Genomic DNA, 461,373 nt, shown 5'->3' with positions numbered 1-461,373 from the left:
CTTCTTCCCGCCGAACTTACCGATGCCCACTTCGATGGCGGCCTCCACCGCTGCATTGATATCCTTGACGGTCTTGGTATCCGACTTTGGAATGATGAGGCTGACGGAGTATTTCTCCTCGCCTCCGTTGATGGATACCGGCTCCCATACATGTGCGTAAGAGAGACGAACCTTGCCCGTGATAACCTTCGTGTTCTTGTTCTTCGTTGCCATTTTAGTTTTCCTCCATAATAGTTTTGAATTCGGACCGGACATTATCTGTGTGAATCGCCGGACGCTTGTCCGAAAGAGGAACGAGCGCCGGCTTGCCGAGCGGCTTTTCAATAAGACCGCCAAGTGTTTTTGCAAACATTTCTTTTCCCATGAGTTTCTCCATTTGCGTCAGTGGAATGAGTTTCTTATCGAAGATGTCCGTATAACCTGCCGCTTTTGCCTCCCTTGCAACGGCATCTTCATCTTTGTACTTTCGGACGGAGCGGCCTTCCACCACTTTGAAGCCTTTCCAAGCCTTACCGTGATTGACGGCAGCATCCGTTGCGTAGACGAGAATTGCATTCGCCCACTTGATTAGGTCAGGAATCTCGCTGAGAACTTCCTCGATCTCTTCGTCCGTAATGAGCGGAGGGAGTCTGAACTCTTCCCTCGCAAGGCGAAGTTTCTCTTCCGAACGCGCCCTGCAGCGGACAGCGGCACGGCAGAACGTACACCATTCTCCCGCACAGAACGCGCCCTCGCCCGCATAAGCGAGACGTGCTTTCTCCACAAGATCATCCCTCGCCCAACGGAGGAGGTCTTCTTTTGTGAGTGACCATGTGCACACATTTTCTCTGCGGGGTTGGAAGATGCTCATGGAGATCGTTTGGATGTCGTAGATCCCGTCGAGAAGATGCAGTGCACCAAGCGCGTAGAGCATCATCTGCGGATTGTGCTCCGCCTCCACAAGCACGCCCATGCCATACTTGAAGTCAATGACATGGAGCATATCCCCGCCGACAATGATGCAGTCCGCCGTCCCGAATGCTTCCGGGACATAGCGTGTGAGATCGAGCCACTGCTCAACCAGCACCATCGGGGACGGGATGTCTCCCATCTGCTCCTGCACGAATGAAACATACGCATCGGAACAGCGGTCCATCTCATCGTCCTCGAAATCCGAGTGCGGTCGTTTGCTGCGCAGTTTTAGAAACTTACGCAGCTTGTGCTCACAGAGCGCATGCGCCGCTGTCCCTTCAGCGGCGGCTTCGCTCGACGAAGATGGAAACTCGCGCTCAAGGCAAGCAGACGGTGGACAGCGTATCCACCGATGCGCCGCCGACGGTGAGAGCAGTGCGTGCGCCCCCATCAGAGTGCCTCCGCTTCCCGGAGAAGAGCAACGAAGGCATCGGGCGAGATGTCGCTCAGACGCTCCGCTCCATACTTTGTGATAAGATCCTTGACCGCCTCGCGTTTTCCCTCCGTACTCTTACGGATGAGAACAATACGGACATCTTCGAGCCGCACACCTTCGTTTGGTTTTTCAAGCTGCGGGATTGCAGCTTCAAGTGCATCTGCTGCCTCACGCAGCATTTTGGAGATTTCGTTCACATGAATCATATTCATTAGTCCCTTTCATAAACAGAATTTCTTTCGGCAGTTTGGCAATCTGTCTGATTGCCAGAAGATTAGCTGTGAATTTTAACTCACATTCTGCTTTCCCCCTTTCACTAGGGTGCAGACAGAACGGGGCTTAATGGTCACCGTATTTTCAAGTTTTTTTCGGAGCATCACGAAGAGTTTTTCTTTCCTCTTGTGGATGGCCGTCTTTGATCTCCCACCCATAATTCTTGCAATCTCACGTTCCGACACAGCTTCGCCAATTAATTTAAGGAGGAGCTGATCCATCGGAGCAAGTTTATTGACTTCAGTGATGAGTGCTTCAATCAGCAGCCTCTTTATGCAAGTAGTCTCCAGCGACTCTGAAATGAATATTTCTTCTTTCACAACACCAACCCACGATTCTCGGTACACAGGATGTGTACAACTCTCGCAGTTGTGGTCGCACATATTCTTGCGATTCTTGTATATACACGAATACTTTGCTCGACATTCTTGCTGTTGTTCACGTAATACTGAACGTTTATAGAACGTGAAGACCTCGTATGTAGCTAAGACTTTCACGGCCTGTACCCTACGATTACCGATCCGACACCACTCAACTTCATTGCGGGAAATACCATAATCACGAATTGTCTCAGCAGTGACTTCCATTAAAATAAATTCTTTCATCGTCGTATCCTTTCTGACAAGACAAGGTCAGCGGGATACAACGAAGGCCGATGCACTTGAGGTACACCGGCCGCAATTACCTAAAAATGGACATAGCGGTAAACGGTGGGACATCGAAGTGCCGTATTCATTGCATTTTTTTGCAATGTGGTCTTCGTATGTTCCCGCCGCCTTTAATGGCCATCTCAAGGCTTTGAGGTTTTAAACTGAATCACTTGATATAAGAATTTACGACCTCATTATTCTCTCCTCCTCAAAAAGACTTCCCCTCTCCTACCTTAATTACAATTGAAGGCCGCGAGTTTTTGACAAATAAAAAACCGCCGGAGTTATCCATTTAGCCTTATGGCTGAATCAGATAACTCCGGCGGTTAGCTCCACGTTATTTACGGGGCATGTTGCGGTAGCTTCATGTTTCGTGGTTTCAATTTATTCACTTGGTAAACGACATCTTCCCAAAGGATTTTGACATACCGATTTGTTTTCTGATCCTTGCGAACCAGATAAATTTGCGCATCCTCTTCAAGGATTGCATCGCAGAAGCGTGGAGGATTGGCACAGTCGCTGCATAGGCTACGAATTTGTATCTTCATACACTAGGAACCTCCTCAAAAGGGGATATCATCTTCGTCGAACACTGGGGGATCATCTTCCAAGTCATTCTGCATGAATGCATCAATCACATACTGTAAGTTCTTATCAATTTTGGGATGTCTCATATTTTCACTGACGGTCGTATATAGACCATCAATAAGGCTGGAAATTGTAACTTCTCCCTTGTTGTCGCAAAGAAACTGAGCTTCCGCTTTCGGCGGAGTCATCCAAATTTCTATCGCAAAGGTATCAGGATCCGAAATAGATGAGTACACTTTAAAAATATTCATCAAATGCAAAAGTGTACCGTTCTTCATTCGTAAGGAATAACAATCCTTATGTATCCCCGTCTGGTAATCAAAATTATGTGACGCAAAGACAACCTGTGTAACTTCTTCGATCGAGCCATCATAATCATTGGGCGCATCGTATGTACGCAATTTGAATAGTGGATGCCCAGTATCACCATATTCATCGGCCTGTATCCGATTTAACTCTACCTTCGGTTCCCGAATCCAATTAAGGCTATCTGCGACGGTATCACTATTGAGCTTGCCCAAGAACGACATAAGATACTTCTCGGTCGGCGTAGCATTTGTCAAATCTGCCCGCAGTAAAGTGTCGACATTGATCTGCAGCAACTCTGCGATCTTCATTACAAACTCGACCCCCGGCTTTGACTTTTCGTCCTTGCTGGCACGAGAAATATATCCGGTACTAACTCCTGCACTGTTCTCAATCTCACCTATTTTTAGATCATACTTCTTTATCAAATAGGAGATATTATCAAAAAACAAGGTTCTATCGAAATCTGTTGGCATTTTTGTCACCTCTTTCAATTATGATCTCATTTTATCAAACATTTATGCATTCGTCAATCGTTTTATTACTTTTATATTTTCATCAATAATCTTTGTTTCATGATTAACTCTACAATATTTTCTATATTATCACCCAAGATGCTCATATAAGTAATATCCCTACTTATATTCATTAAAAATCTGATGTTATGTCAATAAAGTTAACATTTTTTCTTCAGCTTTACGACATAAATCAGTCAACATGAAATGGAGCACCGCAACGGAGTTCTTATGTAAAAACCTCGGACTGCATGCTCTCAGTCCGAGGTTTTTGATTCTAAAATATTCTTAGCCGATCTTCGCCGCAAGCACATCTGCCTCGCGTACCGATGTCACTATGCCGAGATACGTCAATCCGTAGAGATCAGCAAAAGGGCGCATTGTGTATTCGCCCGCCTCCAGCATCCACTTCTCAGGTGCTGCACCTTGGAAAAGGAAGGCAATCTGCCCGTGAAGACTCCCCGCCTCGACAGGACCGTAGAATCGATCCAGCAGATTGCGCACAGCGCCACAGATATTGTGCCAATAAAGCGGCGAACCGATGACGATAAAATCCGCCGCCCGCACTTTTTCAAGCACCTCAGAGAATTGATCGCCTGGCAGCTCCTGTCCATAAACATTGATCCGATAGTCCGTAAGATTCAGCGTCTCATAGGTGTGCCCTTGCAGAAACCTCGCTGCAAGAGCTGCCGTATTTCCGTCTCTGTTCGGACTGCCGTTGATAAACAGAATATTCATACCGTTGCCTCCTCATTTTATCTTTGTGCTATCCAAAAATCTGCGGCACGGTTCAGCCATCCTTCGGCAGCAGTGCCCTCACCAAGCCCGAAGCCATGCGGCAGACCTTCAAACACTTCGATCTCTGCCGCCTGTCCGTTTCTGCGGATCGCCTGTGTACGCCGCTGCATCGTCTGCCATGAGGCAATGCCATCGGCCGTCCCGACACAGCTGTATGTCGGCGGCTCTGTACCATAGACCTCCGACAAGTCCGTATACAGCATAATGACGGCGGCAGGACGCGGATATGAACGCTGTCCAAACGCCTCCGTTCCATGCGAACCGACCCATGCTGCCATACGCGCTCCCGCCGAGCCGCCCCAGAGGGAGTAACCACGCATGTCAACGCCCAGTTCTGCCGCATGTTCGTGGAGAAAGGCAACTGCGCGTGAAAGATCTTCGCACGCCGTCTGCGCACGCGGTCGATAGATCAGTGCAAAGGCGTTCACTCCGCGCTCAGAGAGGACGAGCGCATGTGGAAAACTGTCCTGCATCGCCCCCACATAGGCAAATCCGCCGCCCGCACTCACGACGGCGACAGGCGCTCCCGTTCGCCCACGAAAGAAAAACAGCCCTGTATCACGCTTCGCGGGGTCGCGCCGCATCTCCTCCTCTGTGTAGATCGGATAGAAAATCCGATGCCCCGCCGCTGCGTCTGCCGCAAGCCGATTCACAACTGCCACGGTTCGCGCAGGCGAGATGTGAGAATACCATGCCAGGCGCAGACTGCCGAGCGTATCGCCATCCATGTACCCGCTCTGTACGGGAAAGAGCAGCCGACCGTACGGTGCAAACAGGAGTGCCCTTGCCACATCCTCCACGCGGGACTCTGCTGAAAACACGCTCATCTCCTCCTCTGCATCGGTGCCGGTCTGTATGTTTTCTGCCTCCCGCGCAAAGGATAAACAGCTGCCGAAGCACAGCATAGCCGCCGCTGCTGCAATGATGCCGCAGACGAAAAGCCGCATACCGTCACCACTACGTTCCCTCATTTCTATTCTTCGCTATGCCTCAATCGTGAATCCTGCGCTCGTGCAGCCATTTCACAAACGCAGGGTCATCGTGGTTGACAATCTCGCTGTGCCCGAGGTCAAGATTTGCGATCTCTTCCATTTCCGCCTCGGTCAGCGAGAAATCCCAGATGTCGAGATTTGCTGCGATCCGCTCGGTGCGCACAGACTTCGGCAGGATGGAGACGCCGCGCTGCGTGTTCCAGCGCAGCGCCGCCTGCGCCGCTGTCTTTCCATACTTCTCCCCGATCGCTGTCAGCACGGGATGGCTGAAGATGCCGTGCTTGCCTTCGGCGAGAGGTCCCCATGCCTGTGGGTGAACACCATACGCCTTCATATTCGTGAGTGCCTCCTCCTGTTGGAAGAACGGATGCAGCTCCACCTGATTCACCATTGGCTTTATCTCCACCGTCTCACAGAAGTTCGCAAGCACGGCAGGATAGAAGTTCGACACGCCGATCGCCCGAATCTTCCCCGCGCGGTGCAGCTCCTCGAGCCGCCGCCACGCGCCGAAGAAATCCCCCATCGGCTGATGAATGAGGTAGAGATCGAGATAGTCCAACCCGAGTTTTTGCAGGGAACGCTCAAACGCCGTACCCGCCGCCTCATAGGAGATATCCTGCACCCAGAGCTTCGTTGTGATGAACAGTTCCTCACGCGGCACACCCGACTTTGCAATCGCCGCACCCACCGCCTCCTCGTTCTGATATGCTGCCGCCGTGTCGATCAGGCGGTAGCCCTGCCGAATCGCCTCGATGGTCACGCGCTCACACTCTGCAAGGTCGGGAATCTGGAACACGCCGGAGCCCTCAAGCGGCATCATTACACCATTATTGAGTTTTACATTTTCCACTGCCATTTGAAATCCTCCTTAATATCCTTGTTTCGACATCCATTCATAGAGTGCCGTCCGCGCCTCCTCGGGCGACTTCTGCGCGATATGTCCCTGGAGCGCAAAGCCCTCCCTGACATCCGCCTTTGTCACATCCGCAATCGACCGCTGCGTATCAGAGAGCCCGCTCCCTTCATGTGTGCAAAACGGCAGGATGATCTTGCCCACGAAATTCTCCCGATCGAGGAAGGTGTAGATAGGCATCGGCATGTCGCTCCACCAAATCGGATAACCGAGAAAGACGACATCGTACTTGCTGAGATCGGGCAGCTCGCCGACGATTTCAGGACGGGCGTTTTCTTCCTTCTCTTGCTTGGCGGCTTCTGTCGCGGGACGGTATTCCTTCGGATACGGCTTGACGGTCTTGATTTCAAAGATGTCACCGTGCATGCGTTCGGCGATCATCTCTGCAAGAATCTTTGTGTTTCCCTTCTCGATGTAGCCGACACCGCCTGTGTTTTCGTCGGCGCGCGAGAAGTACACGACAAGGACACGCTGATCGCTTCGTGCAGATGCTGTCGTCTGTGTTTCTTTCTGTGCAGAAGTATCTGCGCCCGTTTGCGCATTGCCTCCGCCGCACGCTGTCAGCAACAGCATCATCGTCGTCATCAGGATTGTCAATAGGGTTCTCATGTCATGACCTCCATTTCATTCGATTCCCATATGTTTACTTTGCCAAATCTATTGCGCAGGTGCGAGCAGTTTCAATAATTCTGCATCGTGGTGATGTACGAGCTTCGTATCAGCGTCAAACATCATGGTTGCGCCTCCTTGCAGTGTATAGGCATCCCAATTCGGCATGCCGGGCGTTTCGGGTTTTCCCGTGCGGGCGAAATTAATCCAAGCGCGGCTCATCTGCGCTTCGAGTTTCTTTGCCTCCGCGCTTGTGCCGATGCTTTTCTCCGCGCGGTCAATGTTGTGAAATACAAAGGGAATCTCTGCCGTGTGGTAGGACATATAGACTCCGCCCATCATCGGCGAATCCCACGCGAAGAGATAGGCGTAGACAGGTACGCCGCCCTGCATTGCCTTGTGATCCATGATCTCTTTGATCGGCAGGCGGATCATCGTGTCGACGTAGAGTGCATCTGCACGTTTCTTCTGCGGATAGGCGCGCAGGAATGCCGCCGCGATTTTCTCCGCCTTATCGCCGTATGCGTCCCTCAGACGGCGGTCAACTTCCTCTGTGCTCCAGGTATTCTTGTTGTCGGACTGTGCTCTCTCCATCTGCATGATGTCGGAGAAATTCGTCCACTCCGTCCGATTCGAACCAATGAGCAGTGGGATGTCCTTCCCTGCGGCGGCAAAGCCGTCTGCCGTCACAGGATTCGTCGGCATGAAGTCGCCGTCAATCACCGGCTCCCAGCTCATACCATAGCCTGTTCCGAGTGCCTGTGGAACCTTGAATTCCTCCCCTGCTTGTTTGAGTGCCTCATTCGATGCTGTCGTGAGATGCTCATAGGGAATGGTCTGAATCTCCTCAATGCGTTCTGCCGTAATGCCGAGTTTTTCCAGCGTCAGCTCCGTCACACGCGCTGCCGCTTCTTTTGGCATGAATACCGGTCCCATGGTCGGAGCCGCACCGCTTTCGACGATGCCCTTGTGGAACAGCCCCTTTGCATATGGGGTTGTCATCAGTGCGAGTACTTTTGCACCGCCGCCCGACTCACCAAAGATCGTGACGTTTGCAGGATCACCGCCGAATTGTGCGATGTTGTCCCGCACCCAGCGCAGCGCGTCAACGAGGTCATAGATACCGACATTGTCCGCATTGCGGTATTTCTCCCCATAGGCGGAGAGGTCGAAATGTCCGAGCACATTCAGACGATGATTAACGGAAACAACGACAACGTCGCCCTCACGGCTGAGATTGGCACCGTCATAGGCGGGAATCTCAGCAGACGAACCTGCGGAGAACCCGCCGCCATGCAGCCAGACCATGACGGGGCGGTTCTTGCCGTCCGCGATGCCGGGTGTCCAGATGTTGAGATTCTGGCAGTTGTTGTCCATCGGGAACTCACGCGCGGGGTCTTCCCATGTCGTATTCAGAAAACCGCCCTTTTCCTGCGGCGCAATCGCTCCGTAGTCAAACGCGAGACGTACCCCCTGCCACGGCGTTACGCGCTCGGCGCGGACGAAACGCTCCTTTGCCTCGGCATAGGGAACGCCGTGATAGGTGTAGATGCCCTTGCGCACATAGCCCTGCACCAGACCGCTCTCGGTCGATGCCACAGCAATGCCGGGTCCCGCAAGGAAATCGCCCTGCTCCATGCGAACCGTATTTGCCTTCATTCCATCTGCGGCAAATACCTGCCCCTCGGAAAAGGGCATGCACATGAGCAGACCGAGCGAAAGCAGCGACAGGAACGTCTTTTTTGTTCGTGCTGTTTTCATTCGTTATTCTCCTTTTTACGGAATCATTCGGGTACGATTGCCTCATATTCCGCCGTAGGGAAATCGTACCATGTAACATCGTGATTATCCTGCGGACTGATCGCGATGTGGGCGAATTTGCTTGTGGGAGATGCACCGTGCTAATGAACGACATTGGGCGGACAGAAAACCACATCCCCCGGATGCAGAACCTCCAACGCACCGCCCTTGATCTGATGATAGCCGATGCCGTCGGTCGCAATGAGCACCTGCCCCGTTTTGTGACTGTGCCAGCGGTTGTACGTTCCTGCAGGAAAGGCAACATAGACCCACTCGGGCGAATTTGCGGCATTCGGCGTACCCAGAATCTTTCTGAGGTATACCGCAGAGTTGAAATTGGGCGTTGTCAGCTCCGTCATCCCAGTGCCAAACAAAAACTCGCTGTCATTGTTCTGCATTGCGCTTGGGGCGGCGGCGTTCTCATTCGCCTCCTCGTACTGCTCCTCGGTGAGCGCGCCGGTATGTGCCGCGTGTCCTTCGGGCGCTTTCCATGTGCTGTCATAGATGACGAACTGCTGGAACGCGGCATCCTTTGCCGCGCCGTGGAAATGCGGCACTCCTGCGGGAATATTCACCACATCCCCGGGACGAATCAGAACCGCCTCCTTGCCCCACTCCTGATAAAGTCCCGTCCCTGCGATGCCGATGACGGTCATCGCCCCGTGCACGTGCCAGCCGCTGTAACTACCGGCTTCAAAGGAAATCACATTCGTCTGCGGAAGGTTGTATGTCTCATCGGTGGCAATGAGGTCATTTTTGTGTACCGTCCCATGAAAGCGATCCGATATATCTGTGCTGAGGGGAAGCGGCATTGCCCATGCGGAGCCGACAGTGAGGCCGAGCGACATAGTCGCCGCCGCGATAAAGCTCTTGCCCTTTTTCATTGACATCATCTCATTCCATCAAAGATTCTTTGCGTAGAACATCTGGAGCTGCGCCACCGCCTGATCCACGTACTCAGGCACCCAGTAGGTACGGATGTGGCTCGCGCTCGGAATCAGGAAAAGCTCTTTGTTTTCCGTGCCGGTCGCCTTGGCAAAGGCATCCTTCGTCATATAGAGGGTGTCCGCCTTCTCGCCTGCAATCATCAGGAGGGGCTGATTGATCAGCTCCATACGATCCTCCACATCAAACGCCATGAGCTTCATAAAGGATTCGGTGGTGTAGATTCCCGTAGCGTTCGGATGACGGTGGGAGAGGCCGTAGTATTCGATGCCGTCGCGATAGAGCGTGTTTTCGGGAAGCTCCGCCATCTTGGCGCGGAGCTGTTCATCGGTGGCGTTCGGCGGGAGGAATCCCTCATAGACAATTTCCCCTGCGAGCTCCTTCTCCCGTGCATCCGCTGCCTTTTGCAGACGTGTCTGGATGCCCTTGATGTCCGCATCCTGGAAACCGTTCCGACGCACCCTGCCGGAGTTGAACATCGACAGCGCGGCAACCGCCTTGATGCGCTTGTCGGTCTGCGCCGCCGCGAGTGTATAGCCGCCGCCGCCGCAAATGCCGAGCGCACCGATGCGGGTCTTGTCCACCTTCGGCAGCTGAGACAGATAGTCCACCATGCCGCTGACATCCTCGATGCGGTTCGAGGGATAGTCCCTCAGTCTCGGCGTGCCGCCACTCGCGCCCTGATAGCGTGCATCGCAGGCAAGGGCGATGTATCCAAGCTCCGCCAGTCGCTGTGCATACAGCCCTGCCACCTGCTCCTTGCTCGCGCCGTTGGGATGCGCCACGGTCACGGCAGCATATTTCTTGTCGCTCGTTTCATCGTAGTCTGCGGGAAGGTAGAGATTCGCGGCAACCTCGATGCCCTCCACTTCGTACGTTACGGGGCGGATGTTCACCTTGCCCGTGACATTCTCCGTCAGTGCGCCCTGATAGACGAGCCCGAACGGATTCTCGTTCGGACGCTTGCTCTCGCTCGCCGAGGCACCGCCGCCCCCGAATGCAAAGAGTCCGAGAGACATCAAAAGTGCTGATTTCATGATTGATTTTTTCATTGGTAAAACTTCCTTTCCCAAATCCCCAAATGATTATTACTTTTTATCCAAGCCCTTCTCGTGCATCCATCGCTCCATCTCCGCCGCGACCTCTGCGTTGTTGAGGTCGGACATGAGGAAGTGCGTGTTTCCTTTGATGCCAACATCGGGCAGAACGATAATCTCCGCATCGCCGCCATGTGTCCGCACGACCTCCGCCCAGCGGCTTGCGAGGTTCAGCCGCGTGCGCCAGTTGTCGAGCCCCCAGATTTCGTGCGGCTTATCGCCCGTCGGGATCTTGTCGCCGAAATAGACGACCATCGGCGTTTTCAGAAGAGCCTCGAACTCCTCCGCCGTCACCTCCATTCCGCGCGCGGGGAACGGGCTTGTTGTCTCCTCAACCACAGGCACCTCGCCCGGCGGGAACGGGAACGTACCCGGTTCGAGAGCGATCACGCCCTTCACTTTGGGACTGCGAATCGCCGCGAGCCACCCCGGACCGCCGCCCGCCGAGTGCGTGATGAGGACATTATCGCCCGTATGGTCAATGACCGCCTCCATTGCCTTTGCGACAACCTCCACATCGAATTTTCCCGTGTCGGGTGTCATCTGATGGAAGAACTGCCGCAGCGACTCCTCGTCGCGCGGGAACGCCATGCCATCGAAGATCATCGGGTACTGCCCGATGCGGAAGTTGTTGAACCAGAGTTGATCCTGCGGCTGTGCTTTGAGCTCTGCGGGCACGGTCGACTGTCCTGCACGCCCGCGGCGCGGTTCATCCACGATGTAGGTCGCCCACCCCTTTGCGAGGAAGATGTTCTGGAAGCCGTCGCGCCCGTCGGGTGTCGTCTCCCACGTCTTGCCCGACTGTCCGTAGCCGTGCAGGAAAATGAGCGCGTTCTTCTTCGCCTTTACGGGACGCTGCCAGAACACATAGGCAGCATCGCCGTGCAGTGTCTCACCGTCGTAGTTCGTCGGTTCGCTGTCCTTGTATACGCCGGGCGCGGTAATTGTCACGCCGCCCGCCATAAAGCTGCCTTGATCCTCGATTGTCACGGGACGGCTCAGTGCCTCGACACTCCCCATAAATAGACTCACCAAAAGTGCTGCCGTCAAAGCATACTGTGTTCGCATGATATCATCCTCCTAAAACAGATCTCCTCGGAGAGGACTTGCCCTGCCCTGTCATCCGTAGTACAATGCTATCATAACAGGCGGTAGCCGCTACCGCGCAAGCCCTTTTTGAAATTTTTTGGAGGAAAATCATGTATACAATGAAGGGCGCCTGTGAAGCGACAGGAATGAGCTATGAGACGCTGAAATTCTACTGCAATCAGGGGCTTCTGCCGAACGTCAAGCGTGATGCACACAATCACCGTATCTTCGACAATCACGATATTGGATGGCTGAAAAGCCTTACCTGCCTCAGAAACTGCGGCATGAGTCTCGCCGAAATGAAGGAATACCTCGCACTCTGCCTCGGCGGCGTCCCCACCATCCCAGAGCGCAAAGAAATCCTTGCAGGCAAGCGTGCGGAACTCGTCGATCGGCTCACTGCTGTCCAAGCATCCATCGACTACATCGACTGGAAGCAAGGATTCTATGACGACGTGCTCGCAGGGCGCACGCCCTACATCAGCAATCTTCTCCCGAATGAAGCGGATGCAGAATCTGCAGAAGAGAGCTCTCTACATGGGTGATTCCATAAGAAAATGACTGCTGCACAAGGTACATATCCTTATGCAGCAGTCATTTTTATGTGATGATACAATTTCCTAGAGAATCGTCATTTGCTGTCATACAGCATCCGTATTCTCATTTTCCGTCAAGCACGCCTCTAACTGTCTTATCAAAATTGGTAATTCTTCAAAAACGACTTCCGCTATAATATTCCAGTTTGTTCCATCATAATCATGCACAAGACGATGCCGCAAGCCTGCGATCATCGCCCATGGAATCTCACTATGTTTCGCTTTATACTCCGGGGTCAAATTATGGCTATGCTCCCCCATATTATATAGCGGCGTTGTGACAAGCCACTGCAACGGCAGCTGTGTCATCAGTGCTTCTTTTTCAATGCTATTTTTTAGGATATATTCCTGCAGGCGAGCAGCATAGCCATATATCTTTTGAACTCTTTGTCGATCGGAATACTTCATGCCACCAAAACCTTTTCTTTCATAATTGTTTTGTAGAAATTACTGTCCGGGTTGACTTCATCGATCTCAAAAACATCTACTTTTTTCTCTAACGTCTCTCGCAAATCCTCTGCCAGAGCAAAAATCATCGTTCGCTTAAACTTTTCTCCACCGTAAACCAAAAAATCCAAATCACTATTTTCATCTGCTTCACCTCTCGCATATGAGCCAAACAAATAAATTTCTTTCACACGGTATTTATCAGCAAGTGGTTTTACCTTCGCAACGATATGTTCCATTGTAAATACAGGCTTCTGCATCATAATCCCTCCTATTCACTCATATCATTATATCACATAACCGCGCAGCTCTTCTCCTTTTCCTCTGATTTCCATACGATGCTGGCAAGAACCACGATCAGGACACTCTTGCTTCATCCTGAAAAGTTAGGCGGCATTTCGTCTATCATTACATTGTATCGTTATTGACGTTACTTCGTTCATTGCCGCTACCAAAATGATACTAGAGGGAAAGGTCAGCGTCGCATTCGCACGCGATACCGTAATCTGGCGATCCTCAATCGGCTCACGCAGCACCTCAAGGGTCTTTTTACTGAACTCCGGCAGCTCATCGAGAAAGAGCACGCCGTGATGCGCAAGTGTCACCTCGCCCGGACGCGGGATGCTGCCGCCGCCGATCATCGCCACCGTCGAGGATGTATGATGCGGACTGCGGAAGGGGCGCGTGGTTACAAGCCCCGTATCCTTGCCGAGCAGCCCCGAGATGCTGTAAATCTTCGTGATCTCGATGGCTTCTTGCTTCGTCAGTTCCGGCAGGATCGAACTCATCCGACGTGCCAGCATCGTCTTGCCCGAACCGGGTACGCCAACCATGAGGACATTATGTCCGCCAGCCGCTGCAATCTCAAGCGCACGTTTCGCCTGATACTGCCCCTGTACGTCCGCAAAGTCATCGGTGAAGGCCGCATCCTTTTTCTGTTCTGTTGCATGTGGCACGGCAGGAGTCAGCACCTCTGTGCCGGTCAGATGGCGCACAAGCTGCGCCAGATTCTCGACCGCATAGACCTTCAGCCCGTCAATCAGGAGTGCCTCATCTGCATTGGAGGGAGCAACGTAAAACTCCGTAAGTCCCCGCTCACGCGCCGTGATTGCCATCGGGAGAATGCCGCTGATCGGACGGCAGTTTCCATCAAGGGAGAGTTCCGCAGAGAAGAGTGCGCTCTGCACCGCCGCCTCCGGAACAATGCCGTAGGATGCAAGAAGTCCGACGGCAATCGGCAGATCAAGCCCGGAACTGTCCTTTCGCACATCGGCGGGCGCAAGATTCACCGTCACACGCTCCTGCCGCAGCTGAATACCGGAGTTGCGAATGGCAGTCCGCACCCGCTCCTTCGACTCCTTCACCGACGTATCGGGAAGCCCCACCAGTTCAAAGCCCGGCAGCCCCGGCGATACATCCACCTCCACGTCGATAATCCGTCCATCTATCCCGAGGGTCGTCGCACCATAGGTCTTTGCAAACAACGGCCTTCCCTCCCACGTTTCAAATATAAGAAAATTATAACACAGGATAGGGGAAGATGGCTAATGATTCTTTGCAACAAAAAAGAGAGATTCCAGACGTCCAGGTAGAGCGAATGGAATCTCTGTGGTGAGAAATCTTAGTAAAATACTGATAATAAAGTTCAACCTTGCTATTTGAACGCTCTACTACTCCCACTGGAGAATTTTCCACAGAAAATTAAGCGATTAAAATAATAGCTATTTTTCGATAGGAAAGTAGTCTGCCGGAACGGGGGCAAGGATGCCAACGAAAATGAAGTCCTCTGTGCCCGTGTTCTTCATGCCGTGGCACATCCCCTTTGCAGAGACGATGACATCCCCCTTTTCGATAGGGCGTTCCTCGCCGATTGCTGGATAGAAAACGCCCTCACCTTGAATGCAGATCCAGATATCGTCCGCTTTGGCGTGTCCGTGCGGCTTGATTGTTTGCCCCGGCTTTAGCACCCAAACAACCCCGCTCGTCGACTCCGTCGCGTAGATCGGTGTGCGCGTCGCGACATCGCCCGATTTCGCCACTTCGGCGAGACGATAACGGCGTGTCTCGAAATCGTTTGTAATCGCCTTGCTCATCACGTTTTCTCCTCTCGTACAATCATTGGTTGAAATATTCCATGTTATTATAATTCGGTTCGTTGTAAAATGAAGTTGAACAGCTAAACAAAAACAAAATCCATAGTGACATCCCGTGCTATAATGGTTCTGCTACAAAACATCAGCAAAGGAGCACTATGGATTACCCCCATTCTACCACAACGGATGATATTGTCAAGAACAGTTGACAAATTTCTCACAAGGGAATGAACGCTTAAGTAGCTGCGGCAATAGAGTCATAGAACTGACGCCGCTTCACCATCGGAGGAAGCCCCCCGTTTGTTGAACAAATCCGACGGTTGTTCCAATAGCTCATGAAGTATCGCCAAACCAGTACCTTCAACTCTTCGATTGTCATCTTCTTTGTGTCATAGCGTCCATAGAGCAGCTCGGACTTCATGCGCGCCCACATACTCTCACAGCGCGCATTGTCATGACAGCGTCCACCGGCACTGTTCATGCTTTGACGAATCCCATAGGTATGAATTGCCTCCCGATACAGCTGACTCGTATACTGGCTGCCGCGATCCGAGTGCAGGATTGCTCCCCTGAGCTTTGGGTAGGAGAGCATAGCGTTATCCAGCATCCTTACGCATAGAGAAGCCTTCATGTTCGTGTCCATAGACAGTCCGAGCACGCTGGCATCATAACAGTCAAAGAGTGCTGAAATGTAGAGTTTTCCGTCATACGCCGGAATCTTTGTCATGTCAGTGACACACTTGGAAAGAGGTGTGTCGGCAGTAAAATCGCGCCCCATGAGATCCTCTGACATCTGTGCCTTATGATCTGTTTTGGTGATACCGTTCGGTCTATGATTGGGGCGATGACTTAAGCCAATCTCTTCCATAACACGGTAAACAGTTCGTTCACTCGGAATACGGACGCCTTCCGGCTGTTTGATCTTGAGTGCCTGATACATGCGGATTCTTCCGTAGGTGTCGTTGCATTCGTCCTCTGCATGAATCTGCATCATGGCGTCGGCAAGTTCCTGATATTTCCATGGGCGGTCTTTGCTCGTCAAATACTGATAAAATCCCTGTCTCGTGACATGGAGCATCTTGCAGCAGAAGCTGATATTTCCTTTGAGGGCGCCATCTGAGGTCTTGAACGCAATCAACTTCATGCGTTCGTTTTTGTTGACTTCAGACGGCTCGCGGCGAAAAAAGCGCTTGCTTCCTCCAGAAAGTCATTCTCTTTCTTTAGCCGTCGAATTTCCTTCTCCTGTGCTTTGAGTTGTGCACGAAGCTGTACGAGTTCCTCGTGCAGACTTAGGGCACTCTGCGGTGTTTGCGTGCCACACCCAAGATCCAAATATCCAAGCCGATGAGCACGCATCCATGTATACATTGTGTTCTTGGAAATTCCCAGCTCTTTGGCGGCTTTCGCCTGACCGATTTCCTGCGCCAGCTTGATTGCCTGCACCTTAAATTCGTGATCGTATTGTCTGTTTGTTGCCATTTTGATCTCTCCTTCTCCTCTTTGACTTTATCTAAAATCCTTGCAGAGAAGTTGTCAACTTTATTTATACAACATCATGTTATATTTATATTGAACATTGATTGGAGTCATAGAGAAAGGAGGCGGAGGTCATTGTCTTTACGGGAGTTCAAAGACAAATGTGTGGGCGTGCGATGATTGCCCAGGGACAATGGCAACTAGATACGAAAATAACCGCATGGGGCGTATTGAGTATCCTCCTGGTGGCGGCGTGTCTTGTATCTGCGGTGATTGTCGGGCGTGTGTATGCCAAGGCAGAACCGGACGATGAGAAGAGAATACGCGAACTCACCAATCTGATTCTGACCGTACTGACCCAGTTGATGCTCGCAGTGACGATTTCTCGCGTTGATGAAATGCTGCGGCAATGATGTTGCAGAGCTATTCAAAGGAGATGTAAAGCATGTTCAAGAAACTATTGACGTCCATGATGGCACTGGCGGTCTTCGTCCTCGCCGGCTACGGGAGCGCGTCTGCCGAATACACGCATGTATTCCATGCGGTGTACAGCATAGCGGATAACGATTATTCTGACATTTATATTGATTTTGAAGGCATCCAGGAGTCCAAGGAAGAGACGCAGAAGGGGACATGGACGCGGTACATGGTTCCGGTAAAAATGGTCTACCCTCCGGACGGTCGTACCTCCAACCAAAAATATTTCTTTGTATGTGTGGACACCCGTCCGAACATCTGGAATGCGCACAGGACATACGAAAATGACAAGGTCTCATGGTATGACATAGAAAACTGGGATAATGTCAAGGTAGATGATATTGATGCGATAGAAAAAAAGGGGTTAGAGACCGGTCAGGCTACTCCCATCATCTTTACGTGGCAGATATATTTGTCCGGGTGGAACATGCACAATCTCAATACGAACGACCCTGAAGCGGATAAAGACGGTTATAATTATGCAAATGTCCATGCAAACATATTGAAAAAGGTAATCCAGTATAAGGCAGGGATTATTACTGGCAGGGAAGCCGTCACCCAAATATAACGAACAATACCATAAGACAGACCCATCAAAAAGCACGTTTCCCGCGCAGAGGGAGGCGTGCTTTATTTTATGGGTCGTGACCCAGTGTCGCATGCAAAGCATGCGACACAATAAACCACCCGCTATGCGGGTGGAAGCCAAAAGGTTATACCAAAAACACCTTTCCGGGTAGTATACTAAGGTTGTTCAAGCCAGTATACCGAAAGGAAAGGTGCTTATGGCACAGAAAGCTAATAGTTTATCGCACACAAAGCGGTTATGCAAGTATCACATTGTGTTTACGCCTAAATACCGCAGAAAAATCATCTACAACCAGTACGAAGAAAGCATCCGTGACATATTAAAGCAACTTTGTGCGTATAAGGGTGTAGAGATTTTGGAAGGACACTTGATGGTCGACCATGTGCACGTTGGTAAGTATTCCGCCGAAACTTAGTGTATCACAATTTATGGGATATCTCAAAGGGAAAAGTGCGTTAATGATATTTGACAAACACGCCAATTTGAAATACAAATTTGGCAATCGGCACTTTTGGGCAGAAGGATATTACGTGAGTACGGTTGGGTTAAATGAAGCAACCATTCGCAAGTATATCCAAGAGCAAGAAAGTCATGATATCGCGATGGATAAGTTGAGTGTAAAGGAATACGAAGACCCTTTTAAGGGTAGCAAGTAGTACGAACGCCCTTTTAAGGGCGGTGACGAGTCAAGAGCAATCTGGCTTGAACGTAGTGAAGCCAGCGTCTTTAGACGCTGGCTGGTAACTGCCCCTTATAGGGGCGAGCGAACCACCCGTTTGACGGGTGGTCATGATTCGGACGATTACACGTCCTCCATCGTATGGAAAGGTTTGCTGCGCTTGTCGCGTCTCTCCCAATGTTTTTTATTTGATGAGTTGCAGGAAAAGTTTTATCCCTGCGGCTGTTTGCGACGAAATACGTCCCCCGAGCACATTGGGGAGGATATAGTTACCGCCATCCCCCTTCGTGTAGATGCCGTTCCTACCGTCGGTATTGCTTACTTCGATTCTATCGTCCCTGAGGACGCGTAGGATGCCCACGGCGTGTTTTTGTTCGGCTCGTAGAGTGTGAAGATGCCCGTCTCCGTATCGTAGCTGAATACGTCCCCGCCCCCGGCAGTAAACGGAGAACTCGGGTCGATGTAGGATACGATGATGTAGCGCTCCGGCACAATCTCTGTTGGAGGTTTTGGCATCGAAAGAGGTAAACTGAGCATATCCCCGTCCGATATGAGCACATCCTCGATATTCCCTACCTCCCACGCATAGCGTTTCAAGACGTATTCGCCCGTATCCGCAACAGTGAATCGCGTCTCCGGAATATCCCCGTTGTAAAGGGCGGCAGATGCAATACCTCCTGCCGAGAGCAGCAGCAAAGACACAAACGCCCCCGCCATCATGAATATTTTCCATAGTTTCATCAAAAAATATCTTCTTTATTTTTTAGATTCCTAAACTAGAATACAGGAACATCATCTACGGTAAGGCGTCCCTCATCGATACGCGTAATTGCCTGACCGTTTTGACGCGCAAGTATCGCGCGCAGCACATAGGCGGCCTCACCTTGCTCTAATTGGAACGAGTCAACTACCGTCCCCTCGTGTCGTGCAATATACCCGGGGGTGCTGTTCGGCGAGGTCAAAAAACACGACCCCAGCGGTCCATCCGGGTCGCCCGCACGATACCATCCATAAATATAATTCTCAAAAACTTTGTCCCCCAATGTGTTTTCATGGTCTCTTCCCCCAAAACAGCGCCACTCACCGGTCTTGTTGTCATGACGGAAGTCATAATTGAATACCTCCTTAACACCGGGTGATAACCGCATGGTCGCTGCAGAATAGTATGTGTAGTTCTCATCTGCGTGACTTTCAATACCGTCCGTATCTATCGATATTTTGTACGTATCATCATTAATACCGTTCTTATATTTAAAGCTGCGGGTATATTGTCCTACCTCCACCCAGTTCTGCGCGGACGCGACGTTTGTACTCATACCGATGCAAATGACGCTGCAGAGCAGCAGCGCGAAGAGTTTCCCGATTTGTTTCCACATAATGATATCCTCCTTTTACAACTTCCCTACTTGATTGCTACGGCAGTCCGTGCAATCATCTCCGCCATCATAAACTGTATCGCTAGGTCAATCAGAAGACTGACAATCTCCCGCAGTCTTAGCTCAGCCTTTGGCTGAACCTTGGGATACAGACATCGAATCACGGCTACTGCGACGGCGACAAGAACGACCAGTATCCCCGCAAGCGCGATATAGCCAAGTGCAGGATCTCCACTCTGTTTGGCAATGCAGGTACTAATCTCAAGTACCGTCGGAAAGCAGTACAAAACGATCCCCACAAAAAGCGCGACAAGAGCTTTCAGAGCCATCTTGCTCTCTATGCACTCTAATATCTTCAACATGCATCCTCCTTTCGTGATATTATTCCCCCCCCCCCCGTGGATTTTCCTGCCTATTCTAAAAATATTTTTTTCTCACCGGAGATAGGTCCGCACAAAAAAACCGCCGCATGTGCGCTCTGAAGTGGTAAAGGTTTGCTGCACCATGAAGTTGCCTCTCTCTCGTTGTGTTGCTGTTTTCCTCTATTGTAATATTTCGGAGCTCAATCGTGCACAAAAGAATTTTTCAGTGTTTCCTTTAGCAACAAAAACCCGAGAGATTCCACACACCGAATGCAACCAGTGGCTTTCTCTCGGGCAAAATATTGAGGAACAAGCGATCTTCTCTTATGCCCCTGTTGACCCTGCCAATCGTTCAACTTCTTCCTGAGACAACTGTGTTGCTTCAGCAATCTGGGAAAGTGTGAGTTTCCCCAAAGCAATTAAAGCCGTCGCCGTTCGACGAGCCGATTCCATACGCCCCTCTTCCAATTTCTTCTCTCCGAATTTCTCCATCAGTTCGCACATGGTATGTACCCCCTCTGCTTCTGCCTTAAAGTAATCCGCTCTTTTGGCAAGTTCCTTATAATTCATCTTGTTTGGATTCTCGCAGAAAAAATCCTGCATCAACCGTCCGAGTGGCGTATCATCACGGTTTGCACCATTGACGTAGAGGATATGCGCCCCATCATCAAACGGTCGCTGAAGCTCTTGGATGATTCGCTCCACATGGTACAGCGGACAACCCGCTCCATAGATGTCGTTTTCCGTGATGAAGATCACCCATGTTTCTGGCAGTTTGGAAAAATCCTCTCCTTTTGCCAATGCACGCGAGTCCATCATGCTGCTGTTGTATCGCGCCCGACGCGAGATCGCTCCTTCGTTTGCACGCTGCACCTCGCAGTCGTAGAGCTTCCCCTCGCTGTCTTCTGCCAACACGTCGAAACGCACGCCGCGACCATAGAGATTGTCCGCGCTCTGCTGCGTGACAACATGTTTGACAATGAGATCATCTCGTCCAAAAAAGATACGTAGCAGGAGCTGCATTCCCTCGGTATAGTTGTCAAAGCACACGTTGAAAAACGTATCGTCAATCAGACGAAATTTCTGAATCAGTACGCCATATTCCGCAGGAATGTCCTTCTTGATAATTTTCACTGCCTCGCTATCCTCCTCACCTTGTTCTACTATCATAGTATGCACTACGGCAAAGATTGTCAAGGCTGAAAATTTCAGCAAAACATCCATGGGTGTCAAAAATCCGAGTCGTAAAAATGCTCGTGAAGTCAGTTCCCATAAGGCTTCATGAACTCTGACATCTTTCCTTTCGAGTGCGCCATAGGGGTGTCAAACGCTTTGACACCCCTGCCAGTTGGTCGAACTTCCATCGAGCAAAAAATCGCTGAACAACGTCAAAAATCATGGGGCTTCCAGACTAGGAAATCTCTGAAATCCCTTGTAACTGGGGATTTACGCCGCATAGCGGCGATTTCCTTTGTATCATTTTCACGCATTAGACATCTCCGCGCGTGTCGAACGTCCAGATGTTCTCCTTCTCGAAGTAAATCTCTACACCGTTTTCCTTGAGCTTACGGACATTCTGCAGCGAGTCCACGGTGTTTCTTGCGAAACGGCTGACAGACTTTGTGATGATGAGGTCGATCTTGCCGGCAAGGGCATCCTCGATCATCTGGTTGAACCCGTCACGCTTCTTTGTGTTGGTGCCGCTGATGCCCTCGTCCGAATACATACCGACGAAATCCCAGTCTGCACGGCTCTCGATGTAGTTCTTGTAATGCGCCATCTGCATTTCGTAACTGGAAGCCTGTTCTTCATGATCGGTCGAAACTCTGGCATATCCTGCCGTTCTGCGCCGCCTTGGTTCTGCCGTAACCTCAGAACGAAAGATTTTAGGGCTTGCCGGGATTACCCGCACTGTCTTTGCCATCGGTAGGCACCTCCTTCTTTGAGTTGAAATATGACCTCATCGTCGGATATGATGATCCGCTCGACGTTCTGCACAATCTTGCCCTCGTAGCCATTGCAAAAGAAGGATGCCGCAGCTTCCCTCAGCTCGGATTCGGGCAATCTCCTCAGTTGGCACTTTGTGCGTGGCTGACTGCAAGACCACACCTTAGTTCCCTTCGTCCATGTATCCCGCTCACACTTGCTGCCGCAGGAAGTACAGTAGACTTTGTTCGTAAAGGGATTACTGCCGCGCTGCCCGTTGTAGATGCGGGCAGTCTTTTTTATGCGTCCGTTGACAAGATGGAAGTCGATTCGATCACCGTGAATGACGATCTTGGACACCTTTCGCCGAAGTTTTGTGGCATCGAAATCTTCCTTCTCCATGACGTCTCTGACCGCAGCCACAAGCTCCTCTTCCCTGATTGGACGGCTGTCACAGGATTCCCTACCTTTCCGCTCTCTTGTGTTGCAGCCCCATCGCCTGTACTTCCCAGCGGTTCTTCTGCTGAAGCCGCTGCCGCAGCATCCGCATTTCACCATTCCGGAAAACGGAAGAAGAACAGGATTCCGATTGGCCGCCCCTTCGGCTCTCCGTTTCCGTATCTCCTGCACCTTGTCGAAATCTTCCTTTGACACCAGAGGCTCGAACACTCCATCCACCAGATAAAGCGGCAGTTCGCCTTTATTCCGTTTGCGGATATGCCCCTCGCTGATGTAGTTCTTCTGCAGTGCCATTGTGCCCGTATAGGAGATGTTGGAGAGGATGTCCTTTACTGTGGTCTGCTCGATTGGTCTCCCCTGCCGCCCCGTGATTCCACGTCCCGCGAGTATCTTTGAGATGGCGTATGCGGATTCTCCTGCAAGGTATCTGCGGTAAATCTCCTTGACGATCTCGCCCTCTGCTTGGATAATGCGGAACATCTCACCGTCCCATCGGTAGCCGTACGGTGCTTTATGCCCGTTCGGGATCCCCTGTGCGAACCGCCTCCGCACGCCCCATCGGATGTTGTCGCCGATGCTTCTGCTCTCTTCTTGAGCAAAGGATGCAAGCAGCGTCAAGAGCAGCTCTCCGTCCTCGGATGTGGAATCAATGTTCTCGCGTTCGAAGCGGACGGCAATCCCCTTCTCTTTCAGCCGTCGAACGGTATGAAGGCAATCCACTGTATCTCTGGCAAAACGACTGATGCTTTTAACGAGCACCAAATCAATCTTCCCGGCGTTGCAGTCGGCGATCAGCCGCTTGAACTCCGTCCGATGCGTGGTGCTTGTGCCTGTGATACCTTCATCCGCATACACGCCTGCGTATTCCCATGCGGGATTTTTCTGGATGAGACTGCTGTAGTAACTGACCTGCGCCGCAAGAGAGTGATGAAGCGCATCCACAGAAACACGGGCGTATGCAGCCACACGCAGCTTTTTCTGCAATGTCTGAGTTTGTTGGACTCTTCGTATCTTCATGGTGCTCCCTCCTTTCCAGTCCCATATTCCCGTACTATCCGCACGATAGCAAGTCAATATCCGAAAATAAAAGCCCAATAACGGGACGATATTTCTCGCGCATTTTCGCTTCAAACGCAAGATACTCGTCCTCTGACAAAAGTCCGCTCTGCAGCATTTTCCATGAAGCACGCATCACCATCTGATACGTCATTTCCCGAAGACCATCTTCCTTGCTCATTTCAACATCTCCCTTCATGGAACAGCAGACAAAAACGGCTCTTTTGGTCACCCTTACAGGCATAAAAATAACCCGACGGTAAGCCGCCGGGCGTTGAGGTTAAACGAATTATTTATTTTGAAGGCTGTGCATTATGTCCTGCAATTTCTGCGGAATGGGAAGCCCCATCCGCGCTGCGTTCTCGATGATCGAGATCCCTTCATTCGAGATGTAGAAGAAGATCACGGCGGAACGCAAAACACAGCCGCTGCCGATGATGTGGGTATCGAGGACATTCGCCACGCCGACAAGGGTGAAGATGCAGACTTTCTTGCAGATTCCCTTGAAGCCGATCGCACTGGACAACTTCTTCTCCACAATCGCACGGAGAACACCTGTAACGTAATCCGTCGCGACAAATGCGACAAGTGCATAGAGCAGATCGTCGAAGCTGCCAAGAAACTCTCCGACCACGATACCAATGCCTGCCGCATAAAGACGTATGGTAAGAATATGATCCATGCTAAACACCTCCTGCTTTTTTCCATTTCCCGAGATGATTCATCCTGCGCAGACGGTAGTTATAGCATCCACGCAGCAGCTGCGTAAGCTGACCGGCTTTCCATAAATATAAGGGCGATCCCGTGCTGACCAGATATTTCCCCTGTCCCAGTGGGCAGAGACTTGTACGGGCAGTTGGATTCGTTTCCAGTTCCATAAGCAGCTCATCCTTTGCACTGTAAATCTTTGAAATATACTTTTTCCCGGAGATAAGATAATCCAGATTTGCAGGAAAGCGCATATACATTCCATCATGGAGCGGATAGCGGACACTGTAATCCGGTGCGCTCCATCTGCTTTCCGAAGTATGGGATTCCCCTGTAACAGAGTCTCTTGACGTTGTTTTGGTTTTCTCCATCCAAGGCTCAAGATTGCTGCCATCGAAGAACACATAACGGTCTGTGCTGACATGGCTTCCGTTTTCCCCATGCTCTGATATGGAGTGCCATATCATCACTTTGAAGTTCCCAGCTTTATCCACCCGCCCGCCTTCTGTTTGACAGCTATAGAGGTCAGTGGGACCGGATACGGCGGGAGCACCAAACATCTGCACAAGATCGTATGAGGCAATAATCTCTCCGTTGCGTTTGACAGAGAGAACACTGTCACGCTGATCTGCCCCGATGAGCGGGAACACGAGAACATTTACAGCTTCGAGGGTATAGAGATTTCCCCGTTCATCCATTTCGGCATCGAGCATTCCATAGCCTGAGACATACGCGAAGTGGCGGCTGCTGTTGACCATACATATATCCTCTTGGGAAAAGCCGAGCGGATGGATCTTTCCTTTTGCGTAGTACGAATGGAGCATCTGGTTTTTTTGATCCTTCCACTTTATTTGGAGGAGCGGTATGCCGGAAAGAACATTCGTCGGAACATAGCAGCTGCCACCCTCGGATTCATGTCCGTAGACGCATCGACCATCCGTCCAGATCCATTCGCCCTCCCGAACGGAGCGATTCCCAATGCAGGTAAGCCACGATCCGTCAGCAAGCACCCGATTCCCGCTCACAGCTTTTACTATCGCTCTGTGCATAAGCTCACGCTCCTACGATAACGGCGGTACCGCCCTTTGAAATCTGTACCCACACCAAACTGCCATCTGACGTATTGCAGTCCACTGCGGCACGGAAGGGGTAGGATCGCTCGCCGATATGAACACGTCCATTCTGAATCCTGCCGCGCTGTGCCTGTGACTCAACCACCTTCGAGTTCTTTATCCCCACCCGTATTGCTGCCGCAAGTCCAAGAATGCCATTCATCCGTACCACCTCACCATCTTGATCGTCTGCCGCAAAAGGCGCGGCGTGAGTTCCACCGTGTTCGACTGCAGGAAGTATTCGTGTCCCTCGAATCGGATTCGCTCAGTGAAATCGACGATGTGGTCAATGTCGGGAACGCCGTTTTGAATCCGTGCGCGAATTTCCACCGTAACTGTTTCCTGCGTTTTGCGGTTGAGCCACTCTATTTCTCGTGTCAAGGCACGCAGATAGTCCGTACCCACAACGGGAAACTCGGTGTCGATGAGGGAAGAATACGGAAGCTCATCATCGCTCGCGTAACTTGCACCAAGGCTGAGATTCGACTGCTCGACGGTGAACTGACTCGCCTTGCCGCCGGGTTTTCCCTGCGAGAGGGAGCTTCCTTCGAGCACGCCATCGACATAAACCGTGGTCGCATACCATCCGTAGCCGAGCGGCGCGTGATAGGTGATACGCTCCGTTCCTTTCTCACGGCTCCAATCCTCCCATTCATATTCCGTGTGCTTCTTCCCATCATTGACCGCCTCGGTGGTACGTTCCCATTCCTTAAAGAGATATACGTCGCGCCCCGTGGAGGCGTAAGCATAATCCGTGCGGCTTGTAGAACCATCCACGTTGTGCGTGCGTTTTTCGGCAAGATATTCGCCATCGTAGATATAGGTACTGTAGCCGTTCTCATTTGTCTCACGGACGAGAAAGCCGTTGGAGTAAGTGCGGCTGATCTCTTTGAAGGAAATCGTACCCGTGAAGGGAACGGGTACAGTGTCCTCCTCGTTGTGCGCTCCGTTTGAATCGTTGTGAGAGCCGTGCCAGACGGAACGAACGAGTTTCCGTTCGATGGTCGGCTGCGCGTGCGGCCAGTTCGTAATATCGACCACGGATTCCTCCATGCCGCGCTGAATGATGTGGAGCGTATCTCCACGAATAAAGACGTTGATCTGCTGCTGCGGCAGTTTCGCTGTCCAGCCGAAGATCGCGGAGATGAAGTCATGATACGTCATTCCACTCCCCTCGAAGTTCTGCGATGGCGTGAAATCATCGGTTAGACGGTGTAATTTCAAACCAAGTGCCGCCGCAATCTCGGCAGCATAGCGTGATACCTTTGCCCGCTCGACGTAGATATGGATGGGCGTGTAGAGGAGAGTGTCCTTACTGTACGTCCCCTTGACGGACTGCACGATGCCGCGCTGACTTGTTTCCTCCACGAGAAAACGGAAGGCATAATCCATCACCCGTCCTTCTACACACGCGCCGATGGGGAGCGGATTCACCGTTTCGAGTTGAATGTTATCCGAGAGACTGAGTTCGCCGAGCGTCACGGAGAACGAGCGAATCCCCCGCTCCTTGAACTCTGCATAGGTCAGTGTATGAGGAATCTCGATTTTCGTGTCTGCAACGATGCATGACTGTTTGACAAGAGTCCGCTTCGTATCTACGAGAACCGTACCACAGCGGCCAATGCGCCGCTCTGTGTCGCCCATTACTGTGATTTTCTTAACGATCCGAATATCGCGCAGGGTATCTGCACGCATGGCGATGGATGTGTTGAGACGGCGCGACGTATCTCCGCGCACCTGCACGGATTGACGGAATACGGGAATCACCGTGGCGTATATGATTGGTTTTAGGTGAATACGTCCCATCGGCAGCCATGCGATGCAGACGGCGGGTTTCAGCTTGATGCTCATGTCCCCGCTCTCCATCCGAACTGCCGTCCCGTGAGTTCTGCAACGATCATAGAGACAGTGCGCGTGTCCATAACGGTGGAATTCGGATTCTGCTCTACAATGTGCCTTCCGTATTCCGTAACATTCCCGCCACTCTTTTCAAGTGCCGTCAGAGCACACAATCCCTCTGCCGTGCGGTAGGCGGGATTGCCGAGAAGAGAAATCCCCGTCACACGCGAGTCCGCGCCATACTGCGCGGATAGAGCGACAACATCCACCGTTTGCAGAATCTCCTGATTCGCAGCCATCGCCTCATAGCTTCCATCGCTGCAGTCGGTCATATCCGTCTGTGTCGCTTGGACGGGCAGTATGATAACCTGTTCCCGTGGGCTGATCTCCTCATCCGAGAGGATGAGGTTCGAGATGAGAATGTCTTCGGTTCTGCTGTAAACCGTTATGGTCTTTTCACTGGAACTGTAGGCGTACCAAAAAGAGCAGTCCTGCTTGTTGCAAACCTCGCGTTCGTTCAGGAGTGCCCGAAAGATACCGTCATGGTTCTGCCCCGGTTTGACATGAAACCACAAAGTATTGACTGCATTTGCGCGAATGCTGTCGGAAGTGGCAATGGTATCGTTATTGTTATTCCCCTTCATGCGCCACCTGCTCCAGGACGTTTCCGCGCTAACGATGATGTAGCCTCCAATCGCAAGGGTAAGTTTGGCGCGGTCTGCATTCTCCGGTGCTTTGAAGTACAGATCCAGTTTCCCGTAAAGCTCTGTGGGGAATTCTGAAATCGTCAGACCTTTATCACTGGTCGGCTGCCAGAAGGATATGCCCGTCTTACTGTACTGCTCCCCTGTTACCGTCGTGCCACCACCAACTGAGAGCAGCTCCGCATAGCCCGGATTGATGTATTTGAATGCCATACGAACCTCCTCAATTCGACACAAGCAGCCCCTCTGCCTGAATGTCCACGCTCACATCCTGCTGCGGCGGCTCATCTGCACTACTGAGTGCCTTGACCCAGAAGACGGTATTCGTATCGCCGACATTGGATAATGAGATACTGTCTTTCCACTCGGCGGACTCCAATGCGGTCTCGGCAGTGTATTTGTTATCCGTCGCGGCTTTCCACTTATCCGCATGATCGCCGACGAATTTGATTGTCAAAACTCCGTCGATATGGAAGCCGCTCTCGCACCGCACGGCACACTTGACGGCTTTCTGCTCACCCTTGCCCGCATCGAGCAGGACGGAGATGGGCGCAAGTTCCGTGCCGGAGCTGACCTCCGTCCCATCCTTGCTGCCCTCTGTCGGATTGTTCATATAGATATGCAAGAGTTCTGCCATTGTCACACCCTCCAAAATTCCAGAGACAGTTTATATACCTTCGGGAAATGAGCCACGTACTCGTAGGACTTCACCACAACACGCACAGAGGGCAGGAGATTCCCGCCCTCGTCCGTTACGGACACCATCGCGCGGCTGTCCCAGTATCCCTTGATTTTCTCCCAGTCAGCAGCAGTCACAACAACGGCGCAGGAAATACGGTCGCCCTCTGGGATATGCCCGAAATCCTGCACGACCACGCCGCCAACAATTTCGAGAAGTTGCTGACGGTCGTCGGGAACAATCTGCCAGTTCTCGACACTCAGCGTTTTGACCTCACCAATGTGAATATGAATTGGAATCACCTCCAAGTGCGTTCTCGACGGCAGGGCGAATGCGGTCGGCAACATGATCGGCAAGCATACGCATTCCCTCGTTGTCCTCCGTGACGGCGTTCTCGATTTGCACCTGTATGTGAATCTGACGGTTGTCTGTCATGGATGGAGCAGTCTGACCGCTGTTCCGCGCGTCGGATGCGGAAGAAACGCCTTGCACCTGCCGCCCGAGTTCCGACATCATCCCCGCATAGGAGAACTCCTGTCCATTGACACGAATGCGTGAATTGTCCTCACGCTTCTCGGGAGCGAAATTCGGCAGGAGATTCTCCATCGCCCATTTACGCCCGGACTGAAACTGCTGCAAGAGTTCCGGTGTCAGCCCCAAGTCCTCCGCTGTGAACTTATTCTTCTTGCGAAGATACTCCATCAGCCCGACTTGCCCGGACTGCTTGAATACCTTCAGCTCCTCTTTCTGGGAGCGGAGGACTTCCAGCGCGGCGTTGCGCTTGGCATCGAGTTTCTGCTTCTCTGCCCAACGTGTCGCCTCGACCTCATCCAGACCTTTCTGTACCCACGCATCCTTCTCGCGCTCAATCTCTGCAAGGCGATTTTCGAGTTCCGTTTTCCAGATCGAGTCAATATTGGAAGCGACATCACGCTCCCACTGCTCCATGACACGCGCCTTGCTCTCACTGAGCCAGTTCTGCGTGTGTACCTCATCCAAGCCCTTCTGGCGAAAGGCATCGGCTTCACGAACGATGGAGTCCAGCTTGTTTTGGAGATCCGTCTTGTAAAGCGCATCCGCCTTGTCCACAACGTCCCGCTGAAAGTCAGCGTAGATTTTCGCTTCCTTCGCAAGACGGTATTCGTCGATCAGATGCGGATCTGCGCCCTTCTGGAAGGATTCGAAGGCTTCGCGATCCAGAGCGTGTAGAGTGTTCTGGATGTCCGTGTGTGTCAGTGTATATAAATTGTCCGTCAGCTGTGCGGTCGCCTTTGCAGATTCACTGACCGTCTTTGCGGCATCCTTCTCAGCTGCCGCACGGATTTTCGCAGCTTTGGCATTCTGCTCCTGCGCTTTGGCGTTCTTCTCCGCTTCGGCACGCGCCTTCTCCTCTGCCGCAGCCTTTTCTTTTGCGAGTTTCTGCTGTTCCAGATATTGCTTGTATTCGTCCCCATAGAGAGCGTCGAGAACCGTACCGCCGAGGAACGGAACAGCAATCAGCGGAGATGCCACAGGATGATTCTTCATGAGCCACGAATTCGCTTCTGCGTGTTCATTGACCGTATGAATCTGTTCCCCAACAAAGCCCGCAAGTTCTGCAACGGTCTTGAGAGCTTCGCCCCATCCGAGCACGGCATCTTTGATCTCGTCCTTGTTGTCGCGAATCGTTTCAACAAGAGACTCGAAGCCGTCATTGATCTCCGGCATGAGTTCTTCGGCGGCAGGAAGGAGTGCCGCGCCGAGGGCAAGTTTCAGCTGTCCCGCCTCCATCTCCATTTCGCGCCATTTGAGATACGTCTCGTGCGCCTGTGCCGGGTCAAGCAATCCCGTGGTCTTGACCTGCGAGGAAATGGTCATCAGATCGTCATACTGTTCGAGAATCGGAATGAGCGCCGTACCACGCGCACCGAGCACTTCTGCGGTATACGCTTCCTCCATCCCCGCTTCGCTTGCGGTCTTGTATCCCTTGGCAAGCTGCGCCAGCTGCTCATTGAGTGGCAGGAGATTCCCCTGTTGGTCTTTGAGGGCAATCCCGAAACGAGAGAGGGCGCGAGAGGTGTCATTCCCGCTCTCCCCCGTAGCAGATACCTGCTTGTCCAGACGTGCAATCAGAGGAATGACACTCTTGATGTCCGTATCTGCAAGCTGAAACACCTGATTGAGTGTCGCCGCCTCACCTGCGGACACATGAAGACGCTGCGTGAGCTTGTAGACGTTCTCGCCAGCAAGCATCGCGTCTTTCGTGATATTAAACAGTCCCGCGCCTGTTGCGGCGACTGCCATGACCGCAGCCATCTTCGCGGAGAGTATATTGAATCCGCTCGTGAGATTCTTGACACCCGCCTGTGCCGCCGTCATGCCCGCTGAGATGCGCCCACCGAGCGTGCCGGAGAGGACGGCGCTCTCTTTGAGCCGTGCATTCAGTTTCCGCACCTCGGCTTCGGTCTGTGCGACGGTTCGTTGCTGACGCAGGAGATTGCTCTCCGCACGGCGATAGGATGCGCTGTCCACGCCATCATTCTTCTTTGCGGATTGGAGGACAGCGGCAAGAATCTGTTCTTTCTGCCGCTGAATATCCAGTTCGCGATTGATCGCCTGGTGGCGCACCTTGATCTTGTCTAGCTCCGTGCCCACACCGTCGAGTTTGGCAAGGTCAGCATCCAGTTTGAGGTGAATGTTGTTTGCCTTGCCGTTCAGCCGTGCGATGGAATCCGAGACGGTCTTGCCCGCCGTGTCGAAATCCAGCTGCAGCTGTGCAATGTTGAGACCGATGTCGAGATAGAGTTCATCAATCTTTTGTCCGCGCTTTGCCACTCTATCCCCTCCCTACATCACGTCGTCAATAAATCGCTCGGACGATCTTTCTTCGCAGATCGCCGTCACCACAAGCTGATCGAGCAGGAATCCAATCTCATGTGAATCAACCTCGTGCATCGTCCATCCATAGGTGGACTGCAGCCGCTCGTAGTAACGCAGTAAATTCTGGTACGGAGAAAGAACTACACCTCTTTCTCCGCTTCCCCGTTTGGGAGGTTTACCAGTTTGGAGAAGGTCAGTGACTGAATCCAACGGAAAAGCGCACGTGTCAGTGGTACAATGTCCGCTACATCGACATACTCCTCCACGGATTCCTTTGTCACTTCCTCACGTCCGAAGCCGAGAACGATTAGACGGACGTGCTCGTCCAGAAAGTCCTCAAGATCCATGTCCTGTTTCTCTGCATCAAAAAAAGCAAGGAACTCGCGCCATACCTTCATCTTCGGAGGATTCGGCACGATCTCCTTGCCCGCAATATGCAGTATCGGTGTATCCATCGTAACCTCCCTCAGACCTGCTCGTACCACTTCGTTCCCGTCTCAGCGGCAAAGCCCGCCGCCTCCTCGTCTGCCTTTGCGTAGGACAGTCCGTCCGAGAGACGGTAGATTGCCTTTGCCGTCAGCGTCGGCGTATCGAACTGAATGCTCTCCTGCTTCGAGTTGCCGCTCTCCGAGGGTTCCGTGAATTGGACTTTGTAGAATTTAGTGAACCGTTTCTTCCCGTTGCGCTTGTCTGACTGGAAGAGGACGGCAAAGTATGGTGCGACATCATCCTTACCCGCCTTCATCACACCGTTCTCGATACTGTGCCCCAAAAGGTAAGCCGTATATTCGAGCGGCAATGCGGTAGTGTCGAAGGTAAGGTCGTAAGATGCGGTGTTGGATGCTGTGTCTACGGACTGTCCGTCCGCGAAAAGCTCCGCCTGATTCGTCTGCGGCTTGATGTCCACCTTACGGAGCAGTTTCCCAAGGGGAATCGGAGCCTCGTAGGTCGCTGCTCCTCCTGGCACATCGGTGAGCATCTTCGCGATATGAAGTTTCTGGATGTTGATGAACTGTCCGCTTGTAAGATTCCCTGCGGGCTTTGCTGTTGGTGTTGGACTTGGCATTTTATTCTCCCTCCACTGCTGTTCTGTAATCTGTGATTTCCACGAAAATATCTTTCTCTGTCAGTTCCTGCGTCTGCGCACGGACAAAGTCGAGTGGCAAAAGCGCGTTCTGCACGGCGTGATGAATCTCTCCGAATCTACCATCCTTCGTCAGAATATGGATACGCACCGTGATTCGGCGTTCCAACTCCGCACCGTCTGCCGAGAGCGCGGGAACGTCGGAAATGACGGAGTAAACGAGAATCGGATACGTCCCCGCATTGGGACTGCGCCCGTGGTAGATGCTCTTCTTTCCATGCGCGAGAAGCTGCGTCAGCTCCTTGGAGCGCACAAGTGCCTGATACACCATCTTGGCAACACTCATTTTCCCCTCCTCCGAATCGCCGTACGCACAGCATCGACGATGGCAGAACGAATACCGTCCTTCTTGGCATCGAGCGCGGGATAGAGGAACGGCTTGTTAATACGTGGGCTGAACTCAACGAGCACGCCGTAGAATACGCCATCCTGAGACGCTGCATCTGCCGCTATGCGCCAAACAGAACCGTCCTTCCTGCGCAGTCGCTTATGGATTGAGTCACGGAGTGCGCCCTTTACCACGCGCTTATCTGTTCCCGTATAGACAGGACAGCGGTTCTTTGCCTCTGCGACCACATCGTCCGCGCCATGCGCAAGGGCTTCCTTTGCCGCAGTCGTTGCCTCCGCGCCGAGTTCCGAAAGGATCTTCTCGGCAGAGACGAAACCTCTATATCTAGCCATCTTCCACCAACTCCCTGCATTCCATCACGAGCCATCGCTTCTTCCCTCCAAGCGGATACGGCGGCGCGATTGGTGTGAGCGTTTTGTCACCCCAACGAATACGATCCGTCACTTTTACATCTTTGCAATAACGAATGACGATGCGGTAATCCACCTCCTGCACCTTCTCCGCATATCCGTCGGAGATTTTTGCCGCAAAGGGCAGAACGAGTGCCCATGCTTTCCCGACTTCCTGTGTTGTTTGCGCGAGGATATTTCCCTCATCGTCCGTATCCGTGACGGGACGCAGGAAAGTGATTCGATGACGCAGTTCGCTCATGGACACTCTCACCTAAAAGTCCTCCTTCCGTACACCGAAAAGCAAGGAGCGAAGCGTCAGCGCAAGCCCTCTGTGATCCGCTTCCTCCCGATGTTCATAGAGATAGGACACGGCATAGAGCACCGCGACACGCACGATTGCCTGATCTTCGACCTTGGACAGCTTCTTCACACGCAGGAGAGCCGTACAAATCTGTTCTGCCGTTTCCGTAAAGTGCATGAGGAGATCGTCCTCATCGTCGGTATCTACACGCAGATACTGCTTGACTGCTGCAAGTGGCACAAGCATAGAACCACCTCCCCTCTTTGCCGCAAAACTAAAGTCCGTCAAATTGGTGCTGAATTTATCAGCGCTTCCATACATCAGCCCTTCATCTTGAGCGTCTGCACGGCTTCCTCGAGGACGAGTTTGCCGTCTACACGCTCCTTCATGACGTAGCCGACCATGCCGTTGCCTGCAAACAGCTCCTTGAGTTCCTGCAGGGAACGTGTCCCACGGTCGCCGATGTTGTAGTAGGAGTAATCGCCGAATGCGATGACGATCTTTCCCGCCTCGACAGCGGGCATATACGCCGAGGAGTAGACGGGGTAGCCGAGCAGACGGTCTGGTTCACCCATCTGGTACGATGGCTGCCAAAAATATGCACCGTTGGCATCCTTGAGCTTTCGGATACTTGCAAGCGTCTGGTCGTTGACGATGAACGCCGCATTCTTGCGGTAGGGACGCTTGAGACTGTAGACGAGCGTCACGAGTTCGTCCGCCTTGATGTCTGCCGCCGCCGTGGTGACGGATGTCTTTGCCGAGGTGAGAAGTCCCTTCGGCTTGTGCGTGCCGTCGCCGCTCAGGAATGCATCCTCCTCTGCGTTGCCGAGAGCCTTGCCGAACTGCTCGATGAGATAGCTCTCAATGTTGAAGGCGTTGTCGTAGAGAAGCTCTTCCGTCACCTTGACCGCGACGTGGAGCTTGTGTGCGTCGAGAACAATCTGGTCAAAGGTCGCGTCGCCGAAGGTAAGCGCAGCTCCCTCCTCGATCCACGATGCCGCAGGTTTGGTGGCGGCAATGTTGATCTTGTGTTCGCCGCTCGTGGTGATAACCGTCGCAAGCGGACGCAGGACATTCTCTTCGCTGAGTACGTCGATGAGACGTTTGTCATATTCCTCGGGAACGAGATAGCCTCCGCTGGCATCCGTCCCCTCCTGCAGGACGTTCTCCACCTGCCGAAAGTTCGTACGGAGAGCTTTGAGCATCGCAGAGCGGTATGCCTCGCTTGCACGCCCCGTCTTTTCTGCATTGAACGCAGCCCCCGGAGTGTTGGTGATTGCTGCCGTTACAGGCTTTGCAAGCTGCGCGTCAAGAATCGCCTGACGCTCTATGCGCTCGATGTCCTTGCCAAGCGCGAGTACCTCGTTCTCCATCTGCTCATACGCCTTGGCATCTTCGGCTGTAAGATGCCCGTCCTTTTCGTGAGAATCCAGAAACTGCTTTGCCTGTTCCCACATTTCTGCACGCTTCTCGCGCATTGCCATGATCTTATCCATGATCTTTTTCCCTCCGTTAATGTGAAATAGAAAAGAGCCGTCGTTTGATCGGCTCTGCATCGACATTATTTGTTTGTGTCCCCTGCCCGAATTTCGAGAGCAGAGAGTTCGTGACGGCGGCGCGGGAGAAGATCAGCCCGTCCGCCGCAGCACTTGTGAGATGTTCCCTATTCTCATAGAGAACGGAATCCGCAAACCCAAGTTCCACTGCTTTCTTTGCATTCATCCATGTCTCGGCATCCATGAGACGTGAAATCTTCGCACGGGAAAGTCCCGTCTTGAGTTCGTAGGCATTGATAATGCTCTCCTTGATTTCAGAGAGGAACGTAATTGTCCGCTCCATCTCGTGCGTGTCTCCGATAGAAACGGTCATCGGATTATGCAGCATCAACAAACCTAGAGGAGAAATCTCGACGGTCGATCCTGCCATCGCAACGACGGATGCGGCGGAAGCGGCAATCCCGTCAATCTTGACCGTGACCTCGCCGGGATATTCCATCAGCATATTGTAGATCTGTGCCGCTGCATAACAGTCGCCGCCCGGTGAGTTGATCCAGAGGTCAATATCTCCCTCGGTGGCGTTCAGCTCAGAGCGGAACATCTGAGGTGTGACCTCATCGCCCCACCATGTTTCATCTGAGATTTCACCGTCCAGAAGCAAGATTCGCTTCTCTCCTTCGTTCCGTACCCAGTTCCAAAATTTACGCTTCATCGCTTTCTCCCTTCTACCTAGCGGCAAACAGCCCTGCGTCCCTCAGTTTCGTCATATTCCCGTTGATGAGATAGAGATCGCCACCCTCGTCCGCTTCGATGGGGTTCATGTCCTCAAGACTGCGGATGTCGTTCGCCGAGAGCCATCCGTTCTGCCGCCCGATGGCATAGCCCTCCATACGGCTCTTGTAATCTCCGCGCAGAAGCCCGTCCACATTGAAGCGGATGAAGTAGTCCTTCCGCTCCTTGTCCGTCAGCAGAGCCTTTTGAAGCGACTGCTCCCAACGAACCACCCACGGATTCAAAGTGTATTTGACGAACTCAAGCGACTGCTGCTCGATATTGGAAAATGAGGATTTCTCCAAGTCTCCTACCATATGCGGCGGCACACGATAGAGCCGTGCGATCTCGTCGATCTGGAACTTCCTCGTCTCTAGGAACTGCGCCTCCTCGGGTGGAATGGCAATCTGCTGATACTTTACACCTTCCTCAAGAACAGCAATCCTGCCCGTGTTCATCGTGCCGCCGTAAACGGCGTGCCAACTCTCACGGAGCTTCGACGGGTCTTTGAGGACACCCGGATGTTCGAGTACGCCACCCGGACGCGCTCCGTTCTTGAAGAATGCCGCACCGTATTCCTCCGTTGCAAGCGCGATCCCGATGGCGTTCTTTGCCATAGCGATTGGACTGTAGCCAACCAGACCATCGAAGCCGAGTCCCGGAATGTGAAGCACATCCTCAGGGCGCAGACGAATCTGCCCCTTGTCCGCAAAATTCGGATTCTCCTCCGTGCTTCGCGTATAGGTGTAGTAGAGTTCCCCCGTGCGGCTGTCGCGGCTGACCTCCATCTTATCCGGGAGGAGCGGATAAAGTCCGAGAACACGCCCTCTGCCATCCCGCAAAATTTGTGCGTAGGCATTCCCCCACAGGAGGAGATGCGCCATAAGCGTCTCACGAAAGACAAAACTCGTCATCTCGGGATTTGGCGCATCGTGGAGCAGAAAATACAACGGGTGCTCCGGCACGCGCTCCTTGCCCTGCCCTTGGTAGACATAGACGTGAAGCGGCAGCCCTGCGATGGATTCTGCGAGGATGCGGACACAGGCATAGACTGCCGTCGTCTGCATTGCCGTCCGTTCGTTGACCGCCTTTCCTGCCGCCGTCTGCCCGAACAAAAAGGACAAGCCACCGAGGTGATTTGTGGGCTTGTCCCGCGAACGAAAGAGTTTTGTGAAGAAGTTCATGGAAACCTCCATTTCCAAAACGGTATGAAAAAGCCTTACCACAGAAGATGATGAGAGCAAGAGCACCGCCCTTTCGAGCGGTGCTCCGTAGTTTCAGCTTAGAAGATTTCGATGCAGGAAAGCTCCATGCTGTTGATGTCGGCTGTGAATTTCGCGCCCCGCGCAATCTCGTCGGCGGCTTTCAAAAGTTCCTCCGGCGTTGGATCTCCGCCCATCTGGCAAATGCCGGCGTTGGCTTTGATGTCCCAGAAAACCTTGCGGGCTTCCCAATCCGTCTTGTCATAATCCCTCTCTTTGCGAACCTCGATGCGGATGTAGCTGTCGTGGTTGCTCTCGTTTGCCCAGCCCATCGTGCTTTCCTGCAGCTTGAGTCCGTACTCGGCAGCCTTGCTCTCGATGATCTTGGCGATTTCCTGCTTGTTCATTTTCTTTTCCTCCGTTTCTGGCTCCTTCGGTTTTCCCTTTCGGTATGTGTATATTCCCGTATAATCCGAGAAATAGCAAGGCCATATGTGAAGATAAAGCGTGTATACGATCGCCCTAAAACACCCACATCCCCCGACTCTCGTACACCGATTCCGAGGTATCATTCCCGCAGCGGATCGCACGATCCAGAGCCATGATGAGCGCAATCACGCCGTCGATCTTCTCGGTGGACTTCTCCTTATCTGCCTTGATGTTCCCCGCAGGGTCGGTGCGAATGAAGATGTTGTCTGCCATCCAGCGCATGACGGGATGCCCGCCGTGCGCTATTTTCTTTTCCAAGGTCAGCTTCATCAGCTCCTTGGTCGGCGGACTCATATCCTTGAAGCCCTGACCGAATGGAACAACGGTGAAGCCCATCCCCTCGAGGTTCTGCACCATCTGCACTGCACCCCATCGGTCGAAGGCAATCTCGCGAATGTTGTACTTCTCGCCAAGTTTCTCAATGAACGCCTCGATGAATCCGTAATGCACGACATTCCCCTCTGTCGTTTGTACGTAGCCCTGTCTCTCCCACACGTCATACGGCACATGGTCACGCCGCACACGAAGGTCGATGTTCTCCTCGGGAATCCAGAAATACGGAAGCACGGCAAACGGCTCATCCTCCTCCGTCGGAGGGAACACGAGGACAAACGCCGTAATGTCCATCGTAGAGGAAAGGTCAAGACCGCCGTAGCAGACACAGCCCTCTAAGGACTCAGCGTCAACATGGGCGTCACAGCTATCCCACTTGTCCATCGGCATCCACCGCACGGACTGCTTCACCCATTGGTTCAGTCGAAGCTGACGGAAGCTGTTCTCCTCGGCTGGATTCTGCCGTGCAGAGTCGCAAGCCGCCTGTACCTTGTCGATGCCGACTGTGATACCAAGCGACGGATTCGACCGTTTCCAAACCTCCGGGTCTGTCCAGTCCTCATCTTCCTTCGCTCCGTAGATCACGGGATAGAAGGTCGAATCAATCTTTCGCCCTTCCAGAATATCCACTGCTTTCTGATGTGTCTCGTAGCAGATGGACTGCATATCCGTTCCTGCCGTGGTGATAAGGAAGTAAAGCGGCTGCATTCGCGCATCGCCGGAGCCTTTCGTCATAACGTCAAAGAGCTTGCGGTTCGGCTGCGTGTGCAGCTCATCAAATACCACGCCGTGAATGTTGAAGCCGTGCTTTGAATATGCCTCTGCCGAAAGCACCTGATAGAAGCTGTTCGTCGGCAGATATACCATCCGCTTCTGGGAGGCAAGGATCTTCACTCGCTTGCTGAGGGCGGGACACATACGCACCATGTCTGCTGCGACCTCGAACACGATGCTCGCCTGTTGACGATCGGCAGCACAGCCATACACCTCGGCTCGCTCCTCCCCATCGCCGCAACAAAGGAGGAGTGCGACAGCGGCGGCGAGTTCGCTGTTGTGCGTTGGCACGAAGGATTCCCCTACCAGATAGCAGTGACTTGCACTATCCACTTGAATGCACTGCATGGGGACTCGCTCTGAGAGCGACACGATGTCTGCCAGATAATGAAAACAGGAGCGAGTTTCTTTAACCCGCTCCCGTTTCCGGCAGATTTTCCGATGCAGTTTTGATGTTGGTTGATCGTCAAATGTAGTGAACCGTATGATGTAGAGGGTTTCCCCTGTCGGCTTTCCGCATCGCGTAGACGGTGCTTCTGTCATGGCATTCTTGATGCCGAGACTCCACAAGAGTTCGCGTACCGATTCGGCAAGCTGTTTGATGGTGCTGACGTAGACGCTCTGCGCCTTCCGATTCCCGATGCACCCGTCAGAATCCATCAGACCTTGCAAGAGTTCCCAACGCTGACGCTCCGAGGCTCTTAGATATGCGACTGGGATAACCTTATCTCGGAATGTCGGAACGAGGATGCTCTTTAGTTCCTCATAGTACACGCGCACACTTCCCGGCTGAGGAATGCTGTTGTATGGAGCATACGGCACACTCTGTGTGACCGCCTGTACGTCCTTATCGCAGATAGTAATTTCGGGCTTTGTGGCACATCCGTTGCCGATCCAGTATCCGTAAAGATACGGATCAACAGGAAGATCACACTCTGCGAGATTCAGCGATTTTGCCACAGGGATTCGGATAATGGAACGGCGTGCCTCCTTCTCGTTATCCCGATATTTTTCTCTGTACCTCATCGTTCGGCTGTAGATTTCACCCGTTGTCCAAAGCATGGATCGCGGCTCGCCGATGATGTGCTCCACATTCCAGAGATGCCGTTCCCCTGCGACGATGGACGAGCCGTCACGAAAAGTCAGCCGATAGGCTTGCTCGGTGTCATCCACATCGCTCTTTGCAACAACACGGCAGGGCTGTCCGTTTTCGTCAAAAACGGTATCTCCGACGCGAATATCGCCCATTGTGGTAAATCCCTCGGGTGTGGGGATTTTCGTATCAAGAGTAAGCTGTTTTCCTTGTTTCTTGGGAATCTCAACATACGCCGTGTTGAACTGCCGATAGCCGTTCGGTTTCAAAATTCCGAAAATGTCTCGGATAATGCGCTCCTGCCAGTCGATCAGCTCGAAGGGCTTTCCTGCCCACGTCCCCTTCGTATGGCACAGGCACTCGATGAAGCCGACGGCATAGTCCGCAGCGGCTTTGTCATAGTGTGCGTCCTCTGCCATGAACCTCGTCGGCTTGTAATCCGTCAGTTTCCGCAAGCGATCACCCCCATCAAAAAAGCCGCTCAATAGCGGCAATACGAGAAGCAGCCCCGAAGGGCTGTTTTGTTGTTCGGCGTGGCTTAGATGCGCTTCATGCACCATGCCATCGCGTGCCCGCCGTCCTCAAAAAGCTCCGTGGCGGCTTCGACGAGGTTCAGGCGGCATTCAATGTCTGCCAGTCCCGTCTCCTCCGGCGTTTCAACCATCTCGTAGACGGCTGCGTGGAATCCCCAGCATTCCATCCCGACGACAAGGATCTGCTCGCCGTAGCGAAGGATCGCGCCGCTTGTCCCGAACCGCATCTCATCGAGGTGCTCCATCGTGGTGGTCTTCGGCCATCTTGCTTCTGCGTTCTTCATTTTGTGTTCCTCGCTTTCTGTGTGTAGGTTATTTCCTTCGGCCATGTACATATATGTCTCTAAACGCAGAATATAGCAAGTCATATTTCGGATAAACCACACTTATATTTCGAGAGAAACACAGCCCCGAAAGGCTGTGCAGAATCGCTAGAATCGTCGGCTATTTTTCACCCGTGAGGATAAATCGTACATACGTCGCACGGTCTTCCTCGATGAAGCAGACCAGTTCGTAGAACCCCATCTCGAACGCCATCCGCTGAACTCTGGGGACGTCGAACATATTCACCCGCCCGGAGTTGCGGATATCCATGATCTGTGCGAAAACCTTCTCGTTCATGATCTGCCCCCTTTCTGCACGATGCGGAAGGAGTCCACACCAGAGATCAGACTGAGTGACGAGCCTGTCTCCCATCGGACAAGAAGCTGTCCCGCATCGTCAACGCCCAGAACCTCGCCCCTCGTTCCCATCGGTGGGGCTTGCGGATCATCCATTCCGAGGAGTTCCACCTTTGCCCCGTTCGGGTACCGCTTACGAAGTGCGGCGATCTGTTCCTTACTCGGAAACCGCATGATCCTCAGCCTCCTTCCGATGTCCGCTCTTGAACGCGCTGCTGCCGATGAGGTTCTGCAGGAGAATCTTACGCGACTGCTTGTAGGCGCTCCCGATCATGCCGAGGCGCAGGAGGAAGCAGCGGAATGCGTATTTCTCGTTGTCCACAATCTTCTCCTTTGCCGTAACGCGCTTTTGCGCCCGTGCCATCAGGCAGAGTTTACTGATGAACTCAGCGTATGCCTTTGCCGTCTCGTCGGTGATCGTGCCGTGCAGCCATGCGAAGGTGATGCGGTCATCGGTCAGCGTGTAGGTCGCTTCCCTGATGTCAAAGGCGTGGCGAATCAGCCGTCCCTTGCTCAGAAGAAGTGCATCCAGATTCTGCAGTGCCGTCTCGGTGAAAAGGCTGCGCGGGAGACTGATGGAAAGGCTGTCCTCATCGGGTTCTTCCATCACTGCCTCCATTGGAGCAGGTTCTTCTACCACCGTTTCTGCCGGTGTCGGCTCATCATCTGCCGCCGCTTCCGTCTGAATCGGCTCATTCGCCCCTGTGTCCGCACAGGAAGCCTCGTTCTCCCAATCCTCGGACATAAAGCCATCCTCGCTCAGTGCCATGCGCACACGCGCAACGGTCGCTTCATCGGTGGCATCGTCGAAGCAAAGGCTGCCGTCCTTCATGATCTCGAATGCGCCGATTTTGTAGGAAAATGTCGGTGCGCCGCAGTAGACGGGCTTTTCACCGAGCACCTTGCCGATGATCCCGACCATCGCCTTGCGCTCTTCCTTTTGGATGTTGTAATTGACCTTCATGGTGGTTTCCTCCTTCATGTACTTTGGTCATTACATTCATCACTCGTATGGGAAGAATTAGCAAGCAGAATCTGTTGTATACACCATAGCCATCTAGGAGGATAAACTGCCGAATACCATCATTTCGCAGAATGGGGCGCGGTCATGCGCTCAAGCATCTTGCCCGTCATCCAGATCGCCCCATCAATGACAAGCGGTAGGAAGATGCGGTCACGGAATCTGCACCATCCCGTCTCCTTCTCCGCGCTCTCTTTCAGTGCCGCCGTGTACGCCGCCGACACCTCACGCGCTGCGGGAAGTCCCTTCTCGTGCAGCCAGAGGACGGTCGCTTCCTTCGCCTCCGTCCGTACAAAATCCCCCACATGATTCTTCAGTTCATTTTGAATGTGTTCCAGTTTCATCTTCAACACTCTCCTTCATAGTCCGTTACCCCACGCGCAATGGCACGGGCAAATTCATCCTGCTGCGTCCCAAGAAGCTCTGCATCGCCCTCATGGTCGATAAATGCAAGCTCCACGAGTACGGCGACCGCATCCGTGTTGCTTAGAACGTACAGCCCGTTGACACCGGGCTTTGCCCCCTTTGTGCCGCGATCTGTAGTCCCCAATGACGTGACAATCTGGTTCTGAATGCAGCTTGCCAAGGTCTCCCCTGCGCCGCTTCCGTAGAAGTGCCAGACCTCCGTTCCGTTTGCCGCGCCGTTACAGGCGTTGCAGTGGATGGAGATGAATACGTCCGCATCGCTGTTGTTGGAAGCCGAGACTACTTCATGGAGGCTATCAGATTGCAGACAGCCGACCACCTCGACACCTGCGGCAGCGAGATACCCCGCCACAAGGTCAGCGACATTCTTTGCAACGTCGCATTCCCGCAGCCCATACCCGCACGCGCCGGGGTCGGGATTCCCGTCCGGCGCATGACCCGGATTCAAAAACACACGCATCACGATTCCTCCTTCGATTTCGGCACGTCCGCATACGGAATGCGCTCACCGTCACGTTCCAAAAACACATCTTCGGCATTGCTGTCTTTGCTCTGAATGTACCTCTCAACAGCGACATCCACGAATTTCGGCTCAACCTCCACACCGTAACAGATACGCCCCAACTGCTCACAGGCAATGAGCGTTGATGCCGAGCCGAGGAAGCCGTCAAGTACGACACCGTTTGTCTGCGTACACTGCTTGACAAGGTACGCGATAAGCGGCACGGGCTTTGAGGATGGATGACCGCAGCCGTCTTTCTTCGAGTCCTTGATGCGATCAAATGCAAAGACCGTGGTCTGCTTCTGGTCGCCGTACCATCTGTGCCGCCCGTCCTTTCGCCATCCCCAGATGATCGGCTCGTGGATGTACTTCCAGTCCGTGCGTGTGAGGACAAGACGGTCTTTCTTCCACACCAGTCCCGCGCCAACCTTAAAGCCCGCATCTTCATAAGCGTCATGAAAGATGCGGGCTTTTGCCGTTGCGTAGAAAACGTAGATGGAGGCGTCTGTCGCCATTGCCGAGTGGAAGGCGGTAAAGGCAGATTTGAGGAACTCGTAGGCGTCCTTGTCATTCAGATCATCGTTCTTGATCTTCCCGGAGGAACTTTCCAGAGCCACAAAATACGGCGGGTCCGTACAGACAAGGTTGACTTTCTCACTGCCGAGCAGCCGCTCGTATGTCTCCGGCAACGTCGAATCGCCGCAGATAACACGGTGCTTGCCGAGATGCCATACATCGCCTGTTTTGGCGACACATGGCTTTTGCAGTTCTGCGTCCACATCGAAGTCGTCTTCCTGCGCTTCACCATCATCCAGTGAGAGCAGGTCAGCAATTTCAGCTTCGTCGAAGCCCGTGAGCGAGATATCGAAGTCCATGTCCTGCAAGGCTTCCATCTCGATGCGCAGCATATCTTCATCCCATCCTGCGTCGAGGGCGAAACGGTTGTCTGCGAGGATATACGCTTTCTTCTGAGCCTCGGTCAGATGATCGACAAAGACACAGGGAACGCTCTCTATCCCCTCCGCCCGCGCTGCCGCAACACGTCCGTGTCCTGCGAGAATGCCATAGTCCTTGTCGATGATGACGGGACTGACGAATCCGAACTCGCGTAGACTTCCGCGCAGCTTGTTGATTTGTTCGGGCGAGTGCGTCCGTGCATTGTTGGCATACGGGACGAGCTTGCTGATTGGAACGAGCTTCATCTCCGATGTTGTTTTATTCAAATCACTTCCCTCCTTACTTCCTCGAACGCAGCAGCCGTTCCATCCGATCCTCCTGCGGAGAACCGACGAATGTGGTGGTGCAGTTCTGCTTTACGATGTCGAATATCTCATACCAGAGCAGATTGGACTGCTTCTGAAACGCCTGTCCCATCTGGACGAAGGGGCTTGCAATCGCGCCTCCTGTCGTCGGATGCTTGCCAATGAGTCCGTATTGACTCATTGCTTCCTCACATTGGATGAAGCGGGCAAATGCCTGCGCATAGCTTTCGATGAGGCGAGGATTTACGAGACGCTCACAGCCGCGCTCCTTCAGCCATAGCCATGTCTCGCGGAAAATTTCATCCGCACCGAGCGGTTTTCCGTTCCTCTGCCGTGCCGACAGGAACTCACTCGGCGTTGGCATCTCCTCACCGTAGAGGTTAGCGGCATCCACAAGGTCTGTGCCGTCCAGTTCCGTCATTGGGAACCCCATGATGTGCGCCGTGCGCCCGCCCGCAATCTTATCTGCGAGTGGTTCGGGCTTATCTCCCGCCCGGATGCGTCGTCCTCCGCGATTTGTTCCGTCCCGCGCCATCTTCTCGCCCCCTTCCTTTAATACCCCGTTTGAACCGACGTTTTTGTGCGTACTCCCCCTCCCCGGTCCAGTAACGGCGTGGTTTTAGAGATTTAACCGCCCCCTAGGGGGTATCCATCGCCTCTGCCGCGCTGATGAATCCGCTCATGACAAGACACGCAGAGCGACATCAAATTGCTCTCACCGTGCGTGCCGCCGTCGGCGAGAGGTCGAATATGATGCACAAGCGTTGCGAGAACATATCTCCCCTGCTCTTTGCATTTCTCGCAGATCGGATGCCCTGCCAAATGTCGGTCACGGATCCTGCGCCATACGCTGCCATACCGCTCGTGCTGATCGTACCCACGCGTGAAGTGGTCGTAATGTCGCTGCATGACTTTCTCGTGCTCCTCACAGTAACAGCTTTTCCGGTCTGTAAGATTCGGACAGCCTGTCATTCGACAAGGGCGCTTTGGTTTTCTCGGCATTGCGTTTCTCCATCAAAAAAGCCCTCACGGAGAATTGCTTCTCCAAGAAGGCTGATTCCATATCCTATTTTCGCTGAGTATATCATATCACTGTCAAGGTAGTGACATCAAGACGACATCGACTGCCATTTAGTGACATTTAGTGACATCGGAGAAATATTTTTCAGTCCAACGCCATGCAGACGGTAGATTTGACGAAGACCAAGTTTCATCTCCGTCGCAATCTCTGCCCACGAGCGGTAACCCATATAACGGAGATACAGGACACGCCGTGCCTCTTTGTCCTCCACCTGCTGTATCGTTTCGTAGATTTCGGAGCGCAGATCGACAAGCCGATCAATCTCAGCGTCGATCTTCTCTTCACGCTCGATGATTTTTGCAATGGTGTCGGAAAGCTGCGACGTGTTCCTCGTTGCATTGCTCGGCATTCCCGTAATCACGGCGGTAGTCTTTTCTGCCATACTGCGAAGAACTGAGACCTCCTCCAACATACTCTGGATTTCATTGTCGATGTTTCGTGCCTGACTGAGATACTCTTTCGCGATCATGCAAATTCCCCCTCCAACTTCTGAAGAAGCCATTCCCCATCCAGACTTGTCAACTGCCCAAACCATGCAGAACGAAAGAACCGCTCCGTTTCGCTACGCATCGCTGCCGCCGCAACATTCTCCGGGTCTTTGCCGAGAGCCGTCCGCGCCCAGCGATAATCCTTTGCCGCCTGTTCGACGATGGCGTTTGCCAGAACCTCATAGTTCATGATGTTACCTCCGCTTTGACGGCTTCAATCAGAGCCGTCTGAGTCTTGTCCTTTCGTTTCAAGGCACGGAGGATTCTCTCGTCAATCGTGCCCTCGGCGATGATGTGCTGCACCACCACAGTGTTTGAGTTCTGTCCCTGCCGATAGAGCCGTGCCACGGTCTGCTGATAGAGTTCCAAACTCCAAGTGATACCGAACCACACCAAGCTCGAACCGCCGCTCTGAAGGTTGAGGCCATGACCTGCGCTCGCCGGATGGATCAGGGCGACGGGGATTTCACCACGATTCCATCGGGCGATTGTCTCATCCGTATCCAGTCGGACGCATGGCACGCGCTTTTCGACGCGCTCTGCGTCATGACGAAACCAGTACGCCACGAGGAGCGGCTTGCCGTTCATGCTCTCGATGATGTCTTCCAAGGCATCAAGTTTGCGGTCATGTATATGCAGCGTAGCTCCATCGTCGGTGTAGACTGCGCCGTTTGCCATCTGCACGAGTTTCCCGGACAAGACACCGGCATTTGCCGCCGTCACCTCATCGCCCTTCATCTGCAAAACCAACTGCTCGCACATCTCGGCATACATTTTCTTCTCTTCCTCATCCATGCGGACGCTGTATTCGCTCTCAATCAGCTCGGGCATCCTCAGATGATCGGCGGCTTTCATGGAGATGGTGATATCGGAGATTTTCTCGTAGATCCGCTCCTCGGCTTCTGGCAAGGGAGCGTAGGAGAAGACCACCTGTCCATTTCGCTTGTCCGGTTTGAAGTAATCTTGCCGATACTTCGTAATGAACCGCCCCAGTCGCTGTCCCATGTCGAGTACCTTGAACTCTGCGAACAAGTCCATCAAGCCGTTGCCGGATGGTGTGCCCGTCAATCCGATGACTCTCTTCGCCAATGGGCGAACCTTCATGAGTGCCTTGAATCGCTTGCCGCTCCAATTCTTGAACGAGGAGAGTTCGTCAATCACGATGGCATCGTAGGTGAAGTCGGTTTTCTCCACGAGCCACGGCACGTTCTCGCGGTTGATGATGTAGAGGGAGGTCTGCTTGCGAAGCGCATCCCGACGCTCTTTCTCCGTTCCGACTGCAACGGAATAGCGGATATGATTCAGATGCTCCCACTTGCCGATCTCCTGCGGCCATGTATTCCGTGCCACACGAAGCGGTGCAATAACGAGAACGCGAGAAATCTCAAAATGGTCAAAGAGCAGGTCGTTGAGGGCCGTGAGAGTAATCACCGTTTTCCCAAGTCCCATATCCAGGAGTACGGCGGCAGTCGGATGGCTTTCGATAAAGTCGATGGCGTACTGCTGGTAATCATGCGGTATGAACTTCACAGTGCATCACCTCCTGAAAACTTCCTGCAGTACATCCACATGATAGGTGTTCACCAAGCCATATTTTGCATCGTACTCCTTGCCGATATGGTAGCCTTGCTTTCTGGACATTGCCGAGGCTTTGCGTCCGAGTCTTGCGGCGGCATCCCGGCTCACACCACGAACTCCCGTGAGGTTGGCATAGCCGATGATGGTGTAGTGGTGCTCATCGATGGTCATCTGCTTGGACTCCACATCGAGAAGCCGTTCATCCACCTTGTCGATACGGGCATTTGCCGCCTTGATTTCCTTCGCCTGTTCCACCATTCGCTGTGCGCTGAACAGCAGAAATTCCTCGGGTGTCATGTTCCTCATGGGGTTGAAATAGCTTTCTTCCAGCTCATCGAAAACATTCCACGCCCGCTCAGTTCCGAGCATTTTGCTGTGACGCGCCGCCCCTTGTTTCGTCCAAAGAATCAGAGACGGTGCGCGACTCCCGACAACTGACTCGATATTTTCGAGTGAGTCCTTGAAAGCCTTGAGATCAGCACCTTCAAGTTTGAAGTAATGCTTCCCCTCAACGAATCGCGCCCTGTTGTTCTTAAAATTCTGCTGGATATGAATTGCCCTGCATCCATACGCCTCGGCAAGCTGCTCCGTGGTCATGACACGGATGCTGTTGTGTTCCAATACCGTAAGTTCATTCATGGTCGATTTCCTCCAATACGCTGTCAATTTGATCTATCTTGTCAATCACATACACCTTGAATCCAAGCCGCCGAAGCAGCCTGTGCCGTGCCAACTGCAAGGCTCTCGGCTTCCTGCCCGGTGCTTTCAGCTCCACAAAGCCCATTCTGCCGCCGGGCAAAAGCACCAGTCGGTCGGGCATTCCATCAAATCCCGGCGAGGTGAACTTCGGAGCGATGCCGCCCATCGCTCTGGTTCTTGCTGCAAGTTTCTGCTCAATGTCTTTTTCCCGCATCCTGTTCTCCTGTTCCACACTCCGTTCCATGTGCTTGTTCCATCCTTCCATCCAGTCATAGCAAGGCTTTTGATGGTTTTTGGAACAACGCTGCACAGGAAATTTTGCTTTACGCGCGTATGTGTATACCCGCGCGCTCACTATTTATTTTTTATATATTTTATTTAATATATAAATATTGTTCCCTTGTACCGAAGCCTTATACAGCAAAGCTTTGAACGTGGAACAACTGCGGCACAAGTCACAAGCGGCTGTAAATTCTCTGCTTGCCATAGATCGGGATGCGTCTCGGTTCGGGCAGTTTCTGCCATTCGGGGATCTTTGCCATAATGGCAGCGATGGCATAGCTGTCGATGGGACGCAGATCCTCTTTCCGTCTGCCAAAACATTCACACCAGATCTCCATATTGCTGACGGTCTGCCGCTTTTCTGTCCCTCGTGCGGAAAGATCGTCGCCGCTCAGGAAGTCCCGCCGTTCATAAAGCCCCATCTGATTCCAGTTGGCAGGAAGAAGTTCATCCAGATAGAGGCGCACCAATCCTTCACGCTCATCCTGCTCCGTAACGGCATCCTGCTCGGCTTTCGCCACGGACTCCAACTCTGCGTCAAGGTAGAGGGATTCCCCAGCATCGTATCTTGCGACTGCCTCTGCCCAAATCTGCTTGATCTCCTCCAAAGAGAGATCCCACGGCTTCCTTTTCCCGCCCGGTGTCTTGACTGTCCAAAAGCGGCGATTTCCTGTACCGTCACGGAGATATGCACCCTCGCAGTTGGTCGTGCCAAAGAAAATGCATTGCCTCGGATGCGGGGTAACACGCCGTCCGAAACTGGCTCTGTATTTATCATCCTGCCGCGAAATGAACGCCTTGACCTTGTCGATGTCGGCTTTCCGCATTCCCGCAAGTTCTCCGATTTCCATGATCCAGTAGCCTTGGAGTTTTTCGGCTGCGGTCTTGTCGTTCATGTCGGTCAGAGACAGGCTGTCGGAATACCACTCGCCGCCCAGAAGTGCCACGATTGTAGATTTACCGATTCCCTGCGGTCCGTTCAGGACGAGAATGTTGTCGAACTTGATGCCGGGTTTCCGCACTCTTGCAACAGCGGCGCAGAGTGTCTTTCTCGTGACTGCACGTACATAGGCATTATCCGGCGCTCCAAGATAATCAATGAGCAGGGTGTCCAGACGCGGGACTTTATCCCACGGCGGCAGACTGTCTAAAAACTCACGGATGGGATGATAGGATCGGTCGTCGGCGACCTTGGTCACACCAATCTCATAGTTTCGTGCCGAGAACGTTCCATAGTGATCGTCTACATAGCAGATGAGCTGCGCGTCATCTGCATCCCGCCAGAACCTCCCCGGATGCTTCCACGGGACTTCTCCCCGAATTTCCATATTGTCCGCCAGTTGGTTGAATACGATCCCCTTCAAGACCGAATCATGCTCCATGATGAGTTTCAAATTGCGCAGGGAGTTGACCAGTACGCCGTTCTTGTCACGAACGAGTGCCGTCTCCCAATCACTGCCCTCAAAATCCTGTGCCGCCGTCTCCCTCCGCTCGGCGAGGAGCAAGGAGGAAACGAGTTCATCGCGACTGGCAAGTTCTGCCATCGCCGCAAAGGACTTCTTGGAGTCATCGTCACCGAACTTATGGATTCGAACGAGGTCAAATGCGTTCAGGAGTTTTTCGGAGGCAGGATCGGTTGCATGATGCGAGTATGCGAATTTGCCGTCATAGACGACCACACCCGCCGTTCCTTCGCCGGGGATGTAGTCATAACGCCCATCTACCGCCGACGGTGTATAGACATCGGAGAGATGTTTCTCAATGACTTCCTCGATGCTGTAGGCACGGCAGAAGGCTCCGACGATGCCACTTTTCTGAAGTGGATCTGCCTGTGTGCTGACACTGTGCTTTACGGCTTCGGACTGGCGGGAAGATACCGGCCATTGTGTCACATCCCGCCAGTCATCGTATTTTGCGAGATAGGCATCCACATCCAGCGGATCACCGTCCTGCTCCTCAAATATGAACTCGCCGTTGGACGGGCAGGAAGCCCAGTACATCATGCGGTTTGCCTGATAGGTGGAGTCATCGAAATACTCCATGCCGATCTGTTTTGCGACCATACGCATGAATGGTGCATATTCTTCCTCACTGACTTCGCGGAAGAACGGCATCACGAGACGATACCGCTGATGTTGTGGCGCATGACTGTGGGTGGAGTAGATGAAGAAACGTACGCCCGCGAGGACTTCTTTTGCTTTACCGAGAAAATCCTCCCCGTCGGGAATGTGATCAGCATCGAGCGCACCGCACTCCCTGCTGATGACATGACCTTTCTTCCGAATGCCGCCTCTCAGCCAGCCGCCGACAAAGCCACCCTGGTCTTTGGCAATATCCCGCTGTGCCTTCGGCAGTTTCGGATACTCTTCCACGGTTTCCGAGGTACGGATGGGATGACGGTTGCGCTCTTTGATGTCCTCCCAGCTCATTTCTTTGTTTTTGTACCGCTTCTCGGTATTACGATTACAGACCGCGATTTTCATGGAGCAAGCACCTCCTCGCATTTGGTTGTGAAATAACGGATGTTCTTCCGCAGTCTCCCGGCATGAGCAATCTCCGTTTCCATGCCCTCGGTGATTCGCTCGCCGAACACCCAGACCTCGCCGCACAGCCTCAGAAGCTCGAAGTTCATATCCATCGCTTTCTCCCGCTCATCTACCTCCGACATGAACTGAGGAAAGTACAAGTGCGGCGCAAGGGGAATCCGTCCCCTGCTCACAGCAAACTTGCAGTACTGCCGCGCCCGCATGACATTGACGCGCGGATTGTCCCGATAGGGAGAGCAGATGTAGGTGAACAGATTCTGTCGGAATACCTTGGTGAGAGCTGCGTGCGCTGTAGGATCGGCATAGCCCTCGTGATTTCTTCTCTCAATCATTTCTCGCACCTCATCTTCCTGCTGCACTCCGTGCAGCAGATCGCCGTGCCGAAGAGGTCGAACTCCGCATCGCCGAAAAACTCGTTGAGGTCGACAGGCACTTCCGCTCCGCAGCGCGGACAATGGCAAAAGACATTCTCATCGTTGATTTCCACCGTGACCTCCAGAGCCTCATTGATGTTTTCCTTGACATAGAACATAAAGGCTTTCCTCCCTTTGAAAACTGATTAGTTCCTCTCATCAGTAAGAGGACGAACAGGGAGGTTTTGGTCACCAAAAATCCTCCCATTTTTCACGGGAGGATTGAAGTCAATCTTTCTGATAGAATTGGCACTCGAAACCATCGGCACGGAGCGGGAGTCCGTCTGCCCAAGGCGGGGTTCGCGCCATCTGCTCACACACGGCAACAAGAGAGACTCGCTCGTCGCATTCGATGATGAGTTCGTCATGGACGTGCGCGACAATGTCCATCGTTCGCAGCGTCTGCATGGCATAACAGAGAATGTCACGGCTGATTGCCTGCGTGATGTTTTCCACGAGCTTCGGGCCGTAGGATTCGATCCGCGCCCACTTTTTCGATAGGTCGAGTCCCATATAGGTGATGGATTCGCCGCCAAACCGATTCTCTCCAATGCGCGGCTTCACATAGGAAAGCCGTCTGCCACTCGGTAGTTCGATGAACATCATGCTGCCCTGATAGATGAACCGGATACCGTGCGTGATTTTTGTGCTGCGTTCCTTGATGCAGTCCTTTGCGGCACGATCCACAGCCCACCAGAAATCCACTATGCTCAGATTTGCTGCACGCCAAGCATCCACGAGCGGCTTCAGCTCCTCTTCCTTCATCCCGGACTCCAATGCGCCGAACGCTTTCAGCGCACCGACGGATCCGCCGTAGCCGCAGTTGTGGACTAATTTTCCCGATACGGTAAAACGGTGATGCTTTCCGGCATTTCTGATGTCATAAAGTCGAGCCGTGCGCTGATGATACGCCAATTCTTCCTTTTCTCGCTGACAGCTGTCTCCGCAGCTTTGATAATCTCCGAACGAGTCATTCCTGCGGACAGTTTTCTCGTTACCACAGCGCGGCAATAAGGCCAATACTCCTGATGAAACTCCGACAAAACCGTAATTCTGCGGTTTGCTTGATTTTGCGCTCTGGGTACAAAGCGTAGATTCCCTTTGGTGTAATTTCCGTTCGTATCGATGCGATCCAGTTCCATCGAGCGTGAGGGCAGACCGAATGTTTTTATGAGATACAGACCTGCCTCCGTCACACTCGGAAAATCGAACTTGATCCCTCGCCCTCCATACAGAGGGTACGCCCTGTCGTTCGGGTTCTCGCAGCGTTGTTTTGCTGCTGTGAGTCGTCTGTCCAACCAAGATGGAATCTGTCTCGGTTGCGAACAGCTCTGGCAGCCCTTCGATTTCCCGCTGCGAAGATTGTCCAAGTACTGCCACTGGATTGCACCGCATCCCGTACATTTTGTCAGAACGTAGCAATGATTCATTGCCGCATTCCATCTCTTTTCCGGGCTGATGATTCTCACCCAGCCGAATTGCCGTCCCACCATCTCCTGTTTGTACGAGATGTGCGCCGCAGGAGGCGGCATCTCCAAACTGTATCGGCTGCGATTTCCCCTGAACCCAGACGAGATGATCCGGGGTTGCTGTAAGACCTTCATAGGTAATTACCTCCCGTTCGCCTTTGAAAATGACACCATCATGGCTGACCCAGCTTTCTCCGTCCCAGAGCAAATGCTCCGCACGGACATACTCAATAGGGACAAGTCCTTCATTCGTAAGGACAAGCTGTCCCTCAGCGATACACGCCAGTTCTGCCTGTTTCCCTTTTTGCCTGAGATGCCCGTTCTCACCGTGTTTCACTACATTACAATGAAACATCCTGCCCGCCGTAGCGCAGTAGATATCGCCGTTACCCTCAAAAACATCCATGCGCCATCGCTCCTTGGCAAGCCATGATAGCACCCGCGCTTCGATGGCAGAGAAGTCCGCAACGATGAATTTTCTGCCCTCCTTCGGGATAAAGGCAGTGCGAATCAGCTGCGACAACACATCCGGTACGGGGTCATAGAGCATTTCCAGTGCCGCATAATTTCCCTGCCGCACAAGGTCACGAGCGCATTTGAGGTCGGAGAGATGATTCTGCGGAAGATTTTGCAGTTGCACGATGCGTCCCGCAAAACGTCCGGTGCGATTTGCTCCGTAAAATTGAAACATTCCCCGTGCACGGCTGTCCACACAGACGGCATTTCTCATCGCCTGATATTTCTTCACCGAGGATTTCGCGAGTTGCTGACGAAGCACCAATACATCGGAGACAGGAGACTGGGCGGTCTTGAGCAAAGCTGTCACAGACTTCTTATCAAGTGACTCCGTTTCAACACCGCGCTCTTTGAGCCATTCTTTCATCTGCGCCACGCTGTTCGGATTCTCAAGCCTGGTCAGAGCTTTCAGGCGTTCCATCAACTTGTCCTTTGTGGTCGCGTCAATCTGGACGGCATTCTCCACGAGAGGCATATCAAGCCGTATTCCACGATCATTGATTTCTTGGTCGAGCACATACTCCTCCCATACCGATTGCGGCACAGGATATTTGGACAGACGTTTCTGTATTGCCGTCTCCACTTCGACATCACGGCGATTATAGGCTTTGAAGAGTTCCCACTTCTCTCCTGTGGGTTCGTGGAACGGAGGTGTAGAAAAAGATCGAATGAGTGCCTTGCCCTCGGTCATTTTCTGCTCTTCCAGTCCCAACACTCTGCCCACGGCGGCAAGCGATAATGGCAAGCCCATGTAGGCAGACCAGACCATTGTGCATCGCCAGCTGTGGGGATTCAGAAAACGGGCACACTCTTTGGAAAGCGGATGATTGTCACGGAACGGATCGAGGTCTATCCCCAAGTCCGACAAGTAACGCGACAGACACACACGCTCAAAGTTGGCATTAAACGCCCACTTGATGACGCTCTCATCGATCAGTGCGTCCAAAATTTCCTGCGGAATCTGCTCTCCATTGGCAATATCGATGACCTCCACCGTGCCTCCATCCACGGCATAGCCGAAAAGCAGGATCGCAAAGTCCTCTGCCTCTGCGTAACGATAAACGCCGCTTTTCCCAATATCTACACTGCTCCGAGTTTCAAGATCGATAGAAATAGACTTCATGTCACTTCTCCTTCTTCGACAAAGGCAGCGAGGACGAATCCCCGCTGCCCGTGTCACCTAGTCCTATTTAGCTGAGGAAATCTTCGTCCTCATCGGCGAAGTCATCCTCGGCGCGTGTCTTGCCGCCGAGCGGCTCACCGTCGGAAATCTTCTGCAGGTTGTTCAGCCCGCAAGCGATGCCCTTGTTGCCGTTCGAGTTGAATGCGTAGAAGTTGATGCTTGCGCGTCCGTAAACGCCGGAGTAGACCTCCGAGTGCTCGATGATCGGATTGCGGGCAGCATCCACGATGCCGGGAGCCGTAGCCGAGTTGGCGTTGATGAAGTAGCTGTCCTTGTATGCCGCATCGTCCGGGCGTTCCACATCGCCGTCACGGAGTGGGTTCTTGATCGCCGTGAGTGCGGGCACGGACTTGCTGCTGCCCTTGAGCTTTGATTGCCCTTCCTCGTACGCCGCCTGAATGGCGTTCTTGACTGCGGTCACGGTCTTGGTGTCGGACTTGGGAATAATAAGCGACACACTGTACTTCGGCGTACCGCCGTTGATGGACTTTGCCTGCCAGACGTTGGCATAGCTCCAACGTGTCTTGACACCCGTGATCACTTTTGTCGGATTGATAACTTTTGCCATGGTACTTTTCCTCAACTTTCCTTAAAATCTTCTGCTGCAGTATTCATCACAGGCCGCTTGTCGCTCATCGGAGCAAGGGTTGGTTTCCCCTGTGGCTTTACGATGAAGCCTCCGAGCAGTTCCTCAAACTTATTTTTTCCGAGCAGACTGGTCATCGCTGTAATCCCGAGCAGTTTCTGCTCATACGGCTCGAAGCCCGCTTCTTTGACGGTTTTAGCGACAACCGCCTCGTCAGTGTATTTCCGATTCGAGCGACCTTCGACCAGTTTCCAGTCCGTCCACTGTTTTCCTTGAATCGCCCGCTGCAAGGCGTATTCCTTGATGTCGCTGACCCATGCGGCGAGCGTGTCGGCTTTTGCAAGCACCGCCTCCACCTCGGCATCCTCCAGTGTCGGCGGCATCTCGAAGTCATACCGGGCGAGTTCCAGATTGTACTCTACCCGTTTACGGCAGGTCGCCTTGATCTTGCAGAACTGACAGTGCGCCCCTGCACTGAACTCGCCTTCTCCTGCGTGTGCCAGTTTTGCCGCAGGTACAAGCGTATCTGCCGCCCATGCCAGAAGGTCGGCTTTCGAGATGCTGAACTCCGAGATGTTGGCGAGACGAGGTTGGAAGATCACCATCCGTACCTCTTCGATGTCATAGAGACCGTCGAACATCTGGATGCACCCGAGCGCGTAACACATCATCTGCGGATTGTGGTCAGCACTGACCTCGATGCCTTTGCCGTGCTTGTAGTCCACAATGCAGACTTTCTTGCCCGAAATGATGAGCGTGTCAGCTGTGCCGAAGCCATCCGGCACGAACGCCGAGAAATCGACGCGCTGCTCCACCGACACCATCGTGTCCTTGCTCTCGGCACGGAACTGCTCGACCTGCTCCATCACGAACTGGCAGTATGCCTCAGCACACTCTTCCATCTCAGTGTCATAGGAAGTGAGATGCTTGGTCGGATCGCGTACCCGCTCACCCAGAGCCTTGCGGAGTTTGTACTCGCAGAGCATATGCGCGTCCGTCCCCTGGGCTGCGTACGCACTCGGCGTGTCGGATTTCTCCGCATTGAGTCGTGCCGACGGCGGACAGGCGATCCAACGTGCGGCAGAGGATGCAGAGAGGAGGGCATGCTTACGTGCCAATGTGCTCAGCCTCCTTCAAGAGTGCCGCATACTGCTCCGGTGCGATGTCGCTGAGTTTGTCCGCACCGAACTTGGCAATCAGTGCCTTGACGGCGGCACTGTGTCCTTCGACAGAGAGTTTCGCAAGTACGGCGCGTACCTCCTCAAGGGTCGGTGCTTCTGTCTTCTCCGTTGGCAACGGTTCCTCTCCTTCGGAACTCTGCACGAATTCCTCCAAGACATTAACCAGTCGGTGAAGAGCGCCGATAAGCTCGGCTATTGCTTCATTTTCCTCCCGCATGGAGATCACTTCCTTTCGATTGACTGCGGGTATTTTCACCTTCCTATAAAGAAGAGGACACCGCCGTATGTTTTGGTCACCGATTTTTACATAAAATCTTTGAGCTGTGCCTGAAGCCCTGGCATGAACTTATTCATGCGCTTACGAATGCTTTCCTTAGATTTGAAGCCGACAGCGGTGGCAATGGCACGCTCCGACTCTCCCGCCGCTCTGCGGACGAGAATTTCATGGTCGATGGGATCGAGTTCACCGAGAGCCTCGTACAATTTGCGATTGCGCTCTCTGCAACTGACGGTCTCGGTGACATCCTCGTGAACGGGAAGCGCGGGATCGTTGAGTTCCACCGCACGCTCCAAGGAGATTGTCCGATACACGGGATGTGAGCATCCATCACAGCTGCGGTTGGCGCAGCAGGGTTTTCCTTCATAGATACAGTGCTGCTCGCGCTTTTCCCGCTTATCCTCCCGCCAGATGGGGCGCATGACGACGGAGTATTGCTCGGTATCGACCGGCGCATAAATCGCCTGTCCCGATGCCTTGAGGAATTTCTCGCCGGTTGCTTTGCGACGGACGAGCTCATCCATCCCCGTATCTCTGGTTCCACCATTTTCGTGAATCTGGATTGGGACGGGAACATACACGCCCAGCTTCTTACTGAGCTGAAAACGATGCCCTTGCTGTTGGAGAGCCTTGACCTCCTGCGCAGAGTAGTCTTTGATAATACCGTTAAGCTGGATTTTCATAGTTTTGCGTTCCTTTCGTTCTTGCCGAACGGCGGGATGCAAAACTACGCACGGGCTTCAGTCCGAAAATGGGCATAAAGAAGCACGGTGGGAGCATAGGAATACTGACAGGCTCGTTACCTGTCAGCATCCCTATTCGCATCCCGCCGTCCTATGGCCATCTTGGACAACAGATTGACTTACCTAGGGAAACCAAATTTGAATCTTCCTACCACCACCTTAAAAAGCTTTCTCTACATAGAAGCGGACACATACATCCGATTTGGTCACCGCTTTTTGATTAGAATTTTTCCTTATAAAATCAGAAAAGCCGTGCTATAATTGATACATGCACAATCGTCAAAAAATAAAGCCCCAGAGATTCAATCTCTGAGGCTCATCCTATATGCAATAGTGTTGCTGTAAATAGTAAACAGCAGTCAATAGCGTCAACTGCGTTAATAGTGTCAATACTTGCAAATGAGGTATTTTTATGCTGGAAAACAAAGAATACGTATTATGCGGCGGCACCTTCTTCACCCTGCTTCTTCAGGCAAGAAAACAGAGAACTGCCGCTAGGAAAAATGCGGTTGGCGAAAAGGACGGTCTGAATGACAGCGAGGTTCTTGAAGGGCTCATCCGTGTGGCTTTCCCCGACTATATTTCTCCTGCGGGACGTTCGATCCGAACCCATACTTCTTCATATAAAGCGTGCAGACTCTCTGCCAATGAATATCTTCCATTCGATAAAGAGGAGCTCATCCACACGTTTGACCGTGAGATAAAAGAGACTTTTTTCTCCCCTCTTCAGCGCATGTGCCAATTTTCATTGTCTTTCATCGATGAGAAAAACATGGGGAGGTGGCTCGTTCGTGCCATTCTCGATACGATCAGCCGAGACTCCAGTATCACAGATGAAATATTCTACATTGACCAAAACGGTCATCCAATGGATAAAAAGCATCTGCTCACGGCGCAGAACATCGAACTGCAGCCATTCCTTCTTGGTATTTGGCATTTCATTTTATCGAACCGAGCAGATAACACCGTTGGTGCAGCTACTATTGATTCATGGCATGATCGACCTACTGTAAAGAGAGCAAAGCGCAAGTTTAATTCAGAGGTTGGAAAGAACTGGGGCAATAGTGTTTCTGTCCATATAATTCAGGTCGACGAACCTGTATCAGGCGAGCATAAAGATTCCATCAGACCACGTAAGGTTCTGGTCGATAAGAGGTCTAGCGATTTTGATCTAGACTGGGCGAGCCGACGTAGTATGCGTTCTCCCAAAGACGAATATCGCGCATACCTTAAAAATACTCGTGAAAAATACAATAAATTGAAAACTCTTCTTTATAACGATGCGCCCGTGGAGTTTTATAATTTTTACATCTGCAACAACATCGAGCAAAGAATCTATATTAAAAAGAACAGTTACCGCAGGAAAATTATAGAAAACAGCACAGCACAGTTACTGCACGAGTGTTCAAATTTCATCTTGATTTCCGGTACGGGCGGTCTCGGAAAATCGATGATGATGCGTCACCTTCTTTTGGATTCCATAGAGCATTTTGATGAGTTTGGGAAAATTCCTATCTTTATTCCTTTGAAGGACTACAGTGATTCCTATGACAGCTTATTGGATTACATTTTTGAAAAATTTGAGGGTCTCGGTGGATCTAAAAAACTAAACGACCTCTCAAAACTACTCTCACATGGATCGTGCTTGCTACTGTTTGATGGCTTAGATGAAATAAAATCAGACTGTAGGAAGAAGTTCGAACATGACCTTGAATTTTTTGCCGACAAGTACACCGATAACATGTTCGTCATATCCTCTCGCCCAGCCGGAGCATTTATATCCCTTCATAGATTTACCGTACTCAACCTCTGCCCATTTACTAAAGAACAGGCACTTTCACTGATTGACAAGTTGGATTTTAGACCGGACGAGCCGGCAATCAAGGCGAATTTCCGAAATGAATTAGATAACACCCTATTTCGTACACATATGGAGTTCACCGAAAATCCACTCCTTCTCACCATCATGCTTATGACGTATGAGCAATTTGCAGAGATTCCATCAAAAATGCATATTTTTTACAGAGAGGCATACATCACATTATCCCAAAAACACGATGCAAGCAAAGGAGCATACAAACGCGTCTTAAAGACAGGATTGACTGCAGATCGGTTTGCAGACTATTTTGCTGAGTTCTGTGCACGAAGCTATCGTGATGAGAAGTTTGAATTCACGGATCTTCTGTTTGACCAGTATTTTAACAGTCTGCACGAACGTACAAAAGAACTGCATAACGTCACGCCGTCGGATTTCAGAGATGACCTCGTTGAAAATATGTGCCTTATGTTTTACGAGAACGGAAAGTATCATTTCACCCATCGCTCTTTCCAAGAGTATTTCTGCGCCTTGTACTTTTCAAAGCAAAAGGACAAAAACTTGAAGCGAATTGGTGATTTTTTTGAAAACAAGAATCGCCGTCACTACTCAGATAAGGCATTCAATATGCTGTATGACATGATCCCGGAGAAAATTGAAGAGTATATATTCTCTCCATTTCTAAAATCACTCTTTGTAATGTGCGACGCTAAAAATGGCTATTGGACCTTTCTTGAGGAACTGTATCCTGTACTGTACTATGAGAGCGGAGAGACAAGCCTATGGATTCGAAATGAAGCAAACTCCTTTATTTACAATGCAATTATCAGAATCCAAGATATAGCTGCGACATTGGACTTTGATGAATTACCACAAGAGGATGAATATCTTATGGATGAATGGGTTTATCTTGATTCAGATTATAAATCCCCTGAGTTCGAATCGGGTTCTCTGATAAACAAGAATGCCGTACCTTGGGAATATAAGGAGTACTTCGGAGAGCCTGAGGTCGTCGGAAGATATTATGAAATTGATATCGAAGCCATCCTAAGAAATCCAGAGAAACACGAAGATACTATCCACTTACTTGAAAGTGATGACTTTCCAATAAGGGCAGAGTTTTTAGCCGTTAGAGCATATATGCAGGAACTTATCGATAAAGAGCAGGCTGTTGGCGACGATTTGTTTGATTTGTTTCAGTAGCTCAAACTTTGCAATCCCCCTATTCCAAGTTTCTGTTTATCACTTCAATAACTACACAGGCAGGAAGTTCCAATAACGTTTAACAACTTGTGTAAGGGATAAGCTAATTTTTCCTTCTCATGCCCAGCTACATAAAAAAACCGAGGGATGCAACACACCAGTTATCGAGGAGGTAAAGCATCATGAAAGAAATTCAACCAGTGTCCATCTCGTCGGCCACAGACACTCCAAATATCAGTCGATTTATTTACACTACGTAATCAACAGGTAATGCTTGCCAGCGATCTTGCTATGCTCTATCAAGTGGAGATACGGGTTCTGAATCAGGCTGTGAAGCGGAATCAGAAAAGATTTCCCGAAAGATATTGCTTCCAGTTAACCAAGGAGGAGGCAAACTTGACATCACAAATCGTGATGTCAAGTTCCGCACATGGCGGGCGGCGAATCCTGCCTTACGCGTTTACCGAACAGAGTATAGCTATGTTGTCAGCAATTCTCCGCAGGAATATTTCTGTGGAATTAGTAAAGACTACCTCAAGAAAATTTGGTTAATTGCTATTCACCAGCAAAATTTGAGATCCCAATTTGGCACCTCAAAAGGAAAGGAACTTTTATGAGTGAGAAAGCCCCTGATCAGACATCCATAGCGCCGATAGACACAAGCCACATACGGAATTTGGTATACACCGTTCGTGGCATTCAAGTCATGCTAGACTCAGATTTGGCGCGGCTTTATCAGGTAGAAACAAGGATACTGAACCGTAATGTAGCCCGCAACGCCCGTCGCTTTCCAGAGGATTTTCGCTTTCAACTCACAGAAGATGAGTTTGAAATCTTGAAATCCCAAATTGGGATTTCAAGTGACACTGTGCATGGCGGCAGACGCTATCTCCCCTACGTCTACACCGAGCAAGGGATTTCCATGCTGTCCGGAGTACTGCGAAGTGATGTCGCCATAGAGGTCAGCATCGGCATTATGCGGGCTTTTGTTGAGATGCGACATTTCATCGCCAGCAATGCCCATCTTTTCGAGCGCATAGAACGAATGGAGCTAAAGCAACTCGTCTCTCAAAAAGAAACCGATGAAAAATTCGAGCAAGTCTTTGACTTTATCCACGCCCACACGGAGTCCAGTCAAAAGATATTCTTCAACGGGCAAATCTACGATGCATTCAGCTTATTGGCGAGCTTGATTCAAAAGGCAACCAAGGACATCATTCTCATTGACGGCTATGTAGATATAGGAACGCTCAATCTGCTGGCAAAAAAACAAGCTAATGTTTCCGTGGAAATCCACACATTCAACAATACGAGATTGACGGCAGCAGATGTTGCGACCTTCAACAGTCAATATCCAACGCTTACCATTAATCACACCAATGCCTTTCACGATCGTTTCCTTATTCTTGACCACCAAGAGGCATATCACATCGGCGCATCGCTCAAAGATGCCGGAAAGAAATGTTTTGCCATCACGCTTTTGCAAGATGAGGCTCTCCTACAGGAACTTCTGACACATTTGTGAAAAGACATTCACAGCTCTGCGAGGCCTGCAAGGAGTTGGGGGCAGACCTTCCGTTTTATGAATTACGAAGAAATGGACTTCGAGTTCATTTTAAGGCTCCCCATAGTCCACTTGTCTCTCATCCTAAATCCCCAAACCGACATAATGTCGGTTTGGATGTCGGTATAGCGTATAAAATTCTGGAACTGGTCGTAGCTAATCCTAAAATAACAATGGTTGAAATGGCAGAAAGGCTAGGTGTCGCAAAAAGAACAATTGAGCGCGAGGTAAAACAGCTTCGTGAAACAGGCAGCATCGAGCCCATCGGCAGCAAGCGATTCGGACACTGGAAAATCAACAATTGAAACTATAGGGTCGAGGCATAAGAAACTCCCATGCACTCGACCCTATAGTTTTATGGAATTGATTTGTGTGATTCAATAAAGCATTAAGCAGAATCTCGTTCATCATTACATTGTATCGTTATCGACGTTACTTCGTTCATTGCCGCTACCAAAATGATACTAGAGGGAAAGGTCAGTGTTGCGTTCGCACGCGACACGGTAATCTGACGATCCTCGATCGGCTCGCGCAGTACCTCAAGCGTCTTCTTGCTGAACTCTGGCAGCTCGTCGAGAAAGAGCACGCCGTGATGGGCAAGCGTCACCTCGCCCGGACGAGGGATGCTCCCGCCGCCGATCATCGCCACCGTCGAGGAGGTATGATGCGGACTGCGGAAGGGACGCGTCGTCACAAGCCCCGTATCCTTTCCGAGCAGCCCCGAGATGCTGTAGATCTTTGTGATCTCAATGGCTTCTTCCTTCGTCAGCTCCGGCAGAATCGAACTCATGCGGCGCGCCAGCATCGTCTTGCCCGAACCGGGCACGCCAACCATGAGGACATTGTGCCCTCCTGCCGCTGCAATCTCAAGCGCACGCTTCGCCTGATACTGTCCCTGCACATCCGCAAAGTCATCGGTGAAGGCGGCGTCCTTTTTCTGCTCTGTTACGTGTGGCATGGCGGGAGAAAGCATTTCCACGCCCGTCAGATGACGCACAAGCTGCGCCAGATTCTCGACCGCATAGACCTTCAGCCCGTCAATGAGGAGTGCCTCGTCTGCATTCGACGGTGCAACGTAGAACTCCGTTAATCCGTGTTCCCGCGCCGTAATCGCCATCGGAAGAATGCCGCTGATCGGACGGCAATTCCCATCGAGGGAGAGTTCTGCCGAAAAGAGCGCGTGCTGAACGGCTTCCTCCGGAACCATGCCATAGGATACAAGGAGTCCAACCGCAATCGGCAGATCAAGCCCCGAACTGTCCTTTCGCACATCGGCGGGTGCAAGGTTCACCGTCACCCGCTCCTGCCGCAGCTGAATGCCGGAGTTCCGAATGGCAGTCCGTACCCGCTCCTTTGACTCCTTCACCGACGTATCGGGAAGCCCCACCAGTTCAAAGCCCGGCAGCCCGGGCGATACATCCACCTCAACGTCGATAATCCGTCCGTCAATCCCGAGGGTCGTCGCACCATAAGTCTTTGCAAACAACGGCCTTCCCTCCTACGTTTCAAATATAAGAAAATTATAACACAGGATAGGGGTTGTTGCCTAATGATTCTTTGCAAAACATGTGTGCCCCCATGTATCACCGCAGCACTTTTTCTATGCAAATGATATGACATTGACCTCTCCGCATCAAATCACGCTTTATCACACTCCACGATTGCCGCACGATAAAATGCAATTTTAGCATCGAGTGCCTCCATATGTGCGTGCAGCCTATCCAGCTCTGCTGCAAGATTGGCACGATGTTCTGTGAGCATTTCCATCCGCGCCGAAAGAGTATCGTCGCCCTCTGCCCGCAGCGCAGCATAGTGCCGAATCTCCCGAATTGGCATTCCCGTCTCCTTGAGGCGTAGGAGGAACTCTGCCCACGCAACATCATGTTCAGAGTATCGCCGTCGATTCGCTGCCGTACGCTCCGGCAGGAGCAGTCCCTCATGCTCATAGTAACGCAGCGTATGAATTCCCAGCCCCGTTTTCCGTGAAAATTCACCAATACTATATTCCATAAAATCCTCTCCTTGACATAGAGTATACTCTACATTGTAAAGTAGTGCCAGAAGGAGGATTTCATCATGAGCAAACAAAACAACAGATACACCGTCATCACGGGAGCAAGCTCCGGCATCGGAGCGGCGACAGCAAAAGCATTCGCTGAGCGCGGACACAACCTCATCCTTATTGCACGGCGCACAGAGCGACTAAATGCCCTAAAGGAAGAGATTCTTACCGCACATCCGGCACTGGACATCGTTATCAAAACTGCCGATCTCTCTTCTGTCGAGAACGTCACACAAGTCTATGATACAATAAAAGCCTTACCTATTGGGACATGGATCAACAATGCGGGCTTTGGAAGCTATGGCGCAGTCGGCACATCCGACCTTGACAAAATCAGACAAATGCTTCATCTAAACATCGAGGCACTGACCGTCTTTTCCACACTCTTCGTACGAGACTTCGCTGAGATAGAAGATACGCAGCTGATCAACATTTCCTCCGTCGGCGGCTACACCATTGTCCCAACTGCTGTCACCTACTGCGCGACAAAATTCTATGTCAGTGCATTCACCGAGGGACTCGCACATGAACTCATAGCACGCGGCGCGAAGCTCCGTGCAAAGCTCCTTGCCCCCGCTGCAACGAAGACCGAGTTCGGCGCAGTCGCGAACAACAACGCCGCCTATGACTATGACAAGGTGTTCGGCACCTATCACACAAGCAACCAAATGGCAGAGTTCCTTCTCGCCCTATACGATAGCGACCAGACAATCGGTATCGTTGATCGCGAGACCTTCGCATTTCGTTTGTGCCTGCCACAGTTTCCCTATGCGGGAGGTTCTGCACATAATCAAAATGTAGTCGATGAGTAATTACGCCATCTCCTTATAATGCATCGTCAACGTACGTAGCCGTGTACGGATCACCTCTCTGAGTGCCATAGACTCGACCGTTTGAACTTCATCTCCATAGTGGATAAAGTAATCCGCGATAAACTCCTCCTCGCCCACATTGTAAAATCCATGGATATAGTACCGCCCATTCTCCTCCACAAGTCGCATGGATGAATAGTGTTCTTTATAAAAAAAATCTCGTCCTTTTGCTGTAATTTCGACAACAAAGGAGAGAGCATCTGCACGGCGATAAAGTTCCTCTGAGGGGCGTGCAAAGGACGAGAGAGGCATCCCCGCCACATCCATACACTCCTCCACCGCAGTGATGCGGTCACACCGAAAGACACGCGCCTGCCCCATCTCGAAATCATGCGCTGTGTCATACCATAAATGTGATATAATGATAAACATCTATTTGTCTGACCTGCTATTTACGAAAGGAGATGTCATTATGGCACAGCGTCCTGCATTTGATGAGATTCGCTCATATGAGGAGTTTATAAAATATTATTGGTATCGAACAGAACTCGTAGAGATTTGCAAAAAGATTGGAATTGCACACGGGGGGGTAAAAAAAGATCTCAATCACAACATTGCAGAATACTTTAAAGGGAACATAGTCAAAGCCACTCCCGAAAAAGAGCAGATGATATCATCTGGAGCGATTTCCTTGGACACACCATTACTTGCTTGCAACTTTTCGTTCAACACAAAGTTTAGAACATATTTCTCAAATCTGACGAGGGTTGCTCCCTTTAAATTTACAGCAGATATGGCGACCGCATGGCGAAAGGTGAAAGCGGATCACGACACATCGTTTACTATACAGGACATGTTGAATGTATATAAGGGGATATCGACGTATGCAAAGTATGATTCTTCTGCATGCGAATGGAACCGCTTCTTAAAAGATTTCTGCGCTGATCCCATAAATGACAAGTTCAAATCAAAATTAAAGGCAGCTGCTATCCTATGGCGAATTGTTCGTGATTCCGATCAACCTAAAATGTATTCACACACATTAGTGCAAGATCATTTAAAACAACTCGAAAAGCTTTAAGGATAACATGTCTTAATTAATTTGTTGACTGTATTGTAAGAAACGCTGATAACTGTAGTCCAACTTCTCTCAGCGCATCTTTTCCCTGCCAATGTCCCCCTATAGAGTACCAATCTTCATCCACTTTGTTTCCTTAAACAGAACAACCCCCTACATCCATCACGTCCATATTGTCCTCATGCTATCATCGGTGGACAATACGCCCCATGTGCGCATTGTGAATTTTGTCTATGCAGAGGAGAAAAAGCTCGTCTACTTCGCAACCTTTCCAGACAATGCAAAGGTTGGTGAAATCGACGCAAACCATACAGTTTCGTTCACCACGATCCCTCATGACGGGGGAACGGCACATGTCCGTGCCGTCGGCACTGCCGCGAAGAGCAAGCGCAGTATCTTCGACCTCGCCGATACATTCACAGCAAAGATTCCGGGCTACGACGAAACAATTGCTGCGGTCGGTGACGCACTCATTGTCTACGAGATCACATTTCCCACTGCGACAGTGACCGTCGATATGGAACACAGTGGAACGGTGACGATTTGAGTGTTGCTGCCCCATACCGATGATTGAAGGGCATCTTTCTTAGGGACTGTAACGAAATAGTGTTTTTGACACTACCGTTACAGCCCCTTTTTTGCGGCTAAAATCGCAGGGCGATTTTACCTCAGCCCTTCACCAAAAGCTCATACTTCCTGCGTTCTCCGGGCGGGTGCAGAACGTCCATTGCCTTTTCCATGGACAGCCCCGGCCGGTCCATTATTACAGTATTGCCTTGTATCGGCTGCGCTCCGCTGGGGGGACAGATAGCGCGTCCATCGCCTTATCGGGCGTCCATTGCAGGTTCTCCATAAGATTGCGAATCGAACGCACCAACCCCTCTTGCTTGCCTTCCTGTCTGCCTTTTTCCAATCCCTTTTCCATTCCTATTTCCATCGCTTCCTCGGCACGCACCTGGAGGGCGCGCTCTTGATCCCATGCAAAGTTCAGCATATCGAAAACCTCCTCCTTATATTTCTTCCGGAAATAATCTCTTAGATAGTCATTCTTGATACAGTACTCAACCGCGTCGATAACGGCGGATTTGAGCATACTTCCATGATTGACGCTCTCGCGCACCTTGGCGATGAAGACACTATAGGACTTTAACTCGTGACACCTTTCCAGGATGTCGCGCTTTGGCGCATCATTGATATTGATGATCTCGACTTCAAGCTCCATTGAACTCTTTTGCCTGCCGAAGGCCTCGGACAGCCGCAACATCTGGCGATCGGGTATCTCCGCTTCGCCGTTGTAGAGCACATAACAGCGCGGTGCGGGGAGCGAAATGAGCGCGCGCCGGTAGACCGCATCCGCGGGAATATACTGCCGATAGATCTCCATGAGATACATCGCGAGCCGCAGGGGCATATTCGCATTGATCGTGCTTTGATGCTCGGCGAGGATCACATGCCGATCGCGGACAAAGAAACTCACATCGTTCTTGATCCCTGAGAATAACGTCTCGTCGATGCCGGCGAGCTTGATCTCATCGGGAGACGCCGCGCTTCCCTCAAGTGCTTGATAGAGACCGGGCAGACGCAGCGGATCGTTGAATATATCGCGAAACAGCGAGTCCTTGTAATTGCGTTTCCCCGGTTTCATCACACGCTCATCTCCTTGTCCCTATTATACTATGAAAAACTTTTGTGTGACAAGAGCAGCGGCGCATCGCCCGCATGAAAATGTGCAGCGAACGATTGAATTTCGTAAGCCGAGCTCGTTTTTGTTTTTTGGCGGGCGAATCGCGGCGCATCCTGCGAGCGGAACCGAAAAAAACCGGCGGCCTGCGCAGCCCGTACGGAGCGGGAGATCGGGCCGTCCGCCGCGGGAAATCGCGCATCCGGGACTGAAAATAAGATGAAAATTATAACCTGATATAAAATTTTTTACTCATAAAGCTTGCAATTTGTTAATTCGCATGCTATGATGAAATCGTTCCAAGAGATTGGGAATCTATCGCGAAAAGGAAACAAGGATACTTCAGCGAGAATTCGCTCCTTTTGGAAATCGATAAAGTTCTATTTATCAGAAGGAGGAGTTTCTCATGAAGAAGACTCTCGTATCCGCGCTGGCAACGGCTCTTGTTGTCGGTGCGGCAAGCACCACGTTCGCCGCTGCGAACCCGTTCTCCGATGTGCCCCGCGATCACTGGGCATACGACGCCGTGACGCAGCTCGCGGCCGACGGCGTTGTCGAAGGCTACGGTGACGGCACGTTCCGCGGCGACCGCAACATCACGCGTTACGAGATGGCGCAGATGGTCGCAAAGGCGATGGCAAAGGGCGATATGTCCGCATCGGATCGCGCGCTCGTCGACCGCCTTGCCGCTGAATTCGCGGATGAGCTCAACAACCTAGGCGTCCGTGTCTCCAACCTCGAGCGCAATGCCGACATGGTGAAGTGGAACGGCAAACTCGAGTATACCTATACGAGTCAGCGCAAGAAGTTCAATCATACGAAGACGAACGATGACAATCTCTTGTTCCGCCTCGAACCGTCGGCTGAGATCAACAGCCACTGGCACGTGAACGCACGCCTTGATGCGGAGACCAAGCTGAAAACGGACGCGGGAGATGACGACGGAGACAAAGTCACGCTTAAACGGCTCTATGCACAGGGAGACTACGGCAACTTCCAGGTGAAACTCGGCAAGATGGAACTGCTCTCTGCCGAGGCGTATGCGAAACCCGGCGCTCTCGTGTTCGACGATGAGTTCTCGGGCGCCGAGGTCAGCTTTGGCAAGGATTTGAAGTTCAAACTGCAGGCCGGCCGCATTGATCTGGACGACGCCTTCGGCGCGCCCGGCGGCGGTCACGGTGCGCACAACCTGCCGGGGGATGAAGACGTGGCGAACTATCAGGGCGTCGAACTGCAGTATGACAAGAATAATGTCCTGCTGGGTGCGGGCTACTACCATCTGGGCTCCAATTATTTCAGAGGGATGCATTTCCACAGGAGAAATACGGTCCGGTACCTCAACGACAGAGCCGAGAATCTTAGAAACACGAAGGCGGATATCTGGGCCGTGAACGGCGGCGTCCGATTCGGCGACGCAGGCATGCTCTCCGGTGCTTACGCGGAGAACACAAAGGCGGACAATGCAAAGAGTTCCTGGCAGGTCACCTATGAGTACAAGGGAGCTGACCCGGAGGACAAGGGATCGTGGGGCGCTTATGTTGCCTACCGCAAACTCGGCGGATTCGCTTCCCCGTTCCCGACGAGCGACGGTGCCATGTGGGATACGAAGGGCGTAGAGCTCGGTACGGATTATACGCTTTTCAAAAACGTAGTGCTCTCGGCGAAATATTTCCGCGGCAAGGAGATCTATGTCGGACCGACAGCTGACGACAAGGCGGAGAAACTCTTCGGCCGCGTCGAGTTCTTCTTCTAAAAATACTTGCGGCACCCGCCGCATAAGAAAAGGGGCTGTTGCACGAAACAACCGTGCAGCAGCCTCAATTTTGTGCAAAAACACAGAAGCCGGTGTTTTCAAACACCGGCTTCTGGCGTAAAATATGAGTATGCAAAACCAAATTTTACATAAGGATTATACATCCTACGGAGGCACATTTCAACCCAGTCTCCCCCTCAACTTTGAATTTCAAATCAAGAAGGACGATCCCGTTCGCCTCCTGCTCCACTGCATCCATCAAATGGATCTTACACCACTGTACAGGAGCTTTCGGCGTGCCGAGCGGAATCTCGTATCACCGCATCAGCTGCTTGCCATCCTCATCTACGCATACATGAATCAAATCTACAGTTCCCGCCGCATCGAGGAGGTATGCCTAAGGGACATCCACTTCATGTATCTGCTCGAAGGGCAACCCGCACCGGATCACACAACCATTGCCCGTTTTCGCAGGGATCACTTTGCCCCCTGCGCCAAGGAGATTCTGGCACAAATGGCACAGTTTCTTGCATCCGTTGGAGCCATCTCGTTTGAGAACCTCTTTGTCGACGGTACAAAGATCGAAGCCGTTGCGGGCAAGTACACCTTCGTTTGGAAAAAAGGCGTTGCAAAGAACCGTACCAAACTCATGGAGAAACTCGACACCTTTCTTGCCGGCGTAGAAAAAGAGTTCGGTATTCACCTGCGCCGTGGCTCTGAGATTCGCCTGCACCATCTGAAACGTCTGCGCCGACGTTTGAAACGCATCCAAAAAGAGCAAAACATCATCTTCGTTTACGGGAGTGGAAGACGAAAGACCGTGCTTCAGCGTACCATGGAGACATTGGACTCTTACATCAGCCGTCTGAAGGACTACACAAAGAAACTGCACATCTGTGGGGAGCGCAACAGCTTTTCCAAGACAGATTATGAAGCAACCTTCATGCGGATGAAAGAAGATGCAATGAAGAACGGTCAGTTAAAGCCGGCATATAATCTGCAATATGGCGTGGAGGCATCCTTTATCGTATGGGCAGGTGTTTACCCGAACCCAACAGATACACGGACACTCATCCCGTTTTTGGAGGATTTTCACGCACACATCGGAAAAAGGAGCCGCAAACTCGTCGCCGATGCAGGATATGAGAGAGAGGAGAACTACCTGCATTTGAGGGAAAAGGGACAGGCCTCCTACATCAAGCCGAACAACTACGAAGTGAGCAAGAAGCGCAAATGGAAGCAGGACATCGGGCGGCGGGAGAACATGAACTACCTTGCGGCGGAGGATGTCTACCGGTGCGCTGAGGGGCGGCGACTTGTTGTGACGGGGACGCGCAGGACAAAGAGTGCGCGCGGGTATGTGAGCGAAAAGACCATGTACACGTGTACAGACTGCAACGGCTGCGAAAGAAAGAAGCAGTGCATCCATGGCAACCACAGCAAGATACCAATGGAGGAACGAACCAAGAGATTGGAGGTTGCCAAGGTCTTTCAACGAGAGCGTGCAAAGAACCTTGCACGGATCAAGAGCACGGAAGGCATCGTCCTGCGGATGAACCGCAGCATCCAGGCAGAGGGTGTCTTTGCACAGATCAAGGGAGCCTTTGGATTTCGCCGCTTTCTTACGAGGGGGCGTGCGAATGTCTTGGGTGAGACGATTCTGCTGGCACTGGCACACAACGTCTTCAAACTGCATCAAAAGATACAGAGCGGCACGTTGGAGCGGCATCTGGTATCATTGAGAGAAGCGGCATAAGAAGACGTCGGAAATAAATCAATAAGGGCACACGAATAAGGGCGAGCATTGCAATCGTCCTTATTCGTGTGCCCTATTTCTGTAGAGGTGCAAGTTTTCGTTACCGTTGTTTCACCGATCTGCCCCTATACGAAAAGATGGACTGTTGCACAAAGATAAATTTACCTTCGTGCAACAGTCCCTTTTTGCGGCGTCTGTTGCGAGGCTACTTCTGGTAAATGGAATCTTCTGCGTGATGGAATCTTTTGCGTGAAAGGTGATCTCTTGAATTTATATCTTCACCCCTCAACATCAATCTCAATCCCGCCCTTGAAAATAACAACTATTTCGCCATCCTCCTTAACTGCAATGTGATCGAGCAGTCCGCCCCATAGCTCCTCGTCAAACGCAACCTGCTCCCCGTTGATACCACAGATCATCCGTATCATTCCATCCAAGGTCTTTCTCTTGCCCTCCCTCTCGGCAATTTGCTCATCCAACCTCGCTATATGCCCCTGCTTTTCCAGATAGCGTGCGCGAATCTCATTCTCCTGTTTCAGATACGCTGTCTGATTCTGTGCCACCCGCGCATTCTCGCGAATCAGTGTTTCAAGGCGTTCTGCCAAAACACTGAGTTCCTGCTCTATTCTATTACGCTCCTCAGTCAGCTCATCCATCTGGCAAACGCTGTCAATCAGAGAGCTGAGTTCCGCAATCACATTCTCTTTGACTTCCATCAAGGAGTTCAGTGCCTTAACGAAAATCTGTTTGATTTCCTCTTCCGTCAGATGCCTCGTGCTGCATGGCTTTCCCTTGTGGGTATATTTCTTGTTGCAGCGATAGATGACTCTGCGGTATTTGTCGGTCGAGTGCCATACCTTCGCGCCATACCAACCTCCGCAGCAGCCGCATTTGATTTTGTTCGCAAAGATGCTCACACCGCTGTGCTTGCCATTCTGCTCTCTGCGTTTTATCTCCGACTGCACAAAGTCGAACAAGTCTGGAGGGATAATCGCCTCGTGATGCTCCTCCACGTAATACTGCGGAATCTCACCTGTGGAATCGCTGATAAATAGCGGATAATCATAGCTACATGATCCACAGGCACGAATTTCACAAATTGCAGTGAAAAATAGCGTGCAACACCGCCCCGACTGCTCCCTTTCTTTCCCCGAACCTCCCGTTTGAACGGGAAATTTCGAGAAAAAGGGCACACTTATCCCGTTGTCATGGAAAACCCTCTCTGCCTTCCCGCCCGCAGACACATAACGAGATTCGCCGACGCAAAGAACAGATCGTATTGCAAAAGGTTCTTCCTGAGTCCGCGATACCTTGTCTTGGACGCATGAAACATCCTCTTCACAATGAGAAAAGGATGCTCCACCTTGCTGCGAACCGAGGCTTTCGCATGCTCGATCTTCCTGTCCCAATTCGTTCCTTTGTATGCTTTTGTCATGCGGTTCTGCGAGGGCCTTTTGGCAATGCGGTAGTCCACACCTGAAAGAGCGGGCGTCTCTCGGATTTCCGTGCGCTTTTCCACACCGAGATAGCCGGAATCTCCATAGACCGTATGGTCATCTTCGCGAACCAGTTCATGAGCCTTCGCGATGTCGTGTACGTTGGCAGCTGTTGCGGTAATCGTATGGACATAGCCTGTTCCGGCATCTGCACCGGAATGGATCTTCATGCCGAAGTACCACGGATTCCCCTTCTTCGTGGAGTGCATCTCAGGATCGCTGGACTTTGTCGCGTTCTTGGTCGAACTCGGCGCGGGGATCAGTTTTCTGCTGCGCTCTTTCTGGACATAGTACGGCGCAATAAGTTTCATCCATTCGTTCCAAGGAATAATGGACTCCATGGCATCCAGAAAGGCTTCTCGTCGTGTTGTTCTTATTAACGCATTTTTCCTCTTTCTGCGAATATCATCAAAGAAGATGGCATGAAGCGATCTTTTTTTGATCGGTCATACCCGCTCAACCCTATTTTCTTTCATAAGTGGTATACTATGGGGAGAGGAGCTCTCCATTAAGATAATGACGACAGGGAGATAAAACCATGAAAAAGAAGCTTTTTCTGATTGCCTACATCGGTGCGTTAGCGGCTGTTTTTCTCTTGCCGTTTGTCCAGAGCCCGATGGGAAAAACGGATTTTATCCGGGAAGTGCTCGCTAAAAATGATGGGTTTGCCGCAGAGGGCAGCGGTACGACCGGCGGGGCTGCTGCCGTAGAGGACAATATTTTCCGCGTGACCAATAGGCAGGAGCTTATTGCCGCATTGGAGAATCGCAAAAATACGGAACCTAGGATTTTGATGGTTTACGGAACGATCGACTTTGATACGGACGCGGATGGAAAGCACCTGACGATGGAAGATTATATGGCGGAGGGCTATGATTTTCAGCAGTATTTGGACGCGTATGCACCGCATAGTACCGTGCCGCAAAGCCGAAAAGAAGAGCAGGAGGAAAAAAGAAAACAATCTCAAAAAAATCAGGAGAAAAACATCATGGTTCATGTTCCTGCCAATACGAGCATCATTGGGATTGAACATGCGAAATTAAAGGGCGTGGATTTAGTCCTCGATGCGGACAATATTATCATCCGAAATATTATGTTTGAGTCCCCCTATGATGATTTCCCGTCGTGGGATCCAAACGATGGGCCGGACGGCAACTGGAATTCTCAGTATGACAGCATTACGATCCGTGGGGGCACGCATATTTGGATCGATCATTGTCATTTCGCGGATGGCACGCAGCCGACGGAAACGTATTTTCATCGTGAATACGAGCATCGAGACGGCTTGGTCGATATCACGAATCAGGCGGACGACATCACGATGTCATACAATATTTTTGAACGTCACAATAAAGCAATCTTGATCGGGAACAGTGATGCAAAAACGTCGGACGATGGCAAACTGAATGTGACGCTGCATCATAACTATTTTCATAATTTGGTTCAGCGCGCACCGCGCGTGAGATGGGGAAAGGTTCACGTGTATAATAATTACTACCAGACGTATGAGGAAAACGGTGGATATCCTTATGAGTATTCGCTGGGCGTTGGAAAGAACTCAAAAATATATGCCGAAAATAATGTCGCAGATATCGACGGCAGGACGTATCAAGATTTTGTCAAGGTGTTTGGCGGGACGGAGTTTACTGCGGTCAATAATATCTTTAATGGCGAGAAAATCGATACATTTAGCGAGCATTTATCACCGGTCGCGTGGACGCCCGAGCGATCGATGAAAATTGACGATGTGAATGAGGTGAAGGCAAAAGTTTTACAGCAGGCAGGCGTGTTTAAGGAAGCGGTGACGCCATAAAAATCATCAGTAAAAGCCTGCTGCACATTTGTTTCGTACAGCAGCTTTTTGGCTCTACTCCAAAACTAGTAGAAAAGTTATTTTCAGAACAGAACAGGTGTAGCTAATTTTAATTTTCCTGCAACCAAGTAGATCTGATATTGTCAAGAACAGTTGACAATATCAAATCTCATCTCGTCATGCTGAATCCGGAGGTTGTAAAAGCATCCTCCGAGCAATACGAAACGGGAGAAGGATGTCTCTCCCTCCCCGGACAGAGAAAAACGATGCGGCATGAATGGATCGAAGTCACATACCGCGACATAAAATTTCGCAAACAGAAAAACAAGTTTTCTGGCTCTACGGCAAAGATCATTCAACATGAGATAGACCACTGCAACGGAGTCTTGATATGAAAACCTCGGGCTGCATATAAACGCAGTCCGAGGTTTTCACATAATGGTAATTCGTATTTTATTGACTTTCTTGCTTGTTTATTTATATAATACAAGCAAGAAAGTTTGTAGGAGGTAATTCACATGACGCAACAAGCTGCTATCATGAACCTCGTCCATAAAAATAACGGTATGCTGACAACAGCCAAAGCGGTATCATCCGGTATTTCCCGCAGTATGTTGGCACATCTCGTCAAACGCGGACATTTACTCCGTCCTGCCCGCGGCGTATACACGCTGCCCGAAATATGGGAGGATGAATTCCTCAATCTGCAAACACGATTCAAACGCGGCGTCTTCTCACACGAAACGGCTCTCTTTCTCTGGAATCTGACGGATCGAACACCGATTGCCTACCATATGACTTTCCCCACAAACTACAATCTGGCAAATCCGCAAAAGGAAGGAATCCGCTGTGCGCAGGTAAAACCTGAGCGATATGAACTTGGCATTACAGAGATAAAATCTCCTGCAGGGAATTCGATACGCTGTTATTCTATGGAGCGTACGCTCTGTGATATCCTGCGACCGCAGCACGCTGCAGATATTCAAGTTGTCTCAGAAGCTTTCAACCACTATACGGACAGCAATCAGAAAAACATTCCCCTGCTCTCAGCGTATGCAGCTCGGCTCGGCGTCGAAAAAAGGATACGGACATATCTGGAGGTACTGCTTTGAATAATGCAATGCAGTTAAAGGCCGCCATCAATAAAATGGCAAAAGAAAAACACATCCCTTCCCAACTCGTGATGCAAAACTATATGTTGGAGCGGCTGCTGGAACGCATCGCCCATTCAAGATATCAAGGAAACTTCATCCTAAAGGGCGGACTGCTGATTGCCTCGATGGTTGGTCTCCATTCCCGTGCCACAATGGATATGGATGCCACCATCCAAAATCACCCCGTGAACGAGAACAGCATAAAGAAAATGTTTGAGGAGATTGTCACTATCCCCATTGATGACGATATAACCTTCAGTTTTCAGGACGTTGGAGAAATCCGAAAGAATGATGCATACGGAGGTTATCGCATATCGCTGACGGCAAACTTCCTCCCTATGAGAGTCCCTCTGAAGCTCGATATTACAACAGGCGACAAGATTACCCCGAAGGCAGTCGAATACAAATATCCCATGATGTTCAATGACGGCACATTGGAAATCTTTGCTTACAACCTTGAGACGATCCTTGCCGAGAAGTTGGAAACTGTATTTTTCCGTGGAGATCAAAATACGCGGCCAAGAGACTTTTACGATATCTTTATCCTGAGCAAGCTGAAGGGCGATCAGATCAGTCGAACCGTTTTGGGTCACGCGGTATCCGAAACTGCACAAAAGCGCAATTCCGGTATGTTAAGGAATCGCTGATAAAATGAAGTCCGTCAGATTGGCGTAGATTTTTTCGTCCGATTGAGGAGGCAAACCGGACGCATAGCAAAAGCTATGTGGAGGATTTGCCGACAAAAAGCGGGCAAAAAAGATGCGCTAAGGTGGCGGTGCTGAATTTATCAGTGCTTCCTTAATACCGCAGTATCAGAGTATTTTGGAGCAGATTATAAGCAGCCCTACAATGCATCGGCACTGGAGAACGTATCAGCGTGATTACGAGTACGCCAGAGAAGTGGAATTCTCTGCCACCTGCGAAACAATCCTCCATCTCATGGATTCAATACAATAAACGATTCAAGCGGCATCTGTCAGTGAGGCAGATGCCGCTATTTCAGTCCTTCCGATAAAATTCGCACTCATACCCATCCGCCTTGAGCGGCAGCCCCTTTGCCCACGGTGGATTCTCAGCCATGATGGAGCATATCTCCTCCACCGATGAAACGCCGTATGGGACTTCGAGTACAATTTCGTCATGGCCATGCATGACAATATGAAAGCCCTTGTCCCGCAAGCTTTTCATTGCACAGACGAGCAGATCGCGTGCCGTCGCCTGTATGATATTCTCGACCAGTTTTCCGCCGAACGTCTCTATCCTCTCCCATTTCTTCGTCATACCGAGACCTTCATAGGTGACGGCTTCTCCACCGAATCTGTTTGCTCCGATGCGCGGCTTTACATACGAAAGCTCTCTTCCGCTTGGTAACCGTATAAACAGGATGTCGCTCTCATATGCACAGCAGATGCCATGTGTTTTAGTTTCAACACGCCGTTTCACACAGGTCTTGACGGCACGATCCACATCCCACCATAATTGCGTAGTTCCGCATTCTCACCGTGCTTTTCGACAGTGCAATGGAACATGCGAGATGCCGTTTCGCAGTAGATGTTGTGGTCAAGGGTTTTTGTAACACGAGTGTCCAATAAACTTATGTCGAATACCTCGCTTCGAATGGCGTACGATAGCCGTTATAAGAATGCGGTCGTACATGATTGTATGTGGTATAATCAAAATGCTCCACTGCGCGATAGAGAGATTCCTCATCTCGATACGCATGAAGAAAAATTTCTTCGTTCTTCAGCGTATTGAAATAGCGCTCCATAGGTGCGTTATCATACGGGCATCCAGCCTTGCTCATGCTTTGCGTCAGATCGTGTTTCTCGCAAAAGTCGGTGAACGCCTTCGATGTGTACGGGCTGCCCTGATCGCTATGAAGAATCAGACCGTTGCTTCTCTTTCGTTGACTGCTGAGTGCTTTGCCAAGCGTTCGGATTGCTAAATCGCTCGTCATACTTCTTATGCTCTATGCCGCCTTGATATCTCGGAGCTTTTTGCCGCACAATAGAGCGCAATCCCAGTTCTGTGTTCATGTACTTATGAACTGTCAGAGCAGAAAGCTCGATGCCTTTGCGTGCGCATCCTGCGGTACCCGTCAACGCCATTGGTTTCATGGTATAGGGCTTGAATTTGACGCAGGATGTTCTGTTTTCGGGCATCTTCTTTTGCCCGTCTGTGCTTTCGGTAGTTGTAGTAAGCATTCGGATAGATTCCCAAATGCCGCAGTAACCACCGGACGCCGAACAGATTCCGATGTTCATCGATGAATCGATATGCCTCTCGTCGATTCCCTTTGCGAAGAATGCCGCTGCTTTTTTAGGAAAAGGTTTTCTTTGCGTGCATCTGCGAGTTCTTCGCGCAAGCGACGATTCTCCTTCATAAGCTCCAGATCGTTCTGGGCAGCCAGGTTCTTTGAGGCGGTTTGCTGGCATTCTTCGCTGAATTCTTTGCACCATTTGCTGATGCTGGCTTTTGAGACTCCATACTCTGCTGTCAAGCTTCGATATGAAGCCGGACGATCTGTTGCTTGAACTCTGGTTCATAGTGTTGTTGTGACAAGAATCGAATCCCCTTTCATTCGGTGTTTCTCGTTAGACATTCCTGTTACAACTTTAGTTTACCACAACAAACTCGTCATGCATGCACATCTCATACAAGATCTGTGCCTTCCACCGCCCCTGCGCATGAGCAGCAGCGGCGTCACAGGACATTTCTCATGATCTGTTACGATGCCCTCCTTGAGACGTATGAGATATTCCTCGTACGTCATATACGCCTTTTGCCGAACCTGCCATCCTTCCCTTCTCCTTTGCCGCACAGATGGAAATCCAACATGATAAAACACTTGCTGTATTACAGTTATTGTAGTATGTTTACAGTGTATATCAAGTACGCAGTTATTTGCAACTTAGTATGATAAATGATACCATATAGATATGGAACCAGCTTTCTGATCGGAACAAACTGTATTTCGGATGTTGTTTTTCCAAAGATTTACACTTCCTAAAATTTTCGAGACGAACAGAAATACGACTAAGGCACAGAGAATAGTTCACTTCATGAGATTATGAAGTCGATCTATGGAGGGTTCTGCGATGAAGCTTGAGCATATTGCAATGTATGTGAATGATTTGGAGGCCGCCAAGGATTTCTTCGTAAAATATCTGAACGGCAAGGCTAACAATGGCTACCACAACAAGAACACGGGTTTCCGATCTTATTTCATATCTTTTGATGATGGAGCGAGATTGGAAATTATGAAAAAGCCAGAAATGGCAGATGACAAGAAGGTTCTCGCCAGAACAGGATTTATTCATGTGGCTTTTAGCGTTGGCAGCAAAGAAGCGGTTGATTCCCTTACCGCTCGTATGAAAGCCGACGGCTACGAAGTCATCAGCGGACCTCGTACTACGGGAGATGGATATTACGAGAGCTGCATAATTGGTATTGAAGGAAATCAAATTGAGATAACTGTGTAAGACAAAAGCGAGAGCCGCCATCAGCTCTCGCTTTTTGTGTATGTTCATCATCCAAAAAATTTATGATACGAAGAAAGCGCCTTCCTGCTCACAACGCTTTCGCGATGCCCCCATATGGGGCATTTCCCGCACAAAGAACGCCAAAATCTCTCTCTTTTCATATATCTCGATCTGCCATAAAATATGAACACCTTCCGAGAAGCATGCGGCAATTGCTTCCGCTTTTTCCATAACCTCAAACATAGAGAGATCTTTCGCCCCTCTACAGATCAGCTGTACGCCCTGTACCGATCGATCTACGGCAGGCATTTCCTCCCAAAGCAGAGATTTTCCCGAAATATATCGAATATCTCCTTTTGTCGATGCAAGAAGAGGCAGAACATCATCTAAGTTTGTACCAACTACTTGAGAACTGCTGGGCGCCCATACGCCAGAGCCGCAAACATAAGCCTTCGCCGTAGCAGCATCCGCAAAGCAAAAGACAGCCGGTCTGATACCGTCACCATCTTCCTCTTGCTGTGCAGTGACCCCCTCTGCACACGCGGCAAAGTCCTCCTCAGAACCTGTACGATAGATGCAGATTACATCCTGCTGCTGCAATATCTCAAGTGGAATGCCCGCCGCCTGCACATCCGAAATCAGCATGGTATTCCGCCATGCTACCTCTTCCGCGGAGGTGGATATCTCATTCTCCTCTTCCAATTCCGGATAAAATTGCCGCACAGGCATATTGCACAGAGGCTCACACTCCTCTACCTGGGAATAGTATTGCGCCAATGCTGCAAACACACTCTCATCTGCACAGGCAAGTCTCACGCCATACTCCATCGAATCATTTTCTACATCTTGGAACATCTCATCAAACATCTCGTCAAACATTTTTCTTCCTCTTTTCATTAGTTCCATATCCCAGACAAAAAAATTATAACATAGATTTTCGTACACTGCTTAATTTATCCGCGCAGTAAAAAATAAATAAAATCAAAACCACCAGTTGAACTGGTGGTTTGAACAGGCCCTATAAGGGCCAAATGCTTGTGGTAGCACCTTAAAAGGTGCATCGAATGGGTTCTGACAACCACACTATTGTCACGGGCAGCCCCCTACTCGGGGGCATTTTTATTTGCCTTTTTCACTCCTGCTACCCGTAAACGGGTCAACAAACTCCTTTAAGCTTAGTTGATCTGCCATAATATCCTCCTGTAACTGATTCTTGATATAATTCTTGATTACATTTTCATATTTCCCAACAGTATCGACATAATATCCGCGACACCAAAAATGTCGATTCCCGTATTTGTACTTCAGGTTCGCGTGTCGGTCAAACACCATCAAGCTACTTTTACTTTTCAAGTAGCCCATAAACCCAGAGACACTCATATGCGGCGGTATGGTCACCAGCATATGGATATGGTCTGGGCAACACTCTGCCTCCAAGATTTCTACACCTTTGCGTTCACAAAGATCTCGTAGGATCTTTCCGATGTCGACCTTAATTTGGTTGTAAATTACTTGCCGTCGATATTTCGGGGCAAACACGATATGATATTTACATCTCCATTTACTATGTGATAAACTTTTTACGTCATTCATTGACAAGCGCCTCCTATGCTATTCTTCATTTGTGGTTGTCAGGCCACTTCTAGTTTAGCATAGGAGGCGCATCCCTTTTCTATAAGAATTTCTTCTCTACCCCCAGTTGAACTGGGGGATTTATCATGCCTATTCGGCGACCATACAATGCCCCCAAGATCGGATCTCATAGATCCGATCTTGGGGGCATACGCATATCAAAATTTAGGATGCAGTGTTAGTTCCACGCGATCGTGCTGACGATTGCCTGTACGGCTTCGATGGAAACGGGTTCTTCAAACGAAATGGAGAAGGTGTAGCCGCCGCGTGACCAGAGGGCGAGGCTGACGAGTTTTTCCGTGCCCTTGACGCGGATGTACTGTCGTCCAACCTGCACGACCTGATTCACTTCGTAGATGTTATTGTCGCCGCTGATGTCCGCGTCGCCCTTCGCCATGCGGAAGAGGATTTCCTTGCCCGCGTCGTTGCGGTAGAAGATCTCGGCAAGGCTCTTGTCGATGACGATGATCTCCTTCTGCACGTAGCCGACGGGCAGAATGGTCGGCGTGTAGACGGGAAGTCCCACAACCGCCCACGCATCGCGCACGCTCGTGTACTCGACGAGCGGTGAGGGCATTGCCTGTGCACTGCTGCCGCCCATGAGGAGGGCAGACACGATAGCACCCGCCATCAAAATGTGTTTCATTCCATATTTTTTCATCAGATACCTCTCATTTCTTCGCTTTCTTCTGAAAGACCTGTTTCTTCTGCTGTGCACCCGCAAGCATTTCGCGCGCATTTGCAAGCGCCGCCTCCGTGACATCATCGCCCGACGCCATGCGTGCGATCTCGCGCACGCGCTCATCGGCGGAGAGAGCCTCCACCTGTGTCACAGTACTCTCCCCTTTGACAGATTTCGCGATGTAGAGATGCGTGTCCGCCATACACGCGATCTGCGGCAGATGCGTGATACAGAGCACCTGCTTGTAATGTGCGACGAAGGCGATGCGTTCGGCGACCATCTGAGCGGTGCGCCCGCCGATGCCCGTGTCGATCTCGTCGAAAACCATGCTCGTCCCGCCCGTGTCGCGTGCGGCGACGATGGACTTGATGGCGAGCGCAATGCGTGAGAGCTCGCCGCCCGAGGCAATCTTCTCGATGGGCTTTTCCGCTTCGCCCACATTCGCCGAAAATAGCATATCGAGGCTGTCCGCGCCGCGACTCGTGTATTTCTCCTCGGGCGTGACGACGATACGGAACCGTGCCTTCGGCATCCCCAGCCCCTGCAGTTCGCGTTCGATGTCCGCAGAGAGCACTGTGCCGACCGCCTGCCGACGTGCGGTCAGCGACTTTGCCGTTTCCTCGAGACGCTCGTGGAATGCGGCAATGTCCTTGTCGAGCTGCACCATGTCGGTATCATAGTTGTCGATGCACTCGAGCTCGCTGCGGACGGAGGTGAGGCGTTCGAGTACAGCGACAATGCTGCCGCCGTACTTCTTTTTGAGGCGGTCGATCACGTCCATGCGCGTCTGTATTCGGTCGAGGCGCGCGGGATCGGCATCGATCGCGTCCAGATAGTCGCGCACCTCGTAGGACGCCTCCTGCAGGGAGATGTATGCCTCCTCGATCATCGTCTGCGCATTCGAGAGCCCGTCATCATAGCGCGCAATCTCATCGAGCGCGCCGGTAATGCGTGAGAGTGCCGAGAGCACGGAGATGCCCTCCTCTCCGTCCTCACTAAGCAGATTCGATGCCTCACCGGCGTTCTCAACGAGGCGCTCCGAATGGGAGAGGCGGCGAATCTCCGCCTCGAGTTCCTCATCCTCACCCTCGTTCAATTCCGCTTCCGCAATCTCCTTTTCCTGCCAGCGCAGGAGATCCAGACGCTCGCCGATGTTCTCGATCTCCTCCGCACGCTCCGCGCGCAGGCGTGTCTTTTCCTTCCAGCCCGCATAGACCTCGGCGTATGCCGCGAGCAGTCTTTGCAGCTCCTCATCTCCGCCCTCGAGGAGACTCCGCTGCGCATCCTCACGCAGGAGCGCAAGGTTCTCGTTCTGTCCGTGGATGTCCACGAGATGCGGGGCAAGCTTCTTGAGAAAGGTCAACGTAACGTGGCTGCCGTTGACGAGGATGGAGCCCTTGCCCGTGCGCGCAACCTTGCGGAGGATGATGAGTTCGTCCTCGTATTCGATCTCCTGCTCTGCGAGGAGCGCCGCGAGTGCCGCATCCCCCTCACACGAGAATACTGCCTCGACGCGCAGGGCGTCGCAACCGCTTCGGATGGCGTCAGAGGAGATGCGCTGTCCGAGTATCGCACCGAGTGCGTCGATCAGAATGGATTTGCCCGCGCCGGTCTCACCCGTGAGGATGTTCAGCCCCGTGCCGAACTCGACGGCAACCTCCTCAAGCAATGCAAAATTCCATACGCGCAGACTTTGCAGCATAGCGTCTCCCTCCTCTCAGCGTATCATCTCGCGAATGCGTTCGACGATCGTCTCTGCCGCCTCTCGCGGCTTGACAAGCACAAAGATGCTGTCGTCACCCGCAACTGTACCGATGATCTCCGTCCAGTCCGAGGCATCGAGTGCCGCCCCGACCGTTGACGCCGCCCCTGGGATGGTCTTGACAACGACGATGTTTTCACTGAAATCCGAAAAGATCACGTTGTCCTTGAAGAGGCGCTTCATCCGCCCCTCGGAGAAGCGCACGTTCTCGTGCGGAGACACGGCATAGCGATAGCGCCCACCCTCCGCAGGCACCTTGATGAGGAAAAGCTCCTTGATATCGCGTGAGATGGTCGCCTGCGTGACGCGCATATGACGCGCACGCAACGCCTCGGCGAGCGCTTCCTGTGTCTCGATGATTTCCTCTCCGATGATTTTCTTGATGAGGTCGTGGCGTCGACTTTTCATTCCACTCTCTCCTAGCAGTTTCTCCAAAGTTTCGTACGCAGGATCTGATAGTAGTCCTTGTCCTCGAATTTGATGATGCCCGCGCGCACATCCGAGCATTTGACGGTGACGGTGTCGTCTGGATGGATCGGCGTCGTCTCCTGTCCGTCGAGAGTGACGATGATGCTCTGCCGCGTATCGATGAGGTGGATATGCACGGCATCTTCCTCGCGTATGATGAGCGGGCGGATGTTCAGCGTATGCGGGCAGATCGGCGTGAGGACGATCCCCTTCACCATTGGGTTCATGATAGGCCCGCCCGCCGAGAGCGAGTACGCCGTAGAGCCCGTTGGCGTGGCAACAATGAAGCCGTCCGCCTTGCACTCGACGAGAGGCGTATCGTTGACCTGCAGTGCGAGCGAGATGATGCGCGCCACATCGCCCTTCATGACGACGATGTCGTTGATTGCATGCCCGAGGAAATGCTCCGTACCATCCGGCTTCGTGACATAGCCCGCGAGAAACGGGCGCCACTCGACGTGGTAATCCCCCGCACAGAGTTTTTCAAGGCGCTGCTCAAGCTCATTCTGCTCGATGTCCGCCATAAAGCCGAGCGTCCCCATGTTGATACCGCAGACGGGCACGGGGTTTGCTGCATATCTACGGCAGATGCCAAGGAGAGTCCCGTCGCCGCCGAGGCTGAGCGCAAAGTCGGCGGGCAGGGTCTCAATCCCGTCCACGCCGCAATCCTCCATGCCAAACTCCGCCGCACGCACGCGTGGCAACATGATCCTTGCACCGCGCGCAGCCAGAAAATCACGAATGCGCCGCAGAACTGCGCCCGTCTCGGGCTTGATCAGATTCGGAAAAACCGCAACGGTCATCAATGCTCATTACCTCGTCCATCCAGCCTGCGATGTGCCTCTGACACGATCTCGCGCACAAACACATCATCCATTTCCACATCCTCCCCCTGCGTTTTCAGATATAGGAGGTATTCGATGTTCCCCTTTGGTCCTTTCACGGGCGAATACGTCAACCCCGCAGTCCGAAAGTCCTGTGCACGTGCGACAGCAAGCACCTGCCGAATGACATCCTCATGCACGGCGGGATCGCGCACAACGCCGTTCTTGCCCACGCGCTCCTTGCCCGCCTCGAACTGCGGCTTGATGAGCGCAATGACCTCGCCGCCCTCTGCGAGCAGCGCCCGCACAACAGGCAGCACCTTGTCCAGAGAGATGAACGCCACGTCAATCGAGGCAAAGCCCAGCGTCTCCCCCAACGTCTCGAGCGTGACATTGCGGATGTTCGTGCGTTCCATATTGACAACCCGCACGTCTGTCCGCAGCTTCCAGTCGAGCTGCCCGTAGCCGACGTCGATCGCATAGACCTTTGCCGCACCGTTTTGCAGCATACAGTCCGTGAATCCGCCCGTCGATGCACCGATATCCGCCGCCGTTTTTCCATCGAGCACAGCGCCGAAGACCTCCATCCCCTTTGCGAGTTTCAGTCCGCCGCGGCTGACATAGGGCAGATCCTCCCCCACGACACGCAGCTTCACATCGATCGCAACCGTTGTGCCCGCCTTGTCGATGCGCTGCTCGTCCACGAGCACCTGCCCCGCCATGATGAGTCGCTTTGCGCGCTCCCGACTCGGCGCAAATCCCTGCTCCACGAGCAGGACATCCAACCGCTCTTTTTTCAAAATATCCCCTACTGCTTCCGATTGACAAGATATGCGACAAGCTCGCGCAGGAAATCAGCCTCCGCGCCGAATACGGCGAGTGCATCAGTCGCCTCCTCCACCGTGCGGCGCGCAAGCTCCTGCGCCTCGGCGAGTGAGGTCAGCGTCACATAGGTCGACTTGTGATTCTTCTCATCACTGCCGACGGGCTTGCCGATGTCCTCCGCCGTCCCGATCACATCGAGAATGTCGTCCGTGATCTGGAATGCGAGCCCGAAGTGGTCGGCGTATGCCGTGAGCGCCGCAAGCTGCTTCTCCGTCGCGCCCGCGAGGATCGCCCCGCTGCGCAGTGCCGCGTGAAAGAGTGCGCCCGTCTTTCCCATATGCATGCGGCGCAGCTCATCCATCGTGATTCGCACGCCCTCGGCTCTGAGATCCAATACCTGCCCGCCGACCATGCCCTCAGCACCCGCCGCACGGCTAATCTCATCCACCACGCGCAAGAGCGCCTCGGCGGGCACATTCTTCTGCCGCAGGATTACCGAGAATGCCAGCGTGAGAAGAGCATCACCCGCAAGGATGGCAATGCCGTCCCCATATACCATATGATTCGTCTTCTTCCCGCGACGATAGTCGTCATCGTCCATCGCGGGCAGATCGTCATGAATGAGCGAATAGGTATGAATCATCTCGAGCGCGGCTGCAACGGGCAGGAACTTCGTCCCGTCCGCACCCACGGCATCCGCCGCAGCCATCAGGAGGATTGGCCGCAGGCGCTTGCCGCCCGCCATGAGGCTGTATGACATCGACTCCCGCAGGATCGGATCCAGAATGTCTGTCTTCGCCAGCTCCGCCTCCAACGCACGCTCGACAAGCGCCTGACGCGCTTTCCAAAGTTCCTTCATCTCAGCCTCCGATCTCCAGCTTCTCTTCGGAGACGCCGTCCGCCGTCTCCTTCACGAGAAGATCCATCGTCTCCTCGGCGCGTTTGAGGGACTTCATGCAAAAGTCGGACAGCTTGATCCCCTCCGAATACTTCGCCATGAGATCGGCAAGCGGCAGCTCCCCCGTCTCAATCTCCGCGACAATCTGCTCCAATGCGCCGATTGCATCCTCGAACGCCATTTCTTTCTTACGCGCCATGCTGCTTCTCCTTTGCCTCAACGATGGCAGAGATCTTCCCGTCTGCAAATGTAATCTTCAAATGATCTCCCACGGATAAATCCTTCGCGCGGCTCACCGCTTTCCCGTCCTTCTCAACGGTGCTGAATCCGCGATAGAGAATTTGGACGGGGTTCAGCAGTTCCAGACGCTTCAGCAGGAGTTCCAGGCGATGCCTTGCACTCGTGCGCGCATCCTTTGCCGCACGGTGCAGCCGCTCCGTCGCACGGTCTGTGCGCTGTGCCGCACCGGCAAGCAGGAGTGTCGGATTCCTGCACCACGGACGCTCCGTCAGTGCACTCAGACGACTTCGCTGCTGCTCCACCGCCCGTCTGCGCCCCGCATGGAGACGTGCAAGGAGACCTGCCGCATACTGGTTCAGCTCGCCAGCATCGGGGACGGCGAACTCCGCTGCCTGTGACGGCGTTGCCGCACGGCGGTCGCTGACGAAATCCGCAAGCGTTGTATCCGTTTCATGCCCGACGGCAGAGATCACGGGGATTCGTGACGCGTAGATTGCGCGCACAACCGGCTCCTCGTTGAACGCCCACAGATCCTCTGCCGAACCGCCGCCACGCCCGACAATGAGCACGTCCACAGGATATTTCTCGTTGAAAAAGCGAATCGCCGCTGCAATCTGCTCCGCTGCCTCCGTGCCCTGCACGAGCACGGGATGCAGGATCAGCTGCACATTTGGCCAGCGGCTCTTTGCAACCTTGTGAATGTCGCGCAGAACGGCCCCCGCAGACGATGTGACAATGCCGATTCGCTTCGGAAAACGCGGCAACGGCTTCTTATGCACCTCGTCGAACAGTCCCTCGGCATACAGCTTCTCCTTGAGCTGCTCGAAGGCAAGCGCAAGGGCGCCCGCACCCTCGGGCGTCAGCGAGTTCACGTAGAGCTGATACACACCGTCGCGCTCGTAGACGGACACAGAGCCGCCCGCAATGACCTGCATCCCGTTCTCCGGTGTAAAGCGCAGGTTGCGTGCGTAGCCGTTGAACATGACGCATTTCATGCTCGCGCCTGCGTCCTTCAGCGTAAAATAGCAGTGCCCCGAGGGATAGCGTTTGAAATTGGAAACCTCACCACGTATGAGGATATCCGAGAGGATTGCCTCCCCCTCGAACATTCCCTTGATGTAGTGTGTGACATCGCTGACAGAGTGAACAGTCATAAGACACCTTCGATTTTGATAAAAAAAGAACCATTGCACGACATACTCGCGCAACGGATTCTTTCTTGATTCATTTCTCAAAGAGATTTTTGCATTGCAGCAAGGATCCCGTTTACATAGCGGCGTGCATCGTCCGAGCCGTATTTTTTTGCCAGTTCGACCGCCTCGTTGATGGCAACGGGCGGATCGATGCGTTCGTCCTGATAGCGCATCTCATAGTACGCCATGCGGATGAGATTGCGGTCAACAGCCGCCATGCGGTGGAGCTTCCACTCCTTTGCCAGACGTGCGATCTCCGCATCAATCTCCTCAAGATGTGCATGTGTCCCCTGCACAAGCGCGTGGGCATAGGGCAGATCTTTCTCCGTGATCCCCTCGACCTCATCAAGCGCAAGCTCACTTGCACCGTCCGCAGGTACACCATTCGCGCCGAACTCCAGCTGAAAGAGCGTCAGAAGCGCGGCTTCGCGCGCGTGTCTTCGGCTCATGACATCCTCCGAAACAGCCGATTGAGTGCTGACGTGTCAAACATCTCCGACCAGCCGCCCTCGCGCTCTGTCCGCACCCCGATATACATACCGATGCCTGCGCAGAGAATGACGAACAGAGTGCTCCAAAAGCCAAAGATCAGGACGGATATGCCGAACAATGCACCAAGCAGCAGCCCTGCCGACCGCCCGCGATGACTCTGCCACTGGTCTTGCAGGAAGAGCAGTATATTTTCTTTCATCCCGTTCCCCCACTAAGACACCGAGCGCTTCGAGGCTCCGGCATTTGTGATCTCCGTGACGCGGAGTGCCACGGGCACATCCGCAATACCGAGTACATCGTGGAGCTCCTGCCGCACCTTTTCGGTCAGCTCCTCGGAGACGGCATTCAGACTCGTCTGATCGGCGAGCGTAATCTTCAGCTCCACCTGCATCGGTGTCCCTGCGCTGTCCTTGGGCGCGTCATGTACCGAGATCACGGCTGTCGCCGTCCGAACCCCCTGCATGGAGAGCGCTACACGCTCGACGATGCCGCGCACGGCGGGCAGAGCCACCTGAACAGCCCCCGCCCTCGTATCGACAACCATGAACTCACCATGCGTCCGCGCAGAATGCGAGGTTCTGGAAAAGACCGCAAAGAACAGCTTGAGGCTGACGAGGAAGAATACGCCGCACACCGCGAGGAGTTCCTGACGCGACAGTGCATAGCGCAGTTCATTCAGCCATATGCTCTCCGGCACGATGCGCAGAGCCACGGCAACGACGGCAACGGACAGCGCCATCGTAACGAGGGCATAGGGCAGGAGCAGGAGACGATTTAAAATTCCCATTGCTTAGCCCCTCAGATGCATTCAGCGTACACGCGCTTCCTCAGGTTTCGGTTCCTCCTCGGGGAAGCCGACGCCCTGCACATGCACATTGACCTCGATCACGGAGAGCCCCGTCATCGTCTCGATTGCACGCTTGACATTCTCCTGCGCGGCGAGTGCGACCTCAGGGATACGGATGCCGTATTTCACGATGATATAGAGATCGACGGCGGCTTCCTTCTCGCCCACCTCGACCTTGACACCCTTGGAGAAATTCTTGCGTCCAAGAATCTCTGCGATTCCGCCAGCAATGCCGCCGCTCATGCCTGCAACGCCCTCGACCTCCGTTGTGGCAAGACCTGCGATGATGCTGACGACCTCATCCGCAACGCGGATCGTGCCAAGCCCATTTTCCTTCTTGACTGCGTTCTTCTCGTTGTCCATTTCCAAATCCTCCATTCGCAAGGAATATCTCAGCCGTATTTATGCGCGCTCGATGTAGTTGCCCGTGCGCGTATCGATACGGAGCACATCGCCCTCATTGATGAAGAGCGGCACGCGCACCTCGTAGCCCGTCTCGACCTTTGCCATCTTCGTTGCGCCCGTTGCCGTGTTGCCCTTGACACTCGGCTCGCATTCGACGACCTTGAGGCTCACGGAGTTCGGCAGCTGAATACCGATGATGCGCCCCTTGAACTGCTGCATCGCGACCTCCATGTTCTCCATGAGGTAGTTCAGCGCGTCGCCGAGCTGCTCACGTGAGAGCTCGGACTGCTCGTAGGTCTCCGTGTTCATGAACGTGTAGACGCCGTCCGCCTCGTAGAGGAACTGCATCGTGTGCGTCTCAAGATGTGCTGCGGGCATCTTTTCGTTCGGGTTGAACGTACGCTCAACCACAGCGCCGGTCTCGACGTTCTTGATCTTCGTACGGACGAACGCGGCACCCTTTCCCGGCTTCACGTGCTGGAAATCGACAATCTGCCAGACGCCCCCATCGTATTCAATGGTGAGGCCGGTGCGGAAATCGGTGCTGTTAATCATATTATTCGTTCCTCCATACAATACATATTCTCTGCATATTATAGCGGTTTTACTGGCAGATTTCAATAAATTCTTTTGGCGCATGCGTCAGCGGCTCCGCCCCATCCCGAGTGATAAGTACGGTGTCCTCGATACGGATGCCGCCCCAGCCGGGGATGTAGACGCCCGGCTCGTCCGTGACGAGCATATTCTCCTGCAGGACGGTCGTCCCCGCCTTCGAGAGGCGCGGCTCCTCGTGGATCTCAAGGCCAAGGCTGTGTCCGAGTCCATGCCCGAAGTATTGGTTCAGCTCCTTCTCTGCAAGTGACTCGCGTGCAATGCGGTCGACCTCGACGCCCGTCACTCCGGGACGAAGCGCCGCAAGCGCCCGCTTCTGCGCCGTGAGCACGGCGTCATAGAGCTCGCGCGGCCGTGCGTCCGCGCGCCCGACGCAGACCGTTCGCGTAATGTCCGAGTGATACCCCCCGCACACCGCGCCGAAGTCCATCGTCACGAGTTCGCCGCGCACAATGACCTTGTCGCTCGCCGTTCCGTGCGGCAGACTCCCGCGCACACCCGATGCGATGATCGTCTGAAAGGCGGGGCGCTCCGAGCCCGCACGCCGCATGAAATGCTCCAGCTCCGCCGCAACCTCCATCTCCGTCATGCCTGGCTGAATGTACGAGAGGATATGCGCAAAGCCCTCGTCCGCAATCCTACACGCGCGGCGGATGAGCCCAATCTCGTCCGCATCCTTCACCTGCCGCAGCGGATCGAGATTCAGGGCGGTATCGCAGGAGACCTCCCCGAGCAGCTCGCGCAGCTTGACGACCGTATCGTAGACGAGCGCATTGCCCTCGAAGCCGAGCGAGACGACGCCCGCATCTGTCGCAAGCTCTGCGACTTTGCGATACAGCCCGTCCCTCTGCTCCACAATCTCATAGTCGGGCGCCTCTGCCGCTGCCTGCTCCGTATAGCGACTGTCTGTCACGAGAATGAGGCGCTCGGGCGTCACGAGAAGCGCCGTGCTATCCCCGCGAAAGCCACTGAAATAGTGGACATTCCCCTCCTTCGTAATCAAGGCGGCGTCCACGACCTGCTCCGTGAGCAGCGCGCGCAGACGTGCAATCCGATCCTCTATGTTCATTTTGCTCCCCCCATGCGGCAAATAATCGCCTCGAGCGCCGCCATATAGCTCTCTGCACCGAGCCCCGCGATCTGCCCGAGCACGACGGGTGCAATGACCGACGTATGCCGAAACGCCTCGCGCTGATGGATGTTCGAGAGATGCACCTCGATGACGGGCACCCCCACCGCCGCAATCGCATCGCGGATTGCAATGCTGTAGTGCGTGAACGCGGCGGCGTTAAGGATGATGTAGTCCGCTGTGCCGCGCGCCGCCTGAATCGCATCCACGAGCACGCCCTCGTGATTCGACTGCAAGAACTCGATGTCGAGTCCCGCCTCCTCGGCGCGGCAACGCAGACGCTCGTTGATGTCTGCGAGCGTCAGAGAACCGTAGATCTCCGGCTCGCGCGTGCCGAGCAGATTGAGATTCGGGCCGTTCAGTACCAGTATCTTTCCCATGTGCACTCCTAGTATTTGATCGAAAAGTCGCGCTCGCCGTCCACAGGCTCGCGCTCCTCGATGTCCAGACGCTCCACACGGATGAAATAGTTGCCTGTGCGCATTGCCGCAAATGCCGCCTCGACAGCAGATGCTTTGCCTTGCAGCTCCATTGTCACCGTACCGTCGGACATATTCATCACCCATCCTGTGATGTCGTTCATCACCGCCTGCTGGCGGACGAACATACGGAACCCAACCCCCTGCACGCGCCCTGCGGCGCACGCATAGCGGCGAATCACATCGCTCATCGCACTTCCTCCTTTTTCGGAACATCGCGGCGCAGAATGCTATTTCCCTCGACCGCCTGCATCATCCGTATGCGGACAATCTGCTGCGGATGCGGCGCCGCCGTGATCGACTGTCCGTCCGCACCCCACATCTCCGCGAGTTCCTGCCGAAAGGATGCGCCATGCGGCTGAAAGATCTCGATCTCCTGCCCCAGCTTCATATTGTTGCGCTGCTCGACTGTAGCCAGCCCACTCTCTGCATCGTAGGCGCGCACCAGCCCCACGAAGTCCGTGGTCTGCTCATAGGAGGACGAACCGTAGATCTGATCTACCTCCGTCGTCTTGCCAAAGAAAAATCCCGTCGTATAGGCACGATGCGAGACCTTACCGAGTTCTTCGATCCACTCTTCCCGCACTTCATAGGGTGTACCCGCACACGCAGCATCAAGCGCCATGCGGTATGCCTTGACCACACTCGCAACATAGTGGACGCTCTTCATGCGCCCCTCGATCTTGAGGCTGTCGATGCCCGATGCAACGACCTCGTCCAGATACGGCAGGAGGCAGAGATCCTTCGAGTTCATGATGTAGGTGCCGCGCTCATCCTCTGCAATGGGATAGTACTCCCCGGGACGCGACGCCTCCACGAGCGCATACTGCCAGCGGCAGGACTGTGCGCATCCGCCGCGGTTCGCATCGCGCCCCGTGAAATAACTGCTAAGAAGGCATCGCCCCGAATAGGAGATGCACATCGCACCATGCACGAAGAGCTCCAGCTCCACATCCGTCTGCCGTCGAATCTCCCGGATCTCCTCGCGCGATAGCTCACGTGCAAGCACGACACGCTCTGCGCCGAGTTCCTGCCACGCGCGCACCGTGCGCCAGTTCACATTGTTCGCCTGCGTGCTGATGTGTACGGGCAGCGTAGGAGCGACCTCACGCGCGCACATAAAGACGCCCAAATCGGCGACAAGCACGGCGTCCACCTCCGCCTCCGCAAGAAAGCGCAGATAGTCCGGCAGCGCGACGAGATCGTCATTGTGCGGGAATACATTGACCGTCACATAGACTTTTCGCCCCATACCGTGTGCCAGCTGCACTGCAGCCCGTATCTCATCGTTCGTGAAATTTCCGCCAAACGCGCGCAGCCCGAACTGCGTGCCGCCGAGATATGCCGCATCTGCGCCGTAGGCGAGCGCCATCTGCAGCTTCTCCATCGTCCCTGCGGGCGCAAGCAGCTCAGGTTTTTTCATGCATCAGCCTCCGTCAGCGCACCTGATCGACCAGTGTAAGATGATCCTCATAACTCGTTGCATAGTAGTTGTTCCCGTTCCGATCGGCAACAAAGTACAGATAGTCCGTGTCCGCAGGATGCAGCACAGCGTTCAGCGATGCCGTCCCGGGGCTTGCAATCGGCCCCGGCGGCAGCCCGACATTCTGATAGGTGTTATACGGCGAGTCGATCTCCGTATCCTTATACAGCAGATCCTCCTTCGGCTCGTTCAGCAGATACTGTACCGTCGGATCTGCCTGCAGCGGCATACCGATCCGCAGACGCTTCAGGAAAATCTGTGCAATGATCGGGCGATCCTCCTCATGATACGCCTCCTTCTCCACGAGTGAGGCGAGCGTCACGAGCTCATAGATTGAGAGATTCATCTCCTTCGCGCGGTCGCGCATATCCTTTGTCAGGCGGCGGTCGAAATTCACCGCCATCATCTCCATAATACGCGCTGCGTCGAATTCCCCGTTGATCTCATACGTATCGGGGAAGAGGAAGCCCTCTACCGCATAGCGCACATCCTCATGCTTTTCGACATAGGGATAGGGGCGGTAGTTCTTCGCACGCGCCATAAAGTCATCCGCATTGACCAGCCCATCGTCGGCAAGCCGCTCGGCGATCTCGCGCACACTAAAGCCCTCGGGAATCACAAAGCGGAGCACCACCGTATTGCCATAGACCAGTGTCTCAAGCGCATCGCGCGGCTCCATGCCTGTATGCATGGCAAACGTGCCACTCTTGACCTTGTTCTCGAAGCCGTTCAGCTTCGCTGTCCACCAGAACTTTCGCTCGCTGTCGATGATCCCACGTTCATGCAGCTCCTTGCCGATCTCGCTCACACTCATACCCGGACGCACTGTGAAATAGATCGGCGTCCCGCGCTCTCCTGTATGCGAAGGTGAGCCTGACAGTGGAATGATAACGAACGCAACAATCAGAATGAACAGGACTGCCAGCGCCGGAATCCCGAATACAATCTTCTTCTGCATCGGCGTCCCCTTCCCTCGATAGACCGCATCCAGCGCTTTGCGCAAGCCATCGTTGTTCAAGAAGTCCAATACTCCCCGCAATGACTCCTTCAACCGAATCCTCCCTCTCTATATCCAAATTCCCTAAGAAAAAGCTGTCATCTTCCCGTGATGACAGCCTCCTTCTTTCTTTATTCTTCCTCTTCTTCCAGCATCTCCTCATAGGCACGGCGCACGGCATCGAACTCCTCATCCGTCGGATCGGTGTAGATATCCTCGCCGTCGTCGTCCGTGACGATCTTCGCAATCGTCGCCTCGTCCCCCTCCTCAGCATTCTCAAGCTCCTCCTCAGAGGTTGCCGTGAGCGCAATCAGAACGGCAAAACGATCCTCACCGATCGGGATAATCATCTCCTCACGGTAGTAACGCTCATCGCCGTCCTCATTCGTCATGACAACGATGACATCCTCATCGTGAAGCTCTTCATGTTCTGCCATTTTCGTTCTCCTTTATCTCTAAAGTATTCTTATTTCAAATGCTGCTGCCGATCCAAAAATCCCTGCAATATGTAGACCGCCGCCATCTTGTCGATGACCTTGCGACGCTTCTTGCGGGAGACATCGCCCTCGATGAGTGCACGCGAAGCAGCAACCGTCGAGAGGCGCTCGTCCCAGTAATGGATCTCAAGCGTCGGAAAGAGCTGCGCAGCATCCGCCATAAAGGCGCGTACGATTTCGCAGCGTTCGCCTTCGTCTCCGTTCATATGCTTCGGCAGACCTGCGACGAATGCCGCCACTTCATACTCCTGCACGAGCGCATTGAGACGATCAAGATCGGCGGAAAGCTCCGTGCGGCGGATTGTCTCAACACCCTGCGCCGTGAGTCCGAGCAGGTCGCTGACGGCAATCCCGATGGTTGCATCGCCGATGTCGAGCGACATATAGCGCTTCACTTCTCGTGCTCCAGATAGAAGCGCACGAGTTCGTCGAGCAGATCGTCGCGCTCGAGGCTGCGAATTTTGCTCCGCGCGTCCTTGTGACTCGTCACATACGCAGGATCGCCCGAGAGCAGGTAACCGACCAACTGATTGATGGGATTGTAGCCCTTCTCCCGCATCGCGGCGGCCGCCTCCCGTATGACAACATCCGCCTTCGGCTTATCCTCACCGAAGGAGAACATCATTGTTTTTTGTTCATCCATTTGAATCACCTCACTGAGGAAGATCTATAATGCACCCTGTTTGACTGCCGCGAGAGCCGCCGAAAGAGACGGATAAATCCCCGTGCAGATCGCACGCATCTCATCTGTCGGCGGCAGCGTGTCGGGGATCATCACGGGTGCACAGCTAGCTGCAGCAGCGCCGCGCAGCCCATTGTAGCCGTCCTCGAACACATAGCAGTCTGCAGGTGAAACACCGATGCGCTCCGCCGAGAGCAAAAAGATATCCGGCGCAGGCTTTCCGTTCACGACGAGATCGCCGCCAACCACCGCATCGAAATAATCACGCAGCCCACTCTTTATCAGATTCGCTTCAATCTGCTCCACCGTCGAACTGCTCGCCGTTGCAATGCGTACACCATGCTCGTGAAAGTATTGGAGGATTTCACGCGCGCCCTCCATCACAGGCAGATTCTTCGCCGCCTCATCGTGAACATACTGAACTACACGGTGAATGTATGCTTCAGCATCCACTGTTGGATGATATTTGTGCACCATGCGCACAGTCAGTTCTCCGCTCGTTCCGGAACATGCATCGGCTAGCTCTGGCTTGCGATCCACACCAAACTCATCAGCAATGATCGCCCATCCCTTTCGATACACAGTTTCTGTATCAAAGAGCAATCCATCCATATCGAAGATCGCGCCCTTTTTCATGAATACCCCCACAGATGCAAATTGGCATAAATTACAGACTGATATTACCACAAAATGTATAAAAAAACAATCTGACCGTCATGCCTCGCCGCCCGGAATCCCCGCGCTGCCGAGCGTGCGCGTGACGCGGTAGACGTCCTTGAGCAGGCGGACGCGTGTCATGACCTGTGTGATCTGATCGATGTTGCTGACGTTTAGCCCAAGCAGGACGGTCGAGGTCTTGTTGCGGCGGTTCGGCGTCGCGTTGACCGTGTGGATATTGACCTTCATCTCGGCGGGCACGGCGAGGATCTCCGAGAGCATGCCGTTGCGATCGTTGCAGATGATCTCGATGCCGACGGTGTACTCCTTGTCGAGGCCGATGTCCCAGCTCACCTCGATCACGCGCGTGAACTCGGTATCGTTGAGCACGTTCGGACAGTCGGAGCGATGCACGGAGACGCCGCGTCCACGCGTGATGTAGCCTGTGATGGGATCGCCCGGAATCGGGTTGCAGCAGCGTGCGAGGCGCACGAGATAGCCGCCCTCGCCCTCGACGAGGACACCGTGACTCGCCTTCTTGCGCTTGCCCCTGCGCGGTGCCTTGAGCTCGGAGAGCATCTGCGAGACCTCGGGCGGCGTGCTGTCCTTGATGGACTGCTGGTGCAGCTCGATGAGCTTCGTCATAACGCCGCGCAGGGTCACGCCGCCGTAGCCGAGCGCGGCGAGGAGATCGCCCTCGCTCTGCACGTTGAGCTTCTCCGCGACCTTGCCGAGCCGTCCGCCCGCAATCAGCTCCTTCGGCGCATAGCCGAGTCGCTTTGCCTCGTCGCGGATGAGGTTCATGCCGCGCTCGACATTCTCCTCGCGGTTCTCCTTCTTGAACCACGCGCGAATCTTGCTGCGCGTCGCAGATGAAGCGACCGTATTCAGCCAGTCTGGGCTAGGCCCGTTGCTCGCCTTATTTGTGACAATCGACACGATGTCGCCGTTCTTGAGCTTGTACTCGAGCGGCACGATCTTCCCGTTGACCTTCGCGCCGACGCAGTGATGCCCGATCTCCGTGTGAATGTGATAGGCGAAGTCGATCGGGTTCGAGCCCTTCGGCAGGTCTATGACATCACCGCGCGGCGTAAAGACAAAGACCTCGTCGGAGAACACGTCGAGCTTCAGCGCCTCGAAGAACTCCTTCGGATCGTCGTATTCCTTTTGCAGGCTCACCATCTGGCGCAGCCACGACATCTTCTGATCGTTCTCATCGGTTGCGCCGATGCTCCGCCCTGCCTCCTTGTATTTCCAATGCGCGGCCACGCCGAACTCGGAGACCTGGTGCATCGCCTTCGTTCGGATCTGGATTTCGAGCGGATAGCCGTGCGTCATGACGGTTGTATGCAGGGACTGGTAGCCGTTCGACTTCGGCATTGCGATGTAGTCCTTGAACCGCCCGGGGATGGGCTTCCACATCGCGTGGATGACGCCGAGCACGCCGTAGCAGTCCTTGACGGAGGAGACGAGGACGCGCACCGCCGAGAGGTCGTAGATCTCGTTGACGCTCTTGTTGTCGCGCTTCATCTTGCGGTAGATGCTGTAAAAATGCTTCGCGCGCCCCTTGATCTCCGCTTTGATTCCCGCCGCCTCGAGCTTTTCGCGAATCTGCTCGATGGATTCGCGAATGAATTCCTGCCGCTCCTTTCGCTTGTGCTTAACTTCCTCCACAAGGGCATAGTACGCCTCCGGCTCGAGATAGCGCAGACAGAGATCCTCGAGTTCCACCTTGATATTGGAAATGCCGAGACGATTTGCGAGCGGTGCATAGACCTCGAGCGTCTCCTTGGCAATGCGGTGACGTTTGTCCTCGCGCATGTATTTGAGCGTGCGCATATTATGCAGGCGGTCGGCAAGTTTGATCATGATGACGCGGATGTCCTTTGCCATTGCAAGGAACATCTTGCGGTAGTTCTCGAGCTGGACGTCCTCCTTTGACATATACTCGATGCGCCCGAGCTTTGTCACGCCGTCAATGAGCGCCATGATGTTCTTGCCGAACTCCGCTTCCATCTCCTCGAGCGTCGCGCAGGTGTCCTCCACCACGTCATGCAGGAGCGCGGCGCAGATCGTCTCGTCGTCGAGGTGAAGCCCTGTGAGGATGTAAGCAACATTGAGCGGATGGATAATGTAGGCGTCGCCCGAGATACGCACCTGCCCGCTGTGCGCCTGTTCCGCATAGGCATACGCCTTTCGGATCTTATCGAGATCGGCATCCGCCTGATAGGAGCGCACCTTGTCCAAGATCATATCGAGAGTGACCGCCCTCTGCGCATCATCTGACATTATATGTCACCCTTTCTTTCTGCGTGTCGACGGAAGGTCGGCGCATCCATGAGTTCGAGCTTTCCTTGCGGCGGGATGAGCCGCCAACCATCTTCCTCCTGCGTGAGCATCCCGAGCTCACGAAAGATACAGAGCGCACAGTCCATCGTATAATGCGAGATATGCCCCATCCTGCGTGAAAAATACTGGGTGAGTGCGACTGCGCCATATGGGATGCTCCCATCCGCATCCGTGCACCTCTTGAGAAATGCGTAGATGGTCTTCAGCAACGTGCGATCCGGGAAGACGCGCTCCTGCACTGCGGGCATGATGGAGTCCACCATGCACTGCACCGAGCGCATGCCTTGCCACTCGTTGATGCTCGGTGTATAGGCGAGGTCTCCCGCCTCCTCGGTCACGAGCTCCGCAAGTTCGCCGTAGTTCCAGTAAAGCGCCGCGACGCGTTTGTCCCGCGTACCGACCTCCATGCGCAGATGCTTTCCCTCCGCTCCGATGGCAGCCGCCGTACGTGGGCGAAGATCCCGCACGCCGAAAATCGGGCGTGGGTTGCCCATCCCGTACGGTTCGAGCAGGGCGATCTCCTCCACCATCGGGAGCGTCCAATCCGCAGGAGCGACCAGCGCCTCAATAAGGATTTTCGGCGTGTAGTCCTCAATCTTCAACTGCGTATTTACATAATTCGCGAATGCACGGCGAAAGTCCTCCACGCGATTACATTCAAGCGTCAATCCTGCCGCCATCGCATGACCACCAAATTGGATGAGCGTGTCACGGCATGCAGCGAGCGCATCGTACATATGAAGACCTGCTATGCTGCGGCACGAGCCCTTGTATACATCGCCCTGCCGCGTCAGCACAATGCTCGGGCGGTAGTATTTCTCGACCAGACGCGAGGCAACAATGCCGATCACGCCCGCATTCCAGTCCTCACCGGCGGCCACAATAGCAGGCACATCGGGTGTAAAGCCCCCGAGCATTGACTCCGCTTCCGTTAGGATATCCTGCTCGAGATCACGGCGCTCCGTATTCAGCGCGTTCAGCTCTGCCGCAATGCGATCCGCCTCGTGTACATCCTCCGCAGAGAGCAGTTCCACACCGCGCCGCGCCGTTTCGATACGCCCCGCCGCATTCAAACGCGGCGCAAGCTGGAAGCCGACGATCCCCGTATTGATTGCCTTGCCCTCACAGCCCGAGACGCGGATAAGCGCTGCAATACCGAGACATGGACACTCCGTCATGCACGCAAGCCCCAGTTGGACGATCTTGCGGTTCTCTCCGACGAGCGGCACGAGATCGGCGACTGTTCCGAGCGCAGCAATATCCAGATCATCGGCATAGAGGCGCTCTTCCTCGATCTGCCACAGCGCCTGCACGAGTTTGAATGCGACGCCGACGCCCGCAAGATCCTTGTCCGGGTAGGGACAGTCCGCGCGGTGCGGGTTGATGACAGCATAGGCGGGCGGCAGGACACTGCCCGGCAGATGGTGGTCGGTGATGATGATGTCCATCGCCCCATCCATCTGCGCCACAATATCCACCGATGAGATGCCGCAGTCCACCGTGACGAGCAGGCCGCAGCCATCCGCCGCAATCTGACGGAGCGCTGCTCCGTTGAGCCCATACCCCTCCGTAAAACGATTCGGAATATAGTAGGAGACCATGCCGCCGAGCGCACGAATATTTTTCATGAGCAGTGTGGTCGAGGTCATCCCGTCCACATCATAGTCGCCGTAGACGACAATCTGCTCACCCGCATGAATCGCCTGTATGATACGGCGTGCGGCACGCTCCATATCCATCATGAGAAACGGGTCGTGGAACGGCTCGTCCTCCGGATGGAGGAAAGCCCGCGCCTCCTCTGCCGACTGCAAACCGCGATTCCACAGGATCTGCCCGATGATGGGCGCCGTCCCAAGTTCCCTTGCAAGCGCCGCGCCCTCCGCCGTCTCTGCACGTACAATCCACTCTTTGAGCATAATCTCCCCTCCTCTCTTCCTACAACAGCAAAAGAGCCCGTCCCGGTACTCCCGAAAGCAGGCTCTTTTATAGAAGCACTGATAACGCCGAGAATTTCGTTTCGTCAGTGCTTCCTTTTATCCCTCCACGGCCGCAGGTTTCGCGGCAGGATGCCGCTCCGTGCGATTCCGCAGCTCGATCCAGAGCTGACTTGCAATGAAGATGGAGGAGTAGCAGCCGCTGGCAAAGCCGACGAGGAGTGCAAAGGCAAAGTCCTTTGTCGTCTCGCCTCCGAACCAATACAGTGCAAATGTCGTGAACAGAACCGTGAACACCGTATAGAGTGAACGTGTCAGCGTCTGATAGATGGAGCGGTTCACAAGTTCATCGATATCGCCGCCGCGGCGGAAATGGAGTTTCAGATTCTCGCGGATGCGGTCAAAGATAACGATCGTATCGTTGATCGAATATCCGACGATCGTCAGGAGTGCCGCGATAAACGACGAGTCGATCTGACGCTGGGTAAACGAGAATACCGCGAGCACGATAATGATATCGTGGATGAGCGCGAGCACCGCCGATACGCCGAAACGCCACTCAAAGCGGTAGGCGACGTAGAGGATGATGAGTGCCCATGAGATCACAAGCGCGAGTACGGCATTCGTAATCAGCTCGCCGCCAATCGTCGCGCCGACCTTCTCCTCGCGCAGTACGGTGTAGGGACCGACATCCTGCGTGAGCGATGCCATGACCTCCTTGCGCTGATTCTCCTCGAGATCAATCGTACGGATCATGACGTTCTCGGAGGACTCGATGCCCGACTCCGCACCCGCAAGCTGGATCGTACTTCCATCGAGATCGTATTTCGCAAGACTCGAACGCACATCGGAAAGCGTCACAGGCTGCTCAAAGCGCAGGTCGATGATCGTCCCGCCCGTGAAGTCGATGCCGAAGTTGAAGCCGCGCACCCCCATACAGATCAACCCGGGGATGATGAGCACGAGGGAGATGAGAAACCAGATTTTCCGATGTCCTGCAATATCGAACTTAGGCATTCTTCTCATCCCCCTTCTTCTTCACACCGAGCATAAAGCCGTTCGCACCATAGAGTGCGGGGCTCTCGGACAGCTTCGAGTTAATCATGAGCTTCAGCAGGTACTGTGTCAGCGTGATCGCCGTAAACATCGAGAGCATCGTTCCAACCCCGAGCGTGATCGCAAAGCCGCGAATTGTCCCCGTCCCGAGGAAGAAGAGCACGCCTGCAGCAATCAGCGTCGTGACGTTCGAGTCAAAGATCGTCGTAAACGCACGCTTGAAGCCCGCATCCATCGCATGGCGCAGTGTCTTTTGGTTGACCTGGTACTCCTCCTTGAAATGCTCAAAGATGAGGACGTTCGCGTCGACCGCCATACCGATCGAGAGAATGATGCCCGCCACGCCCGGCAGCGTCAGCGTCGCATCCATCAGATAGAGGATGCCGAGCAGCATGACCGTATATGCCATGAGTGCCAGGTCCGCGATAAAGCCCGAGAGATGGTAGAAGAAAATCATGAAGAGCACGACCGCACCGAGTCCGACCACAAACGCGAACTGGGACTTATCCTTCGAGTCCTGTCCGAGCGTCGGGCCGACCGTACGCGTCTCGATGATCTCAACCTTCACGGGAAGTGCACCGCTGCGCAGGACGACCGCGAGGTTCTGCGCCTCCTCAAGTGTCTTCTGCCCCGTGATCTCCGCACGCCCGCCGAGAATCGGCTCACGCACGTTCGGCGCAGTCAGCACCTCGCCGTCGAGCAGGATCGCAATCGTACGCCCGACGTTCTTCATCGTCAGGTCGGCAAATTTCTGTGCGCCCTCATCCGAGAACTCTAGGTTGACGACGTTCTGCCCCGACTGCGGATTCGTCGACGCCTGTGCATCCTTCAGATCTGTACCCGTGAGCACCGTATGCCCCTCTTCGTCGCGGAACTCGAGCATCGCCGTCTTGCCGATCGTTCGGATCGCAGCATCGGGATCCTTGATGCCCGGCAGTTCGATGATGACACGACGCTCCCCCTCGCGCTGGATGATTGGCTCGGTCAGTCCAAGCGAGTTGACGCGCTTCTCCATGATGGCAATGACGCGGTTCATCGCATCGTCGTTGACCTGCGCCTGCTCCGTATCAACCGCCTCCAAAACAACGTGCGTTCCGCCCTGCAGGTCAAGTCCCTGCCGAATCGAGCTCGCGAGCGGCTGGACTAGGAAAAAAAACGCGCCGATGATGACCACAATCGAAATCACCAGCTTTAACAGACTATGTTGTCTCAACAGTCCTCACACCTCTTCCTCAAGGTAGTATCCATTGCAGGAAATCATGCGCCGCTCGGTCAAAATGACATCGACGCGGGCGTCCTGCACACCCATCGGTACAGCAGGAACAATCTGAAAATCAAAGGCGAGCACAACCCGCACTGCATTTCCCGCACGCGGCAGGAAACGGTCATAGTAACCACCGCCCAGCCCCAAACGTCCGCCGTCCGAAGAAAATGCCGCTCCCGGGACAATGATAACATCAATCTCCTCGGGGGGGACAATGCTGCCGCGCGTGGGATCCGGTGTTGCTATACCGAAAACACCGTCCGTCAGCGCATCCATCGAGGGCAGCTCCCGCGCCTCCATCGTCCCCCTGCCCGTGATCTCAGGCAGGACAATACGCCGCCCGTCCGCGAGTAGCTTCTCCATAAACGGAACCAGGTCAATCTCCTCTGCCATGGAGGCATAGAGCATAATGGTTTGCGCTGCCTTCAGCACGGACAGCTGTGCCACGCGCGCACATATGCTGCGGCTCGCCTCTTTGCGCTCCTCAGCCGAAAATACACGGCGACGGGCAAGCATTTCCCGCCGCAGTATGCTCTTTTGTTCCGCTAAAATCTCATCTGCCACGCACCGCATCACTCGGGCGTATTCACAGCACTGATTGCCGAGCGTTCAAACACGATGTTCACGCCGTCTGCCACACGCAGCGTCACGCTTTTATCATCAAGTGCCGTGATCTTGCCATGCATCCCGCCGAGCGTGATAATCTCATCGCCAACCTTCAGCGCGGCAAGCATCGCATCACGTTTCTTCTGCGCCTGCTTTTGCGGACGATAGAGAAGAAAATAAAAGAAGAGCACCAATATGATAATGGGTCCCCACGAGCTCAGCTGTGCCATCATTTCTGCATCCATAAATACAACTCCTTTATTTTTTATGATAGTGATTCATAAAATCCTGATAAAATGCGGGGAACGTCCCCGCGATAATCGCCGCACGCATACGCCGCATGAACTCCTGCAAGAAGTAAAGATTGTGCAGCGTCAGGAGGCGCAGACCAAAGATCTCCTCGGCACGCACGAGGTGACGGATGTATGCCCGTGTATAGCCGTTGCGGCAGGTGTAGCAGCCGCAGCCCTCCTCGAGCACCGTAGGGTCGTGCGTATGCACGGCATTCTTCATCACGAGCCGCCCCGTCCACGTCATCGCCATGCCGTTGCGCGCCACACGCGTCGGGAAAACGCAGTCGAACATATCGATTCCATGTCGTACGCCCGTGAGAAGGTAGTCCGGCGTACCGACGCCCATAAGGTAGCGCGGCTTATCCTGCGGCAGGAGCTCCACTGTGTAGGAGAGAATCTCCTCCATCAGCTCGTGCGGCTCGCCGACACTCAGACCTCCGATGGCATAGCCCGGCAGTTCAAGCGCCGTCACCTCAGCGGCGTGCCACGCACGCAAGTCGCGGTACATACCGCCCTGCACAATGCCAAAAAGCCCCTGCCCCTCTGCATCCGCCATTGCGTCACGGCAGCGCACGAGCCACCGCTGCGTGCGCTCCGTCGATGCCTTTGCATAGGTGTGGTCGGCAGGATACGGGATACACTCGTCGAACGCCATGACAATATCCGAGCCGAGTGCTTTCTGCACCTCCATCGACACCTCGGGCGAGAGGAACTGCTTTGACCCGTCGATGTGCGAACGGAATGTCGCCCCCTCCTCTGTGATCTTGCGGAGATCGCCAAGGCTGAACACCTGAAAGCCGCCGCTGTCCGTGAGGATTGCACCGTCCCAGTGCATGAACCGATGCAGCCCGCCCGCCTCGCGCACGAGTTCCATGCCGGGACGGAGGAAGAGATGATAGGTATTGCTGAGGATGATGCCCGCGCCAAGTTCATGCAGTTCGTCAGGCGATACGCCCTTGACCGTCGCCTGCGTGCCCACGGGCATGAAGATGGGGGTCGAAAAGCTCCCGTGCGGCGTGTGGATCATGCCCGCACGTGCGCCCGTCGTCTCGTCTTTGCGAATCAGCTCATATGTTATCGCTGCCACTCATGCCCTCCCATCTCAAAACACCCTGTATCATAACACAAAAGCAAGAGATTTTCAAAACACAAATCCATGGGAATCGCTGATAAAATGACGTTTCGTGCAACAGCCCCCTGTTATTCAATTTAGATGTGGAAGAACGTCCGCCATTTTTCCACAGCTTGCAATATCGGTTTCATAGCCGAAATGAACGAGATCGGCAGCGAGTGCAGCATCGGTTGCTGTAAATCCCGAAAGACCGTTTGCACCGTAGTCAAAAAGACATGGATGCATGGGCACGGAGGGGCCAACGAGGACAGTCACGGCATTCTTTGAGAGCTCCAAGAGGCGCGGCATGGTCTTGTTGGCAAAGGTCGCCCCTGTCATAAAGACAAAGTCCTGCTGCGGCAGAAGGAACTCTGCCGCTTCCGCTGGGTAGTCCCCCCACTCGGGCTGCATCTCAAGGATGGAGAGGTCGCATATCGATTCCCATTTCTTTTGGAAATTCGGAAAGTGACCGATGACAGCGACTTTCTTGCCGCGAATTTGCTCCGTATACATGGCGAATGCTTCCAGCTTCTTGCGCTCATCCAGTGTTTCGGCGGATGCATCCTCGCCGTGGAATCCCTGCATCGCCTCCACCTTGGACGGCTGATTGTAAAATGCGTTGATGGCGGCAGCGGCAATGGATGCCTCCTGCCCTTGCCACGAGCGCACGTACTCTCCCGCTTCGCGCAGCGAACAGCCGAGAAAGCTCTCCTTTCGTAGACGCGGGCGGCTGTACGCAGGGATCGTCATGCAGATGCCGACCAAATCCCCTGCACGCACATACGTCCACGGGCGTCCGACGGCATAGTCGCCGATATAGATGTCCTGCGGCAATCCGTCGATGATCTCATCGTAAAGATTCCAGTAGTCCACGAAAATACCTCCTCACAGATCTGTTGCCCCTAGGATAACACAGCGATTCAGCAGATTCAACTGTGAACAGAGAACGAAAGGAAGATGATTGTGAAAAAAAGAAACGCACTGCTCACCGTATTATTCCTCCTCCTTATTCTGCTCGTCGGATGCGGCCAGGAGGAAAAGGAGAATCCTGTCGCCGCGACATATACCTTCACGGATTCTGCAGGACGAACGGTCGAGCTCCCAAAACAGATTGATCGCATCGCACCATCCGGCGGTCTTGCCCAGATGGCACTCTTTGCCATTGCTCCGGACAAGCTCGTCGGTATTTCCGGACAGTGGAAAGATGCTGCGCTCCCCTATGTGGGGGCTCAGTACCGCGATCTTCCCGTGCTCGGTCAGTTTTACGGCATGAAGAATTTCAACAAGGAGGCAGTGCTCTCCGCGAATCCGCAGGTCATTATCGACGTTGGAGAGAAGAAGGCGACCATTGTCGAGGATATGGATCAGATTCAAGCATCGCTCGGCATCCCCGTAGTCTTCATCGAGGCACGCTTGGACAACACTGATGAGGCATATCGCACACTGGGGAAAATCCTCGGCCGCGAAACGGAAGGAAATGCACTCGCTGATTACTGTCACGCGGTGTATGCACACAGCACGGAACTCGCTGCAAAAAACCAAAACAAGCCATCACTGCTCTACCTTGGCGGAGCACAGGGCAATATGGCAGTCGTCAAAGGGTCGTTCCATGCACAGATTGTTGACCTGCTTGCCGATAACATTGCAGTGACAACAGCACCAGCCGAAGGCTCGATGAGTCAGGTATCGATGGAGCAGATTCTCGCATGGAATCCCGAGGTTCTCGTGCTCGCAGCCGAAACAGAAGTAGACTTCGCCGCCCTCCCATGGCGTGAACTGCGTGCGGTGCAGTCACAGCGCGTTCTGCGCGTGCCATCGAAGCCATACGATTGGATGGGGCGCCCCCCCTCCGTCAATCGATTTATGGGGCTCTCATGGCTTGCGGCGCGTCTCTATCCCGAGGAATCCGGAATTAAGGAATCGCTGATAAAATGAAGTCCGTCAGATTGGCGTAGATTTTTCGTCCGAACAAGGAGGCAAACCGGACGCATAGCCAAAGCTATGTGGAGGATTTGCCGACACAGTGCGGGCAAAAAAGATGCGTCAAGATGGCACGGCTGAATTTATCAGTGCTTCCCTATACAAAGATCAGCGGCGGAGAGCGGCAGCTTGTCCTCTTGGCATGTGCGATTGTACAGCAGCCGCAGCTCCTCTGCATGGACGAGCCCACGGCGAGCCTCGATTTCGGCAATCAGGTGCTCGTGATGAACCGCATCCGTACACTCAGTGCGGCGGGGATCACGGTTATGATGACGACACATGCACCAAGTCATGCCTTTTACTGTGCAGATCAGACTGCCATCATGGGGCGGGACGGCGTGTTTTTCGTGGGACAGACAAACGATACAATCACAGAGGAACGGCTCACAAAACTGTATGGGGTCACCGCGAAGATTGTCGGGTATGAACACATCCCCGAGACACGCACCTGTGTCCCCCTCCCACCACAAGCTCATCAATGAGAAACGGGGCTGCTGCACGAAAGAAATGTGCAGCAGCCCCGATTTTTCATAGAGCGGCCATCTTATCCATGTATACCTGCTCGGACAGACAGTTCCCGCCTGAGGACGCTCCCGTTCCAGAGCATGTCCTCGATGTGCCGTGCGCCGCGCAGTCCCATAAACGGCTGATCCGAGATGTGGAGCCGATCCACGACAGGATAAGAGACGGGGACGTAGAGCATCCTGCGCGGGTCGGCAAGCACGGACTCGCTGCTGCTCCCCATGAGCAGACCACGCTCCATCGCCGCGAGCACTCCCTGCGCCCGCGCCGTATCCGTCTCCTCGAGCTGCTCGTCCGCGATCTGTGTGGCAGCAGCGTCCTCGCGCAGCTGCGCTGCAACCGCGAGGTGACGCACATCCGCCCACTCCGTCCGCAGTGCCTCGGCAAGCCCCCACGCCGACGAGCGCGGCGCACGGATGAGCGCGGTATCAAAGAGCAACTCTCCCCACGTATTCTTGAGATCGTTGATCCGCAGGAAGTCCCTGCGCTCCGCCGCCGCAATCTCCTCCATGGCATCCTCGCCGCATACGGGCGGCAGTGCGGAAAAGATCGCCGCAAGCCACCGCTTCGTCCCCGCGCGGCCGTACGGGGGAAGCGGTGCGATATACGGCGTGCCGCAGTGCTGTTCGATGTGCTTTGCCGCTGCAAGCCCGAGCTCATCATGCACAACGATATTGAGCTCCGCCTGTGAGAGATCGCCAATGCTCTCGGGTGGCATGTCGCAACCGAATACGTGGCGCACCTCATAGCCCGCCCCCGTCAACAGGCGTACAAGCTCCCGTACATCCTCCTCACCGTTGTAGTAGGACGAGGTCATGCCGATGAGGTTGACCCCGCGCCGCACCTCTCCCCGTGTCTCTCTGAGCAACACATCGAGTGTCGCGCAGGAGGCACGCGCCCATCCATCCGCAAAGCTGCCGACCAGCCCGCCGCTGTCAATAGCGACCACGGGGCAGGTCACCCCCGCCGCGCGTGCAATCGCACCGACATCATCGCCGATCAGACTTGCCGAACTGCCGCTAATGACGGCGAGCAGCGCGGGCGGATGGTCGATATGCGGCTGTAGGGCTTCGCGCAGATACTCCTCCGCACCGAACACAATTGCATCGTTGTCGAGCTGTGTGCACTTCATGCGGTGCGAGATGTCGCTCTGGCTCTGCTCGATGTGCCGCTGCGTAAAGAGATAGCACCACAGCGGGCCGTTGACGATCACGGCACAGCCGCGCAGCCCCGCGAAGAACGCCGCCGCACCTGTCAGCGCACAGCTCTCCATCCACACGGACATATCGTCGAAGGAGAGAACCCCCTCATCCATAGATCAGCCCTCCTCTGTCCGTATGCCGATAGAGTACGTGCTCCATATCCTCGATGAGCTGCCGTTCCATCGCCCAGCCGACCGTGGGCAGCTTGCCGAGCAGGATCTGCCGTAGCCCTACGTCCACGAGTTCATGCGTGGTAAATACGAAATCCACCGCCCGCAGCAGTTCCTCACTCGCGGAATCCTCCACCGCAAGGATCGGTACATCCGTGCACTGACGCAGCCCTTCCTCTACTGTGGTACGCTGTTCCTCGGTAAAGAGTGCGAGCAAGATGATCCCGGCGAGACATACGCCCGCCTTTTCGATCAGGCGCAGGAGGATCTCTGGCTGCAGCCAGTGCAGCTCGCGCCCAACGACCAGCACCGTGCGCCGCCCGTCAAGCATCTTCCGCGCACGCACGAGAACGCACTCGAACGCCGCCTCCTCGCGTTGGATCACCTCCTCCGCCTCCGACGTACGCCCGCATTGTGCACCGATGCAGCGCAGCCAATGCGCCGTCTCCTCCGCACCGCCCGCAAACGCCTCGGCAAAGTACGGCGTACCGAAGCGCGTATGCAGCTCCTCTGCGAACGCGACGAGCATCTCCTGCTTCTCGTCCGACATCGAACTGCCGAGCACAATGAGTAGCTCCGCCTCCGATACCGCCTGTATCTCATCCAGCGGCGTATAGGTGGGAAACTGTACCGTAAGCTGCAGTCCGATCCCCGCGATCAGCCGCTTCAGCTCCTGCACATAGGAGCTGTAGAAGCCGCCATAGTCCCCGAGAAACGCCACCGTCCCCTGCCGCACACGCGCGGGCGGCTGCATAAAGCGGTCGGTCAGCACACGCGCAACCGAGAGATAGCCGTCAAAGGATTCATTGTCCAAAAAGCCGCTCGTGGGGACTGCCACAACAGGCAGATCGAGTTCCTCCTCCATCTCTTCCGCCACTGCCCGCGTATCGTCTCCGATGATGCCGCTCACGCAGGAGCCGCCGATAAAGACAGCATGCGGATGATACTTCTCCGCCGCATAGCGGACGCACGCACGCAGACGCTCCGCCGCACCGAACACCGCGTCGCCCTCACCGATGCCGCTTGTGAGGAGCGGTACGGGCGACGGCGGTGCATACGTGCCCGCACCGACCAGACGGTGAAAGCTGCCGACATCCTTTTCACGCACCACATGTGCACAGGAGCGTGGACTGTGAAAGATAACCAGTGCTCCCCGCGCGTACGAGAGCGCCCACCAGACAGCGGGCATACTGCAGCTGCACTGCGCACGCCGCACGCCTGCTCGTTTTACCTTAATTGCCATACGGCTTCACTCGGTCCTCCAGTTCCTCAAATGCCATCGGTATCAGTACCGCAAGGTGTTCCGTGCAAGTTCCTCGCGCAGCGTCCGTTTCATCAGTTCCATATCGGGACGCACACCTGTCCAGAGCGAAAACGCCTCGGCTCCCTGCGCGACAAGCATTGTCTCGCCGTTGATCGTTTCACATCCCCGCGCCCGTGCCTCGCGCAGAAAGCGCGTCTCAGCGGGCGTATAGATCAGATCGTAGACGACCGCAGAGGGCTTTATCATTGCCGCATCCACAGGCGGCATCTCCTCCGTGTGTGGTGTCATGCCCAGCGGCGTTGTCTGCACCACAATATCGGCATCGCTGCACGCAGCAATCCATGCGGCATCATCAAAGGATACCGCCCGCACATCGCCGTCTGTCGCAAAGTCTGCTGCAAGTGCCGCGCCCTTTTCCACGCTGCGGACACCGATTGCGACAGAGGAAACGCCGCTGCGCAGAAGCCCCCACAGTGCCGCCCGCGCTGCGCCGCCCGCGCCAATCAATACGGCATTTTTTCCTGTGAGCGCAATCCCCCGCTCCGCAAATCCCGCAAGGAATCCCGCAACATCCGTATTGTGCCCGACCAACCTGCCGTCCTCAACCACTACGGTATTCACCGCCTGAATGCGCCGCGCGTCCTCGCTCAGCGCATCCATCAGCGGGATGATCGCCGTCTTGAACGGGATCGTCACGTTAAATCCTGCAATCCCCGCATCATAGAGGCCACGCACCGCTGACGCGAGGGCATCCGCACGCACGGGAAGAGCCGCATAGACATAGTCAAGCCCTGCGGCGTGCAGGGCTGCATTCTGTATGATCGGTGAGAGGCTGTGGGCGATGGGTGCGCCGATGACGGCGAGCAGTCTTGTCTTTCCTGTAATCATATATATCCTAACTGTGCTTTCCGCGCATATCGTCGAGCAGCCCCATCTTCAGCTCATAGTACATCGGCGTCATATCGAGATAGTGCCGATGCGGATTCTCAAAACGCTGCTCCTCCGGCCAGATCTCCTCCGTCAGCTGCTTTTGCACATAGCGGCGAACCTCTTCCAGTGTCGGCAGCTGCTCCACGCGCTTGCCCGCACGCATATAGGGACGGCGCAGATTCACCGCCGCGACCCCCTCAAAGAAGCGGTTCTTCCACGGCTTGCGTGGGTCGACATAGCGGAACGGCTTCGTGAGATCGACCTCCTCTCCCTGTACGGCGAGCATATCTGCGACCGCCTTGCCGTGCCTGTCGTAGATACGGTAGAGATCCTTGAGTCCTGGATTCGTCAGCTTTTCCACGTTCTCTGACATCTTGATGCGCGGCGAAAAGATGCCCGCATCCTCCACAGCGACGAGCTTGTAGACCGCACCAAAGACGGGGTCGGACTTCGCCGTAATCAGACGCTCGCCCACACCGAAGCTGTCCACCTGCGCTCCTTGGAGAAGGAGTGAGGAAATCGTAAACTCATCGAGGCTGTTCGACAGGATAATTTTGCAGTCCGCCAGCCCTGCATCATCCAGCATCGTGCGAACGCGCTTCGAGAGATACGCCAGATCGCCCGAGTCGATACGCACCCCCGCAAGGCGGTGCCCCCGCGGTGCAAGCACCTCATGCGCCGTACGAATGGCGTTCGGAATCCCCGAATGAATGACATCGTAGGTATCGACGAGGAGCACGGTCGCCTGCGGATAGAGCTCCGCATATTTTTTGAACGCCGTGAACTCATCCTCGAAGAACATGACCCAGCTGTGCGCCATCGTTCCCGAGATGGGAATGCCGAACTGCTGCCCCGCCGACACCGTTGCCGTCATATCGACACCGCCGATGTATGCCGCGCGTGCGCCGTAGGTCGCAGCGTCCATGTTGTGCGCACGCCGCGCGCCGAAGTCCGACACCTTGCGCCCCTCTGCCGCACGCACGATGCGCGAAGCCTTCGTTGCAATCAGGGACTGATGATTGATCTGTGCGAGAATCGCCGTCTCGATCAGCTGCGCGTCAATGATGGGCGCAACAATCGTCATCAGTGGCTCGTCGGGATAGATGATCGTCCCCTCGGGGACGGCATAGATGTCCCCACGGAAGCGGAAGTCGCGCAGGAACGACAAGAACTCCTCCGAAAACAGATTCTGTGCACGGAAATAGTCGATGTCCGCCTCCGAGAACGAGAGGTTTTCCACAAACTCAATAACGTGCTCAAGTCCGGCGAACACAGCATAGCCGCCCTTGTCCGGAACAGAGCGGAAGAAGAGGTCGAATGCAACGCGCACATCGCCGTGGCATTGATGAAAATATCCGTAGGACATTGTCATCTCGTAGAAATCCATCATCATCGACAAATTTCGCTTATCAAACTGCGTCACAGTAGTGTCCCCCTATCGGGCAGAAAGAAATGGCATAACAATCATTCCTTTGCATTATACCATTTCCTCAAGATTCACGCAAAAAGAGTTTTTCACAGAATTTCATTCTGTCTCGCGAGAAATTTCAAGTCATCGCTCGTCAGTTTTGCCAACGGCAGAAGTTCGGGACGATGACGCAGCGTTGCGAGGAGCGACTGCTCACGCCGCCAGCGTGCAATCTCCGCATGATTGCCGGAGAGCAGGACATCGGGGACGGACTTTCCCTCGAATTCGCGCGGACGCGTGTACTGCGGATAGCCGAGCAGCACATCAAAAAACGAATCCGTCGGTGCAGACGTATCGTCGCCGAGCACGCCCGGCAGCATGCGCGCCGTTGCATCGACCACGAGCATCGCAGGGATCTCCCCACCCGTCAGCACGAAGTCCCCAACGGAGATGAGACGGTCGGCGAGATCGTAGACGCGGTGATCGAAGCCCTCATAGTGCCCACAGATGAGGATAAGCTGATCGAACGAGGCAAGTTCCTTTGCTGTCTTCTGCGTGAAGACATCCCCCGCAGGGTCAAAGATGATCGTGCAGCGCCGCCTTTCATAGGCAGCGGTCTGTTCCCGAATGTCGCGCACGGCGGCATAGAGCGGCTCGGGTTTCAGCACCATGCCCGCCCCCCCGCCGCACGGGGTATCGTCCACATGACGATGTTTGTCCGTCGAGTAGTCGCGGAAATTCGTATAGTGCACGTCCAATATGCCGCGCTCCGCCGCCCGCCCGATGATGCTCGTGCCAAATACGCCCGCAAACATCTCGGGAAAGAGCGTCACAAGATCAATCCTCATAGCTGCTCCCCTTCTATCTCATAATGCTCCCCATTATAGCAGAATAGAGCAACGAATAGAGAGCTGCGATAAAATATTTTACGAATGCACTGAGAAGCGATATAATAGGGTGAAAATGATTACAGAAGCTGGGAGTATCTATGGACATCAACCTCGCCCATTTCAATACGGAGATCGGACGGCAGAAGCCCGAGAACATCATCCACAGCGACGTCGCGTGCCCGTTCTGCGAGACGGACAAGCTCACGGACATCATCGCGGCGGATGGCGACATCATCCTGCTCAAAAACAAATACAATGTCATCGAGGAGGCAGATCAGTTTGTCCTCATCGAGGGGCATGACTGCAACGCGGATATGCCGAGCTATACGCGCGACCATATGCACCGCCTCATTGCGTTCGGCATGGATCATTGGGCACAGATGCGCGCAAGTGGAAAGTACGAGACTGTGCTCTTCTTCAAGAACTACGGGCCGTATTCGGGTGGCACAATCCGTCATCCGCATATGCAGCTCGTCGGCTTCCCCTCATTTCGTCAGGAGCTTGCATTTCGACGCGCTGAGTTTGAAGGGCTGACCGTGGCAGAGCAGGACGGCGTCACGTTGAACCTCTCCACTGCACCGCGCGTCGGCTTCTGGGAGCTGAACATCGTGCCCGCCGATGCAGGGTCAGTCAGGACGATTGCGGACTATATACAGATCGCCGTCGATTTCTTCATGAACGCCTTCCGCCGCCCTCTCACAAGCTACAATATCTTCTTCTACAACGAGGGGGACGAGATCTTTATCAAGATCATGCCGCGCTTTGCCACCTCTCCCGTCTTCATTGGCTACAACATCCGACTTCTCCCGTCCAATCTTGTGGAGATGCGTGATCGGATGCGCGCAACATATTTTGAACATGACAGCAAATGGAGCAATCTATGAACGATACAATCAACGAATTGCCGCCAAAGCGAAAGCGGCGCAAGACGACGGCGCGCAAACGAACACGCAAAAAAACGCCCCTCAGATTTGGGCGTTTTTTCTTGAGTGGACTCGTCTGCCTCCTGCTCGTCTCGCTGGGGACATTTCTCTTCATCCCGCAGGTATGGCAGGAGGTCGGCGATATGCTGCCAACAGCGGAGCGGCAGTTGCCTGCGAATCAGCTGCATGAGATGCATGAGCCGGATGCCGCCGAGCAGATTGCGCGCATTCTCTTCATCCGCCGTGCCATTGAGGCGCGCCTTGACCGTGCGGACTATGTGCCCATCGGACGTATTTCGCCAGAGCTGAAGAGTGCCATCGTCGCCATCGAGGATCGCCGCTTCTACGATCATATGGGCTTCGACCTCACGGGCATGGGACGCGCGGCGCTCGTCAACATCCAGCACGGACGCATCGAGGAAGGCGCGAGTACGATCACGCAGCAGCTCGTCAAGAATCTCTTCCTCGCGAACGAGCAGACCTTTACGCGCAAGGCGCAGGAGCTCCTGCTTGCACTCGACATTGAGCTCTCCTACTCCAAGGACGAAATCCTCGAGATGTATCTGAATGTCGTATACTACGGCGCGGGATTTTACGGGGTCAATGCCGCCTCGGAGGGCTACTACGGGAAGTCCCCCGCTGCGCTTGACCTTCCCGAGGCATCCATGCTCGCGGGCGTTCCGAACGCGCCCTCCGAGCTCTCCCCCTTCACGAACTTCATCGCAGCGAAGAAACGGCAGGCCATCGTCCTCGACACGATGGAAGCGCAGGGACTGATCGACGCGCGCACCGCTGAGGACGCAAAGATGCAGCCGCTGATCTTCCGTCCCAGCGAGGTAGAAATGTCCAGATAAAATCAACGATCCATCAGTGCTGCGCCATCTGCAAACAGCCCCGTTCGCGTCACATACGCCTCGTTCGGGTCGACAGGCAGATCGAAGTCACGCACCATGACGCTCAAAATCTCGATGGGCTTCACGCTGCCCTGCGGGGTGACAACCAGATTCATCCAAAAGACAAGACGTCCGTTTTCCAGTTGAAAGGAGACGGGCGTTTTTACATACGCCTTCGTCTCGATCATGCGGCTCTTCTTCGGTGTACTGCGCTCCCATACGGCGCTCTCCGCCGCATTGTATCGCTCAACGCTTGCCCGTATCGACGCACTGTCCCCCGCATAAGGCACGGAGATCCGATAGCGCGCCTCATCCACATCCGCCATCAACGCCCGATGCTTGCCCTCGAGCAGACGCAGACGAACAATCTGTGCCCCGCGCGGCAAATGCGCACCGAGACGCCTCATGACCTCGCTCGGTGCGAGCGACTCCGTCATCTCGAAGTCCACATACTCTGCATCGCTCGCCGCGCCCAGAGAAAGCGCGGAGGCAAATGCCACCTTCATATGCGGATTGAAGCCCTCCGAATATGCCATCGGCAGATGCGCACGCTTGCACGCGCGGACAAAGAGATTTGCATAGTCGAGATGGGAGACATAGCGCAGCTCCTCCCCCTTCGTAATCAGTCCGCGATAGACAAAGATGCGGCGCTCTGCGGGCGCATGCTCTGCGTCCATCTCAGCCGCGCGTGGCGGCACCTCCGCAGGCGCGGCCGTGTACTCTGTCTCCGTGCCCGCATAGTCGATCACGTCCACGCCGAGCGTCGGGCAGATGCCGCAGCCCGTACAGTGCGTGCGGCGGCAGTCCTCCGTAAGCGAGGCCGCGAGTGCCTTCTGCCACTCGGACTTCAGGAATCGTTCGAGCACACCGGGCGATGTATGTGCCCACGGCAGCGGCTCACCAATCGTACGCGTGCGGCGGCTGAAATATTCCCAGTCAATGCCGCACTTCTCAAACGCGGCGAAGTAGCGGCTGTCGTCAAAGAGATCCGACCAACCGTCAAACTTTGCACCGTTCTTCCACGCTTCATAGAGCGCAGGCGCAAGACGGCGGTCGCCGCGTGCAAAGACCCCCTCGATCACGGAGAGACGCGCATCGTGGTAGTGGAACGTAATCGAGCGATCGGTGATGTGCTCCTTGAGGAGCTGCTGCCGCCGTTGAAACTCCTCAATCGGCAGCTGTCCGAACCACTGGAACGGCGTATAGGGCTTTGGCACGAAGCAGGAGACAGAGACCGTCACCTTGCAGCCACGACGCCCGCGGATCTCCGTATAGAGATCGACCACCTTTTTCGCAAGTCGTGCAATGCCGATGATGTCCTCATCCGTCTCCGTCGGCAGCCCCATCATGAAGTAGAGCTTCACCTGCTTCCACCCATGACGGAACGCCGCGCCGCACGCCGTCAGCAGATTCTCCTCCGTCACGCCCTTGTTGATGACATCGCGCATGCGCTGCGTCCCTGCCTCAGGCGCAAAGGTCAGCCCCGATTTCCGCACCTGCTGCATACGATGTGCGAGGTCAATCGAAAAGCTGTCGATGCGCAGTGATGGCAGAGAAAAGCTGAGCTTTTCCCCCGCATAGTCCGTCATCAGATCGTCCACAAGCCGCCCGAGGCAGGAATAGTCCGCCGAGGAGAGCGAGGTGAGACTCATCTCATCGTAGCCCGTCGAGGCGATCAGCCCCTCCGCCATCCCACGCAGACGCTCCTCCGTGCGCTCGCGCGCAGGTCGGTAGGCAATGCCCGCCTGACAGAAGCGGCAGCCGCGTGAGCAGCCGCGAAAGAGCTCCATCATCATGCGGTTGTGCACGATGTCCATATAGGGCACAATCGGATGCTCGACCGACATAACGCCGTTCATATCCCGCACGACACGCTTATAGATCACGGGGCGCGCATTGGAATGCAGCGCGCGCAGTGCGCGGAAATTCCCCGCATCATCATAGACCGGCTCATAGAACGAGGGCACATAGATGCCATCGATCCCGAGAAGACGGGTGAGGAAGCCGCGCCGTCCGCCCACACGCCCCTCTCTTTCCCATGCAATAAAGGCATCGCAGATCTCCGGCACGACCTCCTCCCCTTCCCCGATGACGAAGAAGTCAAAGAAGTCAGCAATCGGCTCGACGTTGTAGACACAGGGTCCGCCGCCCACGATAAAGGGCATATTCTCGCCGCGCTCGTCTGCATAGAGCGGAATGTCCGCAAGATCGAGCATATTGAGGACATTAGAGTAGATCATCTCGTATTGGAGGGAGAATCCGAGAAAGTCAAACGCCCTGATGGGGCGGCGGCTTTCAAGCGAAAAGAGCGGGATGCCCCGCTCACGCATCTTCTCCTCCATGTCGATCCACGGCGCATAGACGCGCTCCGCCGCAATGTCCACACGGCGGTTCAGAATCTCATAGAGAATGGCAAGCCCGAGATTGCTCATGCCGACCTCGTAGACATCGGGCAGCGCGAGCGCAAATCTGCACTGCACACTGTCCCAGTCCTTTCGCACGGCATTCCATTCGCCACCCGTATAGCGCGCAGGTTTCAGTACCGACTGCAGGATACTGTGATCGAGCTGCACCATTGTTTCTTATTCCCCCACATATAAACACACAAAAAAGAAAAGAGACTGCCGCGCGAAGGCGAACAGCCTCACAGAATTCTTCTCTAAAACAAGAGTTTTTGCCGCCGCAACTGAATGTTCAGCAGAATGGCGATTGCCATGATATTCGTCGTGAGCGAGCTCACGCCGTAGCTCATGAGCGGCAGCGGAATGCCCGTGACAGGCATAATTCCCATCGTCATACCGACGTTGACGAGCACATGGAACGCAATCATTGAGGTGATGCCGACCGCGAGCAGCCTGCCGAACGTATCACTCGCATCCTGCGCGATCTTGATGCCGCGCCAAAGGACGATGAGATAGAGCAGGAGCAGAACCGCACAGCCGACAAAGCCGAGTTCCTCCCCCACAACGGAGAAGATAAAGTCCGTATGGTTCTCCGGCAGGAAGTTCAGCTGACTCTGCGTCCCGCCAAACAGCCCCTTGCCGAAGAGCAGCCCCGAACCAATTGCAATCTTCGACTGGATGATGTGATAGCCCGCGCCGAGCGGATCGACATTCGGATCCATGAAGACCATGATACGCATCTTCTGATAGTCCTTCAGAAAGTGCCAGAGCACAGGCATAGCCGCAAGTCCGAGCCCGAAGATGCCGAAGAGGATGCGCAGGCGAATCCCTGCGACAAACACCATGCCAAAGAAAATCGCAAGAAAGACGAGCGACGTTCCAAGGTCGGGCTGCTTTAGGACGAGCAGGAAGGGCACGAGCACATAGCCGGCAACAGGGGCAAGGTCACTGAGTGACTGTATCTTCCCGCGCTTTTCCATCATTGCGGCGAGCGCAATGATCATGATGAGCTTTGAGAACTCCGATGGCTGTATGCTGATGGGACCGAGTGCGATCCATCGCTGTGCGCCAAGCGCCGACTGCCCGATCAGCATAACGAGAATCAGGAGAATCAAATTGAACACGTAGAAGTGATTGCCGTAGCGCTGCAATATCTTGTAGTCAAAATTCATCAGAAATGCCGCGAGGGCAATGTCGATGAGAATAGATATGCCCTGCCGCTGAACGAACCAGTAGCGCTCCTCACTCGGCGTATTGACATGGGTCGCACTGCCGATGATGACGAGGCTCATAATGACGATTGCCGCCGCTGCTGCGATCAGTGTCAAATCCGTGCGGCGCAGGAGGCGCTTTGAGAGTATCATCGCCTGCGCCTTGATAGATCACTGCCGCCGTGCTGAACACTCACCACAGGGATGTTGACGACGAGCGCCATCGTATCGTTCTCGTTCTCGAGCGCGAACTCCATCTCCCGCGTGTCGATATACATATACTTCGAGATCACCTGGATGATCTCCGCGCGCATATTATCCATGATCTCCGGCGAGACATTCGCCCGATCATTGATGATGACAAGCTGGAGACGGCGGCGCGCAACCTCGCCGGAACTTTCCTTCTTCCCGAGAAGCCTTTTCAGTGCCTCAATCACGCCAACCCCCCCTTACTTTTTCCCAAAGAGCTTGCCCTTGATCGTCTCCCAGAGACTTTCCTTCGCAAGCTCACGGAACGGGATCTCCTCGCCAGAGAGGCGACCAACCACATCGAGATACGCCTGCCCTGCGGGGGAGTCCGGCATCGTCACGCACGGCTCACCGCGGTTCGTGCTCGTCACAACCATCTCATCGTCCGGAATTTGACCGACGCATGTGACAGAGAGGATCTCATCGATATCGTCCATATCGAGCATATCGCCCTTTTCGATCATCTTCGGGCGGATGCGGTTGACGACGAGGCGAATGTCCTCCTTGTCCGCGCGTCCAAGTTCGCCGATGATCTTGTCCGCATCGCGCACAGCCGAGATCTCGGGCATCGTCACGACGATCGCCGTGTCGGCAGCCGCGATTGCCGTCTTGAATCCCTGCTCAATGCCCGCCGGGCAGTCAATGATAATGACATCATAGGAACGGCGCAGCTCCTCACAGAGCGCGGCGAGTTCCTCGGGATTGACTGCGCTCTTATCCTTGACCTGAGAGGTCGGCAGGAGGAAGAGCGAGTCGTATTTCTTGTGACGAACGAGCGCCTTCTTGTATGGCACGCGCCCCGAGGTAACATCGACCAGATCGTACATAATGCGATTCTCGAGTCCCAGCAGAAGATCGAGATTGCGCAGCCCCGTATCGGTATCGATGAGGACAACGCTCTTGCCGCGCATGGCAAATCCAACGCCCAAGTTCGCCGTCGTCGTTGTCTTTCCAACGCCTCCTTTGCCCGATGTCACCACATAGATTTCACTCATATTTCGAACCTACCTCTCTATTGGCTCAATGACAATCTGACCATCCTTCACATAGGCGCGCTCCGCCTTGCCGGAATCCTCCGGCTCATCCGGCGAACGCGCGACATAGTTCGCAATGCGAATCTGCGTCGGCATCAGATGATCTGCAATAATAAATGCGGTCGAGTCCCCCGCTGCGCCCGCATGCACAACTCCGCGGCAGGTGCCGCGAATGTCCACACTGCCGCCCGCCGTGATCTGCGCGCCGGGGTTGACATTGCCGAAGACAATGACAGAGCCCTCCGTCTCCACCGCCTGTCCGCCGCGCAGTGTCTTGTCAATGACGAGCATGCGCTGCAGCTCCTGCGGCTCTGGAACCGTTTCCTGCTCTTTTTTCTCCGCAGGCTTTGCGGCTTTAGGGGCGGGGGCAATCGGTGTGGCAGGCTCGGGCTTTGCCAGACGGCAGACCAGCCCGTGCGTCCGAAAGAGCTTCTGCATCTCTGCCAGCTCCTCTTTCGCAAAGCGATCGCGCGGAATGCGTACAAGGGTGCCGCGCAGGAAGAACCCCGCGCCCGACTCCAGTTTCCTGTCGAGCTCCTCCATAATCTCCGAAAAGGGCATATCCTCCGGGAAGCCGAGTATGAGTCCGCCATTTTCCCCTTTGATCTTGATCTTATCCTCGCCCATTTGACTCCCTCACTTTTTCCCTGCATTCTGCGGCGCGCGATCCAACCCAAAGGCGGCCTCCATGATCCTACGCCCGATCGGTACAGCCGACATCGAACCGAAGCCACCTTGCTCCACAATGACCGCCACGACAATGTTCGCATTCACATAGGGACCGTACGCCACAAACCAGCCGTGGTCGCGCCCCTGTGAGTTCTCTGCCGTGCCCGTCTTGCCCGCAATGTCGATCGGAAATCCGGCGAATACGCCCGCCGCCGTACCGATCTTCGTCACGTCATGCAGCCCCTCCTGCACATTGCGGATCACGGACGGATTCACCTCCAGCTCCGAGAGGAGCTTCGGCTGAAACTCGCGCACCGTGTTCCCGTTCACATCGACAATACGCTGGACGAGGTGCGGCTGAAAGCGCTTGCCGTTCGCCGCAATCTCCCCCATGACCATCGCAGCCTGCAAGGGGGTCACGAGGTTGAACCCCTGCCCGATTGCCGCATCGAACGTCTCAGAGAGATACCATTCGCCATCTTCGTAATTATCCGCCTTGTACTTGCGGTTCGGGGCAAGCCCCTCCGCCTCATACGGCAGATCGATGCCCGTCCGCGCGCCCAACCCGAACATCCGTGCATAGCGCTCGATGGTGTCGACACCAAGACGATTGCCCATCTCATAGAAGTAGACATTGTCCGAATGCGCCATTGCCTCTTGGAAATTGATCCAGCCAAGCGCCTCGCCGCCTGCGTTCGTCTTCGGAATGATCCAGTGATGCCCCGCATCGAAGATCTTCTCCTGCGGCGTCACCTTATGCTCAGCGAGTGCCGCCGTTCCCGTCACAATCTTGAACGTCGAGCCGGGCGGATACTCGCCCGTGATCGCCTTGTTGTCCATTGGATGATAGGGGTTGTTGTTCAGCACATTCCAGTTCTGCGTTGAGATGCCGCCTGCAAAGAGATTTGGATTGAACGCGGGTCGGCTGACCATCGCCAGCACCTCACCCGTCTGCGGATTCATGACAACAGCGGCCGCTGCATTGGCGTGCACAATGGCAAGCTGTGCGTCCACCGCCTGCTCCGCCGCCTCCTGGATATGCTTATCGATCGTCAGGACGAGATCGTTGCCCGGCACGGGTGACTGCCGACCGAGGAGCTGCACGGGGCGTCCCGATACATCCACCTCGACCTGATCACCGCCGTTGATACCGCGCACTTCCTTGTCATAGACGCGCTCGAGACCAAACTTGCCAATGATATAGCCGGACTTATAGCCCTCGTCCTTGCGGCGCTCAAGCTCCTCCTCGTTGATCTCGCTCACATAGCCGAAGACATGTGCCGCATATTCCCCGTAAATATAGTCACGAATCGGCAGCACCTCGATCACAACGCCTGGATAGTCATCCTTCTGCTCCTCGATGATCGTCACAATATCGGGCAGCACGTCAGTTTTGATGCGAATGGGATCGAAGCCAATATGTGCGTCGATTTTCTTCTGAATCTCCTCCACGGGTACATTGATGAGCTTTGACACACGCGCGATCACCTCGGGCGAAATCGGCTCCGTCAGAGGGAGCAGCGACACCGCAAAGCCGGGACGATTCGTCACGAGCAGTTCTCCGTTGCGGTCATAGAACGTCCCGCGCGCCGCCTCCGCGGGTATGATGCGGATGCGGTTGCCCTCGGCAAGACGCGCGTAAAGTTCACCGTCATAGACTTGCAGGTAGCCCGCCCGCCCGATGAGCACCGCAATGATGAGGACAATCATCAGGCTGAGGAACTGCAGGCGCCCGCTGAAATCTTCATTTTCGTTCACAACTACACTCCGAGATTATCTTAACTCTCCCGATCGCGTATACGCTTGTCCAGATGGAACGTCGTCCAGTGGATTGGATACGCAAAGATCAGCTGGAAGAGGAGCAGTATGAAGAGCACACGTCCTATATGCAGGAATGGATTGAAATGATAGCCAAGCAGATACACAATCAGCGCCGAAATCACATATTTCGCAAAGGTCGCCGCGAGTGATGCCGTAATCGGCAGGAAGAACTGCTCCTTGAACACGCGGTCAGAGAACCGTCCGAAAAAGAGTCCGATCAGCGTCAGTGTGAATGCATGCAGCCCAAAGAATGAGCCGACACTGAGATCCTCCACCAGCCCCAATGCAAAGCCGACGAATCCACCCCACACACTGCCGCGCAAAAAGGCGTAGGAAACTGTCGCCAGAAGGAGCAGGTCGGGAACGACGCCGTACACGGCGATGAGCGGAAGAAAGGAGAACTGAAGCACAAAGAGAGCGATAAAGAATACGATAAAAAATCTATATCTCTTCACTGTGCCGCCGCCTTTGCCTGCGATGCAGAGATCTGTGCCGCCGCAGCCGCTCCCGGACTGAGCGGAGCTGGCTGAATCGGCGCCGGAGGTGCTTCGCGCGATGCCGTGATGATCGCCACATCTTCGAGGCGCTGGAAGTCCACCGCAGTCTCGATGAGCGCGACCTTGAGAAGCCCCGTATCATCGCTGTGCTGCGAAACGATCTGCCCCACGGGAATCCCTTTGGGATAGATGCCGCCGAAACCGGATGTAATGACGGTATCGCCGTCCTGCACATCCGCATTGCGCGGAATATTCACCATCTGCGGCATATAGGGATTGTCCATCGTCCCCGTGACAATGCCCGTCACACGGGACTCTGTACGCTGAATGAGTGTCCCAACCGAGGAGCGCACATCGAGGATCAGCTGTACCTTGGACGAGAGCGGAGCGACTTCCGTCACACGCCCCACGAGCCCCTTGCCCGTCACGACGGGCATGTTTTCACGCACGCCGTCCTTCGAGCCGCGATCCACGACGATCGTGCTCGTCCAGAGCACAGCGTCCCGCCCGATCACGCGCGCAGCAAGAAGATCAAACTGCTGCGCCGACTGCTTGTACGAGAGGAGCTCACGCAGGCGTGCATTCTCTGCCGCGTATTCCTCCGCCATCGTATTCTGCTGACGCAGCTGCTCGATCTCATTCTTGAGCATCTTATTCTGCTCATGTACCGTAGCGATCTCCCACAGATCCGATGTAACATGTCGAACCTGCTGCCCCACATAGGAGAAGACCATCTCAAATGGGGCAAGCACAGTTCCTACCGTGCTCGTCGATGCAGTTGCCTGAAAGCGGCCGCGCGCAGCAAAGAAAATGACACAGAAAAGAGCGAGCAGAACGAATAGCAGCGCCCAGATCTTGCGTCCCGACTGCCTTGCCCGTCCGATTCGGTCAATCATTGCTTCAATTTCTTCGAGGACATAACGACACTCTTGAGGAGCCCGATGTTCTCAAGCGTACGCCCTGTCCCCTCACCAACACAGGAGAGTGCATCCTCGGACACGAGCACAGGCATGCCTGTCTCATGAGAGAGGAGCTTGTCCAGATTCATGAGAAGCGCGCCGCCGCCCGTCATCATAATGCCGTGATCCATAACATCCGCCGCGAGTTCCGGCGGTGTCTTCTCGAGTGTGCCCTTCACGGCGTCGATGATCTTGTAGATCGGCTCGTTCAGCGCCTCGCGAATTTCCTTCGCATGGATCGTCAGCGTCTTCGGCAGACCGCTTACGAGGTCACGGCCGCGGATGTCCATTGTACGATCCGTATCCGGCGTCACAATCGCCGTTCCGACCGTGATCTTGATTTCCTCCGCCGTGCGCTCACCGATCATGAGGTTATACATACGCTTGATGTACTGCACGATGGCAGAGTCCATCTCATCGCCGCCGATGCGGATGGACCTGCTCGTTACGATGCCGCCGAGCGAGATGACGGCAATCTCCGTCGTGCCGCCGCCAATGTCGACGACCATGCTGCCCGTCGCCTCCTCCACTGGAAGCCCCGCACCGATCGCAGCCGCCATCGGCTCTTCGATCAGATATGCCTCACGCGCACCTGCCTGCTGTGCCGCATCGATAACCGCACGCTTTTCGACCTCCGTCACACCCGACGGAACGCCGACCACGACGCGCGGACGTACAAACGACTTCGAGCGCATTGCCTTGCGGATGAAGTATTTCAGCATCGCCTGCGTCACATCAAAATCCGCAATAACGCCGTCCTTCATCGGACGAATCGCAACGATATTGCCGGGCGTGCGCCCGATCATCTGCTTGGCTTCCTCACCCACCGCGAGCACATCGCCCGAATCACTCTTTATTGCAACAACGGACGGCTCGCGCAGGACAATGCCACGCCCCTTCACATGCACCAGTGTATTCGCCGTACCGAGGTCAATCCCCATATCGTGTCCGCCAAAAAGACCAAACATTGTAAGTGGAGTCTCCTTCCATCACCTGAGATGTATACGTTCTATAATTCCATATGCACAGTCCTTGAAATGTGCAGAATCAGTATAGCATAAGCGCGTTTATTTTTCCATGAGATTTTATAGCGAAAACAACAGCATGTAATTCTCTTCTGGATTCTTTTTATTCTGTTTAGGACGATATGACTATATTCCTTGACGGCGGCGTCTCTTTCCTCTATAATGAAACTAAGACTGAGCACTGTAAAGGAGACTGAATCGAATGGACATTCAATCAAGATTGCTGACAGTGGATTTTTATAATTGCAAAGGTGAAAAATATACGAGTGAAGAGGCGCTGCGCGCCAAGGTCTCCGAAGCACTCAGAACCCTTGATCTCGTCCCCCTGCAGATCATCAGCGACGTGCAGGAGAGCGGTCACCTCTCCCTGATGGCACTTCTGCCCGACGGGCATCTCGCGCTGCATGTCCATCCCGAACTCCGCCACGTCTCACTCGATATCTACCTCTGCACGGAGGACGCCGCACTCGACCCGATTGCACGTACGATGCGCAGGGTGTTCCAACCCGAGAAAACCAAGACGACGCACCTGCGACGCGGCGATTTCCGCTCTCCCGGAGAGATTCGTCCCAAGACCACGACACGCGTCGCGCCCATCCGCAAGATCAAGAGCACGGGCGCGAAGGTCATCCGCATACTCGCACGGAGAAACCGCGGATAACAGAACACATGAAAAGTGACATGTACCGAACGCGCGGTGCATGTCACTTTTTTGTGCGATATGTTCAATCAGATCGAATTTAATTTTTTACCGCATTGGCCTCTTGGCACTGCGGGCAGTAGCCGAAGAAATACATCTGCTGCGAGACAATGCGATACCCCGTCACAGACGCAACATTCTTGTCGAGAGACGGGAGCGATGCAATGGGCACGTCCGCAACCTTGTCGCACGCAATGCAACGCACATGCGGATGCGCGGAGATATCTGCGTCATAGCGAAATGCCTCCTCGCCCACGTTCAGCTCACGCACGATGCCGATCTCACAGAACGCATCAAGTGACTTGTAGACCGTGGCAAGACTCATCGTCGGATAGTTCGGACGCAGCTCCTTATAGAGAGCTTCCGCCGTCGGATGCTCCTCCGTCGCAGCAAGAGCCGCATAGACGGCAAGGCGCTGCGGCGTCACCTTTTTCTTGTTCTGCCGCAGAATATCCGTGACCTCATTCAATGTCAGCATCATCTGTTCTCGCATAATTATTCCTACTTTACTCTTTTACTAAAACTAAAATCATTATTATTTATGTATTATAATACTCTATCCGAAAACTCCTGTCAATAGTCCCGTCATATTCCTTCTGCAAGAATTGTTTCCTTTCTTTATGCACGACTCGAAAATCATGCTATAATGAAGGACATTAACAGAAAGAAAGGTTTGATTCCATGCGTATTTCCGATATTCCCGCCGCGATCGCGGGCGAGCTCTCCATCCGTCCGCAGCAGGTCGAATCTGTCATCACCCTCCTCGATGACGGCAATACGATTCCCTTTATTGCACGCTACCGCAAGGAGGCGACCGGCTCCCTTGAGGACGAGATGCTGCGTCAGGTGGAGGCGCGCCTCACATATCTGCGCAGCCTCGTCAAGCGACAGGAGGAAATACTTGCACGGATTGAGGAACAGGGCAAGCTGACGGACGAGCTGCGCGCAGCCATCGAAGCTGCCGAGAAGCTCCAGATCCTCGAGGATCTCTATCGCCCCTACAAGCAGAAGAAACGCACGCGTGCCTCTGTCGCACGTGAACGAGGACTCGAGGGGCTTGCAAACACCATGCTGCTGCAGAAGGAAACAAGCGGCACGCCCGAAGATGCAGCCGCCCCTTACGTGGATGCAGAGAAGGATGTACCGAGTGCCGCCGATGCACTTGCGGGCGCGCGCGACATCCTCGCTGAGACCATCATGGACGAGGCGGAGCTGCGCCGCCTGATGCGTGAGAAATTCTGGAAGAATGCTGTCCTTGAAACGACACTTGACGCTGACGCCGAGGAGGCGCAGGTATTTCAGATGTACGACGGCTACAGTGAGCCCGTCCGCACCCTGCCCTCCCATCGCATCCTTGCCGTCAATCGCGGCGAGAAGAAGGGATGTCTCTCCGTACGCATCGCCGTCGATCATGAGGCAAATGTCGATTGGATCTACAAGCGCCTCTATGCACGCCCCTCCATTTTCGAGGGGGAACTGCGCGCGGCGGTTGAGGACGGCTACAAGCGCCTGCTCGTCCCTGCACTAGAGCGCGAACTGCGCACGCAGCTGACCGAAGCGGCAGAAGAGAAGGCGATTTCCATATTCGGGCACAACCTCCGTCAGCTTCTCCTGCAGCCCCCGCTTGCAGGGCATACGGTGCTCGGGCTTGACCCCGGCTACCGCACGGGCTGCAAGGTGGCACTGGTCGATGCGACCGGCAACGTCCTCGCAAGCGGTGTAATTCAGGTCACGAAGAGCGACGGCGAGCGCAAATCTGCGGCGACAAGCCTCCTGAAACTCATCAAGGCACACCATGTCACGCTCATCTCGATTGGCAACGGTACGGCGTCCTATGAGACGGAGCAATTCGTCGCCGCGCTGATCCGCGACAACGACCTCAAAGACGTACACTATCTCATCACAAACGAGGCGGGTGCGTCCGTCTACTCTGCCTCACAGCTCGCGAAGGACGAGCTGCCCGACTACGATGTCACGATTCGCGGCGCCGTCTCGATCGCACGCCGCGTGCAGGATCCGCTCGCCGAACTCGTGAAGATCGATCCGCAGGCGATCGGCGTCGGTCAGTATCAGCACGATGTCAGCCAGAAACAGCTGCGTGAAACACTCGACGCAACGGTCGAGGACGCCGTAAACCATGTCGGCGTCGATCTCAACACGGCATCGCCCGCCCTGCTGAACCGCATTGCGGGCATCAATGCAGCGATTGCAAAGAACATCGTCGCCTATCGCAACGAACACGGACGCTTTGCGAGCCGCAAGGCACTCCACAAGGTCGCGCGCCTCGGCGATGCAGCGTTTACCCAATGCGCGGGCTTCCTACGCATCTACGACGGCGAGACACCGCTCGACAGCACCGCCATCCACCCCGAGTCGTACGAGCTTGCGCGCTCCATCCTCGTGGAGCTCGGCGCGGACGAGGACGATCTGCGCGACCGCGCAAAGCTCCCTGCCCTCGCACTCAAGACCGCGCAGATGAGTGCAGCGCCGCTCGCAAAGAAGCTCGGCGCGGGGGTACCGACCGTCACGGACATTCTCAAGGCAATCGCGCGCCCCGGGCGTGACCCGCGCGAGGATCTGCCCGCACCACTCACGCGCCAGAACATCGTGAAGCTCTCCGACCTTGCCGTCGGCACGGTCCTCAAGGGAACAGTCCGCAATATCACGGACTTTGGCGCATTCATCGACATCGGACTGAAACAGGCGGGACTCCTCCACATCTCCGAGATGAGCCACCGCCGCGTGCGCCATCCGCTCGATGTCCTGTCCGTCGGCGACTCGCTCGATGTCATGATCATCAGCATCGACGAGGCACGCGGGCGCATTGGGCTCTCGCTGAAACGCATGGAAAAGGAAAAGGCGCGCGCATGAATCTTCTTGAACAAACGGTAGTGGCAATCCATGTCCCCGACACGGAGCTTTCCTCGGCAGTCGACGCTGCGCTGTCCGCACAGACAAGCACAGATTTCGGACATCTGCGCTCCATCCTCCTTCGCTATATGAACATCACGGGCGAGCGCCATCCCGCACCGCCGCAGACGAGCGTCATTATCTCCTGCGCCGACCACGGCGTTGCCGCCGAGAGCGTCAGTGCCTATCCGCCCGAAACCACGCTGAATATGATGTGCAACTATCTCATTGCACGCGGCGGCGCAGCGAATGCAGCCGCAAACTATGCGGGGGCGCGCCTCGTCGTTGCCGATCTCGGTGTAAATGCCGCTTATGATGATATTCCGGGACTCTTGCAACACAGTATTGCACGCGGCACGGCGAATATGACGAAGGGCTCTGCCATGACGCGCGCACAGGCGATTGCAGCCATTGAGACGGGCATCGTACTCGCAAACGACTGCGCAGATCGCGGCGATCGCTGCATCCTCCCCGGCGAGATGGGCATATCGAATACCACTTCGAGCGCCGCCATCGTTGCGGCATTCCTTGGACTAACACCTGAGGAGGTCACGGGACGGGGTGCGAATATCTCGGACGCGCGCCTCGCGCACAAGATTGAGATTGTCCGCCGCGCACTCAGTGTCAATCGTCCCGATCCGCATGACGGACTGGATGTCCTCGCGAAGGTCGGCGGCTTTGAACTCGGCTGCATCGCGGGTATTATCCTCGGCGCTGCCGCGCGGCACATGCTCGTCATCCTCGACGGAGCGAATACGACATCTGCTGCGCTCATCGCCCACGCCCTCGCCCCCGACTGTGCACATTATCTGCTCGCCTCGCATGCCTCCCTGACGGAGCACTCCCATCCCCACGCACTCCGCCGCCTCGGACTCACGCCCATCCTCCGCCTCGACATCCGCCTCAGCGAGGCGGCAGGCTCCTCGATTGCGCTGCGACTGCTGGAACGGATGCTGAAAATATGGGAAGCGGTGGATGCACCCTCGCATAATGCAATGCCTCCCCCGTGCGACACGGGGGAGGGGAATCGCGCAGCGGTGGAAGGGGCGCTCCTGCCAGTCTCTCCCCCCCAGCACGCCTCCATGGATGCCTGTCAATACCGCCTCGACAACCTCGCAAAGCCCATCCACAGCCTCGGCTATCTCGAGCGGATCGCCGTGCAGCTTGCAGGCATCCTCGGCACGGAGCGCCCGCCCATAGACACAAAGGCAGCCCTCCTCCTCATCACAGACAGGGAACTGCCCGCCGATCTGGCATACATTCTCAACACACTCACGGCGTCGGCATCCATCCCCGTCCATATTTTCACCGTCTCACAGGTCATAAAGGACACACGCACCGCATACGAAACAGCATATGCCCTCGCCCGCACCTATCCCATCCTCATCCTCGGTGCATATGAACGGGAGGAAAGCACCGCTGTTTCGGCGGCGCTCACTGGTGCTCTGCATGGAGCGGCGGCAGGCGCAAGCCTCATCCTGCCCGGAGACGCACGGACGGATCGCGCAGCACGCACAGCCGCTGATGAGAACGCCGCCCTACGTCCCTACATCCTGCACATCCTCCCAGATATGCTCATGATCGACACGGAGCTGACCGCAGGCATCGCGGGCATCCTCGGCATAGAGATTGTACGCGCCGCCCTCCACGTCGTAAACGAGATGAAAACCTTCACCGAGACCGGCGTCGCCGTCGCCATCGACGGCGCAGGTGCGGGGCGACAAGTAAATACATAATTCAGTAAAAATCCAGTCATGCACATATAAAAATTTATATGTGCATGACTGGATTTCGTGTATAATGGATATAGAAAACAGATAAGGGGTGAACTTTATGATTCCTTCAGAAAAAAATCTCACAGATAGCATTACATGGCGAAAAAAAGATCTGCTACACCATATGACAGAGTTTGAATTCCGCCAGCTATTAAAAAAGAATCAGCTGATACGAATTCAAAAGGGCGTATATCAATACGCTCACATCGATCTGCCGGATAATGATATGATTCTTGCACAAGATCTGTTCCCACAGGCAGTCATCAGCATGTTTACAGCAGCCAGCTATTACGACCTGACAAATATAATTCCCTCTTCCATTCAATTAACGCTTCCCAGCAACAAATCCCGCCGTCTCCCCCTTCCAAGCTACCCACAAATCGAATTTTTCTTTGCCAATGAAAAAATAATAGATCTTGGCATTGAAATCATTTCTGAAGAAAATTATCCCCTTCGTATCTACAATCGTGAACGTGTGGTCTGCGATATGTTTCGGTATCTGCCCCGCGTTGGACTGGATGCAGCACTCGATATATTCAAAAACTATATGCACAACAAGAAAAATCGTCAACTGGACAAGCTACTCCATTACTCTCGCCAGCTTCGCGTCTATAAATATATCCATCGTTATACGGAGGTGTATATCGCATGAATGAGCAAAGTGTAAAAGACAAGCTCAAGAACCTGGGACGTGAAAAAAATAAAAACTATAACGAACTATTGATACGGTACGGCATCGAGAGATTTCTCTATCGACTCTCCATCTCCGCATATCGAGAACATTTTATTTTGAAGGGCGGTGCTTTGCTCTATACAATTTTCGAGTTTTCGTCACGGGTGACAAAAGATATTGACGTTTTAGCAAAACATATCAGCAGTTCTACCGAGCAGATCTGTAAGACCATCACCGACATTTGTCAGATCGAAACAGACGATGCACTTCGTTTTCAGCCGCCGTGTCTTGATGATGTAATGCATATTTCGGAAGAGGACGAATATCATGGCATACGTGTAAAATTCAAGGCATTTCTAGGGAGGGCAGAAATTTATTTGCAGCTTGACATAGGATTCTCGGATACTCCCCTCCCGGCTCCCAAAGAGATATCATATCCCTCTTTGCTCTCAATGGACGCCCCCAAGCTATGGGGCTACGCCATAGAAACCGTCATTGCCGAAAAGTATGAGGCAATTATATCGCTAGGCGAACAAAACAGCCGATACAAAGATTTCTACGATATTTGGCAGATCAGTAAAACACATTCTCTGAATGGAGATACCTTAAAAGAAGCAATCATGCAAACATTCAAGGACAGACAAACGGAATTTCACATGAACATCTATCAGCCAAATTTCTGTGTGAACAAGGAAAAGCCTTGGCGTGCATTTTTGCGTCGTATCAACGCATCAATCGACATTTCCTTCACCGAGGTCATACAGGAAATCAGTGTTTTTCTGCTTCCGATACACAATTCATGCGTGAATCATATATCGTTTTATCGTCAGTGGGACACTAGCTTGGAAATAAAAATACACCTTGTATGCGCACATTTCCATACGCATACAAGGTGTATGTGGTCAGACCGTCACCTCGACCTGCCCCCTCTTGAACACCTTTCCAATCGTTCCGAACTGGAAAGTTGCCGTCTCCTTGACCGTAAAGCGGCCGTACGTGTTCCCTGCGCGATAGTTCGAGTTGAACGCCTCGCGCATGCCGCCCGCCGTGTGCATCTCCTCCCCGTAGACGAGGAAGGGATTCGGGACGACGGCAAAGAGCCCGTTGCCGAGCGGCATGCCCCAGAAGTCGGCATCGCGCGTCGGCGTGACCGCGACAAAGCGCGGCTCGAGCTCGGGACGGCTCAGGCGCAGCTGCATATTCGTACAGCGCATGCCCTGCACCTCATAGAGCTTGATGAAATCGTCCTGCGCCTTTTTCTTCTGAAACATTGTCCCGACGACATCGTAAAGCGCGTTGTAATCGCGTATGTAGTCCGCCGCACGCTCTGCGGGCGTCCGCTCACGCAGCTCGTGCACAGGAATCGCATCCAAAGCCGCCTCGGCGGCTTTTTTGCGTGCCGCCTCGTTCTGCCGTGCGCGGTCACTCGGGGTAGACTCCTTGCCGCCCGTCGCCCGCGCATAGCTGCCCGCCGCGCGCTCCATCGCATTCATCGCCTTGCCCTGCGGTGGCTGCTCCGGCGGTTTGACCGGCGAGGCAGCCGCCCCCGTGTAGGCACGCGACAGATCGCGCTTCATCTCCTCGTCGAGGAGATCGCTCACGGACGGGACAGCGCGCTGCGCAGCGGCATTCGCCTCCGCAGGATCATCGGCAGCCGCCTTGGGCGGCTCCTTCCTCTGCGGCGGCGTGCCCGCACGGCGCTCCGCCTCCTCCAACCGCTCCACCAGCTCGTCAATACGACTCTGCTGACGCAGCGCCATCTTTTCGAGAAGCGTGACGCGCTTCGCGAGTTCATGAATCCGTGTCAGTTCGTCGTTTCCCATTCCCCTGCGTTACCCCTTAAATCTCAATCTTTGCCGCCTGCGCTAGCGTCTCACGCGCTTCACGCACGATGCGCTCCACGATCGTCTGCACCGGCTCAATCTCGCGCAGGAGGGTCAGCGTCTCACCCGCCTGAACCATGCCGTTCACAACGTCGCCATCTACGGCTGCGAGCTTGTTCGTACCCGTTGCACGGTCGAGCAGCTCCTGCTTGGTCGCCTTGCCCGAATACTCGAGCGCAACAAATTCCTCCGAGAACTTGTTCTTGACCCCGCGCACGGCACCGCCGATTGTGACACCCGTGACAATCGTGTCCGTGTCCACTGCCTCGAGCAGCTTTGCCTTCATGTTCGGATGCGCGACGCACTCCTCTGCAACGAGGAAGCGCGTCCCCATCTGGATGCCCGCAGCACCCATGAGGAGAGCCGCTGCAAGTCCGCGCCCGTCGCCGAAGCCGCCCGCCATGACAACGGGGAGGGAAACCTCGGGGATGACCTGCTCCATCAACGGCAGGGTCGAGAGCACGCCGATGTGACCGCCCGCCTCCATGCCCTCTACGACGATGGCGTCCGCGCCCTTTTCCTCCACGCGCTTTGCGAGTTTCACGCTCGGCACGACGGGGATGACCTTCACACCCGCCGCATGCAGTTTTTCAAAATACGGGACGGGATTGCCCGCGCCGAGCGTGACAAACGCCGGCTTTTCCTCGCAGATCACGTCCACGATCTCGTCCTTGTTCGGCGCCATGAGCATGACGTTCACGCCGAACGGGCGATCCGTCAGCGTACGGCAGCGGCGAATCTCATCTCGCGTGTACTCCGTCGTACGCCCACCCGTCGAGATGATGCCCGCACCGCCCGCATTCGAGACCGCCGAGGCAAGATTCGCCTCCGAGATCCACGCCATGCCACCCTGCAGAATGGGAACCTCGATTCCCAAGAGTTCCTTCAGCTGATTTGCCACGTTGCTACCTCCTATATTATACACGCTCTATGCCCGCAATGGCATAGGCAGACATCCCTTCTCCGCTGCCCGTGAACCCGAGCCGCTCCTCCGTCGTCGCCTTGACGTTGACATCCCCCGCCGCGATCCCGAGTATACGCGCGATATTGTCACGCATCTGAGGAATATACGGCAGGAGCTTCGGTGCCTGTGCCACAACGCACGCATCCACATTGCCGATCACATAGCCCTCGGCGCGCACGAGCCGCGCGACCTCTTCGAGGAGTTTGCCGCTGTCCGCGCCTTTGAACCGTTCATCCGTATCCGGAAAATGCTTGCCGATATCCCCGAGCGCAGCCGCACCGAGAAGCGCGTCCGAAATCGCATGAAGCAGCACATCTGCATCCGAATGCCCGAGTAGCCCCTTTTCATACGGCACATCCACACCACCGAGGATCAGCTTTCGCCCCTCGACAAGTCTATGAACATCGTAGCCGATGCCAAACCGCGTCATTCTCCATCTCCCTTCCGCCGCCGCACGACGCCGCCGAGCAGGCGCTTCGCCTCGTGTACGGCGGTTTTCATCAGTTCTCCCGCGCCCATATCATTACGCAGGATCGCCTCCGCGACCACCATGTCCTCGGGCGTCGTCACCTTGATATTGCTGTACTCTCCCTTGACAATATGCACGGGCACGCCGATGCGCTCCACAAGGCTCGCGTCGTCCGTCCCGAGAAAGCCATCCTCATCCGCGCGGCGGTTCGCCTCGATCAGAATCTCCTTGCGGAAGCCCTGCGGCGTCTGCACCTGCCAGAGTGTACTGCGCGGCGGCGTCGAGACCACAACGTTGTCCTCCGAGGCAATCTTAATCGTATTCTTCTCCGGCACGGCGACAATCGCCGCCCCCTCCGCGCGCACAACGCGGATCAGCTCCTCAATCGTCTCGCGACGAATCAGGGGGCGCGCCGCATCATGGACGAGCACGACATCAGCCTCCTCTGAGACGAGGGCAAGTCCATTGCGGATCGAATACTGCCGTTCCGAGCCTCCCTCCACCACGCGCCACGGAGCAAGCCCCTTCACGCGGCCGAGCAGCGTACGCACGGCATCCACCTCATCAGCGCCGACCGCAACGATCAGCTCACCGACCTCGGGCACCTTGGAAAACGTCAGCAGCGTTCTCAGGAGCATCGGCTTTCCGGCAAGCGTCAAAAAGACCTTGTTCAGCCCAATCTGCATCCGATGCGCCTGTCCCGCCGCGGGAAAAACCACACTAACCATGCAACATTCCCTTCCTGTATTCGATTCAGCGCGTCAGTTTCGCAAAGATCATGCGACCCGCCGCCGTCTGAAGCGCCGATGTCACCTCTACGGATACAACTTCATTCATACAGTGAAATCCGCCATCCACAACGATCATCGTGCCGTCGTCGAGATAGGCAAGCCCCTGCCCGTGCTCCTTGCCCGGACGGACAATCTGCACCGTCATGAGATCGCCCGGAATGGCGACCGGCTTCACCGCATTCGAGAGCGCGTTGATGTTCAGCACGGGAACGCCGCGCAGCTGCGCAACCTTGTTCAGGTTGAAATCGTTCGTGATGATCTTGCCGCCGACCTCCTGCGCGAGCTGGAGCAGCTTAGAATCAACCTCTGCGATGTCCTCGAAGTCCGCCTCTGTGACCTCCACCTTCATGCGCGACTCCTTGCGGATCTTTTGCAGGATGTCGAGCCCGCGCCGTCCGCGCACGCGCTTGAGGGAGTCGGGTGAGTCCGCAATATGCTGCAGTTCCTCGAGCACAAAAACCGGAATGAGCAGTGTCCCCTCGAGAAAGCCCGTCTCGCAGATATCCGCAATGCGCCCGTCGATGATGACGCTCGTATCGAGCAGCTTGTACTGCCGATCCCCCTGCGCGGGCTGCGCTGCAGTCATTGCGGGCATGCGACCCTCGCGCACACGCGACATATCGCGCAGGAAACGTGGGATGAAGTCAAAGACCGCCGCGAGCTCCTCCTGCTTTCGTACCATGATATGAACGCCGAGATAGCCGAGCACAATGCTGAACACGATGGGAATGTAGTCGCCGACAATCGGTATCATAGAAAACGCGTCGCCCAAGAGACGCGCAATGATGAGTCCGATAAAAAGTCCGATTGCCCCTGCGATCACATCGCGTGTCGGCATCTTGCCAAGCTGCCCCTCCACCCACACGGAGAAACGTCTGAGACGTCCCGTGAAGAACGGCGCGAGCGGGTAGCCAATCATGCCGCCGAGGAATGTGCCGAAGAGAATGCAGCAGAGCCCTGCTGGCGAGAGTCCGAGAACGCCCAGTTCGACATGCCAGAACGGCGCAGAGAAGTAGCCGCTCACCGTCGGAATCGCAAGCTCAAACAGAGTTCCGCCGACAATCGCCATGATGAGCACGATGAAGAAACGTAAGATACGATCGAATAACAAGCATTCACCCCCTTTCATTAACAAAAGAGTCCTAATAACAACAGCATACTTCTTAACTCATTCAGTATAATAAAAAAAGTTCGCATTGTCAAAACAGCACTTTTGACAATCTACCTGATAATAAATGTTACTCTTGACATCTATATATTTTTTCATATAATGATTATCGTATTCATTATTTTTTCATCTCTACAGGAAAGGATTTTCAAGGTATGTCATTCAAAGGAAAATTACGTCATGGACGATATGCACTTCTGACCGCTGCTGTGCTCGCCTGCTTTGGAGCACCGCACGTCTATGCGGCAGACAACGTGTCGGGAAGTGACAATTCAAAAGTCTCAACCGAAGATATCCACGTGGAGGTGGACTTCGATAAAGAGATGCTCAAGGAAGCCCCTGAGACAAAGACGATCATCTCCCGTGCCGATCTTGACCGTAAGGGTGCGCGCACGCTCTCGGACGCACTTGCAGCGGAGCAGGACATCCAGATGGGCACGGACAACATGGGGCGCAAGACGGTCGGCATCCGCGGTGCCGAGCCACGCCACACGCTCATCCTCGTCGACGGACGCAGGCTCGCGGGAGGTCTCAGCAAGTTCTACGGTGCAACGGATGAGGTGAACCGCCTTGGTCTCGACGACGTGGATCACATTGAGATTATCCGCGGCTCGGGCACGGCACGCTACGGTGCAGATGCCATCGGCGGTGTCATCAACATCATCACGAAGGTCTCGCACAAGCAGCGTGTCCGCCTGACGACGGAGGGCTCGTGGATCGATGTGAAGGGGCATCAATACAACCACAGCATCGGCTACTCCACGGGCGACCTCGGCGGTGGGGTATATATGGACTTCTCCTATGGATGGAACAAGTCTGCTCCCTACCTCTATGACAGTGACCACACCTCCATGCAGTACTACGGCGACCGCAATCCGATGAGTCTGCGCGTCGAGTTCCCGATCGGCAAGGATGAGACGATCACCCTCTCGGCGGATCGTCTGAATGAGGATCTGCGGAAGGACACCACACTCGGTAAAATGTTTGGAATGACCGCCTATGAAGACGCATGGCGCAACAACTTCAGCATCGACTGGAAGAAGCAGACGAGCAAGATGGATTATCGTCTGCGTACCTACCGCACGGAGTATAACTCCGATACAGATTTTTACGTCAGTTCTCTTCCCGGCATAAGATTGATGCGTTGGGGATATTTTGACTTCCTTAATCGCATAGATAACGTAATCGAAGGCTCCGTCGGCATTATGGCACATGACAAGCACTATGTCACGATTGGTGCAGACTACCACGATGAATACGGAGAGGGAACGCGAATTAAGGTGCCTGGTCAGGTCGGAAAATACGTCGAGCGCAAATATTATCAGCTATCTCCCGTGCCAGGTGAGGTCTATGATACCACATTAACTCACTACGGTGTCTATGCGATGGATGACTGGCAGGTCGGCAAAAAGCTGCTTGTGATCCCCTCTCTGCGCTATACGAATCACAGTCATTTTGGTGTGAACATCTCTCCCTCCATCGGTGCAACGTATAAGGCACGCAACAATGTCCGTTTTAAGACGAATATTGGAACAAGTTTTGGTACAGGAGGCATCGCCGAACTCTACCATGACTGGGAGATGTACGAGCCATCACTCAATCCTCGCCCCCCATACCGCAATGGTTGGAAGTTCGAGGGCAATCCCGAGCTGAAGCCCGAGAAGGCACTCAACATGGATGTCTCCGTTGAAAAGGACTTCAACAAGAAGACAAGTGCGAAGATCACCCTCTTCCGCAATACCTTCAAAGACTATATGCAGATCGTCTATGATGGACAAAAACCCTCGAAGAATCTAAATCCAGGAAGCCCTGGTGCACCGCAGCGCTGGTCTAATTCTATTGTATCACTCGATCCCGCAGCCGGATATTGGGGAGATTATAACGATCTTCTGAATGAACTTGATTCAGCAACCCCACAAGACCGTTATGACCTCATCACCGAGTATACAAAGTATGCAAGTACCCCTGTGATGGACGACGTTTTTACCTACAAGAACATTGCCAGAGCTATCACGCAAGGTGTTGAGGCTGAGGTAACACACGAGATTGCGCGTGATTTCACAATCAAAGCAGGCTATACTTTCCTCGATGCACGTGATCGCCAAACAGGAAAACGCCTTGAAGGGCGTGGGCGACATATGTTCAACCTCACAATGACATACAGCGACCCGAAAAATGGCTGGCGCGCGACCTTCTGGGGAGACTATACACGGAACTACCTCGATATTCGCGATCGTGTTGCAACAGGTCGTTTTGTCAGACCGGACACGTCAAGTCTGACCAGCAGAACATACACGATAACGGATCATGACGGCAATACCCGCGAGGTTACCGTATATCCTACAGAAGGTGAGGCAGGCACAGCACTCCAGAACACAGTGGAGCATTCTTTCACTCAGGAAAAGGTCGCCCGCGAGAAGAACTACGGTCTGTGGAATCTGATGATCGAGAAGGACTACCACCACTTCCTTACGTTCTACGCCGGCATCACAAATCTGTTCAACCAATACGACCCGTTCCTTGGAATGGGCGGGCGCATCTACCGCCTCGGTATGCGCATGATGTTCTAATCTATACAAAGGAGCTTAGCTTATGTCAGGTTTTGAGAGCGCAGTCCACCTCTTTCACAGCGGCGGACTGGTCATGTACCCCCTGCTGATTCTCTCGCTCATCACGCTTGCGATTGCGGTGGAGCGGTTCTACTACTACCGCATCAACCGCAAGGGTTCGCGTGTGTTCTTCCACGGAGTCTATCACGCCGCCATGCAGAAGGACTTTGACACAGTCGGCAAACTCTGCAAGGAGTTCCCCTCTGCAATCGCCCGCATCATCGAGAGCGGCATGCAGAATGCGGGCACGGAGACCTCGATGAAGGGCGCATTCTCCGACCGTATGTCGATGGAGTCGATCAACTTCCGCCGCTATCTCGACTATCTGAGTGCGATTGTCACGATTGCCCCGCTGCTCGGTCTGCTCGGCACGGTCACGGGTATGATCCAGACGTTCAGCGTGCTCGATGCGGGCGGTGGCGCAGCCGCGATCACAGGCGGTGTCGGTGAGGCTCTTGTCGCGACGGCATCGGGTCTGTGCGTTGCGATCATTGCATTCTGTGTCTACACCTATTTCAGCCATCAGCTCGATACGATTGTGACGGATACGGAGCGTCTCTGCGCGACGATTGTCACTGCGAAGAAAGAAAGCTGGGATGCAAAATGAATTTTAGCAATCATCGACTGAAGAAAAAGCCGGAGTTCATGATTATCCCGATGATCGACATCATCTTCTTCCTGCTCGTCTTCTTCATGATGAACAGCCTGCAGACGGTCGCGCAGAAGGCACTCGCCGTCCAGCTGCCGCAGGCACAGTCTGCGACTGCTCCCGCACAGCTGCCGATCATCATGACGATCGATGAGGAGGGGCATATCACGATTGACAACAATCCCGTGAGCATCACGGAATCGGCGGCAATTATGAAGCGCCACATGGAGGAGAACCCGAATGCGGCGGTCGTGCTGCAGGCGGATAAGCGCACGGCACACGGTCAGGTTGTCGCGGTGATGGATATGCTCAAAGGAGCGGGGGTGAAAAAACTCTCGATAGCCGCAGAACAGAAGGGATAGATATATGGATCAACACCTTTCATGGGGGAAAGCCTATATCGTCTCTGCTGCTGTTCACCTCGTCATCTTCCTCTTTCTCGCCATCGGGCTTGCGGTCGTTGTCGCCGAAAAGGAGCAGCAGGTCTATGAGATCGACCTGCAGGCATCTGATTTCAGTCAGGGCAGCGGACACGAGGGCGGCGGAAGCAGTGAGAGCCTCTTCCCCGAGCCGCTCAAGGCGGAGGAGGTCGCAAAGCGCGTCGAGACGGTACAGCAGACTGTACCGCCCATCACGCCGACCGAGACGGCAGTCCCAACGCCTGATGCAGTGGATCTTCCAACACCTGCATCATCGTCCTCGACCTCTGATTCCTCTGCCCCGCCCTCCACGAGCGCAGGCTCTGCCTCGGGCAGCGGCGACGGCGGCGGGAGCGGCACAGGCTCCGGAACGGGCAGCGGTGACGGCACGGGCGACGGTCAGGGCGTTGGCTCGGGCTCAGGCGCGGGTCAGGGCTCGGGTAACGGCAATGTCTCCGGCACGGGCAGCGCCCCCTTCGATACGAACGGATTCTGGGCGGCAGTCAATGCGAACAAGGAATACCCCTACATGGCGATGAAGCGCCGCCTCGAGGGTACGACGACGATTGTCACGACGATCAGTGCCTCCGGTGCGATCACGAGCGTCTCCGTCGCCTCCTCCTCGGGACACGGCATGCTCGACGATGCGGCAGTTGCTGCGGCATATGCCGTCGGCAGCTACCCGAATCCGACCGGCGGAACAGTCTCGGTCACGACAAATGTAAGCTTCAACATACGATAAAAAATGCAGGCTGCGATGGAATTTTCCACCACAGCCTGTATTTTTGTGCTTATTTCTCCTCAAGCAGCTGGACGAGCTCGTCGTAGTCGTGCTGCAGCTGCTCGAATTCGTCCATCATCTGCAGAACGGTGAGCGCGGCAATGCGCTGCACATCGAAGCTACGTACCTTCTTCGACATCTCCTTGATCCGACGGTCGCTCTCCACCGCTAGGCGCTTGAGCCGTTCGGGGTCATCCGTCTTGAGCTGATAGGTCTGCCCAAACATCTCGATCACAACCCGCTGGGGCTGCTTCTTCTCCTCTGTCATGGCTCTCACCGCCCCTTATGCGCGCAGCTCTGCATGAAGCTGGCTCTGCGCCGCCTCAAGTATATCGGCAAATGCAGCATCCACTTCCTCATCGGTCAGGGTCTTGTCATCGGACTGGAAATGCAGATGGAATGCCATGCTCTTTTTCCCGCTCCCAACCTGCTTGCCCATATAGACATCAAAGAGGGTCGCGCCGCGGAAGAACTTGCCGCCCTTCTTGGCAATGACGCGCTCGATCTCCACCGTGGATAGGTCTGCATCTACAAGGATCGCAAGATCACGCGTCGATGCGGGGTATTTCGGCAGCGACGCAATCGCATTTTTCTTCTTGCGGTAGCGCAGGAGGGTGTCGACCTCCATCTCAAAGACGTAGACGCTCTGCGCAATGCCGAAGTTCGCGGCAACGGTTGGATGAATCTCGCCGAGAACGGCAATCACGTCGCGCCCCTTCTTGAAGAACGCCGTCTTGCCGGGGTGCATGGCAAAGTGTTCGCCGCGCTCCACGGTGTATTTCTGCACGCCGATCGCCGTGAGGAATCGCTCAAGGATACCCTTCATGTCGTAGAAATCGACCTGTGCGTTGTCCGTATCCCATGCAATCGGGCTCCGCCGTCCCGTGATCAGCCCCGCGACCATGAGTTTCTCGTTTGCAAGCTCCGTGACGGGCAGTGCCTTCGGGAAGAATACGGGTGCAATGTCAAAGAGCCGCAGATCCATGTTCTTGCGCGCGACATTGCGCGCCGCATTCTCAAGCACACTCGTGAGCAGCGTCGTGCGGATGAGCGGATACTCGTCCGTAAGCGGGTTCATGATGGGGATTGCCTGACGCAGTTCACTGCCCTCGGGAACGCCGAGCTTGTCGAGGGTCTTCTCACTCGTGAAGCTGAACGACAGCTCCTCCGTCATGCCGAGCGCCGCAAAGGTCTCGCGCATGAGATCGACGAAGTCCTGCCGCTCGCTCGTCTTCCCCTGCTGGACAGCGCCCATCGGGAGACGGGAGGCGATGTTGTCATAGCCATAGAGGCGTGCGACCTCCTCGGTGATGTCCTCCATCATCGTCACATCCCCGCGCCACGATGGCACAGCGACATCATAGACCTCGACGCCCTTCTCCTCGACGATGAAGCCGAGCGAGCGGAGCGCGGATGCCATCCAGTCGCCGGGGATATTCGCACCGATACGCTCCCCTACCGTGCGTGCACTGAACTCAAGTACCGTCGGAACACGATGCTTCGGGTAGACATCGACCACACCCTTTGCCACCGTGCACGCGCCCATCTCGACGAGCAGCTGTGCGGCTCGCGTCACGGCACGCACGGTCTCCGTCTCATCGACACCGCGCTCAAATCTGCCCGAGGACTCGGAGTGCAGGCCAATACGGCGTGCCGTGCGGCGAATGGTCGGGCCGTGGAAGGATGCGGCCTCGAGAATGACCGAGGTCGTCCCCTCCGTGATCTCGGACTCAAGCCCCCCCATGATGCCCGCAAGCCCTGCGGGCTTTTCGCTGTCGGCAATGACAAGCTCATCCCCAACGGCGACACGGCTCGAATCGTCCAGCGTGTGCAGATTCTCCCCCGCACGCGCACGGCGTGCCGTGAGGCAGTGTCCTGCGACAGCGTCGTAGTCATAGGCATGGAGCGGCTGCCCCAGTTCGAGCATGACAAAGTTCGTCACGTCGACCACATTGTTGATCGAGCGGATGCCTGCACCGCGCAGACGCTCCACCATCCACGCCGGCGCGGGCGCAATCTTCACATCGCACAGAACGCGCGCGGAGAATCGGCGGCAGAGATCCTCTGCCTCTGTGCCGATGTGAACGAGATTGGCGGCGCTCTCGGGCGCCGACTCCTTCACCTCGATCGTCGGGAAGCGCAGCTCCTTGCCCGTCAGCGCCGCAATCTCACGCGCGATGCCAATGACGCTGAAGCAGTCCGCACGGTTCGCCGTCAGCTCGAACTCGAGCACAACATCGTCCAGCCCGAGTGCCTGCGCCGCAGGGATGCCCACAGGCGTATCTGCCGGCAGGATGTAGATGCCGTGCACCTGCTCGTCGGGAAGCCCCTCGGTCTCAATCGCGAGCTCGCCCGCCGAGCACATCATGCCGTTTGACGGAATGCCGCGCAGCTTGCCCTTCGAGATTTTCTTTCCGTCGGGCAACACGGAACCGACCATTGCAACGGGGACGATATGCCCCTCGCGCACATTGGACGCGCCCGTCACGATCTGGAGCAGCTCCTCCTTGCCGATATTCAACTGGCAGACGAGCAGGTGGTCGGAGTCCGGATGCGGCGCGATCTTCTCGATGCGCCCCGTGATGATCTTCTCAAGCCCCTCGTCCGCGCGCACAATGCGCTCGACGGGCACGCCCGCCATCGTCAGGCGGTCTGCAATCTCCTCCGCCGTCTCGTCAATATCCACATAGTCTTTCAGCCATTTGATGGAAACCTGCATAGTCCCGCCTCCTCAGAATTGATGTAAGAAACGCACGTCGTTGTCGTAGAACAGGCGCAGATCGTCCACGCCGTAGGCGAGCATCGCAATGCGCTCGACCCCCATGCCGAACGCAAAGCCCGACACCTGCGCGGGATCGTAGCCGCTCATGCGCAGGACGTTAGGATGCACCATGCCAGCGCCGAGGATCTCGAGCCAGCCCGTCCCCTTGCAGACGCGGCAGCCCGCGCCATGACACGAGGAGCAGGAGATGTCCACCTCGGTCGACGGCTCCGTGAACGGGAAGAAGCTCGGACGAAAACGCACCTTCGCATCGGCATCAAAGAGCTGATGCAGGCAGAGCTCGAGCGTCCCCTTGAGGTCGGCAAAGGAGATGCCCTTGTCGATCACAAGTCCCTCGACCTGCGTAAACATCGGAGAGTGCGTCGCATCGTAGGAGTCGCGACGGTAGACGCGCCCGGGCGCGATCATGCGGATGGGCGCATTCGGCTCGCTCTTCTGCATCGTTCGTGCTTGTACGGGCGAGGTCTGCGAACGCAGGAGAATATCCTCCGTGATGTAGAACGAGTCCTGCATATCGCGCGCGGGGTGATCCTTCGGCAGATTCAGCGCCTCGAAGTTGAAGTAGTCGCTCTCAATCTCGGGTCCCTCCTCGATGGTAAAGCCCATCTGCAGGAAGATCTTCTTGATGCGGTTCAGCGTGATCGTGAGCGGGTGCAGATGCCCCACGGGAGCCGTCCGCCCCGGCAGGGTCACGTCGATCTGCTCGGCGGCAATCTTGTCCGCAAGTTCCCGCTTCGCCAGTTCCTCGGACTTCGCCGCAAGCAGCTCCTCGAGTTCGGCACGCGCCTCGTTGACGATCTTGCCGATGCGCGGACGCTCCTCCTGTGCGAGGGCGCTCATGCTGCGCAGGAGTGCAGTCATCTCGCCCTTTTTGCCAAGGAATTTCACGCGAATATCATTGAGTTCACCGAGGCTGCTCGCCGTCTCCGCAATCGCTGCGCGGGCGCGCTCCTTGAGTTCTCTGATCTGATCGTCCATATCGTCCTCCTGTATGTACACGAAAAGCGGTGCTACTGTGCATTTGCTCCGTTGTTTCGATAAAAATACCAATGCTCAGTTTACCATATCTATCTGAAAAAATCTATCTTTTGCGGTAGATTCAAGGGTTCATCGGAATTGAAGAGGGCGGCATTTTATAGTATGCTATAGTGGATTGCAAACACATGACACAGCGACCAAGGAGGTATCCATGGACACACTCATCAAGAACGCGGCAGAGCTGCTGGCGCAGCCGACCAGTCTCTTCACACTGCTCGCGGTACTCGTCTTCATCTTCGGCTATCTGCAGATGCGCCGCATCCGTTTCACGACAAGCATGCTCATCAATGTCGCGCTCATGCTGGCGCTGACGATCGTGCTCCATCAGCTGCGCATATTCCATATGCCGCAGGGCGGCAGTGTCACACTCGGTGCGATGGTGCCGCTGCTCTTCCTCACCTATCGGTATGGCGCAGGCATCGGCTGTCTGGCGGGGTTCGTCTACGGCATGATAAATCTCATGCAGGACGCCTTTATCGTGCATCCCCTGCAAGTGCTCTTCGACTATCCCCTGCCCTATATGGCGCTGGCGATTGCCGCCGCTGTGCCGGGGCGCATCTATCTGGGCGCGGCGCTCGCCTTTACGGCGCGGTTCCTCTGTCACTATATCTCGGGCGTGGTCTTCTTCGGCTCGTATGCGCCGCCCGATACGTCCCCCTATCTCTACTCTCTGGTCTTCAATGCGACCTACCTCGTGCCCGAGGCTGTCATATGCCTCCTGCTCCTGCGGATCCTGCCCGTTCCGCGCCTCCTTGCAGCGATGGATCAGCGCACGCCGCTCTATGGGGCAAAGCCTTTGTAATCAGCTGTCCTCGTACACACGCACACGCAGGGTCAGTCCGCGCTCCGCGCAGATCGCACGACAGCGCGCAATCTCCTCCTCGTTCTCCACCTTCTCCACCACGGTGAGTACGACGTTCGGCACGTAGGGCTTGCAGTGCTCGGCAAAGGTCAGCATTGCCTCATAGGAGGAGATGCCAAATTTCGAGCGCGTGAGTGAGAGATAGCGCTCTGCATTCGAGGCGTTCAGACTGATGGAGATCGTATCGAGCAGCCCCGCAAAGCGTTCGGCAAATTCAAAGCCGTGCTCAAGTTCCCCGAGACCATTCGTATTGACGCGCGTCGCAACCTCGGGATGGTGTTCCTTCACATGACGCAGAACGGCGAGTACCGTATCCAGACGAATGAGCGGCTCGCCGAAGCCGCAGCAGACCACCTCACGCACGTATTCCCACGGCAGACGGTCGAGCTCTGCAATGATCTCCTTCACAGACGGATCCTGCTCGATCCAGAGGGAGGACTCCCGCGCCATCTCCTTCATGCTGCGCAGACAGAAGACGCAGTCGCAGTTGCAGTCATTCGTGATGTTGACATAGACGGCGCGCTTTCCCTCCGGCTGCTCGCGCAGACTCTCCTCGATGGGGAGGTAGCGCCCGCCCGCGTGTGTCGCATATACAATCATAAGATTCTCCTATCATACACAGAAATAGGCTGCTGCATGAAGTCTTTTGACCAGTGCAGCAGCCTTTTGTTTGTCTTGTCCAGACGCCCAAAGCGCCCCTACCACCGCTCACGCGGTCCCGCTCCCCCATGTCGTACGGGGGAGGCTTTGCATTACAGCATATTAGCTTCCCCCGTCGCAACGAGCCGATAGGGGCGCCCCTGCTTATAGTGCCGTCAGCTCTCCCATAAACTCCTCGAAGGGCAGCCCGTAGTTCCACGGCAGATCGAGCTGCTCTGCGTAGTCGAGGCAGTGTCCGATGAACTCCGCCGCGCGCCGTGCCCCCTCCTCGAGCGGAATGCCGCGCACGAGCGCCGCTGCAACGATTGCCGCAAAGGCATCGCCCGCCCCCGAACGGTCACGCCCAATCTTCGGATTGTCGAAGGAGCGACCGACGCCATTCTCGTAGAGATAGGTGCGCACATAGTCGCCCGCATGTAGCCCCGTAATCACAACAGAGCGTGGCCCCATCGCCGCGATTGCCGCCGCCATCTCTGCGAGCACGTTCTCCGACACAATACCGTCAGAGGGATAGTCCGCCCTGAGCAGCTGACACGCCTCCGTGAGGTTCGGCGTCACAACGTCCGCATAGGGGAGCAGCTGGCGCATCTTCTCACAGAGCGAGGGCGTATAGGAGGAGTAGAGCTTCCCATTGTCCCCCATCACAGGATCAACGATCACCCGCGTATCATCTGCCTTGAACATGCGAATGCAGTCAAGCACAAGGTCGATCTGCGCCTCCGAGCCAAGGAAGCCCGTCAGGATCGCGTCGAAGTCGAGCTCATTCGCCGCCCAATTCTCCATGTAGGGGTGCATGCGCTCCGTATAGTCGTCGAGGTAGTGATTCGGAAAGCCCGTATGCACCGAGAGAATCGCCGTCGGCAGCGGGCATGCCTGTACGCGCATCGCGGAGATCAGCGGCAGCTGTACCGTCACCGAGCAGCGCCCGAATCCCGTGATGTCGTTGATGAGGGCGATTCGTTTCTGCCGCGCCATCAGCGGTTGTCCACCCGCTCGGGCACGCGGTCGTGCATGGAGAGGCGCTCCCACGCCAGCTCCTCGTACTTCGTGCCCGGCAGACCGTAGTTCGCGTAGGGGTCGATCGAGATGCCGCCGCGTGGCAGGAATTTCCCCTGCACCTCGATGTATTTCGGCTCCATGAGGCGGATGAGGTCACGCATGATGACGTTCACCACATCCTCGTGAAAATCCCCGTGGTTGCGGAAGCTCACGAGGTAGAGCTTCAGCGATTTGCTCTCGACCATGCGCTCTGCGGGCATATAGGAGATGTAGATCGTCCCATAGTCCGGCTGTCCCGTGATCGGGCAGAGCGTCGTGAACTCGGGGCAGTTGAACCGCACCCAGTAATCGTGATCCGTATGCTTGTTCTGAAAGGTCTCAAGCGCCTCGGGCGCATAGTCGTAACCGTAGTCCGTGCGCTGCTCCCCGAGGAGGCTCAGCCCTTCCTCCGTCTTTACTCTTGCCATTACATACCCAAAAACTTCTTTTCAAATACATCCTGCGGCTCGGGGCGCCCGAAGAGGTAGCCCTGAATCGTGTCCGTCTTGCAGATCTTTACGAGGCAGTCGTACTCCTCCTGCGTCTCCACGCCCTCGATGCAGGTCGTCATGCCGATGCTGTGGCAGAGATCCACCGTATACTCGACGAGCTTCTGATCGAAGTGGTTCTCGAGGATGCGCATGACGAAGGCACGGTCGATCTTCACGATGTCGCAGTTCAGATTCTTGAGCGAGGAAAGCGAAGAATAGCCCGTGCCGAAGTCGTCCATCGCAACCTTGATCCCGCGTCTGCGGAATGCATCGAACTGCGCGTTGACGAACTTCAGATCGCTGACGATCCTGCTCTCCGTGAGCTCGAGGACGACGGCATCTGCGGGCATATCGTGACGGCGCAGGCAGTCCTCCACGAACTCGAGGAAGGAGAGATCCTTGATCTGTTCGTAGCTCATGTTTACGCTCATGTGGAAATCGGGAATGCGCTGACGCCACTCCTTGCAGACGCGCAGCGCCTGCTCGAAGATCCAGCGGCCGACAGGCACAATCGTCTTCGTCTCCTCGAGAATGCGAATGAACTCCATCGGTGCGACCATGCGACCCTTGCTATTCTTCCAGCGGAGCAGGGTCTCTGCACCGACAATGTGTTGATCGTCACCCGCCACCTGCGGCTGGAAGTAGAGCTCGAAATTGCGGCAGCCCGCCTTCACGTCCTGCAGGATCTGCTCCTGTATTGTCAGCGAACGCAGCCAGCGGTTGTATACTTCCTTCGAGAACTCATTGATGCGGTTCTTTCCGCCCGATTTTGCCGCATCGAGTGCCGCCTGTGCGTATTTGTGCAGGACGAGCGGATCGCGCGCCGACTGCGGGTAGAAGACCATGCCCGCCGAGACGGTAACGATGTACTGACGCCCATCGTAGACCTGCGGATGGGCGAATTCGCGCTGTACGCGGATGAAGAACTCTGTCAGCATATCCGCATCGGCACCCGGATAGATGAGCCCGAACTCATCGCCATCGAGGCGGTAGAGGGAGAGCTTGCGCGGGATATTCTGAAGGATACGCTCCGAGATTTGGCGCAGGATGATATCGCCGATCTCGTGGTTGAATGCCTCGTTGACCGTGCGGAAGTTGTCGATCCCCATGACGAGGAGGCCGCCGCCCCCTCCTGTCTCTCGTGCCTCACGCAGCGCCGCTCCAAGATCCACAGTGAACTGGTAGCGGTTGAGCAGCCCCGTAACGGCGTCTGCCGAGTTGCGCCGTGCGAGCTGGCTGATCGTCCCAACGAAGAGATTCGGCGTTCCATCCACGGAAGTGCCGATCTTTCCCTTGAGCCGCAGCCACGAATAATCGCCCTTTGCATCCCGCATGCGGAAGTCGAGCTGGCGCTCGCGCCCGTCCGAGAGATCGTCCAATGAGGAAAAGAGCGCCGCGAGAGGCTTGCGATCCTGCATATAGACGAGCGGACTCAGCACCTCCGCAATGTTCTCCAGAGTCTCTGCGGGGAGGTCATACGCCTGAACAAATGCCGGCGCCGCAAGAAAAGTGCCGGCGTTTGGATCCATCATAAAGGTATAATCAGAGGACGTGTTCTTCATCAGATCAAAGATGAACTTATGCTGTTTGAGCACGGGGCTCAGCGCGATTCTCTTCTTTCCGCTCATATTCCCTTCCCTCTCTTTTTCACGCATTCCGATCTTCATCCACGACACAATTGCCCTATTCTCGACATTATATACCTTTTCTCGTTGATGCGCAACCGAACAAAAGCCCGCCACATGGGATTCGCACGGGAATGAGAGTTTTTCGGACTTTTTTGCTGAGCAGCCCTTGAAAAAGAAATGTATTTTGTTTATGATGGACGAAATACGCTGTAATCTATTGCGAAGGAGATGCGGGAAATGAGCTTTATCGAACTCACAAGTGAAACATTTGATGCCGAGGTGCTGCAGGCAGATCAGCTTGTCATCGTCGACTTTTGGGCGACGTGGTGTACGCCTTGTCGCATGCTCACGCCTATTCTTGAGGAGCTGGGCACAGAACATCCGGAGATCAAGATCTGCAAGCTCAATGTGGACGACGCGCAGGATCTTGCTGAGAAATATGGCGTGATGACCCTCCCCACCCTTCTCTTTTTCAAGAACGGGGAGATGATTGAAGAGTGCATCGGGCTCGTCTCGAAGGATCGACTGCTGTCTCTGCTGTCAAATTAAAATGTATACAAAGGGGCTTGGTCTGAACGTAGATCAAGCCCCTTTCATATGCTGTTATGTAAGTCGCTGACGCAGCGCCTCATATAGAACGGCAGTTACTGCCGTAGATACATTGAGGGACTCGGCAGCGCCGCGCATTGGAATGTAGATATGCTGCGAGGCAATCAGAATCTCCTCCGATACACCGTTCGCCTCATTGCCGAAGACAATAATGCTGCCGCGCCGAAAATCTGCGGAAAAATGTGTCTCCGCACCCGCATCGCACGAGGTCACAAGGAATTGCAGCCCCTCCTTCTGCGCGAAGCCCGCGAGCTCCGCCGCTGTCACTCCCGTGACGAAGGGAACGTGAAAGAGCGATCCCATTGTCGCGCGGACAACCTTGCCGCTGTATATGTCTGCCGAGCCGCGCAGGAGGATAACACCTGTCACGCCCACAGCGTCCGCCGTTCGCAGGATCGTCCCGACGTTGCCCGGATCCTGCACACGGTCAAGCGCGATGTAGAGCGGCGGCTCTTCCCCATCTCTGCCCTGCGGCAGATCAGCCAAATTCTGTGTCTTACGACGCTCCACAAGTAGGAGAATACCCTGCGGACTATCCGTCTCGGCAAGCGTTGCAAAGATATTTTCCGTGACAAGCGCGGCGGGCGTCCCTCGTTTAATCAGCTGCTCCACAAGTGCTCGCATGCGCTCCCCGGTGAGTCCACGCTCTGTCACGAGCGCGTGACGAATCTGCCAGTCGGATACCGCCGCCATCTCGGCGAGACGCAGCCCCTCGACTGTAAAGAGTCCCTCTTTTGCCGCGCGGCGCTGCGTATGCACGACGGCTGATGTGAGGCGTATGATGGGATTTGCCGCACTTGTAATTATCTGTATGTTCTTCATCGCAAAAAAGAGCCTGATGAATCGTTGCATTCATCAGGCTCATCCTCTTCTTACTGGTTCTCCTTCGCCACATTGACGAGCTGCGTGAAGGCAGCCGCATCGGCAATGGCGAGGTCGGCAAGCATCTTACGGTTGACCTCGACGCCGGCATTCGTCAGACCTGCCATCAGGCGGCTGTACGAAATACCGTTGGCGCGGGCAGCCGCGTTGATACGGGCGATCCAGAGACGGCGGAACGTCCCCTTCTTCGCACGACGGTCACGGCGCGCATAGTAGAGCGCCTTCATGACGGTCTCATTTGCCTTCTTGAACTGCTTGCTGCGCGAGCCGCGATAGCCCTTTGCGAGCTTCAGGATCTTCTTATGACGACGATGTGCTGTGACACCGCTTTTAACTCTTGGCATTGCATTTCCTCCTAGTTCCTACCCACATGGGGATTTTGTTCGTTGCCCCAATTATGCGTAGGGGAGCATCTTGCGGATGCGCTTGTAGTCCGACGTATCAGCGAGAGCAGCCTTGCGCAGGTTGCGCTTGCGCTTCGGCGTCTTCTTCTCCAGAATATGTCTCTTGTACGCCTTGTTGCGGCGGAACTCTCCGCTCCCTGTCACGCTGAAGCGCTTTGCTGCTGCGCGGCGCGTTTTAATCTTCGGCATCGCCATTTCCTCCTTTATCTTCCTTCGCGGGTTTGGCCGCCTTCGCGGGCTTCTGCACCTTCGGGGACAGGATCATCGTCATATTCTTCCCCTCCAGCTTCGCACCGCGCTCAATGGTCACAAGCTCGGTCATCCGCTCGGCAACGCGGTCGAGAACCGCACGTCCGAGTTCCGGATGAGAAAGCTCTCTGCCGCGGAACATAATCGTAACCTTGACCTTGTTGCCCTCTTCGACGAAGCGGAGCGCATTCTTCAGCTTGACGTTGAAGTCGTGCTCGTCGATGTTCGGACGAAGCTTGACCTCTTTGATGCTGATGGTCTTCTGCTTCTTCTTCGCTTCTTTCTCGCGTTTCTGCTGCTCATAGCGGAACTTACCAAAGTCCATGATGCGGCAGACGGGCGGCTTTGCCTTCGGCGCAACCTCGACCAGGTCGAGATGCTGCTCCTCCGCCATGCGAAGGGCGTCACGCGTCAGCATGATGCCAAGCTGTTCTCCCTCCGCGCTGGTGACACGCACCTCACGGATATGGATTTCCTCATTGATTCGCAAAGATTCCCTGCTTATGGCAAGAACACCTCCTGGTTCGGATGCACGCAGAACGCCATCCGGCAATAGAAAAGGGCGGCACGAAGCCACCCTAAAACTCTCATGAAATATCTTTCATTCGACCCGACGCACAATTCTGTCCGCAGGTGAGAAGCGGTGGCTTCTGCTTGTAACGAAAGTCATACTACCACAAATGCAGGTGTCTTGTCAATACTCCTGCGCGCGCGTCGCAATTTTTTCCTGCACAAGCGTGATGAAGTCCTCGACCGACATGACTGTGCTGTCCTTCTCGCCATACTTGCGCAGGGCAACCGTATGATTCTCCTGCTCCTGGTCGCCGATGACGAGCGTGTACGGGGTCTTCTTGACCTGACTCTCGCGGATCTTGTAGCCCGTCTTCTCGTTGCGGTCATCCACCTCAACGCGGAAGCCGAGGTCGAACATTTCCTTGCGCAGACGCTCGGCATACGCCGCATGGCGCTCCGTGATCGGCAGGATGCGCACCTGTACGGGCGCCATCCACACGGGGAATGCGCCCGCATAGTTCTCGATCAGGATGCCGATGAAGCGCTCGATCGAGCCGTAGACGACGCGGTGCAACATGACGGGGCGATGCTTCTCCCCGTCCTCACCGATGTAGGTCAGGTCGAACTTCTCGGGCAGGCTCATGTCCAGCTGGATCGTACCACACTGCCATGTGCGTCCAATCGAGTCACGCAGGTGGAAGTCGATCTTCGGCCCGTAGAACGCGCCGTCGCCCTCGTTGATGACAAAGTCGAGACCGCGGTTTTCGAGTGCCTTGCGCAGACCGTCTGTTGCAAGCTCCCACATCTCATCCGAGCCCATCGAGTCCTCGGGACGCGTCGACAGCTCCGCCTTGTACGAGAGCCCATATGTGCGGTAGACCTCGTCGAAGAGGTCGATCGTATGCTGAATCTCGCCCTCGATCTGATCGGGCGTAACGAAGAGATGCGCGTCATCCTGCGTGAAGTTGCGCACACGGAAGAGCCCGTGCAGGGCTCCCGACAGCTCGTGACGGTGTACGAGCCCGAGTTCGGCGAGGCGCAGCGGCAGATCGCGGTAGCTGTGCAGCTGCGAGCGATAGACGAGCATGCAGCCGGGGCAGTTCATCGGCTTGATTGCATAGTCCTCTTCGTCGATCTCGGTCGTATACATATTCTCACGGTAGTGGAACCAGTGCCCCGACGTCTCCCATAGCTTGCGGCTCAGGATGACAGGAGTGCTGATCTCCTGATAACCGTAGCGGCGGTGCACCTCGCGCCAATACTCGAGAATCGCGTTGCGCAGGAGCATGCCGTTCGGATGGAAGAACGGGAAGCCCGGTCCCTCCTCGTGCAGGCTGAAAAGATCGAGTTCCCTGCCGAGCTTGCGGTGGTCGCGCTTCGCTGCCTCCTCAAGCATGTTGAGGTAGGCGTCCAGATCCTCCTGCTTGTCGAACGCAGTTCCATAGATGCGCTGCAGCATCTTGTTCTTCTCACTGCCGCGCCAGTATGCCCCGGCGATGCTCTGCAGCTTGAACGCCTTGACCTTGCCCGTGGACATGACGTGCGGCCCCGCGCAGAGATCCGTGAACTCGCCCTGCGTATAGGTGGTGATCGTCTCGTCCTCCGGCAGATCCTCGATCAGCTCGACCTTGTAGTTCTCGCCCTTTGCGCGGAAATATTCGATCGCCTCATTGCGCGGAATCTCGCGGCGCTCGAGCTTCAGATTCTCCTTGACGATCTTCTTCATTTCCTTTTCGATGTCGCGCAGGTCGGCATCCGTCAGCTGGCGATCCAGATCGAAGTCATAGTAGAAGCCGTTCTCGATGGCAGGACCGATGGCAAGCTGCACATTGCTTTCGGGATAGAGACGCTTCACCGCCTGTGCCATGATATGCGAAGCCGTATGACGCAGCGCATGACGCCCTCCCGCATCCTCAAAGGTCAACACCTGAAACGCAGCATCATGCGTCACAGGTGTCGTCAGGTCGACGGTCTTGCCGTCGAGGCTTGCCGCAAGCGCCTTCTTTGCAAGTGAGTTGCTCATTCCCTTGACAACGTCCAGCAGCGTTGTCCCTGCCTCTGCCTCACGTATGGAGCCATCCGGCAGTGTCAGCTTTATCATAAACGCTCTCCCTTCAAAATATAGGATCTACTGATTTTATCAGTACCTCCTAATACAAAAAAGCCCCGCCCCTTGGGATAGGAAATCCATCCCATAGGGACAAGGCTATATGTTTCCACCCTAATCGGTAACGTCATTATAAGGCGCACGGGCGACTGTGTCAAGGGATTTGTGCTCTGCCATCGCCTGCAACTGCTCTGCGGGTTCCAGCACGGGAATCTGCAGACGACGTCCCGCAGCAACAGAACCATCCGGCGCAAGGCCGTTCACCTCGATGATGGCCTCCTCGAGCTCCTCTGCCATCGTCTCCTTCGTCGCATACTTGCGCGCGATTGACCAGACGTTCTCGCCGCGCATGACAGACACCTCGATGAAATCAGACGAGCGCAGATATGGATTCGTCAGGTGAAGGGCGGAGACGCCCATCCAGATGAGAGCAAATACACTGAGAACAAGACCGATGCGTTTCATCTTTAACTCCTCCACTATGTAAAAACTTCGTATATCCGTATATATATTCTCAAAACCTCTGTTCGGATATAGAATAACACAGAAAGGGTGTTCGGTCAATACTTACGAACAAATTTTTCGCGTTTTTTTGTTCGCGGAACATGTTTTTGTAACAAAAAAGGAGTTACGCCCGAAAGCATAACTCCCAAATAAATATTTAGTTTCTCTGCGCCATCTCCGCCACTGGTGCGGATGCCCCCACTCCCGCAGGGCGGCGCTCCTTCGCAACGGCGAGCATGAGCTTCAGACGGTTCAGCTGGTTGACCTCACTCGATCCTGCATCGCAGTCGATCGCCGTGATGTTCGCGCCGTGGTACGCCTTGCGCAGGTCGTGCATGACGCCCTTGCCTGTGATGTGGTTCGGCAGACAGCCGAACGGCTGCAGGCAGACGACGTTCGGCACGCCCTCCTCGATGAGCTTCACCATCTCGCCCGTGAGGAACCAGCCCTCCCCCGCCATATTGCCGAGACTGACATGGCGAGCCGCGAGCTCCGCCGTGTGGTCGATGGACTGCGGTGGACGGAAGTGACGGCTCTCCTTGAGAGCCTTGCGCATGGGCGCGCGGAAGAACTCGATGACCTTGATGAACATACGCCCGTAGAGGCGATCCTTGTACGATCCCGCGAGCAATTTGTGCTGCGCGATCGGATCGTATGCAGAGTAGAGGAAGAAGTCGACGAAGTCCGGCATAACGACCTCTGCCCCCTCCCCCATCAGCACCTTCTCGATGTCGTTGTTCGCAACGGGATGGTACTTCACGAGGATTTCGCCGACGATGCCGACCTTTGGTTTCCACATCTGTTCATCGATGGGAATGTGGTCGAAGTCGCGCACGATGTCCTTCACCATGCGGCGGAACTTGAACACGCTGCCGTGCTCGAGCTCCTCCTTGGCGCGCGTCATCCATTTATCGAATACTGCCTGTGTCGCGCCCTTCACAAGCTCGTATGGCATCATACGGTTGCGCACATTCATGAGCAGGTCGCCGTAGACCGCCGCCTTGATGGCATCCACCATCATCTCCCGGTTAAATGCGAAGCTGTCCGTCTCCTCGGGTAGGCCGCGCACGGCAAAGACGGCGACGTTCGGGAAGCCCGCATCGCGCAGTGCCTTGCGCAGAACGCCAAGATAGTTCGTTGCACGGCAGGCACCGCAGGTCTGAAAGAGTGCGATGCTCGTGTGATCCGCGTCGCACATCCCCGCCTTAAGCGCTGCGAGCAGCTGACCGATAACGACGATTGCGGGGTAGCACATATCGTTGTGCACGTAGCGCAGCCCCAGATCGATCGACGCCTTGTTCGGCATAGGCGGGATGACAACATTATAACCGTGCTTTCGCATCGTTGTACGGAAGAGCTCGAAGTGAATCGGCGCCATCTGCGGCGCAAGAATCGTGTGCGTCTTCTTACAGTCCTCGGTGAAGCGCGGGCGCTCGATGACGGGCACCTCGTGATAGGCGGGATTCTCCCTGCGCGCGAGCGCGGCAATCAGGGAGCGTAGGCGAATGCGCGCCGCGCCGAGGTTCGACACCTCGTCCAGCTTTATCATCGTATAGATGCGCTCGTGCGACTCGAGAATCTCGCGCACCTCCGCCGTCGTGAGCGCGTCGAGTCCGCAGCCAAAGGAGCTCAGCTGTATCATCGTCACATTCGGGTGCTCGGCGACGAACTGCGCCGCGTGATAGAGGCGCGCGTGGTAGCTCCACTGGTTGACGACCTGCAGGCGCCGCTCCTGCACGGGGATGTGATAGACCGCATCCTCGGAGAGGATCGGCAGTTTATACGATTGGATCATCTCGGGGATGCCGTGATTGATCTCTGGATCGACGTGATACGGACGACCTGCAAGCAGAATTGCATGCTCGCCCGTCTTTGCAATGCGGTCGAGAATTTGCTGACCATAGTCGCGGACATCCTGACGATACTGCTCGATTTCTGCATAGCCCGCATCAACCGCAGCCGCAATCTCCTTTTTTCCGATCCCCTCGGGCTTTCCAAACTCCTCCACGAGGCGCTCGATCATGCGCTTGCGGTCGTTGATCGGCAGGAACGGCTGAATAAAGCGGATGTTCTTCTCGCGTAGGATATCCATGTTGATGCGGATGTTCTCCGCATAGGAGGCGACAATCGGGCAGTTGAAATTATTTGCCGACGAGCCCGGCTTATCGTCCATGTTGTGCGGCTCGCAGGGGTAGAAAATCGTATCGACGCCCTTCTCGACGAGGTCGACAATATGCCCGTGTGCGAGCTTCGCGGGATAGCAGAGCGAGTCCGACGGAATCGTCGCCATGCCCTTGTAGAAGAGCTGTGGCGAGGATTTGCCCGAGATCACGACCCCATAGCCGAGCTTGTCAAAGAACGTGAACCAGAACGGAAAGTCCTCGTACATATTGAGCGTGCGCGGGATGCCGATGCGCCCACGCTTTGGCTCTGCCGGCGACTTATAGTGCTTGAACACACGGCGATACTTGAACTTGTAGATATTCGGCGTATCGTCCTCGTGCTTCTCACCGCCAATGCCGCGCTCACAGCGATTGCCTGTGAAGTAGCGCTCACCATTCGGGAACTGCTGCATCGTGATGAGGCATTTGTTTCCGCATTTCCCGCAGCGGTAGGAGCTGGTCTTGGTCTCAAATGTGCCAAGTTCGTCTGCGCCGAGCAGCGTCGACCGCTCCGTGCCCGCCTCGAGTGCAAGGATCGCCGCGCCGTATGCGCCCATGAGCCCCGCGATATCGGGACGAATGACATCCTTGCCGATGATGTTCTCAAGTGCGCGCAGGACAGCATCATTGTAAAACGTCCCGCCCTGCACGACGATGTGGTCGCCGAGCGCGGAGACATCCTTGAGCTGCATAACCTTGAACAGCGCGTTCTTGACAACCGAGAGCGCGATGCCCGCCGAGATATCGGCGACCTCCGCGCCCTCCTTCTGTGCCTGCTTGACCTTCGAGTTCATGAAGACCGTGCAACGCGTGCCGAGATCGACGGGGGCTTTCGCATCCACCGCCTTGCCTGCAAACTCCGCCGGGGTCATGTGAAGCCCCTCGGCAAAGTTCTGGATGAAGGAACCACAGCCCGCCGAGCAGGCCTCGTTCAGGGTGATGTTGCCTACGCTACCATCTTGGACGAAGAAGCATTTCATATCCTGCCCGCCGATGTCGAGCACGAAGCTGACCTTGGGGCAGAACTCCTGCGCCGCGCGCAGGTGGGCAAAGGTCTCCACCTCGCCACCATCCGCATGGAGCGCCGCCTTGACGATTGCCTCGCCGTAGCCCGTCGTCATCGCGCCTGCGATGTATGCGCCCTCGGGCATGACAGCGTAGAAGTCCCGCAGTGCGTTGACAACAGACTGGAGCGGTGAACCGTGATTGCTGCCGTAAGACGTGTGGAGCAGTTCCTTATCCCTGCCGATGGCAACGAGCTTCGTCGTCGTCGAGCCCGCATCGATACCGATGCAGATCGGGCCGCAGTAATCGCTGAGACTGCCGCGCCGCACGCGGTCACGGTCATGCCGTGCCTTGAACGCCGCATAGTCCTCCGTACCCTTGAACAGTGTGAAGTCTGCCGTGCGCGTCTCCGCCGCCGCAGCCTCCTCCGCACGCGCAATGCACGTCTCCATCTCCCGCATATCGGTCACTCCGGCATCGTCGGAGAGCGCCGCGCCAACCGCGACGAAATAATTGCCGTAATCCACGTCGACGACGTGTTCGTCATCGAGCTTCAATGTTTCGATAAAGCGTTTTTTCAGTTCCGGGAGAAAGTGCAGGGGACCACCGAGGAAGGCGACCGTGCCGTCGATCGGGCGTCCCTGCGCGAGATTGCCGATGGTCTGGTTGACGACAGCCTGAAAAACGGAGAGTGCGATGTCCGCTTTCTCCGCGCCGTCGTTCATGAGTGCCTGAATGTCCGTCTTGGCAAAGACGCCGCAGCGGGAGGCGATCGCATAGACGCGCTTTCCCTTCTCTGCGAGTGAATTCAGTCCAATGGGGTCAGTCGAGAGCAGGGACGCCATGTGGTCGATGAACGAGCCCGTACCACCGGCACAGACACCGTTCATACGCTGCTCAGGTGCATCGCCAAAATACGTGATCTTGGCGTCCTCGCCGCCGAGCTCAACCGCCGTCGTCGTCTCCGGAATGAGACGGCGCACCGCAGAAGCACAGGCAACGACCTCCTGCACGAACGGCAGACCTATGCGCTGTGCGATGCCCATGCCCGCCGAGCCTGTGAGTGCAAACGAGAATTTCGCCTCGCCCACCACATCCTTCAGCTGCGCCAAATTCTCCTGCAGCGCCTTGCCGATCTCGGAAAAATGCCGTGCATAGTTCTTGTAGAGGATCTCATGCTCCTCCCCGAGCACAACCAGCTTAATCGTCGTTGAACCGACATCCACCCCGACACGAAATGGGGATTCCAAAATAACACCACCTATCCGAATCCATATGAAACCATACGGATTTTCTCCAATTAACCCATATTAAATAGGAAAGCCTTTTTAGGCTTCCCTATTTTAACGTATTTCACAGGACTATGCAAGTGCAAGGCACACAGTTCTGCAATATCCAATTTTTGACTAACGAATCTAAATACAACTCAAATATTATACGGCGCGGCGAGCTTCTTGAAATAATTGCGCGCCTTCTGCATCGTGCGAATGATTGGCTCCATGAGCTTCGGCTGACGTACGACAGTGCGGATGATCGCCTTGCGCAGCTGACGGTACTCCGCATCGAAGTCGCGCATGACATCCTCCATCTCCGCCTCAACCGAGACAGACGGAATATTCGATGGGATGAGATTAGCGCTCCGCCCCTGTATCGTCACAATGTCGCCGAGGAAGGGCGCATAGACCTCGAGCCCGAGCTCCTCCTGTATGCGCTCCTTGAGTGCCTCCTGCGCCTGTCCCTCGCCGTGAACGAGGAAGACCTTCGCGGGGCGCGGCTCCGTGATGGAGCGCATCCAGTCGACGATCTGCTCCGCATCCGCGTGCGCAGAGAATCCTTCGAGCACCTGAATCTGCGCCTTGACCGCAATCTCCTCACCGAGGACGCGCACGCGCTTGATTCCGTCGACAAGCCGCCGCCCGAGGCTCCCCTCCGCCTGATAGCCGACGAAGAGCACGGTCGACTCGGGACGCCAGAGGTTGTGCTTCAGATGGTGCAGCACACGCCCCGCATCTGCCATGCCCGAGGCGGAGAGGATGATTGCCGAACCCTCAGCTGAGTTGAGCGCACGCGACTCCGCCGCTGTCTCCGCAATGCGCACCTGCGGGAACGCGGGAATCGTCCCCTGCTCGCCGAAGAACGCAATTGCCTCGTCGTCGAAGTCCTCATAGTTTTTCAGAAATACACGTGTTGCCTGGATCGCGAGCGGACTGTCGATGATGATCGGAATATCCCCGTCGAGGCGCCCCGCCTTCCACAGATTGTAGAAATAGTAGAGCAGGGTCTGTGTCCGCCCGACGGCGAACGACGGAATGATGACGTTGCCGCCGCGATCCATCGTGTCGCGGATCACCTCGAGCAACGCCGACTCCTTGTCGTAGTCGCGATGAATGCGATCGCCGTACGTGGACTCGACAAGCAGGAAATCCGCCCCCGCAACCGCCTCGGGGTCGCGCAGAATGGGTTGGTTCGGCTGACCGAGATCGCCTGAGAAGACAAGCTTTGACTCCTGCCCGCTCTCCTCCACTACGATCTCGAGGATCGCGGAGCCGAGAATGTGCCCCGCGTCACGGAATGTGAGCTGCAGATTATCTACCTGCAGCGGCGTACGATAGGCAACGGGTTCGAACAGCTCGAGCGCAGAAAATGCATCCGCCTGTGTATAAAGCGGCGTGATGGGCGCTTCGCTGCGGCGCGCGTTCTTGCGATTGAACAGTTCTGCATCGCTCTCCTGAATATGCGCCGAGTCCGGCAGCATGATGCGGACGAGATCGCAGGTGGAGCGCGTCGCATAGATTTTCCCACGGAAGCCCTCGCGCACGAGGCGCGGAATGCGTCCGCAATGATCGATATGTGCATGCGTCAGAAAGACTGCCTCGATCTCGGCGGGATTGAACGGAAAGTCCTCATAGTTCATCTCACGCAGACGGCGCGTCCCCTGATACATGCCGCAGTCCACAAGATAGCTGTGATCGCCCACATGAAGCAGATAGCATGAACCCGTAACGACGTGTGCCGCGCCCAAAAACTCGAGCCGCATAAGATATCCTCCCTCCTGATATACCGTGGTATCGCGTATCATTCTTATACCTATAAAATTCGGAATTCATCAAAAAAATCCTGCTTTTTGCAGGATTTTATGCTACACTGAGCGCAGAGAAGTGATACGAAACGGAGGAAAGCACAATGAAGAAAATTGGATTCATCGGACTCGGCATCATGGGTGCGGCAATGGCAGGTCATCTCATGGATGCAGGCTATGAGCTCACGGTCTACAACCGCACAAAGTCGAAGGCGGACGCCCTCGTTGCACGAGGCGCAAAGTATGCCGACAGCCCTGGCGCATGCGCACGCGGACAGGACGCCGTCATCACGATGGTCGGCTATCCGAAGGATGTGGAGGAGATCTACCTCGGCACGGACGGCATCCTTGCAAACCTCAAGGCGGGCGCATATACCGCTGATATGACGACCTCCTCGCCAGCGCTTGCCGAACGCATCTATGCAGAGGCAAAGAAGCGCGACATCCACGCGCTCGACGCGCCCGTCACCGGCGGCGACATGGGTGCGCGCAATGCCACGCTCAACATTCTCGTCGGCGGTGATGAGGATGACTTTAACGCAATGCAGCCCGTCTTTGCGGCCATGGGTAAGAACATCGTCTACGAGGGTGCGGCAGGCGCAGGGCAGAAGACGAAGGCAGCGAACCAGATCGCCGTTGCAGGCGCGCTCGCGGGCGCATGCGAAGCATTCGCCTATGCACGCGCCGCAGGGCTTGATCTTGAGAAGGTCTATGCCTCAATCTCTGGCGGTGCGGCATCGAGCTTCCAGATGTCCAATATGATCCGCATGGCGCTCGATGGGAACTTTGCCCCCGGATTTATGATAAAACACTTCGTCAAGGATATGACGATCGGTGCAAAGACCTCCAAGGAGTATGGCATGACCTTGCCTATACTGGAACAAATACTGCGCGAGGCGCGCACCCTCGAGGAGCGCGGCGGCGGTGCGGACGGCACACAGAGTCTGCTGCGCTACTATGAGTAGAAAACAGCCGTTGCTGTCACGATGTGTTGTGATGTCCCTAAGCGAACCCTAGTGGAGCAAGCGGAAACAAGGGCACGTTCTGCCCCCTGCGGATTTCTACCGTTCAAGCGTAGCGCGTTTAGAAATTCGCAGGTATTTAGGCAGATAAGTGCCCGACCGCTTGCGTAACTAAGCGTTCGCGTGGGACAAGCAACACAAGGAGATTGCTACTCCCGCCAGACGCGCACCATCTCCTCTGCGGCGACATAGGGATGCGCTGCCTCCGCAACAGCACTGACGACGAAGAAGCCCTCGACGCCTGTCGCCCTGAGCGCGGGGAGATCGGACGCCTTGACGCCGCCGCCCACGACCACGGGCACGGGGCTAACGCGATGCAGATCTCTCAGCTCATCGAGGCTGCGCGTCACAATCTCCCCCGTCGCCGTCCGCCCCGCCTCGGGCTTTGTCGGCGTCGCATGGAGCGGCCCCGCGCCAAAGTAGTCGATGCATGTGGTATCGCAGTGCGCCGCATAGTCGAGCAGATCGGTCGTGCGCGCGGAGAGCCCGACGATTGCATCCGCACCGAGATATTTGCGGCAGACATCGGGCGGAATATCCCCCTGCCCCACATGCACACCGTCCACCTTGATCCCCTGCTCCCGCGCCGCGAGTACAGCATCGAGGCGATCATTTATGACGAGTGCCACAGCGTCCGATTTCCCCTGTGCCGCAATCACATCTGCCGCCGCGCGCGTGAGTTCGATGATCTCACGCGCCTCCGCGTATTTTGCGCGAATCTGAACAAAGGTGAAGCCCGCCTGCACAGCCTCAGCGATCACGCGCGCCACAGGGCGCCCATCCGTATTCTCGGGACCGATCACGAGATAGGCGGACAGATCAAACTTTCCTCGCATCTGAATTCTCCTCCTAACAAAAATCCCCGCCATTCGGCGAGGATTTTTCTATCACAGTCGCTTTTTAACGACTCAATAATTCTGCACAACCTGCTGGAAGAAGGACTGCGGGTGCTCACAGACGGGGCACTTCATCGGCGCCTTCGGGCTCTCGCAGACATAGCCGCAGTTGAGGCACTGCCAGATGATCTTCTCATCGCGCTGGAACACCGTGCCCTCATCCACCTTCTGCAAGAGCAGCTTGTAGCGCGCATCGTGCTCCTTCTCGATCTTGCCGACGGCATCGAAGAGGCGGGCGATCTTGTCAAAGCCCTCCTCGCGCGCAACGCGTGCGAACTCGGGGTACATGCTCGTCCACTCCTCGTTCTCTCCGGCGGCAGCCGCAGCGAGGTTCGCCTTCGTGTCGCCAATGCCGCTCACGAGTTTGAACCAGATCTTTGCATGCGCCTTCTCGTTGACCGCCGTCTCGTTGAAGATGTTCGAGATCTGGACGTAGCCGTCCTTCTTCGCCTGCGACGCGTAGTAGAGATACTTTGTGTGCGCCTGCGACTCTCCGGCAAATGCCGCCCAGAGATTCTTCTCGGTCTGTGATCCCTTGAGTTCCATAGTGCTCTCCTTTTCTAAAACAAATACACAGAATATATCAACCTGCGGGAGAAGTCCTGCCGCCCATCTGCGCCTTGCTCAGGGGCGCGGACAGCGAGCTTGCTCAACCGCGATTGACCAGAATATCAGCGACCTCGTCTATGTTCTTCTTACCGAAGAAGAGGTCTTCCCCCACAATCATGCAGGGAACGCTCATCACACTGTACTTCTCTTTCAGCTCGGGGAAGTAGCGGATGTCGTAGATGTCCGCACGCACGTCCGCACGCTCTGCCGCAATGCGCTGCACAGCGGCGACCACATCGGGGCACATCGTACAGGAGAGGGACATGAGCACCTTGACATCGGCGGGCGCGGAAATCTGCTCAATTTTCGCGCGCGTCTCGTCCCGCAGCTCCTGACCTGGACCTGCCACATTGTAGAGGGCAAGGATGAACGAGTTGAACTCGTGTCCGCCCGGCACGGCGTGGAACGTAATGCCGCTCGGCGTGCCGTCCCCCCTCAGAACCTCGATGCCGGGCTGCCCGTCCCCGGCCTCGCGCTCCTCATAGCTGACCTTGTCCGTGAGACCCGCGAACTCATCCATAAAGCCGCGCAGCTCGCGCGAGAGATCTCCGTCGTCGTAGTGTCCGACAAGCTTGACCGAAGTCTCAAACTTATCAAAGACCGCTGCCAGCTGCTCGCGGATCTCGGCAGAGATGAAGTTCGTCTCGTTGCCGTCTGCCGCTTCCTTTTCGATGGAGCTCTTGCGCTGCTCAAAGCGCTTTGCATCCACCTCGGCGCGCGCAAATGCGGGCAACTTGAGGCGATCGTGCAGCGCCGCCGCATGACGCTCCGCCGCAACCGCAGAGACTGCGCCGTCGGAGACCGCCGTCACAACCTGACGCAGCGTCTTGATGCAGACATCGCCCGCAGCAAAGACCCCCTTAATATTCGTCTCCTTCTCCTCGTTCGTGATGACGTAGCCCTGCTCATTCAGCGCAACCTGCTCACGGAACAGCCCCGTATTCGGGATATAGCCGGCAAAGACGAAGACGCCGAACGTCTCGCCGTCCTTTGCCATATAGTGCTCGACCTTGCCCGTCGTCTCATCGCGGAAATCGGCATAGGAGATCATCGTCTCGCCGCCGACGCGCTCCACAACCGTGTTGAAGCGCACCTTGATGTTCGGATAGTTCGCGAGCGCGTCCACCGCCGTCTGCGGTGCGCGGAACTTGTCGCTGCGCACGAGGATCGTGATGGACTTGCCGTAGCGCGAGAGGAACATACTCTCCTCCACCGCCGCAAGCCCGCCGCCAATGACGAAGATGTCCATGCCCGTGAAGAACTCGGCATCGCAGGTCGCGCAGTAGGCAACGCCGCGCCCCTGGAACTTTTTCTCGCCGTAGAAGCCCACCTTGCGCGGATTTGCTCCCGTCGCGAGGATGACGCTCAGCGCCTCGACCGTGCCCGCCGTCGTCTCGAGCTCCTTGATGTCTTGATCGAGTTTCAGACCGATGACCTCTGCCGTGACGAATTCCGCGCCGAAGCCGCGCGCCTGCTCCTCCATCTGTGCCGCGAGCTCGGAGCCGCTGACCTTGCCCGTGCCGGGATAGTTCACGACATCAGCGGTGATTGTGATCTGTCCGCCGACCTTCTCCTTCTCGATAACGAGCACCTTGCATTTCGCACGTGCCAGATAGATGGCGGCAGAGAGTCCCGCAGGGCCGCCGCCAACGATGACGGCATCATACATTTTATCCACCAAAGCACCTCTTTTGTTTGACAGGAAGCCGCCCAAAACAGCGCTTCCATAGGAAAAAGCACTTCGCAAGCAGCCTCGCGAAGTGCTCCGTTTATCTCTTAGAGTTTGCCGACGAGGTCGAAGCTCGGCTTCAGCGTCTTTTCGCCCGGCTTCCAGCGCGCGGGGCAAACCTCATCGCCGTGCTCAGCGACGAACTGGAGTGCCTGCACCTTGCGGAGAAGCTCCTGTGCATTGCGGCCGACGTTGCCTGCACTCACCTCATAGGAAACGATCTTGCCCTCGGGGTTCACGATGAACGTGCCGCGCTCAGCAAGTCCCGCATCCTCGATGTAGACCTCGAAGTCACGTGCGAGCTTCGCCGTCGGGTCTGCGAGCATCGGGTAGGTCAGCTTGCTGACGAGGTCGGAGCTCTCATGCCATGCCTTATGGACGAAGTGGGTGTCACAGGAAACACCGAAGATCTCGCAGCCGATCTTCTTGAACTCGCCGTACTGCTCCTGAAGGTCAGCCAGCTCCGTCGGACAGACGAACGTGAAGTCCGCCGGATAGAAGAAGAACACGCTCCACTTGCCCTTGAGGCTTTCCTTCGTGTACTCGACGAACTCGCCCTGTGCTGCGCCTTCCTTCTTCTGGAATGCCTGTACCTTAAAATCGCTGATTTCCTTGTTGATGAGTGACATTGAATATCCTCCTTTGATAGTAAACCAATCGCTCTCGTATCGAACGATTGCATATGTCCTTAATGTGGCTTTATCATATCACAGGAGATTTTCCTTGTCAACAGAAATTTATACTTTTTAATAACTATTTTTATTTAGCTATCCTCTGCGGCAAAAAGTCCCGAGAATCCGCCTACTTTTCCCAGCTCGCATCCAGCTTCCAGCTCACGCCGTGGCATGCCGTGCACTTCTTTGCAGACTGAGGATGGTGCATGCTGTGACAGTCCATGCAGTTCTGCGGGTTCTCGTTGCCCGCGAGATGCACGGGATCGTGCGGGCTTTCCTTGCCATAATGCGCCGTCGCCTGCTTGATCTCGTCGAAGCTGTGGCAGGAGAGACACTGCGCATTCGTATAGCCGTACTTCGGCATGGGGTTCTCATAGTTGCCTGTAACGAAGAGCCAGCCCTCCTTCATCTGCTGCAGCAGCGTCGGCTCGTGGCAGTCATGACAGGTCACGCCCGCATCAGCATGCTTCTTCGCAAGGAGATCCCCCTGTGCATAGCTGTCGTACTCCGGCTGCATATTGTGACAGCTTGCGCAGAAGGCAGGATTTGCACTGACCTGCGAGAGAATGGCGAGCCCGCCGAATCCGCACGCGGCAGCTGCAACGACGAGGAGCAGGAGCACGCGCGGCTCTTTGAGTTTCTGAAACAGTTTCATCATTCTCCCCCTCTCAGAGCTGCGCCGTGACATTGCCGACGAGACGCCCGTAGACGAGCGCAAAGGCGTGGCTGACGCCCGCCGTCACGACGGGATAGTCCCCGACGAATCGCCCGCCCTGCGTGTTGCCGATGGCGTAGAGGCCGGGGATGCCGTGATACTTCCGATCGAGCACATTGCCGTCCTCTGGATTCACCGTCAGCCCGCCCATATTGACGAGCAGCGCCCCGCCGAGCATCTTGCCCGCATAGAACGGTGCCTTCTCGATGGGGAAGAGGCGCTTTGCCGCCTTGCCGAAGTCCGCATCGTTGTGTGCATGCGCCAATTCGTTGTAGCGCGCGATCTCCACGAGGATCGTCCGCTGCACATCGGGGCGATCCGGTGCAAGCGCCGCCGCGAGCTCCGCAAGCGTATTCGCCTTGATAAGCCCCGGCGTCCTATCCAGATCCTCACGCGAGGTGTAGGACGTACGCCCGATCGCCCACTGACAGTCGGGCGGGAGTTTCGGATTCTCCGCAGCGGAAACGCAGTGGTTCACGCTCCCGTGCGATACCCCCATCAGCGGCAGCTGCTCCGGCCAGTTGTCGTCAAAGATCTGCCACGCGTAGTCGCCGCGCTGGCGATAGATCGCACAGGAGAGCTGCTGACCGCCGATGTCCTCGTTGACGAAGCGCTTGCCGTCGTCGTTCAGCAGGAGATAGGCATCCACGCCGAGCGGTCCGCCGAGCGTATGGATCATCGGCGCGTGCGGACCGTCCTCGATCTTGCCGCCGACCCACGCCGCCATCACATGACCGTCCCCCGTATTCGTCGGACTGTCCCACGCATCGCGGTTCGGGAACACATTCATATAGTCCGCCGCCCACGGCACGAAGTACCTCATCATCTCCTTGTTGTTGCCGTAGTCCCCCGTCGCGAGGATCACCGCCTTGCGCGCCGTGCACTTCACGAAATTCCCGTGAATGTCTTCGCCGATCACACCTGTCACGCGCCCCTCATCTGCTTCACGGATGAGCTTCTTCGCGCGCGTTGCGTAGATGAATTTGCAGCCCTGTGCGAGGCATTTCTCATAGACGAGGGTCAGGAGCGGCTCCTGACTCGGCAGGAGGGTCATGACCGTCGGATAGGTCGGGCTGTTCTCCTCGCTGCGGTTATAGCCTGCTGGCAGCGGATAGTGCATCATCATGAGGTTGATCTTCGAGCGGTCGAGCTCCGTATCCGTCTCCTTCATGACGTGAACGGCGGGCGCAAGGTCGAGCATCCAGTCAAAATCCGCGCCGCTATGCTCCGCCCAGTAGTTCCACATGCGCTGATCCGAGCGGTAGCCCATCTGCTTCATATTCTCGAGGATTGCCTCGTTCTTGTCGAATGCAATGCCGAGCTCGCGCTGATAGCGATTGCCGATTGTGCCGTACTGTCCGCTGCGGCACTGCCACGTGCTCGCACGCTCCATGACGAGGACGGACGCGCCGTGCTCCGATGCCGCGCGCGCTGCGGTGAGCCCCGCAAGCCCCGCGCCCACGATGACGATGTCCGCGCTGTGCTCCGCTGCGATCTTCCCCTCCGGAATCTCCGGCGCCGTGCCGAGCCATGTGGGCGGCGGAGGCGGTGCTGCAGGGGCTTTCGGTGGGATGAGGTGATCGTCAGGGTTTGCAGCGCATCCGGCAAGCAGCGCAGGCGCTGCGACAAAACCGCCGAGTGCAAGCGCGCCCCCCTTTAGAAAATTTCTGCGGCTTACAGCCGCTTTCTCTTCCCCATTCATCATATCCGCTCCTTTCGAGTTCATTATACAAGAGATGGTTGATAAATACAAATTAAGCAGCGATAGATTTTGTTTATCTATTGCTGCAAAAGAAAACCGCCATGACGGCGGTTCCCACATCTCAAAGTCTCATCTTAAAATCTTCATATCCGAATTCACGCACAATCTCCCATTCCCCACGGGGCGAAACGGCGATGATGTTCGGCAGCGGCATGCCGTTGAATGTATTGTTCTTCACCATCGTATAGATCGCCATATCACCGAAGACAATGCGGTCGCCAACGCGCAGCTCCGCATCGAAGGAATACGTGCCGATCGTATCGCCCGCAAGGCAGGTCGGCCCCGCGAGCGTATAGGTATGCGCCTTCTCCCCCGCCTCGCCCGCGCCGATGAGTGGCGGGCGGTACGGCATCTCGATAACATCGGGCATGTGGCAGGTCGCGGACGTGTTGAGGATCACATTGCCGCCCGTCTGCACCTCGAGCACCTCGGCGACGAGGAAGCCCGCATTGAGCGCGATCGCCTCACCCGGCTCGAGATAGACCGCCACGTCATAGGTCTCCTGCACATGGCGAATCAGCTTCTTCAACAAAGCGATGTCATATCCTTCGCGCGTGATATGATGCCCGCCGCCAAAGTTCAGCCACTTCATCCCGTACAGATATTTCCCGAACTTCTCCTCGACGGCTGCAAGCGTCGCCTCAAGCGCATCCGCCCCCTGCTCACAGAGCGTATGGAAGTGCAGCCCATCGAGTCCGTCGAGCAAGTCCTCTCGGAAGTCCGCGATCTTGACGCCGAGGCGCGAGCCGGGCGCACACGGGTCGTAGATTGCGTGCTCCTGCGTCGAGCGCTCGGGGTTGATGCGGATGCCGCAGGACGCGCCCTGCGCCCGCGCCGCCGCGCCGAAGCGCTCCCACTGGGCGAATGAGTTGAAGATGATGTGGTCGCAGATTGCCGCGAGCTGATCGATCTCCTCCGCCTCGTAGGCGGGCTTGAAGACGTGGTTTTCCTTCCCCATCTCCTCCTGCGAGAGCCGCGCCTCGTAGATGCCGCTCGCCGTCGTTCCCGCGAGGTAACGCCCGATCAGCGGATAGTAGTGATACATGGAGAAGCATTTCTGTGCGAGGAGCACCTTTGCACCCGTATCCTCTGCAATCTCCGCGAGTATCTTCAGATTTTGCTCGAGCAGCTCCTCATAGACGAGGTAGGAGGGCGTCGGAACAGCGTCCCACTCTGCCCGCCATGCCGCGCGCGCCGCCATCAGTCCACCAATACGGGGCTGTGGCTCTCCTGCCACGGCAGCCCCCAGACGTTCAGCGCGTCCATGAACGGATCGGGGTCGAACTCCTCGACGTTGAACACGCCGGGACGCCGCCACTTTCCCGTCATCACCATCATCGCGCCAATCATCGCGGGCACGCCCGTCGTGTAGGCGACCGCCTGCGAGCCGACCTCGGCGTAGCACGCCTCATGGTCGCAGACATTGTAGAGGTAGTAGTTCTTTTCTTTCCCGTCCTTCTTCCCACGGAAGATGCAGCCGATGTTCGTCTTGCCCTTCGTGCGCGAGCCGAGGCTCGCGGGGTCGGGCAGCACCGCCTTCAGGAACTGCAGCGGGATGATCTTGTGCCCCTCGAAGTCGATCGGCTCGATGGAGGTCATGCCGACGTTCTCCAAGCAGCGCAGATGCGTGAGATAGCTCTCACCGAAGGTCATAAAGAAGCGGATGCGCTTGATGCCTTTGATGTTTTTCGCGAGCGACTCGAGTTCCTCGTGGTGCAGGAGATACATGTCCTTCTGCCCGACCTCGGCAAAATCATAGACGCGCTTGATCTCCATCGGCTCTGTCTCGACCCACGCGCCGTTCTCCCAGTAGCTGCCCTTTGCCGAGACCTCGCGGATGTTGATCTCGGGATTGAAGTTCGTTGCAAAGGGATAGCCGTGGTCGCCGCCGTTGCAGTCGAGGATGTCGATGTAGTTGATCTCGTCAAACTCGTGCTTCATCGCGTACGCGCTGAACACGCCCGTCACGCCGGGGTCGAATCCCGAGCCGAGCAGCGCCGTCAGCCCCGCCTCGCGGAAGCGATCCGCATACGCCCACTGCCAGCTGTACTCGAATTTCGCCGTGTCCTCGGGCTCGTAGTTTGCCGTATCGACGTAATGCACGCCCGCCGCAAGGCACGCATCCATGACGTGCAGATCCTGATACGGGAGCGCGAGGTTCAGCACGACATCCGGCTTAAATTCGCGAATGAGCGCCGTGAGCTCCGGCACGTTGTCCGCATCCACGGCGGCGGTCTCGATCTTCGTCTTGCCGCCGTCCAGCTTCGCCTTCAGCGCATCGCATTTCGACTTCGTGCGCGAGGCAATGAGGATCTCCTCAAAGACCTCCGGATTCTGACAGCATTTATGCACGGCAACGCTCGCAACGCCGCCGGCACCAATAATCATCGCTTTTCCCATGGGAACGCCTCCTTTATCTATGCTCCTATCATACAACAGGAAAGGGGTCACTGCAAGTGCAGTGACCCCTGTTGAGATTTATTTGAGATTTAGAGTTTGAACTTCTTCGTCTCGTCTGCGAGCTCATCCGCAAGGTTGGAGAGGCGTCGTGTCGCCGCCGCAATCTCCTCCATGGAGGCAGACTGCTCTTCGGTCGCCGCAGAGACATTCTGAGCACTGTCGGCATTCACCGTGCTAACCTTCTGGATCTCCTCGATCTGTGCACGCACCGTCTGCGTCTCGTTCTCCATCTGCTGAATGCCCGAGGTGATGCCCTTTACGCCGTCGCCGAGCTGCTGAATCGACTCCGCGATCGACTGGAACACATCGTCTGCCGTACGAACCGATTCCAGACCATGTCCGACGTACTCACTGCCGCGCTTGCCGGCCTCGACCGCGCGCTCCATATCCGCCTGTACGGACTGCATGGTCTCGGAGATCTTCTTCGAGAACTCGCCCGATTCCTCGGCGAGCTTCCTGACCTCCTCGGCAACGACGGCAAAGCCGCGTCCGTGCTCACCCGCACGCGCCGCCTCGATGGCCGCGTTGAGCGCGAGCAGGTTCGTCTGCTCGGCAATGCTGCCGATGACCTCGACGCTGTGGCTGATCTCCTCGGAGCTCTTACCGAGTGCCGAGATTGCGGCATCGACGGTCTCCGAACCCGTCTTGATCTGCTCCATGTAGTTCACGACCTCGTCGATGGAGCGGCGCCCCTCCTGCACGCGTTCCACCGTCTTGTTCGTGACCTCTGCAACCTCACCCGCCTGCTTGGACATACCCGCAGCATGGCTCGAGATCGAGGCCGCCGCATTCGCTACCGAGGTTGAGGCATTGGACTGACGCTCCACGCCCTCGGCGATCTCCGTGATCGACATGGCAACGTGGTTGGACGCCTCCGCCGACTGCTGGGATGCCTCTGTGAGCCCCTCTGCCGCAGTTGAGAGCTCCGTCGCATTGGACTGGATTCTCTTAATCAGCGTATTGAGCGTATGCCGCATCTTGATGAAGCCATCCGAGAGCTGCCCCATCTCATCCTGCGAAGTGATGGTCTTCGGCGTCTCGCGCAGATCGCCACTGTTGAGTATGTCACAGACGCGCACAACCTTCTGGATGCCTGCTGCAAAATTATTCGAAACGAAGAAAATCAGCGCTGAGATAATGAGAACGATAACGATGGTCAGCCCCGCCAGTACCATCAGCAGCGTATGTGCATCCTCAAGGATCTCACTGTCAGACGCCTCCGACATGACGACCCAGCGCCGTCCATCAAGCTGAATTGGAACCAGGGAGCCCGTCATCCCCTCGCCCGACTCACGTTCATAATGTGCAAGTGCAGGCTCGTTCTTGTCGATGACAGACTTAAATGCATCCACAAGGCTCATCGAGATCTTGACGCTCGAGACCTCCTTGCTGAAGTCGAGTTTGCCGACCTGAGCCGGTTCATTCGGGTGGATGATGACAAGCCCCGACTCGTCCATGACGACAAGCTGACCTGTCCGATAGGTCGCCATCTTCGCAAGGGTATCGTCAAAGCGCGAGAGTCCGATGGTTCCCGCAACCACACCTACAACCGTGCCGTTCTCTATCACAGGAACACCGATGACGGTGACAACCTTGCCGGAGATCGCAGAGATCACAGGCTCCGAGACGACGGTCTTCTTCGTCTGGACAGCCTTCTTAAAATAATCGCGATCCGAACGGTCGATCTCGTTGCCGTCCGCATCGAGTCCAATTCCATCGAGACCAAGATAGGCTACATTCGAGAAGACCTCGGTATGCTGCTTTACCTCCTGCAGTGCAACCAGCTTAGCCGCATTATCTCCGTGCAGAATGGCCTCATTGCCTGACAGAATCTCGAGATGTACCTCGTTCGTCTCAAAGATGCGCCGTACCTCGAGTGCTGCCTGCTTGCCAACACCCTTGCCGATCGTATCCGCATTCTCCACGAGCATATTGCTCGCCATTTTGTAGCTTACGCCAAAGAACACGAGAAAACCGACGAGCATCACAGGCAATACAGATGCTAAAAACTTTGTACGAATGGATTTAAACTGCATATGACTGCTCCCCTCTCCCAAAATGTGGCCCATCTGTCTGTAATGGGATATCTTTACCCTATCACATATTTCAAAGAATAACAAGGCTTTTCTAGATAAAATCACATGCAAATCAATAGTAGTAACAATCTGTATTGTATCGTAATTCTGTTTTGCTTACATGGGCTTTTCTTTTTCACATCCTATGACAGGATGATTGAATTGTGCTATAATAGGCACCGTGTATACAATATTTTAAGAAGCGATACAATATAACGAAAGGAGCCATTCATCATGGCTGTTCACGTCATCAACGAGGCACGCCGCTGCCTCCAGTGCAAAAAGCCGCTCTGCCGCATGAAGGGCTGCCCCGTGCAGACGAACGTGCCGGAGATGATCCGCCTCTTCCTCGACGGCAAGATCAACGAGGCGGGCGCGATGCTCTATGACAACAATCCGATGAGCGTCTTCTGCTCGCTCGTCTGCGACCACGATGCGCAGTGCGAGGGCAACTGCATCCAGGGGCGGCGCGGCGCACCGATCCAGATCTCGAGCATTGAGCACTACATCTCGGATACCTACCTCGACAAGCTCGTCCTCTCGCGCAAATCCTACAACGGACACAACGTCGCCGTGATCGGCGCGGGGCCTGCGGGCATCGTGGTCGCAGTCAAGCTCGCGCAGGAAGGGTACGGTGTCACGATCTTCGAGCGCATGCAGAAGATTGGAGGCATGCTGCGCTACGGCATCCCTGATTTTCGTCTGCCGCCCTCGACCATTGACCGCTACGGCGAAAAGCTGCGCACGCTCGGCATCCACATCCGCCCGAACACAACGATCGGCGGCGCGCTCACGGTGGACAACCTGTTCCGCGACGGCTACGAGGCAATCTTTATGGGCACGGGTGCATGGCGTGCGAAGAGCCTTGGCATTCACGGCGAAACGCTCGGCAACTGTCACTATGCGGTCAACTACCTCCAGAACCCCGATGTCTACCATCTCGGCGACCGCGTCGCCGTCATCGGCTCGGGCAACTCTGCAATGGATGTGGCGCGCACGGCAATCCGCAAGGGCAGCCGCTACGTCACGATCTACGCGCGGCGCAACGGCATCTCCGCAAGCGAGCGCGAGCTGGAATACGCACTGATGGACGGCTGCGAGATTCAGTATGGAAAGGGTATCCACTCCGTCACGCCCGAGGGGCCGATGCTGTACGACCGCGTCTTTGACGAGGATCAGAATCTCATCAGCGAGGGCGAGCCCTATCTCATCCCCGCCGACAGCACGGTCATCGCGGCAAGTCAGGCGGCAAAGGACAAGATTGTCCGCTCGACGACAGGCATTACGCTCAACGAGAAGGGTCTCGTCAAGGTCGACGAGAACGGAATGACGGAGCGCGACGGGGTTTTCTCTGCGGGCGACGTGGTGCTCGGCCCCTGGAACGTCGTACAGGTGGTAAAGGACTCCAAGCATGTTGCAGACGCAATGATCCGCTATTTGGAAGCACGCGGCGCAAAATCATAAAGGCTTCGTCGCCGCAGGTAAGTAAAGGAGACAGCTATGACCATGAATGATCGCGAGATCACCGACCTCGTACGGCAGATGGCGGCACCGCCGAAGCCCCCCACGTACGGCGAGGCGGAGGTTGAGGAGCTCGTGCGCATGCACGCAGGCGGACGCCACAGGATGCGCAGCGAGGCGGAGATCCTCGCGCGGTACAACCTCGGACGCCAGCAGTATAGGCAGCTCAAATTCAGCCGTGAGAACAACCGCGAGCAGCAACAGATGCTCTATGCCGAGCTCAAGGTGCTCGGCTGGGTACTCGGGCGCAAGGAGCGGGATGTTGTCATGGAGATCAATCAATGAAGCTAAGTCTGACAAAGGCGGAGTTCATCGCGGCGGCAAAGACGGCGAACCTTATCACCGTCTCCACCGAGCTGACGATGGATCTCGATACACCTGTCTCGATCTACTACAAGCTCGTCGGCGAGAAAAAGGGCTATATCATGGAGTCCGTCGACACGACGCAGCAACAGTTCGGACGATACTCCTTCATCGGCGGCGAGCCGTTCGTACGCGTGCAGGTCTTTGCGGACAAGCTGCTCATCAACGAGAACGGCCTCATGAAGAGCATCGCGGGCGCGCCACACGAGACGATGAAGGCGTATGCCGCGCGCTTCACCCCTGCCATCACCGACGGAGAGACACTGCCCCTCGTCCACGGTGGACTTGCGGGCTATTTCACCTATGAGACGGCGGCGACATTCGATCGTGTGCGCGGGGTGGAGATTGGCGCGGAGGAGCTGCTCGGCCAGTTCATGATGTGCCGCTACCTCGTCGTCTATGATGCGCTCAAAAACAGTGCACGCCTCCACTACCTCGCAGATGTGCGGGAGGGCGATGATGCGGGCGAGCTCTACGACGCGGTCACCGAACGTCTTGCCGCTATGCGCGCACGCCTCGCCGCGCCGTTCGCGCCATCTGATTTTGCACCGTCAACGCGTAGTACACCTGTCGACTTTATGACGCGCTATGGGACGCCGCCCGAGGATTTCCTGCGTACAATCGACACGATCAAGGAGCATATCTACGCCGGCAACATCTTTCAGGCGGTGCCGTCCTTCCGCTTCCGCGAGAAGATTACGCGCCCCGCGTTCCTCTTCTATCGGCGGCTACGGCAAGTCAACCCCTCGCCCTATATGTTCTACTACAACTTCGGCGAGATCAAGCTCGTCGGCGCCTCCCCTGAGATGCTCATCAAGGTCTCCGGCAGTACGGTCTACACCTACCCCATCGCCGGCACGCGCAAGCGCGGCAAGACCGAGGAGGAAGATGCGCTGCTTGCCTTGGATCTTCGTTCCGATGAGAAGGAATGCGCCGAGCACGCCATGCTCGTCGACCTCGCACGCAACGACCTCGGGCGGATCAGCGTCCCCGGCACCGTACGCGTGCCGAAGCTCATGGAGGTCGAGCGCTTCTCCCATGTCTCGCATATGGTGAGCAGCGTCGTCGGCGAGATCGCCCCCGCATATGCGCCGATGGATGTCCTGCGCGCAACCTTCCCCGCAGGGACGGTCAGCGGCGCGCCAAAGCTGCGCGCGATGGAGATCATCCATGAGGAGGAGCAGGCGCATCGCGGCTTCTACGCAGGAACCGTCGGCTACATGGATTTTCGTGGCAATATGGACATGTGCATCACGCTGCGCACCATGTGCATCGAGAACGACGACACGGCCATCATTCAGTCGGGCGCAGGCATCGTCAAGGACTCCGTGCCCGAGAGCGAATACCTCGAGATTTTGCAAAAGGCGAAGGCTCTCTTTGAGGTCGTAGAGGAGGTGGAGAACAATGCTGCTTTTGCTTGACAACTACGACTCGTTCACCTACAACGTGTACCAGCTGCTCACGAATATCGGCGCAGAGGTCGAGGTTGTCCGCAACGACGTGACAACCGTCGGCGAGATTCGCGCAAAAAAGTACAAGGGCATTGTCATCTCCCCCGGCCCCGGACTGCCGAAGGATGCCGGCATTACGGAGGATGTGATCCGCGAGCTCGGCAGCGAGATTCCGATTCTCGGCATCTGCCTTGGACATCAGGCAATCGGTGAGGTGTTCGGCGGCAAGGTCGTCCGCGCAAAGGAAATCGTCCACGGCAAGGCATCCCCCATCCGCCACCACGGTACGGGCATCTACCGCAACGTCAATGCAGGCACGCAGGTCGCACGCTACCACTCGCTCATCATCGAGCGCGAGAGTCTGCCCGATGTACTTGAGATCACGAGCGACCTCGGCGACGGCACAATCATGGGCGTGCGGCACAAGACTCTGCCTATCGAGGGCATCCAGTTCCATCCCGAATCCATTCTGACACATGACGGACGTGCCATGATGGAGAACTATCTGACGGACATTGAGGCAATATGAGCGAAAAACGATATGACGATATCCTCCTAATCAGTGACTTGGACGGTACATTGATTCCGCGCTATGAGATGATCTCCGAGGAAAATGTGCGCGCCATCAACGCATTCACTGCTGCAGGCGGCGCATTTGCTGCGGCGACAGGGCGCACGCCCGAGTCCGCCCTCCCCTACCTCGAGGGCATCACGGTCAACGCGCCGAGCATCTTCTTCAACGGTGCGATGCTCAAGGATCTGTCGAAGAATCAGGTGCTTGAGACACGCACGCTGGACGGCGACATCTGGCGGACATTCGCCGCGCGCGTCCTCTATCAGTTCCCGCGCGCCTGTGTCGAGGTCTATACGGCGCAGCAGTGCAATATCCTCAGCCCCGAGGCGAACGACGACCCGCGTCTCGACGACGAGTTCTACAATGTGAATCACACGACGCTGAAAGCTGTCGAGGAAGAGACATGGCTGAAATTCTTCATCTGCGATGCGCCGATCAATCTGAGCTTTGTCGAGCGTCTGGCAGAGGAGCTAGGTATTGACAAATGCTCCAACTCCTTCTACTCCGAGGCAAACTACCTCGAGTTCGTCCCGCCCGGCACAAGCAAGGGCGCAATGGCAGAGGTACTGAAGGCGATGCCCGCCTACGCGGGACGGCGCATCATCGCCTGCGGCGACTATGAGAACGATGTCGAGCTCCTTCGTATGGCGGACATCGGCATCGCCCCAGAGGACGCTTCGGACGATGCAAAGGCGGCGGCAGACCGCATTGCCCCACCGTGCAGAGAGCCGATTGTACCGTGGATCCTGCGTGAGATATTATAATCGGACATACAAAAAGAGCGCTGCAACTGCAGCGCTCTTTTTATGCGGTAATTCGCTAATTAGTGAACTTAGAACGAGAACTGAACGCGTGCAAAGAGTGTGCTTGCATTCTTGTCCGCCGTGATGTCCTTGCCCTTGAAGTACTCGAGCTTCGTCATCACATTCTTGAAGAGCGTGTAGCTTGTTCCGACAGCCCAGCCCTTCTGATCGCGGCCGAGAACGTTGTAGGTCGGTGCAAATGCAACATTATTGCCGAGGTGACGATAGGCGATATATGCGCCCCACGAGCCCATATCGGAGTTTTTCGCGCCCTTATAGTCGAGCTCAATACTGCCAGCCTTCTTATAGTAGTCCGCCTCGGTGTTCTGTGCATAGGAGCCCTTGAGGGCAACATTCTTATCGAACACATACTTGCCGCCGACCGACCAGATACGAGCCTTGTCCGAATCAGCGTTCTTGCTGTAGGAAGCAGCCTTAAACACATCATTGTTGATCTGCTGATAGCCGACACCCGCCGTGAGCTTGCCCATACCGTAAGTGAGGTCGATGCCCTGATAGTTTGCTGCCGCATCCGTGGCCGACTTCACATTTTTATCAGATACACGACCTGCCGCAATCTTCGCCTTGACGACATTGCCAAACGACACCGTCGCACCCGAGATCGCCGTATCCATCGTCAGACCGTCATCTGCACCGGAGTAAAGATCCTGCTTGCCGAGCTTGATATTCAGATTACCATAGGTGCCATCTGCATACGCACGTGCAAGGGACATTGAGCTGCTGTCGTCCTTGTCCATGAAGTACTGCGTGTCGAGACGAGCCTTGACTTTCCAATGATCGTTGACCTCAGCAGATGGGAAGAGACGGAAGCGAACGCGATCCGTGTTCGTCTTCGAATGATCCTTGTCATGACGATCGCTGATATAGTCGTAGCGGAGGTAGCCCGTCCACTTCACCATATCCGCATTGCGCTCGAGGTTGGAGACGCGAACGCCGAGGTTGTTGAGCTCATCCGCAAACTCAGCTGCGAGACGGTCGACAAGAGCCTTGTCCGATGCGGACATATCGCCCTTCGCCATCGCCTTTGCCGTCATCTGCGCCATCTCATAACGCGTGATGTTGCGGTCGCCACGATACGTACCGTCGCCGTAGCCCTCGACAACACCGTCGGCAGCGAGCTGCGTCACAGCATCGTATGCCCAGTGGTCACGGGGCACATCCGAGAACGGATTTGCCGCTGCAAACGTCGTGGATGCTGCGCCGATCGTCAGCGCCGCTGCCAGAGCAGCTACCATTGTCTTCTTCATTTTACTTCCTCCTTTGTGGGAATCTCCCACAATCCAATGAATCGCCGAAATGCATACAGGAGGAACAGAGTATCCATGTTTCCTCGTGAACATCCCGTCCGCATATTCAGCCTTTGACATTATAGCACACTGCAATTATTTTGGAAAGACTTAACACTCTTATTTTGTCATTATTTGAAACAAATCGCATAAGTGAGAAACTTCTTCAGTTCCGTGTCCAACCAAACTGTGTGATATTCGAGGTATAGCGCAGACGATCAACGAAGTCCACATTCGTTGCCGCCGTACGAAAGACGGGCACACGTTCCATTGCATAGACATTGCTGCTGCGGTCAACATTGCCGTACTTCACGGTAAAACCGCCTTTGTACCCCGCCTCCTGCGCGATACCGACAATATGGAGATCGTGTACGCCCGTCGGATAGGCGATGAACTCAATGGGATGCCCGAGTTCCGCCTCCGCCTGCCGCTTCGACTCGACGAGTTCCTCACGGATACGGTCATCAGACAGCTCTGGCAACGGCGCATGTGTCACCGTATGCGACTCAATAGTAATGCCGTTCTGCTCCATCTCGCGCAGCTGATCCCACGTGAGATACCCCTTGCGCTTGCTGAGGAAGCCCGTCACGACGAAGATCGTCGCCTTGAGATTGTATTTTTTGAGGATCGGATAGGCATTCGTATAGTTGTCCTCATATCCGTCGTCAAATGTAATGAGCACAGGGCGATCGGGCAGTGTCCCCTTCCCCGCAAGAAAGTCATATAGTTCATCAGGACTGATACTATGGTATCCGTGATCCACGAGATATTTCATCTGCCAGTCGAAGTCCCCGGGCTCAATCGCCAGAGATATGAACATGGAGTTCACCATGTGATAGTTGAGCACGAGAACCTTCACATCGTCCTCGGGCGGAGGCAGCGGCGCGGGCGAAGCCTCCTCCTTCGGATGTCCAACGATCAGCAGTACACCAAACAGGATGAGCAGGACGGCGATCAGCGACCAAAACTGTCGCCCGCCAATCAGCTTCTTCAGATCCATGCCATCCCTCCCTTTCACTCTGCTCCATCGTCACTGTGCTTTATTGTACCCAGATTTGAAATGAAAATCAAGACACAAAAAAGGGACTGCCTCCAAAACGGAAACAGTCCCAACCTTTTTCGTGTACCTTAGTCCTTCGACCAAACCTCAGCCATGAGATCCTCGTAGACAGTCTCGAGCTGCTTCACGAGAATCGGAAGGAGCGTATGGATCATGATGGGATCGAAGGTCTCATCGGCGAACGGGATACAAACATCGAGGAAGATGGTGCCGTCCTCGCGCAGGTAATACTTGAACATCTTGTACTCCGCATTCAGCGTGTTGAGATAGCCCTTGATGCGATCGACGTTCTTCTCGTTGATGCCCGTCGCAATCTGCGTGCGGATGATCGTGAAGAAGCTGTCGTCGATGAAGATCGCCATCGGCATGACCTGTCCCTTCGCCTCGATACGCGAACGGAAGATCGTCGTATGGAACTGGTCATCAAGCGCCTGCGGCTCATCGAAGTAGCTGATGTCATTCTCCTTGATGAATGACTGGAAACGCTCCGCCTTCGTTGCAGTCTCCGATGCAGCTGCTTCTTCTGCCATTGCGGCCTTCTTTTCGTCCCTTGCCCCTCCGATCAGCTCTCTCAGCTTTTCCTCCTCAGAGGGCTTCGCTGCCGATTCCTTTACTTCCTTGACTTCTTTCTCTTCGGACTTTGCCATGTGTATAATTCCTCCCTCATTATATGCGAACGGCTATCATTCCGTTTCTGATTAGTACTATTTTACCATAAATTAAAATATTTGCAAGAAAAACCGCCGCGCGGCTGCACGGCGGTCTAAAAGTCGTTGTTTGCTCAAAGCGTTCTCTTGCGCAGAATGTATGCGCGGACAAAGAGTGCGGTGAAGAGAATCGCAAAGCCAATGCCTGCTGGGTAGGTGATATCGGTCGGCAGGCCAAAGCCCTCGGGCGCCTGCAGGAGGTAGGTCGTCGTAACCGCCGACATGAAAATCGCGGGCACGAGTGCGACGATGTAGGCATAGGAGCCCGGCTTATGCAGGTAGAGGTATGCCGTGCCCATCCAGAGCGTAATCATCGCGAGTGTCTGGTTTGCCCACGAGAAGTAACGCCAGATGATGGAGAAGTCCATCTGCGAGAGGATGAGGCCAATGCCGAGCATCGGTACCGCGATGATGAGACGCTTCGGCGCCTCCTTCTGCGGGATGTTCAGCCAGTCCGCAAGCGTCAGACGTGCAGAGCGGAACGCCGTATCGCCCGAGGTGATTGGGCAGGCAATGACACCGAGCATAGCGAGGATTGCGCCAATGCTGACGCCGCCGATTCCGATGACGCCCATGAAGCCGTTGCAGATCTCATAGACAACACCGCCGGGGCCCGCCTCCTTGAGCGCAGCTCCGAGTCCTGCCGTCCCATCGTAGAATGTTGCACCCGCAGCCGCCCAGCAGAGCGCGATGATGCCCTCGGCAACCATCGCGCCGTAGAAGACAGGGCGTCCCATACGCTCATCCTTGAGGCAGCGCGACATGATCGGGGACTGCGTTGCATGGAACCCCGAGACTGCGCCGCAGGCGACCGTGATGAAGAGCAGCGGCCAGATCGGCAGCTGTTTCGGATGCAGATTCTCGAGCGTCATCTCGGGCATGACATGCCCGCCGACACCGAAGAGCATGCCGCCCATGATGCCGAGTGCCATGACGATAAGGCAGATGCCGAATACCGGATAGAACCGTGCGATGATCTTGTCAATCGGCAGCAGTGTCGCCATCGTGTAGTAGATGAAGATGACGCCGAGCCACATAAGTACTTCCATGCCCGTAAGCTTTGAAAGCAGCATTGCGGGTCCGGTCATGAACACGACACCGACGAGGACGAGCAGGACGATCGAGAAGATACGCATGATCTGAAGCATGATATGCCCGAGATTCTTGCCGACGATCTCGGAGAGGCTCTTGCCGTCCTCACGGAAGGAAATCATGCCCGAGAGATAGTCATGCACACCGCCCGCAAAGATCGTACCGAAGACAATCCAGAGGTAGACGCTCGGTCCCCAGAGCGCACCTGCGAGCGCTCCAAAAATCGGCCCAAGACCAGCAATGTTGAGCAGCTGGATGAGGAATACCTTCCACGTCGGCAGGGGGATGTAGTCCACTCCATCCTCGAGCCGAATTGCAGGGGCAACCTCCCCTGTACGTCCAAACGCTCGGTCTACAATTGCCCCATAAACAATGTAGCCCACGATGAGCGTTGCGAGCGCACCAAGAAATGTAACCATTCGTCGTCACTTCTTTCTTTTCGTATGTAAATTACTGACCGGAAATTCCGGCTCCCCGTTCCCTGCCCTCCTTTCCTATGAGCAGTCAAAGAAGCTCCCCTAAATAAGTCCCTAAAATAAGAAATGGGCTTCTTTGCGCTCATCATATCATAAATACCGCCCTCTTGTCTAATACTTCCTGTGTGCTATAATGGGCAATACATTGATCACTATGGAGGAATGATTTATGGGACTTGATATTCTGCTCTTTCTTGTGCTCGGACTGTTTGTCGGCACATTCGGAACACTCGTCGGCATCGGCGGCGGGCTGATCTGCGTGCCGATCTTCATCTTCTTCCTGTCCGACGGAGGCATCTATCCGTATTTCCACACGGCGGCACAGATCACAGGCACTTCGCTTGTCATTGTGTTTGCAAACGCTCTCTCGGGGACACTCGCCTACATCCGTCAGCAGCGCGTCTACTTCCCCGCCGCCGTACCATTTGCACTCGCAACCCTGCCGGGCGCATTCCTCGGCTCGTATATCGTCGACGACTTTACGGGGCCGATGCTCTACGTATCCTATGGCACGTTCCTTCTGGTGATGGCGTCGCTTATGTATTGGAACGCGACGCACAAGAAGCACACGGATGTTCACACACTCTCCGCGAATTTTACGTTCAACCGCTCGCTTGGCATTGGTTCGAGCGCGGGTGTCGGCTTCATCTCGAGCATCTTCGGTATCGGCGGCGGCGTGATCCATGTGCCGCTCATGGTCTACCTGCTCGGCTTCCCCGTACACATGGCGACGGCGACCTCGCATTTCGTCCTTGCCTGCTCGGCGGCGTTCGGTGTCGTCAGTCACTTCCTGCTCAATCACATCATCTGGACACCTGCCATCTGCATCTCCATCGGCGCCGCGATTGGTGCCCAGATCGGCGCTGTCATCTCACAGAAGACGAAATCCAAGGTCATCCTCGTCCTTCTCTCACTCGCTATGTTCGCTCTTGGCATACGCCTGATCTGGATGAGCGGGATGTTGTAAACCACAAAACGAACGTAAAAAAGAATCGCCCCAACATGAGGCGATTCTTTTTTGGTCTCGTCGTGCTCCGATCAGAGCGGCTGGAAGCCGTGGCGTGCTCCCTCGGCGGACTCGATTGCCTGATGTGCGAGATCAATCGAAAGCCCAAGGGTACGCATGATCTTGTCGGGGTTATGGAAGCCCATGCCGTTCTCGGCGGCAACCCAATCCCAGTACCACTGTGCTTCGCGAATCTTCGCGCGTGCATCCTCGAGTGCTGCATCGGGTACACCTGCATCCATCGCAGCCTTGACCGTGCGATGTGCGCGTGCGACCGTCTGGCCTGCGATGCGCTGGATCTTGAACGTATTGTCATGAATGGTCTTGACGCGTGCCACGAGGGTCTCCTCGCTCTCGTCATGACACTTCAGACAGGATTCCTTCGTCGTCTTCAAGGGACTCGTCATCCAGTGCGAGGTGTACTTCTTGCCGCCGTCACGCATATAGGGCATGTGGCAGTCCACGCAGGTAACACCGGCATCGGCATGGACACTCGTCGCCCACGTCTCGAACTCCGGATGCTGCGCCTTGAGCATCATCGTCTTGGAGTCGGGGTGCATCCAGTCGCCCTTGAATCCGCCTGCCTGACCGGACTGGTAGTACTGATACTCGGACTCGGCATCCAGACCGTTCTCGTATGGATGTGCGACACGACCATCCTCGGCGGTGAAGTAGTACTCCGTATGGCACTGCGAGCACACATAGGCACGCATATCATTGTGCGTGGCAGCGTTGACATCAACACCACGTCTTGCCATCGACTCGATAAAGCCCTGCTGATAGACGCGCAGCTCCATCGTCTCGGGATCGTGGCAGGTCGAGCAGCCGAACCACTCATCCATCGTGATGGGAGCCGCAACTTCATCAAACGGCTTCGATGCATACGCCCATCCACCTTCTTTGAAGTACACATCATAAACATACGAACCCTTGCACTGTAGACAACTCCCCTTCTGTCCCGGAAGCCTCTTCGTATGCAGGAGATCGTAGCCCGCATACGTATGCCCTCGGTCGTCGTCATACTGGATGGCAAACTTATAGCCCTTAAAGTTCTCAAGCATCTCGGGCTGGTGCTCCAGATGACTGTTGCCCTCCATGCTGCCGCCGTAGCCTGTGGGCGACGGAGATTCCTCATTGTTTTTCATGAACGAGTTGTACTGGAGCGGATAGGCGTCCTTGTACGCCTCTTTGCCGATCTTGGCAGCGGTGTCGCCCTGGATCTGCACGCGTTTGATGCTGTCATCGTTCGGGTGTGCGCCGATGCGAACGGCGACGAATCCAAAGAACAGGGCACAGACGCCGGCAACACCCGCGATGATTTTCTTTCTGTTACTCAACTCTTATCCCCCCTTCTAAAGGATTGGAACCATGCGGCATACCACTGTGACACTTCGTACAGTTTGCATTTCCGTCCTTGCCCCTGTCCAGACATACCGATCCCATGGTCGATGTATGGCAGCGCAGACAGTTGGCATTCACGATATCCCGTCCGTGATCGGAGATCTTGATGTGTACGGGATAGTCGTTCAGTACCTGATGGAGCGTGTCATGCATGCCTGTCTTGCCCTTTTCAAAATAGTAAACGGCAATATTGTCGTGCGGCAGATGGCACTCCACACAGGCGATGTCCGCATGTGTGGACATGGCATGTGTCTTTGCCTCGTGCTGCATGGCATGGCACATACCGCAGAACTTCGGCGATGCCGAGGCCTTGTCCATGAGCATGCCGCCGCCGACGGCGAACAGTCCCACGAGAAACGCACCGATGATACAGCGCAGCGTATGCTCCTTTGCATACTGCTTCAAATTCATGTGTCCTTCCTCCCTTCTATGATTTCTCACTCAGACCGCTTTTCCGATCCACCTCCTTTGACGGGACTTACCACCTGCGTGGCTGCCAGGAGACCACCGACAGTCACAAGAACACAGGCGAGCCAAAGGATGGAGATGCCGGGCTTCGTACTGACCGAGGCGGGAACGGGAAGTGCCGCCTCCTCTGCCACAGAGGGCAGGATCTCGATCCGTATGTCGCGTTCATCCGCCGAGACACCCGTGAGACGAATGCGGAACTTGCCGTTCATCACTTCGATCGGCTGGGATGTCCCCCCCGTCTCCGTCGCAAGGATCGTGGGTGCGGCATCATCGACTTCCTCGCCGTCCGTCAGCGCAATCTGCGCCGTGACGAGGGTCTTGCCGCCGCCCTGCGGCTCAAATGCGATGGATTCGTAGCGGTAAGCATAGTCGTTGATCCCCATAACGGTCTTGCCGCGATGAAGAATCAGCTCGTCACGCTCCGCCGAAGTCGGCGACGGTGCGATATAGAGATCGCCCGCAAGGCTTCTTGCAATTGCAGGCTCACGTGCCGCATCCTCACCGTTTGCACGCAGCTTTGTCACTGCCTCGCACAGACTTCCGTCCACCTCATAGCGGTAGGACTTCTCACTGCCACTCTCGGCAAAGGACTGTCCACGATAGATGATCGTGTGTCCATAGACCTCCTGCGGCTCGTCAGGGATGAGTGTGACCGTCGTTGTCTGACTGCCCGACCCCGAGAGAATAAAGGCGAGCAGCGCAAGTCCCGTGCCAACGTGGGCAACCATCCCGCCCAGACCAATGCGTTGACGGCGAAATGCCTCAATGGCAGCAAGTGCGGCAAGGAGGGCAAAGGTGGAGAGCAGAACCGACGGAATATCCGTGACTCCGACCAGCCCCGCGAGAACGCCGCCGCCCACGGAGATCACGAAGATCCACACAGGCCGTGCGACGCGTCCACTGCCGTAGGGCAGAAGTACGCCGAGTGCCATGAGAAGCGCCAGCGGCACCGCAATCGGCAGCGAGGTACGCACATAGTAACTCGTATCGACCGCCGCACTCTCTCCGAGCAGCCCGGAGATGAGCGGCATGGACATTCCGAAGAATACGATAGCGACGATGAATACGATGAGAAGCATCCCGAGCAGCACGAGGAAGTCTCGGCTGCGGTGCTGCTCGTAGACCGCCCCCTTCGGCAGACGTTCAATCCGAACGATCAGAACGCCGAGCCCGAAGAGCAGGACAGCCGCATTGGCAAGGGCGATGTAGAGGCCGATGTCCGAGCCCGCAAAGGAGTGCACGGAGAAATCACCGAGAATACCGCTGCGCGTGAGGAATGTCCCGTAAAGGACGAATGCGTAGGAGAAGGTTGCCGCAAGATGAACGAGGTAAAACGCCCCGCGCCGCCCACGCGCAACAGAGATCAGATGAAGCAGAACACAGGCGAGCAGCCACGGGACAAGCGAGGAGTTCTCCACGGGATCCCAGCCCCAGTAGCCGCCCCACCCGAGCACCTTGTACGCCCAGTAACCTCCGATGAAGATGCCTGCACCGAGGAATGCCCACGCGATGAGCGTCCAGCGACGCATCGGAGCGAGGAAACTGCCGTCCATCGGTGCCTTTATCATGCTCTCAAGAGAGTAGACGAACGGAACTGCAAGCAGCGCATAGCCCACAAAGATGATCGGCGGATGCACCGCCATCCACGGATCCTGCAGCAGCGGATTCATCCCGTGCCCGTCCATGGCAACAGTCTCTGCGGGAGCAAAGGGGCTCTTAAAGAGGACGAGGAGGACGAGCATCGCGGTGAGTGCGTGGTAGATCGTGCGCCCCGTCGCTGTCATCCGACCCTCGCGTGCAATCAGAACACCGACAATGGCGTGAATCACGAGCCAGAGGAGAAATGAGCCCTGCTGCCCCGCCCAGAATGCGGAGAGCTTATAGAGCAGCGGCAGACTGATGGAGGAGTAACTGATAACGTAGGTGTAGCTGAAATCATCGTTCAGAATAATGACGAAGAGGAACGCCGCTGCACCGAGCGATGCAAGCCCCGCTAGGGCCGCACAGATCCGTCCTTCGGTTGTTTTTCCCTGCGTCTCACAGAACACTGCAGCAAGGGCAAAGAACAGAACCGCACCCAAGAATAACGTTCCGATCATACCTGAACCTTTCCTTTTTCCGCCTCATATTTCGACGGGCATTTGATGAGCAGCTTGTCCGCTGCGAACGCATCGCCCGTATATTTCCCAATCGCGACAACGTGGTACGCTTCATCAAAGTTATCGGGCTTTACACCCTTGTATCGGACGAGCATCGTCTCGCCCGTCTCCTCATCGGAGATGGAGAACACGAACATATTGTTCTCCATGTGCGGCTCGACAGTGTCGTCGGGCAGCCCCTTGACCTGCACATTCCGTTCGGAGGTACGCGCCTCTGCAACACTGACGTAGGGGGTCACGGAGTCCGCAAAGAAGTACCCCGCATATCCGATAAATCCAAGAATCAGTACAACGAAGAAGTATTTACGCATGACGATCCCCCCGTTTCATCAGCCAAACATACATAAGTGTCACATCGACAAGCGCTAATATGAGCGTTCCGAGCATCACCGCATCCATATCGAGCCGCCCTGCACCGTTGAGGACAGGTGACGGATGCAGTGAGAAGAACATCCGCGGCAGGATAAAGACGAGAAACGGCACTGCGATAAAGGAGAAGAGTGCGTAGACCGCCGACGAGGAGGCGCGTGCACGCTCATCCCGCATCGTCATACGGAGTGTCACATAGGCCCCATAGATGAGGAGCAGAACGAAGATTGTCGTCTGTCGCGGATCCCAGTTCCAGTACGCCCCCCATGTAAGCTTTGAGAAGACTGCCCCGCTCCCTGTGGCGAGGAGTGTAAAGACGAGTCCGAGAAAAGCGGATCGTGCACTTTTTGTATCATAGTGAAGATTGCGTGTTTTCAGATAGCGTGCGCCCCAATAGGCGGCACAGAAGAATGCAATGACCGAAACCCACGCACAGGGGATGTGGAAGAATGCAATACGTACATAGTCGCCCAGCCCCTGGGCAGGCGGAACCAAGAAAAAGACAGCGTACAGAACTGCCAGTGTCAAAACACCGATCACTCCCGCAAGCATTTCGCCTCCAAATCTAACTCTCAATCCAGAGAGAATCAAAAAGCATCGACGCCCCTACGGTAAGCGCCATATCGTAAATCATCATACCGCCGAGCAGGATCGACTCCCCCTCCCCCGCCGTGAGCGCAATCGCAGGCAGGAGAATCGGCAACATGGATGGAAGCAGCAGGATGGGAACGAGCCCCCCCCGCACACTCGCATTGGCGGCCACCGCCGCGAGCAGGGTATCTGCAGCCGCCATGCCCCATAGCCCAAGAAACAGTGATCCAACAAACACGGCATCGAGGACAAACGGTGCATCCATCAGGACGAGGGCGAGCGGAACGACAATCGCCGCGAGAACCACAAGCGTAATCAAGTGCGCAGCCATCTTGCCGAAGAGCACCGCCTGTGCCGGAACGTAAATCCGAAGAAACAGGAGTGTCCCCGCTGCTGCTTCCTCCGCAAAGAGACGCTCTCCCTGCAGCGTTGCCGCAAAGAAAATCACAATCCAGAGGAGTGCCGCCGTCAGCCGCGCATCCGTCAGACCGCCCGCGAGCGACATACTCATGAAGGCAATCACGGTCAGCGCGAACATCCCCATCGTCACATAGCCCGCGCGATGGCGAATGCCGTCGAGGAGTTCCTTATAGGCAACTCTGCGCGCCGCCTCAAAGTTCGACACACGCATCCGCCGCCTCCCTTTCCGCGCGATCGTTCGTCGCCCACAGGATGAGCCGCCCGCGCTCCGCCGCTGACCGCACCTCCTGTTGAAGAAGCGATTGACCGCACGCATCGAGCGCAAGCCCCGGCTCATCGAGCAGCCAAATTGCGGCATCGACACCGAGAAGCACGGCTATCCGCACGCGCTGACGCATCCCCGTCGAGAGCTGCCCCACCATACGCGGTAGCACCGCCGGCGGGAGCCCGACGCGCACGAGGAGTTCCTGCAGCTGCGGCTCTCCGCATGGTACGCCGCGCGCACCGAGAAAAAAGGCGAGGTTTTCACGCACGGTAAGGCGCGCATAGAGCTCCATCTCCGGCGTTGCCATCGCGAGCATCGAACGGTATGCTGCGCCCTTGACGGGTGTACCGTCCCGAAACGTGTCAACGCTCCCGGACGTCGGGATGAGCAGACGTGCTGCCAGACGCAGAAGCGTCGATTTCCCACTGCCGTTTGCCCCGGCAATCGCTGTCACGCGACCACTATGAAAGGAAGCTGTCACATGATGCAGGACATCACGCCCCTCAAAGCACTGACAGATATCACACATACGAATTTCAACCATAGGCTATTCCTTCCATAATTCTGATTTATTTTACCACAGGTCTGAAAGAAAAATGAAATACATCTTTTTCATTATTTTTTTCTATAGCTGTAGACTATTTCAAACTTGAATATCGTTCATGTCGACTGATAATTAGGCATGTACGAAGCGGTCGGAACTTCATCGTGAAATTCCGACCGCTTCTTCATTATTTTTTCAGTATATATAAAATTTATCACTATACAGTGATATTTATCACAACTATTTTCGCATGACACCAAAAACAGCCGACATTGGAATTGACTCCAAACGTGCATCAATCGCAGCAACTTCCTCAGACGTGAGTGCGATGTCCGCAGCCCCCGCATTCTCTATGAGGCGTGCGCGTTTTCGTGTCCCCGGAATCGACACGATATACGGCTTCTTGCAGAGCATCCACGCGAGCGCAATCTGCCCGCTCGTTGCGTCCTTCTTCTCCGCGAGATCGCGCAGGAGTGTGAGCATGGATTGATTCTCCTCCATCGCCGCCGCGGTGAACTGCGGCATATTCGCGCGCATATCCCCCGCCTCGAAGGTCGAGGACTTATCGTATGCACCCGTAAGCACGCCATTCGCAAACGGAGAGAACGCGACAAAGCCAATGTTCCGTTCCTCAAGCACAGGAAAGAGCGATTCATATGCACGCGCCATCATGGAGTAGCGGTTCTGCACTGCCGTGAGCGGACAGACGGCGTGTGCACGGCGAATGTCCTCCTCCGTCGCCTCGGAGATGCCCCAGTGACGAATCTTTCCTGCCTGCATGAGCTCCCCCATCACACCCGCGACCTCCTCGGCAGGGATGTGCGGGTCAACGCGGTGCTGATAGTAGAGATCAATATAGTCCGTCCGAAGCCGTTGGAGAGATGCGTCCACCGAGCGGCGGATCGTCTCAGGGCGCGCATTGGGGACAATCGGGCTTTTGCCCTCCTTTAGGAGGCTCATATCGAAGTGAATGCCGAACTTCGTCGCAAGGACGACCTTGTCCCGATACGGCGCGAGCGCTGCGCCCACAAGCTTTTCGTTATCGTGTGGATCGTCAGGCGTGCCGTACACCTCCGCCGTATCGAAATGTGTGATACCCATATCCACGGCGGCGGCAATCAGCTCCCGCATCTCCTTCTTGTCGGCAGGTGCACCGTAGCTCTGACTCATGCCCATACATCCGAGCCCGATGGACGAAACTGTGAGATTTCCAATTTTACGGTAGTTCATATAAATCCTCCCTCTGTCTGTCGAGAAAACATATGCAAGTCCTTCATCTGATTATATCATAAAAAGAATGACGGCACACAATGTACCGTCATTCCTTTGAAATGCTGTTCTATTTACTTCTTCAGTTCCGCATTCTTCGCGAGAATAAGATCGAAGAGCTCCGTGCCCGCAGGAATCTCTGTGAAGTGCGTAATTGCTTTCTCAAGCCCATGTTCCTTCACGTAGTTCTGCACCTCGACCGCCTCGGGATCGTCGGCGTAGTCGAAGCGGAGGGCAGCAGCGATGACCGTTGCCAGCGCCTCGGGCTTTTTGCCGCGCTCGATGAGCTGCGATGCAGGAGAGACGAGGCGATCCTTTGCACCGAGCTTGCGCTTCGGCCCACGCGCAACGCGCGTCACGGCATCGGAGAGGTGCGGATTCTTGAACCGCTCCTCCGCCGTGCGGATGTATGCCGCGTGCTTTTCGCGGTCAAAGCCGTATTTCTCGATGAGCAGTTCGCTCGTCTCCGCCCAGACGCGGCGGACGAAGGAGACAATCTCCTCGTCCTGCATCGCGGCGGCAATGTCCTCGATGCCCTTCAAATACGCCATGTAGGCGATGGAGGCATGCCCCGTGTTGACGGAGAAGAGCTTGCGCTCGATGTAGGCTTCGAGGTTGTCCACCCACGTCAGCCCCTCGATCTGCGGCTCTGCGCCAACCACACCCGTGCGGTCGACATCCCATTCGCAGAACGGCTCGACCTTCACGAGCAGGGGATCCTCATTGTGCTGAATCGGCACGATGCGGTCAACGGCAGCGTCGGGGAAACCGATGCAGCGGTCAACCTTTGCCTTCACATCGTCCGCGAGATGCTCGTAGACAAAGTTCTTGAGAACGGTCGATCCGCCGACCATGTTCTCACACGCGATGATATTCAGAGGCGCTTCGTTCTTCTTGACGCGGCGCGCAAGCCCCTTTGCGATGTTCGGTGCAATAAACTTCAAGATGTTTGGTCCGATGGCGGTGGTCACGATATCTGCTGTGACAAATGCATCCAGCAGCTCCTCAAGGTTCATGTTGCTGTTGATCGCCTTGACATGCTCCACATGGATGGTCTTCGGCTCATTGCCTACGACTTCGATGTGATAGGCATGGCGCGCATTGATCTCGTCAACCAGTGTCTCCGCAACATCGACAAATGTAACCTCATAGCCCGAACGCACGAGGAGTTCCCCGATAAAGCCGCGGCCGATATTGCCGCCGCCGAAATGAATTGCCTGTTTCATGACAAGTTCCTTTCAGTCCGCCTTTGTAAAGACTTCATAGAGTTCCTCGGCGCTCTTTGTCTTGAACAGCTCTTCCAGCTGCTCATCCGTGTAGTCGCCGACCATGGTCGCAATGTTCGCGAGGATGGCGAGATGGTCGTTACCGACGCCCGCGATGCCGATGACGAGATGTGCCGTCTCATCGCCAAACTTTACACCCTCGGGGTACTGGCAGACGACAATGCCCGTCTTCTTGATCGTGTCCTTGACGGCGTTCTCACCGTGCGGGATGGCAATGCCCTTGCCGATGTAGGTGGAGAGATCCTGCTCGCGGTTGAGCATGCCCTGCACATAGCCCTCATCAACGTAGCCGCTTGCAACAAGCATCTTGCCCGCTGCTGTGATTGCCTCCTCGCGGCTGACCGTGGCAAGTCCGACCTTGACGTTTTCCTTCAGCAGGACACCTGCGCCGACCGTCTCGGTCGCCTCCGCCTCTGCATCCGATGCGGGCGCGCCTGCCTCCACAGCCGCCTCCTTGAGACGCATGGTGACGATCTCATAGACATTGTTCTGCGTGAAGTCACGCACCCAGATATGCTCCGCCTGCGGGGAGTCTGCAAGCGCACGCTCCGCGAGTTTCTCATGCGAGATGACGAGCTGTGCCTCGGACGGGATTGCGCCGATCGCGCAGTTCGTGACAGAGATGTCTGTGTAGCCGTCCTTCTTGAGTTTCTTGCGGAGTGCCGCAGCACCGAGCGCGGAGGAGCCCATGCCCGCGTCGCAGGCGTAGACGATGACCTTCAGATCCTTGCCCGCAACCTTCTTCTCTGTGGGGAGATCCTTGCCACGATTCTTCATGTCGCTCATGCTCTCGCGCGCCGACTCGAGCGACTCATCCTCGACATCCTTCGACATCTTGATAAAGACAGATGCAACCGCGCAGGATACCGCCGTTGCAACGGCAAACGCCGAGAGGTTTGCAAAGAGCGCCGAGCCGTTCGGCGTCATGGCGATGATCGCAAAGATCGAACCCGGTGAGGATGGTGCAATCAGACCGCCGCCGAGGAGACCAAGCGTGAAGACCCCGGACATACCGCCCGCAATCGCAGCGATGATGAGCACGGGCTTCATGAGGATGTACGGGAAATAGATTTCGTGAATACCGCCGAGAACGTGGATGATCATTGCGCCCGGCGAGGACGACTTCGCCATGCCCTTACCAAAGAGCCAGTAAGCAAGCAGAATACCGAAACCAGGGCCCGGGTTCGCCTCGAGCAGGAAGAACATGGACTTGCCGTATTCCTGCGCCTGCTGAATGCCGAGCGGGCTGAGTACACCGTGGTTGAGCGCGTTGTTGAGGAAGAGCACCTTTGCCGGCTCGATGATGATGGACGCGAGCGGCAGAAGCCCCATCGCAACGATTCCCTCCACGCCACTGCGCAGGATGTCGTTCGCACCGCCGACCACGGGGCCGACAACGGCGTAGGCAATCATCGCGAGGATGCCGCCGAGAATACCGAGCGAGAAGTTGTTGACCAACATCTCAAAGCCGCCCGGAATGCTGTCGCGGACGGCATCGTCAAACTTCTTGATGATATACCCGCCCAGAGGTCCCATAATCATCGCACCGAGGAACATCGGGATGTCCGAGCCTGCGATGATACCCGATGTGGCAATCGCCGCCATGACACCGCCGCGATGTCCGTAGATCGCTGCGCCGCCGCTGTAGCCAATGAGCAGAGGAATCAGCCACTTGCTCATCGGTCCGCCGACCTGCGCGAGGTATTCGTTCGGCATCCACCCCGTCGGGATGAACAGCGCCGTCAGAAAGCCCCATGCAATAAATGCGCCGATGTTCGGCATCACCATTCCGGACAGGAAGCGGCCAAACTTCTGCATGGCCTCCTGTGCCCCTCCACCTTGTTTACCCATCATAATCCCCCTTCTAAAAGAGACCTCTAAAAATTATCTACAAGAGCTCTTCCAATCTTTCATGGAAATGCTCTTCAAAAACGTATTCCAGTGCACGGCGTATCTCATCTGCGTCCCCATACGCGAGGATATCTTTGAAGCTCGGCCGCTCCGCAGTCTGCGCCGAGATCGTCCCAAGGAGCTGCTTTGCCGCTGCCGTCTCTGTCGGAGCAAGCATGACGAGTGCCGTACGTACTGCGTCCGCACCGTAGGGAAGCGGCTGCGCGAGACGAAGAACGCCGAACAAAGGCATGCGCAGCGCAGCTGCCTCTGTGTGAAGCAAAATCATCTGCGGCGCGACCCATGTGGGCGCAATTTCCTCACGTCGGAGAAGTGCCGCTGCAATATCAGCCGCCCCCTCCGATACAAGGAGCTGCGCCGCCGCATCTGCCAGCTGCGGTAGTGTGTGCACCCGTATATCCGCACGCAGTCGAAATCCCTTAAGCAGCTCATAAATCGCACCGCTCAGGCAATGAATCTCTGCCATCGCCTCGCTGAACTGCGGCTTTTCCTGCATCTCAATGGCAGACTGCGGCACACAGGAAGCAAGTACAGCGTCGATCCGTGCCCGATCGGATGCGGTCAGAAACGCACTTGCGACAACGACGGGCACGGGAAGAGGCGGGAGCGGAACGGTCGATACAACGAAGTCCACGGCGCGGCGTGTGATCTCCTGCGCCGTGAGCGCGAGGGAGGAGAGCTCCCCTACCACGCGGATGCGCTCGTAGGCGCGGCGGATGCGGCTTGCGAGCAGACGGCTCGTCCCAAGTCCCGTAGGGCACGCGACGAGCACGCGCACAACGGGGCGATCCCCGCCCGCCTCCGTCAGTGCTGCGCCGATATGAATGGCAATGTACGCAATCTCATCGGCGGGAAGCGGTGCCCCGACCTCCTCCTCCATCATACGCGTGGAGTACCGCGCGAGCTCCATGAGTTCCGGATGCTCCGCCTCCATCTGTGCGAGCAGAGGATTGCGAATATCCATGTGGAGTTTCAGCCGATGCAGTGCTGGAGCGAGGTGATTCACCAGACCCGAGAGCAGTGTACGGCTTCTGATGAGTGGCGCGCCGCTCTTTTCGGAGGCGAGACGCATGATCGACTGCGCAATCTGTACGAGGCGGAAGTTATCCACCCGCCCTGCCCCTGCAGGAAGAGCCATACCACGCGCACCGAGGAGGTGCATCGTGATGTAGCCGATCTCAGCCTCGGGGACGGAGAGGGAAAATACTTTGCCCAACTGTGCCGCAATCATGCGCGCTGCCGCGAATTCCTCCGTGCGGCGCAGCTCTCCGAGCGTCCCCGCATCCATCACAATCGCATCGTGCTGCTGCATGCGCCGCACGGCAAGCGCGAGATGTACGACCAACCCGACGCGCGCGGTATCAGGGATATCCCTCCCGTGCGTCTCCTTGGCAACGATATCATCAATCGTCCGTATCTGTGCCCCGTCAACGAGACCGAGCAGAGCACGGTCCGCTGCTGATGCTGCTCCCTCCACACCGTCGTCGGCGACGAGTGCGAGCAGCTCCTTTTCATCCATACAGTCGTGAATGATGCGGACGAGTGCACTGCGGATGTCCCGCTCCGCCCCCTCGACGTAAACCCCGAGTCCGGGACGGCGTACGAGCGTAATTCCCTGCTCCGCCAGAAACGGCTGAAGCCGATCGAGGTCGTGACTGACGGTGCTGTCCGTCACGTCCAGAATGCGTGCCAATGCAAAGAGTTTGATCGGCTCGTCTGCCATGAGGAGACGCGTCACGAGAATCGAACGCCGCTGATCAGGGGTCAACTCCCCGCGTACATTTACCTTGGAGATCTGCGTCCTTAGCCGCGTCAGATCTGCCTTATCCCCCGTCAGCATAAAGCCCGCACCCGTGCGCCTGAGAAGTGTGATGCCGTACGGCATCAGTGCCATCTCGAGCCCGTGCATCTCACGCGTAATGGTGCGTGCACTGACATCGAGGGCAGAGGCGATGCGCTCGGCGGGTACATAGCCGTCTGCTGCGAGGAGAGCGGACAGAATCGCCCGCATACGTGCCGTCAGCTCCATCTGCCCGCCTCCTTTCGACCGTTGACATTTTTATTATAACGAACGACGTTCATACTTGCAATGAAAAGACCTTGCCCTTTGTCATGAGGACTTATGGACAAATAAAAAGAGCCGATGCATCACACATCAGCCCAATATTGTTTTACTGAAAATCCAGTCCCGGGACGGCGTTCAGATAGAGGTCACTGTACTTCCCTGCCGTCGCCTGATACGCACCGCGACAGGCAATCATGGCAGCGTTATCCGTGCAGAGGCGCAGCGGCGGATAAAGATAGCGGATGCCCTCCGCCGTTGCCGCCATCCGCAGACGTGTCTCAAGGGACTTATTCGCCGCAACACCGCCCGCGAGGACAAGGGTATCGCGCCCCGCTTCGTGAATCGCCTCGAATGCCTTATGCACGAGCACCTCGACGACGGCAGACTGGAACGAGGCGGCGATGTCCGCCTTGTTCAGTTCATGCCCCTTCATCTGCTCGCTGTTTATGTAGTTCAGCACGGCGGATTTCAGCCCGCTGAAGCTGAATTCGTAATTTCCCTCCCGTGCAAGTGCACGCGGGAAGTCGATCGCGGTGGGGTTGCCCTCGCGGGCGAGCTTGTCGATCTCGGGGCCGCCGGGGTACGGCAGCCCCATCACACGCGCCCCCTTGTCGAACGCCTCGCCCGCCGCATCATCGCGCGTCCTGCCCATCTGGCGGAACGTCTCGTAGTCCGCGACATCGACGAGTGCCGTATGCCCGCCCGAGACGACGAGTGCCATAAAGGGCGGCGTGAGTTCCTCGGCCGCAAGGAAGTTCGCAAAGATATGCCCCTCGAGGTGATTGACCCCGATGAGCGGCACACCGAGGGAGAATGCGAGCGACTTCGCCGCCGACACGCCGACGAGGAGAGCCCCGACGAGACCTGGTCCGTAGGTGACGGCGATCTGGTCGATCTCTGCGAGCTCTGTCCCCGCCTCCGCAAGTGCCTGCTCGACGACGGGCAGAATGCTCAAAATGTGGTTGCGTGAGGCGATTTCGGGCACAACGCCGCCGTATTTCTGATGAATCGGAATCTGCGTCGCGATCACACACGAGAGGAGTTCGCGTGTCCCGCGCAGCACTGCCGCCGAGGTCTCGTCGCAGCTCGTCTCAATCCCGAGCGTCAGTTTCTCCTGCACATCTTTCATTTACAAATTCCTTCAATTTCGTATGCCACATCAGGATCGCGTCCTCGTCATTGTCCTGATAGTATTTCTTGCGTACACCGATTGCCGTAAAGCCCAGCCCCTCATAGAGACGCAGTGCGGGCGTATTCGACGGGCGCACCTCAAGTGTCATACGCTCCGCACCACGTGCCGCCGCCGCACACATCAGCCGCGTCATGAGAACTTTGCCAAGCCCCCTGCCGCGCTGTGCGGAGGTCAGCGCGATATTCGTCACCTGTGCCTCCTCGAACGAGATCCAACAGCCGCCAAAGCCGATGATCTCCGCATCCTCGAGCGCAACGATATAGCAGGCAAAGTCATTCGAAGCCTCACGCCAGAAGTCCTCACGCGACCACGGCGTCGGGAAGCTCTCACGCTCGACGGCAGCCACGCCCTCCGCGTCCTCGGGCAAGAGTTCACGAAAGTGAATCACTGTGCCGCCCCCGTGCCATGCCGCTTCTCCCACAGCACCTCCGCCTCACTGCGGCGAAGATAGAGGGGTGCAGCAGTCACGGGATCGTCCATCTCCCCGCGTGCAAGCCGCGTGAGTGCCGCGAGACCCACACATGCGGCACGCGGCATGCGCGCATGAATCGGAGCAAGGCGCACATTTGCCGGAAGTGTGAGCGTCGTTTTCTTCTGCATGGCATCGCCGAGCAGAATCACAGGCTGCTCCGCGTTCTCCAAGCCCGCGATGACCTCCGTCAGAGGAAGAATCGCAAGGGGACGAATCTCTTGCAATTTCAGCGCATCGCCATCCATACGCCACACGAATTCCTGCGCATAGACATTTCCCTTCTGTGCGTCCATCATGGGAACGAGGCGCACACCCTCACAGATATAGTGATGGGCAAGCGCCTCGAGTGTCGGTACTGCGATGAGGGGAATGTGCAGGGCGTATGCCATCATCTTTGCCGACGCAAGTCCGATGCGCAGCCCCGTGAACGAGCCGGGGCCGATGCTGACGGCGATTCCCTCAAGTTCAGATTTTTCCACACGCGCCATACGGAGTGCCATCTCGATGTGCGGCATCAGCGTCTCCGAGTGCGTCAGTGCTCCCTGCATGCTGATCTCTGCCGCAACGCGCTCCACCGACAGAACGGCAACGCTCGAGACCTGCGAGGAGGTATCAATGCTCAGGATTGACAATATCGCTCAACTCCTCCAAGAGAGCCGTGCTCAGCTCCCCTTCGGCGGCAAAGGTGAACTGCCGCTCCTCTCCGTCCAGTGCCGCGATGTTCACCTGGACGCGATCCTCGGGCATCGCATCGGGAAATTTCTCCGCCCACTCGATCAGAACAATGCCCTCCGTCGCTTCAACGTACTCATAGAATCCGATGTCCTCCAGCTCCTCCTCGGATTCGATGCGATAGAGGTCAAAATGCACAATGGGACATGCCGCCTCGTAGATGTTCATGATGTTGAACGTTGGGCTCGTCACGTCGCTCTCCACGCCGAGCGTCCGCGCAAGCGCACGCACAAAGAGCGTCTTTCCCACCCCAAGCTCCCCGTCGAGGCAGATGACTGTTCCCTCGTGGATGATTTTACCGATCGTTCCCGCTAGATGCGCAGTCTCCTCGGGAGAGTGCGTGATACAGGTGAGCATATTCTGACCCCTTATGAATAAAAGAAATAGAAACTTTTGATACATTATAACATGAGACGCGATTTTCCGCAAAGAAAAAGCGGAGGGAGAGATGTTCTCCCCGTCCGCCTACTGTGGGAATCGTACCGTCATGCGTCCGCCCGGCACATCAATCTCGCCTACAACCGAACGCAGTGCAGGGATGAGAATTTCGCGCCCATCCTCACTGCGCACGACATAGACATCGTTGCTGCCCGTACGAAGAACATTCTCGACCGTGCCGAGCTCATTGTTCTCCTCATCGTACACCGTCAGCCCCACGATATCAAAGACGTAGTACTCGCCCTCATCGAGCGGTGCCGCGTCTGCGCGTGCGACCGTGAGCAGCCGCCCCGTAAGTTTCTGTGCGTCCTCGCGGACAGCGTACTCACGGAAACGCATGAGAAAGTTCTTCCCCTGCGGCTTGACGCTCTCGATGTGCAGCAGCTCATCGCCGACCATAACCTCGCGCAGCGCAGAAAAACGCTCGGGAAAGTCCGTCAGCGGGATGATGCGCAGCTCGCCACGAATCCCGTGCGCCGCGCCGACGCGCCCAATGACGATGCGCTCATTGCTTGCATCAGGAACGGATGGCGACAATCTTGTCATCCTCCACCAGAATCTCGACGTTCATGAGTTCGCGCATATCGTCGCCGACCTTCGCCTTAACCAGACGCTCAAGCGTGCCCTGCACGATTTCCGCACCCTCGACGAACTTCTGCAGCTCCTCGCGGTGTGCCGTCGTCTCCTCGATGTAGTCGAGGCGGCGCTGACGCTCCTGCCGAATTGCATTGATGTGCTGAATCGCCTGCGGCGTCAGCTCGCCCTGCTCCGCCTCCTGCATGACGCGCTTCTCCTGGATGCCGAGCTGCTGCACCTCAAGCTCTGCGCGGCTGAGACCTTCCTCCATCTCCTTGAGCATCTTTGCGCGCAGCTTCTCCGTCAGCTTTGCCTTGACGGTGACAGGCACCTTCATTGTGATTGTATCCACTCTGTATTTCTCCTATTGCAACAAATATGCAAAAACGGCGACCGTCCGAGACGCACGCCGTTTCGAGGGACTGCCGAAAGGCTCCCTCACGGGGCTTAGCCGATCTCGACCGTTGCCCTCTTATTCTCCTTCGTCGCAGCAGCCTTGACAACACTGCGCAGCGCTTTTGCGATGCGCCCCTGCTTGCCGATGACCTTACCCATGTCATCCTCTGCCACACGAAGTCTCAATATGATCTCCTGATCATCCTGCGTTTCGTCAACGACGACAGCTTCCGGATGATCGACCAAGGATTTTGCGATAACCTCGACTATCTCTTTCACGCCGGTCGTCTCTCCTCATCGCAATACGCACGCCGCGAGAGATCACCGAGTTGGTGGAGTCCCCCGCGCACGCACTGTATTTGTCAGTCCTTCTGACGCTTTACCTCGGCGAATTTCGCCATCGTACCGTTCTTGCTCAGGAGGTTCCTGACCGTGTCGGTAGGCTGTGCGCCCTTCTTCATCCAGTCGATTGCCTTCTCCTCGTCAATGCTGACGACAGCGGGCTGCTTCGACGGATCGTAGTTTCCAAGGATTTCGATGAATCGACCGTCACGCGGTGCACGCGAGTCGGCGACCACAATGCGATAAAAGGGATTCTTCTTCGCACCCATGCGGTTCAAACGAATCTTGACTGCCATAATTTCACCACCTTTCGTTGTGTGTTATTTACTGTGTATTATTTGAAGAATGGCATCTTCGGAAGCCCCATGCCGCCGAGTGACGGCATGGAGGGCATTCCGCCCTTGCCCTTCATCTTCTTCATTTTCTTCATCATCTTGCGCATCTCGCCAAACTGCTTGAGCAGCTTGTTCACATCCTGCACGCGTGTTCCGCTGCCCGCAGCGATGCGCTTGCGGCGGCTGCCGTTAATGATCGTGATGTCCGCACGCTCCTTCGGTGTCATCGCACGGATGATTGCCTCAAGCTGACGCATCTCCTTGCCGTCGAGATCAAACTCCTGATCGCCGAGCTTCTTCTTGAGATTGCCCATCCCCGGAATCATGCCGAGGATGCTGCTTAGCGATCCGAGCTTCTTCACCTGCTGCAACTGATCCAGGAAGTCGTCGAGTGTGAAGTCGTTCTTGCGGAGCTTCGCCTCCATCTTCTTCGCGTTTTCGAGGTCGAAGTTCTCCTGTGCCTTCTCCACGAGGGAGAGCACGTCCCCCATGCCGAGGATGCGCGAGGCCATACGGTCGGGGTGGAACACCTCAAGCGGTTCAAGCTTCTCGCCCATGCCGACGAACTTCACGGGGCAGCCCGTGACTGCCTTGATCGAAAGCGCAGCACCGCCGCGTGCGTCGCCGTCCAGCTTCGTCATGATGACGCCATCCAGCCCGAGCGACTCGTCAAAAGACTGCGCGACGTTGACCGCTTCCTGTCCCGTCATTGCGTCCACAACAAGCAGGATCTCGTGCGGCTTTACCGCCGCCTTGATATCGCGCAGCTCCTGCATGAGCGTTTCGTCGATCTGCAAACGTCCCGCCGTGTCGATGATGACGACATCGTTCGCGTGCGATGCCGAATGACCGATCGCGGCGCGTGCAATGGCGACGGCATCCTCCTGCCCCTGCGAGAACACGGGCACTTCGACCTTTTCACCGATCACTTCGAGCTGCTTGATCGCAGCGGGACGATAGATGTCGTCCGCGACGAGCAACGGGCGTTTCCCCTGCTTCTTGAGCATGAGCGCAAGTTTGCCTGCCGATGTAGTCTTACCCGAACCTTGGAGGCCGACGAGCATGATGACGGTCGGCGGGTTCGGACTGATGCTCAGACGGCTCTCCGTCCCGCCCATCAGCGCGGTCAGTTCCTCGTCAACGATCTTGATGACCGCCTGTGCCGCCGTGAGTGTGTCGAGCACCTCCTGCCCGACGGCACGCTCCTTCACGCGTTTGACGAAGTCCTTGACGACCTTGAAGTTGACATCTGCTTCGAGGAGTGCCATCCGCACCTCGCGCATGGCATCGCTCACATCGTCCTCGGTCAGCTTGCCATGTCCACGCAGCTTCTTGAAGATCCCCTGCAGTCGATCGGACAGATTCTCAAAGATCATTCTCCCACCTCCTTCGTATCATCCTGTGATGTGTATTGTTCCAGTTCGTCCGCGATGCGCCGCACATCAGCACACGCAATCGGTTCTCTGAGTGCACGCAGCTCCGCACAGATCGCAGTAAGTGCGTGCTCCTGCGCCTGTTGACGCGCGAGGAGTCCGAGTGTCTCCTCCATCTCCGTGAGCGCACGCTCTGCGCGGCGAATATTGTCATGCGCCGCCTGCCGCGTGATACCCAGCTCCTCGCCGATCTCAGCGAGGGAAAAGTCCTCTGCAATGTGCAGACGCAGACACTCACGCTGCTTTCCCGTAAGAAGTCCTCCATAGAGGTCATACAGCCGTGCGAGCTCGTAAAGTCGCTCCATGCACATCACCTGTTTCTAAACACTGTTGGAATTATAGCGGCAAACGAAAAGTCTGTCAAGTATTTTTCTTGACAGGCTTTTCGTTTTATCTCTTAGCGACGGAATTTTTCCAGCGGCTCTGCGTGGTCGGTCACAAACTCGACCGTGCCGATGTACGTGCCCGACTTATCGTACATTGCCTGATAGTGCACGCGAATCGGACGCTCGCGGATGTAGCGGTGCACGATCATCTGCGTGCGCTTCTTCGCCTTGAAGTCCGCAATTAGATTCCGCACGACGGGGATGATCTCGGGCGGGTGGCAGTTCATCACGTCGCGCCCGAGTGCGGACAGCGGACGCGTGAACACCTGCCCCTCGTTTGTGAAGAAGCGGACGACATCATCCTTGTCGATGAACGTGATGTCCACGGGCAGCAGCTGAAGGATCGTCGTCAGCTGCTCCATCGACAGCTCGCCCGTCGGGAACTGGAGCTTCCCTCCCACCTGAGACTGTGCGAGACGCGCTGCCTCCTGATCGAGCCACGGCTGCGCCTCTGCCCACGCAGGGATGGGAACGCCGAACGAGATACCCATGTCCGGCAGATCGTGATAGCAGCGATACCATTCCATCTGCGTGAAATAGCGCAGGCTGAGTGGGAAGAGAATCTTCTCTTCCTTGAAGATCATCTCGCGGATGCGCTGCGTGAGTGCACGGATCCGCGCCTCATACATGGGCAGCGTCTCTTCATCCGCCTTGAGCGCCTTGATAATCATCGCGAGCTCGCGCTTCATCTCATCGTCGATGCCCCACATGACCTGCGAGGGTCCTGTGACACCGTAATCGTAGAGAAGCGGCATCAGCAGCTCTTCCTTCTTGATGTAGTGGGAGCGCACATCGCCGAGCGCAAGAATGTGTTGGAACATGACATCCGTCCGCTTTGCGCCGTCCAGCTCAGCCTCAATCGTGTCGAGCAGGGTCTCGAGTGCCGCATTCTCCGCGCGCAGGATCGTAAGCGGATGTGCCTCGGGCAGTGCGTCAATATCATCAGGGTTCACCGATGCTGCCTGCGCATGTATCTCATCATGTGAGAGCGCACCCGGCGGCGGCTCGCTCGCCACACCGTGAAAGAGCGCCGAATGCACGTCACAGAGGCGCTGCACCTCACTGACGGGCATTCCTTCCTTGATGAGGGTCTGCTCTGCCGTCATGATTTCCTGCGCGTCAACGTGGCTGAACTCCTGTACGAAGTCCGCACGAACGGAGTCGAGATCCTCGCCGCTCGACAGGCGTTCGATGAAGTTCCGAATGCGTCCCTGCCGCGACTGTGCATCATCGCTGATCACCTGATATCCGCGCTCCTCAAATGCCGCAATCACCTTCGCGAGGTCGATGCCCTTCACCGCCGCGCCGCGCGGAATCGTCATGATGCGCCCCATCACGTTCAGCGCAACGGGGTTTGTAATCTCCTTAAAGCCGATCTCCGCCATAATCTCACTGACTTCGGGATTCTCCTCCACCAATTCGGCGACCGTCTTTTTCAGATCCAGTATCTTCTCCATCGTCAAAGCTCCTTTATATATCAAATGCTCTTTGTCATCTCTGTGTGATGATTATAACGCAGGTCGGTGAAGAAAGGCTGTAACCTTTGGTACGAAACAAAGAAAAAGACTGCCCCGAAAAGAGCAGTCTCAAGATATTCAGAGGGTCTTAAACGTAAACTCCGTCCCGTCATAGCCAAGCTCCACGACATCACCGCCGCGCACATCACCCGCGATGATCTTCTTCGAGAGGGCGGTCTCGACCGTGTGCGTGAGCAGACGACGGAGCGGACGCGCACCGAAGTCGGGGTCGAAGCCTTCCTCCGCGAGTGCCGCAAGCGCCGCATCATCCCATGTGAGCTGGATGTCCGCCTGCCGCTCAAGACGCTTGCTGAGTGCCGCGAGCATAATCGCTGCGATGTGCTTCACGTCGTCCTTGCTGAGTGCCTTGAACACAATCGTATCATCCACGCGGTTCAGGAACTCGGGGCGGAAATACTCACGCAGAAGTGCACGCACCGCCTGCTCCGCCTCCGCATAGTCCTTACTCAGAATCTCATGCGAACCGAGGTTGCTCGTCATGATGATGACCGTGTTCTTGAAGTTCACGACGCGCCCCTTGCCGTCCGTCAGACGCCCGTCGTCGAGGATCTGAAGCAGTACGTTGAACACGTCGCGATGCGCCTTCTCGATCTCGTCGAGCAGGATGACGCTGTACGGGCGGCGGCGCACCGCCTCCGTGAGCTGTCCGCCCTCATCGTAGCCGACGTAGCCCGGAGGCGCGCCGATGAGACGCGAGACGCTGTGCTTCTCCATATACTCGCTCATGTCGATGCGGATCATGCTTCGCTCATCGTCAAAGAGGGACTCGGCAAGCGTCTTTGCAAGCTCGGTCTTGCCCACACCCGTTGGGCCGAGGAAGATAAACGAGCCGATCGGACGGTTCGGATCCTTGATGCCCGCACGTGCACGCAGGATCGCCTCGCTGACCGCCGTTACCGCCTCGTCCTGACCGACGACGCGCTCGTGCAGCACCTCCTCGAGGCGGAGCAGCTTCTCGCGCTCGCCCGTCATCATCTTCGTCACGGGAATCCCCGTCCAGCGGCTGACAACACGCGCGATGTCCTCCTCGCCGACCTCCTCCTTGAGCATGCGCTCGCCCTCGGACTGTGCGGCAATCGCCGCCTCCTCGTCCGCGAGCTTCTTCTCCAGCTCCGGCATCTTGCCGTATTTCAGCTCCGAAGCGCGCGCGAGGTTCTGGGCACGCTCCGCCGCCTCCATCTCGCCGCGCAGTTCGTCCATCTCCTTCTTGATGGCACGCACGCGCAGGATCGCCTGGGTTTCACTCTCCCATTTTGCTTGGAGTTTCGCTTCCTCGGTGTGGAGCTGCTCCTTCTCCGCAACAAGAGCGGCGAGTTTTTCCTTCGATGCCGCGTCCGTCTCCTTTTTCAGCGCCTCCTCCTCTATGTCGAGCTGGAGGATCTTGCGCCGAATCTCATCGAGCGGTGCGGGCATGGACTCGATCTCCGTGCGCAGCTTTGCCGCCGCCTCATCGACGAGGTCGATCGCCTTGTCCGGCAGGAAACGGTCGGAGATATAACGGTCGGAGAGTGTCGCCGCTGCCACGAGTGCCGCATCGCGGATGCGTACGCCGTGGTGCACCTCGTAGCGTTCCTTCAATCCGCGCAGAATGGAAATTGTATCCTCCACGCTTGGCTCACCGACCATGACCGGCTGGAATCGGCGTTCGAGTGCCGTATCCTTCTCGATGTACTTGCGGTACTCGTTCAGCGTCGTTGCACCAATGCAGCGCAGTTCACCGCGCGCGAGGAGCGGCTTCAGCAGGTTGCCTGCATCCATCGCACCCTCGGCCGCACCCGCGCCGACAACCGTATGCACCTCGTCAATAAAGAGCAGTATCTGCCCCTCGGACTTTGCAATCTCGTTCAGTACACCCTTGAGACGTTCCTCGAACTCACCGCGGAACTTCGCGCCCGCGACCAGTGCGCCCATGTCGAGCGAGTAGAGCGTCTTGTTCTTCAGCGACTCGGGCACACCCCCCGCCACGATACGGCGGGCAAGCCCCCCCACAATCGCCGTCTTGCCGCCGCCCCGCTCACCGATGAGCACCGGGCTGTTCTTCGTACGGCGTGAGAGAATTTCAATCGAGCGGCGGATCTCCTCATCGCGTCCGATCACGGGGTCGAGCTTGTTCGCACGTGCCGCCGCTGTCAGATCGCGCCCGTATTTCTCGAGCGACTGGTACCCCTCCTCGGGGTTGTCGCTCGTGACGTTCTGCTTGCGATGTTTCTGGATCGCATCCTGCACGGCGCTCTTCGTCAGGCCAAACTCGTGCGCGATTCGCTGTACCTCGTCGCTCCCGTCCGTGACGAGTGCGAGCAGGAGATGCTCCGTCGAGACGTACTCGTCCTTCATCGACTTCGCCAGTTCCTCGGCGCGCCCGAGCACGCGCACCATATCCATCCCCATGCCGAGACGATTCGTCCCACGCACACTCGGGATGGCTGCAAGCTCCTTCTCAAGTCGAGCCTTGAGCATCGGCAGGTCGACATTACAGACCTCGAAGATCGTCGCGAGCAGCCCCTCCGCCTCCTTTGCAAGTGCGAGCAGCACGTGTGCCGAGGTGATTTCCTGATGATAGCGCATTGCCGCTATCTGCTGCGCCGACTGGATTGCAGCAAGCGTCCGCGCTGTGTATTTATCCTGTTCCATATCTATACCCTCCACAGTTCATTTCATGTTTATGTCTCCATTATAACAGATAAAGTCAAAAAGTCAAATATAATTTTTGATTTTTTGACTTTTATTTTTCAAAAGAAGCTCCGCCGAATTTTCGACAGAGCCTCTTACGGTCAGATCATATTCTTTTTATAGCATTCGTAGAGCCCCTTGAGCTCCTCCATCTTCGCATACATCTCAAGCTGCAGCGCGGATGCCGTTGGGTAGTCGCCCTCATTCAGGGCCTTGATGAGCAGGGTGAAGAGTGCCTTGTCGTCGATCGTGTCCTTTGCGAGATAGATGCGCAGATCGTGGATCTTGTTCCACATATAGGCATCCTGATCGGTGACGAAATCGCTCTTGATCTCCGTCATGCGGCGGACGAGCTTGCGGTTCTCGGGGATGATGCGGCTGATGAGCTCGATCTTCCAGCGCAGGAGCGCGCCCGTGCGGAACGAGTCGATGATCTGCGGGCGGAGCGTATTGCCCGCCGTGAGCACCGCTACCTTCTCGGGGTAGAGGTCGAAGCCGAGCATGTTCTCCCAGACTGTCGCGGGCGGCTTGCCAAAGCGTGCGTCTCGCTCTTCTGCCGTATAGTACTCGAAGACATCCTCCTCGCTCCGATAGGCACGGTCGGTCTCGAGGTAGAAGCCCTTCTCGCCCGGCTGCTTCGAGAGCTCACCGAGAAGCTGTGCCGTCGTGCGTCCCGCCGTATGGCGAATGCCGTCGAGAATCGCAAGGTAGGCGGCGGCGATGACGAGATAGGTGTTGGAGTACGGATTCGTTGCGCGCAGCTCGAATCGCGTTGCAAGAGGGCTCTTCAGATCGCGGATGAGGCTCACGAGCACCGTGCGGTTGCGCGACGGGATTGCGGGCGTCGTGCCGAACGAGGTGACGACGCAGACAGGCGCCTCAAAGCCCGGCTTCAGACGGTTGAATGCATCATTCGTCGCAGAGACGAACGGATTGATCGCCTCGTAGTTCTTGAGGAGCCCCATAAGCGCACCGTAGCCGACGGCATTCATATAGTCCGCGTTCTGATCATCGGCGGCAAAGAGGCTGTGGCGCTTGCCGTCCTTTGTGATCGCCGCGAGGCTGAGATGCGTGTGCTCTCCGTTGCCCGCAAGCCCGATGAGCGGCTTCGCCTTGAAGTTGACCTCGAGCCCGTAGAGGCGGAAGATCTCGCGGACGAAGGTACGGACGAAGAGCTCGTTGTCCGCCGCCTGCACGGCGTTGTCAAACTGCCAGTCGATCTCGATCTGCTCGCAGACGTGTGTCATGCGGCCGCTCTCGTCGATCTGCGCCTTGAGTCCGCCGACCTCCTTGTGCCCCATCTCCATGTGGAAGCCGTATTTGTCGAGCTGGATGAGGCAGTCCTCGAGCGCCGTACGCACAGCGCCGTGCGTGCGCTCCCAATACTGCTCGTTCATCACCTGCGAGGCGGACATCTCCTCGATGGATGCATTGTCATCGAGCGGCGTCTTGACCCAGAACTCGAGCTCCGTCGCCGACGTGAACGCAATGTCCACGATGTCCGCTCCGTTCAGGCTCGGCGAACCCGAGATCTCCGGATTTGCGTGGAAGAAATCGAGCAGCTCCTGCTTGACATAGGCGAGTGTATCCACAAGCGCGGCACGCGAGTCGACGCGCTTTTCCTCGTGAATGATAAAGGATGGGATGCGCAGCGTCCCGATGGGCAGCCCCGTCTCCTCGTCCGAGCTCTCGGGGTCATAGTCCACGAACCAGTTGACCGCAGGATCGATCGGAAGATCCACCTTCGCGTTGTTGATCGTTGCAATCTTCGGCAGGACGACAGAGGAGCCATCCGTCTGCACGGCTGTTCCGTTGTAGAATTTCTCAATGTCCTCAATAAAAATCCGCACGGGGATCTTCTCATCTGTATCGTTGCCCGCCATATCGATCCCCACGAGCGAGACGAAGCGCACCTCTAGATGTGCCTTGAGCTGACGAATGACCTCCTCGCGCGGCGTATTGGCAGGAATTTTATAGAGAAGCTCGTTCATATTGCGTACCATCCTTTTCCTAAAAGAAAGCCGAACAGATTCCCTGTCCGCACGGAAAAATCCACGCGCCCATCTTACCATTTTTCGGAGGGGATTGTAAAGGTATCTATGGGATGTATTCACGAGGTTAATCCTATGTGCATTGACGGAAAATTACCAGAACGATAGAATGTCGGCATGGACTTCATTTTATCAGCAATTTCTTAAGGAGGGGAGCACATTGAATATTTCCATGAGGATTCTGCATCTGAAGGGGCAGGCGCACGCGCTTGTCCGCCGCTTTCCCGTCGCCGTCTGCTGGCAGGTCGTCGGGTTTCTCGTCGCCGCAGCGATCATCCTGCTACGCCCTGAGAGCACATCGCCGTTCGGCACTGTGGGTACTGAGCTGTTCGATCATCTCGTCCGCCTCATGCCCGCGTTCTTTGCCGCATGGCTGGCAGCGGCTGCATGTCAGCTGCTCACAGATGCCTTTCCGCAGAAACGGCCGATCCTGATCGGCGCAGCCGTTTCCGTCGCGCTGTTCATCGTGCTCGCCGTCCTGTGGTATGGCGTGGAAATACCGAGCAGGCATTTGCTGATCGGAACGGGCGGCGTTTTGCTCGCACTCTCCTTCCTCGCGCTCTTTTTCCTTGAACGGTCAAACAGAACGCCGGGACTGCCCGCCCTCACCTTTGCGGCTGCCTTTTCACTCGGGACGAGCATCCTGCTCTTCCTCGGACTCATGACCTGCGCCGCCGCATTCTGGGCGCTCGTTGTGACTGATGCCGCCTCATGGACGGCAGAGACGGTCTATCTCTTCATCGGGCTGACAGCGTACCAACTGTGGGGGCTCGCCGCATTTCTCGGCACACTGCCACAAGCGGGCACGCGCTATGCCTTCCCTGCCGCCGCGCAAAAAGTCCTGCTCTATCTCCTCTTCCCCGTCTACGCCCTGCTCCTTCTCGTGCTCTACCTCTACGTGGGCAAAATTATTCTGGCAGGTGAGATGCCCGTCGGCACAATGAACTGGTACGCCTCGTTCGCCCTCCTTGCCTTCACACTCTTCTTCGGCACGCTCGCGGAGCAAAATCGTCTCTCGCTTTTCACACGCTTTCTGAAATGGGGACTTCTCCTCTTCCTCCCCATCCTCGCCGTCCAGCTCTACGGCGTGTATCTGCGCTATGAGGCGTATGGGCTGACGACGGCACGCTACGCCTCAATGATCTGTACCGTCTGCGGCATCTACGCACTCATCACTGCATTTTTACGGAAAAAACCGCAGCAGATCTATCTCTGCGCCGCCATCCTCGCGCTCATCTTCACCCTCACCCCGCTCAACATTATTGACGTGCCGCAGCACAGTCAGGAGGCGCGGCTGAGCCGCATCCTCACGGAGAACAATCTTGTGCAGGACGGGCAGTTCATCATAAGAGATGATACGCCGCCCGAACTGATCGAGGAGATCAGGGACATCGCCTTCTACATTGGAGAGGAGAGCTCCCCGCTCGCCGCCAATATTATCAGCGAAAGTTACGGCGTCAAAGGGCTCAGACAACCAAAGATCTATGATATTTCATTTGACGCCCGCGAAGCAATGGATATTTCGGGATATCAAACGCTCCGCCGATTTAGCAGAGAAGATATAACCTCCGAGGGCTTGCTTACCATCAGGCGGGCTGATGAAAGCGAGGAGCTCATCGACCTCACCCCCTATATCGACCGCGTGACAGCGTACGCGGAGGAGCACGATACCTTCTCTCTTCCAAGGGAATTGCAGGAGTACGATGTTGGAGAATATCGGCTCCAATTCGATGCAATCTATTTCACCCGAGCGGCAGACGGCGGGATCAATTACTTCGATACAAATGGATTCGCATTGATGCGCTAGACACGAAAAGAGCGACTGCACGATCAGCCGCTCTTTTCATTTACGATCGATTCCATGCACACAGGCGCCGCTCCGCCCAGTCGAGCAGAGCAAAGAGCAGCAGCCCCATCGTGCTGAGAACAACGATGCCCGCATACATATCGAGGTAGTTCACGCGCAGCCACGCGTCCATAATATAGTAGCCGATGCCATACTGCGTGCCGAACGTCTCCGTGAAGAACAGCACGGAGATCGCCGTTGCCATCGCCACGCGCACAGCCGTGATGAACTTCGGCCGTGAGGCGGGCACGATGATGTGGCGCACAATCTGCGCAAAGGACGCACCGAGCACGCGCAGCGGCGCATAGGTCTCGGAGGGAATCACGGCAACGGCGTCGCGCACGGCAACGACAACCTGAAAGACGATGATGAGGAAGACGAGCAGCATCTTGCTTGTCTCCCCCACGCCGAAGAGCAGCATGACCACGGGCAGCAGGGCAATCTTCGGCACGGGATAGGTCAGGTAGAGGAGCGGCGCGAGCAGACGGTTCACGCGCGGGAAATATCCCATCAGAACACCGACGGGATAGCCCACGGCAACGGCAGCAGCGAGACCGAGCACAATGCGCATCAGGCTGTAGCCCGCATGAACGGCAATCACGTCTGTAAATTTCTGTGCGAGACGCAGTAGCACTTGCTCGGGCGGAGGGATCACGGGCATCGCGAGAAGATGTGCAACAACCACCCAAAGAGCAAGAGAGAAGACAATGCCCAACACGAACATCCGCAGTGAAATCTTCGCCATCATACACCTCCCGCGATCTTTGCGCGCAGCTCCTGCCCCATCGCAAAGAACGCCTGAGAGGAACGGTGCGCGAGGTCGCCCGCATAGGGATTGTCCATGATCTCGGCAACGCGCCCCGGCGTCCCGCGCATGACTGCAATCCGCCCTGCGAGCGTCAGTGCCTCCTCGACATAATGCGTCACGAGCAGGGTCGTCACAGCTTGCTTTTTCCACAGCGAGAGGAATACCTCCTGCATGGACTCGCGCGTAATCGCATCGAGCGCGGAGAACGGCTCATCCATCAGCAGGAGATCGGGGGAGAGCAGAAAGACGCGCGCAAGCCCCACGCGCTGTTGCTGTCCGCCCGAGAGCTCACGCGGATAGCGCTCCAAGAGGTCGGAGAGTCCAAGCTCTGCGACGAGTTCATCAAATGCCGACACCCGCTCGGTGCTCCACTCCCCCTTGATCTGTGCGCCAAGCAGGATATTCTCGCGCACCGTCTTCCATGCGAGCAGTCCGTAGTTCTGTGGCAGGAAGCCGATGCGCAGCGTGCGCGGGTCAATGGGCACGCCATCCGACGTGATTGTCCCCGCAGTCGGCTGCACAAGCCCCGCCCCCACGCGCAGGAGCGTGGACTTGCCACAGCCGGACGCACCGATCAGCGCGAGCACTGTCCCCCGCTCCACGCAGAGGCTCGTATCCGCAATCGCGTGCACAACATCCGCCCCCGTCCCGTAGTCCACAGACACCCCCGAAAAGCACAGCAAGTGATCTCCCCCTTCATATTTTCCATAGGGATAGTCTAACACAAAATTGTCGCTGCGACAAAAGAAAGAGCATTGTTCCTCACGCAATATGAGTTTAACTTACCACGAATCTATGGTATACTTTTCTATATTTCATTCAGTATACGCGGGAGGGACTCATTGTGCGGATCGTAATCGCGGGTGCGGGGAGGCTGGGCTACAGCATTGCGGCGCTGCTCTCAGAGGAGGGCATGGATGTTGTGGTGGTGGACGGCGAGGAGAGCCAGCTTGAGGCAGCAAAGACGACGCTTGACGTGCTGCCGATCGAGGCGAACATTGCAAGCCCTCTCACGATGAACGACCCCGACATCAAGAGCGCGGACATCCTCATCGCGGTGACGGAGAGCGACGAGGTGAACATTGTCGCCTGTGTGCTCGCGAAGAAGCACGGCATTGCACACACGATTGCACGCATCCGCGACATGAACTTCACCGTGGAGGCAGGGCGCTATCTCAAGGAAAATTTCGACATCGACCTCGTGCTGAATCCCGAACTCATCACAGCAAACGAAATCAACCGCATTCTCATGACGCCCGCCGCACTCAATGTGGAAGATTTCGCACAGGGCAAGGTACGCCTCTTCGAGACGCGCATTCGTCGCCGCTCCGCCATCGCGCGCACACCGCTGAAAAGTCTGAAGCTGCCGCACGGCGTCCTTGCAGGGCTCATCTTCCGCGACCACCGCATGATTATCCCGCACGGCGACGATGTCTTTCTGCCGGGCGACAACGCCTACTTCATCGGACTGCCCGACCGCATCGAGGAGTTCAGCCAGAGCCTCGTACCGAGCGACACGCACAAGCTGACGCGTGCGGCAATCATCGGCGCGGGACGCACGGGGCGCGCGCTCGCCCTCATGCTCGAACGACAGGGCGTGCAGGTAAAGGTAATTGACCGTGACCGTGAGCGCTGCGAGATGCTCGCAGAGAAGCTGACGGCGGGGCTTGCGATCTGCGGCGATGGCACGGACATCGACCTCCTGACGGAGGAGGGCGTCGCGGAGGCGGATGTCATCGTCTGCCTGACGGAGGATGACAAGCTGAACCTGATGCTCGCCCTCCTCGCACGCCACCTATCGAACAACAAGATCAAGACGGTCGTGCGTGTCGACCGCAACGAGTACATTGACCTCATGGAGAAAGTCGGCGTCAACATCGCCCTATCGGCGCGTCTACTCTCGGCGAGCGAGGTGCTTGCCTACGCGCGCGGCGGCGACGTGACGCGCGTGACCCTACTCGAGGGCGCGCGTGCGGAGGCGCTCGAGGTGATCGTCAGCAGCGGTGCGCCGGTTGTGGGAAAGAAGCTCATGAACGCAAACCTCCCGCGCGAATGCCTCGTCTGCGCCTATGTGCGAAACGAGGAGGCGGCGATTCCAAACGGCATGACGGAGCTGCTGCCGGGCGACCGCGTGATCCTCTTCGTGCTCAAGAGCTTTGCGAAAAAAGCACTCGCCTATTTTGGAGATGACTGATGCGTTTCGATCTGTTCTGGGTGCTCATGGGGCGCACGGCATACGTCTTTGCGCCGCTGTATCTCATTCCGTTCGCCTACGGCTTTGCCTACGGCGATTCACTGGCGGGATCGTTTCTCGCGCTCGGCATACTTGCTGCGATCCTCGGCATGGTGTTCGGCAATATGGGTCGCAGCCACATGCGACAACTCTCGGTGCAGGAGGGCGTACTCTTCCTGCTCGCCATTTGGTTTCTGCTCGCCGTGCTCGGCATGTTGCCGTTCCATCTCGCGGGGCTGCACCTCTCGCCCGCAGATACGTTCTTTGAGTGCGTCTCGGCACTCACGACCACGGGCATGACGGTGTTCGGCGATACACTACCGCCCTCGCTCATCCTCTGGCGCGCGTTGATGAGCTGGTTCGGCGGCCTGCTCTTCATCGTGATTCTCGTGACGGTGCTTCCCGTTGTCAGCGGATGTTTCGGCGTGGATTTCAACGTGCGGCAGGCGCGCTTGTTCAGCCCGCTCTGGAATCGCATGACGCGCCCCATGCGTGAGATGACGCTGCTCTACATCGCCATCACCGCCGTTTCGGTCGGCATCTATCTGATGGCGGGCGATGACATCTTCACGGCACTGATCCTCGCGCTCTTTACAATTGCCTCGGGCGCAGGCCCCATGACGGGCGGTCTGCCGCCAACACCTGCCCTCATGCTCGGCGCGGGACTCGTCGCGCTGCTCTCGGCACTGCCACTCCTCACACTCTGGCAGCTTCTGCACCGCAGATCGGGCGCGATGCTCACACGCCACATGGAGCTGCGCGCCTTTTTCCTGCTCTTTCTCGCTGCGGGCGTACTGCTCGCCATCCCCGCTCTGCTGCACGGCACATGGTCGATCATAGAGGCGCTCGGTTTCAGTTTTTTTTATGCAGTCTCCTTTCTCTCGACAAACGGGCTCATGTTACAGGGCGCAGCGCCCTTTCACACGAGCGCAGCGCTGCTCCTCATCCTGCTCGCAGTGATCGGTGGCTGCATGGGGTCGGCGGCGGGCGGCTTTCGCATATCGCGCGTCCTCGTGCTCATCTCGCTCGCATGGACAGAGCTGCTGCGCACCCTGCACCCGCGCATGGTGCTCGCCGTGCGACAGGGCGGCGAGGTTGTACCTCTGCACTCTGCGGGACGGATTCTCGTGCTCGCCTTCTTCTTTGCCGCCGTCTTCTCCGTCAGCAGTCTCCTCATTGCACTTGCGGGACTGAGTCCCATCGAGACGATCACGCTGACGGTCTCGTGTCTCACGACAACGGGCGGTGTCGCCTCGCTCGCACATCTCGATACAGTCGCCGCGCTGCCCGTATGGACAAAGCTCGTCTGCACCCTGCTCATGATCCTCGGGCGCATCGAGATCTTTGCATTCTTCCTCCTCCTCGGCACACTCTTCGAGGACACGAGGCACAGGTGGTAGAAAGCTATGAATATCTACACAGTCAACTACATTCTGTCGCGCCTCTCGTTTGCAATGGCGGCGGCACTTGTGATTCCGCTCGTCCTTGCCATTGCAGGCGATGAGCCGAGCCGCGAGGCGTTCATGCTCTCTGTCCTCGTCAGTGCATTCGCGGGCGTCGGCTTCCGCCGCTACGGACGGCGCGCCGAGGAGCTGACGGCGCGCGAAGGCATTGCCATCACGGCATTTGGATGGTTCACGGGCACATTTCTCGGGATGCTCCCCTATCTGCTCGGCAATTATCTCGGCTTTCTTGACGCGCTGTTTGAAAGCATCTCCGGCTTTACAGGGACAGGCGCAACCGTATTTGCTTCGCTCGGCAGTCTCCCGTACAGCGTCCTCTTCTGGCGCATGATGACGGCGTGGATCGGCGGTCTCGGCATCATCGTCATCTTCATCGCGCTCCTACCGCAGTCGGGTGCGAGCACGATTTATATGTACAACGCCGAGGGCGCGGGACCGACGACAGACCGCGTGATGCCGCGCCTGCGCGATATGACGATGGCTCTCTTTAAGATCTACCTCGTGTTTACGGCGGTGACGACGGGCATCTTCATGCTTTGCGGCGTGGATTTCTCCGTCGCCGTCACGCACGCGATGTCCACCATCGGAACGTGCGGCTTCTCGACCTATGACGACAGCACGATGCACTTTCACAGCCTCGCATTCGAGCTGTGGACAGCGCTCTTTATGTTCCTCGCAGGCGGCAGCTTTTCGCTCTACTACCGTGCGTGGGTCAAGGGGCCGTCCGTCATTCTGCGCAACACAGAGTTCCGCACCTATCTCTCGATGATCCTCATTGCGATCCTGCTCATCGCCCTGAACCTCATCATCGAGATGGGGATGGATACGGGCATGGCTGCGCGCGCCGCAGTCTTTCAGGCGACATCGGTCTCGACGACGGGCTTTGTCTCGGCGGATTTTGAAACGTGGCCGACGTTCTCGAAGCTCTTGCTGCTCCTCCTCATGCTCATCGGCGGCTGCGCCGGTTCGACCGCGAGCGGCATCAAGGTCGCGCGCATCATTCTCCTCGTGCGGAATGCGCGCGCCGTCATCCTGCAAAAGCTGAACCCGCACCGCGTCATTGACATCTCTCTCGGCGGTGTGCACGTGGACAGCGCCATGCTCCTACGCGTGGGAACATTCTTCTTCCTCTATCTCGCGATTATCTTTGTGACGGCATTCCTCCTCACGATGGACGGGCTGCTGCCGTTCGACGCAGTCGCCATCGCCATCACAACGCTCGGCAACATCGGCCCCGCCTTCGGCATCGTGAGCGCAACCTCAACCTATGCGCCGCTCTCGGACTTCGTAAAGGCGGTTCTCTGCCTCTCCATGCTCCTCGGCCGCCTCGAGATCTTCACACTGCTCATCCTCCTGCGCCCCTCGTTCTGGCGCAAGACAAAGCGGTGGTGAGATCGGCGCACACAAAAACGGGACTGTTCCACGAGTCAAAACGACTTCGTGCAGCAATCCCGTTATTTTTTTCGTCTCATTTCCTCAAGCCGCGCGAGGGTATCACGGTCAAGCCGCTCATGAACTTCAATCCGCCCGAGCGACTGCGTATGCGCGCCGATATATTCCGCCTTCATCTGCTTCTTCGACTTTTTCACGGAGCGGCGCAGCTCGGGCGAGGTGATGCGGTAGGCACCCGCGCCGAGGATGACGCTCTGCTCCGCGCCGTCGGAGGTAACGACGTGCACCTCACGCCCCGCACGCACCGCCGTATACGCAAGACGCTCGATACAGCTGTCCGCCGTCTCACCCGCCCCCGTGTAGATCACCTTCATGCGATCGGTGATCTGCAGCTCGTGCTCATCGTCCTCGGTGAAGAACGCATCGAAGACAACGGTCATCTCGTAGTTTTCAAACGCACCGTACTCCGTAAGGATGTGCACGAGGACATCGCGCGCCTCGTCGAGGTTGCCGCGCAGGCGGATCAGCTCCGGCCACGCGTTGATGACGTTGTATCCGTCGATGAGGTAGTACTCGGACTCCCGCTGCCTAGCCATGCTGTGCCGCCTTCGCCATGCGCTGACGCAATGCTTCGTACATCAGGATCGCGCCCGCAACCGAAGCGTTGAGCGAGTTGATCCTGCCGCACATCGGCAGACGCACGGTAAAGTCGCAGAGATCACGCGTGAGGCGGCTCATCCCCCGCCCCTCGCTGCCGATGACGAGCACGAGCGCACCCGTGAGGTTCGCGCGGTCATAGGTCTCCTCGCCTGACATATCCGCGCCCGCAATCCAGAAGCCCTGCTCCTTCAGCGCGCGCATGGTCTGCGCGATGTTGCCGATGCGCGCAACGGGGACGTATTCGAGCGCGCCCGCCGAGACGCGTGCCACCGTCTCCGTGAGCGGGACGCTGTGACGGCGCGGCAGGAGGATGCCGTGCACCCCCGCTGCATCCGCCGTGCGCAGGAGTGCGCCGAGGTTCTGCGGATCCTCGATGCCGTCGAGCAGGAGCAGGAGCGGATCCTCTCCTCTCTCTCGCGCCGATGCGATGATCTCTTCGACCGCAACGTAGGCAACGGGTGCGACATAGGCGAGCGCCCCCTGATGGCGCACACCCTCGGGCACGGCAGCATCCAGCTTGGAGCGATTCACGATGTCCAGCGTAATGCCGTGCTCACGTGCGAGATCGCGCAGCTCGCGCACACCATTTCCATGCAGCCCGTCTGCGAGCAGGATGCGGTTGATGCCGCGCCCCGCCTTGATCGCCTCCGCAATGGCGTGGCGACCGGCAAGGATGTTCGAGGGGCGCTCGTCCGCGTGCTCCTCAGCGTGATGCTCTGTCCGTTTCATATGTGCTCCCTCACTCTCAGCCGCGCGGGATGAATCGCGTGAGCCACGGCTCCTCTGCAACGATCAGATCGCGCATACAGAGCATCATCTCCTTGATCTCCCACTGTGCGCCAGGCGTCAGCACACGCTTTTCATACACGTCCATAAAGGAGCGCAGGTTGAGCGTCGTGACGAAATTCGTGCACGCCCCGCCCGGCAAAACGAAGCGCGCATCCTGCTTTGCAACGCCAAGCGCGAGCAGATCGTCGTACGCCGTCTGAATCTCGCGCATGCACGCCATATAGCGCTCATATGCCTCCTCATTTGCGGCGATGGTCTCCGGGATGACATGACCAAACAGCCCGTCCGCCTGCTTTGCGGACTGCTCGGAGACATAGCGCTGACTCTGCACGCTGAGAGACACGCCGATGCGATGGCGGCTGTACTGCGCGAGCAGGGTGCGTGACACGTCCTTGACGGCAAACGTCATGGAGCAGTGTTCCACAACCGAGAGATGCTTGCTCGTCATGATGCGTTCAAGGAGGCGCAGCATCTCCTCCTCAGTCTTCTCCTCGGCGAGCAGTTCGATCGGCGAATCCGCGCTGTAGCACGTCCGCGCCGCCGTCCAGCAGGTTTTGAGGTAGTTCGGTGTCTTTGAGATCAGTTTAATTTCCATCATGTTGCTCCCGCTGAATATTCTCCATCATCTCTTTTGCGATGATCTGAAATGCCGCCTCCGTAATCTCCTCGAGCCTCTCCCGCTCTCCGCGAATGTAGAGGCTGCCGAGCAGCGCCTCAAAGCCCGTGCTCGTGTGATAATCGGCTACGGACGCACTGCGCGGTGCGTGGCTCTTCGTGTTGCGCGCGCGGCGGTAGATCGTCTGCTCCTCCTCCGTGAGCATCTCCGAAATGCCGCGATAGGCGCGTGCCTGCCAGAGTGCTGAGACGATCTGGGCGCTGAACGCGTGGAGTGCCTGCACCTGTGCCTGTTCGTACGAGAGGAGCCGCATGCGCACGTAGAGGTGAAAATAGGCATCGCCCACATAGGCGAGGACGAGCGGATGCACGCTCGCGGCATCCACATCCTCGTAGCGTGTGCGGATATTCCCCGCCTCATCGGGCAGGAACATCATGCGCACGAGCTGCTGAAACCGTTCAAACTTCACGCACTACGCTCTCTTCCAGCGCACGCCCGTCGGCGTGTCCTCAAGTACAACACCCGCCTCCTTGAGCCCATCGCGGATTTTGTCCGCAACTGCCCAATTCTTTGCTGCGCGCGCCTCCTGCCGAATGCCGATGATGAGCTCCATGAGGGCGTCCACCAGTCCATCGTCCGCAGCCGCCTCCTCCTGCTCGAAGATCCCGATGATCTCCGCCATCGCATGATAGGCGTCTGCCGCTTTCTTGAAGTTCGCCGCATCGAATGCTACACCGCGCTCCACCTCCTGATGGTAGCGGTTGATCTCCTTTGCAAGGCCGAACATCTGACTGATCGCAAGCGCTGTATTGAAGTCGTCGTCCATCGCCGCATCGAAGTCGCGCAGGAATGTCTCCGCCTGTGCCGCAAGCTCCGCCGCCGTATCCGATGCGCCCTCGTGCTTCGCGAGGTCTGCAATCACGGCATTTGCGTTGCGCAGACGCTCGAGCGCCGTCTGCGCCTCACGCAAACGCTCGTCGCTGAAATCGAGCGGACTGCGGTAATGCGTCTGCAAAATAAAGAAGCGGATGACCTCGCCCGGGAACTCCTTGAGGATGTCCTTGACCGTGAAGAAATTGTTCTTCGACTTCGACATCTTCTCGTTGTCGATCGTGATAAAGCCATTGTGCAGCCAGTAGCGTGCAAATTTCTCGTCGCCGTCGATGCACGGCTCCGCCTGTGCAATCTCGTTCTCGTGATGCGGGAAGATGAGATCGTTGCCGCCGCCGTGGAAATCAAACACCTCGCCGAGGTATTTCACGGACATTGCCGAGCACTCGATGTGCCAGCCGGGACGTCCCGCGCCCCACGGACTCTCCCACGAGGGTTCGCCCAGCTTTGCCGCCTTCCAGAGGGCAAAGTCCATCGGATGCTCCTTCGTCTCGTTGACCTCGACGCGTGCACCCGCTTCCATATCCTCGAGGCTGCGCCCGCTGAGGCGGCCGTAATGTGCGAACGCCTCCACGCGGTAGTAGACATCGCCCGCCTCGGTCACGTACGCATAGCCGCGCGCAATCAGCGTCTCGATCATGCGGATGATGTCTTCCATCGTCTCGGAGACGCGCGGGAAGACATCAGCGCGGCGCACATTCAGGGCATCCATCGCCTTGAAATAGGCAGCGATATAGCGGTCGGAGATCTCCTTCCACGTCACGCCCTCGCGGTTCGCGGCATTGATGATCTTATCGTCCACATCCGTGAAGTTCTGGATGTAGCGCACCGCATAGCCTTTGCGCGCCAAATAGCGGCGGATGACATCCCATGTGACGAAGGGACGTGCGTTCCCGATATGCGGATCGTTGTATGGCGTCACGCCGCAGCAGTAGATGCTGACCTCGCCCGCACGCAGTGGGTGAAATTCTTCCTTTTTTCGCGTCATTGTATTGTAAACGGTAAGCATGATACTCCCCCTATTTCCGTTGTTCCAGTTCCGAGAGGCGTGACTTCAGCGCCTCAATCTCCTGCCGCATCTGCTCGATCATCTCTGCCTCTGGATCGGGCAGCATATCGTGATCGAGGTCGACATCCAGCTCGCTCGCAAGCTCCTCCGCACTCTCCTCACATTCGAGTGATAGTTCGCGCGCACGGTGGAACTCCGCTTCCGTGCGCACGCGCTGCCCATTCATGACAACGATGCGCCCCGGAATACCGACGACGGTTGCGTGCGCGGGCACAGGTCTCAGCACAACGGAGCCGGCGCCGATCTTCGCATGATCGCCGACGGTGAACGAGCCGAGCACCTTTGCGCCCGAGGCGACGACGACATTATTGCCGAGTGTCGGGTGACGCTTGCCCTTCTCCTTGCCCGTACCGCCAAGCGTCACGCCTTGATAGAGCGTGACATTCCTGCCGAGCTCCGCCGTCTCGCCGATAACGATGCCCGTGCCGTGGTCGATGAAGAGGCCTTCGCCGATCGTCGCGCCCGGATGGATCTCAATGCCCGTCAGGAGACGTCCGAAGTTGGAGATCAGTCGAGGGATGAGCACCCAGCCGCGTTGATACAGCGCATGCGCAATGCGGTGCAGCCAGATGGCGTGCAGCCCGCCGTAACAGAGCAGCACCTCAATCGTACTGCGCGCCGCAGGGTCGCGCTCAAAGACAACGCGGATATCACGCTTTATCCTCGCGAACATAACAGCTTCCTCACTCCCGAAACAACAGACACACAGCAAAAGAAATGCGCCCGCGCCTCTTCAGAGACGCCGACGCGCAGATCGCCTTTGATTTCTTCCTTATTTTAGCAAAAAAACACGCGCTTGACAAATTTTATCTGCGCGTGTTTTTTCATATAGGAACTGCTATTGCCGCAGTCCCTCTTCGTTTCGTCCGTGATGCGGCTGACCGCCGACAATCTGCATTGCGCGCATGGTCTCGGTCAGCACCTCCACCTCATACTGGAGTTCCATGCCCTCAACGCGCTGCAGGACATCGCCCTTATGTGTGGAGACATAGCGCGGCGGGAGGTTGTTCAGCGCAATCATCATCATATCCGTACGACAGCGATCACACATGCAGATTTCGGGATACTGCGGCGCGAGGCGATTCAGCATATATGCAACGGCATCCTCCATATAGTTCTTAAAAGGCAAGTGCTGCATCACGGATCTCCTTTCCGTTGAGAAGAGGGTCAACCAAGACGGACTGTGTAGATCGTCCCCTTGTAGGTCTTTGCCGCCAGAGATTTCTCCGTGGCAACGGTGTATTCGATCGTATTCGGAGACTTCTTGCGGATGTAGACGCCGACCTCATCATCGTCGCTCACGTCCGCATCGTCGATCATGCAGCGCACCATGCGCACCTCTGCAGCCTTCATATGCCCCTTCAGCGCGCGTGGCTCCTGCGTATAGTAGAGCTCGAATTCATCCTCATCCGCGTAGGTGAAGTACGTCCACACGCCGTAGTCGACGCGCGCATCGATGTCCACCTTGAAGCAGCCGCGCTCGTTCAGGCTGCCGAGGAAATACGGGAAGAGGAGTTCATCGTGCTCGTCCACATTCTTGTTGATGATCTTGACATCCTTTCCGCCCTTGCGGCAGCGCAGGAGTCCAAACGCAACACCCGTCTTGCCCGTGCGTAGACGGTCAAAGCCGTCGTGAAGAAGCTTTTTCTCCTTCTCCTCATCCTCCATGCCAAGCGGCAGATAGAGACGGAATGGTGCATCCTTGCTCTGTGTGGGAAACGCCTTGGCATTTGCCTCCGGCTTCTTGCCCGCCGCATCCGTCTTGTCGGCGGGATGATCGGGCGTCAGTTGATGCAGTGCCTTAATCTGACGTGCGATATACTCATCGAAGAGCTTGCGCACCATCGGCGCCTTGCAGGAGTTGCCAGCGAGGAAGATGTGGATCTGGCGCACATCGCGCCCCTTGAAGGCCGCCGCCATCGCCTGGAAGAAATTCTCAACACCACGGCGAATGCGATCCTCAAGTGTCCGCTCCAGTTTGCGCACGTCAATATGCAGGCTGATCTCTGCGCGGTTCCCCGCGTTTCCCGTCTTCTCTGAGGAGAACAGCGTGATCTTCGTATCGAAGCTGTCCCCCGCTGCAAACTCCTCATAGCCCTCACGCCGCTCCCAGAAGGGACGCAGGCGCTCGGCGAGGATCTTGTTGTTGAGATGCGAGGCCGCGTCACGGGTCTCACGCACGAGCGCCTCCGCCCCTGCAAAGGTCTCGCTCTCGGGCGGCAGGGCAAAGGTGATCTTGTGCTGACGCATCTCCGCGAGATTGTCCTTGAACACCTCGTAGGCGAGCAGCTCGAGGATGTTCTCGCCGCCGAGATACATGTCGCTGCCGAAACCAAACTGCTCGATGACGAATTTGCGCCGCCCGTTCTCGGGCACATACTCCACTCCAAAGTCAAAGTCGGTTGTGCCGCCACCGAAGTCGAAGACGCCGTACGCGACTTCCTCTCCCACGCGCTTCGGCTCGAGCCCGTATGCCTCGAGTGCGCTGATCGCATATGCCGCCGGCTCATTCGCGCCGTCGTAGACACGGAAGCGCCGCATCATCTCGGGATCGTCCAGCAGAGCCTTCGGCAGTGTCTTTCTGAGACCGCGCTCGAAGCTCATGCGGATATGCTCACGTACGCTCTTCTCATACCCCACAGGGAAGGAGAGGATGTAGTCGAGATAGATGTTGCGGTGCATATTGTTGATATAGAGACCAAGATAGTAGGCATAGATCTCAATCGGGTCAAACCCGCCCGCATCGAGCGGCTGCGTCTCCGCATACGGCTTGACCTCCTGGATGTAGCCGCGCCTGTCCTTGAGGATCGGTGAGTTCGCCGTGTCACGCGTCCAGCGCTTGAGCTCGCTGAACACGGAGTAGTAGACGGCAATCCCCTCCGTGGACTGGCGCTCAAAGATCGCATCCGCCGCCTGATGGGACGCCGTCACCTGTGCCCACTCCGTGTAGGGACGCCCCTCGCGCGCGCGATAGAGCTGCTTGAACTTCTCGATATCGATCAGCTCGATTGCCGTCGGGTTCTCATAGTCCTGAATCGTCGGCTCGTTCTCGTAGTCCCCCTTGCCAATGCGCAGAAGGCGCGCCTCGCGGTCACGACAGACGACAACTGTGCTGCGCGTACCAAAGTCAATAGCGCAGGTGCCGTTCATGATGACATCCATCTGCGGCGGGCGTGCCACGAGGAAATCCGTCGGCGGCAGACGCAGGCAGACACTGTCCTCACGCCCCTCTTCCGTCAGTTCTTCATAGAGATCCCAATGCCCGAGGCTCATATCCGTCAGGAGGCGCTCCGCATAGGGCTGAATGTTTGCCCGCACATGATCCGTATACAGGAGTGCTTTTTTAAATGGCTCAATGGAGAAGTCAAGTGCCACCGAGCCCGTATTGATCGCCGTTTCGATCACACTCTGAATATCGAAGGTGATGCCGAAGATCGTCTCCTTGAACCGCCCTGCTACAACATCCTCGGCAAAGCGATTGTGATCGAAGAGGAGCTGATCCTCCTCAATGCGGATGTAGGAGCGAATCTTCGGATACTCCGCGACGAGGCGGCGCAGGCGCTCCTCCTGCTCATGCGAGACATCCTCTGCATTGAATTCATCTGCAATCCACTTCAGGAAACTCTGTGCGCCGCTCTTCTCCGTCGCGAGCGAGAACATATACTTCTTGTTGACGATGGAGGCCGTCTCATCCTTCAGCTCTGCAATATCCCTACCGATCTGCTGCCCGAAACGAAGCGAACTCTCATAGAAAAACTGCCGGAACGCATCTTTTTTCAAATGTAAGCTGCGCATGAGCACCGGGCGTACCGCTGCCTGCACCTCTTTTCGCGCCATTCATTCATCTCCTAACGAAAAACTAAAATTCCCTTCCTGTAAATATTCTTCACAGTCCATCAAAATCCTTTTTCAGTTTTTCCTAATAAAAAAGTCCTGCGGAAATTCCACAAGACAGATTTACATATGGTGCGCTCGGCGGGAGTCGAACCCACGCTTTCAGCTCCGGAGGCTAACGTCCTATCCACTGGACTACGAGCGCAAGGCACTTTGCATTATAACTGAAAACAAATTATTTGTCGAGCAGTTTTTCATCGTCCTCCTGCTCTCCGCCGCGCTCTCCTGCCTCCTCATGTGACGAAGAAACAGGGGCAAAGTAGCGGCGGATGAGCCCAACCTCATCGCTGATAAAGAGAGCGACAGGAGACTCACGGAGCATGACCAACTCCAAAAGGCGCGCCTGCTCGGCGGGATTCCGCTCCTTCATCGCCGCAGGATCGGCTGCAGCTCGTGTGAGCGTAATCGCCTTCTGCTCGGCTGCGGCATAGTCATTCGTCTTTGCCAGAATAACGGCAAGAGGATCATAGACGCGGTTCGAGAGCTCAGTCGGCGGTGCATTCTGCTCGATGCGCGCGCGCAGCTCCTGCGTGTCCCGCTCGAGATCCACAAGGCGCACGTAGGTAATCTCGAGATCCGTCTCTCCCTCCTTCGCATCGGAGAGGATCTGATGATAGCGCATCCAGTTGCGGTCAAGTTCTGCGATCTGTTTCTGATATGTACCCCACCATGGCGTGAAAAGCTCCTGCTCCCGCGCAATGGCAGCGCGTTCCTCGAGCGTCAGCGGCTCCGGTGTACGCTCTGCTGTCTGTATGCGAAAGACAATGCCGCCCAGTACGATGAGCAGGGTAACAAAGATCAGAAAGACCCTCCGCGGCAGATAGCGAAACAGAATGATGAGCAGCAGGATGACAAGGATCGCCAAGATATAGATCAGCATGAACTCCTCCGATCAAACATGAGTCAGGCGCCTGCACGCTCCTTAAGTGCCGCACGGTTCAAGATGTGGATGCAGCCTCTGGAGGTCTGCACCAAGCCCTCCTGACTGAAATCGCGCATGAGGCGACTGACGACCTCACGAGCCGTACCGAGATACTGCGCCGTCTCCTCATGGGTCAGGCGGATCTCATCGCCCGCCGTACGCGCCGACTCTGTGAGCAGGAATTTAGCAAGCCGCCGCTCAGCCGAAGTGAAGAGCATCTGCCGGAATTTCCACAGCATTTCGGACAGGCGCACAACGGCGCGCTCATAGGCATGCGCACGCACTTCGACATTTGCACAGAGAATTTCCCGCACGGTCTCTGTATCCGAGACAAAGAGCTCCGTATTCTTGGTCGCATCAATAGCGATGTCGTAAGAAATGGTTCCCAGAAAGGACGTACTTGCAAGAAGGGCAACATCTCCGTCACGCAGAAAGTAGAGCGTGAACTCGCGCCCCTCCTCCGAGAGGATGTAGACGCGCAGCGTACCGGATATGATATGCAGCGTTCCCGCGCGTTCAAGCGCACCGCGATGAACAGACGCCCCCTTTTTATAGCGGACGAAACGCGTATCCGAGATCAGCTTATCCCGCTGCGCAGCAGTAAGCCCATTCCAGAGATCAAATTGATCGATATAATCCCGAAAATGACGGTCTTCCACAATATGCGCCTTCATATCCGTCCCCCCTTTTTTCTTCTCTCCCAGTAAGCCTCTATCCCTTACGCAGATACCGCACGGCGGCAAGCCCCGCCTCAGCGCCCTCATAGACCGCCTTTGCAATTTGCAGGAGGCCGCCCGTACAATCTCCCGCCGCATAGACGCCGGGGACATTCGTCTCCATATGCTCGCCCACAACAATTTTCCCGTCACTGAGCACGACGCCAAGTTTGCGCGCCAGCTCCATGCTCCCCGCCGTCCCAATCGCCATGAAAATGCCATCCACATCCATGGCCGTATCATCATCGAAGACGATGCGCTGCACGCGGCGTACCCCCTCGATGCGTACAATCTTCTGCGTATGTACGGAAATTCCGTCCGGAACCACAACGGATGGTTCCTCCCCATTGGTCAGCAGGGAAAGCTGTGCAGCATGAGGTCGCAGGATCTCCGCCTCATGTAGGGCATAGTCCCCCGCGCCGATCACAGCAACGCGTTTGCCGCGATAAAAGAAGGCATCACAGATCGCGCAGTAGCTGACACCGCGACCCTCGAACTCTCTGAGTCCCGGGATGGAGAGTGTCTTGCGCGGAACACCTGCTGCAAGGATCACAGCATCCGCGTCGTACGCAGCGCGAACCGTCTCAAGGCAAAAGCCCTTCCCCCCGTCCGCAGGCAGGATCGCAAGCACCTCATCCGTCTCAAAGCGGACACCAAGACGCTTTGCTCCCGCAATTCCACGCTGCTCTAGCTCTGCGCCGGAGATCGGCTCAGCAAAGCCGTAGTAGTTCTCAACCCACTCCGCAGCAGCGAGCCCGCCCGTCCCCTTCGTGATGACGGTCACATCCGCACCGCCGCGCCGCGCATAGAGGGCGGCAGATATACCCGCAGGACCGGAACCGATGATGATGACGTGCATGACTTACTCCTATGAAAAAAGAGACGCTCCTTAGACGTCTCTTTCTCTGTCTGTGGGAACTTGCTTAGTGATGATTGAAGAGCAGGCTCACCGAACGATGGCTTTGGATACGCACAATGACATCCGCAAGGGACTGTGCGAGCGAAAGTGTGACGAGTTTATCGGACTGCTTCTCCGGCGGAAGCGGGATCGAATCCGTGATGACAAGCTGGTCAATCACAGAGGCATTGAGCCGCTCAACCGCAGGATCGCTGAGGATCGCATGGGAGCAGGCCGCCAGCACGCGCTTTGCACCGCGCTCCTTGAGTGCCTTTGCTCCCTCACAGAGAGAACCTGCCGTATCGACAATATCGTCGATGAGGAGTGCTGTCTTCCCCTCGACCTCACCGATGAGGTTCATGACCTCTGCACAGCCCGGACAGGGGCGGCGCTTCTCGATGATGGCGATCGGCGCATGGAGGAAGTCCGCCATGATGCGCGCACGCGTGACACCGCCAAGGTCTGGCGAGACGACAACCAGATCCTCGATTGCCTGCTCACGGAAGTAGCTCGCCAGCACAGGTGCTGCAGCAAGATGATCCACGGGAATATCAAAGAACCCCTGAATCTGCCCCGCATGGAGGTCGACCGTCACAACACGGGTCACCCCCGCTGTCGTCATGAGATTTGCAACGAGCTTTGCCGAGATTGGCTCACGCCCGCGCGTCTTGCGATCCTGACGCGCATAGGCATAGTACGGGACAACCGCCGTAATGCTGTGCGCAGATGCACGCTTGCACGCATCTGTGAGAATCAGCAGCTCCATGAGGTTGTCGTTGACGGGAAAGCTCGTCGACTGGATGATGAAGATATCCTTGCCGCGAATGCTCTCCTCGATCATCACCTGGATCTCGCCGTTGTTGAACTGCCCGACGAAAGCCTCGCAGAGCGGTATGCCGATACGTTCCGCAATATCCTTTGCCAACTGTGGATTGGCATTCCCCGTCAGGATGCACACGTTGTCGGTCGGAAAACTCATCTCTATGTTCCTCCTAAAAACCAGATGCGTCACTATAAATAAAATACACAATAACTATCTATAGTATAACACGCACGCTAGTTTTTTGGAAGAGCGTCCCCTGTCTTTTTCACAGTGCTGTGAGCCATTCAGGGGAATCATGTACGAGTCTCATTTTCGTTTGTCAATCCAGCCCTCGATCTCCTTCTGACGCGCGCGCGCCACGGAGAGTGTACCTGTGGGTACGTCGCGCGTGATGGTCGAGCCGGCGGCAACATAGGCGCCCTCACCGACCGTGACCGGTGCAACAAGGTTCGAGTTGCAGCCAACAAAGGCATTGTCGCCGATATTGGTACGGAACTTCTGCTTCCCGTCGTAGTTGACCGTAATCGTGCCGCACCCCATGTTGACGTGCGCGCCCATGTCGCAGTCGCCGATGTAGGAAAGATGGGGCAGCTTCGAGCCCTCGCCGATGTTCGAGTTCTTGACCTCGACGAAATTGCCAATCTTCACGCCCGCGCCGATGTGGCTGTCCGGACGAATGTGGTTGAACTGACCAAGATCCACGCCGCTCTCAATCTCAGCATCATGCGCATAGACATAGTGTGCCTTGACATTGTCTCCAACAACCGTGTTCTGGAAGCGCACATTCGGCCCGATCACGCAGTCCTCACCGATCACCGTGAGCCCCTCGAGGAAGGTGAACGGATAGATGACCGTGTCCATGCCGACGCGCACCTCCGCGTCGATAAACGTCGTATGCGGGTCGATGATCGTGACGCCGTCCGCCATCAGCTCCTCGACCTTCCGGCGGCGCAGGAGGCGCTCCGCCACGGCGAGCTGACTGCGCGAATTGATGCCGAGCGTGCTCTCGTAGTTGTCCGCGACAACCGCCCAGATCTTCTCCCCCGCATCACGCAGAATGCTGAGGACATCGGGGAGATAGTACTCACCCTGTGCATTGTCATTCGTCACCTTTGAAAGCGCTGCAAAGAGCGCCTGGCCGTCAAAGCAGTAAATCCCCGCATTAACCTCGTGAATCTCACGTTCCTCCGGCGTTGCATCCTTGTGCTCGACAATCTTCAGCACCTCACCATTATCGCGGCGGACGATGCGTCCATACCCCTTTGCATTCGGCATGATTGCCGTGAGTACGGTCGCCTTCGCGCCCGCCTGCACATGTTCCTCATGGAAGCGCGCCAAAAGCTCCGCCGTCAAAAGCGGGGTATCGCCGCAGAGCACCATGATCGTCCCATGCTCCTTGGCGAGCAGCTCCTTCGTCTGTAGAACGGCGTGCCCCGTCCCGAGCTGTTCACGCTGCTCCACGTATTCCACGCTGTCTCCGATGCTCTCACGCACGACATCGCCGCCAAACCCCGTGACGACGATATTGCGCCGTGCCCCCGCTGCATCCGCCGCGTCAATGACGTGCTGCAGCATGGATTTTCCTGCCGCACGGTGCAGGACTTTCGGCAGCTTTGACTTCATGCGCGTCCCCTTACCCGCTGCCAGGATAACCGTTATAAAATCCAACATTATGCTCCTCCCGTTCTCCGGAAGCACCTACTCGGCGTCTTCCTGACTCTTTTTCCCCTTGCGTCTCACCAAGGTGGTACCTGTCTTTTTTTCCTGCTCCTCAATGGCGTAAAGCAGGGTCTTCTCCGAATTTTCCATGTGTCTCGCACCGACCTTGCGTGCATGGCGCGCGTCGCCCGAGCCGATCGCATCCACGATCGCACGATGTTCCTCAAGGGTTGCCTTGAGTCGCCCCGGGTACGACATCGAAATCGTACGGAACCGCGTGAGCTGCTCGCGCAGATTCCCAATGATCGCAAGCAGACGCTCGTTGCGCGCCGCCTGATACAGAAGCTCGTGGAACTCGATATCCGTGCGCACAATACGCTCCATATCGTGCTCCTCGATGGCGCGTCCGATACCGACGAGGAGTCGCTCCAAACGCTCCTGCTCCTCATCGGTGATCCGCTCCGCCGCAAGTTCACAGGCAAGTGCCTCGAGTGCAGCGCGAATCTCAAAGATCTCATTGATGTCGCGAATGGATACGCTCGCCACATACGCACCGCGCCGCGGCACGGTGACGACATAGCCCTCCTGCTCGAGCTTGCGTATCGCCTCACGCACGGGCGTACGGCTGACGAGCAGTTCGTCCGCGAGATCGTTCTCCTTGAGCCATTCGCCGGGCTTTAAGATCCCGCTGCGAATCGCATCACGCAGCACCTCACAGACAATTTCACGAAGCGGCTGGTAGCTGTTGACAACAACCGGCGATAATTTTCCCTGCATGATGACTCCCTCTGTCTATTCCCCGTATTTTCCGGCCGTGCACGTCAGGTGTACCGCTGCATCCGTCTCAAGGCGGAACGCCTCGGCCGCCTCCGCAGCCGCACGTTCCTCTGCAAAGAGTCCGAACACGGTCGGTCCGCTGCCCGACATCATCGCACAGAGTGCACCGTGTTCACGCATCCGCGCACGATAGTCGGCAATCACGGGATGTGCCGTCTCGGTCACAGGCTCAAGCACATTGCAGACAAGCTCTGCGCAGCGCATGCGATCGCCGCGTTCGAGTGCCTCCAAAAATGACGCATTGTCCGGATGAAATTTGGGCGGATGCGCGTCGTAACTGCGGTACGCCCACGGTGTCGACACAGCGACGGGCGGCTTTGCGAGCACAACATGAGTCACAGGAAAATCCGGAAGTGTCTGCATGACCTCGCCGCGCCCCGTCGCAAGCACCGTGCCGCCCATCAGGGCAAACGGGATGTCCGAGCCAAGCTGCGCACCGAGCGCGCAGAGCCGGTCATCGGAAAGTCCGAGTGCATAGAGTTCGTTCATGCCGCGCAGCGCAGCCGCCGCATCGGCACTCCCTCCCGCAAGCCCTGCAGCAACAGGGATGCGCTTCGTGATCGCTATGTGAACCCCGCCGCGCAGACCGCACTCCCTCATAACGAGAGCTGCCGCACGATGGGCGAGGTTGCGCTCATCCGCCTCCAGCCCTGGAAGATCCACGGTCAGCGTGATTCCCTCCTCCTGCCGCGTGAGCGTAAGCGTATCTGCGAGTGCGAGGGACTGCATGACCGTCGCAATCTCGTGATACCCGTCATCCCGAAGTCCCAGAATATCGAGCGTCAGATTGATCTTCGCCCGTCCGAGAATCGTTACCATAGGAAGCCTCCATTGCTCCGAAGAAAATTGATTCGTGCCGCTTCGCATATCATCAGTCTTTCCTTCTATTTCCAGATTAACAGGATTTTTAATTATATTCAATAGGTTTTTCTATTATTTTTCAAAAAATTGCGGTGGGATCAATGTCAATCGCAACATCGTCGCGCAGATGCAGTCCGCGTGTACGCAAGAAGTTCTGTACGACCGCAAGCCCGTCTGTCTTGATGAGCACGATAAAACGATACGCGCCACGCTCCCGCTCGATCAGTGCGGGCGAGGGGCCGATCAGCATGCAGTCCTGCTCCTTCGCAAACGCCGATCGGAAGGCCCTCACAAAGGCGTTCGCTTCGCCCCATGCACGTTCGCGGCTCGTCTCGTGAAAGAGGAGCTTCACAAGGCGGCTGAACGGCGGATAGAAGAGCTCGCGCCGCAGTTCAATCTCGCGGGCATAGAACGCTTCGTAGTCCTGCCGCAACGCCGCCTGCACAGCATAGTGCTCGGGGTTGTACGTCTGCACGATGACCTCGCCGCGCGCGCCGTGCCGCCCCGCGCGGCCCGCTGTCTGCGTGATGAGCATGAAGCAGCGCTCCGCCGCGCGGAAATCGGGCAGATTCAGACTCGCATCGGCACTGATGATGCCAACCGCCTGTACGCCGGGCAGGTCGTGTCCCTTTGCAACCATCTGCGTGCCGAGGAGGATGTCGAAGTTGCGCCTGCGAAACTGCGTCAGAATCTCCGTATGCGCGAATTTACGCCCCGTCGTATCGCGATCCATGCGCACAAGGCGCGCTGCCGGGAGTAGCTGCCCCAGCTCCTCCTCGAGCTTTTCCGTCCCCGAGCCGAAGTATTTGATGTAACGGCTGCCGCATTTCGGGCAAGTCTCGGGCACGGCGGCGCGCAGGTCGCAGTGATGGCAGACGAGTGCGCCGTTCGCGTGGTAGACGAGCGGCAGGCCGCAATCCGCGCAGGTGATGACCGCCCCGCAGGAGCGGCACATGATGAAGGTCGAGTAGCCGCGCCGATTCAGCATGATGATCGCCTGCTCATGGCGAGCGAGCGTCTCCGTGAGCAGTTCGCGCAGGGCGAGCGAGATGATCGTGCGCCGTCCGCGCCGCAGCTCTTCGCGCATATCGACCGCGCGCACCTGCGGCAGCGGCTGACTGCCAATGCGCTCCGGCATCGTGAGGAGGGTCAGCTCCCCCGCCTGCGCACGTGCATAGGACTCAAGAGACGGCGTCGCACTCCCGAGCACGAGGATCGCTCCATGTCGCCGCGCGAGGATCTCTGCAACCACGCGTGCATGATAGCGCGGCGACTCATCCTGCTTGTAGGACATATCCTGTTCCTCGTCGAGGATGATTGCGCCAACGTCGTTGGCGGGCGTGAAGAGCGCCGAGCGCGCGCCGATGATGATGCCCGCATCGCCACGCCGCACGCGGAAGATCGAATCGTTGCGCTCCGCGAGCGAGAGCTGACTGTGCAGGACGACGATGTCATCCGCAAAGACCTCCTGAAACGCCGTGATGAGCTGCCCCGTGAGCGCAATCTCGGGCACGAGTACGACAACCTGCCGACCGCGTGCGCGCACGGCACGCGCCGTCTCGATGTAGACGCGTGTCTTACCGCTGCCCGTGACGCCGTGGAGCAGATACCCGTGAAAGGTCTCGGCTGCGATGCCCTCTTGCAGTGCCGTGACGGCTGCGCGCTGCGCCTGTGTCAGCTCGTCTGCCCGCGCAGCTCCCGCACCTGTTCCATAGGGATTGCGCAGCCTGCGCCGCAGATGCTCCGTCAGAAGACCTGCGGCAACGAGATTCTTGATCGTCGCGGGCGAGATGCCCTTCTCGTCGAGTTCCGCGCGCGCATATTCCTCACGTTCCCGAAAGAGCAGGAGCGCCCGCGCCTGTGCGGGCTTTCGCGCAAGCCCCACAAGCAGTTCGTCCGTGATCGCGACCGCTGTGTAGTACTTCTCATAGAGTGCTTTGTCACGCTTGTCTGCACGGTACTCCCTGCATACGAGATGGTAGCGCAGTAGTTTTTCTATGTACTCATCCACCGCCGCCTCCGGCAGCGCCCGCCGCAGCTCCGTCATACGCCGCGCGCCGTTCTCAGAGAGATAGCAATAGACGGCGTGTGCATGTGCATCGGCGAGCAGCGGATGTGCCGCGTCCGCATCCTCCGCCACCCGATAGACGGGGAAGATGCGCAGACCGCTCTTGCCCGGCATGAAGAGGCGCATGATCTCCGCCGCCGAGCAGAGGTAGAACGCGGCGAGTTCCTGTGCGGCGGCAAGAAGCTGCGGCGAGAACCACGCCTCCTCATCCACCGCCTCGATGATCTCCTTCAGCGCATGCCCCCCGTCGCGCGTGGGATCGTATGGGCGCACGCAGGTGACGAAGCCCTCCTTGCGGACATTGCCAAACGGAACAAAGACGCGCCAGCCGATCGTGACCTGTGAGAGCATCTCCGGCAGAATATAGGTGAACTCCTGCGCAATGCTCTTGACCGGAATGTTGATATAGACATCCGCAACGGTCATATGTTCACTTTCTTCACCAAAAAAGCCGTTACACGAATGCGTTCGTGCAACAGCTCCTTTCCATACACCACGACTACGAGACAATCGCCGCCTGATTCGCAAGGATCTCCTTGCCGGCCTGACACGCAGGGCAGATACAGGTATCTTCCCCCTGCTCCTTGGCCTGCTTTGCTGCAGCATTATACTCTCCGGCTCTCTGCGCACCGAACAGTGCGACACCGTCCGCTGACTCCGTGAAGCTGATGATCTGATCGATCGTCAGTACATCGCTCTTTATTTCATCAATGAGTGTCCGAAACGCAGATTTTTCCTGTGGCGTGTCCACCGCCTCCAGAAACACCTCTGCTTTCGCCTTCAGTCCTTCGTAGACCGACGGCGCATCGGCCAGCTTCTGCACCTCATCGATCACAGCACTGCGATCCAACGCCATCCTTCATCCTCCTCAATTCTCTGATGCTCGTGTATCTGAAACAATCTATTTATTATTATAGGACAAAGGGTCACGTTTGACAACTGAAAAAATTTTTGATTCTTCAAATTCCGAGTGTTCCTCTCGGAATTGTGGCTTCGGTCACATTCTTTGGAGGATATTCTGTGTATAATATGCACAGAAATTCTCACAACACACAAGGAGGAAACATCATGGCAATCCTGAACAATATCCAGCATCAACAGGCACTCCTGCTCAAGGATCAGGTCGCATACGCAGAAGGACAGGTCGTCAGCAAGACGCTCGTCCAGAACAAGGGGCTCGGTGTCACACTCTTCGCCTTCGCGAAGGGTGAGGGCATCAGCACGCACGCATCCACGGGCGACGCGCTCGTCACGGCGCTTGAGGGCGAGGGCATCATCACGATCGATGACGAAACCTACACGCTCAAGGCGGGCGAGAGCATCGTCATGCCCGCAACCCATCCGCACTCCGTCTACGCAGCAAAGGAAACACCGTTCAAGATGCTGCTTGTCGTCGCATTCCCTGCGGCCTAATATATATCAACACATTTCTCCCTGAATGCAAAACACCCGCAGCAAAAGTGCTGCGGGTGTTTTGCGTCCCTATTCATCCTCCTGCTGCAGCCTCCCTCCTGTCTCTTGCAAAAACGTACGCGGCGAACATTTCATATATTTTTTGAACACTGTACAGAAATTCTTGTAGTCACCGAATCCGTTTTCCTCCGCAACTTCGTAGACGCGGTACTTACCCGAGCGAAGCTGCGTCACGGCACTCTGTAAACGCGTGCGCGTCAAGAACTCAAGAAAGGTCTGCCCCGTCGCCTCCTTGAATTTGCGGCTGAGATAGCTCGCGCTCACACCTGCCGTTTCCGCAAGGCCTTCGATGCTGAGTCTCTCACGATAGTCCGTCCGAATGCGCTCCATTGCATGCCGTACATAGGGGTTGAGCAACCTGTCCGAGAAGTAACGCTGCCAGTCCACGCCTTCCACTGCCTGCGGCATTACCTCCTGTGCCGCCCCGTCCGCCGCAATTCGCCGCATAAGGGCGGCAAGCTCCGCTTCGTCCACGGGCTTCAAGAGATAGTCCGCCGCTTGCAACCGAAGTGCCTGCTGCGCATAGCCGAACTCGGCGTAGCTTGTGAGAAAGACGAGCTGAGGCAGAATCCCCTCCGCACGCGCCGCCTCCGCCATCTCGATACCGTCCATGCACGGCATACGGATATCCGTCAGCACAACATCGGGGCGCTCCGTACGCATGAGTGCAAGCCCCTCTCTTCCGTCAGCCGCATCGCCCACAATGCGGCATCCCATCCCTGCCCAGTCAATCATGCAGAGCAGTCCGCGTCGAATGATCTCTTCATCCTCGACAATGAGTACGCGCAGCATTTACTTCGCCCCCTTTCCACCGTCCGCAGGAAGCACCATCGTAACGCGCGTACCGCCCCCTGCACGCCGAGCGATCTCCATACCGTACGCAGCGCCGTAGAGGAGCTGAATGCGGCGATGAATATTATAGATACCCGTATGCACGGTGCGGTTCTCGCCACGCTCCATCATCTCGCGCAGCCGATACAGGGTCTCCTCATCCATCCCCGTCCCCCTGTCTTCAATGACGATGTGCAGACACCCATCCACCACACTGATCTGCGTGGTAATATCAATCACCCCCTCCGCATCCGCGCCGTAGTGAATGGCATTCTCCACAATGGGCTGCAAGAGGAGTTTCGGCACAAGACAGGCCTCCGCCTCCTCCGCTACCTCCTGCCGATAGCAGAGGCGCGCACCGAACCGCTGTCGCTGAATCTCAACATAGCTACCGAGGTGCCGGATGTCCTCCGCGAGGGGAACGCGCTGCACACGGCTGTCGATGCTGTAGCGCAGAAGTGCAGAGAGTGCTGTAATCATGCGCATTGCCGCATCGGGATCGAGTTTTGTCATAAACTTGATGTTCTCAAGTGTATTGAAGAGAAAATGTGGATTGAACTGCGACTCAAGCTGGCGCACCTCCGAGATGACGCTCACGCGTGCCTTTTCCTCATTTTCCTCCATGAGCTGCACGAGACTCTGCACCATGCGGTTGTATTCGCCTGCAATCTCCTCGAACTCGTTGCCTGTCCGAATGACGAGTTCGCGATCCAGATGTCCGTGCCGCACCGCGCGGAATGCGTCGACGATCTCATCCATTGCGCACATCTTCTCTGCCATCTCACGCCGCACACGAAAGAAGATGAACGGTATCATGAGGAGGAGCACAGCGAAAAGAATACCTGCGCCCGTTGCAAACTGTGCAATACGGCTGCCCACGGGCAAGATGGCGTAGACGGTGAAGCTCCCATCCAGTACAGGCTCCTGCATCACATAGAACTGCTGCCCGTCCACCTCGACAAGCCCCTGTGCATCCGCGATTTCCGACACGATTTTATGGAATACAGGATCGCGAAAGATCGTCATGGTAGAGAACGGCGCGCGTCCCGCGCGATCCGCAATGACAACGTGCATCTTCTCTCCCGTTTGAAGGCGCTTTGCGAGTTCCTGTGCAGGCATGACAAAGACGGCATAGCCCTCCGTGTCTCCCGTCTGTGGCGTGCGGATTGCCTGACCGACCACATAGTCCCAGTCGCGGTCACGCTGCGGGACAAATTCCTGCACGCATCCCTCTGCAGCATCCATACGCGCGAGAACGCCCCAGTCCGACGTTGGCTGAGCAAGATAGTCGGGAAGATGCGCACGCGTCTGAAAGAGAACCTGACGCTCGCTGCCAAGAAGATAGAATTCCGGCAGCGCCCCATGCAAATTCAGCTCCGCATACAGATTTTCAAAAAAAATGCGCCGTTCTTCCCCATCCGCATGCAGCTGCCCGATGCCGTGCAGTGCGATCGCCCCCGCACGCGCCTCGTAGTCATGGGTCAGCTCCGTGAATATCTCCCCTGCCGTACGCGCCTCCTCTGCCGTCCGCGTCACGACATTCTGCTCCCAGTAGAGCGCAGCAAGTGCCGTACAGATGAATGCAATGAGCAGTCCCGGAAGGAGCGCATATTTGAGGAGTTCACTGCGCACTTCATCTTGAAAACGCCGCATATGCCCCTCCTTTCCCCCACAAAGACAGTATCATTATAGCAGAATCCACACAAATACAAAATACCGGAAGGATCGCGTCCTCCCGGTATTGTTCTTGTGTGACAGTGTTTACTGCACGCTCGTGAAGATGTCCTTGAACTTGTCAAGCCACGCCTTCTTATTCTTCTCGACGACCTGCTCCTCGTCATCGATGATCTTGATCTGATCCTTCGGCAGAAGACCGACGGGCGGATCTACGTCATCGCGCACGGAGCGACGATGGAGCGAGGAGGTGATGATGCTCTGCGCTTCCTTGCTCGTGATAAAGTCGATGAACTTCTTCGCATTCTCCATATGCTTTGCATTCTTGATGATGTAGATGCCGTCCGGCTTGGAGATGACGCCTTCCTTCATGTAGACGAGCTTCACAGGTGCGCCGTCCGCAACGTACTTCGCGCCGCCCTCTTCAAACGTCAGGCCGACCGCATACTCACCGTCCGCAACGCCCTTGTAGACCGCAGAGGAGCCCGAGAGCAGCTTGCCGTCGAGATTCCGGCAGAACTTTTCCACGTAGTCCCAGCCCTTATCGGGGTCACCATTTCCCATCGCATAGAGCATATTGATGAGATGCTCGTAGGACGAGGAGGACTTCGACGGGTCGGCAAAGGCAATCTTGCCCTTGAGCGCGGGATTCAGCAGATCCTCATAGCCCTCGACCTTCACATCGCCGAGGAGGTTCGTGTTGACCATGATGACGCTCGGGATGTCCGTGAAGCGCGTCATCGGCCCCTCGGTGTTCTTGAACGCCGTCTGGATGTGATCCTCGTTCTTCGAGGTGTAGTTCTCGAAGAGATCCGCCTTCGGTTTCATCGTGTTCAGCGAGCCGCCCCAGAAGATGTCGCCGAGCGGATTCGCTTTCTCAGACTCGACGCGCTTGAGGAGCTCGCCCGTGCCCGCCGCAATGACTTCGACCTTCACGCCGCTCTGCTTCTCAAACTCCTCAACAAGGGGATTGATAAACGTCAGCGGATGCGGGCAGTAGATGACGAGCGTATTGTCATCCGCCGATGCCGCCTGCTTTTCTCCCCCACCGCAGCCGGTGAGGGCGCCGCCGAGCATCAGGGATGCTGCCATGACGGCAAGGATTTTCTTGAACTTCATGAAATGACCTCCTTTAACAGAACCCATCTATGACAAAGGCTTTCGCCTGAGGAAACTAGAGCGTTACATCCTTGCTGCCCGAGACCTTGAAGAAGGTCACCATCGCAACAATCGTTGTGAGCGTGAGGATGGTCGAGAGTGCTGCCGCCGTGCCGTAGCTCGCGCGGATGACCTCCGTGTAGATTGCAACGGACATGGTCTTTGTCGCCCCCGTAAAGAGGATGACCGAAGAGCTGAGCTCGTTGATCGCCGTGATCCACGAGAGGATTGCACCGCTCATGACGCCGGGGAGCATCATGATCGCCGTCACCTTGAAAAAGGTCTTGAGCGGCGATGCGCCGAGACTGATCGATGCCTCCTCGATGCTCGGGCTGATCTGATAGAGAATCGCAGAGCTCGAGCGCAGCGTATAGGGCAGACGACGAATGACGAGTGAGATGATGATGATGAGCGCCGTGCCCGAGAGCAGCATCGGCTCCTCGTTGAACGCGAGGAGGAGCGTGATGCCGAGCACCGACCCCGGGATGATGTACGGGAACATCGTGAGTGTGTCGATGATGTCCGTGAGCATGCTCTTGCGGCGCGTCGTCAGATAGGCGACCGTCATGCCGAGGAAGACAATGATGAGGATCGCCGCCGTACTGTATAGATAGGTGTTCGAGATGGCCGTGCCGAGGCTGCTGAAGATCGTCGTATAGCTATCGAGCGAGTAGCCGCCGGTAAAGACTGCCCCCCGCGTCTCAAGGAAGGAGGTGTAGACGACGACAAGCTGCGGTATCATCGAAACAGCGACGAGCAGATAGATGAGAACGTGCATCAAGACGTTGCCCGCGCCCTTCATCTCCTTGACTTCAAGAGGACGCAGCGAACTCATCGTAAAGGACTTGCGGCTCACAACATATTTTTGGAGCAGGAAGATCGTCGAGGTGATGACAACCATGATCGCCGCCATTGCCGCCGCAAAATTCGCCTGATCGCCTACCTCGTTGATGAACTCCGAGTAGATCATAACCGGCATGACATTGAACCCCTCGCCGATTAGCATCGGTGTTCCGAAGTCCGCCATTGCGTTCATAAAGACCATGAGCGCACCCGCGAGGATCGTCGGCGTGATGAGCGGTACGATGACCGTCACCACCTTGCGGACGCCGCTACACCCGAGACTCTCCGCCGCCTCAATGAGTGCGGCGTCAATGTTTTTCATCGCGCCCGCCGCATAGAGATAGATGAACGGATAGAGCTTGAGCGTCAGCACGAGCAGGATGCCCGAGAATCCATAGATCGACGGAAACTCGTACTGAAACGTCTCCTGCAGCCACTGCGTCAGGATACCGCTACGCCCGCCGATCAGAATCCACGAGTACGCGCCGATAAAGGGCGGCGAGAGAAGCGAGATGATGATGCAGATCTCAAGTGCGCTCTTGAAACGCACGCGGTAGATCGTCATGAAGTACGCGAGCGCTGTGCCGATGATGATGGCAAGCACGGTCACGCACGCCGTCACGCTGAAGCTGTTGATCATCGACTGATAGTAGTATTTCCGCTCGAAGAAATGCGTGAAGTGTTCGAGCGTGAATTCTCCTGTCATTGCGTCCTGAAAGGCAGACGTAAAGAGCGAGAAGAGCGGATAGATGAGGAAGAGCCCGAAGACCGCGATGGAGAGGATCGTGATCCCCGTCCAGAAATCAAAGTGCAGACTGCCCTTATTCATAGCGCACCACATCCTTCAGGATATTGCGTGAGCCGTCTGCGGTGAAGACATTGACCTTAAGCGCATTCGGACGCAGGTGCACCGTGTCCCCGACCTCGAGCTGCTGCGTCGCATGGCCGAGATCCTGCGAAAACTCAAGAGATGCCTGATGCGGCAAAATCATCTCTTCATCGAAGTCCAGACTGTAGTTGATGTATTTGCCGAGGAAGACCTTCGTCCGCACCTTGCACGGCAGGCCATCCTCCTGAATCGACAGTTCCTCAGGGCGCACGGAGATGACGATCTCCATCCCGTCCTCCGCCTCTTCGCCAAGGTTCGCCATCGGCATCTCAAAGCCGCTGCGGAAGACCACACTCGCCTCCCCGCCTGACTTCTTCACGCGTCCGTAGAACAGATTCGAATGTCCAATAAAGGTCGATACGAAGATGTTCCACGGGCGTTCATAGATCGTCTGCGGCTGTGCCGTCTGCTGGATCTCGCCCTTGTTCATGACGGCGATGCGGTCGGAGATAGAGAGCGCCTCCTCCTGATCGTGCGTGACGTAGACCGTCGTGATTCCGACCTTCTTCTGCACCTCGCGGATTGCGGAACGCATTTCGATGCGCAGCTTTGCATCGAGGTTTGAGAGTGGCTCGTCCATCAGAAGCACGCTCGGATGAATGACGATGGCGCGCGCAAGTGCGACGCGCTGCTGCTGCCCGCCCGAGAGACGCTCGGGGAGACGATCCTGATAGTCCGTGATCTGCACGACATCGAGGATGCGATCGACCTTTTCTTTCATCTCCCCCTTTGGCACATCGCGCAGTTTGAGCCCGTACTCCACGTTCTGACGCACCGTCAGATGCGGGAAGATCGCATAGCTCTGGAATACCATGCCGATGTTGCGCTTGTGGGCTGGGATGTCGTTGATCCGCTGCTCGTTGAAGAGAATATCGCCCCCCTCGATGCTGTTGAAGCCCGCAATCATCCGCAGGAGCGTCGTCTTTCCGCAGCCCGAAGGACCGAGCAGGGTGAAGAACTCTCCGTTGCGGATGTGCTCCGTAATCCCCGGAATGATCGTGAGATCGCCATACTTCTTGACAGCGTTCTCAATATGAATCGCTACGCTCATACTGTCCCCTCCAAATTCATTTTTTCCGGATAGCATCGAATCCTTTCGCTCTCTATTCGTCTGATTATTTGTAGTATACAAAAAGAACCTGCAAATGAATATCCTCAAATCTGCAAAAATATCCGAAAAACTGAACTTGTTGGGAAAAAGAAAAAGAGGGACACGCCCCTCTTAGATGATTTCACACAATTGCTTCCGCCGCCGCCATCACGCCGAGTGCCGCGTGCTCGAACGTCAGCCCGCCCTGCAGATAGATACAGTACGGCTCGCGCATGGGACCGTCTGCACTCAGCTCGATTGACGCCCCCTGCACGAACGTCCCCGCCGCCATGATGATCTGATCGGCATAGCCCGGCATATCCCACGGCTCGGGTGCGGCGAAAGCATCCACGGGCGACATCGCCTGAATCGCGCGCGCGAACGCCTTCATCCGCTCCGCGTCCCCGAGGACGATTGCCTGTATGATGTCGCTGCGCGCATCCGTAAAGCGCGGGAACGTACGGCAGCCCAGTCCCTCGAAGATCCCTGCGGCAAAGACCGCGCCCTTGAGTGCCTGCGCCACGACATGAGGCGCGAGGAAAAGCCCCTGAAAGAGCAGCCGGTTCGAGATGAGGCTCGCACCGAGCTCATCCCCCATCCCGGGCGCCGTGAGACGATAGGACGCGGCTTCCACGAGGTCGCTGCGCCCCGCAATATAGCCACCCGTCGGCGCAAGCCCACCACCCGGGTTCTTGATGAGCGAGCCCGCCATGATGTCCACGTCCGTAATATCTGTCGGCTCTGTAGTATCGACAAACTCCCCGTAGCAGTTGTCCACGAATACAATGCAGTTCGGATTCGCCGCCTTGATGCGCGCGCTGACCGCGCGAATGTCCTTGATGCTGAGCGGCTCGCGCTCGCTGTAGCCGCGCGAACGCTGCACGAGCGCGAGCTTCGTCCGCGCCGTCACGATGCGGTCAATGCCATTCATGTCCACGCGCCCGCCCTGCATCGGCAACTCGTCGTAGAGAACGCCGAACTCCTTGAGCGAACCGACGCTTTCATGCGCCCAGCCGATCACCGTCTGCATCGTATCATAGGGTGCGCCCGTGATCGAGACAAGCTGATCGCCGGGACGCAGGATGCCGAAGAGCACCGTTGCGAGTGCATGCGTCCCCGAGACAAACTGCGTACGCACAAGTGCCCGCTCTACGCCAAAGACGCGTGCATAGAGCTCATCCAGCTTCTCGCGCCCGAGATCGCTGTAAGCATAGCCTGCGCTCACGCCGAAATGCGCATCGGAGACGCGACATGCACGCATTGCGTCGAGCACCTTCCGCGTGTTGAACTCCGCAACCTCATCCATATGCGCAAATGCCCCCTGCGCACGCGCGACAACATCCTCCCGCAGGGCTTTCAGCTCATCCCTCTGCACATTTTCCTCGCTTTCCTGTCACACATTCTTCTCCGCATCCGCCTCTACCGCCGCCCTGCGCAGATAGCGCGCGAGATTCAGCCGCAGACGCTGCTCCAATTCTTCGAGATCCGACGCGTCAAAATCATAGCTGACATACGGCATCCCCGCCGCATGGTACTCACCGAAGAACTCGTTCCGATAGCAGTTGTAGTAAATGCCCACGTCATTTGCCCGCGCAAAGTCCACATAGTCGATGATGAGGAAAGAGCCGTTCGTCATCTGTGCGGGTGCCGAAGGACGAACGAAGAGCTCGTACCCCTCCAGCTGTTCGGGCAGTTCCCTGCCATATTCCCATGCGGCAATGCTCTCGCGCACGGGCAGGAGTTCCTGTGTCTCCAGTGCGTCGGCGTGCATCTCTGCCATCACGCGCGGCAGATAGCGCAGGAGTTCCTGACCGAATGTATCGAGATCCCCATGAATGAACGACGGCAGAGCAAAGCTCACCACGCCGATCTCGACGCGCAGCTTGTACGATGTCGTCGCCGCATCGTAGAAACCGACAACGGAGCGATGCGCATCCGCGCGGTCATAGCGAAAAAAATCATACTGCGCTTCGTGCTGCTGCCGGTCTTTCGAGAGCAGATAGCCATCGATTTCGGCAGGCAGTTCATCGAGCACCGTCCACGCGGCAAGTGCCTCGTCTATTTTCTCAGTAAATTCCTCAGCCATCGGATCTGTCTCTTACTTGCCCGTACGCCCGCGCTTCGTCATGGGAACGCCCTTCGCGCAGAGAGGGCAGGTCTCGGGCGCATAGGTCTCCACATCCATCGTGAGGAGCGCCGTGCCCGGTACATCGCCAAAATCTGCCTTGCCGCCGCTGCGGTCAACGAGCATGGAGACGGCCACAGGAACAGCGCCCGCCTCCTTCACCACCTCGATGACCTCCTTGATCGAGCCGCCCGTCGTCACAATGTCCTCGACAATGAGCACGCGCTCCCCTTCCCGCAGAGAAAAGCCGCGTCGGAACGTCATCTTCCCGTCCACGCGCTCCGTGAAGATTGCGCGCGTCCCCAGGGCTTTGCCCGTCTCATGTGCGAGCAGAATGCCGCCCGTCACGGGGCCGACCACCGTCTCAATTGCTGCGTCCTTGAACTTCTCCGCCATCGCTGCGCAGAGCTGCGCCGTGTATGCGGGATGTTGGAGCACATTGAACTTCTCCACATAGTGCGGGCTGTGCAGCCCCGAGGTCAGCAAAAAATGCCCGTCCATGATTGCGCCTGTCTTCACGAGCAGTGCACGTACTTCCTCCTGTGTCATCGTATGCCCTCCATCTCCTTCAAAATCCCCTTTGCCGCTGCACGCGGATCCTCTGCCGCATAGATCGCACGCCCCACGACAATCTGCGAAGCCCCCGCGTGGATCGCGCCCGCAGGTGTCATCACACGCCGCTGATCGTCATGCGAAACGCCCGCAGGCCGAATGCCCGGCGTCACAATGAGGAAAGCCTCACCGCAGACGCGGCGAATCTCCGCCGTCTCGGCAGGGGATGCAACCACGCCGTCGAGACCCGCCTCCTGCGCGAGCGCCGCACGGCGCAGAACTGCATCCGCAACCGTGCCCGTGTGCCCGAGCCCTGCCCAGTCATCTGCATCCATGCTCGTGAGCACAGTGACGCCGATTAACTTCGGACAGGGCACGCCCGCTTTGTCCGCCGTTCGCTGCAACGCCTCGCGCGCCTCCCGCATCATACGCAGCCCGCCCGCCGTATGGACATTCAGAATGTCGGGACCGAGATGCAGCAGCGAGGACAGCCCGTTTCCGACCGTATTTGGAATGTCGTGGAGTTTCAGATCGAGAAAGACCTGCTTCCCCTCGCCCTTGAGCCACGTCACAATGTCCCCGCCAAGCGCATAGAAGAGCTCCATGCCCACCTTGTAGTAACTCACACTGTCGCCCAGACGCGCGACGAGTTCTTCTGCCGCCGCGCGTGTCGGCACATCGAGCGCCGCAATCAACCGTTCATCTGCCATTATTTCACCCCTCCGTAATCAGGAGCTGTACGCTCCCACAGCCGCATCGCGCTCGTGCAAGGCGCACCTGCAGTCCCGTGCGATACCGCAGGACGGGCATCGCCTCCGCCGCGAGCGTCGAGAGTACGAGCTGCCCGCACGCACCGTCCGCACGCGAACTATGCCCCGCCTCATCAATGACCTCGGCGTAGAAGAGCCGTTCCTCAAGATGCAGTCCCGCCCCCGCCGTACAGGCGACACCAATCAGCGCCCCCATCTGTGCCAGCGTAAAGATATGTGCGTGACGCGCGCCCATACGCTCTGCAAGAGCACGCGAAACCGTCTGTGGCGCAATACGTCCCCCGACTGTAATCAATCGGTGCACGGCGATATCCTCAAGATATTTTTCAAGCGCGGGCAGTTCATGCTCCCATGTGATGATGGTATCGGGCACAGCCGCACGTAGGAGTTGCGCCGCCGTCTCCGCCCCGCCCCCGCACGGCAGAACGGCCGCGCCGAGCGCATCGAGCGCATACTGTAGATCGAGCGTCCGACTGTCCGCAATATCTCCCGCAAGCAGCACCGTACTCGCACGGTTCACGCCGCACGCAGTGAGCATATCCACAGTCGTCTGCACCTGCCGTGCAACATCGCCCTGCGTATAGCAGTGAATGCTTCCCAGCCCTGCCTCGTCATGCAGGACACTCATACGCAGCAGACCCGAGAGTGGCAGTGTGAGCATGAAAAAAGGGGCGTCTGCCCCCTCTTCCTCTGCATGATCCCAAAACGGCAGACGCGCCGCATCCACAAATGACGAAACGGATGCAGCACTTACGCCCGCACGTTCAAACGCAGAGCGATAGAACGCTGTCTTTTCCTCCGCCCATTTGATCTGACGCAGGAGAAGCGCAAGACGCTGCTCCTCTGTGAGCATCGTCCCCGTCATGATTCGAACGGCCGCTGATAGAAGAACGGCTGGAAGCTCGTGTAGCCCATCTTGCGGAAGTTCAGAATAGACTCCGTTGCGCCGACGAAGAGAATGCCGCCGGGCTTCAGCGCCTCGAAGAAATGACGGTAGAGCTGATCCTTCGCCTCATCCGTAAAGTAGATGACGACGTTGCGGCAAAGAATCAGATCGAAGCCCGTCTCGAACTTGTCCTGCAGCAGGTTGTGCCGCTTGAACTCGATCATGCTCTTGATCTCGGGCTTCACGGCAAAGTGGTCGCCGTCCGCATCGAAATACTTACGGCGACGCTCGGGCGCCATGCTCTTGATCTCATCCGCCGTATAGACGCCGCGCTTTGCCTTCGCCAGAATCTCCACATCGAGATCGGAGGCGAGAATGCGATGCCGCGTGCCCGGCGTCATCTCCTTCATGATGATCGCGAGCGAATACGGCTCCGCGCCGATGGAGCAGCCTGCGCTCCAGATATTGAGCTTCGATGAGCGTTTCAGGAGATCGGGAATGACATCCGTCTCGAGCTTGCTGAACTTCTCCGGCGTGCGGAAGAACTCCGACACGTTGATCGTCAGATACTCGATGAACGCAGCAAAATCATCCTTGTTCTCACAGACATGGTCGAAATACTCGACGCAGCCCTTATAGCCCGCACGCGTGATCAGATTGTTGATCCGACGTTTCATCTGTGGCTCTTTATAGAGGTCGAGATCGATCTCCGTCTTTGCTTTCAGCTTGTGTTTGAACTGCTCCCAATCGCGGTCTTCCGTCATAAATTCCCCTCCGAACATACTTCCCTACATACACACTTTATTGAATCGTAAAGACGCGGCAAGACTTCTTTACCTCGAGTTTCGGCAGGATCACATGGAGGATACCCGCCTCATAGGACACGGATACCTCCGCCTCATCCACATCGTCGATGAGGAAGGAGCGCTCGAATACGCCTGCCTTGCGCTCATGGCAGAGATATTTCGCCTCGGACTCCTCCGGCACGATGCGCTCCGCCTTGATCTTGAGGCGTCCGTCCTCGTTGTAGGAGACCTCGATGGCTTCTTTCGTAAAGCCGGGGAGTTCTGCGAACAGCTCGTAGCAGTTCTCACAATCGATCACGTCGACGCGGAACGGGAAGAGCATGCCGCCCACCTTGTCGAACGGATTAAACGAATGTTCCATCACGGTCTCAAGAGCCTTTCCCAGAATCTCCTGTCCCTTTTCGGCATTTTCTTTCAAATTGAACGGCAATGGACGAAACATAAGAACCACCTCCAACATGATGTATCAATCTACGCTTTCATTATAACAATAACGCGCATGCTTTTCAATATGCGCGTATGGAAAAGGCGGCGCATAAACGCCGCCCTGACCGTGCTCACAGCGTTGCCAGCATATCTTGCACGCCCTTCAAATAAGTATCGCGTGCAAAGTTCACAAGCTCGCCCGTTCGGCGCACCTTTACCTCGATGCTGCCGTTCTCGATGGTTTTAGGCCCGATGGCAATGCGCACGGGGTAGCCAATCAGATCGCAGTCGTTGAACTTCACGCCCGCACGTTCGCGCCGATCGTCGAGCAGCACATCCACGCCAGCCGCGCGCAGCTCCTCATAGATCTCCTCGGCATAGCGGAGCTGTTCCTCCACCTTTGCATTGACCGCAACGACGACGACCTCATAGGGGGCAATCGCACGCGGCCAGATGATGCCGCTCTCGTCGTGATTCTGCTCGATTGCCGCCGCCATTGTACGCCCGACACCGATGCCGTAGCAGCCCATCTGCAGGGGCTGCGCCTTGCCCGTCTCGTCGAGGAAGGTCGCGCCCATCGCCGCACTGTACTTCGTGCCGAGGGCGAAGATCTGCCCCGCCTCGATGCCGCGCCCAATGTGGAGATGCCCATTCTCGCAGACGGGACATTCATCCCCTTCCTCCACAAGGCGAATATCCGCCACTGTCACCGCGCCGAAGTCGCGCTGCGGATTGACGTTGATATAGTGGTAGTCCGCCTCGTTTGCCCCCGAAACGGCATTGTGCATCCGCATCGCCGTCTCATCGACAACGATATGCGTGCCCTCCTTGATGCCGATTGGGCTCATAAAGCCGGGGCAGCCGCCCACTGCACGGATTGCCTCTTCCTCCGCCATACGCAGTTCACGCGCGCCCGGAACGGCATTTGCGAGCTTGATCTCGTTGACCTCGTGGTCGCCGCGCAGGAATGCAAGGATAAGGGTATCGTCCTCCGTCTGATAGGCGACCGCCTTGATCGTCTTTTCCACGGGAATCTTGAGGTATTCTGCAAGCAGAGCAATCGTACTCGTATGCGGGGTCACCACCTTCTCAAGCGGCAGTTCCGCCTCGTCGGGTGCGTCAATCGGACGCAGTGCCGCCTTCTCATCGCTCGCCGCATAGCTGCACGCATCGCAGCACGCAATACGCGACTCGCCTTCCGGCGCAAGCACGGTGAACTCCTCCGAATGCCCGCCGCCAATCGCACCGCTGTCCGCCTCCACTGCGCGGAAGTCCAGCCCGCAGCGCGTGAAGATGTTCGTGTACGCAACGGACATCTTGCGGTAGGACTCATTCATCCCTTCGACATCCTTATCGAAAGAATAAAGGTCTTTCATGATAAACTCGCGACTGCGCATGACCCCGAAGCGCGGGCGACGCTCATCGCGGAACTTGTCCTGAATCTGATAGAGCAGCACGGGCAGCTGCTTGTACGAGCGCAGTTCATCGCGCACGAGTGCCGTAATCATCTCCTCATGGGTCGGTCCCATGCAGAACTCGCGGTCATGACGATCCTTCACGCGGATCATCTCCGCACCGTATGCACCCCAGCGCCCGCTTTCCTCCCAGAGCTCGGACGGCTGGAGAATCGGCATCATGATTTCCTGCCCGCCCGCCGCATCCATCTCCTCGCGAATGATCTGCTCAATCTTGCGGATCGTGCGCCACGCAAGCGGCAGATAGCTATACATACCGCCCGCAGACTTGCGGATCAGACCCGCACGATACATGAGCTGATGGCTTGCAATCTCTGCCTCGGCGGGCGTATTTCGAAGTGTGGGTGCATACAGATTCGTAGCTCTCATGACGATTTGCGTTCCTCCAATATTGCATCAATTTCCCGAAACAGTTCGGGAAGCAGTTCTTCTTCCTTCACCTTGCGGATGACCTCACCCTTGCGGAAGATCAGCCCCTCGCCGTTCCCGCCCGCAATGCCGACATCCGCGCCGCGCGCCTCACCGGGGCCGTTGACGACGCAGCCCATCACCGCGACCTCGATCGGCTCTTCCATGCCGCGCAAACGCTCCTCGACCTTTTCCGCAATCTCCACGAGGTTGATGCTCGTGCGTCCGCAGGTCGGACAGGCGACAAGCGTCGGGCCGTACTCCTTGAGTCCAAGCGCTTTCAGAATCTCGTTTGCCGTGCGCACCTCGACCACGGGATCGCCCGTGAGCGAGATGCGGATCGTGTCGCCGATTCCCTCGGCGAGCAACGCACCGACGCCGACCGAGGACTTGATGATCCCCGTGCCCGCCGTGCCCGCCTCCGTAATGCCGAGATGCAGAGGGTAGTCGACACGCTCGCTCATGAGACGATACGCCGCAAGCGTCAGCGGCACATCGTGTGCCTTGAGCGAGATCTTCATATCGTAGAAATCCAGCTTCTCAAGCACATGCACATGCTCCATTGCAGACGCGACCAACGCCTCCGCCGTGATGCCGCCGTACTTCGTCAGTATCTTGTGATCGAGCGAGCCGGCATTGACGCCGATGCGGATGGGGATGCCCCCCTCACGCGCCGCCGCACCCGCCTTCTTGACGCGTTCCGTCCCGCCGATGTTGCCCGGGTTGATGCGCAGCGCCGCAACGCCCTGCGCCATCGCCTCAAGTGCGAGCTTGTAGTCGAAGTGGATGTCGGCGACGAGAGGTGTCTTGACCTGCCGCACGATGTTGCCGAGATTCTTCGCTGCTGCCATGTCGGGCACGGCAAGGCGCACAATGTCGCAGCCTGCCGCCGCGAGCTCCCTGATCTGCTGTACCGTCGCCTCCGTGTCCGTCGTCTTGGTGTTGCACATCGACTGCACGGAGATCGGCGCGCCGCCTCCGATGGGGATATTTCCAATGTGGATCTGCCGCGTCGCGCGGCGCTCATACATCGCCATAGAGAGGGTCAGCCTCCTGCAAAGATACGGACAACATCATTCTTCATCGCGAGCAGCATGAGCAGGACGATCAGCCCCACGCCCGCATTCTGGACATAGTGCATGACCTTCGGACTCAGCGGCTTGCCGCGCACCGCCTCGACGCAGAGCGTGAGGAAATGCCCGCCGTCCAGCGCCGGCACGGGCAACAGATTGATGATCGCGAGGTTCAGACTGAGGAGCGCCGCAAAGTTCAGCAGCGGCACTATGCCCATCTCCGCAACCTCACCTGCCATCTGTGCAACGCCGATCGGCCCCGCGAGCTCCGACCCCGACAGCTCGAGGATGATGCGGTAGAGCGCGTCGATCATCATCACAACGATCATCGCCGTGCGCTCGAACGCCATCGAGACGGACTGGAAGAACCCGGGATAGGTGCTCTCGTAGGCATTCACAATGCCTATGACACCACGGTCATGGGATGCATCGTAGTGCGGTGTCACACTGACCGTGAGCTCCTGCCCCGCGCGGTCTACCTGCATCGTCAGGGGTACCGTCCCGTGATTCGTGCGGATTGCATCCACCAGCTCCTGCCACGTCTCGATCGACTGACCGTCGACGGCAAGCACGCGGTCATTTGCCATGAGCCCCGCCTCTGCGGCAGGATTGTCCGCAAGTACCGTCCCGAGCACAGGTGCAGGGTTCGGCGTCTGCACGCCCGCAAAGAAGAAAATGCCGAAGAAGAGCACGACCGGCAGGATAAAGTTCATCGCCGAGCCCGCAAGGATGACGATCATGCGCGAGAGAATCGGCTTACGGCAGTAGCCACGATCCCCCGCATTATTGTCGTCCGCCGTCATGCCCGCAATGTCGTTGAAGCCGCCAAGCGGCACAATGCGAATCGAATAGACCGTCTCGCCATAGCGAAAGCTGACGAGGCGCGGGCCAAAGCCAATCGCAAACTCATCCACGCGCATGCCCGTCAGCTTCGCCGTGATGAAATGCCCAAGTTCGTGTACAAAGACGAGGAGACCAAAGACAAATACGGTCGCGAGAATTTTTTCTAACATCCAAGCTCCTTTATGATTACAGTCCTATCGCAGGACAAAGTAGATCGTATAGTAGTAGACGAGCGGCGCCGTAAAGAGGACGCTGTCAAAGCGATCCCAGATGCCACCGTGCCCCGGGATGATCGCGCCCGAGTCCTTGATCCCCGTGTGCCGCTTCATGAGCGACTCCACGAGATCGCCGAGCGTGCCAAGGATGGCAATTGCCGCGCCGAGCCCCGCCATCTGGGGCAGGGGCATATCGAGGACATAGCCGAGCCCCGCCACCGCCGCAATCGTGCCGACGAGACCGCCAAGGAAGCCCTCGATCGTCTTGTTCGGGCTGATTGCAGGGGCGAGCTTGTGCGAGCCAAAAGCACGCCCGGCAAAGTAGGCAAAGCTGTCGCTCGCCCATGTGCCGATGAACATGACCCAGACCATCGCCGCACCGAGGCTGAATGTTTCGATTGGTGTCACATACGTCCCGCCCGTGAGATTGCGCAGCATGACGAGATGTGCGAATGGCAGTCCGATGTACGCGATGCCGGCCACGGAGATACCAACATCGGGCACGGACACATCCCCGCGCAGAATCACGGATGTCAAGAGTGCGAGCACTGTCGACGCCGTCATCGCAAGCAGGATAATATCGAGCTGTCCGAGATAAGCGCCGTAGAGCATACCGCCAATGCCGAGCAGCCCCGAGAAGAGCGTTGGATTGCCCCCGCGATGCGAGAAGGCACGCGTAAACTCGAACCATGCGAGCACGGCAAGAACCGCACCCGCAATGGAAAACGTCGTACCGCCCTGCTGAATCACATACGCAGCAAGGACAATACCAATCGTTCCGGAAATAATGCGTGTAATCAAAGACTGCCTCCCATTTATTCCTCGGCATCCAGTCCGCCGAAGCGGCGACTGCGCCCTGCGAAATCCTCAATCGCGCGCGCCAGTTCCTCCGGCGTAAAATCCGGCCAATGCGTGTCCGTAAAGTAGAGCTCCGCATATGCCGACTGCCAGAGGAGGAAGTTACTGAGCCTGAGGTCGCCGCTCGTGCGGATAAAGAGGTCAACGGGCGGATCGCCCGCCGTATCGAGTGCATTCGAAAAGAGCTCCGCATCGATCTCCTCAGGTGCAATCTCCCCTACCGCTGCCCGTGCAGCAAGAGAGCGCACAGCACGCACAATCTCATCCTGACTGCCATAGTTCGCCGCCAGATTAAAATGTACGCCCGTATTGTTCGCCGTACGCAGCTCCGCATCCTCCATACGGCGCAGGAAACGCTCCGTAAAGCGATCACGTCGTCCAATAAAACTCATGCGCACATTTTCTGCGTGCATCTCTGCAATCTCTTTCTCCAAAAAAGAGTCAAAGAGATTCAGCAAAAAATCGACCTCGCGCTGTGGCCGCTTCCAGTTCTCTGTTGAGAACGCGTAGACCGTCAGCACCTCGATGCCCATATCCGATGCTGCTCGCACAATGCGCTTGAGCGTACGCGCTCCCGCCTCGTGCCCTGCCGAGCGCGAGCGCCCCTGCGCCTTTGCCCATCGCCCATTCCCGTCCATAACAATGGCGATATGCCGTGGCAGAGCTCCATGGTCAATTGCAAAATTGGAAGGAAGATGATCCCCATCGGGAACCGACGTACTCTTCCCGCCGCCGAATATCTTTCTCCACATATTGATCCTTTCCCTTTCCCCTACGGGATCTCAATTCTGCCAAAACACCCTTCCAGCAAATGCCGGAAGGGGTTATATCCGCTCAGCGAAGTGCTTCTTCACAGGCGGCAACGGAGGTGCTCCGCGCCGGTGCCGGAGTCAGTGTAAACACACAGCGTCCATCACACTCCTGCACACAGACGACATAGGGCGACGTCTCATCCACGGCAAAAAAATCCCGTGAGGAGCGCGTTTCCCGCAATTCATATGTGACCCCGTCCGTCTCTATCTGCGGACGAATGTCTATCCACGGACGCGCCAAAAGATGATCTCTCATCAGATCTCCATGACCTCTTTTTCCTTCGCCGCGCGCATCTCTTCCATCTGTTTAACGAACTTGTCTACGAGCTTCTGCACGGAATCCTGCCCGCGCTTGGACTCGTCCTCGTTGATCTCCTTGTCCTTCTCGAGCTTCTTGATCGCCTCATTCGCATCGCGGCGGATGTTGCGCAGGGCAACCTTCGCCTCCTCCGTCTTCTTACCGACCGTCTTGATGAGCTCCTTGCGACGCTCCTGTGTCGGCTGCGGAATTGCGAGGCGGATCACCGTGCCGTCCGAGTTTGGCGAGAGCCCCAGGTCAGACTTCGAAATTGCAATCTCGATCTCGTGCAGAATGGACTTCTCCCACGGGGTGATAACGATCATATGCGGCTCAGGCACCGTCACCTTTGCCAGCTGGTTCACCGAGGTCGGCGTACCGTAGTACGGCACCATCACCTTATCCAGGAGATTCGGCGTCGCCCGCCCCGCACGCAGGGAGGAAAACTCCCGGCGAAGCGCCTCAATCGCCTTGTTCATACTTGCCTCATGCTTTGCGAGAATCTCCTTGATCATACGGCTTCGCCTCCTACGGTCGTTCCAATCGGCTCTCCAAACGATGCGCGTGCGATATTCGCATGCTCGTCAATATTAAATACCACGATGGGGATCTTGTTCTCCATGCACAGACTCGTCGCCGTCGCATCCATCACAGCCAGCCCCTTCTTGAGGATGTCGATGTAGGTTAGCGTCTCGAAGCGGTGCGCATCGGGGTTCTTGTTCGGGTCGGAGTCATAGATTCCATCCGTCCCCTTCTTCGCCATGAGGATCACATCCGCCTCGATCTCGGCGGCACGCAGTGCTGCCGTCGTATCCGTCGAGAAATATGGATTACCCGTGCCCGCGCCAAAGATCACAACGCGTCCCTTCTCCATATGACGGATCGCGCGGCGGCGGATGTACGGCTCTGCGACCTGACGCATCTCAATCGCGCTCTGCACACGCGTATCGACATCCTGCTTCTCGAGTGCATCCTGCAGCGCGAGCGCATTCATCACCGTCGCCATCATGCCCATGTAATCGGCTGTCGTACGATCCATGCCCTTTGCACTGCCCGCAAGGCCGCGCCAGATATTGCCGCCGCCGACCACGATTGCAACGTCGATGCCGTGGTCGCGCACCTTCTTGATCTGTGCGGCAATCTCCTCGACAACCGCAGGATTGATGCCGAAGCCCTGATCACCCGCCAGAGCCTCTCCGCTGAGTTTCAAAACGACGCGCCGATATTTCGCTTCCACGATGACTCCTCCTGTCTGTTCTTTGCGCCATTATAGCATACTTTCCCGAAAAAATCCGCTGCTCTGCAAAAAAGGGGCGCCATGCGAAGCAAAAATATGCCCCGCATAACAGCCCCTTCTTTTAAGGAAGCACTGATAAATTCAGCACCATCATCTTGGCGTATCTTTTTCGCCCTCTCTGCGTCGACAAATCCTCCACATAGCGGGCGGCTATGCGTCCGGTTTGTCTCCTTGATAGGACAAAAAATCTACACCAATCTGACGGACTTCATTTTATCAGCGATTCCTTCATGTCATTACTGCATCTGTGCAGCAACCTCCGCAGCAAAATCTTCCTGCTTCTTCTCGATACCCTCACCGAGCTGGAAGCGCGTGAACGCCTTGACCTCGACGCCGCCGAGGACAGCCGAGACCTTCTGCTCAGGATCCTTCACGAACTTCTGCTCGAGCAGGCAGACCTCCTCGTAGAACTTGTTAATGCGCCCCTCGACCATCTTCTCGATGATCTTCTCGGGCTTGCCCTCCTCGAGCGCCTGCTTGCGGAGAACTTCTTTCTCATGCTCGATGTCGTCCGCCGTCACGCCGGAGCGGTCGATTGCAATCGGCGCCGCCGCCGCAATCTGCATCGCAATATCCTTGCCGAGCTGCTCATCGCCGCCCGAGAGTTCCACGAGAATGCCAATCTTGCCGCCCATGTGGATGTACGTTGCAACACGACCCGCACTCTCATAGCGCGCAAAGCGGCGCAGCGAAATCTTCTCGCCAATCGTCGCCGTCGCCTCGGTGATGAGGGAGGCAACATCCTTGCCGTCGAGCTGGCTTGCATTCAGCGCATCGAGATCGGCTGGGTTCGTCTCTGCGATATGCTTTGCAACCTTTGCGCTCAGCTCGCGGAACTGCTCATTGCCCGCAGCGAAGTCCGTCTCGCAGTTGATCTCAACGATCGCGCCGACCTTCGCATCTGCCGCGAGATACGCCGTCACAGCGCCCTCGGCAGCAATGCGTCCGGCCTTCTTCTCCGCCTTTGCAATGCCCTTCTCGCGCAGATAGTCAATTGCCTTCTGCATATCGCCGTCCGTCTCCGCGAGTGCCTTCTTGCAGTCCATCATACCCGCGCCCGTGCGCTCACGCAGTTCCTTTACCATTGCAGCAGTGATTGCCATTGTATTTCCTCCAAATCATTCGTCAAAAAAGAGGGGCAAGGGATAATATCCCTTACCCCTCTGTTCGTTTCCTTACTCAGCTGCAGCCGTCTCCGGCGCACCACCCTGATTGCCCTCGAGCACAGCATCCGCCATGCAACCCGTGAGGAGCTTCACCGCGCGAATCGCGTCATCATTGCCCGGGATCACATAGTCGATCTCATCCGGATCGCAGTTCGTGTCGACAATCGCGACAATGGGGATGTTCAGCTTGCGCGCCTCAGCGACCGCAATGCGCTCCTTGCGCGGGTCAACCACGAAGAGTGCGCCCGGCAGGCGGTTCATATCCTTGATGCCACCGAGATAGCGCTCGAGCTTCTCCTTCTCGTGACGCAGCCCCTGCGCCTCTTTCTTCGTCAGGAGTTCAAGCGTGCCGTTCTCCTCCATCTCCTCAAGCGTCTTGAGGCGGTGGATGCGGCGCTGAATCGTCTGGAAGTTCGTCATCATGCCGCCGAGCCAGCGCTCATTGACATAGAACATATTCGCGCGCAGAGCCTCCTCGCGGATTGCCTCCTGTGCCTGCTTCTTCGTGCCGATGAAGAGCACGGACTTGCCTTCCTGCGCAACGCTGCGGAGGAAGTTATACGCCTCGTCCACCTTGCGCACCGTCTTCTGCAGATCGATGATGTAGATGCCGTTGCGCTCCGTGAAGATGTAACGCGCCATCTTCGGGTTCCAGCGGCGGGTCTGATGTCCGAAGTGGACGCCTGCCTCCAGAAGCTGCTTCATAGAAATTACTGCCATGGAAAATACCTCCTGTTGTTCTTCCGCGCCCCTCATCCGCTGCACCACCGCACACAGTGCGGCACAGAGCAGCTATCGGGAACGCGTGCTTTTTCACACTGCGGGATATTATAGCATAAGAAATGCCGCAAGACAACGCCCCAAGCAAAATTTTTGCATAAAAATGGAGAGCTGAAGCTCTCCATCGATCAAATGCAATTTTCAACGCGCTCAATGTGGCTGTGCGGCTGCCTCCGTCACATCGACACCCTTCGGCGCGTAGAGGATGATCGTGCTCGACACCACGCGCGCCGTACCATGCAATACATAGCATGCACCGTTCAGGAAATCGCAAACGCGGCGACGCTCCACATCATTCAGGCAGTCAAAGTTGACTGCAACGGCAATGCCCTGCTTGAGCTGGACAACCGCCGTCCCCACGTCGTCATAACGGCGCGGACGATGAATGCGCACCTTGAGCTCCGCCACCTTCGTCGTATGCACCGTCAGCGGCGTACCTCCGTCACCCGTTGCGGGCGTACGCGGCACAGACGAAGTGCTGTAAGAGGCGCTCGGGAAAGATACCGTTCCGCCATTTGCAACGCGCCGAGAGGTCATTGCCTCCTGCCGCGGCTGTGCTGCCGTCTGCTGAACCTGCTGCACAACTTCCTCGTCCTCATACTCCTCGTCGTAGGCTGCGGGGATAAATGAGTCTACGACGCGCGAGGTCATATCCTTCACACGTGAAAAGAATGAATTTGCACCCATTTATCTCTTCCTTCCTCAGTAAATATGCGACACACTAAAATTAGAGACAATCTCTCATTTTGCTAACGCAGACATACTATCACATTTTTTTCAGAAATGCAAGCATATCACATGCAAACTAAAAATTTTTTGTAAGCAAAGGACTTTATACCTATTTACTTGCGTGCATTCTTTGCCGCGCGCCCGCGCGCCGTACGATCGAGAATCGCCTTGCGCAGACGAATGTTCTCGGGCGTCACCTCGACGAGCTCGTCGTCGTTGATGTACTCAAGTGCCTGCTCGAGGCTCAGAATGCGCGGCGGCGTGAGGCGAATTGCCTCATCTGAGGCAGACGTGCGCATATTCGTGACATTCTTCTTCTTGCAAGGATTGATGTCCATGTCGATGTCGCGCGAATTCTCGCCTACGATCATCCCCTCATAGACCTGCTGACCCGGTGAGATGAACATCGTGCCGCGATCCTGCAACGAGAAGATGCCGTAGCCCGTCGTCTCGCCCTGCTCGAACGCCACGAGCGAACCGTGCGAGCGCCCGCTCATATCCCCCTTATACGGCACATAGCCGTGGAAGATATGGTTCATAATGCCGTTGCCCTTCGTACTCGTGAGGAGCTCCGAGCGGAAGCCGATGAGCCCGCGCGCGGGAATGAAGAACTCCATGCGGATATAGCCCGAGAGCTCCGTCATATTCGACAGCTCCGCCTTGCGCGTACCGAGCGCCTCCATGACCGAGCCCATATACTCCTGCGGCACCTCGACCGTCAGATTCTCCATCGGCTCACATTTCTGCCCGTTGATCGTCTTGTACACGACCTCGGGCTTTCCGACCTGCAGCTCATATCCCTCGCGGCGCATCTGCTCGATCAGGATCGAAAGATGCAACTCACCACGCCCCGAGACCTTGAACACATCCGCCGAATCCGTCTCCTCAACACGCATCGCAACATTCGTCTCGATCTCCTTAAAGAGGCGATCGCGCAGATGACGCGAGGTCACAAACTGCCCCTCACGCCCCGCAAAGGGACTCGTGTTGACGCCGAAGGTCATCGAGAGCGTCGGCTCGTCGATGTTGATCGTCGGCAGCGCCTCGGGATTCTCCGCATCCGCCACTGTATAGCCAATGCTCACATCGCCAAGACCCGTGAGCGCAACAATCTCGCCCATGCCCGCCTCATTCACATCGACGCGCTTGAGCCCCTGATAGACATAGACCTTGCCGACCTTCGCCTTCGACTCATGGTCACCGCTGATGACGACAACGGACTGATTCGGGCGCACTGTACCACGGATGATGCGTCCGATTGCAACGCGCCCCACATAGTCATCAGCCTCGAGCGTCGTCACCATCATCTGCAGAGGGCCGTCCGCATCGCCCTGCGGCGCGGGGATCTCCTTCACAATCGTCTGCATGAGCGGTTCCAGATTGTCGCTCTCGTCCTCCATCTTGAACTTTGCAACGCCATCGCGCGCCGTCGCATAGATCACGGGGAAGTCGAGCTGATCGTCGTCCGCATCGAGCTCCATAAAGAGCTCGAGCACCTCGTCGTAAACATCGTCCACACGCTGATCGGGGCGGTCGATCTTGTTGATGACCACAATCGGCTTGAGCTTCTGCTCGAGCGCCTTGCGCAGCACGTACTTCGTCTGCGGCATCGGCCCCTCAAATGCATCCACAAGCAGGAGAACGCCGTCCACCATATTGAGCACGCGCTCGACCTCACCGCCGAAGTCCGCATGCCCCGGTGTATCCACAATGTTAATCTTGATGTCATCGTAGAGAATCGCGGTATTCTTCGAAAGAATCGTGATCCCACGCTCGCGCTCAATATCGCCCGAGTCCATCACGCGCTCTCCCACCTGCTCGTTCGAGCGGAATACGTGACTCTGACGCAGCATTGCATCCACAAGCGTCGTCTTGCCGTGATCGACGTGTGCAATGATCGCAATATTGCGCAGCATATCGTTCGTTATCATATAGTAAATGTGCCTCCCCAAAAGTTTCCGTGCCAAAACATAGCTTGTCTATCTTATTATAGCAACGGCACTTTGTCAACAGTATTATGAGCTGATACTATAATTCTCGAAAGAAAAAAGCCCCCGAACATGCGGGGACTCCATGTACAATTATTATTTTACCTTGTTCTGCGCCTCAACCGAACGCTGCCAGTTCTTGTAGAACTGCTCGGAGAGGGACGAGAACGTCGCAACCGTATTCCCATCCGACTTGTTTGCGCGCACCTCGTACGTGTAGAGGAGCTCATTCGAACCGGAGCGGTAGACATCAAAGAAGAACGTCGTGCGGCTGTTGTTCGCGACCGTCAAGATGATATAGGCATCTGCATAGGAAGCAACATTTTCCTTGAAGATCTTCGCGGCGTCGCGGCGTGGGAGAGATTTGAGATCAATGCCCTTGTCCGTCTGAATGCCATTTACAACCGCATCGTAGGTCACAATATTAGTGTGTGTAATGCGGCTCGCATCCGAAATGACCTGCGTCAGGATCTCAATCGAAGGTGCCGTTTCCTCAACCTGAACATAGAGAGGTGCACCGACCGCCAAGCGGTTGACATTCGTGATGACAGCCCCCTCCGGCAACGTCACCTTGTCAGAATATGGGGACGCCCCTGCCTGCACGGCAAAAAGCGTGAGACACAGAACAAGCGCCATCTGGACGAATCTCTTCATGGATACATCTCCTCCTTAAAACTCTCATTTCACCTTTCGTCATTCTACACCATAATCATATATTTGACAAGAAAAAGCAAATGAGAGCACAAAAAAACCGTATCATTGCGATACGGCTGAAATCAATGGCAGGGGCAGTAAGACTTGAACTCACAACCTACGGTTTTGGAGACCGTTGCTCTACCAGTTGAGCTATACCCCTATGGGGCGACTTATGGGGATCGAACCCATGTATGCTGGAGCCACAATCCAGTGTGTTAACCACTTCACCAAAGCCGCCATATGTTTTAAAAGAACTCGTGAACCGCGCGATTCACGAGTCCCTTGTGCGGCAACTACCTACTCTCCCACGTCGTCTCCAACGAAGTACCCTCGGCCTCTGAACGCTTAACTACTGTGTTCGGAATGGGAACAGGTGGAACCGTTCAGGCATCATCACCGCATACTGAGTGTTGTACACTCAAAACTTCACAGAAGAAACTGTAAGCAAATTGTTCTTGTTAGGCTTTTACCTTTGAGTTACTGTCGACATTTGCTGCGCAAACGTCGACTAAGCGACTCAATCGTCAGCGTCTGTCGCTTACGCTCCGACGCTTCCGTTTCACTGCTTAAGTCAAGCCCTCGACCGATTAGTGCTGGTCAGCTACACACATTACTGTGCTTCCACACCCAGCCTATCTACCTTGTCTTCTTCAAGGGGTCTTACTTCCTTATAGGAATGAGATACTTCATCTCGGGACGGGCTTCACGCTTAGATGCTTTCAGCGTTTATCCCTTCCGGACGCAGCTACCCGGCCGTGCCCTTGGCAGGACAACCGGTACACCGTTGGTCCGTCCACTCCGGTCCTCTCGTACTAGGAGCAGCCTCCCTCATGTATCTTGCGCCCGCGATGGATATGGACCGAACTGTCTCACGACGTTCTGAACCCAGCTCACGTACCACTTTAATGGGCGAACAGCCCAACCCTTGGGACCTGCTTCAGCCCCAGGATGTGATGAGCCGACATCGAGGTGCCAAACCTCCCCGTCGATATGGACTCTTGGGAGAGATTAGCCTGTTATCCCCAGGGTAGCTTTTATCCGTTGAGCGATGGCAATTCCACTCTCTTTCCACCGGATCACTAAGCCCTACTTTCGTACCTGCTCGACCCGTCAGTCTCGCAGTCAAGCTCCCTTCTGCCTTTATGCTCTTCGCGCGATTTCTGTCCGCGCTGAGGGAACCTTTGGACGCCTCCGTTGCTCTTTCGGAGGCGACCGCCCCAGTCAAACTGCCCGCCTGGTACTGTCCCGAACACGGTTAATGTCCCGGTTAGATCCTTAGCATATAAAGGCCGGTATCCCAACGGTGACTCCTCCTACTCTAGCGAGTAGGTCTCCCAGTCTCCCGGCTATCCTGTACGTTATATGCCAAAGACCAATGCCAAGCTGCAGTAAAGCTCCATGGGGTCTTTCTGTCCAGTCGCGGGTAACCTGCATCTTCACAGGTATTTCAATTTCACCGGGTCCCTCGTTGAGACAGTGCCCAAATCGTTACGCCTTTCGTGCGGGTCGGAACTTACCCGACAAGGAATTTCGCTACCTTAGGACCGTTATAGTTACGGCCGCCGTTTACAGGGGCTTCAGTTCGCTGCTTCACCTCAGGGGCTAACAACTCTCCTTAACCTTCCTGCACCGGGCAGGCGTCAGCACCTATACTTCAGCTTGCGCTTTCGCAGGCACCTGTGTTTGTGGTAAACAGTCGCTTGGGCCTCTTTTCTGCCGCCGACAACAGCTCCATCTGTAAAAGACTTCACCACCATCGGCCATCCTTTTCCCGAAGTTACGGATGCATTTTGCCGAGTTCCTTAACGAGGGTTTTCCCGCGCACCTTAGGATTCTCTCCCCGCCTACCTGTGTCGGTTTTGGTACGGGCGGACGTCTTCTCGTTAGAAGCTTTTCTTGGCAGTGTAGTGCAGCTGAATTCAGATTGACCGTAGTCTTTCCTATCTATCGGTTCTCGGCCTTATAGTATGGGGATTTGCCTCCATACAAGCCTACCGCCTTCGACGCGCCCAACCATTCGCACGCTCAGCTTCCTTCCTGCGTCACTCCATCCTCAAACGAAGACGCCCGGTACTGGAATTTTCGCCAGTTGTCCATCGCCTATGCTTTTCGCCTCGGCTTAGGTCCCGACTAACCCCGGGACGACGAGCGTTGCCCGGGATACCTTAGGCTTTCGGTGGACAGGATTCTCACCTGTCGTTTCGCTACTCATACCGGCATTCTCACTTCTTATCCGTCCAGCAGTCCTTCCGGTCTGCCTTCGTCCAGATAAGAACGCTCCCCTACCCAGTGTGTACACATCAGCACAACGCTCAAAAAGCTTGTTAAAATTGCTCTCTGCTGTGTCAACCTCGTTTGACGTAGCTCTACTACGCCGCTCTCGGTTTCCTTGCAGATACCAATTTTTCCTGCGCTTTGAACGCTCTGTAGATATGTACACCCTGCCGCAGCTTCGGTTCTGTGCTTTAGCCCCGGATATTTTCGGCGCAGGGCCTCTCGACCAGTGAGCTATTACGCACTCTTTTAATGGTGGCTGCTTCTGAGCCAACATCCTGGTTGTTTTCGAAGTCCTACATCCTTCTCCACTTAGCACAGCATTTGGGACCTTAGCCGGCGGTCTGGGCTGTTTCCCTCTTGAATACGGGTCTTATCACTCGCATTCTGACTCCCAGGCTGCCCATATGAGCCATTCGTAGTTTGACTGGGGTCGGTAGGCTTTACGCCCCCTTGCCCGATCAGTGCTCTACCGTCTCTATGGTTATTCGCCTGAGGCTAGCCCTAAAGCTATTTCGGGGAGAACCAGCTATCTCCACGTTCGATTGGCATTTCACCCCTATACACATCTCATCCCAACATTTTTCAACATGCACGGGTTCGGTCCTCCACTCATTTTTACCTGAGCTTCAACCTGGACATGTATAGATCACTGTGGTTTCGGGTCTAATCCATGCTACTTTTCGCCCTCTTAAGACTCGCTTTCGCTTCGGCTCCGCGTCTCCCGCTTAACCTCGCAGCATAAATTAACTCGCCGGTTCATTCTTCAATAGGCACGCCGTCGCACATGTAAAGTGCTCCGACTGTTTGTAGACATACGGTTTCAGGTTCTATTGCACTCCCCTCCCGGGGTTCTTTTCACCTTTCCCTCACGGTACTTTTCGCTATCGGTCGTTTCGATGTATTTAGCCTTGGATGGTGGTCCACCCTGCTTCCCACTGGGTTCCTCGTGCCCTGTGGTACTCTGGATCCCTGCCCGCTTTTCACTCTTTCGTGTACGAGGGTCTCACTCTCTTTGCCGCACCTTCCCAGATGCTTCCACTAAAGTGTCCGGTTTGTTGCAGGTCCGCAACCCCAAGAAACCGAAGTCTCTTGGTTTGGGCTCCTCCCGTTTCGCTCGCCGCTACTCAGGGAATCTCTTTGATTTCTTTTCCTCCGACTACTTAGATGTTTCAGTTCATCGGGTGTTTTCTCTCTGCATCAAGTGCAGAGTGACGGGACGTTACTCCCGCCGGGTTGCCCCATTCGGAAATCCATGAGTCAAGGCTTACTTGCAGCTCGTCATGGCTTATCGCAGCTTATCGCGTCCTTCTTCGTTTCGAAACGCCTAGGCATCCGCCGTATGCCCTTATAAACTTGACTTACGTCTTTAAGTTTACTTAGGTATTTTCGCTTTATCCTAATTTGCTTGGGAAAATCTTTTCGTGAGGAAAACGTCGCGTACATGAGAACGCTTCGTTTCCCTTTATTAGATTTTCTTGTTTCTTCTGTGCAGTTTTCAGTGAACAATAAGGACTACCTCAGAGACTTTCATCTCTTCGATGCGCCCTCAAAACTATACAATGCAAAACTATAGCCAAATGACCGACCTAAGATTGTGAACCGTTGGTTCATCCTAATCCTTAGAAAGGAGGTGATCCAGCCGCACCTTCCGATACGGCTACCTTGTTACGACTTCACCCCAGTCACCTTCCCCACCTTAGACGGCTGCGCCGGCTTCGGGTGTGAACGACTTCCGTGGTGTGACGGGCGGTGTGTACAAGACCCGGGAACGTATTCACCGCAGTATGCTGACCTGCGATTACTAGCGATTCCGACTTCATGCAGGCGAGTTGCAGCCTGCAATCCGAACTGGGAAACGGTTTTTGAGGTTCGCTTGCCCTCGCGGGTTCGCTGCTCTCTGTCCGTTCCATTGTAGTACGTGTGTAGCCCAGACCATAAGGGGCATGATGACTTGACGTCATCCCCGCCTTCCTCCGCGTTCTCCGCGGCAGTCTCCTTTGAGTGCCCACCTTTACGTGATGGCAACAAAGAACAGGGGTTGCGCTCGTTGCGGGACTTAACCCAACATCTCACGACACGAGCTGACGACAGCCATGCCCCACCTGTTTTCCTGTCTCCGAAGAGAGGGAGCTATCTCTAGCTCTTTCAGTCAATGTCAAGGCCTGGTAAGGTTCTTCGCGTTGCTTCGAATTAAACCACATACTCCACCGCTTGTGCGGGTCCCCGTCAATTCCTTTGAGTTTCAGTCTTGCGACCGTACTCCCCAGGCGGGATACTTATTGCGTTAACTCCGGCACGGTAGGGGTCGATACCTCCCACACCTAGTATCCATCGTTTACGGCCAGGACTACCGGGGTATCTAATCCCGTTCGCTCCCCTGGCTTTCGAGCCTCAGCGTCAGTTGCAGTCCAGAAAGCCGCCTTCGCCACTGGTGTTCCTCCCAATATCTACGCATTTCACCGCTACACTGGGAATTCCGCTTTCCTCTCCTGTACTCAAGACATGTAGTTTCTTTCCCATCACGGGGTTGAGCCCCGCACTTTTAAGAAAGACTTACATGCCCGCCTGCGCTCCCTTTACGCCCAATGATTCCGGACAACGCTCGCCACCTACGTATTACCGCGGCTGCTGGCACGTAGTTAGCCGTGGCTTCCTCGACAGGTACCGTCATTACAGAGCACTATTCGCACTCCGTACGTTCGTCCCCATCAACAGAGCTTTACGATCCGAAGACCTTCTTCACTCACGCGGCGTTGCTCCGTCAGGCTTGCGCCCATTGCGGAAGATTCCCCACTGCTGCCTCCCGTAGGAGTCTGGGCCGTGTCTCAGTCCCAATGTGGCCGTTCATCCTCTCAGACCGGCTACTGATCGTCGCCTTGGTGAGCCGTTACCTCACCAACCAGCTAATCAGACGCAGACCCATCGACAGGTGATAGCATATTCAGAGGCCATCTTTCATCAGAAAAGGATGCCCTTCTCTGCTTCATTCGGTATTAGCATTCCTTTCGGAATGTTGTCCCCATCCTATCGGCAGGTTGTCTACGTGTTACTCACCCGTTTGCCACTAAGCTCATAAAAGCAAGCTTTCATTCGCTCCGTTCGACTTGCATGTGTTAAGCACGCCGCCAGCGTTCGTCCTGAGCCAGGATCAAACTCTCCGCGAAAGACCGTAGTCTATGTGAGAGCCGAGTTGGCTCATTATGTCATTCTTGTAAAAGAATTGTGTTCGTTGACTGACATCAACGATGTTGCATCTGGCTTGTTAGATTCGAATCTAACATGTTTTGCATTGTGTAGTTTTCAGGGTACATCCTGCGCCGTTTCTAGCTTTGTGGAGGTTCTCACCCCCGCGCAGCTCTCATCGGCGCGACTGTCATAATATAACACAGAGGGATGGTGCTCGTCAACCCCCTTTTTTCATTTTCCGCATCTTTTTGATAAAATCCCATCCCCATCATGCGTCATACGTAAAGTTGAGCTCCGTCCGCGCTGCGAGCAGCGGCGCTGCGGCATCCTTCTCCGAGAGAACGACAGGGGCAAGCGGCCATTCGACGCCGATCTCGGGGTCGTCCCAGCGGATATTGCCGTCGCAGTCGGGTGCATAGAGATTGTCTGCCTTATACAACACCTCAACATCGTCGGTCAGTGTAATGAAGCCGTGGGCAAACCCGCGCGGGATGAAGAGCTGACGATAGTTCTCCGCCGAGAGTTCAACGCCGACCCATTTCGCATATGTCGGCGAGCCGCGACGAATGTCGACAGCAACGTCGAAGATCGCACCGCGCGCGACGCGCAGCAGTTTCGCCTGTGCCATGGGGTTCAGCTGATAGTGCAGTCCGCGCAGGGTTCCCTTCTGCGCAGAAAACGAGTGATTGTCCTGCACGAAGTCGACGAAGATCCCCGCATCCTCCATCTTTTTCTGCGACCAGCTCTCCATGAACCAGCCGCGCGCATCGCCGAAGACCTTCGGCTCGAGGATACGCACGCCCTCGAGAGCCGTTTCAATTACATTCATATACTCTCCTATACATCCTTAATCAGTCGTTTCAGATAGATACCATACTCGTTCTTTGCAAGAGGTTCCGCAAGGCGCAGCACCTGCTCCGCGTCGATGTAACCCATGCGGTAGGCAATCTCCTCAATGCAGGAGATTTTAAGCCCCTGCCGCGCCTGTATGGTCTGGACAAAGGATGCCGCCGAGAGGAGCGACTCATGCGTCCCCGTGTCAAGCCACGCATAGCCGCGCCGCAGGCGCTCGACATGAAGCTTCCCCGCCGCGAGATACGCCTTGTTCACGTCTGTGATCTCAAGCTCGCCGCGCGCCGATGGTCGAATCCCGCGCGCAATCTCGACGATGTCGCTGTCGTAGAAGTAAAGCCCCGTAACGGCATAATTCGACTGCGGCTCTTTCGGCTTCTCCTCGAGGGAGAGAGCTTGCCCATCCTCGTCGAAAGACACAACGCCATATCGCTCGGGATCGGAGACGTAGTAGGCGAATACGGTCGCCCCGTCCTCGCGGCGTACAACACGCTGCAGCACCTGCGCGAAATCGGAGCCATAGAAGATATTGTCGCCGAGAACGAGCGCACAGCCCTCGCCCGCAACAAAATCCGCGCCAATGATAAACGCCTGCGCGAGACCGTCGGGACTCGGCTGCACTGCATACGAGATGGACAGCCCAAGCTGGCTGCCGTCGCCGAGCAGCGCCTGATAGAGTGCGCTGTCATTCGGTGTCGTGATAATGAAAATCTCCCGTATCCCCGCGAGCATCAACGCACTGAGCGGATAGTAGATCATCGGCTTGTCATAGATCGGCATGAGCTGCTTCGATACAACCTTCGTCAGCGGGTAAAGGCGTGAGCCCGAGCCGCCCGCGAGGATAATTCCCTTTTTAATCATCCCGTCACCTCTCTGAACTTTCTTTGTAATTCATTGTAAGAGATTTTCGACTGTAAATCAAGAAAAACCTGCCGCATAAAAGCTGCGACAGGTTTGTGCAATACCCTTCTATTAGTTCTTATTGGAACATCTCCATGATATGTGCGACGAGGATGCCGAACGGCGTGCCGATAACGTAGCCCATCAGCGCCATGAGGATGCCGACGGGGATGAGCGAGCCGGAGTACGTGCCCGCAAGTACGGGTGCGGATGCCGTGCCGCCGATGTTCGCAAGCGAGGCAACGCACGCTGTGAACATATCGAGATGGAAGAGGCGCGCGAGGAAGAACATGAGCGTAAAGTGCACGCCGAGGATGATGAAGCCCGTCAGGATCCAGTACGGCGCATCGCCAAGTTCGAGCAGGGATGCACGCGAGGCGAGCAGGGCAATGACGGAGTAGAGCAGGACGTTCGACATCTCCGCAGAGCCTGCAACACGCCCAAGCGGCGAGACTGCGCCGATGAGTCCGAGGATGGTGATAAAGAGGATCGTCCACGTTGCCTTGTCGAAGAACGGGACAGCGGCGTTGAGCATTTTCCCGACATTTGCACCGACCGCCGAGACAATGAGCGCCGTGCCAAGGAGGAGGATCAGGCTCTGAAAGGTAATCGCGCCCGTGTTCAGCTTTGCATCCTCTTCAAGGCTGCGCGACACGGCATCAAGTTTCGTTGTATCCGCCTTGTTCCAGCGGTTGAAACGCGGCGCGAGCGTGATGAGCCAGAGCAGGAACATGACCCAGATCGAGTAGTCGATGGAGTCGACAACGAGTGCGTAGCCCATATCCGCCTCGGAGACGCCGAGCGCTGCCTGTACAGCGACCATGTTGCCCGAGCCGCCGAGCCACGAACCGCAGAGCGCGCCGAGCGCCATCCACGAATCAGAGCCGATCAATCCCTTCATCACGAGGAAGGCGACGACGAAGCCGATCATGATGGTGAGGGACGCAGAGAAGAATCCGAGCAGCATCCGGGGGCCGAGCTTCAGCACCTTCCGAATGTCGCAGCGCAGCAGCATGGTGAAGACCATTGCGTACGTCAGCGAATTCTTGAGCGCGCCGTACGTCGGCTTTGTCGCCGCCATATCCCATGTTCCGACGGTGCAGAGCAGCATGGAGATGAGGTAGACGAGCACGACGGCGGGCAGGTAACGGAACAGCGCCCACCCCGTCCCCTTTTCGAGGGACACGAGCACCCCCGCGAGCATGATGAGCACGGCGACATAGGTAAATCCATCCGTAATCATAAAACCACTCCTTACCATAAAGCATGATAATTCCTTGAAGAATCGCAATGTTGATTATATAATAAAGTCATGATATGGCACAATGGACTTCTTTCCTAGAATGCGCTCATTTGCGAAAGAATTCTGTATACAGAAGAAGGAGGACTCCTATGAAAATCACAAAGATCGAACTCGGCATGCTCTCCGTCCCCCTGCGCGTCCCGTTCAAGACGGCGCGCCGACGCGTGGACAGCGTGGAGGATGTCATCGTCCTCATCCGCACGGATACGGGTGCAACGGGCTACGGCGAGGCGCCGCCGACGGGCGTCGTCACGGGCGACACGACAGGTGGCATCATCGACGCAATCCGCACGCATCTCACGCCGCTCCTCGTCGGGCGCGACGTGAACGCGTTCGAGGATCTCATCCGCGGCGTGCAGTCTGCGCTGATTCACAACACTTCAGCAAAGGCTGCCGTCGACATGGCACTCTACGATCTCTACGGCCAGCTGTGGAACATCCCTGTGCACAAGCTGCTTGGCGGCGCACGCGACAACATTGTCACGGATATTACAATCAGCGTGAATGCACCCGAGGAAATGGCGCGTGATGCGCGCGATGCGATTGCGCGCGGCTACGACACACTCAAGATCAAGGTCGGCGTCGATCCCTCACTCGATGTGGCGCGCCTGAGCGCCGTGCGCGAAGCGGTTGGCAGGGACGTGCGCATCCGGATTGACGCAAATCAGGCGTGGAAGCCGCGCGAGGCGGTGCGCATCCTTGCACAGATGGCAGAGAAGGGACTCGATATCGAGCTTGTCGAGCAGCCCGTTGCTGCAGCAGACATCGACGGACTTGCCTATGTCACGCGTGAGAGCGACATCCCCGTGCTCGCGGACGAGTCCGTATTCAGCCCTGCCGACGCCCTGCGTATCATGCAGCTGCACGCCGCCGACATGGTGAACATCAAGCTGATGAAATGCGGCGGTCTCTATCCCGCGCAGCAGATCATCGCAGCGGCGGAGGTCTACGGCGTGGAGTGCATGCTCGGATGCATGCTCGAGGCGAAGATCTCCGTCAATGCAGCTGTCGCGCTCGCCTGTGCGAAGCAGATTGTGACACGCATCGACCTCGACGGTCCCGTGCTTTGCAGCGAAGACCCGATTGAGGGCGGTGCCATATTCGACGAAAAGGACATTACGGCTTCCTCCGCGCCGGGTCTTGGGATTCGCGGCGTGGCGGGGCTGCGTATGCTGTAAGGAGGTTTCATGAGTACATCTGTGAGTTTCGCCGTCGGCGAGCCGTTCCCTCTGCCCGTCCTCGCACAGGCGGACGGCGGCATGTTCCAAGTGGACAAGAACGGCATGATGTTCCTACTTCAGCTCTCGCGCACGGACGCCATCGCTGTCGAGGCGTTCCGCACGGGCGAGATTGAGCTTGCCGTGACGGAGGTGGACGGTGTTCTCTTCCTCCTCTACCGCATCGACGGCATCTTCAAGGACGGCTGGGGCGACGCGCCGCTCTCCCTCTCTCTCGTAAAGGAAGATCTGCTGCCAGATGAGGAGAGTCTGCGCGACTCGACGATCCACCTCTATCTGATCGACACAAATCTGAAAATCCTGCTCGCACAGAGAACGGCATCCATGCCCGAGGAATTCGCCGAGATCATCCGCGCATATGTACGTGCGGAGAAAGAATCGCCGACCTCCGCCCTCGCCTTTCAAAAGAAAGTCGCAACAATCTGGGCAGAGAAATCCGCCGCCGACCTGCGGAGGGCAGCAAAGGCTGCGCACACGCTGCCGATGACGCTTGGGACGATACATTAAAAGAAGGCTGCTGCACGCTCATGTTGTGCAGCAGCCTTCTTTTTACTATTTCCTCCGCAGTTCCTTGACGATACGCGCAACGAGTGCCGTACGCGCAAACGGCGTGATGATGTAGTAGCCGTCGATATACGGCTCAATGTCCTTTGCAGTCTCGAGCGAAAGCTGCACAGCAAGCTCCTCCGCCGCCTCCCGAGCTAGTCCGTGATAGGCGTCGATGATGCGCTGCTCGACGTGAATGCCGGAGATCTCGCTCTCCATGAAGCGCGCGTTGCGCTCACTGACGACGGGCATGATGCCGCCGAGGATGAGTGCCCCGGGCAGGGTGTCGCGCGCCGTACGGAGGTTTTCCTTCGCCCGGCTGCTCAAGACAGGCTGGGTAAAGAAGCCCGTCATACCCGCCTCCATCTTCTTTTTCGCAAGGCCAAGCTGCGACGGAAAATGGATCGAGTTCACGTTGAGTGCGCCGAATACATGAAACGGCACAACGTCACCGCGCTCGCCGAGGCTCTTGATAAAGGCGGAGAGCTTGCGCGAGTTGAACTGATAGACGCTCTTTACCTCGTCGCGCTCCGCCGTCGGGATGGGGTCGCCCGTAATCGCGATGAGATTGTGCACGCCCTCGGCGCTGAGTCCGAGGAGGATGGACTTGATCGCATTGAGGTTGCGGTCGCGGCAGGTCATGTGCGGAATCGGCTCGAGCCCAAGGCTGCGCTGCACGCGCCCCGCGAGCATTGCCGCATCCATGCGCGCGCGCGCAATGGGGTTGTCCGCAATCGTGATAGCGGTAACGCCCGCCTCCTGCAGCTCCCGCGCCCCCGCCATAAACTTATCCGCATTGCCCGTCTCGGGCGGATCAAGCTCCACCGCGATGGGAATCTCCCCCACCTTCAGCGCGTCAAAGAAGACGGAGCGCGACGGTGCAAGCGATGTGCGCGCGGCACGTGTCCCTGCCACCTCCGACACACGTCCGCTGTCCACAAGCGCTCTGCACAGCGCACGGATGTGCTCCGGCGTCGTGCCGCAGCAGCCGCCGACGATGGATACGCCGTCGCGCACGATGGCGGCAAGCCCGTCACCGAAGTAGTCCGGCGCGCTCTCATAGAAGGTGCGTCCGTCGATGACGATCGGATGTCCCGCGTTCGGCATAAGGGAGAGTGGAAGGGTGCACGTTCCGAGAAGATGGACGAGCTCCTTCATCGACTGAACGCCGCTCACGCAGTTAAAGCCGACGGCGTCGATATAGCCGCTCTCCGTGACCGTGCGGATCAGTTCCTCGACGAAGAAGCCGTCGCGCGTATAGCCGCCAGGAAATGCCGAGAAGGAGGTCAGGACGAATGCCTCGGGGCATACCTGCTTGATATGTGCCGCCGTCTCGACCAATCCCTCAGTTGAAGAGTTCGTCTCAAATAGAAAGTGCCGCGCCCCCGCCGCGAGGAAGATATCGACGAGGAAACGATATTCGTCGAGGATGTCAGCGGGCGGCAGTCCCGTGACGGGGCCGATGTCCGCAAATACATAGGCGTCGAACGGCTCTGCTGCGCGTGCGGCGATCTCCCAACCCGAACGGAGGATGCGCTCGACGAGTGCCGTATCGCCCTGATAGACGCTGCAGTTCGCCGCAAATGTATTCGTCTTGATCGCCTGTGCTCCAGCGTGCAGATACTCCGTGTGAATCTCCTCAACGACCAAGGGTGTTTCGATGTTCGCGAGCTCCACGCCCTTGCCGCGCGTATGCGTCTTTTGAGCGTAGTATGTGCCCATTCCGCCGTCAAAGACGAGCGGCTCTTTTTTCAGATGTTCCCGTATTGCCATGCGCTCCTGGCTCATGTCTGTTCAGCCTCCCTGCGTTATCCAAGTACGCGGCGTGCAATCTCAACAATGCTGCGCGCATCGCCCGCATAGTGATCCGCACCGATCTCCTTTGCATAGTCCTCCGTGAGTACCGCACCGCCAACCACTGTCTCGCACGGATGTCCCGCCTCATGCAGGGCTTCGATGGTCTTTTTCATCGCCGTGACCGTCGTCGTCATCAATGCCGAAAGGCCGATGAGCCCGACCTTCTTTTCGATGGCAACCTCCACAACACGCGTGACAGGAACGTCACGCCCAAGGTCAATGATCTGATAGCCGTAATTCTCGAGGACGACCTTGACGATATTCTTGCCAATGTCGTGGATATCCCCCTCCACCGTCGCAAGAATGATCTTTCCCTTTGAGACTCCCTGTCCCGCCTCGGCAAGACGCACCTTGATGAGTTCAAGTCCCGCCGTCGCTGCATTCGCCGCATTGATAAGCTGCGGGAGGAAGATGATTTCCTGCTCGTAGCGGTCGCCCACGATATCAAGCGCAGGGATGACCTTCTCCTGTATGATGTCCATCGGTGCCATCTCCGTCAGGAGCTTCCGCGTAATGCGCTCGGCATCGTCGGAAAGGCCTCGAATGATTGCATCCATCAGCGGGTCGACAGCGTCTTCACTCTCCGCTGCGGCAGTCTGCACCGCCCCCGCTACCTCATCGCCCGTAATACCGAGCTCTTTGCGGCGGCGCATCTCTGCCTGCTCGGGTGCAAAACGCTCGATGTAGGCGGCGCAGTCCACATCCTCTCCCGAGACGGCGCGGAAGGACACAACCGCATCCATAACGCCCTTTGTGTTCGGATTGATGATTGGGAAATCCAGTCCGACGTGCATTGCCTGTATGAGGAAGTTCTCCGTCATGTGCCCGCGTGCGGGCAGACCGAACGAAATATTGCTGACACCGAGCGCACAGTGCAGTCCGAGACGCTCGTGCACCTCGCGCACGGCACGCAGGGTCTCCATCGCCTGCGTCTGCTGCGCCGAGACCGTGAGCGTCAGACAGTCGATGATGATATCCTCGCGGTCAAGACCGTATTTTTCTGCCTCCGCGACAGTGCGCTCGGCAATCGCAACACGCTGCGCCGCCGTCTCTGGGAGTCCGCTCTCGTCCATCGCCAGTCCAAGGACTGCCGCCCCGTAGTGCTTCGCGAGTGGGAAGATGGCATCCATGCGCTCACGCTCGCCGCTCACCGAGTTGATGATGACGCGCCCATTCGTGACACGCAGAGCAGCCTCAATCACCCGAGGATTCGCGGAGTCGATCTGCAACGGCAGGTCGACAACGCTCTGCACCGCTTTGACGACATACGGGATGACCTTCTCTTCATCCACGCCCTGCGCACCGACATTGATGTCAAGCACCTGCGCACCCGCCTCCTGCTGGGAGATCGCAAGTTTCTTGATGTAGCCGTAGTCCTCCTCAAGGAGTGCCTGTTGCAGACGCTTCTTACCCGTCGGATTGATGCGCTCGCCAATGACATTGAGCTTGCCGTACTCCGCGACGCGCCCCGGTGATGCAACCCCCTTGCGTTTTTTCCGTGCGGGACGCTCCGACGCCCCCTCAGCGACCGCCGCTGTGAGTGCACGAATAAATTCGGGGGTTGTGCCGCAGCAGCCCCCCATGATGAGCGCACCGCGCTGTGCAAACGCTGCCATCTCACGACCGAAGTCCTCCGCCGTCATCTCATACGCACCCGTACGAGGGTCAGGAAGTCCCGCGTTTGGCTTGACGATAATCGGCAGATCCGTCCACTCCATCAGCTCGTCCACAATCGGCAGAAGCTCCACGGGACCGAGCGAACAGTTCACACCGAGCGCAGCGACACCGAGCGCATCAAGCGTGACCGCAACGGATGGGACAGCAGCACCGAGGAAGGTGCGTCCATTCTGCTCGAACGTCATCGTCACCCAGATCGGCAGCTTTGTATGTTCCTTCGCCGCGAGCACCGCCGCCTTGACCTCGTAGAGGTCAGTCAGCGTCTCGAAGATGACGAGATCTGCGCCCGCCTCTGCGCCTGCGACGACCATCTCGCGGAAAAGCTCATAGGCATCCTCAAACGAGAGTGTGCCGAGCGGCTCGACCAGTTCCCCGATGGGGCCGATGTCAAGTGCGACCCGTACGCCCGATACGCCCGAGTTCTCCGCCGCACGGCGTGCCGTGCGGACGTTCTCCCCGATGACCTCGGCGACCGTCTTGCCCGTCCCCTCGAGCTTGTGACCGTTCGCGCCGAAGGTATTACTGTAGATGACACGGCTGCCCGCCGCAATGTAGTTCCGATGGATCTCCTCGATCACATCAGGATGCGTGAGTCCGAAAAGCTCAGGACGCTCCCCGGGGGCAAGCTCGCGCGCCTGCAGCTGCGTGCCCATGCCCCCATCCAATATAATGATGTCTTTCATGCCCATTCTCCTATATTTTCCGGTTCCAAAAACAAATTTAAGTTTTTGCCCCTTCCCTGCATCTGCGCCCCGCCTTGCGGAAGGGGCAGGTGCGGAACATGAGACAGTGCTCGCAGTCCGGCGGACGATGCGGCTGCGGTGTGCGCGCAATGCCCATGATTGCAGTCACGGATTTGCGCGGCACCATGATCGTCGTTGGCGTCAGCGAGACACCGATGCGCCGTGTCATATCGAGCAGTGCAAAGAATTTCGGCTGCTCCGCAATTGGCAGGTCACCGTAGCCGGGGCTGAAGCGATCCGTCAAATAACGCCCCTCGGCCTCCACAACGCGGCGCATATCACTCTCGAAGTTGTTGCAGATATTCTCAATCGCCGTACTCGCACACGCATCCATGATGACGGAGTCCGCCGCATTCACGACCTCATAGCGCATCATCAGACGCTCGACACCGGGGCCGAGGGTCGCACCAAAAAGCACAACCTCCTCACACGGCTCAAGCATCCGAGGGATGTCATTTCCTGCAAACGTCACGCCGAGCACAGCCCCATCTTCAAGAGGAGCGTGACGATACGTCAGGCGGGGCGTCGCCGCTGCCAGCACCTCATCCGTACAGCGACGAATCTGCGCCGCAATCTCCTCCGTCAGCTCCTGCCCACGAAAGCCGAGATACTTTAGGATCTCATTCATATTCAGCGTTGTAAAACGCGGTTCAAACATAGCCTCTCCTATATAGTATAGTACACAAGATTAAGAGATTATAGCACATTCCTCCTCTCCTCACAAATATACTTTTGTCATGTCATGATATGTGTGCTATAATACTGCCCTGTCTTTTTTCTTTTCAGGGGGGAAATCGAATGATAAAAGAAGCGATCAAAAAGGTCGTAGGCAAGGAGGATCTTACCTACGACGAAGCATATGCGGTCATGAACGAGATCATGTCGGGCGAGACCTCTGCGGTCGAGAACGCCGCCTACCTCGCCGCGCTCTCCACAAAGAGCAGCGGCATGGAGACGATTGACGAAATCTCGGGTTCGGCAGCGGCGATGCGTGAACATGCAGAGCGCGTCGAACACGATATGGAGGTCGTCGATATCGTCGGCACGGGCGGCGACCACTCGGGCAGCATCAATGTGTCCACCACCGCATCGTTCCTCGCTGCTGCGGCCGGACTCAAGGTCTGCAAGCACGGCAACCGCGCGGCCTCCTCGTGGAGCGGCACAGCGGACTGCCTTGAGGCACTCGGCGTGAACATCGATCAGCCGCCCGCAAAGGTACGCGAAGAACTGGACACGGTCGGCATGGCATTTCTCTTTGCCCAGCGCTATCATCAGTCGATGAAGCACGTCGGTGCGATCCGCCGCGAGCTCGGTATCCGCACCGTATTCAACATCCTCGGGCCGCTCACGAATCCCGCACGTCCGACCGCGATGCTGCTCGGCGTCTACAGCGCACATCTGCTGCGTCCACTCGCAAACGTACTGCCCGGTCTTGGCGTGAAGCGCGCACTCATCGTCCACGGCACAGACGTCATGGACGAGATCAGCATCGGTGCACCGACCCTCATACACGAGATTGCAGACGGCTGGGAACGCTCTTACGAGATCCACCCCGAGGATTTCGGCATCACGCCCGCAGCAAAGGAAGCACTTCGCGGCGGCAAGCCGGATGAGAATGCAGCTGTCACACGCGGCATCCTCAGCGGAGAGATCCGAGACGCGCGCGCGGATGTCTGCCTCCTGAACGCAGGGGCGGCCATCTACATCGGCGGTGCCGCTCCCTCCATTGCGGACGGCATTGCGGCCGCACGACAGACCATCGCCGACGGCTCGGCACTCCGAAAGCTCGAAGATTTCATCCGCATCTCTCAATAAATGGAAGGAGTTTGCATCTATGCAGGCACTCGAACAACTCAGCAATTTTGTCTCCCGTTATATGGCATTATTTGTCATTCTCATCGCAGGAATTTCACTTTTCCAACCGTGGACGTTCATCTGGACAGTGCCGTGGATCACAATCCTGCTCGGCATCGTCATGTTCGGCATGGGCATGACCCTGCGCTTTGCGGATTTCAAGCTCGTCCTGCAGCGTCCGCGCGACGTTCTCATCGGAACGGTCGCACAGTTCGGCATCATGCCGCTGCTCGCATGGGCGCTTGCCCATCTCTTTTCCCTCCCACCAGAGCTTGCAGCGGGCGTCATCCTCGTCGGCACCTGCCCCGGTGGAACCTCCTCCAACGTCATGACCTATCTCGCACGCGGTGATGTTGCGCTCTCCGTCTCGATGACGATGGCATCCACCATCCTCGCGCCGATCATGACGCCGCTCCTCACGCTCTGGCTGGCAGGTCAGTGGATTGACATCCCGGCAGAGAAGATGATGATCTCCATCGCACAGGTCGTCATTGCGCCGATCTTCCTCGGCATCCTCATCAACCATTTCTTCGAGCGCCCCGTGCAGAAGGCGGTCAAGATCCTGCCGCTCATCTCCGTCATCGCCATCGTCCTCATCGTCGGCGGCGTTGTCTCCGCAAATGCGGGACGTATCATCGAGACGGGCGCACTCATCATGGTTGTCGTCATGTGCCACAACCTCCTCGGCTATGCGCTCGGCTTCCTCGTCGCGAAGATGTTGCGTATGGACATGGCAAAGGTCAAGGCGGTCTCCATCGAGGTCGGTATGCAGAACTCGGGACTTGCGACCTCACTTGCGCTCCTGCACTTTGGTGCAGCAGCTGCAATCCCCGGCGCACTCTTCAGTGTTTGGCATAATATCTCAGGATCGCTCGCCGCGAACTACCTTGCAAGTCGCATGAAAAAGAACCTCTAATTTTAAAACTCCTCCAAAAACCTTTTAGGACTTTTGGAGGAGTTTTTTATTTGCGTTGAATTATGCTCCAAAGAAATATCCTCGCTTCCACCATATGGGACGTGACCGGTTGGCGCGCCTCACGGCGCATACTCAAAAGAGGTGAAGGAATGAAATTAAAGTCAAAAATGCTCCTGTGGATTGGAAGCCCGCTCATTGTCATTTTTATCGCGATGGCTGCATTCTCCTGCTGGGAAGCGAGTACGATGATCGAGGAGGCCACGGAGCGCGAGATGCGCGCACTCTCGGAGTATCACGCTGAGGAAGTCAACCGCATGGTAGCAGGCCCTATGGGCATTCTCGAGGACGTTGGACGCGTATGGGCAACGAATATCCCGACCGACGAGAGATTCCTCGAGGTCGCACAGGATTTCATGGCACGTCCGAATGTAGACTCGATCTACATGGCTTTCCAAAGGATACAAACCGTCCCTTCCTCTACAGTGAGGAGGGCGTAGTGCCGCTCGATCAGTTCGATGCGACGAGCCGTCCATGGTATCAGCGTGCCGAATCAAAGGAAGGCGTACAAGTCAACGATGTGGACAACCTCAAATGGGCAATGATTGCGGGGCTGCTGCTCTCGCTCGTTGTCCTCAGTGCACTGCTCTACAAGATCGCACAGTCCACTGCAGCGCCGCTGGAGAATATGGCAGGTGCGGCGCAGGAGGTTGCAAAGGGCAATCTCGCCATTCAGCCGCCTCAGCGCGACCGTGACGATGAGATCGGACAGCTGCACAACTCCCTGCTCACAATGGTCAAAAACCTGCGCGAGCTGATTCAAAAGACTGCGCAGACCTCAGAGCATCTTGCTGCCGCATCCGAGCAGCTGACTGCCTCGACAGATCAGTCGGCGCAGGGTACACAGAGCGCGGCAGAGGCGATCGTCAAGATCACGGGCAGCACGATCGAGCAGAACGAGGTCGTCGATGAGTCCTTCAAGACGGTTGACGGCATCACACACGCCATCGCAGAAGGAGCACGTCGGCGAAGGCGTCAAGCAGGTCAATCAGGCGGGCGAGCAGTTTGACCGCATCGCGGGCGTTGTGAGCGAGCTCACCGAGAAGATGGATGCCATCCTGAAGAGTACCGAGGGCATTAAGGCGGACAGTGAGCGCATGGTCAGCTCGGTCAAAGCAGTCCAGAAGATCTCGAACGCCGTCCACAGCGAGGCAGAAAACGTCTCTGCTGTCTCCGAGCAGCAGGCGGCATCCATGCAGGAGATCGCCGCATCCAGTCAGACACTCGCGCAGCTTGCGCAGGATCTGCAGAGAATTGTCGGAGGCTTCAAGCTCTAAAAAACAGCATATATAACTTTGGGGAGACCGTCGTTTGGTCTCCCCTTTTCTGTCGAAACTCGTATAATTGCATACGAAAGGGGCAGCCCCGTTTGGGGGCTGCCCCTTCTCTGTTGCGATTTCACGCAGGAAATCGTTTAGTGATTGAACATATTGCGCAGTGCCTGCTTGTTGACCTCACGGTTCAGCTGTGCAAGATGCTGCGTAAGCTTGATACTCTTCGGGCAGACGCGCTCGCAGTTCTGGCTGTTGCCGCAGCTCGTGATGCCGCCCTTCTCCATCAGCGCATTGAGGCGCTTCGGCGCATCGAACTTTCCGAGCGGATGGAGGTTGAAGAGAAGTGTCTGTGCCGTCGGTGCAGGTCCGATGAAGTCTGACTGCGGACCGACGTTCGGGCATGCCTCGAGGCAGCAGCCGCAGGTCATGCAGTGCGACAGCTCGTAGCAGGTCTCTGCCGTGTACGGGTTCTGAATCGGAGCATCCTTGTTGTCCCATGTGCCGTCGACCTCGACCCAGCCATGGATGCGCTTGAGGCTCTCGAACATGACCGAGCGGTCGATGAGAAGGTCACGGATGACGGGGAACGTGCGCGCCGGCTGTACGCGAATCGGCTGCGTGAGGTTGTCGATCAGGGCGCAGCACGCCTGCTGTGCACGGCCGTTGATGACCATCATGCACGCGCCGCAGACCTTCTCGAGGCAGTTGCACTCCCAGACCGGAGGCGGAACGCGCTTGCCATCCACCGTCACGGGGTTCTTCTGAATCTCCATGAGGGACGCAACGACGTTGAGACCGGGACGATAGTCGACTTCGAACTCCTGCGTATAGGGGTTCTCGTTCGGTCCATCCTGACGCTCGATGATAAAACGAACTTTTTTCTGTTCTGCCATGACTTCTATCCTCCCTTACTCCTTCTTGGCAACGGCGTAGTTACGCGCACGCGCCTTGATGAGTGAATGCTCGAATTCCATGTAGCTGACAACCGGCTCCTCGGTCTTCGGATCGTAGTCCACGATGGAGGTCTTCATGAAGCGCTCATCGTCACGGCCGTAGAACATGAGCTCACCGTCCGCGTCCGTCATGCGCTCGCCCTTGTCGTCGAGCAGGATCTTCGCATGTGCGCCGCGGCTCTCATCGCGGCAGCGCGCCGCCTTCGTAACAGCCATCGCATAGAGGATCATGTTGCGCAGCTGACGCACGAACATGGCTTCCTGATTTGCCCATGTGCCATGGTCGGTGACGCCGATGTCATCCCAGCGCTTCAGGATCCCCTTGAGCTTTTCAAGGCAGATATCGAGACCCTTGTTGTCGCGCTCGATGGAGACGTAGTCGTACATGATCTCGCCCATCTCCTGATGGAGCTTGTGCGCGTTCTCAGAGCCCGTCATATTGCGGATCTTGTCGAACTCTGCAACACATTCCTTACGCGCTGCCTCGAGCTCTTCCTCGGTGAGTGCCGCGCCAAGCTCGCCGCTGCGCGCCCAGCGGAGCGACTCAGGCCCTGCGACATAGCCGGAGTAACTTGCCGAGAGGAGAGAGTTCGCGCCAAGGCGGTTCGCGCCGTGGTACTGATGATCGCACTCGCCCGCCGCCATGAGGCCGGGGATGTTCGTGTGGTGCATGCGGTCGACCCAGATGCCGCCCATCGAATAGTGGACGGACGGGAAGATCTCCATCGGCACCTTGCGCGGATCCTGACCGACGAACTCGGAGTACATCTCGAGAATGCCGCCGAGCTTGTGCTCGAGATAGTCCGCAGAGATATGCGAGAGGTCGAGGTAGACGCGGCGGTCGTTGTTGACGCCGAGCCCCATGTGCACGCATACCTTGAAGATCGCGCGGGAGGCAACGTCACGCGGAACGAGGTTGCCGTATGCAGGGTACATCTCCTCGAGGAAGTACCAAGGCTTGCCGTCCTTGTACGTCCAGACGCGCCCGCCTTCACCGCGGCACGCCTCCGACATGAGGCGGTTCTTATCGGAACCCGGGATTGCCGTCGGATGAATCTGGATGAACTCCGGATTGCCGATGTGCGCGCCCTGCTGGTATGCAGACGAAACAGCCGAGCCGTTGCAGATCGTGGACGCCGTGCAGCGACCAAAGACCTGTCCAGGGCCGCCCGTAGCGAGGATGACGACATCCGCGGGGAACGCCTTGATCTCGTTCGAGTTCATATTCTGTGCGACAAGTCCGCGTACAATGCCGTCCTTGTTCTTGATTGCGCGGATGTATTCCCAGAACTCGTACTTCGTGACCTTGCCCTTGACCTCCCAGCGGCGCACCTGCTCATCAAGCGCGTAGAGAAGCTGCTGGCCGGTCGTAGAGCCTGCAAAGACCGTGCGCTTATTCTTCTGGCCACCGAAGTTACGGAGGTCGAGTACACCCTCCGGCGTGCGGTTGAACGGAACGCCCATACGGTCAAACATCTTGACCAGACGCGGTGCCGCCTCAACCATGCCCTTGACCGCGAGCTGATCGGCGAGGAAGTCGCCGCCGTAGACCGTATCGTCAAAGTGCTCATAGACACTGTCATGTTCGCCCTTTGTATCCATGCAGGCGTTCATGCCGCCCTGTGCGCAGAGCGAGTGAGAGCGCTTCACCGGGCAGTAGGAAAAGAGGTCGACCTTGCCGCCGCCCTCGCAGATCTTCAGCGCAGCGAGAAGCCCCGCCAGACCGCCGCCGATGATCGCAATGTTATTTTCTGGTACTTTAGCCATTCTTACTCTCCTTTGCTGCGCTTCTTACATGAAATAGCTGCCCATGAAGGCGAGCGTAACAAGACTCATCAGCGTGCAGAGACCCATCGACAGCGCGTTGATCACGGACTGTGCGCGCGGGCCCTTTGCGATGCCCCACGTCATGCAGAACGTCGAGATGCCGTTGCAGAAATGGAAGATCGCTGCGAGCATACCGAGTGTATAGAGCACCGTATGGAGGATTGCATAATCGCCGGACACAAAGTAGGTGTAGAGCAGGTCATAGTTGATATGTGTTCCCATGACGCCCTTCTCCCAGACACGCATATAGCCAACGTGCCAGATGAGGAACGGGATGAGCAGCCATGCCGTATAGCGCTGAACGGCAAACTGCCAGTTGCGGACGTAGCCATAATTGCTGGGGTTGTTCTTCGCCTGCGCCGCAATATAGATGCCATAGATCGCATGGAAGAGAATCGGCACGGCGATAGCAAAGATCTCAAGTCCGTAGAATACGGGACGCGGAATGAGATCCATCATGGCCAGCGCATCATTGAACGCCTTCGCACCGTTGAGTACGGTCGAGTTCGTAAAGACGTGCTCGAAGAGGAACACGCCGATAATGACGAGTCCGACCAATGAATGCAGCCGCCGCATGTAAAAGGTTGTGTGGAACATTTCATACCTCCTGAAATATGTAGACCTTTGGAGTCGCTGCCCGACCTCGCGGCCGGAGCAGCGCCCCCGAATGATTTGTCATGCGCCAAACCATCGGCATGAACACTCTGATGAGGATGTGTGATTAGAGTTTGCGATAGGGCTTCTGCCCCATCTCATAGAAATTGTTTCCCTCGGAGTCAATCACGACGATGCAGGGGAAATCCTCCACCGTCAGCTTTGCAACCGCCTCGGGACCAAGCTCGGGGTAGCCCACCACTTCATACTTCTTCACGGATTTCGCAATGAGCGCCGCAGCGCCGCCGACAGCAGCGAAGTAGGTGACGCCGTTCTTCTTCATTGACTCCACGACCGCAGTCGAGCGCGAGCCCTTGCCCACCATGCCCTTGATGCCCTGCTCAAGCATCGTCGGCGTGTAGGCATCCATGCGGCCGGAGGTCGTGGGGCCGGCCGAGCCGATCGGATCCCCCGGCTTCGCCGGCGTCGGTCCGAGGTAGTAGACAATCTGATCGTGCCAGTCGACGGGCAGCGGCTCGCCCTTTGCAAGAGCCTCCGTCATTGCCTTATGTGCCGCATCGCGCGCGCTGATGATCGTGCCCGTGATGAGAACGCTGTCGCCCGCCTTGAGCTTACGCGACATCTCCTCCGTAAACGGAGTCGTAATACGGATACTTTCCGCCATGAGTATTCCTCCCTAACGATAATACACAGGAAATGGGGAAACACGAACCGTGTTTCACACGATTACAGGACGCGATGTGCGTGCCTGAGTGCATGGCAGCAGATCGTCACTGCAACGGGGAGACCCGCAATGTGCGTCGCCCCCCACTCAACGTTCACGGCAAGTGCAGTTGTCGTGCCGCCCAGCTGGGGGCCGATGCCCGTCTTGTTGATCATCTCGAGGAGCTCACCCTCGAGCTTGGCATACTCCGGCATCGGATGGCGCTGATCGATCGAGCGCGTGAGTGCCTTCTTCGAGAGGAGTGCCGCCTGATCCATCGTTCCTCCGATGCCGACACCGACCACCTCGGGCGGGCACGGATTCGGGCCTGCATGCTGAATGATCTCCATGACGGCCTTCTTCACGCCCTCGACACCGTCCGCAGGAACGAGCATCTTGACGCCGGACTTATTTTCCGAACCAAAGCCCTTCGGCGCAATCGTGATGCTCAGCTTGTCGCCCGCGACGATCTTCGTATAGATGACGCCTGGCGTGTTGTTCTGGGTGTTCTTGCGGTTGAAAAGCGGCTCTGCAACGACCGACTTGCGCAGATACCCCTCCGTATACCCCTTGGCGATGCCCTCGTTGATCGCATCCTCGAGGAGACCGTCCGTGATGTGCAGATCCTGCCCGATCTCCACAAACACGATGGTCATGCCCGTATCCTGGCAGTAGGGACGATCTTCCTCGCGTGCGATCTCAGCATTGCGAATGATCTGATCCAATACGACTCTTCCTACGGGTGACTCCTCCGTCTCTCGCCCCTTTTTGAGTCCCTCGTAGACATCATTCGGGAGATAGTACGCCGCTTCTTTGCACATCTCGGCGACGTTCTCCGTGATTGCTTTTGCGCTTAGCTCTCGCAAAATAATCCCTCCTATAAATATAACTTATACACAGGTTGATTAGACTATATCATATTTTTTTCTTGCTTTCAAGTCTTTCAAATTTGGCGTAAAGCCTTGAAAAAAGTGAATCTCATTCAATTTCGGGAAGACGAAAACAAATTAGAATAATATCGTTCTTTTATTATCTATCTTATTGTTTTATATTTTAATCGAATCATTTCGCTGTAATCAATAAATTGTTTATAGCGTTTTTGTTATTATATATATAAAATCCATATCATAAGATATGGATTTTATATGATAAATTTTTTTGAAAATTTTTTATATAGAAAGACCCTTGAATTTGCGGGGTTTCGTACATTTTTTCACAATTAAATGCGAATGAGATTCACATGGGGACTCTCTCCTGCGTTCAGATCCACAAGCATGAACGATCCGCGTTGCTCATCACGCGGTCGTGCAATGCTGCCGGGGTTGAGCACGGTCACGTCCCCATGCTCCACAAGTGCAACATGCGTATGTCCATAGACTGCAATATCCGCGCCCGCCGTACGCGCCGCCTCGGCGAGCAGCTCTGTGTCAAAGCGTACGTTAAAGAGATGTCCGTGCGTTAGGAAGATGCGGTGTCCCGCCACCTCAACCACCGTTTCATCATAGACACCATCCACGAAAAGGTCACAGTTGCCAAGCACACGCACAACACGTCTGCCCGAAAGGAGCTCCAAATCATCCGCATCGGGTGCAAAATCCCCCGCGTGCAGCCACAGTTCCGCCTCCGCCGCGCCATGTACGGCAAGCATATCATTGAACACACGGACATCTCCGTGACTGTCACTGACGATTCCGATTCTCACACGACACCTCTTTCCATCAGCAATTGTTTCATCATGTCGAGTGCCGCACCGCGATGACTGATCTCATGTTTCTCCTCGCGCGAGAGCTCTGCCATCGAACGTCCGTCTGCACGGTAGAAATGCGGATCATAGCCAAACCCGCCCGTCCCGCGCGCCTCAGGGCGGATGAATCCCGTACACGTCCCCTCTGCACCGAGCTCCCGCCCATCCTCAAACACAAGTACAAGCGCACAGTGATAGGCAGCGGCGGCATTCTCCGTGCCGCTCGCCCGAATGTCCGCAATCAGCTTTGCATTGTTCGCCGCGTCGTCGCCATGCACGCCCGCATAGCGCGCAGAGAAAACACCCGGTGCACCGTCCAGCACCTCCACCGAGAGTCCCGAGTCATCGGCAAGCGCAGCAAGCCTCGTCCGCTCCCGGTAGTAATGAGCCTTAATCCGTGCGTTTTCCAGAAAAGTCGCTCCATCCTCAATCGGTTCTTCGATCTCCCCCGCATCCGGCAAAACTTCACGGATGCGCGAGAGCGGCACGAGACGCACAGGCAGGCCTTCGAATGCCTTCTCCATCTCACGCACCTTGCCCTCATTTGATGTGGCAATCAGTATGATCTTTTCTCCCATATTATCCCTCCCGTCCCGGCAGCCATGAGAGCGTCGCGCCGAGTGCTTCTTTCTGATACTCAATCAACGTGCGTATGCCGCGTTCGCCGAGATCAAGGAGGGCATTCATCTCTGCACGGGTGAATGCGCGCCCCTCTCCCGTTCCCTGCACTTCGACAAACGAACCCGCGCCCGTCATGACAAGGTTCATGTCGACCATCGCGGTCGAATCCTCCTCATAGCAGATGTCGAGCAGCGGCGTGTTCTCCGCATTGACACCGATGCTGACCGCCGCTACATAGTCGCGCACGGGAAAGATCCCCCGCTTCGTGTAGAAGGTCGCACACGCCTCCACGAGCGCGACGAACGCCCCCGTAATCGATGCGGTGCGCGTCCCTCCATCCGCCTGCAATACGTCGCAGTCAATGTGAATCGTGCGCTCCCCGAGTGCCTTCATATCAACAACGGCGCGCAGAGCACGTCCGATGAGTCGCTGAATCTCCTGCGTGCGTCCTGTCTGATGCCCGCGCATCGCCTCACGTGCCGTGCGCTCCGTCCCTGCTCCCGGCAGCATGGAATACTCTGCTGTCACCCATCCCGTCCCTGAGCCTTTCAGAAAAAACGGCACACGCTCCTCCACGGTCGCGGCGCACACAACGCGTGTGTGTCCCGTCTCGATGAGCGCAGAGCCTGCGGGGTAACGCTGATAGCCGCGCTCAATCCGCACAGGGCGCAGCTGATCGGCACGCCTCAGATCTCTTCTTGGCATGAATGTTTTCTCCTTTGTGGAATTCCATAATGCAAAGCCTCCCCCGTCGAAACGGGGGAGGGAAACCATGCGCAGCATGGTGGAAGGGGCGCCATGAACTTACGTTCGATTACTCTCCTGATACTGTCGGTAGTTCTTGATGATGCAGATCGGCGTTTTCTGCGAGGCGTTGCCGAACGGATTGTCGAGCAGCAGCTGTGCCGCAAGCGCGCCGTTCACACCTTCGGATACGCCAACCACGCGAGAGCGCTTGAGGTCATTCACATCTGCGATCATCCCGCCGAACGCCCCCACACGGTCACGAATGCGTGTGGCGACCTGCTCCGGCTCGGCAGGGCCGTAGACAATCACCTTGTCAAACGGCGGCATTGTGCCCGTCACGTCGTCGATGAGTGCCGCCTCCTTGCCGCCCCACTGATAGAACAGCCCCTTTTTGCCGACGAGTTTCCCGAGGAAGCCTGCGAAAAGCGCCGCTGTAACGCGCCACTTCCCCTCCACCTCCATGAGTGACTGCATCCCATGCGGCGTTGCAAGACTGCCATAGTCCGGGATAAAGCGGCACAGAAATTTTGCCATGCCGGAAATGTGAAGCTCCTCGGGGCGGACAAAACGCCCCTGCGTCACCGCAACTACACTCTCCGCACAGCAGACGAGATCATCCGCCGTTACCTGCGCACCGGCGTAGTATTCGATGGCATCCACGATGTCGTCCGCATCCGTTAGAATGCGTGTCGGAACGGGGAGAATATTCAGCTCAGCCATTCTTCCTGCCCCCTTCCTGCACGAGTGCAACACCCGCAAGTGCGGCGATCTCCGCCCCCGTAATTTTCAAAATCAGCTTGGAATAATGTGCCGGGATGCGCCCTGTCTCCTGATAGATGAAATCCATGCGGAAATCCGGCATATGGGCAATCGCCTCTTCGAGCGTATTCCCCTTGCGTCCCTCGATGGAAAGTTTGAGCACCAGATTGATCTGCTCGCCCTTTTGAATGACCATCGCCTCGAAATAGTCGTCCTCGCGCGGCGCACCCGCCAGCTCGACCTTACCGCGCACCAGTGCGCCGTCGTACTGCTCATAGGGCAGCTGCACGCGCAGCATCGCATCCATGATGACACCGCATTGTGGCCCCTCATTCTTCACGGGCATCGTCGCACCGATCACGAGTCTCTCAGGCGTACGTTCGACCACGGAAAACGGTGTCATCTCCTCCTTTTTCGGCACGATCTTCTCCGTTCCGAAATAGGCAAAAAACGCCTTTTTCCCGAGTTCAAAAAAAACCAGCAGGGCGAACAGCCAATATAACCGTTCTATCAATTCAAAATCCAATGTCCCGTCCCTCTTTCTCCGCGATCATCGCCGCCTCGAGCGGCTCATAGAACTCCTTCGGCAGACGCGTAATGCGCCCCGTCTCGCGCACGGTGAACACGTTTTCCGAAAAGCCCGTCACGAGTACTGTGCCCGCCGCATTCAGGATGCGGTAGGAGAATGCCATCTTTGCCTTGGTCAGTGCCGTTGCCGTCGTCTCGATGACGAGATCATCATCAAAATGCCCCGGCGCGTGAAACTGTGCACCGACCTTTGTAATCGGAAAGACATAGCCCGCCTCCATCAGCGCGCCGAGCGTGATTCCAATGCGGCGCAGATAATCGACGCGCCCGATCTCGAACCAACGGATGTAATTCGCGTGATGCACGACCTCCATTGCATCCGTATCGTAGAAATTCACCCGATGTGCAGTACGAATCGGCATGAATGCTCCCTTCCTTCAATCTTCAAACAATCTCCTCCATGCGGGCGGCTCGCGCGAGATAGCTCTCAATGCGCGCCAATGGCTCCGCCCCTGCGACCGGTCTGCCAGATTCAAAGAAACGGCATGATGCCATCTGCGTTCCTGCGGGCATCGTGCACAGCCCCGTTCTGCGTGCCAGCTCCTCGACCGTTCCCTCGTTGCCGTCCACAAAGCCGACGGCCTTGGGCAGGAGGCGGCGCAACGTGTCCTTGAAATAGTTAAAATGCGTGCAACCGAGTACGACCGCGGAATAGTGGACGAGATCGTACGGGGCAAGCGCATTCCATAGATATTCCTCGACGCGTGGGGAGACAAACTCCCTGCGCTCAGCAAATTCAACAAGGCGGGGCAGCGCGAGCAGATCGACAAGGTGATGCGTGTCATGCGCCGAGACGAGACGGCGCAGCTTTTCTCCATTGATTGTGATCGGCGTCGCCGTCACGAGCACGCGGCGCTCGCCGTCCTGTGCCAGCGCCTTTTTCACGGCAGGCTCCATGCCGATGATTGGCACCTCGTAGAGCCGACGCATCTCATCCACCGCAACTGAAGTCGCCGTATTGCAAGCGACGACGACGGCATCTGCGCCCTGTTTTTCGACAAGGAAGCGGAATGCCTCACGCACATAGCCGCGCACGGCAGGCACGGACTTCGTGCCATACGGCACATGGTCGCGGTCAGCAAAGAACAGGAATTCCTCCGATGGGAGCACCCGCCGCGCGTGACTGAGTACGGTCAGTCCGCCAATTCCTGAGTCAAACAGAGCAATGCGCATAAGCCAATCTCCTCTTCTGCGCCGAATCATTCCCACCTATTATAGCAACTTCTTCCATCTTTGACAAATTCCTTCGATAACTGTTATAATCACTTCATTGAAATTTTATAATATTTTATTATTTTTAGGAAAGTATTTGCAGATGAAACGTCGTCTCAGAAAACAGGAATACATCTTCGTTGCGTCCATGCTCTTCGGACTTGTCTTTGGTGCGGGCAATCTCATCTTCCCTGCCTCGATGGGACAGCAGGCGGGCGCAGCGATGCTGCCCGCGCTCATTGGCTTCTGCATCACGGGCGTCGGGTTGCCCCTCCTCGGCATTGCGGCAATCAGCATCACGGCAAGTGAGAGCCTCTTTGACATCGGCAGGAAGGTTAGCGTCCGCTTCGCCTATGCCTTCACCTGCGCGCTCTATCTCTGCATCGGCCCCCTATTTGCGATCCCGCGCACCGCAACTGTATCGTTTCAGGTCGGCGCCGCGCCGTTTGTTTCCCACGATGTGCAGACGCTCGGGCTATTTGTCTTTACCCTTATCTTCTTCGCTGTCGTCCTCTACTTTTCCCTGCGCCCCTCTGGCATCCTCATCTGGGTGGGCAAGGTACTGAACCCACTCTTTCTCCTCTTCCTCGGCATTCTGATTGTAACGGCGGTCATTTCGCCAATGGGCACGGTCTGGGATGCGGAGCCGACCAGCACGTACAGTGAACACGCCTTCTTCACAGGCCTCCTCGAGGGTTACAACACGATGGATGTACTCGCCGCACTTGCGTTCGGGAATATTCTCGTCAATGCGATCAAGCGGCTCAGCCTGTCGGAGCCAAAGGATCTCTCGTACGCCACGATTGTCTCGGGCACATTCAGCACGGCGCTCATGGCAGTCATCTACCTTGCACTCACGTATGTCGGCGCACAGAGCCGCACCGTCTACGGGCTCGACGCAAACGGCGGCGACGTGCTCGCCCATATCGCCGCGTATTACTTCGGTGCATTCGGGGGCATTCTGCTCGGCATCACGATCACCTGCGCATGCCTCAAGACTGCAATTGGACTTGTCACGGCGTGCAGTACGACGTTCGTGGAGCTCTTCCCGCGCTCGCTGCCTTACCCGAAATACGCCGTTCTCTTTTCGCTCTTCTCCTTTGCAATCTCGAATGTCGGGCTGAGCAAGATCATCACATACTCCCTGCCCGTGCTCTACTTTCTCTATCCGATTGCCATCGTCCTGATTGCGCTCTGCCTGCTTGAGGGACTCGTCGGCTGCCATCGCCCGCTCTACGTCTACACGATGATCGGCACATGCGCGGCGGCATCGTTCGACTTCCTACGCGCACTCCCGAGTGGACTGCAAGAGGCGCTGCCTATGATGGATTTTCTCCGTACACTCGGTGACACTCTCCCCCTCGCGCATATTGGCATGGGCTGGACGCAGCCCACACTCGTCGGCTTCATTATCGGCGTGCTCGTTCTCCTGCTGCAAAGGCGTGCGCGCTGAGGCTGTACGGCACACAAAAGCATGCAGCTATTGACAGCGCTCCCTAATTTTTGCTAAAATAAATCCGCTGACTACGGAGAGGTGTCCGAGTGGTTTAAGGAGCCGGTCTTGAAAACCGGTGATGCGGCAACGCACCGTGGGTTCGAATCCCACCCTCTCCGCCATAATTTGGACTCAAAAAAGGATTGCTGTATCAAGTCTTTCGACTCGTGCAGCAATCCCTTTTTCTTTGTTCAGTGCTTACTTACTTGCGCCGAACCACTTCTGGTAGATCTTGTCGTATTCGCCGTTGTCATGCAGCTTCTTGAGCGCCTCGTTGACCTTCTTCTGAAGCTCGGCATTGTCCTTCGCCATCGCGATGCCATAGTCCTCAGCCGAAAGCTTGTCCTCGAGCGACTTCACGCCGACGGCCTGCGTCTGCTTGATGTAGTAGTCGTTGACGGGACGGTCGTTGACAACGGCATCAACACCGCGTGCCTTCAGCTCCATGAAGCAGTCTGCAGGCGTGTTCAGTTCGGTGACGGTGACGCCCTCCATCTCCTTTACCATGTTTGCGCTGGTCGTACCGATCTGGACGGCAACCTTGTGCCCCTTGAGATCCTGGAAGGACTTGATTGCCTCCTCGTCGCTGCGCACAACCATCGTGAGCCCCGACTGATAGTACGGGTCGGAGAAATTCACCTTCTGCTTGCGCTCATCATTGATCGTCATGCCGCTGATGATGACATCAATGTTCTTCGCCTGAAGCGCAGGGATCAGACCATCAAATCCGATGTTCTGGATCTCTGCCTCGCTGCCCATCTCCTTTGCGACCGCACGGATGAGATCCATGTCGAAGCCCTGATACTCCTTCTGTCCCTCATCCTGGAACTCAAACGGAGCAAAGTCAATCGCCGAGCCGACACGAAGCACCTTGGACTCCTGTTTTGCCTGATCGCCGCCGCCGCAGCCAACAAGTACAAGGCTCACAAGAGCGCCGGTCAGGACGAGTGCCAATTTCTTCAGTTTCATAGGAAAGCCTCCTCAAATGAGATAAAATCAAAGGAGGGACGCTGCACCAAATGCAGCAATCCCTCCCTAGAAGGAGGCGGAGCCTCCTCAAAAATCCTTAGAAACGTGCTGCGCGCTTCGAGTTGAAGCAGTCGCGGCAGTAAACCGGACGATCCGTCTTCGGCTCGAACGGAACTTCCGTATCCTTGCCGCACTCGGCGCAGACCACATGGAACATCTGACGCTCGCCGCTGCTGTGCTCATCACGACCGCGACGACGCTTGTCACGGCAGTCACGGCAGCGTGCCGGCTCGTTCTCAAAGCCCTTCTCTGCGTAGAACTCCTGCTCACCGGCGGTGAATACGAAGTTGCTGCCGCATTCCTTGCATACGAGTGTCTTGTCTTCAAATGCCATTCTTCCACAATCTCCCTTGAAAAAAATAGTTAGTCTCTCCATTCGCCGAACTGGGAAAGCGTTCACTGAGATTATGGTACGAGCAAGGATTGTTTACATAAACAATCCTTCACTCGTTCATTGAACGACTATCAGGTCTTGAGGAACGGATTTCAACGCTCTGTATTATACAGATGTTTTTCATAAAGTGCAAGCATTTTTTCTATGCTCCACAATATTGGTCAAAACAGACTCTCCTGAACGTCCAGCCAGCTCACCTGCACCGCATCGTGCACACGGTCGCCCATCTCTGCGTGCCCAATGAGAAAGGGAGATGCAGGATCGTGGCGGCGGCGGTTCCTCTGTACGCGCGTAAAATGCGTATTGGCGTAGCAGTAGCGGCAGAGGTGCGGACAGCTGTCATATGCGCCGATGTCCGCACCGAGGTAGCAGTCGCACTCCTTGCGCTGGCGCACATAGTGCGGGAAGTTCAGCCGTCGCCCAAGCGCCTGCTCGTAGATGCGAGGTGTCATGCAGCCGCCCACGTCTGCGCCGAACTGCGCCAGTCCCGCCCTGCCCCCGCCGCAGGGATAGACAATCATGCCGTACGCGCGTGCCGTCTCGACGATGTATGCGCCGAGTTCCATGCACTCCGCATGCGTCACCTCACGTGACTCGGGGAAGTTGCGCCGCGTCTTCGCGTAGCGCATGAGGAAGCTGATGACGACCATCTCCGTCGCCCCGCTCAATTCTTCTGCCATTGCAGCAAACATTCTTTTGTGAAAATCAATCGTATGGCACTCGTCAATCAGGATCGGATCGTACCGCCAGCCAACGGCACATACACCGACAATGTCGGAGAGCTGACGGAAGGCACGTGCAACATCCTGCCATGCGGGCACATGCGGCTCGATCTCCCTGCCGTAGGGCGTGATCGTGACGTACCAGAACTGACCGTAGGGTGCGAGGAGATCCATATGCGGCAGCATCGGCGCGGGATTCTTCGTACAGAAGGCGATGAGATCGACGACGGCGGGGTCGAGGCGGTAGCGCGTCACCTGCGCAGGGTCGTAAGGATTGCGCACGCAGACTTCGCCCGCGCGCAGGCGATTCACAAACCACGGCACATAGAACGCGGGAATATCCGTGCGCATGCCCGTATGCAGTATCATCGTCACCCCCCCTTTCTCATAGAATAGCACAAACGCACGCAAAAATAAATCCCCGACCGCCGCAACGGTCGGGGATTTATCGTCATATTCGCTCAGAGATAGCGAATCACAACGTAGATGTTAGAGACGATGATGGTGAAGATCATGACGGGGAACGCGACCTTCATAAAGCCGAGGAAGGAGATCGGGCGACCGCGCTGCGCCGACATGGAGGCAACGACGACGTTCGCGCTCGCGCCGATGAGCGTACCGTTTCCGCCGAGGCACGCACCGAGCGCGAGCGACCACCAGAGCGGATCGAGGTTCGTGAGTCCCATCTGTCCCATATCCTGAATAAGCGGGATGAGCGTTGCAACAAACGGGATGTTGTCAATGAATGCCGATGCAATCGCGCTCATCCAAAGGATGAGGATTGCAGTCGCCTCGACATCGCCGCCCGTCGCATGAATGGCCTCGGCGGCGAGCATACGGATGACGCCTGTCTCGACGAGGGCGCCGACGAGGATGAAGAGTCCGCCAAAGAAGAAGATTGCCGGCCACTCGATCTTCGAGAGCACCTTGACAATCTTCTCCTCGTCCTCCGTCGCCGTGATCAGCAGGAGAAGCCCTGCGCCCGAGAGCGCAACGGTTGCGGACTCAAGCCCGAGGCTGCCGTGCAGGACAAAGAAGGTAATCGTGAGGAAGATGACCGCGAGGCACTTCTTCAGCAGCGCATGATCTGTGATCTGCGCATCAGCAGGCAGACGCATGATCTTATCCTGCAGCTCCGGCTGCGTGTGCAGTCCCTTGTGATAGATGCCGATAAGTATGAATTGCACCAAGATAAAGATAATTATCGAGATGAAGGTCAGATTTTCCACAAACGCCATGAAGTCGAGTCCGACGGCGCTACCGATCATGATGTTCGGCGGGTCACCGATGAGGGTCGCCGTACCGCCGATATTCGAAGCCAGTATCTGCGAGATGAGGTACGGCATGACATCGACCTTGAGCTGCGAGGTGATGCTGAAGGTGATGGGTACGGTCAGCAGAACCGTTGTGACGTTGTCGAGGAGAGCCGAGCAGACCATTGTGATCGTCGAGAGGACGACGAGGAGCGCAATCGGCCGAGCCTTTACCTTCTGCGCCGCCCAGATGGCGAGGAAGTTAAACAGCCCTGTCTCGCTCGTGATGTTCACAATAATCATCATGCCCATGAGCAGCCCGAGCGTGTTGAAGTCAATATGGTGGACTGCGGTCTCCTGATCGATGATGCCAAAGAGTATCATGAGCATTGCGCCGAACAGTCCGACGATGGTGCGATGCACCTTTTCGGAGATGATGAGCGCGTATGCGACGACGAAGATGACAATCGCCACAATCGTTGCATTTTCCATCATTACACATCCTTCTTCTCATTACGAGAAATCCATCACGTCGCCGTGATGATTACCTGCCGGCCCTTGTGCTGAATCTTGAGTCTGTACTGCTGCACGCCTTCCTGCGCGAGCGAGAGTTTCAGCTCCAAGAGCGCAAGGCCGAGTTCGTCAACCTGCGCAGAGGTCAGCCCCGCGCGGGCAAGATCAGCAGGAGGTTCCTGCGCCGCTTCCACGCGGGCGCGTTCCTCTGCCTGCCGCTCCTTTCTCAGCAAGACCTCGGAGAGCGTTTCCTCCTCCTCAAAGCCCTGCATCATGTCTTTGTCGGATCTGTTCTTCGGTATCTTTGCCACGGCAAACCTCCTTATGCTGCCGCTTGTGCGGCGTATACGCACGCCCTCGAAAAAGGACTTACTTCACCTTGCTCCATGAGTCCTTCAGACCGACGATGCGATTGAACACTATATGATCCGGCGTGGTGTCCGGGTCAACGACGAAATAGCCGACGCGCAGGAACTGGTAGTGCGCCCCCGCCGCCGTGAGATGGAGGCTTGGCTCCACCTTTGCGTCCGTCAGAATCTCAAGCGAACGCGGATTGAGCGCATCGATGAAATTCTCCGGCTCCTCCTCGCCCTCGGGGATATCGCACAGGAGGCTCTCGTATAGGCGTACCTCCGCCGTGAGTGCGTGATCTGCCGCAACCCACTGGATCGTACCCTTCACCTTGCGGTTCGCCGCAGCACCGCCGCTCCGCGTCTCGGGGTCATATGTACAGCGCAGCTCTGTGATCTCTCCCGCAGCATTCTTTATAACTTCCTCACATTTGATGATGTAAGCATGTTTGAGACGCACCTCGCCGCCCGGCTTCAGACGGAAGAACTTCTTCGGTGCATCCTCCATGAAGTCCTCGCGGTCGATATAGAGCTCACGCGCAAACGGCACATAATGCTGTCCGCCGTGGGTCGGGCTGTTTTCGGCGAGCAGATACTCCGTCTCACCCTCGGGATAGTTGGTGATGACCAGCTTCAGTGGGCGCAGCACCGCCATCACGCGCGGCGCGTTGCGGTTCAGCTCGTCACGGACACTGTGCTCAAGCATGGCACTGTCCACCGTGCTGTTGCTCTTGGCGACGCCGATCTCCTCGCAGAACGCACGCACTGCCGCAGGCGGATAGCCGCGGCGGCGCATCCCCGAGATGGTCGGCATACGTGGATCGTCCCAGCCGCGCACATGTCCCTCCTCGACGAGCTGGCGCAGCTTGCGCTTGCTCGTGATCGCCCCCGAGAGGTTGAGACGTGCAAACTCGATCTGACGCGGACGCTCACCCGCAGGAAAGCCGAGTACCTCGAGCAGCCAGTCATAGAACGGACGGTGCTCCTCGAACTCAAGCGTGCAGAGCGAGTGCGTAATGCCCTCGATTGCATCCGAGATCGGATGCGCAAAATCATACATCGGGTAGATGCACCACGCATCCCCCGTCCGATGATGCGGCACATGGGCGATACGATAGATCACCGTGTCGCGCATCACGAGATTCGGCGATGCCATGTCAATTTTTGCCCGCAGGACACGCGCACCGTCGAGGAACTCACCTGCACGCATACGCGTGAAGAGATCGAGATTTTCCTCCACGGAGCGGTTGCGGTACGGACTCTCCACACCTGCCTCAGTCAGCGTTCCGCGATGGGCGCGGATCTCATCCGCCGAGAGGTCGTCCACATAGGCAAGCCCCTTCTTTATCAATGTTACTGCATATTCATACATCTGCTCGAAGTAATCCGATGCGTAGAAACAGCGGTCGTCCCACGAGAAGCCGAGCCAGCGAATATCCTCCTGAATGGAGTCCACATACTCGACATCCTCCTTCGTCGGATTTGTGTCGTCAAAGCGCAGATTGCAGAGGCCACGGTAGTCCTCGGCAACGCCGAAGTTGAGACAGATGGACTTCGCGTGCCCGACGTGCAGGTAGCCGTTCGGCTCGGGCGGGAAGCGCGTGTGAATCCCTTCCGCGTGCCGTCCCGCACGCAGATCCTCGTCGATGATATTTCGGATAAAATTCGATGTCTTTACGTCCGCCATGTCCCTATCCCTCGATCCGTATAATTCCAATCAATCGTTCTGTGCACAGAGCCGTTCGATATAGGCGCGCAAACGCGCGACACCCTCGGCAATTCCATCCTGCGCCGGAAGGCTCTCAATAAAGGCGTCCACATAGCCGCGTTCCACAATACGGCGTAGCGTCCACATGAAATTGATGTCATAGATCCACATGAGCCGCACAATCTTACGGTCACCGTGCGTACGCAGACGATAGTAATCCGCCTGTCGTCCCGCCGCGAAGTCCGCCACAAATTCGGGGCTGACCTCCTGCGCCGCATCCGACGGTACAAAGTTCGGTGCTTTCTCCGCCCCATCGGGTGCGAGGAACGGCAGCAGCACGCGGTAGATGTCGAGCTTATCCGCGTCGCGGATAAGCTTCGCGAAAAACAGCTTTCGGTCATCGTCCGTCGGCGCAATTTCCTTCTTGTTATGGTGCTTGATGGCAAAGCGCACAACATCGGCATCCGCAGGCGTGAGCCGCTCCAAAAAGTCGACTTCCTCCGCGAGCACCTTCAGCCCGAGCTCCGCATGATCCTCCGACACCGCATCGTTGAACGTCTGATAGAGGGCATACTGTCGAAACCGCCCCACATCGTGAAAGAGGCCGATGATCTCGGCAAGTGCCGTGTCATGCGCGTTGCATCCGAGATGCTTCGCAAGCGCACGCGCATTCGTCGTGACATAGCCCGTATGAATCTCTTTGAGGCGAATCCCGAGCATGACGTCGGGGTCATCTGTACGGAAGGAACGCATATAATCGTTCATCCATGCATGCATTTCATGTAGGAGTTCGTTCATCTGCGTTCCTCCTTTCACATACTATCGTCTTCATACGCCTTGTTCATCCTGCCTCGGCAAGACCCCCGCAGGAGGCTGCGCATCACCCCTGCGATGCGGGCACATAGCTGTCGTCAAAATCCGTTGCGATGAGTGTCGCCTGCACAGAGCCCGCCATCTTCTCCTGTACCACGAGTCCAACGATAACGTTGACCTCGGGATGTGCCGTTTTATGGATGTAGTGCACCGCCTCATCGACGTCACGCAGATTCATCGTAGGATCGCCCGTGAGGTTCAGCACGACACCGCGCGCGCCTGTCACATCGCGGTCGATCAGCGGGCTTTCGATTGCCTTGCGCACCGCCTTCTGCGGAGTTTCGTCCACGCCAATGGCGAGCAGCGCGTCACTGGACGGGCTCTGACGGAAGATCGTCGTCACATCGGAGAAGTCCACGTTGATGATGCCCGTGGTGAGAATCAGCTCCGCCACGCATCCCACCGTCTGTCGCAGCACCTCATCCGCGAGGGAGAAGGCGTCGACGAAGGACAGATTACGGTCGGGTGCGATCTTGAGCAAGTTATCGTTGCGTATTGTAATAAAGGCATCCGTATATCCCTGCATTTGCGCAATGCCTGCCTGCGCTGTCTGTATCTTGCGTGCCATCTCAAAGTGGAACGGCATCGTCACCACGCCAATGGAGAGAATACCCATATCACGCGCAATCTCTGCAACAACAGGTGCAGCGCCCGTGCCGAAACCTCCGCCCATCGTCGCCGTGATGATGACGAGATCCGAGCCCTCCAGCATGGCACGAATTGCCTTCTCCTCCATGCGCGCCGCCTGCTCTGCAATCTCGACCCTGCCGCCCGTGCCGCGGCCGTTCGTCAGCTTCTCACCGACGGGCAGCACTGTGATCCCCTGTTTGTGCAGGGTATTCAGCTGGCGCATATCGGAGTTGATTCCGACAAGCGTGATATCGAGATCGTATTTCTCGCGCACACAGCGCACGATATTGTTGCCGCCGCCCCCAACGCCGACCACCTTGATCGTGATTTTCGGTTTGATAATTTCAGCTGCTGGCATGGAAAACTCCTTATCGAAGTACCAACACATAAATCTTCTGAAAAGCTACTGCCCCGACCGAAATTTTGTACGTTCCGACATCTGCGTCATCAGGGCACCGCCGAGGAGGAGCACGCAGCCCAGCATCTGAACGCCGCTCATCGTCTCCCCGAGGACAATCCACCCCGCCACGGCGGCAAACACTGCCTCTGTCGACATAAGGATCGCAGCCTGCGTCGGCTCTACATACGCCTGTCCGAGGATCTGGCAGGTGTATGCGACGCCGCAGGAGAGAATGCCCGCGTAGAGAATCGGTACAGACGCATGCCATACATCCGCCCACGCAAAGCTCTCATAGATCGCGGCGAGAACAGCACTGCCAAGCGTGCAGACAATCATCTCCACAAAGCACAGCTCGATGGCGTCCACCGTCCGCGCAAAGCGGTCGATGAGCAGAATCTGCGCCATCCAAAAGAAGGAGCAGATCAATACGAGCAGATCGCCCGTATTGATCGTCATCTCTCCATGTGCAGAGAGGAAGTAGACACCCGCAAAGGCAAGGAATGCACCGCACCATTGGAGCACGCGAACGCGCTGTCCAAGCAGGACGGCAGCGAGCGGAACAAGCACGATATAGAGCGTCGTGATGAACGCCGTCTTTCCCGCTGTCGTATAGAGGAGCGCGACCTGCTGCAGGGTCACGCCAACGAACATCGCAAGCCCGACGGGAAGCCCCGCACGAAAGCCCGAGCGGAATGTCCCCGCGCGCCGCTGATCGGCGCGCTTGCCGCGATAGGCATACCAGAGCGCCCACATGAAGAGCGTGCCAAGTGCAAAGCGGCATGCCGCATAGGTATATGGGCCAAGACCCTCCATACCGAGAATCTGGGCGACAAAGGTCGTGCCCCAAAAAAACGATGCTGCCAGCAGCATCAAAGTCCCGCGAAGGTGCATCAATCAAAGCACCTTCGACAGGAAGCTGCGCGTACGCTCCTCCTTCGGATGTTCAAACACCTCGCGCGGCACGCCTGACTCGATGATGCGTCCCTCATCGACAAAGAGCAGACGGTCGCCTACCTCACGGGCAAAGCCCATCTCGTGTGTGACAATGACCATCGTCATGCCATCATTTGCGAGTGCTCGCATGACATCCAGCACCTCACCGACCATCTCCGGATCGAGTGCCGAGGTTGGCTCGTCAAAGAGCATGACCTTCGGGTGCATAGCAAGCGCACGCGCGATTGCTACACGCTGCTGCTGCCCGCCCGAGAGATTATCGGGGTAGGCATCCGCCTTTTCCGCAAGTCCCACACGCATGAGCAGTTCACGCGCCGTCTTCTCCGCCACATCGCGGGCGACGTGCTTCACCTTCATCGGTGCGAGCATGATATTCTCGAGCACCGTCATATGAGGAAAGAGGTTGAACCGCTGGAAGACCATGCCGACCTCTTCGCGCACCTTGTTGATATTTGCCTCACTTGAGAGCGTAATGCCGTCGACGACGACCTCGCCCGCCGTCGGCTCCTCAAGATGATTCATGCAGCGCAGGAGTGTGCTCTTGCCCGAGCCAGAGGGACCGATAATAACGACAACTTCTTTTTCCGCAATGGAGAGGTCGATGCCCTTCAGCACCTCATCGGCACCGAACGCCTTGCGCAGACCTTTAATTTCAATCATGAACGCGATACCTCCGCTCCAGATATGCGACAAAGCGCGAGATTGTCAGCGTCATCACGAGATAGATGACGGCGACGCTCATCCAGATTTCAAACGAGCCGTACGTCTTTGCGATGATGAGCTGCCCGCGGCGCGTCAGCTCCTCGAAGCCGATGACCGAGACCAGGGACGAATCCTTGAGCATGGCGATGAACTCGTTGCCAAGCGGCGGAATGACGCGCTTGAACGCCTGCGGTACAATGATGTAGCGCATGGTCTGCAGCCACGTCATGCCGAGCGAACGCCCCGCCTCCATCTGTCCATCGTCAACCGACTGGATGCCCGCGCGAAAGATCTCCGCCACGTACGCGCCGGAGTTGATGCCGCAGGCCGAGATTGCCGCGATGAACGGATCGATGCGCTGTCCCGTGATGACAGGCAGCGCGAAGTAGAACAGAAAGATCTGCACGAGCAGCGGCGTCCCGCGGAAGAACTCTACATAGACCTCCGCAAGCATGCGCAGCACGCGCAGATTCGAGATGCGCGCCACCCCCACGATCAGACCGATCACAAAGCCTATTGCCGTCGACAGCACCGTGATCTGTATCGTGACCCCCGCGCCGATGAGCAGCAACGGGAATGAGTTGACGACGAGATTCATATCAAAAGTCATAAGTCCATCCATTCTCCCCGTAAGAATTTATGATTATCTTGCATAAATAGCCGTTCTTCATATTATATTTCAATCACAGAGCGCTGTCAATAAATTCAGGCTCTTTGTCATCCGCTATATTATTTTAGTTCACATTCCCAAACCTCATGATACATCTCTCTGCTGGTATCCCACTCATTATAGAGTTCGCTCTCCACCAAATGAAAGCCAAACTTGGCATAGAGATGACGTGCCGGTTTCAAAATATCAAGCGTACCCAAGAAGAGATGAGCATATCCCTTTTCTCTGCAAAAATGGATTGCCTCTGTCAGCAGCTTGTTCCCGAGCCCCTGCCCCTGCACATCCATATCCACACCGAACCAGCGCAGCTGCGCCCTGTCCACACCCTTTTTGATGACGGCAATATCGCCGACAATCTTCCCATCCAATTCGGCAATCCACATTTGATTCCCTTCTAAATCATCATAGATTTCCGCCATACCGCGCAGCATCTCCTGCTCGTATAAACCGTTGAACTGATATTGCCGCTCATACAGCTTGTATTGAAAATAGCAAATTTTGCTCGGATCTCCCGCCTGATACGTACGCAATAAAATCTCCTGCTTCATCATCCCAACTCCCATTCCAATTCAAAAATGAATGAAATTGCCCCCATAAGCTGGTTTTTATAACCGACTTATGGGGGGCAATATACAAATCAATCAAAGCGATTACAGCTTCTTCGACAGCTCTTCGATGTTATCGGACATCGCCTTTGCCTCCTCGACCGAGGCGCTGATCTCCTTCATATTCGCCGCCTGATTCTCGATCAGACCGTTGATCGACTTGATGCGCTCTGCAATGTGCGTCGAGGCCTTCTCCATCGAACCGAGTGCCTCGAGGATCTTGCTCGCAGCATCGCGGCTGCTGTCGGCGAGCTTGCCGACCTCCTCCGCGACGACAGAGAATCCACGCCCCGCCTCGCCCGCACGCGCCGCCTCGATGGAGGCGTTCAGTGCGAGGAGATTCGTCTGCTTCGAGATCGTCATGACAAGCTCGGACATCTTGAGCGTGTTCTCCGTCTGGCTGCGTGTATCCTCCGCCGCCTGCGTGATCTCCTCCTGCACATTTGCGATCTCAACCGTACGCTCCGTCGTCTGGCTCACACTCGTCGTGATTGCGTCGATCGACTCGTACAGGCTGCTCAGCATCGTCTCGAGTTCCCCGTAGAACTTTTCCTTGCGCTGCGCATTCACCTCGAGCTCTTCCTTGTTTTTCTTATCCGCATCGATATCGACAAATACGCCGATGATCTCCTCGGGATGTCCGCTCTTGTCACGCACGACATTGCCGGACGCATGGAACCAACGGTAGCTGCCGTCGTGCACCTTCAGGCGATAGTCCACATCGTACGGCGTGTGCCCGCTGAGATCCTTGATGCATGCCGTGAAGGAGCTGAACGTCCCCTCCACATCATCCGGATGGAGGCGCGAGCTCCACGACTCGATCGTATTTGGGAAGTCGGACTCCCCACGGAAACCAACCATGCGGCGGAACTCATCCGACCAGATCGCATACGCGATGCTGAAGTCCGGATTGATCTTCATATACCACATGCCGGATTTGACGGCCTCATTGACCGTACGCAGACGGAAGCGCTGATACTCGAGCTCCTCGTTCACGCAGTCGATCAGAGCATTCAGCTCAGCTGCATACGGCTCGCTGCCACGCAGTTTCGCAAAGAGCTCATTCTTCTCATGTCCTGCAACGATCTCCTGAATCGTGCTGGACACATCCTGTGCGCCTTCTGCACCGCCCATATTCTTGTCAAGCATTGCATTCCCTCCAAGTAAACTAACTCCCAATATTGGCTTTATTGTACCATATCAGGACACATATGCAAGCGCGACTTGAGAATTTATTGCATTTTATATTGAACGAGAAAGGACAGCCACATCAATTTACATGCAGCTGCCCTCATTTTGTAAGTTTCGACGGATAATTAGAAGCTCTGCTCAACGCCGATCATGAAGTTGCGGCCAGGCGCCGTCCACCACTGTTCGGGGGCTCCGTATTTCACATTGGAATGCTCGGCATAGAACTGGTTGAAGATATTGTTCGCTTTGAGATAAATCTTTGTCGCGTCAGCAACCTGATAGTTCATTGCAAGATCGACAACCCAATAGTTATTGGTCGGGAATGCACCGCTCACAGGACCCGGGCGTCCGATAATGCCGCGGACAAGGAGCGAGGAATCGAAATCCCGGTTGCGGTAATCCACACCGATATTCCACTGATCCTCTGGCAAATATCCGTCATTATTCTTCATCCCTGTTCCCACCGCATCAACATGGGTCTTGGTATAACCAATTCGTGCACGTACATGGGAATCTATTTTTTTCACAAGTTGGAGTGACCATCCATGTGCGTCCTCATCCCCAACATTCCGATACTGTCCAGTCCATCCTCCGAGGTTTACCCACCTTATGCAGTCCTCTGAATGGCGTTTGAAATAACTTGCAGTTATACTCAGCCCCCTTCCAAAGTCCCGTGCAATTCCAATTTCCTTTGTGTTGCCGACCTCCGGTTTAAGGTTTGGGTTGGCTCCCCACAATCCGTAAAGTTTTCCGGGAGTCGGGGGCAGGAAATAAGCACTATAAGAAGCATAAGCATGCGTCATCGGATCAATGTCGTAACCGAGACTGACACTCGGGCTATTGTGACTACCGAATGCAGAATTGCTGTCATGTCGAATGCCTGCCGTAAGCTTCAGCGAAGGTATTATCTGCCACTGGTCTTGCAGGTAAACTGAGCGATTTATAAGTGTTCGACCATCTGGGGCAACCGCACCTCCTGACTCAGCGGTGACTTTATCTTTTGTAAAGTCAAGTCCCACTGTCAGTAGATGGTCACCAATTTTTTTATCAAACTGATCGCTGAACTTCCAACTCTCATCTTCTGCCCTATTATGCTCTGTAATAAGACGATATTCATAACTCGTACGAGACACACTCATCTGATTATTCGTAGTGTCATTAACTTGCACATTCCAAATCAAATTGGTATCGGCATAATCCGTATCGCCATATTTCAGGGATTCCCATAGCCCCTGGTATTGGCTGTTATCCTTATAGGTGCGGAAATTCAAGCCAAGATAGGACGCCTTGCTCAACTGTTTGCCAACATGTGCGCTAACGGAGTCCGCATCCAGTTTTGACGGGGTCTTATTCCCGTGCGCATCCTTGAAGTCCCCGCTTTTGTCTTTCTGGTACTTAACGCGCCAATCCCATCCAGACTCAGCACCTTCGCTAGTGATGCTGTAAAGCTGACGACCATAGCTGCCATAGCCGACGCCAAGTGTCGTCTTCATCCCCTGCGCCTTCTTCGTGATGATATTAATGACACCGCCCTTTGCATCCGACCCGTAGAGCGTTGACGCCGAGCCATGCAGCACCTCGATGCGATCAATCCCCCCGAGATCCTTCATTATTGATGAAAGAGCTGTCGCAGTGCTTCCAAGCGGGTCACCTACATAATTTTGCCGAACCCCATCGATCAGAAGAACAACATCCTTCGAACCATTAATAAATATTGTACTACTGTTATTATATCCCGCCGGAGCATACTGGTTGACCGTGACGCCCGGTACATCGCGCAGAGCCTGTGTCAGATCGGTATAGTGACGGCGCTCAATATCCTTTCCGGTAATCACCGTAATATTTGCATTCGCCTTCAGTTCTTTGTTAGGCGTTCGCGTTGCCGTGACGACGGTCTCTCCGAGCGAATGCTCATCTGCACTGAGATCCTGATCTGCGGCGTACGTTTGTCCCCACCCCACGGACAATGTGCCAAGGGTGAGCGCCGCTGTTACAGCCAAACGGATACTCTTTTTCATCTTGAACTCCTCCTAAAGTTTCGTCCTACTACGAATCCATTCTTATGTCACTGTCGGCATGGACTCCAACAGACAAAAGCATTTACAAATACCCCAAGGCAAAACGCTGTGTGCGCATTTTCTGATCCAAGTCCACGCGCGAGTGCTGCAAAAACTCGTGGACGAGATAGTCCGGCTGAACTGTGTCCAAAATCCACCGTGCCGCCTCTGTCCGAAATGGCTCATGCCGATCCACGTGCAGGACATAGTCCATCCCCTCTCTCCAGCTAAGGGAGCGATGCGTGCCTTGATGGCGGCGCATCATCTCGCGTGTATACACGCCGGAGAGTGATTGGTGCAGATGAACGCCATAGATGCGCCTGCCCACCTCGCCGAGTTCACGATAGACCTTCAGCACATAGGCAGCCCCCTCCGCCTCGCTCTTCAGATTGAGGTTTGTGTTCATCAGATGCCCCGTATCCAGCATAAAGCCCGTATCGGCATAGTTCACCTGCTCGAGCAGCAACGCAGCAAGATACGGCTGACGGAAGGTCAGTCCCGGCCACCATAGATTTTCAAAGAGGAGTCTGCATCCCTGCGGGATTTCGATGGCAATCTCGTTGACAAGTTCAATCGTCGCACGAATGACATCCTCATCCGACGCAGAAAACGTCCGCGTATACATCTCGGACGTGCGATTGTGGGCAACGTGGAAGACGACATAATGCGGCGTACATTCTGCCGCCTGCCGCAGATTTTCCTTCCACGCCTCCACCCAATCGGCAACATGCAGAGAGCCATAACAGGCGCGGATATTCTCCTCGCTACCGAACTCCTCCAAGAGCGCCGCGCGATCCCCGCGCCAAAAATCCAGCCACGACGGCCAGAACAGGAGATGCACGCCCTTGATGAGATCCTCGGGGTACATCTTGCGATCCCACGCTCCGCAACGCATAAACTCGATGCCGTCCAGCCCATGTTCGCGCAGGATGGACGGAAGCGACTCCGCATTATTTTGAAGCAGGTTCTCCACATCACAGTCTGCGTTGGAGAGATTTATCAATTCAAGCACGGCGTTCCGCCTCCGAAAACATTTTAGCCGTATTTCGACCGCCTCAGAACCGATAGGTATAGCTCAGGAGATAGTTGATCGGCGCTGTATAGTACTCCGTTCCCGCATGCGATGTGATGTCATCGCGATCCAGTACATTGTCAATTCGCAGGCTGATCTCACTGTTCTCATCGGGCGCGTAAGTCGTATTCCACGTGGTGAGCAGATAGGGTTTCGTGCGGTATGCCGGTTCTGAGGACGGCTGCTGCACACGCCCGCCCAGATAGGATGCCGTGAGAGAAGATGACCACTTATCCTTTTGATAGCGTACGCCACCCGTGAGCTGAATCTTTCCAAAGGTGCGCTCCCAACCGAGTGACTGTTTCTTGGCACTTGTACTCCTCGTCTGCGGATTCTGCCATGTCACGCCCCAGTTGTAGGAGAAGCCGTGTAATCCCTGTATCTCTCCCAAGAGTTCCAGTCCCGTATTGCGGAAGTCCTCATTCGTATATTGATACATGGCGCGCCTCGATGTCATCTTTGCCGTGATGTTGTCCCTGACGCGCATATGGAAGAGCGATGCCTTCCACATGTGTCCGCCGTGATACTTCTTCCACCCAATTTCATAGTTGATTCCCTTCTGCGGGCGCAGATCGGGCGCTGCCTGCTGTCGACCGTTGTCATTGTACATCTGCGCAAAGGTCGGCATAACAAAGGACTGACTGATGTTCAGATAGACGCTGCTCTCCTGATCGAGCTTGTGCAGCCACTGCGCCGAGGCACTGAGGTTGTTGTAGTTCTGGCGGCGCATCGCCCCCGTCGTCCACGTCTCACGCAGACCAAAGATACCAGTGTTCCGCTCGTCAAACTGCTGCTCCCACTGTCCAAAGAGTGCCCAATTATTGCGCGTATATCGTTCATTCCTCGTGCTTGCAGGCGTCGGCAAAGCCGCATACATTTCGTGTTCGAGCCGCATTCCCACAATGGCGTTCGCCTTTGACCCAAGCTGCCACGTACGCTGGACATCTGCACCATATGCCGCATTCTTCTCGCGCGTATGGTATGGGCTATTCGGTGTCCGCGCTCCTGTATTCCCATTGAAATGAACGAGACCCTCATATTCGAGCGTCCCCGTATTGAAGTAAAGGCTGCCCTTCCAGTCCGTGTCATGGTAATTCAGCTGAGTGATATACTGCTTTGTCTCATACTTGCGCCGATTATACTGCTCCCCAGCACGAATATGCTGAGCCGCAGTGGCAGTATGCGTATTGTCCACCGACGTGATATAGCGGCTGTATGTCCCCTCTGTTTCGTAGTACCCAAGCTGGAAATCCAGACGGGGATTGATATGATAGGTCATCCCCGTGTTTCGCTTGATAATGTCGTTGATATCCGTCCGCGTGGTTCCATAGAAGCTGCTCTGCCTATATTCTGTGTCGCTGATGCCGTCCCTCTGCCCCCATTTATCGTAATTGTAGTAGAAGCCGAAACGCTCGTCGCCGACGCTCGCACCGTAACTGCGTTGACCATAATTCCCAAAGCCGACGTGCACCTCATTCGTGCTCGTCTTCTTTGTAATGATGTTGACAACGCCGCTGACCGCCTCGCTGCCATAGAGGACGGCACCGCTCCCCTTCACGACCTCGATGCGCTCGATGCTGCTTGCAGGAAATTGGTCGAGATTGTATTTCCCACGCCATGCAATCGGATTCCCGTTCATGAGCACGAGGACGCTGCCCTTCATGCCGCGCACATTCAGCTCATTGGTCATCGTCGCCATTGCTGCCCCATTCGGTCCAAAGGAGTTATACACAAAGCCGTCAGCCTTTGCGAGTGCATCCGCCGCCGTCGCTGCACCGCTCGCCTTGATCTCCTCTGCCGTGATGACCGTGGTCGCGGCGGGCACATCGACATCACGCTTCTCCGTGCGCGTTGCCGTCACAACAACCTCACCGAGGTCGTAGGTCTGCATCGTGTCATCTGCGGCTTCGCTCACTGCGTCCGCTGCATAGACCTCGCCTGTCATCGCAGAGAGTGCGACTGCTGCCGCAAGCCATTTTTTAGCCCATATTTTCATGAAATCATCCCCAAAAAATTAATTCAACTGAAAATGGAAGGTCTTTGTCCAAACACCTCGCCGCCCGTTATCCCCTGGATTAAATTGGAATCGCCATCCTGCGGCAACAGCCGCTCTGTCCATTGCACGGAAGCCCGACGACGAGAGAACAGAGACATCCTCGACAGAGCCGTCCGCCGCCACGAGGATCTTGATCGTGACCGCCCCCTCGACATCATCGTCAATCAGCTCCTGTGGATACTCCGGCCGTGCCTCTGCGCGCAGACTCGCCTCGACGCGTTCTCTCGGCGGAGCGGCACCGAGCCCGGAGGCGCCCCCACCGTCTCCGCCTGTACCTGCACCGGAGGCACTGCCTGCACCGGCATAGGAAGTGCTGCCGCCGCCATTGCTTTCCGCTGCTGCCTGACCGGTGGATGCACCCGTCACTCTGCTCTGCACGGCACGCGATGCGTTTTGCACAGGACGCTGCTCCTGCCGTTCCTCCTGCACGACAGTTTTATCCTGTAAGACGATGTCATCGGGGAAGCTCACAGCAGGTGCGGCAGGCACAAGATCATCACCCGCCGAACCGCCCGCATCTCCGCCCCCATCATAGAAGAAAACGTCGATCGGCGGACGATGCACAGTGGTTGGCTCTGCGGCAGAGAATAGCCCCATTGCCGCCGCAATCAGGAAGAGGATGAAATGCAGCCCGAGGGAAAGTCCGAACGCCTTCCTCTGCCCGTCGTTTTCGATCATATTCTCTTCCATTTACATCGCCGCCTTCATGTGCCTGCGCAAGAGATACAGGAAGTAGGGTGTGCCGATGAATGCGGTCATAATGCCGACGCGGATCTCCATGCCGGGGAGCAGAATGCGCCCGAGAGAATCACAGAGCACGAGGAAGACCGCTCCCGCCAAGAGGCTCGCAGGAAGCAACCTCCGATGATCGGGGCCGATGACGAGCCGCATCATATGCGGTACGACGAGTCCCACAAAGCCGATGTTGCCGCTGATGCAGACCCCCGCTGCCGTTGTGAGTGAAGCAAGTACAAGGAAGAGCAGGCGGAATGCAGTCACAGGCATCCCTGCCGCGCGTGCCTCCACCTCACCAAACGCAAGCATATTGAGATGCCGCGCGAGGAGTATCATGATGGAGGCACCGATGCCGATCGGCCCGATGCCGAGTAGCACGTGATCCCAGCGGCGGTAGTCAAGGCCGCCGATCGTCCAGAAGAGATACTGCTGCATCTTCTGCTCGTTCATCACCGTGAGGATGGCCGCCGTACACGCGGCGAGAAACATGCCCACAACAACGCCCGAGAGCAGGAGTGTCATGACGGGAATGCGCCCGTGCCGCATCGACAGGGATACAGTAAGACTCACTGCAAGCATGGAGCCCGCAAAGGCAAAGGCGGGCAGAGAGAGCACGCTGCCCGCCGTCACCCCGATGCCGATCGCGAGCACGGCTCCGACCGAGGCACCGCTCGACACGCCGATGATGCCGGGATCGGCAAGCGGGTTGCTGAAGATGCCCTGCAGGACAGCGCCCGAGACACCAAGCCCCGCGCCGACCATCATGCCGACGAGCGTGCGCGGCAGACGGATGTGCCAGAGCACCGCCTCCTGCTCGGGTGTTACAACGACATCTGTGAGGATCGGCAGCCCTGCCGCATGAGCAAAGGAGGCGATGACCGCCTCCATCGGGATGTCATACTGCCCCGAACTCATGGAGAGCACGACAGCAAAGAGGAGTGTGCCGACAAGCGTGCAGAGAAAGAGCCGTGTACCGTAGATTCGTTTCACCGCAACGCCCCCCTCTCATCTGCAGATCCAAGAATCACGGAGAGCAGCTGAGCTTTCTCCGCCCCGCCCTCCTCTGCCTCCGTATAGACTTCTGCGTGATGCGTCACGGGATTCTCCACCACGCGCACGGGTGCACCATACGCGCGGGTCAGGAGCGCATCCGTCAGCACCTCCTGCGGAATGCCGTCCGCAAGAAGCGTGCCGCGTCCGATGAGGAGAAGCCGTGAGCAGAAGCGTGCCGCAAGACTCAGCTCATGCGCAACGAGCAGGATAGTCTTGCCCGCTGCACAGAGCTCGCGGCAGAACCAAAAGATCTCCTCCTGATAGATGATGTCCAACCCCGTCGCCGGCTCATCGAGAAAGAGCACTGGCGTCTGCTGGGCAAGCACCTTTGCGAGCAGAACGCGCTGACGCTGTCCCCCCGACATGGCGTGCAGAGGCTTTTCCGCAAGCTCCAGGACGCCTGTATATGCCATGCATGCCTCGGCAATCGCAAGATCGTCTGCCTTTTCCTGCCGCCACCACGAGAGATATGGATAGCGCCCCGCGAGCACGATGTCGCGCGCCGTATAGTCAAACGTCATCTCCACATGCTGCTGCAAATATGCCGCACGGCGTGCAAATGCCTTTGCTTCGAGTACTTCGATATCCTCGCCCATGAGTGCGGCAGAACCGGAGAGCTTTGGGAGGATGCCGCGCAATGTCTTGAGCAGGGTGCTCTTGCCCGCGCCGTTCGGCCCGATCAGTCCGACCATCTCACCTGCGCGCACGGTGAACGATACATCTGCGAGGATGACGTTCCTGTTGTAGCCCGCATAGAGTGCTTCCGCGCGGATCATTTCACTCAAATGGAACCTCCCCTCTTCATCACTCGACTGCCGAAAGATGCTCGTGCTCGGACTGCTTAAATGCATCGCCGTAGACACGGTAGGCAATCTCTTGAACACCGAAGGCAAAATCCTGTGAGCAGTTGTAGATATATCCCTCGAACGGCTCGGCGAACGCCTTCGTGCGGATTGCCTTCATCGTCTGCAGGGACGGATCGTCCAGATACTCCCTGCGGAATTTTTGCACATCGTAGTTGCCGTGGTCGTTGTACGTCGGCAAAAAGAGAATGTCGGGATCGATCTGCACGAGCTGCTCCTTCGTCATCACCTGAAAATCACGGATACCGAGCTCCGCACGTCCATTGATGACACCTGCATAGCGGCATGCCTCGTCGAAACTGCTGCCAAGCCCACCGTAGCCGCTCATGAGCGAGATGAGGACGACGGTCTTGCGCTCCGTCTGCGGAATCTGTGCAACCTTGTCCTGAATCTCCGCGAGCTTTGCATCCATCATGGAGAGCAGCTTCTGCCCGCGCTCCGGTTCCCCTGCCGCCGCTGCGAGGAGCGTGACTGTCTCGCGAATCTCCGTGAGATTCCGGGCGCCCTTGCAGACGACAACCTTCAGCCCCGCCTCGCGCAGAGACGGCACCATCGTGAGGTCGCCCCAGTCCGGAACGACGACGAGGTCGGGCTGCAGCGCTATGATCTCCTCCACGGTTGGGTTTCCGATGCGCTGCGGGATTGCCTTGACGAGCCCCGTCACATTCGAGCTCACGGGGTCATCAAGCAGCGTATTGACCGCCGCCATGCGCTCCGGCTCGACGAGCCCGAGCATCGTTTCGTCCGTGCTCATCGAGAGCGTGATGATACGCTTCGGCGGCGCAGGGAAGGCGACTTCGGTGCCCTCGATGTCCGTGACCGTGTACGCCGCAGTTTTTTCCTCTGCGGCATTCGGTACGCCGCAGGCGGTGAGGACGGCGCAGAGCACGCAGAGGAAAAGCAGGGCAATTCTTTTCTGAATCACGAGCGTTCTTCCTTTCCATTAATCATCTTTGAATTATATCACAAAATGATTGATGACGAACTCTATGAAAGCAAGATTTTTCGACGCAGAATATTTCCGTTCCACAGCTGCTCCTCGATATGACGTGCGCCGCGCAGTCCCATGAAGGGACTGTCTGTCAGACGCAGGAAGTCCTGCGCGGGATAGGCAACGGGCAGATACTGAGCGTGCTGCGGATGGATGTGCGCGGACTCGTTGCTGCTGCCGAGTAGGAGCCCGTTCTCCATCTCGCCGAGCAGCTGCTGTATGCGCAGGGCATCCGTCTCGCCCAGAATTTCATCCGCGATACGGGCGACATCCTCTGCGCGCTCCGCTTCTGCCGCAACGGCAAGATGGCAGACGTCTGCCCACTCCGTACGCAATGCCTGCGCCAGCCCCCATGCCATGGAGTCGGGCGCACGTACGACAGCCGTGTCATAGCGGAGCTCTCCCCAGAGCATCTTGCACTCATTGATGCGCAGGAAATCCTCGCGCGTGACGCGGTCAATCTCTGTCTCCGCCGCCTCGGCGTGCGGTGACGGCAACACATCTGCAATCTCCTGCATCCAGTGCCGCGTGCCCGCACGCCCATAGGGCGGGAACGGCGCAATCCACGGCATACCGTACATCTCTTCGAGCAGCTGCGCGCTGCCGCGCCCCAGTTCTGCGTGCACAACGATGTTCAGTGCCGCCTGTGTCAGATGCGGAAAGTCTTCCGCACTCATATCGTTGCCGAGAACAGCATTCACCGTATAGCCTGCGATTTGAAGGAGCCGCACAAGCTCACGCGCGTCATTCGCGCCGTTGTAATAGGCATCCGTCATCCCGATCAGATTGACTGCATGAGACTGTGCCGCAGTACGCTCCAAAGGAACCGTCTGAAGCGCCGCACGCGCCGCCTTATCCCAGCCGTCGGCAAAGCTCCCTGCAAGTCCGCTGCTGTCGAGCGCGACAACGGGACAGGCGAGCCCCGCCCCGCGCGCAATCGCCGCGATGTCGTCGCCAATCAGCCCCGCCGCACAGCTGCTCACAATCGCAAGCAGGGCGGGCGGCTGCTCCACATACGGTGCAAGCGCTTCCTGCAGATACTCCTCCGCACCGAATACAATCGCGTCGTTGTCGAGCTGCGTGCAGACCATGCGATGCGAGATCGTACTCTGACTGTGCTCAATGTGCCGCATGGCAAAGTAATAGCACCAGAGGGGACCGTTGACCACAATGACGGCATCTCGGATCCCCGCGAAGAACGCCGACGCACCCGCGAGCGCACAGGTGTCGGTATACATGCAGACATCGTCGAAGGATTTTTCCCGCTCCCCCATAGATCAGCCCTCCCCTGCTCTCGTGTCGGTGCAGTATCTGCCGCATATCGTCCAGCAGCCGCCGCTCCATCGACCAGCCGACCGATGGCAGGAGCGCGAGGAAGAGCTGGCGCAGCTTTGCATCGACGAGCTCATGCGTCGTGAGGACAAAGTCCACACTGTGCAGTAATTCCTCTGCCGCAGCATCTCCCTCGTGATGGATGGGGACATCTGTCCGGCGGTGCAGTTCCTCCTCCATCACTTCACGTCGCGCAGGTAGAAAGCAGTCGAGCAGGACGATGCCGGACAAAATGATACCAACCTTCTTCAATAGACGCAGGACAATCTCCGGCTGGAACCATGAGAGGTCGCGTCCGATGGCAAGCGCACATCTGCGCCCCGCAAGCTCCGTGCGTACCTTTTCCACGGCGGCGGCAAAGGCTTCCTCCTCCGCTGCGATGGCATGTTCCGCTTCTTCCTCACGGTGACAGAGCAGACCGACACGCCGCAGCCAGAGCTTCGTCTCCTCCGCCCCGACCGCATAGATATCGGCGAGATACGGCGTGCCGAAGCGCTCCTTCATGTGCGCGGCGAGTGCGATCAGCTGCGCCTGTTTCTCGTCGTCCATACGCCGCCCAAGCAGGATGACGAGCCCCGCCTCCGGCACCGCCTGCATCTCATCGAGGCTGAGGTAGGACGGGAACTGTGCCGTAACACGCAGAGAGAGGAGGGAGAGCAGACGCCGCAGCTCGCGCACATATGCTCCATGCATGCCGCCGCAGTCACCAAGCAGGACAACCGTGCCCTCCCTGCGCTCGGCGGGCTGCATGAAACGGTCGACAAGCGCCCTCGCGGCATCGAGATAGCCCGCATAGTACTCGCCGTCGAGAAATCCATGCGCCGACACCGCCGTGATGGGCAGACCGAGCTCCGCCTCCATCTCCTCGGCAATCGCCTTTGTGTCATCGCCGATCACGCCGCTGACGCAGGAGTTTGCAATAAATACGGCCTGCGGATGGTATTTGTCCACGGCAAAGCGGATGCATTCGCGCAGCCGCTCCTCCCCGCCGAAGATCGCCTCACTCTCCCCAAGCCCGCTCGTCAGGAGCGGCACGGGCGAAAGCCGCACGGATGTCCCCGCCGCAGTCAGGCGGTGAAAGCTGCTCACGTCCATGCCGTGCGCGATGTGCGCGCACGGACGCGGACTGTGAAAGATGACGACGGCGCCGCGCACAAAGGACAGCGCACGCCAAACGCCCGGCATGCTGCAGCTGCAGTTTGTGCGGCGTATGCCGACGCGCTTAACCTCAATTCCCATAGCGCTCCACCAGCTCCTCGAGCTCCTCGAACTCCATCGGCGTCGGCACGGTCAGCATCTCGTTCGTATCGATTGCCTGTGCGAGCGCAACGTAGTGCTGCGCCTGCTCCGACTCCGGCGCGTAGGCGATGAGCGTCTGCCGATGAATCTCCGCCTCGTGCACGCTGCGCGAACGCGGAATGTAGGCGATGAGCTGCGTGCCAATGCGATCAGCAAAGGCGGCGAGGAGTTCCTGCTCGCGCAGTACGTCCCGCCCGTTGCCGATGATCCCGCCAAGCTTCACCGCACCGCGCGCGGCAAAGCGCTGCACGCCCTTTGCGATATTGTTCGCTGCATAGAGCGACATGAGCTCACCCGATGAGACAATGTAGATCTCTGCGGCATAGCCCTCGCGTATGGGCACGGCAAAACCGCCGCAGACCACGTCGCCGAGCACGTCGTAGAGCACGACGTCGAGATCGTCAAAGGCGTGCAGTGCCTTCAGCCGCTCGAGCGAGACGATGATGCCGCGCCCCGCGCAGCCGACGCCGGGGTCGGGGCCGCCCGCCTCGATACAGCGCACGCCGTTCCATCCCTCGTGCACGAGGTCGTCCAAGGTAAGCCCCGCCCCCTTTTTCTCGCGCTCAAGGTCAAGGATCGTGGAGGGCGCAATGCGCCCGAGCAGGAGGCGCGTCGAGTCGTTCTTCGGATCGCAGCCGATCTGACAGACTCGCCGCCCCATGCGCGAGAATGCGGCGGACACATTCGCCGCCGTGGTGGACTTGCCGATGCCGCCCTTGCCGTAGAACGCAATTTTCTTCATTGTACCACCTTATTCCACGGCGGTGAGGAACTCGTGCCGCGACTGCCGAAACGCGTCGCCGTAGAGAATCCACGCCGTCTCCTGAATACCATACACAATGTTCTGCGAGAGATTGTAGACGTAGCGCGCCCACGGATGCCCGATCTGCCGCTCCCGCACGGCAGTCATCTGCGCGAGCGAGGGGTCCTCGAGATACTGCCGTCCGTAGTTCTCCTCGTTCGTCGCCCCGTCCTCATAGCTCGGGAAAAAGAGGTAGTCCGGATTCGCCGCGACGAGCTGCTCCTTCGTCATCTCCTGCCCCATGCGGTTGCCCGCCGCAGCCTTGGCATTGATCGAATCCGTGTAGCGGCAGAGCTCGTCGAATGTGCAGCCCGCGCCGCCGTAGTTCACCATGATTGAGATGAGCGCAATGCTCTTGTGCTTCTTCTCCTCGGGCACATCCGCCACCTTTGCCCGAATCTCCGCGAGCTTTTCCTCCATCATGCCGATGAGCTTCTCCCCGCGCTCGGGCTCTCCGACCGCCGCCGCAAAGAGGCGGATGTTGCCGTGAATGTCCTCCATCGTCGCGGCGGACTTACAGACGAGAACGGGCACATTCAGCTCGCGGATCGCGTCAATGTTCTCGCGCGGCATCCACGGCGTCACGACGACGAGATCGGGACGCAGCGCCGCGATCTGCTCGACGGACGGACTGCGAACGATGACCGTCGGAATCCTTTCGCGCACCCACGGGATATTCGTATGCTCCGTATCGGCGAGCGACTCATTGATCGCCGCCATGCGCTCCGGCTCGACGAGGCCGAGCATCAGCTCGTCCGTGCCTGCACTGACCGTCAGGATGCGCTGCGGCTTGTGCGGGATTTTGACGACCGTGCCCTCCACATCCGTGACCTCGTAGCCGCCCGCCTGATTCCGGGAGAGGTCAATGCAGCCGCTGAGAAGCAGGATGGAAAGGAGCGCCGCAAGAAAAGCGGTGCATATCGTGTTCATCTTCATTGTGCGCCCTCCGCCCGTTCTTCGAGATCGCCTTCGATGGAGAGATAGAGGCTGCGCAGCTCCGCGAGCGTTTCCTCGGAGGCATTCCAGAACCCGCGCTGCTGCGCCTCGAGCAGAGTCTCCGCCATGCGGTGAAGCGCCCACGGATTGACATCCTGCATCCACTCCTGCATCCCCGCGTCGAGCACGTATTTGCGCGCATAGCCCTCGTACATCCAGTCCTTCATCACGGCGCTTGTCGCGTCCCATTGATAGCTGTGTGCGAGGTAGTTCGCGAGGTCAGAGGCACCCTTGTAGCCGTGCGACTTCATCCCCTCGATGAACTTCGGATTCATTGCCTCTCCACGAAAGAGGCGCGCCGCCTCCTCGTCCACGCTGCGCAGCACAATGCGCTGACGATCACTCGAGTCGCCCGTGTAGGAGCGCGGCGCCTTGCCCGTCAGCGCTCGCACGGTTGCAATCATGCCGCCGTGGTACGCGTTGTAGTCGTCCGAGCTGAACATATGCGTCTCGCGCGTGTCCTCGTTCTTCACCGTGACATCGAGCCCCGCCATCCGCCGCTGAAAAACCTCGGGATCGTAGCCGCGTGCGAGGCCGTCGCCGCCGTATGCCGTGCCGGAAAAGCGCGTATAGACCGCCGCCAGATCATCCAGCGTCTCCCATGCCTTTGACTCGAGGAGATCGCCGATGCCCGCACCGTATGCACCCGGCGGATCGCCAAAGATGCGCACGGAGGCACGCTCCCACGCACTCTCCCGTGCCTCGCCCTGCTCCTCGAGCCATGTGGCATCTGCAAGAACGTGCTTGCGCACATAGTTCTCCTCATCGCTCTCGTCGAGATCGCGCACCATGCGCACCGCCTCATCGACCCAATGCACGGCATTCGGAACAGCATCGCGGAACAGCCCGCTGATACGTGCCGTCACGTCGATACGCGGGCGTTTCAGCTCTGCGAGCGGGATGATCTCGAGCCCCGCGACGCGCTGCGAGGGACGCCGCCAGACGGGGCGCACGCCCATGAGGTAGAAGAGCTCGGCAATGCACTGCCCGTGACTGCGCATATTCGAGCCCGCCCAGAAGACGATGCCGACCGCCTCGGGGTAACGCCCCTCGTCGCTGATATACTGCTCGATGAGGGCGTCGCCCAGCTGCCGTCCGTACTCCCATGCGGCAGGTGTCGGCATGCAGCGCGGGTCAATCCCGTAGAAATTCCGCCCCGTCGGAAGTACATCGGTGCCGTTTGTCGTCGGCGCCCCCGCAGCGCTCGGCTCGATGTATCTGCCCGTGAGCGCCCGCAGCGTTCCCGTGATCTCCTGCTCCGTTTTCTGCAGACGTGGAACGATGTTCTCTGTAATCTCACGCAGCGCATGCGAAAACGCCGCACGGCTCTCCGCCGGAGCAGCAGCGATAACGGGCAGCGCCATCGCCGCCTCCGCAGCCTCCGTCGTATAATCACGCTCCGCAAGAAAGGCAATGATTGCCCGCATCTCCGACTCGATCGCATCGAGCTTCCTGCCGTAGGTCATGCCGTCCGCCGTCATGCGCTCGCTGTGTGTCAAGAGCTCCTCATAGTCATAGCCCGCCTGCGCGGCGATAAGGCGTACGAGCGAAGCCTCCCCGCCGTGTTCCATGCGAACAAGGGCGCACACGAAGTCGATGAGGCGCTCGCCCTCGGGCGCACGTCCGAGGATGTGCAGTCCCGTGCGGATCTGCATGTTCTTGATGTCTGTCACATAGTTGTGAAGCGCAGCAGCGTAATCGGAGAAATCCTCCCCTTCGTCGATTTCCCCCTCGAAATGACATGCGGCAGCCTTCTCGCGCACAAGTGCCTCTGCCGCCTCGAGATTGTCGGGCTGGGACGCGCGGAAGTGGACGTATTCATCGAGCGCCTGCTCGAGCTCCCCCAGTTCCTCAAAGCCGCCCGCCAGCTCCATCAGCGGCGAGAGGTGGCTGATGAGACACGCTGCCCCACGCCGCTTTGCCTGAAGCCCCTCCCCAACAATCGTGATCCAATAGGGATAGATGTCGGGCAGATCGCCGAGCGACACATCGGGATAGCAGGCATTCGAGAGCCCCGTCCCCTTGCCCGGCAGCCACTCGAGAGAGCCATGCGTCCCGACGTGGATGACGGCGTCCGCCCGCCAGATATCGCGCAGCCAGTGATAGTACCCGATATAGTGATGCGTGGGCGCAGCATCAGGCGAGTGGAGGAGCTTGCCGGGGTCTTCGCCGAAGCCGCGCGGCGGCTGCACCGTGATGAAGAGATTGCCGTTCAGCGTGCCGGGGATGAGGAGCGTTCCGTCGTAGTTGAATACATCGCCGGGCGCATCCCCCCAGTCCTTTTCGAGCTGTGCGCGCACCCTGTCGGGCAGCTCTTTGAAAAATGCGCGATACTGCTCCGCCGTCAGATGTCCGTCGGCATCTCTTGCCTGCTGTGCACTCATAAAGTGGCGGTCGTTCGTCGCGTGATCCGTCAGCAGCTTCATAAAAGTCTTGCTGCTCTCGGGAATCTCGTCGATCACATAGCCCGCCGCCCGCATCGCCGTCAGCAGGCGGAGCACGCTCTCGGGCGAGTCGAGCCCCGCCGCGCTGCCGATGTTCGCATTCGTCGGCGGATAGTTATGAAAGACGACGGCAATTTTCTTCTCCGCATTCGATTTTCGGCGCAGCGCCGCCCATTTCCGCGCCTTTGCCGCAATCCGTGCCATGCGCTCCTCAAGCGAGGCATAACAGACCTCTCCGCTCTCGTCGCGCACCTTCGCCGCAAGCGGGACTGCGTGAATCACGCCGTCGAACTCGGGCATTGCGACGCTCATCGAGACCTCCATCGGGTCGAGCCCTGCGGGAGAGCGCTCCCACTCCTCCTTCGGCGCGAGCACCGTATACGCCTCGAGTATGGGGACACCGAGTTCGCAGAGATCCTCGATGCGCGTACCACCTGCCTTGATGGAGAACTTCATCGTGCTGACGATCACGTCGACAATGCACTGCCCGCGTGGGCAGAAATATTTCTCGATCGCCTCCATCAGCGTCGGAGACTCCACGCGCTCGTCCCGATACGAGTTCGAGAAGACGGCGATCGCATTCATCCCCGCCGCCTCGATGGCGCGGACGAGTGCCGCATGATAGGTGAAATCCCCCGTAATCCACTCCGAGCGGTAGAAGATCACGCCGACGGTCGGGCGCCCCGCATCGTAGTGCGCGGCGAGATAGCCCGCCGCATCCTCGGGATTCCCTACCCAGTCCGGATGATAGACGCCGTTCCACGCGAGCGCAGCTGGCGGCTCCGCATGCACAGGGAGACGTCCGAACTCAGCGCCGAGCCAGAGGAAGAGATTCCGCATATTCTCCTCGCCGTCATAACGAAAGTATGACCACGCCGTCTGAATCTGCTCCTCGGAAAAGCCGCAGCTCACCTTGTCATGCTCTGCATTGTCCACGACGATCAGATGCGGAATGCGGCGCTGCTGAAGGAAGTGCGAAGCCTTTTTCAAAAAGGCATTGTCCAGCCCCGTCCCCATCCAGAGGAAGAGATGCAGATCCGCCTCCGCGCGCACCTGCTCCCAGTCAGCCACCCCGTCTGCTGGACACACGGATACCGCAGGATCTTTCAGCTGTGCGGCGCAACGGCGTGCGAGCACGCGAACGCGCAGGATATTCGTATAGACTGCAATCTTCATCTTCTGCTCCTTTGCTGCAGGGTTACTCCTGCATTCTGCGCGATGTGCGAACAATCTCGAGCACGCCCTCTGCCGTCAGCTGCTCCAAGGTGTAATAGCGCGCCCTCATGCGCCGCGCGATCTCGGGTGCAATGCCGACGCGCGGCATGGCGCGCTCCGTGTCGAGTACAAGCGTGAGCGCATCCGTCCCCGCGAGCTCCTCCGCCGCACGCAGCGCGCGCTGCACGGCATCACCCCCATTGCGCACGGGATTTGTACGCCCATCCGTAATCAGGATGAGCACAGTCTTCTCTGCACCTCTATGCTCGAGTTCGCGCACGGTCTTCCATGCATGGGCAAGCCCCTCGGCGAGCGGCGTGCGCCCGCCCGTCGGCAGGTCGCGCAGCAGCTTCTCCGCAAGCTCCACGCTGCGCGTCATCGGCAGCAATGTCTCCGCACGCTCACGCCGAAAGGCGATGAGCCCCACGCGGTCGCGCTTTTGATACGCCTCCTGCAGGAGGGCGAGGATCGCGCCCTTGACCGTGCGCATGCGCTCGCGTGCCCCCATCGAGCCGCTGGCATCGACAAGGAAGAGGATGTTTGCCGCCGAGCGCTGCGCACGCACCCAGACGCGCACATCCTCCGTGCGGATCACAACCGCCTGTGCTTCCCTTCGACGGCACTGATGCGGCGCAGCTGCGCGCAGGGTTGCCGCGAGAGCGAGGTCAGGATGCGCATCGCCATGCGGCAGCTCCGTGCGCAGACACCGTCCACTCGCCGTGCGCAGCTGCACAATATCCCGTCTGCCGCTCTTGCCGCCCTGCACGCGCATCTTCATATGGAGGAGTGAGAGGCTCGCCATGATATTTTCAAGCGGCGCAGCGACACGCTCATCATCGGCGCTCGGCATCTCCTCGGAGGACGCACCCGCGTCCTCTCCCTCCTGCTGCGTCTCCGACGCCCCCGCTCCGCTCCCGGCCTCCGCCGAGGAGGGCGCGGAGACATCGGGCAGATCATCGCCCTCACGATTTTCCTGCGGTACGTGTGACTGCTCCTCCTCACGCGGGCGGCTCATGCGGTGCACGAGCACAAACGCCGCCGCCTCCTCCACGTCTGCGGGCAATACATAGTCCCGTCCTGCAAGCGCCGCAAGGGCGCGCGCCGCCTCAATCAAATAAATCTCCGCATGATTTCCGGCACAGCGCGCCCGCAGGACACATGCCGCTGCAAAATGTAGGATCGCAGACGGCGCCTCAACTGCAGGCAGACGATTGCGCGCATTGCGAATCTGCTCCAAAAGTTCCGCCTCCTGCGCGGCATAGGCGGAACAGAATGCCAGCGGGTCGCGCTCGTAGGCAAGAACGCGCGCCACGATCTCGCGCCGCAGGCCTGCATCCTGCTCCTCGTCCATCGCCGCAAACATGCCGAAGGAATCCAAGAGCGCAAGACGAAGTGCCCCCTCTGCGGGATCCATCGTGCCGATCGGCGTATAGGAAATGGCCTCGGTATACGAAAGCCCGTCGCGCTCGAGGCGAAGCAGTCCGTCCGCCGCACAGCGGAGTACGGCGGCAAGCAGATCCTCGCGCAGGAGATTGACCTCGTCCATGTAGAGCACGGTATTGCGGGCACGATGCAGAATCCCACGACGCAGACGGCGCGTGCCGTGCTGCAGAGCCGCCTCCACATCAATCGTCCCGAAGACCATATCCTCGGACGCACCGAGCGGGAGCTCCACAATGCGCCCCGTCTGCGTAAAGGGAGTCGCCGCACGAACGAGTACGGACTTTGCCGTGCCGCGCGTGCCCGAGATCAGGAGACCGCCCGCGCGCGGATTGACGAGTGCCGCCATGAGCGCACGCTTTACAGACTCCTGCCCGACAATAGCAGTCAGCGGGAAATGCGGCGTATTCACAGTGCCGCTCCAAGAATTTCATCCACGGCGCTCCAATCGGCCGCCCCCTCCTCGAAGGGGCGACGGCGCAGGCGATGCGCGAGAACGAGGCGACTCACGCGCTGCAAGTCCTCGGCCGTGACCGTCGTGCGCCCCACGAGCGCGGCGTGTGCAATCCCCGCCTTGATGAGCGTGATGTCGGCACGATGCCCGTCGACGCCAAGCGCAAGCGAGATCTGCGCCGCCAGATCAAGCGCGGCATCCGGCACCTCCACAGAGGCGATACGGTCACGCGCTTCGATAATCTGCGCGCGCAGCTTCTCCTGCGCCCCTGTGTAAGCGGCGGTAAAGGCATCGGGATCGCGCTCGTAGGCGATTCGCCGACGGATGACCTCGACGCGGGTCTCAGGGGCAGCCTCCCCCGCAACCGTGACCGAGAGCGCAAAGCGGTCAAGCAGCTGCGGACGAATATCCCCCTCCTCTGGATTCATCGTACCGACGAGCACGAAGCGCGCGGGATGCACATAGGAAATCCCCTCGCGCTCGACGGTATTCACGCCCATTGCTGCAGAGTCGAGGAGAATGTCCACAATGTGATCCTCGAGCAGATTGATCTCATCCACATAGAGGATGTTACGGTTCGCCGCCGCCAGAATGCCCGGCTCGAACTCCTTGCGCCCGTGCTGAATCGCCGCCTCCATGTCGAGCGTCCCGACCACGCGATCCTCGGTCGCACTGACGGGAAGTTCCACCACGCGCATCGGCATCTCCTCTGCGGTGATCGATCCCTCCGCCGCGCGCCGGCAACAGGCATCGCAGTAGAGCTCGGGGACGGACGGATCGCAGTGACAGGCACAGCCTCGCACTGCGTGAAGATAGGGCAGGAGCGCCGCAGCGGCACGCACGGCGGTGGATTTCGCCGTGCCCTTCTCCCCCTTAATCAGCACGCCCCCAAGCGTGGGCATGATGATACTGAGGAGGAGCGCAGTCTTCATCTCCTCCTGTCCGACAATCGCCGTAAACGGGTATATTGCTTTCGTTTTCATTCGTGTAGTCCTTGTTGTTAATTAGATGTGGCTTCCTTGATCGCCGCGCGTTTAAGCGCGCACTCCGCCGTGCAGATGGCATGCTCTCCCGTCATGCGCGCATAGCACGCGCCGCCGCAGCGGAGGAAATCCGTACAGGTGCAGCAAAACGCCATTGTCCGCTGCATTTCATGCGCCAGTTCTTCCTGCCGACGCGCATCAATGCCATGCGCGACATCGCCGAGCAAAAAGCGTTCATCGCCGACAAAGGAGGAGCACGCATAGATGCGCCCAAGCGCATCGACATGAACGCCCGCGCCGCTCATTGCATGACAGTGGGAGAATCCGCCGTCCGTGCGCTGGGCAAGGCATGATGCCTGCTCTGCCTGTGCGATGACAATGTGTCGACCGGTAAGCCGCTCGAGCTTCCTGCACAGTGCAAAGACACGCTCCATCGCAAGGGCAACATCTTCCTCCCGCGCAGGTCTCACACTGACACCGCGCCCCTGTCCGCGCAGAAGGTCAAAGCCAACTATGCGCACATTGCCGAGATAGTATGCCATCTCAATGACACCGGGGAGCGCCGCCACATTCTCAGCTGTAACGACTGTGGTCAGTCCAATCTCCTTCCCGCGCGCCGTGAGGCGCTGTATCCCCGTAATCACAGCAGAGGATGTCCCGCGCCCGTCTGGAAAACGTCGGAGCGCATCGTGCACATCGGGTCTGCCGTCGAGGCTGACACCGACACCAATTCCCGCATCGCAGAGAACATCCGCAGCCTCATCGGAGATGAGCGTCCCGTTCGTCTGAATATCCATGCGCGCCCGTATGCGATTCCCGCGAATATAGTCCGCAATCTGCACGAGGAGCGGCAGTGCGAGCAGCGGCTCACCGCCCGAGAACTGGAGGATGAAAGGACCGCCGCCCTCCGCTGCAAGATCAACGGCACGTCGTGCCGTGTCCCATGACATTGTGCGCGCGTCCTGCTCCGATGCGTAGCAATAGCGACATGCGAGATTGCATGCCCCCGTGAGGCTCAGTACCATCATGCGCAGCGGATTCATCTTCATCGCCCTACTTCACGTCTGCAAAGCGCTCGGGGTACACCGCGCGCGACAGCTCATAGACGCACTCAATCGCATTCTGCCCCGCACTATAGCGGTAGGTATCGGGCACGGTATAGAGGTGGTTCTCCCGCACAGCCTTCACATGCATGAAGAGCGGATCGCTGCGCAGCTTTGCACGGAACTCCTCCGTCTTTTCCCCCTCTGCACTCCATGTCGGCAGTAAAAAAACGTCAGGGTCGAGCGCAACAATCTGCTCCATCGAAACGGGCGTGTCTGCTGTCAGACCGACCATTGCGGCACCGTTGCGCAGCGAGGCATGGCGGCACATATCGTCAAAGAGCCCGTCCTTCTGCCCGAACACGCCGCTGAACGCAAACGCGACGACAATGGGGTGCTCCTCCTCGGGGATGTCCCCAACACGACGCTCCACATCTGCGAGGCGTGCACGCTTCTCGGCGATGAGTGCGGCAGCATTCTCCTCCTGTCCGACGAGCCTTCCGATCTCCTCAATGCGTGTAAAGATCCCCTCGACACGCTTCGGCGTGCGCGAGGCATAGACCGTCAACCCAAGATCGCGTAGACTCTCCACGAGCTCCTTCGGCACACCGTCCGTGGTAAAGACGAGATCGGGATGAAGTGCAAGGACGCGCTCCGGACTCCGATCTTTGAGCTTCACGGGAACCGCCTTTGCCGCCTCCGTCATCGAGGAGAGCCCGGGATCATCCGCGTAGGCCGTGAGCGCCGCAATCTGTTCGGGTGGAGCAATGGCGAGGAGGATCTCATCTGTCGCAAGCCCAAGCGAGACAACACGTTGAGGCTTCTCCGGCAAAACGACCTCCACGCCCATGCCGTCTGTTCCGCGATAGAACACAGAATGCTCTGCCGCCTTCTCCTGCTCTCCTCCACAGCCACCGACAAAAGCGACTGCGATGAGGAGGAAGAGAAGCGTGCAGAGCTGTAATTTCTTAGAACGCATGCGTATAGGTCAGGCGGAAGTTCCTCGAAAGATCGAGATTGCCATAGCGGTTGGAGTAGTTTTCACGATTGAGCAGATTGTAGATGCCGAGCGACACTGTGTCATCCTTGCCCGCCGTGTAGATGACATTCATGTTGAGCTGAATCTTATCGGGCACATCCTGCGCAGCGCCGAGTTTTTGCGCAATGTACTCACGATCGCCAAGATATTTGAGGTTCAGATTCCCCTGCCATTTTGCCATCTGATAGTCGAGACGTACAAGACCCTGCAGACGGCCTGCATCCTGCACCCATGCATTGTTCGTACCCTGCGGATTCTGTATCTCCGGATTGGACACACTTCCGCCCAGTGTCAGACTCCATGTATCATTAAACCGCTTTGCATACTCAAGCTCAATTCCCGTATTGCGAAACTGTCCTGTATTGACTGCATAATGCTGCTCTGTTCCTGCATCATACCGCCATCCGATCTTATTCTTCATATCCATATGATAGACTGCGGCTTTCCACGTATCGTTTCCACGCCGAATCTTGACGCCTGTCTCATAGGTCCAGCCACTCTCAGGTTTTAAGCCCGTCGGATTGAAATTCTTATAACGGAAACTGTCATCTACCGTCGGCATCTGGAATGCCTTGCCGATATTGATATACCACGCTGTATTGCGGTCAAACTGATAGTTCGTCTGGAACTGCGGCATAAAGACGCGCTGATCCTCCTCGGGGTCGTTGATAAATTCTCCGCGCAGACCGAGCGTCAGGTTAAACTGCGGCGTGAATTGCTTGGAATAGGACGTATAGAGCGAGTTGCTCGTACGCACTGCCGAATCACGAAACCTCTTAGTATCCGGCGTGGTAGCATCATATGCCTCGCGTTTGTAGGAATATCCCAGCACCACCGAGTCTTTACCGAGCTGCCAGTTTTTCTGTACATCAAGGATTTGCCCGTCCATCACTGCATTGCTTTTCCCCTTGCTGTTCGCAATATAGTCATATCCGTCAACCTTGCGATAGTTGTAGCCGAGAACAGCATGAATTCCATTATCCTTGCCCTGATAGACAAGGCTTGCCGTATGGCGGAGGTCATTGTAGCGGTAGTTGTACTTTGTCCCCGTCGGAACAAGACTATTCCCTGATTTCTTGTATTGAACCCCGCCGCGTGTAATATCTCCCTCCATATAATTGTAGTTGAGGGAGAGTTCATCTGTCAGCTGCGCAATCACGCCAACACGGCTCTTTTTTCCCTTGCCGACCCACCAGTCAACCCAGGAAATCTTATCAATGCCAAACCCGTTGGAGTGCGGGAGATCCTTCGACCATTCGCGACTCACATCCACGATGATACGGTCACCTGTATAGGTTGCCTCACTTTTCTTGAAATAATTTCCGACGGTTTGGCTGAGTTGGAACTCTGATTCTTCCGGCTTTGGCTGCTTCATAATGATATTGACGACACCGCCCATCGCCTCAGCACCGTAAAGCGTTGACGCCGCGCCCTTAACAATCTCAATGCGCTCGACCATATTTGCCGGAATGTTTTCCGTGCTCGGATAGTTCTTGAGATTCATTGGAACGCCGTTCACCATGACGAGGGTTCCGCGGTCATAGCCGCGTAATGTGAGACGCCCCGCAGCAAGCCCGAAGTCCTGCCCCGCCTCGCCGTAGGATGTGCTCGTTGATCCGATCTGCTGGTCGATGGCTTCGAATACGTTGCGGTAGCCGGCCTTCTCGATTTCCTTCGCCGTGATGATCGTTGTCGTTGCCGGCGTGTCGAGATCGCGCTTCTCACGGCGCTGTGCCGTAACCACCGTATCGGTAAGCGCGTGTGTCTCCTCGGATGGGGCATCTGCACTTTCTGCGGCATATGCCGTTCCAACAAAACTTACTCCCGCAAATGCCGCAAGCACCGCCAGTGTCCACTTCTTCTCTCTTGTCATATCCTTTGTCACCTTTCTTGTGAAGTGCTCTCCATGCACCATAATCATATTTTGAAAACTTTTAGGTATAGAGGAAAACGAAAAGCCCCTTCCTGCAACAGCAGAAAAGGGCTCATAGGCTCTCAATCAAAGGGGCTCAAAGCGGCGTAACAGCACGCAAATCCCCATCCCCATCACTCGCAGGTCAAACGGCGATTGTCAATCAGGCAGTTCTCCTGGCTCCAGTTCATCGCAGACCTGCGCCTTCCCAAGGGAATTCCCCCAGTGACGTTCTCGGAAATGACAGTGCATTTCCATGCAGGCTTACTCACTGATACAGTGGCGGGACCGCTCCGGCTTATGGAGATACTCCTTTACCGGATTTTCTATTAAATCTCTCGATACCTGATCCAATTCCTATAAAGTTTTCTCAAAACACTTTGCTAAAGATAACACTGGAAGAAGTGCTTGTCAATACGAGAAATAGATATTTTACGAATTCTCTCACATCCCAGTACTTTTTCAAATTTATTTTTCCAACAGATAGAGATAGTCACCATAGCCCTCCGCCTCCATGTCCTCCTTTGGGATGAAGCGCAGAGAGGCGCTGTTGATGCAGTAGCGCAGACCGCCCGTCGCAGCAGGGCCATCGTCAAATACGTGTCCGAGATGCGCGCCGCTGCCCGCGGCCGTGACCTCCGTGCGCACCATGCCGTAGGAGCGATCCTCATGCTCGGCGATGAGAGCGCTGTCGATGGGGCGTGAGAACGCCGGCCAGCCACAGCCCGAGTCGTATTTGTCCGCAGAGATGAAGAGCGGCTCGCCTGTCGTGATGTCGCAGTAGATGCCCTCACGGAATTCATGATCGTATTCGTTGCGGAAAGCGGGCTCCGTCGCCTTCTGCTGCGTGACGGCGTACTGCATTCCCGTCAGACGTGCCTTCAGCTCCTCGTCCGATGGTTTTTCAAATGTGCGTGTGGGTTTCGCCGCTGCTGCCCGCTCCGCCGCCGCACGCTTTTCACGCATCTGCGCGATGAGTGCGGGCGAGATATGGCAGTATCCGTTCGGATTCTTCACGAGGTATTCCTGATGATCGTCCTCGGCGCGGTAGAAGTTCACAATCGGCCCCATCTCAATCGCAATCGGCTTTCCAATGCGCTGCTGCAGGGCGTCAAGCGAGCTGCGGATCACGGCGGCATCGGCACTCTCACTGCCGTCTGCATTCGGTACGTAGTAGATGCCCGAGCGATACTGACGTCCGATGTCGTTGCCCTGCCGATCCTTCGCCGTCGGATCGATGGAGTCATAGAAAGCAAGGAGCAGTTGATCGAGGCTGACCTTTGCGGGATCGTAGACGATATGCACCGTCTCCGCATGACCGCTGCCGCTGCACACTTCGCGGTAGGACGGATGCGAGGTCGCACCGTTCGCATAGCCGCTCTCTGCCGAGACGACGCCGTACACGAGGCTCGTATACAGCTCCGTTCCCCAGAAGCAGCCACCCGCGAGATAGATTTCCTTCTGACCGTCCGTCGGTATATGCTCCTGCACGATCTCGTGCGGCATCTCCGCCGAGGATACTGCAGGCGAACCGCAGCCGCCGAGACAGGCGACGAGACCAAGCGCACAGATGTTTCGTAACGATGGGATTTTCATGATATTTCTCCTATGTATGTATCAATATTACGCCTCAATCTCCTCCGCCGGCGGCAGCTGCCATGTGATCGGAGTCTCGCCCGCCTGCACGAGAAAATCGTTGACGCGCGAGAAGGGGCGGCTGCCGAAAAAGCCGCGATGCGCCGAAAGAGGGCTTGGATGCGGCGATTCGATGATGAGGTGGCGTGGATTCGTGATGAGGCTGCGCTTCCTCCGGGCGGGGCTGCCCCAGAGGATAAAGGCGAGCGGACGCTCACGCGCACCAAGGAGGCGGATGATGTGATCGGTGAACCGCTCCCAGCCATGCCCCGCATGAGACGCCGCTGTATGAGCACGCACGGTGAGTACGGTGTTGAGAAGGAGTACGCCCTGCCTTGCCCACGGGATAAGGCATCCATGTGCTGGTGGCGCAATGCTGAGATCATCCTGCAGTTCCTTGTAGATGTTGAGCAGCGACGGCGGCGGATCGATGCCAACCTGCACGGAGAACGACAGTCCATGCGCCTGTCCGTCCCCATGATACGGATCCTGTCCGAGAATAACGACCTTCGTATCCGCAAAGCTCGTGTAGTGCAGCGCATTGAAGATCGCAAACATATCGGGATAGATGCGCTTCGTCCGGTACTCCTCGATGAGAAACTGCCGCAGTTCGCGATAGTACGGCTGTGCCATCTCATCGGCGAGAAGTTCCTGCCAGTCGTTGTGAAAGATTTCCTTTGCCATGCTAAACTCTCTCGTAAATTTCAAAAATACAGTCTTCTCTGCGCCGACATCCTGTACGCACAAAGTCCGTCAGCGGCGGCAAAAAGACATCCGCCTCATACGTCCCCGCAAGACACGTCACATACGCGCGATGCACATAGGGCAGGAGCAGACGATAGCATTCCTCACCGCCGATTGCAAAAATCGGACGCTCCGCATCGTACACGAGCCGTCCGAGCAGCGTCCACAGCTCCGCGAGGTCTCGGACAATCTGAAAGCCATCCGCCCGCTCCATCGTACGCGAGAGGACGATGTTCTCCCGCCCCTCAAGCGCGCGCCGTGCGGGCAGGCTCTCCATTGTGCGCCGCCCCATGATGACAATGCCGCCCATCGTCATCTCGCGAAAATATGCCATATCCGCTGCGCAGTGCGTGAGCAGCTGTCCGTTTCGCCCGATGCCGCCTGCCGCGTCGCTAGCGGCGATAAGCATGAGCGGATACGGCGCGGAGAGCTCTGGTGCACGTACAATGCCCGTACGGTCGATTTCATCATAATATGAGACGATGGATTTTTCATGAATACAGAGCTCCGGCGCAATCTCATAGAGAGGTACAAGCACAAAGGCGCGCTCCGTCAGATAGGGATGCGGCAGGCTCAGTGCTTCATCCGCACAGGTCAGCCCCTCGATATGCAGGATGTCGAGGTCGATCGTGCGCGCACCCCAGTGCTCATAACGCACACGCCCGAGCTCCTGCTCAATCCGTTGGAAACCGGCAAGAAGCTCATACGGCGTACCGTCAAACGCAATGCGCGCCGCCGCATTGAGAAAGGGAGGCTGATCGGTCTTACCCCACGGCGGCGTTTCGTAGAACGCAGAGACTCGCTCCACATTTACAGAAGGAAGCTCCGCCACGCGCCGTAATGCCGCACGCATCGTCTCCCCGCGATCGCCGAGATTTGCTCCAAGCCCGATATAGGCAGTCCGTCTCACGGCTCTTCGCGCTCCCGCGTGATGGAGACACCCACGTCCGAAAAGATCCCTGGAATGGGCGCCGCCGGCTTGTGTACGGTAATGCGGATGCTCTGAATCGTGGAGAACGCAGCAAGCACCCTACCCGCGATGTCCTCGGCGAGCGATTCGATCAGCTTCTTCGTCTCGCCCTCGATGGTCTTGCGCACGATCTCGTAGACCTCGGCATAGTTCACCGTCTCCGCAAGATTGTCGTGCACACCTGCACCATGCAAATCGAGCAGGAGCTCCGCATCCACGATGAAACGCTGGCGCACCCCGTGCTCATGCGGCAATACGCCGTGTGCCGCCGCAAATGTCATGCCGCGCAAAAAAATTTTGTCCATATCAAGCTCCCAGTATCGCGTCCGTCATCCGACACATGCGTGCAATCGGCTTCACATCGTGCACACGCACAATGGACGCACCGCGCATGATGCCGAGAACACACGCCGCCCCCGTCGCCTCCATGCGCTCCTCCACGGGCAGATCGAGCGCCGCCCCGATGAAGCTCTTGCGGCTCGCCCCAAGGAGGACGGGATAATCGACGCCATCGTATGAGATGAGCTCATCCATTCGCCGCATAACGTGCATATTCTGTGCCGCCGTCTTGCCGAAGCCGATGCCGGGATCGAGGATGATATTCTCACGGGAAAGCCCCGCCGCATCCGCAATCTCAAACGAACGCAGGAAAAAGCCGCGCATGGCGGCAATCACATCCCCATCATACGCCGTCCCGTTCTGATTGTGCATAACGACGACGGGCACATCCGCCTCTGCCGCTGCCTGCGCCATTGCCCCCGGCTCCTCTGTATACTGCAAGCCCCAGATATCGTTCAGCAGATGCGCCCCCGCACGAAGCGCCGCACGCGCCGTGTCTGCCTTGAACGTGTCCACAGAGACGGGCACAGGGCACTCCGGCAGAACGGCTTCGAGAAACGGAAGAAGCCGTTCGATTTCCTCCGCAGCACTCATCGGCACGAAGCCCGGGCGGCTCGACTCCGCACCGATGTCGATGATGTCCGCGCCGTCCCGCACCATCTCCTCCATATGGCGCAGGGCATCGTCCCGTCGATTCCACTTCCCGCCGTCTGAAAACGAATCCGGCGTCACGTTCAGAATCCCCATGACGAGTGTCCGCGCACCAAGCCGCAGTTCCTTCCCGTCACGAAAGAGATATGTTCTCTCTGCTATCATTCCACTCACCTATGCCCCATCAGCAAGACTCCGTATCATGTACAATACCAAGCATCTGCCAAGCCTGCATCGCCATCACCGGATCTGCAAGAAACACGCCCCGGCAGGCGGAGGTTGTCGTCCGTGTGCCGTGCGCGCGTGCACCGCGCATCGTCATGCAGAGCTGCTGTGCGTCGACAACGACGAGCACGCCCTCCGCGTCGAGCCCGCGCTCGATTTCATCTGCAATATCCGAGGTCAGACGCTCCTGAATTTGGGGACGGCGCGCCATGCGGTCAACGAGCCGCGTGAAAACGCCAAAGCCCGCCACGCGTCCTGCGTGCGGGCAATAGACAATATGTGCCGTCCCAAAGAACGGAAGCAGATGATGTTCACAGATGGAGTGAAACGGAATCGTACGCACGGCAATGAGGCCATCCATCTCCTCCGTCATCACATCCGCCCAGAGTTCCCCGACCTCCTCATGCAGCCCTGCAAAGAGCTCTGCGTAGAGCTGCGCTGCGCGCGCAGGTGTCTCCTCCATCCCCTGCGCCGTAAGATCGACGCCGACAGCCGTGAGGAATTCGTGCATGGCGCGCTCCGCACGCGGAAGGTCGACCGTTGAACGCCCCTTCTCCATCTTCGTCACCTCACTCTGCATTCTTTGCCCATGTGGAAATCTCCACAATCTCGCGCGGCGATGTTCTGCAGCAGCCGCCGATGAGTCGTGCCCCTGCACTGCGCCAGCGGCACGCAAGTGCGCCGAAGTCCTCCGCAGCACCGTGCCATGTCTTATCCGATGCATCGTAACTTTCACCGGAGTTTGGATAGACGATGATAGGTTTCGCTGTTTCCTGACGGATCGTCCGAATCAGCTCCTCCACATACTGCGGTGCCGTGCAGTTCAGCCCAATCGCTGCAGCCTCCGGTACGCCGTCTAGGAAGCGTGCACATTCCGCGATCTCCGTCCCGTCACTGATATGTGCCGCATCACGGCAGGAAAACGAGAACCATGCAGGGATGCGAATCTTCTCGGCACGCAGGGCGCGCACAATGGCGCGCGCCTCGTTCAGGCACGGCAGTGTCTCACAGGCGAGCAGATCCGGCTGCGCCGCAGTGAGGAGTCGGAGGCGCCCTGCATGAAATTCCGTAAGCGCATCCTCGTCAACATCATAGTCGCCGCGATACTCCGAGCCGTCCGCGAGATATGCCCCATAGGGGCCGACCGACGCCGCAACGAGCGGTGCGGGGTCATGCGTGCCGCGCTCAGCGAGATAGAGATCGCGCGCTTCCTGCGCCAGATGCACGGACTTCTGAAGGAGCGCCGCAGCCTCCGCCTCAGAGAAGCCGCGCTTCATAAAGCCTTCGACGGTTGCCTGATAGCTCGCGCTCGTAACGACGTCCGCCCCCGCACGCAGATAGTCGAGATGAACATCGCGCACGAGGTCGGGACGCTCAAAGAGAGCCTTTGCCGACCACAGTGCATCATTCACGGAAAAGCCGCGCGCCTCAAGCTCCGTTGCAAACGCGCCGTCCAGCACGATCAGATCCTGCGCCGCAAGGCGCTCCTCAATTACATTCAATCTCCTGTCTCCTCACGCAATGCACCCCACTTCACTCCGTCGGCGGCTCCTTCCCAAACCACTTGCGGTAGATCTCGGCATATTTGCCGTTCTCCTTGATTGTGCGCAGTCCCGCATTCAGCTGTCCAAGCAGCTCCGCATTTCCTTTTTTGACAGCGATGCCCAAATCCTCCTGATTGATCTGCGCGGGCACAACCTTCGCGATGCCCTTGCCCTTGTTCTCAACATAGTACTCATCGACGGGCGTATCGTTCACGACCGCATCGACCCCTCCGTTGTAGAGATCGAGGAAGGCATCCGAGATCGTGCTGAACTCATGCAGATCGGCGTTTGGAATCCCGCGCGCCACCTCCGCGCCCGTCGATCCAATCGTCACACCGACGCGCAGCCCCTTCAGATCGTCAAAGCTGTTGATGCGCGTTTCATCCGCGCGCACGACCATGCTCAGCCCCGCCCGATAGTACGAGTCCGTGAAGTCCACCGTCCTTGCACGATCCTCGTTGATCGTCATGTCGGAGATGGCGATGTCGAGATCGCCCGTCTGCAGTGCAGGAATCAGCCCGTCAAAATTGAGATTCTTGATCGTGACCTCATGCCCCTGCGCCTCTGCAATCGCGCGGATGATGTCGATGTCAAAGCCGACATACTCATACGACTTCTCGTCCTGAAAACCGAACGGCGCATAGCTTGCATCCGTACCGACACGCCACACATTCTGCGTGCCTGCTGCATCAGAGCCGCCGCAGCCTGTAAGTCCCAGCGCGGAAGCGCCGAGAAGCACGGCACCCAAAAGATATGTTTTCAAATTCATACTAAATCACCCTCATTTCATATGTTTTGCATATCTTACATGAAATGAGGGTCTATGTCAAATATTTTATTTCAGCAGACCATGTGCCCGCAATGCTGCGTCGAGCTTCGCCGCATTCGCCGGTTCCATCTCCGAGAGCGGCATGCGCAGGGAGCCCGCATCGTAGCCCAGGCGGCGCATTGCCGTCTTGACGGGGATCGGATTGACCTCGCAGAAGAGCGCATCGATGAGATCAGAGTATGCGATCTGGAGTCGCGCTGCCTCCGCTGTATTTCCATCAAAGTAGTGCTGACAGATGTCATGGGTCGCACGCGGTGCAACATTCGACAGAACGGAGATCACCCCCAGACCGCCGAGCGAGAGGATGGGCACAATCTGGTCGTCGTTGCCCGAGTAGACCGCCAGCTCATCGCCGACCGCCGCGCGCAGGCGCAGGATTGCCGAGAGATCACCGCTCGCCTCCTTCACCGCAACAATACGCGGATGCTTTGCGAGCGCAACGTATGTCTCCGTCTTGATATTCACACCTGTGCGTGAGGGCACATTATAGAGAATCGCAGGGATATTGACGCTGTCCGCGATCTTCGTATAGTGCGCAACGAGACCATTCTGCGTACACTTATTGTAGTACGGCGTCACGAGGAGCAGCGCGTCCGCGCCGACCTGCTCCGCATACTGCGAGAGTTCGACGGCGTAGGCAGTCTCATTCGAGCCCGTGCCCGCCACGACGGGAATGCGCCCCTTCACCTGCTCCACCGTAAAACGAATCGCCTCACGGTGCTCCGCATCCGTCATCGTTGCAGACTCGCCCGTCGTACCCGTGATGATGATGGCATCCGTTCCGCCCGCAATCTGATCCTCAATGATGCGTCCAAGTTCGGGATAGTTCACGCCCGTCTCCGTAAACGGCGTAATGATGGCAACGCCCGCTCCACGGAAAATTATCTTTTTCATGGCAGGTTCCCCCTTCAAATTCGTCTTCTGCTATTATCCCACGCGCGGCGTGAAAAGTCAAAAAATTTTAGGTTCGCAACGCAGGGCGAATCCCGCCGAAGAGCGCCTCATTTGCGCGGATCTTCTCCTCGCCGCCGAGCACGCAGCGCACATCCGCACGCATCGCCGCCTCGATCATATCCGCAAGCGCACGCACATCCGCCTGCTGTGCCGTGAGAATCTCCTCACGCGCACGCTGGCGATCCTCCCACGTGATGCCGCGCAGATGGAACGTTGCCGCCATATCGCCCTTCATCTGCGATGTCAGCGGTGCATCTACATTGCTCATCGTGCCAATGATGAACTTGTCCATCTCACGGTCGGACACATCGAATGTGCGCACATAGTCTGGCGTCTCATCAAGTACGGCGAATGTCTCCGCAAGATTCGGGTCGCGGTAGGAGGCGAATACCATAAAGCCGTTGCGGTTGAACTGCGTCATCGCCCCATACGCGCCGCCTTGCACGCGGATGCGCGTCCAGAAATAATCATAGCGCAGAAGTGTCTCAAGCACGCGTAGAACACCCGTATAGCTGTAGCCGAGCTTGATGAAATTCGCGCCCTTCGCCACATACTGCACGCGGCTCTGCGTCATCAGCCCCTCGTTGCGCGCGGCAATCTCCCATGTGTACGACGCTACGGGGAATTCTGCACCCGACAGCTTCGACTGGAAATCCGCGAGCCCCGTTGCAACTGTCTCATAGTCCGCCGCAGGTGCCGTGATGCTCACCATGAGGTCGTTGCGGTTGAAGATCTGCGGGATAATCCGCGCAAATGCCGCCTGCATCTCCTCATGGCGTGCCGCGAAATCGTCCTTGAATGTGCGCAGGAAATCGTGGAACGGCAGACCGCCGACCTCAGTATAGCAACCCGAGGGCATCAGATAGCCCGCAATGCGCGCGGCAACAACCTGATTCGCCGCACGCTGGAGCGAGAGCTCCATACCCGTCTTTTCCTCGTCCACGATCTCGCGGATGCGCTTTGCGCCCGAGAAATCGCTCTCCGTCATGATCTCTGCGAGCAGATCGAAAAGGCGCGGCAGATTTTCCTTCAGCACCTTCGCGCGTAGCTTGAAACGCGGTGCGAGGGAGTCCGGCTCACCCGCGCGCGTATAAGCGACAATGTCCGCCCCGATGCCGCCCGTATAGAGGCTGCGGAGCATGGCGAGCTCGGCGTAGCTGTGCCGCGCGGTATCGACCGCACCGAACATCTCCGCGAGGAGATAGGCATAGGGCAGATCCTCCTGCGCAACCGCCGACATCGGGAAGTAGAAATTCAGATAGACAATGCCGTTCGTCTCAAGATCGGAGAACAGCACCTTCGTCCCCGCGCAGTCGCGCACATCGAGCGGCAGCTGCTCCGCTTCCTTTCGGATATCGGAGCGCGCGAGAATCGGAATCGACGCAAGCGCCTCCTCCGTGTCCGGTTCCTCCTGTGCCGCCCGCAGTGCCGCGCAGGAGTCCATAACCGCCGCAATCTCATCCGCAGACATTGCAGCCTTTTTCTCCGCGAGAATCTTCTCCTGCGCCACCTCGCGCTCCGCGCCAAGGGTGCGGCTCGGGGTGAGCGTCACAAGCGCCTCATGCGGATTTTCGAGGAAGGATTCCCGAATCACCTGCTCGAAGTAGCCGCTTTCCAGTCCCTCCTTGAGTGCAGCGAGGACATCCTCATAGCGCAGATAGTCCTCGGGCGTGCCATCGTAGAGCCATGTCTTCATCATACGGATTCCGTAAATGAGTCCCTTCGGCGAGGAGCCGAAGTCCGACTCGCGCAGACGGAACTCGAGCGTATTGAGCGATGCCTGTACGAGTGTATGATCCAGACCACCGTCCGCGAGTTTCCGCAGTGTCTCCTTTACAACGCGCACGAATTCATCCGCACGCCCCGTCTCCGACTTGCTCACAACAATGCTGAAAAACGGCTGCAGCACGTCGCTCTCGTAGTTCGAGTCGACATCGCGCCCGAGCCCCGCGTCGATGAGTGCCTGACGCAGCGGCGCGCCCTGCATCCTGAGAAGTGCATGATCGAGGATCTGCAGTGCCATGACGCGCTTGCGGTCGCTCGTGTCGCCAATTACCCAGTTCAGCGAGAGGAAGCTGTTCTCCTCGAGTGGCTCCTCCGTCCCGATGGGATAGAAATACTCCGCTTTGACCTGCCCCGCAAACGGCTGCTGACGGTCGATGCGCGAAGGTACGGGAATCCGCTCGAAATGCGAAAGGTACGCACTGTCGAGGTAGGCAAGCTTCTCCTCGATATCGAGGTCTCCGTAGAGGTAGATATAGCTGTTCGACGGGTGATAGTAGCGCGCGTGGAAGTCGAGGAACATCTCCTGCGTGAGCCCGGGGATCGCATCGGGGTCACCGCCCGACTCGCAGCCATACGTCGTATCGGGATAGAGCGCCGCCATGATGCGGCTGCCGAGGAGATCATCGGGCGCCGAGAGCGCGCCCTTCATCTCGTTGTAGACAACGCCGCTGTAGCGCAGAGGCGCGTCTGCATCGTCCAGCTCGTAATGCCAGCCCTCCTGCATGAGCACCTGCGGATTCGTGCGCATCGCGGGGTAGAAGACCGCATCGAGGTACACGTCCATGAGATTCTGAAAATCACGGTCATTGCGGCTCGCGACGGGATACATCGTCTTGTCGGGGAATGTCATTGCGTTGAGGAAAGTGTTGAGCGAGCCCTTCACAAGCTCGACGAACGGCTCCTTCAACGGATATTTGCGCGAGCCGCAGAGCACGGAGTGCTCGACAATGTGTGCCACACCCGTATCATCGACGGGCGGCGTGCGGAAACTGATCGAAAAAACCTTGTTGTCGTCCGCCGTCTCAAGGAAGAAGAGCCGCGCGCCCGTCTTCTCGTGCACAAATGTATACGCACGCCCTTCTGCTTCTGCGATTTCCTCCAAGCGAACGAGGCGAAAGCCGTGTATTACGTCATCTATCTTCATGTATGTGTTCCTCCTTCTGTCATTCCTGCCATTATAGCATAGAGAATGAATTTCTCAAAACAAAAGGACTGTCGCCATAGCAACAGTCCAATATTTCATTCACACCGGCGGAAATGCCTTTGCGGGGTACATCTCCTGCGCCGCCGCATCATAATGGCCGATGCCCAGAAAAACGCCCTCAGCATACACACGGTAGCAGCCCTCGGCAAGCTCCATGCGCCGCTCCGAGGTCGAAAGCCCGCTGTAGAACGCCTTCACGCGCTGCGGGGCGAGCTCATACACAGGCAGATCGAGGGCAGTGTCAGGAGCACACAGAGCTGTCTCCCGCACCTCCGCAAGTTCCTCAAGCGTATACGAATCCGCGAGCACAAAGCCGCCGACGCGTGTACGCAGGAGGAAGTGCATGGTCGCGGGCAGTCCGAGCGCCGTGCCGATATCCGTGCAAAGCGAGCGGATATATGTCCCCTTCGCGCAGTCCACATCGATAAGAATGCGTCGACGTACGGCATCGACATGCACAAGTTCCAGACGGTGAATCGTAACCGTGCGCGCCTCAATCTCCACCTCTGCGCCCTGACGCGCAAGATCGTAGGCACGCTGTCCGCCGATCTTGATCGCGGAGTAGGCGGGCGGACGCTGCTGGATCTCCCCGACAAAGCGCGCAAGCACGGCGCGCATCTCCTCCTCCGTGGGCAGTGTCGGATGCGGGACACTCTCGATCACTTCGCCATACACATCCCCCGTATCCGTCGCATATCCAAACGCAATCTCCGCGCGATAGGACTTGTCCGCCCCCTCCATATACTCCACGAGGCGCGCCGCGCGTCCGAGTGCAAGGGGCAGGATGCCCGCCGCCGCTGGATCGAGCGTGCCCGCATGCCCCACGCGCTTCTGCTTAAAAATACGCCGCACAATGTCGATGACATCGTGCGACGAAAGCCCTGTGGGTTTTAATACGTTGATAAATCCGTCCACGTCTTAACGGTTCAGCTCCTCCCCGATTGCCGCGAGGATCTTTTTCTTCGCCTCGTCAAAGGGCGCGTAAATCGTGCAGCCCGCCGCGCGGACGTGCCCGCCGCCGCCGAATCCCTGCGCGATGCGCGAGACATTCGTGCCCTTCGAGCGCATGCTGACGCGATACGTATCCTTCTCGAGCCACTTCATGAAGAAGACGACCTGCGTCCCCTCGATCACGCGCAGCTTGTCGAGCAGCCCCTCCGTCGTCGTGACTTCCTTCGCCTTTTCCTCGTCGATGAAGACCGCCGCAACCATGCCGTCATGGAACATCTCGAGGTTGCGGATCGCGCGCACCTGTGCCATGACCTCATCGTAGGATTTGAGCTCCATTGCAACGGAGATGATATTCGGCTTTACACCCACCTCGATGAGATCGGCCGCCGCGCGCATCGTATGCGGCGTCGTATTCGAGAAGCGGAAGAAGCCCGTATCAGTCGCCATGCCCGTATAGAGGCAGGTCGCAACATCGAGCGAGAACGTGCCGCCCATCGCGCCGATCAGGTCGTGCATGATCTCGCAGGTTGCGGCGTAGTCCGGATTCAGATAGAGGTACTCTGCCTCCTCGTCATTCGTCACATGATGGTCGATGTTCAGCACGCGCACTGCATCCACGGAGGAAACAACATTTCCTGTACGCTTCAGCTCGACATCGCAGACGATGAGGAGATCAGCGGTATAGCGCACGCCCTCTGCAGGGCGCTCGATCATCTCAAGCCCCGGCAGCACCTTGAAGATGCGCGGCAGGTCATCGTCAATCAGGACGCGCGCGTCCTTGCCCTGCGCTCTCAGATAGTGCATGAGCCCAAGCGTCGAGCCGATGGAGTCCCCATCGGGTCGAATGTGCGAGGTGAGGATGATGGTCTGCGCATCGCCAATGATCTTTGCGGCTTCGTCCAATGTGATCTTCATGCGTCCTCCCCCTTTTCCCCTGCGGGCTTATCCTCGTGAATCTCGTTCAGCAGCCTCTGAATGTGGTCGCTGTAGTTCAGCGAGGTGTCGAGCGCAAAGCTGATCTCGGGCGTGAAGCGCAGGCGGATGCGCTTTCCGACCTCGCGCCGCACAAAGCCGAGCGAGCTCTCGAGCCCGTACAGCGTGTCGCGCGCCTTCTTCTCGTCCCCCATGACGCTGACGTAGATCTTCGCCTCGCGCAGATCCTCCGTGCACGCGACGGAGGTCACGGTCACAAAACCGATGCGCGGATCTTTCAGTTCGTTGAAAATGATGTCGCTGACTTCCTGTTTGATGAGTTCCTGTAGTTTTTCAACGCGAACCTTTGCCAAGGTACGCCTCCTCTCTCTATACAAAGGGGCACAGCCCTCCGCCCCGCACGGCGGGACGATGGACTGCACCTCTGTATCACACAAGTATTTACTCGGCGTTTTCTTCCGCCGCTGCCGCTGCTGCAGCCGCAGCAGCCTGCGCCTCGCGCTTCTGCTCTGCCGCCTTGTTCGCCTCGGCAATGGAGGTCTCGATCTCCTCCATCGTGTATGCCTCGATGATGTCGCCCTCCTGGAAATCGCGGAAATCGACGATGGAGATACCGCACTCGTAACCGGCGGCGACCTCCTTCACCTCATCCTTGAAGCGGCGCAGGGAATCGATCTCCCCGTCGAAAAGCTCGACGTTGTCGCGCAGGATGCGGATCTTCGAGTTGTTGTGAATCTTGCCCTCGAGGACGTATGAGCCCGCGACCAGCGCCTTGGAGAAGCGCATGACCTGACGAATCTCGACGCGTCCCTGAATGACCTCCTTGTACTTCGGCTTGAGCATGCCGCTCATCGCGTCCTTGACATCGTTCAGCGCGTCGTAGATGACGCGGTAGGTGCGGATGTCCACATCCTCCGTGTCGGCGAGACGGCGCGCATTTGCATCCGGACGAACGTTGAACGCAATGACGATTGCCTTCGATGCCGTTGCGAGCATGATGTCCGACTCGCTGACCGCGCCGACGCCCGAGTGGACGATGTTGACGCGCACTTCGTCGTTCTTGTTGAGGCCGAGCAGCGCCGAGTTGAGTGCCTCAACCGAGCCCTGCACGTCCGCCTTGACGACGATGTTGAGATCCTTGATGTCGCCCTGCTGAATCTGCTGGAAGAGCGCGTCAAGCGAAACGCTCTTCGACTTGATGAGGTCGCGGCGCTGGTTGCCGAGGCGTGCCTCTGCAATCGAGCGCGCCTGCTTCTCATCGACGGCGGCGAGGATGTCGCCCGCCGACGGCACATCGTTCAGACCGAGGATCTCCACAGGCATGGAGGGACCCGCCTTTTTCACGTTGTCGCCGCGATCGTTGATCATCGCGCGGACGTGACCATATGCCGTACCGACGACGATGGAGTCGCCGATGCGGAGCGTGCCGCTCTGAACGAGCACCGTTGCGACAGAGCCGCGTCCCTTGTCGAGCTTTGCCTCGATGATGACGCCGCGTGCCTCGCGGTTCGGGTTTGCCTTTAGTTCCTCGACCTCGGCAACGAGCAGGATGTTCTCGAGCAGGTCGTCGATGCCGATGCGCTGCTTTGCCGAGACGGGCACCATGATCGTGTCGCCGCCGTATTCCTCGGAGACCAGCCCATACTCCATGAGCTCCTGCTTGACGCGGTCAGGATTTGCGCCCGGCTTGTCAATCTTGTTGATTGCAATGATGATGGGCACCTGCGCCGACTTCGCGTGATCGATTGCCTCGACGGTCTGCGGCATAACCCCGTCATCCGCCGCAACGACGAGAATCGCCACGTCCGTAATCTGTGCACCGCGTGCACGCATCGCCGTGAACGCCTCATGACCCGGCGTATCGAGGAAGACGATCTTCTTGCCTTGGCAGACGACCTGATAGGCGCCGATGTGCTGCGTGATGCCACCCGCCTCGTGCGAGCTGACGGAGGTATTGCGGATCGCATCAAGCAGCGAGGTCTTGCCGTGATCGACGTGACCCATGACGGTGACGACCGGCGGGCGATCCTTGAGTGTCTTCGGATCGTCCTCGATCTCCGGGATCAGCGTCGGATCGACATCCGGCGGCAGCTCCTCCGTTGTCACGCCGAACTCTGCTGCAACGAGGGATGCCGTATCGTAGTCGATCTCCTGATTGATGCTCGCCATGACGCCCATGAGCATGAGCTTCTTGATGATGTCAGACGCCGTATAGCTCATCTTGGACGCGAGATCCTTGACGGCAATGGTCTCCGGCAGCTTGATGTGCTTCGGACGCGCAATCTCCGCTTTCACTGCGGGCGCGGGCGCTGCTGCGCGCCCCTTGCGTCCCTTGCGCGCACCGCCGCGGCTGCGCTCTGCCTGACGCAGATCTGTGTGCTCCTCGCGGTCACGACGTGCACCGCCGCGTCCGCCGCGGCTACGGTCACCGCCGGCGGCGTTGTTATCGCCGCCGCGCCGACGTCGATTGTCGCTGCGCCCCTCTGTCGCGGGCGGTGGCGGAATCGCCGCTGCCGGTGCTCCGGGACGTGCGCCACCGCGTCCGCCCGCAGGACGTGCGGGACGATCACCAGGTCTCCCCGATCCACCGCCGGACGAACGGGGACGGTCAGAGCTCTCCGCACGCGTCTTGGAGGGTGCCTGACGCACGATCACAATGCCGGGTGTCTTCGTGCGCGCGCGCAGCACGGGTTTCTCCTCGGCTGCGGGCGGCTGCGGCGCCGCCTTCTCAGCAGCTGCCGGCGGGGCACTCTGCTCCGCTGCGGGTTTTTCCGCTGCCGGTGCAGAAGCTGCAGCAGGACGCTTTTCCTTCTCTTTCTTTGCCGGACGCTCGGCAGCCTTCGGAGCGGGGGATTTGCTCTGCAGGGATTCCTTGCGTACGGGTTTTGCCGTGCGGCCGAGCTCAGCCTTGACCGCCGCACGCTCCTCTTCACCGACTGCACTGAACATATTCTTTACTTTGTAGTTCTTGCTCTTGAGAATATCAATAATGGTATCTTTGTCCGTCTTGAATTCCTTTGCCAAATCGGTGATTCTGTATTTCGATTCTGACATCAATCCACCCCCGTCGGTATATCCTGCAAATAGGCACTGAGCCTGTCCGCAAATCCTCTATCTATCAGCACAGCAACCGCACGATACTCCTTACCGAGACAGTGCCCGAGCTGCTGCATAGTCAGTAATTCCGCCGATGGCACATTCAGCTGCGCCGCCATGCGGGTAAATTTCGCCTTGGTCTCCTCCGAAGCATCAACTGCGAGCAAGAGATATGTACCCTGCTTGCGCTTCAGTGCCTCTTCCACAACGAACGCACCGGATAGGATGCGCCGTGCGCGTGCCGCCATGCTGAGGAGGTTCATTGCGCGCTGCTCTATCCCTGCGTTCATGTCCCATCCTCCTCGTGCTGCACAATCTCCTCAAGTGCGTCATAGACGGCCGGGACAACCCGCCCCTTGAACGACCACGATAGGCCGTTCTGTCTGCGCGCCTTGCGGAGGCATTCGGGCGAGGGACAGAGATATGCACCACGCCCGGGGCTCTTGCCCGTCGGGTCAATGGCGACCATCCCGTCAGGACTCTTTACAATGCGCAGGAGTTCACGCTTCGGATGCAGTGTACGGCAGCCGACGCACAGCCGCTCGGGCTGTCTCGCCTCTGCCATTATGCCTCCTCTTCGGCGGGCTCCTCCACAGCGGTATCTTCCGCCGCTTCCTCCGCCATCAGCTCCGCTGCCTGTGACTCGCTCTTGATGTCGATCTTCCAGCCCGTCAGCTTTGCCGCGAGGCGAGCGTTCTGCCCCTCTTTGCCGATGGCAAGCGAGAGCTGGTAGTCCGGAACGATCACACGTGAGACCTTCTCTACCTCATTTACGGCGACCGAGATCACCTTGGCGGGGTTCAGTGAGTTCGCAATGTAGGTCGCGGGATCATCGCTCCATTTCACAATGTCGATCTTCTCGCCCGCGAGTTCGTCGACCACTGCCTGTACGCGCATATAGTGTGGGCCGACACAGGCGCCGATCGGATCGACGCGCTCCTCAGACGAGTAGACGGCCACCTTCGAGCGGCTGCCCGCCTCGCGTGCAATCGACTTGATCTCGACCACGCCCTCCTGCATCTCAGGCACCTGCAGCTCGAAGAGCTTCTTGAGGAGCCCCGGATGCGTGCGAGAAAGCATGATCTGCGGACCGCGCGCCGTACTCTTCACCTCGATGATATAGGCGCGTAGCGTGTCGCCGTAGTTGTATTCCTCCGTCGGCAGCTGCTCCGTCGCCATGAGCAGCGCCTCTGCACGCCCGATGTCGACGAACACGTTGCGCCCCTCGACACGCTGCACAATGCCCGTGACGATATCCGCTGAGCGATCCTTGTACTCGTCATAGACATTGCTGCGCTCCGCCTCACGCAGGCGCTGCATGACGACCTGCTTCGCCGTCTGCGCCGCAATTCGTCCGAAGTTCGCAGGGGTCATCTCGATCTCGACCACATCATCGACATCGTAGTCCGGATTGATGGCACGCGCCTGTTCGAGGGAGATGTCCGTGATGTCACTCTCAACCTCCTCGACAACCGTCTTGCGGGCAAAGACGTGAAATGCGCCCGTCTCACGCGACAGAGAGATGCGAACGTTTTGATCCGAGCAGCTGAAATTGCGCTTATATGCCGAGATCAGCGCCGCCTCAATGGTCTGGAAGAGCTTTTCCTCATCGATGCCCTTCTCGTACGCAAGCTCCTGCAATGTCTGCAGAAACTCCTTTCCGCCGTTCGTCTCCTTGGTGCTTTTTCTTGCCAAAACCCAATCCTCCCTAAAAGTCGATATGCAGACGTATCTGTGAGACCTGTTCCATGGGGATTTGAATCCCGCCGTCAAGGGTCAGTATCTTGCCGTCGCAGTCCGTGAGTGCGCCCGTCCACTGTTTCTTTCCATCAAAGGGCGCATAGAGCGTCACATCGACCTGCTTGCCGCGTTCGCGCTCGAAATCGCGCGGCTTGCGCAGCACGCGGTCGATCCCCGGCGAGGACACCTCCAAAATATAGGTATCGGGGATGAAGTCCTCGCGGTCGAGAATCGCCTCCAACCGCTCGCTCAGTGCCTGGCAGTCATCGATATCGATTCCGCCCTCCTTGTCGATGTAGACACGCAGATAGTAGTCACGCTCGCGCACATACTCGACATCGACCAGCTCTAACTCCGGCACAGTGGTCAGGAGACCGCGCACAATCTCCTCAACGCGCTCCTCGATCTTCGCGCTCATGCTCTCCCTCTTCTCATACGCAATGAAAGAGTGGGCTTCCACCCACTCTTTCCAGATTTCAAATGAATTTCTTGAAGTATAGCACAAAGCGGGACTTTTGTAAAGCCCCGCCGTTCATTTTTGGAAATTTTCCGTCTCACCGTCCATACAACCGCCGCATGACCCACGAAAGGATCCGACCGCGCCCGATGAGGCTGACGATTGCGCCGAGCACGAGGACGCCGACGATAATCATCGCAATCGCAGGCAGCGCAACAAAGATGAAGAGCGCAAGCAGTGCCCCGAGGCCGAGCGCCCAGAGGAGGCTCGTAAGGAGCGAGGGACGCCGCGACACACCGCCAATGCGGATATAGCGCACGGAGCTGTGCGGAGCACCGCCGTACGCAGAGCCCCACGCCTGTCCCTCTTCCCCGTGCGGCTCTGCGCCGCTCTCGTCCACCGTCACCCCACGATAGGCGGCATTTTCCTCACGGCTCATCGGCCGTACACGCGAATCCTGTTCCATAAAAGCCTCCTCTCCAAGAAAGCAATGCTTCCTTAAAAACTCGCTGCTCCGTGAACAACGCTGTAGAGCATCGTCACAAAGCCCTCCTCCCCGAGGTAACGGGGATCGTAGGTCACACAGTGCAGCGCCGTACGCATGCGCGCAAGAGCAGCACGCACCGTTTTCTGATCCGAACCGAGCACATGATAGAGCTCCGTGATCGGCGAAAGGTCGATATCATTGATCTCCGCAAAAAGGAATATCGTTGCCGTCAGCGTCTCCGCTGTCTGTGCACGCGCAAGATCGGACTGCGCGTAGTCCAGAAACAGCTCGCACATAAGCACCTGTGAGTGACGGCTAAAGCCGATCTTGTCCGCAATGATCTGAAGTGCGCCGAGTTCCTCTGCGCACACATGCGGGTCGATCGTGCGGGGAATGGCAGCCGGCAGCAGACGGCGCGGCAGCACATCGAGCTGCGCGAGCGTCGAGAGGACGTGGATCGTATGGCGCACGAGCGCCGCTTCCCGTTCGAGGAAATCGTCCATCGTTGCCTCAGGCGCCTGCATGCGGAAGAGCTTGTACTCGCGCTGAATCGTGTCGCCAATCCGCTTCTGCAGACGCTTGCTCGCCGAGATTGCCGTGATGTAATTGAGCATCATCATCCCCTCGTCGCAGATATGCCCGAAGAGAATGCTCTTTGAAAGCGAGCCCGGAATATCCGGATGCGGCAGCACGACCTCCTCATCGCGCAGAATATCGCGGCAGACAACGTGATCGTCGTACTCCTCCGTCACGGCGAGTACGGCAAAGCGCGCCGCCAGCAGATCGCCGATGATCTCGCGGTCATCGTAGCCGAGCTTCTTCCACATATGCTCGCTGTAGTGCGCAATCGGCGTCTCATCCGTCGCAATGAGATGATAGTCGAAGAAAAAATAGTCCCAGAACCGCAGCCAGAAGGTTTCCTTTTCCTCCTCGCTCGCGTGTTCGTACTCGTTCATATCGTAGAGGCCGCCCGTGTAGATCGTCGCCGCACGGCCGATGTCGAGCTGATAGGCGGAACACCGGAAATACTCGCCGATGCGGTGCAGGAGATCATTGAGCTGAATATTCAGCTCCTCCATCTCGATCCGCTCGTCCTCCTCGATATCCTCGATCGTCAGCCCCTCGATCTCCTCCCAGGTGACGCGCTCCGGCAAGCGGAACCGCCCCGTGATGTAGAACATCTCAAGATCGGCATCCAGCTCGCCGATGTCGATGTCATAGTCGCCCGTATCCTCGAGATAGGTCAGAAAGGCGCGCATGCGCGCAAAATAATCCTCTGCGTGTCGCTTGAGCGGACGTCGGTCAATATGCGCATCCGCATAGCGGAAGAAGAGCGCAAGGTAGTCGATGCGGATGAAGAGCCGCGCAAGCGAATCATCGCGCCGCTGAACGACCGTGAGAAAATCCTCGATGCAGTACCAGTCCGCACAGAGATCCTCATTGCTCCGCCCGCGCCATGCTGCCGCGCGAAGATAGCGCTCGACAAGCGTGTGCGCCACAAAGATATTCGCACGCCCATGCGCCAGATAGAAACGCTTGACTAATGCGTAGACATTTTCCATCCAGCCCTCCAAGCCTACACGCTTTTTTCCTAAACAAAACCAATACGGCTTATCCTAACAAATGTACGAAGCAATGTCAATGCACAAAAGGAGCGGCTGCGGCAAGATGAAGCCGCAGCCGCTCTATTACGCAAACAGATCCTTGAATTTCTCAGTAAAGCTCTTCTGCTCGGGATTGACCGCATCCCCGCTGAGCGCAGCAAACTCCTTGAGGAGTTCCTTCTGCTTCGACGAGAGCTTCTGCGGCGTCGTGACCTTGACGCGGACGTGCTCATCGCCGCGTCCGGAGCCGCGCAGATTCGGTATGCCCTTGCCTTTGACGCGCAGCACCGTGCCTGTCTGGATGCCCGCAGGCACCTTGAGGTCGACTGCGCCGTCGAGGGTCGGCACCTGTACCGTATCACCGAGCGATGCCTGTACGAAGGTGATCGGAATCTCGATGAGGACATCGTTGCCGCGTCGCTGAAAGAGCTCATGCGGACGGATAAAGATGTAGACGTAGAGATCACCGTTCGCTCCGCCGCGCACGCCTGCCTCGCCGCCGCCCGAGACGCGGACACGCTGTCCGTCGTCCACGCCGCGCGGGATGTTGACCTTGATGGTCTTCGTGACGCGCTTGCGTCCCGTGCCGTGGCAGTCACCGCACGGATTCTTGATGATCTTGCCAGTGCCATGGCACTGGCTGCACGTACGCGAGGTCATCATGCTGCCGAACATCGTCCGCTGCATGACCTGCTCCTGCCCCGACCCATGACAGGTCGAACAGGTCTCGGCACTCGAGCCCTTTGCCGCGCCCGAACCGCCGCAGGTCGGACAGTTCTCCTCACGCGGGATGGAGAGCTCAACCTCCTTGCCAAACGCTGCTTCCTCGAACGAAATCTCGAGGTCATAGCGCAGATCAGCCCCGCGTTCGGGACCCTGTCTGCGTGCACGGCGGCTTCCGCCGCCCATGCCGAACATATCGAAGATGTCGTCCATGTCAAAGCCGCCGAATCCGCCGGCACCGCCGAAGGGGTTCCCCCCTCCGGCGCCGCCCCCGCGTCGCGGGTCGAAGGCATCGTGACCGAACTGGTCATACGCCGCCTTCTTCTGCGGATCCTTCAGCACATCGTACGCCTCATTGACCTCCTTGAATTTCTCCTCGGCGGTCTTAGGGTCGTCACGGTTGAGATCGGGATGGTACTTGCGCGCGAGTTTCTTATATGCTTTTTTGATTTCATCGTCCGAGGCGCCCTTTTGGACGCCCAGGACTTCGTAGTAATCGCGTTTCTCGCTCACGATACCACCTTACTTCTTATCATCCTTGACTTCGGTGAACTCCGCATCGACAACATTGTCATCCTGCGCGCCGCTCTGTGCGCCCGCATTTGCATCTGCGCCCGGCGCTGCACCTGCGGCACCCGCCGCCTGCTGTGCCTGCTGATAGGCTGCTGCAGAGAGCTCGTAGAGGGGCTGACGCACCTCTTCGGTCGCCGCCTTGATCGCCTCGATATCCGAGCCCTTGAGCGCTTCCTTCAGCTTGTCAATGGCAGCCTGTGTCTTGGAGACAAGCGCCTGATCTGCGTTCTCGCCGAGATCCTTGATCGCCTTCTCCGCCTGATAGACGAGGGAGTCGCCCGCGTTGCGCGCATCGACGGCTTCCTTCTGCTTCTTGTCCTCAGCAGCGTGCGATTCCGCCTCTTTCACCATGCGCTCGATGTCTTCTTTGCTCATGCCGCTATCGGACTGAATCGTGATCTTCTGCTCCTTGCCCGTGCCGAGATCCTTCGCCGACACGTTGACAATGCCGTTCGCATCGATGTCGAACTTGACCTCGATCTGGGGCACGCCGCGCGGTGCGGGCGGAATATCCGTGAGCTGGAAGCGTCCAAGCGTCTTGTTGCCCGCCGCCATCTCGCGCTCGCCCTGCAGGACATGGATCTCAACACCCGGCTGATTGTCCGCTGCAGTCGAGAACACCTGACTCTTCGAGGTTGGGATGGTCGTATTGCGGTCGATGATCTTCGTGCAGACGCCGCCGAGCGTCTCGATGCCGAGCGAGAGCGGCGTAACGTCGAGGAGCAGCACATCCTTGACCTCGCCGACGAGCACGCCGCCCTGGATTGCTGCGCCGATGGAGACGCACTCATCCGGGTTGACGCCCTTCGAGGGCTCCTTGCCGAGGATCTTGCGGATCGCATCCTGCACCGCAGGAATACGAGTCGAACCGCCGACGAGAATGATCTTGTCGATCTCGTTGCTCGAGAGCCCCGCATCCTCCATCGCCTTGCGCGTCGGAACCATCGTGCGCTCCACGAGATCCGCCGTCAGCTCATCGAACTTTGCACGCGAGAGCGTGAGGTCGAGATGCTTCGGACCCGTCGCATCCGCCGTGATGAACGGCAGGTTGATATTCGTCTGGCTCATGCTCGAGAGCTCAATCTTCGCCTTCTCCGCCGCCTCGATGAGACGCTGTGCGCTCATCTTATCCTGCGAGAGGTCGATGCCGTTCTCCTTCTTGAACTCCTCGACCATCCAGTCCATGATCTTCTTGTCAAAGTCGTCGCCGCCGAGCATCGTATCGCCGTTCGTCGCCTTGACCTCGAAGACGCCTTCACTCAGCTCGAGGATGGAGACGTCGAACGTGCCGCCGCCCAAGTCGAAGACGAGCACCGTTTCATCCTGATCTTTGTCAAGACCGTATGCGAGCGCTGCCGCCGTCGGCTCGTTGATGATACGAAGCACCTCGAGGCCTGCAATCTTGCCCGCGTCCTTCGTCGCCTGACGCTGGCTGTCGTTGAAGTACGCAGGAACCGTGATGACCGCCTGCGTAACGGTCTCGCCGAGATACGCCTCTGCATCGCTCTTGAGCTTCTGCAGGATCATCGCCGAGATCTCGGGCGGCGTGTAGTTCTTGCCGTCAATCGTCACGTGATAGTTCGGGTCACCCATATGACGCTTGATCGACGAGATCGTGCGGTCGGGGTTCGAGACCGCCTGATTCTTTGCAAGGCGGCCGACAAGGCGCTGCCCGTCCTTCGTAAAGCCCACGACGGACGGCGTGATGCGGCTGCCCTCAGGGTTCGTAATAACGACGGGCTCTCCGCCCTCCATGACCGACACAACGGAGTTCGTCGTTCCAAGATCAATACCAATTACTTTAGCCATTTTATATTCCTCCAAAACTCTTTATAAGATGTTGTATTCTTAGTTGCCTGCTACCTGCACCATGGCTGGGCGGATGACCCTGCCCTTGGCCTGATAGCCCTTTTGCAGCACCTGCGTGATCGTGCCGTCCTCCACATCGGGATTCTCGACGCGCATGACCGCCTGATGCACATTCGGATCAAAGGGCGCGCCCTCTGCCTCGATGTTTTCAAGCCCGTGCTTTTCCATCACCTCGCGCAGCTGCGTGAAGATCATCTCCACGCCCTTTTGGAACGCCTCCCCATCCGTCTGTTCCACCGCCATTGCCCGCTCGAAATTGTCGAGGAGCGGCAGGAAATCCGTGAGGATATTCTGCGTGATAACGGCCGCAAGTTCCTCCTTCTCCTTCGCCGTGCGGCGGCGGAAGTTTTCAAAATCCGCCTGAAGACGCAGGATGCGGTCGTTCTTTTCCTGAAGCTGTGCCTCGAGTTCGGACGTCTTGTCCTCCTCTGCGGGCACATCTTCCACGGTTACATCCGCAGATTCCGCCTCCGTGTCAGTTACATCCTCCACGGGCTGCTCCTCTGCCGTCATCTCTTCCTTCTCCTGCAAGCCGTTCACCTCTCCTACCATTTCAGCTGATAGATCATCTCTGTTAGATTCGTGTTCACATAGTCGAGTATGCGCATCGCCTTCGCGTATTCCATGCGCGTGGGGCCGAGCACCGCAATCGTCCCGAGCAGCCTGCCGTCGACATGATAGGTCGCCGTGATAAAACTGCTGTCCCAGAACGTACTGCTCTTGTTCTCGCGCCCAATCGTGACCTCGAGCCCCTCGCCCGCATGCGTGTGCAGGATATCCTTCACGAGATCCTCACGCTCGAGGACGAGCAGCATCGCACGGACGCGCTCGAGATCCTGGAACTCGGGATTGCCGAGCAGCTGTGCCGTACCGCCGAGGTAGAGACGATCCTCCGAGCGCCCTTCGAGCGCCCTGTGCATGACCTCCACGGCGGCGACGAAGATCGACTCATCGCCGATTGCATCGCGCACGCGGCGCATATCCGTCTTCGTCACGGCGCTAAGAGCCTTGCCCGATAACGCCTGATTGACCGCCCCCGCCATCCGCTGAAAATCTGCGAATGTTGCACCGTCGGGAATCTCGACAATGCGGTTCTCGACGAAGCCCGCGTCCGTCATGAGGACGGCAATCGCGTGGTTCAGATCGAGAGGCAGGAACTGCAGCATGCGGAACGTCGACTGCGCGGCCTGCGGTGCGAGCACAAGCGAAACATTGTGCGTCACGTCCGCAATTAGACGCGCCGTCTCCTGAAACACCTCGTCAAGGCGCCGCACGCGCCTGTGGTACCAATCGCGTATCTTCTTTTTCTCAGCATCCGTCACCGGAGCGACGGGCTGCAAACCATCGACGTAGAAGCGGTACCCCTTCGATGAAGGGATACGCCCGGCGGATGTGTGAGGATGCTCCAGATAGCCGAGCATCTCGAGATCCGCCATCTCATTGCGAATGGTGGCAGGGCTGATGCCGAGATTGTATTTCTGCGCGAGTGTCCGCGATCCGACCGGCTCTGCCGATGCGATGTAGTCATCGACGACCGCCCACAGGATCTGACTCTTGCGTGCGTCCAGATCGTCCGACATTCACCCCTCTCCTCTCCTTTCAATCTCTGTTAGCACTCTCTAAAACTGAGTGCTAATCAAAATCTATACTGAATATACACGGTAAAAAGCAAAAAGTCAAGAGCAAAAATGACAAAAAGTCAAATATTTTTTCATGCGAAAAGCCTCCCTCGATGATACGGAGGAGGCTTTGCATTACGGCATATTACTCTTCGCTCTGCCCATCCAATACATTGAAGATGTAGACGGCGCGAATCTCTACAGGCGTCACGCCGAGGTCTTCAATCGCCGTGAGGAGCCCCGAGGAGAGCACGGCGCGCTCCGCCTTGCGATCCTCTGCTGTGATGATCGAGAGTGCCGGCTCATCCTGCGGATAGAGCGTCACAATGCCATTGCCAAACGTCACCTCAAAGGAGCCGTCCGCCGTCTGATAGAGGAAGCGAAGTGCCTGCTCGGACGTATTGCGAATCTCCTTTGGATCCGGAATGTCAACCTTCTTCGAGGACGGCTTGATCGCCAGCTTATCCGGCGAGTAGTTGACCGTATAGATGCCGTCAAGGTCGCGCGATCCGCCATCCGTAAAGAGAACAGGGATTGCCTCAGATGTATTGTGTGCCGGATTCTCAGGATGGAACCCGCGGTCACCGCGCGTCCTGCCGAGGTCAAAGCCGAACGAGCCGTCCTTGTGCTCGACGAAATCATGCGCCTCGGGCGTGCTGCCATTCGTCACGACAACACGATTTGCCCAGTTCGTCGGTGCCGCATCCTGCGGCATCTGAACAGTTACTCCCTCGGCGGGCGGATTGCTGCCCGTGCGATTCTCAGTCGGAACGGCTGCGGTCGTCACGCCGCTTCCACCGTTCGTCGTTCCCGCCGTTACTTGCGCAGCAGCAGCACTGCTCGTCGTTACGGCAGCCCCCTCGGGCGTACTCATATCAAATCCGCGCATAGCAATCGTCAAATTACCGGGTGCGTAGTTAAAGCGATAGTTGGAACGTGCCGACGCACCTGCATAGCCACTTTCAACGGAAGCAGGATCGACATGGATCACGCCCCGATAGATGCCGCCGCGCGTCGTCGCGTTCATACCCGCATCATAGTGCGATGTGATGCCGCTGATGTCGTCGCCCGCGAGCAGACCGCGCTGCGATGTGTGGTCGCCACGCTCGATCATGTATGCGGTTATGGCGGGATTCGGTGCACCGTAGTCACGGGAGGCACTGCCCGCCGTGATCAGCACCTCGCGCGGAGTGATGATAAACCTACCGTCTGCGTAGTGAATATTGTAGTTGGCATCTGTGCCGTACGCAAACTGCGCCGCAGAGGAACGTGTCCAAAGCCCCGTAGTACCTGCGTTGGTCGTAACCGTTGCGGTCGGGTCGATTGTCTCCGTAACGGAAGAAACCACATCACCGCCCACGAGTCCGCTTACTGCATCTGTCGGACGCACGTTGACGAGACGCGTGCCGTTCACATAGTGCGCCAGACTGTTCGCTGCGCCGTAAGCGCGGCTCTTGTCACCCGCCGTGATGTAGAGGTCGCGCTTCGTGATGGCAAACCCACCGTCGACATAGGTGATGTTGTAGTTCGACGCCTTACGATTGCCTGCGAGGCGTGCATTTGTAATCTGCGTCTTGAGTCCCGCCGTGCCGGCGTTCGTCGTAACGAGGGCGTCCGTCGATTCATCGACGTCAGCGACCGCGTCACCGTTCACGAGTCCCGTCGTGGCGGTCGCGGCGTCGGCACGGAACTTTGTCGTGCCGCCCGTATAGACGGCGGTCGAGTTCTCCGTGCCGTAGATGCGCGTCTTGCTGCCCGCATGAAGCGTCAAGTCGCGCGGCGTGATGGCGAAATTGCCGTCCTCGTAGCGAACGTCATAGTTATTGGCATTTCCCGTGCCGAAGACGGCATTTGCAATCTTCGTCTTGAGTCCTGCCGTGCCTGCGTCCGTCGTGACGGTCGCACGCGAATCAATCGTCTCCGTGACCGTCGAAACCGTATCGCCGTTGACGAGGTTCGTGCCCGCCTTGACGCGGAAGAGATTCGTGCCGTTCACATAGTTTGCGGTGCTGTTCGCCGTGCCGTAGATGCGGTTCTTGTCGCCTGCGACGAGCGTCAGCGGCCGCTTCGTTATGTTGAAGTGTCCGTCAACGTAGGTGATGTTGTAATTGTTTGCCGTACCCGACGAGAAGTGTGCCGCGCTTGCCTTTGTCCAAAGACCTGCCGTGCCCGCATTCGTCGTGACGGTCGCCGTCGGGTCAATCGTCTCCGTCACATCGTCGATCGCATCGCCGCCCACAAGTCCCGTCGTCGCGGTAGCTGCAGCGACGTTGACCTTCGCCGTGTTGTTAATATACCCCGCCGTCGTATTGGCATCGCCGTAGATGCGGCTCTTATCGCCCGCTGTAATGGTGAGCGGACGCTTCTTGATCGTGAGCGTGCCGGGATCGGACGTGATATGGTAGTCCGTCGCAAGGCTGCGGCTTCCCGTGGCGAGCGCCGCACCATTTAAGGTCATCGTGTAAGTGCCGACGCCCGTGCGCTCCGTGACGGCGTTGCCGCCGCCATCCGCCGCCGTGACTGTATACTTCGCAAAACTGTCGCCCGTAAGGAGCGTGCCCGTATGCGTCGTGCTCGACGTCATGGTCACGTTGTCGTTCGATGTGCCATAAATGCGCTCGCCGCTCGGCGCAGTGAAGTGGATGTCGATGGGCTTCACCGTGAGCTTGCCTGGAACGTACTTGAATTTGTAGTTTGTCGCGGAGAGCGTGCTGTTTTTCAGGTCAACACTGTACTCGCCCGCATGGACAACGCCCTGCGCATAGCCCGTCGTCTTCGTCGCATCCGCAATCGGGGTATAGGAAACAGCACCCGAGAGAAGTCCCGTTGTATTTTCCGTCTGGCTGTTCGCGAAGTTTGAGAACGTGACCCCCGCGTTGCCCGTGTAGCTGTGCGGATTGCCGTTGTAATTTACGGTCGAGGTCTTGCCCGTGACCGTGACGACGCGCGGCACGATGCGGTAGTCGACTGTGATCTTGTAGTTGAGGTCATTGTGCCCTTGATAAGTGATCTTCTCATTGGGAATGGTCGAATCTGAACCGTAGGTATGCGCACCCGAACGCATATTGACATCGGTCGATGCCTTCTTGACCTCGCCATTCGTTGTATTGATATCAGCATTGACGTTCGTATGAACCGTCGTACCGAAACTATGCGTCCCCGAATCACCTACATGAGCGCGAATGTAATCTACCTCCGTCTTGTCGAGCGCACGGCGCTTCGCATTGCCGTCATCAACGATCTGGAAGCCCGATGCCGCGCCAAAGAATGCGCCGTTCGCATCGCCATAGGCACGGGTCGAATACAGCTTGAGTTCCGGCTGATACTTGTAGAACATGGCGTTCTGACCCGCAGGAATGGGGAAAGAACTGCGATTGCTGTAGTCCACGCCGTATTTACGGAACTGGAATACAAGCCCGTCGATCTCATTCTCGACAGAGTCCTCCGTATGCACGACATAACGCTGGCCGGGCGCGGTCTTGATGGCGTTTGCGCCCCCCTTGTTCTTGAAGGCGCCGCCCTGCGCTTCGATGACGACATCGGACGTGCCCGTGCCGATGATTTTCCCGCCGGGCGCAATCGTGACATTGCCACCATTTTTGTTTGTGATATTGATCGGCGCATTATTTCCCTTGATAACCCCCGTGACCGTCGTGCCGCCCTTCGTCTCGACGGTCAGGCCTGTGGCGGACGTGATATTGCCGAGATTCTTGATCTCGTTCGGACCCGTGAGATTGACGGAGTTCGCTTCGACTTCGAGCGTCGGCACGGACTTCAGGACGCCTGTCGAGGTGACTGCGCCGTTCGTCTTGATGGCGACGGCATCGGCAAGCCCCTCGGGCAGGTCGACGTTGCCGACCTTGACATTGCCCGCGTTCTGTCCGCCGATGCGAATCTTCTTGAAGCCCTTGCCGTCGGGATTCTTCCGCAGAAGACCTGTGCCGCTGAAAATATCGGACGGAAGTGTAAGATCGGAGGCGGAGCCGCCCGAGCCGGGCGTGCCGAAGTTGATCGTCTTGCCCGGCGTATAGGTGTCGAAGGAGACGTCGCCGTGACCTGTGATCGTGCTGCCGTTCGCCGTGTTGAGATTATCCGTATGGATGGCGACATTTCCGTCATGATCGCGATCAGCACCGTCCGCATTGATATGCGCATCATCGAGATTGACTTCACGACTGGCGACGGTATAGTCCTGACCGTGTGTATTGATCGTGCCCGAAAGGTTGACGCCGCCCTGTCCGCTCGAAACCGCCTGCTGGATGTTCACGCGGAACGGCATGTTGATCACACCGCTCTGATAGAGACGTCCGGTGCCCCCATGATCGCCGATGTTGACAACTTCGTATTCCCAGAACTGACGGTTGTTGCCGTTGAAATACTTGTCGAGCAGGGAAAGCTTCGTCGGATCGTTCACTTCGCCGCCGAGCTTGATGTCCCGATTACCCGAGATCGGCAGGATATTGAGCGCCTTCTTGCCCTTCATCTTGCCATTCAAGTTCATCGCATCGGTCTTGAGCGTGAGTACGCCCGTGCCCGTATCGACGGAGCTTCCAGCCACCGTCGTCAAATCCTTCGATTCGAGTGCGAAGTCGTTGCCATTCGTTCGAATGTTTGCCGAGCCGTCAACCGTCATCGTTCCTGCGGTTTTCCCTGAACGAATCGTCGTCGGATCGACGAAGTTCAGATTGCCGCCGACATTCGTCGCGCCCGTCGCATCGTCGCGGCCGAGGTAAACATGCTTGAAGCCGTCCTTGATTTTATTTCCGCCGAAGAGGTTTGCGGGCAGATTCAATCCCGTGCCTGTCGTACCGACGTTCAAATTCGTGGCAGCATTTGCCTGCTGTACAGTGAGATTGCCCTTACCCTCGACGCCCTCGGTAAAGGTCATGGCATCGGCGGACAGCGCGATGTCGCCCGCCGTACCGCCAGCTTCGCCCGACTTCACGCCCTTGATGGTACGCGAAGCGATAGGTGCACCTGCAGGCGTCGTGATCTGCCCGATGGTCAGCGCATTCGACTTTACCTTGACGGAGAGCACGTCTGCCGCAAGGGTGCCAATTTCATTGTTCTTTTCGAGCGCAATATTGCCGCCGAGGAGAGCGAGTTTATCCGTCTTGATCTTGCCCGTCGTCTGGTTCGCCGCTGTCTTGGCGTTGACAACGAGCGTCTTGTTCGCTGCAAGCGTCATATCCCCCGCGAAGTTGATCGTATCCGCTTGGAGTGTCACATCCTTCGCAAGAGAAGAATTTGCCACGTTGATCGTGCCCTGCGTACCGTTGCCGATGGCGTAATGCGTGAACCCCGAACCGAACACCGTGCCGAACTTCGCGTCAGGCAGGAGAAGATCGCCCGTCGCCGTGTTGCCGAGACCGATGGTCTTCGTGCCGTCGTAGGTCGCGATGCCGAGCGTGCCCGTGCCGTTGACAGTGGCAGCCCCGCTATTGTCCATAAGGTTCGTGATGCTGTTCGTATAGAGGTTCAGGGTGCTGCCCGTACCGACCGCCATCGCGCCCGCACCGCTCGAGTTCTCAATCGAGCCGGTCTTGAGCGTCACACGGCGATTGCCGCCGACCGTCAGGCCGTTCGTGCCGATGGTGACCTTATTCGTATCCTTCGTGCGGATCGTGACGCTGTTGTTCGCCGTGATGCCGTCGATCGTGACGTCGCCCGTCGCCTCGTTGCCGAGACTCAGCGCGCCGAAATTACTGCCAAAGAGCTTTCCGTTGAGCTGGTCGCCCGTGATATGGAGACCTGCTCCCGACGCATTGTTATCGACGGTCATCGCCCTGCCCGTGGTGCGCGGAGCGAGGTCAAGCCTGCCGCTGCCCGTGATGTTTGTCGTATTGTCTTCGCCCGCAGTTTCATTGACCTTATCGACATTGAGGGCGAGATAGCCCTCGCGGTCATTGCCGAGGTCGATCTTCGCGCGCGCGCCAAGGTCGAGTTCTGTTCCCGTTGCCCGCACATCCGCCTTGCCGCCGGAGATGGCAAGGGCGGCATCGTCGCCAAAGACGACCTTGCCTCCGCGCGAGTGCAGACGGACGTTCGCTTCGTCGCCCGCGACGTTGAAGTGGGCGTTATTTTCCAGCGTGATCGCCCCTGCGGTGTTGACGCTGATGCCCGAGCCCTTGCCATTGACGGTGACGCTCTTGCCGGTCTTTACGGTGAAGCCACCCGTGATGACGGAGGCAGGGGCATGACCTGTCTGTGTCGGATCTGCACCGATCGTGAGCTTTGCGCCTTCCCCATTCAGCGTAAGGTTCTCTTCCACCACAACGCCGAGCTTGCCCGACGCATTGATGGACTTCTTGACCGAACCGCCGTAGAAGTAGACATGCTTCTCACCTGCGACATCGAAGCCGCCAAATCCGTCCAACACGTCATTGATCGTGCTGTAGGAAATGCGATAGCCATTGGTCGGAACACCGGCGGCATCGTCCTTGATATAGATATCCTTCCCCGAGGGAACACCGCTGGTCTTGACCTTGCCATCCTTCTGTCCGAGGATCTTGCCATTTCCGAGATCGAGACCGCCCGAGAGGTCGAGCTCCAGATTCTTGACGGCGAGCGTGTCGCCTGTGTTCGGCAGAGTGGCGGTGCTCGCCTTGATCTTCATGTCGGACGTGCCGTCCGCGCCCGCCTTGTTCGTGCCCTCAATCTTGACGTTGCCCTGCGTCTCAATATCCGACGGCTTCTTGAACGTCGCACCCTTGATATTGATGTTGCCCGTCTGCGTCGCACCACCAATCTTGATCTCACCATAATTCGCGTTGTTGATATTCCAGTCGCCCGTGCCCGTGCCGACGTTGATGGTCTGCGACTTTGTCGCCTTTTCGAGCGTAAGCTTCTTGCCGACATTGACCTTGTTATTCCCGAGGTCGAGATCGTCGGCTTCGATCTTCGTGTCGTCCGTGGAATTGAGGTTTCCTTCGACCGTGAGTTTCTGCCCCGCCGCCATCTGGATGTCCGTCGATTTCGTCTTGAGACCGTCGACGTTCTTCGCAGGATTTACCGTGCGGTCTTCGACGACGGCGACCTTCATGTGGGTGTTGTTCTTAAGTTTCAAATTGCCATCCGACATATCGGCGGCGATATTCTTGATCGCATTCGCCTGCGTGCTGAGATCCATCGAGCCTTTGCCGAGGAGCAGCAGGTTGCCGACCGAAACGGGCGCACTCTGGGAAAGCCCGTCGCCAAGCGTCGTGCCCGGCGCATCGGCATGGAGCGCGAGCGTATCCGTCGGCGCACCGTTGACCGCGCCCGTGATATTGATCTTGCCCTGCGTCAGGATGCTCGTATACTTAGGCATATTGCCCGCTGAAATGCCCGCGATGGTCGCCGTGCCGCCATTGTCCTTTGCGCCGATGGAGACGTTCTTAAAATTGCCCGCCTTGAGTTTTCCAAAGCCTGCATCCGTCACAAGACCTGCCGTGCCGCCGACGGTGAAGTTTCCTGCCGTCTTGGGCTTCAGCACGAACGTGCCCGCGCCGTTCGTATCAGCGAACGCGGCATCGTTCCAGTTCGTGACGCTGTTCGCCGTCATCGTCATCGTGCCCGCTCCCGAGGCGAGATTCGCACCCGAAGCAAAGTCAACGGTATTTGCCTTGAACGTCGTGTCCTTTCCGCCTGCGTTCGTCATTGCGCCTGAGAATTTGATGGTCGAGCCCGATTCCACCGTCAGCGGTGCCTCGACGTCGGCTGCAGCAATTTCGACATTGCCAGTAGACGCATTGCCCAGATGGACTTCGCCCGTGCCGGAGTTGATGAAATCGAGGTCATTCATGTGAACATCGGCACTCGAAGAACCGACGGACATCGTCTTGCCCGACGTTTTCGTCTCAACCGTAACTTTTCCGTTTGCACTCGAAAGAGTGCCCTGCGCTCCCGAGGAGAGCGTCAGCGCATCCGTCTTGACGTTGATTGTGCCGCCTGCTGTCGATACCTTGCTCGCCGTGTCGAAATTGACCGCCGCCGCTTCAAGCGATGTCGCCGCCGCGCCCGTCGATTTGACCTCGGCATTCGCATTGAGCTTGAGCGTGCCGCTCGCCTTGAGCTTCATCGCGCCCGCCGCGTTCGTCATGCCGTGTGCGCCGACCGTGAGATCGCCCGCCGTCACTTCGACGTCTGCACCGCCCGCTGCGGTTGTCAGTCCAGTTGCACCGCCAACGGTCAGATCGCCGCTGTTCTTAAATGTCAAGCCCTTCGCCTTGCCGTCGAGCTTTGCGACGGCATGCGTTCCCGTGAGGTTCACCGTGGCATCTGCTGCATCGAGTTTGAGGGCGTCTGCCGTGATGACACCCGCGCCTGCGATCGCATTCTTCGAACCAAGCGTCAGCGCATGACCTGCGGCGTTTACTGCGCCGTCGACGGTCAGCGTACCTGCACCCGAATCGATGGCGAGATCGCTGCCCGCCGTCACGCCACCGGCGTTGATGTTTGCCGCCTTGCTCGCGTCGCCGACCGTATTCTTCTTGAAGTTTCGAATCTTTCCCGTGCTCGTGAACGTATCGCCTGCGAGGTCAAGTCCGCCCGAACCCGTGCCAAAGTTGATGGTCTCGCCGTCCGAAAGCGTCCAGACCTTTGCCGTACCTGCGGGGTCGCCGTCGCCTGTGATCGTGCCCGTGAGGTCGAGGGAATCTGTGCGCAGCTCGACCGAGCGCGTCGTGATGTTCCCGAGGGCGATCCCCTTGCCGCCGCCTGTGGACTTGCCGACGAGCGTGACCTTGCCCGCGCCCGCCGTGATCGTCGCGCCCGTGAGCGATACGCCCGCCGCGTTCGCTGTCGTACTGCCCGCGAGTTCGACATTGCCGCTCGCCGTGGTGCCGTCCGTGGTATCAATCGTGACACCGTTGAGCATGATGCCCGCCTCACCCGCACTCTGCGAGTTCGCAAAGCCGACGCCATCTTCGACGAGACCGCCGCCGACCTTGACATTGCCGCCGAGCGTCTTGATATTCTTTCCGCTCGCGACGCTGACCGAACCGCCTGCATAGTGGTTCGTATCGGAGGTGATGTCCACATTGAGCTTACCCGCCGTCGACGTGATATTGGCGTTGATATTTACGTTTCCCGTCGCCTTGAGCGTCAGAGTTGCGTCGCCGCCCGCCGTCTTCGTGATTGCATCCGATACGGTGATGGAGTTGTCGTTCTGTTCCGTGAGGTTCGCCGTCTGAATGGTTACAGATGTGCCGCCGTTCAGCGAATTGGTGACGGTCTGTACGTCCGCCTGAGAGCCGGCTTCGGGATCGCCCGCCGCACGCGTCTTTACCTCGATGTCGCCGGGGTCAATGAGCCATTCGCCCGCCTTGCCCGCCGCCGACGAAGCATCGACGCGTCCCGTGATCTGCACCTTCGCACCCGAGGTCTCGACGGCGCCGCCCGCGCCCGTGCCTTTGCCACGTGCCGTGATCTCGCCCGCGAACTTCGTCATACCGTCCGACCAGACGGCGACCGTGCCGCCCGATGCGCCTGCCTGCGTCGCATCGGCACGCAGAGCCGCGCCGCGCTCGATCGTGACATTCTGTGCGTGCGTGAGGTCGCCCGTGCCCTGCCAGCCACCGCCAATCTCGACCGTGCCGGCTTTCGCGCCGCTCACATCCGTCACACTGCCCGAAGCAAGGCGCACGTCATTCGCCGTCATGCGCACGCTTCCCGCTGCACCGTCAAGGCTCGCGGCACGCACGATGCCCTCCTGGTTGACCGCCGAGCGCGTCAGCGCATCGCCCGTCGCTGCGGACATGAAAACGAGGCCTCCGTCTGCTTCGACGAGACCTTTGTTCGTGACTGCCTGCTCCATCGCCGCCTTCGTCGGGACGACCGAGACCTTGCCGTCGCCGTTAAAGTCGAGCGACACGGCTTCGCCCGCCGCGAGTACCGCTGCGCCCTTCTTCGCCACGATAACGCCCTCGTTCACGACATCCTTGCCGAGCAGGGCGACTGTCCCCTCATTTTTCGCAATGAGAGAGGCGCGGTTAATTACCTTGCCGTCACTCGGCGTGCCGACAAAGGCGTATTTTCCCGCCATAAAGTCCGCATTCGTAATGTTCATCGTCGAGGCGAGAATCGAGCCCGCATCCACCTGTGCGCCGGGCGCAAAGAGAACGCCCGCAGGGTTGACGAGGAAGACGCGACCGTTCGCCGAGAGCGTGCCGAAGATCTCGGAGGGATTCCCACCGAGCACACGGTTCAGCAGAGCTGCCTGGGCATTCGGCTGATAGATATTGACGCGCTCGCCCGCGCCGATGTTGAACGAGTTCCAGTTGATGACGGCATTCTGCGTTGCCTGATGAATCGCCATCTCCGCCTGTGATGCGGCAATGTCTGCCGCACCTGCCGCAACCTGTCCGCCCTGCGGCAGTGCCATTGCCTGATTCATGCCGCCCATCATCAGCGCACCCGCCGCCAGGATGCCGATACCGCTGCGCAGACTGCGTCGCATCTGTCCACGCCGCTGCTTTCTCATCATGCTCATATTGATACCCCTTCAATCAAAACACAGTGGTGATAGCCCCATCAGAAGAATTTATAAATCTGAAACCAGAAACGCCCACTGCGATCCGTATCCGAAACGGCGTCCTCCGACCCAATTTTCCATGCATAGTACGCGCGTGCCACCCAGTTTGCCTGATTGCTCCAGTTCACGCCCACACCTGCGCCGTAAAGGCTGCGTCCTGCAACACCTGTGTAGCCCGGCAGCTTGTTGTGATAGAGATTCACATGACCGCCATCGGCGAATGCAATCAGCTGCCATACATTCTCATCGCCCTCGCGCGTCGGCAGATTCCAACGCAGCTCCGATGTCCAACGCCAGCCGTCATCCCCCGATGCCTCGCCGACGGGATAGGCGCGTACGCCGTTCGGCCCGCCGAGTGACATCTTCTCTGAGGAATCCAGATTCTTGGATGCCCACTGCCGCTGATAGCTCAGATAGAGTGAGACGCGCTCACTGACGTGCTGCAGTCGCGTAAGCTCGAGATTCCACTTGCCGAATTGACCTGCTGTCTGCGCCGTCGCAGCATCATACGTGCGCTGAATCTCGTCGTCAATGGAGAGATCACCGTGCGTATAGTTCAACGCGAACGTATTTTTACCGCCCGTCCAAAAGCGATCCAAACTGTCGCCGTTTATGCCAAACACCCAGTTGTGCGCGCTCTTCGGGCTGCGGTACGCCATGCTCTTTGCCTCATCGTCGAGACTCTTCATATCGAAGCGGATGGTGCCGTACATATTCACATCGCGGCTGCGTTTGAAGTTGTGCTGCCAGTGTACGCTCAGGGTCTCCGCCGTTCCCGTGTAGTCAAGTGCCGAGAACGCACCGCCAAGCGTGTAATGTGAGCGTGCGTAACTCACGCCAACACGCTCGCCCTGCCTCACAATCGGTGTTGAGTAGGAGGCTGAGCCCGACCACATACCGCCGTTCGACAGAACGCCGCCCACCGAGAGGAGATCGCCCTCGCGTGCAGGGCTGGCATAGTTGACGAATGCACTGTACTGATAGCGTCCCGTATAGCGGTAGCCGCCGTTGTCAACCCCGACATAGCCCCATGTACGATGCCCCTTGTTCTTGACATTGACGACAAGATCTGTCGTCCCCTGCCGGCTGCCTGCCTTCAGCTGCGTATTTGCCTCCACGCGTGAAAGATCATTTGTCAGCCAGACACCGCGATTGAGCGTACTTTTTTTCACAATCTCACCGGAAGAAATGCCGATCTCGCGTCGGATCGCCTCCTCCTTGAGATAGGACTCGTTGTTCACAATGATCTGATCGTAGTGCCCCGGTACAATGGTGAAGTCCACGACACCATCCTTGAAGTTCTGTGGTGCGAGATAGGCAAAGGCAACAAAATATCCCTTTGAACGAAGGTATTTCGTAACCTCCTCTGCCTGCGCCTCGAGCTCTGTGAGCGTTGCATCCTTATGCCTATGCGCTGCAAGCACATCCGCAAGTTCCGCCTCCGTCACGGGATTCTCCCCCGAGAACGTATAGCGCGCAACCCATATACTCTGCTCGGCCGCTGCACTTGTTTCTTTGGCAGAAGCAGGAAAAGAACAGACATGCATTGCAGCACAGAGCGCAATAAAAAAGCGCGCCGTATGTCTTCCAACACGCTGCACACCTTCACACTTCTTATTCTTACGTTTCCTCATAGATTCACGAGCCTCCGCCAATTAGATTGTATTCTTATCTTATAGATATTATCGTTTATTTGCATGATATCTTAACACATACATGACCATATTCCTAGATTTATATGTTCTCTTTCAATATTTTTTCTCTAAGAAATCTCTGATGGAGGGATGCTCATCAATATAAAAACCGCCCTCCCTTATAGGAAAGCGGTTTCCAAAAGTCAATTTCGTCTGAATTACTTCAGCTCGACCGTTGCGCCGGCCTCTTCGAGCTTCTTCTTGAGCTCCTCAGCCTCAGCCTTGGCGATGTTCTCCTTGACCGGCTTCGGTGCACCGTCAACGAGCTCCTTCGCTTCCTTCAGTCCGAGACCCGTTGCCTCACGGACAGCCTTGATGACGTTGATCTTCTTGTCGCCTGCAGATGCGAGAACGACCGTGAACTCCGTCTTCTCCTCGCCGCCCGCAGCAGCCGGAGCAGCGCCACCGACAGCAGCAACAGCAACCGGTGCAGCAGCGCTGACACCGAACTTCTCTTCCATAGCCTTGACGAGCTCGGAGAGTTCGAGAACGGTCATGTTCTCAATGGCTTCCAGAATCTGATCCTTGTTCATGATATACCTCCAAAAATTAGTGTAATTTCTCTTCGAATATTCTTTATGCGGACGCCTTCTGCGCACGGACTGCATCAAGCACATAGACGGCATTGCGGATAACGCCCTGAAGCACGTTGACCGTGTTCGTAATCGGCGCATTCATGCTGCCCATGAGCTTTGCAATAAGCTCTTCGCGCGACGGGAGCGACGCAAGTGCCTGCACCTCGTTCGCCTCGATGACCTTGCCCTCGACGGTACCGACCTTGACGGACAGGATCCCCTTGTCGTCGAGCTTGTTCTTCTTGATGTAGTCGCAGATGACCTTCGCAGGTGCAACCGCATCCTCTGCCGAGAACGCGAACGCCGTCGTGCCCTCGAGATGCGGGTCGAGCCCCTCAAGTCCGAGTGCATCGGCTGCACGGCGCACCATCGTGTTCTTTACAACGTGGTAGGTGACGCCTGCGGCGCGCAGCTCGCGGCGCAGCTCCGTATCCTGTGCGACCGTGAGACCGCTGTACGTCGTGAAGACCGCGCCCTTCGCCGAGGCTAGCTGCTCTTTCAGCTTCTCGACGATGACTTCTTTCTTATGGTCTGCCATGTAATCATTTCCCTCCCTTCTTGTCGCCGTTCATCTTGGCACGTCCTTCCGTTCTCGCTGCGTCGGAACATCCTCCACGCAGCTCTAACTGCGCGTCCGGTGTTCCTCCTTGCTCAAACAAAAATCCGCACCAATCTGGACGGCTCTTACTCTTTCGAATGAAAAATCTCCGGCTGCTTCTACCGCCGGAGATGAATGTTCAAATTCACGTCCGGCCTCGGCAGGCGACTACGTCGTTAGATGCTTTCGCAAACCTGCTGTCTACAGCCCGGGGAAATTCCGTATGCGCTGATTAGCTGAGCGCAACGGGGACGGCAGGTCCCATCGTTGCCACAACGGTGATGGAGCGGATGTACTGCCCCTTTGCCGCCGCCGGCTTCACGCGGATGAGCGTGTCGATGACTGCCTGATAGTTCTCGCGGAGCTTGTCCGCGTCGAAGGAGGCCTTCCCGATGGGAACGTGGATGTTGCCCGCCTTGTCCGTGCGGTACTCCACCTGACCTGCCTTGATCTCGCCGATCGCCTTCTTGAGATCCATCGTGACCGTGCCGAGCTTCGGGTTCGGCATGAGTCCGCGGGGACCAAGCACCTTACCGAGACGGCCGACCGTGCCCATCATGTCGGGGGTAGCGACGGCGACATCGAAGTCGAGCCAGCCGCCCTGAATCTTCTGGACGATCTCGTCCGAGCCGACGAAGTCCGCACCTGCAGCCTCGGCCTCTGCAACCTTCTCGCCCTTTGCAAAGACGAGAACGCGCTGGGTCTTGCCCGTGCCGTTCGGCAGGACAAGCGCTCCGCGCACCTGCTGATCCGCATACTTCGGATCGACGCCGAGGCGCACGTGCAGCTCGATGGTCTCGTCGAACTTGGCAGTTGCCGTCTTCTTCACGAGTTCCATCGCTTCCTGCGAAGCGTAGAGCTTGCCGCTCTCGATGAGCTTCGCAGCGTCTTGGTACTTCTTACCAAACTTTGCCATTGTTTCTCCCTTCGTGGTCATAGCGGGCATACGCCCTTCCACTTGTTTGACCGCAGATTAGTCTGTGATCACGATTCCCATGCTGCGGGCAGTGCCCTCGATCATGGATGTCGCCGCCTCAATCGACGCAGCGTTCAGATCCGGCATCTTGGACTCGGCGATCTCGCGCGCCTTCGAGCGCGGCAGCGTCGCAACCTTCGTCTTGTTCGGCTCGCCCGATGCCTTCTCAATGCCCGCCGCCTTCTTCAGCAGAACTGCTGCCGGAGGGGTCTTCGTGATAAAGGTAAAGGAACGATCCTCAAAGACCGTGATCTCAACCGGAATAATGAGCCCCGCCTGCTTCGCCGTACGCTCGTTGAAGTCCTTGACGAACGCCATGATGTTCACGCCCGCCTGACCAAGCGCAGGACCTACCGGAGGAGCCGGTGTCGCCTTCCCCGCAGGAACCTGCAGTTTTACGACACGCGCAACCTTCTTTGCCATCGACAAATCACCTCCTTTCGGTGCAAATTATTTAGATCAGTTCGACCTGATCGATTTCCACATCGAGGGGCGTCCCCTCCACGTCGACCTGCACGCGCAGCCCCGACGAGTCAATTGATGTGATCTTACCTGCATAGTCCTCGAATGCGCCCGAAGAAATGCGCACTGTGTCGCCGACGCTCACCTTCGTGCGGCGCTTTGGCGCACCGCCGACAGAGCCCGAGAGGATGCGCTCCGCCTCCTCCGCCGTCAGCGGGATCGGATGCTTCTCCGAGCCGACAAAGCCCGTGACGCCCGTCGTGTTGCGGACGACATACCACGAGTGTTCATCGACGATCATGTCGACGAGCACATAGCCGGGGAACACCTTGCGCGGGACGACCTTTTCCTTGCCGTCCTTCATCTCGATCTCGTTCTCCACGGGGACAACGACATTGAAGATCATCTCGCTCATGCTCGCTGAGTGCATGAGGCGCTCGAGGTTCGCCTTGACCTTGTTCTCATAGCCCGAATAGGTGTGGATGACATACCATGCCCGGTGCGGGTTTGCCTGTCTGAGATAGAGTTCTTCCTTATCCGCCATGTCCCTCTCCCGGTCTAGTAATGCAGTATGACCTGAAACACACGCGCAAAAATCGTATCACAGATCCAGATCAGCGCGCAGACCACGACGATGGCAATGCCGACGACACCCGTGTAGGTGACGAGCTCCTTCTTCGTGGACCACGAGACCTTCTTCATCTCTGCGACGACTTCCCGCAGGAATTTGACTATTTTTCCCATGACAGAGGACGCTTACTTCGTCTCTTTGTGCGGCGTGTGCTTGCGGCAGAACTTGCAGTACTTGCTGAACTCCAGACGATCCGGATTGTTCTTCTTGTTCTTGTTCGTGCGATAGTTGCGGCTATGGCACTCCGTGCACTCCAGCGTAATGTTGTTGCGCATGAATATCAACTCTCCTCATTCGTTCTTTGGTTTCATCGGAAACAACTCTTACCAATTTATCATACTTGGAAAATGCTGTCAATGTATGTGACCGCATTTTCCTCAAAGAAACACCGGAGTGCTCCTAAAAAGCATAAAAGAACCCCCGAAGCGGGGGCAGATTTCAAAATGGTGGCGGCACAGAGATTTGAACTCCGGACACTGCGGGTATGAACCGCATGCTCTAGCCAACTGAGCTATGCCGCCGTTATATGGAGCTGATGACCAGGATTGAACTGGTGACCTTATCCTTACCAAGGATACGCTCTGCCGACTGAGCTACACCAGCGCACAGACTTGGTTGCGGGGACAGGACTTGAACCTGTGACCTTCGGGTTATGAGCCCGACGAGCTACCGACTGCTCCACCCCGCGATGAAAGTGGTGGGCAGGGATGGATTCGAACCATCGTAATCCGAAGATGACAGATTTACAGTCTGTTGCCTTTAACCACTCGGCCACCTACCCATGAGATCTATGCAATTTGGTTGCGGGGACAGGACTTGAACCTGTGACCTTCGGGTTATGAGCCCGACGAGCTACCGACTGCTCCACCCCGCGATAAATTTGCTTGCGCATTGCGCTAACAAGACGATATTATACGGCAAAGGCGGCTTCTCGTCAATAGCTAAAATAGAAAATGGAGCAGAATTTTTCTGCTCCACTGTTTTCCCGTTGTATGTTATTCAGCGGCGTCGCCGTCGAAGAGGTAGGCATAGCGCTCCTTGAACGCCTCGTGCGTCATGCGGTAGGCGTTTGCCAGTCCCGGATCGTCGAGGTCGCCCTTCTCGAGGCGCATCATGAAGCCGCGCGCAATGCGGTAGTGCACGGAGTTGATGTTGACCTTGCGCACCTTCGTCTTGCCCGTCTCGGGGTCGCGGATCTCATCGAAGCGCATGGGCACCGCCTGATTGTCCTGAATCGTGATGATCGCGCCCGAGTCGCCGCTCATGAGGAACTTGACCGCCGAGTAACCGAGGGAGCGGCAATAGTCGATGTCGTACGCAATCGGCGCCGTGCAGCGCAGCTCGTAGCCGATCTCCTTGTCGATGATGGAGATCGTGATGCCGAGCTTCTTCGTCTCGGCGAGCACCGCCTGCTTCAGGATTTCGCCGAAGTCGAGCTCGCTGTAGCGGATGTGGCCGTGCTCGTCCGTGACGACGTTGCCGAGCTTTGCAAAGTCCTCCTCTGCAATCTTCTCAATGACGCCCTCTGCAATGACGGCGACGCCGTAGTTGCGTCCCGTGAGGTAGCGCTTTACGATTGAGCCGACGATGACGTCGACGACCTGCTGCAGAGGAATCTTATCCTGCGCGAACTCCTCGGGGATGATCGTGATCGCCGCACCCGCGCTGCGTCCCATACCGAGGGCGAGGTGTCCCGCCGTTCGGCCCATGGCGATGGTGAAGTACCAGCGGTTGTTCGTCGTGCTCGCGTCCTCCATGAGGTTCTCGATCTCCATCGTGCCGAATGCGCGCGCCGTCTCGAAGCCGAACGTCGGGACGCCCTCGGGCAGCGGCAGATCGTTGTCGATGGTCTTCGGGACGTGCACGACGTTGATCGTGCGCCCCATCTTGCGGGCATACTCGGAGACCGCCATCGAGCTGAACGCCGTGTCGTCGCCGCCGATGGTGACGACGTGGGTCACGCCGAGCTCGGTCAGGGTCTCGACGACGGTGCGCAGGTCGGATTCCTTCTTCGTCGGGTTGAAGCGCGACATCTTGAGGATACAGCCGCCCGTGAGGTGGATGCGGCTGATGCTGGCGGGCTCGAGGCGGACGTAGTTCTTCTCGCCGCGTGCGAGGCGCGAGAAACCGTCATAGATGCCGAGCACATCCCAGCCGTGGCGCGTTGCCTCGCTGACCACCGCCGAGATAACGCTGTTAATGCCGGGCGCAGGGCCACCCCCGCAGATGATCGCAATGACATTCTTGATCCCAATCATGAATATGCCTCCTCTTTGGAATTGTCTGTACACTATAAGGGATTCGACGAAATACGTTGTTTTCCTGCCACGGGAAAACTTTTGATGTCGCAGCTCGAAAGGAGGATGAGCGGCAATCGTATAATGCTGCTAAGCGAAACTCTATGTTCGCGTGGAGCATACACGGTGAGGTTCATCGTTTCCGACTGCGCCGCCCAATATTTGTTACGGTCTTGCCCGACTTTCTGCTGCGTGGCTTTGGCTTTGCGCTTTTCGGCGCAGACCGTTTCTGCCTCCCTTTTTGCACGGCTGCCTGTCCGCCCGCCTCGTCGGGACGTGGACGCGGCTTCTTCTTGACAGCCGTGCGCCGCAGACGCTCCTTGAGTGCGGCCTCCATCTTGCGCAGCTTCTCGTGCTGATGCGCCGCAACGAGTGTGATCGCCTTCCCCGCCGCGCCTGCACGTCCCGTGCGCCCGATGCGGTGGATGTAGTCCGTGACGGTCGGCGGCAGATCGTAGTTGTAGACATGCGTCACCCCCTCGATGTCAAGCCCGCGCGCGGCGATGTCCGTCGCACAGAGGATCTGCAGCTTTGCCTCGCGGAACTGCCGCAGGACAAACCCGCGCTGCGTCTGCGTGAGGTCGCCGCTGAGCGCATCGACGAGATAGCCGCGGCGTGCGAGTTCCATCATGAGGGCACGCGTACGCTCCTTCGTCGCGCAGAAGACCATCGCGAGATAGGGTGCCTCCTCGTTGATGGAGGCACAGAGACGATCGAGCTTCGTCCCCTCGCTGACGGAGAGCACGACCTGCTCGACATTCGAGAGCGTCGTCCGCTCTCCCTCAATGCGGATATGCGCGGGGTTCGTCATGAACCGCTTCGTAAGGCGCACGATCCGCTCGGGCAGGGTCGCGGAGAAGAGCGCGAGCTGGTAGTCCTGCGCCACCGTATCGAGCAGCGTCTCAACATCCTCGATGAAGCCCATCTTCAGCATCTCATCCGCCTCATCGAGCACGATCTTGTTCACGCTGCCGAGCGCGAGTGTCCCACGCCGCACATGGTCGAGCAGGCGGCCGGGCGTGCCGATGACGAGCTGCGGATGACGGCGCAGCTTCTCCTTCTGCCGCTCGATATCCGCGCCGCCATAGATGACGATCGTTCCAATGCCAAGCTCTGCGCCGAGCGGCTCCGCAACGCGTGCGATCTGGATGGCAAGCTCGCGCGTGGGCGCGATGACAAGTGCCTGTGCTGCCGCTCCCTGCGGCTTGATCTTTGCAAGCAGCGGCAGGAGAAAGGCGAGGGTCTTGCCCGTGCCCGTCTGCGCCTGCGCGATGACATCGCGTCCCGCGCGCATGGGCGGAATTGCCTGTTCCTGCACTGGTGTCGGCTCCGTAATGCCCTGCTTTTTGAGCAGTGCACACAACGTCTCCGACACGCCGAGCTGATCGAAATGCGTCATGATGAAAGCACCTCTGCGCCTGTCTCCGTAATGAGGATGGTCTTTTCCCACTGTGCCGAAAGCGTATGATCCTTCGTCCGCACCGTCCATCCGTCCTCTTTGTCCACCGTTACATCGTAATCACCTGCGTTGATCATCGGTTCGACCGTAAACACCATGCCGGGCACCATGAGCATGCCCGTGCCCGCCTCGCCCTCGTGCGGAACGAACGGTTCCATGTGGAAGTCCTTGCCGACGCCGTGTCCGCCGAGTGCCGTGACGACAGAGTATCCGTTTGCATGCGCCCAATCGCCGCACGCCGCGCTCACATCCCCGAGGAAATGCCACGGGCGCGCTGCCGCAATGCCGCGCTCCATGCACTCCTTCGTCACCTGCACAAGCCGTTCCGCCGCCGCCGGCACCTTGCCCACGAGGTACATGCGCGAGGCATCCGCATAGTAGCCGCCGTAGATGACCGTCGAGTCCACGTTGACAATATCGCCCTCCTTGAGCACATCCTTCTTCGACGGGATACCGTGGCAGACCACGTTGTTGATCGAGGTGCAGATGCTCTTCGGGAATCCCTCGAATCCAAGGCAGGCAGGAATGCCGCCGCGCTCGACAATGTAGTCATGCGCCGCGCGATCCAGCGTCTCCGTATCCACGCCTGGACGCACGAGCGTCTCCATGAGGTCGAGCACGCCGTCGTTAATGACGGCAGCGCGGCGAATCCCCTCAATATCTGCCGCGTTATTGATGATCTTGCGCGGCGGACGCACCTGCCCCTTGATCACATCGTAGCGGATAGATGCAATCCGCTCATCAAAATCCGCATGACATTTCTTGTATTTCCTACCGCTGCCACACCAGCACATATCGTTTCGATTCATTGCTTCGCCCCTTATCTATAGTCTACTGTTGCATTATAGACCGAAACTCCATTTTTATCAAAGACTTTTCATCGAGCACGACGGAAACAGAGTGCTTGACATGAAGCAAGCTATAAGCTACACTTGTCGCAGTATTGATTCTAATGCAATAACAAGAAGGTAATTCACGTGAAATTTTCGCAAAGGCGACTCCTGTTCGCCCTGCTCACCGTCCTCGGACTGCTTCTCATCACATCATGCGTGCTCATGCACTCTGCGCCCGGAATCCCCGTCCTCAACTATCATCAGGTCGAGGAGAAGAACGGCAACCCGCTCACCCTCTGGCCCGATCAGTTCGAGGCGCAGATGGCGTATCTCGCTGACGAGGGCTATACGACGATGACGATCGACGAGATGATGGATGCCCTCGAAAACGGAACGCCCCTGCCCGAAAAGCCCGTTATCATCACATTCGACGACGGCTATGCGGACAACTACGAGTACGCCTATCCCATTTTGAAAAAATACGGATTCAAGGCGACCATCTTCCTCATCTATGATTTTACAAACACCTATCCGAACTATCTGACATGGGAACAAATCAACGAGATGAAAGAGTCCGGGCTCATCCACTTTGAGAGCCACACGATGACACACGCAAATCTTGCGGAGCTGACTTCGTACGACGATCTGCACCACGAGATCGCGGACTCGCATGACCTCCTCTCGGAAAAGCTTGGCTACGATATGCACTACATCGCCTACCCCGGTGGGCGTGTCAACGAGGAGATCGAGGAGATCACGCGTGCGGCGGGCTATCGCGGCGGGTTCACCGTGCACTACGGGCTGTCAACGCCCGAGGAGGGACGTTACCAGATGGATCGTATCCCCATCTTCGGCGCGAATATGCACACGCTTACGCGCTTCAAGATGCGTCTCGCCTTTGCCCCGCTCATTGCACCGCTCGAGGATCTGCGTCTCAAGCTGCGCTCCCTGGGGCTCACAGGGCTATCCAACTGCATGCTCATTCCTTAAAGAATGACCGATATTTTTCGCAAAAATCTGTAAAAGAAGCGGGACAGAATGAAAAAAATATGCTATAATGTTCTCATCGGTTATTGTGTTTAAGGAGGGCTTTTCATGGATTTTGAGGCACTGGTCAAGGCAAAATTTGATGAGGCATATGCGGCATCGGAGCATCCGAAGAAATTCTTCCTCACGGAGAACGGGCGCGGTGTCGTCGACGGCGGCGAGATGTATAACGCCCTGCTCCACGATGTACTCGACGTTGTGCAGAAGGCAATGGTTGGCATTCTGAAGGACAGCCATCATACACATTAACAGCAGAAAAAAGAGAACCGATGCGGCAGCAAATGCCCGTCGGTTCTCTTTTATTTCTATATGGTCTCGTAGTGGAACGGTTCAAGCTCCCAGAGCACGCCCGAGAGCTGTTTCAGGTCGACATCGGAGAAGACACGCAGCGCGGGGCGGATATTCTTCTCGGGGAAGAGGGCAATGGTCGCCGCCTCCTCGCCGTGCTGGAAGAATACCTCCACCGCGCCGTGATCGACGTACATCCGCATCGAGAGCGTCTCCTCGGCATAGAGCTTGAAGACGCGCGTACCACGCCCACCGAGCTTCATCCCCGTGCGGTCGATGGTCATGACCTGCTCGAGGCGGTTGTAGCGGAAAACGAGTTTTTCGAGACCGAAGACGAGCTCGACGGAGACGCTGTAGGCATCCCCCATTGTGAGGTCGAGGATCAGCTCTGTGAGGTCGTAGAGTGTCGTGGAGAACTCGCTCTCTCCCTCCGCTTCGAGGGCGCGCTCCGTATCTCGATGGCGCAGCGCCTTCAGCTCGCGCACAGGCTCGGAGAAGATATGTCCCTGACGCAGTGTCAGCACGCGCGGCAACGTCAGGCTGTGCATCCAGCCCTCCTCCCGCGTCGGATAGTCCTCCTCGCGGTCAGGCATCCCCATCCATCCGATGAGGATGTGCCGCCCCTCGTGCGTCAGGATCTGCGGCGCATAGAAGTCAAATCCGTGATCGAGCTCCTTGAACCGCCCGTGCATGAGCATCTCCATCGCGTCCATCGAGGCATGCCCTGCGATGTAGCCCGCCTGATAGACATTCTGGCGGTCGTAGGCACGCGCCGCAACGCCCTGCGGGCAGAAGACGAGCACGTCATAGTCACCGAAGGAGAGAAGGTTCGGGCACTCCCACATATAACCGAAATCCTTCAGCTGCGTGCGCAGTTCGCCGAGGCATTCCCAACGCATCGGCGCCTCATGGTAGACGAGCACGCAGCCGCGCTCGTCCTCCGTCTGTGCACCGATGACGAGATGACGCACGCCGCGCCAGTCGAAGAGATACGGGTCGCGGAAATGTGCCGTAAAGCCTGCGGGCGGACCGTCGATAATGATCTCTTCCTTCTTGACCGCACCCGCCGCCTTCGTATAGGTGCCGAAGCGCTGCACAGAGCTGCGGTTCCCCGCCTCGTCCTTCGCATTGCAGGTGTAGAGGACGCGCAGATGCCCGTCCTCCTCCGTGCCGCAGCCCGAGTAGCAGCCGTCCTTGTCGTGCTCGTCCGTCGGCCAGAGCGCGAGCTGCGGAATCTGATAGGTACAGAAATCGCGTGTCTTCGTATGCGCCCACGACTTATTTTTGTGCGCGCAGCCGTAGGGATTCCACTGGTAGAAAATATGATACGCACCGTTGTGGTAGGTCATGCCGTTCGGATCGTTGATGAGTCCGAACGGCATCTCGAGATGAAAGCGATTGTGCCAACGATGCGTGAAGGGAAAGCCCTCCGCGAGTTTTGCATCAATCGCCCGCTTGTCAAAATTCTCCACGGCGCTCACTCCTCGGGGCGGAAGAAGGTGAAGGTCAGGCCGAACGCCACGCCGAAGCCGACTGCGTTGACGAGAACGTACTCAGCAAGGTGGTCAAGATAGAGCAACGTGCCCGGCAGCACCGTGATGCCCATGCCCGTGCCCGCGAGATGCAGGAAGCCCGCAATCGCGCCCGCACACGCGCCGCCGACGAGGCCGTAGATGAACGGCTTCATGAAGCGCAGGTTGATACCGAAGATCGCCGGCTCCGTGATGCCGAGGAACGCGGGAACTGCCGAGGAGATGTAGAGCGCACGCTTCTTTGCATCATGCGTACGCGCCGCGACAGCGACCGCAGCACCGCCCTGTGCAACGATCGCACCCGTGATGATCGCGTTGAACGGGTCAAGCCCCGTCGATGCGAGCAGCTGCACCTCGAGCGCGTTGAAGACATGGTGCACGCCGAATACGACGATGACCTGATGCACGCCGCCGACGATGAAACCGCCAATGCCGTACGGAAGCTCCAGGAAGGCACGCACCGCGCCGAAGATGCCGATTTCAAGCGTGTGCATGATGGGTCCGATCACGAGCAGACCGAGCAGCATCGAGACGAACAGCGTGAGGAACGGCGTCACGATGAGGTCGATGATGTCGGGCACGAAGGTCTTGAACCACTTCTGGAGACGCGCGGCAAAGATGCCGAGCACGAGCGCGGGCAGTACCGATCCCTGATACCCGACGACGGGAATCGGAATGCCAAAGATCTCCATCGAGAGCGGTACGGCATCGCCCGCCGCAATCGCATACGCATTCGGCAGCTGGGGTGCAACGAGCATGAGACCGAGCACGATGCCGATGACGGGCGTACCGCCGAATCGGTTCATCGTCGACCAGCAGACAAGCGCGGGCAGGAACGCAAACGCCGTATCGGTGAGAATCTGGCTCATGCGGAGCAGATTGTCGCTCATCTCGACACCGAGACTCTGCGCCGCACCGCGCAGTCCCATGAAGAGACCCGTGGCAACAAGCACAGGGATAATCGGAACGAAGACGTCGCCGAGCGTGCGCGAGACCTTCTGCAGCGGCGTCATCTGATCATACGCCTCCTGCTTGCTATTCACCGCCCCCACGAGGTTCGTACCCGCAACAAAGGCGTCGAAGACCTTGTCCACGAAGCCCGTGCCGAGGATGATTTGATACTGCGCGGCGGCGAAGAACTGTCCCTTTACGCCGTCGATGTTCTCGATCGCCTTCTCATCGATGAGTTCCTTGTCGTTGACGATGAGGCGCAAACGCGTCGCACAGTGCTCGGCGCTGCGCACATTGGCCGCGCCGCCGACGTACTTCCAGATGAGCTTTGCGACGCGCTCCTCCTTCGGCAGATTCGGATCGATGTCGTCCTCAACCACCGTAGTCTCTGCCTTTACCTCCTCAGCCGCATCCCCGCCCGAGGAGATCTCCGCATCGTCCAGCGTGAGCGTGATCTTTCCGTAGTCCGCCGCATTCGTCACGAGCACGGGCGTCGTTGTCTCATAGCCCTCCGCGCGAATCGCATCGGGATCGAACTCGAGCAGCAGCTGCCCGCGCTTGACCGTATCGCCCTGCGCGACGTGCGCCGTGAAATGCTTGCCCTCGAGCTTCACCGTGTCCACGCCGACGTGGATGAGGAGATCGACCCCGTCTGCCGAGTGAATGCCAATCGCGTGCTTTGAGCCAAAGAGCACCGTGATCTCGCCATCTACAGGCGACACGACACGCCCCTCGGGGTCGGCAATCGCGGCACCGCGGCCCATCGCACCGCTGGCAAATGCCGGATCTGTCACCTCCGAGAGCGGGATGAGCCGCCCCCTCAGCGGGCTGTCAATACGAATGTCCTGCATAAAAGTCCCCCCTATAAAATTGTCGCATTGGAATCTCCCCACCTATACTTTCAGATTCCTTTCAGTAAAAGTGTACCGATTTCCTTTTCACTTGTCAATGCAGACGCATGCGAAAAGATTTTACAATGAGAAATGCTTGTGGTAGAATGATTTTAAGGAATCGTTGGGAAATTCGGATTACCATCCGGGGAGGCATTACAATGAGTGTAAAGTATGAGGTCAGTGTCACGGCCATCGGCAAGCTGGCGCGCAAATTTCTCGAGACGAACAACAGCGTCATCCTGCTGGATGAGGGTGCGCACCCGAACCTTGCGGAGATGGTCATTGAGCATACGCCGGGTGAGCTGACGGCGGACATTGTCCCCGGTGACACCCTCTCGATCGGCAAGCAGAAATATAAGGTCGTACGCGTCGGTGAAAACGCAAACGACACGATCCGAGAGAGCGGACACTGTACCCTGCTCTTCAATGCGAAGGGATCCATGCCCGGGCAGATCGAGCTTGAGGGCACGAGCGTTCCCTCGCTCTCGCAGGCATTGAAATTCAGCTTTTCAGGCAAATAAATCACCTTATCATTATTTGAGTCAGCCGCATGCAATGCATAGAGGCTGACTCTTTTCTATATATAAACGTATTGTAATTAGGGCTTTTTTCCTATATAATAGCAAAAACACGAAAGGAGTCCCGTCATGAAAAAACTCTTTGCAATGCTCTTTGCCATCATTGCAGTCCTCGCCGTCGGATGCGGAAACACGAGCTCAAATAACAGCGAAGATGACCATGTGGATTCTGCTGTGCTTGACCTCGCACGCCCCGTCCAGCCACCGGCCGATTTTGCAGGCAAGCGCGTGCTCGTCGCCTTCTTCTCGCGCACAGGCGAGAACTTCGAGGTCGGCTACATCGAAAAGGGAAATACGCACATCATTGCAGAACAGATTGCGGAAATCGCACACGCTGATCGAATTTTTGAGATTCAGACCGTAAATCCCTACCCTGCCGACTATCAGGAGATGACAAAGGTCGCAAAAGAGGAACAGGCGACGGAGGCGCGGCCCACCCTCGCCACACGCGTGGAGGATATGGAGCTCTATGATGTGATCTATCTCGGCTACCCGATCTGGTATCAGAATCTGCCGATGCCCGTCTACACCTTTCTCGAAAGCTATGATTTCACGGGCAAGACGATCATTCCCTTCTGTACGGGCATGGGGAATGCAATGAGCGGCATGGAGGCGGACATCCCGCTCTTTGCCAAGGGCGCGCAGCTGCGACAGGGCTTCGGCACTCAAGGAAAATTCGTGCATAACAGCCCCGATCAGGCAAAGCTCGAGGTTGCAAACTGGCTCGCCTCGTTGGGATACACGAACTGATGCGTATCCTCCTCTATATTCTCATCTGGGCAGCGATCCTCTTTCTGCCAAATCGCCTGCTGACAACGGAGCCCATCCACGAGTATCTCGGACTCATCTTCCTCCTGCTTGGCGGCATCCATCTTGTGCTCGTGCGCCGCTACCTGCGTGCGCTCGTGACCCTGCGTCTCAGGGTGACACCGCTCAACACCGTCAATTCCGTCATGCTCATTCTGCTCCTCGTTGTCATTGCAACGGGCATCATGATCTCGCTCTACGCGGTTCCCATCGTACGTCTGCGCGGACTCACGTCCATCTACGTTCACGGGACACATCTCGCGGCTGCCGTCCTCTTCTATCTCATCGTCGGCATCCACGCAGGCTTCCACTGGCGCGTAATCTGGAACGGCATCCTGCGCCGCCTCTCCCTGCGCATTCCCGAAGGTCTCTCACGCGTCTTCGACGCGCTCGGCATCCTCCTCATCATCGCAGGGCTGCACGCCTTTGTGACGACGCATATCTACGAAAAAATCCTATACGAGCACCTGTCATTCGGCGGCATTGTCGGCACGTGGCAGTATCAGCTCGACCTCGCGCTGATCTTTGCCGCCTGTACGAGCTGCGCCGTCTTCTTTGAGCGGCTGCGCATGAGAAAATGACGATAAAAAGCCCCCCCGTGCAGGGGGACTTTTTTGTCTCTACATCATTGCATCCATCGCATCTAAGATCGGCAGGAGAACCGAGAGAACGACAAAGAAAATGACACCCCCGACAAAGACAATCATCGTAGGCTCGGCAAGTGCCTCGATCCGCACGGCGTACGTCCCTGCCCTGCGACGGCAGTAATCCGCCGCATGCTGCAGGAGCCGTTCCAAGTCGCCCGCCGCCTCACCTGCTGCGAGCATAGGGCGCAGAAGCGCTGGCAGATAGGACTCGTGCACAATCACCTGCCCGAATGTGCGCCCCTCGACAAGGCTTTGCTCCATGCGAGCAAGATGACGCGCAATCGCACGATTCCCCGTCACAGAGCGCGCAAGTCCGACGGCATGATCCAGACGAATCCCGCTGCGCAGAAGTATCGCAAGTGTGCGCAGGATCATCTGCCACGCGGCGAGCTGCACGAACGTCCCAAGCACAGGAACGCGCAGGAGAAGCGCATCGGCATACAGGCGCAGAGACGGCAGAGAGAGCAACAAAGGTACTGCAACACAGATGCCGACAACGAGTCCAAAAGCGAAATATGGCTGCGCCGAGACAGCATCCGACACCCCCAACAGCATCCGCGTCGGCAGCGGCAGCGCCGCCCCGAGATCGCGCAGGAGCGCCGCAAAGATCGGCAGGACGAATACTGTCATAATCAGCACCGAAAAGACGGTTGCCGCAAGGAGGAAGAGCGGATAGAGGAGTGCGCTGCGCAGTGCTTCACGCAGGGCATGCTCCTCGGTGAGAACCGCGGCGGCCTCCCGCAGAATCCCCTCGAGCGTTCCGCTCTCCTCACCTGCGCGCACCATGCCGACCAGACTCAGAGGGAATGTCTTCGCCTGCATCTCCATCGCCTGCGACAGCGGCAGCCCGCGCAAAACCTCCGCATGCAGTGCCGCAACAGTCCGCCCGTAGGCAGAATTTCTCACGTCCTCGGCAAGGTGTTCCAATGCTTCATGCACAGGGAGTCCCGCCCCGAGGAGCGCTGCCAGTTCATGCAGGAACGCAATCCGCTCCTCTGCCGTAATTCCGCTGCTCATATGCAGTGGAGACGGCAGGCAAAAATCGTGCTGCTCGTAAATGCGCAGAGCGATCTTACCCTCTGCCGCAAGCATACGCGCCGCAGCCGGCGCAGACTCTGCGGCGAGCTTCCCCTGCACGCGGGTACCATCTGCTGCACGGGCGTGATACGAGAACATCTTCATGCGATGATCCCCTGCGCCCGCAGAGCCGTCTCGGCCATCTCCGCTGTCTGCATGCCCTGTGCCGCGCCGCTCATCATAACGGAGCTAAGTTGGCCGCAGCTGCCCTGCCGCAAGATATTCCGCACGGCAGGTGTCGCGCAGAGCACCTCAAATTCAGCAACGCGTCCGCCGCCCTTCCTCGGCAGAAGACGCTGCGCAAAGATGCCCGTCAGGACATCAGCAAACTGTGCGCGCACCATATCCCGCACATCGGGTGGAAACATCCCCTCCACGCGCAGAACCGCCTGCGCAGCACTGCGCGTGTGTAGCGTCCCGAGGACAAAGACACCTGTTGCTGCCGCCATCAATGCCGCCTCCATCGTCTCACGGTCTCGGATCTCCCCAACGAGGAGGATATCCGGATCCTCGCGCAGCGCACTCCGCACGGCATCGGGAAATGAAGCAAAGTCGCGCCCCAACTCACGTTGACTGAGAAAGGCACGCACAGGCGAAAAGATATATTCAACGGGATCCTCGAGCGTAATGATATGTGCACTCCGCGTCTGATTGATCGCCTCGATCAGAGCGGCAAGCGTCGTCGTCTTCCCCGCACCTGTTGCGCCGCAGATAAGTGCAAGGCCGTCCCGCGCCTCGGTCAGCGCCCGCAGTGCACGCGGCATATGGATCTCCTCGGGCGTCATGATATGCTCGGGAAGGAGCCGCAGCGCAAGCCCAAGCCCCGCCTGCATACGGTAGGCATTTCCGCGAAAGCGCCGCCCCTCGTACACCCATGCAAAATCGACATCATGCGCACGAAGATCTGCGCGCTGCTCCTCTGTGAGCATATTCTCCAGCAGCATCTCCATGTACGCTGCAGTTGGGATAAACGACTCTGATGCAAGCGCGCCATCGTGCCGCATCTGCACGCGCTGCTGCGGTGCCATGTGCAGATCGGAGGCCTCCGACGCAATCATGCAATGAAGAATGTCCGCCCATACTGCTCTCTCATCCATAGAGTGCCCTCCCCACCTCCGCAAGTGTCGTATCTCCCGCAAGAGCCTTTGCCACACCGTCCTGCCACAGCGTCTCCACATGATCCGCTGCTGCCGCCGCGCGGAGCGATGCCTGATCGCTCGCGCCGAGAATCGCCGCACGCATCCGTTCCGTGATGGGCAGAACCTCATGAATCGCCATGCGGCCGCGATAGCCGCTGCCGTGACAGTGCGCACAGCCCCGCCCGCGTGTGAGCCGTACCTCCTCATGATAGAGATCGCCAAGCTGAATTGCCTCGTGTGCATCGCGCGCAACCTCATACTCCTCACAGCAGTGCGGACAGACGCGCCGCACGAGACGCTGTGCAATCACACCCGAGAGAGTTGCCGCGAGCAGATAGGGCGGAACGCCCATCTCGATCATGCGGAAGATTGCCGACACTGTATCCTCCGTATGCAGTGTCGAAAAGAGTGCGTGTCCCGTGAGTGCAATCCGTACCGCCATCTCCGCCGTTTCACGATCGCGAATCTCACCGAGCAGAATCTTCTGCGCATCCTGCCGGAGAGCCGCGCGCAGTCCCGCGACAAATGTCAACCCCGCCTCCGCATTTACTTGAAACTGGCTGATCCCATCGATGCAGCGCTCCACGGGGTCCTCCAGCGTCATGATGTGGCAGTTCGGCTCATTCAGCGCCGAGAGAGCGGCATAGAGCGTCGTCGTCTTGCCCGAGTTCATCGGCCCGCAGAGGAGAAGCAGCCCCGTCGGGCGGCGAATCAAACGCTCGAAGATCTCCTGATTACGTGGCGTGAAGTCCAGCTCCGCACAGCTCAGGAACCGTTCCGAGGCATCCATGATGCGCACAACCATACGCTCTCCGCCGAGTACGGGGAGTACCGCCACGCGCATATCGATCAATCGCTCGCCATAGCGGTAGCGGATCTGACCATCCTGCGGACGGTTGCGCTTTGCCGTGTCGATGCCCGCCATCACCTTCAGCCGCGCAATGATGACGGGTGCGAGTTCCGGCGGGAACTGAACGGGACGCTCTCTCAGAAGTCCATCCACGCGCATGCGGATGCGCAGGCTGCCACCCATCGGCTCGAGGTGAATATCCGTCGCCTCCTCTGCGAGCGCCGTCTCTAGGATCGCATTGACAAGCGTTAGCACAGCGCTGCCGCGTGTGCCGTCCTCGGACGAGCTGCGCCGCAGTTCACGCGCAGCCTCTGCGATGAGCCGCTGTACGGCCTCCCGCTCCATGTATAGCACTCCCTTCAACTCTTCCCGTCTGCTTCCTCTTCGTAATCTACACTGACAAGATAGAGTCCGCAGGCGGGTGCCGTCGGACTCGCAAAACGTCGATCACGCACGGCGAAGATTTCGCCAAAGCGCTCCACAGAGATGCGCCCAAGCCCCACGCTCACCACCGTACTCATGATATTGCGCACCATGTGATAGAGGAAGCCATTGCCGTGGAGATAGCAGGAGAGGCGTCCCGCCCCCTCCTCCGTCAGACGGATCTCATCGAGCGTGCGCACGGGCGACATCGGCGCGCCACCCGCCGCACGGAACGAGGAATAGTCATGCGTCCCAACGAGCATGGCGAGCGCCGCGCGCATCGCCTCCACATCGAGCGGCTGAAAGATCTGCCACGCATAATTGCGTGTAAAGGGATCGGGCACAGTACACTGCTCCAAACGATAGACATACGCCTTGCCCGTCGCGGAGTGGCGTGCACTGAAATCCCGCGCAGCCTCCCACGCCTCTGTAACGACAATGTCGGGCGGCAGGAGCCCGTTCACGGCGCGCGGCAGACGTTTCACAGGGATGCGCCCGTCCGTAAAGAAGTTCACCACCTGCCCATAGGCATGCACACCCGCGTCCGTACGACCTGCAGCGGCGAGCTCCACCTCCTCCGCGCAGACCTTTGCAAGCGCACGCTCGAGCACATTCTGTACGGCGACGACAGGTGGCGTCTGTCGTTGAAATCCATGGTAGTTCGTCCCGGCATAGGCGACCTTCAACGCGATATTGCGCGCGCGCGCCTTCATACGCGCTACATTCTCAGGGCGCAACGCTCAGCCCTCCGAGACTCACAGCGCAGATGCCCGCCGCACCGACGAAAAATACGGCTATCGCTACATAGTCGAGCCGTCCTGTACGCAGCTCCTTCATCTGTGTACGCCCCTCGCCGCCGCGATAGCAGCGCGCCTCCATCGCGAGTGCGAGCTCATCCGCGCGGCGGAACGCCGAGAGAAAGAGCGGCACGAGGACGGGCACGACGGCCTTGAGCCGCTGCACGATATTCCCACGCTCGAAATCCGCGCCGCGCGCTTTCTGCGCCTTCATAATGCGGTCTAGCTCCTCAAGCAGTGTCGGAATGAAGCGCAGTGCGATCGTCATCATCATCGAGAGCTCATGCACAGGCACGTTCACGCGGCGCAGCGGGGAGAGAAGCGCCTCCAGACCGTCCGTCAGGCGCAGCGGACTTGTCGTCAGCGTGAGCAGCGTACTCAACAGAATGAGGAGCACAAGGCGCAGACCGATGTATCCGCCGCGCGCAAACCCCTCCCACGTTGCCGCAAATGGGCCAATCCGAAACAGCTCCGTCCCCGGCGTCATAAAGAAATGCACGCCGAACGTGAAGAGCACGATCCAGAGAATCGGTCGGATCGAGCGCAGCTGCATCCCAAGCGGCACCTTGGAAAACACCATCAGCAGCACGACGCTCACGGAGAGCGCCGTAAAGCCTGCTGCATTTTCCACGAAGAAAATCAAAAGCAAAAAGAAAAAGAGCAGGACAATTTTCACGCGCGGATCCATGCGATGCAGAAACGAGTCTCCGGGCAGATAACGTCCAATCTGAATATCATTGAGCAAGAGCAATCACTTCCAAATTTTGTTTTTTCCATTATAGCATTATAGAGTTTCTTTTTCATTTCTTTTTCGTAGAATTTATGCTATAATACATCGAGTGTTACAATGTTATAATTTTACCTTTCAAAAGCATCCTTTTGGAAGAAATGATGACAATAATACGTTAACGATAAAGAAAGGTTCTCCTATGGAAGAAGTATTCATCGGGCGACAGGCCATACTCGATCAACAGAAGAAAGTATACGCATACGAAATTCTCTTCCGCAGCGGCCTCAAGAACGCCTTTGACCCAAACCTCGATGGCAACATCGCGACGCAGAGCGTCATGGTCGGCGCCATGCTCGACTTTGGCATGAAAAAACTTGTCTCGAATCGGAAGGCATTCATCAACTTCACTGAACAAAACCTCCTAAACCGTGCGCCAAAGCTTCTCCCGCCAGAAAACGTCGTTGTGGAGATTCTCGAAAACGTACAACCCACGCCCGAAATCCTCGAAGCAGTGCAGGAGCTCAAAGAGTTCGGCTATAAGATCGCACTCGACGACTTCGTCCTTAGCCCCGGCTACGAGCCACTGATCGAGATGGCAGACGTCATCAAGGTCGATTTCCGCATCACAACAGATCCTGAAGAGCGCCAGAAGCTGCGCGAAATTCTGCCAAAGCACGTTCGTCTGCTCGCAGAGAAAATTGAAACAGAGGAAGAATTTCGTCAGGCGGTAGAGTTCGGATACGTCCTCTTTCAGGGCTATTTCTTCTGCAAGCCTGCCGTCCTGCATCAGAAGCGCCTGACAAGCAATGCACTCTCACGCATGCGCCTCGTCAAGGAGGTCAACCGTCAGGACGTCGACTTCTCCTCCGTCACCGGTGTCATCTCCTCGGATACGAACCTCGTTCACAAGCTCCTCACCTACATCAACTCCGCAGGCATCGGGCTCACGAACCACGTATCCAACCTGAAACAGGCAACCGTCCTGCTCGGTGCCAGCGGCGTGCGGCGCTGGGTGACCCTCATCAGCCTGCAGACCTTCTCCGAGGACAAGCCACCCGAACTCTTTACCCTGTCCCTTCTCCGCGCAAAGTTCTGCGAACTCATTGCACAGGATCTCAAACGTTCAGGTGTTACGCCGGACACGGGCTTCCTGCTCGGCATATTCTCTCTGCTTGACGTGTTGCTGAATCTGCCCATGGACGAGGTGCTCAAGGAGGTCGCCCTTGCAGACGATCTCAATGCCGCACTCCTCGGCGAAGATAACGACCTGCGCCATCTCCTCGATCTCGTCATTGCCTACGAGCAGGGCGACTGGGACAAGGTCATCAGCTACTGCGAGCTCTTAAAACTCTCACCTGATCGTATGAAGCCAACCTATGATGCTGTGCTCGAATGGTACAACATCGTGCAGACCCTCAGCTAAACGCCAACGAAAAAGCCCATCGGAGCGAATCCGATGGGCTTTTTGCATGACATGAGATTATTTGGGGTTGTACTCCACAATCGTAATCTTTTTATTCTCGTTGAGATCGATGACCTCGTCCTCGGAGATCGTGACAATCGGCAATGGCACAACGCCGTGCGGATATGCCGTGATCGTACCCTCGCGATGGTTGCTAAGGAGTACGCGCGAGCCGAGGAAGGCGTTCTTGATATTCGTCAGCACGGGAATGCAGACGGCAGGGTCGAGCGTCGTGTACATCTGGCTTGCAATTACCGCAACCGCATCGAACGGTGTGCGGCGCGCATAGCCCTCGCGCTCAATCGTGATATTGTCGTAGAGATCGGCGACAGCAACGATGCGTGCATAGAGATGAATGTCATCGCCCTTGATATTGAACGGGAAGCCGCTCCCGTCCATCCGCTCGTGATGCTGCAGCGCTGCAAGGCGCACGCCCTCGGTCAGCCCCGCGACATTGTTGAGGATCTGTGCGCCGTCCACCGTATGCTGAATGTAGCGCTCATAGTCCTCTCCCTTGAGAGTCTCAACATTCTTCTCGAGCAGGCGCTGATCGAATTTCGACTTGCCGACATCGTGCAGGAAGCCCGCGAGGACAATGTCCTTCGCCGTCTCGCGATCAAGCTGCATCCACTTTGCAAAGACGCCCGCGAGAATCGAAACGCGCAGCGAGTGGTTGTAGATGTCGCTCGCGAGATGATTGATCTCATTCAGATAGTCGATCGTACCGCTGCGGCGCGAGAGCGGCAGGAGATCCGCCTGCACCATCTCATTCGTCTCGGCAACGGGCACACTTCCCGTCTTCTTCGTCTCCTCAAAGATGGATTTCGCCGTCCCGACCACATTCTCATACTGCTTGATGAAGAGATTGCTGCGCGAGAAGATCGGAGACCGCTCCTCCCGCAGCTCCGTTTCATCCTTGATGTAGACAACGGGAACCTTCAGGAATTTGAGACGCGTGATATGCGCCGCCGTCAGCTCCGTATTTTCCGACACAACAACCACACGTTTGGCATTGACGATCGTTCGCGCAAGTATCATTCCATTTTCAAGATCGTCCACGGATATTGCACGCAAGATAAGCCCTCCCTCGATTTATGCTCTCTATTCTGCACGAAACTATTGCACCTATAAATATTTCGACCTTTATGAAAAAAAACCTGCTTGCTGGAAATAAAACTTGACATAATTTTAATCTATAACGTATAATAATTTACGTTAGCACTTTATCTTATTAAAGCAACAGGACTTAAGGAGAGATGTGGCAATGAATTGGAAGCATATCTTTACGGGCGCGGCGGTCTTTGCACTGTCGGCAGCACTGCTTGCGGGCTGCGGCACGGAGAAGGCACCTTCGACAGACAATGCGGCAGAGATGGGCAAGATCATCGTCGGACTCGATGACAACTTCCCGCCAATGGGCTTCAAGAACGAGAAGAACGAGATCGTCGGCTTCGATGTCGACCTCGCGAAGGAGGCGGCGAAGCGTCTGGGGCGCGAAGTCGAGTTCAAGGCGATCGACTGGTCGAGCAAGGAGGCTGAGCTCAAGAGCGGCCGCGTGCAGATTCTCTGGAACGGGCTCGACATCACCGAGAAGCGCAAAGAGAACATGCTCTTCTCCAAGCCCTACATGGACAACCGTCAGATCATCTTCGTAAAGAAGGGCAACACCGCCGTCACGGATGAGAAGAGTCTCGCAGGCAAGACTGTCGGCACGCAGAGCGCGGGCACGGCGGAGGAGTACATTGACGCAACCCCGTTCTACAAGAACGATGTCAAGGAGGTCAAGAAGTACCCCGACTATGTTGCGGCATTCATGGATCTCGAGAACGGACGCCTTGACGCCGTCATCGGCGACGAGATCGTCGGCCGCTACTACATGAGCAAACACCCCGAGGAGCTCGAGGCACTCGATGTCGTCGTCGGTCCCACGAGCGAGTTCGGCATTGCATTTGCCAAGGACAACACTGTTCTGCGTGACGAGGTGCAGAAGGTGCTCGACGAGATGAAAAAGGACGGCACAATCGCAAAGATCTCGACCGAGTGGTTCACGAAGGATATCACAAAATAAATATGTGACAACGGGAGGCTGCTGCTCAATGGCGGCAGTCTCTTTTTGCCGCTGCAAGGACGATAAAACGAATGGAAAAAACACTAGATACGGTACTGCTCATGCTCGAGGGCTCGACCATCACCCTCGAGATTTTCTGTGTCACACTCGCCCTCTCCCTCCCGCTCGGGCTCTTTGCCGCGCTCGGGAGGCTTTCGCGTTTTCGGCTGCTCAGCCGACTGCTCGAGATATATATCTGGATCATGCGCGGCACGCCGCTGATGCTGCAGCTCCTTTTCGTTTATTTCGCTCTACCGATGGTCGGCATCATGCTCCCGGACATTGCGGCGGCGCTCCTCGCATTCGTCCTCAACTATGCCGCCTACTTCGCCGAAATCTTCCGCTCGGGGATTCAGGCAGTCCCGCGCGGGCAGTTCGAGGCGGCGCGCGTCCTCGGCATGAGCGCCCCGCTCACCATGCGGCGCATCGTCCTGCCGCAGGTGCTGCGCATCACCCTGCCCCCCGTCAGCAACGAGACCATCAACCTCGTCAAGGACACCTCCCTCGTCTACATTCTCGCCATGAACGACCTCCTGCGCGTCGCACGCACCATCGTTCAGCGCGAGTTCGACATGACCCCCTTCCTCATCGCCGGCATCTTCTACCTCGCGATGACCGCTGTGCTCACCTATGGATTCAAAAAATTGGAGGCGCACTATGGCAGATACGACAACTAATGACATCATGCTTTCCATGCGCGGCATCCACAAATCCTTCGGCGCGCTCGGCGTTCTCAAGGGAATCGACCTCAGTCTCGCACGCGGCGAAGTGCTTGCCATCATCGGCTCGTCTGGCTCTGGAAAGTCCACCCTCCTACGCTGCATCAACAAGCTCGAGACGATCGACTGCGGCGACATCACAATCAATGGAGAAAGACTCTGCTGGACAAAAGACGGAGAACGGGCGGCAACATACGCAAGCAACGCCGATGTGCGCCGCATCCTCATGTCCACAGGCATGGTCTTTCAACAGTTCAACCTCTTCCCCCACATGACCGTCATCGAGAACCTGATCGAGGCTCCCTGCCATGTCAAGGGGCAGACACGGGACGAGATTCTGCCCTACGCACGCGAACTGCTTGCAAAGGTCGGACTCTCCGACCGCGAGAACTACTACCCAAGCCAGCTCTCGGGTGGACAGCAGCAGCGCGTCGCCATCGCGCGCGCCCTCGCCATGAAGCCCGACATCATGCTCTTTGACGAGCCGACCTCCGCCCTCGATCCCGAACTCACGGGCGAGGTACTGCGCACCATGCGTGCACTTGCCGCCGAGCGCATGACCATGATTGTCGTCACACATGAGATGGCATTCGCACGCGAGGCAGCCACCCACGTCATCTTCATGGAGAACGGCGTCATCGTCGAACAGGGCGCTCCCACCGAATTCTTCTCCGCACCGAAGGAGGAGCGGACGAAAGAGTTTTTGCGAAATATGCTTTGATGATATAGCGTGTTATTTCTGCGGGAGTGTGGTACAATATGTATATGATTAGGAGGGATATGAAATACCTGCACTTAGTATGTTCTTTGGAATCATCATCTATATGTACCATGAACTTGGCGGAAAACATAATACGCCGCATATACATGCCGAGTATCAGGTATATGAGGCAGTCATTTCCTTGGATGGCGAGTTGATTGAGGGAGAACTTCCGCGAAAGAAATTGAGACTGGTCGTCGCGTGGATAGAAATTCACGCAGATGAGTTAGCTGCAAACTGGAAACTTCTCAGCAACGGTGAAGCCCCGTTCAAAATTCAGCCACTGCAATAAAGGAGAGTTACCATGCTTCAACCAAAAATCATCGATGTTCACCCTCTCCCCGATTATAAACTGCTCCTTCTCTTTGAGACGGGAGAAAAGAAAATCTTTGACGTAAGCCCATACCTCCGAGGTGCATGGTATGAAAAGCTGAAAGTCGCTTCCGTTTTTCAGACAGTTCATGTATCAGGCTCTACCGTCGCATGGGCAGACGGACAGGATATCGCGCCGCATGAGCTCTATGATAACTCGACGCCAGTATAATGGAAGCAGGGGCCAGCGCACATCATTGCTCTCAATCGTATCAAGAAACATTTTACATAGATTTGAACTTCATCACGAAACGGGCAGATACAGAGGAAATTTCTCTCCGTATCTGCCCGTTTTTCTTTGCCCTCGAGCATTACTCTATCATTGAGCAAGCCAAGACGTGTTCTAAAGAAACATAACCTTTCCAATCCTTCTTCACGTGCATGTAAAATTTTCAGGATGCGTGGCACAATGTCCGCTCCGTCCAAAAATATGCAATCGTGACGGGAATCGCCGCACCAAGCCACGCGAGCGGATTCGCGAGGCATGCGCCGAGGAAGCCGAGCGTGCCGCAGAGGAAGACGGCAGCGCCCGCGCGCATGATGAGCTCCATCGCACCCGCGATGGTCGGGATAACGCTCTGCCCGAGTCCCTGCAGGACGTTGCGGTAGACGAGCAGAAGCGCAAGGATGGTGTAGGTCGATCCGGTGACAACGAGATAGGTGTGCCCATAGGCGATGACCTCCTCTGCGCCCGCCGCATCGGCACCGACGAAGAGCTCCAGAAAGAATGTGCCGAACGCGATCAGGAGGATGCCTATGCTGACGGCAAACGCCATCGACATTTTGAGGCACGCATGCACACCCATGCGGATGCGCTCATACTTTTGCGCGCCATAGTTTTGTGCCGTGTACGCCGCCATCGCATAGCCGAACGAGAGCATGGGCATGACGGCGACAGCGTCGATCTTCTGCGTCGCCGCGTATGCCGCGACGGGCAGCGCGCCGAGGTTGTTCAACGCGACTTGCACGATGATCGCACCAATGGCAATGACGGAAGACTGAAACGCCATCGGCAGACCCATGCGTAGATGCGCCATGAGCACAGCACGATTGGGCTTCCAGTCCGACCAGCGCGTATGCAGAACGGGCACGCGCCGACGAATATAGATGTAGAAGAGGAGCGCGCCGATTGCCTGTGAGATGACTGTTGCGAGCGCCGCGCCCGGAATCCCCCAGCCGAGGATGAGGATGGCGATCGGCTCGAGCGCAATGTTGATCCCAAGTGTCACGGCAAGGAGGATCATGGGCTTTGTGCTGTCGCCAAGCGCGCGGATGAGGCAGTTTTGCAGATAGAGCAGTAGAAATATGGTCAGCCCCGCAAAGACGATGGAGATGAAATCATACGCACCGTCCAAAATCTCGGGCGGCGTCTCCATCAGCACGAGCAGCGTCCGTGTCAGCGGCAGGACAATCGCCGTCAGCGTGAGCGCAACCGCGACGCCAAGCATGATGCACGCTGCCGCGCTCTGCCGCACACCCGCGCGGTCGCCCGCACCGAACCGCTGCCCCGTATAGATGGTGACGCCCGTGCAGAAGCCCATGAGGAAGCCGAGTGCGAGGAACATGAGACTGCCCGTGCAGCCAACCGCCGCGAGCGCATTGACCCCAAGGAAACGTCCGACAATGAGCGTATCAATAAAGGCATAGAGCTGCTGCATCATATTGCCCGCGACGAGGGGCAGAGCAAAGAAGAAGATGAGCCGCGTTGGATCACCCTCGGTCAGATTCTTCGTCATTCCAGATACCTCGTCACAAAGATGCGCAGCTTCTCTTGTAGAAAGACCGTATTCGTGAGAAGCGCACTCGCATTCGGCGCGAATTTGATCAGATAGAGCTGCGGATTACCGCTCACCCAAAAATCGGCAGGATAGGGCGTGACCGCGATGCCCTCATGTTCGAAGTTCAGCACGGCGCGCGGCAGATGAAACGCCGAGGTCACGAGGATGGGATGCGTGAATCCCTCCTGCCGTAGGATCTCCGCCGAGTAGCGTGCGTTCTGCCCCGTTGTGAGACTGAGGCGCTCGACATAGATCATCGCATCGGGCACCCCGAGCGAGAGGAGGACGCGGCGCGCGATCTCCGCCTCCGAGCCGGTATCGCTGAACACCTGCCCGCCCGAGAGCAGGATCGGCAAATGATGTCGCTGATAGAGACGGAGCGTCGTGAGGAGGCGCGAGGATGGACTCTGCGCGAGCATCCCCACGCCGTCCACATCCTGTACGTCCGCAATCGCTCCGCCGCCGAGCATGACGATGACATCCCCCTGCGGTGCTTCGGGCACCTCATATGTGCGCTCAAGTCCGCCCATCAGTCGGTCAGCAACCGCACCGATGGAGAGGAGATAGAGAAGGAGCGCCGTCACGGCAGCTGCTCCCGCAGCACGCCGCAGCCCGCGCTTTTTCCAAAAATAGACGGCAAGCCCCATCATCACGAGGATAAAGATCCCCGGCGGCAAAATCCACGCCGCCCCGAATTTCAAAATGTAAATCATCGTATTCCCTATCTCATCCCAAGAGCTCAAAAAACCATTCATGAGATTATCTCATATCTCAAAACAAGTCAAATAATGTTGTTTTGTTGTGTAATATTGTGTATAATATTTATAAAAGGAGGTGTCGCCGTGAAGATTTCCGAACTTATCAAGATACTAAAGAAAAACGGCTGCTATAAAGTGCGCAGCGGCGGAAATCACGACATCTGGTATAGCCCCCATAGCGATAGATTATTTCAAGTCCCACGGCACACGAGTCAGGAATCCGGTGCAGGTCTGACAAACGCAATATTGAAGCAGGCAGGACTTAGATAAGACAACGGAAAGGATAGGTCCCTATGAAATACGTTTACCCCGCACTTTTTCAGCCGGAGGAGGAGGGCTTCTTCATCTCCTTCCCCGATCTCGACGGCTGCTTCACGCAGGCATCCTCGATTCCCGAGGGGCTTGATCTGGCGGCGGACGCGCTGAACCTCATGCTCTGGCACATGGAGGAGGAGCATATTGACATGCCCGCCCCCTCCGCTCTGACGAATATAAAGGGCGATGACGGCAGCTTTGCAACCCTCATCAGCGCCGATACCCTCGCCTATCGCCGTCTGCATGACACGAAAGCGGTTCGCAAAAACCTCTCGATTCCGCGTTGGCTCGACACGCTCGCCACAGAGCATAATATCAATTTCTCAAACATCCTGCAGAACGCCCTCATGCGTGAACTCGGCGTAGGAAAAGCATGAGAAGAAACAAATGAAAAGAGGAAAATCCCCCTCCATAGCGAATATTTAGAATATATGGAAGTACTTTCTGTGGCTTCCCTGTTCATTCTAGCAGAATCTGCGTGTATTTACAAAGGAGAGATTATTTCATGGCAATCATCGAATCCGAGCACATTGATGCCGAGAAGCGTTTTGGTGGAAACGGTACGATCCACATTCAGAAGCTGCTCAGTCCGACCGAGCTCGACGGCAAGTGCGCGATGTATGCGCGCGTGACGATCCCGCCCCATGCCTCAATGGGCGTACACAAGCACGAGGGCAATACGGAGACCTATCATATTCTCTCGGGACGTGCGCGCTACAACGACAACGGCACGGAGATTGAGATTGGCCCTGGCACGACGACGTTCTGTGCCGAGGGCGAGGTGCATGCCATCGCCAACGCCTCCGAGACCGAGGATCTCGTCTTTATGGCGCTGATTATCAATAAGTAACACAACGTGAAAAGCCCGCAGCGGAAAAATTCCGTTGTGGGCTTTTTTGATTGACTGAGTCCCCTATTTATTCATACCTCAGCGCATCGATCGGATCGAGGCGCGCCGCCTTGCGGGCGGGGTAGATGCCGAAGAAAAGGCCGATGCCGACGGCAAAGGAGAAGGAGACGAGGATGGGCAGGACGGCGATGGTGGTCGTGAGCCCGCCGAACGCGCCGATTGCCTTTGAGAGAGAGACACCGAGCGCGATGCCGATAACGCCGCCGACAATGCCGATGACCATCGACTCGATCATGAACTGCATGAGCACGTTCGAGGAGGTCGCGCCGAGCGCCTTGCGGATACCGATCTCGCGCGTGCGCTCGGTGACAGAGACCATCATGATGTTCATGATGCCGATGCCGCCCACGAGCAGCGAGATGCCCGCGATCGATCCGAGAAGCAGCGTAATCATATTCGTATTTTCCGTAAAGCTCTCCATGAGACTGGTCATGTTGCGAACGGTGAAATCGTCCTCTGCCCCGTGGCGAATGTGGTGCCGCTGACGCAGCAGATTCTCAACGTCTGCCTGCACCTGATTCATCCGATCGGGACTCGATACCTGTATGTTGATGGCTTGGACGTATGTAATGGCAAGCATACGCTCCTGTGCCGTCGTGATGGGGATATAGATCACGTCGTCCTGATCCTGCCCGATGGACTGCCCCTTCTCCGCCGTCAGTCCGATGACCTTGAACGGCTGATTGTGGATGCGGATGTTCTTGCCGATGGGGTTCTCCGTGCCAAAGAGATTCGAGGCGACAGTCGGACCGATCACGGCGACACGGCTGCGCTTCGCCATATCGTTTGCAGTGATAAACGACCCGTTCTCGACCTTGAGTGAGCGGATCTGCATCAGCTCCGGCGTAACGCCCTCCACCGTCGTATTCCAGTTGAGATTCCCGTTCACGACCTGATAGGCACCAGAGACCGAGGGGGATACGTAGTCAATCCCTTTGATCTTGCTCTCAATCGCCTTGGCATCATCGTATTTCAACGACTTGCGTGAGCCCGCCTTGCCTCGTACACCGCCCGTGTTCGCAGAGCCGGGCATGACGATGAGCATATTCGAGCCGAGACTCGCAAAAGAGTCGGCGACGCTCGTACGCACGCCCATTCCGATGGAGACCATGGCAATGACTGCGCCCACGCCGATGATGATGCCGAGCATGGTGAGTAGGGAGCGGAGCTTGTTCGCGAGCAGGGCGTTCACCGCCATGCCGAAGCATTCCTTAAACAACATCCATCGCCACTCCCTTCCCCTCATCACGCGTGATCCTGCCGTCGCGCACGAGGAGCTGACGGCTCGCACGCACGGCAATCTCCGGCTCATGCGTGACAAGGATGATCGTGTGCCCCTTCTCGTGCATCCGCTCAAAGATCTCCATGATCTCCTTCGTGGACTTCGTGTCAAGATTGCCCGTCGGCTCGTCTGCCATGATGATGTGTGGATCGTTCACGAGGGCGCGAGCAATCGCGACGCGCTGCCGCTGTCCGCCCGAAAGCTCGTTCGGCAGATGCGCCCCACGGTCAGAGAGCCCCACAGCGGCGAGCATTTCCTGCGCCCGCTCCGTACGTTCGTGCCGCCCAACGCCCGCATAGACGAGGGGCAGAGCGACGTTATCGAGTGCTGAGATGCGCGGAAGCAGATTGAAGTTCTGAAAGACAAAGCCGATCTTCTTGTTGCGCGTCGCGGCAAGAGCATCATCACTGAGTCCCGCGACCTCCGCGCCGTCGAGCAGATACGAGCCCGCGCTCGGACGGTCGAGACAGCCGAGGATATTCATAAGCGTCGATTTGCCGGAACCTGACGGCCCCATGAGAGCGGCAAACTCACCGCGCCGAATCTCGAGGTCGATGCCGTCGAGTGCGGCAAGGGTCTCTCCGCCGATGCGGTAGAGCTTGCGGATACCGTGCAGACGAATGGTCGCGGGCATTTCTTTTGCTTCCATCGAAATCCCCCCGTATCAGAACGGCGGCGGTCCGCCCGCCTGCATACTCATCGGAACGACCTTTGCCGTGTAGGTACTGACGACGCGCTCTCCCTCACTGAGTCCCGAAAGGATCTCCACATACTCATCGCTGTAGATGCCCGTCTCAACATAGCGCGTCTCCTGCGTGCCATCCTCCTGCAGGACGAGGACATAGGATCCCGCTGCATCCGTCTTGAGCGTGGAGAGCGGCACGACGAGCGCATCGTTCCGATCTGCCGTATTGATGACAACGCGCGCCGTCATCGCCGGCAGGAGCAGATTCTCGGGATCGTCCACATCGAGGGTCACATAGTAGTAGATGACGCTCGTCCCCGATGAGGAGGACGAGGCGGACGAACTGGTATCCCAGCTGTTTGTCACGTCGGTCTGCGAGATCTTAGAGACGCGTGCCGTGAATTTCTTGTCCGTAAAGGCATCGACGGTAAACGTCGCCTCCTGCCCGATGCGAATGTTGCCGATGTCCGTCTCATCCACCTTCGCCTTGATCTGCTTCTTCGAGAGGTCGGCGATGCGCATGATGACGGTTGGATTGTCCGAGCCCTGCACTGCCATCGTCCCTGCCGTCTTCGGTTCGCCCACAACAACGCCCGAGATCGGTGCGGTGATGATCGTCTCGTTCGCATCTGAGTTTGCTTCCTCGAGCGTCGACTGCGCCGTATCGTAGTTGTACTCTGCATCTTCGAGGTCAGATTTGGACTTCGCCCCGATGCTCTCGAGGTAGCTCATGCGGTTGTACTTCGCCCGCGTATTCGTCACACGGTACTGTGCCTGGTCACGTTTCGCCTCGTAGTCCTTGCCGTCGAGCGTCGCAACCACCTGCCCTGCCGTAACGACATCATTCTCCTTGACGAGGACAGAATTGATGCGTGCTGTGATCTTGGAGCTGACCTCCACGGAGTCCACAGGGCGGATCGTCCCTGTTGCCTCGACGGTTGACTTGATGTCCATGCGCTGCACGGCAACCGTCTCGACGGCCTGTGCCGTCTTTTCCGCCGCACTCGACTCCATATACCAATACACGCCGCCCGCGACCAGCACCGCCGCCAGTGCACCGATGCCGATAATTTTGCCACGTTTCATTTACTTCACCTTCTTCACTGCAGCATCCGTACCGCCCTCAATGTATGCCGCCTGTGCTGCCGCACGTTCCTCTGCGGTCACGGCGGGAAGTCCCTCAGCCGCCGCATGCTCGCTCTCTGTCAGCTCTGTCCCCATCAGATTCTCGACCTGTGCACGATAGCGTGCGTAATCATAGCGTGCACTGATCGCATTCGTCTCTGCCGTGGCAAGTGCCGTCTGCGCGTCGATGATGTCGAGGAGGATGCCCTCACCCGCACGATAGCGTTCATTCGCGATATGATAGTCCTCACGCGCCTGACGCACCGCATCCCCCGTCGAGGTAAAACGCTGCTCCGCCTCATGCATATTGAGGTACGCCTTGCGGAGGTTCAGATCAATGCTCTCTTCCTCCTTCTTCACGTTCAGCAGGGCGATGTCGCGCTCCGCCTCTGCCTCCTCAATCGCTCCGCGCGTGACGCCGCTGTCAAAGATGTTCCAGCTGACGCCGACGGAGGCGGATACATCTGAGCTCGTGTCATGACGGGGTTGGAACTGACTGGTCAGCCCCGTGCCGAGCGTGAGATTGACGCTCGGCCTCTTCCCTGCCCGTGCGCTCTCGACGGCGAGCTCACGCTGACGGAGCTTTGCGCGCTCCACAGTGAGATCAAGGCGATTGCGATAGGCGTAGGAAATGCAGTCCTCCATCGGCTTCTCAAAGGGCTGATATGTGACCTCCGTCGTGAGTGTCAAAGGCTCGGTGCGTGCGATGTTCAGCAGATTGCGCAGGGTCGTGAGGTTCACCTCATAGCTGTTCTCCGCGCTGATGAGTTCCTGCCGCGCGTTCGAGAGCTCCACAGAGGAGCGGAGCACATCGATCTTCGCCTGCGCACCCGCGTCGTAGAGCGCTGTGACATTCTTCAGATGCGCATCGTATTTGTTCACCGTGTCGCGCTGCACCTCGACCTTTTTCGATGCCTCCACCGCATCCCAGTAGGCGGTGATCACTTCATATTTCAGATCCTCACGCGCACGCTCGGTCGTGAGACGCGCCGACTGCGCGCCGATCTCCCCTGACTCGATATTCGCCTCGTTCGCACCGCCGCTGTAGAGCGGCAGACGCGCCGAGAGAGACAGGGAATTGCTCGTCTGTGCGTCCTCGTCCTTCGCTTTGCTCGTGCGCAGTGTATCGCCCGCCTCAGCCGAAATACTGTTCTTCCCGCGCGCCTGCTTTAGCGCTGCATCTGCGGAGCGCTCGCCCTCCGCGGTGATGCGCAGCGCTGTATTCGCCGCAAGCGCCGTGTCGATTGCCTCCGTGAGCGTGAGACTCATGGCGTGCGCCGAAAACGGCAAAAAGAGCACTGTGCCGAGGACAGCCGCAGCTGCCGCACGCCGCTGTCTTCTGCGCCATTGACTATACATAGTGACCTCCTGATAGGGGAAGCACTGATAAATTCAGCATATCAGCGATTCCTTAGGAAATTTGTCCATATAACAATGCGCCCATGCTAACGCAGGGGCGCTAAGTCCTTCTTAGAACACTGTTATTTTTGCGTTAGAGGAAACACCAACGCACTTCAAAGCGTAGGATGCTCCAGCAAATACCGCTTTGCCGCGTCAAACTGCACGTCCCGCGTGTCCGTCGACGATCGCTCAACAACGATGTCGGGCGTGATGCCCGTGCCGTCGATGGAGCGGCCGTTCGGCGTCACGTACTTTGCGATCGTGAGCTTCAGCCCGTCCTCGTGGAAGAGCGGCAGAACCGCCTGCACGGAGCCCTTGCCGTACGATGTCGTGCCAATGATCGTGCCTGCGTCCGTGTCCTGCAGTGCCCCCGCGAGGATCTCCGAGGCGCTCGCGCTGTTCTCATCGATGAGTACGGCGATGGGATATTTGCGTGCGCTGAGCGAGGAGCGATAGACCTCCTCACTGCCGTCGCGGTCGATAACGGAGACAATCGTACCCGCCGGTACTACCTGCTCGGCAACGGCAACACAGCTTGTGATGAGGCCGCCCGGATTCTCACGAAGGTCGATAATGAGGGCGGTCATACCCTCGCCCGCGAGACGGTTCATCTCACTCGCAAACTCCTCGCCCGTATGCTCGGCAAAGGAGCCGATGCGGATGTAGCCGATCGTCGTGCCCTCGACCATAGTGCCGCGCACGGACGCAACCTGTATCACGTCGCGCGTGATCGTGTACTCCTGCTCCACACCGTCGCGCAGGATGCGCAGGACAACCTGCGTGCCCGCTTCGCCGCGAATGCGCAGGGCGACCTCCTCGTTCTGCAGCTCGCTCGTCGGCACGCCGTCCACTGCGAGGATTTCATCTCCCGCGCGCAGTCCTGCCGCCTCACCGGGCGTTCCCTCGAGCACGGAGATGATTTTCACAATATTGTCCTTGAATCCCATCGTCACGCCGATACCGCCGAACGAGCCCTCCGTATGCTGGCGCAGCTCCTTGAACATCGACGGGGGCATATAGACGGAGTGCGGGTCATCAAGGGATGCGACCATGCCGTCAATCGCACCGTCAATGAGCCGCGTGGTGTCGGGCGCATTCACATAGCGCGACTGGATGAATTTCATCACGCCGAAGAAGCGCAAGACATCGTCCGCATAGAGCCCTGCCGAACGCAGGAGTGCACCCGCCGCAAATACAGTCAGCATACTCCCAAGGAGGGCGGATAGGACGATAATAGTGCCTAATTTTTTTCTGTTCATATCCTCTTTCGCTTAAACTATAGATACCCGAGGGGGTTGACCGGCTCGCCGTTGACGCGCACCTCGAAGTGGCAGTGCGGTCCCGTGGAGTTGCCCGTCGAACCGCACTCGGCGATCAGCTCGCCCTGCGCAACGCTCTGCCCTGTGCCCACATCGAGTGACTGGCAGTGACCGTAGAGCGTCGAGATGCCGCCGCCGTGATTGATGATGACGGCATTGCCGTAGCCCGAGATCCATCCTGCATACTCGACCGTCCCCGCCTGTGCAGCGTAGATCGGATCGCCGTAGTCGCCGCCGATGTCGATGCCGCTGTGGAAGCGCTGCGCACCTGTAATCGGGTGCGTGCGCCAGCCAAAATCCGACGTGATGGGTCCCGCGAGCGGCCAGATCATCGCGCCCGAGCCCTGCACGGGGAGATTCCTGAGTCCGCTGCGCTGCAGCATACGCGTGATGCGCTCCGATGCCGCACGGGATTCGTCCTGCTTGCGGTCAATCGTCGCCTTGTCGTACTTCATCTGATCGATGAGCTCCTGCTGCGCGGCGACCTTATCCTCCATCGCAAGGCGCGCCTCACGAGCCTTCTTCTCGAGAGGTTCCTGCGCCGCACGATCCTTTTCGAGCTCTTCCTTCAGCGCGAGCATCGCGTTGCGCTGCGTGAGCACCTCGTGCACGAGGTCGTAGTCCTGCTTGATGACACGCTTCAGGAGATCCATACGCGTCAGGAAATCCGAGAAATCCTTCGCACCAAAGAGCACGTCCACATAGGAAATCTGCCCGTTGATGTAGATATCGCGCACGCGCTTGCCGAGGGCGTCACTCTTGCGCTCGTAGTCCCGCTCGGCGACCTCGAGCTTCTCCTCGTTCTCCTCAAGGCGTTCGAGTGTCGCATTCAGCTCGGCACGGCGCGCCTTATGCTCTGCAATCGCCGCATCCGCCTGCTCGTCGAGGATGCGTTTCTGCTCCGAGAGCGAGTCGATCTTGCCCGCGAGCTCGTCGCTCTGGCGACCGAGTTCTTCGACCTGCGCATCGTAGCTGTCGCGCTCCTCTTCGAGTGTCGCCGCCGCTCCCTGCCCTGCGGCAAGGAAGACAGCGGCAAGCGTTGCCGCGAGCGTCTTTTTCATTAGTTCTTTCATAATATAATTACACCTTCAGGAAACGCTTGAGCGAGACCCACGCGCCCACCGCTCCGATTGCCATGCCGAGCCCGATGATGACGAGGCTCACATAGTTCATGAATGGATACTGCGGTATGAGCGGGAAGAAGGCGAGCGTATCATAGACCTTGTTCGCCACACCCGCATAGAAGCTGCGCAGGACGAACGCCGAGATCAGACCGCCGATGCAGCCGAGTACAATGCCCTCAAGCACGAACGGCCAGCGAATGAACTCATCCGTAGCGCCGACGTATTTCATGATCGCAATCTCACGCCGGCGCGCGAAGACCGTCAGGCGAATCGTATTTGCAATGATAAAGACCGTCGCGCCGCCGAGCAGCAGGATGAGGAGCACGCCAAAGATGCGCACGAGACGCGTGATGTCAAAGAGATGTTCCACGACATCCTGCCCGTATTTCGCCGACTCGACTCCATCCATGCGCTCAATCTGCTTCGCCGCCGTCTCCACCATGTCCGGCTGACGCACTGTCACCTCATAGGCGTTCGGCAACGGATTCTTGTCGCCGAGTGCATCCAGCAGATACTTCTGCTCGCCGAGGCGCTCCGAGAGACGCGCACGCGCCTCCTCACGGCTGACGTATTGAACGGACTCGATCCCCTGCAGCGCGCGGATCTGCGCACCGAGCGCCTCCTCCTCGTCCTCCGCGAGATCATCCTTCATATAGACGCTGATCTGCACCTGAGACTCAAGCATTGACGCCGCGCGGTTCATATTCAGCGCGAGGATCAGGAACACCCCGAGGATGAAAAGCGACACCGCCACTGTGCCAACTGCCGCGAACGTCATCCAGTTGTTGCGGCGCAGGGAGCGAAAGACCTCCTGCACATAGTATTCCGCGGTTCTAATCTTCATATCCATATCCTCCGCGCTGCTCATCGCGCACAATGTGCCCGCCCTCGATGGCGATGACACGGCGCTGCATGGTATCGACAATGTTCTTGTCATGGGTTGCCATGACGATTGTCGTACCGGACGCGTTGATGCGCTTAAAGATGTCCATGATGTCCCAGCTCGTCTCGGGGTCGAGATTTCCCGTCGGCTCGTCTGCAATAAGGATCGCGGGATCGTTCACAATGGCGCGTGCAATGGCAACGCGCTGCTGCTCACCGCCCGAGAGCTGCGAGGGGAAATTACGGTATTTGTCGCGCAGCCCGACCACGTCGAGCACGGCGTTCACACGCCGCTGAATCATCTGACGTGGCGCCTCGATGACGCGCATCGCGAACGCCACATTCTCGTAGACCGTCTTGTCCGACAGCAGACGATAGTCCTGAAAGATGACGCCAAGCCCGCGCCGGAGATACGGCACATCCTTGACATCCATGTTGACAACATCGTGACCGTTGACGAAGAGCTCGCCCTCCGTCGGCAGTTCCTCACGAAAGAGCATCTTGATAAATGTAGACTTGCCCGCGCCGCTTACACCGACAACAAAGATGAACTCGCCCTTGCTGATCTCGATGCTCACGTGATCGAGGGCAACCGCTCCGTTCTCATATATCTTTGAGACATTTTTCATGCGAATCATATATTCGTCTCATTCCTCTCCAACGGGGACAGCTGCATGAATCGGGCTGCCCCTGAAAAAACCATTTTACATTATACCACAAATCAAAAAAACTACAAAATGTTGCGTTGCCATTTTCTCCTTCTCATGCTATTCTCTTTTCGGTGAATCATTCTCATACAATAAGGAAAACAATATGATACTAAAAAAAATTTTCTTCGTCGCGCTGGGGCTCATCAGCCTCGGGCTCGGAGTTCTCGGAGCCTTTCTCCCCATCCTGCCGACCGTCCCGTTCGTCCTGCTCGCGGCCTTCTGCTTTGCACGCGGTTCGCGCCGCATGGATGCGTGGCTGCACACGACGCGCATCTATCGCCAGACGATGGTGCTCATGCAGAGCGGAAGGCGCGGCATGACCATCGGGCAGAAGCTGCGCATCATCCTCCCCGTCACGACGCTCATGGGCATCTCCTTCCTGCTGACCGACCATCCGCACGCGCGCATAGCGATCGGCGTCATGTGGGTTCTGCACGTCATCTTCTTCATCTTTCGCATTCCCACACTTAAACGGGAGGCGTGACCACTCCATTTGACAAAGTACACGCGATTCGTTAGAGTATAGATATTAGCAAACGGAAAGTCAGGGAGGTTTTTATGACAAACTGCAAAGAAATCAACTGGCACAGCGCGCGGCTCGACCGCATGATGAATATACGCGTCTACGGTGCGCCCACGGGCGTGCCCATCCTCGTCTTTCCAACGCAGGACGCAATGAGCGACAACTTCGAGAACTTCGGCATGATTGAGGCGGTCGCGGATGATCTGCGCCGCGGACGCATTCAGCTCTTCTGTGTGGACACCGTCGACACGGAGACGTGGTCGAATCTGTGGGGCGATAAAACCTGGCGCGCCCAGCGGCAGGAGCAGTACTACGCCTATATCATCGACGAGGTTGTCCCCCGCATCTACGTGGAAAATACAAGCAGGCGCCTGCCTATCGCTGCAGGATGCAGCCTCGGTGGACTGCATGCAGCGATCGTCTTCTTCCGCCGCCCCGACCTCTTCGACGGCGTACTATCGCTCTCAGGTGTCTACGATGCGAAATTCTTCACCGACGGCTGGATGAACGACGTCCTCTATGACAACTCACCGCTCGACTTCCTCGCTAACATGCCTGGCGACCATCCCTACATCGACCTCTACAACCGGCGGCGCATCGTCCTCTGCGTGGGGCAAGGCCGCTGGGAGGAGGAGGGTCGCCGCACGACCGCACTCATGGGTGACGTGCTCTACAGCAAGGACATTCACGCGTGGGTCGATTTCTGGGGCTACGATGTCGATCATGATTGGGACTGGTGGAAGAAACAGCTCGTTTACTTCCTCCCCTTCGTCCTGCGTGAGCAGGCGTGAAATGAGGTGAGCACATGAACTTTATCTTTGTTTCCCCGCAGTTCCCGCGCGTCTACTGGAACTTCTGCGACCGTCTAAAAAAGAAGGGTGTCAACGTCCTCGGCATCGGCGACACACCATACGACCAGCTCCAGCATGAGGTACGCGAGTCGCTGACGGAGTATTACTTCGTTCCCTCGCTCGCCGACTACGATCAGATGCTGCGCGCCGTTGCATTCTTTACATTCAAATATGGCCGCATCGACTGGATCGAGTCGAACAACGAGTACTGGCTCGAGAGCGATGCACGTCTGCGCACGGACTTCAACATTCGCACGGGCTGGCAGAGCGGTGATATGGATCATATCAAGAACAAGTCCGCAATGAAGCCCTTTTACAAGAAGGCGGGCATCCCGACCGCGCGCCTCGCGAAGGTCACAACGCTTGCCGCCGCCGAGGAGTTCCTCACGGAGGTCGGTTATCCCGTCATCGTCAAGCCCGACACGGGCGTCGGTGCAACGGACACCTACCGCATCGACAGTCACGATGAGCTGTGCCATTTCTACGCATCGAAGCCGACCGTCCCCTACGTCATGGAGGAGTTCGTCACGGGAGACATCTGCTCCTATGACGCCATTGTCGACGCGGACTCCAATCCGGTCTTCGAGTCCATGACCGTCTGGCCGCCGTCCGTCATGGACATCGTGCTCTATCAGCTCGACCTCTCCTACTACACGACGGATCGCGTGCCCGATGCGCTGCAGAAGGCGGGACGCGCCACGCTCAAGGCGTTCCGTGTACGCAGCCGCTTTGTCCACCTCGAGTTCTTCCGCCTGACAAAGGATAAACCGGGACTTGGAAATGTCGGCGACTTCGTTGGACTCGAGGTCAACATGCGTCCTGCCGGAGGATATACGACGGACATGATGAATTTCGCGCACTCCACCGATGTGTATGAGATCTGGGCGGATATGATTACGGCGAACCGCCGTCTCCTTCCCGATCGAAACGAACATTGCTACTGCGCGTATGCAAGCCGCCGCGACTTCCACCGCTATGTGCATACACACGAGGAGATCCTGCGCCGCTATGCGGGAAAGATCGTCATGTGCGAACGCATGCCCGAGATGATGTGGCCGCAGATGGGCAACCAGATGTATACGGCAAAGCTCAGCGGGCAGGAGGAGACGGACGACTTCATCCGCTTCATCCAGGAACAGCAGAACTAAGACATAAAAAAAGACTGCGTATGCAGTCTTTTTTTATGTCAGTGCACGCCGCGCACGGCAATCCAGTATTCCCCGTCTTTGAAATACGTCTCCACCGTAGAAAAGCCCGCCGCGCGGAAGAGCCGCTCGAACTCGTCGGGTGTCGGATTCGTCAGCGCATAGCCCACGATCTTCTCACGGATGCTATCGGGCAGATCGTCACGCCCATAGATCTCTGCAAGCAGGAGGAACGTACCCCCCTTCTTTACAACCCGCGCGACCTCTTTCAGACACTCCTCGGGATTCGGCCAGAAGTAGAAGCTCTCCACCGTTACCACCGCATCGAAGTGTCCGTCCACGAACGGGAGGTTTTCCACCGAGCCGTGCAGGATCTCCATGCGTCCCGCCGCGATGAGCGCGGCGTTGAACGCACGCGATGCCTCCACCGAGGTCTCGGCGTAGTCGATGCCGACGAGATGTCCCTCCGTCACACGCTCCGCCATTCGCGCGAGCGTGTTGCCGCCGCCGCAGCCAATGTCAAGGACAGTATCCCTCGCATGGAGCGCGATGTGTGAGAGCCCCCAATCGACGAGACGTGCATGACTCTCATTCATCCGCGCGAGCATCGCGCGCCCTGCCTCCCCTTCGGGACGGCGCGGATTGCCCTCCGCCGTCATGCGGTCTGTATCGCGCCAATCTTCCTGTGCCATCATTCCACCCCCATTGTCTGCTTCGACAGATCAAATCCAAACTGCACGGGATCGGCGGGATCCCAGATGCGCGTTTCCTCATTGTAGCGCACGGGCACATAGAACGTCACCGTACCCACAGGCTCGAGCTCACGATATGCCTCCGCCGTTGCCTCCACCGCCGTCTTGCGCAGCTCCTCGGGCGTACCGTCAAGCTTCATGCGCTGACGCAGCAGAGAGGATGCCTTTTCGCGTGCCGCAATCATATTGAACCGCGTCACCGTCACCTCAACGGTCGCCACCCCATTTCCCTGCTCTGACACCATCGTCTCCACCGTCGCATTGCGCAGCGACTCCATATAGGCATCAGCGATCTCGGACGCCTCCTCGGAGGACAGCATCGCGCCAGAGGTTTGAAGCGCGTTCGAGAATGCCGCCTTCATATTGAACGAATCCGTCGGCGCGCCATAGGACATGAGCTGCTTCTGCGCCGCCTCATCCTGCCGCACGAACGCATCGCAGTATAGCTTGATGCTCTCCGCCGCATCCGCGCGCTCCATGCGGCCAATTGTCGCAACGTAGAGCGCAACGAGAATCGCAGCCGTAAAGATCCCCACGAAGATCACGGGGAATCGAACTTTTGATGAAATCACCTATTTATCACTCCTCTACTATATTCTATCGCACAAAGATCCGCGCCGTATTAGCGCGGATCCTTATTTCATCAGAATATAATATCGCGTATCTCAGGCAAGTCCTTCCCACCAGTGCGGGAAGTCGGCGGGGTATGCGATGTCCACGGTCTCGCCGATGCGTGGCGTGACCATCCGATAGGGACGCCCCGCGCTCTCCTTCAGTAGCTCACGATATGGCTCCTGCCATGTATGCAGGGCGAGCGCGAATTTGCCGCTGTGCGCGGGCAGCAGGATGCGTGCGTGCACGTCCTCCGCCGCCTGTGCCGTCTCGTTCGGGAGCATATGAATCGCGTGCCACTGCATATTGTACTGCCCGTTCTCCATCATCGCGAGATCGAAGCCGTCAAAACGTCTTCCAATATCCGCGAAATGCTTCCCATAGCCGCCATCCCCACTGATGTAGACGCGCCGCTGCGGTGTGACGATGGCAAAGCCGCACCACTCGGTATTGTTGCGCGTGAGGAAGCGCCCCGAGAAATGCTGTGAAGGGAGGATGTGGATATGGAAATCATCGGCGAGCGTGATGTCCGTGTCCCAGTCCTCCTCGTGGAGATGTGCAAGATCAAAGCCCCACTGCTCGAAGAACTCGCCGACGCCGAGCGGACAGATGACCTCCTTTACTTTCGGTTTCAGCGCCATCACGGTCGCATAGTCGAGGTGATCCCAGTGATCGTGCGTTATGAGCAGCACATCGAGCTCGGGGATATCCTCTGCCGTATAGACATTGCTCCCGCGGAAAGCGCGGTTGATGAAAAAGATCGGCGAGCCGTAGTCGGAGAATACGGGGTCGACGAGGAGGCGACGCCCTCCGATTTGCAGGTAAAAGGTCGAATGCCCCATCCATACGGCAATATCCTTCTCATGCGGAATCGCGTGGAGATCTGTCTTGCTGCTCGGGATCACCTCCTTCGGCACGCGCCCATCGTCGCCGCCGAAGAGGACGCGGTAGAGTGTCTCGATGCGGTTCGGCTTCTCCTCATCGGGCAGCTCCTCCGCCATCACATCCACCGGCTCGAGGCAGACGAACTGCCCGTTGACATAGTGTGGCGACGCCTGAATACGTGCTAGGCGCTCCCCTGAGGGTGCGCGGCCGAATTTCTCCTGCCGCACAAAGAGTCCTGCGCCGCCCGCGAGTGCCCCCAGCCCCGCGAGCGCGCCAAAGATAAAGTTCCTGCGTTTCATGAAGTCTCCTCTAAAAAATGATCCCCATATAGAAAGGAGTTGCCGCCCCCTGTGCAGCAACTCCAACGCAATTACAATCGTATAAACTCAAATACCCAAAGCCGCGATCCACGAGTTGATCGCCATCGGTGTCTCGCCCATTTCGAATCGACGGCCTTCCTTCACGACGGCACCCTCCGCCGAAGGACGCAAATACACCACCGTCTGTCCCATCGCACTGCCGCCCGAGGTCGCAAACGGCACAATCGTCTTACCCGTCAGATCATAGCTCTCGAGGAAGGTGTTGATGATGTGCGGTGCCTTATACCACCAGATCGGAAATCCGATGAAGATGACACCGTACGGCGCGAGATCCAGCGGTGTCTCCGCAATCTCGGGGCGGCTGTTTGGGTCACGCATCTCCACGCTCGATCGGCTACTGTGATCGTTCCAGTTGAGATCGTCCTGCGTATACGGAACGGCGGGCATGATCTCATGGAGATCAGCGCCGATCACATCGGCAATCTTATGCGCCACCGTTGCCGTCCGCCGCGAAGGGGATGCTGAGAAGTAGGCAATCAGCATTTTCCCGTGCATATTATTTCCTCCTTGCAAGATACTCTTGCGCAAAGCCTGGATCCTCTGGCAGGATGTCCGACTCAAACATACGGTTCCACGGGAAAGTGACCGTGACCGTATTGATCTCGGCAATCGGCGGCAGATTCTCCTCAATGAAGCGGTTCATCATGCGCGTCGAACGCAGGGAAACCGCATCCATCTTCGTCCCGAGGCTGCCGTAGAACCCATCCCCGCGCAGCCATGTAAGCTGGCGCGCAATCATATTGCGGACATTCGCCTGATAAGCCCAATCATCAAGATAGCGTGTCGTGAGCAGATGATCGACCGAATCCGCATCCATATGTCGGACGAGCATGCCCTCGCCGAGGGCAAAGCCCGAGCTGTTCGTCGGTGTGTTCCAGCCCGCATAGGCGTGAATCTTGTAGAGGAGTCCTCGCTTCTGCAGCTCCGCCATCAGCGCATTGTCCGAACCGTTCGCAAATGCAATGTCTGCAACGGCGACGGGATAGCCCTTTGCCACATAGTCCGACACGAGATCAGCAAAATATGCCGTTCCCTCGCGCGGCGTGCCGTCATTGATCACGGCATTTGCCTCGTACGTACTCCCGTCCGGATTCGTATTCACCGTGAGCACGACATCCGCCTTCTCCGGCGCGCGCACCATCATGCCACCCGCCGCGAGTACGGCATCCGAGATTGAGGTGCTGATCTTCTCATCCGAGTACGCCGGCACGGTATCCGCGCCGCGCCCCCAGTTGTAGCGTGCAAAGACAAAGGGTATCTCATGCTTCTGCTCGTTCACTGCGCGCGTCAGCATGAGCAGCGCGATCTCATCGATGCCCGCCATCGTCTGGAAGCGTGTCTTGCCGAGACTCGCACCCGTCTCCGTCAGATGACGGCTCTCGAGATGCGTCTGCGAGAACGGTGCGTTGTCGTCACGCCCAAGGGTCAGATAGCGGAATGTATCGTGCCGCTTCATGAGTTCAATCAGGTATTCGTTGACTGCATAGTTTTTCTCACGACGCCCCATCCAGTCGGCAAGTGCCTCCTGCGGGATCAGACGGCCGAGGAAGTCGTACTCCTTGCGCTCGCGGCGCGTGAGCCCCTCGACCTCATCCTTGTCACGGAGAACGGTATAGCGGAAGATGTCCGCCCCGTAGCGGCGGTAGTACTCCGGCTCCTCATGCCCCGATGCTTCGCCCGTGCGCGGTGTCCGCATGATCGAGCCGAACACATAGAGAGGGACCTTCGGATGGGATTTCTGCAGCCCCTCGAAGCGTGCTGCTCGTTCGAGCACCTGTGCACGCGTGAAGGAATGCTTGCGCGAACCGACGAGACTGCCGTAGATCATGGCATCCGAAGAGATGACTGCCGCTTTTACCCCCGGCTGTGCGAGCGCTGCGTCCAGCCACGTCCAGAGCTCGTCCGGATGTCCCCAGTCCTCGCGGTTCCCAAGCAGCTCTGTCGGCGGAACAACGATCTCGTATCCCACACGCTGCACAACGTCCGCCGTCTGCTTGCTCGAGATCGGACGGCTGTCATGCGGAACGAAAACAATCTTATCTGTGATCGGCTCCCTCTTTGCCGCATCAACTGCTTGCGGCACAAGAAACAGCGCCAGCATTGCAATACAAAGTGTACGAATCAAAGAAAATCTCGTCAATGTTCTCCTCCTTCTTCCGCGCCGTCCCCTGCAGCAACGGAGCCTCTTTCCCGAACAACTGCCCGCAGTGCATCCTTGACATCATCGGGCACATTCAGCTTCGTGTCAAACATGATGCCGCCCGCCTGCACCGAGGCGCCCTCAATCTCGATCATATCTGTCAGCTTATGCCCCTGGAACGTCGTCTGTCCGAGCTTCGATGCGGCAAGCACCTCGTGAAAGTCCACGTATACCTTATTCCCGCGAATCTCCACGGGCAGGGTGTCGGACACATCGAAACGCCCCATCATGCGCTCCGCCAGCGACAGTGAGACGCGCGAAAACACCCACGACACAAAGCCGTGATCGGGGATATTCTTCTTCCGTACGCGATAGACCGCATAGGACTTGTCCCCATCGTGAACGAACTCCTCGATTGTGCCCGACAGCTCGATTTTTTTATACTTCTTCGATGTCGTGCAGATGAGATCGAGACGGCCGTCTGCATGCGAGTGCAGCTCGATACCGCGCACCGTTCCCTCCGTCCCGATGTTCTTTGCAATCGCCTCGTTCAACGTGGCATCGCGCACGAAGAGATGCCCGTCGGCGATCTGTGCCAGCGTCTCACGATCCCATGTATCGCGCAGGACTGTGAGCACGGAGCCGTAGTCTTTCACCGCCTCGCGCACACCGCTCCAGTCGATATTCTTCACTTGTTCGATGAAATTTGCAGGAATATCAATGACCATTAACTTTTTGCCTTCTCCGCTTCCGCCTTCTTCTCGCGCAGCTCGAGCCAGAGACTCTGTGTGCGCTCGAAGAGTTTCACATCGTTTTTGCGTACCTCCTGATCACCCATGATCTGCGAGAGCATCTGCGTCGCCTTCTCATAGTCGCCCAGACGGTAATACGCTGCGCCAACAATATAGAGTGCCATGCTGTCGCTCATTCCATGGATCGGATAGTGTTCCGTCATCACCGACTTCTCATAGAGCTCGGCGGCACGGCGCAGCATCTCATCCTCCTTGTCCCTCTCGTCCGTGTCGCGGTAGACCCATGCCATGCCCATGCAGTAGCCCGCCTGCTTTTGCAGCGTCCAACCGAGACGCTCAGCAAAGTAAATGCCGAGCTTGTAGGCGCGGATCGCATCCTCCACCGTGCGCTCTTCCTTGTACGGCAGATTGATCTTGCGCCCCTCAAGGAGCTCCTGGATCTTCGCCTTGTCACGCGGACTCAGCGGCTCCTCCGTGAACTGCTTCTCGTCGGCGGCAAAGCCGCAGTGCTCACACTGCCAGACACGATAGCGATAGGGATTCACGCCCTCGTAGTGCACGCAGAAATCCTCATCCGTTCCCAGCGTGATGAGACGCGCCTTCAGCTTCGTCGCATGTGTCTTTTCCCCACAGACTGGACACGGTTTCTCAACCGTATATGTGTACTCTGCCATGATTCTTCCTCCCTATCAGAAAATCTATTTTAGCATACCATAAAATGGGGAAAAAAGAAAGAATCCCCTCCGCACCGAAATGCAAAGGGGATCGTACTGCGTCCTACGAAGCTCACCGATGATAACGCACGCAGAGTGCTTTCAGTTTTTTCGGGTCGAGTTCGAGGAGGTAGTCCTTCTTGAGGCTCCAGCGCCAGTTGATGCCGACGGTGCCCGGCGTGTTCATGCGGGCGCGCTCATCGAGTGCGAGGAGATCCTGCATGGGGATGATCGCCATGCGCGCACGCGAGGCGTACGCTGCCTTGATGAGGCGCTTGCAGATGGTCTTCGGCCGATCTGAGGTCGTGCCCATGAGATTTGCGAGCGTCTCGCGCAGCACTTCGTCGATGTCGCGCGTGTACCAGCCGACGGTCGTGTTGTTGTCGTGCGTCCCCGTGTAGACGATGCTGTTCTCCGGGGTGACGAAGCCGACGCGCCCCGACTCGTTCGGTTCGAGCATGAAGTGAACGATCTTCATGCCGGGGAAGCCGCAGTCGTCACGCAGCCGCTCGACCTCGCTCGTGATGATACCGAGATCCTCGGCAACGATATTGAGTTCACCAAGCTCCCGCTCGATCTCGTCGAAGAAGGGCTTGCCCGGCCCTTTGATCCATCGCCCGTTGATTGCGGTCTCCGCCTTGCCATCCACCGACCAGTACGCCTCAAACGCGCGGAAGTGGTCGATGCGGATGATGTCGACCTGCTCGTGCAGCTTCCGGAAGCGGTTCTTCCACCATGCGTAGTTCTCCGCCTTCATGGCATCCCAGTTATACTGCGGGTTGCCCCAGAGCTGCCCGTTCGCTGCAAAGTAGTCGGGCGGTACGCCCGCGACGGTACGCGGCGTGCCATCCTCGTTCAGGTCAAAGAGCTGCTGATGTGCCCACGCGTCCGCGCTGTCCTGCGCAACGAAGATCGGCATGTCGCCGAGGATCTCGATGTTCTTCTTCTTCGCGTAGTCGTGCAGGCGGTTCCACTGGAGATGGAAGATGTACTGCTTGAAACGATCCAGCTCCACCTCATCCTTCTGCCGCTCGGCAAGAGCTTTCAGGGCTGCGGGCTCACGGTGTTTGATCTCCGCCGGCCAGTCCGTCCATGCGCAACGCCCGTATTCCTTCTTTGCCGCATGAAAGAGCGCGTAGTCGTCGAGCCAATACGCCTCTTTCTCACAGAATGCCTTGAACTCCTTGTCCTTTGCACTCGTCTTGCGGAATGAGCGGAACGCCTTTTCGAGCAGTTCTTTCTTGAACTGCTTGACGCGCTCGAAGTCGATGAACGCCGTATTCGCCTCATACGGCAGGAAAAGGTCTTTCTCGCTGAGCCAGCCGCGCGCGGCAAGATCCTCGGGGTCGATCATCATGATATTGCCCGCGAACGCGGAGATGGACTGATAGGGCGAGTAGCCATGTCCGACCGGACTGAGCGGCAGGATCTGCCAAATCTTCTGCCCCGCCTCGTCGAGGAAGTCGAGGAAACGGTACGCCTCCTTGCCGAAGTCGCCCACGCCGTATTTCGACGGCAGCGACGTCGGATGCAGGAGTACACCCGCCTTGCGCTCGTAGCGGCGCGGCTCTTTGCGCTCGCGCAGGAGCAGTCCGAAGAGCGGCGGAATCTTGATGCGCAGCCGCCCGCGCTCCACCTCATAGGTGCGCGAGGGCTTGAATGCGTCCTCGAATGTGCCGCAGGCAAAGTCGCTCACATCAACGTCGATTGTCAGCGTCTCCGTCAGGCTGCGGTTGAATGCGGCGATAAATACGCCGTCTTCCTTTTCTTGATTGAATACATCGTAGCCCGAACGGATCGTGCGCGCGTATGCGATGACATCACCCGCACCGTAGAGCGGCAGGATATCGCCCGTGCGCAGGGCATCGTTCTCGTTGCGGACGGCGATGAACCGCTCGAACCAGCCGCGAATCTCCTTGTTGCCGTGCTCCCAATCGTAGGGGCGGCGGTTGAACGGGTCTTTGAACCCCTGCATTCCGATCTCGTCGCCGTAGTAGACGCTCGGCACACCGGGATAGGTCATCTGCCAGAGTGTCGCCATGAGGAGTCGGCGCGAGCCGAGGTCGAACTGCTCCGGCGTCATGCGCACGCGCGACTGCTCGATGGCGGGCATCCCCTCGTAGTAGGGCACGCCCGCGAGGACGGTGATCGCACGCTGCACATCATGACTGCCGATGAGGTTCATCATCGCATAGAGATTTTCCTTCGGGTAGTTCTCGATCTGGCTTGCAAGGCGTCGCGCGGTCTGCTGCCCGTCCGATGCCCCCGTGAGGAAGTCGAGCATGATGGTGCGCAGCGGATAGTTCATCGCAGAATCCATCTCGTTGCCCGAGAGGTATTCGCGCGGTGTGCCGTACGCGACCTTGTTCGAGGCATCCTCCCAGACCTCGCCGATCATGACGGCATCAGGATTGCGCTTTTTCAGCTCCGCGAAGAACGTCTTGGAGAAGGTCGGCGGCAGCTCATCGATCACGTCGAGACGCCAGCCCGCTATGCCCTCGTTCATCCAGTGATGGAGCACACTGTCCTTGCCCGTGATAACGAAGTCCATATAGGCAGGGTCGGTCTCGTTGACGTTTGGGAGCGTGTCGAAGTCCCACCAGCAGTCGTACTCGTTCGGGTAGTTGCGGAAGTGATACCACGAGTAGTACGGCGATTCCTTCGACTGGTATGCACCGAGCGATCCGTATTGCTGCTGACGGTTGAAGTAGATGCTGTTGCTGCCCGTATGGCTGAACACACCGTCGAGGATGATGCGGATGCCGCGCTGCTCCGCTGCTGTGACGAGCGCACGAAAGTCCTCGATGTCGCCCAGTACGGGGTCGATCTTGTGATAGTCCCCCGTGTCATAGTGATGGTTGCTCTCGGACTCAAAGACGGGGTTGAAGTAGATACAGGAGATGCCGAGATCCTTCAGATAGTCCAGCTTCTCCATGACACCGCGCAGATTCCCGCCGAAGAAGTCATAGGCGATGATCTCCTTCGTGTCCGGATCCTTGAGATACATCGGGTCGTCCGTCCAGTCCGTACGGATGACTGCGCCCTTCTTCTTCACGATCGTATCCCCTGCACGCGCAAAGCGATCGGGGAAGATCTGATACATGACGGCGTTCTTGAACCAGTCCGGTGTGCGCGCACCTTTGTTGTAGATCGTAATCTGATAGGACGCCGGTGCCTCCATGGTGAGCGCTCCGATGCCACCCAGCATCTCCAGGTTGTTTCCGTAGAAATAGGTACCGCTCTCCATCGTGATGATGAAGTAATACCAAACCAGACAGCCATAGTCCGGGAGGTTGAACCACGCGGTATAAAATTTTTGCTCTCCCTGCGTGTCTCTCGTCTCAAGCGGAATCAGACGCTCCCCCGTCTGATCCTGCCACAGGCGCACAAGCACCTGCTGTATGGGCTCGTAGGTACGAATGCGGATGCCAAGACGCAGACGACTCCCCGCCTCCGCCGCCCCGACAATGGAGCGGTAGTATATATTCTGCGAGTTGTGCTCCACTTGATAAGATTCCAGCATAGCACCCTCTCCTTTCCTAACGGATCACTGATAAATTCTGCACCAATCTGATGGACTTCATTATTACCAGTGATTCCTAAAACAAAACGCACAGAAACCACCGGCGAATCAAACGTTCTTATTTGAACCAATTCACCAGCGGTTTCATAGGGGGTGCGTCGTAGAAACCTCAAATAAGGTCAACTCACGCACAAATCGGATTTCTCGCGAAGCAGCTCAGTTTTCGAGCAGGAGGCGCTCATAGAGCTTTTCGTACTCCTTCGCCGAGCGCTTCCAGCTAAAGTCGCTGTGCATTGCCGTAAAGACGAGCTGACGCCACTCGCGCAGATTGCCATAGGCGGCAAGCGCACGCTTGAGGGCATACATCATCTCATGGGCATTGTATTCGTAGAACAGGAAGCCGTTGCCCTTGTCCACGTCCGAGCGATCGAACTGCACGACCGTATCCTTCAGTCCGCCCGTCTCACGCACGACGGGAATGGTGCCGTAGCGCATGGCGATGAGTTGCCCGAGACCGCACGGCTCGAACATCGACGGCATGAGGAAGATATCCGATGCCGCATAGATGCGCTGTGCAAGCTCGTTCGAGAAACGAATGTTGATCGACACCTTGTTCGGGTAGCGCCACGCGAGTTCCTTGAACCAGTCCTCATAGCCGCGGTCGCCCGTGCCGAGCAGGACAAACTGGATGTTCTCATGCTGGAGTATCTCGTCCAAGACGCGCACGACAAGATCGAGCCCCTTGTTCGCCACGAGGCGTGTGATCATCGCGACCATCGGCGTGCGGCGGTTCTCAGGGAGCCCGAGATCGCGCTGCAGATGCACCTTGTTGTCGCTCTTGCCCTCAACGGCCTTCTTGATGTCATAGTTCACGTAGAGGTTCTTGTCCGTCTGCGGATTGTAGACATCGTAGTCGATGCCGTTCACGATGCCGAAGAGTTCCTCGCGGCGCTTGCGCAGGAGTCCTTCGAGATGCTCGCCGTAGTAGTCGTACTGGATCTCCTCGGCGTAGGTCTTGCTGACGGTCGACACGTAGTCAGCATAGACGATACCGGCTTTCATAAAGTTGACCGCATCGAAGAACTCGAAGTCGCCGTTGTTGAAATACTGCCAGTCAAGCCCGAGCACGTCCGTCATGACATCCTTCGGGAAAATGCCCTGATACTTCAGATTGTGGATGGTGAAGAGCGTCTTGATCCCCGCATAGCGCGCGTCGTCCATATGTTCCAGCTTGAGGAACACGTTGACAAGCGCAGCGTGCCAGTCATTCGAGTGGATGATGTCCGGCCAGAAATCGAGAGCAGGCAGGAGATTGAGCACAGCGCGGCTGAAGAACGAGAAGCGCTCCGCATCGTCGGGATACCCGTAGAATCCCTCGCGATTGAAATACTCCTCATTGTCCACAAAATAGTAGGTCACGCCGTCCAGTACATACTTATCAATGCCGACGAACTTGTCACGCCACGCGACGTTCAGAACCCCGTCATAGATATGCTCCATGGAGCTGCGAATCTCGTCGGCAATCGCACCGTACTTCGGCAGAATGACGCGGCAGTCCACTCCGTCCCGAACGAGTGCGGCAGGGAGCGAGCCCGCCACATCCGCAAGACCGCCGGTCTTGACAAATGGAACTGCCTCCGATGCTACATAAAGTACCTTCATCCCAATATCCTCCTTTACCTCACGGTCGGTGCCGTAATCATCCGACCCATGAGCCTATCATACTGTGTCTCAGCTCTCGTCATTCTCCTATTCCATACGCGCTGCACTTTTATTTCTTACGACTTTGCTGCACGCGTTTTCTTTGGCTTCTCCTCGACCTCCGAGGAAGCCTTGCGCATGGGCTTCTTCTTCGTTGCCGTCATTGCCGTCGACTTCGTTGTCTTTGCCGTGCTCTTTGCAGCCGTTTTCGCCGTCTTTTCCTCGGCGGAAGCTTCCGCCGCAGCCTTTGCCTTCGTCGACTTCTTCGGCGCCGCCTTTTTCACAGGCTTTTCAGCCGCCGCAGACTCCTTCGCAGTCGTCTTGGTCGTCTTCTTCGCCGTCGTCTTCTTTGCTGGCTTTTCCTCTGTCTCTTTCTTTGCAGCCGTGCTTGTCCGCGACGTCTTCTTTGCCGCCAGCTTCACATCGTCCTTTTCCGCAGAGGTCTTGGTCGCCGTCCGCTTCTTCGGCGCGGCCTTCTTTGGCGCCGCATCTGCCTTCTTCGCTGCGGCAGCACTCGTTTTAGAAGTTACAGCTTTTTTTTTTGCTACAGCATCCACTGTCTCGGAGACCTCGCTGACGGGTGTGCCCGCCCCGCTCTGGCGCTTCAGGCGATAGAATGTCGTCGCCAGCGGTGGCACTGTGATGACGACGGACTGTTCACGCCCGTGGAACGCATAGTCCTCGCTCACAATATCGCCCGTGTTGAGCACGCCGCTACCGCCGTACTGCTCCTCGTCGGAGTTGAACACCTCGACGTACGTTCCCTTCGTCGGAACGCCGATGCGGTAACCGTGGCGCACCTCAGGCGTAAAGTTGTGCACGCAGACGATGAAGTCATTGCGATCCTCAGCGCGGCGGACGAGCGCAATGATGCTGTTCTCGCTGTCATTACAGTCGATCCACTGGAAGCCGTTCCAGTCGAAGTCCACCTGCCAGAGTGCCTTGTTGTCGACGTAGAATTTATTGAGCGCCTTCGAGTATGCGAGCATCTTCGTGTGCATCGGATACTGCTCGACGAGGTGCCAGTCCATGCTGTCGTCAAAGTTCCACTCGATGAAGTGTCCGAACTCGCCGCCCATGAAGAGCAGCTTCTTGCCCGGATGCGCCATCCAGTACCCGAAGAACCCGCGTAGCCCCGCAAATTTCTGCCAGTAGTCCCCCGGCATCTTGCTGATGAGCGAGCACTTGCCGTGCACAACCTCGTCATGCGAGAGTGGCAGGACGAAATTCTCGGAGAACGCATACATGAGGGAGAACGTGATCTTGTCTTGATTCCACTTGCGGTAGATCGGGTCAAGGCTCACATAGGAGAGCATGTCGTTCATCCAGCCCATGTTCCACTTGTAGTTGAAGCCCATGCCGCCCATGTAGACAGGCTTCGAGATCAGCGGCCACGAGGTAGACTCCTCCGCGATCATGAGCGCGTGCGGATGGTACTTGAAGATCGTTTCATTGAGCTTCTTTAGGAAGTCCATCGCCTCAAGGTTGCCCGTGTCGCCGTACTTGTTCGGCTGCCACTCGCCGTCCTTGCGCCCGTAGTTGAGGTAGAGCATATTCGCAACCGCATCGATGCGCAGACCGTCGATGTGGAACTCCTCGAACCAGAAGAGCGCGTTCGAGATGAGGAAACTCTGCACCTCCGTGCGCCCGTAGTCAAAGTTCGTGGTGCCCCACTCCCAGTTCTCTGCACGCGTCTCATTGTCGGACTCATAGAGGTTCTTGCCGTCGAAATGACGCAGCCCCTGCTCATCCTTGCAGAAATGCCCCGGTACCCAGTCCATGATGATGCCGATGCCGTTCTGATGCGCAGTATCGACAAGGTAACGGAAATCGTCCGGCGTGCCGTAGCGGCTTGTCACGGCGAAATAGCCGGTCGCCTGATAGCCCCACGAACCGTCATAGGGGTGCTCGCAGAGAGGCATGAACTCGATATGGGTGTAGTTCATGTCCTTGACGTAGCTGATGAGCTGATCTGCCAGCTCACGGTAGGAGAGGTAGTCGCCCTCAAGCGTGCGCCGCCAAGAGCCCGCATGCACCTCGTAGGTGAGCATGGGACGCTCATACGAGGACTCCTGCTCCTTGCGCTTCTGCCACGCCTCATCCTTCCACTCATAGTGGTTCATGTCATAGGTGCGCGATGCTGTCAGGGGCTTTTTCTCCGCGTAGAAGCCATAGGGATCTGCCTTCATGATACGGGGACCGCCCCACTGCGGCTCGATGGCGTACTTGTAGATCTCGCCCTCGCCGATCCCCTCGACAAAGACCTCCCAGATCTCACCGTCGTCGATGCGGTTCATCGGATGGATGAACACATTCCAGTCGTTGAACTCACCCACGACGCTGACTGCCTTCGCATTCGGCGCCCATACCGTAAATCGGACGCCCTTTTTGCCGTCCTGCTCGACGAAATGTGCGCCAAGCATTTCCTGCGCGTGATAATTGGTGCCCTGATGAAAGAGGTACAGATCAAACTCACTGAGTGCAGATGTCTTCATACGATCCCCTCCTGTATTTTCCTAGAGGGTGCGGAGTGCTCCGCCCCCTGTCTGTCTACGAGATAATGACGGGATGGATGTCCCAGATCTCCCGTGCATACTCGTCAATCGTGCGGTCGGACGAGAATCCGCCGGAGTGCGCGACGTTCATTGCCGCCGTGCGTGCCCAGCCGTCCTTGTCCTTGAACCGCCGCATGACCTCAATGCGCGCGTTGTCATACGCATTGAAATCCTTGAGTATAAAGAATTCATCGTTCGCATGCAGGAGATAGTCATACAGCGAACGGAAATCCCCATAGGTGCCGTCGACGAGCTGGTTCATCACCGTGCGTACCTTCTCGTTCGTGTGGTATTCATCCCACGCCGAGTAGGCGCCCGTCGCGTAGTAGTTCATGACCTCCTCCGCCTTGAGGCCGAAGATGACGCAGTGCTCATTGCCCACCGCATCGCGGATCTCGACGTTCGCGCCGTCAAGCGTGCCGAGCGTAATCGCGCCGTTCATCATGAACTTCATGTTGCCCGTGCCCGATGCCTCCTTCGACGCCGTGGAGATCTGTTCGCTGACATCCGCTGCGGGATAGACCAGCTCGCCGATCGATACGCCGAAGTTCTCGATGAAGATGACCTTCATGAAATCGTTGACACGCTTGTCCTTGTTGATGCAATCTGCAACCACGTTGATGAGGCGGATCGTCTCCTTTGCAATATAGTAACCAGGCGCTGCCTTACCGCCGAAGAAATAGGTCACGGGCTGCGTCAGGAAGCCCGGCTCGCTGAGTGCACGGTGGTAGCGGTACATGATGTGCAGAATGTTCATCAGCTGCCGCTTATAGGAGTGAATGCGCTTGACCTGGATGTCGAACATGGAGTCCGGGTTCAGCTTCACCCCGTTGTGCTGCTCGATGTAGCGTGCAAGCCCCTCACGACGCAGATGCTTGATCTTCATGAGCTGCTCGCGGAAGTTCTTATCCGCAACATGGTCGTGCAGTCCGTCCATCTTCTCGGGATGGCGATGCCACTCATGGCTGCCGAGTGTATCGTCGATCAGTGCGGCAAGCTCGGGATTCGCCCCCATGAGCCAACGGCGATGCGTGATGCCGTTCGTCTTGTTGTTGAACTTGCGCGGCGTATAGTCGTAGAAATCCTTGAGCGTCGTGGATTTCAGAATGCCCGTGTGGATCTTTGCGACACCGTTGACACTGTGCCCGCCGACGATGGAGAGACGCGCCATGTGGATCACGCCGTCCTGAATGATGGAGAGTGCACGCACCTTGTCCTCGTTGTTCGGATAGCGACGGCGCACCTCCTCGACATGACGGCGGTTGATCTCGTCGATAATCATGTAGATGCGCGGGAGCAGTGGGCGGAACATATCCACGCCCCATGTCTCAAGCGCCTCGGGCATGATTGTGTGGTTCGTATATGCAATCGTGTCGCGCGTGATCGCCCACGCATCCTCCCACGTCAGCCCCTCATCATCAACGAGAACACGCATGAGTTCTGCCACGCAGAGCGCAGGATGGGTGTCGTTGATGTGGATGCCGATCTTCTTGCCGAAATCGTAGATGCTCATCCCCGTCTTCTTGTAGTGACGGACGATACTCTGCACGCCGGCGGAGACGAAGAAGTACTCCTGAATGAGGCGCATGCGGCGCCCCTCGAATGTACTGTCATCGGGATAGAGATAGCGCGTGATGGACTCGACAAAGCTGCGGTAGTCGTTGCGCTGCTGAATCTGCTCCTGTGTCAGCATGCCATAGTCGGAGAAGTCGCGGTTAACCTCCGCATTCCACATGCGCAACGTGTTGACCGTCGCGTTGTGGTAGCCGACAATCGGCATATCGTACGGCACTGCCATGACGATCATAGGGTTCTCGTGGACAAGCTCGAGCTTGCCGTCACCCATGTCACGCATATAGGCGTTGCCGCCGAATTTGACATCGACAGACTTATCCGGCTTACGATACTCCCATGCAAAGCCATCACGCAGCCAGTTGTCGGGAATCTCGACCTGGTTGCCGCCGACAATCTTCTGCTCGAAGAGTCCGTACTGGTAACGAATCGTACAGCCGTGCCCCGGCAGACGATGCGCTGCGAGCGAGTCGATGAAGCACGCCGCAAGGCGGCCGAGGCCGCCGTTGCCGAGGCCTGCATCCGGCTCCGCCTCATAGGCATCCGAGAGGTTCAGCTTGAAATCCTTGAGGACATCCTTCAGCGCCTCCTCGATGCCGAGGTTGATAAGGTTGGATTTCAGCAGACGCCCAAGCAGGAATTCGATGGAGAAATAGTAGATCTGCTTCTCCTTGCGCTCCCCGTACTGCTTATTCGTCTTGATCCAATTATCCGAGATGGACTGTTTGGCGGTTGCCGCGATCGTCTTGTAGATCTCGACCTCCGTCAGTTCTTCTACCTCGCGGCCAAACATAACATGCGCGGTTGTGATGAAGCGACTCTTCAAGATTTTCTTCATCGTCTCGAGAGCCTTCCCCGTCGGTCGGTTGACCTGATCCTTCTGTGCCAAATCGTCCACTCCTTTTCCAAACTTCTCTTGCTCTCCCCGACCTTCTCTTGTCGCATACGACGGCAATCCCCATAAGAAGTATCAGAAACAAGAAGCCGTTATAGTCCCTCCCGCTCCGAACGTCGGAGCGGGGAAGGAACCGCTAACGGCAAACAAACAACGTTTAGATTGTGACATTCTTCTTGATCACCAGCGGATACTCCGCAGCGCCCTTCAGCCACTTCTCCGCCGTGATGGTGACGTTCTTGTCGCAGATGACATTCTCTACGAGCGCGCCATCCTGAATGTCACATTTCTGCATGATGATCGAATTGCGGATCTTCACATCCTTGCCCACCTTTACCCCGCGGAACAGGATGCTGTTCTCCACCTCACCGCGCACGATGCAGCCGTTCGCGATGAGAGAATTCGTGACCTTGGCGGTCTCTTTGTACTGCACGGGCACACCGTCCTTGATCTTCGTGTAGACGGGACGCTCGCCCATGAAGAGATCCTGCCAAACCTCGGGATCGAGGATTTCCATATTCGCCCGATAGTAGGTCGACATAGAGTCCACATGTGCCATGTAGCCACCATGCTCGTAGGCGAACATCGTATAGTCATCTGCGCGACGGATGATGCCATCGAGCATGAAGTCGAGCCCCCCGCGCTCATAGGCATGGCGGACAATCTCGACGAACGCGCGCTTGTCCATGAGGTAGATGCCCATGGACACCTTCATACCCTGATAGGCGACCGGTTTCTCTGCAATGTCGAGAACGAGACCGTTCTCCGCCGTGTCGAGCACGATGTTGTTGCCCGTATTCTCGTCAATCGTCGTATGCGAGACGAGCGTGATGTCCGCGCCCGTATTCTGATGGAAGCGCAGCACCTTGCCAAAGTCGATGTTGTAGACAAAGCTGCCGTTCGTCAGCAGGATGTAGCGCGAGGAGGCGTGCTCGATGAAGTCCAGGTTGTGATAGAAATTCTTGAGATCGCCCTTGTGGCGTTGGGCATCATCCGCTGCTGCCGGCAGGTAGAAGAGTCCGTCGTGGCGACGCGCCAGATCCCAGTCTTTGCCGGAGCGTAGATGGTCGAGCACGGAGCGCGGTTCATCGGGGAGCATGATGCCCACCTTGTTGACGCCGGAGTTGACCATGCTCGAGAGAGCAAAGTCGATGAGGCGGTAACGTCCGGCGAAGGGAATGGATTCAACCGCACGCCGGTCGGCGAGTTCCCGAATGAGACTGCCGTCCTCCTGCAGGTTGATGAGACCCATCACGCTGTTCATTGTATGTTCACTCCATTCTCTGTGTGCGAATCAGCCGACACGCTGCTCAGTCGAGGCAGCCGACACCGTCTCCCCCTCGGGGATGACCGTGATCTGCGACTCCTGACCGGTGACCTGCGCGCCCTCCTCGATCACTGCGCGCTGTGCGAGGATCGCATAGTCGACGAGCGCGCCGTCCGCAACGACCGCAGACGGAAGGAGAACCGAGTTGCGCACAACAGCGCCCTTGCCGACGCGCACACCGGGGAAGATTACGGAGTTCTCAACCGTGCCGAGGATCATGGAGCCCTCGCTGATCATCGAGCGCGTGATCTTCGCCTCTTTGCCAACGAACTGCGGCGGCATGGACGGGTTGAACGAGTAGATGCGCCACTTGCCCGAGAGCTCGAACGGCGGCTCATCCTGCAGGAGATCCATGTTCGCCTGCCAGAGGCTCTCGATCGTGCCCACGTCCTTCCAGTAGCCGTTGAAGGCATAGGAGTAGAGGCGCCCCTCATCGGCGAGCATCTTCGGGATGATGTCCTTGCCGAAGTCATGGCTCGAGGTCTCGCTCTTGGCGTCTGCTGTGAGATACTCGGCAAGGTAGTCCCGATTGAAAATATAAATACCCATGGAAGCGAGATTGCTCTTCGGCTTCGCCGGCTTTTCCTCAAACTCGACAATCCGTCCGCTCTCGTCCGTATTCATAATGCCAAAGCGCGGCGCCTCATCCCACGGCACCTCGAAGACGCCGATCGTCGCCTGCGCCTTGTTCTTCTTGTGCGTTTCAAGCATCCACGCATAGTCCATCGTATAGATATGGTCACCCGAGAGGATCAGCACATAGTCGGGATCCGCCATGTCGATGAAGTTGAGGTTCTGGTAGATCGCATCTGCCGTGCCGCGATACCACTCCGCCCCCTTCTCGCGTGCGTAGGGCGGCAGAACGAAGAGCCCGCCGTCGCGCTTATCGAGATCCCATGCACTTCCCGAGCCAAGGTACTGGTTCAGCTCCAGAGGACGATACTGTGTCAGCACGCCGACCTTTTCGATGCCGGAGTTGACACAGTTGCTCAGCGGGAAGTCAATGATGCGGTATTTCCCCCCAAACGGAACCGCCGGCTTTGCGACGCGCTTCGTGAGCGCACCAAGGCGGCTGCCTTGTCCGCCTGCCAGAATCATTGCCAAGCACTCTGTTTTTCTCATAGGTATTTCTCCCCTCACGGATACCGGGTGGTATCCCCAACATATATGCAATGGCAAATCGGTCGGGCTTGCCGTACACCCATCCGTTTCGCCGTATTCCTGCCGATTTCAATGAGATTTCGCTCATTTCTGTCGTATTGATCCTCCTTGATTCGTTTTATGATACTTACCTAATTCGATAAATAAGCCGAATTTCCTGCAAGTTCTTGCCGTGCTTTCAGTCTTTTTTCAAATTAATCATAAAACGACGAGGGACTTTCGTACCTTCCATTCCTCATATTTATCATACTATTATTGTACCCTATGTTTGCCTCCGAATCAAGAAGTTTACAAAGAAAAATTTCTGACAAGACATTTGTCATATGTTCAAATTTTTCCATTCATCGTGCTTCATTTATATATGAAAAATTGGCGTGATCAGTGCGGCGTACATCTCCGACATTTCCTCGGGAGACTCACGGCAGCCGTTCTGCATCCACCACTCCACCATCAGCACGAAGCTGCCCGTGATGTGGTTGATGAGGAAGCCCTCTGGGAGTGCGTGCTCGCGCAGGAGTGAATGCCCACGCGCAGTGAGTGTCTCGCGCAGCTTGTCGCGAAAGTATTGGAGAAAGATGTCCCTGCTCTCACAGGTCAGCAGCCCTCGGATATTCCGCTGCTGATCCTGCATATGATAGAGCATGTGCGAGACGATCATCGCCGGATTGTCGGGGTCATGCGAGAAATCGTGACTGCCCTCGTCTGTCACATCCTCGAGCACATGGGCAAACATATCCTCGCACATGGCGCGCAGGAGCATATCCTTCGTCTCGAAATGCGCGTAGAACGTGCTGCGCCCGACATCGGCAGCCTCGATGATCTCCTGCACGATGATATTTTCATAGCGCTTGTGCGCGAGGAGTTCTTGAAATGCGGCAAGGATTGCCTGTCTCGTCTTTTTGCGGCGTCGCTCCATAAACTTTCTCTTTCTATTTCACTCACATGAACATATTACGTGTTTTGTCCGATAACGGACATTTCCATCGAACTGTTTCTTACGTTTTCTCTGCTTCTATTGTACTATATGTTCAAAACTGAAACAAGTTCGTCTTTTGCACGAGTGCACTGCTCACACAGTGTGATAAAAGGAGGATTACCCAATGCACAGCATATCAAACAATAAAGCACTTCTAAAACTTTACGCCGTCGCCCTCGTCTTTGCTGTGCTGATCTACTGTGGCACGGGCGATTTGATACGCGCCTTTACCGCGCTCCTCGCATTCAGCCCCTACGCCTTTGTCCACGCTAAGCCGATGGCTGTATCTGCGGCTGCCGGCTGGCTCACAGCGCACGGCATCCGCATAAGGACGAGTGCGACACTGGAGCAGCTCTCACATATGGAGAACATCGCCTTTACAACAGGCGCCATTGCCCCTACAGGCACGATGCAGACAGATGCGCCGCAGCTCATGGACAAACTCCGCCGCATGGGGATGCATCCCGTACTCCTCCCCCCCATCGGGACAAGCGATGCTGCGCAACTTGCAGCACAGGCGGGCATCCGTGACATACGGACAGCGCTTCCCCCGTCCAACGATCCCTTTGCCGTCTCCACAGCGTACATTCAAGGAAGCACGGACAATCGCAGTGCGTCCGAGAAAGCCTGCCTGCACATCGTATTAGGCAGCTCCGCCGCCTCAGATGCAGACATCATATGCGCGAGCGACGATCTCTCTCAGCTCCCGCTCCTTCTGCGTACGGCACACCAGCTGCGGCAGAAAATCGAGCAAAATGCAATCTTTGGATATACAATGAACTTCATCGGCATCGGACTTGCCGCAGTGGGCATCCTAAGCCCTTTCGGGGGCGCACTCTGGCACGCAGCCTCCACCGCCCTCATCCTGCTCAATACCGAGAGTCTTCACCTTGCGCAGGTGTACGAAAAAAAATTTGCATTTTCAAAAGCCGTGTGATAGAATAACGCAGTACATTTTTCGTTGAGGGGGTGAACGATTTGCCGAATATCAAGGCATCCATTCTGAGTGTTAAGTCTGACGCCAAGCGCCGTGCACGTAATGTTGCGGAGAAGACACGCGTCCGCCGCGCCATCCGCAGCGTCAATGACGCTGTTGCAGCAGGCAACGCAGACGAGGCGAAAAACCTCCTCGTTGCGGCATACAAGTCCATCGATCAGGCGGCTGCAAACAACGTCTATCACAAGAACGCTGCAGCACGCAAGAAGTCGCGTCTTGCCAAGAAGGTCAACGCACTGGCACAGTAATAAAAAAGCCACCAATGTGAGTTGGTGGTTTGAACATGTAGCGTATAGCCCCCTATGAGGGGGCTTTTTTATTGTCCTTTTTCATTCCCGATACCTATAAAGGAATGAACAATTCCTCTCGGACTCACCATATCGCCATCATAGTATATTACGTTCCATCAGTTTTTGCAGTTCACGAGGGTCAACATCCTGCAAATAGGTCTCGGTCTCGAGTATCCGATCCACCTCCGCATAGTAGCTCGTGACAATCTCAGCGTACGGAGAATTAGAAGGTCGTCCCTCTGCGTGCCAGTGGCAGAGGTCTCTTAGTTCTGTATGACGCTCTGCAATAATAGCGAGCGTTGCCAGATTGTCATGCCAAAGACGCGCCTTCCACTGCTCAGATTTTCCGCCCGATATCCCCGTCCCGCACTCATACCATATAAGGTTGTGATCCCAAAACCCGAAGCGAATGTCATCGGCAGCCATAATGACGTATGCCGAATCCTCTGCATATACCACCCGACCATAGATCAGCTCTGTGTAGGCTGTTACAAGGCCACGCTCCCCCATAAATGCGGCACCAACTACATAGTCCTGACAAACAAGATAGGCCTGCTTTACCGCATCATAGTCTCGCTCTTTATAGGATTTTAGCTGAAAAGGCTGCATGCGGTCAAAGATGCGATATGTGTCCTCCTCCTTAGCATAGAAACAACTGCGCCCAAAGGCAATTTGCCACCCTTCCGTTTTCATGAAGTCCATCATACGAGAGAGAACACGATCATCATATAAGTAGTCCCCCGGCGAGATCATCTTCACATAGCGCCCGCGCATCGAATGAAGGATGCTCATTGCATTCTGCACTATCCCCTTATTCTCCGGGCTGCGCACAATCATATAGTTACGAAAGCCATGGCGCAGCATCCAGAGTTCAATCTCCTCCTGCCGGAAGTCCTGTGTTCCATCATCTCCGATGACAATTTCATAGGAGCAACCCTGCTGGCAAATGATGGAGTACAGTGTCGTATACAGCTGGTCATAATCCGACCGGTAGGTCATAACGCCAACGCTTATATCGTATTCTCTTGGTGGATGAAAGAGACGCTCCCTCACATCCCCCCCGTAGACCATCTTCACGCCGGAACGAAGAGCATAATCCGCATATGCAGCAGAGATTTCTTCCCTCGTCGTGATGAGGAAATCTACCATCTCAAGCATGTGGAATGAAGAATTCTCAGATGTGTATATCTGCACCAGTGGCGCATCCGTATGACACATGGAGAGCAATGAGAGAAGCTCTTGACGCTCTGTCGAAAAACCTTCCTTGGAAATTTCAACGAGGAGGTCGGACGGACGATCAGCAGTATACGCCGACAAATAATCCAGGAGCACCTTTCGCCATATACTTTCATGCGCTGTAAAATCCGCTACCAAGTAATAAATAACGTATCCCTGCTCTCTCAACGATGCAAGCGCCTGTCCGATCTCATCGGGCTGTGCAACATTATCTGCTGCAGAGAATTGTTCTGCAAACGCTTTCGCATTGTTTTGCAGAGACTGCTCACACTCTTGTATCTTTTCCTCTGGCCAGTTCCACCATTGAATATTCAAAAGCCGCTCAATCGTTTCTTCATCATACCGGTATCCTGTAACCTGAGCGGGATTCCCCTCAACGATGGCATAGGGCGGAATGTCCTTTGCAACAACAGCGCCCGAACGGACAATTGCTCCGCTGCCAATATGAACGCCCCCAAGAATGATGACATCCTCGCCGATTTTTACATCATGCCCGATAATGATCTGATTGTTATTGACATGGAAGGCATGATTCGATATCCCATCGGTATAAAAAAACTCCTCAAATGGATAGGCTGCAGTCCGATGATAGTCATGGTTCATCCCGATCTCAAACAGGACATGCCCCGTCAAAGAAGAGTATCGTCCAACAAGTACGTGCAGCCGCTGACTGCCATGCTCAATGATCCCGTCCGCCACATAGGAACCGGCGCCTACGGTCATGAAGCCCCTGCCGTCCTGATGCAGCATACGAGTCTCTGCAGCTCGCTCAAGACTGACCTGAATAAACACGACCTACTCCCCCGATCAAAACATCACACAATCTGCATTTGGGATGCCGCATTCTCCCGCAGTGCCGGAAAGATACGCTCCCTTGGCGCAAGCCCATAGACAATATTTACGCCGCTGTCTGCCGCATAGTCCGCATACACGGAAGATATAGGCTCTTTCGTTGTAATAAAAGAATCCATATGAGACCATATAGATGCTATTCCCACTGTATTTGCGCAACATGTCATAACAAGAGGGGCATCTTCTCCTGCCTCTGCAAGCATGCTGCTGAGTTCTGTAAGAAAAGCCTCCGGCGTATCATCAGGCAGCGCGAGGAGCAGCGCAGTATGATCTGTCACCGTATAGGCTCCTAAGTAGTCTCGGAAGACGTTACGCCAGATTGCCTCCTCGGATTCAAAATCAGGTATGAAATAATAAAGTATATACCCCCTTTTCTTAAACTCAATAAGACTCTCTAAAAAGGGCTCCGAAGGGATCTGCTCCTCCGATGCAGAAAACCGTGCAATAAATGTACCAACATCACCCAACAATAGTGAAATATGCTGCTGGATTTGCTCTGCAGGCCAATACCACCACTTGATGTGCTGAAGCCGTGCTATTGTCTCCGCATCGAATCGCTTCTTAATGACGCGCACAGGGTTGCCGACGACAACAGTATACGGCGGAACATTCTCTGTGACAACCGCCCCTGCACCAACCACAGCCCCATTTCCGATATATACTCCTCCATGAATGGTCACATCACAGCCGATCCAGACATCACTGCCGATAATCACCTGAGAGCCACAGCTTCGTACAGGAGCTGCCATTGGATTGTTTTCCGTCTCAGTGCCTGCAAAGCCGCTTGCATAGGATGATCCGAATGATTCCTGGAAGAGGAATGTCATACGTGGCCCTAGAGATGAGTAAGAACCAATCAGAACATGTGCTGCATCGCCCACTCCTCTAATAGTCCCGTCTACCAAGTAGGAGCGATATCCTGCCGTTAACAAGGTCGTCCCGTTCTCTGTGAATATCTTGCGAACAGATGCTTCTCTGCCATCAAGCCTCACTTTAATATCCATGATTCACTCCTAGGACAACGCTCGCCTCAGTCGTTCCTCTACAACAGGACGCACAGCGTTCCAATCTGCCTTTATGTACATATACTCCTGATCATACTGCTTGTTTGTTGCCATATTCCTCCCGCTCAACGCAGAATTAAATGTGTTTTCTTCTTCTGATTATCCAAGAACTCCTGCTGACGATGAATGTTGATCTGCGGGATTTCCGGATGTTCGTTTAGGTATGCGACGATTTTCTCGAGTGGAACATCATTCTCCACGCAGTCGAAGTGCTCAAATATCCTCGTAAAGAATTCAAAATCCTCGGGATAGTCCAATGTCATACGGATTTCATTGTTGAAATACACGGGCGCTACATTTTCTAGGATACCCACCTTGAAAAGTCCCGTATCCTTGAAATAGGTCCACATCATCTCCGTATCGTCCGATGCCTTGATCTCGCACACCTTTTCGAGCGCCTTCACCGTAAATGCATAGGTAAATGCTCCGCAGATCAGCCCTTCCGGTGCCTCGATGAAGTCAAGTCCACGCGCTGCAATCTGCTCTGCGCCCATATCAAGAAGGTGCGGCTCACAGAACAGATCGTCCCCATCGAAAGTAACGACGTAGTCGATTGAGAACTGACGTGCCGCGTCCCGCCAACGCACGAGTTTATCCTTGAAGTCGCCGCGGAATACGTCCGCACCGTTTTCATGGGCAACCACCGCAACCTCGTCATCAATGGGGCGCGTTGTTGTGCATACGACAACATAGTCGAAATTTTTTGCCTGCTGCGCCCGTTTAACAACCAACTCCAGTACGGTACGACCCAGTATCCGACGAATGGTCTTATTGGGCAGTCTGCTGGAATCCTTTCTTACGGTAATGAACAATGCTTTTTTCATCTAAGCCATCTCCTCAATCCAAGCCTTTTTCATAGATTCTTGAGAGAATCCTTCAGCATATCCTTAATCCGCTCACCTGCATTCTCCTGATGCCGATAAAAATACTTCTCAAGAATCTCTTCGCGCTCCTCGCGCAGGGGATCTTTGTCGGCAACCACCATTTCTATAAACTGCACGATATGGTCAAACGAGTCCCCCGAATAATAATGTGCCAGCACATCGGAATCATCCTCATGATACTCTTTGTAATTCGGCGTATTTTCCGTGTTCAGATATAAAACAGGCCGTCCCATTGTCAAATACTCCACTAGAATCGAGGAAATATCCGAAATCAATGCATCCGATTTGCAAAAAGCCTCTGTCAGCTCCCCATCGAGATCCAAGAATATATTCGGCGCAGTCTTACATTGCTCATAAAAAGCCCGAACAGCAGCTTCGCTCATGACTCCAAGTTTAGTAACCATACCATAAAATAAAGGGTGTGGACGGACAATCAAAGCAAACTGAGGATGCTCTATAAAATATTTAAGAAGATCCTCACCGTATTCACCAAACGTTGCCGTGCGATTTTGAAAGCCATAGTCAACGCCCCAAAGAAAGGTCTTTTTGAAATCGGAATTTGGCTTGATAAGTGTCCGCTGCTCTGCTAGATAGTCAACGACAGGAGCACCTGTAATCTCAACATGTGCATTCCCCGCCTGACAATACATACCGTATTTACGTCGTTCACGCTGTGAGCGCACATAGATCCGCCATGCCTGCCGATGGATTGGTCGATCATAAAGAGAGGCCTGGTTATTGACATCAACAAAGAAAGGAATAGAGTACGGCAGATATACGACCAGGATTCCCTGCTGCCGAACACGCTCTATCGCAAACCTGGGATGGTGCCAGTCGTAAGGGTTCGTATAGATGAGCACATCTGGCCTGCGTTCTGCGAAATCATAAGAAGCCTCCGGCACGAATGGAATATCACGCGCATTGAGGAACTGAAGAAATGCGGGATACTCTGTCGTACTGTCCCATGCAGGCTCCTGCATATCGATCGCCACAATGCGGCAATCAAAGGATGCGTCCTTTGCCATCGCTTCATAAAGGCTTTTGACCTTACACCAAACCACCGAAAATTCAAGCAGAACATCAACGCGGAGGCGCCGTTCCTTCATGCCCAGATAGTCATACGGACGAGCAGATGTCGGGATAATGGGCTGCTCAAGATTCTGCGTCCGTCTCGCTCCACTCGTAAAGGCAGAAAAAGGCGTCTGTATTTGCAGATTCCCTTTCAACTCATTTTCAAGCAAAATATACGCGCTGCGAACAGGAACCTGAAGCGACGCGATTGCACTCAGGCAATGATAGGCGATCTCTGCATTTCCACTCCTATGCATAGAATCTGCTGCATGGTACAGGAGTGTAGACAGATATTCCTCAAAAGTTGATGCCGCTGTCCTATGATTGTCAGATGCAGAGATGACCTCGACAAGTTTCATCAGGTCGGCCACTTTCATGTTTTTCTGCATGACATTACAGAGGATCTTGAGAACGCCGACTTTGATCATATCCAGCAAATAAGGATCCGCTTCCTTGGTATGACAAAGACGGTAAGCGTCAATCAGAGCCCCTATATCCATTTCTTCACGCTCTGATTTATCAATCAATCCGGCCGTGAGGATCAAGGCATCATATAGTCTGCCTTCCTCGACCAAATCAGCAATATTCATATTCTCTTCCGTCCTTCACACAAAACTCCCTGAACGAGGACGAATCCCCGCAATGATTGTGTCGGCAATCCCCAACCGCGTCAACATATTGCCGTATGTGTTGTCTGTTTCAGAATCCTCCAGAAACGCCCATTTGTAATGCCCGCCCGGCTGCCCTTTTGACAGCCAATGCAGATGATTTGCCAAGGAGTAGCGCTGAATCTGCCGCATAAACACGACCTCATAATCCGCCTTTTCCACAAGCAGTCGGAGGGTCGAAAGTGTATACAGATAGATGTGACAGATCCAATAGGTGAAATCGGCAAATGCCTCACATTGATATAAGCTCAGTAGTGCATCATCCGCATTTGGCACCTCGATGATAATCATACCCTCGGGACTCAAGTGACTGCGGAATTCCTCAAGATAGGAAATAGGATCTTCCAAATGCTCCAATACATGGAACAAGGTGATAACATCCGCCGTTCCAACCTCCTGAATTGAGGCAAAACAACACAGCCCCTCTACTGTCAGAGCCTTGCGCATCGCCTCCTCAAGCTCCACACCAGTGACAGAGGCTGCAACACGCGCTGCATGCGTCAAATAGCCTCCGTCTCCACAGCCGAAATCAATGACGTTTTTTCCCTCAATCATCCGCTCTGTATAGCGAAAGCGGCGTTCATCATCTGCTCTCGAGGCAAGACGAATCTTTTCCAAATCATTGGTTTCATCCACGCGCATCCCCGAGGAAGCATAGAATGCCTCTACATCATCCACTGTTTCGCTGAGACGTACCAGCCCACATTCAGCGCATTTCAGCACATCCGTCGTCGCACTCCCACGAACGCCATGGTGGATTTTTTGAGCTTCCTGTGCACCGCATAAGAAACATCGTTCCAACTTCAACAGATATGCCCCCTTCTGCTCGCCTGCGCATGAAACAGAATTTACCCGCGCAGCTTCTTACGCACATTCAGCTCAGATTCGCTCAGCATCCGCTCTCCATTTCCGATCATGGCGCGCAGCCCCTTTGCTCTGCGGCGAAGCATATCCATCGCATGGAGCGTCAAGCTCGCCGCCTGGTCAGTGCCCCACATCTCATGATCCAGAGTAATGTGCCGCTCGATGACCTGCGCGCCCAACACCAAGGCAACAACGGTCGGTTCGAGCGCACGCTCATGCCCGCTGTACCCCACGATGCAGTGATAGCGATCCTTGAGTGTCTGAATCATGCTCAGATTAAGTTCATTTTCTGGAGCAGGATAGGTGGAGTTCGTATGCATCAGGACATAGCCGTTCTGGCAGTGCTGCTCCAAAATGTTCACGGCATGATCCAGCTCTTCCCACGTACTCATGCCCGTTGACATGATGACAGGTTTGCCGGACTTGGCCACCGCCTTCAAGAGTCCATCCTGTGTGATGCTCGCCGATGCTATTTTGATGAACGGAATATCATATGTGAGCAAAAACTCGAGGCTCGGCATATCCCACGGCGATGCCGACCAATCCAGAGGCTTCTCCCTACAGTAGTGGTCGATATAGTCATACTCTGTCTTGCCAAACTCGACACGCTTTTTATACTCCAGATACGTCATGCGCCCCCACGGTGTATCACGCATCACACCTTTCTGATGCTCCGGAACGGCGATATCCGGCTCACGCTTTTGGAACTTCACCGCATTCCATCCTGCCGCATATGCGCCATCCACCAGCTTCTTTGCAATCTGCAAATCACCGTTGTGGTTGATCCCGATCTCCGCAATAAAATAGGGCTCAGACTCCTCATTGAGAATGTAGTCTCCGAGACAAATCTCCATCATAAGCAAAACCTCCCTATATTCAGTATCCCTCAGTCACTATGCAGCAGATAGTCACAGAACTCCCGCACACAGCCCCTGCCGCCCGGCAGATGGCAGACATAGTCAGCCACCTGTGTATTCTCCGGCATAGCGTCGGCAGGTGCAGCCGATATTCCCACGCGCTTCATTGCAGGAACATCGTTGACATCATCACCGATATAGGCCGTTGTCGCAAAGCTGAATGCCGGATGCTGTGCGAAAAAAGCTTCCAGAAAAGCCAGCTTATCCGTGATGCCCATATATACGAAGTCTACCTTCAGCTTTTCTGCCCGCCGCGCAACAATCGGCGTATCCTCTGCCGTCAGAAACATGGTCTTGATGCCCTTGGCACGAAGGAAGGAAAGCCCCTTCCCGTCGCGCGTATTGAATTTCTTCCATTCGTTTCCGCGTTCATCGTAGTACATGCCCGCGTCGGTCAGCGTACCGTCCACATCCGAGATGAACAGCCTGATTTTTTCTACATTCATACTGCTTTCCCTTATGAGCTCATTCTTATCTCATTACTGCACAGGAATTCCCCAACGAGCTTCATATCGCATTCATGTTTGCACTTGATTCCCTCTGCCACATCGATATGCTGTAAGCGGAATGCCCGATAGCGCTCACCGTTCCAGATGTCATACAGAGACTCTTGATTCACATCCCCAAAGATAATCTCATTGTTGAAATCCTCCATGCACATGGTTGCTTCTCCATTGGACTTGATCGTCATCGTCATCCATGGATGCTTGCAGGGTTCACTCCAATGAATGGATTTTGTCCCATGATAATCCTGACGATACCACTGGCAGTCCTCACTCTTTAGATAAAGATAGACATCCAATCCGTCAAACGCCTGACGGAGTTTTTCATACTCCTCCGCCTGATCCCTACGGTTGAGATCGAGCATTGTAATGACAATCACCGTCGAAAGCCCGTGTACATGCTTATAGTCAAGGATCTTCAATATATTTTTGTAACTTGATGAGAAATTTGCCGCACTGCCGCGAACTTTTTTGTAGACAGCATCATCCACGCTCTCGATCGAATACTTGATATAGCTGAGACCCGCATTGAGCATCCGATAGGTAGCCTCCATATCGATATTCGCCGGATTGCAGCTGAAATAGGTCGGGAACCCATGATCCGTGAGGATCTGAACATACTCCGCCATATGCTTATCCAGCAGAGGATCACCATAACCATGCAGCTGGATTACCTTGGATATGATATACAGGAAGAAATGGTTTTCACTTGGCAGGTCATCCTCTGCGATATGATACTTCTCCTCGCAGAATCTTTTCCATCGCGTCCAGAGTTCCGGTGTATGCGGGCGAAGCTGACGAACGGCAGAAATAAAAGTGTCGTGGTCAATATCCTCGATGCGTCGCGTCATCATAGTCGTACGAGGGCACATCTCGCAGCGCATATTGCATTTGTTCGTTGTCTCAATGTTGTAGACAATCGGTGTTCGACTGCGAATCGCCTCCAACGCATCGAACAGCTGCTGACGATCTGTAAACTGCCCTTGCTGCAGCTGCTCATACACAGTGTCAAACTTCATGTAAAAATCAATATCCAGCATTTGCTCTCCCTCAATATGCTCAACGATACTTTCGGATCAGTCGGCGCAGAACCTCTGCCTTCTCCTTCGCCAATTCGAGATCACGATAGTTCGTCTTGAACTGCATGATCTTCGGCTGAATGCGCTCTGCCACGGGGCAAAGACCCTGCTCATAGGAGATTCCCCCGTAGATCTGCGGCATCCGCTTCACAAAGGTACGTTCTGCCATGACTGGTTCGAGATAGGGCACACTCCAAGCGCCATAGAAACCATCGCCGCCCATCTCCACATAGGTCTTACGGAGCTCTGCCCAAGGAATACCGATCGCATCCTCGCCCTCATAGAGAACGCCAAGCGCATAGTAGGAGTTCACAGTATCCGGCAGATTCCCCTGTGGGATCATGTAGTCGCATTCGGACATCACATCCATAAAGATTTCCGCTGTCTTCTGCCGAAGAGTGACGAGCTCCTCTACCCGCTCGAGCTGAGCGAGCGCAACCGCTGCGGTAAACTCTGGCATACGATAGTTCCATCCGAGCGCATCATGCCGCTTATACATAGGATTTTGGAACATCTCCTTATTCGTATAGCGAACGCGCCCCTCATCGGCTTCCAAATTCTTGAAGCCATGCCCACCCAATTTTCGCGCAATCTTTGCATAGATCTCAGAATCTGTGATGATCATACCGCCCTCACCACAGGAGATATGCTTGGAGTTTTCGAAGCTGAAGCTCGCAAGATCGCCGAAGGTGCCGAGCGTTTTCCCGTGATATGTGCTGAGAACCGCCTGTGCATTATCCTCAATCACGGCAATATTGTGCTTCCTTGCAATCGAAAGAATGCGGTCATAGTCCGGCGACGCCCCATAAAGCGATACCACAATGACCGCCTTTGTCTTCGGCGTAATCTTTCGCTCGAAATCAGCGGGATCCATAAGGAAGGTGTGTTCATCCACATCACAGTATACAGGCACTGCGTTCGCATGAATGGTCGCCGTCGTATCCATAATGACAGTGAGTGCAGGCGAGATCACTTCATCCCCCGGCTCCACACCAACTGCCTCAAGTGCCATATGCAGCGTCGATGTACCCGAATTGGCCGCAACACCATAACGCACGCCGATCTTCTCTGCAAATGCAGCCTCCAAGCCATGCACCAAACTGCCCGTCGTGGCAGACCATGCTGTCCCTTCCAACACCTTGCTGAGATATTTCAGCTCATTCCCCAGATACTTCGATGGATTCTTCAATTCTCCCATGGGAATACCTCTTTCCAAATAAGAATATAACCATCCGGCAACAATCAGAAACCAAGCCGCTCCAGCAAACTTGGACGCACCGCCTGCCAATTCTCTTGTAACCGAACATACTCCTCTTGCCGCATACCATTAACGATAAGTTCATTTGGGAATCGGGGAATGCCATCATTCCGACAAAACCCATACTTCTCATGATAGCGAATGGAGGGCAAATTTTCACATACAATATGCGCATAGCAGGCGTCAACACCAAATGACCCGTACATATAGTCCGCAAAGAGAACTGTTGCCTCCGCAAAGAGCGTACTGCCGCGATAGCGACGATCACCGACAAGGAGGCGCCCCGTAATACAGACTCTTTCCTCGATATCGTGATCTGTCCACCCCATCGTAGCGAACGGGGTATCCATCTGCTTGTCCACGACAACGAGAAGCCCCTGTGCAGAATCAGACAGGTAGCGTTCATACCATGCCCGCTGTTTTTCCATATCAAGAAGAAAAGGCTGATTCAGATAGCGATTGTTCAAAGGATCGTTACGCCACGCAATAATATACGGAAAGTATTGCTCCTCCACTTCCGCCAAATACACATTTTGTCCTTCGAGTCGAAGATCTCGCATAGCTTCACCTTTCAAGGGTCATGGACAATAACTGTTGACTGTATCAATCACATAGGCGATCTCATCTGCCCGCATTCCATTGAACATCGGCAGGCTCACCACCTCATCCGCATAGCGCTCCGCCACGGGGAAACTGCCGTGCCCGTACCCGAGGTTCACATAGCACTCCGCCAGATGCGGCGGAATCGGATAGTGTATGACCGTCTCGATGCCGTTTTCCGCAAGGTAGTCCTTGAAATGATCCCGTGCTGCCGTACGCACAACGAACTGGTGGTAGACATGCTCAGCCCCGTTCCGCGTCTCAGGCAGCACAATGTGTGGATTGCAAATACCCACCATGTACTGCGAGGCGATTTTCTTTCGCTCCTCAATCAGCTCCGGCAAATGCCCCAGTTTGACACGCAAAAGAGCCGCGTGTATCTCATCCAGGCGGGAATTGACGCCGCATATTTCGTTGTGATATTTTTCCTTGCTGCCGTAGTTACGGAGCATGCGAATCTTCTCCACGAGCGCGGCATCGTCGGTCACGATTGCCCCCGCATCACCGAATGCGCCGAGATTCTTCGTCGGGTAGAAGCTGAAACAGCCAATATCGCCAAATCGTCCCGTCATCGTTCCGCCGAAATGTGCGCCGTGGGACTGGGCACAGTCCTCGATCACGGCGAGATGATGCCGCCGTGCGATCTCCATGACGGGCTTCATATTGACCGCCTGTCCATAAAGGTGAACAGGCATAATCGCGCGCGTGTGCACTGTGACAGCATCTTCGAGCCGTTCGGCATCAATGTTATAATACGCATCCGGCTCAACAAAGACAGGCATCGCCCCATTTGCCGTGACGGCAAGCACTGTCGCGATATAGGTATTCGCGGGAACGATAACCTCATCCCCTACACCGATGCCAAGCGCAGCAGCAGAGAGTGTGAGCGCGTCAAGCCCCGAGTTCAGTCCGACGGCATAGCACGCCCCTGTATAGGCAGCAAATTCCTGCTCAAATGCCTCCAGCTCAGGCCCCATAATATACCAGCCGGAGCGCAGGGAACGCAGCGCTGCCTCCTCGTATTCTGTGGCATGAAGGTCATACTGACGGCCAAGCACAGCAAGGTTAATATTCATGCCTGCGCCTCCCCCACGCGCACCATCCGCAGAAACTCATCGTAATCGCGTATATAGTCAGACTCGTCATAGACCTCAGAGGCAAGCACCATGAGGACAGCATCGGGCGAGAAGTCGTACATCTCCCGCCACATGGCATGAGAGATATAAAGCCCTTCATAGGGTTTTTCGAGAGGAATAACTTTCTTCTCTCGTCCGTTATCAAGACGAACCTTACAGCTCCCGTGAATGCAAATCAGAATCTGCTCGAGTGCCTTGTGGGCATGATGTCCGCGTACAACGCCCTCCACCGTATCATACATATAGTAGACGCGCTTGATGCGGAAGGGAATGTCGTTGAACTCCTCCAGTGCGACAAGCATGCCGCGCTCGTCGCCATGCGGCTGAAACATATATTTTACAATCTGCATACTGCACTCCCATCCGTTCTAAAAGGTATGATAACTTCCTCCGATAAAGCTACTCGTGATCTGCTTCTTCCCACTTTGCCTGTTCCCAGAGCTGCGCGTACAGAACCTCCTGAACACGCAGATCGACATCGAATACCCGGATGGGATAGTCCGATCGATTCTCGCGCAGGATCTTCGCCAAATTCTCCGCAAACTCGTCCTTTGTGATAACGAGTTTTTTTGGCTCTACTCCAAAACCAGTGGAAAAGCTATTTCCACAATAGAACAGGTGTATCTAATTCCAACTTTCCTGCAACCAAGTAGATCATTGCGGCATAGCCTTCAAAGGCATGAAAACCTCTTGCCTTGCGCTTCGCTGCTTGAATCATCGCGTTGATTCCTTCGCAAATCGCGTTCGTCAGACGCGTATGAAAATAGTTCCGTATTTCTTTGCTGTGATTCCTGAGCGTCAAGGCGGCATCCTTCATCGGTTTCAGTCGGCATCGTCGCATCCATGAACACAACTTGTCCAGTCGCGTCTGCGCCTCATCCATGGAGGTCGAGGCATAGAAGTCATCCAGAGACTGGACAATCCGAAAGGCACGTCCCGTCTTCTTGTACTGCTTGGAAAGTTCCGTTGCCATTGTCCGTTGCTTGTCGGTCATGCGTCCTTGCGGCACCATGAACAGTTTGCGGCACAGGAACAGCTCCTTTTTCCGACCGGACTCTTTTTGCTCATCCTTACGCACCGTATCCAAGGCTTTGAGTGGCACCTGTTTGACGTGAAATTTGTCGATGGTCTGTTTGGCGTTCGGAAACACTTCTCGGACGGCGGACAGGTAGCTTGCGGACATGTCGCTGGTGAGAGAATTGACGCTCTTCGTGTTGCCACCGTTCCTCTCCAGTTTTTCGCCCACGTTTTTGGCCGCCGTTTTGTCGCGACCAGGTTCGACATCGAAGACACGGCGCCTTACTGCGACGGTGACGTATTTGTGCCCACGCCGAAAGGTTGTCTCATCCATGGCGATGGAGCAGGTATCGGAAAGATCCATACGATTTACCGCGTCATGCACCCAATACGTAAGGATAGCGGCGAGCGACTTTTCGTCACAGCGAAGCAGATGGGAGGCTCCGGCACGAGGAATGTCTTGCAAGAGTAGCATGGCGTAGCCTTCGAACAGCAGGGTAAAGCGACTGTTCTTGCGCTCAAACGGCGCATTGACCTGCACTGTGCCGCATTTGTCGCACAGAACACGGGGACGCTTGCAGTGGACATAACAGGCAGTCCGCATGACGCCAGATACGTTCCTTCGGCTCGTAGCCGTACCGTTTGATCGGTGCACCGCAGACAAGACAGCACAATGCAGCCGTCTTGTCTACGCCCACATGTATATGGATTGCCGGCTCTTCCTCGTTAAATTCTGCGCCTATGATATACCATGGAGCCTCTAGACGCAGTGATCCTGCGAGCATCTTGTCAAAATTCTCGACCATTTGTCATCACCCTAGACGATTATACCATTTCCACTACTTCGGGAGTAGAGCCGAATTACCTTCTATGGGATTCCCACCCAATGCAAATGAAACTTCCCCATACACTAGTTTTTTCAACTAGTTCGGATCGACATTTTGCAGGTAGGACACTCTTTCTCTCGCGCGTCCCATCTCAGCATAGTATGCCTCCATAATCTTCATATAGGGTAAATCCGACGGCTTTCGTCCACCGACATGCTACGTGCACAATTCCCGCGGTTCGGGATGCCGCTGCGCGATCATCATGAGGACAGTACAATGATCCCGTCCCAGACGCTCGATCCACTCCTGTGACGGACCGCCGGAAATCCCGGTCTCACACTCATACCAGATAAAATTATGATCCCAGAATCCGAGTGGAATATCATCTGCGACCATCATAATATGAACACAGTCTTCCATGTAGGTCACATGACCGACGATATCCCTTGTATAGGAGATCATCAATTCTCGCTCAACAAGGAAGGCCGCACCAACCGCATAATCCTGACAGACGAGATACGCCTCCTTGACCGCAGAAAAAGTCCCCTCTTGGTACGGGCGCAAATAATGGGCGTTCATGCGATCCACAATGACATATCTATTATTTTCCTTACGATAATTACAAGAACGTCCGAATGCAAATTGATAGCCGTTCTTCTTCATGAACTGCATCATATCTGCCAGAACATGATCGCCGTAGAGGAAGTCTCCCGGAGATAGGTTCTTAATATAGTGTCTACCGGCATGGATGTACATATTCATATAATTTCGGACAGTCCCCTGATTCTCTGCACTGTGGAAAATCGTATAGTTCTTAAACCGATGCTGCAGAAACCACAGTTCCACACGCTTCGCATCAAAATGCTCCGAACCGTCATCCCCTACCAGAATCTCGAAGCTGCATCCCCGCTGCTGAACGATCGAGGTAAGCGTCGCAAAAAGCATTTCATCATCAGGATGATATGTCGCAACACATACGCTGATATCATACGTCTTTTGAATCGTCATCCAGTCGGCTGCGTGCACGACCGATGCGCCCATCCCAACGGCAATACGGGCGCAGTGCGAAGAAAACTCGTCCGCTGCCGCAATCAGGCAGTCCTCCTGCCGCAGGGCCGCATAAAAAAGGCATCCGAATATAGATGTGCGAGCACAAGCGGAGCATCTTCGCCGGGTGCCGCAAGGAGTTCAAGCATCTCGCCCAATTCTGCGGAGGCATCGCCCTCCGGCAACATCAGTATCAGAGCGGTCTGATCTGCGGCGGAGTAAGCACGGAGGTAGGAACGGAATACACTGCGCCACAGCCCTTCATCCGAAGTAAAATCGGGCACAAAATAATAAAGGCGGCAGCCCTGTGAGCGAAGTTCTACAATCCGACGAACGGCTTCTTCTCTCTGTGAACCACTGTGTGCGGCTTCTTGTTCCCTCATACTCCACTCTTTCTCCGCATACAAACGCCCATATAGGAATCGCTGATAAAATGAAGTCCGTCAGATTGGCGTAGATTTTTTCGTCCGATTGAGGCAGCAAACCGGACGCATAGCCAAAGCTATGTGGAGGATTTGCTAACGAAAAGCGGGCAAAAAAGATGCGCTAAGATGGCGCAGCTGAATTTATCAGTGCTTCCTATATTTATATCGAAAGAATCTGCTTGTTTGCTAAAGCATTCCTTGCCCGTTAAAACTGCGGGAATCTCCCCCGCAAAAGCGGCAGGAGGAAAAAGGCGATGATGCTGTTGACAATCCCCTCCATGACAAGTCCCGGAGAGGACGCGAGCGCGGCGGACATACTAGCGTAGAGCACCGCCCCCGCAAGAGTATATGCCGCCGCCATCCAGAGACTTGAGAGGAGGAGCGCGGCGATGATACTTGCACGCGGTGCGATTGCATCTCCCCTGCGGCCGATGCGATAGACGATCTCCGCCATGACAAATTTGATGACGAGCGTCGGCACGATCCAAATGGCAAAGCCGCCGAGAAGATCGGCGAGTGCCGAGCCAATGCACGCGGCAACGAGTGCACTGCGGCGCGGTGTGAGCAGCGCAAGCAGGAAGATCACGGCGTCGCCGAGATGCGCATAGCCGAGCGGGATCGGGATGTGCGGCAGATAGGTTGCAACAAAGACGAGGGCCGTCATAAGCGCGGTAAAGACGAGTTCCTGTGTGGTGAATGATGTTTTTTTCATGTGCTGATGTTCCATGATCCTTTCCAAACTTTTCCTAATGTCTTCTATATCCTAGCACACAGCGTGCCAAAATTCAATCTGCACAAACGAAAACGACCGCCCCACCGCAACAACGCGATGAAGGGAGGTCGTTTTCGTTTTGTTTACGACAAGATACGCACGAGATAGCTGAGAGAGTCCGACCAGAGCAGGATGCCGAGGAGGACGAGGACGACGCCCGCGACCTGCTGAATGCGCGGCAGGTACTGGTAGAATGCGCGCAGCTTCATGATGTGCCGCCGCCAGATGACGGCGAGTAGGAAGAACGGCACGGCAAAGCCGAGGCTGTAGACGAGAAGCAGAAGCGCCCCCTCTGCGACGGTTGCTGTATCTCCCGCATAGAGGAGGATGGTCGCAAGCATGGGACCCGTGCACGGCGTCCACCCGAGGGTGAACCCGCAGCCGAGGAGGAAGGCTCCCCCGATGCCGCCGAAGCCGCGCCGCTGGAAGGGGCGATACTCACGTAGAAGCAGGGGGATCTTGATCCATCCCGTCATGAAGAGTCCCATGACGATGATGAGGACTGCCGCGCCCTGCCGTAGGATCTCCTGATAGGAGAAGAGCCACGCACCGATAAGCGATGCCGTTGCACCGAGCAGGACGAAGACGAGGGTAAAGCCCGCGAGGAACGCCGTCGTATTCACATAGAGTCGCCGCGATTCACCGCCATCCTGCTGACTGCTCTTCGCGAGAATGAGCGAGAACGTCGGGAGGAGCGGCAGAACGCAGGGCGAGATAAAGGAGAGGAAGCCCGCAAGGAACGCGCCGCCGAGCAGGGTCAGTTCCATGTGCCGCAGCCTCCCCGCACGAAGCGCTTAGAGTTTGCCAATGACATCTTCGAGTTCCTCTTTCGTCACGCCGCCTGTCTTTCGGTAGGCGACCTTGCCATCCTTGTCCACGACGACAGTTGTTGGGATCGCACGTACGCCGTAAAGCGTCGCCGCCGTTCCCTTCGTGTCGAGCACGACGGGCAGATCCGCCTTGCGCTCTGCCATGAATTTCTCGACGGGCGCAGCGTCTTCCTGCAGGTTGACGGCATAGAAGTCAACTGCATCCTTATGCGCCGCATGGAATGCCGCAAGGTCGGGAATCTCCGCCTGACAGGGCGGGCACCACGTCGCCCAGAAGTTGATGATGTAGGGTTTCCCCTTCGCCTCGACGGCGACATCCTCGCCCGCGAGGTTCTTGAGCGTAAACGTCGGCGCAGCCTCACCACGCAGACCGGAGCCCTTACCTTGCTCTGCGGCAGGCTGTGCGCTCGCCGTCGTCCCCTTGTCTGCAGTCTCATTGCCGCCGCAGCCCGCGATCATGCTGAGTGCGAATGCTGCTGCAAACAGTGCTGTATATCTCTTCTTCATAAATTTCCTTCCTAAAGATCAAAGTTACCAAGTTCGTACTGCGTCACGGAGAGTGCTGTAAGTGCCGCCGTCTCCGCACGCAGGATCAGTCGTCCGAGGGAAACGGACACAGCGCCCGATGCACGGATTGCCTCTGACTCGGCAGGAGAGAATCCGCCCTCCGCGCCGATAATGAGTACAATGCGCCGTGCCGTGAGCGCACGCAGTGCCGTCCTCATAGACTGCTCCTCTTCTCCTTCATAGCAAAAGATAACTGCCGCATCGGAGGCCGCAAACAGATCAGCATTCTGCAAAAGTGAGGAGAGCGGCGCAACCTCTGCAACGGACATGAGCACCCGCCGCCCGCACTGCTTTGCTGCCTCGTCCGCGATCTTCTGCCAGCGCGCAGCCTTTGCCGCCGCCTTTTTCGCATCATAGCGCACAACAACATGCTCTGTTATAACGGGATAGAATGCCGTAGCACCGAGTTCCACCGCCTTTTGGACGACGAAGTCCATCTTCTCGCCCTTGAGGAGCGCCTGCACAAGGATAACCTCAGCGGGACTCCCCTCCTCCTGCGGCAGATATTCCACAAGGTTGAGACATACGGAATCCGAGGCAATGGATGCCACCGCCATACGGGCGACCCTACCGTCCGCATCCGCAACCATGACTTCATCCCCGATCTGCGCACGCATAACGCGTGCGAGATGGTGAGCGTCGTCGCCCGTGATCATGATTTCCTCCGCAAGCGTTCCCGCATAGAAGAGACGCCGCATCAGAGTTCCAACTCCTCACTGCGGCGAATAATCATCGCCGCCCATTCCTTTTCACAGGTCATATCGAGGACGGTATAGCCGTGCTCGCGCGCCGCGCGTTCTACATCCGCAATGCGGTCGTCGATGATGCCCGAGGCGAGGAGAACGCCGCCGGGAGCAAGATACGCATCCAGTTGGTCGAACAGGCGGATGATGATGTCCGCAATGATATTCGCCGTGATGAGTTGGGCGGGTTCGAGACCTGTGCAGACGGCAAGGAGATCACTCTCAATGGCAGCGACATTTGTGACATGGTTCGCACGGATATTCTCCTCCGCTACCGAGACCGCCACGGGATCGTAGTCCATTGCAATGATTTCGCCTGCGCCGAGCTTCGACGCGGCGATGGCGAGGATGCCCGAGCCACAGCCCACATCATAGATGCGCATCTGCGGACATACGAGACGTTCCAGCCAGCGCAGACACATCGCAGTCGTTGCATGTGCCCCCGTGCCGAAGGCCGCACCAGGGTCTAGGTCGATGACGATCTCGTCACCCGTCGGCGTATACTCCTCCCACGTCGGACGGACGACAATGCGCTGTCCGATCTTCTCCGTGTGAATGTAGGCTTTCCACGTCTCCGCCCAGTCCTCATCCGCGACGAACGTATGTGAGACCGTGCCCGCACCGATGGGCGCATCCACACGGCGCAGCCCCTCAATGCGCTCCGCGAGCGAAAGAAGACTCCCCTCCAGACGCGCATCTTCGGGCAGATAGGCGCGCACGGTCACCGTATCCGTATCCTCGGCGCGCGGCAGATCGGTATAGTCCCAGAGCCCTGCGTCAATGTACTCATTGACGAGAGACGGATCGTCGATCTCCGTGCCCGCAGCACCGAGTTCCATCAGAATATTCCCGATGAGGTCCGCGCCCTCATGCGTTGTGACAACACTCACCTGTGCCCATCGCATGCCATCGCCCCCTACTTTTTACCCAAGTTTTCTCTCTCGCTGAGAGTTATTATACAGGAAAAATATTGGAAATGCGATAGAAATTTACTTTGGAAGGAGTTTGATCTCCTTCGGATACTCCCACTTCTGCAGTTCGCTCTTCGGTACCGCCTGCGGCTCCTTGCCTCCAAGGATTGTCAGCGTCGTGAGATAGATCTCTGCCATCTCTTCGACGTAGGACGCCTTGAGCAGCGCCTCCTTGAGTTCCTTGCTGTCAACGGCAATGACGCCGTGCTTCTCCATCAGAGCAACATCTGAAATCTTCAGCGGCTCAACGATGGACTCCGCAAGTGCGGGTGTGCCAGGTCTGCCGTACGGTGCCACAGGAATGTAGCCCTCCTTGCAGCCAAGCGCCATAATCTCATAGACAACTGCAGGAATCGGCTTGTTGAGCACTGCAAATGCCGTCGCAATCTTCGAATGCGTATGCGCAATCGCATGCACATCCGGGCGTGTCTGATACACCATGAGATGCATCAGAGATTCGCTGGTCGGACGCTGCCCGGTCTCTGCTTCGACAACTTTGGCATCCATTGTCATGACGACAATGTCATGATAGGACATCTCCTCGCGATCCATGCCGGTCGGTGTGATGCAGACCAGCTGCGTCTCCTCATCCCGTATGCTGAAATTTCCGGAGCGATGCCTGCACAGCCCCATTCGATCTGCCTGAAGCGCATAGGCAACGACCTGTTTTTTCAGAGCCTCTAACATTATATGACCTTCCTTTCAGCGTGCAAAGCCCATGCAGTAAAAAAGCCACCGCACGAATGCGCAGCAGCTTTCTCTCTATACAGATTTCTTAGATCTCTGCCTGCCAGAGTCCGTGCAGGTTGCAGTACTCGAGCACCTTGACCGGGGTATCGCCGTCCATGAGACGGAATGTGACCTCGGGTGCATCCGTCGCGGTCAGATCAACGCGCTGAACGCCCTTCTTCGTCACGAGGATGATATACTCGATGAGATGCTCCTCGGTCATCGGATGCGCGACGGAGCCGACGCTCACGTGCACCTCGTTCTTCGCAGCATCATAGGTCGCAACGGGAACGTGCTTCTCCTTCGCCGCATCCACCGTGTTCGGCACAATCGCCTTCAGCGGAGCACCTGCGCACGTGAGATCCAGAACCTCATCCCCGTAGACCTCAATCATATGCTTCTTGTCTGCAACGTAAAAAACTGACATAAATAACCCTCCTATTGTGGAAGCCTGGAGCTTCCTCTTCGTAAATACACAGCAAAGTAAATGGAAGGAAGTATTCCTTCAAATGTGGAGTGTGAAGACGCCATAGTCGTTATCTATTTTGCCTTTCACAAATAATAATTCTCCACAAAATAGTATTCTCCTTCTTTTCTCCCAAAAATTTTTCAATAAAAATTTATTTTTTTCCACGCGCGTTTCCGTCGATGAATTCCTGCACGAGATAGCGCGGGCGGCGCTTGACCTCGAGGTAGATCTTCGCGACGTATTCGCCGATCACACCGATGGAAAGGAGGATGAGCCCGCCGAGGAACCAGAGCGAGACAACGAGACTCGTCCAGCCGACGATGGTCTCGCCCACGAAGTGACGGGCGATCGACCAGATGAGCATCAGTCCGCTGATGAATGAGATGAACATGCCCATCTGCGAGATCATGCGGATGGGGCGCGCCGAGAGAGAGGTCACGCCCTCCCAAGCGAATGACGCCATGCGCCGCCACGGATATTTCGAGTCGCCCGCGAGGCGCTGTTTGCGCGTGTAGTAGACGATCTCATGCGAGAGTCCGATCATCGGCACAATGCCGCGCAAGAAGAGATTGACCTCAGGGTACTCCGCAAGCGCCGTGAGTGCACGCCGATCCATCAGGCGAAAATCCGCGTGGTTGAACACGATGTCTGCACCGAGGGCACGCATGGCACGGTAGAAACTCTCCGCCGTAAAGCGCTTGAGAAAGGTGTCCGAGGCGCGATTCTCGCGCACGCCGTAGACGATGTTCGCCCCGGCAGCGTGCTTCTCGAGCATGAGGTCAATCGCATGGATGTCGTCCTGCAGGTCGGCATCCATGCTGATGGTCACGTCTGCGTGCGGCAGCACGGTCATCAGCCCCGCGAGCAGGGCATTCTGATGCCCCTCGTTGTGCGCGAGATTGATCCCTGAGAAAAGTGGGCTGCGTTCCGTGCACTGACGGATCAGTTCCCACGTATTGTCACGGCTGCCGTCGTTGACGAAGGCGATGCGGCTCTTTGCATCGACACCCCCCACATCGATCAACCGTGTCAGCTTTTGCTCCAGTTTTTCTGCCGTATCGCGGAGCACTTCCTGCTCGTTGTAGCAGGGCACGACGAGATAGAGGACAGGTACGCTCATTCTTTATCATCCTTAAAGATACAGAGTCCGTCACGCTCCTCGACGAGCTGCCATTTCTCCGCGCCGAGCTGAGCCATCATCTTGCGGTACATGGAGTCACGCATGATGATGTATTTCGGGCGTGCATCCGTGCGCAGAGCAGCAAGCGACTCCGCGTGGTTCGTGTCCACCTCGATGCCAGGGATATCCGTGTAGAGCATGACACCGGGGCGCAGCTGCTTGTCAATGTAGAGGGCTCTCCCCTCCGCCTCAGCTGCTGCGTGGTAGTTCGCTGCATAATTGAGTGCGACCTGCTTGACACTGAAATGCCCCTCGATTGCAGGCATCATAAAGGCGAACGCAATGACCATCGTCACAACACCCGCGAGGACATGCAGCCACGCAGCGAAGATGAGGTTATGTGATGCCGTGATGCTGTAGACAATCGCCGCACCGAGAATGAGCGTAATCGCCCCGAGCCAGAGCCCGCCCTCTGCAAGCGGCGCGAGGCTGTCCCCGCTCATGAGCCAGCCGAGCCCGAGCAGGAGAAACATGACAGCGCTCCCGCCCGCCCATGCGAAATGCGTCTGCCTCCAGTCCTCGAGCATGCGTGCAAGATTCCATGCAATGATAGTCGAGAGCGCAGGCGTCAACAGCAGCATATAGGAGACCTGTTTCGTCTGGGCGATCGAGAAGAACACAAGCACAAAGATCCACCAGACCTGAAAGAAGGCGAGCATCTGCGCCTCCTCACCGAAACTTCGGCGGAAGGCATTTTTGACCGACTGGATCAGCAGCCCTGTCCAAGGGAAGAACCCGAGAATGAGAACGGGCAGGTAGAACCACCAATGCGCGCGCACGGGATGGAGCGGCGCAGTGAAGCGAGTGACGTTGTGAAAGCCAATGAACTCGTAGATGAACGCCATGCCGTGCACCTCGTACATATAGAGATACCACGGCAGTCCCACAGCAACGACGAGCAGCAGGCCACGCAGGACATGCATGCGAAAGATCTGCTCGAGCTGACGTGTAACGAGCAGATAGAAGAAGACAATCCCCGCAGGGAAAACCACGCCGATGGGGCCCTTCGTCATCACCGCAAGCCCGCAGGCGAGGTACATGAGCCAGTACTGTCGATGGATGAACGAGAAGAGCGCCGCCGTCATGAAGAAGAGGAGCGTAGAGTCCGTCACGGATGCCTTGCCCATATACATGAGGATGATGCTCGTCCCCATGACGATCCCCGACCAGAAGCCCGTGCGCGCACCAAAGAGCCGTGCAGATGCGAGCGCCGTCATGAGGATGGAGCCGATCGCCATGAGCGCGGCAGGGATGCGCGCCGCGAGCTCGCTGAATCCGCCGAAGATCTTCAGAGACGCCACGACGAGCCAGTAGAAGATCGGCGGCTTATCATACCAGAACTCATTGTAGATCCGCGGCGAGAGGTAGTCGCCGAAGCGGATCATCTCCTTTGCCGTCTCCGCATAGACAGGCTCATCGGGATCGAGCAGTGCCGTCCCGCCGATCCCGAAGAGGATCTGAAAGGATATGAGGCCGAGCAGCACGAGATAGACCGGCCACGCAAGATTTTTCTCATCGTTCATGCAGATATGCACCTCACCCATCCGAAAGAAATCATCTGCATTGTACCATATATTTTACTTTTTACAACTGCATTAAACAAGGTTCTCCGCGCAGTCGATGTCCGTGATGAGCACGTTGATGAAGCCGCCGCGAATTGCGCCGAGCACGGCGTCTTTCTTTGCGCGCCCGCCTGCCACACCAACGCGGCGCGGAATCTTCTTCAGCGTATCGAGAGGGATGCCCGCCACGCGCTCGTTGAAATCCGTAAACGGCGTAGTGTCGCCATCGGCATCAAAATAACGCAGCGCAATGTCCCCTACCGCCCCGCGTGCCGTGAACTCATCGAGGATTGCGCGGTCGACATAGCCTGTCTGCAGGATCGTCGAGTGCTCCGTCGAGGGAATCCCAATGCCCATAAGCACGAGATCGAGACGCGAATAGAGGCGGATCACATTGCGGATCGTCTTCTCCTCCAGAAATCCCTCGAGCACCTCCCGCCGCGAGAACACTGCAGGCGCGAAGAACTGCACGCAGTCCCCGACGAAGCGGTCGGCGAACTCCTGCGCAAGGTAGTTCGAGTGGATGTCGAGCCGGCTCTCCGCCACACCGCCAACAAGCGGGACAAACGTCGCCTTGATCGGGCTGCGGATGAAATAATCCGAGCGCACGACATTCTGGATCGCGAGCCCCATCGTAATGCCGACGAGGTAGCCGTCCATGAGGACGCGGGAGAGATACTCGAGCGTCGCGCTGCCGATCTCGGAGTTGATGGGGTACTGCCCGTCCGAGATCGGACTGGACGGAACGATAATGACCTCCTGGAGGTTGTATTTTTTCTCCAGCGCGCGCTCCATCTTCCCATATGCGATATTGTCCGGATTCTGGATCTCGATGCGGACAATGCCGCGCTCCTTACCGATGGTGAGCATGCGCGAGACCGTCGGACGCGAGATGCCGAGCGCCTCGCAGATCTCCTTCTGCCCCAGCCCGTCCTGATAGTAGAGACTGCAGCATTTGAAGATGAGGCGCACATCGTCAACAATTTTCTTCATCGGGAAAACCTCTCATGACCTTCGGAACACATTCTATCTTTTGTATTCTTTATTGACATATTTTCTATAACTTTGCCGAAAAAGGGAGCTACCGCTGCTGCGACAGCTCCCCATAAATTACACTCAATGTACTTCGATGCTTGCCCCCATCTTGACATCATCCTTCGTGAGCGGCACATCGCCTTCCAGCATGATGCAGCCCGGGCGCTCCGGTGTTGTACCGCCGTTGAACGAGAGCGTGCAGTGCCCGAGTTCCTTCAGCGTGTGGAGCGCCTCGTCACCGATCGCCGTGATCGTAAATGCCTTGTCGCAGACGATCATCGTATCACCGACGGCGGGATCCTCGTTGTAGTTTGCAGGCGTGTGCAGAACAGAGAACTCGGCGAGCTCCGCCGGGGCATTGTTGTTGAAGATAATGATAAAATTGGCGTTTGGATCATCGAGAAAGAGAAGGGACTCCTCGCCCCAGCTTGTGATTTCGCAATAATACTTCATGCTGCATCCTCCTGTCTCACGAAAACGCGCTGCTCCGGGATATGGAGCGAGGGGCTGCGTTTCCTATGCCTGTTTTGCCTCGCGGCTCTTCATGTAGAGATAGATCTTCTCCGTGACAATGCCGCGAATCAGGATGACGACAATGCCGACGAGGAAGTAGCGGACGGCGAGATCGCCGAGCGGCAGCCCGAGCGTCGTAATGCCCGCTGCAATGCCCATGTAGACGAAGAGCTCTCCGCCGTTCGCATGGGGGAAGAGTCCCGTCACGGGATGGACGAAGCTGACCGCTGCGTCATAGTAGGCGGGCTTATACTTCTGATCGACAAAATTGCCGAACGTGTAGCACATCGGATTGCCGAGGAAGAGGACGGCGAGCACGGGGAGGACGGTATAGCGCGTGATGATGTTCTGCGTTGCACGCTGTGCCACGCCGTTCACGCGATCCTCTCCGATGAGTTTGATGAGCGAGTTGACTGCCGTCATCATGATGACGAGCAGGGGGATGATCCCCGTGACCCACGAGGTAAATGTCGCCGCACCTGCGCGGAAGAGATCCATAAAGCCGTTTGCCGCTGCTGCTATCAGTTCCATAATACTATATCCCTCCCGATTAGTAAAGCCCAATGCTTGCTGCGTAGGCGATCAGCACTGCCAAGGGGCCTGTAATGACGCGCGAGTAGAGGACGGCGGGAACGCCGAGCTCAATCGTCTCGGGGTCTGCCTCACCGAGACTGAGACCGACGGGAACGAAGTCTGCGCCGACCTGTGCGTTGATCGCAAAGAGCGCGGGCAGCGCATACTGCGGCGGTATGTTCCCCATGCCGATCTGCGCGCCGAGCAGCGTACCGACAACCTGTGCAATGACGGCGCCGGGGCCGAGCACAGGAGAGATGAACGGAATCGCACAGATGAGCGAGATGACGAGCATGCCCGGCAGCGAACTCGCAAGCGGCGAGATCGTATTCGCAATGACATTGCCGAGCCCCGACACAGAGATGATGCCGAGGATCATGGAGACGAACGCCATGAACGGCAGGATACTCTTGACCGTGATGTCGATCGTCTCACGCCCTGCGGCGTAGAACTTGTTGACGACGCCGCCGATCGCAATACCGAGGCGCGTGACGAAATTCTTTTCACGCCCCGCCTGCATTGCAGCGATCTCCGCCTTTGCCTGATCCTTACTCTTCGGTGCATGTGCGGGCGCAGCTTCCGCTGCTGCTGCACTCTCCGCCTCATCCGCATAGGAGAGGCAGGAGAGATCGACCGCCGACACGTAGAGCTCCTTCGTGATGAACTGCGCAAGCGGCCCTGTCTTGCCGACGGGCAGCACATTCGCCGTCAGGATGCCCTTCTTCGGATAGACACCGCAGCGTGCCGTACCGCCGCAGTCCACAACAGCGAGCAGGATCTCCTCATCCGGCACCCCCGTCGAGAACCCGTCGACCGCCGTGCAGCCCGTCATCTCTGCAATCTTTGCCGCGAGCGGGTGAATGCCGCCGCCCGTCACGCTGACGATCTTGCTGCGCGCCTCCGTCGGAACGAGTACGAGAGGTCCGCCCCATCCGCCCTTTCCGGCGACAATCTTGACTGATTGATACATTCGTTTTCCTCCTATGTGATAAAATCCCCTCTTCATGCGGGGTCTTACAAAACACAAAAACAAAACACAAAACTATACGGGCGCATGCTTTCCTTCATTGTGCAGCCGTATCATCAGGGCATCGAGCGCCTGCATATGCCCCTTGTAGTGCGCACGCCGCTTCTCGGGCAGCGCCGCATACTCCGCATGCAGGTCGTAGATCGTCCGCCCGACGATGTCCGCCATCGGACGAAAGCGGCTGAGGATGGTCATCCCCTGCATGATCCGCCCGTCCAGAATCACGCCGTCGGAATTGCACGCAATCACGACAATGTTCGACGGGCCGAGTTTGCGTCTGCGCGCACCGATACCGACATTGCCGAGCTTGTGCATCTCGCGCACGGCGCGTTTATACTCCTTGACCTGCAGATGTGTGCCGACAACCTGAATGACGAAGAGCAGAAACAATCCGCCGAGGAGCATCTCTGTCTGCAAGGAATTACCTCCTCTCTACTCTGCTATGGAAACGATTTGAATTATACCATATAAAACATATTTTTACAATAAATTCTTGGTTGAATTTTTGTAAATGTATCTTGCTGTGCCGCCATCATTTGTCATTTGTTCAGCATATAAAGAAGCTGCCGCATTGCGACAGCTCCGTGTATCCGTTTATACTATTTTTGAAATGAGGTTGATGTAGTGCGTGAGCACCTTGCGCATCCCCTCGTCCGCCGCCTTCTGCGTCTCGATGAGAGAATCCGTATGCGCCGCCTTGATCTCCGCCATTGCACCTACGAGGAAGTCCGTATAGACGTTCAGCTTCGTGATGCCGTCGCGCACGGCGCGCCGCAGATTCTCATCCCCCGTGCCCGATCCGCCATGCAGAACGAGCGGCACGGGTACGGCGGCAGAAAGTGCGCGCAAGCGCTCGAAGTTCAGCTCCGGCGTTTTATTGCTCTTGTAGACGCCGTGCGATGTGCCGACCGAGACGGCGAGCGAGTCCACACCCGTCGCCTCGACAAAGGCCACCGCCTCCTCCACCGTCGTATAGACGCTCTCGGAGGTCTCGCCCTCAACGCCCTCGGATGCGCCGCCGACATGGCCGATCTCCGCCTCGACACTGACGCCCTGCGTATGCGCGTACGCGACAACCTCCTTCGTCAGGCGGATGTTCTCATCCATATCCTTCATCGAGGCATCGAGCATAACGGAGGTGAACCCAAGCTCGATCGCGCGGTGCAGGAAGTCAAAATCCTGCCCGTGATCGAGATGCAGAACGATCGGGGTTGCCACCTTCTCCGCCCAGTACTTGCCGACGAGAGCCGCCTCCTCGAGGGAGATCAGCCCCGCATGCCCCTGCGCAAAGGAGAGGAGGATCGGCGTCCTGAGCGCGTCCGCCGTCTGCGCAAAGACGCGCGCCGCGTTCAGCGTGAGAAAATCGGGCGCAACAATACCGTAGTGCCCTACCTTTGCCGCATCAAGCACGGATTTTCCATCGACCAACATAATGACTCCTCCTTTTCTGAAAACACATTGATTTCGTGCTTATCATATTTCAGAGGAGTCCATTTGTCAATCGTTTTATTTACCAGTGGTTAATTCTTTGTCGAACGCACACGGAATCGGCTGCGGAACGCATCCGCCTTCGAGGTTGCATACTGGATGATTTGCCCCTCGCGATCTGTTGTCAATATGCGCGTGACGAAGATCGGCGCCTGCTCCTCCACCTCTAGGTAGAGCGCGATTTCGGGCGTCGCGCGGATCACCTCGATTGTTTTGTCCTCCGCAAAGGGGTGGACATCATGTGCCGCAAGTGTACGCAGCAGCCCATGCGCCGTGAAATCCGTGTGCACGAGTTCAGGGCAGAGCGCAAGCGGGATATAGTCGTCTGTGACCGCATAGATCTTCTCGTCCACATAGCGCAGACGCTTGAGATGAAAGACGAGCGTCCCCTCGGTGAGGCTGAGCATCGCCGCGAGGTTTCCGCGCGCGGGCTCGACCACCTGCTGCAGAACTGTGCTGCGTGTCACGCGCCCCTCCGCCGAGAACATCTGCGCCAACCCGAAGCCGCGCTCTGCCGCCTCGGAGTAATCCACGGGGATCTTCTCCCCCGTGTAGAACGAGCCGCGCCCCTGCATGCGCACAATCTTGTTCTCCGCCTCGAGCAGCTCGAGCGCCTTGCGCACGGTCGGACGGCTCACACCGAGCATCTGACACAGCTCCCGCTCGCCCGGAATCGGAGAGAAATACGCAAGGTCGGCAAACTGCCGCTCCATCGCATCGCGAATCTTCTCGTGCAGACGCTCGCGTTTTTTGCCCGTCATGAACAGCCCTCCTCTTTTACCTTTGTTATAGTATAGAATTACTTGTCCTTTTGTCAACAAAAATTCCCTTGCAAGTGTATTTTACCTGTGGTAACATTTTATTAACCAATGGTAATCATTTATCTCATACAGGAGGTCAGCATCATGAAGAGCAGTCTTGCCCCATTCCTCGTTGTCAACCCGAAGTCCTATCTCTACGGCAAGGAGTCGCTCGCACTCGCGCACGCTGCCGATCATGCCGCCAAAGAGACGGGTCTGAAGATCTACTTCACCTGCCCGTTCTCCGACATCCGCTACATTCGTGAGAACACGGAGGCGATCATCGTCACGGCACAGGCGATGGAGAGCCTGCGACCCGGCCGCGGCATGGGACATCTTCTCCCCGAGGCGATCTATGAGGCAGGCGCACGTGCGACCTTCCTCAACCACGCGGAGAACCCGATGACGATGGCAGAGCTCGCCAAGACGATTGCGCGTGCGCGCGAGCTCGGCATCGAGACGATTGCCTGCGCGGATTCCCTCGCCGAGGGCACGGCAATCGCCGCATTCCGCCCCGACATCCTGCTCTGTGAGCCGACCGACCTCATCGGTACGGGCAAGACAGCAGACGACAGCTACACGACCGCCATCGTTGCGAAGATCCGCACGATCGACCCCGGCATCGGCATCATGATCGCCTCGGGCATCACGACGGCGGACGATGTCTATCGTGTCGTACGCCTCGGTGCAGACGGCAGCGGTGCAACGAGCGGCATCCTCAGCGCCCCCGATCCGGCAAAGCGGATTCTTGAGATGGCAGAGGCCATTGTACGCGCCGCCGAGGTGCGTGAGTCACAGGACAGTGCGGCATAGGCGCGGAGGAGACGAAAGATGACCGTATTCAAGAAAAAACTGTCGCTCACATCTCACGGAAATACGCCGACCTTTATCAACATCACGGAGAAGCTGTGTTCCGCCATCGCCGAGAGTGGCATACAGGAGGGCATTGCAACCGTCATTTCACCGCACACCACCTGTGCCGTCTTCTTTGAGGAATTCGTACACGATGTGGACGAGACGGGCACGGAGTTCCTGCAGAACGATCTGAACGCCGTCCTCGAGAAGCTCATCCCGAACCAGACGGGCTGGAACCAGTACCAGTACCCGGGCGAAGAGCACTACCGCGCCGTCGAGAGCTGGCCGGATGCCGAAGCATACCTCCCCGGCGGTGACCGCACGGCGCTCTGGAACTGCGATGCGCATCTCAAGGCGACCCTCATCGGTTCCTCGGAGACATTCGAGGTTGCGGACGGCAAGCTCGCCGTCGGCACAACAGGCTACTGCTACTTCGTCGACTTCGACCGCACGCGCGCACGCACGCGCAAATGCACGATTGTCGTGATGGGCGAATAAACTCATTCAAAGGGATTACCGTACGAGGAAATTTTACATCCTCATACGGTAATCCCTTTTTTATCTGATTTTTAAGTTAACAAGATTCACACAATAATGTATTCTACCAACGAGAAAATGATGGAATCATTACAGAAGGAAATTTCTCCAATAAACGCATTGCTGCATAATCATAGAGGGATGTATTCCCTTTTTATTTTACCTCATTATTGATAACAGTTATCTATATCATATTTGAATGGAGTGTTTTATGGAAGTGTTGGAACGAAACTCCTGCACGGACACGCACCCGCGTGCGTTTCGCCGGCGACTGGCTCTCGGGATCGGCCTTTTCATACTCATACTTGCCCTGATTGCGAGCGCCTCATCGGGTGCGGTCAGGGTTGCGCCTCATGATATTCTGCCGACGCTGCTGGGAAACGGAACGCCTGAGGATTACCGTATTCTCTGGCATATTCGCCTGCCACGCATCATCACGGGTGCTTTAACGGGCATCAATCTTGCACTGGCGGGCTGCATCCTACAGGGTATTCTGAAAAATCCGCTCGCTGACCCTGGTATCATTGGGGTCTCAGCAGGCGCAGGACTTGCTGCCATGTGCATCATGATTTTGCTCCCGGCTGAGACGAAGTTCGTTCCGCTCGGCGCATTCGTTGGTGCAATGATCGCTGTAGCGTTCGTCTTTGCCCTCTCCTGGGAGAACGGCGTACATCCGATACGCATGGTACTCGCAGGGGTTGCCATTGCCGCATTTTTTGGTGGGGCGATGACGGCACTGATGGTGTTCTACTCCGACCGCGTACAGGGTACCGTGAACTGGATGGCGGGAGGCTTTGCCGGACGCAGCTGGAGCCATGCCGAAATGGTGCTCCCCTACACACTCGTAGGAATCGCAGGAGCGCTGCTCGGCAGCCGCTGGCTGAATGCCCTGCAGCTCGGAGAAGAGACGGCGCGCAGCCTCGGTGTAAATGTCGCGCGTGCCCGACTCATCCTCCTCCTACTCGCTGCGCTGCTTGCCGCGTCTGCCGTGAGCGCCGCCGGTATGCTTGGCTTTGTCGGTCTCGTCGTACCGCATATGGTACGTCTGCTGACCGGCTCTGATTTCGACTGGCTGCTCCCCGCCTCAGCGGTCTGGGGCGCGGCGCTGGTGACAGGTGCAGACGCTGCAGCGCGCGTCGCATTTGCTCCGATCGAAGTACCCGTCGGCGTATTCATGTCCTTTTTGGGTGCCCCCTTCTTTCTCTACCTGCTCAAGAAGGGCATGAGAAGGGAGTGACGACATGGAGGAACTGCTGCGCACACACGATCTTTCCGTTAGCTACGGCAGTACTGAGATCATTCACGCCGTCGACATTTCCATTCGGCGCGCGGAGATCGCCGCCATCATCGGGCCGAACGGCTCAGGCAAATCGACGCTCCTCAAGGCACTTGCCCGGCTCTTGAAACCGCGCAGTGGAGTGGTCGAATTCCTCGGCACGGATATCTGGAGCAGAACGGAGCGGGAGGTCGCACAGAGGATTGCCTTTCTTCCACAAAGTGCAGATCCCCCGGGCGACATCACGGTGCTCGAACTCGTTCACATGGGACGGCTGCCGCATCGAAAGTTCTGGGATACGTTTTCAAAAGAGGACGGAGATATCTGTCGTGAGGCACTGATGCGAACTGGAATGGAGTCCTTTGCCATGCGCCCGATCCGCGCCCTCTCCGGCGGTGAGCGTCAGCGGGCACGCCTTGCGATGGCGCTTGCCCAACAGCCGGAGGCACTGCTCCTCGACGAGCCGACGACGTATCTCGACATCCGTCACCAGCTCGCTCTCATGGAGCTCGTGGAAGAGCTTCACGATGCGCTCGGCCTCACCGTTGTCATGGTGCTGCACGACCTCAACCAAGCCGTGCGCTATGGTGAACGCCTCATTGCCGTTCGTGCGGGCAAGATCATTGCGGACGGATCTCCAAATGACGTCTTCACGCGCGAACTCGTGCGTGATCTCTACGGTGTCGAGAGCCGCGTCAGCGATGTTGAGATCGCTGGGCGGCACACGAAACTCTGCCTGCCGGAGCGTGTTGCAAAGGATCTTGCGCATGAGCAAAGCGCTCCCTCACACACATAATCACCTATACATCACGGAGGTTCCTATGCGAAAATTCGGTATCATTGCAGCGATTCTCTGTCTTGCGTCGGCAGCCCTCTTCCTTCTCTGGCCGCACGGGCAGGCGCCACCGGAAGAAACGGAGCTCACGGTAACCGACAGTACAGGACGCTCAGTCACACTCCCGGCGCATCCTCAACGCGTCGTCATCCTCAATCCCTCAAACCTCGACCTCTACGTCGCAGCAGGCGGTGCCGAAAACATTGTTGGGAAGCCGACCTCACAGGTATTCTCCGAAACGGTAAAGGAAAAGACAGCTGACGCAGAAGAGGTCGGCATCATACATCAGCCCGATATCGAAAAGATCCTCGCGCTGCATCCGGATCTTGTCATTGGTACGAATGTACCATTTCACACAGGACTCGTCGAAACACTTAGCAATGCAGGCGTACCGCTCTACATTCGAGCGCTCGATGACGTCCCCTCACTGTTCGGCGCACTCGAGCTATATGGCAAGCTCTCAGGACACGAAGAGGATGCCCAGACACAAATTGCAGCGATTCAGCAAAAGCTCGATTCCGTAAAGAAAAAAACCGAAGGGCGTATGCCGCCGAAGAATCTCCTCGTCTTCGGGGCGCCCGACAGTTTTAACATGGGCACGTCAAAGTGCTTTACCGGCGGTCTGATCGAGATGCTAGGCGGCGGCAATATTGCCGATCATGCGGACGGAGACGGCGCCTACCTGCCGCTCTCCATGGAGTTCGTCGCACGCGAGAATCCAGCCGTCATCTTCGTTATCGTACATGGTCCTGCAGAGACCCTCGAACCGAAGATGCGACGCGACCTGCAGGAAAGCGAGGCATGGGCCGATGTCGATGCAGTGAAGAACGGCCGCGTCTACGTACTGCCGTATGATCTCTTTGCGGTGAACCCGGGTATCCGCGCTGCGGATGCACTCCAAACGCTCGCAGACATCATGTATCCTGCATCACAGTGAAAGGAGGAATCCACAGGACAACAGCACACACTCATAGGAGAGCAGAACGAGAGGCAGGGTCTGCGCCGCTGTTTCGCACATCGAGCTCGGTGCAGACAGTTTTGATATACAGTGATTGGAGATGGAAAGATGTTACACAGACACACAAAGAAAAGGCTTCTTCTGACTGCCGCCGTCCTCGGCGCGATGTCTGTTCCCGCCTATGCTGCAGAAAGTGCATCCAATACGAACGTGCGAACAGATGAGATTATCGTTACTGCATCCCGTACGGAGCAGGAGGTCAAGGAGACACCGAGCGCCGTTGAGGTCATCACGCGCGCGGATATTGACAAGATGGGAGCGGAGACGCTTGCACAGGCGCTGAAACTTGCGCTCGGCATCGACATCCAGGAAAATGCGATGGTCGGCAACCGCTCGGCGATACGAGGCATGAATACGAATCAGGCCCTGATTCTGATTGACGGCCGCCGCGTCCGCACGGAGAACACGAGCGAGACCATGAACTACTACGAGCTACAACGCGTCAATATGGACGACGTGGAGCGCATCGAGATCGTACGCGGCGCCGTGAGCTCCCTTTACGGCTCAGAGGCACTCGGCGGTGTCATCAACGTCATTCGGAAGCGCCCTGCCAACGCACAGACATCGCTCACGCTCGACTGGACCACCCGCCAGAGCGATCAGGGGATCCGCCTCGACTCCGGCAAGGTGGGCAAGTGGGCGTTCAGCACGAGCTTCAAACATATGGATGTCCGTGAGCGCGGTACGGATGCCAGCAGCAATATGTACGGCAAAAAGTATTTCTTCAACATTGACGGCCGTATGGATGTAGCAGCGAACAAGTGGCTCGACGTCTTCTTTGACTATATGAAAGAAGATCTCTACATGAAGGACTCCCTCACACAGGGCACGAGCTACGACCATGACCGCATCTCCACGGGCGTCAAGTATTCCGGGCGTGACAGCCGCGGTGACTACGAGATACAAACATACTATACCTATTTCGACAAGAATCAGCGGACGCGGAATCGTACAAGCGGTACTCTCCACAGCTTTGACGATATGAAATACAACTCCCTGATCTTCGACGGCAGACGCTCCATGCAGATCGCACCGAACCATCTGCTGACCGTCGGCGGAGAGTACCGCAAGGAGGACTACGATAGTACGCGCATCAAGGGATCCGCCACCAGAACCCTCGAGGGGGTAACAGACCAGCTCGGCGACAGCTCGATGAATTTTGCTGCGCTCTACGTTCAGGACGAGTGGATGGCTAGCCCACGCTGGCTGTTGATCCCATCTGTCCGCTGGGACTACAACGATGTCTTCGGCAGCGAGGTCACGGGCAAGTTCGGTACAACTTACAAGATCAACAAGGGGCTGCACTTCAAGGCGAACGTCGGCACAGCCTACCGCGCGCCGACGGCAAGCGAGCTGTACTTTGACTGGCGGCATACACCGAACGCCATGATGAATGTTCACATTGTTGGAAATCCTGACCTCAAGCCCGAAAAAGCGCTGAACTTCGACATTGGCATCGAGGGAGAACGCGGCAAGACCTCCGGCAAGTTCACCTACTTCCACAACAAAGTGGAAGATCTCATCAACATCAATACAGTTGTAACTATACTCCCTGGATTTCCGCCGCGCAGACTTGCAACCGGCACGTACCAAAATATCGATAATGCGACAATCCAAGGCGTTGAGTTTGAGGCAAAGCAGGATCTCGGCAACGGCTTTGCGCTGCGGGGGCTTTACACCTATCTTGATGCACAGGATGATGGAACAGGCGCACGTCTGACGGGACGCGCCCGCCACAAGGCAAGCCTCCAGCTCAGCTGGGATAATCCGCGGCATGGTTGGAACGCAACCCTCTGGAACGACTGGATCTCCGGCTACCGCTACGCAGAAACAGTCAACAGGCGCACAGTTTATAATGACGCAGCGATCAGCCTCCTGAACTTTGTCGTCACGAAGAAATTCAACGACCAGTTCAGCGCCTATCTCGGCGTCGACAATCTTCTCAACAAAGAAAGCGACGCACTCGCCTACGACGGCCGCATCTGGCGCGGCGGCGTACGCATGACGTTCTGAGCAGGCACAAAACCAGACAGCGTAAAAATTGACCTGACCCCCAAAAGTTAGACTTAGAGAATCTAACTTTTGGGGGTATTGTAATGGCAAAATACAGTACAGAGTGTAAGCTGAAGGTTGTGCAGGAATATCTTGCAGGACACGGAGGCTATGAAACACTATCGAAGCTCTATCATGTTTCGCGCAAATCCATTGAGGAATGGGTAAAGGCTTATCAGGCATTCGGTGACGATGGACTCCGACGCTCCCGTGCACAGCAAACATACACTTTCGAATTTAAGTGTTCTGCGGTAGAATGTTATCTGTCAACAGAGGCATCCTATCAAGAGGTAGCTATCGCGTTTGGTCTGAACAATCCGTCCCTCCTTGCGCGTTGGACAAAGGAATATCGCAACGGCGGCGTAGATGCCCTAAGACCAAAACCGAAAGGAAGAGCCCCCGCTATGCCAAGAAAGAAAAAAGAGCAAACAAAAGACCTCCCACAAGACGAGACCGCGCAGCAACTCAAAGCCCTGCAGGATGAGAATCTGAAACTGCGCATCGAGGTCGCCTATTTAAAAGAACTCAGGAGGCTGCGTCTGCAGGAAAAGATGCAGAGCAAAAGGCAAGGATCGTCCGCAGCCTCCGAGGAGAGTTTCAGTTGAAAGACATCCTTGCCGTCACAGGTTTTCCGAAAGCGACCTATATGTACTGGCAGAAGAAATTTACGCAACCGGAAGTGCCGGACGAGCGGGAGCAGATCATCCTTGCCATTCGTGAGGAGCACAAAGATTATGGCTATCGCCGCCTATGGGCACAGATGCGCAATCTTGGGCACAAGATCAATCGTAAGGCAGTGCAGCGGATTGTACAAAAGCTCAGACTTCAAGTGCATTCCTTTACGCACAGAACACGCAAGTACAGCTCCTACAGGGGGTCTGTCGGAACGGTAGCAGACAATCTCCTGAACCGCAGATTCAAAACTTCCATACCGCATCAAAAGATTACAACGGACACGAGTGAGTTCAAGTACTGGCTGCAGGGCGAGGATGGAAAGTCCGTCGTACATAAGCTGTATTTTGATCCGTATATGGATCTGTTTAACAACGAAATTGTCAGCTTCCACATTGGAAAGACACCGTCTGCGATGGGGATTCAGTCCGCACTTGAGGAAGCAATTCGTGTGACAGCAGATTGTCCTTATCGGCGCACCTTCCACTCCGATCAGGGGTGGGCATATCAGATGAAGTCGTACACGAAGCGGCTCAAGGAGGAGAGAATCTTTCAGAGCATGTCACGCAAGGGGAACTGTCTGGACAACAGTGTGATGGAGAACTTCTTTGGACTCTTAAAGCAAGAGATTTACTATGGGCGCGTCTACCATAGCTACGAGGAACTCAAGACGGCGATCGAAGAGTATATCATCTACTACAATGAGTGTCGCATCAAGGAGTCTCTCGGCTGGCTCAGTCCTGTTCAGTTCCGTCGCAAACATCTCGCCGCATAGAAAAAAGCGCAGGAAATCGCTTTCCCACGCTTTCAGGTCTAACTTTTCGGGGTCACTACAAATCCCCGCGGAATGCCGCGGGGATTTTTCGTTATACCGGCGATGAGTTACTTCAGCGCATAACCGTTGTTATACATCTTGTCCTGCTCTTTGCGTACCTGATAGAGCTGCGTCGAGGTATCGAGATCGACCATGTCGAGGGTGAGGAGGGTGCCCTTCTTGACATCGCATTTCATGCGCGTGTTCTTGTTGACGAGCGCATAGACGACATACCCCTTTTCATAGGTCTCCTGCGCGGTTGCAATCGAGCCATAGGTTGTGTAGCCGCCAATGCCGTCGATGGTCTCGCCCGCCTTGAGGTCGCGCTTGGCGACGGTAATGCACTCGCTGACAGGGCCGTCGAGCGGGATGATGGTCGGCTCACCGTCGATGACAATGCTCGCGACGGTGAGCGGCGTCTCGAGGTTGCAGAGGTGATAGGGGCGATAGAGCGTCCAAAGAGGGCCGGGGCCCATGCTGTGATAGCCCATCTGATACGCGATCTCTTCGTTCTTCGTGGTCACGGTGACAAAGACGCCGGGCGCAATGCCGTTGACGTACTCCACAACGCCGTGGCGACTCAGAATACCGCCGTCCTTTTTGAGCTTGAAAATCTCGTTGAGTTCGGCGCAGCGATCCTTCGGCGAGGCCGCAGGGCCGTGACCGCCAATCACGTCGGGGACGAAGCCGGTCGCATTCGACATCGCAGTCATCTCGACCATGGTCTTTGTGCCGTCCTTGAATGAGGTGAGCATACGCGGGCTCATCTTGCGGCGCGTTGCCTCCTCAAGTACGGTGTCGGGGTTGCAATCGTAGTCGAGCTTGTTGTTCTTGCCTTTACCCATGACCACGACTTCCATCCCCATCGCACGCGCAAAGGAGAAAAGCTCCATGACGGCGCCCGGCTCATCGCCCGCCGAGCCCGTGTAGATGACGCCGTTCTTGTCGCCGAGCTTCTTGAGGTAGCTGCCGATGACGACGTCCGTCTCGACATCCATCATGACGACGTGTTTCTTGTTGTTCATCGCGTCGATTGCGATCTTGACGCCGACCTCGGGTACACCCGTCACATCGATGGCGACCTCGACAAGGTTCGCATGCGAGATGAAATCCGAATTCTCCGTGGCGACGTATTTGCCCTGCTCCATGTAGAGGTTCGCCTCTTCGAGCGTCTTTGCAACGGCAATATCCTCGTCGCTGATGCCCGCATAGTGGAAGGCGTTGATGACGTTTTCAAACTTGATATCCGAGACAATGGCGGGCATGATCCCCTTCATGAGCGCCATCTGCGTGACCATGCCGCGCCCCATCTGACCTGCACCAACGATACCGGCACGGATGATCTTGCCCTCTTCCTCGCGTTTGGCGAGCTTCTTGTCCATATTCAGCATTGCGAAACTCCTTTCGCCCACCCATCGGTGGAACATCTACATCTGTGTGCTGAACTTAGTATAGCACCGCATTTCTATTCATACAATATCACTTTTACTGAATTTGCGTAAACATTATCGCAAAAAAAAGGCACGTTTCCATTTGTAAAGAAACGTACCTTTTCGTATTTACATCAGACCGCTGGCGAAGGGCTTACATCATGCCGCCCATACCGCCCATGCCCGGCGCACCTGCCGGCATCGGAGCCTCAGGCTCCGGCTTGTCCGTGACGAGCGTCTCGGTCGTGAGCACCATCGCCGCGATCGACGCTGCGTTCTGGAGTGCGGAGCGCGTAACCTTCGCAGGATCCACGATGCCCGCGCCGATCATGTCAACATAGGTGTTCTCGAGCGCATTGAAGCCAACACCATCGCCTGCCTTCTTCACGCTGTCGACGACAACGGAGCCCTCAAGGCCTGCATTCTCCGCAATCTGACGAACAGGAGCCTCGATTGCGCGCTTGACGATCTCAACGCCGACCTTCACATCGCCCTCTGCCTGGATCTTGTCGAGTGCCGGGAGGATGTCGATGAACGTCGTGCCGCCGCCGGCAACAATGCCCTCTTCGACTGCTGCACGCGTTGCATTTAGCGCGTCCTCAACGCGGTACTTCTTGTCCTTCATCTCGACTTCCGTCGCCGCACCGATCTCAACGACCGCCACGCCGCCGGCAAGCTTCGCAAGACGCTCCTGGAGCTTCTCACGATCGAAATCGGACGTCGTCTCGGCAATCTGCTTCTTGAGCTGCTCAACGCGCGCCGTGATCTGCGCCTTGTCGCCTGCGCCGTCAACAATGGTTGTCTCCTCCTTGGAGGAACGAACCTGACGTGCACGGCCGAGATCCTCGAGCGTCACGCTGTCGAGCTTGCGACCGATCTCCTCGCTGATGACCGTG

450 protein-coding genes, 9 tRNA genes, 3 rRNA genes, 7 pseudogenes and 1 riboswitch (2 of these 470 cut by a window edge) are annotated in these 461,373 nt (G+C 56.4%); of the genes and pseudogenes, 82 read left to right on the top strand and 387 right to left on the bottom strand.

Features of this window, described 5'->3' with window-relative positions; all coding sequences use genetic code 11:
• The 14 genes from H1B31_RS08035 to H1B31_RS07970 form a co-directional block, all read right to left on the bottom strand.
• A protein-coding gene (locus H1B31_RS08035; RefSeq protein WP_185979934.1) for a DUF2815 family protein crosses the window boundary here: on the bottom strand, positions 1–213 show its 5' end (the start). The gene continues 345 nt to the left of window position 1, outside the view; 213 of the gene's 558 nt are visible here — the first part of the coding sequence; its start codon is at positions 211–213; the stop codon falls past the left edge of the window.
• Position 214: 1 nt separating this feature from the next.
• Positions 215–1,342, bottom strand: coding sequence for a DUF2800 domain-containing protein (locus tag H1B31_RS08030; RefSeq protein WP_185979933.1), 1,128 nt, complete (start codon positions 1,340–1,342; stop codon positions 215–217).
• Positions 1,342–1,593 (bottom strand): hypothetical protein, encoded by a 252-nt coding sequence (locus H1B31_RS08025; protein WP_185979932.1) that lies wholly within the window; start codon positions 1,591–1,593, stop codon positions 1,342–1,344. Before H1B31_RS08025 ends, H1B31_RS08030 begins: the two co-directional genes overlap by 1 nt.
• An 81-nt stretch (positions 1,594–1,674) precedes the next feature.
• The gene (locus H1B31_RS08020; RefSeq protein ID WP_185979931.1) at positions 1,675–2,265 is read right to left on the bottom strand and encodes a hypothetical protein; all 591 of its coding nucleotides are present in this window, start codon (positions 2,263–2,265) and stop codon (positions 1,675–1,677) included.
• Between the two features lie 386 nt (positions 2,266–2,651).
• Positions 2,652–2,858, bottom strand: a complete 207-nt coding sequence (locus H1B31_RS08015) for a hypothetical protein (protein WP_185979930.1) — start codon at positions 2,856–2,858, stop codon at positions 2,652–2,654.
• 15 nt (positions 2,859–2,873) lie between these two features.
• Positions 2,874–3,698: a helix-turn-helix domain-containing protein gene (locus tag H1B31_RS08010; protein ID WP_185979929.1), complete on the bottom strand. Its 825-nt coding sequence runs from the start codon at positions 3,696–3,698 to the stop codon at positions 2,874–2,876.
• A 309-nt stretch (positions 3,699–4,007) separates the two neighbouring features.
• Positions 4,008–4,457, bottom strand: a complete 450-nt coding sequence (locus H1B31_RS08005) for a flavodoxin family protein (protein WP_185979928.1) — start codon at positions 4,455–4,457, stop codon at positions 4,008–4,010.
• A 17-nt stretch (positions 4,458–4,474) separates the two neighbouring features.
• Positions 4,475–5,488 (bottom strand): alpha/beta hydrolase, encoded by a 1,014-nt coding sequence (locus H1B31_RS08000; RefSeq protein ID WP_185979927.1) that lies wholly within the window; start codon positions 5,486–5,488, stop codon positions 4,475–4,477.
• 19 nt (positions 5,489–5,507) lie between these two features.
• The gene (locus H1B31_RS07995) at positions 5,508–6,365 is read right to left on the bottom strand and encodes an aldo/keto reductase (RefSeq protein WP_185979926.1); all 858 of its coding nucleotides are present in this window, start codon (positions 6,363–6,365) and stop codon (positions 5,508–5,510) included.
• 12 nt (positions 6,366–6,377) lie between these two features.
• A complete protein-coding gene (locus H1B31_RS07990; protein WP_185979925.1) occupies positions 6,378–7,031 on the bottom strand; it encodes a flavodoxin in 654 nt (217 codons plus the stop codon).
• A 48-nt stretch (positions 7,032–7,079) separates the two neighbouring features.
• Entirely contained in the window at positions 7,080–8,792 is a 1,713-nt protein-coding gene (locus H1B31_RS07985; RefSeq protein ID WP_185979924.1) for a carboxylesterase/lipase family protein, read from the bottom strand.
• Between the two features lie 140 nt (positions 8,793–8,932).
• Positions 8,933–9,715, bottom strand: a complete 783-nt coding sequence (locus H1B31_RS07980) for a cupin domain-containing protein (RefSeq protein WP_221933436.1) — start codon at positions 9,713–9,715, stop codon at positions 8,933–8,935.
• An 18-nt stretch (positions 9,716–9,733) separates the two neighbouring features.
• Positions 9,734–10,828 (bottom strand): alpha/beta hydrolase, encoded by a 1,095-nt coding sequence (locus H1B31_RS07975; RefSeq protein WP_009442351.1) that lies wholly within the window; start codon positions 10,826–10,828, stop codon positions 9,734–9,736.
• A 36-nt stretch (positions 10,829–10,864) separates the two neighbouring features.
• A complete protein-coding gene (locus tag H1B31_RS07970) occupies positions 10,865–11,941 on the bottom strand; it encodes an alpha/beta hydrolase (protein ID WP_009442352.1) in 1,077 nt (358 codons plus the stop codon).
• A gap of 131 nt (positions 11,942–12,072) precedes the next feature.
• Between H1B31_RS07970 and H1B31_RS07965 the strand changes: the two genes are divergently transcribed.
• Positions 12,073–12,507, top strand: coding sequence for a MerR family transcriptional regulator (locus H1B31_RS07965; RefSeq protein WP_185979923.1), 435 nt, complete (start codon positions 12,073–12,075; stop codon positions 12,505–12,507).
• 96 nt (positions 12,508–12,603) lie between these two features.
• Here H1B31_RS07965 and H1B31_RS07960 read toward each other — a convergent pair whose 3' ends face one another.
• The 6 genes from H1B31_RS07960 to H1B31_RS07935 form a co-directional block, all read right to left on the bottom strand.
• Entirely contained in the window at positions 12,604–12,966 is a 363-nt protein-coding gene (locus tag H1B31_RS07960; protein ID WP_185979922.1) for a HepT-like ribonuclease domain-containing protein, read from the bottom strand.
• Positions 12,963–13,268, bottom strand: a complete 306-nt coding sequence (locus H1B31_RS07955) for a nucleotidyltransferase family protein (protein ID WP_185979921.1) — start codon at positions 13,266–13,268, stop codon at positions 12,963–12,965. Before H1B31_RS07955 ends, H1B31_RS07960 begins: the two co-directional genes overlap by 4 nt.
• Positions 13,269–13,391: 123 nt before the next feature.
• Positions 13,392–14,489 (bottom strand): YifB family Mg chelatase-like AAA ATPase, encoded by a 1,098-nt coding sequence (locus tag H1B31_RS07950; protein WP_102493634.1) that lies wholly within the window; start codon positions 14,487–14,489, stop codon positions 13,392–13,394.
• Positions 14,490–14,726: 237 nt separating this feature from the next.
• On the bottom strand, positions 14,727–15,098 hold the full coding sequence (locus tag H1B31_RS07945) for a cupin domain-containing protein (protein WP_006696188.1): 372 nt from the start codon (positions 15,096–15,098) through the stop codon (positions 14,727–14,729).
• A gap of 235 nt (positions 15,099–15,333) precedes the next feature.
• A complete protein-coding gene (locus H1B31_RS07940) occupies positions 15,334–16,242 on the bottom strand; it encodes an IS3 family transposase (RefSeq protein WP_006696189.1) in 909 nt (302 codons plus the stop codon).
• Complete coding sequence (locus tag H1B31_RS07935) at positions 16,239–16,577, bottom strand: transposase (RefSeq protein WP_006696190.1); 339 nt, start codon at positions 16,575–16,577, stop codon at positions 16,239–16,241. Before H1B31_RS07935 ends, H1B31_RS07940 begins: the two co-directional genes overlap by 4 nt.
• A gap of 227 nt (positions 16,578–16,804) precedes the next feature.
• Here H1B31_RS07935 and H1B31_RS07930 point away from each other — a divergent pair, with 227 nt between their 5' ends.
• From H1B31_RS07930 to tnpA (H1B31_RS07920), 3 genes and pseudogenes are all read left to right on the top strand, one after another.
• On the top strand, positions 16,805–16,987 hold the full coding sequence (locus tag H1B31_RS07930) for a hypothetical protein (RefSeq protein WP_185979920.1): 183 nt from the start codon (positions 16,805–16,807) through the stop codon (positions 16,985–16,987).
• 32 nt (positions 16,988–17,019) lie between these two features.
• The gene (locus tag H1B31_RS07925; protein ID WP_185979919.1) at positions 17,020–17,619 is read left to right on the top strand and encodes a hypothetical protein; all 600 of its coding nucleotides are present in this window, start codon (positions 17,020–17,022) and stop codon (positions 17,617–17,619) included.
• 217 nt (positions 17,620–17,836) lie between these two features.
• Positions 17,837–18,296: pseudogene (gene tnpA / locus H1B31_RS07920) on the top strand (IS200/IS605 family transposase).
• A gap of 341 nt (positions 18,297–18,637) precedes the next feature.
• On the opposite strand, the gene H1B31_RS07915 reads toward tnpA (H1B31_RS07920), so the two are convergent.
• From H1B31_RS07915 to H1B31_RS07680, 49 genes and pseudogenes are all read right to left on the bottom strand, one after another.
• Positions 18,638–19,060 carry a hypothetical protein gene (locus H1B31_RS07915; RefSeq protein WP_185979918.1) on the bottom strand — a complete coding sequence of 141 codons (423 nt, stop codon included), beginning with the start codon at positions 19,058–19,060 and terminating at the stop codon, positions 18,638–18,640.
• 35 nt (positions 19,061–19,095) lie between these two features.
• A complete protein-coding gene (locus H1B31_RS07910; protein ID WP_185979917.1) occupies positions 19,096–19,695 on the bottom strand; it encodes a hypothetical protein in 600 nt (199 codons plus the stop codon).
• 26 nt (positions 19,696–19,721) lie between these two features.
• Positions 19,722–20,057: a hypothetical protein gene (locus H1B31_RS07905; protein WP_185979916.1), complete on the bottom strand. Its 336-nt coding sequence runs from the start codon at positions 20,055–20,057 to the stop codon at positions 19,722–19,724.
• A gap of 324 nt (positions 20,058–20,381) precedes the next feature.
• The gene (locus tag H1B31_RS07900; protein ID WP_185979915.1) at positions 20,382–21,191 is read right to left on the bottom strand and encodes a PD-(D/E)XK nuclease family transposase; all 810 of its coding nucleotides are present in this window, start codon (positions 21,189–21,191) and stop codon (positions 20,382–20,384) included.
• A gap of 358 nt (positions 21,192–21,549) precedes the next feature.
• Positions 21,550–21,981: pseudogene (locus H1B31_RS07895) on the bottom strand (recombinase family protein); the annotation flags it as partial.
• On the bottom strand, positions 21,960–23,459 hold the full coding sequence (locus H1B31_RS07890) for a recombinase family protein (RefSeq protein ID WP_185979914.1): 1,500 nt from the start codon (positions 23,457–23,459) through the stop codon (positions 21,960–21,962). The gene H1B31_RS07890 and the pseudogene H1B31_RS07895, both read right to left, overlap by 22 nt.
• A gap of 34 nt (positions 23,460–23,493) precedes the next feature.
• A complete protein-coding gene (locus H1B31_RS07885) occupies positions 23,494–23,679 on the bottom strand; it encodes an SHOCT domain-containing protein (protein WP_039980751.1) in 186 nt (61 codons plus the stop codon).
• A gap of 108 nt (positions 23,680–23,787) precedes the next feature.
• Positions 23,788–24,180 carry a phage holin family protein gene (locus H1B31_RS07880; protein WP_185979913.1) on the bottom strand — a complete coding sequence of 131 codons (393 nt, stop codon included), beginning with the start codon at positions 24,178–24,180 and terminating at the stop codon, positions 23,788–23,790.
• Position 24,181: 1 nt separating this feature from the next.
• Complete coding sequence (locus tag H1B31_RS07875) at positions 24,182–24,964, bottom strand: hypothetical protein (protein WP_226372089.1); 783 nt, start codon at positions 24,962–24,964, stop codon at positions 24,182–24,184.
• Between the two features lie 295 nt (positions 24,965–25,259).
• Positions 25,260–25,481, bottom strand: coding sequence for a hypothetical protein (locus tag H1B31_RS07870; RefSeq protein ID WP_006696200.1), 222 nt, complete (start codon positions 25,479–25,481; stop codon positions 25,260–25,262).
• Entirely contained in the window at positions 25,478–27,169 is a 1,692-nt protein-coding gene (locus H1B31_RS07865; RefSeq protein WP_006696201.1) for a hypothetical protein, read from the bottom strand. Before H1B31_RS07865 ends, H1B31_RS07870 begins: the two co-directional genes overlap by 4 nt.
• Positions 27,166–28,074 (bottom strand): hypothetical protein, encoded by a 909-nt coding sequence (locus H1B31_RS07860; RefSeq protein ID WP_006696202.1) that lies wholly within the window; start codon positions 28,072–28,074, stop codon positions 27,166–27,168. Before H1B31_RS07860 ends, H1B31_RS07865 begins: the two co-directional genes overlap by 4 nt.
• 10 nt (positions 28,075–28,084) lie before the next feature.
• On the bottom strand, positions 28,085–28,498 hold the full coding sequence (locus H1B31_RS07855; protein ID WP_006696203.1) for a hypothetical protein: 414 nt from the start codon (positions 28,496–28,498) through the stop codon (positions 28,085–28,087).
• Between the two features lie 2 nt (positions 28,499–28,500).
• On the bottom strand, positions 28,501–28,842 hold the full coding sequence (locus H1B31_RS07850) for a hypothetical protein (protein WP_050796224.1): 342 nt from the start codon (positions 28,840–28,842) through the stop codon (positions 28,501–28,503).
• A complete protein-coding gene (locus H1B31_RS07845) occupies positions 28,814–31,354 on the bottom strand; it encodes a hypothetical protein (protein WP_185979911.1) in 2,541 nt (846 codons plus the stop codon). The genes H1B31_RS07850 and H1B31_RS07845 overlap by 29 nt, the downstream gene beginning before the upstream one ends.
• Positions 31,355–31,366: 12 nt before the next feature.
• On the bottom strand, positions 31,367–31,474 hold the full coding sequence (locus H1B31_RS11545) for a tRNA isopentenyl-2-thiomethyl-A-37 hydroxylase MiaE (RefSeq protein ID WP_273079213.1): 108 nt from the start codon (positions 31,472–31,474) through the stop codon (positions 31,367–31,369).
• 65 nt (positions 31,475–31,539) lie between these two features.
• Entirely contained in the window at positions 31,540–31,854 is a 315-nt protein-coding gene (gpG, locus tag H1B31_RS07840) for a phage tail assembly chaperone G (protein WP_185979910.1), read from the bottom strand.
• 11 nt (positions 31,855–31,865) lie between these two features.
• On the bottom strand, positions 31,866–32,465 hold the full coding sequence (locus tag H1B31_RS07835) for a major tail protein (RefSeq protein WP_185979909.1): 600 nt from the start codon (positions 32,463–32,465) through the stop codon (positions 31,866–31,868).
• Between the two features lies 1 nt (position 32,466).
• Entirely contained in the window at positions 32,467–32,829 is a 363-nt protein-coding gene (gene gp17, locus H1B31_RS07830) for a tail completion protein gp17 (protein ID WP_185979908.1), read from the bottom strand.
• Entirely contained in the window at positions 32,826–33,224 is a 399-nt protein-coding gene (locus H1B31_RS07825) for an HK97 gp10 family phage protein (RefSeq protein ID WP_185979907.1), read from the bottom strand. Before H1B31_RS07825 ends, gp17 begins: the two co-directional genes overlap by 4 nt.
• Positions 33,217–33,543, bottom strand: a complete 327-nt coding sequence (locus tag H1B31_RS07820; protein ID WP_226372088.1) for a phage head closure protein — start codon at positions 33,541–33,543, stop codon at positions 33,217–33,219. The genes H1B31_RS07825 and H1B31_RS07820 overlap by 8 nt, the downstream gene beginning before the upstream one ends.
• Positions 33,544–33,555: 12 nt before the next feature.
• Positions 33,556–33,831, bottom strand: coding sequence for a head-tail connector protein (locus tag H1B31_RS07815; protein ID WP_039980744.1), 276 nt, complete (start codon positions 33,829–33,831; stop codon positions 33,556–33,558).
• A gap of 74 nt (positions 33,832–33,905) precedes the next feature.
• Positions 33,906–35,081 (bottom strand): phage major capsid protein, encoded by a 1,176-nt coding sequence (locus tag H1B31_RS07810; RefSeq protein ID WP_185979905.1) that lies wholly within the window; start codon positions 35,079–35,081, stop codon positions 33,906–33,908.
• 16 nt (positions 35,082–35,097) lie between these two features.
• On the bottom strand, positions 35,098–35,793 hold the full coding sequence (locus H1B31_RS07805; RefSeq protein ID WP_185979904.1) for a head maturation protease, ClpP-related: 696 nt from the start codon (positions 35,791–35,793) through the stop codon (positions 35,098–35,100).
• A 13-nt stretch (positions 35,794–35,806) separates the two neighbouring features.
• Complete coding sequence (locus H1B31_RS07800; protein WP_185979903.1) at positions 35,807–37,036, bottom strand: phage portal protein; 1,230 nt, start codon at positions 37,034–37,036, stop codon at positions 35,807–35,809.
• A 98-nt stretch (positions 37,037–37,134) separates the two neighbouring features.
• Entirely contained in the window at positions 37,135–37,461 is a 327-nt protein-coding gene (locus H1B31_RS07795; protein ID WP_185979902.1) for a hypothetical protein, read from the bottom strand.
• Between the two features lie 115 nt (positions 37,462–37,576).
• Positions 37,577–40,198 (bottom strand): terminase TerL endonuclease subunit, encoded by a 2,622-nt coding sequence (locus tag H1B31_RS07790; protein ID WP_226372087.1) that lies wholly within the window; start codon positions 40,196–40,198, stop codon positions 37,577–37,579.
• 83 nt (positions 40,199–40,281) lie between these two features.
• Positions 40,282–40,560: an Nmad4 family putative nucleotide modification protein gene (locus H1B31_RS07785; RefSeq protein WP_185979901.1), complete on the bottom strand. Its 279-nt coding sequence runs from the start codon at positions 40,558–40,560 to the stop codon at positions 40,282–40,284.
• 160 nt (positions 40,561–40,720) lie between these two features.
• Positions 40,721–40,897: a DUF5049 domain-containing protein gene (locus H1B31_RS07780; RefSeq protein WP_185979900.1), complete on the bottom strand. Its 177-nt coding sequence runs from the start codon at positions 40,895–40,897 to the stop codon at positions 40,721–40,723.
• Positions 40,894–41,130: a DUF4314 domain-containing protein gene (locus H1B31_RS07775; protein WP_185979899.1), complete on the bottom strand. Its 237-nt coding sequence runs from the start codon at positions 41,128–41,130 to the stop codon at positions 40,894–40,896. The genes H1B31_RS07780 and H1B31_RS07775 overlap by 4 nt, the downstream gene beginning before the upstream one ends.
• Entirely contained in the window at positions 41,114–41,920 is an 807-nt protein-coding gene (locus H1B31_RS07770) for a virulence protein (RefSeq protein WP_185979898.1), read from the bottom strand. Before H1B31_RS07770 ends, H1B31_RS07775 begins: the two co-directional genes overlap by 17 nt.
• A 119-nt stretch (positions 41,921–42,039) precedes the next feature.
• Entirely contained in the window at positions 42,040–42,321 is a 282-nt protein-coding gene (locus H1B31_RS07765) for a prevent-host-death protein (protein ID WP_185979897.1), read from the bottom strand.
• A 2-nt stretch (positions 42,322–42,323) separates the two neighbouring features.
• A complete protein-coding gene (locus H1B31_RS07760; RefSeq protein WP_009655480.1) occupies positions 42,324–42,863 on the bottom strand; it encodes an N-acetylmuramoyl-L-alanine amidase family protein in 540 nt (179 codons plus the stop codon).
• The gene (locus tag H1B31_RS07755) at positions 42,863–44,128 is read right to left on the bottom strand and encodes a site-specific DNA-methyltransferase (protein ID WP_185979896.1); all 1,266 of its coding nucleotides are present in this window, start codon (positions 44,126–44,128) and stop codon (positions 42,863–42,865) included. Before H1B31_RS07755 ends, H1B31_RS07760 begins: the two co-directional genes overlap by 1 nt.
• A gap of 13 nt (positions 44,129–44,141) precedes the next feature.
• A complete protein-coding gene (locus H1B31_RS07750; protein ID WP_185979895.1) occupies positions 44,142–44,702 on the bottom strand; it encodes a P27 family phage terminase small subunit in 561 nt (186 codons plus the stop codon).
• Between the two features lie 92 nt (positions 44,703–44,794).
• Positions 44,795–45,169: an HNH endonuclease gene (locus H1B31_RS07745; protein WP_185979894.1), complete on the bottom strand. Its 375-nt coding sequence runs from the start codon at positions 45,167–45,169 to the stop codon at positions 44,795–44,797.
• A gap of 107 nt (positions 45,170–45,276) precedes the next feature.
• A complete protein-coding gene (locus H1B31_RS07740) occupies positions 45,277–45,717 on the bottom strand; it encodes a hypothetical protein (RefSeq protein WP_185979893.1) in 441 nt (146 codons plus the stop codon).
• Positions 45,714–45,926, bottom strand: a complete 213-nt coding sequence (locus H1B31_RS07735) for a hypothetical protein (protein WP_185979892.1) — start codon at positions 45,924–45,926, stop codon at positions 45,714–45,716. Before H1B31_RS07735 ends, H1B31_RS07740 begins: the two co-directional genes overlap by 4 nt.
• Positions 45,923–47,266, bottom strand: a complete 1,344-nt coding sequence (locus H1B31_RS07730; RefSeq protein ID WP_185979891.1) for a DEAD/DEAH box helicase — start codon at positions 47,264–47,266, stop codon at positions 45,923–45,925. Before H1B31_RS07730 ends, H1B31_RS07735 begins: the two co-directional genes overlap by 4 nt.
• Before the next feature lie 6 nt (positions 47,267–47,272).
• Positions 47,273–47,953, bottom strand: a complete 681-nt coding sequence (locus H1B31_RS07725) for an ORF6N domain-containing protein (RefSeq protein ID WP_185979890.1) — start codon at positions 47,951–47,953, stop codon at positions 47,273–47,275.
• The gene (locus H1B31_RS07720; RefSeq protein WP_185981263.1) at positions 47,946–48,227 is read right to left on the bottom strand and encodes a PDDEXK family nuclease; all 282 of its coding nucleotides are present in this window, start codon (positions 48,225–48,227) and stop codon (positions 47,946–47,948) included. The genes H1B31_RS07725 and H1B31_RS07720 overlap by 8 nt, the downstream gene beginning before the upstream one ends.
• A gap of 241 nt (positions 48,228–48,468) precedes the next feature.
• Positions 48,469–50,778, bottom strand: a complete 2,310-nt coding sequence (locus H1B31_RS07715) for a virulence-associated E family protein (RefSeq protein WP_185979889.1) — start codon at positions 50,776–50,778, stop codon at positions 48,469–48,471.
• Complete coding sequence (locus H1B31_RS07710) at positions 50,775–51,173, bottom strand: DUF7768 domain-containing protein (RefSeq protein WP_185979888.1); 399 nt, start codon at positions 51,171–51,173, stop codon at positions 50,775–50,777. The genes H1B31_RS07715 and H1B31_RS07710 overlap by 4 nt, the downstream gene beginning before the upstream one ends.
• Positions 51,170–51,373, bottom strand: a complete 204-nt coding sequence (locus tag H1B31_RS07705; RefSeq protein WP_185979887.1) for a hypothetical protein — start codon at positions 51,371–51,373, stop codon at positions 51,170–51,172. The genes H1B31_RS07710 and H1B31_RS07705 overlap by 4 nt, the downstream gene beginning before the upstream one ends.
• A gap of 109 nt (positions 51,374–51,482) precedes the next feature.
• The gene (locus H1B31_RS07700; RefSeq protein ID WP_185979886.1) at positions 51,483–54,362 is read right to left on the bottom strand and encodes a DNA polymerase; all 2,880 of its coding nucleotides are present in this window, start codon (positions 54,360–54,362) and stop codon (positions 51,483–51,485) included.
• A 67-nt stretch (positions 54,363–54,429) separates the two neighbouring features.
• The gene (locus H1B31_RS07695) at positions 54,430–54,990 is read right to left on the bottom strand and encodes a DUF2815 family protein (protein ID WP_185979885.1); all 561 of its coding nucleotides are present in this window, start codon (positions 54,988–54,990) and stop codon (positions 54,430–54,432) included.
• Between the two features lie 11 nt (positions 54,991–55,001).
• Positions 55,002–56,126 carry a DUF2800 domain-containing protein gene (locus H1B31_RS07690; RefSeq protein WP_185979884.1) on the bottom strand — a complete coding sequence of 375 codons (1,125 nt, stop codon included), beginning with the start codon at positions 56,124–56,126 and terminating at the stop codon, positions 55,002–55,004.
• The gene (locus H1B31_RS07685; protein ID WP_185979883.1) at positions 56,116–56,406 is read right to left on the bottom strand and encodes an NAD-dependent DNA ligase; all 291 of its coding nucleotides are present in this window, start codon (positions 56,404–56,406) and stop codon (positions 56,116–56,118) included. The genes H1B31_RS07690 and H1B31_RS07685 overlap by 11 nt, the downstream gene beginning before the upstream one ends.
• A gap of 86 nt (positions 56,407–56,492) precedes the next feature.
• A complete protein-coding gene (locus tag H1B31_RS07680; protein ID WP_185979882.1) occupies positions 56,493–57,149 on the bottom strand; it encodes an RNA polymerase sigma factor in 657 nt (218 codons plus the stop codon).
• Between the two features lie 472 nt (positions 57,150–57,621).
• Here H1B31_RS07680 and H1B31_RS07675 point away from each other — a divergent pair, with 472 nt between their 5' ends.
• The 4 genes from H1B31_RS07675 to H1B31_RS07660 all read left to right on the top strand — a co-directional run bounded on the left by H1B31_RS07675 (position 57,622) and on the right by H1B31_RS07660 (position 62,097).
• On the top strand, positions 57,622–60,228 hold the full coding sequence (locus tag H1B31_RS07675) for an NACHT domain-containing protein (protein WP_185979881.1): 2,607 nt from the start codon (positions 57,622–57,624) through the stop codon (positions 60,226–60,228).
• A gap of 231 nt (positions 60,229–60,459) precedes the next feature.
• A complete protein-coding gene (locus tag H1B31_RS07670; protein ID WP_226372162.1) occupies positions 60,460–60,780 on the top strand; it encodes an ORF6N domain-containing protein in 321 nt (106 codons plus the stop codon).
• 61 nt (positions 60,781–60,841) lie between these two features.
• Positions 60,842–61,753, top strand: coding sequence for an ORF6N domain-containing protein (locus tag H1B31_RS07665; RefSeq protein WP_037365866.1), 912 nt, complete (start codon positions 60,842–60,844; stop codon positions 61,751–61,753).
• Complete coding sequence (locus H1B31_RS07660) at positions 61,750–62,097, top strand: winged helix-turn-helix domain-containing protein (RefSeq protein ID WP_185979880.1); 348 nt, start codon at positions 61,750–61,752, stop codon at positions 62,095–62,097. The genes H1B31_RS07665 and H1B31_RS07660 overlap by 4 nt, the downstream gene beginning before the upstream one ends.
• An 83-nt stretch (positions 62,098–62,180) precedes the next feature.
• On the opposite strand, the gene H1B31_RS07655 is transcribed toward H1B31_RS07660, so the two are convergent.
• Together H1B31_RS07655 and H1B31_RS07650 are read right to left on the bottom strand one after the other, a co-directional pair.
• Positions 62,181–63,278 carry a YifB family Mg chelatase-like AAA ATPase gene (locus H1B31_RS07655; RefSeq protein ID WP_185979879.1) on the bottom strand — a complete coding sequence of 366 codons (1,098 nt, stop codon included), beginning with the start codon at positions 63,276–63,278 and terminating at the stop codon, positions 62,181–62,183.
• 152 nt (positions 63,279–63,430) lie between these two features.
• Positions 63,431–63,802, bottom strand: coding sequence for a MerR family transcriptional regulator (locus H1B31_RS07650; protein WP_185979878.1), 372 nt, complete (start codon positions 63,800–63,802; stop codon positions 63,431–63,433).
• Between the two features lie 66 nt (positions 63,803–63,868).
• On the opposite strand from H1B31_RS07650, the gene H1B31_RS07645 reads away from it, so the two are divergent.
• Positions 63,869–64,666 carry an SDR family NAD(P)-dependent oxidoreductase gene (locus H1B31_RS07645; RefSeq protein ID WP_185979877.1) on the top strand — a complete coding sequence of 266 codons (798 nt, stop codon included), beginning with the start codon at positions 63,869–63,871 and terminating at the stop codon, positions 64,664–64,666.
• Here the strand turns inward: H1B31_RS07645 and H1B31_RS07640 are convergent, their stop codons facing one another.
• The gene (locus tag H1B31_RS07640; RefSeq protein WP_185979876.1) at positions 64,667–65,098 is read right to left on the bottom strand and encodes a WYL domain-containing protein; all 432 of its coding nucleotides are present in this window, start codon (positions 65,096–65,098) and stop codon (positions 64,667–64,669) included. It lies immediately after the preceding gene.
• Positions 65,099–65,138: 40 nt separating this feature from the next.
• Between H1B31_RS07640 and H1B31_RS07635 the strand changes: the two genes are divergently transcribed.
• Together H1B31_RS07635 and H1B31_RS07630 are read left to right on the top strand one after the other, a co-directional pair.
• The gene (locus H1B31_RS07635) at positions 65,139–65,747 is read left to right on the top strand and encodes an SAP domain-containing protein (protein WP_083475859.1); all 609 of its coding nucleotides are present in this window, start codon (positions 65,139–65,141) and stop codon (positions 65,745–65,747) included.
• A 178-nt stretch (positions 65,748–65,925) separates the two neighbouring features.
• Complete coding sequence (locus H1B31_RS07630; protein WP_157049415.1) at positions 65,926–66,291, top strand: pyridoxamine 5'-phosphate oxidase family protein; 366 nt, start codon at positions 65,926–65,928, stop codon at positions 66,289–66,291.
• 216 nt (positions 66,292–66,507) lie between these two features.
• Here H1B31_RS07630 and H1B31_RS07625 read toward each other — a convergent pair whose 3' ends face one another.
• Positions 66,508–67,389: an RpnC/YadD family protein gene (locus H1B31_RS07625; RefSeq protein WP_009440456.1), complete on the bottom strand. Its 882-nt coding sequence runs from the start codon at positions 67,387–67,389 to the stop codon at positions 66,508–66,510.
• A 442-nt stretch (positions 67,390–67,831) separates the two neighbouring features.
• On the opposite strand from H1B31_RS07625, the gene H1B31_RS07620 reads away from it, so the two are divergent.
• Together H1B31_RS07620 and H1B31_RS07615 are read left to right on the top strand one after the other, a co-directional pair.
• Positions 67,832–69,178, top strand: a complete 1,347-nt coding sequence (locus H1B31_RS07620) for an S-layer homology domain-containing protein (RefSeq protein ID WP_009440454.1) — start codon at positions 67,832–67,834, stop codon at positions 69,176–69,178.
• A 124-nt stretch (positions 69,179–69,302) separates the two neighbouring features.
• Entirely contained in the window at positions 69,303–70,934 is a 1,632-nt protein-coding gene (locus tag H1B31_RS07615) for an IS1182 family transposase (RefSeq protein WP_221933435.1), read from the top strand.
• A 278-nt stretch (positions 70,935–71,212) separates the two neighbouring features.
• Here H1B31_RS07615 and H1B31_RS07610 read toward each other — a convergent pair.
• Positions 71,213–71,974 (bottom strand): annotated as a pseudogene (locus H1B31_RS07610) (recombinase zinc beta ribbon domain-containing protein); the annotation flags it as partial.
• 155 nt (positions 71,975–72,129) lie between these two features.
• On the bottom strand, positions 72,130–72,741 hold the full coding sequence (locus H1B31_RS07605; RefSeq protein ID WP_226372086.1) for an IS5 family transposase: 612 nt from the start codon (positions 72,739–72,741) through the stop codon (positions 72,130–72,132).
• Between the two features lie 227 nt (positions 72,742–72,968).
• On the opposite strand from H1B31_RS07605, the gene H1B31_RS07600 reads away from it, so the two are divergent.
• The 5 genes from H1B31_RS07600 (at position 72,969) to H1B31_RS11575 (ending at position 76,199) form a co-directional block, all read left to right on the top strand.
• Positions 72,969–74,243 carry a pectate lyase family protein gene (locus H1B31_RS07600; protein ID WP_185979875.1) on the top strand — a complete coding sequence of 425 codons (1,275 nt, stop codon included), beginning with the start codon at positions 72,969–72,971 and terminating at the stop codon, positions 74,241–74,243.
• Positions 74,244–74,383: 140 nt separating this feature from the next.
• Complete coding sequence (locus H1B31_RS07595; RefSeq protein ID WP_264175545.1) at positions 74,384–74,638, top strand: peptide deformylase; 255 nt, start codon at positions 74,384–74,386, stop codon at positions 74,636–74,638.
• Positions 74,639–74,761: 123 nt separating this feature from the next.
• A complete protein-coding gene (locus H1B31_RS07590) occupies positions 74,762–75,355 on the top strand; it encodes a type IV toxin-antitoxin system AbiEi family antitoxin domain-containing protein (protein WP_185979874.1) in 594 nt (197 codons plus the stop codon).
• Positions 75,352–76,044 carry a nucleotidyl transferase AbiEii/AbiGii toxin family protein gene (locus H1B31_RS07585; RefSeq protein ID WP_226372085.1) on the top strand — a complete coding sequence of 231 codons (693 nt, stop codon included), beginning with the start codon at positions 75,352–75,354 and terminating at the stop codon, positions 76,042–76,044. The genes H1B31_RS07590 and H1B31_RS07585 overlap by 4 nt, the downstream gene beginning before the upstream one ends.
• 41 nt (positions 76,045–76,085) lie before the next feature.
• Positions 76,086–76,199, top strand: a complete 114-nt coding sequence (locus tag H1B31_RS11575) for a secretion protein HlyD (protein WP_404828689.1) — start codon at positions 76,086–76,088, stop codon at positions 76,197–76,199.
• A 197-nt stretch (positions 76,200–76,396) separates the two neighbouring features.
• Here H1B31_RS11575 and H1B31_RS07580 read toward each other — a convergent pair whose 3' ends face one another.
• The gene (locus H1B31_RS07580) at positions 76,397–76,678 is read right to left on the bottom strand and encodes a DNA polymerase family A protein (protein ID WP_185979873.1); all 282 of its coding nucleotides are present in this window, start codon (positions 76,676–76,678) and stop codon (positions 76,397–76,399) included.
• A gap of 313 nt (positions 76,679–76,991) precedes the next feature.
• Positions 76,992–77,774 (bottom strand): annotated as a pseudogene (locus H1B31_RS07575) (DDE-type integrase/transposase/recombinase); the annotation flags it as partial.
• 721 nt (positions 77,775–78,495) lie between these two features.
• Between H1B31_RS07575 and H1B31_RS07570 the strand changes: the two are divergent.
• On the top strand, positions 78,496–78,879 hold the full coding sequence (locus H1B31_RS07570; protein WP_185979872.1) for a VOC family protein: 384 nt from the start codon (positions 78,496–78,498) through the stop codon (positions 78,877–78,879).
• A 60-nt stretch (positions 78,880–78,939) separates the two neighbouring features.
• Here H1B31_RS07570 and H1B31_RS07565 read toward each other — a convergent pair whose 3' ends face one another.
• The 32 genes from H1B31_RS07565 to H1B31_RS07410 form a co-directional block, all read right to left on the bottom strand.
• Positions 78,940–79,785: a hypothetical protein gene (locus H1B31_RS07565; protein ID WP_185981259.1), complete on the bottom strand. Its 846-nt coding sequence runs from the start codon at positions 79,783–79,785 to the stop codon at positions 78,940–78,942.
• 213 nt (positions 79,786–79,998) lie between these two features.
• Positions 79,999–80,472 (bottom strand): IS200/IS605 family transposase, encoded by a 474-nt coding sequence (gene tnpA, locus H1B31_RS07560; protein ID WP_185979871.1) that lies wholly within the window; start codon positions 80,470–80,472, stop codon positions 79,999–80,001.
• 217 nt (positions 80,473–80,689) lie between these two features.
• The gene (locus tag H1B31_RS07555) at positions 80,690–81,172 is read right to left on the bottom strand and encodes a DUF4367 domain-containing protein (protein WP_185979870.1); all 483 of its coding nucleotides are present in this window, start codon (positions 81,170–81,172) and stop codon (positions 80,690–80,692) included.
• Positions 81,173–81,182: 10 nt separating this feature from the next.
• Entirely contained in the window at positions 81,183–82,895 is a 1,713-nt protein-coding gene (recN, locus tag H1B31_RS07550) for a DNA repair protein RecN (protein ID WP_185979869.1), read from the bottom strand.
• 15 nt (positions 82,896–82,910) lie between these two features.
• Complete coding sequence (argR, locus tag H1B31_RS07545) at positions 82,911–83,363, bottom strand: arginine repressor (RefSeq protein ID WP_185979868.1); 453 nt, start codon at positions 83,361–83,363, stop codon at positions 82,911–82,913.
• Between the two features lie 11 nt (positions 83,364–83,374).
• Complete coding sequence (locus H1B31_RS07540; RefSeq protein WP_185979867.1) at positions 83,375–84,229, bottom strand: NAD(+)/NADH kinase; 855 nt, start codon at positions 84,227–84,229, stop codon at positions 83,375–83,377.
• Complete coding sequence (locus H1B31_RS07535) at positions 84,226–85,047, bottom strand: TlyA family RNA methyltransferase (RefSeq protein ID WP_009439685.1); 822 nt, start codon at positions 85,045–85,047, stop codon at positions 84,226–84,228. The genes H1B31_RS07540 and H1B31_RS07535 overlap by 4 nt, the downstream gene beginning before the upstream one ends.
• Before the next feature lie 8 nt (positions 85,048–85,055).
• Complete coding sequence (locus H1B31_RS07530; RefSeq protein ID WP_009439686.1) at positions 85,056–85,931, bottom strand: polyprenyl synthetase family protein; 876 nt, start codon at positions 85,929–85,931, stop codon at positions 85,056–85,058.
• A gap of 1 nt (position 85,932) precedes the next feature.
• Entirely contained in the window at positions 85,933–86,169 is a 237-nt protein-coding gene (xseB, locus tag H1B31_RS07525; protein ID WP_185979866.1) for an exodeoxyribonuclease VII small subunit, read from the bottom strand.
• Positions 86,159–87,364: an exodeoxyribonuclease VII large subunit gene (gene xseA, locus H1B31_RS07520; protein WP_185979865.1), complete on the bottom strand. Its 1,206-nt coding sequence runs from the start codon at positions 87,362–87,364 to the stop codon at positions 86,159–86,161. The genes xseB and xseA overlap by 11 nt, the downstream gene beginning before the upstream one ends.
• Before the next feature lie 77 nt (positions 87,365–87,441).
• Positions 87,442–87,852, bottom strand: coding sequence for a transcription antitermination factor NusB (gene nusB / locus H1B31_RS07515; protein WP_185979864.1), 411 nt, complete (start codon positions 87,850–87,852; stop codon positions 87,442–87,444).
• Positions 87,849–88,094 (bottom strand): DUF2273 domain-containing protein, encoded by a 246-nt coding sequence (locus H1B31_RS07510; RefSeq protein ID WP_009439692.1) that lies wholly within the window; start codon positions 88,092–88,094, stop codon positions 87,849–87,851. The genes nusB and H1B31_RS07510 overlap by 4 nt, the downstream gene beginning before the upstream one ends.
• Before the next feature lie 12 nt (positions 88,095–88,106).
• On the bottom strand, positions 88,107–88,682 hold the full coding sequence (gene amaP, locus H1B31_RS07505; protein WP_009439693.1) for an alkaline shock response membrane anchor protein AmaP: 576 nt from the start codon (positions 88,680–88,682) through the stop codon (positions 88,107–88,109).
• A gap of 21 nt (positions 88,683–88,703) precedes the next feature.
• Positions 88,704–89,120, bottom strand: a complete 417-nt coding sequence (locus H1B31_RS07500) for an Asp23/Gls24 family envelope stress response protein (protein WP_009439694.1) — start codon at positions 89,118–89,120, stop codon at positions 88,704–88,706.
• 24 nt (positions 89,121–89,144) lie between these two features.
• A complete protein-coding gene (efp, locus tag H1B31_RS07495) occupies positions 89,145–89,702 on the bottom strand; it encodes an elongation factor P (RefSeq protein ID WP_006691635.1) in 558 nt (185 codons plus the stop codon).
• 49 nt (positions 89,703–89,751) lie between these two features.
• Positions 89,752–90,828 carry a M24 family metallopeptidase gene (locus tag H1B31_RS07490; protein WP_185979863.1) on the bottom strand — a complete coding sequence of 359 codons (1,077 nt, stop codon included), beginning with the start codon at positions 90,826–90,828 and terminating at the stop codon, positions 89,752–89,754.
• On the bottom strand, positions 90,825–91,268 hold the full coding sequence (gene aroQ, locus H1B31_RS07485; RefSeq protein ID WP_185979862.1) for a type II 3-dehydroquinate dehydratase: 444 nt from the start codon (positions 91,266–91,268) through the stop codon (positions 90,825–90,827). The genes H1B31_RS07490 and aroQ overlap by 4 nt, the downstream gene beginning before the upstream one ends.
• An 8-nt stretch (positions 91,269–91,276) precedes the next feature.
• Positions 91,277–91,558: an acylphosphatase gene (locus tag H1B31_RS07480; protein ID WP_185979861.1), complete on the bottom strand. Its 282-nt coding sequence runs from the start codon at positions 91,556–91,558 to the stop codon at positions 91,277–91,279.
• Positions 91,555–92,790, bottom strand: coding sequence for a peptidase U32 family protein (locus tag H1B31_RS07475; protein ID WP_185979860.1), 1,236 nt, complete (start codon positions 92,788–92,790; stop codon positions 91,555–91,557). Before H1B31_RS07475 ends, H1B31_RS07480 begins: the two co-directional genes overlap by 4 nt.
• A 13-nt stretch (positions 92,791–92,803) precedes the next feature.
• Positions 92,804–93,901 (bottom strand): endolytic transglycosylase MltG, encoded by a 1,098-nt coding sequence (gene mltG, locus H1B31_RS07470; RefSeq protein WP_185979859.1) that lies wholly within the window; start codon positions 93,899–93,901, stop codon positions 92,804–92,806.
• Between the two features lie 77 nt (positions 93,902–93,978).
• Positions 93,979–94,284, bottom strand: a complete 306-nt coding sequence (locus tag H1B31_RS07465) for a DUF1292 domain-containing protein (protein ID WP_009439700.1) — start codon at positions 94,282–94,284, stop codon at positions 93,979–93,981.
• A gap of 29 nt (positions 94,285–94,313) precedes the next feature.
• Entirely contained in the window at positions 94,314–94,727 is a 414-nt protein-coding gene (gene ruvX / locus H1B31_RS07460) for a Holliday junction resolvase RuvX (RefSeq protein ID WP_221933454.1), read from the bottom strand.
• 8 nt (positions 94,728–94,735) lie between these two features.
• Positions 94,736–94,987 (bottom strand): IreB family regulatory phosphoprotein, encoded by a 252-nt coding sequence (locus tag H1B31_RS07455; protein ID WP_009439702.1) that lies wholly within the window; start codon positions 94,985–94,987, stop codon positions 94,736–94,738.
• A gap of 24 nt (positions 94,988–95,011) precedes the next feature.
• The gene (locus tag H1B31_RS07450) at positions 95,012–95,662 is read right to left on the bottom strand and encodes an HAD family hydrolase (RefSeq protein ID WP_185979857.1); all 651 of its coding nucleotides are present in this window, start codon (positions 95,660–95,662) and stop codon (positions 95,012–95,014) included.
• Positions 95,663–95,740: 78 nt separating this feature from the next.
• Positions 95,741–97,972 (bottom strand): RelA/SpoT family protein, encoded by a 2,232-nt coding sequence (locus H1B31_RS07445; protein WP_185979856.1) that lies wholly within the window; start codon positions 97,970–97,972, stop codon positions 95,741–95,743.
• The gene (recJ, locus tag H1B31_RS07440) at positions 97,972–99,948 is read right to left on the bottom strand and encodes a single-stranded-DNA-specific exonuclease RecJ (RefSeq protein ID WP_185979855.1); all 1,977 of its coding nucleotides are present in this window, start codon (positions 99,946–99,948) and stop codon (positions 97,972–97,974) included. Before recJ ends, H1B31_RS07445 begins: the two co-directional genes overlap by 1 nt.
• A 117-nt stretch (positions 99,949–100,065) precedes the next feature.
• On the bottom strand, positions 100,066–100,983 hold the full coding sequence (gene secF / locus H1B31_RS07435) for a protein translocase subunit SecF (RefSeq protein ID WP_185979854.1): 918 nt from the start codon (positions 100,981–100,983) through the stop codon (positions 100,066–100,068).
• Positions 100,976–102,208, bottom strand: a complete 1,233-nt coding sequence (secD, locus tag H1B31_RS07430) for a protein translocase subunit SecD (RefSeq protein WP_185981258.1) — start codon at positions 102,206–102,208, stop codon at positions 100,976–100,978. Before secD ends, secF begins: the two co-directional genes overlap by 8 nt.
• Before the next feature lie 33 nt (positions 102,209–102,241).
• On the bottom strand, positions 102,242–102,859 hold the full coding sequence (locus tag H1B31_RS07425; RefSeq protein WP_185981257.1) for a 5-formyltetrahydrofolate cyclo-ligase: 618 nt from the start codon (positions 102,857–102,859) through the stop codon (positions 102,242–102,244).
• Positions 102,859–103,137 carry a preprotein translocase subunit YajC gene (gene yajC / locus H1B31_RS07420; protein WP_009439709.1) on the bottom strand — a complete coding sequence of 93 codons (279 nt, stop codon included), beginning with the start codon at positions 103,135–103,137 and terminating at the stop codon, positions 102,859–102,861. Before yajC ends, H1B31_RS07425 begins: the two co-directional genes overlap by 1 nt.
• 13 nt (positions 103,138–103,150) lie before the next feature.
• A complete protein-coding gene (tgt, locus tag H1B31_RS07415) occupies positions 103,151–104,272 on the bottom strand; it encodes a tRNA guanosine(34) transglycosylase Tgt (protein ID WP_185979853.1) in 1,122 nt (373 codons plus the stop codon).
• A 117-nt stretch (positions 104,273–104,389) separates the two neighbouring features.
• Positions 104,390–105,169: a Rossmann-like domain-containing protein gene (locus H1B31_RS07410; protein ID WP_185979852.1), complete on the bottom strand. Its 780-nt coding sequence runs from the start codon at positions 105,167–105,169 to the stop codon at positions 104,390–104,392.
• A gap of 84 nt (positions 105,170–105,253) precedes the next feature.
• On the opposite strand from H1B31_RS07410, the gene H1B31_RS07405 reads away from it, so the two are divergent.
• Complete coding sequence (locus tag H1B31_RS07405) at positions 105,254–106,231, top strand: ABC transporter substrate-binding protein (protein ID WP_226372083.1); 978 nt, start codon at positions 105,254–105,256, stop codon at positions 106,229–106,231.
• 113 nt (positions 106,232–106,344) lie between these two features.
• Entirely contained in the window at positions 106,345–106,758 is a 414-nt protein-coding gene (locus H1B31_RS07400) for an ATP-binding cassette domain-containing protein (RefSeq protein ID WP_226372082.1), read from the top strand.
• Between the two features lie 62 nt (positions 106,759–106,820).
• On the opposite strand, the gene H1B31_RS07395 is transcribed toward H1B31_RS07400, so the two are convergent.
• The 5 genes from H1B31_RS07395 to trmD all read right to left on the bottom strand — a co-directional run bounded on the left by H1B31_RS07395 (position 106,821) and on the right by trmD (position 112,620).
• Positions 106,821–108,113, bottom strand: coding sequence for a nitrogenase component 1 (locus H1B31_RS07395; protein ID WP_185979851.1), 1,293 nt, complete (start codon positions 108,111–108,113; stop codon positions 106,821–106,823).
• On the bottom strand, positions 108,106–109,413 hold the full coding sequence (locus tag H1B31_RS07390; RefSeq protein ID WP_185979850.1) for a nitrogenase component 1: 1,308 nt from the start codon (positions 109,411–109,413) through the stop codon (positions 108,106–108,108). Before H1B31_RS07390 ends, H1B31_RS07395 begins: the two co-directional genes overlap by 8 nt.
• Before the next feature lie 42 nt (positions 109,414–109,455).
• Positions 109,456–110,322: a shikimate dehydrogenase gene (locus tag H1B31_RS07385; RefSeq protein ID WP_185979849.1), complete on the bottom strand. Its 867-nt coding sequence runs from the start codon at positions 110,320–110,322 to the stop codon at positions 109,456–109,458.
• 7 nt (positions 110,323–110,329) lie between these two features.
• Positions 110,330–111,787, bottom strand: a complete 1,458-nt coding sequence (locus H1B31_RS07380; RefSeq protein WP_185979848.1) for a nicotinate phosphoribosyltransferase — start codon at positions 111,785–111,787, stop codon at positions 110,330–110,332.
• Positions 111,788–111,879: 92 nt separating this feature from the next.
• On the bottom strand, positions 111,880–112,620 hold the full coding sequence (gene trmD, locus H1B31_RS07375) for a tRNA (guanosine(37)-N1)-methyltransferase TrmD (RefSeq protein ID WP_185979847.1): 741 nt from the start codon (positions 112,618–112,620) through the stop codon (positions 111,880–111,882).
• 140 nt (positions 112,621–112,760) lie between these two features.
• Between trmD and H1B31_RS07370 the strand changes: the two genes are divergently transcribed.
• Both H1B31_RS07370 and H1B31_RS07365 read left to right on the top strand, forming a co-directional pair.
• Entirely contained in the window at positions 112,761–113,546 is a 786-nt protein-coding gene (locus tag H1B31_RS07370) for a DUF4931 domain-containing protein (protein WP_185979846.1), read from the top strand.
• Complete coding sequence (locus tag H1B31_RS07365; protein WP_009439724.1) at positions 113,543–114,439, top strand: transglycosylase domain-containing protein; 897 nt, start codon at positions 113,543–113,545, stop codon at positions 114,437–114,439. Before H1B31_RS07370 ends, H1B31_RS07365 begins: the two co-directional genes overlap by 4 nt.
• A gap of 2 nt (positions 114,440–114,441) precedes the next feature.
• On the opposite strand, the gene H1B31_RS07360 is transcribed toward H1B31_RS07365, so the two are convergent.
• The 9 genes from H1B31_RS07360 to H1B31_RS07320 all read right to left on the bottom strand — a co-directional run bounded on the left by H1B31_RS07360 (position 114,442) and on the right by H1B31_RS07320 (position 124,288).
• Positions 114,442–117,054, bottom strand: a complete 2,613-nt coding sequence (locus H1B31_RS07360) for a TIGR03960 family B12-binding radical SAM protein (RefSeq protein WP_009439725.1) — start codon at positions 117,052–117,054, stop codon at positions 114,442–114,444.
• 83 nt (positions 117,055–117,137) lie between these two features.
• Positions 117,138–118,244, bottom strand: a complete 1,107-nt coding sequence (rodA, locus tag H1B31_RS07355) for a rod shape-determining protein RodA (protein ID WP_009439726.1) — start codon at positions 118,242–118,244, stop codon at positions 117,138–117,140.
• Positions 118,241–118,528, bottom strand: coding sequence for a cell division topological specificity factor MinE (minE, locus tag H1B31_RS07350; RefSeq protein WP_009439727.1), 288 nt, complete (start codon positions 118,526–118,528; stop codon positions 118,241–118,243). Before minE ends, rodA begins: the two co-directional genes overlap by 4 nt.
• 12 nt (positions 118,529–118,540) lie before the next feature.
• Positions 118,541–119,335 (bottom strand): septum site-determining protein MinD, encoded by a 795-nt coding sequence (minD, locus tag H1B31_RS07345; RefSeq protein WP_009439728.1) that lies wholly within the window; start codon positions 119,333–119,335, stop codon positions 118,541–118,543.
• 9 nt (positions 119,336–119,344) lie between these two features.
• Positions 119,345–120,001, bottom strand: coding sequence for a septum site-determining protein MinC (gene minC / locus H1B31_RS07340; protein ID WP_009439729.1), 657 nt, complete (start codon positions 119,999–120,001; stop codon positions 119,345–119,347).
• 9 nt (positions 120,002–120,010) lie between these two features.
• Positions 120,011–121,801, bottom strand: coding sequence for a penicillin-binding protein 2 (gene mrdA, locus H1B31_RS07335; RefSeq protein ID WP_009439730.1), 1,791 nt, complete (start codon positions 121,799–121,801; stop codon positions 120,011–120,013).
• Between the two features lie 20 nt (positions 121,802–121,821).
• Entirely contained in the window at positions 121,822–122,319 is a 498-nt protein-coding gene (gene mreD, locus H1B31_RS07330; protein WP_009439731.1) for a rod shape-determining protein MreD, read from the bottom strand.
• On the bottom strand, positions 122,316–123,257 hold the full coding sequence (gene mreC, locus H1B31_RS07325) for a rod shape-determining protein MreC (RefSeq protein ID WP_009439732.1): 942 nt from the start codon (positions 123,255–123,257) through the stop codon (positions 122,316–122,318). The genes mreD and mreC overlap by 4 nt, the downstream gene beginning before the upstream one ends.
• The gene (locus H1B31_RS07320; RefSeq protein WP_009439733.1) at positions 123,254–124,288 is read right to left on the bottom strand and encodes a rod shape-determining protein; all 1,035 of its coding nucleotides are present in this window, start codon (positions 124,286–124,288) and stop codon (positions 123,254–123,256) included. Before H1B31_RS07320 ends, mreC begins: the two co-directional genes overlap by 4 nt.
• Positions 124,289–124,547: 259 nt before the next feature.
• Between H1B31_RS07320 and speD the strand changes: the two genes are divergently transcribed.
• On the top strand, positions 124,548–125,006 hold the full coding sequence (speD, locus tag H1B31_RS07315) for an S-adenosylmethionine decarboxylase (RefSeq protein ID WP_009439735.1): 459 nt from the start codon (positions 124,548–124,550) through the stop codon (positions 125,004–125,006).
• A gap of 79 nt (positions 125,007–125,085) precedes the next feature.
• On the opposite strand, the gene H1B31_RS07310 is transcribed toward speD, so the two are convergent.
• Complete coding sequence (locus tag H1B31_RS07310; RefSeq protein ID WP_009439736.1) at positions 125,086–125,538, bottom strand: transcriptional regulator PerR; 453 nt, start codon at positions 125,536–125,538, stop codon at positions 125,086–125,088.
• Between the two features lie 188 nt (positions 125,539–125,726).
• Between H1B31_RS07310 and H1B31_RS07305 the strand changes: the two genes are divergently transcribed.
• The 4 genes and pseudogenes from H1B31_RS07305 to H1B31_RS11570 form a co-directional block, all read left to right on the top strand.
• Positions 125,727–127,916, top strand: a complete 2,190-nt coding sequence (locus H1B31_RS07305) for a Tex family protein (protein WP_009439737.1) — start codon at positions 125,727–125,729, stop codon at positions 127,914–127,916.
• Positions 127,913–129,691, top strand: coding sequence for a nicotinate-nucleotide--dimethylbenzimidazole phosphoribosyltransferase (locus tag H1B31_RS07300; RefSeq protein WP_009439738.1), 1,779 nt, complete (start codon positions 127,913–127,915; stop codon positions 129,689–129,691). Before H1B31_RS07305 ends, H1B31_RS07300 begins: the two co-directional genes overlap by 4 nt.
• Positions 129,692–129,788: 97 nt before the next feature.
• Positions 129,789–130,382 (top strand): type IV toxin-antitoxin system AbiEi family antitoxin domain-containing protein, encoded by a 594-nt coding sequence (locus tag H1B31_RS07295; RefSeq protein ID WP_037345542.1) that lies wholly within the window; start codon positions 129,789–129,791, stop codon positions 130,380–130,382.
• A pseudogene (locus H1B31_RS11570) lies at positions 130,379–131,119 on the top strand (nucleotidyl transferase AbiEii/AbiGii toxin family protein); the annotation flags it as partial. The gene H1B31_RS07295 and the pseudogene H1B31_RS11570, both read left to right, overlap by 4 nt.
• Before the next feature lie 186 nt (positions 131,120–131,305).
• Here the strand turns inward: H1B31_RS11570 and H1B31_RS07285 are convergent.
• Genes H1B31_RS07285 through H1B31_RS07265 form a run of 5 tightly spaced genes read right to left on the bottom strand, consistent with a single transcriptional unit; the run spans position 131,306 to position 135,621 of the window.
• Complete coding sequence (locus H1B31_RS07285; protein WP_037345545.1) at positions 131,306–132,226, bottom strand: hypothetical protein; 921 nt, start codon at positions 132,224–132,226, stop codon at positions 131,306–131,308.
• Positions 132,227–132,242: 16 nt separating this feature from the next.
• Entirely contained in the window at positions 132,243–133,187 is a 945-nt protein-coding gene (locus H1B31_RS07280; RefSeq protein ID WP_037345548.1) for a nitronate monooxygenase, read from the bottom strand.
• 16 nt (positions 133,188–133,203) lie between these two features.
• Entirely contained in the window at positions 133,204–133,680 is a 477-nt protein-coding gene (gene ispF, locus H1B31_RS07275; RefSeq protein ID WP_185979845.1) for a 2-C-methyl-D-erythritol 2,4-cyclodiphosphate synthase, read from the bottom strand.
• Complete coding sequence (gene ispD, locus H1B31_RS07270) at positions 133,677–134,447, bottom strand: 2-C-methyl-D-erythritol 4-phosphate cytidylyltransferase (protein WP_009439743.1); 771 nt, start codon at positions 134,445–134,447, stop codon at positions 133,677–133,679. Before ispD ends, ispF begins: the two co-directional genes overlap by 4 nt.
• 25 nt (positions 134,448–134,472) lie before the next feature.
• Complete coding sequence (locus H1B31_RS07265; RefSeq protein ID WP_185979844.1) at positions 134,473–135,621, bottom strand: PIN/TRAM domain-containing protein; 1,149 nt, start codon at positions 135,619–135,621, stop codon at positions 134,473–134,475.
• Positions 135,622–135,833: 212 nt separating this feature from the next.
• Here H1B31_RS07265 and H1B31_RS07260 point away from each other — a divergent pair, with 212 nt between their 5' ends.
• Genes H1B31_RS07260 through H1B31_RS07245 form a run of 4 tightly spaced genes read left to right on the top strand, consistent with a single transcriptional unit; the run spans position 135,834 to position 140,097 of the window.
• The gene (locus H1B31_RS07260) at positions 135,834–138,248 is read left to right on the top strand and encodes a TonB-dependent receptor plug domain-containing protein (RefSeq protein WP_185979843.1); all 2,415 of its coding nucleotides are present in this window, start codon (positions 135,834–135,836) and stop codon (positions 138,246–138,248) included.
• A 22-nt stretch (positions 138,249–138,270) separates the two neighbouring features.
• A complete protein-coding gene (locus H1B31_RS07255; RefSeq protein ID WP_185979842.1) occupies positions 138,271–138,894 on the top strand; it encodes a MotA/TolQ/ExbB proton channel family protein in 624 nt (207 codons plus the stop codon).
• Positions 138,891–139,298, top strand: a complete 408-nt coding sequence (locus tag H1B31_RS07250) for an ExbD/TolR family protein (RefSeq protein WP_009656139.1) — start codon at positions 138,891–138,893, stop codon at positions 139,296–139,298. Before H1B31_RS07255 ends, H1B31_RS07250 begins: the two co-directional genes overlap by 4 nt.
• A gap of 4 nt (positions 139,299–139,302) precedes the next feature.
• Complete coding sequence (locus tag H1B31_RS07245) at positions 139,303–140,097, top strand: energy transducer TonB (protein WP_009656144.1); 795 nt, start codon at positions 139,303–139,305, stop codon at positions 140,095–140,097.
• A gap of 49 nt (positions 140,098–140,146) precedes the next feature.
• On the opposite strand, the gene H1B31_RS07240 is transcribed toward H1B31_RS07245, so the two are convergent.
• The 3 genes from H1B31_RS07240 to pheS are packed head-to-tail and all read right to left on the bottom strand — an operon-like array spanning position 140,147 to position 143,896.
• Entirely contained in the window at positions 140,147–140,404 is a 258-nt protein-coding gene (locus tag H1B31_RS07240; RefSeq protein WP_185979841.1) for a cell division protein ZapA, read from the bottom strand.
• A gap of 15 nt (positions 140,405–140,419) precedes the next feature.
• A complete protein-coding gene (gene pheT / locus H1B31_RS07235) occupies positions 140,420–142,855 on the bottom strand; it encodes a phenylalanine--tRNA ligase subunit beta (RefSeq protein ID WP_185979840.1) in 2,436 nt (811 codons plus the stop codon).
• Between the two features lie 12 nt (positions 142,856–142,867).
• Positions 142,868–143,896: a phenylalanine--tRNA ligase subunit alpha gene (gene pheS, locus H1B31_RS07230; protein ID WP_037345554.1), complete on the bottom strand. Its 1,029-nt coding sequence runs from the start codon at positions 143,894–143,896 to the stop codon at positions 142,868–142,870.
• Positions 143,897–144,107: 211 nt separating this feature from the next.
• Here pheS and thiT point away from each other — a divergent pair, with 211 nt between their 5' ends.
• Positions 144,108–144,758 (top strand): energy-coupled thiamine transporter ThiT, encoded by a 651-nt coding sequence (gene thiT / locus H1B31_RS07225; protein ID WP_185979839.1) that lies wholly within the window; start codon positions 144,108–144,110, stop codon positions 144,756–144,758.
• Here thiT and H1B31_RS07220 read toward each other — a convergent pair whose 3' ends face one another.
• From H1B31_RS07220 to H1B31_RS07205, 4 genes are all read right to left on the bottom strand, one after another.
• Complete coding sequence (locus H1B31_RS07220; RefSeq protein WP_185979838.1) at positions 144,759–145,418, bottom strand: TatD family nuclease-associated radical SAM protein; 660 nt, start codon at positions 145,416–145,418, stop codon at positions 144,759–144,761.
• 204 nt (positions 145,419–145,622) lie between these two features.
• On the bottom strand, positions 145,623–146,453 hold the full coding sequence (locus H1B31_RS07215; RefSeq protein ID WP_185979837.1) for a pyridoxamine kinase: 831 nt from the start codon (positions 146,451–146,453) through the stop codon (positions 145,623–145,625).
• A complete protein-coding gene (gene queF, locus H1B31_RS07210; RefSeq protein ID WP_185979836.1) occupies positions 146,453–146,944 on the bottom strand; it encodes a preQ(1) synthase in 492 nt (163 codons plus the stop codon). Before queF ends, H1B31_RS07215 begins: the two co-directional genes overlap by 1 nt.
• Positions 146,944–148,635 carry a sensor domain-containing protein gene (locus H1B31_RS07205; protein WP_185979835.1) on the bottom strand — a complete coding sequence of 564 codons (1,692 nt, stop codon included), beginning with the start codon at positions 148,633–148,635 and terminating at the stop codon, positions 146,944–146,946. The genes queF and H1B31_RS07205 overlap by 1 nt, the downstream gene beginning before the upstream one ends.
• A gap of 237 nt (positions 148,636–148,872) precedes the next feature.
• On the opposite strand from H1B31_RS07205, the gene trxA reads away from it, so the two are divergent.
• A complete protein-coding gene (gene trxA, locus H1B31_RS07200; protein ID WP_185979834.1) occupies positions 148,873–149,184 on the top strand; it encodes a thioredoxin in 312 nt (103 codons plus the stop codon).
• A gap of 54 nt (positions 149,185–149,238) precedes the next feature.
• Here trxA and H1B31_RS07195 read toward each other — a convergent pair whose 3' ends face one another.
• The 8 genes from H1B31_RS07195 to H1B31_RS07160 all read right to left on the bottom strand — a co-directional run bounded on the left by H1B31_RS07195 (position 149,239) and on the right by H1B31_RS07160 (position 160,107).
• A complete protein-coding gene (locus tag H1B31_RS07195) occupies positions 149,239–150,096 on the bottom strand; it encodes a TrmH family RNA methyltransferase (RefSeq protein WP_185979833.1) in 858 nt (285 codons plus the stop codon).
• Positions 150,097–150,116: 20 nt separating this feature from the next.
• Positions 150,117–150,470: a 50S ribosomal protein L20 gene (gene rplT / locus H1B31_RS07190; RefSeq protein ID WP_009439760.1), complete on the bottom strand. Its 354-nt coding sequence runs from the start codon at positions 150,468–150,470 to the stop codon at positions 150,117–150,119.
• Positions 150,471–150,521: 51 nt separating this feature from the next.
• Positions 150,522–150,719 carry a 50S ribosomal protein L35 gene (gene rpmI, locus H1B31_RS07185; RefSeq protein ID WP_006693988.1) on the bottom strand — a complete coding sequence of 66 codons (198 nt, stop codon included), beginning with the start codon at positions 150,717–150,719 and terminating at the stop codon, positions 150,522–150,524.
• Complete coding sequence (gene infC / locus H1B31_RS07180; protein WP_185979832.1) at positions 150,706–151,269, bottom strand: translation initiation factor IF-3; 564 nt, start codon at positions 151,267–151,269, stop codon at positions 150,706–150,708. The genes rpmI and infC overlap by 14 nt, the downstream gene beginning before the upstream one ends.
• Before the next feature lie 204 nt (positions 151,270–151,473).
• Complete coding sequence (thrS, locus tag H1B31_RS07175; protein WP_185979831.1) at positions 151,474–153,393, bottom strand: threonine--tRNA ligase; 1,920 nt, start codon at positions 153,391–153,393, stop codon at positions 151,474–151,476.
• A gap of 120 nt (positions 153,394–153,513) precedes the next feature.
• A complete protein-coding gene (locus H1B31_RS07170) occupies positions 153,514–153,864 on the bottom strand; it encodes a LysM peptidoglycan-binding domain-containing protein (protein WP_009439765.1) in 351 nt (116 codons plus the stop codon).
• 196 nt (positions 153,865–154,060) lie between these two features.
• Positions 154,061–158,320 carry a 2-hydroxyacyl-CoA dehydratase gene (locus H1B31_RS07165; RefSeq protein ID WP_185979830.1) on the bottom strand — a complete coding sequence of 1,420 codons (4,260 nt, stop codon included), beginning with the start codon at positions 158,318–158,320 and terminating at the stop codon, positions 154,061–154,063.
• A 176-nt stretch (positions 158,321–158,496) separates the two neighbouring features.
• The gene (locus H1B31_RS07160) at positions 158,497–160,107 is read right to left on the bottom strand and encodes an MBL fold metallo-hydrolase RNA specificity domain-containing protein (protein ID WP_185979829.1); all 1,611 of its coding nucleotides are present in this window, start codon (positions 160,105–160,107) and stop codon (positions 158,497–158,499) included.
• 146 nt (positions 160,108–160,253) lie between these two features.
• Here H1B31_RS07160 and H1B31_RS07155 point away from each other — a divergent pair, with 146 nt between their 5' ends.
• Positions 160,254–161,114, top strand: coding sequence for an NAD(P)-dependent oxidoreductase (locus H1B31_RS07155; RefSeq protein WP_185979828.1), 861 nt, complete (start codon positions 160,254–160,256; stop codon positions 161,112–161,114).
• A gap of 206 nt (positions 161,115–161,320) precedes the next feature.
• Here the strand turns inward: H1B31_RS07155 and H1B31_RS07150 are convergent, their stop codons facing one another.
• The 9 genes from H1B31_RS07150 to H1B31_RS07110 all read right to left on the bottom strand — a co-directional run bounded on the left by H1B31_RS07150 (position 161,321) and on the right by H1B31_RS07110 (position 172,052).
• On the bottom strand, positions 161,321–162,007 hold the full coding sequence (locus H1B31_RS07150) for a thiamine phosphate synthase (protein ID WP_185979827.1): 687 nt from the start codon (positions 162,005–162,007) through the stop codon (positions 161,321–161,323).
• Between the two features lie 72 nt (positions 162,008–162,079).
• The gene (rbr, locus tag H1B31_RS07145) at positions 162,080–162,613 is read right to left on the bottom strand and encodes a rubrerythrin (protein WP_009439770.1); all 534 of its coding nucleotides are present in this window, start codon (positions 162,611–162,613) and stop codon (positions 162,080–162,082) included.
• A 103-nt stretch (positions 162,614–162,716) separates the two neighbouring features.
• The gene (locus H1B31_RS07140) at positions 162,717–164,345 is read right to left on the bottom strand and encodes an FAD-dependent oxidoreductase (protein WP_185981256.1); all 1,629 of its coding nucleotides are present in this window, start codon (positions 164,343–164,345) and stop codon (positions 162,717–162,719) included.
• A gap of 107 nt (positions 164,346–164,452) precedes the next feature.
• The gene (gene ahpC, locus H1B31_RS07135; RefSeq protein WP_185979826.1) at positions 164,453–165,034 is read right to left on the bottom strand and encodes an alkyl hydroperoxide reductase subunit C; all 582 of its coding nucleotides are present in this window, start codon (positions 165,032–165,034) and stop codon (positions 164,453–164,455) included.
• 172 nt (positions 165,035–165,206) lie between these two features.
• Complete coding sequence (locus H1B31_RS07130) at positions 165,207–165,737, bottom strand: NapC/NirT family cytochrome c (RefSeq protein WP_185979825.1); 531 nt, start codon at positions 165,735–165,737, stop codon at positions 165,207–165,209.
• A gap of 10 nt (positions 165,738–165,747) precedes the next feature.
• Positions 165,748–167,496 (bottom strand): FAD-dependent oxidoreductase, encoded by a 1,749-nt coding sequence (locus H1B31_RS07125; RefSeq protein WP_185981255.1) that lies wholly within the window; start codon positions 167,494–167,496, stop codon positions 165,748–165,750.
• A 121-nt stretch (positions 167,497–167,617) separates the two neighbouring features.
• The gene (gene nspC, locus H1B31_RS07120; RefSeq protein ID WP_009439775.1) at positions 167,618–168,757 is read right to left on the bottom strand and encodes a carboxynorspermidine decarboxylase; all 1,140 of its coding nucleotides are present in this window, start codon (positions 168,755–168,757) and stop codon (positions 167,618–167,620) included.
• A complete protein-coding gene (locus tag H1B31_RS07115) occupies positions 168,757–169,956 on the bottom strand; it encodes a saccharopine dehydrogenase family protein (protein WP_185979824.1) in 1,200 nt (399 codons plus the stop codon). Before H1B31_RS07115 ends, nspC begins: the two co-directional genes overlap by 1 nt.
• A gap of 89 nt (positions 169,957–170,045) precedes the next feature.
• Positions 170,046–172,052 (bottom strand): methyl-accepting chemotaxis protein, encoded by a 2,007-nt coding sequence (locus H1B31_RS07110; RefSeq protein ID WP_185979823.1) that lies wholly within the window; start codon positions 172,050–172,052, stop codon positions 170,046–170,048.
• A gap of 273 nt (positions 172,053–172,325) precedes the next feature.
• On the opposite strand from H1B31_RS07110, the gene H1B31_RS07105 reads away from it, so the two are divergent.
• The 5 genes from H1B31_RS07105 to H1B31_RS07085 are packed head-to-tail and all read left to right on the top strand — an operon-like array spanning position 172,326 to position 176,764.
• Entirely contained in the window at positions 172,326–173,555 is a 1,230-nt protein-coding gene (locus tag H1B31_RS07105; protein ID WP_185979822.1) for an FAD-dependent oxidoreductase, read from the top strand.
• A 36-nt stretch (positions 173,556–173,591) separates the two neighbouring features.
• Positions 173,592–173,897: a hypothetical protein gene (locus H1B31_RS07100; RefSeq protein WP_009439780.1), complete on the top strand. Its 306-nt coding sequence runs from the start codon at positions 173,592–173,594 to the stop codon at positions 173,895–173,897.
• A complete protein-coding gene (locus H1B31_RS07095) occupies positions 173,894–175,396 on the top strand; it encodes an anthranilate synthase component I family protein (protein WP_185979821.1) in 1,503 nt (500 codons plus the stop codon). The genes H1B31_RS07100 and H1B31_RS07095 overlap by 4 nt, the downstream gene beginning before the upstream one ends.
• Positions 175,380–175,955, top strand: coding sequence for an anthranilate synthase component II (locus H1B31_RS07090; protein ID WP_185979820.1), 576 nt, complete (start codon positions 175,380–175,382; stop codon positions 175,953–175,955). The genes H1B31_RS07095 and H1B31_RS07090 overlap by 17 nt, the downstream gene beginning before the upstream one ends.
• Positions 175,952–176,764: an HAD-IIB family hydrolase gene (locus H1B31_RS07085; protein WP_185979819.1), complete on the top strand. Its 813-nt coding sequence runs from the start codon at positions 175,952–175,954 to the stop codon at positions 176,762–176,764. The genes H1B31_RS07090 and H1B31_RS07085 overlap by 4 nt, the downstream gene beginning before the upstream one ends.
• 68 nt (positions 176,765–176,832) lie before the next feature.
• On the opposite strand, the gene H1B31_RS07080 is transcribed toward H1B31_RS07085, so the two are convergent.
• The 4 genes from H1B31_RS07080 to H1B31_RS07065 all read right to left on the bottom strand — a co-directional run bounded on the left by H1B31_RS07080 (position 176,833) and on the right by H1B31_RS07065 (position 181,388).
• The gene (locus H1B31_RS07080) at positions 176,833–178,071 is read right to left on the bottom strand and encodes a porin (protein WP_185979818.1); all 1,239 of its coding nucleotides are present in this window, start codon (positions 178,069–178,071) and stop codon (positions 176,833–176,835) included.
• 205 nt (positions 178,072–178,276) lie between these two features.
• Entirely contained in the window at positions 178,277–179,110 is an 834-nt protein-coding gene (locus H1B31_RS07075; RefSeq protein WP_185979817.1) for a polysaccharide deacetylase family protein, read from the bottom strand.
• Positions 179,111–179,238: 128 nt separating this feature from the next.
• Entirely contained in the window at positions 179,239–179,817 is a 579-nt protein-coding gene (locus H1B31_RS07070) for a hypothetical protein (RefSeq protein ID WP_185979816.1), read from the bottom strand.
• Between the two features lie 134 nt (positions 179,818–179,951).
• A complete protein-coding gene (locus tag H1B31_RS07065) occupies positions 179,952–181,388 on the bottom strand; it encodes a carbon starvation CstA family protein (protein WP_185979815.1) in 1,437 nt (478 codons plus the stop codon).
• A gap of 226 nt (positions 181,389–181,614) precedes the next feature.
• Here H1B31_RS07065 and H1B31_RS07060 point away from each other — a divergent pair, with 226 nt between their 5' ends.
• Positions 181,615–182,412, top strand: coding sequence for a sulfite exporter TauE/SafE family protein (locus tag H1B31_RS07060; protein ID WP_185979814.1), 798 nt, complete (start codon positions 181,615–181,617; stop codon positions 182,410–182,412).
• 71 nt (positions 182,413–182,483) lie between these two features.
• On the opposite strand, the gene H1B31_RS07055 is transcribed toward H1B31_RS07060, so the two are convergent.
• From H1B31_RS07055 to H1B31_RS06940, 24 genes are all read right to left on the bottom strand, one after another.
• Positions 182,484–183,788: an ammonia-forming cytochrome c nitrite reductase subunit c552 gene (locus H1B31_RS07055; protein WP_009656116.1), complete on the bottom strand. Its 1,305-nt coding sequence runs from the start codon at positions 183,786–183,788 to the stop codon at positions 182,484–182,486.
• A complete protein-coding gene (locus H1B31_RS07050) occupies positions 183,781–184,263 on the bottom strand; it encodes a cytochrome c3 family protein (protein WP_006691541.1) in 483 nt (160 codons plus the stop codon). Before H1B31_RS07050 ends, H1B31_RS07055 begins: the two co-directional genes overlap by 8 nt.
• A gap of 26 nt (positions 184,264–184,289) precedes the next feature.
• The gene (ccsA, locus tag H1B31_RS07045) at positions 184,290–186,422 is read right to left on the bottom strand and encodes a cytochrome c biogenesis protein CcsA (protein ID WP_009656114.1); all 2,133 of its coding nucleotides are present in this window, start codon (positions 186,420–186,422) and stop codon (positions 184,290–184,292) included.
• Positions 186,419–186,793, bottom strand: coding sequence for a cytochrome c maturation protein CcmE domain-containing protein (locus H1B31_RS07040; RefSeq protein ID WP_006691539.1), 375 nt, complete (start codon positions 186,791–186,793; stop codon positions 186,419–186,421). Before H1B31_RS07040 ends, ccsA (H1B31_RS07045) begins: the two co-directional genes overlap by 4 nt.
• Entirely contained in the window at positions 186,786–187,403 is a 618-nt protein-coding gene (gene ccsA / locus H1B31_RS07035; protein WP_185979813.1) for a cytochrome c biogenesis protein CcsA, read from the bottom strand. The genes H1B31_RS07040 and ccsA (H1B31_RS07035) overlap by 8 nt, the downstream gene beginning before the upstream one ends.
• Positions 187,404–187,416: 13 nt before the next feature.
• A complete protein-coding gene (locus H1B31_RS07030) occupies positions 187,417–188,073 on the bottom strand; it encodes a heme exporter protein CcmB (protein WP_185979812.1) in 657 nt (218 codons plus the stop codon).
• The gene (locus H1B31_RS07025; RefSeq protein WP_185979811.1) at positions 188,054–188,671 is read right to left on the bottom strand and encodes an ABC transporter ATP-binding protein; all 618 of its coding nucleotides are present in this window, start codon (positions 188,669–188,671) and stop codon (positions 188,054–188,056) included. The genes H1B31_RS07030 and H1B31_RS07025 overlap by 20 nt, the downstream gene beginning before the upstream one ends.
• Before the next feature lie 240 nt (positions 188,672–188,911).
• Positions 188,912–189,901 (bottom strand): aldo/keto reductase, encoded by a 990-nt coding sequence (locus H1B31_RS07020; RefSeq protein ID WP_185979810.1) that lies wholly within the window; start codon positions 189,899–189,901, stop codon positions 188,912–188,914.
• Between the two features lie 113 nt (positions 189,902–190,014).
• Positions 190,015–191,166 (bottom strand): mannitol-1-phosphate 5-dehydrogenase, encoded by a 1,152-nt coding sequence (locus H1B31_RS07015; RefSeq protein WP_185979809.1) that lies wholly within the window; start codon positions 191,164–191,166, stop codon positions 190,015–190,017.
• A 12-nt stretch (positions 191,167–191,178) separates the two neighbouring features.
• Positions 191,179–193,077, bottom strand: coding sequence for a PTS mannitol transporter subunit IICBA (locus tag H1B31_RS07010; RefSeq protein ID WP_185981254.1), 1,899 nt, complete (start codon positions 193,075–193,077; stop codon positions 191,179–191,181).
• Positions 193,078–193,114: 37 nt separating this feature from the next.
• Entirely contained in the window at positions 193,115–195,166 is a 2,052-nt protein-coding gene (locus H1B31_RS07005; protein ID WP_185979808.1) for a BglG family transcription antiterminator, read from the bottom strand.
• A gap of 142 nt (positions 195,167–195,308) precedes the next feature.
• The gene (gene tsaD, locus H1B31_RS07000) at positions 195,309–196,331 is read right to left on the bottom strand and encodes a tRNA (adenosine(37)-N6)-threonylcarbamoyltransferase complex transferase subunit TsaD (RefSeq protein WP_185979807.1); all 1,023 of its coding nucleotides are present in this window, start codon (positions 196,329–196,331) and stop codon (positions 195,309–195,311) included.
• Positions 196,294–196,782 carry a ribosomal protein S18-alanine N-acetyltransferase gene (rimI, locus tag H1B31_RS06995; protein ID WP_185981253.1) on the bottom strand — a complete coding sequence of 163 codons (489 nt, stop codon included), beginning with the start codon at positions 196,780–196,782 and terminating at the stop codon, positions 196,294–196,296. The genes tsaD and rimI overlap by 38 nt, the downstream gene beginning before the upstream one ends.
• Complete coding sequence (gene tsaB / locus H1B31_RS06990; protein ID WP_185979806.1) at positions 196,779–197,498, bottom strand: tRNA (adenosine(37)-N6)-threonylcarbamoyltransferase complex dimerization subunit type 1 TsaB; 720 nt, start codon at positions 197,496–197,498, stop codon at positions 196,779–196,781. The genes rimI and tsaB overlap by 4 nt, the downstream gene beginning before the upstream one ends.
• Positions 197,479–197,955, bottom strand: coding sequence for a tRNA (adenosine(37)-N6)-threonylcarbamoyltransferase complex ATPase subunit type 1 TsaE (tsaE, locus tag H1B31_RS06985; RefSeq protein WP_185979805.1), 477 nt, complete (start codon positions 197,953–197,955; stop codon positions 197,479–197,481). The genes tsaB and tsaE overlap by 20 nt, the downstream gene beginning before the upstream one ends.
• A 108-nt stretch (positions 197,956–198,063) precedes the next feature.
• Positions 198,064–198,582 carry a ribosome maturation factor RimM gene (gene rimM / locus H1B31_RS06980; RefSeq protein WP_185979804.1) on the bottom strand — a complete coding sequence of 173 codons (519 nt, stop codon included), beginning with the start codon at positions 198,580–198,582 and terminating at the stop codon, positions 198,064–198,066.
• The gene (locus H1B31_RS06975; RefSeq protein ID WP_006691520.1) at positions 198,554–198,964 is read right to left on the bottom strand and encodes a YlqD family protein; all 411 of its coding nucleotides are present in this window, start codon (positions 198,962–198,964) and stop codon (positions 198,554–198,556) included. Before H1B31_RS06975 ends, rimM begins: the two co-directional genes overlap by 29 nt.
• 95 nt (positions 198,965–199,059) lie before the next feature.
• Positions 199,060–199,287: a KH domain-containing protein gene (locus H1B31_RS06970; RefSeq protein WP_006306836.1), complete on the bottom strand. Its 228-nt coding sequence runs from the start codon at positions 199,285–199,287 to the stop codon at positions 199,060–199,062.
• Positions 199,288–199,370: 83 nt separating this feature from the next.
• Complete coding sequence (gene rpsP / locus H1B31_RS06965) at positions 199,371–199,646, bottom strand: 30S ribosomal protein S16 (protein ID WP_185979803.1); 276 nt, start codon at positions 199,644–199,646, stop codon at positions 199,371–199,373.
• Between the two features lie 38 nt (positions 199,647–199,684).
• Positions 199,685–201,061 carry a signal recognition particle protein gene (gene ffh, locus H1B31_RS06960; protein ID WP_185979802.1) on the bottom strand — a complete coding sequence of 459 codons (1,377 nt, stop codon included), beginning with the start codon at positions 201,059–201,061 and terminating at the stop codon, positions 199,685–199,687.
• Positions 201,058–201,423: a YlxM family DNA-binding protein gene (ylxM, locus tag H1B31_RS06955; protein ID WP_185979801.1), complete on the bottom strand. Its 366-nt coding sequence runs from the start codon at positions 201,421–201,423 to the stop codon at positions 201,058–201,060. The genes ffh and ylxM overlap by 4 nt, the downstream gene beginning before the upstream one ends.
• Before the next feature lie 92 nt (positions 201,424–201,515).
• Positions 201,516–202,961: a DUF438 domain-containing protein gene (locus tag H1B31_RS06950; protein WP_185979800.1), complete on the bottom strand. Its 1,446-nt coding sequence runs from the start codon at positions 202,959–202,961 to the stop codon at positions 201,516–201,518.
• 138 nt (positions 202,962–203,099) lie between these two features.
• Positions 203,100–205,673, bottom strand: a complete 2,574-nt coding sequence (gene clpB, locus H1B31_RS06945) for an ATP-dependent chaperone ClpB (protein WP_185979799.1) — start codon at positions 205,671–205,673, stop codon at positions 203,100–203,102.
• 140 nt (positions 205,674–205,813) lie between these two features.
• Entirely contained in the window at positions 205,814–207,703 is a 1,890-nt protein-coding gene (locus H1B31_RS06940; RefSeq protein WP_185979798.1) for a glutamine synthetase, read from the bottom strand.
• Between the two features lie 220 nt (positions 207,704–207,923).
• Between H1B31_RS06940 and H1B31_RS06935 the strand changes: the two genes are divergently transcribed.
• Positions 207,924–209,570: a DUF4153 domain-containing protein gene (locus H1B31_RS06935; RefSeq protein ID WP_226372081.1), complete on the top strand. Its 1,647-nt coding sequence runs from the start codon at positions 207,924–207,926 to the stop codon at positions 209,568–209,570.
• Between the two features lie 40 nt (positions 209,571–209,610).
• Here the strand turns inward: H1B31_RS06935 and H1B31_RS06930 are convergent, their stop codons facing one another.
• On the bottom strand, positions 209,611–210,357 hold the full coding sequence (locus H1B31_RS06930; protein WP_185979796.1) for an ABC transporter permease: 747 nt from the start codon (positions 210,355–210,357) through the stop codon (positions 209,611–209,613).
• On the bottom strand, positions 210,354–211,100 hold the full coding sequence (locus tag H1B31_RS06925; RefSeq protein ID WP_185979795.1) for an ABC transporter ATP-binding protein: 747 nt from the start codon (positions 211,098–211,100) through the stop codon (positions 210,354–210,356). Before H1B31_RS06925 ends, H1B31_RS06930 begins: the two co-directional genes overlap by 4 nt.
• Before the next feature lie 161 nt (positions 211,101–211,261).
• On the opposite strand from H1B31_RS06925, the gene trkA reads away from it, so the two are divergent.
• From trkA to H1B31_RS06910, 3 genes are read left to right on the top strand one after another with little or no spacing between them, the layout of a single operon-like run.
• Positions 211,262–212,611 (top strand): Trk system potassium transporter TrkA, encoded by a 1,350-nt coding sequence (trkA, locus tag H1B31_RS06920; protein ID WP_185979794.1) that lies wholly within the window; start codon positions 211,262–211,264, stop codon positions 212,609–212,611.
• Positions 212,611–214,050 carry a TrkH family potassium uptake protein gene (locus H1B31_RS06915; protein ID WP_185979793.1) on the top strand — a complete coding sequence of 480 codons (1,440 nt, stop codon included), beginning with the start codon at positions 212,611–212,613 and terminating at the stop codon, positions 214,048–214,050. The genes trkA and H1B31_RS06915 overlap by 1 nt, the downstream gene beginning before the upstream one ends.
• Before the next feature lie 6 nt (positions 214,051–214,056).
• Positions 214,057–215,505: a TrkH family potassium uptake protein gene (locus H1B31_RS06910; RefSeq protein WP_185979792.1), complete on the top strand. Its 1,449-nt coding sequence runs from the start codon at positions 214,057–214,059 to the stop codon at positions 215,503–215,505.
• A gap of 62 nt (positions 215,506–215,567) precedes the next feature.
• Here H1B31_RS06910 and H1B31_RS06905 read toward each other — a convergent pair whose 3' ends face one another.
• The 18 genes from H1B31_RS06905 to H1B31_RS06820 form a co-directional block, all read right to left on the bottom strand.
• A complete protein-coding gene (locus H1B31_RS06905; RefSeq protein ID WP_185979791.1) occupies positions 215,568–216,101 on the bottom strand; it encodes an NYN domain-containing protein in 534 nt (177 codons plus the stop codon).
• Positions 216,094–216,894 (bottom strand): 23S rRNA (guanosine(2251)-2'-O)-methyltransferase RlmB, encoded by an 801-nt coding sequence (gene rlmB, locus H1B31_RS06900; protein ID WP_185979790.1) that lies wholly within the window; start codon positions 216,892–216,894, stop codon positions 216,094–216,096. Before rlmB ends, H1B31_RS06905 begins: the two co-directional genes overlap by 8 nt.
• A gap of 16 nt (positions 216,895–216,910) precedes the next feature.
• Entirely contained in the window at positions 216,911–217,549 is a 639-nt protein-coding gene (thyX, locus tag H1B31_RS06895) for an FAD-dependent thymidylate synthase (RefSeq protein ID WP_185981252.1), read from the bottom strand.
• Positions 217,539–218,039 (bottom strand): Mini-ribonuclease 3, encoded by a 501-nt coding sequence (locus tag H1B31_RS06890; protein ID WP_009655690.1) that lies wholly within the window; start codon positions 218,037–218,039, stop codon positions 217,539–217,541. The genes thyX and H1B31_RS06890 overlap by 11 nt, the downstream gene beginning before the upstream one ends.
• Positions 218,040–218,042: 3 nt before the next feature.
• The gene (gene cysS, locus H1B31_RS06885; RefSeq protein WP_185979789.1) at positions 218,043–219,470 is read right to left on the bottom strand and encodes a cysteine--tRNA ligase; all 1,428 of its coding nucleotides are present in this window, start codon (positions 219,468–219,470) and stop codon (positions 218,043–218,045) included.
• A gap of 10 nt (positions 219,471–219,480) precedes the next feature.
• Positions 219,481–220,203 (bottom strand): serine O-acetyltransferase, encoded by a 723-nt coding sequence (gene cysE, locus H1B31_RS06880; protein WP_185979788.1) that lies wholly within the window; start codon positions 220,201–220,203, stop codon positions 219,481–219,483.
• 165 nt (positions 220,204–220,368) lie between these two features.
• On the bottom strand, positions 220,369–220,668 hold the full coding sequence (locus H1B31_RS06875) for a late competence development ComFB family protein (RefSeq protein ID WP_009439823.1): 300 nt from the start codon (positions 220,666–220,668) through the stop codon (positions 220,369–220,371).
• A gap of 29 nt (positions 220,669–220,697) precedes the next feature.
• Positions 220,698–223,367, bottom strand: coding sequence for an acetate and sugar kinases/Hsc70/actin family protein (locus tag H1B31_RS06870; protein WP_185979787.1), 2,670 nt, complete (start codon positions 223,365–223,367; stop codon positions 220,698–220,700).
• Between the two features lie 127 nt (positions 223,368–223,494).
• Positions 223,495–223,569 (bottom strand) — tRNA-Arg (locus H1B31_RS06865).
• 30 nt (positions 223,570–223,599) lie between these two features.
• A complete protein-coding gene (locus H1B31_RS06860) occupies positions 223,600–224,304 on the bottom strand; it encodes a hypothetical protein (RefSeq protein ID WP_185979786.1) in 705 nt (234 codons plus the stop codon).
• 23 nt (positions 224,305–224,327) lie between these two features.
• Positions 224,328–225,020 carry a Crp/Fnr family transcriptional regulator gene (locus tag H1B31_RS06855; protein WP_009439826.1) on the bottom strand — a complete coding sequence of 231 codons (693 nt, stop codon included), beginning with the start codon at positions 225,018–225,020 and terminating at the stop codon, positions 224,328–224,330.
• Between the two features lie 37 nt (positions 225,021–225,057).
• A complete protein-coding gene (locus H1B31_RS06850) occupies positions 225,058–225,921 on the bottom strand; it encodes an NAD(P)/FAD-dependent oxidoreductase (RefSeq protein WP_185979785.1) in 864 nt (287 codons plus the stop codon).
• Between the two features lie 64 nt (positions 225,922–225,985).
• Positions 225,986–226,939 carry a ribose-phosphate diphosphokinase gene (locus H1B31_RS06845; RefSeq protein ID WP_009439828.1) on the bottom strand — a complete coding sequence of 318 codons (954 nt, stop codon included), beginning with the start codon at positions 226,937–226,939 and terminating at the stop codon, positions 225,986–225,988.
• Positions 226,940–227,089: 150 nt separating this feature from the next.
• On the bottom strand, positions 227,090–228,454 hold the full coding sequence (glmU, locus tag H1B31_RS06840; protein WP_185979784.1) for a bifunctional UDP-N-acetylglucosamine diphosphorylase/glucosamine-1-phosphate N-acetyltransferase GlmU: 1,365 nt from the start codon (positions 228,452–228,454) through the stop codon (positions 227,090–227,092).
• A gap of 27 nt (positions 228,455–228,481) precedes the next feature.
• Positions 228,482–229,219: a GntR family transcriptional regulator gene (locus H1B31_RS06835; protein ID WP_009439830.1), complete on the bottom strand. Its 738-nt coding sequence runs from the start codon at positions 229,217–229,219 to the stop codon at positions 228,482–228,484.
• Between the two features lie 15 nt (positions 229,220–229,234).
• The gene (ispE, locus tag H1B31_RS06830) at positions 229,235–230,098 is read right to left on the bottom strand and encodes a 4-(cytidine 5'-diphospho)-2-C-methyl-D-erythritol kinase (protein WP_185979783.1); all 864 of its coding nucleotides are present in this window, start codon (positions 230,096–230,098) and stop codon (positions 229,235–229,237) included.
• A 121-nt stretch (positions 230,099–230,219) separates the two neighbouring features.
• Positions 230,220–232,634, bottom strand: a complete 2,415-nt coding sequence (gene priA / locus H1B31_RS06825; RefSeq protein ID WP_185979782.1) for a replication restart helicase PriA — start codon at positions 232,632–232,634, stop codon at positions 230,220–230,222.
• A gap of 73 nt (positions 232,635–232,707) precedes the next feature.
• Positions 232,708–233,064 (bottom strand): hypothetical protein, encoded by a 357-nt coding sequence (locus H1B31_RS06820; RefSeq protein WP_185979781.1) that lies wholly within the window; start codon positions 233,062–233,064, stop codon positions 232,708–232,710.
• 212 nt (positions 233,065–233,276) lie between these two features.
• Here H1B31_RS06820 and H1B31_RS06815 point away from each other — a divergent pair, with 212 nt between their 5' ends.
• Positions 233,277–233,621, top strand: coding sequence for a cupin domain-containing protein (locus H1B31_RS06815; RefSeq protein WP_006691481.1), 345 nt, complete (start codon positions 233,277–233,279; stop codon positions 233,619–233,621).
• A gap of 69 nt (positions 233,622–233,690) precedes the next feature.
• Here H1B31_RS06815 and H1B31_RS06810 read toward each other — a convergent pair whose 3' ends face one another.
• From H1B31_RS06810 to H1B31_RS06650, 34 genes and pseudogenes are all read right to left on the bottom strand, one after another.
• Positions 233,691–234,473: a response regulator transcription factor gene (locus H1B31_RS06810; RefSeq protein WP_185979780.1), complete on the bottom strand. Its 783-nt coding sequence runs from the start codon at positions 234,471–234,473 to the stop codon at positions 233,691–233,693.
• Positions 234,474–236,165 (bottom strand): sensor histidine kinase, encoded by a 1,692-nt coding sequence (locus H1B31_RS06805; RefSeq protein WP_185979779.1) that lies wholly within the window; start codon positions 236,163–236,165, stop codon positions 234,474–234,476.
• 108 nt (positions 236,166–236,273) lie between these two features.
• A complete protein-coding gene (locus H1B31_RS06800; RefSeq protein ID WP_009439837.1) occupies positions 236,274–237,305 on the bottom strand; it encodes an ABC transporter substrate-binding protein in 1,032 nt (343 codons plus the stop codon).
• Positions 237,306–237,360: 55 nt separating this feature from the next.
• Positions 237,361–239,016: an ABC transporter permease gene (locus tag H1B31_RS06795; RefSeq protein WP_185979778.1), complete on the bottom strand. Its 1,656-nt coding sequence runs from the start codon at positions 239,014–239,016 to the stop codon at positions 237,361–237,363.
• Entirely contained in the window at positions 239,009–240,127 is a 1,119-nt protein-coding gene (locus H1B31_RS06790; RefSeq protein ID WP_185979777.1) for an ABC transporter ATP-binding protein, read from the bottom strand. Before H1B31_RS06790 ends, H1B31_RS06795 begins: the two co-directional genes overlap by 8 nt.
• Positions 240,128–240,308: 181 nt before the next feature.
• Positions 240,309–241,541, bottom strand: coding sequence for a methionine gamma-lyase family protein (locus H1B31_RS06785; RefSeq protein ID WP_185979776.1), 1,233 nt, complete (start codon positions 241,539–241,541; stop codon positions 240,309–240,311).
• 18 nt (positions 241,542–241,559) lie between these two features.
• Positions 241,560–242,252: a hypothetical protein gene (locus H1B31_RS06780; protein WP_009439841.1), complete on the bottom strand. Its 693-nt coding sequence runs from the start codon at positions 242,250–242,252 to the stop codon at positions 241,560–241,562.
• A gap of 12 nt (positions 242,253–242,264) precedes the next feature.
• On the bottom strand, positions 242,265–242,840 hold the full coding sequence (gene pyrE / locus H1B31_RS06775; RefSeq protein ID WP_185979775.1) for an orotate phosphoribosyltransferase: 576 nt from the start codon (positions 242,838–242,840) through the stop codon (positions 242,265–242,267).
• A complete protein-coding gene (pyrF, locus tag H1B31_RS06770; RefSeq protein ID WP_185979774.1) occupies positions 242,837–243,553 on the bottom strand; it encodes an orotidine-5'-phosphate decarboxylase in 717 nt (238 codons plus the stop codon). Before pyrF ends, pyrE begins: the two co-directional genes overlap by 4 nt.
• A 4-nt stretch (positions 243,554–243,557) precedes the next feature.
• Positions 243,558–244,478, bottom strand: a complete 921-nt coding sequence (locus tag H1B31_RS06765) for a phenylacetate--CoA ligase family protein (protein WP_185979773.1) — start codon at positions 244,476–244,478, stop codon at positions 243,558–243,560.
• Positions 244,475–245,263 (bottom strand): CheR family methyltransferase, encoded by a 789-nt coding sequence (locus H1B31_RS06760; RefSeq protein ID WP_185979772.1) that lies wholly within the window; start codon positions 245,261–245,263, stop codon positions 244,475–244,477. Before H1B31_RS06760 ends, H1B31_RS06765 begins: the two co-directional genes overlap by 4 nt.
• A 37-nt stretch (positions 245,264–245,300) precedes the next feature.
• Complete coding sequence (locus tag H1B31_RS06755; protein ID WP_185979771.1) at positions 245,301–245,747, bottom strand: Hsp20 family protein; 447 nt, start codon at positions 245,745–245,747, stop codon at positions 245,301–245,303.
• Between the two features lie 115 nt (positions 245,748–245,862).
• A complete protein-coding gene (locus tag H1B31_RS06750; protein ID WP_185979770.1) occupies positions 245,863–247,575 on the bottom strand; it encodes a proline--tRNA ligase in 1,713 nt (570 codons plus the stop codon).
• Positions 247,572–248,651 (bottom strand): flavodoxin-dependent (E)-4-hydroxy-3-methylbut-2-enyl-diphosphate synthase, encoded by a 1,080-nt coding sequence (gene ispG / locus H1B31_RS06745; RefSeq protein WP_318842478.1) that lies wholly within the window; start codon positions 248,649–248,651, stop codon positions 247,572–247,574. The genes H1B31_RS06750 and ispG overlap by 4 nt, the downstream gene beginning before the upstream one ends.
• A gap of 8 nt (positions 248,652–248,659) precedes the next feature.
• The gene (gene rseP / locus H1B31_RS06740; protein ID WP_185979769.1) at positions 248,660–249,700 is read right to left on the bottom strand and encodes an RIP metalloprotease RseP; all 1,041 of its coding nucleotides are present in this window, start codon (positions 249,698–249,700) and stop codon (positions 248,660–248,662) included.
• A gap of 24 nt (positions 249,701–249,724) precedes the next feature.
• The gene (locus H1B31_RS06735) at positions 249,725–250,546 is read right to left on the bottom strand and encodes a phosphatidate cytidylyltransferase (protein WP_185979768.1); all 822 of its coding nucleotides are present in this window, start codon (positions 250,544–250,546) and stop codon (positions 249,725–249,727) included.
• Between the two features lie 14 nt (positions 250,547–250,560).
• Positions 250,561–251,355 (bottom strand): undecaprenyl pyrophosphate synthase, encoded by a 795-nt coding sequence (locus H1B31_RS06730; RefSeq protein ID WP_185979767.1) that lies wholly within the window; start codon positions 251,353–251,355, stop codon positions 250,561–250,563.
• Positions 251,356–251,437: 82 nt separating this feature from the next.
• The gene (locus tag H1B31_RS06725; protein ID WP_185979766.1) at positions 251,438–251,671 is read right to left on the bottom strand and encodes a hypothetical protein; all 234 of its coding nucleotides are present in this window, start codon (positions 251,669–251,671) and stop codon (positions 251,438–251,440) included.
• Positions 251,671–252,228, bottom strand: coding sequence for a ribosome recycling factor (gene frr, locus H1B31_RS06720; RefSeq protein ID WP_009439853.1), 558 nt, complete (start codon positions 252,226–252,228; stop codon positions 251,671–251,673). Before frr ends, H1B31_RS06725 begins: the two co-directional genes overlap by 1 nt.
• On the bottom strand, positions 252,225–252,950 hold the full coding sequence (gene pyrH, locus H1B31_RS06715) for a UMP kinase (protein ID WP_009439854.1): 726 nt from the start codon (positions 252,948–252,950) through the stop codon (positions 252,225–252,227). The genes frr and pyrH overlap by 4 nt, the downstream gene beginning before the upstream one ends.
• Positions 252,951–253,071: 121 nt before the next feature.
• Positions 253,072–253,198 (bottom strand): annotated as a pseudogene (locus H1B31_RS11475) (secretion protein HlyD).
• A 48-nt stretch (positions 253,199–253,246) separates the two neighbouring features.
• Positions 253,247–254,113, bottom strand: a complete 867-nt coding sequence (gene tsf, locus H1B31_RS06710) for a translation elongation factor Ts (protein ID WP_009439855.1) — start codon at positions 254,111–254,113, stop codon at positions 253,247–253,249.
• Positions 254,114–254,185: 72 nt separating this feature from the next.
• Positions 254,186–254,896, bottom strand: coding sequence for a 30S ribosomal protein S2 (rpsB, locus tag H1B31_RS06705; RefSeq protein ID WP_009656903.1), 711 nt, complete (start codon positions 254,894–254,896; stop codon positions 254,186–254,188).
• 210 nt (positions 254,897–255,106) lie between these two features.
• Entirely contained in the window at positions 255,107–255,643 is a 537-nt protein-coding gene (locus H1B31_RS06700) for a cell division protein SepF (RefSeq protein ID WP_009439857.1), read from the bottom strand.
• A gap of 155 nt (positions 255,644–255,798) precedes the next feature.
• Positions 255,799–257,616, bottom strand: coding sequence for a translational GTPase TypA (gene typA / locus H1B31_RS06695; protein WP_185979765.1), 1,818 nt, complete (start codon positions 257,614–257,616; stop codon positions 255,799–255,801).
• Between the two features lie 153 nt (positions 257,617–257,769).
• The gene (locus H1B31_RS06690) at positions 257,770–258,327 is read right to left on the bottom strand and encodes a hypothetical protein (RefSeq protein WP_009439859.1); all 558 of its coding nucleotides are present in this window, start codon (positions 258,325–258,327) and stop codon (positions 257,770–257,772) included.
• A 126-nt stretch (positions 258,328–258,453) separates the two neighbouring features.
• Positions 258,454–258,529 (bottom strand) — tRNA-Trp (locus H1B31_RS06685).
• 1 nt (position 258,530) lies between these two features.
• Positions 258,531–258,606, bottom strand: a tRNA-His gene (locus H1B31_RS06680).
• Between the two features lie 47 nt (positions 258,607–258,653).
• Positions 258,654–258,770 (bottom strand): 5S ribosomal RNA (rrf, locus tag H1B31_RS06675).
• A 166-nt stretch (positions 258,771–258,936) separates the two neighbouring features.
• Positions 258,937–262,005 (bottom strand): 23S ribosomal RNA (locus tag H1B31_RS06670).
• Positions 262,006–262,269: 264 nt separating this feature from the next.
• A 16S ribosomal RNA gene (locus tag H1B31_RS06665) occupies positions 262,270–263,810 on the bottom strand.
• The 16S, 23S and 5S rRNA genes sit together here with 2 tRNA genes alongside, the layout of an rRNA operon.
• 290 nt (positions 263,811–264,100) lie before the next feature.
• Positions 264,101–264,661, bottom strand: a complete 561-nt coding sequence (gene rfbC / locus H1B31_RS06660; RefSeq protein WP_009439558.1) for a dTDP-4-dehydrorhamnose 3,5-epimerase — start codon at positions 264,659–264,661, stop codon at positions 264,101–264,103.
• Positions 264,662–264,669: 8 nt separating this feature from the next.
• A complete protein-coding gene (rfbA, locus tag H1B31_RS06655) occupies positions 264,670–265,545 on the bottom strand; it encodes a glucose-1-phosphate thymidylyltransferase RfbA (protein ID WP_185979764.1) in 876 nt (291 codons plus the stop codon).
• A gap of 118 nt (positions 265,546–265,663) precedes the next feature.
• Positions 265,664–266,827: a DUF819 family protein gene (locus H1B31_RS06650; RefSeq protein WP_185979763.1), complete on the bottom strand. Its 1,164-nt coding sequence runs from the start codon at positions 266,825–266,827 to the stop codon at positions 265,664–265,666.
• Positions 266,828–266,976: 149 nt separating this feature from the next.
• Between H1B31_RS06650 and H1B31_RS06645 the strand changes: the two genes are divergently transcribed.
• Positions 266,977–268,065, top strand: coding sequence for a dipeptide epimerase (locus tag H1B31_RS06645; protein WP_185979762.1), 1,089 nt, complete (start codon positions 266,977–266,979; stop codon positions 268,063–268,065).
• Between the two features lie 9 nt (positions 268,066–268,074).
• Positions 268,075–268,632 carry a hypothetical protein gene (locus H1B31_RS06640; protein WP_185979761.1) on the top strand — a complete coding sequence of 186 codons (558 nt, stop codon included), beginning with the start codon at positions 268,075–268,077 and terminating at the stop codon, positions 268,630–268,632.
• A 45-nt stretch (positions 268,633–268,677) separates the two neighbouring features.
• Here the strand turns inward: H1B31_RS06640 and H1B31_RS06635 are convergent, their stop codons facing one another.
• The 3 genes from H1B31_RS06635 to H1B31_RS06625 are packed head-to-tail and all read right to left on the bottom strand — an operon-like array spanning position 268,678 to position 273,606.
• Positions 268,678–270,459, bottom strand: a complete 1,782-nt coding sequence (locus tag H1B31_RS06635) for a bifunctional homocysteine S-methyltransferase/methylenetetrahydrofolate reductase (protein ID WP_185979760.1) — start codon at positions 270,457–270,459, stop codon at positions 268,678–268,680.
• Between the two features lie 20 nt (positions 270,460–270,479).
• On the bottom strand, positions 270,480–272,888 hold the full coding sequence (locus H1B31_RS06630; protein WP_185979759.1) for a homocysteine S-methyltransferase family protein: 2,409 nt from the start codon (positions 272,886–272,888) through the stop codon (positions 270,480–270,482).
• A 37-nt stretch (positions 272,889–272,925) separates the two neighbouring features.
• Positions 272,926–273,606 carry a vitamin B12 dependent-methionine synthase activation domain-containing protein gene (locus tag H1B31_RS06625; protein ID WP_185979758.1) on the bottom strand — a complete coding sequence of 227 codons (681 nt, stop codon included), beginning with the start codon at positions 273,604–273,606 and terminating at the stop codon, positions 272,926–272,928.
• Between the two features lie 140 nt (positions 273,607–273,746).
• Here H1B31_RS06625 and trpD point away from each other — a divergent pair, with 140 nt between their 5' ends.
• The 5 genes from trpD (at position 273,747) to H1B31_RS11460 (ending at position 277,052) form a co-directional block, all read left to right on the top strand.
• Positions 273,747–274,763: an anthranilate phosphoribosyltransferase gene (gene trpD, locus H1B31_RS06620; protein ID WP_185979757.1), complete on the top strand. Its 1,017-nt coding sequence runs from the start codon at positions 273,747–273,749 to the stop codon at positions 274,761–274,763.
• Between the two features lie 19 nt (positions 274,764–274,782).
• Positions 274,783–275,718, top strand: coding sequence for a bile acid:sodium symporter family protein (locus H1B31_RS06615; protein WP_185979756.1), 936 nt, complete (start codon positions 274,783–274,785; stop codon positions 275,716–275,718).
• Between the two features lie 149 nt (positions 275,719–275,867).
• Complete coding sequence (locus tag H1B31_RS11470; protein ID WP_226372080.1) at positions 275,868–276,215, top strand: hypothetical protein; 348 nt, start codon at positions 275,868–275,870, stop codon at positions 276,213–276,215.
• Positions 276,215–276,784 carry a HAMP domain-containing protein gene (locus tag H1B31_RS11465; protein WP_226372079.1) on the top strand — a complete coding sequence of 190 codons (570 nt, stop codon included), beginning with the start codon at positions 276,215–276,217 and terminating at the stop codon, positions 276,782–276,784. The genes H1B31_RS11470 and H1B31_RS11465 overlap by 1 nt, the downstream gene beginning before the upstream one ends.
• Positions 276,702–277,052 carry a methyl-accepting chemotaxis protein gene (locus tag H1B31_RS11460; RefSeq protein ID WP_226372078.1) on the top strand — a complete coding sequence of 117 codons (351 nt, stop codon included), beginning with the start codon at positions 276,702–276,704 and terminating at the stop codon, positions 277,050–277,052. Before H1B31_RS11465 ends, H1B31_RS11460 begins: the two co-directional genes overlap by 83 nt.
• Positions 277,053–277,189: 137 nt before the next feature.
• Here H1B31_RS11460 and sdhB read toward each other — a convergent pair whose 3' ends face one another.
• The 12 genes from sdhB to murI form a co-directional block, all read right to left on the bottom strand.
• On the bottom strand, positions 277,190–277,942 hold the full coding sequence (sdhB, locus tag H1B31_RS06605; protein WP_006306036.1) for a succinate dehydrogenase iron-sulfur subunit: 753 nt from the start codon (positions 277,940–277,942) through the stop codon (positions 277,190–277,192).
• Between the two features lie 15 nt (positions 277,943–277,957).
• Positions 277,958–279,769 carry a succinate dehydrogenase flavoprotein subunit gene (gene sdhA, locus H1B31_RS06600; protein ID WP_009655487.1) on the bottom strand — a complete coding sequence of 604 codons (1,812 nt, stop codon included), beginning with the start codon at positions 279,767–279,769 and terminating at the stop codon, positions 277,958–277,960.
• Positions 279,770–279,793: 24 nt separating this feature from the next.
• On the bottom strand, positions 279,794–280,426 hold the full coding sequence (locus H1B31_RS06595) for a succinate dehydrogenase/fumarate reductase transmembrane subunit (protein WP_009439572.1): 633 nt from the start codon (positions 280,424–280,426) through the stop codon (positions 279,794–279,796).
• A gap of 124 nt (positions 280,427–280,550) precedes the next feature.
• On the bottom strand, positions 280,551–281,108 hold the full coding sequence (locus H1B31_RS06590) for a Fe-S-containing hydro-lyase (protein ID WP_009439573.1): 558 nt from the start codon (positions 281,106–281,108) through the stop codon (positions 280,551–280,553).
• Positions 281,109–281,170: 62 nt separating this feature from the next.
• Entirely contained in the window at positions 281,171–282,013 is an 843-nt protein-coding gene (locus tag H1B31_RS06585; protein ID WP_185979755.1) for a fumarate hydratase, read from the bottom strand.
• A gap of 353 nt (positions 282,014–282,366) precedes the next feature.
• Positions 282,367–282,849: a YfcE family phosphodiesterase gene (locus H1B31_RS06580; protein WP_185979754.1), complete on the bottom strand. Its 483-nt coding sequence runs from the start codon at positions 282,847–282,849 to the stop codon at positions 282,367–282,369.
• Positions 282,846–283,469, bottom strand: a complete 624-nt coding sequence (rdgB, locus tag H1B31_RS06575) for an RdgB/HAM1 family non-canonical purine NTP pyrophosphatase (RefSeq protein WP_185979753.1) — start codon at positions 283,467–283,469, stop codon at positions 282,846–282,848. Before rdgB ends, H1B31_RS06580 begins: the two co-directional genes overlap by 4 nt.
• A gap of 1 nt (position 283,470) precedes the next feature.
• On the bottom strand, positions 283,471–284,217 hold the full coding sequence (gene rph, locus H1B31_RS06570) for a ribonuclease PH (RefSeq protein WP_185979752.1): 747 nt from the start codon (positions 284,215–284,217) through the stop codon (positions 283,471–283,473).
• A gap of 99 nt (positions 284,218–284,316) precedes the next feature.
• Complete coding sequence (locus tag H1B31_RS06565) at positions 284,317–284,979, bottom strand: hypothetical protein (RefSeq protein WP_009655501.1); 663 nt, start codon at positions 284,977–284,979, stop codon at positions 284,317–284,319.
• Entirely contained in the window at positions 284,972–285,544 is a 573-nt protein-coding gene (locus H1B31_RS06560) for a hypothetical protein (protein WP_185979751.1), read from the bottom strand. Before H1B31_RS06560 ends, H1B31_RS06565 begins: the two co-directional genes overlap by 8 nt.
• Positions 285,534–285,968, bottom strand: coding sequence for an acyl-CoA thioesterase (locus H1B31_RS06555; protein WP_185979750.1), 435 nt, complete (start codon positions 285,966–285,968; stop codon positions 285,534–285,536). The genes H1B31_RS06560 and H1B31_RS06555 overlap by 11 nt, the downstream gene beginning before the upstream one ends.
• A gap of 22 nt (positions 285,969–285,990) precedes the next feature.
• Complete coding sequence (gene murI / locus H1B31_RS06550; RefSeq protein ID WP_185979749.1) at positions 285,991–286,779, bottom strand: glutamate racemase; 789 nt, start codon at positions 286,777–286,779, stop codon at positions 285,991–285,993.
• Between the two features lie 142 nt (positions 286,780–286,921).
• Here murI and brnQ point away from each other — a divergent pair, with 142 nt between their 5' ends.
• Positions 286,922–288,271, top strand: a complete 1,350-nt coding sequence (gene brnQ, locus H1B31_RS06545; RefSeq protein ID WP_185981249.1) for a branched-chain amino acid transport system II carrier protein — start codon at positions 286,922–286,924, stop codon at positions 288,269–288,271.
• A 75-nt stretch (positions 288,272–288,346) separates the two neighbouring features.
• Positions 288,347–288,435, top strand: a tRNA-Ser gene (locus H1B31_RS06540).
• 76 nt (positions 288,436–288,511) lie between these two features.
• Here H1B31_RS06540 and H1B31_RS06535 read toward each other — a convergent pair.
• From H1B31_RS06535 to map, 71 genes are all read right to left on the bottom strand, one after another.
• Positions 288,512–289,282 carry a basic amino acid ABC transporter substrate-binding protein gene (locus H1B31_RS06535; RefSeq protein ID WP_185979748.1) on the bottom strand — a complete coding sequence of 257 codons (771 nt, stop codon included), beginning with the start codon at positions 289,280–289,282 and terminating at the stop codon, positions 288,512–288,514.
• A gap of 97 nt (positions 289,283–289,379) precedes the next feature.
• On the bottom strand, positions 289,380–289,676 hold the full coding sequence (locus tag H1B31_RS06530) for a zinc-ribbon domain containing protein (protein ID WP_037345425.1): 297 nt from the start codon (positions 289,674–289,676) through the stop codon (positions 289,380–289,382).
• Between the two features lie 221 nt (positions 289,677–289,897).
• Positions 289,898–290,827, bottom strand: coding sequence for a DUF1848 domain-containing protein (locus H1B31_RS06525; protein ID WP_185979747.1), 930 nt, complete (start codon positions 290,825–290,827; stop codon positions 289,898–289,900).
• Positions 290,828–290,919: 92 nt separating this feature from the next.
• The gene (locus H1B31_RS06520; protein ID WP_185979746.1) at positions 290,920–292,206 is read right to left on the bottom strand and encodes an ArsB/NhaD family transporter; all 1,287 of its coding nucleotides are present in this window, start codon (positions 292,204–292,206) and stop codon (positions 290,920–290,922) included.
• A 32-nt stretch (positions 292,207–292,238) separates the two neighbouring features.
• A complete protein-coding gene (locus H1B31_RS06515) occupies positions 292,239–292,535 on the bottom strand; it encodes a hypothetical protein (RefSeq protein ID WP_009439591.1) in 297 nt (98 codons plus the stop codon).
• 58 nt (positions 292,536–292,593) lie between these two features.
• Positions 292,594–294,261, bottom strand: a complete 1,668-nt coding sequence (locus H1B31_RS06510) for a glutamine--tRNA ligase/YqeY domain fusion protein (RefSeq protein WP_185979745.1) — start codon at positions 294,259–294,261, stop codon at positions 292,594–292,596.
• A 30-nt stretch (positions 294,262–294,291) separates the two neighbouring features.
• On the bottom strand, positions 294,292–295,080 hold the full coding sequence (locus H1B31_RS06505; protein WP_185979744.1) for an HD domain-containing protein: 789 nt from the start codon (positions 295,078–295,080) through the stop codon (positions 294,292–294,294).
• A gap of 82 nt (positions 295,081–295,162) precedes the next feature.
• Entirely contained in the window at positions 295,163–296,143 is a 981-nt protein-coding gene (locus H1B31_RS06500) for a cell division protein FtsZ (RefSeq protein WP_185979743.1), read from the bottom strand.
• A 45-nt stretch (positions 296,144–296,188) separates the two neighbouring features.
• The gene (locus tag H1B31_RS06495) at positions 296,189–297,076 is read right to left on the bottom strand and encodes a DMT family transporter (protein WP_185981248.1); all 888 of its coding nucleotides are present in this window, start codon (positions 297,074–297,076) and stop codon (positions 296,189–296,191) included.
• A gap of 3 nt (positions 297,077–297,079) precedes the next feature.
• A complete protein-coding gene (locus H1B31_RS06490) occupies positions 297,080–297,799 on the bottom strand; it encodes an amino acid ABC transporter ATP-binding protein (RefSeq protein ID WP_185979742.1) in 720 nt (239 codons plus the stop codon).
• A complete protein-coding gene (locus tag H1B31_RS06485; protein ID WP_009655492.1) occupies positions 297,792–298,451 on the bottom strand; it encodes an amino acid ABC transporter permease in 660 nt (219 codons plus the stop codon). The genes H1B31_RS06490 and H1B31_RS06485 overlap by 8 nt, the downstream gene beginning before the upstream one ends.
• 119 nt (positions 298,452–298,570) lie before the next feature.
• Positions 298,571–299,059, bottom strand: a complete 489-nt coding sequence (locus H1B31_RS06480; protein WP_185981247.1) for a GNAT family N-acetyltransferase — start codon at positions 299,057–299,059, stop codon at positions 298,571–298,573.
• A 102-nt stretch (positions 299,060–299,161) separates the two neighbouring features.
• Complete coding sequence (locus H1B31_RS06475) at positions 299,162–300,265, bottom strand: methyl-accepting chemotaxis protein (RefSeq protein ID WP_185979741.1); 1,104 nt, start codon at positions 300,263–300,265, stop codon at positions 299,162–299,164.
• Positions 300,266–300,432: 167 nt separating this feature from the next.
• Entirely contained in the window at positions 300,433–302,325 is a 1,893-nt protein-coding gene (locus H1B31_RS06470; protein WP_185979740.1) for a TonB-dependent receptor plug domain-containing protein, read from the bottom strand.
• A gap of 82 nt (positions 302,326–302,407) precedes the next feature.
• Entirely contained in the window at positions 302,408–303,376 is a 969-nt protein-coding gene (locus H1B31_RS06465; protein ID WP_185979739.1) for a TIM barrel protein, read from the bottom strand.
• A gap of 43 nt (positions 303,377–303,419) precedes the next feature.
• A complete protein-coding gene (locus tag H1B31_RS06460) occupies positions 303,420–305,432 on the bottom strand; it encodes a TonB-dependent receptor plug domain-containing protein (RefSeq protein WP_185979738.1) in 2,013 nt (670 codons plus the stop codon).
• Positions 305,433–305,450: 18 nt separating this feature from the next.
• Positions 305,451–306,182, bottom strand: coding sequence for an energy transducer TonB (locus H1B31_RS06455; RefSeq protein WP_185979737.1), 732 nt, complete (start codon positions 306,180–306,182; stop codon positions 305,451–305,453).
• The gene (locus tag H1B31_RS06450; protein WP_185979736.1) at positions 306,183–307,217 is read right to left on the bottom strand and encodes a FecCD family ABC transporter permease; all 1,035 of its coding nucleotides are present in this window, start codon (positions 307,215–307,217) and stop codon (positions 306,183–306,185) included.
• A complete protein-coding gene (locus tag H1B31_RS06445) occupies positions 307,214–308,056 on the bottom strand; it encodes an ABC transporter ATP-binding protein (RefSeq protein ID WP_185981246.1) in 843 nt (280 codons plus the stop codon). The genes H1B31_RS06450 and H1B31_RS06445 overlap by 4 nt, the downstream gene beginning before the upstream one ends.
• Positions 308,057–308,084: 28 nt before the next feature.
• Positions 308,085–309,068: an ABC transporter substrate-binding protein gene (locus tag H1B31_RS06440; protein ID WP_185979735.1), complete on the bottom strand. Its 984-nt coding sequence runs from the start codon at positions 309,066–309,068 to the stop codon at positions 308,085–308,087.
• Between the two features lie 62 nt (positions 309,069–309,130).
• A complete protein-coding gene (locus H1B31_RS11455) occupies positions 309,131–310,372 on the bottom strand; it encodes a nitrogenase component 1 (RefSeq protein ID WP_226372161.1) in 1,242 nt (413 codons plus the stop codon).
• Complete coding sequence (locus H1B31_RS06435) at positions 310,254–311,705, bottom strand: nitrogenase component 1 (RefSeq protein WP_185979734.1); 1,452 nt, start codon at positions 311,703–311,705, stop codon at positions 310,254–310,256. The genes H1B31_RS11455 and H1B31_RS06435 overlap by 119 nt, the downstream gene beginning before the upstream one ends.
• A complete protein-coding gene (locus H1B31_RS06430) occupies positions 311,695–312,507 on the bottom strand; it encodes a nucleotide-binding protein (protein WP_185979733.1) in 813 nt (270 codons plus the stop codon). Before H1B31_RS06430 ends, H1B31_RS06435 begins: the two co-directional genes overlap by 11 nt.
• 9 nt (positions 312,508–312,516) lie before the next feature.
• The gene (locus tag H1B31_RS06425) at positions 312,517–313,503 is read right to left on the bottom strand and encodes an ABC transporter substrate-binding protein (protein WP_185979732.1); all 987 of its coding nucleotides are present in this window, start codon (positions 313,501–313,503) and stop codon (positions 312,517–312,519) included.
• Positions 313,500–317,183, bottom strand: coding sequence for a cobaltochelatase subunit CobN (gene cobN, locus H1B31_RS06420; protein WP_185979731.1), 3,684 nt, complete (start codon positions 317,181–317,183; stop codon positions 313,500–313,502). The genes H1B31_RS06425 and cobN overlap by 4 nt, the downstream gene beginning before the upstream one ends.
• A 22-nt stretch (positions 317,184–317,205) precedes the next feature.
• Positions 317,206–319,074 (bottom strand): VWA domain-containing protein, encoded by a 1,869-nt coding sequence (locus tag H1B31_RS06415; protein ID WP_185979730.1) that lies wholly within the window; start codon positions 319,072–319,074, stop codon positions 317,206–317,208.
• Entirely contained in the window at positions 319,071–320,099 is a 1,029-nt protein-coding gene (locus tag H1B31_RS06410) for a magnesium chelatase ATPase subunit I (RefSeq protein WP_185979729.1), read from the bottom strand. Before H1B31_RS06410 ends, H1B31_RS06415 begins: the two co-directional genes overlap by 4 nt.
• A gap of 17 nt (positions 320,100–320,116) precedes the next feature.
• Complete coding sequence (locus H1B31_RS06405; protein WP_185981245.1) at positions 320,117–321,142, bottom strand: radical SAM/SPASM domain-containing protein; 1,026 nt, start codon at positions 321,140–321,142, stop codon at positions 320,117–320,119.
• A 10-nt stretch (positions 321,143–321,152) separates the two neighbouring features.
• Positions 321,153–322,121, bottom strand: coding sequence for an ABC transporter substrate-binding protein (locus tag H1B31_RS06400; protein ID WP_185979728.1), 969 nt, complete (start codon positions 322,119–322,121; stop codon positions 321,153–321,155).
• Positions 322,111–324,054: a TonB-dependent receptor plug domain-containing protein gene (locus H1B31_RS06395; RefSeq protein WP_185979727.1), complete on the bottom strand. Its 1,944-nt coding sequence runs from the start codon at positions 324,052–324,054 to the stop codon at positions 322,111–322,113. Before H1B31_RS06395 ends, H1B31_RS06400 begins: the two co-directional genes overlap by 11 nt.
• 188 nt (positions 324,055–324,242) lie before the next feature.
• Positions 324,243–324,457: riboswitch (cobalamin riboswitch) on the bottom strand.
• A 104-nt stretch (positions 324,458–324,561) separates the two neighbouring features.
• Positions 324,562–325,689 (bottom strand): peptide-methionine (R)-S-oxide reductase MsrB, encoded by a 1,128-nt coding sequence (gene msrB, locus H1B31_RS06390; protein ID WP_185979726.1) that lies wholly within the window; start codon positions 325,687–325,689, stop codon positions 324,562–324,564.
• Positions 325,690–325,716: 27 nt separating this feature from the next.
• Entirely contained in the window at positions 325,717–326,412 is a 696-nt protein-coding gene (locus H1B31_RS06385) for a uracil-DNA glycosylase (RefSeq protein WP_185979725.1), read from the bottom strand.
• 1 nt (position 326,413) lies between these two features.
• Entirely contained in the window at positions 326,414–327,382 is a 969-nt protein-coding gene (folK, locus tag H1B31_RS06380; protein ID WP_185979724.1) for a 2-amino-4-hydroxy-6-hydroxymethyldihydropteridine diphosphokinase, read from the bottom strand.
• Positions 327,379–327,747, bottom strand: coding sequence for a dihydroneopterin aldolase (gene folB, locus H1B31_RS06375; RefSeq protein WP_009656012.1), 369 nt, complete (start codon positions 327,745–327,747; stop codon positions 327,379–327,381). Before folB ends, folK begins: the two co-directional genes overlap by 4 nt.
• A gap of 1 nt (position 327,748) precedes the next feature.
• The gene (folP, locus tag H1B31_RS06370; protein WP_185979723.1) at positions 327,749–328,597 is read right to left on the bottom strand and encodes a dihydropteroate synthase; all 849 of its coding nucleotides are present in this window, start codon (positions 328,595–328,597) and stop codon (positions 327,749–327,751) included.
• Positions 328,598–328,616: 19 nt separating this feature from the next.
• Entirely contained in the window at positions 328,617–329,237 is a 621-nt protein-coding gene (gene folE, locus H1B31_RS06365) for a GTP cyclohydrolase I (protein WP_226372077.1), read from the bottom strand.
• On the bottom strand, positions 329,227–330,159 hold the full coding sequence (gene mmuM, locus H1B31_RS06360) for a homocysteine S-methyltransferase (protein WP_185979722.1): 933 nt from the start codon (positions 330,157–330,159) through the stop codon (positions 329,227–329,229). Before mmuM ends, folE begins: the two co-directional genes overlap by 11 nt.
• Before the next feature lie 31 nt (positions 330,160–330,190).
• Positions 330,191–330,970 carry a basic amino acid ABC transporter substrate-binding protein gene (locus H1B31_RS06355; RefSeq protein WP_009439625.1) on the bottom strand — a complete coding sequence of 260 codons (780 nt, stop codon included), beginning with the start codon at positions 330,968–330,970 and terminating at the stop codon, positions 330,191–330,193.
• Positions 330,971–331,036: 66 nt separating this feature from the next.
• Positions 331,037–331,924: a 4-hydroxy-tetrahydrodipicolinate synthase gene (gene dapA, locus H1B31_RS06350; protein WP_185979721.1), complete on the bottom strand. Its 888-nt coding sequence runs from the start codon at positions 331,922–331,924 to the stop codon at positions 331,037–331,039.
• 67 nt (positions 331,925–331,991) lie between these two features.
• Positions 331,992–334,913 carry an insulinase family protein gene (locus tag H1B31_RS06345; RefSeq protein WP_185979720.1) on the bottom strand — a complete coding sequence of 974 codons (2,922 nt, stop codon included), beginning with the start codon at positions 334,911–334,913 and terminating at the stop codon, positions 331,992–331,994.
• Between the two features lie 99 nt (positions 334,914–335,012).
• Positions 335,013–335,888: a tRNA pseudouridine(55) synthase TruB gene (gene truB / locus H1B31_RS06340; RefSeq protein ID WP_185979719.1), complete on the bottom strand. Its 876-nt coding sequence runs from the start codon at positions 335,886–335,888 to the stop codon at positions 335,013–335,015.
• Positions 335,889–335,891: 3 nt separating this feature from the next.
• Positions 335,892–336,839 carry a DHH family phosphoesterase gene (locus tag H1B31_RS06335; RefSeq protein ID WP_009439629.1) on the bottom strand — a complete coding sequence of 316 codons (948 nt, stop codon included), beginning with the start codon at positions 336,837–336,839 and terminating at the stop codon, positions 335,892–335,894.
• Positions 336,836–337,210, bottom strand: coding sequence for a 30S ribosome-binding factor RbfA (rbfA, locus tag H1B31_RS06330; RefSeq protein ID WP_009656014.1), 375 nt, complete (start codon positions 337,208–337,210; stop codon positions 336,836–336,838). Before rbfA ends, H1B31_RS06335 begins: the two co-directional genes overlap by 4 nt.
• A gap of 88 nt (positions 337,211–337,298) precedes the next feature.
• Positions 337,299–339,911: a translation initiation factor IF-2 gene (gene infB / locus H1B31_RS06325; protein ID WP_185979718.1), complete on the bottom strand. Its 2,613-nt coding sequence runs from the start codon at positions 339,909–339,911 to the stop codon at positions 337,299–337,301.
• On the bottom strand, positions 339,911–340,243 hold the full coding sequence (locus H1B31_RS06320; RefSeq protein ID WP_009439632.1) for a L7Ae/L30e/S12e/Gadd45 family ribosomal protein: 333 nt from the start codon (positions 340,241–340,243) through the stop codon (positions 339,911–339,913). Before H1B31_RS06320 ends, infB begins: the two co-directional genes overlap by 1 nt.
• The gene (rnpM, locus tag H1B31_RS06315; protein ID WP_185979717.1) at positions 340,240–340,518 is read right to left on the bottom strand and encodes an RNase P modulator RnpM; all 279 of its coding nucleotides are present in this window, start codon (positions 340,516–340,518) and stop codon (positions 340,240–340,242) included. Before rnpM ends, H1B31_RS06320 begins: the two co-directional genes overlap by 4 nt.
• Positions 340,518–341,648 (bottom strand): transcription termination factor NusA, encoded by a 1,131-nt coding sequence (gene nusA, locus H1B31_RS06310; RefSeq protein ID WP_185979716.1) that lies wholly within the window; start codon positions 341,646–341,648, stop codon positions 340,518–340,520. Before nusA ends, rnpM begins: the two co-directional genes overlap by 1 nt.
• A gap of 13 nt (positions 341,649–341,661) precedes the next feature.
• Entirely contained in the window at positions 341,662–342,111 is a 450-nt protein-coding gene (locus H1B31_RS06305) for a ribosome maturation factor RimP (RefSeq protein ID WP_185979715.1), read from the bottom strand.
• 136 nt (positions 342,112–342,247) lie between these two features.
• Complete coding sequence (locus tag H1B31_RS06300) at positions 342,248–342,616, bottom strand: peptidase M48 (RefSeq protein ID WP_185979714.1); 369 nt, start codon at positions 342,614–342,616, stop codon at positions 342,248–342,250.
• A gap of 32 nt (positions 342,617–342,648) precedes the next feature.
• The gene (locus H1B31_RS06295; protein ID WP_185979713.1) at positions 342,649–344,199 is read right to left on the bottom strand and encodes a hypothetical protein; all 1,551 of its coding nucleotides are present in this window, start codon (positions 344,197–344,199) and stop codon (positions 342,649–342,651) included.
• 126 nt (positions 344,200–344,325) lie between these two features.
• A complete protein-coding gene (dnaJ, locus tag H1B31_RS06290; RefSeq protein WP_185979712.1) occupies positions 344,326–345,477 on the bottom strand; it encodes a molecular chaperone DnaJ in 1,152 nt (383 codons plus the stop codon).
• A gap of 9 nt (positions 345,478–345,486) precedes the next feature.
• A complete protein-coding gene (gene dnaK, locus H1B31_RS06285) occupies positions 345,487–347,346 on the bottom strand; it encodes a molecular chaperone DnaK (protein WP_185979711.1) in 1,860 nt (619 codons plus the stop codon).
• A 39-nt stretch (positions 347,347–347,385) separates the two neighbouring features.
• The gene (grpE, locus tag H1B31_RS06280; RefSeq protein WP_185979710.1) at positions 347,386–347,958 is read right to left on the bottom strand and encodes a nucleotide exchange factor GrpE; all 573 of its coding nucleotides are present in this window, start codon (positions 347,956–347,958) and stop codon (positions 347,386–347,388) included.
• The gene (hrcA, locus tag H1B31_RS06275) at positions 347,952–348,986 is read right to left on the bottom strand and encodes a heat-inducible transcriptional repressor HrcA (RefSeq protein ID WP_185979709.1); all 1,035 of its coding nucleotides are present in this window, start codon (positions 348,984–348,986) and stop codon (positions 347,952–347,954) included. Before hrcA ends, grpE begins: the two co-directional genes overlap by 7 nt.
• A 184-nt stretch (positions 348,987–349,170) precedes the next feature.
• Positions 349,171–359,496: a two-partner secretion domain-containing protein gene (locus H1B31_RS06270; protein ID WP_185979708.1), complete on the bottom strand. Its 10,326-nt coding sequence runs from the start codon at positions 359,494–359,496 to the stop codon at positions 349,171–349,173.
• 41 nt (positions 359,497–359,537) lie between these two features.
• Complete coding sequence (locus H1B31_RS06265) at positions 359,538–361,172, bottom strand: ShlB/FhaC/HecB family hemolysin secretion/activation protein (RefSeq protein ID WP_185979707.1); 1,635 nt, start codon at positions 361,170–361,172, stop codon at positions 359,538–359,540.
• Positions 361,173–361,390: 218 nt separating this feature from the next.
• On the bottom strand, positions 361,391–361,765 hold the full coding sequence (gene rplL / locus H1B31_RS06260; protein WP_185979706.1) for a 50S ribosomal protein L7/L12: 375 nt from the start codon (positions 361,763–361,765) through the stop codon (positions 361,391–361,393).
• Between the two features lie 43 nt (positions 361,766–361,808).
• Positions 361,809–362,345 (bottom strand): 50S ribosomal protein L10, encoded by a 537-nt coding sequence (rplJ, locus tag H1B31_RS06255; protein ID WP_009439647.1) that lies wholly within the window; start codon positions 362,343–362,345, stop codon positions 361,809–361,811.
• Between the two features lie 292 nt (positions 362,346–362,637).
• Positions 362,638–363,321: a 50S ribosomal protein L1 gene (gene rplA / locus H1B31_RS06250; protein ID WP_021684286.1), complete on the bottom strand. Its 684-nt coding sequence runs from the start codon at positions 363,319–363,321 to the stop codon at positions 362,638–362,640.
• 57 nt (positions 363,322–363,378) lie between these two features.
• Positions 363,379–363,804 carry a 50S ribosomal protein L11 gene (gene rplK, locus H1B31_RS06245; RefSeq protein WP_009439649.1) on the bottom strand — a complete coding sequence of 142 codons (426 nt, stop codon included), beginning with the start codon at positions 363,802–363,804 and terminating at the stop codon, positions 363,379–363,381.
• 31 nt (positions 363,805–363,835) lie between these two features.
• Positions 363,836–364,387: a transcription termination/antitermination protein NusG gene (gene nusG / locus H1B31_RS06240; protein WP_185979705.1), complete on the bottom strand. Its 552-nt coding sequence runs from the start codon at positions 364,385–364,387 to the stop codon at positions 363,836–363,838.
• Positions 364,388–364,401: 14 nt separating this feature from the next.
• Entirely contained in the window at positions 364,402–364,587 is a 186-nt protein-coding gene (gene secE, locus H1B31_RS06235) for a preprotein translocase subunit SecE (RefSeq protein WP_006307106.1), read from the bottom strand.
• A 12-nt stretch (positions 364,588–364,599) separates the two neighbouring features.
• On the bottom strand, positions 364,600–364,749 hold the full coding sequence (gene rpmG / locus H1B31_RS06230) for a 50S ribosomal protein L33 (RefSeq protein WP_006307107.1): 150 nt from the start codon (positions 364,747–364,749) through the stop codon (positions 364,600–364,602).
• Positions 364,750–364,918: 169 nt separating this feature from the next.
• Positions 364,919–364,995, bottom strand: a tRNA-Met gene (locus tag H1B31_RS06225).
• Positions 364,996–365,001: 6 nt separating this feature from the next.
• Positions 365,002–365,077 (bottom strand) — tRNA-Thr (locus H1B31_RS06220).
• A gap of 9 nt (positions 365,078–365,086) precedes the next feature.
• Positions 365,087–365,162 (bottom strand) — tRNA-Met (locus H1B31_RS06215).
• Positions 365,163–365,169: 7 nt separating this feature from the next.
• Positions 365,170–365,255, bottom strand: a tRNA-Tyr gene (locus H1B31_RS06210).
• A 17-nt stretch (positions 365,256–365,272) separates the two neighbouring features.
• A tRNA-Met gene (locus H1B31_RS06205) sits at positions 365,273–365,348 on the bottom strand.
• A gap of 121 nt (positions 365,349–365,469) precedes the next feature.
• Positions 365,470–366,732 (bottom strand): diphosphate--fructose-6-phosphate 1-phosphotransferase, encoded by a 1,263-nt coding sequence (pfp, locus tag H1B31_RS06200; RefSeq protein WP_009441029.1) that lies wholly within the window; start codon positions 366,730–366,732, stop codon positions 365,470–365,472.
• 172 nt (positions 366,733–366,904) lie between these two features.
• Entirely contained in the window at positions 366,905–368,170 is a 1,266-nt protein-coding gene (locus H1B31_RS06195; protein WP_185979704.1) for a DEAD/DEAH box helicase, read from the bottom strand.
• Positions 368,167–369,039 carry a type I methionyl aminopeptidase gene (gene map / locus H1B31_RS06190; RefSeq protein ID WP_185979703.1) on the bottom strand — a complete coding sequence of 291 codons (873 nt, stop codon included), beginning with the start codon at positions 369,037–369,039 and terminating at the stop codon, positions 368,167–368,169. Before map ends, H1B31_RS06195 begins: the two co-directional genes overlap by 4 nt.
• Before the next feature lie 168 nt (positions 369,040–369,207).
• On the opposite strand from map, the gene H1B31_RS06185 reads away from it, so the two are divergent.
• The gene (locus H1B31_RS06185; protein WP_009441032.1) at positions 369,208–370,053 is read left to right on the top strand and encodes a polysaccharide deacetylase family protein; all 846 of its coding nucleotides are present in this window, start codon (positions 369,208–369,210) and stop codon (positions 370,051–370,053) included.
• Positions 370,054–370,158: 105 nt separating this feature from the next.
• Positions 370,159–370,359 carry a hypothetical protein gene (locus tag H1B31_RS06180; RefSeq protein WP_009441033.1) on the top strand — a complete coding sequence of 67 codons (201 nt, stop codon included), beginning with the start codon at positions 370,159–370,161 and terminating at the stop codon, positions 370,357–370,359.
• Positions 370,360–370,415: 56 nt separating this feature from the next.
• On the opposite strand, the gene H1B31_RS06175 is transcribed toward H1B31_RS06180, so the two are convergent.
• Together H1B31_RS06175 and H1B31_RS06170 are read right to left on the bottom strand one after the other, a co-directional pair.
• Positions 370,416–371,870: a sucrose-6-phosphate hydrolase gene (locus tag H1B31_RS06175; protein WP_185979702.1), complete on the bottom strand. Its 1,455-nt coding sequence runs from the start codon at positions 371,868–371,870 to the stop codon at positions 370,416–370,418.
• 5 nt (positions 371,871–371,875) lie between these two features.
• Positions 371,876–373,732, bottom strand: a complete 1,857-nt coding sequence (locus H1B31_RS06170; protein ID WP_185979701.1) for a glucose PTS transporter subunit IIA — start codon at positions 373,730–373,732, stop codon at positions 371,876–371,878.
• Positions 373,733–373,932: 200 nt separating this feature from the next.
• On the opposite strand from H1B31_RS06170, the gene H1B31_RS06165 reads away from it, so the two are divergent.
• The 3 genes from H1B31_RS06165 to H1B31_RS06155 all read left to right on the top strand — a co-directional run bounded on the left by H1B31_RS06165 (position 373,933) and on the right by H1B31_RS06155 (position 375,740).
• Positions 373,933–374,295, top strand: coding sequence for a PTS glucitol/sorbitol transporter subunit IIA (locus H1B31_RS06165; protein ID WP_185979700.1), 363 nt, complete (start codon positions 373,933–373,935; stop codon positions 374,293–374,295).
• 126 nt (positions 374,296–374,421) lie between these two features.
• On the top strand, positions 374,422–375,102 hold the full coding sequence (locus tag H1B31_RS06160) for a flavodoxin (protein WP_185979699.1): 681 nt from the start codon (positions 374,422–374,424) through the stop codon (positions 375,100–375,102).
• On the top strand, positions 375,102–375,740 hold the full coding sequence (locus H1B31_RS06155) for a hypothetical protein (RefSeq protein ID WP_185979698.1): 639 nt from the start codon (positions 375,102–375,104) through the stop codon (positions 375,738–375,740). Before H1B31_RS06160 ends, H1B31_RS06155 begins: the two co-directional genes overlap by 1 nt.
• Positions 375,741–375,779: 39 nt before the next feature.
• On the opposite strand, the gene H1B31_RS06150 is transcribed toward H1B31_RS06155, so the two are convergent.
• From H1B31_RS06150 to H1B31_RS06130, 5 genes are read right to left on the bottom strand one after another with little or no spacing between them, the layout of a single operon-like run.
• Positions 375,780–376,988 (bottom strand): type II secretion system F family protein, encoded by a 1,209-nt coding sequence (locus H1B31_RS06150; RefSeq protein WP_185979697.1) that lies wholly within the window; start codon positions 376,986–376,988, stop codon positions 375,780–375,782.
• Positions 376,985–377,980: a type IV pilus twitching motility protein PilT gene (locus H1B31_RS06145; RefSeq protein ID WP_185979696.1), complete on the bottom strand. Its 996-nt coding sequence runs from the start codon at positions 377,978–377,980 to the stop codon at positions 376,985–376,987. Before H1B31_RS06145 ends, H1B31_RS06150 begins: the two co-directional genes overlap by 4 nt.
• On the bottom strand, positions 377,973–379,217 hold the full coding sequence (locus H1B31_RS06140; protein WP_185979695.1) for a GspE/PulE family protein: 1,245 nt from the start codon (positions 379,215–379,217) through the stop codon (positions 377,973–377,975). Before H1B31_RS06140 ends, H1B31_RS06145 begins: the two co-directional genes overlap by 8 nt.
• A 14-nt stretch (positions 379,218–379,231) precedes the next feature.
• Complete coding sequence (gene truA, locus H1B31_RS06135; RefSeq protein WP_185981244.1) at positions 379,232–380,008, bottom strand: tRNA pseudouridine(38-40) synthase TruA; 777 nt, start codon at positions 380,006–380,008, stop codon at positions 379,232–379,234.
• Positions 380,009–380,021: 13 nt separating this feature from the next.
• Positions 380,022–380,837, bottom strand: a complete 816-nt coding sequence (locus H1B31_RS06130; RefSeq protein WP_185979694.1) for an energy-coupling factor transporter transmembrane component T family protein — start codon at positions 380,835–380,837, stop codon at positions 380,022–380,024.
• 184 nt (positions 380,838–381,021) lie between these two features.
• Here H1B31_RS06130 and H1B31_RS06125 point away from each other — a divergent pair, with 184 nt between their 5' ends.
• Positions 381,022–382,245, top strand: coding sequence for an EAL and HDOD domain-containing protein (locus tag H1B31_RS06125; protein ID WP_185979693.1), 1,224 nt, complete (start codon positions 381,022–381,024; stop codon positions 382,243–382,245).
• A 57-nt stretch (positions 382,246–382,302) separates the two neighbouring features.
• Here H1B31_RS06125 and H1B31_RS06120 read toward each other — a convergent pair whose 3' ends face one another.
• Positions 382,303–383,322, bottom strand: coding sequence for an HD-GYP domain-containing protein (locus H1B31_RS06120; RefSeq protein ID WP_185981243.1), 1,020 nt, complete (start codon positions 383,320–383,322; stop codon positions 382,303–382,305).
• A gap of 226 nt (positions 383,323–383,548) precedes the next feature.
• Between H1B31_RS06120 and H1B31_RS06115 the strand changes: the two genes are divergently transcribed.
• The 5 genes from H1B31_RS06115 to H1B31_RS06095 all read left to right on the top strand — a co-directional run bounded on the left by H1B31_RS06115 (position 383,549) and on the right by H1B31_RS06095 (position 386,414).
• Positions 383,549–384,352, top strand: coding sequence for an amino acid ABC transporter substrate-binding protein (locus H1B31_RS06115; RefSeq protein ID WP_185979692.1), 804 nt, complete (start codon positions 383,549–383,551; stop codon positions 384,350–384,352).
• Positions 384,353–384,423: 71 nt separating this feature from the next.
• On the top strand, positions 384,424–385,068 hold the full coding sequence (locus H1B31_RS06110; RefSeq protein ID WP_185979691.1) for an amino acid ABC transporter permease: 645 nt from the start codon (positions 384,424–384,426) through the stop codon (positions 385,066–385,068).
• On the top strand, positions 385,049–385,831 hold the full coding sequence (locus H1B31_RS06105; RefSeq protein WP_009656802.1) for an amino acid ABC transporter ATP-binding protein: 783 nt from the start codon (positions 385,049–385,051) through the stop codon (positions 385,829–385,831). The genes H1B31_RS06110 and H1B31_RS06105 overlap by 20 nt, the downstream gene beginning before the upstream one ends.
• Positions 385,832–385,910: 79 nt before the next feature.
• The gene (locus H1B31_RS06100; RefSeq protein ID WP_009656821.1) at positions 385,911–386,162 is read left to right on the top strand and encodes a DUF4160 domain-containing protein; all 252 of its coding nucleotides are present in this window, start codon (positions 385,911–385,913) and stop codon (positions 386,160–386,162) included.
• A gap of 12 nt (positions 386,163–386,174) precedes the next feature.
• Positions 386,175–386,414: a DUF2442 domain-containing protein gene (locus tag H1B31_RS06095; RefSeq protein ID WP_009656793.1), complete on the top strand. Its 240-nt coding sequence runs from the start codon at positions 386,175–386,177 to the stop codon at positions 386,412–386,414.
• A gap of 220 nt (positions 386,415–386,634) precedes the next feature.
• Here H1B31_RS06095 and H1B31_RS06090 read toward each other — a convergent pair whose 3' ends face one another.
• Positions 386,635–387,978 carry an MATE family efflux transporter gene (locus tag H1B31_RS06090; RefSeq protein ID WP_009656797.1) on the bottom strand — a complete coding sequence of 448 codons (1,344 nt, stop codon included), beginning with the start codon at positions 387,976–387,978 and terminating at the stop codon, positions 386,635–386,637.
• A complete protein-coding gene (locus H1B31_RS06085) occupies positions 387,975–388,733 on the bottom strand; it encodes a YdcF family protein (protein ID WP_185979690.1) in 759 nt (252 codons plus the stop codon). Before H1B31_RS06085 ends, H1B31_RS06090 begins: the two co-directional genes overlap by 4 nt.
• Positions 388,734–388,808: 75 nt before the next feature.
• On the opposite strand from H1B31_RS06085, the gene H1B31_RS06080 reads away from it, so the two are divergent.
• The 3 genes from H1B31_RS06080 to H1B31_RS06070 all read left to right on the top strand — a co-directional run bounded on the left by H1B31_RS06080 (position 388,809) and on the right by H1B31_RS06070 (position 389,943).
• On the top strand, positions 388,809–389,048 hold the full coding sequence (locus H1B31_RS06080) for a type II toxin-antitoxin system HicA family toxin (RefSeq protein WP_226372076.1): 240 nt from the start codon (positions 388,809–388,811) through the stop codon (positions 389,046–389,048).
• A gap of 23 nt (positions 389,049–389,071) precedes the next feature.
• Complete coding sequence (locus H1B31_RS06075; RefSeq protein WP_009656787.1) at positions 389,072–389,470, top strand: type II toxin-antitoxin system HicB family antitoxin; 399 nt, start codon at positions 389,072–389,074, stop codon at positions 389,468–389,470.
• Positions 389,471–389,598: 128 nt separating this feature from the next.
• A complete protein-coding gene (locus H1B31_RS06070) occupies positions 389,599–389,943 on the top strand; it encodes a cupin domain-containing protein (RefSeq protein ID WP_009441052.1) in 345 nt (114 codons plus the stop codon).
• Between the two features lie 67 nt (positions 389,944–390,010).
• Here H1B31_RS06070 and H1B31_RS06065 read toward each other — a convergent pair whose 3' ends face one another.
• From H1B31_RS06065 to ftsE, 8 genes are all read right to left on the bottom strand, one after another.
• Complete coding sequence (locus H1B31_RS06065) at positions 390,011–391,225, bottom strand: ABC transporter permease (protein ID WP_009441053.1); 1,215 nt, start codon at positions 391,223–391,225, stop codon at positions 390,011–390,013.
• Positions 391,215–391,934 carry an ABC transporter ATP-binding protein gene (locus H1B31_RS06060; protein WP_185979689.1) on the bottom strand — a complete coding sequence of 240 codons (720 nt, stop codon included), beginning with the start codon at positions 391,932–391,934 and terminating at the stop codon, positions 391,215–391,217. Before H1B31_RS06060 ends, H1B31_RS06065 begins: the two co-directional genes overlap by 11 nt.
• A gap of 15 nt (positions 391,935–391,949) precedes the next feature.
• The gene (locus H1B31_RS06055) at positions 391,950–393,056 is read right to left on the bottom strand and encodes an efflux RND transporter periplasmic adaptor subunit (protein WP_185979688.1); all 1,107 of its coding nucleotides are present in this window, start codon (positions 393,054–393,056) and stop codon (positions 391,950–391,952) included.
• Positions 393,057–394,454: a TolC family protein gene (locus tag H1B31_RS06050; RefSeq protein ID WP_185979687.1), complete on the bottom strand. Its 1,398-nt coding sequence runs from the start codon at positions 394,452–394,454 to the stop codon at positions 393,057–393,059. It lies immediately after the preceding gene.
• Between the two features lie 155 nt (positions 394,455–394,609).
• On the bottom strand, positions 394,610–395,755 hold the full coding sequence (locus H1B31_RS06045; protein WP_185979686.1) for a S41 family peptidase: 1,146 nt from the start codon (positions 395,753–395,755) through the stop codon (positions 394,610–394,612).
• 17 nt (positions 395,756–395,772) lie between these two features.
• Positions 395,773–396,888, bottom strand: coding sequence for a murein hydrolase activator EnvC family protein (locus H1B31_RS06040; protein WP_185979685.1), 1,116 nt, complete (start codon positions 396,886–396,888; stop codon positions 395,773–395,775).
• 7 nt (positions 396,889–396,895) lie between these two features.
• Positions 396,896–397,783 carry a permease-like cell division protein FtsX gene (gene ftsX / locus H1B31_RS06035; RefSeq protein WP_185979684.1) on the bottom strand — a complete coding sequence of 296 codons (888 nt, stop codon included), beginning with the start codon at positions 397,781–397,783 and terminating at the stop codon, positions 396,896–396,898.
• Positions 397,773–398,459 (bottom strand): cell division ATP-binding protein FtsE, encoded by a 687-nt coding sequence (gene ftsE / locus H1B31_RS06030; protein ID WP_009656799.1) that lies wholly within the window; start codon positions 398,457–398,459, stop codon positions 397,773–397,775. The genes ftsX and ftsE overlap by 11 nt, the downstream gene beginning before the upstream one ends.
• 175 nt (positions 398,460–398,634) lie before the next feature.
• On the opposite strand from ftsE, the gene H1B31_RS06025 reads away from it, so the two are divergent.
• The 3 genes from H1B31_RS06025 to H1B31_RS06015 all read left to right on the top strand — a co-directional run bounded on the left by H1B31_RS06025 (position 398,635) and on the right by H1B31_RS06015 (position 401,053).
• Positions 398,635–399,015: a YbaN family protein gene (locus tag H1B31_RS06025; protein ID WP_185979683.1), complete on the top strand. Its 381-nt coding sequence runs from the start codon at positions 398,635–398,637 to the stop codon at positions 399,013–399,015.
• Positions 399,016–399,089: 74 nt separating this feature from the next.
• Entirely contained in the window at positions 399,090–399,845 is a 756-nt protein-coding gene (locus tag H1B31_RS06020; RefSeq protein WP_185979682.1) for an esterase family protein, read from the top strand.
• 14 nt (positions 399,846–399,859) lie between these two features.
• Positions 399,860–401,053 (top strand): ATP-grasp domain-containing protein, encoded by a 1,194-nt coding sequence (locus H1B31_RS06015; RefSeq protein ID WP_185979681.1) that lies wholly within the window; start codon positions 399,860–399,862, stop codon positions 401,051–401,053.
• A 38-nt stretch (positions 401,054–401,091) separates the two neighbouring features.
• Here the strand turns inward: H1B31_RS06015 and H1B31_RS06010 are convergent, their stop codons facing one another.
• From H1B31_RS06010 to H1B31_RS05945, 14 genes are all read right to left on the bottom strand, one after another.
• Positions 401,092–401,742, bottom strand: coding sequence for a class I SAM-dependent methyltransferase (locus tag H1B31_RS06010; RefSeq protein ID WP_185981241.1), 651 nt, complete (start codon positions 401,740–401,742; stop codon positions 401,092–401,094).
• On the bottom strand, positions 401,742–402,374 hold the full coding sequence (locus H1B31_RS06005) for a hypothetical protein (protein ID WP_185979680.1): 633 nt from the start codon (positions 402,372–402,374) through the stop codon (positions 401,742–401,744). Before H1B31_RS06005 ends, H1B31_RS06010 begins: the two co-directional genes overlap by 1 nt.
• Positions 402,375–402,467: 93 nt before the next feature.
• Positions 402,468–403,598, bottom strand: coding sequence for an MBL fold metallo-hydrolase (locus H1B31_RS06000; RefSeq protein WP_185979679.1), 1,131 nt, complete (start codon positions 403,596–403,598; stop codon positions 402,468–402,470).
• 87 nt (positions 403,599–403,685) lie between these two features.
• Complete coding sequence (locus tag H1B31_RS05995) at positions 403,686–404,174, bottom strand: flavodoxin (RefSeq protein ID WP_185979678.1); 489 nt, start codon at positions 404,172–404,174, stop codon at positions 403,686–403,688.
• Between the two features lies 1 nt (position 404,175).
• On the bottom strand, positions 404,176–405,780 hold the full coding sequence (locus tag H1B31_RS05990) for a DUF4127 family protein (RefSeq protein ID WP_185981240.1): 1,605 nt from the start codon (positions 405,778–405,780) through the stop codon (positions 404,176–404,178).
• A gap of 35 nt (positions 405,781–405,815) precedes the next feature.
• Positions 405,816–406,547 (bottom strand): hypothetical protein, encoded by a 732-nt coding sequence (locus H1B31_RS05985; RefSeq protein ID WP_185979677.1) that lies wholly within the window; start codon positions 406,545–406,547, stop codon positions 405,816–405,818.
• The gene (locus H1B31_RS05980; RefSeq protein WP_185979676.1) at positions 406,547–407,245 is read right to left on the bottom strand and encodes a DUF2225 domain-containing protein; all 699 of its coding nucleotides are present in this window, start codon (positions 407,243–407,245) and stop codon (positions 406,547–406,549) included. The genes H1B31_RS05985 and H1B31_RS05980 overlap by 1 nt, the downstream gene beginning before the upstream one ends.
• A 112-nt stretch (positions 407,246–407,357) precedes the next feature.
• Positions 407,358–410,807 carry a 4-alpha-glucanotransferase gene (malQ, locus tag H1B31_RS05975; RefSeq protein ID WP_185979675.1) on the bottom strand — a complete coding sequence of 1,150 codons (3,450 nt, stop codon included), beginning with the start codon at positions 410,805–410,807 and terminating at the stop codon, positions 407,358–407,360.
• Positions 410,808–411,023: 216 nt separating this feature from the next.
• Positions 411,024–412,469, bottom strand: a complete 1,446-nt coding sequence (glgA, locus tag H1B31_RS05970) for a glycogen synthase GlgA (RefSeq protein WP_185979674.1) — start codon at positions 412,467–412,469, stop codon at positions 411,024–411,026.
• 116 nt (positions 412,470–412,585) lie between these two features.
• The gene (gene glgB, locus H1B31_RS05965) at positions 412,586–415,003 is read right to left on the bottom strand and encodes a 1,4-alpha-glucan branching protein GlgB (protein WP_185979673.1); all 2,418 of its coding nucleotides are present in this window, start codon (positions 415,001–415,003) and stop codon (positions 412,586–412,588) included.
• Positions 415,004–415,058: 55 nt separating this feature from the next.
• Positions 415,059–417,524, bottom strand: a complete 2,466-nt coding sequence (locus tag H1B31_RS05960; protein WP_037346596.1) for a glycogen/starch/alpha-glucan phosphorylase — start codon at positions 417,522–417,524, stop codon at positions 415,059–415,061.
• Between the two features lie 163 nt (positions 417,525–417,687).
• A complete protein-coding gene (gene glgD, locus H1B31_RS05955; protein ID WP_185979672.1) occupies positions 417,688–418,794 on the bottom strand; it encodes a glucose-1-phosphate adenylyltransferase subunit GlgD in 1,107 nt (368 codons plus the stop codon).
• 30 nt (positions 418,795–418,824) lie between these two features.
• Positions 418,825–419,979, bottom strand: coding sequence for a glucose-1-phosphate adenylyltransferase (locus H1B31_RS05950; protein ID WP_185979671.1), 1,155 nt, complete (start codon positions 419,977–419,979; stop codon positions 418,825–418,827).
• Positions 419,980–420,373: 394 nt separating this feature from the next.
• Positions 420,374–420,934, bottom strand: coding sequence for a TetR/AcrR family transcriptional regulator (locus tag H1B31_RS05945; RefSeq protein ID WP_185979670.1), 561 nt, complete (start codon positions 420,932–420,934; stop codon positions 420,374–420,376).
• 184 nt (positions 420,935–421,118) lie between these two features.
• On the opposite strand from H1B31_RS05945, the gene H1B31_RS05940 reads away from it, so the two are divergent.
• Positions 421,119–421,931 (top strand): hypothetical protein, encoded by an 813-nt coding sequence (locus H1B31_RS05940; protein WP_185979669.1) that lies wholly within the window; start codon positions 421,119–421,121, stop codon positions 421,929–421,931.
• Between the two features lie 41 nt (positions 421,932–421,972).
• Positions 421,973–422,239 carry a 30S ribosomal protein S20 gene (gene rpsT, locus H1B31_RS05935; protein WP_009438217.1) on the top strand — a complete coding sequence of 89 codons (267 nt, stop codon included), beginning with the start codon at positions 421,973–421,975 and terminating at the stop codon, positions 422,237–422,239.
• Positions 422,240–422,377: 138 nt separating this feature from the next.
• Here the strand turns inward: rpsT and H1B31_RS05930 are convergent, their stop codons facing one another.
• The 16 genes from H1B31_RS05930 to H1B31_RS05860 form a co-directional block, all read right to left on the bottom strand.
• Entirely contained in the window at positions 422,378–424,309 is a 1,932-nt protein-coding gene (locus tag H1B31_RS05930; protein WP_226372075.1) for a glycosyltransferase, read from the bottom strand.
• A gap of 23 nt (positions 424,310–424,332) precedes the next feature.
• Positions 424,333–425,373 (bottom strand): DapH/DapD/GlmU-related protein, encoded by a 1,041-nt coding sequence (locus tag H1B31_RS11540; protein ID WP_185979668.1) that lies wholly within the window; start codon positions 425,371–425,373, stop codon positions 424,333–424,335.
• A gap of 125 nt (positions 425,374–425,498) precedes the next feature.
• Positions 425,499–426,257: a cytidylyltransferase domain-containing protein gene (locus H1B31_RS05920; RefSeq protein WP_185979667.1), complete on the bottom strand. Its 759-nt coding sequence runs from the start codon at positions 426,255–426,257 to the stop codon at positions 425,499–425,501.
• Positions 426,258–426,286: 29 nt separating this feature from the next.
• Positions 426,287–427,978, bottom strand: coding sequence for a CDP-glycerol glycerophosphotransferase family protein (locus H1B31_RS05915; protein ID WP_185979666.1), 1,692 nt, complete (start codon positions 427,976–427,978; stop codon positions 426,287–426,289).
• Positions 427,979–427,993: 15 nt separating this feature from the next.
• A complete protein-coding gene (locus H1B31_RS05910; protein ID WP_185979665.1) occupies positions 427,994–428,863 on the bottom strand; it encodes a class I SAM-dependent methyltransferase in 870 nt (289 codons plus the stop codon).
• Between the two features lie 41 nt (positions 428,864–428,904).
• On the bottom strand, positions 428,905–429,777 hold the full coding sequence (locus tag H1B31_RS05905; protein WP_185979664.1) for an N-acetylneuraminate synthase family protein: 873 nt from the start codon (positions 429,775–429,777) through the stop codon (positions 428,905–428,907).
• 29 nt (positions 429,778–429,806) lie between these two features.
• Positions 429,807–430,283 carry a KdsC family phosphatase gene (locus H1B31_RS05900; RefSeq protein ID WP_221933434.1) on the bottom strand — a complete coding sequence of 159 codons (477 nt, stop codon included), beginning with the start codon at positions 430,281–430,283 and terminating at the stop codon, positions 429,807–429,809.
• Between the two features lie 11 nt (positions 430,284–430,294).
• Positions 430,295–431,380 carry a radical SAM/SPASM domain-containing protein gene (locus tag H1B31_RS05895; RefSeq protein WP_185979663.1) on the bottom strand — a complete coding sequence of 362 codons (1,086 nt, stop codon included), beginning with the start codon at positions 431,378–431,380 and terminating at the stop codon, positions 430,295–430,297.
• A gap of 19 nt (positions 431,381–431,399) precedes the next feature.
• On the bottom strand, positions 431,400–432,617 hold the full coding sequence (locus H1B31_RS05890; protein WP_185979662.1) for a DegT/DnrJ/EryC1/StrS family aminotransferase: 1,218 nt from the start codon (positions 432,615–432,617) through the stop codon (positions 431,400–431,402).
• 44 nt (positions 432,618–432,661) lie between these two features.
• Complete coding sequence (locus tag H1B31_RS05885) at positions 432,662–433,237, bottom strand: GNAT family N-acetyltransferase (RefSeq protein ID WP_185979661.1); 576 nt, start codon at positions 433,235–433,237, stop codon at positions 432,662–432,664.
• Between the two features lie 18 nt (positions 433,238–433,255).
• Entirely contained in the window at positions 433,256–434,353 is a 1,098-nt protein-coding gene (locus H1B31_RS05880; protein WP_185979660.1) for a DegT/DnrJ/EryC1/StrS family aminotransferase, read from the bottom strand.
• A complete protein-coding gene (locus tag H1B31_RS05875) occupies positions 434,350–434,763 on the bottom strand; it encodes a sugar 3,4-ketoisomerase (protein WP_009441086.1) in 414 nt (137 codons plus the stop codon). The genes H1B31_RS05880 and H1B31_RS05875 overlap by 4 nt, the downstream gene beginning before the upstream one ends.
• Positions 434,764–434,812: 49 nt before the next feature.
• On the bottom strand, positions 434,813–434,944 hold the full coding sequence (locus tag H1B31_RS11525; RefSeq protein ID WP_264175544.1) for a hypothetical protein: 132 nt from the start codon (positions 434,942–434,944) through the stop codon (positions 434,813–434,815).
• A gap of 67 nt (positions 434,945–435,011) precedes the next feature.
• Positions 435,012–436,085: an ISL3 family transposase gene (locus H1B31_RS05870; RefSeq protein WP_264175551.1), complete on the bottom strand. Its 1,074-nt coding sequence runs from the start codon at positions 436,083–436,085 to the stop codon at positions 435,012–435,014.
• 388 nt (positions 436,086–436,473) lie between these two features.
• Positions 436,474–437,283, bottom strand: coding sequence for a glycosyltransferase family 2 protein (locus tag H1B31_RS05865; protein ID WP_226372074.1), 810 nt, complete (start codon positions 437,281–437,283; stop codon positions 436,474–436,476).
• Between the two features lie 65 nt (positions 437,284–437,348).
• The gene (locus H1B31_RS05860) at positions 437,349–437,687 is read right to left on the bottom strand and encodes a hypothetical protein (RefSeq protein ID WP_185979658.1); all 339 of its coding nucleotides are present in this window, start codon (positions 437,685–437,687) and stop codon (positions 437,349–437,351) included.
• Between the two features lie 87 nt (positions 437,688–437,774).
• Between H1B31_RS05860 and H1B31_RS11445 the strand changes: the two are divergent.
• Positions 437,775–437,885 (top strand): annotated as a pseudogene (locus H1B31_RS11445) (secretion protein HlyD); the annotation flags it as partial.
• 49 nt (positions 437,886–437,934) lie between these two features.
• Here H1B31_RS11445 and H1B31_RS05855 read toward each other — a convergent pair.
• The 16 genes from H1B31_RS05855 to H1B31_RS05780 all read right to left on the bottom strand — a co-directional run bounded on the left by H1B31_RS05855 (position 437,935) and on the right by H1B31_RS05780 (position 450,949).
• A complete protein-coding gene (locus H1B31_RS05855) occupies positions 437,935–438,441 on the bottom strand; it encodes an ECF transporter S component (RefSeq protein ID WP_404828657.1) in 507 nt (168 codons plus the stop codon).
• Positions 438,442–438,584: 143 nt separating this feature from the next.
• Positions 438,585–439,268, bottom strand: a complete 684-nt coding sequence (locus H1B31_RS05850) for a cytochrome c biogenesis CcdA family protein (protein WP_185979656.1) — start codon at positions 439,266–439,268, stop codon at positions 438,585–438,587.
• A gap of 27 nt (positions 439,269–439,295) precedes the next feature.
• Positions 439,296–439,838: a TlpA family protein disulfide reductase gene (locus tag H1B31_RS05845; RefSeq protein ID WP_185979655.1), complete on the bottom strand. Its 543-nt coding sequence runs from the start codon at positions 439,836–439,838 to the stop codon at positions 439,296–439,298.
• Between the two features lie 11 nt (positions 439,839–439,849).
• Positions 439,850–440,596: a 16S rRNA (uracil(1498)-N(3))-methyltransferase gene (locus tag H1B31_RS05840; protein WP_185979654.1), complete on the bottom strand. Its 747-nt coding sequence runs from the start codon at positions 440,594–440,596 to the stop codon at positions 439,850–439,852.
• Complete coding sequence (gene prmA, locus H1B31_RS05835; protein WP_185979653.1) at positions 440,596–441,546, bottom strand: 50S ribosomal protein L11 methyltransferase; 951 nt, start codon at positions 441,544–441,546, stop codon at positions 440,596–440,598. The genes H1B31_RS05840 and prmA overlap by 1 nt, the downstream gene beginning before the upstream one ends.
• Before the next feature lie 84 nt (positions 441,547–441,630).
• Entirely contained in the window at positions 441,631–442,299 is a 669-nt protein-coding gene (locus H1B31_RS05830; protein WP_009441099.1) for a class II aldolase/adducin family protein, read from the bottom strand.
• An 88-nt stretch (positions 442,300–442,387) separates the two neighbouring features.
• The gene (locus tag H1B31_RS05825) at positions 442,388–442,768 is read right to left on the bottom strand and encodes a desulfoferrodoxin family protein (RefSeq protein ID WP_009441100.1); all 381 of its coding nucleotides are present in this window, start codon (positions 442,766–442,768) and stop codon (positions 442,388–442,390) included.
• A 193-nt stretch (positions 442,769–442,961) separates the two neighbouring features.
• The gene (locus tag H1B31_RS05820) at positions 442,962–443,930 is read right to left on the bottom strand and encodes a glycosyltransferase family 2 protein (protein WP_009441102.1); all 969 of its coding nucleotides are present in this window, start codon (positions 443,928–443,930) and stop codon (positions 442,962–442,964) included.
• The gene (locus H1B31_RS05815) at positions 443,927–445,513 is read right to left on the bottom strand and encodes an ArnT family glycosyltransferase (RefSeq protein WP_185979652.1); all 1,587 of its coding nucleotides are present in this window, start codon (positions 445,511–445,513) and stop codon (positions 443,927–443,929) included. The genes H1B31_RS05820 and H1B31_RS05815 overlap by 4 nt, the downstream gene beginning before the upstream one ends.
• 72 nt (positions 445,514–445,585) lie before the next feature.
• Entirely contained in the window at positions 445,586–446,545 is a 960-nt protein-coding gene (locus H1B31_RS05810; protein ID WP_009441104.1) for a sugar-binding transcriptional regulator, read from the bottom strand.
• A 123-nt stretch (positions 446,546–446,668) separates the two neighbouring features.
• Complete coding sequence (locus H1B31_RS05805; RefSeq protein WP_009441105.1) at positions 446,669–447,040, bottom strand: PTS glucitol/sorbitol transporter subunit IIA; 372 nt, start codon at positions 447,038–447,040, stop codon at positions 446,669–446,671.
• A gap of 63 nt (positions 447,041–447,103) precedes the next feature.
• Complete coding sequence (gene srlA, locus H1B31_RS05800; RefSeq protein ID WP_009441106.1) at positions 447,104–447,631, bottom strand: PTS glucitol/sorbitol transporter subunit IIC; 528 nt, start codon at positions 447,629–447,631, stop codon at positions 447,104–447,106.
• Positions 447,632–447,650: 19 nt separating this feature from the next.
• Positions 447,651–448,643 (bottom strand): PTS glucitol/sorbitol transporter subunit IIB, encoded by a 993-nt coding sequence (srlE, locus tag H1B31_RS05795; RefSeq protein WP_185979651.1) that lies wholly within the window; start codon positions 448,641–448,643, stop codon positions 447,651–447,653.
• A gap of 72 nt (positions 448,644–448,715) precedes the next feature.
• Positions 448,716–449,117: a transcriptional regulator GutM gene (locus tag H1B31_RS05790; protein WP_185979650.1), complete on the bottom strand. Its 402-nt coding sequence runs from the start codon at positions 449,115–449,117 to the stop codon at positions 448,716–448,718.
• A 177-nt stretch (positions 449,118–449,294) separates the two neighbouring features.
• Complete coding sequence (locus tag H1B31_RS05785; RefSeq protein WP_185979649.1) at positions 449,295–450,131, bottom strand: class II fructose-bisphosphate aldolase; 837 nt, start codon at positions 450,129–450,131, stop codon at positions 449,295–449,297.
• Positions 450,132–450,220: 89 nt separating this feature from the next.
• Entirely contained in the window at positions 450,221–450,949 is a 729-nt protein-coding gene (locus H1B31_RS05780) for a GntR family transcriptional regulator (RefSeq protein ID WP_185979648.1), read from the bottom strand.
• Between the two features lie 144 nt (positions 450,950–451,093).
• Here H1B31_RS05780 and H1B31_RS05775 point away from each other — a divergent pair, with 144 nt between their 5' ends.
• The 7 genes from H1B31_RS05775 to H1B31_RS05745 all read left to right on the top strand — a co-directional run bounded on the left by H1B31_RS05775 (position 451,094) and on the right by H1B31_RS05745 (position 459,008).
• Positions 451,094–451,801 carry a triose-phosphate isomerase gene (locus H1B31_RS05775; protein ID WP_037346614.1) on the top strand — a complete coding sequence of 236 codons (708 nt, stop codon included), beginning with the start codon at positions 451,094–451,096 and terminating at the stop codon, positions 451,799–451,801.
• Positions 451,802–451,819: 18 nt separating this feature from the next.
• Complete coding sequence (locus H1B31_RS05770; protein WP_185979647.1) at positions 451,820–452,341, top strand: YjbQ family protein; 522 nt, start codon at positions 451,820–451,822, stop codon at positions 452,339–452,341.
• A 250-nt stretch (positions 452,342–452,591) separates the two neighbouring features.
• The gene (locus H1B31_RS05765) at positions 452,592–453,617 is read left to right on the top strand and encodes a FecCD family ABC transporter permease (protein ID WP_185979646.1); all 1,026 of its coding nucleotides are present in this window, start codon (positions 452,592–452,594) and stop codon (positions 453,615–453,617) included.
• Between the two features lie 4 nt (positions 453,618–453,621).
• On the top strand, positions 453,622–454,452 hold the full coding sequence (locus H1B31_RS05760; RefSeq protein WP_185979645.1) for an ABC transporter ATP-binding protein: 831 nt from the start codon (positions 453,622–453,624) through the stop codon (positions 454,450–454,452).
• Between the two features lie 25 nt (positions 454,453–454,477).
• On the top strand, positions 454,478–455,428 hold the full coding sequence (locus H1B31_RS05755) for an ABC transporter substrate-binding protein (protein WP_185979644.1): 951 nt from the start codon (positions 454,478–454,480) through the stop codon (positions 455,426–455,428).
• A gap of 129 nt (positions 455,429–455,557) precedes the next feature.
• The gene (locus H1B31_RS05750) at positions 455,558–457,522 is read left to right on the top strand and encodes a TonB-dependent receptor plug domain-containing protein (protein ID WP_185979643.1); all 1,965 of its coding nucleotides are present in this window, start codon (positions 455,558–455,560) and stop codon (positions 457,520–457,522) included.
• A gap of 83 nt (positions 457,523–457,605) precedes the next feature.
• Positions 457,606–459,008 (top strand): IS3 family transposase gene (locus tag H1B31_RS05745; RefSeq protein WP_404828656.1). Its coding sequence is split into 2 segments (ribosomal slippage): positions 457,606–458,077 and positions 458,077–459,008, totalling 1,404 coding nucleotides; the frame shifts between segments, so codons are not numbered across the junction.
• A gap of 107 nt (positions 459,009–459,115) precedes the next feature.
• Here H1B31_RS05745 and H1B31_RS05740 read toward each other — a convergent pair.
• A complete protein-coding gene (locus tag H1B31_RS05740; protein WP_185979641.1) occupies positions 459,116–460,438 on the bottom strand; it encodes an NAD(P)H-dependent oxidoreductase in 1,323 nt (440 codons plus the stop codon).
• Between the two features lie 193 nt (positions 460,439–460,631).
• On the bottom strand, positions 460,632–461,373 hold the 3' portion of the coding sequence (gene groL / locus H1B31_RS05735; RefSeq protein ID WP_185979640.1) for a chaperonin GroEL. It continues 887 nt past the right edge of the window; 742 of the gene's 1,629 nt are visible here — the last part of the coding sequence; its start codon lies beyond the right edge, outside the window; it ends in the stop codon at positions 460,632–460,634.

It is taken from the genome of Selenomonas timonae (genome assembly GCF_014250475.1).
In the GTDB taxonomy this organism is placed as follows: Bacteria; Bacillota; Negativicutes; order Selenomonadales; family Selenomonadaceae; genus Centipeda; species Centipeda timonae.
Note: the sequence above shows the minus strand (reverse complement) of the source record. Positions and strands in the feature narration are given on the sequence as shown.

Excerpts from the sequence above, each read along its gene's own strand:
- H1B31_RS08030 (WP_185979933.1), bottom strand. The coding sequence starts at position 1,342 with ATGGGGGCGCACGCACTGCTCTCACCGTCGGCGGCGCATCGGTGGATA.
- H1B31_RS08025 (WP_185979932.1), bottom strand. The coding sequence starts at position 1,593 with ATGATTCATGTGAACGAAATCTCCAAAATGCTGCGTGAGGCAGCAGAT.
- H1B31_RS08020 (WP_185979931.1), bottom strand. The coding sequence starts at position 2,265 with ATGAAAGAATTTATTTTAATGGAAGTCACTGCTGAGACAATTCGTGAT.
- H1B31_RS08015 (WP_185979930.1), bottom strand. The coding sequence starts at position 2,858 with ATGAAGATACAAATTCGTAGCCTATGCAGCGACTGTGCCAATCCTCCA.
- H1B31_RS08005 (WP_185979928.1), bottom strand. The coding sequence starts at position 4,457 with ATGAATATTCTGTTTATCAACGGCAGTCCGAACAGAGACGGAAATACG.
- H1B31_RS08000 (WP_185979927.1), bottom strand. The coding sequence starts at position 5,488 with ATGAGGGAACGTAGTGGTGACGGTATGCGGCTTTTCGTCTGCGGCATC.
- H1B31_RS07995 (WP_185979926.1), bottom strand. The coding sequence starts at position 6,365 with ATGGCAGTGGAAAATGTAAAACTCAATAATGGTGTAATGATGCCGCTT.
- H1B31_RS07990 (WP_185979925.1), bottom strand. The coding sequence starts at position 7,031 with ATGAGAACCCTATTGACAATCCTGATGACGACGATGATGCTGTTGCTG.
- H1B31_RS07985 (WP_185979924.1), bottom strand. The coding sequence starts at position 8,792 with ATGAAAACAGCACGAACAAAAAAGACGTTCCTGTCGCTGCTTTCGCTC.
- H1B31_RS07980 (WP_221933436.1), bottom strand. The coding sequence starts at position 9,715 with ATGAAAAAGGGCAAGAGCTTTATCGCGGCGGCGACTATGTCGCTCGGC.
- H1B31_RS07975 (WP_009442351.1), bottom strand. The coding sequence starts at position 10,828 with ATGAAAAAATCAATCATGAAATCAGCACTTTTGATGTCTCTCGGACTC.
- H1B31_RS07970 (WP_009442352.1), bottom strand. The coding sequence starts at position 11,941 with ATGCGAACACAGTATGCTTTGACGGCAGCACTTTTGGTGAGTCTATTT.
- H1B31_RS07965 (WP_185979923.1), top strand. The coding sequence starts at position 12,073 with ATGTATACAATGAAGGGCGCCTGTGAAGCGACAGGAATGAGCTATGAG.
- H1B31_RS07960 (WP_185979922.1), bottom strand. The coding sequence starts at position 12,966 with ATGAAGTATTCCGATCGACAAAGAGTTCAAAAGATATATGGCTATGCT.
- H1B31_RS07955 (WP_185979921.1), bottom strand. The coding sequence starts at position 13,268 with ATGATGCAGAAGCCTGTATTTACAATGGAACATATCGTTGCGAAGGTA.
- H1B31_RS07945 (WP_006696188.1), bottom strand. The coding sequence starts at position 15,098 with ATGAGCAAGGCGATTACAAACGATTTCGAGACACGCCGTTATCGTCTC.
- H1B31_RS07940 (WP_006696189.1), bottom strand. The coding sequence starts at position 16,242 with ATGAAGTTGATTGCGTTCAAGACCTCAGATGGCGCCCTCAAAGGAAAT.
- H1B31_RS07935 (WP_006696190.1), bottom strand. The coding sequence starts at position 16,577 with ATGGCAACAAACAGACAATACGATCACGAATTTAAGGTGCAGGCAATC.
- H1B31_RS07925 (WP_185979919.1), top strand. The coding sequence starts at position 17,020 with ATGTTCAAGAAACTATTGACGTCCATGATGGCACTGGCGGTCTTCGTC.
- H1B31_RS07915 (WP_185979918.1), bottom strand. The coding sequence starts at position 19,060 with ATGAAACTATGGAAAATATTCATGATGGCGGGGGCGTTTGTGTCTTTG.
- H1B31_RS07910 (WP_185979917.1), bottom strand. The coding sequence starts at position 19,695 with ATGTGGAAACAAATCGGGAAACTCTTCGCGCTGCTGCTCTGCAGCGTC.
- H1B31_RS07905 (WP_185979916.1), bottom strand. The coding sequence starts at position 20,057 with ATGTTGAAGATATTAGAGTGCATAGAGAGCAAGATGGCTCTGAAAGCT.
- H1B31_RS07890 (WP_185979914.1), bottom strand. The coding sequence starts at position 23,459 with ATGAAGATACGAAGAGTCCAACAAACTCAGACATTGCAGAAAAAGCTG.
- H1B31_RS07885 (WP_039980751.1), bottom strand. The coding sequence starts at position 23,679 with ATGAGCAAGGAAGATGGTCTTCGGGAAATGACGTATCAGATGGTGATG.
- H1B31_RS07880 (WP_185979913.1), bottom strand. The coding sequence starts at position 24,180 with ATGGATCATATTCTTACCATACGTCTTTATGCGGCAGGCATTGGTATC.
- H1B31_RS07875 (WP_226372089.1), bottom strand. The coding sequence starts at position 24,964 with ATGGTCAACAGCAGCCGCCACTTCGCGTATGTCTCAGGCTATGGAATG.
- H1B31_RS07870 (WP_006696200.1), bottom strand. The coding sequence starts at position 25,481 with ATGAATGGCATTCTTGGACTTGCGGCAGCAATACGGGTGGGGATAAAG.
- H1B31_RS07865 (WP_006696201.1), bottom strand. The coding sequence starts at position 27,169 with ATGAGCATCAAGCTGAAACCCGCCGTCTGCATCGCATGGCTGCCGATG.
- H1B31_RS07860 (WP_006696202.1), bottom strand. The coding sequence starts at position 28,074 with ATGGCATTCAAATACATCAATCCGGGCTATGCGGAGCTGCTCTCAGTT.
- H1B31_RS07855 (WP_006696203.1), bottom strand. The coding sequence starts at position 28,498 with ATGGCAGAACTCTTGCATATCTATATGAACAATCCGACAGAGGGCAGC.
- H1B31_RS11545 (WP_273079213.1), bottom strand. The coding sequence starts at position 31,474 with ATGCACGAGGTTGATTCACATGAGATTGGATTCCTGCTCGATCAGCTT.
- gpG (WP_185979910.1), bottom strand. The coding sequence starts at position 31,854 with ATGGATACACCGATACTGCATATTGCGGGCAAGGAGATCGTGCCGAAT.
- H1B31_RS07835 (WP_185979909.1), bottom strand. The coding sequence starts at position 32,465 with ATGCCAAGTCCAACACCAACAGCAAAGCCCGCAGGGAATCTTACAAGC.
- gp17 (WP_185979908.1), bottom strand. The coding sequence starts at position 32,829 with ATGAGTGTTGCCAAGATGGTGTATCAGGCACTTGTGCGCTCCAAGGAG.
- H1B31_RS07825 (WP_185979907.1), bottom strand. The coding sequence starts at position 33,224 with ATGGCTAGATATAGAGGTTTCGTCTCTGCCGAGAAGATCCTTTCGGAA.
- H1B31_RS07820 (WP_226372088.1), bottom strand. The coding sequence starts at position 33,543 with ATGAGCGAACTGCGTCATCGAATCACTTTCCTGCGTCCCGTCACGGAT.
- H1B31_RS07815 (WP_039980744.1), bottom strand. The coding sequence starts at position 33,831 with ATGCTTGTGCCACTTGCAGCAGTCAAGCAGTATCTGCGTGTAGATACC.
- H1B31_RS07810 (WP_185979905.1), bottom strand. The coding sequence starts at position 35,081 with ATGGATAAGATCATGGCAATGCGCGAGAAGCGTGCAGAAATGTGGGAA.
- H1B31_RS07805 (WP_185979904.1), bottom strand. The coding sequence starts at position 35,793 with ATGAAGCGTAAATTTTGGAACTGGGTACGGAACGAAGGAGAGAAGCGA.
- H1B31_RS07800 (WP_185979903.1), bottom strand. The coding sequence starts at position 37,036 with ATGAACTTCTTCACAAAACTCTTTCGTTCGCGGGACAAGCCCACAAAT.
- H1B31_RS07795 (WP_185979902.1), bottom strand. The coding sequence starts at position 37,461 with ATGAACAAGCAGGAAATCGCCAAGATCATCGAGAGCAAGGCTGCCGAG.
- H1B31_RS07785 (WP_185979901.1), bottom strand. The coding sequence starts at position 40,560 with ATGAAGAACGCAGAAGCAAGATGGCCGAAGACCACCACGATGGAGCAC.
- H1B31_RS07780 (WP_185979900.1), bottom strand. The coding sequence starts at position 40,897 with ATGAACGAGAAGGTTTTCGCACAGATCATGGATATCCGCAACTCCGGG.
- H1B31_RS07775 (WP_185979899.1), bottom strand. The coding sequence starts at position 41,130 with ATGCGGTTTCCGAGTAAGGAACAGATCGCCGCACTTCGTAAGCGGTAC.
- H1B31_RS07770 (WP_185979898.1), bottom strand. The coding sequence starts at position 41,920 with ATGAAGGTCAATTACAACATCCAAAAGGAAGAGCGCAAGGCGATGGTC.
- H1B31_RS07765 (WP_185979897.1), bottom strand. The coding sequence starts at position 42,321 with ATGAAACTGGAACACATTCAAAATGAACTGAAGAATCATGTGGGGGAT.
- H1B31_RS07760 (WP_009655480.1), bottom strand. The coding sequence starts at position 42,863 with ATGCGTGTGTTTTTGAATCCGGGTCATGCGCCGGACGGGAATCCCGAC.
- H1B31_RS07750 (WP_185979895.1), bottom strand. The coding sequence starts at position 44,702 with ATGGCGCGGGACGGAACAAATCGCGGAGGACGACGCATCCGGGCGGGA.
- H1B31_RS07745 (WP_185979894.1), bottom strand. The coding sequence starts at position 45,169 with ATGCCGAGAAAACCAAAGCGCCCTTGTCGAATGACAGGCTGTCCGAAT.
- H1B31_RS07740 (WP_185979893.1), bottom strand. The coding sequence starts at position 45,717 with ATGATCGCGAAAGAGTATCTCAGTCAGGCACGAAACATCGACAATGAA.
- H1B31_RS07735 (WP_185979892.1), bottom strand. The coding sequence starts at position 45,926 with ATGAACTATGAGGTTCTGGCAAACGCCATCGTCGAACAGGCGGCAAAG.
- H1B31_RS07725 (WP_185979890.1), bottom strand. The coding sequence starts at position 47,953 with ATGAATGAACTTACGGTATTGGAACACAACAGCATCCGTGTCATGACC.
- H1B31_RS07720 (WP_185981263.1), bottom strand. The coding sequence starts at position 48,227 with ATGCGGGAAAAAGACATTGAGCAGAAACTTGCAGCAAGAACCAGAGCG.
- H1B31_RS07715 (WP_185979889.1), bottom strand. The coding sequence starts at position 50,778 with ATGAAAATCGCGGTCTGTAATCGTAATACCGAGAAGCGGTACAAAAAC.
- H1B31_RS07710 (WP_185979888.1), bottom strand. The coding sequence starts at position 51,173 with ATGATTGAGAGAAGAAATCACGAGGGCTATGCCGATCCTACAGCGCAC.
- H1B31_RS07705 (WP_185979887.1), bottom strand. The coding sequence starts at position 51,373 with ATGTTCTATGTCAAGGAAAACATCAATGAGGCTCTGGAGGTCACGGTG.
- H1B31_RS07700 (WP_185979886.1), bottom strand. The coding sequence starts at position 54,362 with ATGAAGTCTATTTCTATCGATCTTGAAACTCGGAGCAGTGTAGATATT.
- H1B31_RS07695 (WP_185979885.1), bottom strand. The coding sequence starts at position 54,990 with ATGGCAAAAGTTATCAATCCGACAAAAGTGATCACGGGTGTCAAGACA.
- H1B31_RS07685 (WP_185979883.1), bottom strand. The coding sequence starts at position 56,406 with ATGCGGGAGGAAAATGAAGCAATAGCCGAGCTTATCGGCGCTCTTCAC.
- H1B31_RS07680 (WP_185979882.1), bottom strand. The coding sequence starts at position 57,149 with ATGAAAATCCAGCTTAACGGTATTATCAAAGACTACTCTGCGCAGGAG.
- H1B31_RS07675 (WP_185979881.1), top strand. The coding sequence starts at position 57,622 with ATGCTGGAAAACAAAGAATACGTATTATGCGGCGGCACCTTCTTCACC.
- H1B31_RS07665 (WP_037365866.1), top strand. The coding sequence starts at position 60,842 with ATGAGTGAGAAAGCCCCTGATCAGACATCCATAGCGCCGATAGACACA.
- H1B31_RS07650 (WP_185979878.1), bottom strand. The coding sequence starts at position 63,802 with ATGGAATATAGTATTGGTGAATTTTCACGGAAAACGGGGCTGGGAATT.
- H1B31_RS07645 (WP_185979877.1), top strand. The coding sequence starts at position 63,869 with ATGAGCAAACAAAACAACAGATACACCGTCATCACGGGAGCAAGCTCC.
- H1B31_RS07640 (WP_185979876.1), bottom strand. The coding sequence starts at position 65,098 with ATGTTTATCATTATATCACATTTATGGTATGACACAGCGCATGATTTC.
- H1B31_RS07635 (WP_083475859.1), top strand. The coding sequence starts at position 65,139 with ATGGCACAGCGTCCTGCATTTGATGAGATTCGCTCATATGAGGAGTTT.
- H1B31_RS07630 (WP_157049415.1), top strand. The coding sequence starts at position 65,926 with ATGCTATCATCGGTGGACAATACGCCCCATGTGCGCATTGTGAATTTT.
- H1B31_RS07625 (WP_009440456.1), bottom strand. The coding sequence starts at position 67,389 with ATGAAACCGGGGAAACGCAATTACAAGGACTCGCTGTTTCGCGATATA.
- H1B31_RS07620 (WP_009440454.1), top strand. The coding sequence starts at position 67,832 with ATGAAGAAGACTCTCGTATCCGCGCTGGCAACGGCTCTTGTTGTCGGT.
- H1B31_RS07615 (WP_221933435.1), top strand. The coding sequence starts at position 69,303 with ATGAGTATGCAAAACCAAATTTTACATAAGGATTATACATCCTACGGA.
- H1B31_RS07605 (WP_226372086.1), bottom strand. The coding sequence starts at position 72,741 with ATGAAACTTATTGCGCCGTACTATGTCCAGAAAGAGCGCAGCAGAAAA.
- H1B31_RS07600 (WP_185979875.1), top strand. The coding sequence starts at position 72,969 with ATGAAAAAGAAGCTTTTTCTGATTGCCTACATCGGTGCGTTAGCGGCT.
- H1B31_RS07590 (WP_185979874.1), top strand. The coding sequence starts at position 74,762 with ATGACGCAACAAGCTGCTATCATGAACCTCGTCCATAAAAATAACGGT.
- H1B31_RS07580 (WP_185979873.1), bottom strand. The coding sequence starts at position 76,678 with ATGACGAAGAAATGGGAGAGGATAGAGACGTTCGGCGGAAAACTGGTC.
- H1B31_RS07570 (WP_185979872.1), top strand. The coding sequence starts at position 78,496 with ATGAAGCTTGAGCATATTGCAATGTATGTGAATGATTTGGAGGCCGCC.
- H1B31_RS07565 (WP_185981259.1), bottom strand. The coding sequence starts at position 79,785 with ATGGAACTAATGAAAAGAGGAAGAAAAATGTTTGACGAGATGTTTGAT.
- tnpA (WP_185979871.1), bottom strand. The coding sequence starts at position 80,472 with ATGAATGACGTAAAAAGTTTATCACATAGTAAATGGAGATGTAAATAT.
- H1B31_RS07555 (WP_185979870.1), bottom strand. The coding sequence starts at position 81,172 with ATGAAAAAATATGGAATGAAACACATTTTGATGGCGGGTGCTATCGTG.
- recN (WP_185979869.1), bottom strand. The coding sequence starts at position 82,895 with ATGCTGCAAAGTCTGCGCGTATGGAATTTTGCATTGCTTGAGGAGGTT.
- argR (WP_185979868.1), bottom strand. The coding sequence starts at position 83,363 with ATGAAAAGTCGACGCCACGACCTCATCAAGAAAATCATCGGAGAGGAA.
- H1B31_RS07530 (WP_009439686.1), bottom strand. The coding sequence starts at position 85,931 with ATGAAGGAACTTTGGAAAGCGCGTCAGGCGCTTGTCGAGCGTGCGTTG.
- xseB (WP_185979866.1), bottom strand. The coding sequence starts at position 86,169 with ATGGCGCGTAAGAAAGAAATGGCGTTCGAGGATGCAATCGGCGCATTG.
- xseA (WP_185979865.1), bottom strand. The coding sequence starts at position 87,364 with ATGACTGTTCACTCTGTCAGCGATGTCACACACTACATCAAGGGAATG.
- nusB (WP_185979864.1), bottom strand. The coding sequence starts at position 87,852 with ATGAGCCGAAGACACGCGCGCGAAGCCGCGCTTCTGACGCTCTTTCAG.
- H1B31_RS07510 (WP_009439692.1), bottom strand. The coding sequence starts at position 88,094 with ATGAAAGAAAATATACTGCTCTTCCTGCAAGACCAGTGGCAGAGTCAT.
- amaP (WP_009439693.1), bottom strand. The coding sequence starts at position 88,682 with ATGGGAATTTTAAATCGTCTCCTGCTCCTGCCCTATGCCCTCGTTACG.
- H1B31_RS07500 (WP_009439694.1), bottom strand. The coding sequence starts at position 89,120 with ATGGAGGATTTGGAAATGGACAACGAGAAGAACGCAGTCAAGAAGGAA.
- efp (WP_006691635.1), bottom strand. The coding sequence starts at position 89,702 with ATGATTAACAGCACCGATTTCCGCACCGGCCTCACCATTGAATACGAT.
- H1B31_RS07490 (WP_185979863.1), bottom strand. The coding sequence starts at position 90,828 with ATGAACATAGAGGATCGGATTGCACGTCTGCGCGCGCTGCTCACGGAG.
- aroQ (WP_185979862.1), bottom strand. The coding sequence starts at position 91,268 with ATGGGAAAGATACTGGTACTGAACGGCCCGAATCTCAATCTGCTCGGC.
- H1B31_RS07480 (WP_185979861.1), bottom strand. The coding sequence starts at position 91,558 with ATGAGCGATGTGATTCGCCGCTATGCGTGCGCCGCAGGGCGCGTGCAG.
- H1B31_RS07475 (WP_185979860.1), bottom strand. The coding sequence starts at position 92,790 with ATGAAAAAACCTGAGCTGCTTGCGCCCGCAGGGACGATGGAGAAGCTG.
- H1B31_RS07465 (WP_009439700.1), bottom strand. The coding sequence starts at position 94,284 with ATGGCAGAACATGAAGAGCTTCACGATGAGGATGTCATCGTTGTCATG.
- ruvX (WP_221933454.1), bottom strand. The coding sequence starts at position 94,727 with ATGTCGCTCGACATCGGCGATGCAACCATCGGGATTGCCGTCAGCGAC.
- H1B31_RS07455 (WP_009439702.1), bottom strand. The coding sequence starts at position 94,987 with ATGGATGAACAAAAAACAATGATGTTCTCCTTCGGTGAGGATAAGCCG.
- H1B31_RS07450 (WP_185979857.1), bottom strand. The coding sequence starts at position 95,662 with ATGAAAAAGGGCGCGATCTTCGATATGGATGGATTGCTCTTTGATACA.
- H1B31_RS07445 (WP_185979856.1), bottom strand. The coding sequence starts at position 97,972 with ATGTCAGATGATGCGCAGAGGGCGGTCACTCTCGATATGATCTTGGAC.
- recJ (WP_185979855.1), bottom strand. The coding sequence starts at position 99,948 with ATGCTCAAAGAGTGGATTGTACGTGCAGAGACGGCGGAGGGCGCGGCG.
- secF (WP_185979854.1), bottom strand. The coding sequence starts at position 100,983 with ATGCCTAAGTTCGATATTGCAGGACATCGGAAAATCTGGTTTCTCATC.
- H1B31_RS07425 (WP_185981257.1), bottom strand. The coding sequence starts at position 102,859 with ATGCGGTGCGTGGCAGATGAGATTTTAGCGGAACAAAAGAGCATACTG.
- yajC (WP_009439709.1), bottom strand. The coding sequence starts at position 103,137 with ATGGATGCAGAAATGATGGCACAGCTGAGCTCGTGGGGACCCATTATC.
- H1B31_RS07405 (WP_226372083.1), top strand. The coding sequence starts at position 105,254 with ATGATTGTGAAAAAAAGAAACGCACTGCTCACCGTATTATTCCTCCTC.
- H1B31_RS07400 (WP_226372082.1), top strand. The coding sequence starts at position 106,345 with ATGGCACGGCTGAATTTATCAGTGCTTCCCTATACAAAGATCAGCGGC.
- H1B31_RS07395 (WP_185979851.1), bottom strand. The coding sequence starts at position 108,113 with ATGGATGAGGGGGTTCTCTCCTTCGACGATATGTCCGTGTGGATGGAG.
- H1B31_RS07390 (WP_185979850.1), bottom strand. The coding sequence starts at position 109,413 with ATGGCAATTAAGGTAAAACGAGCAGGCGTGCGGCGTGCGCAGTGCAGC.
- H1B31_RS07385 (WP_185979849.1), bottom strand. The coding sequence starts at position 110,322 with ATGATTACAGGAAAGACAAGACTGCTCGCCGTCATCGGCGCACCCATC.
- trmD (WP_185979847.1), bottom strand. The coding sequence starts at position 112,620 with ATGAGGATTGATCTTGTGACGCTCTTTCCCGAGATGTTTGCGGGCGTA.
- H1B31_RS07370 (WP_185979846.1), top strand. The coding sequence starts at position 112,761 with ATGGACATCAACCTCGCCCATTTCAATACGGAGATCGGACGGCAGAAG.
- H1B31_RS07365 (WP_009439724.1), top strand. The coding sequence starts at position 113,543 with ATGAACGATACAATCAACGAATTGCCGCCAAAGCGAAAGCGGCGCAAG.
- H1B31_RS07360 (WP_009439725.1), bottom strand. The coding sequence starts at position 117,054 with ATGGTGCAGCTCGATCACAGTATCCTGCAGTCGGTACTGAAACCTGCG.
- rodA (WP_009439726.1), bottom strand. The coding sequence starts at position 118,244 with ATGATACTCTCAAAGCGCCTCCTGCGCCGCACGGATTTGACACTGATC.
- minD (WP_009439728.1), bottom strand. The coding sequence starts at position 119,335 with ATGAGTGAAATCTATGTGGTGACATCGGGCAAAGGAGGCGTTGGAAAG.
- minC (WP_009439729.1), bottom strand. The coding sequence starts at position 120,001 with ATGGGCGAGGATAAGATCAAGATCAAAGGGGAAAATGGCGGACTCATA.
- mreC (WP_009439732.1), bottom strand. The coding sequence starts at position 123,257 with ATGATTGACCGAATCGGACGGGCAAGGCAGTCGGGACGCAAGATCTGG.
- H1B31_RS07320 (WP_009439733.1), bottom strand. The coding sequence starts at position 124,288 with ATGTTTGGTCTTTTTGGCGGACACGATATGGGGATTGACCTCGGTACG.
- speD (WP_009439735.1), top strand. The coding sequence starts at position 124,548 with ATGGACATTCAATCAAGATTGCTGACAGTGGATTTTTATAATTGCAAA.
- H1B31_RS07310 (WP_009439736.1), bottom strand. The coding sequence starts at position 125,538 with ATGCGAGAACAGATGATGCTGACATTGAATGAGGTCACGGATATTCTG.
- H1B31_RS07305 (WP_009439737.1), top strand. The coding sequence starts at position 125,727 with ATGCGTATTTCCGATATTCCCGCCGCGATCGCGGGCGAGCTCTCCATC.
- H1B31_RS07300 (WP_009439738.1), top strand. The coding sequence starts at position 127,913 with ATGAATCTTCTTGAACAAACGGTAGTGGCAATCCATGTCCCCGACACG.
- H1B31_RS07295 (WP_037345542.1), top strand. The coding sequence starts at position 129,789 with ATGATTCCTTCAGAAAAAAATCTCACAGATAGCATTACATGGCGAAAA.
- H1B31_RS07285 (WP_037345545.1), bottom strand. The coding sequence starts at position 132,226 with ATGGGAAACGACGAACTGACACGGATTCATGAACTCGCGAAGCGCGTC.
- ispF (WP_185979845.1), bottom strand. The coding sequence starts at position 133,680 with ATGACGCGGTTTGGCATCGGCTACGATGTTCATAGACTTGTCGAGGGG.
- ispD (WP_009439743.1), bottom strand. The coding sequence starts at position 134,447 with ATGGTTAGTGTGGTTTTTCCCGCGGCGGGACAGGCGCATCGGATGCAG.
- H1B31_RS07260 (WP_185979843.1), top strand. The coding sequence starts at position 135,834 with ATGTCATTCAAAGGAAAATTACGTCATGGACGATATGCACTTCTGACC.
- H1B31_RS07255 (WP_185979842.1), top strand. The coding sequence starts at position 138,271 with ATGTCAGGTTTTGAGAGCGCAGTCCACCTCTTTCACAGCGGCGGACTG.
- H1B31_RS07250 (WP_009656139.1), top strand. The coding sequence starts at position 138,891 with ATGAATTTTAGCAATCATCGACTGAAGAAAAAGCCGGAGTTCATGATT.
- H1B31_RS07245 (WP_009656144.1), top strand. The coding sequence starts at position 139,303 with ATGGATCAACACCTTTCATGGGGGAAAGCCTATATCGTCTCTGCTGCT.
- H1B31_RS07240 (WP_185979841.1), bottom strand. The coding sequence starts at position 140,404 with ATGACAGAGGAGAAGAAGCAGCCCCAGCGGGTTGTGATCGAGATGTTT.
- pheT (WP_185979840.1), bottom strand. The coding sequence starts at position 142,855 with ATGCAGGTTTCCATCAAATGGCTGAAAGACTATGTGGATATTGACGAG.
- pheS (WP_037345554.1), bottom strand. The coding sequence starts at position 143,896 with ATGGACGATCAGATCAGAGAACTCAAGGAGCGCGCCCGCGCAGCGATT.
- thiT (WP_185979839.1), top strand. The coding sequence starts at position 144,108 with ATGGACACACTCATCAAGAACGCGGCAGAGCTGCTGGCGCAGCCGACC.
- H1B31_RS07220 (WP_185979838.1), bottom strand. The coding sequence starts at position 145,418 with ATGATTGTATATGCGACACACGCGGGCGGGCGCTACCTCCCCATCGAG.
- H1B31_RS07215 (WP_185979837.1), bottom strand. The coding sequence starts at position 146,453 with ATGGCGCGGCAGAAACGAATCGCCCTCATCAACGACATCACGGGATTC.
- queF (WP_185979836.1), bottom strand. The coding sequence starts at position 146,944 with ATGGCAAGAGTAAAGACGGAGGAAGGGCTGAGCCTCCTCGGGGAGCAG.
- H1B31_RS07205 (WP_185979835.1), bottom strand. The coding sequence starts at position 148,635 with ATGAGCGGAAAGAAGAGAATCGCGCTGAGCCCCGTGCTCAAACAGCAT.
- trxA (WP_185979834.1), top strand. The coding sequence starts at position 148,873 with ATGAGCTTTATCGAACTCACAAGTGAAACATTTGATGCCGAGGTGCTG.
- H1B31_RS07195 (WP_185979833.1), bottom strand. The coding sequence starts at position 150,096 with ATGCAACGATTCATCAGGCTCTTTTTTGCGATGAAGAACATACAGATA.
- rplT (WP_009439760.1), bottom strand. The coding sequence starts at position 150,470 with ATGCCAAGAGTTAAAAGCGGTGTCACAGCACATCGTCGTCATAAGAAG.
- rpmI (WP_006693988.1), bottom strand. The coding sequence starts at position 150,719 with ATGCCGAAGATTAAAACGCGCCGCGCAGCAGCAAAGCGCTTCAGCGTG.
- thrS (WP_185979831.1), bottom strand. The coding sequence starts at position 153,393 with ATGATAAAGCTGACACTGCCGGATGGCTCCATACGTGAGGCAGAGGCA.
- H1B31_RS07170 (WP_009439765.1), bottom strand. The coding sequence starts at position 153,864 with ATGAAACGCATCGGTCTTGTTCTCAGTGTATTTGCTCTCATCTGGATG.
- H1B31_RS07160 (WP_185979829.1), bottom strand. The coding sequence starts at position 160,107 with ATGCGGCTCGAGTTTTTGGGCGCGGCACACGTCGTTACGGGTTCATGC.
- H1B31_RS07155 (WP_185979828.1), top strand. The coding sequence starts at position 160,254 with ATGAAGAAAATTGGATTCATCGGACTCGGCATCATGGGTGCGGCAATG.
- H1B31_RS07150 (WP_185979827.1), bottom strand. The coding sequence starts at position 162,007 with ATGCGAGGAAAGTTTGATCTGTCCGCCTATCTCGTGATCGGTCCCGAG.
- rbr (WP_009439770.1), bottom strand. The coding sequence starts at position 162,613 with ATGGAACTCAAGGGATCACAGACCGAGAAGAATCTCTGGGCGGCATTT.
- H1B31_RS07140 (WP_185981256.1), bottom strand. The coding sequence starts at position 164,345 with ATGTATGATGCCGTCATCGTTGGCGGCGGCCCTGCGGGACTCTCTGCC.
- ahpC (WP_185979826.1), bottom strand. The coding sequence starts at position 165,034 with ATGTCACTCATCAACAAGGAAATCAGCGATTTTAAGGTACAGGCATTC.
- H1B31_RS07130 (WP_185979825.1), bottom strand. The coding sequence starts at position 165,737 with ATGATGAAACTGTTTCAGAAACTCAAAGAGCCGCGCGTGCTCCTGCTC.
- H1B31_RS07125 (WP_185981255.1), bottom strand. The coding sequence starts at position 167,496 with ATGAATGGGGAAGAGAAAGCGGCTGTAAGCCGCAGAAATTTTCTAAAG.
- nspC (WP_009439775.1), bottom strand. The coding sequence starts at position 168,757 with ATGGCGGCGCGCGCGGCATGGCGGGCAGAGTGGGACGCTGTTCCGACG.
- H1B31_RS07115 (WP_185979824.1), bottom strand. The coding sequence starts at position 169,956 with ATGGGAAAAGCGATGATTATTGGTGCCGGCGGCGTTGCGAGCGTTGCC.
- H1B31_RS07110 (WP_185979823.1), bottom strand. The coding sequence starts at position 172,052 with ATGCAGTTTAAATCCATTCGTACAAAGTTTTTAGCATCTGTATTGCCT.
- H1B31_RS07105 (WP_185979822.1), top strand. The coding sequence starts at position 172,326 with ATGGCTGTTCACGTCATCAACGAGGCACGCCGCTGCCTCCAGTGCAAA.
- H1B31_RS07100 (WP_009439780.1), top strand. The coding sequence starts at position 173,592 with ATGACCATGAATGATCGCGAGATCACCGACCTCGTACGGCAGATGGCG.
- H1B31_RS07095 (WP_185979821.1), top strand. The coding sequence starts at position 173,894 with ATGAAGCTAAGTCTGACAAAGGCGGAGTTCATCGCGGCGGCAAAGACG.
- H1B31_RS07090 (WP_185979820.1), top strand. The coding sequence starts at position 175,380 with ATGCTGCTTTTGCTTGACAACTACGACTCGTTCACCTACAACGTGTAC.
- H1B31_RS07085 (WP_185979819.1), top strand. The coding sequence starts at position 175,952 with ATGAGCGAAAAACGATATGACGATATCCTCCTAATCAGTGACTTGGAC.
- H1B31_RS07080 (WP_185979818.1), bottom strand. The coding sequence starts at position 178,071 with ATGAAGAAGACAATGGTAGCTGCTCTGGCAGCGGCGCTGACGATCGGC.
- H1B31_RS07075 (WP_185979817.1), bottom strand. The coding sequence starts at position 179,110 with ATGGATCTGAAGAAGCTGATTGGCGGGCGACAGTTTTGGTCGCTGATC.
- H1B31_RS07070 (WP_185979816.1), bottom strand. The coding sequence starts at position 179,817 with ATGGCAAAGTCCGAAGAGAAAGAAGTCAAGGAAGTAAAGGAATCGGCA.
- H1B31_RS07065 (WP_185979815.1), bottom strand. The coding sequence starts at position 181,388 with ATGGTTACATTTCTTGGTGCGCTCGCAACGCTCATCGTGGGCTACATT.
- H1B31_RS07060 (WP_185979814.1), top strand. The coding sequence starts at position 181,615 with ATGGGACTTGATATTCTGCTCTTTCTTGTGCTCGGACTGTTTGTCGGC.
- H1B31_RS07050 (WP_006691541.1), bottom strand. The coding sequence starts at position 184,263 with ATGAATTTGAAGCAGTATGCAAAGGAGCATACGCTGCGCTGTATCATC.
- ccsA (WP_009656114.1), bottom strand. The coding sequence starts at position 186,422 with ATGATCGGAACGTTATTCTTGGGTGCGGTTCTGTTCTTTGCCCTTGCT.
- H1B31_RS07040 (WP_006691539.1), bottom strand. The coding sequence starts at position 186,793 with ATGCGTAAATACTTCTTCGTTGTACTGATTCTTGGATTTATCGGATAT.
- ccsA (WP_185979813.1), bottom strand. The coding sequence starts at position 187,403 with ATGCTTGCGGGAGTGATCGGTGTTTTGACACTGGCAGTTCTGTACGCT.
- H1B31_RS07030 (WP_185979812.1), bottom strand. The coding sequence starts at position 188,073 with ATGCGTGTGTCGAACTTTGAGGCGGCGCGCAGAGTTGCCTATAAGGAA.
- H1B31_RS07025 (WP_185979811.1), bottom strand. The coding sequence starts at position 188,671 with ATGGTTGAAATTCGTATGTGTGATATCTGTCAGTGCTTTGAGGGGCGT.
- H1B31_RS07020 (WP_185979810.1), bottom strand. The coding sequence starts at position 189,901 with ATGAACTACCGTAAAATTGGAAATCTCACAGTTTCGTCCATCGGGCTC.
- H1B31_RS07015 (WP_185979809.1), bottom strand. The coding sequence starts at position 191,166 with ATGAAACAGGCAATTCATTTCGGCGGCGGCAATATCGGCCGCGGCTTT.
- H1B31_RS07010 (WP_185981254.1), bottom strand. The coding sequence starts at position 193,077 with ATGGGTAAACAAGGTGGAGGGGCACAGGAGGCCATGCAGAAGTTTGGC.
- H1B31_RS07005 (WP_185979808.1), bottom strand. The coding sequence starts at position 195,166 with ATGGAGCTGACGGCACGTATGCGGGCGATTCTGTCCGCTCTCCTCGCA.
- tsaD (WP_185979807.1), bottom strand. The coding sequence starts at position 196,331 with ATGAAAGATGTGCAGGAGAAACTGACGCTCGGGATTGAGACGAGCTGC.
- tsaE (WP_185979805.1), bottom strand. The coding sequence starts at position 197,955 with ATGCTCACCTGTATCACGCACTCTCCCGAGGAGACTGCGCATCTAGCG.
- rimM (WP_185979804.1), bottom strand. The coding sequence starts at position 198,582 with ATGACAAGATTGTCGCCATCCGTTCCTGATGCAAGCAATGAGCGCATC.
- rpsP (WP_185979803.1), bottom strand. The coding sequence starts at position 199,646 with ATGGCAGTCAAGATTCGTTTGAACCGCATGGGTGCGAAGAAGAATCCC.
- ffh (WP_185979802.1), bottom strand. The coding sequence starts at position 201,061 with ATGATCTTTGAGAATCTGTCCGATCGACTGCAGGGGATCTTCAAGAAG.
- ylxM (WP_185979801.1), bottom strand. The coding sequence starts at position 201,423 with ATGGAGCGACTTTACGAGCTCGCACGGCTGTATGACCTCTATGGAGGA.
- H1B31_RS06950 (WP_185979800.1), bottom strand. The coding sequence starts at position 202,961 with ATGGAGAAGATACTGGATCTGAAAAAGACGGTCGCCGAATTGGTGGAG.
- clpB (WP_185979799.1), bottom strand. The coding sequence starts at position 205,673 with ATGGAACAGGATAAATACACAGCGCGGACGCTTGCTGCAATCCAGTCG.
- H1B31_RS06940 (WP_185979798.1), bottom strand. The coding sequence starts at position 207,703 with ATGAACGAGCTTCTCTATAAAATTCCTGCCAATACGCCGCGCGAGGAG.
- H1B31_RS06930 (WP_185979796.1), bottom strand. The coding sequence starts at position 210,357 with ATGATGGCGAAGATTTCACTGCGGATGTTCGTGTTGGGCATTGTCTTC.
- H1B31_RS06915 (WP_185979793.1), top strand. The coding sequence starts at position 212,611 with ATGCGTTTCGATCTGTTCTGGGTGCTCATGGGGCGCACGGCATACGTC.
- H1B31_RS06910 (WP_185979792.1), top strand. The coding sequence starts at position 214,057 with ATGAATATCTACACAGTCAACTACATTCTGTCGCGCCTCTCGTTTGCA.
- H1B31_RS06905 (WP_185979791.1), bottom strand. The coding sequence starts at position 216,101 with ATGGCTAGGCAGCGGGAGTCCGAGTACTACCTCATCGACGGATACAAC.
- rlmB (WP_185979790.1), bottom strand. The coding sequence starts at position 216,894 with ATGAAACGGACAGAGCATCACGCTGAGGAGCACGCGGACGAGCGCCCC.
- thyX (WP_185981252.1), bottom strand. The coding sequence starts at position 217,549 with ATGGAAATTAAACTGATCTCAAAGACACCGAACTACCTCAAAACCTGC.
- cysS (WP_185979789.1), bottom strand. The coding sequence starts at position 219,470 with ATGCTTACCGTTTACAATACAATGACGCGAAAAAAGGAAGAATTTCAC.
- cysE (WP_185979788.1), bottom strand. The coding sequence starts at position 220,203 with ATGTTCGCGAGGATAAAGCGTGATATCCGCGTTGTCTTTGAGCGCGAC.
- H1B31_RS06875 (WP_009439823.1), bottom strand. The coding sequence starts at position 220,668 with ATGCAGCACTTGCCTTTTAAGAACTATATGGAGGATGCCGTTGCATAT.
- H1B31_RS06870 (WP_185979787.1), bottom strand. The coding sequence starts at position 223,367 with ATGGCGCGAAAAGAGGTGCAGGCAGCGGTACGCCCGGTGCTCATGCGC.
- H1B31_RS06860 (WP_185979786.1), bottom strand. The coding sequence starts at position 224,304 with ATGCTGATCTATATCTTGGCGATCCTTGTCATCCTGCTGCTCATCATT.
- H1B31_RS06855 (WP_009439826.1), bottom strand. The coding sequence starts at position 225,020 with ATGAAGGCGCATATTGTGGAAGACCGTCATTTTCGGGATTATATCGAT.
- H1B31_RS06850 (WP_185979785.1), bottom strand. The coding sequence starts at position 225,921 with ATGCACGTCATCATCATCGGTTCCGGTCCTGCGGGTATATCTGCCGCC.
- H1B31_RS06845 (WP_009439828.1), bottom strand. The coding sequence starts at position 226,939 with ATGAGTTTTCCGACCGACAACGTGTGCATCCTGACGGGGAATGCCAAT.
- glmU (WP_185979784.1), bottom strand. The coding sequence starts at position 228,454 with ATGTTGGATTTTATAACGGTTATCCTGGCAGCGGGTAAGGGGACGCGC.
- H1B31_RS06835 (WP_009439830.1), bottom strand. The coding sequence starts at position 229,219 with ATGCAGGGAAAATTATCGCCGGTTGTTGTCAACAGCTACCAGCCGCTT.
- ispE (WP_185979783.1), bottom strand. The coding sequence starts at position 230,098 with ATGGTAACGATTCTCGGACGGGCGAAGATCAATCTGACGCTCGATATT.
- priA (WP_185979782.1), bottom strand. The coding sequence starts at position 232,634 with ATGACCGTTGCGGATGTCTATATCAACATTCCGGTCAAGAGCATTGCG.
- H1B31_RS06820 (WP_185979781.1), bottom strand. The coding sequence starts at position 233,064 with ATGGCGTTGGATCGCAGTGCTGTGATCGATGAGGTGCAGAAGCTGGCC.
- H1B31_RS06815 (WP_006691481.1), top strand. The coding sequence starts at position 233,277 with ATGGCAATCCTGAACAATATCCAGCATCAACAGGCACTCCTGCTCAAG.
- H1B31_RS06810 (WP_185979780.1), bottom strand. The coding sequence starts at position 234,473 with ATGCTGCGCGTACTCATTGTCGAGGATGAAGAGATCATTCGACGCGGA.
- H1B31_RS06805 (WP_185979779.1), bottom strand. The coding sequence starts at position 236,165 with ATGCGGCGTTTTCAAGATGAAGTGCGCAGTGAACTCCTCAAATATGCG.
- H1B31_RS06800 (WP_009439837.1), bottom strand. The coding sequence starts at position 237,305 with ATGAAGTTCAAGAAAATCCTTGCCGTCATGGCAGCATCCCTGATGCTC.
- H1B31_RS06795 (WP_185979778.1), bottom strand. The coding sequence starts at position 239,016 with ATGAATAAGGGCAGTCTGCACTTTGATTTCTGGACGGGGATCACGATC.
- H1B31_RS06790 (WP_185979777.1), bottom strand. The coding sequence starts at position 240,127 with ATGAGCGTAGCGATTCATATTGAGAACGCTGTCAAGAAGTATGGCGAT.
- H1B31_RS06780 (WP_009439841.1), bottom strand. The coding sequence starts at position 242,252 with ATGGCTGAGGAATTTACTGAGAAAATAGACGAGGCACTTGCCGCGTGG.
- pyrE (WP_185979775.1), bottom strand. The coding sequence starts at position 242,840 with ATGACACAGGAGGAAGTACGTGCACTGCTCGTGAAGACAGGCGCAATC.
- pyrF (WP_185979774.1), bottom strand. The coding sequence starts at position 243,553 with ATGGCAGATGAACGGTTGATTGCGGCGCTCGATGTGCCGACACGCGCG.
- H1B31_RS06765 (WP_185979773.1), bottom strand. The coding sequence starts at position 244,478 with ATGACGGGGACGATGCTCACAGAGGAGCAGCGTCTTGCGCTTCTCCTG.
- H1B31_RS06760 (WP_185979772.1), bottom strand. The coding sequence starts at position 245,263 with ATGACGGAAGACCGCGATTGGGAGCAGTTCAAACACAAGCTGAAAGCA.
- H1B31_RS06755 (WP_185979771.1), bottom strand. The coding sequence starts at position 245,747 with ATGTTTCGTCCATTGCCGTTCAATTTGAAAGAAAATGCCGAAAAGGGA.
- H1B31_RS06750 (WP_185979770.1), bottom strand. The coding sequence starts at position 247,575 with ATGAGAGCTACGAATCTGTATGCACCCACACTTCGAAATACGCCCGCC.
- ispG (WP_318842478.1), bottom strand. The coding sequence starts at position 248,651 with ATGGCGATGTATGAGCGCCGCGCGACGCGGCAGATCCACATTGGAAAT.
- rseP (WP_185979769.1), bottom strand. The coding sequence starts at position 249,700 with ATGTTAGAAAAAATTCTCGCGACCGTATTTGTCTTTGGTCTCCTCGTC.
- H1B31_RS06730 (WP_185979767.1), bottom strand. The coding sequence starts at position 251,355 with ATGTGGAGAAAGATATTCGGCGGCGGGAAGAGTACGTCGGTTCCCGAT.
- H1B31_RS06725 (WP_185979766.1), bottom strand. The coding sequence starts at position 251,671 with ATGAGAGATCATCTTTTGGCGCGTCCGTGGATAGACATTCGTCCGCAG.
- frr (WP_009439853.1), bottom strand. The coding sequence starts at position 252,228 with ATGATCAAGGAGATTCTCGCAAAGCATGAGGCAAGTATGAACAAGGCG.
- tsf (WP_009439855.1), bottom strand. The coding sequence starts at position 254,113 with ATGGCAATCACTGCTGCAATGGTAAAGGAACTGCGTGAGCGCACGGGC.
- rpsB (WP_009656903.1), bottom strand. The coding sequence starts at position 254,896 with ATGGCAGTAATTTCTATGAAGCAGCTTCTGGAGGCAGGCGTCCACTTC.
- H1B31_RS06700 (WP_009439857.1), bottom strand. The coding sequence starts at position 255,643 with ATGGGTGCAAATTCATTCTTTTCACGTGTGAAGGATATGACCTCGCGC.
- typA (WP_185979765.1), bottom strand. The coding sequence starts at position 257,616 with ATGATAACGAACGATATGCTGCGCAATATTGCGATCATTGCACACGTC.
- H1B31_RS06690 (WP_009439859.1), bottom strand. The coding sequence starts at position 258,327 with ATGAAGAGATTCGTCCAGATGGCGCTTGTTCTGTGTCTCACGCTTTTT.
- rfbC (WP_009439558.1), bottom strand. The coding sequence starts at position 264,661 with ATGAATGTAATTGAAACGGCTCTCGAGGGCGTGCGTATCCTCGAGCCG.
- rfbA (WP_185979764.1), bottom strand. The coding sequence starts at position 265,545 with ATGATTAAAAAGGGAATTATCCTCGCGGGCGGCTCGGGCTCACGCCTT.
- H1B31_RS06650 (WP_185979763.1), bottom strand. The coding sequence starts at position 266,827 with ATGATTACGGATGGATTTACCTATGTCGCCGTGCTCATCATGCTCGCG.
- H1B31_RS06645 (WP_185979762.1), top strand. The coding sequence starts at position 266,977 with ATGAAAATCACAAAGATCGAACTCGGCATGCTCTCCGTCCCCCTGCGC.
- H1B31_RS06640 (WP_185979761.1), top strand. The coding sequence starts at position 268,075 with ATGAGTACATCTGTGAGTTTCGCCGTCGGCGAGCCGTTCCCTCTGCCC.
- H1B31_RS06635 (WP_185979760.1), bottom strand. The coding sequence starts at position 270,459 with ATGAGCCAGGAGCGCATGGCAATACGGGAACATCTGAAAAAAGAGCCG.
- H1B31_RS06630 (WP_185979759.1), bottom strand. The coding sequence starts at position 272,888 with ATGAAAGACATCATTATATTGGATGGGGGCATGGGCACGCAGCTGCAG.
- H1B31_RS06625 (WP_185979758.1), bottom strand. The coding sequence starts at position 273,606 with ATGTTTGAACCGCGTTTTACAACGCTGAATATGAATGAGATCCTAAAG.
- trpD (WP_185979757.1), top strand. The coding sequence starts at position 273,747 with ATGATAAAAGAAGCGATCAAAAAGGTCGTAGGCAAGGAGGATCTTACC.
- H1B31_RS06615 (WP_185979756.1), top strand. The coding sequence starts at position 274,783 with ATGCAGGCACTCGAACAACTCAGCAATTTTGTCTCCCGTTATATGGCA.
- H1B31_RS11470 (WP_226372080.1), top strand. The coding sequence starts at position 275,868 with ATGAAATTAAAGTCAAAAATGCTCCTGTGGATTGGAAGCCCGCTCATT.
- sdhB (WP_006306036.1), bottom strand. The coding sequence starts at position 277,942 with ATGGCAGAACAGAAAAAAGTTCGTTTTATCATCGAGCGTCAGGATGGA.
- sdhA (WP_009655487.1), bottom strand. The coding sequence starts at position 279,769 with ATGGCTAAAGTACCAGAAAATAACATTGCGATCATCGGCGGCGGTCTG.
- H1B31_RS06595 (WP_009439572.1), bottom strand. The coding sequence starts at position 280,426 with ATGTTCCACACAACCTTTTACATGCGGCGGCTGCATTCATTGGTCGGA.
- H1B31_RS06590 (WP_009439573.1), bottom strand. The coding sequence starts at position 281,108 with ATGGCGGAAAGTATCCGTATTACGACTCCGTTTACGGAGGAGATGTCG.
- rdgB (WP_185979753.1), bottom strand. The coding sequence starts at position 283,469 with ATGGGAGAAAAGATCATACTGATTGCCACATCAAATGAGGGCAAGGTG.
- rph (WP_185979752.1), bottom strand. The coding sequence starts at position 284,217 with ATGCCAAGAAGAGATCTGAGGCGTGCCGATCAGCTGCGCCCTGTGCGG.
- H1B31_RS06565 (WP_009655501.1), bottom strand. The coding sequence starts at position 284,979 with ATGGCTGAGCTGAATATTCTCCCCGTTCCGACACGCATTCTAACGGAT.
- H1B31_RS06555 (WP_185979750.1), bottom strand. The coding sequence starts at position 285,968 with ATGCCGATTCGTACTGCACATCGGGTGAATTTCTACGATACGGATGCA.
- murI (WP_185979749.1), bottom strand. The coding sequence starts at position 286,779 with ATGCGCATTGCTCTGTTTGACTCAGGAATTGGCGGACTGACCGTACTC.
- brnQ (WP_185981249.1), top strand. The coding sequence starts at position 286,922 with ATGAAACGTCGTCTCAGAAAACAGGAATACATCTTCGTTGCGTCCATG.
- H1B31_RS06535 (WP_185979748.1), bottom strand. The coding sequence starts at position 289,282 with ATGAAACTGAAGAAATTGGCACTCGTCCTGACCGGCGCTCTTGTGAGC.
- H1B31_RS06530 (WP_037345425.1), bottom strand. The coding sequence starts at position 289,676 with ATGGCATTTGAAGACAAGACACTCGTATGCAAGGAATGCGGCAGCAAC.
- H1B31_RS06525 (WP_185979747.1), bottom strand. The coding sequence starts at position 290,827 with ATGATACTGCATACGGGCATGCGCACGGATATTCCCGCGTTCTATGTG.
- H1B31_RS06520 (WP_185979746.1), bottom strand. The coding sequence starts at position 292,206 with ATGATGGAAAATGCAACGATTGTGGCGATTGTCATCTTCGTCGTCGCA.
- H1B31_RS06510 (WP_185979745.1), bottom strand. The coding sequence starts at position 294,261 with ATGGCGGACGTAAAGACATCGAATTTTATCCGAAATATCATCGACGAG.
- H1B31_RS06505 (WP_185979744.1), bottom strand. The coding sequence starts at position 295,080 with ATGAACGAACTCCTACATGAAATGCATGCATGGATGAACGATTATATG.
- H1B31_RS06500 (WP_185979743.1), bottom strand. The coding sequence starts at position 296,143 with ATGCCAGCAGCTGAAATTATCAAACCGAAAATCACGATCAAGGTGGTC.
- H1B31_RS06495 (WP_185981248.1), bottom strand. The coding sequence starts at position 297,076 with ATGCACCTTCGCGGGACTTTGATGCTGCTGGCAGCATCGTTTTTTTGG.
- H1B31_RS06490 (WP_185979742.1), bottom strand. The coding sequence starts at position 297,799 with ATGATTGAAATTAAAGGTCTGCGCAAGGCGTTCGGTGCCGATGAGGTG.
- H1B31_RS06485 (WP_009655492.1), bottom strand. The coding sequence starts at position 298,451 with ATGACTTTTGATATGAATCTCGTCGTCAACTCATTCCCGTTGCTGCTC.
- H1B31_RS06480 (WP_185981247.1), bottom strand. The coding sequence starts at position 299,059 with ATGAAGCAGGAGATTTTATTGCGTACGTATCAGGCGGGAGATCCGAGC.
- H1B31_RS06475 (WP_185979741.1), bottom strand. The coding sequence starts at position 300,265 with ATGCTTGACAAGAATATGGGCGGTGCAGAAGGCGCACAGGATGTGTCC.
- H1B31_RS06470 (WP_185979740.1), bottom strand. The coding sequence starts at position 302,325 with ATGAAAAAGAGTATCCGTTTGGCTGTAACAGCGGCGCTCACCCTTGGC.
- H1B31_RS06460 (WP_185979738.1), bottom strand. The coding sequence starts at position 305,432 with ATGAAAATATGGGCTAAAAAATGGCTTGCGGCAGCAGTCGCACTCTCT.
- H1B31_RS06455 (WP_185979737.1), bottom strand. The coding sequence starts at position 306,182 with ATGGAAGAGAATATGATCGAAAACGACGGGCAGAGGAAGGCGTTCGGA.
- H1B31_RS06445 (WP_185981246.1), bottom strand. The coding sequence starts at position 308,056 with ATGATCCGCGCGGAAGCACTCTATGCGGGCTACAACAGGAACGTCATC.
- H1B31_RS11455 (WP_226372161.1), bottom strand. The coding sequence starts at position 310,372 with ATGTATACCGACACCTGTGCGCTCGCGGGTGCGTCGGCGTTCTTCGCG.
- H1B31_RS06435 (WP_185979734.1), bottom strand. The coding sequence starts at position 311,705 with ATGGGAATTGAGGTTAAGCGCGTCGGCATACGCCGCACAAACTGCAGC.
- H1B31_RS06430 (WP_185979733.1), bottom strand. The coding sequence starts at position 312,507 with ATGAAGAAAATTGCGTTCTACGGCAAGGGCGGCATCGGCAAGTCCACC.
- H1B31_RS06425 (WP_185979732.1), bottom strand. The coding sequence starts at position 313,503 with ATGAAGATGAACACGATATGCACCGCTTTTCTTGCGGCGCTCCTTTCC.
- cobN (WP_185979731.1), bottom strand. The coding sequence starts at position 317,183 with ATGAAGATTGCAGTCTATACGAATATCCTGCGCGTTCGCGTGCTCGCA.
- H1B31_RS06410 (WP_185979729.1), bottom strand. The coding sequence starts at position 320,099 with ATGAAAACGAAAGCAATATACCCGTTTACGGCGATTGTCGGACAGGAG.
- H1B31_RS06405 (WP_185981245.1), bottom strand. The coding sequence starts at position 321,142 with ATGAATCCGCTGCGCATGATGGTACTGAGCCTCACGGGGGCATGCAAT.
- H1B31_RS06400 (WP_185979728.1), bottom strand. The coding sequence starts at position 322,121 with ATGCGTTCTAAGAAATTACAGCTCTGCACGCTTCTCTTCCTCCTCATC.
- H1B31_RS06395 (WP_185979727.1), bottom strand. The coding sequence starts at position 324,054 with ATGACAAGAGAGAAGAAGTGGACACTGGCGGTGCTTGCGGCATTTGCG.
- msrB (WP_185979726.1), bottom strand. The coding sequence starts at position 325,689 with ATGAAAATCCCATCGTTACGAAACATCTGTGCGCTTGGTCTCGTCGCC.
- H1B31_RS06385 (WP_185979725.1), bottom strand. The coding sequence starts at position 326,412 with ATGGCAAAGGAAATCTTTCACAACGACTGGCAGGAACTTCTCGCCGAT.
- folB (WP_009656012.1), bottom strand. The coding sequence starts at position 327,747 with ATGGACAAAATTTTTTTGCGCGGCATGACATTTGCGGCGGCACACGGC.
- folP (WP_185979723.1), bottom strand. The coding sequence starts at position 328,597 with ATGATAGCAGAGAGAACATATCTCTTTCGTGACGGGAAGGAACTGCGG.
- folE (WP_226372077.1), bottom strand. The coding sequence starts at position 329,237 with ATGCAGAGTGAGGTGACGAAGATGGAGAAGGGGCGTTCAACGGTCGAC.
- H1B31_RS06355 (WP_009439625.1), bottom strand. The coding sequence starts at position 330,970 with ATGAATTTGAAAACATATCTTTTGGGTGCCGTGCTTCTCGGCGCTTCC.
- dapA (WP_185979721.1), bottom strand. The coding sequence starts at position 331,924 with ATGAAAAAGATAATTTTCCGTGGAGCGGGCGTTGCCATCATTACGCCG.
- H1B31_RS06345 (WP_185979720.1), bottom strand. The coding sequence starts at position 334,913 with ATGAAGATAGATGACGTAATACACGGCTTTCGCCTCGTTCGCTTGGAG.
- H1B31_RS06335 (WP_009439629.1), bottom strand. The coding sequence starts at position 336,839 with ATGAAGATCACATTGGACGAAGCCGCAAAGATCATTGGCGATGCGCAG.
- infB (WP_185979718.1), bottom strand. The coding sequence starts at position 339,911 with ATGTCAGAATCGAAATACAGAATCACCGATTTGGCAAAGGAATTCAAG.
- H1B31_RS06320 (WP_009439632.1), bottom strand. The coding sequence starts at position 340,243 with ATGAACGCAGGGATAGAGCAGCGCGCAATGAACCTCCTCAGCATGGCG.
- rnpM (WP_185979717.1), bottom strand. The coding sequence starts at position 340,518 with ATGGCAGAGGCGAGACAGCCCGAGCGGCTGTGCGTCGGCTGCCGTACA.
- H1B31_RS06305 (WP_185979715.1), bottom strand. The coding sequence starts at position 342,111 with ATGAGCGCGAAGATCGAGGAGCGCGTTGAGGAGATTGTGCGCGGTCTC.
- H1B31_RS06300 (WP_185979714.1), bottom strand. The coding sequence starts at position 342,616 with ATGGAACAGGATTCGCGTGTACGGCCGATGAGCCGTGAGGAAAATGCC.
- H1B31_RS06295 (WP_185979713.1), bottom strand. The coding sequence starts at position 344,199 with ATGGAAAATGTCTACGCATTAGTCAAGCGTTTCTATCTGGCGCATGGG.
- dnaK (WP_185979711.1), bottom strand. The coding sequence starts at position 347,346 with ATGGCTAAAGTAATTGGTATTGATCTTGGAACGACGAACTCCGTTGTG.
- grpE (WP_185979710.1), bottom strand. The coding sequence starts at position 347,958 with ATGGTAGGAGAGGTGAACGGCTTGCAGGAGAAGGAAGAGATGACGGCA.
- hrcA (WP_185979709.1), bottom strand. The coding sequence starts at position 348,986 with ATGTCGGACGATCTGGACGCACGCAAGAGTCAGATCCTGTGGGCGGTC.
- H1B31_RS06270 (WP_185979708.1), bottom strand. The coding sequence starts at position 359,496 with ATGAGCATGATGAGAAAGCAGCGGCGTGGACAGATGCGACGCAGTCTG.
- H1B31_RS06265 (WP_185979707.1), bottom strand. The coding sequence starts at position 361,172 with ATGAGGAAACGTAAGAATAAGAAGTGTGAAGGTGTGCAGCGTGTTGGA.
- rplL (WP_185979706.1), bottom strand. The coding sequence starts at position 361,765 with ATGAACAAGGATCAGATTCTGGAAGCCATTGAGAACATGACCGTTCTC.
- rplJ (WP_009439647.1), bottom strand. The coding sequence starts at position 362,345 with ATGGCAGACCATAAGAAAGAAGTCATCGTCGAGAAGCTGAAAGAGCAG.
- rplA (WP_021684286.1), bottom strand. The coding sequence starts at position 363,321 with ATGGCAAAGTTTGGTAAGAAGTACCAAGACGCTGCGAAGCTCATCGAG.
- rplK (WP_009439649.1), bottom strand. The coding sequence starts at position 363,804 with ATGGCAAAGAAGGTTGCGCGTGTCGTAAAACTGCAGGTTCCTGCGGGG.
- nusG (WP_185979705.1), bottom strand. The coding sequence starts at position 364,387 with ATGGCGGATAAGGAAGAACTCTATCTCAGACAGGCAAACCCGCACCGG.
- secE (WP_006307106.1), bottom strand. The coding sequence starts at position 364,587 with ATGGGAAAAATAGTCAAATTCCTGCGGGAAGTCGTCGCAGAGATGAAG.
- rpmG (WP_006307107.1), bottom strand. The coding sequence starts at position 364,749 with ATGCGCAACAACATTACGCTGGAGTGCACGGAGTGCCATAGCCGCAAC.
- pfp (WP_009441029.1), bottom strand. The coding sequence starts at position 366,732 with ATGATTGGGATCAAGAATGTCATTGCGATCATCTGCGGGGGTGGCCCT.
- H1B31_RS06195 (WP_185979704.1), bottom strand. The coding sequence starts at position 368,170 with ATGACGCATTTCGATCAGCTCGGCGTGTCGGAGACGTTGTGTGCACTG.
- map (WP_185979703.1), bottom strand. The coding sequence starts at position 369,039 with ATGAATCGAAACGATATGTGCTGGTGTGGCAGCGGTAGGAAATACAAG.
- H1B31_RS06180 (WP_009441033.1), top strand. The coding sequence starts at position 370,159 with ATGGATTTTGAGGCACTGGTCAAGGCAAAATTTGATGAGGCATATGCG.
- H1B31_RS06170 (WP_185979701.1), bottom strand. The coding sequence starts at position 373,732 with ATGCAGGACATTCGTATTGACAGCCCGCTGAGGGGGCGGCTCATCCCG.
- H1B31_RS06165 (WP_185979700.1), top strand. The coding sequence starts at position 373,933 with ATGAGTGTAAAGTATGAGGTCAGTGTCACGGCCATCGGCAAGCTGGCG.
- H1B31_RS06160 (WP_185979699.1), top strand. The coding sequence starts at position 374,422 with ATGAAAAAACTCTTTGCAATGCTCTTTGCCATCATTGCAGTCCTCGCC.
- H1B31_RS06155 (WP_185979698.1), top strand. The coding sequence starts at position 375,102 with ATGCGTATCCTCCTCTATATTCTCATCTGGGCAGCGATCCTCTTTCTG.
- H1B31_RS06150 (WP_185979697.1), bottom strand. The coding sequence starts at position 376,988 with ATGAAGATGTTCTCGTATCACGCCCGTGCAGCAGATGGTACCCGCGTG.
- H1B31_RS06145 (WP_185979696.1), bottom strand. The coding sequence starts at position 377,980 with ATGGATGAGAGAGCAGTATGGGCGGACATTCTTCATTGCATGATTGCG.
- H1B31_RS06140 (WP_185979695.1), bottom strand. The coding sequence starts at position 379,217 with ATGGAGCGGGAGGCCGTACAGCGGCTCATCGCAGAGGCTGCGCGTGAA.
- truA (WP_185981244.1), bottom strand. The coding sequence starts at position 380,008 with ATGAAGGCGCGCGCGCGCAATATCGCGTTGAAGGTCGCCTATGCCGGG.
- H1B31_RS06125 (WP_185979693.1), top strand. The coding sequence starts at position 381,022 with ATGGAAGAAGTATTCATCGGGCGACAGGCCATACTCGATCAACAGAAG.
- H1B31_RS06120 (WP_185981243.1), bottom strand. The coding sequence starts at position 383,322 with ATGATACTTGCGCGAACGATCGTCAATGCCAAACGTGTGGTTGTTGTG.
- H1B31_RS06115 (WP_185979692.1), top strand. The coding sequence starts at position 383,549 with ATGAATTGGAAGCATATCTTTACGGGCGCGGCGGTCTTTGCACTGTCG.
- H1B31_RS06110 (WP_185979691.1), top strand. The coding sequence starts at position 384,424 with ATGGAAAAAACACTAGATACGGTACTGCTCATGCTCGAGGGCTCGACC.
- H1B31_RS06105 (WP_009656802.1), top strand. The coding sequence starts at position 385,049 with ATGGCAGATACGACAACTAATGACATCATGCTTTCCATGCGCGGCATC.
- H1B31_RS06100 (WP_009656821.1), top strand. The coding sequence starts at position 385,911 with ATGTTCTTTGGAATCATCATCTATATGTACCATGAACTTGGCGGAAAA.
- H1B31_RS06095 (WP_009656793.1), top strand. The coding sequence starts at position 386,175 with ATGCTTCAACCAAAAATCATCGATGTTCACCCTCTCCCCGATTATAAA.
- H1B31_RS06090 (WP_009656797.1), bottom strand. The coding sequence starts at position 387,978 with ATGACGAAGAATCTGACCGAGGGTGATCCAACGCGGCTCATCTTCTTC.
- H1B31_RS06085 (WP_185979690.1), bottom strand. The coding sequence starts at position 388,733 with ATGATTTACATTTTGAAATTCGGGGCGGCGTGGATTTTGCCGCCGGGG.
- H1B31_RS06080 (WP_226372076.1), top strand. The coding sequence starts at position 388,809 with ATGTTGTTTTGTTGTGTAATATTGTGTATAATATTTATAAAAGGAGGT.
- H1B31_RS06075 (WP_009656787.1), top strand. The coding sequence starts at position 389,072 with ATGAAATACGTTTACCCCGCACTTTTTCAGCCGGAGGAGGAGGGCTTC.
- H1B31_RS06070 (WP_009441052.1), top strand. The coding sequence starts at position 389,599 with ATGGCAATCATCGAATCCGAGCACATTGATGCCGAGAAGCGTTTTGGT.
- H1B31_RS06065 (WP_009441053.1), bottom strand. The coding sequence starts at position 391,225 with ATGTTGTTTAAGGAATGCTTCGGCATGGCGGTGAACGCCCTGCTCGCG.
- H1B31_RS06060 (WP_185979689.1), bottom strand. The coding sequence starts at position 391,934 with ATGGAAGCAAAAGAAATGCCCGCGACCATTCGTCTGCACGGTATCCGC.
- H1B31_RS06055 (WP_185979688.1), bottom strand. The coding sequence starts at position 393,056 with ATGAAACGTGGCAAAATTATCGGCATCGGTGCACTGGCGGCGGTGCTG.
- H1B31_RS06050 (WP_185979687.1), bottom strand. The coding sequence starts at position 394,454 with ATGTATAGTCAATGGCGCAGAAGACAGCGGCGTGCGGCAGCTGCGGCT.
- H1B31_RS06045 (WP_185979686.1), bottom strand. The coding sequence starts at position 395,755 with ATGAACAGAAAAAAATTAGGCACTATTATCGTCCTATCCGCCCTCCTT.
- H1B31_RS06040 (WP_185979685.1), bottom strand. The coding sequence starts at position 396,888 with ATGAAAGAACTAATGAAAAAGACGCTCGCGGCAACGCTTGCCGCTGTC.
- ftsX (WP_185979684.1), bottom strand. The coding sequence starts at position 397,783 with ATGAAGATTAGAACCGCGGAATACTATGTGCAGGAGGTCTTTCGCTCC.
- ftsE (WP_009656799.1), bottom strand. The coding sequence starts at position 398,459 with ATGATTCGCATGAAAAATGTCTCAAAGATATATGAGAACGGAGCGGTT.
- H1B31_RS06025 (WP_185979683.1), top strand. The coding sequence starts at position 398,635 with ATGATACTAAAAAAAATTTTCTTCGTCGCGCTGGGGCTCATCAGCCTC.
- H1B31_RS06020 (WP_185979682.1), top strand. The coding sequence starts at position 399,090 with ATGACAAACTGCAAAGAAATCAACTGGCACAGCGCGCGGCTCGACCGC.
- H1B31_RS06015 (WP_185979681.1), top strand. The coding sequence starts at position 399,860 with ATGAACTTTATCTTTGTTTCCCCGCAGTTCCCGCGCGTCTACTGGAAC.
- H1B31_RS06010 (WP_185981241.1), bottom strand. The coding sequence starts at position 401,742 with ATGGCACAGGAAGATTGGCGCGATACAGACCGCATGACGGCGGAGGGC.
- H1B31_RS06000 (WP_185979679.1), bottom strand. The coding sequence starts at position 403,598 with ATGAAACGCAGGAACTTTATCTTTGGCGCGCTCGCGGGGCTGGGGGCA.
- H1B31_RS05995 (WP_185979678.1), bottom strand. The coding sequence starts at position 404,174 with ATGCACGGGAAAATGCTGATTGCCTACTTCTCAGCATCCCCTTCGCGG.
- H1B31_RS05990 (WP_185981240.1), bottom strand. The coding sequence starts at position 405,780 with ATGCTGGCGCTGTTTCTTGTGCCGCAAGCAGTTGATGCGGCAAAGAGG.
- H1B31_RS05985 (WP_185979677.1), bottom strand. The coding sequence starts at position 406,547 with ATGGTCATTGATATTCCTGCAAATTTCATCGAACAAGTGAAGAATATC.
- H1B31_RS05980 (WP_185979676.1), bottom strand. The coding sequence starts at position 407,245 with ATGGCAGAGTACACATATACGGTTGAGAAACCGTGTCCAGTCTGTGGG.
- malQ (WP_185979675.1), bottom strand. The coding sequence starts at position 410,807 with ATGCTGGAATCTTATCAAGTGGAGCACAACTCGCAGAATATATACTAC.
- glgA (WP_185979674.1), bottom strand. The coding sequence starts at position 412,469 with ATGAAGGTACTTTATGTAGCATCGGAGGCAGTTCCATTTGTCAAGACC.
- glgB (WP_185979673.1), bottom strand. The coding sequence starts at position 415,003 with ATGAAGACATCTGCACTCAGTGAGTTTGATCTGTACCTCTTTCATCAG.
- glgD (WP_185979672.1), bottom strand. The coding sequence starts at position 418,794 with ATGAACAGCGTGATGGGTCTCATCAACCTGCAGGAGGACGGCAGTCTC.
- H1B31_RS05950 (WP_185979671.1), bottom strand. The coding sequence starts at position 419,979 with ATGAGAAAAACAGAGTGCTTGGCAATGATTCTGGCAGGCGGACAAGGC.
- H1B31_RS05945 (WP_185979670.1), bottom strand. The coding sequence starts at position 420,934 with ATGGAGCGACGCCGCAAAAAGACGAGACAGGCAATCCTTGCCGCATTT.
- H1B31_RS05940 (WP_185979669.1), top strand. The coding sequence starts at position 421,119 with ATGCACAGCATATCAAACAATAAAGCACTTCTAAAACTTTACGCCGTC.
- H1B31_RS11540 (WP_185979668.1), bottom strand. The coding sequence starts at position 425,373 with ATGGATATTAAAGTGAGGCTTGATGGCAGAGAAGCATCTGTTCGCAAG.
- H1B31_RS05920 (WP_185979667.1), bottom strand. The coding sequence starts at position 426,257 with ATGAAAAAAGCATTGTTCATTACCGTAAGAAAGGATTCCAGCAGACTG.
- H1B31_RS05915 (WP_185979666.1), bottom strand. The coding sequence starts at position 427,978 with ATGAATATTGCTGATTTGGTCGAGGAAGGCAGACTATATGATGCCTTG.
- H1B31_RS05905 (WP_185979664.1), bottom strand. The coding sequence starts at position 429,777 with ATGATGGAGATTTGTCTCGGAGACTACATTCTCAATGAGGAGTCTGAG.
- H1B31_RS05900 (WP_221933434.1), bottom strand. The coding sequence starts at position 430,283 with ATGAATGTAGAAAAAATCAGGCTGTTCATCTCGGATGTGGACGGTACG.
- H1B31_RS05895 (WP_185979663.1), bottom strand. The coding sequence starts at position 431,380 with ATGCTGGATATTGATTTTTACATGAAGTTTGACACTGTGTATGAGCAG.
- H1B31_RS05890 (WP_185979662.1), bottom strand. The coding sequence starts at position 432,617 with ATGGGAGAATTGAAGAATCCATCGAAGTATCTGGGGAATGAGCTGAAA.
- H1B31_RS05885 (WP_185979661.1), bottom strand. The coding sequence starts at position 433,237 with ATGCGAGATCTTCGACTCGAAGGACAAAATGTGTATTTGGCGGAAGTG.
- H1B31_RS05880 (WP_185979660.1), bottom strand. The coding sequence starts at position 434,353 with ATGAATATTAACCTTGCTGTGCTTGGCCGTCAGTATGACCTTCATGCC.
- H1B31_RS05875 (WP_009441086.1), bottom strand. The coding sequence starts at position 434,763 with ATGCAGATTGTAAAATATATGTTTCAGCCGCATGGCGACGAGCGCGGC.
- H1B31_RS05860 (WP_185979658.1), bottom strand. The coding sequence starts at position 437,687 with ATGAGGGAACAAGAAGCCGCACACAGTGGTTCACAGAGAGAAGAAGCC.
- H1B31_RS05855 (WP_404828657.1), bottom strand. The coding sequence starts at position 438,441 with ATGAAAAAAACATCATTCACCACACAGGAACTCGTCTTTACCGCGCTT.
- H1B31_RS05850 (WP_185979656.1), bottom strand. The coding sequence starts at position 439,268 with ATGGAACTGACCCTGCTCGGCGGCGCGTTCCTTGCGGGCTTCCTCTCC.
- H1B31_RS05845 (WP_185979655.1), bottom strand. The coding sequence starts at position 439,838 with ATGAAGAAGAGATATACAGCACTGTTTGCAGCAGCATTCGCACTCAGC.
- H1B31_RS05840 (WP_185979654.1), bottom strand. The coding sequence starts at position 440,596 with ATGCGGCGTCTCTTCTATGCGGGAACGCTTGCGGAGGAAATCATGATC.
- prmA (WP_185979653.1), bottom strand. The coding sequence starts at position 441,546 with ATGCGATGGGCACAGGTGAGTGTTGTCACAACGCATGAGGGCGCGGAC.
- H1B31_RS05830 (WP_009441099.1), bottom strand. The coding sequence starts at position 442,299 with ATGTTAGAGGCTCTGAAAAAACAGGTCGTTGCCTATGCGCTTCAGGCA.
- H1B31_RS05825 (WP_009441100.1), bottom strand. The coding sequence starts at position 442,768 with ATGTCAGTTTTTTACGTTGCAGACAAGAAGCATATGATTGAGGTCTAC.
- H1B31_RS05820 (WP_009441102.1), bottom strand. The coding sequence starts at position 443,930 with ATGAGCGTACCTGTCCTCTATCTCGTCGTGCCCTGCTACAACGAGCAG.
- H1B31_RS05815 (WP_185979652.1), bottom strand. The coding sequence starts at position 445,513 with ATGAACGATGAGAAAAATCTTGCGTGGCCGGTCTATCTCGTGCTGCTC.
- H1B31_RS05810 (WP_009441104.1), bottom strand. The coding sequence starts at position 446,545 with ATGAAGAAAATTGTTGACGATGTGCGCCTCATCTTCAAATGCTGCAGT.
- H1B31_RS05805 (WP_009441105.1), bottom strand. The coding sequence starts at position 447,040 with ATGAAGTATTATTGCGAAATCACAAGCTGGGGCGAGGAGTCCCTTCTC.
- srlA (WP_009441106.1), bottom strand. The coding sequence starts at position 447,631 with ATGGAACTGATAGCAGCAGCGGCAAACGGCTTTATGGATCTCTTCCGC.
- srlE (WP_185979651.1), bottom strand. The coding sequence starts at position 448,643 with ATGTATCAATCAGTCAAGATTGTCGCCGGAAAGGGCGGATGGGGCGGA.
- H1B31_RS05785 (WP_185979649.1), bottom strand. The coding sequence starts at position 450,131 with ATGTTGGTCGATGGAAAATCCGTGCTTGATGCGGCAAAGGTAGGGCAC.
- H1B31_RS05780 (WP_185979648.1), bottom strand. The coding sequence starts at position 450,949 with ATGACGGGCAAAAAACGCGAGCGTCTGCACGAGAAGATTCGCGATGCG.
- H1B31_RS05775 (WP_037346614.1), top strand. The coding sequence starts at position 451,094 with ATGAAGAGCAGTCTTGCCCCATTCCTCGTTGTCAACCCGAAGTCCTAT.
- H1B31_RS05770 (WP_185979647.1), top strand. The coding sequence starts at position 451,820 with ATGACCGTATTCAAGAAAAAACTGTCGCTCACATCTCACGGAAATACG.
- H1B31_RS05765 (WP_185979646.1), top strand. The coding sequence starts at position 452,592 with ATGGAAGTGTTGGAACGAAACTCCTGCACGGACACGCACCCGCGTGCG.
- H1B31_RS05760 (WP_185979645.1), top strand. The coding sequence starts at position 453,622 with ATGGAGGAACTGCTGCGCACACACGATCTTTCCGTTAGCTACGGCAGT.
- H1B31_RS05755 (WP_185979644.1), top strand. The coding sequence starts at position 454,478 with ATGCGAAAATTCGGTATCATTGCAGCGATTCTCTGTCTTGCGTCGGCA.
- H1B31_RS05750 (WP_185979643.1), top strand. The coding sequence starts at position 455,558 with ATGTTACACAGACACACAAAGAAAAGGCTTCTTCTGACTGCCGCCGTC.
- H1B31_RS05740 (WP_185979641.1), bottom strand. The coding sequence starts at position 460,438 with ATGCTGAATATGGACAAGAAGCTCGCCAAACGCGAGGAAGAGGGCAAG.